At 72.9% G+C, this 453,979-nt stretch carries 400 protein-coding genes, 6 tRNA genes, 1 other RNA gene and 2 pseudogenes (2 of these 409 cut by a window edge); 211 read left to right on the forward strand and 198 right to left on the reverse strand.

The annotated features are described in order from the left end of the window. On the reverse strand, positions 1 to 555 hold the 5' end (the start) of the coding sequence (locus tag DWV08_RS04375) for an arylsulfatase (RefSeq protein ID WP_115412672.1). Its footprint begins 1,797 nt before the window's first position; the window shows 555 of its 2,352 coding nt (coding positions 1-555); it begins with the start codon at positions 553 to 555; its stop codon lies beyond the left edge, outside the window. Between the two features lie 173 nt (positions 556 to 728). Then, a pseudogene (locus DWV08_RS04380) lies at positions 729 to 1,088 on the reverse strand (transposase); the annotation flags it as partial. Between the two features lie 697 nt (positions 1,089 to 1,785). Here DWV08_RS04380 and DWV08_RS04385 point away from each other — a divergent pair. The 7 genes from DWV08_RS04385 to cls all read left to right on the forward strand — a co-directional run bounded on the left by DWV08_RS04385 (position 1,786) and on the right by cls (position 10,053). Further along, complete coding sequence (locus tag DWV08_RS04385) at positions 1,786 to 2,973, forward strand: AI-2E family transporter (protein ID WP_115412673.1); 1,188 nt, start codon at positions 1,786 to 1,788, stop codon at positions 2,971 to 2,973. Positions 2,974 to 3,284: 311 nt separating this feature from the next. Beyond that, a complete protein-coding gene (locus tag DWV08_RS04390) occupies positions 3,285 to 5,765 on the forward strand; it encodes a winged helix-turn-helix domain-containing protein (RefSeq protein WP_115412674.1) in 2,481 nt (826 codons plus the stop codon). 105 nt (positions 5,766 to 5,870) lie between these two features. Further along, positions 5,871 to 6,434 carry a DUF4203 domain-containing protein gene (locus DWV08_RS04395; protein ID WP_162801497.1) on the forward strand — a complete coding sequence of 188 codons (564 nt, stop codon included), beginning with the start codon at positions 5,871 to 5,873 and terminating at the stop codon, positions 6,432 to 6,434. A 262-nt stretch (positions 6,435 to 6,696) separates the two neighbouring features. Continuing rightward, positions 6,697 to 7,014 carry a YggT family protein gene (locus DWV08_RS04400; RefSeq protein WP_162801498.1) on the forward strand — a complete coding sequence of 106 codons (318 nt, stop codon included), beginning with the start codon at positions 6,697 to 6,699 and terminating at the stop codon, positions 7,012 to 7,014. 136 nt (positions 7,015 to 7,150) lie between these two features. After that, complete coding sequence (locus DWV08_RS04405) at positions 7,151 to 7,873, forward strand: hypothetical protein (protein WP_241237395.1); 723 nt, start codon at positions 7,151 to 7,153, stop codon at positions 7,871 to 7,873. Between the two features lie 311 nt (positions 7,874 to 8,184). Continuing rightward, positions 8,185 to 8,403 carry a hypothetical protein gene (locus DWV08_RS04410; protein ID WP_127097505.1) on the forward strand — a complete coding sequence of 73 codons (219 nt, stop codon included), beginning with the start codon at positions 8,185 to 8,187 and terminating at the stop codon, positions 8,401 to 8,403. A gap of 192 nt (positions 8,404 to 8,595) precedes the next feature. Beyond that, on the forward strand, positions 8,596 to 10,053 hold the full coding sequence (gene cls / locus DWV08_RS04415) for a cardiolipin synthase (RefSeq protein WP_115414907.1): 1,458 nt from the start codon (positions 8,596 to 8,598) through the stop codon (positions 10,051 to 10,053). Positions 10,054 to 10,074: 21 nt separating this feature from the next. Here the strand turns inward: cls and DWV08_RS04420 are convergent, their stop codons facing one another. Further along, positions 10,075 to 10,419 (reverse strand): SHOCT domain-containing protein, encoded by a 345-nt coding sequence (locus tag DWV08_RS04420; protein ID WP_115412678.1) that lies wholly within the window; start codon positions 10,417 to 10,419, stop codon positions 10,075 to 10,077. A 286-nt stretch (positions 10,420 to 10,705) separates the two neighbouring features. Here DWV08_RS04420 and DWV08_RS04425 point away from each other — a divergent pair, with 286 nt between their 5' ends. The 15 genes from DWV08_RS04425 to DWV08_RS04495 all read left to right on the forward strand — a co-directional run bounded on the left by DWV08_RS04425 (position 10,706) and on the right by DWV08_RS04495 (position 26,002). Next, positions 10,706 to 11,149: a DUF6325 family protein gene (locus tag DWV08_RS04425; RefSeq protein ID WP_115412679.1), complete on the forward strand. Its 444-nt coding sequence runs from the start codon at positions 10,706 to 10,708 to the stop codon at positions 11,147 to 11,149. A gap of 223 nt (positions 11,150 to 11,372) precedes the next feature. Next, positions 11,373 to 11,486 carry an SHOCT domain-containing protein gene (locus DWV08_RS17360; protein WP_338142906.1) on the forward strand — a complete coding sequence of 38 codons (114 nt, stop codon included), beginning with the start codon at positions 11,373 to 11,375 and terminating at the stop codon, positions 11,484 to 11,486. Positions 11,487 to 11,582: 96 nt separating this feature from the next. Further along, on the forward strand, positions 11,583 to 12,023 hold the full coding sequence (locus tag DWV08_RS04435; RefSeq protein WP_277601789.1) for an FMN-dependent NADH-azoreductase: 441 nt from the start codon (positions 11,583 to 11,585) through the stop codon (positions 12,021 to 12,023). 107 nt (positions 12,024 to 12,130) lie between these two features. Continuing rightward, positions 12,131 to 14,131, forward strand: a complete 2,001-nt coding sequence (thrS, locus tag DWV08_RS04440) for a threonine--tRNA ligase (protein ID WP_115412681.1) — start codon at positions 12,131 to 12,133, stop codon at positions 14,129 to 14,131. Next, positions 14,128 to 14,685 carry an HIT family protein gene (locus DWV08_RS04445; protein WP_115412682.1) on the forward strand — a complete coding sequence of 186 codons (558 nt, stop codon included), beginning with the start codon at positions 14,128 to 14,130 and terminating at the stop codon, positions 14,683 to 14,685. Before thrS ends, DWV08_RS04445 begins: the two co-directional genes overlap by 4 nt. A 92-nt stretch (positions 14,686 to 14,777) precedes the next feature. Next, positions 14,778 to 16,070: a PrsW family intramembrane metalloprotease gene (locus tag DWV08_RS04450; RefSeq protein WP_115412683.1), complete on the forward strand. Its 1,293-nt coding sequence runs from the start codon at positions 14,778 to 14,780 to the stop codon at positions 16,068 to 16,070. Between the two features lie 139 nt (positions 16,071 to 16,209). Further along, positions 16,210 to 16,968 (forward strand): YebC/PmpR family DNA-binding transcriptional regulator, encoded by a 759-nt coding sequence (locus DWV08_RS04455; RefSeq protein ID WP_115412684.1) that lies wholly within the window; start codon positions 16,210 to 16,212, stop codon positions 16,966 to 16,968. 88 nt (positions 16,969 to 17,056) lie between these two features. Continuing rightward, positions 17,057 to 17,641: a crossover junction endodeoxyribonuclease RuvC gene (gene ruvC / locus DWV08_RS04460; protein WP_162801623.1), complete on the forward strand. Its 585-nt coding sequence runs from the start codon at positions 17,057 to 17,059 to the stop codon at positions 17,639 to 17,641. 26 nt (positions 17,642 to 17,667) lie between these two features. Continuing rightward, the gene (ruvA, locus tag DWV08_RS04465) at positions 17,668 to 18,279 is read left to right on the forward strand and encodes a Holliday junction branch migration protein RuvA (protein ID WP_115412686.1); all 612 of its coding nucleotides are present in this window, start codon (positions 17,668 to 17,670) and stop codon (positions 18,277 to 18,279) included. Beyond that, positions 18,276 to 19,322 (forward strand): Holliday junction branch migration DNA helicase RuvB, encoded by a 1,047-nt coding sequence (ruvB, locus tag DWV08_RS04470; protein WP_115412687.1) that lies wholly within the window; start codon positions 18,276 to 18,278, stop codon positions 19,320 to 19,322. Before ruvA ends, ruvB begins: the two co-directional genes overlap by 4 nt. A gap of 134 nt (positions 19,323 to 19,456) precedes the next feature. Next, positions 19,457 to 19,867, forward strand: a complete 411-nt coding sequence (yajC, locus tag DWV08_RS04475; protein WP_115412688.1) for a preprotein translocase subunit YajC — start codon at positions 19,457 to 19,459, stop codon at positions 19,865 to 19,867. Between the two features lie 83 nt (positions 19,868 to 19,950). Beyond that, the gene (gene secD / locus DWV08_RS04480; protein WP_115412689.1) at positions 19,951 to 21,870 is read left to right on the forward strand and encodes a protein translocase subunit SecD; all 1,920 of its coding nucleotides are present in this window, start codon (positions 19,951 to 19,953) and stop codon (positions 21,868 to 21,870) included. Continuing rightward, a complete protein-coding gene (gene secF / locus DWV08_RS04485; protein ID WP_115412690.1) occupies positions 21,867 to 22,937 on the forward strand; it encodes a protein translocase subunit SecF in 1,071 nt (356 codons plus the stop codon). Before secD ends, secF begins: the two co-directional genes overlap by 4 nt. Then, positions 22,934 to 23,482 carry an adenine phosphoribosyltransferase gene (locus tag DWV08_RS04490; protein ID WP_115412691.1) on the forward strand — a complete coding sequence of 183 codons (549 nt, stop codon included), beginning with the start codon at positions 22,934 to 22,936 and terminating at the stop codon, positions 23,480 to 23,482. Before secF ends, DWV08_RS04490 begins: the two co-directional genes overlap by 4 nt. A gap of 93 nt (positions 23,483 to 23,575) precedes the next feature. Continuing rightward, positions 23,576 to 26,002 carry a RelA/SpoT family protein gene (locus tag DWV08_RS04495; protein WP_115412692.1) on the forward strand — a complete coding sequence of 809 codons (2,427 nt, stop codon included), beginning with the start codon at positions 23,576 to 23,578 and terminating at the stop codon, positions 26,000 to 26,002. Here DWV08_RS04495 and DWV08_RS04500 read toward each other — a convergent pair. Together DWV08_RS04500 and DWV08_RS04505 are read right to left on the reverse strand one after the other, a co-directional pair. Then, on the reverse strand, positions 25,942 to 26,703 hold the full coding sequence (locus DWV08_RS04500; protein ID WP_115412693.1) for a hypothetical protein: 762 nt from the start codon (positions 26,701 to 26,703) through the stop codon (positions 25,942 to 25,944). The genes DWV08_RS04495 and DWV08_RS04500 overlap by 61 nt on opposite strands. 115 nt (positions 26,704 to 26,818) lie before the next feature. After that, positions 26,819 to 28,495 carry a DUF349 domain-containing protein gene (locus tag DWV08_RS04505; protein ID WP_241237396.1) on the reverse strand — a complete coding sequence of 559 codons (1,677 nt, stop codon included), beginning with the start codon at positions 28,493 to 28,495 and terminating at the stop codon, positions 26,819 to 26,821. Positions 28,496 to 28,785: 290 nt separating this feature from the next. Between DWV08_RS04505 and hisS the strand changes: the two genes are divergently transcribed. Beyond that, positions 28,786 to 30,141, forward strand: coding sequence for a histidine--tRNA ligase (gene hisS, locus DWV08_RS04510; protein WP_115412695.1), 1,356 nt, complete (start codon positions 28,786 to 28,788; stop codon positions 30,139 to 30,141). A 79-nt stretch (positions 30,142 to 30,220) separates the two neighbouring features. Then, the gene (gene trxA, locus DWV08_RS04515; RefSeq protein WP_115412696.1) at positions 30,221 to 30,598 is read left to right on the forward strand and encodes a thioredoxin; all 378 of its coding nucleotides are present in this window, start codon (positions 30,221 to 30,223) and stop codon (positions 30,596 to 30,598) included. 113 nt (positions 30,599 to 30,711) lie between these two features. Here trxA and DWV08_RS04520 read toward each other — a convergent pair whose 3' ends face one another. Continuing rightward, positions 30,712 to 32,559, reverse strand: coding sequence for a DEAD/DEAH box helicase (locus DWV08_RS04520; protein ID WP_115412697.1), 1,848 nt, complete (start codon positions 32,557 to 32,559; stop codon positions 30,712 to 30,714). Between the two features lie 317 nt (positions 32,560 to 32,876). Between DWV08_RS04520 and aspS the strand changes: the two genes are divergently transcribed. Further along, a complete protein-coding gene (gene aspS, locus DWV08_RS04525) occupies positions 32,877 to 34,691 on the forward strand; it encodes an aspartate--tRNA ligase (protein WP_115412698.1) in 1,815 nt (604 codons plus the stop codon). Between the two features lie 86 nt (positions 34,692 to 34,777). On the opposite strand, the gene DWV08_RS04530 is transcribed toward aspS, so the two are convergent. Then, the gene (locus tag DWV08_RS04530) at positions 34,778 to 35,371 is read right to left on the reverse strand and encodes a DUF3043 domain-containing protein (protein WP_115412699.1); all 594 of its coding nucleotides are present in this window, start codon (positions 35,369 to 35,371) and stop codon (positions 34,778 to 34,780) included. A gap of 61 nt (positions 35,372 to 35,432) precedes the next feature. Between DWV08_RS04530 and DWV08_RS04535 the strand changes: the two genes are divergently transcribed. The 7 genes from DWV08_RS04535 (at position 35,433) to DWV08_RS04565 (ending at position 41,968) form a co-directional block, all read left to right on the forward strand. Next, on the forward strand, positions 35,433 to 36,842 hold the full coding sequence (locus tag DWV08_RS04535) for a dipeptidase (protein WP_115412700.1): 1,410 nt from the start codon (positions 35,433 to 35,435) through the stop codon (positions 36,840 to 36,842). Between the two features lie 55 nt (positions 36,843 to 36,897). After that, the gene (locus DWV08_RS04540) at positions 36,898 to 37,104 is read left to right on the forward strand and encodes a hypothetical protein (protein WP_241237397.1); all 207 of its coding nucleotides are present in this window, start codon (positions 36,898 to 36,900) and stop codon (positions 37,102 to 37,104) included. 103 nt (positions 37,105 to 37,207) lie between these two features. Continuing rightward, positions 37,208 to 37,567, forward strand: coding sequence for an iron-sulfur cluster insertion protein ErpA (erpA, locus tag DWV08_RS04545; RefSeq protein ID WP_115412701.1), 360 nt, complete (start codon positions 37,208 to 37,210; stop codon positions 37,565 to 37,567). Positions 37,568 to 37,939: 372 nt separating this feature from the next. Then, the gene (ctaC, locus tag DWV08_RS04550; RefSeq protein WP_115412702.1) at positions 37,940 to 38,878 is read left to right on the forward strand and encodes an aa3-type cytochrome oxidase subunit II; all 939 of its coding nucleotides are present in this window, start codon (positions 37,940 to 37,942) and stop codon (positions 38,876 to 38,878) included. Continuing rightward, on the forward strand, positions 38,875 to 40,587 hold the full coding sequence (ctaD, locus tag DWV08_RS04555) for an aa3-type cytochrome oxidase subunit I (RefSeq protein WP_115412703.1): 1,713 nt from the start codon (positions 38,875 to 38,877) through the stop codon (positions 40,585 to 40,587). The genes ctaC and ctaD overlap by 4 nt, the downstream gene beginning before the upstream one ends. A 1-nt stretch (position 40,588) precedes the next feature. Next, entirely contained in the window at positions 40,589 to 41,005 is a 417-nt protein-coding gene (gene ctaF, locus DWV08_RS04560; protein ID WP_115412704.1) for an aa3-type cytochrome oxidase subunit IV, read from the forward strand. Positions 41,006 to 41,692: 687 nt separating this feature from the next. Continuing rightward, positions 41,693 to 41,968: a hypothetical protein gene (locus DWV08_RS04565; protein WP_115412705.1), complete on the forward strand. Its 276-nt coding sequence runs from the start codon at positions 41,693 to 41,695 to the stop codon at positions 41,966 to 41,968. 287 nt (positions 41,969 to 42,255) lie between these two features. Here the strand turns inward: DWV08_RS04565 and qcrB are convergent, their stop codons facing one another. From qcrB to ctaE, 4 genes are all read right to left on the reverse strand, one after another. Beyond that, the gene (qcrB, locus tag DWV08_RS04570) at positions 42,256 to 43,935 is read right to left on the reverse strand and encodes a cytochrome bc1 complex cytochrome b subunit (RefSeq protein WP_115412706.1); all 1,680 of its coding nucleotides are present in this window, start codon (positions 43,933 to 43,935) and stop codon (positions 42,256 to 42,258) included. A gap of 4 nt (positions 43,936 to 43,939) precedes the next feature. Further along, positions 43,940 to 45,004, reverse strand: a complete 1,065-nt coding sequence (qcrA, locus tag DWV08_RS04575) for a cytochrome bc1 complex Rieske iron-sulfur subunit (RefSeq protein ID WP_115412707.1) — start codon at positions 45,002 to 45,004, stop codon at positions 43,940 to 43,942. Between the two features lie 8 nt (positions 45,005 to 45,012). After that, positions 45,013 to 45,813 (reverse strand): cytochrome bc1 complex diheme cytochrome c subunit, encoded by an 801-nt coding sequence (gene qcrC, locus DWV08_RS04580; RefSeq protein ID WP_115412708.1) that lies wholly within the window; start codon positions 45,811 to 45,813, stop codon positions 45,013 to 45,015. Positions 45,814 to 45,904: 91 nt separating this feature from the next. After that, a complete protein-coding gene (gene ctaE / locus DWV08_RS04585; protein WP_115412709.1) occupies positions 45,905 to 46,639 on the reverse strand; it encodes an aa3-type cytochrome oxidase subunit III in 735 nt (244 codons plus the stop codon). 236 nt (positions 46,640 to 46,875) lie between these two features. Between ctaE and trpD the strand changes: the two genes are divergently transcribed. Next, the gene (gene trpD, locus DWV08_RS04590; RefSeq protein WP_115412710.1) at positions 46,876 to 47,958 is read left to right on the forward strand and encodes an anthranilate phosphoribosyltransferase; all 1,083 of its coding nucleotides are present in this window, start codon (positions 46,876 to 46,878) and stop codon (positions 47,956 to 47,958) included. Between the two features lie 53 nt (positions 47,959 to 48,011). Here the strand turns inward: trpD and DWV08_RS04595 are convergent, their stop codons facing one another. From DWV08_RS04595 to DWV08_RS04605, 3 genes are all read right to left on the reverse strand, one after another. Next, positions 48,012 to 48,293, reverse strand: a complete 282-nt coding sequence (locus DWV08_RS04595) for an Lrp/AsnC family transcriptional regulator (RefSeq protein WP_115412711.1) — start codon at positions 48,291 to 48,293, stop codon at positions 48,012 to 48,014. A 48-nt stretch (positions 48,294 to 48,341) separates the two neighbouring features. Continuing rightward, entirely contained in the window at positions 48,342 to 49,997 is a 1,656-nt protein-coding gene (locus DWV08_RS04600; protein WP_115412712.1) for a DEDD exonuclease domain-containing protein, read from the reverse strand. A gap of 97 nt (positions 49,998 to 50,094) precedes the next feature. Next, complete coding sequence (locus DWV08_RS04605; RefSeq protein WP_115412713.1) at positions 50,095 to 51,903, reverse strand: AMP-dependent synthetase/ligase; 1,809 nt, start codon at positions 51,901 to 51,903, stop codon at positions 50,095 to 50,097. 182 nt (positions 51,904 to 52,085) lie between these two features. Between DWV08_RS04605 and DWV08_RS04610 the strand changes: the two genes are divergently transcribed. Then, entirely contained in the window at positions 52,086 to 53,021 is a 936-nt protein-coding gene (locus tag DWV08_RS04610; protein WP_115412714.1) for an ROK family glucokinase, read from the forward strand. A 40-nt stretch (positions 53,022 to 53,061) separates the two neighbouring features. On the opposite strand, the gene DWV08_RS04615 is transcribed toward DWV08_RS04610, so the two are convergent. Together DWV08_RS04615 and DWV08_RS04620 are read right to left on the reverse strand one after the other, a co-directional pair. Continuing rightward, the gene (locus DWV08_RS04615; RefSeq protein WP_115412715.1) at positions 53,062 to 53,592 is read right to left on the reverse strand and encodes a hypothetical protein; all 531 of its coding nucleotides are present in this window, start codon (positions 53,590 to 53,592) and stop codon (positions 53,062 to 53,064) included. Beyond that, on the reverse strand, positions 53,589 to 54,362 hold the full coding sequence (locus tag DWV08_RS04620; protein ID WP_115412716.1) for an alpha/beta hydrolase: 774 nt from the start codon (positions 54,360 to 54,362) through the stop codon (positions 53,589 to 53,591). Before DWV08_RS04620 ends, DWV08_RS04615 begins: the two co-directional genes overlap by 4 nt. A gap of 74 nt (positions 54,363 to 54,436) precedes the next feature. On the opposite strand from DWV08_RS04620, the gene DWV08_RS04625 reads away from it, so the two are divergent. Both DWV08_RS04625 and DWV08_RS04630 read left to right on the forward strand, forming a co-directional pair. After that, on the forward strand, positions 54,437 to 55,195 hold the full coding sequence (locus DWV08_RS04625) for a lysophospholipid acyltransferase family protein (protein WP_115412717.1): 759 nt from the start codon (positions 54,437 to 54,439) through the stop codon (positions 55,193 to 55,195). Between the two features lie 58 nt (positions 55,196 to 55,253). Next, entirely contained in the window at positions 55,254 to 56,648 is a 1,395-nt protein-coding gene (locus tag DWV08_RS04630; protein WP_115412718.1) for a class II 3-deoxy-7-phosphoheptulonate synthase, read from the forward strand. Between the two features lie 143 nt (positions 56,649 to 56,791). Here the strand turns inward: DWV08_RS04630 and pknB are convergent, their stop codons facing one another. Continuing rightward, the gene (gene pknB / locus DWV08_RS04635) at positions 56,792 to 58,915 is read right to left on the reverse strand and encodes a Stk1 family PASTA domain-containing Ser/Thr kinase (protein WP_115412719.1); all 2,124 of its coding nucleotides are present in this window, start codon (positions 58,913 to 58,915) and stop codon (positions 56,792 to 56,794) included. Between the two features lie 138 nt (positions 58,916 to 59,053). Between pknB and DWV08_RS04640 the strand changes: the two genes are divergently transcribed. Beyond that, positions 59,054 to 59,407, forward strand: a complete 354-nt coding sequence (locus DWV08_RS04640) for an Rv2175c family DNA-binding protein (protein ID WP_115412720.1) — start codon at positions 59,054 to 59,056, stop codon at positions 59,405 to 59,407. A gap of 75 nt (positions 59,408 to 59,482) precedes the next feature. On the opposite strand, the gene DWV08_RS04645 is transcribed toward DWV08_RS04640, so the two are convergent. Further along, on the reverse strand, positions 59,483 to 60,616 hold the full coding sequence (locus tag DWV08_RS04645; RefSeq protein WP_115412721.1) for a polyprenyl synthetase family protein: 1,134 nt from the start codon (positions 60,614 to 60,616) through the stop codon (positions 59,483 to 59,485). 149 nt (positions 60,617 to 60,765) lie between these two features. On the opposite strand from DWV08_RS04645, the gene DWV08_RS04650 reads away from it, so the two are divergent. The 5 genes from DWV08_RS04650 to DWV08_RS04670 all read left to right on the forward strand — a co-directional run bounded on the left by DWV08_RS04650 (position 60,766) and on the right by DWV08_RS04670 (position 65,836). Further along, positions 60,766 to 61,944 carry a hypothetical protein gene (locus DWV08_RS04650; RefSeq protein WP_115412722.1) on the forward strand — a complete coding sequence of 393 codons (1,179 nt, stop codon included), beginning with the start codon at positions 60,766 to 60,768 and terminating at the stop codon, positions 61,942 to 61,944. 51 nt (positions 61,945 to 61,995) lie between these two features. Then, positions 61,996 to 63,201, forward strand: a complete 1,206-nt coding sequence (gene metX / locus DWV08_RS04655; RefSeq protein WP_115412723.1) for a homoserine O-acetyltransferase MetX — start codon at positions 61,996 to 61,998, stop codon at positions 63,199 to 63,201. A gap of 63 nt (positions 63,202 to 63,264) precedes the next feature. After that, a complete protein-coding gene (locus DWV08_RS04660; protein WP_115412724.1) occupies positions 63,265 to 63,690 on the forward strand; it encodes a universal stress protein in 426 nt (141 codons plus the stop codon). Between the two features lie 145 nt (positions 63,691 to 63,835). Further along, on the forward strand, positions 63,836 to 65,182 hold the full coding sequence (locus DWV08_RS04665; protein ID WP_420897516.1) for an RNA polymerase sigma factor: 1,347 nt from the start codon (positions 63,836 to 63,838) through the stop codon (positions 65,180 to 65,182). Positions 65,183 to 65,293: 111 nt separating this feature from the next. Continuing rightward, entirely contained in the window at positions 65,294 to 65,836 is a 543-nt protein-coding gene (locus DWV08_RS04670; protein WP_241237398.1) for a GNAT family N-acetyltransferase, read from the forward strand. 93 nt (positions 65,837 to 65,929) lie between these two features. Here DWV08_RS04670 and DWV08_RS04675 read toward each other — a convergent pair whose 3' ends face one another. Continuing rightward, positions 65,930 to 66,151, reverse strand: coding sequence for a DUF7455 domain-containing protein (locus tag DWV08_RS04675; RefSeq protein ID WP_115412726.1), 222 nt, complete (start codon positions 66,149 to 66,151; stop codon positions 65,930 to 65,932). 174 nt (positions 66,152 to 66,325) lie between these two features. Here DWV08_RS04675 and DWV08_RS04680 point away from each other — a divergent pair, with 174 nt between their 5' ends. Both DWV08_RS04680 and hisF read left to right on the forward strand, forming a co-directional pair. Beyond that, positions 66,326 to 68,443, forward strand: a complete 2,118-nt coding sequence (locus DWV08_RS04680; protein ID WP_115412727.1) for a DNA gyrase/topoisomerase IV subunit B — start codon at positions 66,326 to 66,328, stop codon at positions 68,441 to 68,443. Next, the gene (gene hisF, locus DWV08_RS04685; RefSeq protein WP_115412728.1) at positions 68,440 to 69,225 is read left to right on the forward strand and encodes an imidazole glycerol phosphate synthase subunit HisF; all 786 of its coding nucleotides are present in this window, start codon (positions 68,440 to 68,442) and stop codon (positions 69,223 to 69,225) included. The genes DWV08_RS04680 and hisF overlap by 4 nt, the downstream gene beginning before the upstream one ends. 65 nt (positions 69,226 to 69,290) lie before the next feature. Here hisF and DWV08_RS04690 read toward each other — a convergent pair whose 3' ends face one another. The 3 genes from DWV08_RS04690 to DWV08_RS04700 are packed head-to-tail and all read right to left on the reverse strand — an operon-like array spanning position 69,291 to position 73,833. Continuing rightward, the gene (locus tag DWV08_RS04690; protein WP_241237399.1) at positions 69,291 to 70,235 is read right to left on the reverse strand and encodes a D-hexose-6-phosphate mutarotase; all 945 of its coding nucleotides are present in this window, start codon (positions 70,233 to 70,235) and stop codon (positions 69,291 to 69,293) included. Next, positions 70,150 to 71,373 carry a DUF998 domain-containing protein gene (locus DWV08_RS04695; RefSeq protein WP_115412729.1) on the reverse strand — a complete coding sequence of 408 codons (1,224 nt, stop codon included), beginning with the start codon at positions 71,371 to 71,373 and terminating at the stop codon, positions 70,150 to 70,152. Before DWV08_RS04695 ends, DWV08_RS04690 begins: the two co-directional genes overlap by 86 nt. 3 nt (positions 71,374 to 71,376) lie before the next feature. Then, the gene (locus DWV08_RS04700; protein WP_162801499.1) at positions 71,377 to 73,833 is read right to left on the reverse strand and encodes a DNA gyrase/topoisomerase IV subunit A; all 2,457 of its coding nucleotides are present in this window, start codon (positions 73,831 to 73,833) and stop codon (positions 71,377 to 71,379) included. A gap of 102 nt (positions 73,834 to 73,935) precedes the next feature. Here DWV08_RS04700 and DWV08_RS04705 point away from each other — a divergent pair, with 102 nt between their 5' ends. Genes DWV08_RS04705 through DWV08_RS04715 form a run of 3 tightly spaced genes read left to right on the forward strand, consistent with a single transcriptional unit; the run spans position 73,936 to position 78,425 of the window. Further along, positions 73,936 to 76,650 (forward strand): bifunctional acetate--CoA ligase family protein/GNAT family N-acetyltransferase, encoded by a 2,715-nt coding sequence (locus DWV08_RS04705; protein WP_115412731.1) that lies wholly within the window; start codon positions 73,936 to 73,938, stop codon positions 76,648 to 76,650. Between the two features lie 36 nt (positions 76,651 to 76,686). Further along, complete coding sequence (locus tag DWV08_RS04710) at positions 76,687 to 77,262, forward strand: DUF5998 family protein (RefSeq protein ID WP_115412732.1); 576 nt, start codon at positions 76,687 to 76,689, stop codon at positions 77,260 to 77,262. A 32-nt stretch (positions 77,263 to 77,294) separates the two neighbouring features. Continuing rightward, the gene (locus DWV08_RS04715; RefSeq protein ID WP_115412733.1) at positions 77,295 to 78,425 is read left to right on the forward strand and encodes an alkaline phosphatase family protein; all 1,131 of its coding nucleotides are present in this window, start codon (positions 77,295 to 77,297) and stop codon (positions 78,423 to 78,425) included. Positions 78,426 to 78,459: 34 nt separating this feature from the next. Here DWV08_RS04715 and sepH read toward each other — a convergent pair whose 3' ends face one another. Then, on the reverse strand, positions 78,460 to 79,689 hold the full coding sequence (gene sepH / locus DWV08_RS04720) for a septation protein SepH (protein ID WP_115412734.1): 1,230 nt from the start codon (positions 79,687 to 79,689) through the stop codon (positions 78,460 to 78,462). Between the two features lie 283 nt (positions 79,690 to 79,972). Between sepH and DWV08_RS04725 the strand changes: the two genes are divergently transcribed. Beyond that, positions 79,973 to 80,275 (forward strand): DUF4193 domain-containing protein, encoded by a 303-nt coding sequence (locus DWV08_RS04725; protein WP_115412735.1) that lies wholly within the window; start codon positions 79,973 to 79,975, stop codon positions 80,273 to 80,275. Between the two features lie 85 nt (positions 80,276 to 80,360). On the opposite strand, the gene DWV08_RS04730 is transcribed toward DWV08_RS04725, so the two are convergent. Continuing rightward, complete coding sequence (locus DWV08_RS04730; RefSeq protein WP_115412736.1) at positions 80,361 to 80,918, reverse strand: DUF3093 domain-containing protein; 558 nt, start codon at positions 80,916 to 80,918, stop codon at positions 80,361 to 80,363. A 97-nt stretch (positions 80,919 to 81,015) separates the two neighbouring features. On the opposite strand from DWV08_RS04730, the gene dut reads away from it, so the two are divergent. From dut to DWV08_RS04760, 6 genes are all read left to right on the forward strand, one after another. After that, entirely contained in the window at positions 81,016 to 81,555 is a 540-nt protein-coding gene (gene dut, locus DWV08_RS04735) for a dUTP diphosphatase (RefSeq protein ID WP_115412737.1), read from the forward strand. Beyond that, positions 81,552 to 82,361: a DUF3710 domain-containing protein gene (locus DWV08_RS04740; protein WP_241237400.1), complete on the forward strand. Its 810-nt coding sequence runs from the start codon at positions 81,552 to 81,554 to the stop codon at positions 82,359 to 82,361. The genes dut and DWV08_RS04740 overlap by 4 nt, the downstream gene beginning before the upstream one ends. Continuing rightward, entirely contained in the window at positions 82,358 to 83,065 is a 708-nt protein-coding gene (locus DWV08_RS04745; RefSeq protein ID WP_115412739.1) for a DUF3159 domain-containing protein, read from the forward strand. Before DWV08_RS04740 ends, DWV08_RS04745 begins: the two co-directional genes overlap by 4 nt. A 160-nt stretch (positions 83,066 to 83,225) precedes the next feature. Further along, complete coding sequence (locus tag DWV08_RS04750; protein ID WP_115412740.1) at positions 83,226 to 84,548, forward strand: class I SAM-dependent RNA methyltransferase; 1,323 nt, start codon at positions 83,226 to 83,228, stop codon at positions 84,546 to 84,548. Positions 84,549 to 84,880: 332 nt separating this feature from the next. After that, positions 84,881 to 87,685, forward strand: a complete 2,805-nt coding sequence (gene acnA / locus DWV08_RS04755) for an aconitate hydratase AcnA (RefSeq protein ID WP_115412741.1) — start codon at positions 84,881 to 84,883, stop codon at positions 87,683 to 87,685. Positions 87,686 to 87,984: 299 nt separating this feature from the next. Further along, positions 87,985 to 89,829 (forward strand): 1-deoxy-D-xylulose-5-phosphate synthase, encoded by a 1,845-nt coding sequence (locus tag DWV08_RS04760; RefSeq protein WP_241237401.1) that lies wholly within the window; start codon positions 87,985 to 87,987, stop codon positions 89,827 to 89,829. 40 nt (positions 89,830 to 89,869) lie between these two features. Here the strand turns inward: DWV08_RS04760 and map (DWV08_RS04765) are convergent, their stop codons facing one another. The 5 genes from map (DWV08_RS04765) to DWV08_RS04785 form a co-directional block, all read right to left on the reverse strand. After that, positions 89,870 to 90,691, reverse strand: coding sequence for a type I methionyl aminopeptidase (map, locus tag DWV08_RS04765; protein WP_115412742.1), 822 nt, complete (start codon positions 90,689 to 90,691; stop codon positions 89,870 to 89,872). Beyond that, on the reverse strand, positions 90,688 to 91,716 hold the full coding sequence (locus DWV08_RS04770) for a COX15/CtaA family protein (RefSeq protein WP_162801500.1): 1,029 nt from the start codon (positions 91,714 to 91,716) through the stop codon (positions 90,688 to 90,690). Before DWV08_RS04770 ends, map (DWV08_RS04765) begins: the two co-directional genes overlap by 4 nt. 110 nt (positions 91,717 to 91,826) lie before the next feature. Next, a complete protein-coding gene (locus tag DWV08_RS04775) occupies positions 91,827 to 92,621 on the reverse strand; it encodes an ABC transporter permease (protein WP_115412743.1) in 795 nt (264 codons plus the stop codon). Further along, positions 92,618 to 93,514 (reverse strand): ABC transporter ATP-binding protein, encoded by an 897-nt coding sequence (locus tag DWV08_RS04780; RefSeq protein WP_241237402.1) that lies wholly within the window; start codon positions 93,512 to 93,514, stop codon positions 92,618 to 92,620. Before DWV08_RS04780 ends, DWV08_RS04775 begins: the two co-directional genes overlap by 4 nt. 134 nt (positions 93,515 to 93,648) lie before the next feature. Then, positions 93,649 to 94,719 carry a glutathione S-transferase family protein gene (locus DWV08_RS04785; protein WP_115412745.1) on the reverse strand — a complete coding sequence of 357 codons (1,071 nt, stop codon included), beginning with the start codon at positions 94,717 to 94,719 and terminating at the stop codon, positions 93,649 to 93,651. Between the two features lie 249 nt (positions 94,720 to 94,968). On the opposite strand from DWV08_RS04785, the gene DWV08_RS04790 reads away from it, so the two are divergent. The 6 genes from DWV08_RS04790 to DWV08_RS04815 all read left to right on the forward strand — a co-directional run bounded on the left by DWV08_RS04790 (position 94,969) and on the right by DWV08_RS04815 (position 100,047). Further along, positions 94,969 to 95,706 carry a helix-turn-helix transcriptional regulator gene (locus tag DWV08_RS04790; RefSeq protein ID WP_115412746.1) on the forward strand — a complete coding sequence of 246 codons (738 nt, stop codon included), beginning with the start codon at positions 94,969 to 94,971 and terminating at the stop codon, positions 95,704 to 95,706. Continuing rightward, the gene (sufB, locus tag DWV08_RS04795) at positions 95,703 to 97,130 is read left to right on the forward strand and encodes a Fe-S cluster assembly protein SufB (RefSeq protein ID WP_115412747.1); all 1,428 of its coding nucleotides are present in this window, start codon (positions 95,703 to 95,705) and stop codon (positions 97,128 to 97,130) included. The genes DWV08_RS04790 and sufB overlap by 4 nt, the downstream gene beginning before the upstream one ends. Continuing rightward, complete coding sequence (gene sufD / locus DWV08_RS04800; protein ID WP_115412748.1) at positions 97,130 to 98,452, forward strand: Fe-S cluster assembly protein SufD; 1,323 nt, start codon at positions 97,130 to 97,132, stop codon at positions 98,450 to 98,452. The genes sufB and sufD overlap by 1 nt, the downstream gene beginning before the upstream one ends. Then, positions 98,452 to 98,790, forward strand: coding sequence for a non-heme iron oxygenase ferredoxin subunit (locus DWV08_RS04805; protein ID WP_115412749.1), 339 nt, complete (start codon positions 98,452 to 98,454; stop codon positions 98,788 to 98,790). Before sufD ends, DWV08_RS04805 begins: the two co-directional genes overlap by 1 nt. 75 nt (positions 98,791 to 98,865) lie before the next feature. Further along, entirely contained in the window at positions 98,866 to 99,621 is a 756-nt protein-coding gene (gene sufC, locus DWV08_RS04810; protein ID WP_115412750.1) for a Fe-S cluster assembly ATPase SufC, read from the forward strand. Positions 99,622 to 99,714: 93 nt separating this feature from the next. Then, positions 99,715 to 100,047: a metal-sulfur cluster assembly factor gene (locus DWV08_RS04815; protein ID WP_115412751.1), complete on the forward strand. Its 333-nt coding sequence runs from the start codon at positions 99,715 to 99,717 to the stop codon at positions 100,045 to 100,047. 70 nt (positions 100,048 to 100,117) lie between these two features. Here DWV08_RS04815 and ald read toward each other — a convergent pair whose 3' ends face one another. Beyond that, positions 100,118 to 101,233 (reverse strand): alanine dehydrogenase, encoded by a 1,116-nt coding sequence (ald, locus tag DWV08_RS04820; RefSeq protein WP_115412752.1) that lies wholly within the window; start codon positions 101,231 to 101,233, stop codon positions 100,118 to 100,120. Positions 101,234 to 101,443: 210 nt separating this feature from the next. On the opposite strand from ald, the gene DWV08_RS04825 reads away from it, so the two are divergent. The 28 genes from DWV08_RS04825 to pyk all read left to right on the forward strand — a co-directional run bounded on the left by DWV08_RS04825 (position 101,444) and on the right by pyk (position 133,368). Then, complete coding sequence (locus DWV08_RS04825) at positions 101,444 to 103,048, forward strand: ABC-F family ATP-binding cassette domain-containing protein (protein ID WP_115412753.1); 1,605 nt, start codon at positions 101,444 to 101,446, stop codon at positions 103,046 to 103,048. Positions 103,049 to 103,143: 95 nt separating this feature from the next. Beyond that, positions 103,144 to 103,761, forward strand: a complete 618-nt coding sequence (locus tag DWV08_RS04830; RefSeq protein WP_115412754.1) for a MarR family transcriptional regulator — start codon at positions 103,144 to 103,146, stop codon at positions 103,759 to 103,761. Between the two features lie 75 nt (positions 103,762 to 103,836). Beyond that, complete coding sequence (gene efp / locus DWV08_RS04835; RefSeq protein ID WP_115412755.1) at positions 103,837 to 104,394, forward strand: elongation factor P; 558 nt, start codon at positions 103,837 to 103,839, stop codon at positions 104,392 to 104,394. A 1-nt stretch (position 104,395) separates the two neighbouring features. Further along, on the forward strand, positions 104,396 to 104,941 hold the full coding sequence (nusB, locus tag DWV08_RS04840; RefSeq protein ID WP_241237403.1) for a transcription antitermination factor NusB: 546 nt from the start codon (positions 104,396 to 104,398) through the stop codon (positions 104,939 to 104,941). Between the two features lie 175 nt (positions 104,942 to 105,116). After that, positions 105,117 to 105,758: a bifunctional pyr operon transcriptional regulator/uracil phosphoribosyltransferase PyrR gene (pyrR, locus tag DWV08_RS04845; protein WP_115412756.1), complete on the forward strand. Its 642-nt coding sequence runs from the start codon at positions 105,117 to 105,119 to the stop codon at positions 105,756 to 105,758. Then, the gene (locus DWV08_RS04850) at positions 105,755 to 106,717 is read left to right on the forward strand and encodes an aspartate carbamoyltransferase catalytic subunit (RefSeq protein WP_115412757.1); all 963 of its coding nucleotides are present in this window, start codon (positions 105,755 to 105,757) and stop codon (positions 106,715 to 106,717) included. Before pyrR ends, DWV08_RS04850 begins: the two co-directional genes overlap by 4 nt. Then, positions 106,707 to 108,053 (forward strand): dihydroorotase, encoded by a 1,347-nt coding sequence (locus tag DWV08_RS04855; RefSeq protein WP_115412758.1) that lies wholly within the window; start codon positions 106,707 to 106,709, stop codon positions 108,051 to 108,053. Before DWV08_RS04850 ends, DWV08_RS04855 begins: the two co-directional genes overlap by 11 nt. Continuing rightward, complete coding sequence (locus DWV08_RS04860) at positions 108,050 to 108,544, forward strand: PH-like domain-containing protein (protein ID WP_115412759.1); 495 nt, start codon at positions 108,050 to 108,052, stop codon at positions 108,542 to 108,544. Before DWV08_RS04855 ends, DWV08_RS04860 begins: the two co-directional genes overlap by 4 nt. Next, a complete protein-coding gene (gene carA, locus DWV08_RS04865; protein ID WP_115412760.1) occupies positions 108,541 to 109,749 on the forward strand; it encodes a glutamine-hydrolyzing carbamoyl-phosphate synthase small subunit in 1,209 nt (402 codons plus the stop codon). Before DWV08_RS04860 ends, carA begins: the two co-directional genes overlap by 4 nt. Continuing rightward, positions 109,749 to 113,102, forward strand: coding sequence for a carbamoyl-phosphate synthase large subunit (gene carB, locus DWV08_RS04870; protein WP_115412761.1), 3,354 nt, complete (start codon positions 109,749 to 109,751; stop codon positions 113,100 to 113,102). Before carA ends, carB begins: the two co-directional genes overlap by 1 nt. Continuing rightward, complete coding sequence (pyrF, locus tag DWV08_RS04875) at positions 113,099 to 113,941, forward strand: orotidine-5'-phosphate decarboxylase (RefSeq protein WP_115412762.1); 843 nt, start codon at positions 113,099 to 113,101, stop codon at positions 113,939 to 113,941. Before carB ends, pyrF begins: the two co-directional genes overlap by 4 nt. Positions 113,942 to 114,142: 201 nt before the next feature. Continuing rightward, complete coding sequence (gene mihF / locus DWV08_RS16925) at positions 114,143 to 114,469, forward strand: integration host factor, actinobacterial type (protein WP_115412763.1); 327 nt, start codon at positions 114,143 to 114,145, stop codon at positions 114,467 to 114,469. Then, the gene (gene gmk / locus DWV08_RS04885) at positions 114,466 to 115,065 is read left to right on the forward strand and encodes a guanylate kinase (protein ID WP_115412764.1); all 600 of its coding nucleotides are present in this window, start codon (positions 114,466 to 114,468) and stop codon (positions 115,063 to 115,065) included. The genes mihF and gmk overlap by 4 nt, the downstream gene beginning before the upstream one ends. 83 nt (positions 115,066 to 115,148) lie before the next feature. Then, positions 115,149 to 115,511 carry a DNA-directed RNA polymerase subunit omega gene (gene rpoZ, locus DWV08_RS04890; RefSeq protein ID WP_115412765.1) on the forward strand — a complete coding sequence of 121 codons (363 nt, stop codon included), beginning with the start codon at positions 115,149 to 115,151 and terminating at the stop codon, positions 115,509 to 115,511. Between the two features lie 24 nt (positions 115,512 to 115,535). Next, positions 115,536 to 116,807 carry a bifunctional phosphopantothenoylcysteine decarboxylase/phosphopantothenate--cysteine ligase CoaBC gene (gene coaBC / locus DWV08_RS04895; RefSeq protein WP_115412766.1) on the forward strand — a complete coding sequence of 424 codons (1,272 nt, stop codon included), beginning with the start codon at positions 115,536 to 115,538 and terminating at the stop codon, positions 116,805 to 116,807. A 5-nt stretch (positions 116,808 to 116,812) separates the two neighbouring features. Further along, complete coding sequence (gene metK, locus DWV08_RS04900; protein ID WP_115412767.1) at positions 116,813 to 118,021, forward strand: methionine adenosyltransferase; 1,209 nt, start codon at positions 116,813 to 116,815, stop codon at positions 118,019 to 118,021. Beyond that, positions 118,018 to 118,461 carry a phosphoribosyl-AMP cyclohydrolase gene (hisI, locus tag DWV08_RS04905; protein ID WP_115412768.1) on the forward strand — a complete coding sequence of 148 codons (444 nt, stop codon included), beginning with the start codon at positions 118,018 to 118,020 and terminating at the stop codon, positions 118,459 to 118,461. Before metK ends, hisI begins: the two co-directional genes overlap by 4 nt. Beyond that, entirely contained in the window at positions 118,458 to 120,050 is a 1,593-nt protein-coding gene (locus tag DWV08_RS04910; RefSeq protein ID WP_162801501.1) for an anthranilate synthase component I, read from the forward strand. Before hisI ends, DWV08_RS04910 begins: the two co-directional genes overlap by 4 nt. Beyond that, a complete protein-coding gene (locus DWV08_RS04915; protein ID WP_115412769.1) occupies positions 120,047 to 120,739 on the forward strand; it encodes a Trp biosynthesis-associated membrane protein in 693 nt (230 codons plus the stop codon). Before DWV08_RS04910 ends, DWV08_RS04915 begins: the two co-directional genes overlap by 4 nt. 110 nt (positions 120,740 to 120,849) lie before the next feature. Further along, positions 120,850 to 121,164 carry an HGxxPAAW family protein gene (locus tag DWV08_RS04920; RefSeq protein WP_115412770.1) on the forward strand — a complete coding sequence of 105 codons (315 nt, stop codon included), beginning with the start codon at positions 120,850 to 120,852 and terminating at the stop codon, positions 121,162 to 121,164. After that, entirely contained in the window at positions 121,161 to 121,628 is a 468-nt protein-coding gene (locus tag DWV08_RS04925) for a DUF2752 domain-containing protein (RefSeq protein WP_115412771.1), read from the forward strand. The genes DWV08_RS04920 and DWV08_RS04925 overlap by 4 nt, the downstream gene beginning before the upstream one ends. 63 nt (positions 121,629 to 121,691) lie before the next feature. Beyond that, positions 121,692 to 122,525 (forward strand): indole-3-glycerol phosphate synthase TrpC, encoded by an 834-nt coding sequence (trpC, locus tag DWV08_RS04930; protein WP_115412772.1) that lies wholly within the window; start codon positions 121,692 to 121,694, stop codon positions 122,523 to 122,525. Continuing rightward, positions 122,522 to 123,853, forward strand: a complete 1,332-nt coding sequence (trpB, locus tag DWV08_RS04935; RefSeq protein ID WP_115412773.1) for a tryptophan synthase subunit beta — start codon at positions 122,522 to 122,524, stop codon at positions 123,851 to 123,853. Before trpC ends, trpB begins: the two co-directional genes overlap by 4 nt. Then, positions 123,850 to 124,683, forward strand: coding sequence for a tryptophan synthase subunit alpha (gene trpA / locus DWV08_RS04940; protein WP_115412774.1), 834 nt, complete (start codon positions 123,850 to 123,852; stop codon positions 124,681 to 124,683). Before trpB ends, trpA begins: the two co-directional genes overlap by 4 nt. Positions 124,684 to 124,697: 14 nt before the next feature. Continuing rightward, positions 124,698 to 125,627 (forward strand): prolipoprotein diacylglyceryl transferase, encoded by a 930-nt coding sequence (gene lgt, locus DWV08_RS04945; protein WP_115412775.1) that lies wholly within the window; start codon positions 124,698 to 124,700, stop codon positions 125,625 to 125,627. A 117-nt stretch (positions 125,628 to 125,744) separates the two neighbouring features. Beyond that, entirely contained in the window at positions 125,745 to 130,325 is a 4,581-nt protein-coding gene (gene gltB, locus DWV08_RS04950) for a glutamate synthase large subunit (RefSeq protein ID WP_115412776.1), read from the forward strand. Beyond that, positions 130,318 to 131,796: a glutamate synthase subunit beta gene (locus DWV08_RS04955; RefSeq protein ID WP_115412777.1), complete on the forward strand. Its 1,479-nt coding sequence runs from the start codon at positions 130,318 to 130,320 to the stop codon at positions 131,794 to 131,796. Before gltB ends, DWV08_RS04955 begins: the two co-directional genes overlap by 8 nt. Before the next feature lie 102 nt (positions 131,797 to 131,898). Then, a complete protein-coding gene (gene pyk, locus DWV08_RS04960; protein WP_115412778.1) occupies positions 131,899 to 133,368 on the forward strand; it encodes a pyruvate kinase in 1,470 nt (489 codons plus the stop codon). A gap of 105 nt (positions 133,369 to 133,473) precedes the next feature. Here pyk and DWV08_RS04965 read toward each other — a convergent pair. Beyond that, positions 133,474 to 133,556: transfer RNA gene (locus DWV08_RS04965), tRNA-Leu, on the reverse strand. 110 nt (positions 133,557 to 133,666) lie between these two features. On the opposite strand from DWV08_RS04965, the gene DWV08_RS04970 reads away from it, so the two are divergent. Then, entirely contained in the window at positions 133,667 to 134,314 is a 648-nt protein-coding gene (locus DWV08_RS04970; protein ID WP_115412779.1) for an ANTAR domain-containing response regulator, read from the forward strand. A gap of 53 nt (positions 134,315 to 134,367) precedes the next feature. Then, on the forward strand, positions 134,368 to 135,723 hold the full coding sequence (locus DWV08_RS04975; RefSeq protein WP_115412780.1) for an ABC transporter substrate-binding protein: 1,356 nt from the start codon (positions 134,368 to 134,370) through the stop codon (positions 135,721 to 135,723). 7 nt (positions 135,724 to 135,730) lie between these two features. Here DWV08_RS04975 and DWV08_RS04980 read toward each other — a convergent pair whose 3' ends face one another. Then, on the reverse strand, positions 135,731 to 136,210 hold the full coding sequence (locus tag DWV08_RS04980; RefSeq protein ID WP_115412781.1) for a PaaI family thioesterase: 480 nt from the start codon (positions 136,208 to 136,210) through the stop codon (positions 135,731 to 135,733). A 59-nt stretch (positions 136,211 to 136,269) separates the two neighbouring features. On the opposite strand from DWV08_RS04980, the gene polA reads away from it, so the two are divergent. The 7 genes from polA to aroD all read left to right on the forward strand — a co-directional run bounded on the left by polA (position 136,270) and on the right by aroD (position 145,449). After that, positions 136,270 to 138,984: a DNA polymerase I gene (gene polA, locus DWV08_RS04985; protein WP_115412782.1), complete on the forward strand. Its 2,715-nt coding sequence runs from the start codon at positions 136,270 to 136,272 to the stop codon at positions 138,982 to 138,984. A 246-nt stretch (positions 138,985 to 139,230) separates the two neighbouring features. Beyond that, complete coding sequence (gene rpsA / locus DWV08_RS04990; protein ID WP_115412783.1) at positions 139,231 to 140,718, forward strand: 30S ribosomal protein S1; 1,488 nt, start codon at positions 139,231 to 139,233, stop codon at positions 140,716 to 140,718. 114 nt (positions 140,719 to 140,832) lie between these two features. Next, positions 140,833 to 141,663: an HAD-IIA family hydrolase gene (locus DWV08_RS04995; RefSeq protein WP_115412784.1), complete on the forward strand. Its 831-nt coding sequence runs from the start codon at positions 140,833 to 140,835 to the stop codon at positions 141,661 to 141,663. A 52-nt stretch (positions 141,664 to 141,715) separates the two neighbouring features. Further along, positions 141,716 to 142,972, forward strand: coding sequence for a chorismate synthase (gene aroC / locus DWV08_RS05000; RefSeq protein WP_115412785.1), 1,257 nt, complete (start codon positions 141,716 to 141,718; stop codon positions 142,970 to 142,972). Then, on the forward strand, positions 142,969 to 143,511 hold the full coding sequence (locus tag DWV08_RS05005; protein WP_115412786.1) for a shikimate kinase: 543 nt from the start codon (positions 142,969 to 142,971) through the stop codon (positions 143,509 to 143,511). The genes aroC and DWV08_RS05005 overlap by 4 nt, the downstream gene beginning before the upstream one ends. Beyond that, positions 143,508 to 144,590 (forward strand): 3-dehydroquinate synthase, encoded by a 1,083-nt coding sequence (gene aroB / locus DWV08_RS05010; RefSeq protein ID WP_115412787.1) that lies wholly within the window; start codon positions 143,508 to 143,510, stop codon positions 144,588 to 144,590. Before DWV08_RS05005 ends, aroB begins: the two co-directional genes overlap by 4 nt. 7 nt (positions 144,591 to 144,597) lie before the next feature. Next, complete coding sequence (gene aroD / locus DWV08_RS05015; protein WP_241237404.1) at positions 144,598 to 145,449, forward strand: type I 3-dehydroquinate dehydratase; 852 nt, start codon at positions 144,598 to 144,600, stop codon at positions 145,447 to 145,449. A gap of 53 nt (positions 145,450 to 145,502) precedes the next feature. On the opposite strand, the gene DWV08_RS05020 is transcribed toward aroD, so the two are convergent. Next, positions 145,503 to 146,384 carry a trimeric intracellular cation channel family protein gene (locus tag DWV08_RS05020; RefSeq protein WP_162801502.1) on the reverse strand — a complete coding sequence of 294 codons (882 nt, stop codon included), beginning with the start codon at positions 146,382 to 146,384 and terminating at the stop codon, positions 145,503 to 145,505. Between the two features lie 129 nt (positions 146,385 to 146,513). On the opposite strand from DWV08_RS05020, the gene coaE reads away from it, so the two are divergent. The 3 genes from coaE to DWV08_RS05035 are packed head-to-tail and all read left to right on the forward strand — an operon-like array spanning position 146,514 to position 149,820. Beyond that, positions 146,514 to 147,188: a dephospho-CoA kinase gene (gene coaE / locus DWV08_RS05025; protein WP_115412789.1), complete on the forward strand. Its 675-nt coding sequence runs from the start codon at positions 146,514 to 146,516 to the stop codon at positions 147,186 to 147,188. A gap of 9 nt (positions 147,189 to 147,197) precedes the next feature. Further along, positions 147,198 to 149,300: an excinuclease ABC subunit UvrB gene (uvrB, locus tag DWV08_RS05030; protein ID WP_115412790.1), complete on the forward strand. Its 2,103-nt coding sequence runs from the start codon at positions 147,198 to 147,200 to the stop codon at positions 149,298 to 149,300. Between the two features lie 4 nt (positions 149,301 to 149,304). Next, positions 149,305 to 149,820, forward strand: coding sequence for an NUDIX domain-containing protein (locus DWV08_RS05035; protein ID WP_115412791.1), 516 nt, complete (start codon positions 149,305 to 149,307; stop codon positions 149,818 to 149,820). Between the two features lie 3 nt (positions 149,821 to 149,823). Here the strand turns inward: DWV08_RS05035 and DWV08_RS05040 are convergent, their stop codons facing one another. The 3 genes from DWV08_RS05040 to DWV08_RS05050 form a co-directional block, all read right to left on the reverse strand. After that, complete coding sequence (locus tag DWV08_RS05040) at positions 149,824 to 150,687, reverse strand: type II toxin-antitoxin system HipA family toxin (protein WP_338142907.1); 864 nt, start codon at positions 150,685 to 150,687, stop codon at positions 149,824 to 149,826. Positions 150,688 to 150,759: 72 nt separating this feature from the next. Beyond that, the gene (locus DWV08_RS05045; protein ID WP_115412793.1) at positions 150,760 to 150,972 is read right to left on the reverse strand and encodes a helix-turn-helix domain-containing protein; all 213 of its coding nucleotides are present in this window, start codon (positions 150,970 to 150,972) and stop codon (positions 150,760 to 150,762) included. A gap of 232 nt (positions 150,973 to 151,204) precedes the next feature. Then, entirely contained in the window at positions 151,205 to 151,684 is a 480-nt protein-coding gene (locus tag DWV08_RS05050) for a pyrimidine dimer DNA glycosylase/endonuclease V (protein WP_115412794.1), read from the reverse strand. Between the two features lie 141 nt (positions 151,685 to 151,825). Here DWV08_RS05050 and DWV08_RS05055 point away from each other — a divergent pair, with 141 nt between their 5' ends. Together DWV08_RS05055 and DWV08_RS05060 are read left to right on the forward strand one after the other, a co-directional pair. Then, positions 151,826 to 152,533: a hypothetical protein gene (locus DWV08_RS05055; RefSeq protein ID WP_115412795.1), complete on the forward strand. Its 708-nt coding sequence runs from the start codon at positions 151,826 to 151,828 to the stop codon at positions 152,531 to 152,533. A 39-nt stretch (positions 152,534 to 152,572) separates the two neighbouring features. After that, complete coding sequence (locus tag DWV08_RS05060) at positions 152,573 to 153,094, forward strand: AAA family ATPase (RefSeq protein ID WP_115412796.1); 522 nt, start codon at positions 152,573 to 152,575, stop codon at positions 153,092 to 153,094. 73 nt (positions 153,095 to 153,167) lie between these two features. Here DWV08_RS05060 and DWV08_RS05065 read toward each other — a convergent pair whose 3' ends face one another. Both DWV08_RS05065 and DWV08_RS05070 read right to left on the reverse strand, forming a co-directional pair. Beyond that, positions 153,168 to 154,922 carry a bifunctional 3'-5' exonuclease/DNA polymerase gene (locus DWV08_RS05065; protein WP_277601791.1) on the reverse strand — a complete coding sequence of 585 codons (1,755 nt, stop codon included), beginning with the start codon at positions 154,920 to 154,922 and terminating at the stop codon, positions 153,168 to 153,170. Then, complete coding sequence (locus DWV08_RS05070) at positions 154,919 to 155,596, reverse strand: MBL fold metallo-hydrolase (RefSeq protein WP_115412798.1); 678 nt, start codon at positions 155,594 to 155,596, stop codon at positions 154,919 to 154,921. The genes DWV08_RS05065 and DWV08_RS05070 overlap by 4 nt, the downstream gene beginning before the upstream one ends. 72 nt (positions 155,597 to 155,668) lie before the next feature. On the opposite strand from DWV08_RS05070, the gene uvrA reads away from it, so the two are divergent. The 9 genes from uvrA (at position 155,669) to secG (ending at position 167,140) form a co-directional block, all read left to right on the forward strand. Continuing rightward, entirely contained in the window at positions 155,669 to 158,551 is a 2,883-nt protein-coding gene (gene uvrA, locus DWV08_RS05075) for an excinuclease ABC subunit UvrA (RefSeq protein WP_115412799.1), read from the forward strand. Further along, the gene (gene uvrC, locus DWV08_RS05080; protein WP_115412800.1) at positions 158,551 to 160,503 is read left to right on the forward strand and encodes an excinuclease ABC subunit UvrC; all 1,953 of its coding nucleotides are present in this window, start codon (positions 158,551 to 158,553) and stop codon (positions 160,501 to 160,503) included. The genes uvrA and uvrC overlap by 1 nt, the downstream gene beginning before the upstream one ends. 44 nt (positions 160,504 to 160,547) lie before the next feature. Then, positions 160,548 to 161,441 (forward strand): RNase adapter RapZ, encoded by an 894-nt coding sequence (gene rapZ, locus DWV08_RS05085; RefSeq protein ID WP_115412801.1) that lies wholly within the window; start codon positions 160,548 to 160,550, stop codon positions 161,439 to 161,441. Continuing rightward, complete coding sequence (locus DWV08_RS05090) at positions 161,438 to 162,568, forward strand: gluconeogenesis factor YvcK family protein (RefSeq protein WP_115412802.1); 1,131 nt, start codon at positions 161,438 to 161,440, stop codon at positions 162,566 to 162,568. Before rapZ ends, DWV08_RS05090 begins: the two co-directional genes overlap by 4 nt. Beyond that, positions 162,552 to 163,550 carry a DNA-binding protein WhiA gene (gene whiA, locus DWV08_RS05095; RefSeq protein WP_115412803.1) on the forward strand — a complete coding sequence of 333 codons (999 nt, stop codon included), beginning with the start codon at positions 162,552 to 162,554 and terminating at the stop codon, positions 163,548 to 163,550. Before DWV08_RS05090 ends, whiA begins: the two co-directional genes overlap by 17 nt. Before the next feature lie 110 nt (positions 163,551 to 163,660). Then, positions 163,661 to 164,665 carry a type I glyceraldehyde-3-phosphate dehydrogenase gene (gap, locus tag DWV08_RS05100; protein ID WP_115412804.1) on the forward strand — a complete coding sequence of 335 codons (1,005 nt, stop codon included), beginning with the start codon at positions 163,661 to 163,663 and terminating at the stop codon, positions 164,663 to 164,665. Positions 164,666 to 164,812: 147 nt separating this feature from the next. Further along, on the forward strand, positions 164,813 to 166,015 hold the full coding sequence (locus tag DWV08_RS05105; RefSeq protein WP_115412805.1) for a phosphoglycerate kinase: 1,203 nt from the start codon (positions 164,813 to 164,815) through the stop codon (positions 166,013 to 166,015). Next, positions 166,012 to 166,785: a triose-phosphate isomerase gene (tpiA, locus tag DWV08_RS05110; RefSeq protein ID WP_115412806.1), complete on the forward strand. Its 774-nt coding sequence runs from the start codon at positions 166,012 to 166,014 to the stop codon at positions 166,783 to 166,785. The genes DWV08_RS05105 and tpiA overlap by 4 nt, the downstream gene beginning before the upstream one ends. Positions 166,786 to 166,897: 112 nt before the next feature. Next, on the forward strand, positions 166,898 to 167,140 hold the full coding sequence (gene secG / locus DWV08_RS05115) for a preprotein translocase subunit SecG (protein ID WP_162801628.1): 243 nt from the start codon (positions 166,898 to 166,900) through the stop codon (positions 167,138 to 167,140). A 124-nt stretch (positions 167,141 to 167,264) separates the two neighbouring features. On the opposite strand, the gene pgl is transcribed toward secG, so the two are convergent. The 4 genes from pgl to tkt form a co-directional block, all read right to left on the reverse strand. Continuing rightward, the gene (gene pgl / locus DWV08_RS05120; protein WP_115412808.1) at positions 167,265 to 168,980 is read right to left on the reverse strand and encodes a 6-phosphogluconolactonase; all 1,716 of its coding nucleotides are present in this window, start codon (positions 168,978 to 168,980) and stop codon (positions 167,265 to 167,267) included. After that, positions 168,977 to 170,530, reverse strand: a complete 1,554-nt coding sequence (gene zwf / locus DWV08_RS05125; protein ID WP_115412809.1) for a glucose-6-phosphate dehydrogenase — start codon at positions 170,528 to 170,530, stop codon at positions 168,977 to 168,979. The genes pgl and zwf overlap by 4 nt, the downstream gene beginning before the upstream one ends. Before the next feature lie 68 nt (positions 170,531 to 170,598). Continuing rightward, positions 170,599 to 171,714, reverse strand: a complete 1,116-nt coding sequence (tal, locus tag DWV08_RS05130; RefSeq protein WP_115412810.1) for a transaldolase — start codon at positions 171,712 to 171,714, stop codon at positions 170,599 to 170,601. Between the two features lie 163 nt (positions 171,715 to 171,877). Further along, positions 171,878 to 173,977 (reverse strand): transketolase, encoded by a 2,100-nt coding sequence (gene tkt, locus DWV08_RS05135; RefSeq protein WP_115412811.1) that lies wholly within the window; start codon positions 173,975 to 173,977, stop codon positions 171,878 to 171,880. Between the two features lie 309 nt (positions 173,978 to 174,286). On the opposite strand from tkt, the gene DWV08_RS05140 reads away from it, so the two are divergent. The 12 genes from DWV08_RS05140 to DWV08_RS05195 all read left to right on the forward strand — a co-directional run bounded on the left by DWV08_RS05140 (position 174,287) and on the right by DWV08_RS05195 (position 186,624). Further along, the gene (locus tag DWV08_RS05140) at positions 174,287 to 175,237 is read left to right on the forward strand and encodes a heme o synthase (RefSeq protein ID WP_115412812.1); all 951 of its coding nucleotides are present in this window, start codon (positions 174,287 to 174,289) and stop codon (positions 175,235 to 175,237) included. Next, the gene (locus DWV08_RS05145; protein ID WP_115412813.1) at positions 175,234 to 176,232 is read left to right on the forward strand and encodes a site-specific tyrosine recombinase XerD; all 999 of its coding nucleotides are present in this window, start codon (positions 175,234 to 175,236) and stop codon (positions 176,230 to 176,232) included. Before DWV08_RS05140 ends, DWV08_RS05145 begins: the two co-directional genes overlap by 4 nt. 173 nt (positions 176,233 to 176,405) lie before the next feature. Next, positions 176,406 to 177,278: a ParA family protein gene (locus DWV08_RS05150; RefSeq protein ID WP_115412814.1), complete on the forward strand. Its 873-nt coding sequence runs from the start codon at positions 176,406 to 176,408 to the stop codon at positions 177,276 to 177,278. After that, the gene (locus DWV08_RS05155) at positions 177,278 to 178,189 is read left to right on the forward strand and encodes a pseudouridine synthase (protein WP_115412815.1); all 912 of its coding nucleotides are present in this window, start codon (positions 177,278 to 177,280) and stop codon (positions 178,187 to 178,189) included. The genes DWV08_RS05150 and DWV08_RS05155 overlap by 1 nt, the downstream gene beginning before the upstream one ends. Beyond that, positions 178,186 to 179,295 (forward strand): prephenate dehydrogenase, encoded by a 1,110-nt coding sequence (locus tag DWV08_RS05160; protein WP_115412816.1) that lies wholly within the window; start codon positions 178,186 to 178,188, stop codon positions 179,293 to 179,295. Before DWV08_RS05155 ends, DWV08_RS05160 begins: the two co-directional genes overlap by 4 nt. Before the next feature lie 20 nt (positions 179,296 to 179,315). Continuing rightward, complete coding sequence (gene der / locus DWV08_RS05165) at positions 179,316 to 181,559, forward strand: bifunctional cytidylate kinase/GTPase Der (RefSeq protein WP_115412817.1); 2,244 nt, start codon at positions 179,316 to 179,318, stop codon at positions 181,557 to 181,559. A 64-nt stretch (positions 181,560 to 181,623) separates the two neighbouring features. Next, complete coding sequence (locus DWV08_RS05170; protein ID WP_115412818.1) at positions 181,624 to 182,349, forward strand: TM2 domain-containing protein; 726 nt, start codon at positions 181,624 to 181,626, stop codon at positions 182,347 to 182,349. A gap of 21 nt (positions 182,350 to 182,370) precedes the next feature. After that, on the forward strand, positions 182,371 to 182,670 hold the full coding sequence (locus DWV08_RS05175; RefSeq protein WP_115412819.1) for a hypothetical protein: 300 nt from the start codon (positions 182,371 to 182,373) through the stop codon (positions 182,668 to 182,670). 43 nt (positions 182,671 to 182,713) lie between these two features. Beyond that, the gene (locus DWV08_RS05180; protein ID WP_115412820.1) at positions 182,714 to 183,331 is read left to right on the forward strand and encodes a hypothetical protein; all 618 of its coding nucleotides are present in this window, start codon (positions 182,714 to 182,716) and stop codon (positions 183,329 to 183,331) included. Between the two features lie 97 nt (positions 183,332 to 183,428). Next, entirely contained in the window at positions 183,429 to 184,826 is a 1,398-nt protein-coding gene (locus tag DWV08_RS05185; RefSeq protein ID WP_115414916.1) for an extracellular solute-binding protein, read from the forward strand. Next, a complete protein-coding gene (locus tag DWV08_RS05190) occupies positions 184,823 to 185,764 on the forward strand; it encodes a carbohydrate ABC transporter permease (RefSeq protein WP_115412821.1) in 942 nt (313 codons plus the stop codon). The genes DWV08_RS05185 and DWV08_RS05190 overlap by 4 nt, the downstream gene beginning before the upstream one ends. Continuing rightward, on the forward strand, positions 185,761 to 186,624 hold the full coding sequence (locus DWV08_RS05195) for a carbohydrate ABC transporter permease (protein ID WP_115412822.1): 864 nt from the start codon (positions 185,761 to 185,763) through the stop codon (positions 186,622 to 186,624). The genes DWV08_RS05190 and DWV08_RS05195 overlap by 4 nt, the downstream gene beginning before the upstream one ends. Positions 186,625 to 186,639: 15 nt before the next feature. On the opposite strand, the gene DWV08_RS05200 is transcribed toward DWV08_RS05195, so the two are convergent. Both DWV08_RS05200 and DWV08_RS05205 read right to left on the reverse strand, forming a co-directional pair. Next, on the reverse strand, positions 186,640 to 187,524 hold the full coding sequence (locus DWV08_RS05200; RefSeq protein ID WP_115412823.1) for a formyltetrahydrofolate deformylase: 885 nt from the start codon (positions 187,522 to 187,524) through the stop codon (positions 186,640 to 186,642). Positions 187,525 to 187,580: 56 nt separating this feature from the next. Continuing rightward, positions 187,581 to 189,785, reverse strand: coding sequence for an MMPL family transporter (locus tag DWV08_RS05205; RefSeq protein ID WP_115412824.1), 2,205 nt, complete (start codon positions 189,783 to 189,785; stop codon positions 187,581 to 187,583). 100 nt (positions 189,786 to 189,885) lie between these two features. Between DWV08_RS05205 and DWV08_RS05210 the strand changes: the two genes are divergently transcribed. From DWV08_RS05210 to DWV08_RS05225, 4 genes are all read left to right on the forward strand, one after another. Beyond that, positions 189,886 to 190,479, forward strand: a complete 594-nt coding sequence (locus tag DWV08_RS05210; protein ID WP_115412825.1) for a MarR family winged helix-turn-helix transcriptional regulator — start codon at positions 189,886 to 189,888, stop codon at positions 190,477 to 190,479. A gap of 201 nt (positions 190,480 to 190,680) precedes the next feature. Continuing rightward, positions 190,681 to 191,940, forward strand: a complete 1,260-nt coding sequence (locus DWV08_RS05215; RefSeq protein WP_115412826.1) for an aspartate aminotransferase family protein — start codon at positions 190,681 to 190,683, stop codon at positions 191,938 to 191,940. After that, positions 191,940 to 193,145, forward strand: a complete 1,206-nt coding sequence (gene doeA, locus DWV08_RS05220) for an ectoine hydrolase (protein WP_115412827.1) — start codon at positions 191,940 to 191,942, stop codon at positions 193,143 to 193,145. Before DWV08_RS05215 ends, doeA begins: the two co-directional genes overlap by 1 nt. An 11-nt stretch (positions 193,146 to 193,156) precedes the next feature. Further along, complete coding sequence (locus DWV08_RS05225; protein ID WP_115412828.1) at positions 193,157 to 194,533, forward strand: NAD-dependent succinate-semialdehyde dehydrogenase; 1,377 nt, start codon at positions 193,157 to 193,159, stop codon at positions 194,531 to 194,533. 71 nt (positions 194,534 to 194,604) lie between these two features. Here DWV08_RS05225 and DWV08_RS05230 read toward each other — a convergent pair. Further along, positions 194,605 to 194,678 (reverse strand) — tRNA-Pro (locus tag DWV08_RS05230). A gap of 192 nt (positions 194,679 to 194,870) precedes the next feature. Here DWV08_RS05230 and DWV08_RS05235 point away from each other — a divergent pair. The 6 genes from DWV08_RS05235 (at position 194,871) to DWV08_RS05260 (ending at position 198,887) form a co-directional block, all read left to right on the forward strand. Beyond that, positions 194,871 to 195,827: a DUF881 domain-containing protein gene (locus DWV08_RS05235; protein WP_115412829.1), complete on the forward strand. Its 957-nt coding sequence runs from the start codon at positions 194,871 to 194,873 to the stop codon at positions 195,825 to 195,827. Beyond that, on the forward strand, positions 195,824 to 196,156 hold the full coding sequence (locus DWV08_RS05240; protein ID WP_115412830.1) for a small basic family protein: 333 nt from the start codon (positions 195,824 to 195,826) through the stop codon (positions 196,154 to 196,156). The genes DWV08_RS05235 and DWV08_RS05240 overlap by 4 nt, the downstream gene beginning before the upstream one ends. Beyond that, positions 196,153 to 196,905, forward strand: a complete 753-nt coding sequence (locus tag DWV08_RS05245; RefSeq protein WP_115412831.1) for a DUF881 domain-containing protein — start codon at positions 196,153 to 196,155, stop codon at positions 196,903 to 196,905. Before DWV08_RS05240 ends, DWV08_RS05245 begins: the two co-directional genes overlap by 4 nt. Before the next feature lie 126 nt (positions 196,906 to 197,031). Then, the gene (locus DWV08_RS05250) at positions 197,032 to 197,475 is read left to right on the forward strand and encodes an FHA domain-containing protein (RefSeq protein WP_115412832.1); all 444 of its coding nucleotides are present in this window, start codon (positions 197,032 to 197,034) and stop codon (positions 197,473 to 197,475) included. Between the two features lie 4 nt (positions 197,476 to 197,479). Next, the gene (gene ftsR, locus DWV08_RS05255) at positions 197,480 to 198,172 is read left to right on the forward strand and encodes a transcriptional regulator FtsR (RefSeq protein ID WP_115412833.1); all 693 of its coding nucleotides are present in this window, start codon (positions 197,480 to 197,482) and stop codon (positions 198,170 to 198,172) included. 130 nt (positions 198,173 to 198,302) lie between these two features. Next, positions 198,303 to 198,887, forward strand: coding sequence for a MerR family transcriptional regulator (locus DWV08_RS05260; RefSeq protein ID WP_115412834.1), 585 nt, complete (start codon positions 198,303 to 198,305; stop codon positions 198,885 to 198,887). 79 nt (positions 198,888 to 198,966) lie between these two features. On the opposite strand, the gene DWV08_RS05265 is transcribed toward DWV08_RS05260, so the two are convergent. Continuing rightward, the gene (locus DWV08_RS05265; protein ID WP_115412835.1) at positions 198,967 to 199,758 is read right to left on the reverse strand and encodes a ParA family protein; all 792 of its coding nucleotides are present in this window, start codon (positions 199,756 to 199,758) and stop codon (positions 198,967 to 198,969) included. Between the two features lie 96 nt (positions 199,759 to 199,854). Between DWV08_RS05265 and DWV08_RS05270 the strand changes: the two genes are divergently transcribed. Next, positions 199,855 to 200,874, forward strand: a complete 1,020-nt coding sequence (locus DWV08_RS05270; RefSeq protein WP_115412836.1) for a methyltransferase — start codon at positions 199,855 to 199,857, stop codon at positions 200,872 to 200,874. A 13-nt stretch (positions 200,875 to 200,887) separates the two neighbouring features. On the opposite strand, the gene DWV08_RS05275 is transcribed toward DWV08_RS05270, so the two are convergent. The 3 genes from DWV08_RS05275 to DWV08_RS05285 are packed head-to-tail and all read right to left on the reverse strand — an operon-like array spanning position 200,888 to position 203,705. Beyond that, positions 200,888 to 201,505 carry a TIGR03085 family metal-binding protein gene (locus DWV08_RS05275; protein WP_115412837.1) on the reverse strand — a complete coding sequence of 206 codons (618 nt, stop codon included), beginning with the start codon at positions 201,503 to 201,505 and terminating at the stop codon, positions 200,888 to 200,890. Between the two features lie 13 nt (positions 201,506 to 201,518). Then, on the reverse strand, positions 201,519 to 202,520 hold the full coding sequence (locus tag DWV08_RS05280) for a sugar phosphate isomerase/epimerase family protein (RefSeq protein ID WP_115412838.1): 1,002 nt from the start codon (positions 202,518 to 202,520) through the stop codon (positions 201,519 to 201,521). Positions 202,521 to 202,565: 45 nt separating this feature from the next. Further along, a complete protein-coding gene (locus DWV08_RS05285) occupies positions 202,566 to 203,705 on the reverse strand; it encodes a Gfo/Idh/MocA family protein (RefSeq protein WP_115412839.1) in 1,140 nt (379 codons plus the stop codon). Positions 203,706 to 203,825: 120 nt separating this feature from the next. Between DWV08_RS05285 and DWV08_RS05290 the strand changes: the two genes are divergently transcribed. Next, positions 203,826 to 204,623, forward strand: coding sequence for a transglutaminase-like domain-containing protein (locus DWV08_RS05290; RefSeq protein ID WP_241237407.1), 798 nt, complete (start codon positions 203,826 to 203,828; stop codon positions 204,621 to 204,623). 7 nt (positions 204,624 to 204,630) lie between these two features. Here the strand turns inward: DWV08_RS05290 and DWV08_RS05295 are convergent, their stop codons facing one another. Both DWV08_RS05295 and DWV08_RS05300 read right to left on the reverse strand, forming a co-directional pair. Then, complete coding sequence (locus tag DWV08_RS05295) at positions 204,631 to 205,566, reverse strand: PAC2 family protein (protein ID WP_115412841.1); 936 nt, start codon at positions 205,564 to 205,566, stop codon at positions 204,631 to 204,633. Positions 205,567 to 205,663: 97 nt separating this feature from the next. Continuing rightward, a complete protein-coding gene (locus DWV08_RS05300; RefSeq protein WP_115412842.1) occupies positions 205,664 to 206,467 on the reverse strand; it encodes a sulfite exporter TauE/SafE family protein in 804 nt (267 codons plus the stop codon). Positions 206,468 to 206,532: 65 nt separating this feature from the next. Between DWV08_RS05300 and DWV08_RS05305 the strand changes: the two genes are divergently transcribed. Together DWV08_RS05305 and DWV08_RS05310 are read left to right on the forward strand one after the other, a co-directional pair. Then, positions 206,533 to 207,180, forward strand: coding sequence for an HAD family hydrolase (locus DWV08_RS05305; protein ID WP_115412843.1), 648 nt, complete (start codon positions 206,533 to 206,535; stop codon positions 207,178 to 207,180). A gap of 9 nt (positions 207,181 to 207,189) precedes the next feature. Then, positions 207,190 to 207,753 carry a maltokinase N-terminal cap-like domain-containing protein gene (locus tag DWV08_RS05310; RefSeq protein ID WP_115412844.1) on the forward strand — a complete coding sequence of 188 codons (564 nt, stop codon included), beginning with the start codon at positions 207,190 to 207,192 and terminating at the stop codon, positions 207,751 to 207,753. Between the two features lie 32 nt (positions 207,754 to 207,785). On the opposite strand, the gene DWV08_RS05315 is transcribed toward DWV08_RS05310, so the two are convergent. Then, positions 207,786 to 208,721: a LysR family transcriptional regulator gene (locus DWV08_RS05315; RefSeq protein ID WP_115412845.1), complete on the reverse strand. Its 936-nt coding sequence runs from the start codon at positions 208,719 to 208,721 to the stop codon at positions 207,786 to 207,788. Between the two features lie 105 nt (positions 208,722 to 208,826). On the opposite strand from DWV08_RS05315, the gene DWV08_RS05320 reads away from it, so the two are divergent. The 4 genes from DWV08_RS05320 (at position 208,827) to DWV08_RS05335 (ending at position 214,855) form a co-directional block, all read left to right on the forward strand. Next, positions 208,827 to 210,125, forward strand: coding sequence for an aromatic ring-hydroxylating oxygenase subunit alpha (locus DWV08_RS05320; protein ID WP_115412846.1), 1,299 nt, complete (start codon positions 208,827 to 208,829; stop codon positions 210,123 to 210,125). Continuing rightward, positions 210,122 to 211,498, forward strand: coding sequence for a flavin reductase family protein (locus tag DWV08_RS05325; protein WP_206516760.1), 1,377 nt, complete (start codon positions 210,122 to 210,124; stop codon positions 211,496 to 211,498). Before DWV08_RS05320 ends, DWV08_RS05325 begins: the two co-directional genes overlap by 4 nt. 21 nt (positions 211,499 to 211,519) lie before the next feature. Further along, the gene (locus DWV08_RS05330) at positions 211,520 to 214,054 is read left to right on the forward strand and encodes a GcvT family protein (protein WP_115412847.1); all 2,535 of its coding nucleotides are present in this window, start codon (positions 211,520 to 211,522) and stop codon (positions 214,052 to 214,054) included. Positions 214,055 to 214,228: 174 nt separating this feature from the next. Further along, positions 214,229 to 214,855: a VOC family protein gene (locus tag DWV08_RS05335; protein WP_115412848.1), complete on the forward strand. Its 627-nt coding sequence runs from the start codon at positions 214,229 to 214,231 to the stop codon at positions 214,853 to 214,855. Positions 214,856 to 214,871: 16 nt separating this feature from the next. On the opposite strand, the gene DWV08_RS05340 is transcribed toward DWV08_RS05335, so the two are convergent. The 4 genes from DWV08_RS05340 to DWV08_RS05355 form a co-directional block, all read right to left on the reverse strand. Then, positions 214,872 to 216,266, reverse strand: coding sequence for a multidrug effflux MFS transporter (locus DWV08_RS05340; RefSeq protein WP_162801504.1), 1,395 nt, complete (start codon positions 216,264 to 216,266; stop codon positions 214,872 to 214,874). Between the two features lie 104 nt (positions 216,267 to 216,370). Then, on the reverse strand, positions 216,371 to 217,147 hold the full coding sequence (locus DWV08_RS05345) for a queuosine precursor transporter (protein ID WP_115412849.1): 777 nt from the start codon (positions 217,145 to 217,147) through the stop codon (positions 216,371 to 216,373). Between the two features lie 75 nt (positions 217,148 to 217,222). Beyond that, a complete protein-coding gene (locus tag DWV08_RS05350; RefSeq protein WP_115412850.1) occupies positions 217,223 to 218,029 on the reverse strand; it encodes a GH25 family lysozyme in 807 nt (268 codons plus the stop codon). Positions 218,030 to 218,188: 159 nt separating this feature from the next. Beyond that, positions 218,189 to 218,854, reverse strand: coding sequence for a TetR/AcrR family transcriptional regulator (locus DWV08_RS05355; protein ID WP_115412851.1), 666 nt, complete (start codon positions 218,852 to 218,854; stop codon positions 218,189 to 218,191). Between the two features lie 136 nt (positions 218,855 to 218,990). Here DWV08_RS05355 and DWV08_RS05360 point away from each other — a divergent pair, with 136 nt between their 5' ends. Together DWV08_RS05360 and DWV08_RS05365 are read left to right on the forward strand one after the other, a co-directional pair. Then, positions 218,991 to 221,753 carry an MMPL family transporter gene (locus tag DWV08_RS05360; RefSeq protein WP_115412852.1) on the forward strand — a complete coding sequence of 921 codons (2,763 nt, stop codon included), beginning with the start codon at positions 218,991 to 218,993 and terminating at the stop codon, positions 221,751 to 221,753. Then, a complete protein-coding gene (locus DWV08_RS05365; RefSeq protein ID WP_115412853.1) occupies positions 221,750 to 224,461 on the forward strand; it encodes a YhgE/Pip domain-containing protein in 2,712 nt (903 codons plus the stop codon). Before DWV08_RS05360 ends, DWV08_RS05365 begins: the two co-directional genes overlap by 4 nt. 7 nt (positions 224,462 to 224,468) lie before the next feature. Here the strand turns inward: DWV08_RS05365 and DWV08_RS05370 are convergent, their stop codons facing one another. The 3 genes from DWV08_RS05370 to DWV08_RS05380 form a co-directional block, all read right to left on the reverse strand. Further along, entirely contained in the window at positions 224,469 to 227,894 is a 3,426-nt protein-coding gene (locus DWV08_RS05370; protein ID WP_115412854.1) for an error-prone DNA polymerase, read from the reverse strand. A 108-nt stretch (positions 227,895 to 228,002) separates the two neighbouring features. Next, positions 228,003 to 229,745, reverse strand: coding sequence for a Y-family DNA polymerase (locus DWV08_RS05375; RefSeq protein WP_115412855.1), 1,743 nt, complete (start codon positions 229,743 to 229,745; stop codon positions 228,003 to 228,005). Next, the gene (locus DWV08_RS05380) at positions 229,745 to 230,533 is read right to left on the reverse strand and encodes a hypothetical protein (RefSeq protein WP_115412856.1); all 789 of its coding nucleotides are present in this window, start codon (positions 230,531 to 230,533) and stop codon (positions 229,745 to 229,747) included. Before DWV08_RS05380 ends, DWV08_RS05375 begins: the two co-directional genes overlap by 1 nt. A gap of 178 nt (positions 230,534 to 230,711) precedes the next feature. Here DWV08_RS05380 and DWV08_RS05385 point away from each other — a divergent pair, with 178 nt between their 5' ends. Further along, positions 230,712 to 231,224: a GNAT family N-acetyltransferase gene (locus DWV08_RS05385; RefSeq protein WP_115412857.1), complete on the forward strand. Its 513-nt coding sequence runs from the start codon at positions 230,712 to 230,714 to the stop codon at positions 231,222 to 231,224. 49 nt (positions 231,225 to 231,273) lie between these two features. Here the strand turns inward: DWV08_RS05385 and DWV08_RS05390 are convergent, their stop codons facing one another. Further along, positions 231,274 to 232,743 (reverse strand): HNH endonuclease signature motif containing protein, encoded by a 1,470-nt coding sequence (locus tag DWV08_RS05390; RefSeq protein ID WP_241237388.1) that lies wholly within the window; start codon positions 232,741 to 232,743, stop codon positions 231,274 to 231,276. 231 nt (positions 232,744 to 232,974) lie between these two features. Between DWV08_RS05390 and DWV08_RS05395 the strand changes: the two genes are divergently transcribed. Both DWV08_RS05395 and DWV08_RS05400 read left to right on the forward strand, forming a co-directional pair. After that, positions 232,975 to 234,006 carry an NAD(P)-dependent alcohol dehydrogenase gene (locus DWV08_RS05395; RefSeq protein ID WP_115412858.1) on the forward strand — a complete coding sequence of 344 codons (1,032 nt, stop codon included), beginning with the start codon at positions 232,975 to 232,977 and terminating at the stop codon, positions 234,004 to 234,006. 86 nt (positions 234,007 to 234,092) lie between these two features. Further along, on the forward strand, positions 234,093 to 234,827 hold the full coding sequence (locus DWV08_RS05400) for an SDR family NAD(P)-dependent oxidoreductase (RefSeq protein ID WP_115412859.1): 735 nt from the start codon (positions 234,093 to 234,095) through the stop codon (positions 234,825 to 234,827). A 117-nt stretch (positions 234,828 to 234,944) separates the two neighbouring features. On the opposite strand, the gene DWV08_RS05405 is transcribed toward DWV08_RS05400, so the two are convergent. Beyond that, positions 234,945 to 235,775 (reverse strand): TrmH family RNA methyltransferase, encoded by an 831-nt coding sequence (locus DWV08_RS05405; RefSeq protein ID WP_115412860.1) that lies wholly within the window; start codon positions 235,773 to 235,775, stop codon positions 234,945 to 234,947. A 4-nt stretch (positions 235,776 to 235,779) separates the two neighbouring features. Further along, positions 235,780 to 236,574, reverse strand: coding sequence for an ABC transporter ATP-binding protein (locus DWV08_RS05410; protein WP_115412861.1), 795 nt, complete (start codon positions 236,572 to 236,574; stop codon positions 235,780 to 235,782). A gap of 101 nt (positions 236,575 to 236,675) precedes the next feature. Here DWV08_RS05410 and DWV08_RS05415 point away from each other — a divergent pair, with 101 nt between their 5' ends. Next, positions 236,676 to 238,166 carry an RNB domain-containing ribonuclease gene (locus DWV08_RS05415; protein ID WP_115412862.1) on the forward strand — a complete coding sequence of 497 codons (1,491 nt, stop codon included), beginning with the start codon at positions 236,676 to 236,678 and terminating at the stop codon, positions 238,164 to 238,166. After that, positions 238,163 to 238,948, forward strand: a complete 786-nt coding sequence (locus tag DWV08_RS05420; protein WP_115412863.1) for a hypothetical protein — start codon at positions 238,163 to 238,165, stop codon at positions 238,946 to 238,948. Before DWV08_RS05415 ends, DWV08_RS05420 begins: the two co-directional genes overlap by 4 nt. A 22-nt stretch (positions 238,949 to 238,970) precedes the next feature. Here the strand turns inward: DWV08_RS05420 and glgA are convergent, their stop codons facing one another. Beyond that, positions 238,971 to 240,164, reverse strand: coding sequence for a glycogen synthase (gene glgA, locus DWV08_RS05425; RefSeq protein WP_115412864.1), 1,194 nt, complete (start codon positions 240,162 to 240,164; stop codon positions 238,971 to 238,973). A 115-nt stretch (positions 240,165 to 240,279) separates the two neighbouring features. On the opposite strand from glgA, the gene glgC reads away from it, so the two are divergent. Both glgC and serB read left to right on the forward strand, forming a co-directional pair. Then, positions 240,280 to 241,521 (forward strand): glucose-1-phosphate adenylyltransferase, encoded by a 1,242-nt coding sequence (gene glgC / locus DWV08_RS05430; protein WP_115412865.1) that lies wholly within the window; start codon positions 240,280 to 240,282, stop codon positions 241,519 to 241,521. Beyond that, on the forward strand, positions 241,518 to 242,198 hold the full coding sequence (gene serB / locus DWV08_RS05435) for a phosphoserine phosphatase SerB (RefSeq protein WP_115412866.1): 681 nt from the start codon (positions 241,518 to 241,520) through the stop codon (positions 242,196 to 242,198). Before glgC ends, serB begins: the two co-directional genes overlap by 4 nt. A 16-nt stretch (positions 242,199 to 242,214) precedes the next feature. Here the strand turns inward: serB and DWV08_RS05440 are convergent, their stop codons facing one another. Both DWV08_RS05440 and fabG read right to left on the reverse strand, forming a co-directional pair. Continuing rightward, positions 242,215 to 242,742 carry a SixA phosphatase family protein gene (locus DWV08_RS05440; protein ID WP_115412867.1) on the reverse strand — a complete coding sequence of 176 codons (528 nt, stop codon included), beginning with the start codon at positions 242,740 to 242,742 and terminating at the stop codon, positions 242,215 to 242,217. A gap of 43 nt (positions 242,743 to 242,785) precedes the next feature. After that, a complete protein-coding gene (gene fabG, locus DWV08_RS05445) occupies positions 242,786 to 243,511 on the reverse strand; it encodes a 3-oxoacyl-ACP reductase FabG (RefSeq protein WP_115412868.1) in 726 nt (241 codons plus the stop codon). Between the two features lie 169 nt (positions 243,512 to 243,680). Between fabG and DWV08_RS16930 the strand changes: the two genes are divergently transcribed. The 5 genes from DWV08_RS16930 (at position 243,681) to DWV08_RS05470 (ending at position 248,076) form a co-directional block, all read left to right on the forward strand. After that, the gene (locus DWV08_RS16930; RefSeq protein ID WP_115412869.1) at positions 243,681 to 245,363 is read left to right on the forward strand and encodes a hypothetical protein; all 1,683 of its coding nucleotides are present in this window, start codon (positions 243,681 to 243,683) and stop codon (positions 245,361 to 245,363) included. After that, complete coding sequence (locus DWV08_RS05455) at positions 245,360 to 245,875, forward strand: hypothetical protein (RefSeq protein ID WP_115412870.1); 516 nt, start codon at positions 245,360 to 245,362, stop codon at positions 245,873 to 245,875. The genes DWV08_RS16930 and DWV08_RS05455 overlap by 4 nt, the downstream gene beginning before the upstream one ends. After that, positions 245,872 to 246,813, forward strand: a complete 942-nt coding sequence (locus DWV08_RS05460) for an SURF1 family cytochrome oxidase biogenesis protein (protein WP_115412871.1) — start codon at positions 245,872 to 245,874, stop codon at positions 246,811 to 246,813. The genes DWV08_RS05455 and DWV08_RS05460 overlap by 4 nt, the downstream gene beginning before the upstream one ends. Further along, positions 246,785 to 247,597: a glycerophosphodiester phosphodiesterase family protein gene (locus tag DWV08_RS05465; RefSeq protein ID WP_115412872.1), complete on the forward strand. Its 813-nt coding sequence runs from the start codon at positions 246,785 to 246,787 to the stop codon at positions 247,595 to 247,597. The genes DWV08_RS05460 and DWV08_RS05465 overlap by 29 nt, the downstream gene beginning before the upstream one ends. A 128-nt stretch (positions 247,598 to 247,725) precedes the next feature. Continuing rightward, entirely contained in the window at positions 247,726 to 248,076 is a 351-nt protein-coding gene (locus tag DWV08_RS05470; protein ID WP_115412873.1) for an RNA polymerase-binding protein RbpA, read from the forward strand. Between the two features lie 88 nt (positions 248,077 to 248,164). Here DWV08_RS05470 and DWV08_RS05475 read toward each other — a convergent pair whose 3' ends face one another. The 9 genes from DWV08_RS05475 to DWV08_RS05515 all read right to left on the reverse strand — a co-directional run bounded on the left by DWV08_RS05475 (position 248,165) and on the right by DWV08_RS05515 (position 259,316). Beyond that, complete coding sequence (locus tag DWV08_RS05475; RefSeq protein WP_115412874.1) at positions 248,165 to 248,746, reverse strand: FxsA family protein; 582 nt, start codon at positions 248,744 to 248,746, stop codon at positions 248,165 to 248,167. A 38-nt stretch (positions 248,747 to 248,784) separates the two neighbouring features. Then, entirely contained in the window at positions 248,785 to 249,531 is a 747-nt protein-coding gene (locus DWV08_RS05480) for a polyprenol monophosphomannose synthase (RefSeq protein WP_115412875.1), read from the reverse strand. A 2-nt stretch (positions 249,532 to 249,533) separates the two neighbouring features. Beyond that, a complete protein-coding gene (gene lnt / locus DWV08_RS05485; RefSeq protein ID WP_241237387.1) occupies positions 249,534 to 251,114 on the reverse strand; it encodes an apolipoprotein N-acyltransferase in 1,581 nt (526 codons plus the stop codon). A gap of 71 nt (positions 251,115 to 251,185) precedes the next feature. Beyond that, complete coding sequence (locus tag DWV08_RS05490) at positions 251,186 to 251,977, reverse strand: hypothetical protein (protein ID WP_115412877.1); 792 nt, start codon at positions 251,975 to 251,977, stop codon at positions 251,186 to 251,188. 35 nt (positions 251,978 to 252,012) lie between these two features. After that, on the reverse strand, positions 252,013 to 254,901 hold the full coding sequence (locus tag DWV08_RS05495) for a DEAD/DEAH box helicase (protein ID WP_115412878.1): 2,889 nt from the start codon (positions 254,899 to 254,901) through the stop codon (positions 252,013 to 252,015). Then, positions 254,898 to 255,848, reverse strand: a complete 951-nt coding sequence (locus DWV08_RS05500; protein ID WP_115412879.1) for a diacylglycerol/lipid kinase family protein — start codon at positions 255,846 to 255,848, stop codon at positions 254,898 to 254,900. The genes DWV08_RS05495 and DWV08_RS05500 overlap by 4 nt, the downstream gene beginning before the upstream one ends. Beyond that, on the reverse strand, positions 255,845 to 256,735 hold the full coding sequence (gene tatC / locus DWV08_RS05505; protein WP_241237386.1) for a twin-arginine translocase subunit TatC: 891 nt from the start codon (positions 256,733 to 256,735) through the stop codon (positions 255,845 to 255,847). Before tatC ends, DWV08_RS05500 begins: the two co-directional genes overlap by 4 nt. Before the next feature lie 101 nt (positions 256,736 to 256,836). Then, positions 256,837 to 257,181 carry a Sec-independent protein translocase subunit TatA gene (tatA, locus tag DWV08_RS05510; protein WP_115412881.1) on the reverse strand — a complete coding sequence of 115 codons (345 nt, stop codon included), beginning with the start codon at positions 257,179 to 257,181 and terminating at the stop codon, positions 256,837 to 256,839. A 134-nt stretch (positions 257,182 to 257,315) separates the two neighbouring features. Then, positions 257,316 to 259,316 carry a helix-turn-helix transcriptional regulator gene (locus DWV08_RS05515; RefSeq protein ID WP_241237385.1) on the reverse strand — a complete coding sequence of 667 codons (2,001 nt, stop codon included), beginning with the start codon at positions 259,314 to 259,316 and terminating at the stop codon, positions 257,316 to 257,318. 67 nt (positions 259,317 to 259,383) lie between these two features. Between DWV08_RS05515 and DWV08_RS05520 the strand changes: the two genes are divergently transcribed. After that, positions 259,384 to 260,499 (forward strand): DUF3866 family protein, encoded by a 1,116-nt coding sequence (locus DWV08_RS05520; protein ID WP_115412883.1) that lies wholly within the window; start codon positions 259,384 to 259,386, stop codon positions 260,497 to 260,499. Positions 260,500 to 260,508: 9 nt separating this feature from the next. On the opposite strand, the gene DWV08_RS05525 is transcribed toward DWV08_RS05520, so the two are convergent. The 16 genes from DWV08_RS05525 to DWV08_RS05600 form a co-directional block, all read right to left on the reverse strand. Continuing rightward, entirely contained in the window at positions 260,509 to 260,979 is a 471-nt protein-coding gene (locus DWV08_RS05525; RefSeq protein ID WP_162801505.1) for a PH domain-containing protein, read from the reverse strand. Between the two features lies 1 nt (position 260,980). Next, the gene (hisG, locus tag DWV08_RS05530; protein ID WP_115412884.1) at positions 260,981 to 261,838 is read right to left on the reverse strand and encodes an ATP phosphoribosyltransferase; all 858 of its coding nucleotides are present in this window, start codon (positions 261,836 to 261,838) and stop codon (positions 260,981 to 260,983) included. Positions 261,839 to 261,908: 70 nt separating this feature from the next. Then, on the reverse strand, positions 261,909 to 262,172 hold the full coding sequence (locus DWV08_RS05535) for a phosphoribosyl-ATP diphosphatase (protein WP_115414921.1): 264 nt from the start codon (positions 262,170 to 262,172) through the stop codon (positions 261,909 to 261,911). Between the two features lie 61 nt (positions 262,173 to 262,233). Further along, complete coding sequence (gene pnuC, locus DWV08_RS05540) at positions 262,234 to 262,941, reverse strand: nicotinamide riboside transporter PnuC (RefSeq protein ID WP_115412885.1); 708 nt, start codon at positions 262,939 to 262,941, stop codon at positions 262,234 to 262,236. Positions 262,942 to 262,959: 18 nt separating this feature from the next. Continuing rightward, a complete protein-coding gene (gene rpe, locus DWV08_RS05545; protein ID WP_115412886.1) occupies positions 262,960 to 263,646 on the reverse strand; it encodes a ribulose-phosphate 3-epimerase in 687 nt (228 codons plus the stop codon). Next, positions 263,643 to 265,268 carry an RsmB/NOP family class I SAM-dependent RNA methyltransferase gene (locus DWV08_RS05550; protein WP_115412887.1) on the reverse strand — a complete coding sequence of 542 codons (1,626 nt, stop codon included), beginning with the start codon at positions 265,266 to 265,268 and terminating at the stop codon, positions 263,643 to 263,645. The genes rpe and DWV08_RS05550 overlap by 4 nt, the downstream gene beginning before the upstream one ends. Then, entirely contained in the window at positions 265,265 to 266,218 is a 954-nt protein-coding gene (gene fmt, locus DWV08_RS05555; RefSeq protein ID WP_115412888.1) for a methionyl-tRNA formyltransferase, read from the reverse strand. The genes DWV08_RS05550 and fmt overlap by 4 nt, the downstream gene beginning before the upstream one ends. A 71-nt stretch (positions 266,219 to 266,289) precedes the next feature. Continuing rightward, positions 266,290 to 268,542 (reverse strand): primosomal protein N' family DNA-binding protein, encoded by a 2,253-nt coding sequence (locus tag DWV08_RS05560; RefSeq protein ID WP_241237384.1) that lies wholly within the window; start codon positions 268,540 to 268,542, stop codon positions 266,290 to 266,292. Beyond that, the gene (locus DWV08_RS05565; protein WP_115412889.1) at positions 268,512 to 268,895 is read right to left on the reverse strand and encodes an FKBP-type peptidyl-prolyl cis-trans isomerase; all 384 of its coding nucleotides are present in this window, start codon (positions 268,893 to 268,895) and stop codon (positions 268,512 to 268,514) included. The genes DWV08_RS05560 and DWV08_RS05565 overlap by 31 nt, the downstream gene beginning before the upstream one ends. A gap of 39 nt (positions 268,896 to 268,934) precedes the next feature. Continuing rightward, positions 268,935 to 269,876, reverse strand: a complete 942-nt coding sequence (locus DWV08_RS05570) for an FKBP-type peptidyl-prolyl cis-trans isomerase (protein WP_115412890.1) — start codon at positions 269,874 to 269,876, stop codon at positions 268,935 to 268,937. A 103-nt stretch (positions 269,877 to 269,979) separates the two neighbouring features. Continuing rightward, positions 269,980 to 271,383, reverse strand: coding sequence for a Pup--protein ligase (pafA, locus tag DWV08_RS05575; RefSeq protein WP_115412891.1), 1,404 nt, complete (start codon positions 271,381 to 271,383; stop codon positions 269,980 to 269,982). Between the two features lie 4 nt (positions 271,384 to 271,387). Beyond that, positions 271,388 to 271,579 carry a ubiquitin-like protein Pup gene (locus DWV08_RS05580; protein ID WP_115412892.1) on the reverse strand — a complete coding sequence of 64 codons (192 nt, stop codon included), beginning with the start codon at positions 271,577 to 271,579 and terminating at the stop codon, positions 271,388 to 271,390. A gap of 10 nt (positions 271,580 to 271,589) precedes the next feature. Next, entirely contained in the window at positions 271,590 to 273,278 is a 1,689-nt protein-coding gene (gene dop, locus DWV08_RS05585) for a depupylase/deamidase Dop (protein WP_115412893.1), read from the reverse strand. Next, positions 273,275 to 274,855: a proteasome ATPase gene (gene arc, locus DWV08_RS05590; RefSeq protein ID WP_115412894.1), complete on the reverse strand. Its 1,581-nt coding sequence runs from the start codon at positions 274,853 to 274,855 to the stop codon at positions 273,275 to 273,277. The genes dop and arc overlap by 4 nt, the downstream gene beginning before the upstream one ends. A gap of 28 nt (positions 274,856 to 274,883) precedes the next feature. Further along, entirely contained in the window at positions 274,884 to 275,951 is a 1,068-nt protein-coding gene (locus tag DWV08_RS05595) for a tRNA (adenine-N1)-methyltransferase (RefSeq protein ID WP_241237383.1), read from the reverse strand. A gap of 43 nt (positions 275,952 to 275,994) precedes the next feature. After that, positions 275,995 to 277,107 carry a site-2 protease family protein gene (locus DWV08_RS05600; RefSeq protein ID WP_115412896.1) on the reverse strand — a complete coding sequence of 371 codons (1,113 nt, stop codon included), beginning with the start codon at positions 277,105 to 277,107 and terminating at the stop codon, positions 275,995 to 275,997. A gap of 78 nt (positions 277,108 to 277,185) precedes the next feature. Here DWV08_RS05600 and DWV08_RS05605 point away from each other — a divergent pair, with 78 nt between their 5' ends. Further along, positions 277,186 to 277,995, forward strand: a complete 810-nt coding sequence (locus tag DWV08_RS05605; protein WP_115412897.1) for a PAC2 family protein — start codon at positions 277,186 to 277,188, stop codon at positions 277,993 to 277,995. A 49-nt stretch (positions 277,996 to 278,044) separates the two neighbouring features. On the opposite strand, the gene mshC is transcribed toward DWV08_RS05605, so the two are convergent. The 3 genes from mshC to DWV08_RS05620 all read right to left on the reverse strand — a co-directional run bounded on the left by mshC (position 278,045) and on the right by DWV08_RS05620 (position 280,676). Then, complete coding sequence (gene mshC, locus DWV08_RS05610) at positions 278,045 to 279,286, reverse strand: cysteine--1-D-myo-inosityl 2-amino-2-deoxy-alpha-D-glucopyranoside ligase (protein WP_115412898.1); 1,242 nt, start codon at positions 279,284 to 279,286, stop codon at positions 278,045 to 278,047. Positions 279,287 to 279,320: 34 nt separating this feature from the next. Beyond that, positions 279,321 to 280,193, reverse strand: a complete 873-nt coding sequence (locus tag DWV08_RS05615) for an undecaprenyl-diphosphate phosphatase (protein WP_115412899.1) — start codon at positions 280,191 to 280,193, stop codon at positions 279,321 to 279,323. Between the two features lie 168 nt (positions 280,194 to 280,361). After that, a complete protein-coding gene (locus tag DWV08_RS05620) occupies positions 280,362 to 280,676 on the reverse strand; it encodes a DNA primase (protein ID WP_115412900.1) in 315 nt (104 codons plus the stop codon). 98 nt (positions 280,677 to 280,774) lie between these two features. On the opposite strand from DWV08_RS05620, the gene DWV08_RS05625 reads away from it, so the two are divergent. Together DWV08_RS05625 and DWV08_RS05630 are read left to right on the forward strand one after the other, a co-directional pair. Next, entirely contained in the window at positions 280,775 to 281,053 is a 279-nt protein-coding gene (locus DWV08_RS05625) for a DUF5703 family protein (RefSeq protein ID WP_115412901.1), read from the forward strand. Positions 281,054 to 281,116: 63 nt separating this feature from the next. Further along, positions 281,117 to 281,620 (forward strand): hypothetical protein, encoded by a 504-nt coding sequence (locus DWV08_RS05630; RefSeq protein WP_115412902.1) that lies wholly within the window; start codon positions 281,117 to 281,119, stop codon positions 281,618 to 281,620. A 7-nt stretch (positions 281,621 to 281,627) separates the two neighbouring features. On the opposite strand, the gene DWV08_RS05635 is transcribed toward DWV08_RS05630, so the two are convergent. From DWV08_RS05635 to DWV08_RS05695, 13 genes are all read right to left on the reverse strand, one after another. After that, the gene (locus tag DWV08_RS05635; protein ID WP_115412903.1) at positions 281,628 to 282,473 is read right to left on the reverse strand and encodes an RNA methyltransferase; all 846 of its coding nucleotides are present in this window, start codon (positions 282,471 to 282,473) and stop codon (positions 281,628 to 281,630) included. Then, complete coding sequence (locus DWV08_RS05640) at positions 282,470 to 282,937, reverse strand: tRNA (cytidine(34)-2'-O)-methyltransferase (RefSeq protein ID WP_115412904.1); 468 nt, start codon at positions 282,935 to 282,937, stop codon at positions 282,470 to 282,472. The genes DWV08_RS05635 and DWV08_RS05640 overlap by 4 nt, the downstream gene beginning before the upstream one ends. A gap of 104 nt (positions 282,938 to 283,041) precedes the next feature. After that, positions 283,042 to 283,127, reverse strand: a tRNA-Leu gene (locus tag DWV08_RS05645). Between the two features lie 93 nt (positions 283,128 to 283,220). Beyond that, positions 283,221 to 283,631 carry a hypothetical protein gene (locus DWV08_RS05650; protein ID WP_127097503.1) on the reverse strand — a complete coding sequence of 137 codons (411 nt, stop codon included), beginning with the start codon at positions 283,629 to 283,631 and terminating at the stop codon, positions 283,221 to 283,223. A 53-nt stretch (positions 283,632 to 283,684) separates the two neighbouring features. Further along, the gene (locus DWV08_RS05655; protein ID WP_115414923.1) at positions 283,685 to 284,545 is read right to left on the reverse strand and encodes a shikimate dehydrogenase; all 861 of its coding nucleotides are present in this window, start codon (positions 284,543 to 284,545) and stop codon (positions 283,685 to 283,687) included. Then, positions 284,542 to 285,711 carry an endolytic transglycosylase MltG gene (mltG, locus tag DWV08_RS05660; RefSeq protein WP_115412906.1) on the reverse strand — a complete coding sequence of 390 codons (1,170 nt, stop codon included), beginning with the start codon at positions 285,709 to 285,711 and terminating at the stop codon, positions 284,542 to 284,544. Before mltG ends, DWV08_RS05655 begins: the two co-directional genes overlap by 4 nt. Beyond that, a complete protein-coding gene (gene ruvX / locus DWV08_RS05665) occupies positions 285,708 to 286,256 on the reverse strand; it encodes a Holliday junction resolvase RuvX (RefSeq protein WP_115412907.1) in 549 nt (182 codons plus the stop codon). The genes mltG and ruvX overlap by 4 nt, the downstream gene beginning before the upstream one ends. Next, a complete protein-coding gene (gene alaS, locus DWV08_RS05670; RefSeq protein WP_115412908.1) occupies positions 286,253 to 288,961 on the reverse strand; it encodes an alanine--tRNA ligase in 2,709 nt (902 codons plus the stop codon). The genes ruvX and alaS overlap by 4 nt, the downstream gene beginning before the upstream one ends. A gap of 156 nt (positions 288,962 to 289,117) precedes the next feature. Continuing rightward, positions 289,118 to 289,744 carry a 30S ribosomal protein S4 gene (gene rpsD, locus DWV08_RS05675; protein WP_115412909.1) on the reverse strand — a complete coding sequence of 209 codons (627 nt, stop codon included), beginning with the start codon at positions 289,742 to 289,744 and terminating at the stop codon, positions 289,118 to 289,120. A gap of 153 nt (positions 289,745 to 289,897) precedes the next feature. Beyond that, the gene (locus DWV08_RS05680; protein ID WP_115412910.1) at positions 289,898 to 291,280 is read right to left on the reverse strand and encodes a replication-associated recombination protein A; all 1,383 of its coding nucleotides are present in this window, start codon (positions 291,278 to 291,280) and stop codon (positions 289,898 to 289,900) included. A 70-nt stretch (positions 291,281 to 291,350) separates the two neighbouring features. Beyond that, positions 291,351 to 292,454 carry a quinone-dependent dihydroorotate dehydrogenase gene (locus tag DWV08_RS05685; RefSeq protein WP_115412911.1) on the reverse strand — a complete coding sequence of 368 codons (1,104 nt, stop codon included), beginning with the start codon at positions 292,452 to 292,454 and terminating at the stop codon, positions 291,351 to 291,353. A gap of 32 nt (positions 292,455 to 292,486) precedes the next feature. After that, positions 292,487 to 292,918, reverse strand: coding sequence for a hypothetical protein (locus DWV08_RS05690; protein ID WP_115412912.1), 432 nt, complete (start codon positions 292,916 to 292,918; stop codon positions 292,487 to 292,489). Next, the gene (locus DWV08_RS05695; RefSeq protein WP_115412913.1) at positions 292,915 to 293,277 is read right to left on the reverse strand and encodes a hypothetical protein; all 363 of its coding nucleotides are present in this window, start codon (positions 293,275 to 293,277) and stop codon (positions 292,915 to 292,917) included. The genes DWV08_RS05690 and DWV08_RS05695 overlap by 4 nt, the downstream gene beginning before the upstream one ends. Before the next feature lie 60 nt (positions 293,278 to 293,337). Between DWV08_RS05695 and DWV08_RS05700 the strand changes: the two genes are divergently transcribed. The 3 genes from DWV08_RS05700 (at position 293,338) to sucB (ending at position 298,189) form a co-directional block, all read left to right on the forward strand. Continuing rightward, positions 293,338 to 294,822 carry a leucyl aminopeptidase gene (locus DWV08_RS05700; RefSeq protein ID WP_115412914.1) on the forward strand — a complete coding sequence of 495 codons (1,485 nt, stop codon included), beginning with the start codon at positions 293,338 to 293,340 and terminating at the stop codon, positions 294,820 to 294,822. 153 nt (positions 294,823 to 294,975) lie between these two features. Continuing rightward, entirely contained in the window at positions 294,976 to 296,379 is a 1,404-nt protein-coding gene (lpdA, locus tag DWV08_RS05705) for a dihydrolipoyl dehydrogenase (protein ID WP_115412915.1), read from the forward strand. Positions 296,380 to 296,401: 22 nt separating this feature from the next. Beyond that, on the forward strand, positions 296,402 to 298,189 hold the full coding sequence (gene sucB / locus DWV08_RS05710; RefSeq protein ID WP_115412916.1) for a 2-oxoglutarate dehydrogenase, E2 component, dihydrolipoamide succinyltransferase: 1,788 nt from the start codon (positions 296,402 to 296,404) through the stop codon (positions 298,187 to 298,189). Positions 298,190 to 298,299: 110 nt separating this feature from the next. On the opposite strand, the gene DWV08_RS16710 is transcribed toward sucB, so the two are convergent. Next, positions 298,300 to 299,757, reverse strand: a complete 1,458-nt coding sequence (locus tag DWV08_RS16710; RefSeq protein ID WP_162801506.1) for a hypothetical protein — start codon at positions 299,755 to 299,757, stop codon at positions 298,300 to 298,302. A gap of 63 nt (positions 299,758 to 299,820) precedes the next feature. Between DWV08_RS16710 and lipB the strand changes: the two genes are divergently transcribed. The 3 genes from lipB to DWV08_RS05730 all read left to right on the forward strand — a co-directional run bounded on the left by lipB (position 299,821) and on the right by DWV08_RS05730 (position 302,383). Then, positions 299,821 to 300,519 (forward strand): lipoyl(octanoyl) transferase LipB, encoded by a 699-nt coding sequence (gene lipB, locus DWV08_RS05720; RefSeq protein WP_115412917.1) that lies wholly within the window; start codon positions 299,821 to 299,823, stop codon positions 300,517 to 300,519. 62 nt (positions 300,520 to 300,581) lie between these two features. Beyond that, a complete protein-coding gene (gene lipA, locus DWV08_RS05725) occupies positions 300,582 to 301,604 on the forward strand; it encodes a lipoyl synthase (RefSeq protein WP_115412918.1) in 1,023 nt (340 codons plus the stop codon). Between the two features lie 32 nt (positions 301,605 to 301,636). Further along, the gene (locus DWV08_RS05730; protein ID WP_115412919.1) at positions 301,637 to 302,383 is read left to right on the forward strand and encodes a DUF4191 domain-containing protein; all 747 of its coding nucleotides are present in this window, start codon (positions 301,637 to 301,639) and stop codon (positions 302,381 to 302,383) included. A gap of 308 nt (positions 302,384 to 302,691) precedes the next feature. Here the strand turns inward: DWV08_RS05730 and DWV08_RS05735 are convergent, their stop codons facing one another. Beyond that, positions 302,692 to 303,126: an RDD family protein gene (locus DWV08_RS05735; protein ID WP_115412920.1), complete on the reverse strand. Its 435-nt coding sequence runs from the start codon at positions 303,124 to 303,126 to the stop codon at positions 302,692 to 302,694. Between the two features lie 178 nt (positions 303,127 to 303,304). Between DWV08_RS05735 and glnA the strand changes: the two genes are divergently transcribed. Continuing rightward, positions 303,305 to 304,735 (forward strand): type I glutamate--ammonia ligase, encoded by a 1,431-nt coding sequence (gene glnA / locus DWV08_RS05740; RefSeq protein ID WP_115412921.1) that lies wholly within the window; start codon positions 303,305 to 303,307, stop codon positions 304,733 to 304,735. An 85-nt stretch (positions 304,736 to 304,820) separates the two neighbouring features. On the opposite strand, the gene DWV08_RS05745 is transcribed toward glnA, so the two are convergent. The 5 genes from DWV08_RS05745 to DWV08_RS05765 all read right to left on the reverse strand — a co-directional run bounded on the left by DWV08_RS05745 (position 304,821) and on the right by DWV08_RS05765 (position 311,505). Then, complete coding sequence (locus DWV08_RS05745; RefSeq protein WP_115412922.1) at positions 304,821 to 305,162, reverse strand: YciI family protein; 342 nt, start codon at positions 305,160 to 305,162, stop codon at positions 304,821 to 304,823. Between the two features lie 103 nt (positions 305,163 to 305,265). Further along, positions 305,266 to 306,183: a PD-(D/E)XK nuclease family protein gene (locus DWV08_RS05750; protein ID WP_115412923.1), complete on the reverse strand. Its 918-nt coding sequence runs from the start codon at positions 306,181 to 306,183 to the stop codon at positions 305,266 to 305,268. 106 nt (positions 306,184 to 306,289) lie between these two features. After that, positions 306,290 to 309,418 carry a bifunctional [glutamine synthetase] adenylyltransferase/[glutamine synthetase]-adenylyl-L-tyrosine phosphorylase gene (locus tag DWV08_RS05755; protein ID WP_115414924.1) on the reverse strand — a complete coding sequence of 1,043 codons (3,129 nt, stop codon included), beginning with the start codon at positions 309,416 to 309,418 and terminating at the stop codon, positions 306,290 to 306,292. 11 nt (positions 309,419 to 309,429) lie between these two features. Next, positions 309,430 to 310,767 carry a glutamine synthetase family protein gene (locus DWV08_RS05760; protein WP_115412924.1) on the reverse strand — a complete coding sequence of 446 codons (1,338 nt, stop codon included), beginning with the start codon at positions 310,765 to 310,767 and terminating at the stop codon, positions 309,430 to 309,432. A gap of 90 nt (positions 310,768 to 310,857) precedes the next feature. Next, complete coding sequence (locus DWV08_RS05765; RefSeq protein WP_115412925.1) at positions 310,858 to 311,505, reverse strand: hypothetical protein; 648 nt, start codon at positions 311,503 to 311,505, stop codon at positions 310,858 to 310,860. Positions 311,506 to 311,690: 185 nt separating this feature from the next. On the opposite strand from DWV08_RS05765, the gene panB reads away from it, so the two are divergent. Further along, positions 311,691 to 312,509 (forward strand): 3-methyl-2-oxobutanoate hydroxymethyltransferase, encoded by an 819-nt coding sequence (gene panB / locus DWV08_RS05770; protein WP_115412926.1) that lies wholly within the window; start codon positions 311,691 to 311,693, stop codon positions 312,507 to 312,509. A 10-nt stretch (positions 312,510 to 312,519) separates the two neighbouring features. Here panB and DWV08_RS05775 read toward each other — a convergent pair whose 3' ends face one another. Then, complete coding sequence (locus DWV08_RS05775; protein WP_115412927.1) at positions 312,520 to 312,729, reverse strand: SPOR domain-containing protein; 210 nt, start codon at positions 312,727 to 312,729, stop codon at positions 312,520 to 312,522. Positions 312,730 to 312,766: 37 nt separating this feature from the next. Between DWV08_RS05775 and map (DWV08_RS05780) the strand changes: the two genes are divergently transcribed. Together map (DWV08_RS05780) and ppgK are read left to right on the forward strand one after the other, a co-directional pair. After that, positions 312,767 to 313,654 (forward strand): type I methionyl aminopeptidase, encoded by an 888-nt coding sequence (gene map, locus DWV08_RS05780; RefSeq protein WP_115412928.1) that lies wholly within the window; start codon positions 312,767 to 312,769, stop codon positions 313,652 to 313,654. Positions 313,655 to 313,845: 191 nt separating this feature from the next. Beyond that, a complete protein-coding gene (gene ppgK, locus DWV08_RS05785) occupies positions 313,846 to 314,646 on the forward strand; it encodes a polyphosphate--glucose phosphotransferase (RefSeq protein WP_115412929.1) in 801 nt (266 codons plus the stop codon). A 25-nt stretch (positions 314,647 to 314,671) separates the two neighbouring features. Here the strand turns inward: ppgK and rnpB are convergent. Continuing rightward, positions 314,672 to 315,032: RNase P RNA component class A (gene rnpB / locus DWV08_RS05790), an RNA gene on the reverse strand. A gap of 126 nt (positions 315,033 to 315,158) precedes the next feature. On the opposite strand from rnpB, the gene yaaA reads away from it, so the two are divergent. Continuing rightward, positions 315,159 to 315,938: a peroxide stress protein YaaA gene (gene yaaA / locus DWV08_RS05795; RefSeq protein WP_115412930.1), complete on the forward strand. Its 780-nt coding sequence runs from the start codon at positions 315,159 to 315,161 to the stop codon at positions 315,936 to 315,938. 37 nt (positions 315,939 to 315,975) lie between these two features. Here the strand turns inward: yaaA and DWV08_RS05800 are convergent, their stop codons facing one another. From DWV08_RS05800 to DWV08_RS05810, 3 genes are read right to left on the reverse strand one after another with little or no spacing between them, the layout of a single operon-like run. Then, on the reverse strand, positions 315,976 to 316,833 hold the full coding sequence (locus DWV08_RS05800) for a Nif3-like dinuclear metal center hexameric protein (RefSeq protein ID WP_115412931.1): 858 nt from the start codon (positions 316,831 to 316,833) through the stop codon (positions 315,976 to 315,978). Beyond that, positions 316,830 to 317,288: a Fe-S cluster assembly sulfur transfer protein SufU gene (gene sufU, locus DWV08_RS05805; protein WP_115412932.1), complete on the reverse strand. Its 459-nt coding sequence runs from the start codon at positions 317,286 to 317,288 to the stop codon at positions 316,830 to 316,832. Before sufU ends, DWV08_RS05800 begins: the two co-directional genes overlap by 4 nt. Beyond that, positions 317,288 to 318,562, reverse strand: coding sequence for an aminotransferase class V-fold PLP-dependent enzyme (locus tag DWV08_RS05810; protein WP_115412933.1), 1,275 nt, complete (start codon positions 318,560 to 318,562; stop codon positions 317,288 to 317,290). Before DWV08_RS05810 ends, sufU begins: the two co-directional genes overlap by 1 nt. 249 nt (positions 318,563 to 318,811) lie before the next feature. On the opposite strand from DWV08_RS05810, the gene DWV08_RS05815 reads away from it, so the two are divergent. Then, positions 318,812 to 319,030: a hypothetical protein gene (locus DWV08_RS05815; RefSeq protein WP_241237382.1), complete on the forward strand. Its 219-nt coding sequence runs from the start codon at positions 318,812 to 318,814 to the stop codon at positions 319,028 to 319,030. 66 nt (positions 319,031 to 319,096) lie between these two features. Here the strand turns inward: DWV08_RS05815 and DWV08_RS05820 are convergent. Then, positions 319,097 to 319,170 (reverse strand) — tRNA-Val (locus DWV08_RS05820). Positions 319,171 to 319,239: 69 nt separating this feature from the next. Continuing rightward, on the reverse strand, positions 319,240 to 319,659 hold the full coding sequence (locus tag DWV08_RS05825; protein WP_115412934.1) for a DUF3052 domain-containing protein: 420 nt from the start codon (positions 319,657 to 319,659) through the stop codon (positions 319,240 to 319,242). Positions 319,660 to 319,966: 307 nt separating this feature from the next. Between DWV08_RS05825 and aceE the strand changes: the two genes are divergently transcribed. The 5 genes from aceE (at position 319,967) to DWV08_RS05850 (ending at position 326,467) form a co-directional block, all read left to right on the forward strand. Beyond that, positions 319,967 to 322,714 carry a pyruvate dehydrogenase (acetyl-transferring), homodimeric type gene (gene aceE, locus DWV08_RS05830; protein ID WP_115412935.1) on the forward strand — a complete coding sequence of 916 codons (2,748 nt, stop codon included), beginning with the start codon at positions 319,967 to 319,969 and terminating at the stop codon, positions 322,712 to 322,714. Between the two features lie 117 nt (positions 322,715 to 322,831). Then, positions 322,832 to 323,773 (forward strand): ACP S-malonyltransferase, encoded by a 942-nt coding sequence (locus tag DWV08_RS05835; RefSeq protein ID WP_115412936.1) that lies wholly within the window; start codon positions 322,832 to 322,834, stop codon positions 323,771 to 323,773. Position 323,774: 1 nt separating this feature from the next. After that, positions 323,775 to 324,776, forward strand: a complete 1,002-nt coding sequence (locus tag DWV08_RS05840) for a beta-ketoacyl-ACP synthase III (protein WP_115412937.1) — start codon at positions 323,775 to 323,777, stop codon at positions 324,774 to 324,776. A gap of 126 nt (positions 324,777 to 324,902) precedes the next feature. Then, positions 324,903 to 325,151: an acyl carrier protein gene (locus DWV08_RS05845; RefSeq protein WP_115412938.1), complete on the forward strand. Its 249-nt coding sequence runs from the start codon at positions 324,903 to 324,905 to the stop codon at positions 325,149 to 325,151. A 74-nt stretch (positions 325,152 to 325,225) separates the two neighbouring features. Then, entirely contained in the window at positions 325,226 to 326,467 is a 1,242-nt protein-coding gene (locus tag DWV08_RS05850; protein WP_115412939.1) for a beta-ketoacyl-[acyl-carrier-protein] synthase family protein, read from the forward strand. A gap of 182 nt (positions 326,468 to 326,649) precedes the next feature. Here the strand turns inward: DWV08_RS05850 and DWV08_RS05855 are convergent, their stop codons facing one another. The 5 genes from DWV08_RS05855 to DWV08_RS05875 form a co-directional block, all read right to left on the reverse strand. Continuing rightward, positions 326,650 to 327,141 carry a DUF3145 domain-containing protein gene (locus tag DWV08_RS05855; protein WP_115412940.1) on the reverse strand — a complete coding sequence of 164 codons (492 nt, stop codon included), beginning with the start codon at positions 327,139 to 327,141 and terminating at the stop codon, positions 326,650 to 326,652. An 88-nt stretch (positions 327,142 to 327,229) separates the two neighbouring features. Next, the gene (locus tag DWV08_RS05860) at positions 327,230 to 327,721 is read right to left on the reverse strand and encodes a peptide deformylase (protein ID WP_115412941.1); all 492 of its coding nucleotides are present in this window, start codon (positions 327,719 to 327,721) and stop codon (positions 327,230 to 327,232) included. Then, on the reverse strand, positions 327,718 to 328,227 hold the full coding sequence (locus DWV08_RS05865; RefSeq protein WP_115412942.1) for an OsmC family protein: 510 nt from the start codon (positions 328,225 to 328,227) through the stop codon (positions 327,718 to 327,720). Before DWV08_RS05865 ends, DWV08_RS05860 begins: the two co-directional genes overlap by 4 nt. Before the next feature lie 77 nt (positions 328,228 to 328,304). Continuing rightward, positions 328,305 to 328,376, reverse strand: a tRNA-Asn gene (locus DWV08_RS05870). A 79-nt stretch (positions 328,377 to 328,455) separates the two neighbouring features. Further along, positions 328,456 to 329,556 carry a LacI family DNA-binding transcriptional regulator gene (locus tag DWV08_RS05875; RefSeq protein WP_115412943.1) on the reverse strand — a complete coding sequence of 367 codons (1,101 nt, stop codon included), beginning with the start codon at positions 329,554 to 329,556 and terminating at the stop codon, positions 328,456 to 328,458. A 249-nt stretch (positions 329,557 to 329,805) separates the two neighbouring features. On the opposite strand from DWV08_RS05875, the gene DWV08_RS05880 reads away from it, so the two are divergent. Next, positions 329,806 to 329,879: transfer RNA gene (locus DWV08_RS05880), tRNA-Ile, on the forward strand. Between the two features lie 65 nt (positions 329,880 to 329,944). Here DWV08_RS05880 and dnaG read toward each other — a convergent pair. From dnaG to dusB, 3 genes are read right to left on the reverse strand one after another with little or no spacing between them, the layout of a single operon-like run. Continuing rightward, a complete protein-coding gene (dnaG, locus tag DWV08_RS05885) occupies positions 329,945 to 331,915 on the reverse strand; it encodes a DNA primase (protein ID WP_115412944.1) in 1,971 nt (656 codons plus the stop codon). 4 nt (positions 331,916 to 331,919) lie between these two features. Further along, positions 331,920 to 333,239 carry a deoxyguanosinetriphosphate triphosphohydrolase gene (locus DWV08_RS05890; RefSeq protein WP_115412945.1) on the reverse strand — a complete coding sequence of 440 codons (1,320 nt, stop codon included), beginning with the start codon at positions 333,237 to 333,239 and terminating at the stop codon, positions 331,920 to 331,922. Between the two features lie 3 nt (positions 333,240 to 333,242). Beyond that, on the reverse strand, positions 333,243 to 334,472 hold the full coding sequence (dusB, locus tag DWV08_RS05895) for a tRNA dihydrouridine synthase DusB (RefSeq protein WP_115412946.1): 1,230 nt from the start codon (positions 334,470 to 334,472) through the stop codon (positions 333,243 to 333,245). Positions 334,473 to 334,705: 233 nt separating this feature from the next. Here dusB and DWV08_RS05900 point away from each other — a divergent pair, with 233 nt between their 5' ends. After that, the gene (locus tag DWV08_RS05900) at positions 334,706 to 335,746 is read left to right on the forward strand and encodes an LLM class flavin-dependent oxidoreductase (protein WP_115412947.1); all 1,041 of its coding nucleotides are present in this window, start codon (positions 334,706 to 334,708) and stop codon (positions 335,744 to 335,746) included. Between the two features lie 88 nt (positions 335,747 to 335,834). After that, the gene (locus tag DWV08_RS05905) at positions 335,835 to 336,329 is read left to right on the forward strand and encodes a helix-turn-helix domain-containing protein (protein WP_115412948.1); all 495 of its coding nucleotides are present in this window, start codon (positions 335,835 to 335,837) and stop codon (positions 336,327 to 336,329) included. Here DWV08_RS05905 and DWV08_RS05910 read toward each other — a convergent pair. The 4 genes from DWV08_RS05910 to DWV08_RS05925 form a co-directional block, all read right to left on the reverse strand. After that, positions 336,307 to 336,909, reverse strand: coding sequence for a ClpP family protease (locus DWV08_RS05910; RefSeq protein WP_115412949.1), 603 nt, complete (start codon positions 336,907 to 336,909; stop codon positions 336,307 to 336,309). The two genes, DWV08_RS05905 and DWV08_RS05910, sit on opposite strands and share 23 nt — an antisense overlap. Further along, positions 336,906 to 337,571: a ClpP family protease gene (locus DWV08_RS05915; protein ID WP_115412950.1), complete on the reverse strand. Its 666-nt coding sequence runs from the start codon at positions 337,569 to 337,571 to the stop codon at positions 336,906 to 336,908. Before DWV08_RS05915 ends, DWV08_RS05910 begins: the two co-directional genes overlap by 4 nt. Before the next feature lie 85 nt (positions 337,572 to 337,656). Continuing rightward, on the reverse strand, positions 337,657 to 338,700 hold the full coding sequence (locus DWV08_RS05920) for a DUF4037 domain-containing protein (protein WP_115412951.1): 1,044 nt from the start codon (positions 338,698 to 338,700) through the stop codon (positions 337,657 to 337,659). A 187-nt stretch (positions 338,701 to 338,887) separates the two neighbouring features. After that, complete coding sequence (locus DWV08_RS05925; protein WP_115412952.1) at positions 338,888 to 340,279, reverse strand: glycine--tRNA ligase; 1,392 nt, start codon at positions 340,277 to 340,279, stop codon at positions 338,888 to 338,890. A 137-nt stretch (positions 340,280 to 340,416) separates the two neighbouring features. Between DWV08_RS05925 and DWV08_RS05930 the strand changes: the two genes are divergently transcribed. From DWV08_RS05930 to DWV08_RS05950, 5 genes are read left to right on the forward strand one after another with little or no spacing between them, the layout of a single operon-like run. After that, positions 340,417 to 341,391: a metal ABC transporter substrate-binding protein gene (locus tag DWV08_RS05930; RefSeq protein WP_241237381.1), complete on the forward strand. Its 975-nt coding sequence runs from the start codon at positions 340,417 to 340,419 to the stop codon at positions 341,389 to 341,391. Further along, the gene (locus tag DWV08_RS05935) at positions 341,382 to 342,152 is read left to right on the forward strand and encodes a metal ABC transporter ATP-binding protein (protein ID WP_420897515.1); all 771 of its coding nucleotides are present in this window, start codon (positions 341,382 to 341,384) and stop codon (positions 342,150 to 342,152) included. The genes DWV08_RS05930 and DWV08_RS05935 overlap by 10 nt, the downstream gene beginning before the upstream one ends. Beyond that, a complete protein-coding gene (locus DWV08_RS05940) occupies positions 342,149 to 343,075 on the forward strand; it encodes a metal ABC transporter permease (RefSeq protein WP_115412954.1) in 927 nt (308 codons plus the stop codon). The genes DWV08_RS05935 and DWV08_RS05940 overlap by 4 nt, the downstream gene beginning before the upstream one ends. 32 nt (positions 343,076 to 343,107) lie before the next feature. Next, on the forward strand, positions 343,108 to 343,560 hold the full coding sequence (locus DWV08_RS05945; protein ID WP_115412955.1) for a Fur family transcriptional regulator: 453 nt from the start codon (positions 343,108 to 343,110) through the stop codon (positions 343,558 to 343,560). Then, on the forward strand, positions 343,557 to 344,171 hold the full coding sequence (locus DWV08_RS05950; RefSeq protein WP_115412956.1) for a DedA family protein: 615 nt from the start codon (positions 343,557 to 343,559) through the stop codon (positions 344,169 to 344,171). Before DWV08_RS05945 ends, DWV08_RS05950 begins: the two co-directional genes overlap by 4 nt. On the opposite strand, the gene DWV08_RS05955 is transcribed toward DWV08_RS05950, so the two are convergent. Both DWV08_RS05955 and recO read right to left on the reverse strand, forming a co-directional pair. Then, the gene (locus tag DWV08_RS05955) at positions 344,168 to 344,968 is read right to left on the reverse strand and encodes an isoprenyl transferase (RefSeq protein WP_115412957.1); all 801 of its coding nucleotides are present in this window, start codon (positions 344,966 to 344,968) and stop codon (positions 344,168 to 344,170) included. The two genes, DWV08_RS05950 and DWV08_RS05955, sit on opposite strands and share 4 nt — an antisense overlap. Before the next feature lie 64 nt (positions 344,969 to 345,032). Continuing rightward, a complete protein-coding gene (gene recO / locus DWV08_RS05960; RefSeq protein ID WP_115412958.1) occupies positions 345,033 to 345,767 on the reverse strand; it encodes a DNA repair protein RecO in 735 nt (244 codons plus the stop codon). 185 nt (positions 345,768 to 345,952) lie between these two features. On the opposite strand from recO, the gene DWV08_RS05965 reads away from it, so the two are divergent. Continuing rightward, positions 345,953 to 346,666: an EcsC family protein gene (locus DWV08_RS05965; protein ID WP_115412959.1), complete on the forward strand. Its 714-nt coding sequence runs from the start codon at positions 345,953 to 345,955 to the stop codon at positions 346,664 to 346,666. Between the two features lie 4 nt (positions 346,667 to 346,670). Here the strand turns inward: DWV08_RS05965 and DWV08_RS05970 are convergent, their stop codons facing one another. Beyond that, positions 346,671 to 347,648, reverse strand: a complete 978-nt coding sequence (locus tag DWV08_RS05970; RefSeq protein ID WP_241237379.1) for a LysR substrate-binding domain-containing protein — start codon at positions 347,646 to 347,648, stop codon at positions 346,671 to 346,673. Positions 347,649 to 347,687: 39 nt separating this feature from the next. Between DWV08_RS05970 and DWV08_RS05975 the strand changes: the two genes are divergently transcribed. Then, complete coding sequence (locus tag DWV08_RS05975; protein WP_162801508.1) at positions 347,688 to 348,734, forward strand: EamA family transporter; 1,047 nt, start codon at positions 347,688 to 347,690, stop codon at positions 348,732 to 348,734. 237 nt (positions 348,735 to 348,971) lie between these two features. On the opposite strand, the gene leuA is transcribed toward DWV08_RS05975, so the two are convergent. From leuA to DWV08_RS06005, 6 genes are all read right to left on the reverse strand, one after another. Continuing rightward, on the reverse strand, positions 348,972 to 350,681 hold the full coding sequence (gene leuA, locus DWV08_RS05980; protein WP_162801632.1) for a 2-isopropylmalate synthase: 1,710 nt from the start codon (positions 350,679 to 350,681) through the stop codon (positions 348,972 to 348,974). A gap of 333 nt (positions 350,682 to 351,014) precedes the next feature. Continuing rightward, complete coding sequence (gene era / locus DWV08_RS05985) at positions 351,015 to 351,986, reverse strand: GTPase Era (protein ID WP_115412963.1); 972 nt, start codon at positions 351,984 to 351,986, stop codon at positions 351,015 to 351,017. Continuing rightward, the gene (locus tag DWV08_RS05990) at positions 351,976 to 353,310 is read right to left on the reverse strand and encodes a hemolysin family protein (RefSeq protein WP_115412964.1); all 1,335 of its coding nucleotides are present in this window, start codon (positions 353,308 to 353,310) and stop codon (positions 351,976 to 351,978) included. The genes era and DWV08_RS05990 overlap by 11 nt, the downstream gene beginning before the upstream one ends. Positions 353,311 to 353,355: 45 nt before the next feature. Beyond that, positions 353,356 to 353,817 (reverse strand): rRNA maturation RNase YbeY, encoded by a 462-nt coding sequence (gene ybeY, locus DWV08_RS05995; RefSeq protein WP_115412965.1) that lies wholly within the window; start codon positions 353,815 to 353,817, stop codon positions 353,356 to 353,358. Continuing rightward, the gene (locus tag DWV08_RS06000; RefSeq protein ID WP_115412966.1) at positions 353,817 to 354,866 is read right to left on the reverse strand and encodes a PhoH family protein; all 1,050 of its coding nucleotides are present in this window, start codon (positions 354,864 to 354,866) and stop codon (positions 353,817 to 353,819) included. Before DWV08_RS06000 ends, ybeY begins: the two co-directional genes overlap by 1 nt. Beyond that, complete coding sequence (locus DWV08_RS06005; RefSeq protein WP_115412967.1) at positions 354,863 to 355,237, reverse strand: histidine triad nucleotide-binding protein; 375 nt, start codon at positions 355,235 to 355,237, stop codon at positions 354,863 to 354,865. Before DWV08_RS06005 ends, DWV08_RS06000 begins: the two co-directional genes overlap by 4 nt. A gap of 77 nt (positions 355,238 to 355,314) precedes the next feature. Between DWV08_RS06005 and DWV08_RS06010 the strand changes: the two genes are divergently transcribed. Continuing rightward, positions 355,315 to 355,857 carry an NADPH-dependent FMN reductase gene (locus DWV08_RS06010; protein WP_115412968.1) on the forward strand — a complete coding sequence of 181 codons (543 nt, stop codon included), beginning with the start codon at positions 355,315 to 355,317 and terminating at the stop codon, positions 355,855 to 355,857. Between the two features lie 45 nt (positions 355,858 to 355,902). Here the strand turns inward: DWV08_RS06010 and DWV08_RS06015 are convergent, their stop codons facing one another. The 3 genes from DWV08_RS06015 to hrcA all read right to left on the reverse strand — a co-directional run bounded on the left by DWV08_RS06015 (position 355,903) and on the right by hrcA (position 358,940). Beyond that, positions 355,903 to 356,691, reverse strand: coding sequence for a 16S rRNA (uracil(1498)-N(3))-methyltransferase (locus DWV08_RS06015; RefSeq protein WP_115412969.1), 789 nt, complete (start codon positions 356,689 to 356,691; stop codon positions 355,903 to 355,905). Between the two features lie 19 nt (positions 356,692 to 356,710). Next, positions 356,711 to 357,838, reverse strand: coding sequence for a molecular chaperone DnaJ (gene dnaJ / locus DWV08_RS06020; RefSeq protein ID WP_115412970.1), 1,128 nt, complete (start codon positions 357,836 to 357,838; stop codon positions 356,711 to 356,713). A gap of 100 nt (positions 357,839 to 357,938) precedes the next feature. Next, positions 357,939 to 358,940 carry a heat-inducible transcriptional repressor HrcA gene (hrcA, locus tag DWV08_RS06025; RefSeq protein ID WP_206516755.1) on the reverse strand — a complete coding sequence of 334 codons (1,002 nt, stop codon included), beginning with the start codon at positions 358,938 to 358,940 and terminating at the stop codon, positions 357,939 to 357,941. Positions 358,941 to 359,097: 157 nt separating this feature from the next. Here hrcA and DWV08_RS06030 point away from each other — a divergent pair, with 157 nt between their 5' ends. Both DWV08_RS06030 and DWV08_RS06035 read left to right on the forward strand, forming a co-directional pair. Next, positions 359,098 to 359,979 (forward strand): DUF3097 domain-containing protein, encoded by an 882-nt coding sequence (locus DWV08_RS06030; protein ID WP_115412972.1) that lies wholly within the window; start codon positions 359,098 to 359,100, stop codon positions 359,977 to 359,979. A 182-nt stretch (positions 359,980 to 360,161) separates the two neighbouring features. Next, positions 360,162 to 360,821 carry a DUF4870 domain-containing protein gene (locus DWV08_RS06035; protein WP_115412973.1) on the forward strand — a complete coding sequence of 220 codons (660 nt, stop codon included), beginning with the start codon at positions 360,162 to 360,164 and terminating at the stop codon, positions 360,819 to 360,821. Positions 360,822 to 361,084: 263 nt separating this feature from the next. On the opposite strand, the gene hemW is transcribed toward DWV08_RS06035, so the two are convergent. The 10 genes from hemW to DWV08_RS06085 all read right to left on the reverse strand — a co-directional run bounded on the left by hemW (position 361,085) and on the right by DWV08_RS06085 (position 373,390). Further along, positions 361,085 to 362,242, reverse strand: coding sequence for a radical SAM family heme chaperone HemW (gene hemW / locus DWV08_RS06040; protein ID WP_115412974.1), 1,158 nt, complete (start codon positions 362,240 to 362,242; stop codon positions 361,085 to 361,087). A gap of 5 nt (positions 362,243 to 362,247) precedes the next feature. Beyond that, on the reverse strand, positions 362,248 to 363,033 hold the full coding sequence (locus tag DWV08_RS06045) for an MOSC domain-containing protein (protein ID WP_162801509.1): 786 nt from the start codon (positions 363,031 to 363,033) through the stop codon (positions 362,248 to 362,250). Further along, positions 363,030 to 364,910 (reverse strand): translation elongation factor 4, encoded by a 1,881-nt coding sequence (gene lepA, locus DWV08_RS06050; protein WP_115412975.1) that lies wholly within the window; start codon positions 364,908 to 364,910, stop codon positions 363,030 to 363,032. The genes DWV08_RS06045 and lepA overlap by 4 nt, the downstream gene beginning before the upstream one ends. 239 nt (positions 364,911 to 365,149) lie before the next feature. Continuing rightward, positions 365,150 to 366,751 carry an aldehyde dehydrogenase (NADP(+)) gene (locus tag DWV08_RS06055; protein ID WP_115412976.1) on the reverse strand — a complete coding sequence of 534 codons (1,602 nt, stop codon included), beginning with the start codon at positions 366,749 to 366,751 and terminating at the stop codon, positions 365,150 to 365,152. Between the two features lie 49 nt (positions 366,752 to 366,800). Next, positions 366,801 to 367,748 (reverse strand): 5-dehydro-4-deoxyglucarate dehydratase, encoded by a 948-nt coding sequence (locus DWV08_RS06060; protein ID WP_115412977.1) that lies wholly within the window; start codon positions 367,746 to 367,748, stop codon positions 366,801 to 366,803. Between the two features lie 141 nt (positions 367,749 to 367,889). Next, the gene (locus DWV08_RS06065) at positions 367,890 to 368,774 is read right to left on the reverse strand and encodes a LysR family transcriptional regulator (protein WP_115412978.1); all 885 of its coding nucleotides are present in this window, start codon (positions 368,772 to 368,774) and stop codon (positions 367,890 to 367,892) included. 12 nt (positions 368,775 to 368,786) lie between these two features. Further along, positions 368,787 to 369,488, reverse strand: coding sequence for a FadR/GntR family transcriptional regulator (locus DWV08_RS06070; protein ID WP_115412979.1), 702 nt, complete (start codon positions 369,486 to 369,488; stop codon positions 368,787 to 368,789). 2 nt (positions 369,489 to 369,490) lie between these two features. After that, the gene (locus tag DWV08_RS06075; RefSeq protein ID WP_115412980.1) at positions 369,491 to 370,624 is read right to left on the reverse strand and encodes an L-talarate/galactarate dehydratase; all 1,134 of its coding nucleotides are present in this window, start codon (positions 370,622 to 370,624) and stop codon (positions 369,491 to 369,493) included. Positions 370,625 to 370,845: 221 nt separating this feature from the next. Further along, positions 370,846 to 371,763, reverse strand: a complete 918-nt coding sequence (locus tag DWV08_RS06080) for an alpha-E domain-containing protein (protein WP_241237378.1) — start codon at positions 371,761 to 371,763, stop codon at positions 370,846 to 370,848. Then, positions 371,750 to 373,390, reverse strand: a complete 1,641-nt coding sequence (locus DWV08_RS06085) for a circularly permuted type 2 ATP-grasp protein (protein WP_162801510.1) — start codon at positions 373,388 to 373,390, stop codon at positions 371,750 to 371,752. Before DWV08_RS06085 ends, DWV08_RS06080 begins: the two co-directional genes overlap by 14 nt. Before the next feature lie 60 nt (positions 373,391 to 373,450). On the opposite strand from DWV08_RS06085, the gene DWV08_RS06090 reads away from it, so the two are divergent. Beyond that, on the forward strand, positions 373,451 to 374,089 hold the full coding sequence (locus DWV08_RS06090) for a type II toxin-antitoxin system PemK/MazF family toxin (protein WP_115412982.1): 639 nt from the start codon (positions 373,451 to 373,453) through the stop codon (positions 374,087 to 374,089). 344 nt (positions 374,090 to 374,433) lie between these two features. Beyond that, a complete protein-coding gene (gene rpsT / locus DWV08_RS06095) occupies positions 374,434 to 374,700 on the forward strand; it encodes a 30S ribosomal protein S20 (protein ID WP_115412983.1) in 267 nt (88 codons plus the stop codon). A gap of 122 nt (positions 374,701 to 374,822) precedes the next feature. Here the strand turns inward: rpsT and holA are convergent, their stop codons facing one another. From holA to DWV08_RS06135, 8 genes are all read right to left on the reverse strand, one after another. After that, positions 374,823 to 375,809 carry a DNA polymerase III subunit delta gene (gene holA, locus DWV08_RS06100; protein ID WP_115412984.1) on the reverse strand — a complete coding sequence of 329 codons (987 nt, stop codon included), beginning with the start codon at positions 375,807 to 375,809 and terminating at the stop codon, positions 374,823 to 374,825. 34 nt (positions 375,810 to 375,843) lie between these two features. Beyond that, positions 375,844 to 378,204: a ComEC/Rec2 family competence protein gene (locus DWV08_RS06105; protein ID WP_115412985.1), complete on the reverse strand. Its 2,361-nt coding sequence runs from the start codon at positions 378,202 to 378,204 to the stop codon at positions 375,844 to 375,846. Beyond that, the gene (locus DWV08_RS06110; protein ID WP_115412986.1) at positions 378,201 to 379,019 is read right to left on the reverse strand and encodes a ComEA family DNA-binding protein; all 819 of its coding nucleotides are present in this window, start codon (positions 379,017 to 379,019) and stop codon (positions 378,201 to 378,203) included. Before DWV08_RS06110 ends, DWV08_RS06105 begins: the two co-directional genes overlap by 4 nt. A 108-nt stretch (positions 379,020 to 379,127) precedes the next feature. Then, positions 379,128 to 379,814, reverse strand: coding sequence for a vitamin K epoxide reductase family protein (locus DWV08_RS06115; RefSeq protein ID WP_115414929.1), 687 nt, complete (start codon positions 379,812 to 379,814; stop codon positions 379,128 to 379,130). 51 nt (positions 379,815 to 379,865) lie between these two features. Continuing rightward, positions 379,866 to 380,858, reverse strand: a complete 993-nt coding sequence (locus DWV08_RS06120; RefSeq protein WP_115412987.1) for an NAD-dependent epimerase/dehydratase family protein — start codon at positions 380,856 to 380,858, stop codon at positions 379,866 to 379,868. After that, entirely contained in the window at positions 380,855 to 383,455 is a 2,601-nt protein-coding gene (locus DWV08_RS06125) for an alpha/beta fold hydrolase (protein WP_420897514.1), read from the reverse strand. Before DWV08_RS06125 ends, DWV08_RS06120 begins: the two co-directional genes overlap by 4 nt. A gap of 104 nt (positions 383,456 to 383,559) precedes the next feature. Beyond that, the gene (locus DWV08_RS06130; protein WP_115412989.1) at positions 383,560 to 384,591 is read right to left on the reverse strand and encodes a 3-oxoacyl-ACP synthase III; all 1,032 of its coding nucleotides are present in this window, start codon (positions 384,589 to 384,591) and stop codon (positions 383,560 to 383,562) included. Between the two features lie 106 nt (positions 384,592 to 384,697). Continuing rightward, complete coding sequence (locus tag DWV08_RS06135) at positions 384,698 to 385,693, reverse strand: sugar phosphate isomerase/epimerase family protein (protein ID WP_115412990.1); 996 nt, start codon at positions 385,691 to 385,693, stop codon at positions 384,698 to 384,700. A 97-nt stretch (positions 385,694 to 385,790) separates the two neighbouring features. Between DWV08_RS06135 and DWV08_RS06140 the strand changes: the two genes are divergently transcribed. Next, positions 385,791 to 386,399: a thymidine kinase gene (locus tag DWV08_RS06140; RefSeq protein ID WP_115412991.1), complete on the forward strand. Its 609-nt coding sequence runs from the start codon at positions 385,791 to 385,793 to the stop codon at positions 386,397 to 386,399. Between the two features lie 61 nt (positions 386,400 to 386,460). Here DWV08_RS06140 and DWV08_RS06145 read toward each other — a convergent pair whose 3' ends face one another. Further along, entirely contained in the window at positions 386,461 to 386,877 is a 417-nt protein-coding gene (locus tag DWV08_RS06145) for a hypothetical protein (protein ID WP_115412992.1), read from the reverse strand. Positions 386,878 to 387,260: 383 nt separating this feature from the next. Here DWV08_RS06145 and DWV08_RS06150 point away from each other — a divergent pair, with 383 nt between their 5' ends. Next, complete coding sequence (locus tag DWV08_RS06150; RefSeq protein WP_420897513.1) at positions 387,261 to 390,740, forward strand: bifunctional proline dehydrogenase/L-glutamate gamma-semialdehyde dehydrogenase; 3,480 nt, start codon at positions 387,261 to 387,263, stop codon at positions 390,738 to 390,740. 47 nt (positions 390,741 to 390,787) lie between these two features. On the opposite strand, the gene DWV08_RS06155 is transcribed toward DWV08_RS06150, so the two are convergent. Together DWV08_RS06155 and DWV08_RS06160 are read right to left on the reverse strand one after the other, a co-directional pair. After that, a complete protein-coding gene (locus tag DWV08_RS06155) occupies positions 390,788 to 392,176 on the reverse strand; it encodes a UTP--glucose-1-phosphate uridylyltransferase (RefSeq protein ID WP_115414930.1) in 1,389 nt (462 codons plus the stop codon). 138 nt (positions 392,177 to 392,314) lie between these two features. Beyond that, positions 392,315 to 393,133, reverse strand: a pseudogene (locus DWV08_RS06160) (DUF817 domain-containing protein); the annotation flags it as partial. A 128-nt stretch (positions 393,134 to 393,261) separates the two neighbouring features. On the opposite strand from DWV08_RS06160, the gene metG reads away from it, so the two are divergent. The 3 genes from metG to DWV08_RS06175 all read left to right on the forward strand — a co-directional run bounded on the left by metG (position 393,262) and on the right by DWV08_RS06175 (position 397,908). Then, on the forward strand, positions 393,262 to 395,064 hold the full coding sequence (gene metG, locus DWV08_RS06165) for a methionine--tRNA ligase (RefSeq protein WP_115412994.1): 1,803 nt from the start codon (positions 393,262 to 393,264) through the stop codon (positions 395,062 to 395,064). Positions 395,065 to 395,127: 63 nt separating this feature from the next. After that, positions 395,128 to 396,348: a Fic family protein gene (locus DWV08_RS06170; protein ID WP_164740398.1), complete on the forward strand. Its 1,221-nt coding sequence runs from the start codon at positions 395,128 to 395,130 to the stop codon at positions 396,346 to 396,348. A 102-nt stretch (positions 396,349 to 396,450) separates the two neighbouring features. Continuing rightward, entirely contained in the window at positions 396,451 to 397,908 is a 1,458-nt protein-coding gene (locus DWV08_RS06175; protein ID WP_115412996.1) for a sugar porter family MFS transporter, read from the forward strand. A gap of 117 nt (positions 397,909 to 398,025) precedes the next feature. Here DWV08_RS06175 and DWV08_RS06180 read toward each other — a convergent pair whose 3' ends face one another. The 6 genes from DWV08_RS06180 to DWV08_RS06205 form a co-directional block, all read right to left on the reverse strand. Beyond that, positions 398,026 to 399,897 carry a transketolase gene (locus tag DWV08_RS06180; protein WP_115412997.1) on the reverse strand — a complete coding sequence of 624 codons (1,872 nt, stop codon included), beginning with the start codon at positions 399,895 to 399,897 and terminating at the stop codon, positions 398,026 to 398,028. A 111-nt stretch (positions 399,898 to 400,008) separates the two neighbouring features. Continuing rightward, positions 400,009 to 400,740 (reverse strand): PIG-L deacetylase family protein, encoded by a 732-nt coding sequence (locus DWV08_RS06185; protein WP_115412998.1) that lies wholly within the window; start codon positions 400,738 to 400,740, stop codon positions 400,009 to 400,011. Positions 400,741 to 400,749: 9 nt separating this feature from the next. Further along, positions 400,750 to 401,868: an FAD-dependent oxidoreductase gene (locus tag DWV08_RS06190; RefSeq protein WP_115412999.1), complete on the reverse strand. Its 1,119-nt coding sequence runs from the start codon at positions 401,866 to 401,868 to the stop codon at positions 400,750 to 400,752. Between the two features lie 49 nt (positions 401,869 to 401,917). Beyond that, entirely contained in the window at positions 401,918 to 403,219 is a 1,302-nt protein-coding gene (locus DWV08_RS06195) for an O-acetylhomoserine aminocarboxypropyltransferase/cysteine synthase family protein (RefSeq protein ID WP_115413000.1), read from the reverse strand. Between the two features lie 68 nt (positions 403,220 to 403,287). Next, positions 403,288 to 403,965 (reverse strand): DNA-3-methyladenine glycosylase I, encoded by a 678-nt coding sequence (locus DWV08_RS06200; RefSeq protein ID WP_115413001.1) that lies wholly within the window; start codon positions 403,963 to 403,965, stop codon positions 403,288 to 403,290. A gap of 10 nt (positions 403,966 to 403,975) precedes the next feature. Next, positions 403,976 to 404,833, reverse strand: a complete 858-nt coding sequence (locus tag DWV08_RS06205) for a siderophore-interacting protein (RefSeq protein ID WP_115413002.1) — start codon at positions 404,831 to 404,833, stop codon at positions 403,976 to 403,978. 74 nt (positions 404,834 to 404,907) lie between these two features. Between DWV08_RS06205 and DWV08_RS06210 the strand changes: the two genes are divergently transcribed. Further along, positions 404,908 to 406,419 (forward strand): phytoene desaturase family protein, encoded by a 1,512-nt coding sequence (locus DWV08_RS06210; protein ID WP_115413003.1) that lies wholly within the window; start codon positions 404,908 to 404,910, stop codon positions 406,417 to 406,419. 62 nt (positions 406,420 to 406,481) lie between these two features. Next, positions 406,482 to 407,972, forward strand: coding sequence for a peptide MFS transporter (locus tag DWV08_RS06215; protein WP_164740397.1), 1,491 nt, complete (start codon positions 406,482 to 406,484; stop codon positions 407,970 to 407,972). A 70-nt stretch (positions 407,973 to 408,042) separates the two neighbouring features. Here DWV08_RS06215 and DWV08_RS06220 read toward each other — a convergent pair whose 3' ends face one another. Next, on the reverse strand, positions 408,043 to 409,362 hold the full coding sequence (locus tag DWV08_RS06220) for a hypothetical protein (protein ID WP_115413004.1): 1,320 nt from the start codon (positions 409,360 to 409,362) through the stop codon (positions 408,043 to 408,045). A 222-nt stretch (positions 409,363 to 409,584) separates the two neighbouring features. On the opposite strand from DWV08_RS06220, the gene DWV08_RS06225 reads away from it, so the two are divergent. From DWV08_RS06225 to DWV08_RS06235, 3 genes are all read left to right on the forward strand, one after another. Beyond that, entirely contained in the window at positions 409,585 to 410,112 is a 528-nt protein-coding gene (locus DWV08_RS06225; protein WP_115413005.1) for an HNH endonuclease, read from the forward strand. Between the two features lie 86 nt (positions 410,113 to 410,198). Further along, entirely contained in the window at positions 410,199 to 411,740 is a 1,542-nt protein-coding gene (locus tag DWV08_RS06230) for a UDP-N-acetylglucosamine 1-carboxyvinyltransferase (RefSeq protein ID WP_162801511.1), read from the forward strand. A 67-nt stretch (positions 411,741 to 411,807) separates the two neighbouring features. After that, complete coding sequence (locus DWV08_RS06235) at positions 411,808 to 412,419, forward strand: TetR/AcrR family transcriptional regulator (protein ID WP_115413007.1); 612 nt, start codon at positions 411,808 to 411,810, stop codon at positions 412,417 to 412,419. Here DWV08_RS06235 and DWV08_RS06240 read toward each other — a convergent pair. The 10 genes from DWV08_RS06240 to DWV08_RS06285 all read right to left on the reverse strand — a co-directional run bounded on the left by DWV08_RS06240 (position 412,409) and on the right by DWV08_RS06285 (position 424,411). Beyond that, positions 412,409 to 413,239 carry an ABC transporter ATP-binding protein gene (locus DWV08_RS06240; RefSeq protein ID WP_115413008.1) on the reverse strand — a complete coding sequence of 277 codons (831 nt, stop codon included), beginning with the start codon at positions 413,237 to 413,239 and terminating at the stop codon, positions 412,409 to 412,411. The genes DWV08_RS06235 and DWV08_RS06240 overlap by 11 nt on opposite strands. Beyond that, positions 413,236 to 414,189 carry an ATP-binding cassette domain-containing protein gene (locus tag DWV08_RS06245; RefSeq protein ID WP_115413009.1) on the reverse strand — a complete coding sequence of 318 codons (954 nt, stop codon included), beginning with the start codon at positions 414,187 to 414,189 and terminating at the stop codon, positions 413,236 to 413,238. Before DWV08_RS06245 ends, DWV08_RS06240 begins: the two co-directional genes overlap by 4 nt. Further along, positions 414,186 to 415,184: an ABC transporter permease gene (locus DWV08_RS06250; protein ID WP_115413010.1), complete on the reverse strand. Its 999-nt coding sequence runs from the start codon at positions 415,182 to 415,184 to the stop codon at positions 414,186 to 414,188. The genes DWV08_RS06245 and DWV08_RS06250 overlap by 4 nt, the downstream gene beginning before the upstream one ends. 1 nt (position 415,185) lies before the next feature. Beyond that, complete coding sequence (locus DWV08_RS06255; protein WP_115413011.1) at positions 415,186 to 416,196, reverse strand: ABC transporter permease; 1,011 nt, start codon at positions 416,194 to 416,196, stop codon at positions 415,186 to 415,188. A 9-nt stretch (positions 416,197 to 416,205) separates the two neighbouring features. Then, positions 416,206 to 417,978, reverse strand: coding sequence for an ABC transporter substrate-binding protein (locus tag DWV08_RS06260; protein WP_241237376.1), 1,773 nt, complete (start codon positions 417,976 to 417,978; stop codon positions 416,206 to 416,208). 296 nt (positions 417,979 to 418,274) lie between these two features. Beyond that, the gene (locus tag DWV08_RS06265) at positions 418,275 to 420,185 is read right to left on the reverse strand and encodes an FAD/NAD(P)-binding protein (RefSeq protein ID WP_115413013.1); all 1,911 of its coding nucleotides are present in this window, start codon (positions 420,183 to 420,185) and stop codon (positions 418,275 to 418,277) included. Continuing rightward, positions 420,182 to 421,045 (reverse strand): ABC transporter ATP-binding protein, encoded by an 864-nt coding sequence (locus tag DWV08_RS06270; protein WP_115413014.1) that lies wholly within the window; start codon positions 421,043 to 421,045, stop codon positions 420,182 to 420,184. The genes DWV08_RS06265 and DWV08_RS06270 overlap by 4 nt, the downstream gene beginning before the upstream one ends. Further along, on the reverse strand, positions 421,042 to 422,145 hold the full coding sequence (locus tag DWV08_RS06275) for a FecCD family ABC transporter permease (RefSeq protein WP_115413015.1): 1,104 nt from the start codon (positions 422,143 to 422,145) through the stop codon (positions 421,042 to 421,044). The genes DWV08_RS06270 and DWV08_RS06275 overlap by 4 nt, the downstream gene beginning before the upstream one ends. Beyond that, on the reverse strand, positions 422,142 to 423,206 hold the full coding sequence (locus tag DWV08_RS06280; protein WP_115413016.1) for an ABC transporter substrate-binding protein: 1,065 nt from the start codon (positions 423,204 to 423,206) through the stop codon (positions 422,142 to 422,144). The genes DWV08_RS06275 and DWV08_RS06280 overlap by 4 nt, the downstream gene beginning before the upstream one ends. A 14-nt stretch (positions 423,207 to 423,220) precedes the next feature. Continuing rightward, the gene (locus tag DWV08_RS06285; RefSeq protein ID WP_115413017.1) at positions 423,221 to 424,411 is read right to left on the reverse strand and encodes a peroxidase-related enzyme; all 1,191 of its coding nucleotides are present in this window, start codon (positions 424,409 to 424,411) and stop codon (positions 423,221 to 423,223) included. Positions 424,412 to 424,600: 189 nt separating this feature from the next. Here DWV08_RS06285 and DWV08_RS06290 point away from each other — a divergent pair, with 189 nt between their 5' ends. Further along, positions 424,601 to 426,523 (forward strand): glycoside hydrolase family 127 protein, encoded by a 1,923-nt coding sequence (locus DWV08_RS06290; protein ID WP_115413018.1) that lies wholly within the window; start codon positions 424,601 to 424,603, stop codon positions 426,521 to 426,523. A gap of 21 nt (positions 426,524 to 426,544) precedes the next feature. Here the strand turns inward: DWV08_RS06290 and DWV08_RS06295 are convergent, their stop codons facing one another. From DWV08_RS06295 to DWV08_RS06305, 3 genes are read right to left on the reverse strand one after another with little or no spacing between them, the layout of a single operon-like run. Then, complete coding sequence (locus DWV08_RS06295; RefSeq protein ID WP_115413019.1) at positions 426,545 to 427,543, reverse strand: LacI family DNA-binding transcriptional regulator; 999 nt, start codon at positions 427,541 to 427,543, stop codon at positions 426,545 to 426,547. 27 nt (positions 427,544 to 427,570) lie between these two features. Further along, positions 427,571 to 428,728: a Gfo/Idh/MocA family protein gene (locus tag DWV08_RS06300; RefSeq protein ID WP_115413020.1), complete on the reverse strand. Its 1,158-nt coding sequence runs from the start codon at positions 428,726 to 428,728 to the stop codon at positions 427,571 to 427,573. Continuing rightward, the gene (locus tag DWV08_RS06305) at positions 428,725 to 429,519 is read right to left on the reverse strand and encodes a ThuA domain-containing protein (RefSeq protein ID WP_115413021.1); all 795 of its coding nucleotides are present in this window, start codon (positions 429,517 to 429,519) and stop codon (positions 428,725 to 428,727) included. The genes DWV08_RS06300 and DWV08_RS06305 overlap by 4 nt, the downstream gene beginning before the upstream one ends. 463 nt (positions 429,520 to 429,982) lie before the next feature. Here DWV08_RS06305 and DWV08_RS06310 point away from each other — a divergent pair, with 463 nt between their 5' ends. Beyond that, positions 429,983 to 431,524 carry a DUF1846 domain-containing protein gene (locus tag DWV08_RS06310; RefSeq protein WP_115413022.1) on the forward strand — a complete coding sequence of 514 codons (1,542 nt, stop codon included), beginning with the start codon at positions 429,983 to 429,985 and terminating at the stop codon, positions 431,522 to 431,524. A 31-nt stretch (positions 431,525 to 431,555) separates the two neighbouring features. Here DWV08_RS06310 and DWV08_RS06315 read toward each other — a convergent pair whose 3' ends face one another. The 3 genes from DWV08_RS06315 to DWV08_RS06325 form a co-directional block, all read right to left on the reverse strand. Next, positions 431,556 to 432,500, reverse strand: coding sequence for an endonuclease/exonuclease/phosphatase family protein (locus tag DWV08_RS06315; protein WP_115413023.1), 945 nt, complete (start codon positions 432,498 to 432,500; stop codon positions 431,556 to 431,558). 136 nt (positions 432,501 to 432,636) lie between these two features. Then, complete coding sequence (locus DWV08_RS06320; protein ID WP_115414932.1) at positions 432,637 to 433,665, reverse strand: Gfo/Idh/MocA family oxidoreductase; 1,029 nt, start codon at positions 433,663 to 433,665, stop codon at positions 432,637 to 432,639. 244 nt (positions 433,666 to 433,909) lie between these two features. After that, positions 433,910 to 434,743, reverse strand: a complete 834-nt coding sequence (locus DWV08_RS06325; RefSeq protein WP_241237375.1) for an Ltp family lipoprotein — start codon at positions 434,741 to 434,743, stop codon at positions 433,910 to 433,912. Positions 434,744 to 435,048: 305 nt separating this feature from the next. On the opposite strand from DWV08_RS06325, the gene DWV08_RS06330 reads away from it, so the two are divergent. From DWV08_RS06330 to DWV08_RS16885, 5 genes are all read left to right on the forward strand, one after another. Then, positions 435,049 to 436,434 carry a nuclease-related domain-containing DEAD/DEAH box helicase gene (locus tag DWV08_RS06330; protein WP_241237374.1) on the forward strand — a complete coding sequence of 462 codons (1,386 nt, stop codon included), beginning with the start codon at positions 435,049 to 435,051 and terminating at the stop codon, positions 436,432 to 436,434. 69 nt (positions 436,435 to 436,503) lie between these two features. Beyond that, positions 436,504 to 436,701 carry an ATP-binding domain-containing protein gene (locus DWV08_RS17040; RefSeq protein WP_241237373.1) on the forward strand — a complete coding sequence of 66 codons (198 nt, stop codon included), beginning with the start codon at positions 436,504 to 436,506 and terminating at the stop codon, positions 436,699 to 436,701. A 64-nt stretch (positions 436,702 to 436,765) separates the two neighbouring features. Further along, positions 436,766 to 438,190, forward strand: coding sequence for a glycoside hydrolase family 32 protein (locus DWV08_RS06335; RefSeq protein WP_115413025.1), 1,425 nt, complete (start codon positions 436,766 to 436,768; stop codon positions 438,188 to 438,190). Between the two features lie 111 nt (positions 438,191 to 438,301). Beyond that, positions 438,302 to 440,191 carry a DNA helicase RecQ gene (recQ, locus tag DWV08_RS06340; protein WP_115413026.1) on the forward strand — a complete coding sequence of 630 codons (1,890 nt, stop codon included), beginning with the start codon at positions 438,302 to 438,304 and terminating at the stop codon, positions 440,189 to 440,191. 247 nt (positions 440,192 to 440,438) lie between these two features. Then, complete coding sequence (locus DWV08_RS16885) at positions 440,439 to 440,891, forward strand: (deoxy)nucleoside triphosphate pyrophosphohydrolase (protein ID WP_241237372.1); 453 nt, start codon at positions 440,439 to 440,441, stop codon at positions 440,889 to 440,891. Positions 440,892 to 440,894: 3 nt separating this feature from the next. On the opposite strand, the gene DWV08_RS06350 is transcribed toward DWV08_RS16885, so the two are convergent. The 10 genes from DWV08_RS06350 to DWV08_RS06395 all read right to left on the reverse strand — a co-directional run bounded on the left by DWV08_RS06350 (position 440,895) and on the right by DWV08_RS06395 (position 451,696). Then, on the reverse strand, positions 440,895 to 442,088 hold the full coding sequence (locus DWV08_RS06350) for a metallophosphoesterase family protein (RefSeq protein WP_115413027.1): 1,194 nt from the start codon (positions 442,086 to 442,088) through the stop codon (positions 440,895 to 440,897). 172 nt (positions 442,089 to 442,260) lie between these two features. After that, positions 442,261 to 443,967 (reverse strand): ABC transporter ATP-binding protein, encoded by a 1,707-nt coding sequence (locus DWV08_RS06355; RefSeq protein ID WP_115413028.1) that lies wholly within the window; start codon positions 443,965 to 443,967, stop codon positions 442,261 to 442,263. Further along, positions 443,964 to 444,995 (reverse strand): ABC transporter permease, encoded by a 1,032-nt coding sequence (locus DWV08_RS06360; protein WP_115413029.1) that lies wholly within the window; start codon positions 444,993 to 444,995, stop codon positions 443,964 to 443,966. Before DWV08_RS06360 ends, DWV08_RS06355 begins: the two co-directional genes overlap by 4 nt. Position 444,996: 1 nt before the next feature. Then, positions 444,997 to 446,082, reverse strand: coding sequence for an ABC transporter permease (locus DWV08_RS06365; RefSeq protein ID WP_115413030.1), 1,086 nt, complete (start codon positions 446,080 to 446,082; stop codon positions 444,997 to 444,999). Continuing rightward, positions 446,079 to 447,722 carry an ABC transporter substrate-binding protein gene (locus tag DWV08_RS06370; RefSeq protein WP_115413031.1) on the reverse strand — a complete coding sequence of 548 codons (1,644 nt, stop codon included), beginning with the start codon at positions 447,720 to 447,722 and terminating at the stop codon, positions 446,079 to 446,081. The genes DWV08_RS06365 and DWV08_RS06370 overlap by 4 nt, the downstream gene beginning before the upstream one ends. A 172-nt stretch (positions 447,723 to 447,894) precedes the next feature. Continuing rightward, the gene (locus DWV08_RS06375; protein ID WP_115413032.1) at positions 447,895 to 448,857 is read right to left on the reverse strand and encodes a squalene cyclase; all 963 of its coding nucleotides are present in this window, start codon (positions 448,855 to 448,857) and stop codon (positions 447,895 to 447,897) included. A 41-nt stretch (positions 448,858 to 448,898) separates the two neighbouring features. After that, on the reverse strand, positions 448,899 to 449,273 hold the full coding sequence (locus DWV08_RS06380) for a DoxX family protein (protein ID WP_115413033.1): 375 nt from the start codon (positions 449,271 to 449,273) through the stop codon (positions 448,899 to 448,901). Positions 449,274 to 449,350: 77 nt separating this feature from the next. After that, positions 449,351 to 450,340, reverse strand: a complete 990-nt coding sequence (locus DWV08_RS06385; protein ID WP_115413034.1) for an NYN domain-containing protein — start codon at positions 450,338 to 450,340, stop codon at positions 449,351 to 449,353. Between the two features lie 47 nt (positions 450,341 to 450,387). Then, positions 450,388 to 450,738: a cupin domain-containing protein gene (locus tag DWV08_RS06390; RefSeq protein WP_115413035.1), complete on the reverse strand. Its 351-nt coding sequence runs from the start codon at positions 450,736 to 450,738 to the stop codon at positions 450,388 to 450,390. A gap of 52 nt (positions 450,739 to 450,790) precedes the next feature. Beyond that, positions 450,791 to 451,696, reverse strand: coding sequence for a LysR family transcriptional regulator (locus tag DWV08_RS06395; RefSeq protein WP_115413036.1), 906 nt, complete (start codon positions 451,694 to 451,696; stop codon positions 450,791 to 450,793). Between the two features lie 71 nt (positions 451,697 to 451,767). On the opposite strand from DWV08_RS06395, the gene DWV08_RS06400 reads away from it, so the two are divergent. The 3 genes in view from DWV08_RS06400 to modA are tightly spaced (at most 39 nt apart) and all read left to right on the forward strand, a layout consistent with a single transcriptional unit that may run on beyond the window. Next, positions 451,768 to 452,808 (forward strand): YeiH family protein, encoded by a 1,041-nt coding sequence (locus tag DWV08_RS06400; protein ID WP_241237371.1) that lies wholly within the window; start codon positions 451,768 to 451,770, stop codon positions 452,806 to 452,808. Between the two features lie 39 nt (positions 452,809 to 452,847). Continuing rightward, positions 452,848 to 453,267, forward strand: coding sequence for a TOBE domain-containing protein (locus DWV08_RS06405; RefSeq protein ID WP_115413038.1), 420 nt, complete (start codon positions 452,848 to 452,850; stop codon positions 453,265 to 453,267). Beyond that, positions 453,264 to 453,979 carry the 5' portion of a molybdate ABC transporter substrate-binding protein gene (gene modA / locus DWV08_RS06410; RefSeq protein ID WP_115413039.1) on the forward strand. It continues 76 nt past the right edge of the window, so the window shows 716 of its 792 coding nt (coding positions 1-716); it begins with the start codon at positions 453,264 to 453,266; its stop codon lies off the right edge, out of view. Before DWV08_RS06405 ends, modA begins: the two co-directional genes overlap by 4 nt.

The following is a 453,979-nucleotide window of genomic DNA, read 5'->3' on the forward strand; positions in this document are numbered from 1 at the left end:
GGCAATGAAGCCGTAGAAGTAGTCGAACCCCTGTCCGGTAGGCCAGTTGCTGAATGGGCCGGCGGGGCTCGTCTCGTTGTCGGGAACGTTGTGATTCTTGCCCCACCAGCCGCAGGTGTAGCCGGCCTGCTTCAGAAGCTCACTGACCGTGGCGCAGCTCTTGGGGATGATGCCGCAATAACCGGGATAGCCGGTGGCCATCTCTTGGATCACGCCGGCGCCGACTGAGTGGTGGTTGCGTCCGGTCAACATCGCCGCCCGGGTCGGAGCACACAGAGCAGTGGTGTGGAACTGGTTGTAGAAAAGCCCGCGGTTATGCATCCGTTCCGCATTGGGCATGCGCACCAGGCCGCCGTTGACGCTCGGCCAGCCGAAGCCGACGTCGTCGATCAGGACCAGCAGGATGTTCGGGGCGCCGGCGGGCGCCTTCTTCGGCGGCGGGAAGTCCGGCTCGGAGTCGGCGGCGTAGGTGTTGACTGTCGCATTCGGGTACGACCACTCCGGCTCGGGCAGGTGATAGCGGTCTTGGTTCAGCGGAAACTCTTCTGTAGTCATGTGACCGAGTGTCGTGGTCGCGCTCACCCAACTGGTCACCCAGTTTGGGTGAGGGTGGGGCCGAGCCCCGGGAAGTGGTGAATCGGCCCAGCGTCGCCCCGGGTTCGGTGACGGAAGGTCTTGACCGGCGGGGGCCCACAGGCGCGATCATCGCGAAGCGCGCGCCTGGGAGCCATGCGGCGGGTGGAGACGCCGGCGAGGTAGCAGTCGACGACCACGGTGACCAGCACGGTCTCGGCCCGCTCGCGACGCTCCAGCATCCAGTGGGGGACATAGCTGCCCGAACGGAGCGTGGGCACAGCAACCTCGATCGTGCCGACGCGCGTGTCGAGCTCGCCGTGGCGGTAGCCGTTGCACTGGGCGCTCCGGGTCCCGCCGGGCGGGCCGTACTCCGCGCCGGTGACGAGGTCGGCATCCGCGGACAGCAGCATGTTGATCGTGCTCTGCAGCAGATCACGCATCGGATCCGGTGACGCTTCGGACAGAGCGTGGCTGAGCAGGCCAGCAGGGTCGACAGTAAGAGGAGCGGTCATCGTGACGACCGCGCTCGAATGAGAAGTAGAGAGCCTTCTTGGGGAATCATATGGTGGCCGCGTCCCCGTCCGGGTCGTTCACGGTGACCACCGCGCTGCACCACTATGCGGCACTCAACTGATCCCGAGCTCCTCACCGATGCGACGGGACGTTCCCGACCTCGTCGCTGGATCCCGTCGCTCTTCCACGGCCATCCTCGTGGCCCTCGCCCGAAGCTCATCCGGGGATCCCTCGGTACTGCGATGCCCCTCGTCCTCCCGTGGTATCAGAGCCTCCACCGGACCCGGGCTGATTCCCCCCCCGCCCGCCCCAGATGAGCGCAGGGATGCCGACTGCGATCTGCGACTCTCCCTCCGATCCTCGTGCCTCCCTCAGACCGTCCTCCGCGAGCTCCCGCGCCACGGGCATGCCGCGCGGCGCAAGGCCGGTGCCTGGTCGCCCAGTTCACGCGATCCGGGGGAAGCGATGGCGAGGGGCCGGCGCTGAGATGGGCCATCTACGATCGGCTCGGGAGGGAGAGAGTGGTGCGGAACCGTATCCTGGGCATGCATCTGCGACGGACGTCGCCGAATCGGTGCGGAGCGTCAGGTCTTGCCAAGCAGCGACCGCTCGCCCCGGATTATCGAAGTGAGACTTGTGGCGTGCCCGGGCACGTAGACACGAGGGCCAACGGGTCGCGATGGACGACGGTGTGCAATGGCTGAAGTCTACGCACGGAGCGGCAGTTCTGCTGCGGATTCCCGTCCACGTGTCGCAGTGATACTGGTCGGCGCTGCGTCCGTGGTGATCGTTCTGGCCGGGATGCGTGCGATCTCGGGAATCGTTGCACCGGTGTTCCTTGCCCTGGTCATTACCGTCACGCTGCATCCCATCCGGAAGCGCCTGGAGCGCTGGCGCCTGCCCGGATGGGTGAACTCCACGCTCATGTTGCTCATCGCCTATTTGGAGTTGCTGTTTCTCGCCATCGCGCTCTTCGTGTCGGCGTCGCAGCTGGCCGCGCTGGTGCCTCAGTATTCGGAGAAGCTCCATGAGGCGAGATCAACTCTCGGAGCAGTTCTGAGCGCGGCCGGGATGGACTCGATGCACGTAGACACCATCATGGATTCTCTCGATCCGGGCCGACTGCTCAACATCATAGCGGCCATCCTGTCGAGCAGCTTCGGCATGGTCGCAAACCTGTTCTTCCTCGCCACCATTCTTCTGTTCTTCGCCTTCGACACCGATTCGACACGCCGCGGTCTTGCCTTCGCAGGGAGGCGCCATTTTCCAGGAGTTGTCGAGGCGCTCGCAAGCTTCACTCGCGGGACTCGCAACTACATGAACGTGGCGACAGGCTTCGGATTGATCGTCGCGGTGGTCGACGGCATCGTGCTCTACCTTTTGGACGTCCCTGGGGCCTTCGCATGGGCAGTGCTGGCATTCGTCACGAACTACATTCCGAACATCGGGTTCGTCATCGGTCTCGTGCCCCCGGCGTTCATCGCGCTGCTGGACGGCGGCACGGGGAAGATGCTCCTCGTCATCGTGCTCTACTGCGTCATCAACTTCGTGATCCAGTCCATGATCCAGCCGCGGATCGTCGGTGACGCCGTCGGACTGTCGGCGACGTTGACATTTCTGTCGCTGGCCTTCTGGGCCTGGTTGCTCGGACCCATCGGGGCACTGCTCGCCGTTCCGCTCAGCCTTCTGGCCAGAGCGATGTTCCTCGAGGTGGACCGCAACACGGCGTGGGCGCTGCCCCTTGCTGCGGGGAAGTCGGGGCAACCTGTCCCCGAGAGCGAAGCCGCACGCGAGCCCGAGCTCTGCGAGCACGAGGAGGACGAGCGCGCCCCCGGGGATCGAGAAGGTCCGGAGGTCGGGCCGCGGACTGGTTCGGATTCCTGAGGCGTTTGGGCCGGCCGCCCCGGACCCCCGTCACGGGGTCAGCGGCGGTATTTCTTGCGCTCATTGACTGCCAGCATCGACCACGACGATACTCGCTTGAAAGCGTCGAGGCGTGGCTCTGGAACACGCCTTGAGGGAGGGGCGGCATCGTGGGGGCCAGGGTTGCAGGAGGGGGGCTCTTCGTCGCGCCCTCGAGGTTGCGCCCGCCCCGGCTCCCGAAGGCCTTCGTGAGTCGGAGGCGTCTGACAGAGGATGTGCTCGGCCAGCATCGGATCACTCTGGTCTCTGCACCCGCAGGTTCAGGGAAGACGATGCTCGTCGCGGACTGGGCACGCCGCAGGATCTCGGACGGCGACGACGTCGCCTGGCTGACTGTGGAGGGCGTGGACGATCGTCCGTTCGAGTTCTGGTCCGCGCTTCTCCAGGCATGCGCCATCGCGTCGGATGATGCGGCAGCCGTCCGGCTTCGTGCGATGACACCCCCGCGTCGGGATTTCGATGCACGCTTCATCGTCGCGATCGCGCAGGCCATCGGAAGGACATCGCTTGGCGCCGTGGTGCTGGACGATGTCCACCGACTGCACCATCCCGCCGTCCTGGCCGGCCTCGATCTGCTCCTCACCGAGATGCCGCCCGCCACGTCGATCATTCTTCTGTCGCGCTCAGCGCCGAGGATCTCCCTGCACGCGCGCGTCGCGGGCGACTCGTACAGCGAGGTGAGCGGCGCTGATCTCGCCTTCACACTTGACGAGGCCGTGGCGCTGTTCGAGCGCGTCACTGACCGGATCGAGGTCTCCGATGTCTCCCGCCTGCTCGCGAGGACGGAGGGGTGGGCAGTCGGGCTCGGCCTGGCTGCCTTCTCGATGAGAAGCGTCGCCGATCCGGCTGTACTCATCGACATGTTCGAAGGGAGCGATCACCGGGTCGCGGACTACCTCTTCGCCGAGATCATCCAGAAGCTCTCCGCGGAGCGCTACGAATTCCTCCTCGCGACGTGTGTTCCGCGTCAGCTGACCGTGGAACTGGCAGCCCATCTCTCCGGACGCGATGATGCAGGAGAAGAACTCGATGAGTTGTGTCGACTGAACGCGCTCGTCACTCAGTCCGATGATGGCTCCTGCTACCGCTATCACAGCCTGTTGAGGAGCTATCTGATCGCGACGCTGAATCGCAGGGACATCAGCGGCCTGCGACACCAGCATGTTCGTTCCGCACTGTGGTTCGAGAATTATGGAGATCCTGCATCGGCTATTGCGCATGCTTTCTCTTCTCGTGATGGCGACCTGCTGAACGACCTGCTCAGCCATCACGGCCCGCATCTGATCCTCTGCGGGCAGTCGGGCTGGATCCTCAGTCTCGTCGGGGCGCCGCCTCGGTCCGGGAAGATGGATCCTCGAATCATCCTCGTGGCGGCACTCGCCGCACTGGAGATGTCAGAACCAGACATGGCCGATGCGTGGCTGGGCCTTCTCGCTGACAGGGATCCGTTCCCGGAGGATCTTCGGTCGGCGGCTCTGCTCTCGGCGACGATCGTGCTCAGGTCTCTCTTCGGTGGTGACGTCTCCACGGCGTCGGCGCAGACCACCGTCCTTGACGTCCCCCCTACCGGGGACAGCGACGTGGACCTGATCGTTCTCACCGCGCGTCCCCCATGCCGCATGCGCACCGGAGATTTCTCGGGTGCGGTCAGCGATCTGGAGAAGGTGCTCAGGATCGCGACCGCACGTGAGTACCAGCACAGCGCGTTGTATGCGATATCACAGCTGGCAGGGATGCACGGAGCCCTCTGCGAATGGGGCCCAGCCAGGTACTGGGCACGGCGGGCCATCGAGTTCGCCCGCAGCAATGGCTGGGGAGAGTCGGTTCGTCTCGCCCATGCTCACCTGGTCGCCGCATGGACAGCTTTCCAGACCGGTGATTCGGCGGAGCTGTTCGAGCACTCCGAGAGCGGGGCGCGCGCGCTGGTCGGCGCCCATAACGTGGAGATAGGAATCGGCCTTCGAAGCTTGCAGGCGTTGTCGCAGTTCGATCGGGGATCAGGCGCCGAACTCGCGGAGGCTGCGGCCAGCGTCCATCAGATCTGGGAGCGCACCAGCGAGGTGGACCAGGTGTCGCCGGCGCTGATCAGTCAGTCGGCTCCCCAGGAGATCCGTGTTTGCCTGCTCACGGGACACATCGACTGGGCAGAGGCGGCGGCGGACAGGACGCGGCGACGGCTGCCGGGCAGCGTCGAGGCGGTGCTCACGCACGCTCAGGTTCTCGCAGCTCGGGGACGTGCCGAGGAGGCCGTCATGCACCTCAGGGAATGTCGAGACGGCAGGGTTGCCGTGCACGCAGCGACGGCGACGGTGACGGCTGATGTGCTCGCTGCTGTTCTTGAGAACGGGCTGGGAAATCACCAGCGAAGCTTCGTGTCGCTCGAGTCGGCTCTCGAGCGGGCGGCACCTCATTCGTTCAGGCGTCCCTTTCTCGATGCCTGGGATGATGTCCGACCGCTGCTCGCCGCGCATCGGGGCCGCTTTGGTGGGGCCGAACATTTCGTCGATAGCCTCTTCAGGAATCGGAATCGCTCGGACGTTCGCGATTCGTCACCTGCGGACCGTGCTCTCACCCACCGTGAGCAGTGCCTTCTGCGCGACCTTCCTGCAATGCTGACCCTCCGCGAGATCGCCGAGGCTCGAGGGATCAGCGAGAACACCGTCAAGACACACGTCCGCTCGATCTATCGGAAGCTGGGCATCAACAATCGCGCTTCGGCCGTACGGAAGGCGCGCGAGCGCGGCTTGCTCTGACGCGCGAGTCTCACCGGTTTCAGAGGATACGTACCGCAGGAGGTCGGGGGACTCTCGGGGCGACTGTTCGGCGCGGATCGCCCAGGGGGAACTATGTCACCGCTGATGCTCATCGCTGCCGGCACCGCCATGTGCTTCGCCGGGGCCAGATCCGTGCGCCTCGCCGTGCTCGTGGCGGGATTCGGGGCGGGCTGGACCCTGGCCCTCGTGCTCGACACCACCCCCCTCGCCTCATTGCTCATCGCGTTGCTCGTCGCCATAGGGGCCCTGCTCGTGATGCTGCTCGTGTCGAGGTCGGCGTTCTTCGTAGCCGGCTTCGTCGTGGGGGGCGTCACCGCGATCAAAGCGGTGGCCCTCATCTCGGGTGCCTCCGACACGTCGTGGATCCTCGCGGTCGCTTTGGTTCCACCGATCGCCCTCGGCTGCGCGTGGCTCACTGCCAGGTGGAGGACTCCGATGCTGCGCTGGGGCACGGCGGTGGCAGGGGCTGCGCTCATCCTCACGGGAGTGGAGCACGGTGTGAACTCCCTGGAGAGTCTCTTCCTGCGGCCGTGGCCCGCTTCGGCCCTGGGAACGCTGCTGGTGCTGGCGTCCTGGGCCGTGATCGCGGTGTGCGGAGAGCGCGTCCAAGCTCGGGCGCGCCATCACGTAGCTCGTGTCGATGAATGAGAGCCACCCGCTTCGGGGGAAGTCCGTCGGACGCATGTGGCGAATGCTCACAGAACGACCGACGAGGCCCCGCGCATGAGAGGCCTGCCGCTCACGCCACGTTCTTGGGGTCTGCCGAGACGGTGTGGATCGTCACTGAAGGGAGCGAAGACTCATGACACTTGACAGGCCCGCAGGTGGCGAGACGACGCGAGAGACGAGAGCGTCTCCCGAGCATCCCCCGGCGTGGGCCGTCCTTCGGGGAGCACGGTTTCTCGTCTACGTGCTGTACGTCTACGTGCTGGTGACAGAGGTAGTCCTTGTTCTGGGTTTCATTCTGCTGCTGTTCGGGGCCAATCCAGATGCCAGCTTCGTCCAGTGGGTGTATCGCGCTTTGGAACGCTCTATGGAGCCATTCCGCGGGATCTTCTCGCCGATTGATCTCGGGAAGACGGGAAATCAGGTGGAAGCTGTTCTGGACACCTCCATCCTCTTCGCGATGATCGTGTACGGAGTCGTTGCACTGGCCCTCCGTGCGGGTATCGACTGGGCAGCTCTGCGTCTGTACAGAATGGGTGCGAGTAAGGGTGGAGCGCTGTGAGAGCCGAGGAGCCTGTGTGCGCAGGAGTGCTTCCTCTGTCAACGGGACTGCCGGGCCAGGGGAGTGGCCCCGATGGTGGGGCTTCGGGCAGTGCTGAGGTTCGCGGAGGAGAACGGGCGGGGGGCGGGAGAATGTCATGAACGGAAGATCTCAGGACGGGAAAACGCCCGAGCAGGCAGCTCGCCCGGTTGTGGAGACGGATGCTGTGCCGGGACGGCGACGGGGTCGAGTCGAAGTCGACGAGAGGTCGAAGGGAGTCCTGGAGTACATCTCCGTCGTCACGCTCGCCGTCACAGCTCTCCTGACAGCATGGAGCGGATTCGAGGCGAGCAAGTGGGGAGGAGAGATGTCGATCGCCTTCTCGAGGGCATCCTCGGCGCGCATCGAAGCCTCCCGGTACGACACGGAGGCCGAGGCGGCAAGGAACTTCGACCTGCAGGTGTTCTCTTCGTACGTCGAAGCCGTAGCGATCGGCGATGAGAACTTGGAGGGGTTCGTGCGGTCCCGCTTCACGGACCATTTCACCGAGGCGTTCGAGGTGTGGATCGCGATGGATCCGCTGGAGGATCCAGACGCTCCCGAGGCTCCGTTCGGTCTCGAAGAGTACTCCCCGCCAGGCAGAGCCGAGGCGATCGAAGCGGACGCCCGTGCGGATCAGCACTTCGAGGACGCCCTCACCTTCAACCGACGCGGGGACAACTACACACTGCTGACCGTCCTCTTCGCCACCGTTCTCTTCTTCGTGGCGATCTCTCAGAGGCAGCGTACCCAGCGGATGTCGTTCACACTGCTGGCGTGCGGTGAGATTCTCTTCGTCATCGGTGTGGTGTGCCTCGTCGCGTTCCCCAAGATCATATGAGTATCCGAAAGCGCTGTGTGTCGTCGCCGGCGGCGGGGTGCACCGATGTCGCCGCGCTCCGAGTACTGGTAGATACCCCCGAGCGAGGCGCTCACGAGGATGTCTGGACCCGGTCGACCGTGGCGTTCGGCAGCACGGAATCTCGCCCGATGCCGGACGCGAACCAGCTGGATGCGCTCCGTGCCGTGGGCGCCATGAGTGCACGGGCCCCTGGTCGGGGCGTCAGCTGTGAGTGTCTCGCGGAATCCGCTCGCATGGTCCGACGAACCGAGCGTGGCAGCCCTGCGGGCGCGTGAAGAAAAGGTGTGTTCGTGGTGAAACGGGTTCATATTCGGGTCGATGCGGACCTCTCCGACGATTTTACGAGCATCTTTCCCGAGCTTCTAAAACGCACTCAGCGTGCGACGACAACTCTGACCGGAAACATTGCGGATCAGCAGGAGCTCCAGGGTATTCTGAATCTCCTCAGCGCTATGGACGTCGACGTGATCGAGGTCGTGACGATGCCCACGGACGACGAGGACGGGTGAACTCGTTCCGCGGCGGCTCGATGGCGAGCCATCGTGCGTCCAGACGACCCCGACTCGTCGTCGAGTGCACGGCGGGGCGCCCATCGCACGGCCATCAGCCCGTGAGGACCGACCATGTGCTCACCCTTCGGAGGTGAACCGTAGCTGACTCTCTTCCCATAGCGTCCGGAGGACTCGAGGAGAGGTGTGACGATGTCCGAGTCTCTGACAGTCCTGGCGGCCCTGCTGGCAGTGGGCGTCGCGCTCGCTCATGTGGTGTTCTGCATCGCAGCTCTCGGAGTCATCCCGGGACGGTCGAAGCCATCGTCGGGCATGGCATGGCTCATCCTCATCCTGGCGGTCCCCGTCGTGGGCGCTGTGGGGTACCTGCTGCTCGGCAACACGACCGTCGGACGCCGGCGGCGCGGCATCCAACGTGACGTCGACGAGCAGCTCAGGCTCCGCCACCACTCCGGTGGCACCGAGGAGGGGTGCGGTGCGGATACGTGGAGTGGCATCTCCCGATTGAACCAGGAGCTCGGCGGGCTGCCTCTCATCGGCGGGAACGGTGCCGATATCCTCGACGACCAGCTCAAGTGCATGGCAGCGATGTGCCGAGAGATCGCCCGCGCGCAAAGGTCAGTGCACGTGGAGTTCTACATCGCTGCGTGGGACCGGGCGACCGCCGATTTCTTCGACGAGCTCGTGGCGGCGGCCGAACGCGGAGTCGCTGTGCGCCTGTTGTTCGATCATCTGGGGACACGAGGCATCCCGGGGTACCCCGAGTTCCTGCGACGCCTCGATGCATCCCCGATCCGATGGGAGAAGATGCTCCCGATCGCGCCGCTGAAGGGGCAGACCCGGCGACCGGATCTCCGTAACCATCGCAAGATTCTGGTGGTGGATGGCCAGGTCGCATTCACCGGCTCCCAGAATCTCATCGAGCCCGGGTACAACAAGCCGAAGAACCATCGCCTCGGTCGCGAATGGGTGGACCTGATGGTGCGACTGCAGGGTCCAGTGGTCCGGCAGCTCGAGACGGTCTTCGCCACGGATTGGTTCGCCGAGACGGACGAGGATCTGCGTGAAGAGTTGAGGACTGCAGAGCCCGTACCCGACGACGTCGACTGCCAAGTCGTCCCGAGCGGTCCCGGCTACGTCACGGAGAACAATCTGCGGATGTTCAACAGCCTGATCTATGCCGCCACCTCGAAGCTGTCCATCACCAGCCCATACTTCGTCCCCGACGAGTCGCTGCTCTATGCGGTGACGACAGCGGCGCGTCGCGGCGTGGAGGTGGAGCTCTTCGCGAGCGCGGAGGCGGATCAGTTCATGGTCCACCACGCCCAGCGCTCGTACTATCGCGCCCTTCTCGACGCGGGGGTGCGGATCTGGCTCTATCCCGCACCCGCAATCCTTCACGCGAAGCACGTGACAGTGGACGGCGCCGTTGCGGTCGTGGGTTCCAGCAACATGGACATGAGGTCCTTCGCCCTGGATTACGAGGTGGTGGTCGTCATGCACGATGCCGCGGTCGTGTCCCGTCTTGCAGAGGTGCAGGACAACTACCGCGAGCTCTCCAGCGAGCTGACTCTCGCCGGGTGGCGGCGTCGCAGCTGGTGGGGAGCCTACATGGACAACGTCATGCGCCTGACCGCTGCGCTCCAGTAGGAGGCGAGGGCGCTCTCGTGATCAGCGGTTCAGGGCTTTGGCTTTGATCGTCTCGAACTCTGTGTCATCGATGATGCCGGCATCGCGCATCGATACGGCCTTGGCGATCTCATCGGAGATCGAGGCGTTGCCGAGCGCGTTGTCGAGGACGGCGGACCGCTCTGCCATGCCGCTGCCGCGAAGGAAGAGGTACAGGACCGCAGTGAGGATCGGCAGGAACACCATCGCGATCATCCATAGCGCCTTCGCCCAGCCCGGCAGGGCGTGGTCGCGGAAGATATCGCTGATGATGCTGACGAGCACTACGAGGTATGCCAGGAAGACGAAGCAGATCATGACGATGACGAGGACGTCCCAGAAGTTCATGAGTGAACCCTTCCGGTGGGGTGATCGTCTGATCCCGGTGGCCACGTACTCGCTTGCACTCACCCACGGAGGGTGAGTTGCGCACGGAGCGTCCGCGTGCGTGTGGGTCAGCGGGGACGTCGAGGATTGCTGGACCGACAGTGTCCGTCTCCGGGGCGCTCGCGGGGGCCGGACGGCGCGAGCGCGTGGCCTTCCGCTGCGCCGGGTGGCCCGAAGGGGGTGAAGCCGCGACGGGGACACAGCACTAGCGTCGCGGCATCAGCGTTTCCGAGACGAGGAGGTCGTCATGACCGAGACAGCTGCAGGGGCCGAGGACGTCGAACTCGGGCCCGTCGACTTTCTGATCATCGAGTTTCCCGGCGGACAGGTGGCGGGCGAAGGGCTCTCCCACCTGCTGGACCTCGTCGATCGCGGTGTCATCCGCATTCTTGATCTGCTGTTCGTGACGAAGGGGGCGCACGGTGCCGTCGAGGTGGTCGAAGCGAGAGACCTCGATGGCGACGGAGTGCTGGATCTGACTGTCTTCGACGGGGCGTCGTCGGGTCTTCTCGACGACGAGGACATCTCGCAGGCGGCGAGCGCGCTCGCCGAAGGGAGCACAGCCGGGGTGCTCATCTACGAGAACGTCTGGGCCGCACCTCTGGCCTCCGCGCTCCGGCGCGGAGGAGCTCAGATGATCGCGAGCGGGCGGATCCCGCTCGACGACCTCATGGCTGCGGTTTCGGTCTGAGTTCGCAGAATCGGGGTCCGTCGGGCCCCCTGAAGGAAGGGACGGCAAGATGCCGGGATTGATCCGAGGAATTGCACGCACCGCAGCGATCGCCGGGACGGCGACAGCAGTGTCGAATCGCGTGTCGCGCCGACAGGCCGGCCGCTGGGCGGCCCAGGGCGCCGAACAGCAGGGCTTCGTCCCTCCGCCCCCTCCCCAGCCGGCGCCACCGATCGCAACGCCGATGGATTCCGGTGCGCGCCTCGACGAGCTGGAGCGCCTGGGGGCGCTCCAGGCCCAGGGAGTGCTCAGCCCCTCCGAGTTCGCTGCGGAGAAGGCGAGGATTCTCGGCTCGTGACGCCGAGGCCCTCGCGCGAGGACGCCGACATGCGCACAGGGTCGATCGCGCGGCGGACGGCGCCATAGATGTCGCTGTGACCGGGCAGGGTCCCGGATGCCGATCACCTGGATCGAACCCAGTATCGCCCACCCCGGTGCCCAGCAGAACAAGCTGGCACTGTTCGACCAGTACACCAAGCAGTTCCAGAGCGCGGACCTGGTGGTGATCGCGAACCCGCTGTGGAACCTCTCGGTGCCCACGCGGCTGAAGGCCTGGATCGACACCATCTGCCGTGCCGGCGTGACCTTCCGGTACACGGCCGAGGGTGAGGCGGAGGGCCTGGTCACGGACAAGACCGTGGTGCATCTGCAGGCCAGCGGCGGGCACTTCGGCCAGCAGGATCCCGCGAGCCTGTACATCGCCGGGATGTTCCAGTTCCTGGGCTGCACCACCCACACCCTCGCCGCCGAGGGCATGGACCACGAGCCCGATCGTGCCGGGGAGATCATGGAGGAGGCGCTCCGTCGGGTCCGCGAGCTCGCGCGCTCCCTCTGAGCCGCCGCCGTCGAGGGGCCGGTCCGGCGCGGGCGCGCCGGCCGGTACGATCGACGACGGATCCGGCATCGTCGGCCGGCTCACCCCGAGAACCAAGGAGCACCCCCGTGGCCCAGATCGCCATCACCCTCGACGGATCACCCCAGCAGATCGAGGAGGGGACCACGGGCACCGCCCTCTTCGAGGGCACCGTCTCGATCATCGCGCTGCGCCTCGACGGCGAGCTGCGCGACCTCGACACCGCCCCCGCCGCCGGCCAGGACGTCGAGGGCGTGGACATCTCGAGCCCCGACGGGCTCGCGATCCTGCGCCACAGCACCGCCCACGTGCTCGCCCAGGCGGTGCAGAAGATCAACCCCGAGGCGAAGCTCGGCATCGGCCCGCCCGTCACCGACGGCTTCTACTACGACTTCGACGTCGTCGAGCCCTTCACCCCCGAGTCCCTCAAGGCGCTCGAGAAGGAGATGACCCGGATCGTCAAGTCCGGGCAGCGGTTCGTGCGCCGCGAGATCACCGACGACGCCGCCCGCGCGGAGGAGGCCGCCGAGCCCTACAAGCTCGAGCTCATCGGCCTGAAGTCCACCGCCGACGACGCCGCCGAGGGCGCCAGCGTCGAAGTGGGCGAGGGCGGCCTGACCATGTACGACAACGTGGACAAGAAGGGCAGCACGGTCTGGACCGATCTGTGCCGCGGCCCCCACCTGCCCAGCACGAAGCTCATCGGCAACGGCTTCGCCCTCACCCGCTCCGCCGCCGCCTACTGGCGCGGCAGCGAGAAGAACCCGATGCTGCAGCGCGTGTACGGCACCGCCTGGCCCACCAAGGAGGAGCTGCGCGCCTACCAGGAGCGCGTGGCCGAGGCCGAGCGGCGCGACCACCGCCGCCTGGGCAGCGAGCTGGACCTGTTCTCCTTCCCGGACGAGATCGGCTCCGGGCTGCCCGTGTTCCACCCCAAGGGCGCCATGATCAAGATGGAGATGGAGGACTACTCGCGCCGCCGCCACGTGGCGGCCGGCTACTCCTTCGTCTCCACTCCGCACATCACGAAGAAGAACCTCTTCGAGACCTCCAAGCACCTCGAGTGGTACGCGGACGGCATGTACCCCGCCATGCACATGGACGAGGAGGTGGACGCGGACGGCCACGTCACCAAGCAGGGCCAGGACTACTACCTCAAGCCCATGAACTGCCCGATGCACAACCTCGTCTACAGCTCCCGGGGCCGCTCCTACCGCGAGCTGCCGCTGCGGCTGTTCGAGTTCGGCAGCGTGTACCGCTACGAGAAGTCCGGCGTGGTGCACGGGCTCACCCGTGCCCGCGGCTTCACCCAGGACGACGCCCACATCTACACCACCCGCGAGCAGATGAAGGAGGAGCTCGGCTCGCTGCTGGGCTTCGTGCTGGACCTGCTGCGCGACTACGGGCTGGACGACTTCTACCTGGAGCTCTCCACCCGCGACCCCGAGAAGTCGGTGGGCGACGACGCCACCTGGGAGGAGGCCACCGCCACCCTCGAGGAGGTCGCCACCGCCTCCGGCCTTGAGCTGGTGCCGGATCCGGGCGGCGCCGCCTTCTACGGGCCGAAGATCTCCGTCCAGGCGAAGGACGCGATCGGCCGCACCTGGCAGCTGTCCACCATCCAGCTGGACTTCTTCGAGCCCGAGCTGTTCGAGCTGGAGTACACCGCTCCCGACGGCTCCCGGCAGCGTCCGGTGATGATCCACCGCGCCCTGTTCGGCTCTATCGAGCGCTTCTTCGGCGTGCTGCTGGAGCACTACGCCGGTGCGTTCCCGGTGTGGCTGGCCCCGGTGCAGGTGGTGGGCGTCCCGGTCGCCGCCGAGTACGTGCCCTACCTCGAGGAGGTCGCCCAGAAGCTGCGCGCGCACGGCGTGCGGGTGGAGGTCGACTCCTCGGACGACCGCATGCAGAAGAAGATCCGCACGCACACCAAGGAGAAGGTGCCCTACCTCCTCATCGCCGGCGGCGAGGACCAGGAGAAGGGGGCGGTCTCCTTCCGGATGCGCGACGGCAGCCAGGACAACGGCATCGACGTGGACACCGCGGTGGAGCGGATCGTCACCGCGATCCGCGACAAGGTGCAGGTGTGACCTCCCCCGAGGAGCCCGTCGTCGAGGGCGCCCGTGACTTCGCGGGCGTCCCCGACGACACCCAGCGCCTGTGGACCCCGCACCGGATGGCGTACATCGGTGGGCAGGACAAGCCCGCGGACCCGCATGACGAGGGGCAGTGCCCCTTCTGCGCGGGGCCGCGGCGCAGCGACGAGGACGCCCTGATCGTCCACCGCGGCGAGCGGGCCTACGTGATCCTGAACCTGTACCCGTACAACGCGGGGCACCTGCTGGTGTGCCCGTACCGGCACGTCTCGGACTACACGGACCTCGACCGCGACGAGGTGCTCGAGGTGGGCGAGCTGACGCGCACCGCGATGCGCGTGATCCGCGAGGTGTCCCGCCCGGCCGGGTTCAACCTGGGCATGAACCAGGGCGAAGTGGCGGGGGCGGGGATCGCCGCCCACCTGCACCAGCACGTGGTCCCGCGCTGGCAGGGGGATGCGAACTTCCTGCCGATCGTGGGGCGCACCAAGGCCGTGCCGATCCTGCTGGCGGACACGCGCCGCCTGTACGCCGACGCCTGGCCCTGAGCTAGCATGGCCGGGCCCCGCCGGGCCGCTCCGCGAGAAGCGCGCGGCCCCCGGCACGGGCCGCATCGACCGGGGGAGAGGCAGGGGACGCCGTGACGAGCACGACCGGCACCAGCGCGCCGCCGCGGCCTGCGGCGGAGTCGCCGCGCGAGGGCGGCTACGGATACGACGTGGAACGGGTGGACCCGCACGCACCGGGACGGATCGGCCCGGGCGCCGCGGGTCCCCGTCGGCGTCGACGCCCCTGGGTGCGCTGGGTCGCGTTCGGGCTCTCCTTCCTGCTGCTGGCCGCCTCCGCGGTGCTGCTGTACCTGTTCGTGATCCTGCCGCTCGGCGCGGGGACCTCGCTGGTGGCGTTCACCGCGGCGCTGGTGCCGGTCGCGATCGTGCTCGGGGCCGTGTGGTGGCTGGACCGCTACACGCCCCAGCCGCGCGCCTCGCTGCTCTACGCCTTCGCCTGGGGAGCGATCGGCTCCGTGCTGCTCACGCTGTTCTTCGGGGGATTCTTCACCGCCTGGATCTCGCCGGAGGAGAGCAGCCCGACCCTCGACACCTTCCTCGGCGCCGTGGTGCAGGCGCCGGTGATCGAGGAGGCCATGAAGTCCGCCGGGCTGCTCGGCCTGCTGATCTGGGGGAGGCGATACATCGCCGGACCGCTGGACGGCGTGGTCTACGCGGCGCTGATCGCGGGCGGCTTCGCCTTCACCGAGAACATCCTCTACTTCGGCGACTCCTTCCACCAGGCGCAAGCCGCCGGCGAGGTCGCCGTGTTCTGGCAGACGTTCTTCCTGCGCGGGCTCCTCTCGCCCTTCGCGCACGTCTCCTTCACCGCGCTGTGCGGGCTGGGCCTCGGCATCGCGGCAGAACGCCGCTCGCTGATGCTGTACGCGGGCCTGGGGATAGGCGGGCTGTCGCTGGGGATGGTGCTCCACGCGATCTGGAACGGCTCCTCCTTCCTGCTCCCCGTCGACCCCGAGGCGCCGCTGGCCGGCTTCTTCCGCTACTACGTCAGCATCCAGGTGCCGATCTTCGTGCTGCTGGTGGGGATCGTGGTGGTGCTGCGCCTGCGGGAGAAGCGGATCCTGCGCCGTCAGCTCTCCGAGTACGGTCGCGCCGGCTGGTTCGCGCCGCACGAGGTGGAGATGCTGGTGTCGATGCGCCGTCGGCGGCGCGCCGAACGGTGGGCGTCCCGCCACGGCGCCGTCGCGCGGATGGCCATGCGCCACCTGATCACGGCGGCGGTCGCGCTGGGGATGGAACGCCACAGCGTGCTGTTCGCGGCGCCGACCGCGAGGACCCGCGCCCGCGAGCGCGAGCTGCTGGAGACGATCACGGCGCAGCGGCGACTGCTCGGTGCGCTCACGGCGCCCGTCGTGCGCGGCTGAGGCGGTGCGCACCGGTCCCGTACCGCTCCCGCGCCTCCGCCCTCCCCGGTCCTCGTCGGGGGTGCGCGGCGCCTGCCCCTAGAATGGGGCGGCAGTTCGCCGCCGGCCGCCGGCCGGCGGAAGAGTCGGGAGGAGAGAGATGTCCGGGCATTCCAAGTGGGCGACCACGAAGCACAAGAAGGCCGTGATCGACGCCAAGCGGGGCAAGCTGTTCGCCAAGCTGGTGAAGAACATCGAGGTCGCCGCGCGCATGGGTGGTCCCGACCCGGCAGGGAACCCGACTCTCTACGACGCCATCCAGAAGGCGAAGAAGACCTCCGTCCCCAATGACAACATCGACCGTGCGGTCAAGCGCGGCGGCGGCCTCGACGGCGGCGGCGTGGACTACGAGACCCTCATGTACGAGGGCTACGCGCCCGGCGGCGTCGCCGTGCTGGTGGAGTGCCTCACCGACAACAAGAACCGCGCGGTCTCCGAGGTGCGCCTCGCCTTCAACCGCGGCGGCGGCAACATGGCGGACTCCGGCTCGGTCTCCTACCTCTTCGAGCGCCGGGGCGTGGTGACCGTCCCCCGGGGCGAGCTCAGCGAGGACGACCTCCTCGAGGTGGTGCTCGACGCGGGCGCCGAGGAGATCACCGACGAGGGCGAGACCTTCGAGATCCTCTCCGCGGCCACGGACGTGGTCGCCGTGCGCACCGCGCTGCAGGAGGCGGGCATCGACTACGACAGCGCGGAGGCGCAGTTCGTGCCCACGATGCGCACCCCCGTCGACCTCGAGGGCGCGCGCAAGGCGCTGAACCTCATCGAGGCGCTCGAGGACAGCGACGACGTGCAGAACGTGTACTCCAACCTCGACATCCCCGCGGACGTCGCGGCCCAGCTGGAGAGCTCCGAGTGACCGGAGCGGGCGATGCGCGCGCCTCCTCGGCCGCGCGCACCGCCCGCCCCGCGGAGGCCCCCGCACGACGACGGCGAGGAGGACGATGATGCGCGTGCTCGGCGTGGATCCCGGGCTCACCCGCTGCGGGATCGGCGTGGTCGACGCCCTCGGCGGCCGGCGGGCCCGGCTCGTGCATGCCGGCGTGCTGCGCTCGGACTCCGACGCCCCCCTGGACCAGCGCCTGCTCACCATCGCCCGGGGCCTGCGGGAGGTGCTCGAGGAGCACGGCCCCGACAGCGTGGCGGTGGAGCGGGTGTTCAGCCAGAACAACATCTCCACCGTCATGGGGACCGCGCAGGTCTCGGGCATCACGCTGCTCGAGGCCGCCGAGCGCGGGATCCCCGTGGCGATGCACACCCCCTCCGAGGTGAAGGCCGCGGTGACCGGCAGCGGCCGGGCGGACAAGAAGCAGGTCCAGACCATGCTGGTGAAGCTGCTGGGCCTGGACGCCGCCCCGCAGCCCGCGGACGCCTCGGACGCCGTCGCGATCGCGCTCACCCAGCTGTGGCGAGGGCCGGGCCCGGTGGCGCGGGACCGCACCGGCGGCGCCCGCACCAGCGCCCAGGCCGTGTGGGCGCGTGCCGAGCGCGAGGCCCGACGCGCCCGGGAGCGCTCCACCTCCCGCCAATGATCGAACACGTGTTCTAGGGTGAGGGCGTGATCGCTTCCCTGACCGGCCGCGTGGCCCGCATCGACCTCGACTCCCTCGTGCTCGAGGTGGGCGGGATCGGCTACCTCGTCCGCACCACCCCGGAGGCGCTGAGCGCCACCCGTCACGGCGCCGAGCTGACCCTCCACACCGAGCTGGTGGTGCGCGAGGACTCCATGACCCTCTACGGCTTCCCGCACCCCGAGGAGGCGGAGACCTTCCGGATCGTGCAGTCCGTCTCCGGGATCGGGCCGCGCACGGCGCTGGCCGTGCTGGCCGTGCTGGCCCCCGAGGAGCTGCACCGCGCCGTCGCCGCGCAGGATGCGACGGCGATCACCCGCACACCCGGGATCGGCCCGAAGGTGGCCAGCCGCATGCTGCTCGAGCTCGGCGGCCGGCTTCCGGCGCCCAGCATCCCCGGCGGCGAGGAGGTCGCGCAGCCCGCGCCCGCCGCACCGGGCGGCGCGGATGCCGATGTGGTCGACGCGCTGACGGGTCTCGGCTGGCCGGAGAAGGCGGCGCAGAAGGCCGTGCAGGCGGTGCGCGAGGCGGAGGGCGAGGGCCTGGACGCCGCCGAGCTGCTGCGCCGCGCGCTGCGCGGCCTGGGAGGGAACCGATGACGGACCCCGGCGACCCGTCCGTGACCAGTCCCGAGGCCGTCCCGCCGGAGCGCACCGCCGAGGCGGCGCTGCGCCCGCGCCGGCTCGACGAGTTCGTGGGCCAGCAGGTGGTGCGCGAGCAGCTCTCGCTGGTGCTCGACGCCGCGAGCGGCCGGGGACGCTCGCCGGAGCACATGCTGCTGTCCGGTCCGCCCGGGCTGGGCAAGACCACGCTCGCGATGATCATCGCCGCCGAGCTCTCGGCCGCCCTGCGGATCACCTCGGGCCCCGCCATCCAGCACGCGGGCGACCTCGCCGCGATCCTCTCCTCCCTCGACGAGGGCGAGGTGCTGTTCATCGACGAGATCCACCGGCTCGCCCGGCCCGCCGAGGAGATGCTCTACATCGCGATGGAGGACTTCCGGGTCGACGTCGTGGTGGGCAAGGGGGTGGGGGCCACCTCCATCCCGCTGGAGCTGCCGCCGTTCACCGTGGTCGGCGCGACCACCCGTGCCGGTCTGCTGCCCGCGCCGCTGCGGGACCGCTTCGGCTTCATCGGCCACCTCGACTTCTACGGCACCGAGGAGCTGCACGAGGTGGTCCGTCGGTCCGCCGAGCGGCTGGAGGTCGAGCTCGAGGAGCATGCGGCGCGCGAGATCGCCTCGCGCTCGCGCGGCACGCCGCGCATCGCGAACCGTCTGCTGCGACGGGTGCGGGACTGGGCCCAGGTGCGCGGCAGCGGGCGGCTGGACCTCGAGGCGGCGCGGGAGGCGCTGCAGGTCTACGAGGTCGACGCGCGGGGCCTGGACCGGCTGGACCGCGCCGTGCTCTCCGCCCTCTGCGGGCGCTTCGCGGGCGGGCCCGTGGGGCTCTCCACCCTCGCGGTCGCGGTGGGGGAGGAGACGGAGACGGTGGAGACGATGGTCGAGCCCTACCTCGTGCGGGAGGGCTTCCTGCTGCGCACCCCGCGCGGCCGTGCGGCGGCGCCGGCGGCCTGGGAGCATCTGGGCCTCGAGCCGCCGGAGGGGTCGGTGGGCGCCGCACCCATGCTGGGGAGGTTCTGAGGCGGCCGCGCACCTCACGTCCCGGCTGGGAGGTGAGGCCGGACGCGGCGGGTACAGTGGGGCGGTCAGTCGTCCGCGGCGGCCTGCGCACCGTGCCTCCGCACGGTCCCGGACCGTCCGCCGAAAGGAAATCCGTGGAACTCCTCCTCCTGCTCGTGCTCGCCGTCATGTTCGTGCCGATGCTGCTGCTCTCCTCGCGCCAGAGGAAGGCGCAGAAGCAGCAGCAGGAGCTGGTGAGGCAGCTCGGCGTCGGCGACGAGGTGCGCACCCACTCCGGCTTCTTCGGCCTGATCGTCGAAGCCTACGACGACGTGGTGGTGCTCGAGTCCGAGGACGGCAGCCAGTCCAAGTGGGCCCGCCAGGCGATCGCGATGCAGGTCGAGGCCGAGGAGTCGGCGGACTCCGCGGACGCCGACGGCGCGGAGGCCCCGGAGGGCGGGGACGACGCCGACGAGGCACCTCGTGCGGACGCCTCCGGTGACCCGGTGCCCGGGGTGACCGTGGATGAGGACGCCTCCGACGAGCAGCGCCGCGACCGCTCCTGACCCGGGGAGCCGTCGCCGTGTGAGACGGCGCCCCGCGGCTCCGCCTCGGCCCACCGTCCGCCACCCTTGAGGAATCTCCCACCATGCCCGCACGTCGCATCGCCCTGACGGCACTTGCGGTGCTGATCCTGCTGCTCGGCGGCGGGATCGGCGCCGGGGTGTGGCAGGGCGGCTGGCAGCCAGCCCCGAAGCTCGCCCTCGATCTCGAGGGCGGCACCCAGATCATCCTCCAGGCCCAGTCGCGGGACGGCTCCGAGATCGACGACGCCGCGATGGAGCAGGCCCGCCAGATCATGAGCCAGCGCGTGAACGCGATGGGCGTGGCGGAGACCGAGATCACCGTGCAGGGCGGGACCAACATCGTCATCGACGTCCCCGGTCAGCTCGACCAGGAGACCTCCGAGGCGATCCGGCAGACCGCCGCGATGGCGTTCCGGCCCGTGCTGGGCGTGGTCGCGCCCGAGGGCACGGGCGAGATGCCTTCGGACGGCGGCGGCGACGGGGAGACGGAGGAGACCTCCGAGGCGCCGGCGGATCCCTCCCAGCTCCAGTTCGACTCCCTGGTGAGCGGCGACTCCGCCCTCGCCCCCACGGGGACCACGGGGGATCTCGCTCACCCGGCCTGGTCCCTGGACTGGCTCACCCCGGAGCTGCAGACGGAGCTGATGGCGGTGGACTGCGCCGACCCGGGCGCGCAGCAGGAGCGTGCCGCGGCCGCCGCGCCGGACGAGCCGGTGGTCGTCTGCGACCCCGACGGCGCCGCGAAGTACCTGCTGGGCCCCGAGGTGGTGGCGGGGTCGGCGATCTCGGGCTCCAGCGTCTCGGCGGATGTCACGCCCACCGGTCAGGCGACCGGGTACTACGTGGTGAACATGAGCTTCTCCGACGAGGGCGCCCAGGCGTTCTCGACCATGACCAGCGCCCTGTACAGCGGCGAGGGCGCCACCGGTGCGTTCGCCATCGTGCTGGACGGCCTGGTCATCTCCGCCCCGGAGGTGCAGGAGCCGTCCCCGGGCGGCGAGGCGCAGATCTCCGGGAACTTCTCCCAGGAGGACGCCTCCCAGCTCTCGGACCAGCTGCGGTTCGGCGCGCTGCCGCTCGAGTTCGAGGTCGCCTCCGAGCAGCAGATCTCCGCGACCCTCGGCGCCGACCAGCTCGAGATGGGCCTCCTGGCCGGGCTCATCGGGCTCGCCCTGGTGGTGCTGTACGCGTTCTTCCAGTACCGCCTGCTCGCCTTCGTGACCACCACCAGCCTCGCGATGATGGGGCTGCTCACCTACGGCACGCTCACCGTGCTCTCCAACATCCCGGAGATCGGCTACCGGCTCTCGCTCGCGGGCGTGGTGGGCCTGATCGTGGCGATCGCCTTCACCGCCGACTCCTTCATCGTGTACTTCGAACGGGTGCGGGACGAGGTGCGCGAGGGCCGCGGCATCGTCGCGGCGGTCGACCACGGCTGGGACCGCGCCAAGCGCACGATCCTCGCCTCCGATGCCGTGAACCTCCTGGCCGCCGTGGTGCTGTACCTCCTCTCCACCGGAGGCGTGCGCGGCTTCGCCTTCGTGCTGGGTCTCACCACCGTGCTCGACCTCCTGGTGGTGTTCCTGTTCACCCACCCGGTGCTGCAGGCCCTCGTGCGCACCCGCTTCTTCGGCAAGGGGCATCCGCTCAGCGGCCTCGACCCCGCCGCGCTCGGCCGCGACGTGCCCGCCTACGCGGGGCGGGGGCGCGTGCGCTCCGCCGCTCAGCGCGGCCGCGGGGATGTCGAGGACGTCGAGGAGACCGAACGGGAGCCGATCGCGGTGCGGCGTGCACGGATGCGCCGAGAGGCGGCCGAGCGCGAGGCGGCCCACCGGGAGGACGCCGGGGACGAGGCGGCGGAGCGCGAGGCCCCCGCCCGCGGCTCCGGCGCGCCGGGGACGGCCGGGCACCGGACGTCCCGATCCGAGGCCCACGCCACCGACGACGCCGACGACGACGGCACCGAGGAGACGAGCCGATGACCGCGACCTTCGCCCGTTTCGGCAACGACCTCCACGCCGGGCGCCGCACCGTCCCGATCGTGAGCCGGCGGCGCACCTGGTACGTGCTGAGCCTGATCGTGATCCTGCTGCTGGCCGCCGGCTCCGCCGTGCGCGGTCCGAACTTCGGCATCGAGTTCACCGGCGGCAGCGAGTTCCAGATCGCCTCGGTGGCGGACACCGAACAGGTCTCCGCCCGCGAGGTGGTCCGCGAGCACGTGCCCGGCAACGAGCCGAAGGTCACCGTGCTCGGCGGCGACACCCTGCGGGTCCAGACCGAGCAGCTGGACTCCGCCGAGACGGCCGAGCTCGCGCAGAAGCTCGCCGAGGCATACGGCGTCTCCGCGGACGCCGTCTCCACCTCGTACATCGGGCCGGTGTGGAGCACGGACATCACCCAGAAGATGCTCCGCGGCGTCGTGGTCTTCCTGGTGCTGGTCGCGGCGCTGATGACCCTGTACTTCCGCAACCTGAAGTCGTCGCTCGCGGCGATGGGCGCGCTCGTTCACGACATGCTGATCACCATCGGCGTGTACCTGGTGGTGGGCTTCGAGATCACCCCGGGCACCGTGATCGGCTTCCTCACGGTGATGGGCTACTCGCTCTACGACACCATCGTGGTCTTCGACAAGATCCGCGAGAACACCGACGGCATCGCCCGCTCCACGTCGGCCACCTTCGCCGAGGAGGTGGAGCGCGCCGCGAACCAGACCCTGGTGCGCTCGATCAACACCTCCCTCGTCGCGCTGCTGCCGGTGGGCTCGATCCTGGGCATCGGAGCGTTCCTGCTGGGAGCCGGCACGCTCAAGGACATCTCCCTGGCGCTGTTCATCGGCATCCTCGCCGGCACCTACTCCTCCGTCTTCCTGGCGCCGGGGTTCCTGGTGGATCTGCGGCGCCGCGAGGGCTGGCTCGTGGAGCAGGCCGACCGCGTGCGGCGTGCACGGCGCGGCGAGGAGCCGTGGGGCGCGGGGGAACGCGACGCCGAGGGCACGGACCCCGACGACGGCCCGCGCCGCCGGCGCACGATCCAGCGGGGGCACCGATGACCGATCCCGCCGCCGACGGGTGCCTCGACGACCTCGTGCGCACCCACATCGCACTGCACCCGGACTTCCCCAACCCCGGCGTGCTGTTCCGCGACATCACACCGCTGCTCGCGGACGCCGCGGCGCTGCGGGCCGTGATCCGCCACTGGACCACGCTGCTGCCCGAGGGGATCGAGTACGTGGTGGGGACCGAGGCGCGCGGATTCGTGCTGGGCGCCCCGCTGGCCTACGAGCTCGGGGCCGGCTTCGTCCCGGCGCGCAAGGCGGGCAAGCTGCCGGGCACCCCGGCGGGGCTCTCCTACGACCTCGAGTACGGCAGCGCCCGGATCGAGATCCCGGAGCACGCCCTGCCCGCCGGCGGGCGGACGCTGCTGGTCGACGACCTGCTGGCCACCGGGGGCACGGCCGCCGCGACCCTCGAGCTGACCCGGCGCTTCGACGTCGAGCTGCTGGGGGCGAGCTTCCTCATCGAGCTCGCCGGCCTCGGCGGCAGGGAGAAGCTGCCGGGCGTGCCTCTCACGGCGGTGTGGACGCTCGACGCCTGAGGCCCGCCGGGCCCTGCGGTGCGCCGGCGGCGGACGAGGTCCGGCACGCGGTGACCGGCGCGTAGACTGTGGCCTCCGAGCCAGGAGGTGTGCATGCCGCAGGAATCCGCATCCCCGTCCTCGAGGGCGTCCGCCGCCTCGGGGGACGAGCACACCGCGCCGCCCGGTGGCTCGAGCCCGCGCAGCCCCGCCTCGCCGCCGCGCACCCCGTCGCCGGCGCCCCGCCGGAGCCGCTCGCGCCTGGCGTTCTTCGGCTCCCGCGCCGGGGCACCGGTGGACCCGCTGCTCGCCCCGCTGCTGGAGACGATCACGGCGGTGAGCCCGAAGGAGAGCCCGGAGCTGGTGCGCCGCGCCTACGCCGTGGCGGAGCGCGCGCACCGCGGGCAGACCCGCAAGAGCGGGGACCCGTACATCACCCACCCCGTCTCGGTGGCGATGATCCTCGCGGAGCTCGGCTCGCCCGCCGAGGTGGTCGCCGCGGCGCTCCTGCACGACACGGTGGAGGACACGGACTACTCGCTGGAGAGGCTCCGCAGCGAGTTCGGCGAGGTCATCGCCGTCATGGTGGACGGCGTCACCAAGCTCGACAAGGTCACCTACGGCGAAGCCGCCCAGGCCGAGACGGTGCGCAAGATGATCGTCGCGATGAGCCGGGACGTGCGGGTGCTGCTGATCAAGCTCGCCGACAGGCTCCACAACGCGCGCACCTGGAAGTACGTGCCGGCCGCCTCCGCGGAGCGGAAGGCCAAGGAGACCCTCGAGATCTACGCGCCCCTCGCGCACCGCCTGGGCCTGAACACGATGAAGTGGGAGCTCGAGGACCGCTCCTTCCAGGTGCTGTACCCGAAGGTGTACGAGGAGATCGTCTCCCTCGTGGCCCAGCACGCCCCCGCCCGGGAGCAGTACCTCTCCACCGTCTCTTCGCAGATCAACGAGGATCTCCGCAAGGCACGGATCAAGGCCGAGGTGACCGGGCGCCCGAAGCACTACTACTCGATCTACCAGAAGATGATCGTGCGCGGCCGCGACTTCGCCGACATCTACGACCTGGTGGGCGTGCGCGTGCTCGTGGACAGCGTGCGCGATTGCTACGGCGTGCTGGGCACCCTCCATGCCCGCTGGTCGCCGGTGCAGGGGCGGTTCAAGGACTACATCGCCCTGCCCAAGTTCAATCTGTACCAGTCGCTGCACACCACCGTGATCGGCCCCACCGGCAAGCCCGTGGAGGTGCAGATCCGCACCCGGGAGATGCACCGCCGTGCCGAGTACGGCGTGGCCGCGCACTGGAAGTACAAGGCGATGGCGGGCAGCCAGGGCGGGGCGGAGCCGGCCACCGTCACGAATGACGCCGCCTGGCTCCGTCAGCTGATGGACTGGCAGAAGGAGACCACGGACTCGGGCGAGTTCCTGGACTCCCTGCGCTTCGAGATCACCGCGCAGGAGGTGTACGTCTTCACGCCGAAGGGGGACGTGCTGGCGCTGCCCCAGGGCGCCACTCCGGTGGACTTCGCGTACTCGGTGCACACCGAGGTGGGACATCGCACCATCGGCGCTCGCGTGAACGGCCGGCTGGTCTCGCTCGAGTCGACCCTGTCCACGGGGGACGTGGTGGAGGTGTTCACCTCCAAGTCGCCGGACGCCGGGCCCAGCAGGGACTGGCTGGGCTTCGTGAAGTCCCCCCGTGCGCGCAGCAAGATCCGCCACTGGTTCTCGAAGGAGCGCCGGGAGGAGGCGCTGGAGAAGGGCAAGGACGAGCTCGCCAAGGCACTGCGCCGGCAGGATCTCCCGATGCGGCGCCTGCTCACCCACGACACGCTCGCCACGGTGGCCGACGATCTGAACCTCGGCTCGGTGGACGCGCTGTACACCTCCATCGGGGAGGGACATACCGGGGCGCAGCACGTGGTCGAGAAGCTGCGCGCCTCCTTCGGCGGCTCCGACGGCGCGGAGGAGGACCTCGCGGAGATCACCCTCCCGTCGAAGGTGCGCTCCCGCCCGGGCCGGGCAGAGCGTCACACCGCGGAGACGGACCAGGGCGTGATCGTCGACGGCCACGCGGACCTCTGGGTCAAGCTCGCGAAGTGCTGCGCCCCCGTCCCGGGGGACCCGATCGTGGGCTTCATCACCCGCGGGTCCGGCATCTCCGTGCACCACGCCTCGTGCACGAACGCCCTCCAGCTGCAGGAGCAGCAGCCGGATCGGATGGTCGACGTCTCGTGGTCGGGCCGCCACAGCACCGCGTACCTCGTGCACATCAAGGTCGAGGCGCTGGACCGGCCCCGCCTGCTCACGGATCTGGCGCTGGTGATCTCGGAGCAGCAGGTGAACCTCCACTCCGCCTCGGCGCAGTCGAACTCGGACCGGCTGGCCACCACGTTCTTCTCCTTCGAGCTCGCCGATCCCTCCCATCTGCAGGCGGTCCTGGCCCAGGTGCGGCGCATCGAGGGCGTCTACGACGTCTACCGGGTCACCGCGGACGGCAAGCCGGTGGGGGCCTCGGCCCCGCTCACCGCGAGCTGAGCCGACCCCGGCGCCCGCGGGCGCAGGATCCCGCCCTGCGGGGCGCGGCCGCGCAGGAAGTCCCGCCGGGGCGCGCTGCGCTCGAGGTACTCCTCCCAGCGTCCCCGCACCGCGCGGATCCCGGGATGGCGGTCCATGCGCCGCAGCGCCCGATCCACCGCGCCGCGCTCCAGGTGGCCGCTGCGCTCCAGCCCCCTCAGGAGCGGCGCGGCCGCCGGAACGGGGCAGTAGCGCAGCAGGTCGATCGCGGTGCGCTCCGGCACCGTCATCGGGGCGCCGCCCACGGTCTCCACCTCGTCGGGGCGGAGCATGCCGTGGCGGAGCGACACCCCCGCCATCGCGCTGCGATGAGTGGCCGAGAGCAGCTCGGGGACAGTCGGCGGCACGCCGCCCAGCAGCACCCAGGCGGCCGAGGGGCCGGCGATCACGTGATGGGGCAGGAGCCGCGCCCCCATCGCGCACCCCAGGGCGAGCGCCCGGGGGATCGCACCGTGCAGCACGTCGGGCGGGACGTAGCGTCCGGGCAGGAGGCGCGCCAGGAGGCCCTCGGCGACGAGCACCCGCGTGGACGGGGTGTCCTCCCACTCCTGGAGGGCGTCGCCGATCGGCACGGCCAGCTCCGCGGCGTGGGAGGACCAGGCGGCGCACAGCCCGAGAGGTGGGGCGGGCGCCTCGGCGGCGGGAGCGGGTGAGCGTGCCATGTCTCGAGGGTGCGGGGAGGAGGGCCCGACGGCAACGCCCCCGCCTGTCCTGTGGACAGACGGGGGCGGGGGAGGGACGGTGGGGCCGCGGCGCGGGGCCCGCCGGGGCGGGGCCTCAGCCCAGGTCGCGCGCCGAGCGCTCGATGACGGCGAGCCACTCCTTGCGGGCTTCCAGGGCGGCCTCGGCCTCGGCGATCTTCGCGGGGTCCCCACCGGCGACCGCCTCGTCCAGCGCCTCCTGATAGCTCGCGATCGCGGAGTGCAGCTGCGAGGACGCTCCTTCGACCCGGGCGCGGGTGCGCGGGTCGGTGCGCCGCCACTCGTCCTGCTCCGCGTTCTTCACCGCGCGCTCCACGGCGCGCAGGCGGTCGTCGATCCGGCGCATGTCCCCGCGCGGCACCTTGCCGGCCTCCTCCCAGCGGTCCTGCACCGAGCGCAGCGCCTTCTTCGCGCGCTCCAGGTCCGTGCCGGGGTCGATCGACTCCGCCTCGCCGAGCAGGGCCTCCTTCACGGCGAGGTTCTCGCGCTGCTCGGCCTCGGTCTCGTGGAGATCGGCGTTGCGCGCCTGGAAGAAGGTGTCCTGGGCGGCCTTGAACCGCTTCCACTGGGCGTCGTCCTTCTTCCGGCTGCCGCGCGGGGCGCTGCGCCACTCGTCCATCAGCGCCTTGTACGCCCGCACGGTGGGGCCCCAGTCGGTGGAGTCCTGCATCGCCTCGGCCCGTGCGATCAGCTCCTCCTTCGCCTGCGCGGCCTCGGCGTGCTTGGCGTCGAGCTGGGAGAAGAACTGCTTGCGCATCCGATCGAACGTCGCGCGGGCCGCGGAGAGCCGCTTCCACAGGGCGTCCTCGGTGGGACGGTCGAGGGAGACGTCCTCCTGCTGCATCTGCTTCCAGGTGGGGACCATCTGGCGCATGGTCTCCCCGGCGTTCTTCCAGGAGATCTGCTCGGGATCGGTCGCGACCAGGGCCTCGATCGACTCGACGAACTCGGTGCGACGCCGCGTGGCCTCCTCGCGCCCCTTGGCGCGCTCCGCCTCGAGGGCCCGGATCTTCTCCTTGGCCTGCTCCCGCAGCTCGTTCGCCCGTGCACGCAGCGCGGGGATGTCGCCCACCACCTGCGGCTCCTTCATGTTCTTGCGCAGGTTCTCCAGCAGCCGGTTGAGCTCGTTCTGGGTGTGCTCGGGCGCGTTGAGCGTGGTCTGCGTGAGATCGAGGAAGGCCACCAGATCCAGGTAGCCGCGCGCGAACGGCTCCAGCGCCGCGGCGTGGTCGGTCTCCTGCGTCTGCCCGATGGCGCGCACCTGGGTGCCGTCCTGGACGGTGACCGTGCCGTCCTCCGCGACCGCGCCGAACGCCGTCGCCGCGGCGACCTGCTCCGGGTCGTACTCCGTGACGGGAGGAGCCACCGGCAGCAGGGCCGCGCTGGGCTTCTTCGCCGCGAGGGCGGCGGGGGAGGGAGCGCCGGGGCGGGGTCCCGGGGCCGCGGGGCGCGGGCTCCCGGGCCGCGGTCCCGGTGCGGCGGGAGCGCCCTCCGGGCCGCCGGACTCCGCCGGAGCGGACTCGGCCTGCGGGGCAGGTCCGGACTCTGCGGCGTGCTCGGCCTCGGCGGGCTCGGGCTCCGCGGCGGGAGCGCCGTCGGGCTGTGCGGCGGCGTCGGCCGCGGGGTCGCCGGCGGGTGCGCCGTCGGGCGCCTCGTCCCGCGCCGGGGCCTGGGGAGCGTCCTGGGCGGGTGCGGCCTCGGGGGCCTTCTCGGCGGGGGTCGACGCGGTGACGGGGGACTCGGACTCGCTCACGATTGAGCTCCTTCGACGGGATCCGCTGCAGGGCGGGACACTGCCGCCGATGTCGGCGGGCGGGCGGGTACGGCGCCGCTCCCGGCGTCGGGGCGGCTCATCTCACGGAACTCTACAGCCCCGGGCCCGCCGCGGCGCCCTCGTCCGTGCAGGCGGGCCCGGCGCCGCTCCGTCCCGGGCGGGAGCGACGGCCGGCCGCGCCGCGGCGCGTGCCCGCGCACGATGTCCGGGGACGGTTCGGGGGATAATGGCTCGGCCCCCAGTCCGTCATCGCAAAGGATGTGCACCGCATGGCGAAGATCGCCGCCCTGTCAGGATTCCCGGAGTGGCTCCCCGCGGAGCGTCTCGTCGAGCAGCACGTCATCGACGTGTTCCGCGAGGTCGCCGAGCTGCACGGGTTCTCGGGCATCGAGACGCGCGCCGTCGAGCCCCTCGAGCAGCTGCTGCGCAAGGGGGAGATCGACAAGGAGGTGTACGTGCTGCGCCGGCTCCATGCAGAGGAGGACGGCGACGATGCCCGCGAGGACCGCTCGCGCACCCTGGGCCTGCACTTCGACCTCACGGTGCCGCTCGCGCGCTACGTGCTCGAGCACCAGAACGACCTCGCCTTCCCGCTACGCCGGTTCCAGATCCAGAAGGTGTGGCGGGGCGAGCGCCCGCAGGACGGCCGCTTCCGCGAGTTCTACCAGGCCGATCTCGACGTGATCGGCCAGGACACCCTGCCGGGGCACATCGAGGCGGAGGTCGCCGTGGTGATGGCCGAGATCCTCGACCGCCTGCCGGTGCCGGCCTTCACGATCCACGCCAACACCCGCCGCCTCTCCGAGGGCTTCTTCCGGGCGCTGGGCCTGGAGGACCAGGCCGCGGTGCTGCGCAGCCTCGACAAGCTGCCCAAGATCGGGGAGGAGGCCGTGCGGGAGCTGCTGCTCACCGAGGCGGGCGCCACCGAGGAGCAGGCGCGGGCGTGCCTCGCCTTCGCTGCGATCCGCACCCGGGACGCCTCCTTCGCCGAGCAGGTGCGGGCCCTCGGCGGCACCGGCGAGATGGTCGAGCAGGGCATCGCCGAGCTCACCGCGGTGCTCGAACGCGTGGAGGCGGCCGTCCCGGGCGTGATCATGGCGGACCTCTCGATCGCCCGCGGCCTGGACTACTACACGGGGACCGTCTTCGAGACCTTCGTGACCGGCCACGAGTCGCTCGGCTCCATCTGCTCCGGCGGCCGCTACGACGCCCTCGCCTCGGACAACCGCCACACCTATCCCGGCGTGGGGCTCTCCATCGGCCTCTCGCGCCTGGTCTCCCGTCTGCTCTCGGCGGGCCTGGCGACCGCCTCCCGGGCGGTGCCCACCTGCGTGCTGGTCTCGGTCGGCGACGAGAGCCTCCGCGAGCTCAGCGATGCCGCCGCCCGTTCGCTGCGGCGGCGCGGGATCGCGTGCGAGGTCGCGCCCACGGCCGCGAAGTTCGGCAAGCAGATCCGGTACGCGGACCGGCGAGGCATCCCCTTCATCTGGTTCCCGGGGACGGACGGCGCCGCCGACGAGGTCAAGGACATCCGCACGGGGGAGCAGGTCGCGGCCGACGCCGGCAGCTGGGAGCCCCCGGCCGAGGACCGCGCGGTGCGTGTGCTCGGCGCGGCGCAGGAGTGACGCCCGCCCGGCGAGGATGAGCTGGCTCACAGCGCGGCGCCGCGGGAATGTTCCGCGGCGCCGCGACGTTCCAGGGGGCATGGCTACGCTCACCCTGACCACCGAGAACCACGACAAGACCGTCGAGGACGGCATCGTCCTGATCGACTTCTGGGCGGGCTGGTGCGTGCCGTGCCAGCGCTTCGCCCCCATCTTCGAGGAGGCCTCGGACACGCACGAGGACGTCACCTTCGCGAAGGTCGACACCGAGGACCAGCAGGAGCTGGCGATGCGCTACGGCGTCACCTCGATCCCCACCCTGGTCGCCTACCGCGAGGGCGTCCCGGTGTTCTCCCAGGCCGGCGCGCTCCCGCAGTCCGCTCTCGAGGACCTCATCGGCCAGGTGAAGAACCTGGACATGGACGAGGTGCGCAAGGCCTACGCCGAGGCGCAGGCCCAGGCGCAGCAGCAGGACTGACCTCCCGCCCGCCGAGACCCACCGAGAAGGGCCCCGTCACCGCGCATCGCGGTGACGGGGCCCTGTCGCGCGGCGGCCGGCACGCGCCGGCCGCCGCGACCTGAGCGGAGGGCTCAGGCGTCGCCGCGGCGGGGACCGCGGCGCGGGGCGTCGTAGCGACCGCCGCGCTCGTCACGACGGGGTCGGTCGTCGCGGCGGAAGGGTCGCTCGCCGTCCCGGCGCGGCCCCTTGCCGCCGCGCGGGCCGCGGTCCGGGCCGATGCGCAGCTCCCGACCACCCACCTGGGCGCGCGAGATCCGCTCCATCTGCTCCGCGCTCAGCGAGCCTCGGATCTGCACCAGCGAGAAGTGCGGGAAGATCTGGATCTTGCCGATGTCCTTGCCGTGCAGGCCGCCCTCGCCGGTGATCGCGCCGACGATGCCCGGCGGACGGGCGCCGTGGTTGTGGCCCACGCCCACCTTGTAGGAGGTGTACCCGTGCTCCGTGGGCGTGGCCTCGCGCGGGCCGCGGTCGCGCGAGCGCTCCTCGGTGCGCGGCGACGGGGCGGTGAACTCCTCCTCTTCGGTGGCGGAGCCCGGGCCGTCGTCGCCCACCGACATGGCGCCCAGCGCGGCCACCAGATCCAGCGGGTCGATCTCGTTCTCGGCGACGAACTCGCCGATCAGCTCGCGGTACAGCTCCAGCCGGCCCCGGGAGATGCGCTCGGGGACCTGGGTGAGCAGCGCGGCGAGGCGATGCTTGGAGACGTCGCGGGGCGAGGGGATGGTCGCCTCGGCGAGGGTCTGCTTCGTGGCGCGCTCGATGTTCTTCAGCGCGCGGCGCTCGTGGGGGCCGATGAAGGTCAGCGCTTCGCCCGAGCGGCCGGCGCGGCCGGTGCGGCCGATCCGGTGGACGTAGGACTCCGCCTCCTTCGGCACATCGAAGTTGACGACCAGGCCGATCCGCTCCACATCCAGGCCGCGGGCGGCGACGTCGGTGGCGACGAGCACCTGCAGCGAGCCGTCGCGCAGCCGCTCGACGATCTTCTCGCGCTCCTTCTGCGGCACGTCGCCGCTGATGGAGGCGGCGATCAGGCCGCGGGCCACCAGCGAGGTGCCCACCTCCTCGGCCGCGGCACGGGTGCGCACGAACACGATCGCCGCCTCGGCGGGAGACGTCGCGAGCACCCGCGCGAGGGCACCGGTGCGGTGGCGGAAGGGCACCACGGCGTAGGTCTGGCGCACGCTCTTGACGGTCGAGGACTGCGGGGTGACGCTCACCCGCACCGGATCCTTCATGTGCGTCTGGGCGACGCGCTGGATCGCCGCGGGCATCGTCGCGGAGAACAGCGCCACCTGGCGGGAGTCGGGGGAGTGGGAGAGGATCTCCTCGACGTCCTCGGCGAAGCCCATGCGGAGCATCTCGTCGGCCTCGTCGAGCACGGCCACGCGGATGGTGTCCAGGCGCAGGTTGGCCCGGCGCATGTGGTCCATCACGCGGCCTGGGGTGCCCACCACCACCTGGGCGCCGCGGGACAGCGCGCGCTCCTGGGGGCCGTAGGGGGAGCCGCCGTAGAGCGCGACCACGTCGAGCCCGCCCAGCGAGGTCGCGAAGGAGGCGATCGCGTCGGCGACCTGCATCGCCAGCTCACGGGTGGGGGCGAGCACGAGCGCCTGCACCTCCCGCACCGAGGGATCGATCGCGGCCAGCAGGGGGAGGCCGAAGGCGGCGGTCTTGCCGGTGCCGGTCTGGGCCACGCCGATCACGTCGCGGCCCTCCAGCAGCGGCGGGATCGCCTGGGCCTGGATGGCGGAGGGCGTGCTGAAGCCGAGCTCGTCGACCGCCCGGCGCAGCGGCGCCGGCAGGTCGATGTCGTCGAAGCTCGGGCTCGCCGGGGCCTCGGGTGCGGCGTCGGCGGGGGCGGTGGAGCCCTCGGCCACGGGGGCGTCGGCGGAGGCGGGGGCAGGGGAGACGTCGGTCATGGTGTCCTTCGACAGTCAGGGGATGAACAAGCCCTCACGTGTCGCTAGGGCAGGGGCGCCCACACATCTCGCACGACGAGGGCCGTGCGACAGCACGGCGTGGCTCGGGCGAACTCGGGCGGAACAGGACCCGCGATCTCGCAGGTCGGACCGTGGACGAGTCTACGGGCAGCATGGCGCGATCAACAGGCCCCCGATGGCGAGATCGCTCACCCTCCGCGGTAGGGTGGGTCCTCCACGCGCCCCCGCGTGACGGGCCCCGAGGCCCTCCCGCCCGGACGCGCCCCACCCTGTCGTCACCACCAGAAGGACACCCCGTGCTGCGCACCCACACCGCCGGTGAGCTCCGCCAGGAGCACATCGGACAGACCGTCACCCTCACCGGCTGGATCGGCCGTCGCCGTGACCACGGCGGCGTGACGTTCCTCGATCTGCGCGACGCCGGCGGCGTCACCCAGGTGGTGGTGCGCGAGGACGAGGCGATGCACCTGCGGGGCGAGTACGTGCTCAAGGTGATCGGCACCGTGGGCCGTCGCCCGGAGGGCAACGAGAACCCGCAGCTGCCCACCGGCGACATCGAGGTCACCGCGACCGAGGTCGAGGTGCTCAGCACCTCCGCACCGCTGCCCTTCCAGCTCGACGAGCACAGCGAGGTGGGCGAGGAGGCGCGCCTGCGCTACCGCTACCTGGACCTGCGGCGGCAGGGCCCCGCCGCCGCGATGCGCCTGCGCTCCGAGGTGAACCGCGCCGCCCGCGACACCCTGCTGGACCAGGGCTTCGTCGAGGTGGAGACGCCCACCCTCACCCGCTCCACCCCCGAGGGGGCCCGCGACTTCGTGGTGCCCGCGCGCCTCGCGCCCGGCTCCTGGTACGCGCTGCCCCAGTCCCCGCAGCTGTTCAAGCAGCTGCTGATGGTGGGCGGCATCGAGAAGTACTTCCAGCTGGCCCGCTGCTACCGCGACGAGGACTTCCGCGCGGACCGCCAGCCCGAGTTCACGCAGCTCGACGTGGAGATGAGCTTCGTGGACCAGGAGGACGTCATCGCGCTGGCCGAGCAGATCCTCGCCGCCGTGTGGGCGAAGGGCGGTCACGAGGTCGCCGGTCCGTTCCCGCGCATCACCTACGCCGAGTCCATGCGTCGCTACGGCTCCGACAAGCCGGACCTGCGCTTCGACCTCGAGCTCGTGGAGATGACCGAGTACTTCGAGAACACGCCCTTCCGCGTCTTCCAGGCCCCGTACGTCGGCGCGATCGTCATGGCCGGCGGCGCCTCCCAGCCCCGCCGCCAGCTCGACGCCTGGCAGGAGTGGGCCAAGCAGCGCGGCGCGAAGGGCCTGGCCTACGTGCTCGTGCAGGAGGACGGCACGCTCACCGGACCGGTCTCCAAGAACATCTCCGAGCAGGAGAAGGCGGGCCTGCTGGAGAAGACCGGCGCCGCCCCCGGTGACTGCATCTTCTTCGCCGCCGGGGAGCCCAAGAGCTCCCGCGCCCTGCTGGGTGCGGCGCGCGGCGAGATCGCCGAGAAGCTCGGGCTCATCGACGAGGACGCCTTCGCCTTCGTGTGGGTGGTGGACGCGCCGATGTTCGAGCCGGCCGCCGAGGCGCGCGCCGCCGGGGACGTCGCCGTGGGCGCCGGGGCCTGGACGGCAGTGCACCACGCCTTCACCTCGCCGAAGCCCGAGTACCTCGACACCTTCGACACCGACCCCGGCTCGGCCCTCGCCTACGCCTACGACATCGTGTGCAACGGCAACGAGATCGGCGGCGGCTCGATCCGCATCCACTCCCAGGACGTGCAGCGGCGCGTCTTCGAGGTGATGGGGATCGGGGCCGAGGAGGCGCAGGAGAAGTTCGGCTTCCTGCTGGACGCCTTCCAGTACGGCGCCCCGCCGCACGGCGGCATCGCCTTCGGCTGGGACCGCATCGTGGCCCTGCTGGCGGGGGAGGAGTCGATCCGCGAGGTGATCGCCTTCCCCAAGACCGGCAACGGCTTCGATCCGCTCACCGCGGCACCGGCGCCGATCACCGCCCAGCAGCGCAAGGAGGCCGGCGTGGACGCCGTGCCCGCAGCGCCCGCCGCGGGGCAGGGGGCGCCGGACGGCGTCCGGGCGTCGTCGGCCGAGGAGTCCTGAGCCCGGCCCGCGGCCCTGCGGCCCGCACATGACGACGGCCGACGCGGAGATCCGCGTCGGCCGTCGTCATGTGTGCTCAGCGCACCTCAGCGCGGGTCCTGGCCGTGCCTGATCTGGGGGCGCGGGAGCCGGAAGCGGCGGATCTGGATCGCCCGCATGATGCCGTAGCCCACCAGGCCGGCGCCCACCGTGTCGAAGCGCTCGGTGAGCGCCGCGCGCAGACGCCGGCGCAGCACGAAGCCGTCCACCACGCACAGCGCGATGCCGCCCCACAGCACCACCACCATGCCGGTGCTCAGCAGGGCGGTGAGCTCGGGCCGGATCAGCGGCAGCACCAGTGCCACCAGCATGAACACCAGGGCGATGGGGAAGAAGTACTCGGCGAGGTTGCGCCGGGAGTCGACCACGTCGCGCACGAAGCTGCGCTCCGGGCCGCGGTGCTGGGCCGGCATCCTCTTCTCGTCACCGGTCATGAGCGCCTGCTGGGCCTCGGCCCGCTCCCGGTTCGCGCGCTCGCGGTCGCGGCGTCGGGCCTCCTTGCGGTCATCGACCACCAGGGGCCGACGGCGCGCCGCCTCGGCCTCCTTCCGGGTGCGGGTGGGACGGCCCTTGGAGCCGGGGCGCGAAGGCTGCGCCGCGGGCTCGGGGCTCTGCGGGGGCTCGGACTTGCGGAAGATCACCGCAGCAGTCTAGGCGACGTGCGGCGCGCTGCCTGCGTCGGGCGGCGGTACCGTGAGGGCCATGAACTCTCCCGATCCCGCCACCAGCGCCGCACCCGCCGGAGACTCCGAGGAGGTGGCGGCCCTGCGTGCTCGGCTGGAGGCGCTCCTCCCCGCCGCCGTGGACGATCTCCGCGACCTCGTGCGCATCCCCTCCGTGGCCTTCCCCGGCTACGACCGCGAGCCCGTGCGTCGCAGCGCCGAGGCGGTGGCCGCACTGCTGCGCGACGCCGGCATGGCGGAGGTCGCGATCGAGTCCGTGGAGGGTGGCAGCCCCGCGGTGATCGGCCGCACCCCGGCGGCGGAAGGGCGTCCCACGGTGATGCTGTACGCGCACCACGACGTCCAGCCCACCGGTGACGTCGAGGACTGGACCAGCGCCCCGTTCGAGCCCGTGGAGCGCGAGGGTCGCCTGTACGGACGCGGCGCGGCCGACGACAAGGCCGGCGTGATGGCGCACGTCACGGCGCTGCGCCTGGTGGGCGAGGAGCTGGCCGCCGACGGGATCGGGGTGACCGTCTTCGTGGAGGGCGAGGAGGAGGCCGGCTCGCCCACCTTCCGCCCGTTCATCGAGGCCTTCCGCGACCGTCTCGAGGCCGATCTCATCATCGTCGCGGACTCCGCGAACTGGGCCGTGGGGACCCCGGCGCTCACCACGAGCCTCCGCGGCGTGGTGGACCTGGTGGTCGAGGTGCGTGCCCTGGAGCATGCCGTCCACTCGGGGCTCTTCGGCGGCCCGGTGCTCGACGCCCTCACCCAGCTCTCCCGTCTGCTCGCCACCCTGCACGACGAGAACGGAGAGGTCGCGGTCGAGGGACTCACCCGCGCGGCGGACCCGACGGTGGAGATGGAGGAGGCGGACTACCGGCGGGACGCCGGGGTGGTCGACGGCGCCGAGCTCTCCGGTGTCGGTCCGCTCACCGCCCGCCTGTGGGCGCGCCCCGCGCTCTCCGTGATCGGCATCGACGCGCCGAGCGTGCGCGATGCCTCGAACACTCTGGTGCCCGTCTCCCGCGCCAAGGTCTCCCTGCGCATCCCGCCGGGCGAGGACCCCGACGCGGCGATGGCCGCGCTGGTGGCGCACCTGGAGCGGTACGCCCCCGCCACCGCGCAGGTCACCGTGCGCGAGGGGGAGAAGGGCAAGCCCTACAGCGCTCGCCAGGATGCGCCGTCGATGGACCTGGCGCGCTCCGCCTTCGCCCGGGCCTGGGGCACGGACGCCGTGGACACCGGGCTGGGCGGCTCGATCCCCTTCATCGCGGATCTCCTTGAGGTGTTCCCCGGCGCGGAGGTGCTGGTCACCGGGGTGGAGGATCCGGAGTCCCGCGCACACGGCGTGGACGAGTCCCTGCACCTGGGCGAGTTCGCGAAGGTGTGCCTGGCGGAGGCCCTGCTGCTGCGCGGGGCCGGAGTGCTGGGCGGCCGCGGATGAGCGCCTCGAACGGTTCGACGGGATCCGGACACCCCCGTCCCCGCTGCTGGTGCCGATGCTGATGCTCGGTCTGCTGCTGGGCTTCCTCGCCGGGTACTTCCTGCTGTGGTGGGGCGCGCTGGTGGTGCTCGCCGTGATGGGCACCGCGGCGGCGATGGTGGTCGCGGGTCGCAGCCGCGACGGGGCCACCGGGGTCGTGGCCGGGGTGCTGATGGGTTACCTGGGGATCCTGCTGGTCGCCCTGTTCCGCGGCGTGCTGTGAAACCGGCGGCGGAGCGTGCCCTCCGTCCGTGCGGCGCAGCTCGCACCCCGCGGACGGCCCGCGGGGCGTATCCTGGCGGGACACGAGCTTCGAGGAGGACCTCATGACCACGCCCACCACCGAGCGCCCCACTGCGGCGCATGGCGTCACCCTCACCTCCGGCGCCGCGCAGAAGGTGACCACGCTGCTGGAGCAGGAGGGGCGCGACGATCTCCGTCTGCGCATCGCGGTGCAGCCCGGCGGCTGCTCCGGCCTCATCTACCAGCTGTACTTCGACGAGCGGCTGATGGACAACGATCTGGTCGCCGAGTTCGACGGGGTCGAGGTGATCGTCGACAAGATGAGCAGCCCGTACCTCAGCGGAGCGGTCATCGACTTCTCCGACACGATCGAGAAGCAGGGCTTCACCATCGACAACCCGAACGCGGGCAGCTCCTGCGCCTGCGGCGACTCCTTCAGCTGAGCTGACGCACGGCGGCCCGGAGCCGCCGCGCACCCGTGAGGGGCCCGACCGGATGACGATCACGTCACCCGGGCGGGCCCCTCACCTGTGACGGCCGTGACGCCGAGGTCACGGACCGGTCACGGACGGTCGGGAGCGACAGGCCGCGGCGAGTCGAGGTGCCCGCACCACCTCCGGAAAGCCGTATGATGACGTTGTGCCGTCAAAGGGCAGGCCCTGGGCCGGTCTCGGCTCCTCCCTCGAGGGAGGAGCGCGGCACTGTGGGCATGCCCCGCCCACATCAGCACCAGCTCCGGGCCATGGAGCCGGAACGAGCCCCGTCGCTCGGCCCGACACCGTGGCCGGGAGACGACGAGCGGAAGGTCATCCCCTGTGATCCCCCAGGTCCCCCAGCGCGCGCGGCGTGGACGCCGCGCCGCCGCAGCAGGCCTCGCCCTGGCCACACTGGTCCTCGCCGGCTGCTCCCAGGCGCAGCAGCGCGGGTTCTTGCCCGGCCCGGCCGACGGTCAGGAGGTCACCGACCAGACCGAGCGGATCACGAATCTGTGGGTCGGGTCCTGGGCCATCCTCGTGGTCGTGGGCCTCATCATCTGGGGCCTGACGATCTGGTGCGCGATCGCGTACCGGCGCCGCAAGCACGACAAGGGCTTCCCGGTGCAGCTGCGCTACCACGTGCCGCTCGAGCTGATGTTCACGCTCGTGCCCGTGGTGATGGTGCTGACCTTCTTCTACTTCACCCAGCGCGACGCCCGTGAGATCGAGATGCACGTGGCCGAGCCGGACTACACCGTCAACGTGGTCGGCAAGCAGTGGAGCTGGGACTTCAACTACGTCGACGACGACGTCCACGAGCCCGCCGGTGTGCAGTCCTTCGCCACCGGTGAGGACGGCGCCGCCGAGTCCCTGCCCACCCTGTACCTCCCCGTGGGGCAGACGGTCGAGTTCCGCCTCGACTCCCGTGACGTGATCCATTCGTTCTGGGTCGTGGACTTCCTCTACAAGAAGGACATGATGCCGGGGCACACCACCAGCTTCCAGGTCACGCCCACCCGTGAGGGCACCTACGAGGGCAAGTGCGCCGAGCTCTGCGGCGAGTACCACTCGGACATGCTCTTCAACGTGGAGGTCGTCTCCCAGGAGGAGTTCGACGCCCACATGCAGGAGCTGCGCGACCAGGGCTACGAGGGCCAGCTGGGCGTGGACCTGAACCGCAATGAGGAGGAGTGGAGCATGCGCGAGCGCTCGGACGACGCCGGGCCCCGCTACACCGAGGAGACCTCCTCCACCGGCACCGAGGGAGACAACGAGTGAGCACCGAGACCACCGCCGCGCCGACCGCCTCGGCGCCCGCGCGGTTCCAGGAGGCGCGGCCGACCTCGCTCGGCCAGTCGTTCTTCAACCTGCTGACCACCACCGATCACAAGCTGATCGGCAAGATGTACATGGGCATGGCGTTTGCGTTCTTCGCGTTCGGCGGCCTGCTCGCCCTGGGGATCCGCACCGAGCTCTGGGAGCCGGGACTGCAGGTCGTGGTCTCCAAGGACCAGTACAACCAGCTGTTCACGATGCACGGCACGATCATGTTGCTGATGTTCGGCACCCCGCTGTTCAACGGCTTCGCGAACTACCTGGTGCCCCTGCAGATCGGCGCCGTCGACATGGCGTTCCCGCGCCTGAACATGTTCGCCTTCTGGGTGACGCTGTTCGGCTCGCTGATCGTGGTCTCCGGCTTCCTCACCCCGCAGGGCGCGGCCTCCTTCGGATGGTTCGCCTATGCGCCGCTGTCGGACACCACGTTCTCGCCCGGCCTGGGCGGTGATCTGTGGGTGTTCGGCCTGGCCCTGCAGGGCTTCGGCACGATCCTCGGCTCGGTCAACTTCATCACCACGATCCTGTGCATGCGCATGCCGGGCATGACGATGTTCCGGATGCCGATCTTCACCTGGAACACGCTGATCACCGCGGTGCTGGTGCTGATGGCCTTCCCGCCACTGGCCTCCGCGCTGCTGGCGCTGGGCGCCGACCGACGCTTCGACGCGAACATCTTCGATCCGTCCAACGGCGGCCCGGTGCTGTGGCAGCACCTGTTCTGGTTCTTCGGTCACCCCGAGGTGTACGTGCTCGCGCTGCCGTTCTTCGGCATCGCCACCGAGATCATCCCGGTGTTCTCGCGCAAGCCGATCTTCGGCTACAAGACCCTCGTGGGCGCGACCATCTCCATCGCGGCGCTGTCCGTGACCGTGTGGGCGCACCACATGTACACCACCGGCGCCGTGATGCTGGACTTCTTCGCCTTCATGACGATGCTGATCGCCGTGCCGACGGGCGTGAAGTTCTTCAACTGGGTGGGCACCATGTGGCGCGGCTCGCTCACCTTCGAGACGCCGATGCTGTTCACCCTCGGCTTCCTCACCACCTTCATCTTCGGCGGCCTGACGGGCGTGATCCTGTCCTCGCCGGTGCTGGACTTCCACATCTCCGACACGTACTTCGTGGTCGCGCACTTCCACTACGTGATGGCCGGCACCGTGGTCTTCGAGATGTTCGCAGGCTTCTACTTCTGGTGGCCGAAGATGTTCGGCTACAAGCTCAGCGAGAGCATCGGCAAGCTGCACTTCTGGCTGCTGACCATCGGCTTCCACATGACCTTCCTCATCCAGCACTGGCTGGGCGTGGACGGCGCACCGCGCCGCTACGTCAACTACCTCGCCGAGGACGGCTTCGACTGGATGAACCAGATCTCCACCGTGGGCGCGTTCATCATGGGTGCCTCCACCCTGCCGTTCCTGCTCAACGTGGTGCTCACGCACCTCAAGGGCGTCAAGGTGGAGGTCGACGACCCGTGGGGCTACGGTGCGTCCCTCGAGTGGGCGACCAGCTGCCCGCCCCCGCGCCACAACTTCCACTCCCTGCCGCGCGTGCGGTCCGAGCGTCCGGCGTTCGATCTCCACCACCCGGAGGTCGCGCTGCAGGACCACATGCTCGCCGAAGAACCCGCCGTGAACCCGAGGACGAACTGACATGAGAGCTAGCGCAAAGATCTTCTGGATCCTAGGAGTCTTCTTCCTGGTCGTCGCGATCGCCTACGGCATCATCACGGCGCGCTACGAGCCGCTGGGCATCGAGACCGTCGGCTTCCCGGCGATGCTGGCCCTGGCGGGCCTGGCGTTCATGATCGCCATGGCCCTCTCGATCGCGGTGCGTCGTCACGACCTCGGTGCCTCCGAGCACCTCGACGCAGAGGTCTCCGACGACCACGGCGTGCAGGGCAGCTTCTCCCCGTACAGCTGGGCCCCCCTGTGGGCCGCGGTGGGCGGTTCGCTCTGCTTCCTCGGCGTCGCCGCAGGGTGGTGGATCTTCGCCTTCGGCATCATCTTCGCGATCTACGGCGTGCTCAGCTGGGTGCTGGAGTTCTCCTCCGGTCAGCACGCGCACTGACGGCCTCACCGCCGGGCGGCCCCGCCGCCGCAGTCTCCTCGAGGGCCCCGCACCGAACTCGGTGCGGGGCCCTCGTCGCTCTGCGATCGAGGTGGGGGAGGCATGGCGGTGGCGTGGAGACGGCGAGGGGGAGCGCTGTGCGGCGGTCGACGCCCCGGTGTGCGATGCGTACGTGGTCGGAGTGCTGGGGCGGGGAGTCAGGGCCCCGCGTCGAGGCTCCTTCCACAGTGCCGTGCGCGGCTGCGGCAGTGACGGCGGACGACGACGGCACATCCTCCACGGGGCACAAATGAAAAAAGACGGGATCCGTGGAACAGCAGAAAAAGTCTGTGCGACGAGGCCTGGCGGAGCAGCAGCGCCCGCAGAGGGGCAGCAGCGCCCGCAGGGGAGAAGAAGCGCCCGCAGAGGGGCAGCTCCCCCGGACGACGGAGGGCAGGGCACGCACGGTGCTACCGTGAGCGCACACGGGCATTGCACCGTCTGGATCCCCCTCCCGCGGGGGCCTGGTCCGAGCTCCGTCCCCTCCCGTCGTGGAAGGGTCCATCTCGTCGTGGCAGGAACCGCGCGGTGACGGTCACGGGGCCCTACGGGCCGTGGCGCCTGAGGGGGCTCGAGGTGCCGGGACGGACTCGACGCCTGGCGCCGGTGCAGAGGCGCACCGTGGCGCGGACACAGAGGGGGAGCGGGATGATCAGCAGGGACGAGACCGTGGAGGCGACGGCCCGGCGTCGTCTCGCCCGCCTGTTCCCGGGTGATCCGGAGTGCGCCGCCGCCGTCGCCTGGGCGAAGGAGGTCCTGGGCGAGTCGGGTCTGGATCCGTCGAAGGCCCCGCTGCGGTCGATGCGCAGCCTGCGGCGCGCAGAGCGTCGGCTCGACCTGCTCTCTGCTCGCTATCTCGTGGAGCGCGCGGCGGGCCGGCCCCGACGAGGCCCGCGCGGCCCTCGCAACCCGCTGCTGCACTGACTGCGAGGAGGGCAGTGTCCTCCGGCGCCGCGGGCCGGCAGCCTGAGGGCGCGACCCCGCGTCCATCCGTGTCGGGGAGGCCACCGCGGCAGCGGGGGAGGACCGCCCGCTGGTCGTCCTCGCGGATGCCCCGGACGCCTCACACGCCCGTCCGCGCGTGCGACCCCGGCCCGCGCGTGCGACCCCGACGCGCGAGCATAGGACCGACCGTGGCGACGACGAACGGGCCCCGAGGGAGTTCTTCTCCCTCGGGGCCCGTGCTCATGCCGCGGTGCGGTGCCGGCCTCTCAGTGGACCGCCTTCTCCGCGGGGGTGCGGTAGTCGCCGCCGGTGGCCGCGTCGATGACGTGCTTCTCGTGGCCCGCATGCTCGAGCGCGGCCCGCAGCTCGGCGGGGGTGACCGGCTCGATGCGGTCCTTGAAGAAGAAGCTGGTGGCCTTGGCGCGCAGCGAGGACACACCCTTGCCCGCCTTCAGCGGCCGGTAGTCGTCGTGCTGGACCAGCACCCAGCGGTCGTAGTCGCTCAGCGGCTCATGGATCTCCAGCATCTCGCCGCTCTGGGTGCGCACCACCCGCGAGGTCTCCTCGCCGTGCAGCGCGAGGGTGCGCTTCTGACGCTGGATCGAGAGACACAGTCGCTTGGTGATGTAGAACGACAGGATCGGCGCCACGAAGAACGCGATACGGAACGTCCATGTCAGGTCGTTGATCGACAGATCCAGGGCGATCGCGATGAGGTCGTTCGTCGCCGCGAGCGCCAGGATCAGGTACATCATGATCCAGGCCACGCCGATGCCGCTGCGCACGGGGGCGTTGTACGGCAGATCGTTCAGGTGGTGCTCCCGGTCGTCACCGGTCACCCAGGACTCGATGAAGGGGTACAGGGCGAGGAAGCCCAGCAGCCCGCCGTACACGGCGAAGGGGATCAGCATGTTCAGCGAGATCACGTAGCCGAAGATCGTGAACTCCCAGCCCGGGATGAGGCGCAGGCCGCCGTCGGTCCAGAGCATGTACCAGTCCGGCTGCGAGCCGGCGGAGACGGGGGAGGGATCGTACGGGCCGTACACCCACACCGCATTGATGGAGGTGGTGGCCGAGATCAGCGTGATGATGCCGAAGACCAGGAAGAAGAAGCCGCCGGCCTTCGCCGCGTAGACCGGGAACACCGGGAAGCCCACGACGTTCCGCTCGGTGCGGCCGGGACCGGGGTACTGGGTGTGCTTGTGCAGCACCAGCAGCACCAGGTGGATTCCGATCAGCGCCAGGATCATCGCCGGCACCAGCAGGATGTGGATCGTGAACAGGCGCGGGATGATGTCGGTGCCCGGGAACTCCCCGCCGAAGAGCAGCATCGACAGGTAGGTGCCCACGATCGGGATGGCCTTCATCAGCCCGTCGATCACGCGCAGGCCGTTGCCCGAGAGGACGTCGTCCGGGAGGGAGTAGCCGGAGAACCCGGCCACCATGCCCAGCACCATCAGCGTGAAGCCGACGAGCCAGTTCAGCTCACGCGGCTTGCGGAACGCGCCGGTGAAGAACACACGGAACATGTGCACGAAGATCGCGACCATGAACACCAGCGCGGACCAGTGGTGCATCTGGCGGAACAGCAGCCCGCCGCGGAGCTCGAAGGAGATCTCCAGCGTGGACTCGAAGGCGCGGGACATGGTCAAGCCCTGCATCGCCTCGTAGGGCCCGTTGTAGACGACCTCCTCCATCGAGGGGTCGAAGAACATCGTGAGGAAGGTGCCCGAGATCAGCAGGATGACGAAGCTGTACAGCGCCACCTCGCCGAACATGAACGACCAGTGGTCGGGGAAGATCTTGCGGGCGATGAACTTGACGAAGCCACCTCCGGAGAGGCGCTGGTCGAGCCAGTCGCCGCCCACCGCGCCGAGCTTGTACACACGCGAGGAGCTCTCGCCGTCGGAAGCCTGCTTCCGGGTGCTGGGAATCGTGGTCGTCACGTGATCACAGGTCCTTGTGGATGTTCCAGAAGCTGGGCCCGATCGGCTCGGTGAAGTCACCGGGAGCGACGAGGTAGCCCTCGTCGTCGACCTCGATCGGCAGCTGGGGCAGCGGGCGGTGCGCGGGGCCGAAGATCACCTTGGCGCCGTCGGTGACGTCGAAGGTGGACTGGTGGCACGGGCACAGCATGTGGTGGGTCTGCTGCTCGTACAGCGCCACGGGGCAGCCCACGTGGGTGCAGATCTTCGAGAACGCCAGCACGCCGTCCACGCCCATCGACATGGACTCGTCGTTCTTCGAGAGCGCGGGATCGAAGCGCACGATCACGGCGGCGGCCTTGGCGCGCTCCTCGAGGTGGTGGGGCGTCTCGTGGGTGAGACCCTCGGGCATCACGTGGAAGATGGAGTTCAGCGCCACGTCCGAGAGCTTGATCGGGGTGCCGTCGTGGTCCCGCGCGAGGCGCTGACCGGGGTTGTGGCCCCAGAAGGTGTGGTGGAGCTTGTTGCCCGGGAGCGGGCCCAGCGTGGAGAGCGGGGCGAGCACGGCGATCGGCAGGGCCGCGAGCGAGGCCACCATCGCGGTGACGATCAGCGGGCGGCGCGCGATCCCGGACTCCTCGAGGCCGTCCTGGATGATGCCGGCGGCGATCTCCCGGGTCTCGTCGGAGCTGCGGATGTCGTGGCGCTCCTCGACCATCTCCTCATCGGGCATGAGGGTCTTGGCCCAGTGCACGGCGGCGGCGCCGATGAAGAAGACGGCGATCGCGAGGCCGAGGCCCGTGACCAGGTTCGACCACCACAGGGCGCTGCTGGACTGCTCCTCGGCGAAGAGGTTGGTCCCGGTGGGGGTCACCACGAAATACGCGGCGATGAAGATGACCGTGCCGATCACGCTGAGGAGGAACATGCCGGCGACGACGCGCTCGGCGCGCTTCTCCGCGGCCTTGGAGAGATCGGCCTGACGCGGGACGTGGGGAGGCAGGCCCGGGTTCGGGAAGCCGCCGCCCTCCTTGGGGGCGATGGCGCTGACTCCGCGGGCGGGGGAGCTGCCGTCGGGATTGGTGTTCATGCTCGCATTCACTTGGCCTTCGCCCCCAGCCAGACTGCGCAGCCCAGGAGAAGGGACAGGATGATGGTCCACGCGTACAGGCCCTCGGTCACCGGGCCCAGCGAACCGAGCGAGATGCCGCCCGGGGAGCCGGTCTCCTCGAGGGTCTCGAGGTAGGTGATGACGTCGCGCTTGTCGGAGGGGGAGAGGTTGTTGTCGTTGAACACCGGCATGTTCTGCGGGCCGGTCTCCATCGCCGAGTAGACGTGGCGGGGCTCGACGCCCGTGACGGGCGGCGCGTACTTGCCGCGGGTCAGGGCGCCGCCGGCGCCGGCCGCGTTGTGGCACATGGCGCAGTTGATGCGGAAGATCTCGCCGCCCTTGGTGGCGTCGCCCTGGCTGGTGTCCAGCCATTCGTCGGCCGGGACGGCTGGGCCCGGGCCCAGCGAGGCCACGTAGGCGGCGAGCTGGCGGGTCTGCTCCTCGGTCATCTGCGGGGGCTTGCGCGCGGCCTGCGCGCCGGAGGCCTGCATCGGCATGCGGCCGGTGCCCACCTGGAAATCGACGGCGGCGGCGCCGACACCGATCAGGGACGGCCCCAGCGTGCTGCCGTCGGCATCCGTGAGGCCCTCGGCGTTGCGGCCGTGGCAGGTGGCGCAGTTGGCGAGGAACAGGGCCTCGCCGGCGTCGACGTCGTCCTGCGTGTAGGCCTCGGCCTGTGCCGTCTGCGGCGCCAGGGCCGCGTACAGCCCACCGGTCGCGACCAGCGCGAGCAGCAGGATCACGAGTAGCGCCATCGGGTGATGGCGACGTGCGGCGAGAGCCTTCACGGTTCGGACCTCGATTCGTGGAGGGGACGGGCGGGGGGAGGGAGGAGTGTGCGGGGCGTGCCGGGCATCGGGAGCGGCACCTCGACGGGGCTCAGAAGATGCTCCAGTTGAACGTCACCGGGATGACATGGCTCGGATCGCCGAGGGTCATGATCGGATCGAGCATGTACACGATGAAGAACAGCACGATCCACACCACGTCGACGAAGTGCCAGTAGTACGAGATGCAGATCGCCGAGACCTGCTCGTGCGAGGTGAACTCCTCGGCGACGTAGGCCCGCATCAGCACCATCAGGAAGGCGATGAGACCGCCGAGCACGTGGAGGCCGTGGAAGCCCGTGGAGAGATAGAAGACGGAGCTGAAGGGCGAGGCGGACATCGTCACGCCGTGGTGGACCAGCTCGGTGTACTCGTAGGCCTGGCCGGCCACGAAGACCGCGCCGAGCACGAAGGTGAGCTGGTACCACTCGATCATGCCCCAGCCGGCGATGTTGAAGATCGAGCCCTCGCGGCGCTTGCGCGGGGTGAACGGCGCGCCCCACGGGAAGCGTCCCTCGGCGAGGAACACGCCCATCTGGCACGTCACCGAGCTGAACACCAGGATCGTGGTGTTCACCAGGGCGAAGCCGTGCGTGAAGTGGGACTGGCCGTCGGCGAAGGTCTCCGGCGCCATCGAGCGCAGCGTGAAGAACATCGCGAACAGGCCGCCGAAGAACATGAGCTCGCTGGACAGCCAGACGAGGGTGCCGATCTGCGTCGGGTTCGGCCGGCCGACCGCTGGGGCGGCAGCGGGGGAGGGGCGCTCAGTCAGGGTCGCAGTAGTCACGTCACCATTATGTCGTGTCGTCAGATTCGGTGTGCCGGTACACGACGACCGGGCACATCGCGGGGCCTGCGCCCCGGGCGGTCCGGGCCAGCATATCCCTCCTGACGTCCTGTCACGAACCGGGACACGCTCCGGATCTGCCCTGGTGGTCGGCCATGTGCGCGGCCGTGACCGTTCCGTGATCCGATCCGTGACCGGGTCGACTCGGCGCGGTGCGGGGATGCGATGATCGGGGGATGAGCGAGAACTCCCCGACCTGGTCCCGTATCACCGCGCGTCTGGTGCGCGGGGACGCGCTGGAGCCCGTGGAGGCGGCATGGGCGATGGACGAGGTGATGTCCGGGGCGGCGACCCCGGTGCAGCTCGCCGGCTTCCTGGTGGCGCTGCAGGCCAAAGGTGTGACCAGCCCGGAGCTGGAGGCGCTCGCGGATTCGATGATCGCCCACGCGCGCACCGTGGAGGCGCCGCGGGACGCGGTGGACATCGTCGGGACCGGGGGCGACCTCGCGCAGACCGTCAACATCTCGACCATGGCCGCGGTGGTGATCGCCTCCACCGGCCGCCCGGTGGTCAAGCACGGCAACCGCGCCTCGACCTCGAAGTCCGGCTCGGCGGACGTGCTCGAGGCGCTCGGGGTGCGCCTGGACCTCCCCGTCGACGCCGCGGCGGGGATGGTGGAGCGGATCGGCATGACCTTCCTGTTCGCACAGGTGTTCCACCCCTCGATGAAGCACGCCGCGGAGGCACGTCGCGGCCTGGGCATCCCCACCGTCATGAACATCCTCGGACCGATCACGAACCCGGCGCGGCCCCGCGCCAGCGCCGTCGGCGTGGCGGACCCGGTGATCGCGCCCACGGTCGCCGGGGTCTTCGCCTCGCGCGGCACCAGCGCTCTGGTGTTCCGCGGGCAGGACGGACTGGACGAGCTCACCGTCACCGCGCCCTCGGACGTCTGGGAGGTGCGCGGCGGCCAGGTGCGCGAGCACGTGCTCGATCCGTCGGAGCTGCTGGGTGTCCCGCGCAGCGGCCATGACGCGCTCCGCGGGGGCACCGCCGAGGAGAACGCGCAGGTGGCCCGTGACCTCTATGCCGGCGAGCGGAGCGGGCGGATGGGAGCGGTCCGTGACGCGGTGCTGCTGAACGCCGCCGCGGGCGCCGTCGCCTTCGACGGGATCGGCCAGGAGGCGCAGGACGGCTTCGCGCAGCGCTTCGCCGCCGCGTTCGACGAGGTCGGTGCGGCGCTGGACTCCGGACGGCCCGCGGCCCTGATCGAGAACTGGTCGACCGCGTCCCGGGAGCTGAGCGACCCGGCCGGCTGACGCCCCGCGCGGAGGCGCCGGGGTGCCCCGGGGCCTCGGGGCCCCGGTGTGGGTCAGCCGTCGATGCCGAGGTCGAACGCGGCGTCGAGATCCTTCTTGGAGTAGGTCTTGAACGCGATGTTCGTGGTGGTGTCCAGCACGCCCTCCACGCGGCTGATCCCGCCGGCGATGACGCCGGCGAGGTCCTCGTGGGCGCGCACCCGCACCACCGCGATGAGATCGACGTCGCCGGTGACCGAGTAGACCTGCTCGATGCCGTCGATGTCGACGATCTCCTGGGCGACCTCCGGGATGCGGGAGGGGTCGACGACGATCGAGACGAGGGCGGTGATCATGGGCTCTCCTTCGACGGGCGCCGGGCGGCGCGGGCACGGACCACGAGCCTAAGCCCGCGACGGCGTCGCGGTGGCGGCGAAGCGCCGGGCGAGGGCGTCCTCCTCGAAGCGGGCCCGGGCCGGCACCCGCCAGGAGCCCTCGACCAGCACCGTGCGCACTCCGTCGCCCTCGAGCCATGCCAGCAGGATCTCCGCTTCCTGGTGGTAGCCCTGGCACAGGGGCGCGGCCAGCTCCGCCTCGCCGAGCCCCGTCATCGCCAGGGAGCGTGCGAAGGGGACGGGATCCTTCCCCGCGGCCACCAGCGTGGTGCCGGAGAACCTGCCGTGCCGCACCGCCAGGAGCTCCCAGCCGCGCCCGCCGATCACCGCCTCCGTGCTGGGGCGCGCCGTGATCAGCAGCGGCACCGCGGCGAGGGCGCGCAGCCGGGAGGCCCGCCGTGCGGCGGTGAGGTAGGTCGCCGCGAGGCGCCGCAGCCCCTCGGCCTCCTCGTACCGTCCTGCCTCGGTGCGGGCGCGCAGGCGGGCGGCGACGTGCGCGAGCACCTCGTCCGGGTCCTCGGTCATGGCCTTGCGCACCCGGTCCCGGTGGCCGCCGGACAGCGCGCTGCTGCGGGCGGCGTCGAACCTCGCCGCCGGTCCCATGACGGCCTCGGTGAGCAGGCCGCGCAGCGGCTCGGCGTCGTGCCGGGACGTCAGCGGGCCAATCTGTGCGGAGCCGTCGTCCTCGCCCTTGGCCAGCCGCGCCGCCCGCAGCCCCTGGGAGCCCGGCCCGAGGCGGAGCCAGTGCGCGGTCTCGGGGTGGAGGCCGTGCCGGTTCGAGGGCGGCTTCTCCCGGGCGATCAGGCGCAGCTCGCGCACGGCGGCCTCGGTGGCGGTCGCGCACTCGATCACCCGCACCGACTCGGCCCGCGGCAGCATGTCCAGCACCTTCCGTCGCCGCTCCGCGGCGGTGAAGTAGGTGCGCACCCTGCTGCGCAGGTTCCGGGAGGTGCCCACGTAGAGCACGGCGCCCTGTGCGTCGAGGAACTGGTACACGCCGGGGACCGACGGCACCGTCTCGGCGAGGTGCTTCTTGCGCAGCTGCACCGGGGAGGCGCGGCGGTGGGCGGAGGCGAGGTCCTCGAGCGTCGACGCCCCGGCGGGGCCGAGTCGCGCGATGAGCGCGTGGAGCACATCGACGGTGGCCCGGGCGTCGGAGAGCGCTCGGTGATCGGGCGTGATCGCGGCCTCGACGTGGCGGGCCAGCGTGGAGAGGCGGTGGTCGCGCACCTCGTCGCGTCCGAACACCCTCCGCGCGAGGGCGAGGGTGTCGATCACGGCCGGCCCCGGCCAGGTGAGCTCGCATGCGGCGGCCTGCGCACGGAGGAACCCGACGTCGAAGCGGGCGTTGTGCGCCACCAGGGCGGCGCCGGCGGCGAAGTCGAGGAACATCGGCAGCACCACGTCGATGGTGGGCGCGCCCGCCACCGTCGCCTCCGTGATCCCGGTGAGGGAGGCGATGTACGCGGGGATCGGCCGCTGCGGGTCCACGAAGGTGCGGAACTCGCCGAGCACCTCGCCCCCGCGCACCTTCACCGCGCCGATCTCCGTGATCGCGTCCGCGGCCGGGTCGGTGCCGGTGGTCTCGAGGTCCACCACCACCAGCGTGGCCTCCGCGAGCGGGGTGCCGAGGTCGTCGAAGCTCAGCTGGCGGCGTGCAGGCATGCTCGCAGGGTACGACGCGGCCCCGACGGGCGGGCGGTGCCGCGGGGCACGACGCCCGGCCGTCGGGGCCGAGGAGCGGACGGGGCCGCGGGTGGTCTCAGGAGGCGGGCCTGGAGCCCGAGTAGATCTTCTCGATCACCGGGGCGAGGTCCTTGACCACCACGTTGCGCTTGAGCTTGAGGGAGGGCGTGAGGTAGCCGTTCTCCTCGGTGAAGTCGGAGTCGATGATCTCGAAGGCCCGGATCGACTCCGCCCGGGAGACGGACTGGTTCGCCCGGTCCACGACGGTCTGCAGCTCGGCGCGGATCGCCTCGCTGCGCGCCGCCTCGGCCACCGTCATCTCCGGCTGGCCGTTGTTCTTCAGCCAGGTGCCGAGCATCTCCGCGTCGAGGGTGAGGATCGCGGCGATGAACGGCTTCTGGTCACCGATCACGACGCACTGGCTCACCAGCGGGTGACCGCGCAGCTGGTCCTCGAGCTGTGCGGGGGAGACGTTTTTCCCGCCGGCGGTCACCAGCACCTCCTTGCGTCGGCCGGTGATGGTGAGGTTCCCGTGCTCGTCGAGCGCGCCCAGGTCGCCGGTGCGGAACCAGCCGTCGCGCAGCGACTCGGCGGTGGCTTCCGGATTGTGGTGGTAGCCGGCGAACACCATCACGCCCTTGACGAGGATCTCGCCGCTGTCGTCGATCGCGACGGTGGAGCCCGGCAGCGGGGGCCCGACGGTGCCGGGGCGGACGTCCCAGGGCAGGTTCACGCTGATCGGTGCGGTGGTCTCGGTGAGGCCGTAGCCCTCGAGGATCGTCACGCCGATCCCGCGGAAGAAGTGCGACAGCCGCGCGCCGAGCGGGGCGCCGCCGGAGACGGCCCACTGCACCTTGCCGCCCATGGCGGCGCGCAGCTTCCCGTACACGAGCCGGTCGAAGAGGGCGTGCTTCGCCCGCAGCGTGACCGGGACCTTCCCGGCGGAGAGCGCGGTGGAGTAGGCGATCGCCGTCGCCGCCGCGGCGGCGAAGATCTTCCCCCGGCCGCCGGCGATCGCCTTCGCCTCGGCGCTGTTGTAGACCTTCTCGAAGACGCGCGGGACGGCGAGCAGGAAGGTGGGCTTGAAGGCCGCGAGATCCTCCAGCAGGTGCTTCGTGTCCGGGGTGAAGGCGGTGGTGACCGGCCAGGAGGCGGCCAGCACCGTGATGAGGCGGGCGAACACGTGCGCCAGCGGCAGGAACATCAGCAGGCGGCTGCCCGGGGGGAGCACGTCCTGGCCGAGGAGGTTGAGCGCGCTGCGGGTGGTGTCCACGAAGTTGGCGTGGGTCAGCTCGGCACCCTTGGGGCGGCCGGTGGTGCCGGAGGTGTAGATGATGGTGGCGACGTCGTCCATCCGCCGGGAGGTGCGCCGTGCCTCGAGCTCCTCGTCGCCGATCTCCGCGCCGCGCGCGGCGAGGTCCTCGAGGATGCCGTCCTCGAGCACGCCGATGTGCGCGAGGTGCGGCAGGTCGCCGCGCACGGACTCCACGTCCTCGCGGTGGCGGGCGCTCTCCACCAGGATGTACTTGGCCTCCGCGTCGGAGGCGATCCACTGGATCTGACTGGGGGAGGAGGTCTCGTAGATCGGCACGCTGACGCCGCCGGCCCACCACACCGCCCAGTCCGCCAGCGCCCACTCGTACCGGGTGCGGGAGAGGATGCCCACCACGTCGCCGGACTCGACGCCCGCAGCCATCAGGCCCTTGGCGATCTTCTTGACCTCGTCGACGAAGTCTGCGGTGGCCACGGGGGTGTAGGACCCGCCCTCCTGGGCGAGCTCGTAGATGGGGACCGAGGGGTGGGAGCGCAGCCTCCCGAGCAGGAGATCCGTCGTGTTCTCCTCGGGACGGCTCTCGTGCTGCGGCGGTGAGGTGTACTGCTTCATCGAATCTCCTTCGATCCGGGGCGGCGAGCGGGCGGAGCGTGCCGGACGTCGTCACGGACGCGCTGGTGGGGTCTGTCAGATCCTACGGCAGAGGCCGCCTACGATGGGTCCCGACAAGTTGGCGGGTGCGGTGCGCGCAGGAGCATCCCTGCGCGCGCGGACCGAGGACGGACAGGAGCGGCATGCTCTCCATCGGAGTGGACATCGGCGGGACCAAGATCGCGGCCGGGGTGGTCGACGAGGACGGGGAGGTCGTCGCCGCGACCACGCGCAGCACCCCCGCCACGGACGCCGCCCTGATCGAGGCCGCGGTCGCGGACGCGGTGGCGGAGCTGCGCGCCGAGCACACCGTGGTGGGTGTGGGCGTGGGCGCCGCCGGATTCGTGGGCGCGGACCGCCGCACCGTCAACTTCGCCGCGAACCTCGCCTGGCGTCAGCACCCGCTGGCGGACGAGCTGGAGCGCCTCACCGGTCTCCCGGTGGTGGTGGAGAACGACGCGAACGCCGCGGGCTGGGCGGAGTACCGCTTCGGCGCCGCGATCGAGGCCGCGCACATGCTGATGGTGACCGTGGGCACGGGCCTCGGCGGCGCTCTGGTGATGGACGGGCAGCTGGTGCGCGGCAGCGCCGGCTTCGCCGGGGAGATCGCGCACATGACCGCTGTCCAGGACGGGCAGTGGTGCGGGTGCGGGCGTCGCGGCTGTCTCGAGCAGTACACCGCCGGCACCGCCCTGGTGCGCACCGCGAAGCGACGGGCGGCCGCCGGGGACCCGCTGATGGGGCCGCTGCTGCAGATGGCGGGAGGCGCGAAGAAGGAGATCGACGGCCCCATGATCACGCGCCTCGCCCAGCAGGGCGATCCTGGCGCCCGCGAGATGATCGACGAGCTCGGCCGCTGGCTCGGCGTGGGGATGGCCTCCATCGCGAGCCTGCTGGACCCCGAGGTGATCGTGGTCGGCGGCGGGGTGGCGGCGGCCGGCGATCTGCTGCTCGAGCCGGCCCGGGAGGCGTACGCCAAGAATCTCACGGCGCGCACCCACCGTCCGCTGGCCCCGTTCGTGGTGGCGCAGATGGGGAACCGTGCGGGGATCGTGGGCGCCGCGGATCTCGCACGCTGAGTCCGGGGCACGGCGGCGCGTCCCTCGCGGCCGCGACCGCTCAGACCTGCGCGCCGGTGTCGCCGTCGTCCCGTCGGCCGCGGGGCGCGCGGAGCAGCAGCGCGACCAGGCCGCCGAGGGCGGAGAGCCCGCCCAGCCAGCCGAGCGGGCCGGGCAGCGCGGGCGTCACCGCGACCACCAGGAGCAGGGCGAACCCTCCCAGCAGCGCCGTCCACGCCCAGATCGCGGCGTCGGAGGGTGTGGGGAGGTCCGGGTCCGGCTGCTCGAAGTCCCCGTAGAGCACCTCGTCGTCGTCGAGCTCGCGCGGGGCGTCCGCTCCGCCGCGCGCGCCGGCGCTGCTCGGCGCGCCCGCCGAGGGATGCGCCGCGCGGGCCCGGGCGATCGACTCCGCACTCGGCGGGCCGGGCTCCTCCTCGGGGGAGTCCTCCGCCCAGGGGTCCATCGGCTCCGGCGCGGCGGGCTCGCGCGGCGCCTCGCCGGGCTGCAGGGACACGCCCTCGCCCTCGAGCATGCGGGCGAACTCGGCATCGACGTCCCGGGGGTCGGGGGAGTGGGGGCGCTCGCCGCTCATGTCGGTCTCCCACGGCGCGGCACCTGCTGGTCCAGGAAGCGGGCCGAGGTCTCGCACAGCAGCGGGGCGTCGTGATCCAAGGGCGCCAGGTGGTGGCTGCGCGGCAGTGACAGCCGCTCGACGGGACCGCGCACCCCGGCGGCGACGATGTCGCTGTCCGTGGGCGGGACGGTGTGGTCGACCCGGGAGGTCGCCAGCAGCAGCGGCACCTCGACCCCGTCCAGGCGCGCGCGGGTGCGGGAGAACAGCCGGCGCAGCTGCGCCACCGCACGCACGGGCATGCGGTCGTAGGCCTCCTCCTCCACCCCCTCGCGGGCGATGTCGGACCCGATCCCCGGAAGCGTGGGGACCACCGGGGCGAGCAGCTCCGCGAAGCGAGCCGCGACCGGCAGCGTCATCCCCGGGTTCACGGCCACCACGGCGGCGATCCGCCCGCGCAGAGCGGGATCCTCCGCGAGCGCGAGGGCGAGCGCGCCGCCCATCGACAGGCCGCCCACCGCGATGGGACCGTGCTCGTCGGCGAGCTCCTCCGCGGCCTCCCGCACCGTGCCGTACCAGTCCTGCCACGTCGTGGCCGCGAGGTCCCGCGGCGTGCGGGCGTGGCCGGGCAGCAGGGGCAGCTCCACCGCCCAGCCGCGGGCGGCATGGTCCTCCGCCCAGGGGCGCAGGGACTGCGGCGAGCCGGTGAACCCGTGGCAGAGGAGCAGTCCTCCGCGCGGGTTAGAGTGTGCCCGCGCGCGCCAGGGGCGGGACAGTTCGCTGAACGCCATGGGTCCATCGTCGCATCCCCGCCGCACCGAGACATCCCGTCCGTGCTCGCCAGAGTCCCCCCAGGAGAGCCCCCGTGCTGTACGAGATCGCCAAGCCCGTCGTTATGGGGGTGGTGCGGCTGCTGTGGAACCCCACCATCAGCGGGACCGAGCACATCCCGCCGCAGGGGCCGGTGATCCTGGCCTCCAACCATCTCGCCTACTCGGACACCGTCTTCCTGCCCGGCCAGGTGCGACGCAGCGTGAACTTCCTGGGGAAGTCGGACATCTTCACGGGCCGCACCCTGCACGCGCGGGCGGCGGGCGCGGTGATGCGCGGACTGCACGTGATGCCCGTGGACCGCAGCGGCGGCAGCGCCTCCCGCGGCGCGATCGACGCCGGACTGGCCGTGCTCGCCCGCGGCGAGGTGCTCGGGATCTATCCCGAGGGGACCCGCAGCCCGGACGGTCGGCTGTACCGCGGGCGCACCGGGGTGGCGCGCTTCGCGCTCGCCAGCGGCGCGCCGGTGATCCCGGTCGCGATGCGCGGAGCGCACGAGGCGCAGCAGGGCCGGCGGTACCTCCCGCGCCGGCACCCGCGCATCCACGCCGTGCTGGGGCCCGCGGTGGACGTGTCCGCGGTGGCGGCGCGGTGCGAGGGCGCCGACGAGGCGACGCTGTTGCGCGAGGTCACCGAGGCGGTGATGGAGGCGATCCAGGCCCTCTCCGGGCAGGAGCGGGTCGACGAGTACGCGAGCGTCGTCAAGCAGAGGCTGCGGGAGGAGAGCCGGCACGGCACCCACGGCGGCGACGACGCCGGCGCCGGGCACCGCACCCTGGGCGGGACGTCGTGACCGCCCGCGCCGTGGGACCGGTGCCCCGCGCGGGCGCGCGACTGGCTACGCTGTCCCGGTGACTCACTTCAGCCCCGACGCCCCCGCACGCGCCCACGCCTTCAGCCTGTCCTCGGCCGCCGACGGCCTGGCGGAGCTCGGCGCGTGGCGCGAGTATCCGCGGGTGCAGCAGCCGGTCTGGCCCGACGAGGCCGAGCGCGGACGCGTCTTCGACGCGCTGCGGGCGGCGCCGCCGCTGGTGTTCGCCGGCGAGGTGGACGTGCTCCGGGAGCGGGTGGCGGCCGCCGCGCGCGGGGAGGCGTTCCTGCTCGCTGGCGGCGACTGCGCCGAGACCTTCGCCGACTCCACCGCGGACCGGATCCGCAACAAGATCCGCACCATCCTGCAGATGTCCGCGGTGCTCACCTACGGCGCCTCGCTGCCGGTGGTGAAGATGGGCCGGATGGCCGGGCAGTTCGCCAAGCCGCGCTCCTCCGACGAGGAAACCCGCGACGGGCTCACCCTGCCCACCTACCGCGGCGACGCGGTCAACGAATTCGACTTCACCCCCGAGTCCCGGCTGCCGGACCCCACGCGGCTGTGGCGCACGTACACCACCAGCGCCTCCACCCTGAACCTGCTGCGGGCCTTCACCGGCGGCGGCTTCGCGGACCTGCGCGAGGTGCACTCCTGGAACCGCGGCTTCACCGCCGGCACCGGGTACGACCGCTACGAGGAGCTGGCCGGCCAGATCGACAAGGCCGTGCGCTTCATGGAGGCCATCGGCGCGGACTTCGACGCGCTGAAGGTGGTGGAGTTCTACGCCTCGCACGAGGCGCTGCTGCTGGACTACGAGGAGGCGCTGTCCCGCATCGACTCGCGCACCGGGGAGATCTACGGCTGCTCCGGCCACTTCCTGTGGATCGGTGAGCGCACCCGGCAGCTCGACGGCGCGCACGTGGACTTCATGGCGCGCCTGCGCAACCCGATCGGGGTGAAGCTCGGGCCCACCGCGACGGTGGACGACGCCCTGCGGCTCATCGACCGGCTGGACCCGGAGCGCGAGCCCGGCCGGCTCACCTTCATCACCCGCATGGGCGCCGGGAAGATCCGCGACCGCCTCCCTGCCCTGGTCGAGGGCGTGCGCGATGCCGGTGCCCAGGTGGCCTGGGTGACCGATCCGATGCACGGCAACACCATCACCTCGTCCAACGGGTACAAGACCCGTCGCTTCGAGGACATCCTCGACGAGGTGGTGGGGTTCTTCGAGGTGCACCAGGCGGCCGGCACCGTGCCCGCCGGGCTGCACATGGAGCTCACCGGCGACGACGTCACCGAGGTGCTGGGCGGCGCCGGGGAGATCGACGAGGAAGGTCTCACCCGCCGCTACGAGACGCTGGTCGATCCGCGGCTGAACCACCAGCAGTCGCTCGAGCTGGCCTTCCTGGTCGCGGAGATGCTCTCGCGCCGCTGAGCAGGACCGCGACGGCGGGGCCGCCGACCTCCCTGCGGAGGACGGCGGCCCCGCCGTCGTGCGTCCCGTCCGCCCCGAGCTCTCGAGGCGGTGCGCTCCGCGAAGGCCACCGCGCTCAGGGAGCTCCGCTCAGGACACCGCGCTCAGAACACCTTGAGTGTGATAGTCGACCCCTTGGGGAGCTCCTCGCCGGCGGTGGCGGACTGCTCGTAGACCTGACCGAACACGGGGTCCCCCTTGTCGTGCACGATCTCCACGGAGAACCCGGCGGCCTCGAGGGCGGCCTTCGCCTCCTTCTCGGGCTGGCGGAACACGTCCGGCACGGTGACCATCTCGGGGCCCAGCGAGGTGACGATCTGCACCGTGTCGCCGCGGAACAGCGTGCCGGAGGCGGGGGACTGGGAGATCACCGCACCGCGGGGCACGCTCGCCGAGTGCGCCTGGGAGATGCTCACCGTGAACCCGGCGTCCTCCAGGGCGGCGCGCGCCGCGTCCCCGCCGGTGCCGCGCTGGTCGGGGACCGTGAGTGGCTGGCGGCCCTGCGAGACGACCACGTGCACCTCGCCGCCCGCCGGCAGCGCGTCGGCGGCGGCGGACTGGGAGATGATCTCGCCCTCGGGCACGGTCTCGGAGTGCTCCGGATCGTCCTCGACCAGGACCAGGCCGAGCGCCTCGACCTCGGTGCGGGCGTCGTCCACGGTCGCGCCGGTGAGCTCGGGGACCGGGAAGGTCTGCTCACCCTTGGAGATCATCACCTCCACGGTCGCGCCCTTCTTGACGGTGGTCCCGGTGGAGGGGGAGGCGGCGATGACGTGCCCGGCGGGGACCGTGTCGTCGAACCGCTCCTCGGTGCTGACCGTGAGATCCGCGGCGGTCAGGGCCGCCTCGGCGTCGGCCAGGGGCGTGCCGGCGATCAGGGGGACGGTGCGGTCTGCCCCGGGGCCCGACTCGAGGTACCAGTCGGTCGCGGACCAGGCGCCCAGTGCCACGGCCGCGATCAGCGCCAGCGCCGCGGCGAGCGCCATGGGACGGGAGCGGCGCCGGGCCGTCGCGGGCAGGTGCCGGCCGCGGCGCGGCCGCGGCGCCCGCAGCTCCACGAAGCGACGCGCGGCCTGGTCTCCGTCGCCTCCGCGCTCGGCGGCTCCGTCGCCCTCCGCCGTGGAGTCCGCGTCGGGGTCCGTGTCCGAGGCCGGGCCGCCCCCGCTCCGCAGGGCCGGCTCCGCGGAGGGGGCCGGGGAGGAGGCGTCGGGGTCCGGGGCGTCGTCGGCCGCGGCGCTCTCGCCGAGCCGCTCGGCGGGGAAGGCGCGCGGGGAGCGGTCCAGCTCTCCGGCGACCTCGTCGAGCGAGGTCGTCAGGCGCGGAGTGTCCGCGGTCTGGGTGTCCTCGCGCTCCGCGGGACGGGAGTCCAGCACCGGGCGGGGGAGGGAGGTCAGGAGGTCCTCGACCGCGCGCAGCAGCTCGGCCGCCGTCGCCGGACGCTGGCCGACGGGCCGGGCGGCGGCCCAGGTGACCAGGGAGTCCAGCTCCCGCGGGATGCCGGAGGCCAGGGAGGACGGGGCGGGGATGTCCTCGTGGACGTGCTGGAAGGCGATGTGCACCGGCTGCTCGCCGCGGAACGGCTGGCGGCCGGTGAGCATCTCGAACAGGACGATGCCGAGTGAGTAGAGGTCGCTGCGCTCGTCGGCGTGCCCGCGGGTGACCACCTCGGGGCTGATGTAGGCGACGGTCCCCAGCAGCGCCGCGCTCGCGGAGGAGTTGTGGGACCCGGTCGCGCGGGCGAGGCCGAAATCGGCGACCTTCACGACGTCCTCGCGGTCCAGGAGGATGTTCTCGGGCTTGATGTCGCGGTGCACGATCCCCGCCTCGTGCGCGGCGACCAGCGCCTGCAGCACCTGCCGGGTGATCTCGAGGCTCTCGCGGACGGTGAGGCGCTGCTGGCGGACGATGCGGGCGCGCAGCGTCTCGCCCTCGACGAGCTCCATGGCCAGGTAGATGCGGTCCTCGTCCTCACCCTGGTCGAAGACCCCCACCACGTTGCGGTGCGCGAGCCGTGCGGCCGAGCGCGCCTCGCGCCCGAAGCGGCGGCGGAAGTCCTCGTCCATCGCCAGGTGGGGATGCATGATCTTCAGCGCGACGACGCGGTCCAGGCGCTGGTCGTGGCCGCGGTGCACGGTCGCCATTCCGCCGCGCGCGATCGGCTCCTCGACCCGATAGCGGTCGTCGAGGAGCAGGCTGATGCCGGGGGAAGTCGACGTCGCCGAGCTCACAGGCCCAATCTAGAGCGACAGGTGCCCATCGCCCGGGACCGACACGTCGAGACGGGCGTGTCGGACTGTGAGGTGCGTCGGCCGCGCGGCACCCGTGCCGGGGTGCGCGCCGGTGCGCGGGCGTGGCACCCTGGTGCCGTGAACGACCTCGATGCCCTCATCCCCGACTGGCTCACCCTCCCCGACGTCGCGCTGCGACTGGATGTGGAGGTCTCCCGCGTGCGCCGCCTCATCGAGGACGGCCAGCTGGTGGCGGTGCGCCGCGGCGAGCCGACGGTGCGGATGGTGCCCGCCGAGATGCTCGCCGACGACGAGATCACCCCGCACCTCGCCGGCACGCTCACGATCCTGCGCGACGGGGGCTTCGAGGACGAGGAGCTCCTGACCTGGCTGTTCACCGAGGATCCCACGCTGCCCGGGCGGCCGATCGACCACCTCCGCCGCGGACAGCGCGGCGAGGTGCGCCGGCGCGCGCTCGCCCTCGCCCTCTAGACCCTCACGACGTGCCCGCTCCGCCCTCCGCCGCGGCGGAGGACGGGGCAGAGGGTCGGTGCGAGGCCGGCTCGCTCAGGCCGGCAGGGACGCGACGTCGGTGGCGCGCTCGGCGAGGGCCGCGAGCCCGGCACGGCCCCGCGGCGAGAGCGTCGAGGCCTGGGCGAGCAGCACCCGGCCGCGCGCCGCGTGCTCGCGCACGTCCTGCGCCACGGAGGACACGGCACCTGTCGACACCAGCAGCGCGTGCACCCGGTCGATCTCCTCCCGGGCGGCGTCCGCCCTCCCCACCACGTCCTCCAGCAGCGCCGTGCCCTCGGCGTCGGCGTCGGCGCGGGCCCGGGCGAGCATCACGGTGCGCTTGCCCTCCACGATGTCCCCGCCGATCGGCTTGCCGGTCTCGTCCTCGTCCCCCACCACGCTGAGCAGGTCGTCCCGCAGCTGGAACGCCGTGCCCACCTCGATCGCCCAGGTGGAGAGCGTCTGCAGGGCGGCGGCGTCGGCCCCGAGCAGCGCGGCGCCCAGACGCACCGGGCGCAGCACGGTATAGGGCACCGTCTTCCACCGGATCACCGAGAGCGCCGCCTGCTCCTCGTCCGGTGCGGAGCCGAAGCCCCCCGCCTGATGGAGCACGTCCAGGAACTGCCCGGACATCACCTCGGTGCGCAGTGCCTCGAACTCCGCGCGTGCCGCCTCCAGCGCGTCCGGCGCCCCCTCGACGGTCGCCGCGACCTGCTCCGCCCAGCTCAGGGCGAGGTCGCCCAGGACGATCGCGACCGCGACCCCGAACCCCTCCGCGTCACCGCTCAGCGCGCCGTCGCGGTGGCGAGAGGCCGCACGCACGTGGAGCGCCGGGCGGCCGCGACGCACCGGCGAGTGGTCGATGACGTCGTCGTGCATCAGCGCCGCCGCCTGCACGAGCTCGATCGCGACGCCGTAGCGGGCGAGGGCGTCGACCTCCGCGTCCGTGGGCTCCCGGTCGAGAGCGGCGACCCCGCCCCAGAAGCAGAACCGCGGCCGCAGCAGCTTCCCGCCCTCGAGATAGTCGAGCAGCCAGTCCGCCAGCTCGGCCGTCTCCGGGGAGATGCGCGCCAGCTGGGTGCGCCGCTGGGTGAGCTCGCCGGCGGTGATCTCCCCGATCCGGGCCACGAGCCGGTCGTCGAGGGCGCGCAGGGAGTCGTCGGTCCACGAGGTGTCGACGGAGGTCATCGCACAGGGTCCTTTCTCGCGATCCCCATGATCCTCCCACGCCGGGCAGGGCCGAACCTGTGCGCCCCACTGCCCCTCCCCAGCCGCCCGCCGTCCCCAGCAGCGACGGCGGCGTCCCGGCGCGGCGCGCCCTGCGCCAGGGTCGGAGCATGACGACAGACACCACCTCCGCGAACGACGACCGACACCTCCGCGCCGCGGAGGACCCCGCCGAGCTGCTCGCCCTGGCCCGCCTCAACCTCGCCGAGACCCCCACCGACAGCCTCCTGCTGGCCGGGGGCGGCGCAGGCGGCTCCCCGCCGATGCTCACCCGCTCCTCGCTGGGCGAGCTGCTGGGCCCGCGGGGTCGTGAGCACCTCGCCCGCCATCTCGCGCTGATGCGGGAGCGGGGCAGCGGGCCGCTGCGCGCGCTGGTCGTGATCGGGGACGGGCACCAGCAGGTGCTCCACGCCGTGATCGAGGAGGTCCTGCGGCGGGCGGGCGAGGTGCTCCACGAGGTCTCGGCCGCGTGCGAGGTGGGCCTCGGCGCGGGCGCTGGTCCCGGGCCGGTGCGCGTCGTGCAGGGCGCCGGCGCCGGACTGCGCTGGGAGGTCCCGCCGCCCGGGACGAGCGCGGGGGAGGCGGGGATGCGCCCCCGGGCGGTGGGCGCGCTCGCGGTCTTCGAGGACACCAGCGCGGCGGCCGGCGCCGTGCTGGAGGGGCGCCCCGTGCCCCGGGAGGAGGCCTTCGCGGACCGGCTCGACGAGCTGGGGGCGGGCCTCGACCTGCCCGCCGTGGACGTCGCCTCCACGGTCGATCCCGGGGCGCTGTTCGCCACCGTGCGCGCCGCGCTGCGACCGCTGCTGGCCGCGCCGGAGACGCTCGCCCAGCATGACAGGATGACGAAGTGTGAACAGGTCGCGGCCCTGCTCTCCGCCCTCGCCGTGGACCGCCTGCACTGGGAGCTGCTGGCGCAGTGCGTCGAGCACGGCGGCGGGCGCGAGGTGGAGCGCGCCACCCTCCTCCAGGAGCTGGTGAAGGATCCGGAGCGGATCCCCCATGAGGACGTCCGTGCAGGTGGCGAGTGGTACATCGCCCTCTCGCGGCTCCGCGCGATCGCCGCCGCCGCGCAGCGTGGCGGCACCCCGGCGGCGCGCTCCACCGCCCGCTCCGCCTGGCGTGCGCTCACCGCGCTGCTGGTGCTGCTGGCGTGGTGGAACCACCGATTCGCGAGCGCCGGGGCGCTCGTCGACGAGCTGCGGGCGAGGGAACCCGAGTCCACTCTGGCACCCTTGCTCTCACGGATGACCGACACCCCGATCTTCCCCGCCTGGTGGCCCAGCACCTGAGCCGCGGCCCTGCGCCCGGGCACCGGCAGGGCGCTGAAGGAGCACGCACGGATGACGATCCTCGGAGAGCATCGACCGGTCGAGGCCGAGCAGCCGCGACCGGACGGCGCCGCCCCCCGACCGGGCGGGAGCCCCGTCGCGGAGACGGCGGGCGGTGCCTGGCATCCGGCGCGCGGCGCAGGGGATCGCCGCTTCGCCCGGATCGGTGCGCTCGCCCTCGAGAGCGGCGACGTCCTGGAGGACGTCACCATGGCGTACGAGACCTGGGGGGAGCTGGCCCCGGACGGCGACAACGCGGTGCTGGTGCTCCACGCGCTCACGGGCGACTCCCACGTGCGCGGCGCGGCCGGTCCCGCCCACCCCAGCCCCGGCTGGTGGGAGGACGTGGTGGGGCCCGGGCGCGCGATCGACACCGACCGCTACCACGTGGTCGCCCCCAACGTCCTGGGCGGCTGCCAGGGGAGCACCGGACCGAGCTCCACCGCGCCGGACGGCCGCGCCTACGGCTCCCGCTTCCCGGCCATCACCACCCGGGACCAGGTGGCCGCGGAGCGCCGCCTGCGCGAGAGCCTGGGGATCCGGCGCTGGGCGCTGGTGATCGGCGGCTCGATGGGCGGCATGCGCACCATCGAATGGGGAGTGAGCCACCCGGACGAGGTGGAGCGCCTCGCCCTGCTCGCCTCCTCCGCCCGGGCGACGGCCGATCAGATCGCCTGGAACAGCGCCCAGATCGCCTCGATCCGCCTCGACCCCGCATTCCACGGCGGCGACTACTACGGCCTCGCGGACGGCCAGGGCCCCTCCGCCGGGCTCGGCATCGCCCGGCGCATCGCGCACACCACGTACCGCACCGCCGAGGAGCTCGAGGAGCGGTTCGGCAACCGCGCCCAGGGCCAGGAGGACCCGTTCGACGGGCACGGCCGGCATCAGGTGACCAGCTACCTCGACCATCACGCGGTGAAGCTCGCCCGCCGCTTCGACGCGAACTCGTACATCGCCCTGGCGAGCTCGATGAGCACCCACGACGTGGGGCGAGGCCGGGGCGGGACCGCCGCGGCCCTGGCCCGGGTCACGGCCCGCACCCTGGTGGTCGCGATCGACTCCGACCGCCTCTTCCCGCCCGCGCTGGTGCGGGAGGTCGCCGAGCACGTGCCCGGCGCACGGTGGCACGTGGCCTCCTCGCCCATCGGGCACGACGCCTTCCTGCTCGCCCACGCCGGCCTGGAGAGGTGGATCTCGGATCTGCTGGACGACTAAGCTGGCCGGAGGCCGCCTCGGCGGCCCGCTGCAGCCCGCACCGCGCACAGAAGGAGAGGTCGCATGACCATCGTCGTGGGGTACTCACCCTCCGGACAGGGACGCGCGGCGCTGCGGGCGGCCCTGCGCTACGCGGAGCGCTCCGGCGAGGACCTCGCCATCGCCTCGCACCAGTACAACGACGCCGCCACGGGGATGACCGCGGCCACCGAGGCCGAGGTGCGGGCCGAGCTCGCCGAGGCCGGAGCCCGCTGCGGGGACGTCACCGTGCACAGCAGCCCCGAACGCGAGATCGGGGAGTTCGTGCTCGCCGTCGCCGAGGAGGTGGGGGCGAGCCTGGTGGTGATCGGGCTGCGTCGCAAGCCGCCGATCGGAAAGCTGAACCTCGGCGCCTCCGCACGGCGGGTCGTGCTCGGCGCGTCCTGCCCCGTGCTCGCCGTGAAGGACGACCCGGCGGACCTCTCCCGCCGGGCCGCGACCGCCTCCTGACCCGCGGGGAATACTCGGCGCCGGAGGGCGTTATACTCGACAGGCTTGACGGCACCGTGCGTTCGTGCGCCGTGATACCGGACCCTCCGGATCCGCGCCCTGCAGTGCAAGACCGTGAGCCGCGCCGAGAAGACCGATCGCCCGAGTGTGGCGGACCGCCCCGCACCGGGCCGCCGCCGGAAGAAGGAACTCTGTGACCTCCTCCAGTACTGCTGAGACCTCGCCCACGGCGAAGACCTCGACCCGCGCCGCGTCCACGGCGGCGGAGAGCACCGAGGCCGAGGGCGCCTCGACCGAGACCACCGCCACCACGAAGGCGGCCGCCAAGAAGGCCGCGGCCAAGAAGGCGGCACCCGCGACGACCACCTCCCGCAGGACCGTCGCCAAGAAGGCGGCGGCCGCGGCGAAGGACGTCGAGCCCGAGGCGGGCGCCGAGGACGACGGCGAGGAGAAGGAGCCGCGCCGAGCCCCGTCCGCCACCGATCAGAAGGTGGAGGCCTCCGGCGGCTTCGTCTTCAACGCCGCGGAGGACGACGCCCCCGCGCAGCAGGTCGTCACCGCCGGTGCCACCGCGGACCCGGTCAAGGACTACCTCAAGCAGATCGGCAAGGTGGCGCTGCTCAACGCCGCCCAGGAGGTCGAGCTCGCCGAGCGGATCGAGGCCGGTCTGTACGCCGAGCAGAAGCTCAAGGGCGACGCGACCTACCGCGACAAGAACGGCCGCCTCACCAAGGCCGGCCGTGAGCTGACCATGATCGCCGACGACGGCCGCGCCGCGAAGGATCACCTGCTCGAGGCGAACCTCCGCCTGGTGGTCTCCCTGGCCAAGCGCTACACCGGCCGCGGCATGCTCTTCCTGGACCTCATCCAGGAGGGCAACCTGGGCCTGATCCGCGCCGTCGAGAAGTTCGACTACGCCAAGGGCTACAAGTTCTCCACCTACGCCACCTGGTGGATCCGTCAGGCGATCACCCGCGCCATGGCCGACCAGGCACGCACCATCCGCATCCCCGTGCACATGGTCGAGGTCATCAACAAGCTCGCCCGCGTCCAGCGCCAGATGCTCCAGGACCTGGGCCGTGAGCCCACCCCGGAGGAGCTCGCCAAGGAGCTCGACATGACCCCGGAGAAGGTGGTCGAGGTGCAGAAGTACGGCCGCGAGCCGATCTCCCTGCACACCCCGCTGGGCGAGGACGGCGACAGCGAGTTCGGAGACCTCATCGAGGACTCCGAGGCCGTGGTCCCCGCGGACGCGGTGAGCTTCACCCTCCTGCAGGAGCAGCTCCACTCCGTGCTCGACACCCTCTCCGAGCGCGAGGCCGGCGTGGTCTCGATGCGCTTCGGCCTCGAGGACGGCCAGCCCAAGACCCTCGACGAGATCGGCAAGGTCTACGGCGTCACCCGTGAGCGGATCCGCCAGATCGAGTCCAAGACGATGTCGAAGCTGCGCCACCCCTCGCGCTCCCAGGTGCTGCGGGACTACCTGGACTGACCTCGCCCCTCGGCGACCTCGCTTGGGCCCGGGCTCCACGGAGCCCGGGCCCGTGCGCCGTCCACCACCCGGCCGCTCCCGCGGCCGCCAGCATCGAGAGGACCCCAGGACGTGAGCGCACCACCGGCCGGCGAGCTGCGGATGCACCGGGTGAGCATCGAGGACTGGGCCTCCCACCGTGCCCTGCGCCTGGACATGCTCGCCGCGGATCCGGACGCCTTCTGGGCCGATCCCGCCCAGGCGCGCGCACGCACCGCCGCGCAGTGGCGCGCGGAGATCGCGGGTCCGCGCGTGCATCTGCAGGCCCGGGTGGCGGGGACGGAGGAGGTGCTCGGCGGCATCGCGCTGCTCCCCGCCGGATACACCCTGGAGCATGTGATCCCCGAGGACAGAGCGCACATCGTCTCGCTCTGGGTGCGCCCGCAGGCGCGGGGCCGCGGGGTCTCCGGCCGCCTGCTCGACGCGCTGGCGCGGATCGCGCTCGAGCGCGGTCGAGGCGACCTGCGCCTCGACGTGGACGAGTCCAACACGGCGGCCCGCCACCTCTACGAGCGGCTCGGCTTCACCGCCACCGGCGCACGGGACCCGCGCGCGGGCCGCAGCACCGCCTGGGTCGAGTACGCGATCCGGGCGGAGCATCTGCTCCGTCCGTGACGGCGGGCCCCGGCGGCGACGGTGCCCGCAATCGGCTCAGGGCGCCCACCGTGACGGTGGGCGCCCTGAGAGGCGGTGGGGAGAGCGGCCGCGTCAGTCCTCGATCACGGGCTCGGGCTTGTGGTGCAGGCGCTCGGTCTCGTCGATGATCTCCGCGGCGATGGTGGAGAAGGCGTCCTGATGGGCGCGGGCGTGGTGGGCGCAGAACATCAGCTCACCACCGGCCTCGAGGAGCACCTTGACGTACGCCTGCGCGCCGCAGCGATCGCAGCGGTCGTGTGCCGTCAGTCGGGGAGCTTCGAGAGTCAGGTTCATGGGGTCATTTCTAGCATCGCCGCCCGCCTGCGGGGGAGTGTCCGCAGGCCTGGTTCGCTGGGGGCGCAACGCGGTGTGAGCGGGGCCGCGCGGCCGGCGCTCCCGCACGCTGTGAGCAGGACGGCAGCGAGCCGATGCCGGGCGCGGAGGGTCCGGACCCGTAGGATCTGAGGGGTGTCCACCACCAGCGCCGCCACCACGTCCGCCTACGATGCGCGCAACCTCCAGGTCCTCGAGGGCCTCGAGGCGGTCCGCAAGCGTCCCGGCATGTACATCGGGTCCACCGACTCCCGCGGGCTCATGCACTGCCTGTGGGAGATCCTGGACAACGCGGTGGACGAGGCGCTCGGCGGGCACGGCGACTCCATCGAGGTGATCCTCCACCCCGACCACTCCGTCGAGGTGCGCGACACAGGCCGCGGCGTCCCGGTGGACGAGGAGCCCCGCACCGGGCTGACCGGCGTCGAGGTCGTCTACACCAAGCTGCATGCGGGCGGGAAGTTCGGCGGCGGCTCCTACGCCGCCTCCGGCGGTCTGCACGGCGTGGGCGCGAGCGTGGTCAACGCCCTCTCGGGGCGGCTCGACGTCGAGGTGGACCGGGCGGGGAAGACCTATGCGATGAGCTTCCAGCGCGGCGCCCCCGGCGAGTTCGCCGACGCCGACGGTCCCGACCCCGACTCGCCGTTCACCCCGGCGGACGGCCCCGCCGAGCTGCGCGTGGTCGGCAAGGCCAAGCGCGGGGCGAGCGGCACTCGGGTGCGCTACTGGGCCGATCCCCAGATCTTCGTCAAGGGCTCCCACTTCTCCCTCGACGACCTCACCCGTCGCTCCCGGCAGACGGCCTTCCTGGTGCCCGGGCTGAAGCTGTCGGTCACCGACCTCCGCCCCGAGGCCAATCCCGACCAGCCCGCCACCCGCACCTACAAGTACGACGGCGGGATCAGCGAGTTCGTCGAGTACCTCGCCCAGGACCAGCGCATCACCGACGTGGTCCGCCTGCAGGGCACCGGCGAGTACACCGAGACCATCCCGGTGCTCGACCGCAACGGCCACATGGTCTCCACCGAGGTGGAGCGCTCCTGCGAGGTGGACATCGCCCTGCGCTGGGGCGCGGACTTCGACTCCACCGTGCGCACCTTCGTGAACATCGTCGCCACCCCCAAGGGCGGCACCCATCTGACCGGCTTCGAGCAGGCGCTGGTCAAGACCATGCGCAAGCAGGTCGAGAACCAGGCGCGGCGGGTCAAGTTCAACGCGAAGAACGAGAAGATCGAGAAGGACGACACGCTCGCGGGCCTCACCGCGGTGGTGAGCGTGCGCATCGACGAGCCGCAGTTCGAGGGGCAGACCAAGGAGGTGCTCGGCACCCCCGCGATCCGACAGATCGTCGCCAAGGTCGTCGAGGACCGGCTCACCGAGTTCCTCACCTCCACGAAGAAGGGGGAGAAGGAGCAGGCCGCGCTGGTGGTCGACAAGGTGGTCTCCGAGATGCGCGCCCGCATCGCGGCGCGCATGCACAAGGAGGTCTCGCGCCGCAAGAACGCGCTGGAGTCCTCCACCATGCCCACCAAGCTCGCGGACTGCCGCACCCACGACGTGGACCGCTCCGAGCTGTTCATCGTCGAGGGCGACAGCGCGCTGGGCACCGCGAAGAACGCCCGCTCCTCCGAGTTCCAGGCGCTGCTGCCGATCCGCGGCAAGATCCTCAACACACAGAAGGCGTCCGTCACGGACATGCTGAAGAACACCGAGTGTGCGGCGATCATCCAGGTGATCGGCGCCGGCTCCGGGCGCACCTTCGATCTCGAGGCCGCGCGCTACGGCAAGATCATCATGATGACCGACGCGGACGTGGACGGCGCCCACATCCGCACCCTGCTGCTCACCCTCTTCCACCGCTACATGCGCCCGATGGTCGAAGCCGGGCGGGTGTACGCGGCGGTGCCCCCGCTGCACCGCGTCGAGATCATCCACGGCGGGAAGAAGAAGAACGAGCTGGTGTACACCTACTCCGAGACCGAGCTGAACACCCTGTTCAAGAGCCTGGAACGCCGTGGCAAGCGCTACAAGGAGCCGATCCAGCGCTACAAGGGCCTGGGGGAGATGGACGCCGACCAGCTCGCCGACACCACGATGGATCCGGGCCACCGCACGCTGCGTCGGGTGCGCATCGAGGACGCCGAGGCCGCCAGCGCCGTGTTCGAGCTGCTGATGGGGTCCGAGGTCGCACCGCGCAAGCAGTTCATCATCGAAGGAGCCGAAGAGCTCGACCTGGAGAGGATCGACGCATGAGTGTCGCCGTCCGAGTGATCCCCTGCCTGGACGTCGACGCGGGGCGCGTCGTCAAGGGCGTGAACTTCAAGGACCTGCGCGACGCCGGGGATCCTGTGGAGCTCGCGGCACGCTACGGCGCCGAAGGGGCCGACGAGCTCACCTTCCTCGACGTCATCGCCTCCTCCGGCGGCCGCGACACCATGATCGACGTGGTGCGTGCCGCCGCCGAGCAGATCTTCATCCCGCTCACCGTGGGCGGGGGAGTGCGCTCCGCGGCCGATGTGGACCAGCTGCTGCGCGCCGGCGCCGACAAGTGCGGCATCAACACCGCGGCGATCGCCCGGCCCGAGGTGATCTCCGAGATCGCCCGCCGCTTCGGCAATCAGGTGCTGGTGCTCTCGATCGACGCCCGCCGCGTCACCGACGAGACCCCTGAGGGCACGGCCCGCTCCGGCTCCGGCTTCGAGGTGACCACGCACGGGGGGCGCCGCGGCACCGGCATCGACGCCATCGCGTGGATCCGCGAGGTCACCGAGCGCGGCGCCGGCGAGATCCTGCTGAACTCGATGGACGCCGACGGCACCGAGCAGGGCTTCGACCTCGACCTGATCCGGCTGGCGCGGGAGGCCACGTCCCTGCCGCTGATCGCCTCCGGCGGTGCGGGCACCCCCGCGCACTTCCCGCCGGCCGTGCACGCGGGCGCCGACGCCGTGCTCGCCGCGAGCGTGTTCCACTTCCAGCAGCTCAGCATCGCGGAGGCGAAGGCGGCGATGGCCGCCGACGGCATCACGGTGCGCTGAGCACTGCCGGAGCCCGCCCGCACCGACCCCACCTGCCGGTCGGAACGGGCTCCGCGACGCGCTCCTCAGCGCTCGATGCGGTAGCTGACCCCGAGGCGGTGCGAGCGGCCGGGCTCCAGCGCCACGAATCCGTCCTTGGCGACCGCGGGCTCGATGCACACGAACCGGGGCCAGTCCTCGTCGGGGATGTCCGCCATCCCGCGGGTCAGCTCGTCCCAGGGGTTCCACACGATCGTGCGGGAGGTGCCCCGCGGGGTGGAGACCACGCGGCGTCCTCCTCCCGGTGCCGAGTCGTCCTCGAGGGTCACCTCGCCGGCGCGTGCGACGATCCGGTCGGTGGAGCCGGTGAGGCGCAGCAGCTGGGCGGGCATGACGTCCTCGGCGAGGCCGCGGGTGTTGTCGAGGAACTCCGCGCCCTCGAGGCCGCCGATGCGGATCTCGCGCACGTCGCCGACGGCGAGATAGGTGTGCAGCGCGGCTTCGAGCTCGATCCGGCGCGGCCCGGCGGTGAGGGTCAGATCCACGTCCAGCTGCGCGCCGAGGCGGAAGACGACCTCGGCCCGGACCGCGACGGCGTCCTCCGGGGTCCGCAGCGTCACCTCCGTGGTCCCGCCCTCGCGCCGGGCGGAGACGAGGTCCCACCGGACGTTGCGCAGCCAGCCGTGCTTCACGGCGTGCGCGAGATCCCGTCCCGTCCCGAACCACGGACCCACCAGCGGGATCCCGCCCCGCACGGCCACGCCGGGGCCGACGTCGGAGCTCGGGCTCATCCACAGCAGGTCCTGCTCGCCGGCGGGGACGAAGCTGGTCAGGTGCGCGCCGTCGAGGAGGATGACGGCGGAGGCCGCAGGGGTGTCCACGAGCACGGCATCGACGCCGTGCGCCGTCCCGAGGGCGACGCCCTCGGGCAGGGTGACGGCGGCGTCAGGAGCCGCGGCGGCGGGATCCTGGGCGGCGGGCATCGCGGCGGCGGCCGGCTCGACCGGGCTGGGCTGGGGCTGTGAGGTCATGCCTCCATCGTCCCACGCCGTGCCGTGCCGTGCCGGGAGCGGGCGCCTCGTCCTCCGCGCGGGAGGTCCCCTCCGGTCCGGGACCGACCTCCGGCAGTCCCTCGGCGGCGGCGGAGACGGTGCGGATCAGCAGCAGCAGCCACACGTACACGATCACCGCCGCCCCCATCTCGAAGGCGGTCATGTTCAGGTATCCCACTCCCGAGAACAGCACGACCAGGGTCACGAGCAGCCCGAAGGCCCCCGCCGTGAACCAGGTCAGCGCGCCGGGGAGTCGCCTCAGGAGCACGGGGAGGACCAGCAGCGAGATCCCGAAGACGATCACGAGCAGCTGCGCGACGACGTCGTGCCAGAACACGCTTACCGTCCGCGAGACCAGCGCGACGAGCGCGACCAGGACCCCCACGAGCGTCAGCAGCACGCGCACCACGGTCACGGGGAGGGTGCCCGCACCGCTCGCCCGTGCCCAGCGCTCGAGGTCGTGGGCGATGAACTCCACCACCGTCACCAGGGCGATGCCGGTCAGCAGCAGGGTCAGGTTGAACGTCGCGCTCGAGAGCCCGCTGCCCTCGCCGAGCTCCGAGAAGTAGCGCTCCCACCAGTACGGGTCCGGGGCGCTGAGCGCGCTGGCGAGCACGCCGACGGTGAGGAAGGCCGCCAGCAGGGTCGCCAGGGAGCGGCCCGACAGCGCGGTGACCGAGGCGGAGGTGATGTACGCCGCCGCACCGCCGGCCGCCGCGACCCAGAACGTCCCCGCGACGCGGTCCAGCGCCACGCCCTGGAACGCCTGCTGGAACACCGCGAACAGCGCTCCGGTGAGGAACAGGCCGAGCAGGCCGTGGATCAGGGAGAGACCGGCCACGTCCAGGCCGCGTCGCCACCAGGGCCGGGCCCCGTACCAGGGCAGGCCGCGCATCGTGCGTCCGGCGAGCACGAGCGCCGCGGTGGTCGTCCCGCACCCCAGCACGGTCAGCGCTGCGACCTGGCCGATCGATCCGGTGCCCGACAGCGGCGCGGTGCCCCGCAGCGCGACGGCGCCCACCACGATCCCCGCGAGGGCGCCCGCGAGGCCGATCGCGACGTGCGCCGACTCGGCGCGGGTCGCCCCGGTCGCCCGGAGCCGGGTCGGCGCCGCCACCCCTCAGCCCACCGCGGCGATCGGCACCGAGACCGGGATGCCCGAGCCGTCGCGTCGGCCGGTGGGCTCCGGGAGGTCGATCGGCTGGCCCGCCTCGGAGGAGGCGCGCGCCGGATGCGGCACCACCCACGCGCCGATGAGGACGTCCTCGCCGCGCAGGAAGCGGTGGCACCGCATCCCCGCGGTGGCCCGTCCCTTGGCGGGGAACTCGGTGAGCGCGCTGACCTTGAGGGAGCCCGTCTGCAGCAGCGGCAGCGTGCTGGAGCTGCCGGCCACGGTGACCACGTCCGCCGCGGCGGTCACGTCGATCGTCCCGAAGGAGAGCACCCGTGCCCCGGCGGAGAGCTTGATCCCCGCCACGCCGCCCGCGGCGCGGCCCTGCGGCCGGATCCCGGAGGAGGGGAAGTGCAGCAGCTGGGCGTCGGAGGTGACGAACACGAGGTCGAGGTCGGCGTCGTCCTCGAGGTCCACCACGCCCACCACGGCGTCGCCGTCCTTCAGCGAGATGATCTCGAAGCCGTCGGAGCGGGGGAAGTCCAGCTGCACGCGCTTGACCACGCCCTGGCGCGTGCCCAGGGCGATCGCGCCGCCGCGGGCGATGTCCGCCTCGGCCACCCGCACCAGGCCCAGGGTGCGCTCCTCCCGCTCCAGCTCCAGGAGGTCGTCCACCCGGGTGCCGCCGGCCAGCGAGGGCGAACCCGCCGTCGGGGCGAGGGAGGGGAGGTCCACCACCGGCAGGCGCAGCACTCTGCCGCGGTCGGTCACCACCCCGATCTCGGAGCGCGTGGTGCTGCGCACCGTGGAGACGATGACGTCGTGCGCTCCGCGCTGCCCCTCCCGGGGGATCGGCTCCTCGCCCGCGACGCGGGCGATCAGGCCGGTGCCCGTCATGAGCACGGCGCACGGCTCGTCCGCCACCTCGAGGGACGCTCCCGCCACGGCCACGGGCTTCTCCGCGGCCTCCAGCAGCACCGTGCGGCGCGCGTCGCCGTGCTCGGCGGCGACCGTCGCCAGCTCCTCGGAGACCAGGGAGCGCAGCACCGACTGCGAGCCCAGGATCTCCTCGAGCTGCTCGATCTCGCGTCGCAGATCGTCCCGCTCCGCCTCCAGGTCGATCTGGGAGAACTTGGTCAGCCGGCGCAGGCGCAGCTCGAGGATGTACTCCGCCTGCACCTCCGTGAGGTCGAAGACCTGCATCAGGCGGGTGCGCGCCGTCTCGGCGTCGTCGCTGCTGCGCACGATCTGGATCACCTCGTCGATGTCCACGATCGCCAGCAGCAGCCCCTCCACCAGGTGCAGCCGCGCCCTGCGCTTGCCGAGCCGGTGCTCGGTGCGGCGGCGCACCACCGTGAGGCGGTGCTCGACGAACACCTCGAGCATCTGCTTGAGGCCCAGGGTGCGCGGCTGCCCGTCCACCAGGGCCACGTTGTTGATCCCGAAGGACTCCTCCAGCGGCGTGTGCTTGTAGAGCTGCTCCAGCACCGCCTCGGGATCGAAGCCGGACTTCACCGTGAGCACCAGGCGCATCCCGTGATGACGGTCGGTGAGGTCCTGGTAGTCGGTGATGCCCTGCACCTTCTTGGACTGCACCGCGTCGCGGAGCTTCTCCGCGAGCCTCTCGGGGCCCACCTGGTACGGCAGCTCCGTCACCACGATGCCCTTGCGTCGGGAGGTGACGTTCTCGATCCGCGTGGTGGCGCGCATCTTGAACGAGCCCCGGCCCGTGCGGTACGCGTCTCGCACACCGGCCAGGCCCACGATCCGGCCCCCGGTGGGGAGGTCCGGGCCCGGCACGAAGCGCATCAGCTCCTCGAGCTCCGCCTCCGGGTGGTCGATCAGGTGGCGCGCCGCGCCGACCGTCTCCACCAGATTGTGGGGTGCCATGTTCGTGGCCATGCCCACGGCGATGCCGGAGGCGCCGTTCACCAACAGGTTCGGGTACTGCGCGGGTAGCACCTCTGGCTGGAGGAACTGGTTGTCGTAGTTCGGGATCATGTCCACGACGTCCTCGTCCAGCGAGTCCGTCATGAGCAGCGCCGCCTTCGCCGGGCGCGCCTCGGTGTACCGGGGGGCGGCGGGGCCGTTGTCGAGCGAGCCGAAGTTGCCGTGACCGTCCACCAGCGGCATGCGCATGTTGAAGGGCTGCGCCATGCGCACCAGCGCGTCGTAGATCGCGGTGTCGCCGTGGGGGTGGAGCTTGCCCATCACCTCGCCCACCACGCGCTGGCTCTTCACGTGGCCCTTGTCCGGGCGCAGTCCCATCTCCGCCATCATGAACAGGATGCGGCGCTGCACCGGCTTAAGGCCGTCCCGCGCATCGGGGAGCGCGCGCGAGTAGATCACCGAGTAGGCGTACTCGAGGAAGGACGCCTCCATCTCACTGGTGACGTCGATGTCGACGATGGTCTCCTCGACGGGGGCGTCACCGGTGGGCGGGGTGGTGCTGCGTGAACGGGCCATGCAGGACATCATGGCGCATGACCGGCCACGATCCCGGGACCCGGGCGTGGTGAGGGGACGTGAATCCCGTCAAAGCGGCCACGGCGAGGATAGGATCCCGGCATGGCGGACAGACTCGACGCACTGCGCTCCCTGCGTCGTCGAGCCCGCGGCGACGAGGAGACCGGCCCCGGCTACCCGGCCCACTGGGAGGCGGACATCGCCCTGCGCGACGGCTCCGCCGCGCACCTGCGCCCGATCCTCCCCAGCGATGCCGAGGCGCTGCAGGACTTCCATCAGCGTCAGTCCGAGCACTCCCGGTACCTGCGGTTCTTCGCCCCCATGCCGCGCCTCTCCTCCCGTGACCTCACCCGCTTCACCCACGTGGACCATATGGACAGGGTCGCGTTCGTGGTCCTGGCGGGGCAGGAGATCATCGCGGTGGGACGGTACGACCGGGTGGAGCCGCACACCGCCGAGGTGGCGTTCAACGTCTCGGACTCCCGGCAGGGGACAGGTCTCGCCTCCGTGCTGCTCGAGCATCTCGCGGCCGCCGCCCGCGAGCGCGACATCAACCGCTTCACGGCCGAGGTGCTGCCCCAGAACACCAAGATGATCAAGGTCTTCTCCGACACCGGCTTCGACGTGGATCGCACGCTCGACGACGGCGTGGTGATGGTGTCCTTCCGGATCGACCCCACCGCCCGCTCCCTCGAGGTGATGGCCGAGCGGGAGCACCGTGCGGAGGCCCGCGCCATGGAGCGCCTGCTGCATCCCCGGTCGGTGCTGCTGATCGGGGTCTCCTCCCGCGCGGACTCCACCGGCGGCCGGTTCCTCTCCGCCCTCGAGGGCTCCGGGTACACCGGCACCGTGCACCTGGTGGCGCGCGACGCGCTCGAGCTGCGCGGCCACCGCACCTGGGCCCGCATCGGGGACGTGCCCGGCACCGTGGACCTCGCGGTGATCGCCCTGCGCCCGGAGGCGTGCCTGGAGGCGATCGACGAGTGCGCCGCCATCGGGGTGCGCAGCGTGGTGATCCCCACCGAGGGGTTCTCCGACAGCGATCGTGGCCGCCGCCTCCAGCGGGAGCTGGTGGCGCGCGCCCGGCTGCACGGGATGCGCCTGCTGGGTCCCGGCTCCCTCGGCGTGCTGCGCACCGGCACGGACCCGCTCAGCCTCTCCCTCGCGCCGCGGATGCCGCGCCCGGGACCGGTGGCGCTCGCCGGCCAGTCCAGCGCACTCTCGGCGATGCTGCTGGCGGGAACGGACTCCCGGGGCCTGGGCGTGCACGAGTTCGTGGGAGTGGGCAATCGGGCGGACGTCTCCCTCAACGACACCCTCCAGCACTGGGAGGACGACGAGCAGGTGGGCGTGATCGGCCTGGCCCTGGAGTCGATGGGGAACCCGCGGAAGTTCCATCGCATCGCCCGCCGCCTCACCCGCACCACCCCGCTGATCGTGCTGCGCCCCCCGGGCAGCGAGTCCCATCGACCGCCCGGCCACGACGTGCGCACCTCGACCCTGCCGCGGCGCGCCCTCGACCAGGTGCTGGAATCCGCGGGCGTGGTGCAGACCACGGGCGTAGACCATCTGCTGGACGTGGTCGACGCGATCGGGAGGCAGGGCCTGCCGCTGGGACGACGGGTGGGGCTGCTCTCGAACACGGGAGCGCTCGGTGCCTCCCTGCGCGGGGCGGCCGATCAGGCGGGCCTGCACGTGGTGGCTGACAACCGCAGCGTCCCGCTGGCGGCGGACCCGCGGCTGATCCAGCGAGGCTTCACCTCGATGGCGGCCCTCGGCGAGGTGGATCTGGTGGTGGCCGGGATCCTGGATCCGCTCACCGGCAGCGCCGTGGAGGTGCTGCGCCAGATGGCGGTGGTGGCACGCCACTCGGAGGTGGTGCTGCTGGTGTGCCTGGTCACCTCCGCCGAGCGGGCCGCCGAGGTGCAGGAGGCGGTGCGCACCGACCCCTCGCTGCCGCCCGTGCACGCGACCCCCTACGCCGTGGCCCGCGCGGCCTCGGGCATGATGGCGGCCGCCCTGCGCCCGGAGGCCGACGACGAGGAGCCCGCCCAACGCGAGGACGTGGACCGCGCCGCCGCCCGCGCCGTGGTGGAGCGGTGGCGCGAGGCCGGCGCGGCCCCGGGCCGAGCGCTGCCCGCGGCCGAGGCCCGCGCCCTGCTCGGCGCCTACGGCATCGCCCAGCTGGAAGCGCGCTCCTTCGCGGAGGTGGAGGAGGCCGTCGAGCACGCGGCCCGGATCGGCTACCCGGTGGCGCTGAAGAGCACCGATCCGGTGCTGCGACACCGGGCGGATCTCGGCGGCGTGCGCCTGGACATCCCCGACGAGGTGCAGCTGCGCCACGCCGTGGAGGGGATGCGGCGCGACCTGTCCTTCTCCAGCGCGCCGTTGGAGGTGCAGGCGATGGCCCCTGCCGGGGTGCCGATGGTGGTGCGCAGCGTCGAGGACCCCTCCCTGGGGCCGGTGGTGTCGCTGTCCGTCGCGGGGGACGCGACCGACCTGCTGGACGACATCGCCTATGCGATCCCGCCGTTCAGCGAGACCGGCGCCGCGCGGCTCGTGGACGCCCCGGCCTCCGCGGTGAAGCTGCGCGGGACCCGCGGACTGCCGCCCGCGGACCGCGGCGCGCTCGCCGATCTCGTGGTCCGCATCGGGCTGCTCGCCGAGGACCTCCCCGAGCTCGCCTCGCTCGAGCTCTACCCGGTGCTGGTCGCCCAGCAGGGGACCACGGTGGTCGGCGCGCGGGCGCTCCTGGCCCCGGCGCCCAACCGCACCGACAGTCCGCGCCGTGCGCTCTCCGGCCCGGCGGCGGGGTGAGACCCCGCCCTCCGTCGCGCATGGGACAATGCCCAGATGACCGCCGCACTCCCCGCTGACCTGCTCACGGACCTCGAGACCGCCGGGTACTTCCCCCAGACCGCGGCCCAGAGCCTGTTGCGCTCGCTGCGCAGCGCCCGACCGGTCGCGCACCTGGTCAGGCCGGAGACCACCTTCGACGGCCCAGAGGTGCGTCGTCACCTCACCGTCGTGGTCCTCACCCCGTCGCACCTGCTGGTCACCCATCTCGACGACGATCCGGCCGACGCCCTGAACCCGAGCCAGGTGGTCTCCACCACCGAGCGCATCCGGCTGCAGCGCATCACCGCCACAGGGCTGTCACAGGTCTACGACACCGACGGCCAGGGAAGCCCCGGCACGGAGGCGGAGATCACCCTGGGCATCAGCTGGGACGGCAGTCGCCGCGTCGACCTGGAGCGCGCGGTCTGCGAGGACCCGAACTGCCAGCTCGACCACGGGTACACGGGCACCCTGGCGCCCTCGGACCTCGCGCTGCGCGTCTCCGCGCTCGCCGACGGCGCCGGCGCGGTGGATGCCGCGCTCGCCTTCCACGACCGCCTCGTGGACGCGCTCGACGCGCTGGGCGTCTGAGCGCGTCCCGCGCACGCTCCGCCGCGCCCCCGATGAGCACCGCCACGGCCGTCTGGCCCCCGGACCTGCTGCCGCCGCCGTTCGCCGACGGCGCGCGTCCCGCCCTGCTGGACGTGCTGCCGCCGCTGCTCGAGAACCCTGCACCCGGCCGTGACGTGGTGGTGCTGCTGGACGGGGTCGGTGCGGATCTGCTCGCCGAGCACCGCGCCCTCACCCCCACGCTGCGCCGGCTCGAGGCGGAGATCGCGCGGGTGCGCACCGTCGCGCCCTCCACCACCTCGAGCGCTATGGTGTCCCTGCACACCGGCCGGCCGCCGCTCGAGCACGGGGTGCTCGGGCATCTCACCCGCGACCCGCGCAGCGGCCGCGCCCTGAACCAGCTCACCGGCGCGCCGGAGATCGACCCGAAGCAGTGGATGCCCCTGCCTACCCCGGTGGAGGTCGGCGGGCGCCGTGCGGTGCAGGTCGCGCCCGCCAAGCACGCCGGCTCCCATCTCAGCGGCGTGGCCTTCCGCGGCTGGGACTTCCTCGCCCACGGGCGCGGCGACCGGGTGGAGGCGGTGCGCACCGCCCTCCACCGCGCAGGACCGGAGGGGTTGGTGCACCTGCACGTCGACGACGTGGACCACGCCGGCCACCGCCACGGGATCGACTCCGAGCCCTGGCGCACCGCGCTCGCGGAGGTGGACGCGCTGCTCGGCACGCTGCTGCGGCGCCTGCCGCGCGGGACCCGGCTCCACGTCACCGCCGATCACGGCATGGTGGACACCGCCCCCGAGCGCACTGTCGATCTCGCCGCGCATCCGCGCCTGCTGCGCCTGGTCGAGGAGGTGGCGGGGGAGCCGCGGGCGCTCGCGCTGCACGCCGTGCCGGGCGACGGGGCCGCGGAGGAGCTCGCCGAGGGGCTCGAGGCGCTGCTGGCCGAGCGGGCTCTCGTGCTGCGCCGCGACGAGGTGCTGCGCTGCGGTCTGCTGGGGCCTGCGGGCTCCGCCGTCGAGGAGAGGGTGGCGCGGCGGCTGCCGGACGTGCTGGTGCTGGCCCGGGGCGGATGGAGCGTCGAGGACTGCTCGCGACGCCGCGCGGACGCCCACCCGATGATCGGCGTGCACGGCTCGCTCACCGCCGCGGAGGCCTGGGTGCCGCTGCTGCGAATCGCCGTCTGACGGACGGGAGCGCGCGGCGCGGGCGGGAGCCCGATCAGTCGTGCTTCGACCCGAAGACGATCTCGTCCCAGCTCGGCATCGAGGCCCGCTTGGAGCGAGGCCGGGGCTTCTTCTCCGGCGCCGGGGCCGGGGCGTCCTCCTCCGACGACGAGGACCGCTCCTCCTCGTCGAAGCCCGGCAGCGGGGTGAGGTCCACGGTGTCCTGGGCGGCGGGCGTCGGGGCGTCCTCCGGGACCTCCGCGGGATCGTCCTGGGGGGTCGCCGGTGCGGTGTCCTCCTCCGCGGGCCACGCCGTCGCCTCGCGCTCCTCCGCGTCGTCGTCCTGCGTCGCCGCCCCGGTGGAGTGCTCGAGCGCCGCCTCCTGGTCGGGGCCGGTCAGCGTGCCGTCCTGCGGTGCCTGCCCGGGCTCCGGCACGGCGTCGGCCGAGGTCTCGGTCTCCTCCGTCGCGGCGTCCTCGAGCCCGGACCAGACGGTCGCGGGGCCCTCCTGCCGCGGCACGGGGCGCAGCCCGCGGCGGGCGTTGAGCGCGTCGAGCTCGTCCTCGTCGATGGTCGAGGGGTGGGAATCGGCGGCCGGGCGGCGCGGGGTCCAGGTCCGGGCGCGCGAGGACGGCGTGGGGGAGCCGTCGAGGGAGCCGTCGGCCTCGAGGTCGTAGACGGCGGACTTGACCGCCTGGAGGCGGCCGCGCCCGCGGGACGGCTCCGGCGGGGCGTCCTCGTCGCTGATCCAGCGCGCTTCGTCGTCCACGGGGGAGACGGAGCGGTTGTCGATGTCGGCCACCCAGTGCGCCTGGCGCGTGCGCCCGCCCGCGGAGAAGGTCAGCTCGAGCGTCCAGGTGCCGTCCTGACGGCGCCAGGCGTCCCAGGCGGTGTCGCCGGTCGCCTCGCGGGCGGCCAGGCGCTCGGTGACCACGTCCAGGAGGGCGGGGCCGCCGCGCCCCACGGGGAACGTGCGGGCGCGCTGGGCGGTCCATTCGCGCTCGGCGAGCACGGGGCCCTCGTACCGGCGCACGTGCTCGAGCGGGATGTCGGAGGCCTCGGCGATGTCCTCCGCGCTGCGGCCGGAGCGGAGCATCGCCTGGATCTCGCGGGGGCGCAGCGGTGCGGCGTCCGCCGCCTGGATCATGTTCAGGGCCGGACGATCCGAGCGCACGGCCGCGCGCAGCGCCCGGTCGATGCGCAGCGTGTACCGCTCTCCGTCGGAATCCACCAGGAGCACGTGCTCGCCGTCATCGTGGATCCCGTCGAGTTCGAGCTCGCGCATGGTCGTCCTCTCCGTCGGAGCGTGATCGCTGGGGTGCAGCATGTCCAGCCCTGCGACCTTATCGTGCCCGGGCCGCGTCCTCCCTGTGCGGAGCGGGTGCGCCGCGGCGTGTTGCCGCCGCGTGCCCCTCCATGTTGTGGGCACGCGGACCCTCTGCAATAATGCCGCCGCATTCAGCGTTGACACCCGAGCCGCCCGGCGCGGCTCGCGACGGCTCACCGGCGCGGACATGCCCCAGAACCCCCGGTCGGACTCTCCGACGACAACCAGGAACGGACCGTAGATGGCCACTGATTACGATGCCCCGCGCAAGAACGACGACGACTCGAACGACGACTCCATCGAGGAGCTGCAGGGGCGCCGGAACGAGGCGGCCACCCCTGCCGTCGACGAGGACGAGGCCGAGGCCGCGGACTCCTACGAGCTGCCGGGCGCCGACCTCTCCGGCGAGGAGCTGTCGGTGCGGGTGCTGCCTCGCCAGGCGGACGAGTTCACCTGCGCGAGCTGCTTCCTCGTGAAGCACCGCAGCCAGATCGACCACGTCGAGGGCACTCTCATCATCTGCAAGGAGTGCGCCGCGGCCTGACCGCGTCCCGCCTCCCCACGCGCGGCGCCGCACCTCCGGGTGCGGCGCCGTCTCGCGTCCCGGGCCGGCCGCGGACCCGGGGCCGTCAGCGCTCGGACGGCTCCTCGGCGTCGGTGCCCGGGCCACGGGAGGCGGCCTGCTGCGCGGTGCGCAGGGCGAGGGCGAGGTCCTCAGGGTGACGGGTCGAGGCGACCCAGGCCGTGGTGGGATCGTCCTCGTCCAGCACCTCCACCCGCAGGCCCGTGCGGGTCCAGCCGCGCACGCAGTGATGGGCCAGGGGCTCGAAGTCCTGCCCGATGGTGAGCGCCCACTGCGCGGGGGCCAGGGCCACGGGCTCGCCCAGCTGCTGCACGGAGATCTGCGCCCGCCCCATCCGGAACCGTCCCCCGGAGACCTCGAGCACGGGCGAGTACAGCAGCACCAGCACCAGGGCCCCGCCGATCGCGAGCACCGAGACCACCAGCGCGACCACGGGCTGCAGCGGCACCAGGATCAGACCCAGCGCCGCGCCGATCGCGACGGCGGCGATCCACACCCCGGGGCCGGGCAGCACCCGCTCGCGGTGCAGCGGGGTCGCTGCACCACCCCGCGGCGACGGGGGCGTGGACGGGGACTCGGCGGCGGAGCGGGCGGCGGCAGGCATGCCGCCATGCTCTCACGCACCGGCTGGGCGCTCGCGGCGACGGCGGCACCGGCGGGCTGCTGGGTGCGTGGCGTCCGGGACGCCGTAGTCTGGGGCCATGCCTGTCGATTCAGCTGACCCCCGGACGGAGGGCGGCGGGCCCGTCCCGGCCTCCGACGTCCCCGTGCTGCGGCTCCGCCGCCGTGCCCAGGTGCCGATGCCGCACCGCGCCCATCCCGACGACGCCGGTCTCGACCTGGCCAGCGCCGAGGAGCTGGTGATCCCCGCCGGCGGGAGGGCGCTGGTGGACACCGGCCTCGCCGTCGCGCTGCCGCCCGGCACCGTGGGGATGGTCTGCCCCCGCTCGGGCCTCGCCGCCCGGCACGGCGTGACCGTGCTCAACGGCCCGGGCATCGTGGACGCCGGCTACCGGGGCCCGGTGAAGGTGGCGCTGCACAACACCGACCCGACCGAGCCGTTCGCGCTCGGCGTGGGGGATCGCATCGCCCAGCTCGTGGTGGTGCCGTTCCTCGCCCCGCCGCTGGTGGAGGTCGAGGACCTCGAGGAGACGGCGCGCGCGGGGTCGGGCTTCGGCTCCAGCGGCGGTTTCGGCACCGCGAGCGCCACGACGGCCGCCGACGAGACCACGGAGGGATGACGATGGGACTGTTCTCCCGCAGGAAGACGACCGAGCCCGCGCAGGTCGAGGGCCTTGACGCCCTGGACCGCGAGGAGGCCGAGGGACCCGACGACCCCACCGGCGCCGCACAGGACGACACCGAGGGCGAGGCGGCGGGGCAGGAGCCGGAGGGCCGCTCCGCGCCGGGCTCCGAGGCCGACGCCGCCGCGCGCGGGGAGCATCTCGAGGCCGGCCCGTACGACGAGTCCGAGGCCCCGGAGGAGGACCGCATCGACCTGGGCGGCCTGCAGGTGCCCACCGTCGACGGGATGGAGCTGCGGATGGAGGTGGACCAGCGCAGCGGTGCCGTCACCGGCGCGAACCTCGTGATCGGCGGCTCCTCCCTGCAGGTCCAGGCGTTCGCTGCGCCGAAGTCGCGGGGCCTGTGGGAGGACGTGCGCTCCTCGCTGCGCGACTCGGTGGTCAAGCAGGGCGGCACCGCGGAGACGCGGCCGGGCGTGTTCGGCACCGAGCTGATCACGCGCCTGCCGGTCAAGCGCGCCGACGGCCGCACGGCCTACCGGCCGGCGCGGTTCATCGGCGTGGACGGCTCACGCTGGTTCCTGCGCGGGATCCTCACCGGCAAGGCCCTGGCCGATCCCGAGCAGTCCCGCCGCTTCGAGACCCTCCTCTCGCGCCTGGTGGTGGTGCGCGGCACCGGCGCGATGGCGCCGCAGGAGCTGATCCCGCTGCACCTGCCCGGCGAGCGTCCGGGGCTCGAGCAGATCCGTTCCGCCCCGCTGGACCCGCTGGCCCGCGGCCCCGAGATCACCGAGGTCGGATGAGCACCGCCCCGCCCCCGCAGGAGGAGCCGACGACAGCGCCCGAGCCCGCCCCCGGCGACGCCCCCGGCACGGCGCGCGAGGGGCTCGGCGCGGTGTTGCAGGACGAGGAGTTCTCCGTGCGCGACGCGATCGGCGGACCGCGCGGGATCCTCGAGTCCGTGCTGCCCACGCTGCTCTTCGTGGTGCTCTTCGTCGCCATCCGCTCGGTGCTGATCGCGGGCGTCGCGGCGACCGCGGCGGTGGCGGTGTTCGTCGTCGCGCGGCTGCTGCAGCGACAGAGCGTCGGCACGGCGATGGGCGGGCTGGTCGCCGCCGCCCTCGGCGCCGTGCTCGCGATCCGCTCCGGCGAGGGCACGGACTTCTACTGGCCCGGGATCGTCACCAACGCGGTCTCGCTGCTGGTGCTGGTGCTCTCGCTCGCGCTGCGGCGCCCGCTGCTCGGCGTGGTGGTGGCCCTGCTGGACCCGCGGGTGCGGGACTGGGCGCAGGATTCGGCCTCGCGGCGGGTGTACACCCGGGCCACCCTGCTGTTCGCCGGGCTCTACGCCGCCAAGCTCGCCGTGCAGCTCCCGCTCCTGCTCACCGGGCAGGTGGCCGCCCTCGGCGCGGCCAAGATCGCGATGGGACTGCCCGCCTTCGCCGTGATCGCGTACCTGGTCTGGCTGATGCACCGGAGCCTGCTGGCCCGGCGCGGCCTGCGCTGAGCCGCCGCACCGCCGGAGGACGGGGTGCGTGCGCCAGCGCCGTCCGCTGGATGAGACAATGCCCGGGACGGCTCCCCGGGCGTCCGCGCGCCCCGGGATCCGCGCCCAGTACGAGCAGCCACGGTCCGCGTCCCCGACCCGGACGGGAAGTGAGTGTGTGATGACGCCGGAAGCCGACCGTCTCCCGACCGGCCCCGCCCTCGGTGACCGCCTCCTGACCCTCACGGCCGGGCCGCCGGCCGCCGGCGGCACCTTCGTGGCCCGGCACGAGGGCCGTGTGGTGTTCGTGCGCGGCACCGCGCCGGGGGAGACCGTGACCGCGCGGCTGCTCGAGGACCCGCAGGAGCAGGCCTCCGCCCGCTTCTGGCGGGCCGAGGCGCTGGACGTGCTCGAGGCCGGCGTGGATCGCGTGCCCACCGTCTGGGACGAGGCCGGGGTGGACGGCGTGGGCGGCGCGGAGTGGGCGCACATCGCCCTGCCCGCGCAGCGCCGCATCGCCAGCGAGGTGATGCAGGATCTGCTGCGCCGCGCCGGTGTGACCAGCTACCCCACCGAGCAGGTGCAGGTCGAGCCCGCACCCCACGATGCCGACGGTCTCGGGTGGCGCACCCGGGTGCGCTACGCGGTGGACGCCGAGGGGCACGTGGGCATGCGTGGATGGCGCTCGCACGAGGTGCGCCCGGTGGGCGAGGACCCGCTCTCCGCACGGGCCGTGCGGGAGCTGCGGCTGGGGGAGTGGACCGCCCCCGCGGGGACCGAGGCGATCGACGCCGTCGCCCCCTCGGCCGGACCGGCCTCGGTGGTGCTGATTGGGCGGGATCTGGACCCGGACGCCGTGGTGATCCCGGAGAGCTGGGGCGAGGCCGACGTGGCGGTGCGCACCGGGCGCGGCATGGTGCCGCTGCGCGGCGACGGGACCGTGCACGAGCGCGTGGGCGAGCGGCTGTTCACCGTCGCCGCGACCGGGTTCTGGCAGTCCCACCGCCGCGCCGCGGAGCTCCTCACCGAGGTGGTGGAGGCGACGCTGCGCGCCCCCCACGGCGGCAGCGCCTGGGACCTGTACGGCGGGGTGGGACTGTTCGCCGCGGTGGCCGCGGCGCAGGTGGGGTCGCAGGGGACGGTGGTCTCCGTCGAGGGCAACCGGCGGGCCTCGCAGCACGCCGAGGAGAACCTCGCGGATCTGCCGCAGGCCTCCACCGCCACCGCCGACGTCACCGACTGGGTGCGGGCGCGCCGCGGGGGCGTGGACGCGGTGGTGCTGGATCCGCCCCGCAGCGGGGCCGGCCCCGAGCTGATGGAGCTGCTCGCGAACGCGGTGCGTCAGCGGATCGTGTACGTCTCCTGCGAGCCCTCGACCCTCGCCCGGGACCTCTCGGCGATCGAGAAGAAGGGCTGGCGCGTGGTGGACCTGCGCGCCTTCGACCTCTTCCCCCACACCCACCACATCGAGTCCGTCGCCGTCCTCGAGCCCACCCCGGGCTGAGCGCGAGGCGCGCCGCGCCACGGTGCCCGCCCTGCCCGGCGCGGGCCCGTACGCGCTCGGGCCCGTGCATGCTCCGGGGCGCGGCACGGTCCGCGGGACCGCGCGCGCACGCCCGGCGGGGACACGCGGGCAGATCACCTGACGCGATGTCAGCTCCAAGGCCCGGGGCGTGCTACCATTTATCTTGACGTCAAGATAACTGCCGGATCGACCCGGCGACCTCCCGCTCCCCGCCCGCACCTCGCGGCGCGGTCGGGGACGCGTTCGTCCGCCTGCGGCGCGCGACGCGCCTACGATGGAGAGGTCAACCCCACACCGAAGGAGTGCGCCCGATGAGCACTGTCGACTCATTCTCCGCGAAACAGGATCTCACCGTCGGTGGGACCGATTACGAGATCTTCGCACTCGACGCCGTCGACGGCGCCGAGAAGCTCCCCTATAGCCTGAAGGTCCTGCTCGAGAACCTGCTGCGCACCGAGGACGGTGCGAACATCACCGCCGAGCACGTGCGCGCCCTGGCCTCCTGGGAGCCCTCCGCCGATCCGTCGGTCGAGATCCAGTTCACCCCGGCCCGTGTGATCATGCAGGACTTCACCGGCGTGCCCTGCGTGGTGGACCTCGCCACCATGCGCGAGGCGATGAAGGAGCTCGGCGGCGATCCGGAGAAGATCAACCCCCTGGCCCCCGCCGAGATGGTCATCGACCACTCCGTGATGATCGACGTGGCCGGCCGTCTCGACGCGCTCGAGAAGAACATGGAGCTCGAGTACGAGCGCAATCGCGAGCGTTACCAGTTCCTGCGCTGGGGCCAGACGGCCTTCGACGACTTCAAGGTGGTGCCCCCGGGCACCGGCATCGTCCACCAGGTCAACATCGAGTACCTGGCCCGCACCGTCATGACCCGCGAAGTCCCGAACAGCGCAGGGGACGGGTCCGTTCTCCGTGCTTATCCCGACTCCTGCGTCGGCACCGACTCGCACACCACGATGGTCAACGGCCTGGGCGTGCTCGGCTGGGGCGTGGGCGGCATCGAGGCGGAGGCCGCGATGCTGGGCCAGCCCGTCTCCATGCTCATCCCGCGCGTGGTGGGCTTCAAGCTCACCGGCGAGATCCCGCCGGCCGCCACCGCGACCGACGTCGTGCTCACGATCACCGAGATGCTCCGTGAGCACGGCGTGGTGGGCAAGTTCGTCGAGTTCTACGGCGAGGGCGTGGCCGAGGTGCCGCTGGCCAACCGCGCCACCATCGGCAACATGAGCCCGGAGTTCGGCTCCACCTGCGCGATCTTCCCGATCGACGAGGTGACCGTCGACTACATGCGCCTCACCGGCCGCTCCGAGGAGCAGCTCGCGCTGGTGGAGGCCTACGCGAAGCGCCAGGGCCTGTGGCACGATCCCTCGCAGGAGGCCGAGTACTCGGAGTACCTCGAGCTGGACCTCTCCACCGTGGTGCCCTCGATCGCCGGCCCCAAGCGCCCGCAGGATCGCATCGTGCTCTCGGAGGCGAAGGAGTCCTTCCGCGAGGTGCTGCCCGGCTACGCGACCGCCCACGACCCCTCGGCCAACGGCGGCGACATCGCCGGCACCTTCCCGGCCTCCGATCCGGCCAGCCAGGGCTCGGACAACGACTCCGGCGGCAGCGCCCCGGAGCACCAGCACGCGGCCGGCCGCGCCTCCAGCCCCGTGCAGGTCAAGGGCAAGGACTTCGAGATCGACCACGGCATCGTCTCGATCGCCTCGATCACCTCGTGCACCAACACCTCCAACCCCTCGGTGATGATGGCCGCCGGCCTGCTGGCCCAGAACGCGGTGGACCGCGGCCTGGTCGCCAAGCCGTGGGTGAAGACCTCCATGGCCCCCGGCTCCCAGGTGGTGACGAACTACTACACCAAGGCGGGCCTCTGGCCGGCGCTGGAGCAGCTCGGCTTCCACCTGGTGGGCTACGGCTGCACCACCTGCATCGGCAACTCGGGCCCGCTGGACGCGGAGATCTCCGAGGCGATCGCGGAGAAGGATCTCGCGGTCACCGCGGTGCTCTCCGGCAACCGCAACTTCGAGGGCCGCATCAACCCCGACGTGAAGATGAACTACCTGGCCTCCCCGCCGCTGGTCATCGCTTACGCGCTCGCGGGCACGATGGACTTCGACTTCGAGAACGACGCGCTCGGGCAGGACAAGGACGGAGCCGACGTCTACCTGCGCGACATCTGGCCCAATCCGACCCAGGTCGAGCAGGTCATCGCGGAGTCCATCTCGCAGGAGATGTTCACCGAGGACTACAAGGACGTCTTCACCGGCGACGAGCGCTGGCAGACCCTCGACACCCCCGAGGGCGCCACCTTCGCCTGGGACGGCGAGTCCACCTACGTGCGCAAGCCCCCGTACTTCGAGGGCATGGGCCAGGAGCCGGAGCCGGTGAAGGACATCTCCGGCGCCCGCGTGCTGGTCAAGGTGGGCGACTCCACCACCACCGACCACATCTCGCCCGCCGGTGCGATCAAGCTGGACTCCCCGGCCGGTCAGTACCTGCGCGAGAACGGCGTGGCGCGCAAGGACTTCAACTCCTACGGCTCCCGGCGCGGGAACCACGAGGTGATGATCCGCGGCACCTTCGCGAACATCCGCATCAAGAACCAGCTGCTCGACGGCGTCGAGGGCGGGTACACGAAGAACTTCCTGACCGGCGAGCAGGAGTTCATCTACGACGCGGCGCAGGCCTACGCGGCGCAGGACATCCCGCTGGTGGTGCTGGCCGGCAAGGAGTACGGCACCGGCTCCTCCCGCGACTGGGCCGCCAAGGGCACCAAGCTGCTGGGCGTGCAGGTCGTGATCGCGGAGAGCTTCGAGCGTATCCACCGCTCGAACCTCATCGGCATGGGCGTGCTGCCGCTGCAGTTCCCGGCCGGCGAGAGCGCCGCCACGCTGGGCCTGGACGGCACCGAGACCTTCTCGGTCTCCGGCGTCACCGCGCTGAACGACGGCACCATCCCGAAGACCGTCGCCGTGGTCGCCGCGAAGGAGGACGGCACCGAGGTGCGCTTCGACGCGGTGGTGCGCATCGACACCCCCGGTGAGGCGGAGTACTTCCGCAACGGCGGCATCCTGCAGTACGTGCTGCGTTCGCTCGTCGCCGCCTGAGCGGGCACGTCGGAGGGCCCTCGGGCCCCCGGCGCCGGCCGCGGACGACGCGGCCACCGCCCCGAGCGCCCCGTCGGAGGATCCTCCGACGGGGCGCTCGTCGTCGTCCGTGCCCGGTCCGCGCGGACCCGGACACAGCGCACCCCTGCGCAGTGCGTGTGCACGGCGATGCACACCCGCGGCGCGGGCCGTGAAACCCCGGTGAATATGTGCACAGATGTGACCATGTCCGGCGTCGTTCCTGGTCACGAGGACGTACGCTGAGGGGAATTCGACCCCGTCCTGAGGGAGGACCGCGCGTGTCCACCACCGAGCAGCGCCCCGCCGTGCCCCACCGCATCGTGCCGGCGACCCCTGCCGAGGTCCCCGTCCCGAAGGATCCGGAGGCGCTGCGCGCTCTGCCCGCCGAGGCGCTGCCCGGCCTCGCCCGCACGCTGCGGCGCCGGCTCGTGGAGATCTGCGCCGAGCGCGGCGGGCACCTCGGCCCCAACCTCGGCGTGGTGGAGCTGACCCTGGCCCTGCACCGCGAGTTCCGCTCGCCTCACGAGCCGATCGTCTTCGACACCGGCCACCAGGCCTACGTCCACAAGATGCTCACCGGCCGCGCGGCTCTCGAGGGCCTGCGGCGCGCCGGGGGCACCTCCGGCTACCCCGACCGGGGGGAGTCCGTCCACGACGTGGTCGAGAACTCGCATGCCTCCGGCTCGATCGCCTGGGCGCACGGCCTGGACCGCGCCCACCGGCTCGCCGGCCGGGACGGCGTGGCCGTCGCGGTGACCGGGGACGGTGCGCTCACCGGCGGCGTGGGCCTCGAGGCGCTCAACGAGCTCGCCGCCGATCGCGGCTCCCGCACGATCGTGGTGCTCAACGACAACACCCGCTCCTACGCCCCGACCGTGGGCGGCATCGCCCAGCATCTCGCCGCGCTGCGGGAGGGGGAGATCGCGCCGGGGGCGGACCTCTTCACCACGCTCGGTCTGACCTACCTCGGCCCCGTCGACGGCCACGACCACGAGGCCCTGGCCGCGGCGACCGCGGACGCGCGCGCCGCCGCCGAGGACCCGTCCCGCTCCGGCGTGGTGCTGCACGTGGTCACCCGCAAGGGCGCCGGGTTCGCCCGCGCGGAGGCCGACGCCGTCGACCACTGGCACGCCACCGGCCCTTTCCCGCTCGAGGGCCCCGAGACGGTCAAGCCGGCGGCGGACACCTGGAGCGCGCGGCTGGGTGCCGCGGCGCTCGCGGCGGCCCGCGCCGACGAGCGCGTCCTCGCGCTCAGCGCCGCGATGGTCGATCCCGTGGGCCTCACCCCGATGCAGCGCGAGATGCCCGCCCGGGTGCTCGACGTGGGCATCGCCGAGCAGCTCGCCCTCGACACCGCCGCGGGGCTCGCGAAGGGCGGACGCCTGCCGCTCGTCGCGCTGTACGCCACCTTCCTCAACCGCGCCCACGACCAGCTGCTGCTGGACCTCGCGCTGCACGGCGAGGACGTGACGATCACGCTGGACCGCGCCGGGATCACCGGTGACGACGGCCCCAGCCACCACGGCATCTGGGACCTCGCCCTCGCCGCGCAGGTGCCGGGCCTGAGCCTGTGGGCGCCGCGGGACGGCGCCCGCCTCGACGCCGCCGTGCCCGCCGCGCTCGCGACCTCCGGGCCCTCCGTGGTGCGCTTCCCGAAGGGGGCCTGCCCCGAGGAGCTCCCCACCCTCGCACAGCGCGCCGCCGGGGACGTGCTCGCCGGGGACGCCGACGCCCCGATCGACGTCCTGCTGGTGAGCATCGGCGCCCTGGCCGATCGTGCCGTCGCCGCCGCACGCTCCGTGGCCGAGGCCCGCCCCGGGCTGAACGTGGTGGTGCTCGATCCCGTGCAGGCACTGCCGCTGCCCCCCGCGCTGCTCGAGCTCGCCGCCGGGGCGCGCGCCGTGGTCACCATCGAGGACGGCCTGGCCGAGCGGGGGATCGGCGCCGCGCTCGGTACCCGCCTCGCCGCCGGGGCGACGCTGCACGCGCCCGGCCCCGTGGTGCGCAGCCTCGGCGTGCGGCTCGAGTTCCTCGCCCATGCCAAGCGCGACGCGATCCTCGCCGCGCAGGGGCTGGACGCCGAGGGCATCGCCGCCCAGGTGCGCGAGCTGCTGGGGGAGTGACCCCGCCGCCCTCGGCAGGTGCCCTCGGTCCCGGAGGAGCTCAGCCGAGCGAGCTGCGCGGGGAGGGGTCGTCCGCCCGTGCGGTGAGGACCACCGGGGCGCCGTCGGTGACCTGCAGGGTGTGCTCGGCGTGGGCGCCCCGGGAGCCGTCGGCCGAGAGCTGGGTCCAGCCGTCGCGCTCGTCGACCACCAGCTCGGAGGTGGTGGGCACCAGGAACGGCTCCACCGTGAGCAGCTGACCGGCCACCAGCTCGGCGCCGCCGCCGGGGGTGCCGTGATTGGGCACGAAGGGGGCCTCGTGCATCGTGCGCCCCACCCCGTGCCCGCCGAAGCGGTCGTTGATCGAGTAGCCGAGCGCGGTCGCCTCGTTCATCACCGCGAAGCCGATGTCGCCCACGGTCGCTCCCGCACGCACCTGGTCGATCCCGGCCCACATCACCTGCTCAGTGTCGCGGATCAGCTGCAGATCCTCCGTGCGGGGCGTGCCCACCGGGATCGTGAGGCACGAATCGGCGACCCAGCCCTCGAGCGAGACCGCGAAGTCCAGCGACAGCAGGTCGCCCTCGGCCAGCACCCTGTCGTAGGGGCGGCCGTGCAGCACCCCGTCGTTCAGGGAGGTGCAGATGACGTGGCCGAACGGGGAGGCGCCGAACACCGGGTGGTAGTCGAGGTAGCAGCTGACCGCGCCCGCCTCGCGGATCATCCGGTGCGCCTCGGCGTCCACGTCCAGCAGGTTCCAGCCCACGTCCACCACCTCGCGCAGGTGGGACAGCACCGAGGCGACGAAGGCCCCGGCGGGCCGGGCCTCAGCGAGGGTGGGGAGCTCCTGCGCGGAGCTGCGACGGCGGCGGCCCAGGATCATCGTGCCTCCGTCCCCTCGAGGGCGTCCTGGTCGGTGCCCGGCGAGACCGGCTCCTGCCAGGTCACGGTGCGGGCGCCCACCCAGGCGATCGAGGAGGCGAACAGCGCCGCGCCGATCAGGTGGAGGAACACCACCAGCTCCGGCAGGCCCAGGAAGTACTGGACGTAGCCGACCACGCCCTGGGCGAGGGTGAGTCCGGCCAGCCACCAGGCCGCCACCAGCGCCTCGCGGCGGGCGCGGGAGCGGTGCAGCACCACCAGCAGCGCCGCCAGCAGTGCGCAGAAGAGGTACACGGCCAGGGCGTGGAGGCGGGTGGCGACCACGGGGTTCATCGCGATCCGGGTCACCTCCCCGGCATCGCCCGAATGCGGGCCGGTGCCGGTGACCACGGTGCCGAGGATGAGGACCACGAACCCCACCGCCGCGAGGGCGACGAACAGCGCGATCGCGCGCTGCGGCACCGCGCGCCGCACCGGACCGTCGCCGTCGTACAGCCTCACCAGCAGCACCATCGAGAACGCGCACAGCACCGGGGAGATCAGGAAGTGGGGGCTCACCAGCCCGGGGTGCAGGTCCAGCCACACCACGAACGCGCCCAGCAGCGCCTGCACGGCGGTGCCGATCAGCGGCACCCAGGCCAGCCGCCGGAACCCGGCACCCTTGTGCCCGAGCCAGCGCCAGGACACCAGCAGCACCGCGAGCGCGAAGACCGTGAGCACCCCGGTGAGGGTGCGGTTGCCGAACTCGACGAACGGATGGATGCCGGCTTCCATCGTGAACTCCGGGGTGAACTGCCCCGGCTCGCAGTGCGGCCAGGTGGAGCAGCCCAGTCCGCTGCCCGTCAGGCGCACCGCGGCGCCGGAGAGGATGATGCCCATCTGCGCGATCAGATTGCCCCACAGCGCGATCGCGGCCAGGCGGGCGCGGCGGGCGGGGCCCCAGGAGGGGAGGCGGGGATCGGGCAGGGTGGTGATCCGCCCGTGCCGTTCGGGACGGCGCTGGGCGGGCGCGGCGGAGCGGGACATGGCCCGAGTCTAGGGTCCCGGCCCGAGAGATCGCTGGGCGGCGTGCGCCGATGCGACCGACGCCGCACCCGGCGCTCCGTCGTCCGCCGCTCGCGCTCCGCGGCGCGGGCTCAGCTGTCGGTCCAGCGGAACCAGCGCACCACCGCGGCCACGCCCGCCACCGCCCACACCATCAGCACCAGGGCGGAGCCGGGGGAGAAGGGCCCCTGGGCCAGGCACGCCCGCATCAGCTCCCCGAGCGCCCCCGAGGGCAGCAGGTCCACCAGACCGCCCAGGATCCGCGGGTAGGAGGAGGCGGGGAAGGCAACGCCGCCCACGGAGACCAGCAGCAGGAACAGCAGGTTCGAGACCGCCAGCACCGCTTCCGTGCGCAGCGTGCCGGCCACCAGCAGGCCCAGGGCGCCGAAGGCGACGGTGCCCACCAGCCACACCGGCACCGCTCCCAGCAGCCCGCCGAGCTCGGGACGCCACCCGATGATCAGTGCGATCGCACCGAGCACCAGCACCTGCAGCACGTGGGTGGCGAGTGTGGCGAGGATCTTCCCCGCCAGGTAGCCGTCCCGTCCCAGCGGGGTGGTCGCCACCCAGCGCAGCACCCCGTTGCGTCGGTCGAAGCCGGTGAGGATCGCCTGAGAGGTGAAGGAGGTGGAGATCAGCGCCGTGGCGAAGGTCGCGGCCACCGCCGTGTCGATCGAGGGCACGCCCTCCAGCCGCCCCAGCGGCAGCAGCCACAGCCCGATCAGCACCATCGCCGGCAGGGCGACGGCCACGGTGAGCTGCTCCCCGTTGGAGAGCATGATTCGGGTCTCCATCGCGGCGTGGGCGAGGACCCGGCGCAGCGGCGGCGCCGGATGCGGGGAGCGGTCGGCGGGTGCGTCGGCCCGTGCCTGCTGCGGGGCGGTCATGCGTGCTCCTCCTCGGCCTCGTCGGCCCCGGGTGCGGCGCCGTCCTCGTCCATCAGGTCCAGCAGCACGGATTCGAGGTCCGCGGCGCCGCCGGAGGTGACCTCGAGCCGTGCCCCGTGGCGGGCGGCGGTCGAGCGCAGGTCGGCCTCGAGGGCCGGCACCGACTCGGGGTCGACGCCGGTGGCGGTGGCCTGCACCACCACGGCGCCGTCGGCCGCCCGGTGGCCGCTGATCACCTCCTGCACGGTGCCGGAGGCCAGCACCCGGCCGCGGGAGATGACGCGCACCGCATCGGCGAGGCCCACCACGTCGTCCATCAGATGGGTGGTGAGCACCACGGCGGTGCCGGTGCGCGCCAGGGCGCGGATCAGCTCGCGCACCCGGCGGCGGATCGAGGGATCCATGCCGGCGGTGGGCTCGTCGAGGAACACGAGGTCGGGCCGGCCGATGATCGCCAGCGCGAGCGCGAGGCGCTGGCGCTGGCCGCCGGAGAGCCGGCGCACCAGGGTGCGGCCGAAGGCGTCGATGCCGAGGTGCTCGGCCACCTCCTCCACGTCCAGCGGGGCGGCGTGGAGGCTTGCGGCGTAGCGCAGCAGCCGCATCGCGGTGGCGCCCGAGGTGAGCCCGCCGTCCTGGATCATCACGCCCACCCGGGCGCGGTGCGCAGGGCCCGCGCGCCAGGGATCCGCGCCGAGCACGCGCAGGGTGCCGGCATCGGGGCGCAGGAGCCCGGTCGCGCAGGAGATGGCGGTGGTCTTCCCGGCGCCGTTGGGACCCAGCAGGGCGGTGACGGCGCCGCGCTCGGCCATGAGGCTCAGGCCGTCGAGGGCGCGCACGGGCCCGTAGCTGAGGGTGAGGGCGTCGGCGACGAGGGCGGGGGAGTGGTCGTCCATGGCGCGCACCATCGTAGGCCGCACCCGCCGGTGCCGGGCACGGGACGTGAGCGACCGGGCACCGCGCGCCGCGCCCCGCCTCGCGCGGCGCGCCCCGGAGGGCACGGCGCACGTCGGCGGGGCGTCGGCCGGGTTCAGCGCCCGGTGACGTGCAGCGGCGTGTGCGCGGGGTCCACCACCTCGGAGGCGAGGGGCGGCGGCGGGGCGCTGCCCTCCGGGCCCCAGGTGTCGGTCTCGAAGCGGTCGCGGTCGTGCCCTTCCAGCAGGGGACCGAGGTCCGGTCCGAGCGGCACCACCTGCGTGGGGTTGATGTCCTCGTGCACGTAGTAGTAGTGGCGCTTGATCTGAGAGAAGTCGACGGTGTCCCCGAAGCCCGGGGTGGTGAACAGGTCCTTGGTGTAGTTCCACAGGTTCGGCATGCTGGCGAGGGTCTGGCGGTTGGCCTTGAAGTGGCCGTGGTAGACCGGATCGAAGCGGATCAGGGTGGGGAACAGGCGCACATCGGCCTCGGTGAGCGAGGCGCCCATCAGGTAGCGGCTGCGGCCCAGACGCTCCTCGAGCTCGTCGAGGGCCGACCACAGCGCGCGGTACTCCGTCTCGTAGGCGTCCTGGGAGCCGGCGAAGCCCACCTTGTACACGCCGTTGTTCACGCGGTGCAGCATCCACCGGTTCAGCGCGTCGATCTCCTCGCGCTGCGCGACGGGGTAGAGATCCGGTGCGCCCTCGCGGTGGTGCGCGGTCCACTCGGCGGCGAGGTCGAGGGTGATCTGCTGGAAGTCGTTGGTGACCACGGCCCGGCTGGGCACGTCCACGATCGCCGGGACGGTGATGCCCCGCGGGTAGTCGGCGAAGCGGGCGAAGTAGGCCTGCTGCAGGCGCTCGTAGCCGAGCACGGGGTCGACGCCGCCCTCGTCGAGGTCAAAGGTCCAGGAGCGCTTGTCGTGGGTGGGTCCGGGCATCCCCACCGACAGGGCGTCCTCGAGCCCCAGCAGGCGCCGCGCGATGAGCGTGCGATTGGCCCAGGGGCAGGCGCGGGCGGCGATCAGCCGGTACCGGCCCCCCTCGACGGGCCAGCCGTCGCGGCCGTCGCGGGTGATGCGGTCATCGATGTAGGTCATGTCGCGGTCGAAGGACTCGCCCTCGGTGACGTAGGCGCCGCGGGTGGAGTGCTGGTCGTCGGCGGGGGCGGTGGCCTCGGGGGGCATGTGATCTCCTCACGTCGGGTGTCGACACGACCCACGGTAGTTGAAAGTGAACGCAAAGGGAAGGCGGGGTGGGTGCGGGTCGCCTCGACGGGCCGACGCGGGTCGCGCCGGCGGGTCGCCGCGGGCCGCGCCGACCGGTGGTCGTGCAGGTTAGGGGACCCTTCGTGCTGTGCCGCACAGCCGTGGACCGGTATTTGGCAAGCCGTCTGTTGTAAAATCGGAGGAGCCGTCGCACGGGAGGAGGATGCCGTGACCGCACCGGAGGCCACGTCAGGCACCGCGCCCACCACGCGGGACCGCCTCGTGCAGGCGATCTCCGCCCACGGGCCGATCACCGCCCGTCGGCTGGCCGAGCGCTTCGACCTCACCAGCGCCGCCGTGCGCCGCCACCTCGCGGCCCTCGAGGCCGAGGGGATCATCGCCGAGCACGAGGTGCCGGTCGCGCAGCGCGGCCGCGGGCGCCCCAGCAAGTCGTTCGTGCTCTCGCCCTCCGCCCACGAGGACCTCCCCGGCGGCTACGACGAGCTGGCCGTGATGGCGGTGGACGAGCTCGCCCGCCTCGGCGGCGAGGGAGCGGTGACCGCGCTCGCCGAGCGCCGCATCGCCGACTGGGAGAAGCGCGTGGCCGAGCGTGCCGCGGAGTGCGAGCGCGCCGGGGAGGACGTCACCGCCGCCCGCCGGCTCGAGCTCCTCTCCGAGCTGCTCACCGAGCGCGGCTACGCCACCACCGTGCGCCCCCTGCACGTGCCGCTGCCCGCCGCGGGTGCACAGCCGGGCGCCGCCCCGCGTACGCTCGTGACGGCGCAGCTGTGCCACGGGCACTGCCCCGTGCTCGACGTTGCCGCAGATCATCCAGAACTGTGCGAGGCCGAGTCCCGCGCCATCTCCCGCATCATCGGAGCCCCCGTCCAGCGCCTCGCCACTCTGGCGCAGGGCGCCCACGTCTGCACGACTCACATTCCGCTCACCGAGGGAAGGACACCATGACGAGCGCACCAGAGAAGCTCACACAGGACGAGATCATCGATTCGATCGGCAACTACGCCTTCGGATGGCACGACGAGGACTCGGCCGGTGCCAGCGCGCGCCGCGGCCTGTCCGAGGACGTCGTGCGCGACATCTCCGCCCGCAAGCACGAGCCCGAGTGGATGCTCGAGCGTCGCCTGAAGGCCCTGAAGCTCTTCGACAAGAAGCCCATGCCCACCTGGGGCCCGGATCTCTCCGGCATCGCCTTCGAGGACATCAAGTACTTCGTTCGCTCCACCGAGAAGCAGGCCACCTCCTGGGAGGACCTGCCCGAGGACATCAAGGAGACCTACGACCGCCTGGGCATCCCCGAGGCGGAGAAGCAGCGTCTCGTGGCCGGCGTGGCCGCGCAGTACGAGTCCGAGGTGGTCTACCACCAGATCCGCGAGGACCTCGAGGAGCAGGGCGTGGTGTTCCTGGACACCGACACCGCGCTCAAGGAGCACCCGGAGCTGTTCAAGGAGTACTTCGGCACTGTCATCCCCTCCGGGGACAACAAGTTCTCCGCCCTGAACACGGCCGTGTGGTCCGGCGGCTCCTTCGTCTACGTCCCCAAGGGCGTGCACGTCGAGATCCCGCTGCAGGCCTACTTCCGCATCAACACCGAGAACATGGGCCAGTTCGAGCGGACGCTGATCATCGCGGACGAGGGCTCCTACGTGCACTACGTCGAGGGCTGCACCGCCCCGATTTACAACTCCGACTCGCTGCACAGCGCGGTCGTGGAGATCGTGGTGAAGAAGGACGCCCGCGTGCGGTACACGACCATCCAGAACTGGTCGAACAACGTGTACAACCTGGTCACCAAGCGCACCACCGTCGAGCAGGGCGGCGTGATGGAGTGGGTGGACGGCAACATCGGCTCGAAGGTCACCATGAAGTACCCGGCCGTGTGGCTGATGGGCGAGCACGCCCGCGGCGAGACCCTCTCCGTCGCCTTCGCCGGCCAGGGCCAGAACCAGGACACCGGCTCGAAGATGGTGCACATGGCGCCGCACACCTCGAGCTCGATCGTCTCCAAGTCGGTCTCGCGCGGTGGCGGGCGCAGCTCCTACCGCGGCCTGGTGCAGGTCATGCCCGGCGCCGAGCACTCCGCCTCGACCGTGCTGTGCGACGCGCTACTGGTGGACCAGATCTCGCGCACCGACACCTACCCCTACGTCGACGTGCGCGTCGACGACGTCCAGATGGGCCACGAGGCCACCGTCTCCAAGGTCTCCGAGGAGCAGCTCTTCTACCTGATGAGCCGCGGCATGGAGGAGACCGAGGCGATGGCGATGATCGTGCGCGGGTTCATCGAGCCCATCGCCCGCGAGCTCCCGATGGAGTACGCCCTGGAGCTGAACCGCCTGATCGAGCTGCAGATGGAAGGAGCAGTCGGCTGATGACGACCACTGATGTGAAGGGTGCCGAGAGCGCCGGGGACCCGAGCACCAACGAGGCCGTGGGCCATGCGGCCGGCGCCGCGCCGGTCGCCGCCGGCACCGCCCTCGACGGCGTGGACACCACGGCCGCCCCGCAGCGGGAGGAGGAGAACCTGTCCCTGCCCGGGCAGGCGGTCTCCGCCGCCCACGCGGCGCTGAACCGCGGAGGGCGCAAGCGCTCCTTCGAGGTCGCCGACCACGAGGTGCCCCGCAGCCATGTCGAGGAGTGGCGCTTCACCCCGCTGCGCCGCTTCTCCGCGCTGTTCGAGGACGTCGCCACCGACGACCGCGAGGGCGACCCCGCCGTCGACTACCAGGTCACGCTGCCCGAGGGCGCTCCGGAGGCCTCCACCCTCGCCCTCGGTCAGGCTCCCCGCGGCACCGTCCTGGTGCCGGAGGACCTCCCCACCGCGATCGCCTCCGCGCGCACCGCGCAGGCGCTGCACCTGGTGGCCGCGAAGAACGCCAGCTACGACGAGCCGTTCCGCGTGGAGATCGCCGGCCGCGGCGCCGACCGTCGGGCGAACGCCCACCTGGTGCTCGAGGCGGAGGAGTCCTCCTCGGCGACCGTGGTGCTCAACCACACCGGTGCCGCGCAGTACACGCAGAACGTCGAGATCCTCGTGGGCGACAACGCGCAGCTCACCGTCATCACCCTGCACGACTGGGACGACGACGCCGTGCACATCGCCACCCACCACGCCCGCGTGGGCCGCGACGCGCGCCTCAAGCACGTCGCCGTCACCCTCGGCGGCAGCGCCGTGCGCCTCAACGCCATCGGCGAGTACGCCGCGCCCGGCGGCGAGATCGAGAAGCTCGGCCTGTACTTCTCCGACGAGGGCCAGTTCTTCGAGAACCGCCTGTTCGTGGACCACAGCGCCCCGCACTGCACCTCCAACGTCGCCTACAAGGGCGCGCTGCAGGGCAAGAGCGCCCGCTCCGTGTGGGTCGGCGACGTGCTGATCCGCAAGGAGGCCGAGGGCACCAACACCTACGAGCTCAACCGCAACCTCGTGCTCACCGAGGGGGCCCGCGCCGACTCGGTGCCGAACCTCGAGATCGAGACCGGCGAGATCGAGGGCGCCGGCCACGCCGCGGCGACCGGGCGCTTCGACGACGAGCAGCTGTTCTACCTGCGCGCTCGCGGCATCCCGGAGGCCGAGGCCCGTCGACTGGTGGTGCGCGGCTTCTTCGCCGAGATCATCCAGCAGATCGACGTGCCCGAGCTCCAGGAGCGCCTCTCCGCCTCCATCGAGGACGAGCTCGCACGGAGCATGAACTGATGAGCGACGCCTTCGTCCCCGTCGCCGCCCTGGCGGACCTCGACCCCGGCGAGGCGATCGATGTGATCGCCGGCGGGATCGAGATCGCCCTGGTGCGCGACGAGGACGGCGGCGTCCACGCCCTCGAGGACATCTGCTCGCACGACGAGATCGCGCTGAGCGACGGCGACGTCGAGGGCTGCACCATCGAGTGCTGGAAGCACGGCAGCCAGTTCGACCTCGTCACCGGTCGCCCGCTGCAGCTCCCGGCCGTGCTGCCCGTGCGGGTGTTCCCCGTGCGCATCGACGAGAGCAGCGGCGAGATCCTCGTGGATCCGACCGCCGCTCCCGCCACCTGACCCTGCGGGCGTCGGCCCCGACGCCCGCCCCGGACCCCTTTCATCCACCAGCTTCCTGGTCAAGGAGAACCACACATGTCGATCCTGGAGATCAAGAACCTCCACGCCACCGTCGAGACCCCTGAGGGCACCAAGGAGATCCTCAAGGGGGTCGACCTCACCATCAAGGGCGGCGAGACCCACGCGATCATGGGCCCCAACGGCTCGGGCAAGTCCACCCTCGCCTACGCCATCGCCGGCCACCCCAAGTACGAGATCACCGGCGGCGAGGTCCTGCTCGACGGCGAGGACGTACTCGAGATGAGCGTCGACGAGCGCGCCCGGGCGGGCCTCTTCCTCGCCATGCAGTACCCCGTCGAGGTCCCCGGCGTGACCGTCTCGAACTTCCTGCGCACCGCCAAGACCGCGGTCGACGGCGAGGCGCCCGCGCTGCGCACCTGGGTCAAGGACGTCAAGGGCGCCATGGACGACCTGAAGATGGATCCCGCCTTCGCCGAGCGCAACGTCAACGAGGGCTTCTCCGGCGGTGAGAAGAAGCGCCACGAGATCCTGCAGATGCAGCTGCTCAAGCCCTCCATCGCGGTGCTCGACGAGACCGACTCCGGCCTCGACGTGGACGCGCTGCGCGTGGTCTCCGAGGGCGTGAACCGCGCCAAGGAGACCACCGAGGTGGGCATCATGCTGATCACCCACTACACCCGGATCCTGCAGTACGTGAAGCCCGACTTCGTGCACGTGTTCGTGAACGGGAAGATCGCCGAGCAGGGCGGCCCCGAGCTGGCCGAGCGCCTCGAGGCCGAGGGCTACGACCGCTTCCTCGTCGGCGCCTGACGCCACCCGGTGCGGCCCGGGAGCCCCGGGCCGCACCGCCCCCACCCCACCTGGGGATCGTCCGCACGGTCCCCGATCCTCCGGGAGGATGACATGACCGACCAGAAGAGCTCCGACGCCGCGGTGAGCGCCGAGGACGTCACCGAGGCGATGAAGGACGTGATCGACCCCGAGCTCGGGATCAACGTCGTCGACCTGGGCCTCGTCTACGGCGTGCACGTCGAGGACGGCAACGCCGTGATCGACATGACGCTCACCTCCGCCGCGTGCCCGCTCACCGACGTGCTCGAGGAGCAGACCTTCGCGGTGCTGGACCCGATCACCGAGACCCACCGCATCAACTGGGTGTGGATGCCGCCGTGGGGCATGGAGAAGATCACCGAGGACGGCCGCGAGCAGCTGCGCGCCATCGGCTTCAACCTCTGAGCCGCTCAGCGCACCGCGAGAAGGGGCCGCCGGGAGTTCCCGGCGGCCCCTTCGTCCTGTGCAGGAGGACTCAGGCGAGCACCGCGGCGGTGTCGGCGACCTCGAGGCCGTGGGCCTCGCCGGTGCCGGCGTGGGTGAGCGCGCCCTCATGGGTGTGCAGGCCGGCCGCGAGCGCCGGATCCGCCCGCAGCGCCTCCCGCCAGCCCCCGGAGGCGAGCTTCAGGACGTAGGGGAGGGTGGCGTTGTTCAGCGCGGCCGTGGCGGTGACCGGCACCGAGCCGGGCATGTTCGCCACGCAGTAGTACACGGTGTCGTGGACGGTGAAGGTGGGGGCGTCGTGCGTGGTGGGGCGCGAGTTCTCGAAGCAGCCGCCCTGGTCGATCGCGACGTCCACTAGCACCGAGCCCGGCTTCATCCGGGCCACCATCTCGTCCGTGACGAGCTTGGGCGCGCGCTTGCCGGGGATCAGGACGGAGCCGACGACGACATCGGCCTGCTCGATCTGCTCGGCGAGGTCCAGCGTGGTGGAGTAGCGGGTGAGGATCCCGCCGTGGTGCATGGTGGCGATCTGGCCCAGGCGGGAGACGTTCAGGTCCATCACGGTGACGTTCGCGTGCAGGCCGTGCGCCATCATCGCCGCCTGCTCGCCCACCACGCCGCCGCCGATGATCAGCACGTTCGCCTCCGAGGTGCCGGGCACGCCGCCCATCAGCACCCCGGAGCCGCCCAGCGGCGCCATCAGGTGGTAGGCGCCCACCTGCGCCGCGAGCCGGCCCGCGATCGCGCTCATCGGGGCGAGCAGCGGCAGGGAGCGGTCCGGCAGCTGCACCGTCTCGTAGGCGATCGCGGTGGTGCCCGAGGCCAGCAGCGCCTCGGTGAGCGCCTGATCGGCGGCCAGGTGCAGGTAGGTGAACAGGATCTGGCCGCGGCGCAGGCGCCCGTACTCCTCCGGCAGCGGCTCCTTGACCTTGATGATCATCTCGGCCTGCGCCCAGACCTCGTCGGCCGTGGGCAGGATCCGGGCCCCGGCCTGGACGTAGTCCTCGTCGGTGACGCGCGAGCCGATCCCGGCGCCCGCCTCCACCACGACCTCGTGCCCGCGCACCACCAGCTCGTGGACGCCGGCGGCACCCAGGCCCACCCGGTTCTCGTTGTTCTTGACCTCGCGGGGCACCCCGATGCGCATGTCCAGCCTCTCTGCTGAGCTCCGTGGCCGCGGACACGACCACCGGCACCAGGATGACACCTCGGCGGGGCGTCGGAACCCCGATCCGTGCCGTGGGTGCTGTGGTGCGCGGCACCGTGACCGGGAATCTGCGGGACCTCTCGCCGGGGCGGCCCTAGACTCGATCCGGCCCTCCATCGGGCCGCCCCCGTCGGACAGGAGCCCCCACCCGTGATCACCGTGCACGACCTCGCCATCCGCGTCGGCGCCCGGCTGCTCATGAGCGGCGTGTCCTTCCAGGTCACCGACGGAGACAGGATCGGCCTGGTGGGCCGCAACGGCGCCGGCAAGACCACGCTCACCAAGGTGCTCTCGGGCACGCTGGACCCCTCCGAGGGCAGCGTCGAGGTGGCCGGCGAGCTCGGCTACCTCCCGCAGGACACCCACAGCGGCGAGGACACCGAACCGGTGCTCTCGCGGATCCTCTCCGCGCGCGGCCTCGACGGGATCCTGAAGAAGCTGCGGCGCGCGGAGGAGGAGATGGGGGACATGTCCCTCTCCGAGGCCCGCCGGGAGAAGGCGATGAACCGCTACCCGCGCATCGAGGCGGAGCTCGAGGCGGCGGGCGGCTACGCGGCGGAGGCCGAGGCCAAGCGCATGGCCGCGAACCTGGGACTGCCCAACCGCCTGCTGGAGCAGGAGCTCGGCACCCTCTCCGGCGGTCAGCGCCGCCGCGTGGAGCTGGCGCGCATCCTGTTCTCGCAGGCCTCCACGATGATCCTCGACGAGCCCACCAACCACCTCGACCACGACTCCATCGTGTGGCTGCGGGAGTACCTCATGAGCTACCGCGGCGGGCTGATCGTGATCAGCCACGACGTGGAGCTCGTCGAGCAGGTGGTCAACAAGGTGTTCTACCTCGACGCGAACCGCGCGCACATCGACATCTACAACATGGGCTGGAAGCAGTACCTGCGCCAGCGCGAGGACGACGAGAAGCGCCGCAAGCGGGAGCGCGCCAACGCGGAGAAGAAAGCCACCCAGCTCACCGCCCAGGCGGAGAAGATGCGCGCCAAGGCCACCAAGGCCGTCGCGGCCCAGAACATGCTGCGGCGCGCCGAGCGGATGCTCGACGGCGTCGAGGGGGAGCGGCAGCAGGACCGCGTGGCCTCGCTGCGCTTCCCCAAGCCCGCTCCCTGCGGGAAGACCCCGCTGATGGCGGAGGACCTCTCGAAGTCCTACGGCAGCCTCGAGATCTTCACCGGCGTGGACCTCGCCATCGACCGCGGCTCGAAGGTGGTGATCCTGGGCCTGAACGGCGCCGGCAAGACGACCCTGCTGCGGATCCTCGCGGGCGTGGACGCCTCGGACACCGGTGGCCTGCTGCCCGGGCACGGCCTGCGCGTGGGCTACTACGCCCAGGAGCACGAGACGCTGGACCTGGACCGCACCGTGCTGGAGAACATGATGACCGCGGCGTACGAGCTGCCGGAGGTCGAGGCCCGCAAGATCCTGGGCTCCTTCCTGTTCACCGGGGACGACGTGTACAAGCCGGCCCGGGTTCTCTCCGGCGGGGAGAAGACCCGCCTGGCGCTCGCGGCGCTGGTGGTCTCCAGCGCGAACGTGCTGCTGCTGGACGAGCCGACGAACAACCTCGACCCGGCCAGCCGCGAGGAGATCCTGGGAGCGCTGGCCGCCTTCGAGGGCGCCGTGGTGCTGGTCTCCCACGATCCCGGCGCGGTCGCGGCGCTCAGCCCGGAGCGGGTGCTGATGATGCCGGACGCGGTCGAGGACCTCTGGAACGCCGAGTACCAGGAGCTCATCGAGCTGGCCTGAGCCGGCGGCTCGCCGCGAGGCCGCGACCGGCCCCCCGGGCTGTATCGTGAGGAACAGCCGATTTTCTCTGTGCAGCGCGTGCGAAAGCGGGTCCGATGTTCGTCCTGTCCCTCTCCGGCCGGCCCGGCCACGGCCGCACCGCCGCGGATCCCGTGCCGGAGCTGCTGGCCGCCCTCGACCCCCTGGAGCTGCCGCTGCCGCCGGAGCGGACGGCCGGCCCGGAGATGCTCGTGCTGGCCGGTCGCGCCGAGACCGCGCTGGAGGTGCTGCTGCGCGCCGTGGAGAGCGGTGCGGTCGCCGTCGGACTGGGGATCGGCGCGGTGCCCGCGCCGCTGCCGGACTCCGTGCGGGAGCTGTCCGGTCCCGCCCTGGAGGCGTCCGCGGAGGCGGTGCGCAGCGCCCTGACCACCTCGCAGGTGCCGCTGGCGGTGCGCGCGGCCGATGCCCGCCACGCCGACACCGCCGCCGACGCCGAGGCCGTGCTGCGCCTGATCGGCTGGATGATCCGCACCCGCAACCGGGGCCAGTGGCAGGCCGTCCGCGCCCTGCGCGCCGAGCCGCAGATCACGCAGCGCGCCCTGGCCGAGCAGCTCGGCGTCACCCAGCAGACGGTCTCCCGGGCGGTGAAGACCAGCGGCTGGCGCGAGGAGAGCGCCGCCCACCCGCTCGCCGTGCGTCTGCTGAGCATGATCGACCTCACGTCCGCCCGCTGAGCCGCGCCGCCCCCTCGGGTCGGCGCGCCCCTGCGCGCTATCCTTGGCACGCCCCGACGACTACCGAGGAGACCCATGGCGACGACGAACGACCTCAAGAACGGAATGGTGCTGGTCATCGACCAGCAGCTGTGGAGCGTGGTCGAGTTCCAGCACGTCAAGCCCGGCAAGGGCCCCGCCTTCGTGCGCACCAAGCTGAAGAACGTGATGACCGGCAAGGGCGTGGACAAGACGTTCAACGCCGGCGTCAAGGTGGAGACCGCCACGGTGGACCGCCGCGACATGCAGTACTCGTACCTCGACGGGGACATGTACGTGTTCATGGACACCAGCACCTGGGAGCAGACGAGCCTCACCGCGGAGATCGTCGGCGACGCCAAGGACTTCATGGGCGAGAACCAGGACGTGGTGGTCGCCTTCCACGAGGGCAACGCGCTGTTCGTCGAGCTGCCGCAGAACGTGGTGCTCGAGATCGAGGAGACGGAGCCGGGCCTGCAGGGCGACCGCTCCAGCGGCGGCACCAAGCCGGCCCGCCTCTCCACCGGCCGCGAGATCCAGGTCCCGCTGTTCATCAACATCGGCGACTCCGTGCGCGTGGGCACCGCGAACGGCGAGTACAAGGACCGTGTCTGACGTGAGCGACGCTCCCTCCTCCGAGGGCGCCGGGGCGCCGTCCGCGCCCCGCGCCCCCGGCCTGCCGATGCCCACCCGCGAGGGGGCCGAGGTCGAGTTCGAGCGCACCGTGCCGGCCCGCGCCGACCGGCTGCACGGCCGCTCCCGGGACCGGATCCGCGCGATCGACGTGCTCTTCGAGGCCGACGCCAAGCAGGGCGACGTGCTCGCGCTGCTCGCCGAGCGCCTGCGGCGCACCGCCGCGCAGACCCCGCTCCCGCAGCGCGCGCGCGATCTGGTGGAGCTGTACGCGCCCCATGCCGTCGACATCGACGAGGACCTCGCCACCCATTCGCGGGACTGGCCGCTGCACCGCATGCCCGCGGTGGATCGGGCGATCCTGCGCCTGGGCGCCGCGGAGGTGCTCTACGGGGAGGAGGAGTCGGCGCGCGGGGCGATCATCGGCGAGTACACGAAGATCGCCGAGGTGCTCTCCACCGACGACTCCCCGCGCTTCGTCAACGGGCTGCTGCAGCGGCTCGTGGACGTCAAGGGGCTGCTCGCCTGAGCACGCCCCCTGCGCGGCGGGCCGTCGTCCGCCGCGCACGCTCCCGGACGGCACCCGTCGTCCGAGGGGCGGGCGCCCGCTCGCGGGTGCCGCCGGGTCGCTAGACTCGGGACCGCTCGCACGAGCACCCCACCCTTTAACGACACGTCCCGTGAGGCGTGGAAGGGAGAACCGCATGACCACGAACACCCCGACGGGCTCCGGCCCGACCCCCCAGGAGGGCGACGCCCTCCGTGCCGAGGAGCGATCCCGCGTGCTCGGCCCGGACGAGATCCGGCGCTCGCTCACGCGCATCGCGCACGAGATCCTCGAGAGCGGCCACGGCGCCGACGACCTCGTGCTGCTGGGCATCCCGCACCGCGGGGTGCCGCTGGCCCGCCGCCTGGCCGAGCTGATCGCCCGCGCCGAGGGCCGCGAGGACGCCGCCGACCCCACCGAGCTGTACGGCGCGCTGGACATCACGATGTACCGCGACGACCTGCGCTCGAACCCCACCCGCGCCCCGCGCCCCACCCGCATCCCGCGCGCCGGCGTGGACGGGCGGATCGTCGTGCTCGTCGACGACGTGCTCTACTCCGGGCGCACCATCCGCGCGGCGCTGGACGCGCTCGGCGCCCTGGGCCGGCCCGCCGCGGTGCGGCTCGCCGTTCTGGTGGACCGCGGCCACCGCGAGCTGCCGATCCGCGCCGACCACGTGGGCAAGAACCTGCCCACCGCCCGCAGCGAGCGGGTGCACGTGCAGCTCGTCGAGACGGACGGCGAGGACGCGGTGGAGATCGTGCGCCCCGCCGCGGCGCACGAGGAGGCGGGCGCATGAGGCACTTCATCTCCATCGCCGACCTCACCCGCGAGGAGGCGCTGAGCGTCCTCGCCACCGCCGAGCACATGGCACAGACCCAGTCCCGTGCGCTGCGCAAGCTCCCCACCCTGGTGGGCAGCACCGTGGTGAACCTCTTCTTCGAGGACTCCACCCGCACCCGGATCAGCTTCGAGGCCGCCGCCAAGCGGCTCTCCGCGGACGTCATCAACTTCTCCGCCAAGGGCTCGAGCCTGTCCAAGGGGGAGTCCCTCAAGGACACGGCCCTCACGCTCCAGGCGATGGGCGCGGACGCCGTGGTGGTGCGCTCGGCCTCCTCCGGCGCCGCGCACCTGCTCGCCCATGCCGGCTGGATCGACCAGCCCATCGTCAACGCCGGGGACGGCGCCCACGAGCACCCCACCCAGGCCATGCTCGACGCCTTCACCCTGCGCCGCCACCTGCGCCCCGGTGACCCGACCGCGGGACTGGACGGCCTGCACGTGGTGATCGTGGGCGATGTGCTCCACTCCCGCGTGGCGCGCTCGAACGTGCTGCTGCTGACGCTGCTGGGTGCCCGCGTCACCCTGGTGGCGCCCCCCGCCCTGGTGCCCGTCGGCGCCTCGGCCTGGCCCTGCACGATCCGCTATGACCTCGACGCCGCCCTCGCCGACTCCCCGGACGCGGTGATGATGCTGCGTGTGCAGCGCGAACGGATGGTGGGTGGGGGCTTCTTCCCCACCGAGGGGGAGTACTCGCGACGCTACGGGCTCACCGTGGCCCGCGCCGCCGCCCTGCCCGACCACGCGATCGTGCTGCACCCCGGCCCGATGAACCGCGGCTTCGAGATCGCCGGCGCGGTCGCGGACTCCCCGCGCAGCGTCATCGTCGAACAGGTCGCCTCCGGCGTCTTCGTGCGCATGGCCGTCCTCTACCACCTGCTCGCCACCGACGCCCGGGAGGCCCCCCGTGACCGCTGAGACCACCCCCTCCTCCCCGTCGACCGCAGCGGTCGACGCCCCCGCCGCGCTGCTGCTCCGCGGCGGTCGCCCCTACGGCGAGGACGTCGCGGACGTGCTCGTGCGCGACGGCCGCATCGAGGCCGTCGGCCCGGACCTCGACGCGCCCGAGGGCGCGGAGATCGTCGACGCCGACGGCTGCATCCTGCTGCCCGGTCTGGTGGACCTCCACACCCACCTGCGCGAGCCGGGCGGCGAGGAGGCCGAGACTGTCGAGACCGGCACCCGCGCCGCCGCCCGCGGCGGCTTCACGGCCGTGCACGCGATGGCGAACACCACCCCCGTCGGCGACACCGCCGGAGTGGTGGAGCAGGTGGCCCGTCGCGGCGACAGCGCCGGCTGGTGCGTCGTGCGGCCCGTCGGCGCGGTCACCGTGGGCCTGGCGGGGGAGCGCCTCGCCGAGCTCGACGCGATGGCGAACTCCCGCGCCCGCGTGCGCGTGTTCAGCGACGACGGCAAGTGCGTCCACGACCCGGTGCTGATGCGCCGCGCGCTGGAGTACGTGAAGTCCTTCGACGGCGTGATCGCGCAGCACGCGCAGGACCCGCGGCTCACGGAGGGCGCCCAGATGCACGAGGGCGTGGTCTCCGCGGAGCTGGGCCTGGCCGGCTGGCCCGCGGTCGCCGAGGAGTCGATCATCGCCCGTGACGTGCTGCTGGCCCAGCACGTCGGCTCGCGCCTGCACGTGTGCCACCTCTCCACCGCCGGCAGCGTGGACATCATCCGCTGGGCGAAGCAGCGCGGCATCGCGGTGACCGCCGAGGTCACACCGCACCATCTGCTGCTCACCGACGAGAACGTGCGCCAGTTCGACGCCGTGTTCAAGGTGAACCCGCCGCTGCGCACCGCGGAGGACGTCGAGGCGGTCCGCGCGGGCCTGGCCGACGGCACCATCGACATCGTCGCCACCGACCACGCCCCCCATCCGCGCGATGCCAAGGACCGCGAGTGGGACCAGGCGGCGATGGGCATGACCGGCCTGGAGACGGCGCTCTCCCTGGTGCAGCGCACCATGGTGGACGAGGGCCGGCTGAGCTGGCGCGACGTGGCCCGGGTGCTGTCCGAGAAGCCCGCCGAGATCGGGCGGGACGAGGACCAGGGGCGCCCGCTGGCCGCCGGCGAGCCCGCGAACCTGCTGGTGTGGGATCCGCGCCCGGTGCGCCTGGCGGATCCGGAGGAGCACGCCTCCCTCAGCCGCAACTCGCCGTTCGCGGGCCTGGAGCTGCCGGGCCTGAACCGGCTCACCGTGCTCGCCGGCCGGCCCACCGTCCGCGACGGACGGGTGGTGGAGCGGTGAGCGAGCAGCTCGTCCCGGTGCTGCTGCTCGCCCTGCTGTTCCTGCTGATCCTCGCCGCGATGTGGTGGGGGTGGCGCCGGCGCGGCCGCTCCCAGCAGCACCTCCCCGTCCCGGACGCCCGGGCGCTCGACGCCCTCGGCGAGGACGTCGCCCACGGACCGGTCGAGGCGATCTACGTGGACACCGTGCTCGCCGAGCAGCCCCTCGAGCGGATCGTCGCCCACGGCCTGGGCCAGCGCTCCCGCGCCCGCGTCACCCTGGGCGACGGCGGCTCCTGGCGGATCGAGCGCGAGGGCGCACCGGATCTCACCGTGCCCGCCGCCGCGCTGGCCGAGATCACCTCGGGCCCGGGCATGGCCGGCAAGTTCATCGGCGGCGACGGCCTGCTGATCCTCCGCTGGCGCCTGGGCGACCAGCTCCTCGACACCGGCCTGCGCCTGCAGCGGCGCGCCGACCACGACCTCCTGCTCTCCCGGAAGGAGCACGCATGACCTCCACCGCTTCCACCCCCTCCACCGCGCCGGGGACCCCCCGTGCGCGACGCGAGCGCGCCCTGCTGGTCCTCGAGGACGGCTCCGTGCTGCGCGGCAGCGCCTACGGCGCCCGCGGCTCCCGCCTCGGCGAGGTGGTCTTCAGCACCGGCATGACCGGCTACCAGGAGACCCTCACCGATCCCTCCTACGCCGGCCAGATCGTGGTGCAGACCGCCCCGCACATCGGCAACACCGGCGCGAACAGCGAGGACATGGAGTCCCGGCGGGTGTGGGTGCGCGGCTACGCCGTGCGCGACGCCAGCCGCCTCGCCTCCTCCTACCGCGCCGAGCAGACCCTCGACGAGCTGCTGATCGGCAGCGACGTGGTGGGCATCAGCGACATCGACACCCGCATGCTCACCCGCCTGCTGCGGGAGAACGGCTCGCTGCGCGGCGGCATCTTCTCCGGCGACGCCCTCGCCGCCTCCGAGGAGGAGCTGCTCGCCCAGGTGCGCGAGCAGCCCGAGATGGCCGGCGCCAGCTTCGTCGAGGAGGTGACGATCGCGCAGCCGGTGGTGCTCGAGCCCGAGGGCGAGGCGATCGGCACCGTCGCCGCCGTGGACCTCGGCATCAAGGGCGCCACCCCGCGGAACATGCTCGCCCGCGGCCTGCGCGTGCACCTGCTGCCCGCCACCACCGCCCTCGAGGACCTCCTCGCCGTCGAGCCGGACGCGGTGTTCTTCTCCAACGGCCCCGGCGACCCCGCCACCGCCCAGGACCAGGTGGAGCTGCTGCGCGGCGTGCTCGACGCCGAGATCCCGTTCTTCGGGATCTGCTTCGGCAACCAGCTGCTGGGCCGCGCGCTCGGCTTCGACACCTACAAGCTGAAGTTCGGCCACCGCGGCATCAACCAGCCCGTCCAGGACCGTGAGACCGGGCAGGTGGCGATCACCGCCCACAACCACGGCTTCGCGGTGGACGTGCCGCTCGAGGGCGAGCACGTCGCCCCCCACGACGGCGGCCGCTACGGCCGCGTCGTGGTCTCCCACGTCGGCCTGAACGACGACGTCGTCGAGGGGCTGCGCTGCCTCGACCGCCCGGCGTTCTCCGTCCAGTACCACCCCGAGGCCGCCGGCGGCCCCCACGACGCCGCCTCCCTCTTCGACCGTCTCGCGGAGATGGCGACCGCCCACCGCGCCGCCTCCGCCACCAAGGAGTCCTGATGCCCCGCCGCCCCGATATCTCCTCCGTCCTGGTGATCGGCTCCGGCCCGATCGTGATCGGCCAGGCCGCCGAGTTCGACTACTCCGGCACCCAGGCCTGTCGCGTGCTGCGCGAGGAGGGCCTGCGTGTCATCCTCGTCAACTCCAACCCGGCCACGATCATGACCGACCCGGACATCGCCGACGCCACCTACGTCGAGCCGATCGACCCGGACATCATCCGCTCGATCATCGCCAAGGAGCGTCCCGACGCCCTGCTGCCCACCCTGGGCGGCCAGACCGCGCTGAACGCCGCGATCGCCCTCGCCGACAACGGCACCCTCGAGGAGTTCGGGGTGGAGATGATCGGCGCCAGCCTCGAGGCGATCCACAAGGCCGAGGACCGCCAGCAGTTCAAGGAGGTCGTGGAGCGGGTGGGCGGCGAGTCCGCGCGCTCGCGCATCTGCCACACCATGGACGAGCTGCTCGCCGCCGCCGACGACCTCGGCTACCCGATGGTGGTGCGCCCCAGCTTCACCATGGGCGGCCTCGGCTCCGGCATGGCCTACGACGAGGCGGACCTGCGCCGCATCGGCGGGGACGGTCTGCACTACTCGCCCACGAGCGAGGTGCTGCTCGAGGAGTCGATCCTGGGCTGGAAGGAGTTCGAGCTCGAGCTGATGCGCGACGGCGCGGACAACTGCGTGGTGATCTGCTCGATCGAGAACGTGGACCCCGTGGGCGTGCACACCGGCGACTCCGTCACCGTCGCCCCGGCGCTGACCCTCACCGACGTGGAGCTGCAGCGGCTGCGGGACCTCGGCATCGCGATCATCCGCGAGGTGGGCGTGGACACCGGCGGCTGCAACGTCCAGTTCGCCACCCATCCCGAGACCGGCCGCGTGGTGGTCATCGAGATGAACCCGCGCGTGTCCCGCTCCTCGGCGCTGGCCTCGAAGGCCACCGGCTTCCCGATCGCGAAGATCGCCGCCCGGGTCGCGATCGGCTACACCCTCGACGAGATCCGCAACGACATCACCGGCACCACCCCGGCGAGCTTCGAGCCGGCGCTGGACTACGTGGTGGTGAAGGTGCCGCGCTTCGCCTTCGAGAAGTTCCCGGCCGCCGATCCCACCCTCACCACCACCATGAAGAGCGTGGGCGAGGCGATGGCGCTGGGCCGCAACTTCACCGAGGCGCTCGGCAAGGCGCAGCGGTCGATCGACGTCCAGGGCGCCTCCCTCTCCTACCTCGGCGAGCCCCCCACGGCCGCCGAGGCGAGCACGCTGATCGAGGCCGCGCGCGTCCCCACGGCCGGTCGCCTGGTGGACATCGCCCGGGTGCTGTGGGCCGCCGCCGAGGGCGTGCTCGACCCGGCCGAGACGATGGACCGCCTGCTCGAGGCCACCTCGATCGACCGCTGGTTCCTCGACCAGATGCTGATGGTCGCCGAGATCGCCGCGGAGGTGCGGGCGGCCGAGGTGCTGGACGCGGAGCTGCTCTCCCTCGCCAAGCGCCACGGCCTCTCCGACGAGCAGATCGGCGCCCTCGCCGGTCGCAGCGGCGACGTGATCAAGGGCGTGCGCGAGGCGCTGGGCATCAACCCCGTGTACAAGACGGTGGACACCTGCGCCGCGGAGTTCGCCTCCCGCACCCCGTACCACTACTCCAGCTACGACCAGGAGACGGAGGTCGAGCCGCGCGAGCGCCCGGCCGTGCTGATCCTCGGCTCGGGCCCCAACCGCATCGGCCAGGGCATCGAGTTCGACTACTCCTGCGTGCACGCCGCGCTCGCGCTGGGGGACCGCAGCCTCCCCGGCGGCGGCTACGAGACCGTGATGATCAACTGCAACCCGGAGACGGTCTCGACCGACTACGACATCGCCGATCGGCTCTACTTCGAGCCGCTCACCTTCGAGGACGTCGTCGAGGTGTACGAGGCGGAGAAGGCGGCCGGACCGGTCGCCGGCGTGATCGTGCAGCTGGGCGGCCAGACCCCGCTGGCGCTCGCGCGCCGGCTCGAGGACGCCGGCCTGCCGATCATCGGCACCAGCCCGGCCGCCATCGACAACGCCGAGGACCGCGGCCACTTCGGCGCGCTGCTGGCCGAGGCGAACCTGCCCGCGCCGCCCTACGGGACCGCCTGGGGCCTGGGCGACGCGATCGAGGTCGCGGCCCGCGTGGGCTACCCGGTGCTGGTGCGGCCCAGCTACGTGCTGGGCGGGCGCGGCATGGAGATCGTCTTCGACGAGGACGGGCTGATCGACTACGTCGGCCGCAACCTGCCCGACGGCGGTCGCGCCGAGGCGCCGATCCTCATCGACAGCTTCCTGGACACGGCGATCGAGATCGACGTGGACGCGCTGTACGACGGCACCGAGCTGTACCTGGGCGGCGTGATGGAGCACATCGAGGAGGCCGGCATCCACTCCGGCGACTCGGCCTGCACCCTGCCGCCGGTGACCCTCTCCGACGCCGTGCAGGAGCGCATCCGTGCCTCCACCCTGGCGATCGCCGAGGGCGTGGGCGTGCGCGGCCTGCTGAACATCCAGTTCGCGCTCTCCCACGGCGTGCTGTACGTGCTCGAGGCCAACCCGCGCGCCTCCCGCACCGTCCCCTTCGTCGCCAAGGCCACCGGCGTGCCGCTGGCCCAGGCGGCCGCGCTGCTGATGGCCGGCAGCTCCATCGCGGACCTGCGCCGCGGGGGAGTGCTGCCCGCCGTGGGCGACGGCGCCGTCCTCCCCGAGGACGCACCGATCGCGGTGAAGGAGGCCGTGATGCCGTTCAAGCGCTTCCGCACCCACGAGGGCCGCGCCGTCGACTCGGTGCTGGGCCCCGAGATGCGCTCCACCGGCGAGGTGATGGGCATGGACTCCACCTTCCCGCTCGCCTTCGCGAAGTCGCAGCTGGCGATCGGCGGGCAGGGACTGCCCACCGCGGGCACCGTCTTCGTCTCGGTCTCGGACCGCGACAAGCGCTCCCTGCCGCTGCCGGTGGCCCGTCTGGCCGCCCTGGGCTTCGAGATCCTCACCACCGCCGGCACCGGCCGCGTGCTCAGCCGCTACGGGATCCCCTGCCGCGTGCTGCGCAAGGCCTCGGAGCCGGGCGAGGGCGCGAGCGTGATCGAGCTGGTCGAGGGCGGGCAGGTGGATCTGGTGCTGAACACCCCCTCCGGCTCGAACGCCCGCGTGGACGGCTACGCCATCCGTGCGGCCGCGACCAGCATGGACGTTCCCGTGATCACCACCCTGCAGGAGTTCCAGGCGGCGGTGCAGGCGATCGAGGCCCGCCCCGTGGAGCCCTTCGAGGTGACCAGCCTCCAGGCCCACACGGCCCGGCTGGCCGCGGCGCGCGCCGCCCAGGTGGGCGCGTGAGCACCGCGGAGCATTTCGGGGCGCGCCTGCAGGAGGCGGTCGCCTCCTGCGGGCCCCTGGTGGCGGGCATCGACCCGCACTCCGCGCTGCTGGAGGCCTGGTCCCTGCCCGACACCGCGGACGGGCTGCGCGACTTCTCGCTGACGGCGCTGGACGCCGTGGCGGGGGAGGTCGCGGCGATCAAGCCGCAGTCCGCGTTCTTCGAGCGCCACGGCGCCGCCGGGGTGGCGGTGCTCGAGGAGCTGCTGCGGAAGGCCCGGGAGGCGGGCGTGCTCACCATCCTCGACGTCAAGCGCGGGGACATCGGCTCCACCATGGCCGCCTACGCCGAGGCGCACCTGCTGCCCGGCGCGCCGCTCGAGGCCGATGCGATCACCGTGAGCCCCTACCTCGGGGCCGGGTCGCTGGATCCGGCGGTGCGCCTGGCCGCCGCGCACGGGAAGGGCCTGTTCCTGCTGGCGCTCACCTCGAACCCGGACGGACCGCAGGTCCAGCACGCCCGCACCGTCCGCGACACGCCGGTGGCGGCGGAGATCGCGCGACACGCCGAGGAGGTGGGAGGCGGCACGGACGACCGCTGGTCGAGCGTGGGCCTGGTGGTCGGCGCGACGGTCGGCGCGGCCTACCGCGAGCTCGGCCTGGAGCAGGCGGCACCGTCGGCGCCGCTGCTGGCGCCCGGCTTCGGCGCCCAGGGCGCGGGACCTGCCGAGCTCCGCGAGGTGTTCGGTGACAATGCAGGTCACGTGCTGGTTTCGCTCTCGCGCGGACTGCTCGCGGCGGGACCGGACCCGGCAGCCATGCGGGCACGGGCCGCGCAGCTGCGCGCGGACTACTCCTGAGGCGCGCGCCCCGGGAGCACGCGTCGCCGGCGGTGCTCCCGGGGCCGGCCCGTCCGCGCTCGGCGAGGGCCCGATACGCACCGGACCAGCGACTGAGCACCTCAAAAGTGCCCTCCACCACGAATATGGGGTTACGCTCTTCCCACACCGAGATCCTCCCGGATCTCCACGTCACCAGCGACAGAACAAGAGGTAAGAACAGTGGCTCTCCCTCCCCTCACCCCTGAGCAGCGCGCCGAGGCCCTGAAGAAGGCCGCCGAGGCCCGCCGCGAGCGCGCCGCGATCAAGGCGCGCCTCAAGGACAGCGCCGGTCACCGCGGCGAGGAGATCAAGAAGGTCCTCGACGAGGCCGAGACCAACGAGATCGTCGGCCGCCTGCGCGTCTCCGCCCTGCTGGAGGCCCTGCCCGGCGTGGGCAAGGTCAAGGCGCAGCAGATCATGGAGGAGATCGGCATCTCGCCCTCTCGCAAGATCCGCGGCCTCGGCTCCCACCAGGCGGAGAAGCTCGTCGCGCACTTCGCCGAGTGAACGACTCCACCACCGGGGCCGGCGCCGCGACGGCGCCGGCCCCGGTCACGGTTCTGGCAGGCCCCACCGCGGTGGGGAAGGGCACCGTCTCCGCGGCGATCCGCGCCCGCTACCCGGAGATCTGGCTGTCCGTCTCCGCGACCACCCGCGCCCCGCGCCCGGGTGAGGTCGACGGCGTGCACTACCGCTTCGTGAGCGAGGAGGAGTTCGCCTCCCTCCTCGAGACCGGGCAGATGCTCGAGTGGGCCGTGGTGCACGGGCGCAACAAGTACGGCACCCCGCGCGGCCCCGTCGAGGAGAAGGTCGCCGAGGGGCGCCCGGTGCTGCTCGAGATCGATCTCGCCGGCGCCCGCCAGGTGCGCGAGACCCTCCCCGAGGCGCGGTTCGTGTTCCTCGCCCCGCCGGACTGGGACACGCTCGTGGACCGGCTCGTGGGTCGCGGCACCGAGGACGCCGAGGAGCGCGAGCGCCGGCTCGCCACCGCCCGGGTGGAGCTCGCGGCGGAGGGCGAGTTCGACGTCACCATCGTCAACGACTCCGTGGAGCGCGCCGCCGACGAGCTCGCCGCCCTGGTGGGCGTGCGCGACCTCACCTGATCGCGACCGCCGCCGCCCTCGCCCCGACGCGGGCGAGGGCGTATCCTGGTGCGTCGCACGTCATATCTCACGAAGGGACATCCGTGGCCGGAACAGTCGCCCAGCCCGAAGGCATCACGAACCCCCCGATCGACCGTCTGCTCGAGACGGTGGACTCGAAGTACGCCCTGGTGCTGTACAGCTCCCAGCGTGCCCGCCAGATCAACGCCTATTACTCGCAGCTCTCCGAGGGCCTGCTCGAGTTCGTCGGCCCGCTGGTGGACGTCGAGAACCAGGAGAAGCCGCTCTCGATCGCGCTGCGCGAGATCGACGAGGGTCTGCTCACGGTCCGCGAGATCGACGAGGAGGAGTACGCCGCGCAGAACGAGCCGGACCCCAACGCCCCGGCCCCGCTGCTGCTCGGCGACGACGCCCCCGAGGTCCCGCCCGCCGACTTCCCGCTCTGATCCCGGCTCCCGACGGCCGCTGAGATGAGCATCCCGCCGCGCACCCTCGACGGTGCCCGCGTGCTGGTGGGCGTCGCCGGGGGGATCGCCGCCTACAAGACCGCGCACCTGGTGCGCGGTCTTGTCGGTGAGGGGGCGGACGTGCGCGTCGTCCCCACCGCCTCCTCGCTCGAGTTCGTGGGCGCCGCGACCTGGGAGGCGCTGAGCCACCACCCTGTGCGCACCAGCGTGTTCGAGGACGTGGACGAGGTGGCGCACGTGCGCCTCGGCCAGGAGGCGGACCTCCTGGTGATCGCCCCCGCCACCGCGGACCTCGTGGCCCGCCTGCGCATGGGCCGGGCCGACGACCTCCTCACGGCCTCCGCGCTGGTCACCCGCGCCCCCGTGGTCATCGCCCCGGCGATGCACACCGAGATGTGGGAGCACCCCGCCACGCGCGAGAACGTCGCGCTGCTGCGCGCTCGGGGCGTGACCGTGCTGGAGCCGGCCGACGGCCGACTCACCGGCCCGGACAGCGGCCCCGGCCGCCTGCCGGAGCCGGAGGCGCTGCTGGACGCCGCCCGTGCCGCCCTCTCCGCGCCGCGGGACGAGCACGGCGCGGTGCGCCGCGATCTCGAGGGGCGGGACCTGCTGATCAGCGCCGGCGGCACCCGCGAGCAGCTCGACCCGGTGCGCTTCCTGGCCAACCACTCCTCGGGGCGCCAGGGCTGGGCGCTGGCGCACGCCGCCCTGGTGCGCGGCGCCCGCGTGCGCCTGGCCGCCGCGAACGTGGCCCTGGAGACCCCGCCCGGCGCGCAGCGTCTCGACGCGGGCAGCGCCGCCGAGCTCGCCGAGCTGGTCGCCGCCCACCGCGGCGCGGTGGACGCCCTGATCATGGCCGCGGCCGTCGCGGACTTCACCGCCGCCGAGCGCTCCCGCGACAAGATCAAGAAGGACGAGTCCGCCCCGGAGTCCGTCCCCGGCATCGCGCTGCGCCGCACCGAGGACATCCTGCGTCACAGTGTGCTGGAGCGCTCACGGACCGGCGCCGGCGTCCCCGCGATCGTCGGCTTCGCCGCGGAGACCGGGGGAGCGGACGGCGACGCCCTGTCCCTGGCCCGCGCCAAGGCGCGGCGCAAGGGCGCGGATCTGCTGGTCTTCAACGACGTCACCGCCGGCGTGTTCGGGGCCTCCGAGAACACCGTGCGGATCCTCGACCGCGACGGCGAGTACGTGGCCCACGCCACGGGCAGCAAGACCCTGGTGGCCCACGCCGTGCTCGACGCCCTCGCCCCCCTCCTGCCGGAAGTACCCTGAGCCTCATGAACTCCAGCGAGCTGCGCACCTTCACGTCCGAATCGGTCACCGAAGGGCACCCCGACAAGATCTGCGACCAGATCTCCGACGCCATCCTCGACGATCTGCTCGCGCAGGACACCGGCGCCCGCGTGGCGGTGGAGACGATGGTGACCACCGGGCTGGTCCACGTGGCGGGCGAGGTGCGCACCACCGGGTACAGCGACGTCGCCACCATCGTGCGGGACGTGATCCGGCGGATCGGCTACGACTCCTCGGAGAAGGGCTTCGACGCGGACTCCTGCGGCATCGAGGTCTCGATCGGCGCGCAGTCCCCGGACATCGCCCAAGGCGTGGACACCTCCTTCGAGGCCCGCGGCGGCCAGGGCGGGGAGGCCTTCTCCACGCTCGGCGCCGGCGACCAGGGCCTGATGTTCGGCTACGCCTGCAGCGACACCCCCGAGCTGATGCCGCTGCCGATCCACGCCGCGCACCGCCTCACCGCCAACCTCTCCACCGCCCGCACCGACGGCGTGCTGCCCTACCTGCGCCCGGACGGCAAGACCCAGGTCTCGATCGGGTACGACGAGGACGGCGTGGCCCGCAGCGTCGACGCGATCGTGGTCTCCACCCAGCACAGCGACGAGGTGGACCTGGACAGCCAGCTCGCCCCCGCGATCTCCAAGGTGGTCATCGCCCCCGTCCTGGAGGACCTCGAGGCGCTGGGGCTCGACACCACCGACGTGGTCACCCACATCAATCCCTCCGGCCGCTTCGTGCTGGGCGGGCCCAAGGGCGATGCGGGCCTCACCGGCCGCAAGATCATCGTCGACACCTATGGCGGGATGGCGCGCCACGGCGGCGGCGCCTTCTCCGGCAAGGACCCCTCGAAGGTGGACCGCTCCGGCGCGTACGCGATGCGCTGGGTCGCCAAGAACATCGTCGCGGCCGGTCTCGCGGACCGCTGCGAGGTGCAGGTCGCCTACGCGATCGGGGTGGCCGAGCCGGTGGGTCTGTACGTGGAGACCTTCGGCACCGGCCGCGTGCCCTCGCACCAGATCGCGGCCGCGGTGCGGAAGGTCTTCGACCTGCGCCCCGCCGCGCTCATCGACGCCCTGGACCTGCTGCGCCCGATCTACTCGCTGACCTCCGTGCACGGCCACTTCGGCCGCGAGCTGCCCGAGTTCACGTGGGAGCGCACGGACCGCGTCGAGGAGCTGGAGCGGGCCCTGTGAGCACGCCCGACCCCACCACGACGCGCACCCCTGCGGCCGACGCCACCGCACCGGGCGCCTCCGCCCCCGCCTCCGGGCTCGACCCCGCCCTCGCCGCCCGTCTCAAGCGCGACGGCGCCGGACTGGTCACCGCCGTGGTGCAGGACGCCGCCGACGACCGCGTGCTGATGGTGGGATGGATGGACGACGAGGCCCTGCACCGCACCCTCACCACCGGCCGCGCCACCTACTGGTCCCGGTCCCGCGGCGAGTACTGGCGCAAGGGCGACACCAGCGGGCACGTGCAGTGGGTGCGCTCCGTGGCGCTGGACTGCGACGGCGACACCCTGCTGGTGCGCGTGGACCAGGTGGGCGCCGCCTGCCACCGCGGCACCGAGACCTGCTTCGACGACGGCGCGCTCGAGGTCGTCGTCACCGACCCGAGGGAGCGCACCCCATGAGCGAGAGCACCGCCGCGCCGGAGACCCGCGCCGAGGCGTACCCCGAGCGGGTGGGCGGCCGCGAGGGCGAGGCCCTCGGCACCGTCGTCCCCGACCGCGAGACCTTCCGCGCCCTCGCCGCGCAGCAGCGCGTGGTCCCCGTGAGCATGCGCCTGCTCGCCGACGAGGACACCCCGGTCTCCCTCTACCGTCGGCTCACCGCCGACGGCGACCCCCGCGGCACCTTCCTGCTGGAGTCCGCGGGCGAGGGGGAGTCCTCGCGTTACTCGATCATCGGCGCCCGGGCACGGGCCGTGCTCACCGAGCGGGACGGCGAGGCGGTGTGGCGCGGGGACGTGCCCGCGGGCGTGCCCACCACGGGCAGCCCGGTCGAGGCCCTGCGCGCGGTCGCCGGCGCCTTCCGCGCCGCCCGCCAGCCCCACCTGCCGCCGTTCTCCGGCGGCCTGGTGGGCTTCGTGGGCTACGACGCCGTGCGGTACTGGGAGAGGCTGCCGGACCCCCCGCCGGACGAGATCGGCCTGCCGGACCTGTCGATGCTGCTCGCCCAGGACGTGGTGGTCCACGACGCCCACGACTCCACCGTGGTGCTGGTCGCCAACGCCCTGAACCTCAACGCCACCGACGAGGGCGTGGACGCCGCGTACGACGACGCCCTCGCCCGGCTGGACGCGATGCGGGAGCGCCTGCGCACCCCGCTGGCCAGCGGCCCGATCGTCTACGACACCGTCACCGAGCTGGAGCCGAAGGCGCGCACCGCGCGCCTGGAGTACGAGCGGGCGGTGCGCGAGGCGGTGCGCGACATCGTCGACGGCGAGATCTTCCAGGTGGTGCCCTCGCAGCGGTTCTCCCTGCCCACCGCGGCGGACCCGCTGGACGTGTACCGGGTGCTGCGGCGCATGAACCCCAGCCCCTACATGTACCTGCTGCGCACGGTCGATGCGGACGGCGAGCCCGTCGACGTGGTGGGCGCGAGCCCGGAGTCTCTGGTGAGCGTGCACGGCAGCACCGCGACCACCCATCCGATCGCCGGGTCGAGGCCCCGCGGCGCGGATCCTGAGGAGGACGAGCGCCTGGGCGAGGAGCTGCTGGCCGATCCGAAGGAGCGCTCGGAGCACCTCATGCTGGTGGACCTCGCCCGCAACGACCTGCAGAAGTTCTGCGCCCCGGGCACCGTGGTGGTGCGTGACTTCATGCATCTGGAGCGCTTCTCCCACATCCAGCACATCGTCTCCACCGTCACCGGCCGGCTGCGGGAGGACGTCGAGGCCTACGACGCGCTGCGCGCCACGTTCCCGGCGGGCACCCTCTCCGGGGCGCCGAAGCCCTCCGCGATGCAGATCATCGACCGGCTCGAACCGGTGCGGCGCGGCGTGTACGGCGGGACCGTGGGCTACATCGACTTCGCCGGGGACATGGACATGGCGATCGCGATCCGCACCGCCGTGCTCAAGGACGGCACCGCCCACGTGCAGGCCGGCGGGGGAGTGGTCGCCGACTCCGACGCCACCATGGAGCACCGCGAGACCCAGTCCAAGGCCGCCGCGGCCCTGCGCGCCGTCGCCTCCGCGGACACGCTGCGCCCGGCATGAGCACGCCCACCCCTCCTGAGGAGCGGCCCGCCACCCCGGCTCCGGCCCCGGAGCGTCGCCGGGGGCCGGGCCGCGGGCTGACCGTGCTCGCCGGCATCGCCGCCTCCGGCGCGCTGGCCGGGGCCTCCCGGGCCACCTGGGTGCAGGCCTCCGCCCCGGACCTCACCGGCACCGCCCAGCAGGTGGCGGTCCCCGGCGCGGACGCCGCGCCCGCGGTGCTCGCCCTCGCCCTGGTGGCCCTCGCCGCGTCGCTGGCCACTTCGCTCTCCTCGTCCTGGCTGCGCCTGCTCACCGCACCGATCCTGGTGCTGGCCGGAGCCGGTGCGGCCGTCGCCGCGCTCGGGGTGCTGCGCGCTCCCGGATCGTCGACCGGCTCCGCGGTGACCTCCGCGACCGGGGTCGCCGGAGGAGCGGTCACCGCAGAGACCACCTGGTGGCCCGCGGCGGCGGCGCTGCTGGCCGTCCTGGTGGCGGCGGTGGGCATGGTCGTCCTGCTCCGCGGCGGGCGCTGGCCGCGGCGCACCCGCTACCGCAGCGCCGCGGTGCGCACCGCGGCGGACCCCGCCGAGGACCCGTCCGCCGCGTGGGACGCGCTCACCCGCGGGGAGGACCCGAGCCTGGAGGGGACCGAGCCGCCGCACGGCCCGCAGGAGGACGGCGAGGCGGAGGGCGGGCCCGGCGCGCGGTGACCCCGCTCACGGCGCGCCGACGCGCCCGCCACGACGATGGACGGGACGCGGCCCGGCGCCCCGCGGCGTGGCACAATGGGCCTGACCGGGACTCTGACTGGAGAAGGACTATGCCGAAGACCTACACCGTGCCGCCGCCGCCCCACCACAACGAGGGCAAGACCGTGGCCGCCTGGACCATGAACCTCGGCATCGTCGCGGGCTCCGTCGGCATCGCCGTGGGGATGGTCGTCCCCTCCCTCTCCGTGCTGCTGTGGGTGGGCGCTGCCGTGGTGGTGCTCGCTCTGCTCGCCGGCGTGGCCCTCTCGAAAGCCGGCCTGGGCCAGCCCCGCGGGTACGGCCATCCGCAGGCCGTCCGCACCGCCGCCGCGAGCGCGGACAAGAACGCGCGCTCCCTGCAGGGCGCCGGAGCCGACGCCAGGTGACCGCCGCGGTGCGTCCGGAGCACGGCGAGGCCGTGCTCCGCAGCACCGCCCGCGGACCCCGGCGCGCCCTGCTCCCGCTCGGGATCGGCGTTGCCGGCCTCGCCCTCGCCGTGGGGGTGCAGCTGGTGTTCGATCCGTTCCGCACCCATATCCCGCTGTGCCTGGTCAATCATCTGACCGGGCTGGAGTGCCCCGGCTGCGGCGCGATCCGCGCCGTGCACGCGATGCTCGACGGCGACCTGCTGCTCGCCCTGCGCAACAACGCCCTGCTCACCGTCGCCGCGCCGCTCGCCGCCGCGGGGATGGCGGTGTGGACCGTGCGTCGCGCGCTCGGTCGGCGCACCGACCTGATGCCTTCGCGCGCCGTGCTGCTCGTGCTCGTGGGCATCGCGGTGCTCTTCTCGGTGCTGCGGAACCTGCCGATGTTCTGGTTCCTGGCCCCGATCTCCTACGTCGGCGGCTGAGCTGAGCCCCGCCCCGGCCCGACCGCGCGACCCCGCCCCGACGACCTGCCGCAGGAGGCCTGCGTGACCACCACCGGAACCGTGCTCGACGACATCATCGTCGGTGTGCGCGAGGACCTCGCCGCCCGCCGCGCCCTGGTGGGCGAGGCGGAGATCGCCCGGCTCGCCCGCGAGGCCGCGCCGGCCCTCGACGCCCGTGCCCACCTCGCGGGCGACGGCACCACCATGGGGCTGATCGCCGAGGTCAAGCGCGCGAGCCCCTCCAAGGGCGCGCTCGCGGACATCCCCGAGCCCGCCGAGCTCGCCGCCGCCTACGCCGCCGCCGGTGCCTCGGCGATCAGCGTGCTCACCGAGCAGCGTCGGTTCCGCGGCAGCCTCGCCGATCTCGACGCCGTCCGGGCGCGGGTGGACGTGCCGGTGCTGCGCAAGGACTTCGTGGTCGAGGAGTACCAGGTCCACGAGGCCCGTGCGCACGGCGCGGACCTGGTGCTGCTGATCGTGGCCGCCCTCGACGACGCCCAGCTGCGCGACCTCCACGCCCTCACCGCGGAGCTCGGCATGCAGGCGCTGGTGGAGACCCACACCGAGGAGGAGCTCGAGCGCGCCCTCACCCTCGGGGCGGACCTCCTCGGTGTCAACGCCCGCAACCTCAAGGACCTCTCCGTGGACCTCTCCCGCGCCGCCTCGCTGCTGTCCCGCATCCCCGCGGGGCCGCTCGCGATCGGGGAGTCCGCCGTGCTCTCCGTCGCGGACGTCGAGGCCTATGCCGCCGCCGGCGCCGATGCGGTGCTGGTGGGCGAGGCGCTGGTCACCACCGGCGATCCCACCGCCGAGGCTGCCTCCTACCGCCGCGTCCCCCGCCGCGGTCGTCCCCAGCCGGAAGGAGCTCTGGCATGAGCACCCCCGATCCCGCCCCCGTCGTCCCCGACCTCACCCGGCCCAGCACCGCGCTGCGCTCGGCCAGCGGCCCCTACTTCGGGGACTTCGGCGGCCGCTTCCTGCCGGAGGCGCTGGTGCCGGCGCTCGACGAGCTGCGCGAGGTGTACGAGAAGGCGATCGTCGACCCGGAGTTCGTCGCCGAGCTGCAGCACCTGGCGGCGCAGTACACCGGCCGCCCCTCGCTGCTGTCCGAGGCGCCGCGCTTCTCGCAGCTCGCCGGCGGCGCCCGCATCCTGCTCAAGCGCGAGGACCTCAACCACACCGGGTCCCACAAGATCAACAACGTGCTGGGCCAGGCCCTGCTCACCCGCCGGATGGGCAAGACCCGCGTGATCGCCGAGACCGGCGCCGGCCAGCACGGCGTCGCCACCGCCACCGCCGCGGCGCTGTTCGGGCTGGACTGCACCATCTACATGGGCGCCGAGGACACCGAGCGCCAGGCGCTGAACGTGGCCCGGATGCGCCTGCTGGGCGCGGACGTGGTCGCCGTCGAGCAGGGCTCGCGCACCCTCAAGGACGCCATCAACGAGGCGTTCCGCGACTGGGTGGCGAACGTCGAGACCACCCACTACCTGCTGGGCACGGTCGCCGGTCCGCACCCCTTCCCGGCGATGGTGCGCGACTTCCACCGCATCATCGGCGAGGAGGCCCGCGCCCAGACCCTCGAGCGGGTGGGACGTCTCCCCGATGCGGTCGTGGCCTGCGTGGGCGGCGGCTCGAACGCCATGGGCATCTTCCACGCCTTCCTCGACGACACCGACCCGCCGGTGCGGCTAATCGGCTGCGAGGCCGGCGGCGACGGCATCGCCTCCGGACGGCACTCGGCGACCATCACCGGCGGCACCCCGGGCGTTCTCCACGGCGCCCGCAGCTTCGTGATGCAGGACGAGGACGGCCAGACCATCGCCTCGCACTCCGTCTCCGCGGGGCTGGACTACCCGAGCGTCGGCCCCGAGCACGCCTGGCTGGCGGATATCGGGCGCGCCGAGTACCGCGCCGTGGACGACGGCCCGGCGATGGAGGCCTTCGCGCTGCTGTCGATGACCGAGGGCATCATGCCCGCGATCGAGTCCGCGCACGCCCTCGCGGGCGCGCTGGAGCTGGGACGCGAGCTGGGGGAGGACGCCGTGATCCTGGTGAGCCTCTCCGGGCGCGGGGACAAGGACGTCGACACCGCCTCGCGCTGGTTCGGACTGGTGGGGGACGACCCCGCCCGCGCCGATCTCTCCGCGCTGCGCGACGCCGCCCGGCGCACCAGCCCCGACCAGGCCGAGGAGACCCGATGACCGCCGCCGACACCGCCCGCCTGCGCGCCGGGGACGTCCTGGACCGCGCCCGCGCCGAGCACCGCGCCGCCCTGATCGGCTACCTGCCCGTGGGATTCCCCGATCTCGCACGCTCGATCGAGGCCGCCCGCGTGCTCATCGACCACGGGGCGGACATGATCGAGCTGGGGCTGCCGTACTCCGATCCGGTGATGGACGGCGCCGTGATCCAGCAGGCCGCCGCGAGCGCCCTCGCGGGCGGCACCCGCACCCGGCACGTGCTGGAGGCCGTCGAGGCGCTCTCCGGCCGCGGCGCGGCGATCCTCGTGATGAGCTACTGGAACCCGGTGCTGGCCTACGGCCCCGACGCCTTCGCGCGGGACCTCGCCGCCGCGGGCGGCGCGGGCGTGATCACGCCCGACCTGATCCCCGACGAAGGCGCCGACTGGATCGCCGCGAGCGAGGAGCACGCCGTGGACCGGGTGTTCCTGGTGGCCCCCAGCTCGCCCCGCGACCGTCTCGAGCATGTGGTCTCACACACACGCGGATTCGTCTACGCGGCCAGCACGATGGGCGTGACCGGGACCCGTGCGAGCGTCTCCGAGGCGACAGAAGGCCTGGTGGAGCGCACGCGCGCCGCCGGTGCCCGCAATGTGTGCGTGGGGCTGGGCGTCTCGAACGGTGAACAGGCCTCGCAGGTCGGCGCCTACGCTGATGGAGTGATCGTGGGCTCCGCCTTCGTGCGACCGCTCCTGGAGCACCAGGGAGACGACGCGGCGTCCCGCACCGCCCTCGCGGCGGTGGCCGACGATCTGCGCGCCGGCGTCGAGCGCGCCCGCACCGAGACCTGAGGGGAGACCCGGACATGATCCCCAGCCCGCCGCTCTCCGCCCTCTCCCTCGGCCCGCTCACGATTCATTTCTACGCCCTGTGCATCCTCGCCGGAATCGCGGTGGCGATGTGGTGGGCGACCCGGCGCTGGCAGGCGCGCGGCGGCGACGGGGACACCCTGTTCGACATCCTGTTCGTCGCGGTGCTGGCCGGCATCGTCGGCTCCCGCATCTGGCACGTCCTGACCTCCCCGGCGCCGTTCTTCGGCCCGGACGGAGACCCTCTCGCCGTGCTGTACATCTGGCAGGGCGGGCTCGCGATCTACGGCGGGGTGGCCGGCGGCGCCGTCGCGGTGTGGCTGATGGCCCGGCACAAGGGCGTCTCCTTCACCGCGCTGGCGGACACCGTGGCGCCCACGCTGCTGATCGCCCAGGTGCTGGGCCGCTTCGGGAACTGGTTCAACCAGGAGCTCTACGGGCCGCCGCTGGACGCCTGGTGGGCCTGGGACGTCACCTGCGTGACCAACGGGCAGACCATCGGCGGCTGCACCCCGGGCACCTACCACCCCACCTTCCTGTACGAGCAGCTGTGGAACCTCGCCGCCCTCGCCGTGCTCCTGCTGCTCAGCCGCCGCTACCAGTGGGCCGGCGGTCGCGTGTTCTGGGCGTACGTCGCCCTGTACTCCACCGGCCGCGCCTGGATCGATGCGATCCGCTCCGAGCCGGTGATGATGATCGGCCCCATGCGCATCCACACCCTGGTCGCGATCGTCATGGCTCTCGTCGGCATCGCCGTGTTCGTGCTGCTCACCGTCCGCAAGCGGCAGCGCGGGGGCGAGGTGGTCGCGGCCGACGGCTCCTTCGTCCTGCCCGCGCAGACCGAGGGCAACGGTCCGGACGAGGACCACGTCGAGAAGTCCGGGACCCCTCCCTCTCCCGGCTCCGATCCCGCACCCGGCCCCTAGCAGGCCGCCCGCGCGAGCATGCTCGCCGCGACGGGTGGCGCTCCTGGGGGAGGCCGGGCATCTGCCGGATCCGACGACCCCGTCACTGGCCGACCACCCGAAAGGGCTCACAGCGTCATGCTCCCCCTCACCTCCCGCTTCTCCGCGATCCCCGGCCCGCAGGGCCTCTACCACCCCGGGTCGGAGGTGGACTCCTGCGGCGTCGCGATGATCGCGACCCTCCGCGGAGAACCCTCCCACCAGATCGTCGAGCACGCCCTGACCGCGCTGCGCAACCTCGACCACCGCGGCGCCGTGGGCGCCGAGGAGAACACCGGCGACGGCACCGGCATCATGGTGCAGCTGCCCGATGCCTTCCTCCGCGAGGTCAGCGGTCTCGACCTGCCCCCGCGCGGCGCCTACGCCGCCGGCACCGCCTTCGTCCCCCGTGACCGGTCCGGGCGGGACGAGGTGCTCACCGTGCTCGCGGACATCGCCGCGGAGGAGGGCATGACCCTGCTCGGCACCCGCGACCTGCCGGTCGCGGAGGGCCTCGTGGGCCCGTCGGCCGAGGCCGTGCGTCCGGACATGGTGCAGGTGTTCCTCGCCGACGCGGCGGGGGAGCGCACCGGACTCGCGCTGGAGCGCGCGGCGTTCGCCGTGCGACGCCGCGTCGAGCACTCCACCGAGGGCTACTTCCCCTCGCTGTCCACGCGGGTGATGGTCTACAAGGGCATGCTCACCCCCTTCCAGCTCGACGAGTTCTACCCGGACCTGCGCGATCCGCGCTTCGCCTCGGAGCTGGCGATCGTGCACTCCCGCTTCTCCACCAACACCTTCCCGGCCTGGCCGCTCGCGCACCCCTTCCGCACCCTCGCCCACAACGGCGAGATCAACACCGTGATCGGCAACCGCAATCGCCTGCGCGCGGCCGAGGGCGCGATGTCCACCGACGTCTTCGGCGAGGACTTCTCGCGCCTGCTGCCGGTGAACACGCCCGGCGCCTCCGACTCCGCGGGCCTGGACGAGGCGCTCGAGCTGCTGCACCTCAGCGGCCGCTCCCTCGCCCACTCGCTGATGATGCTGATCCCGGAGCCGTGGGAGAACGACTCCTCGATGGACCCGGTGCTGCGGGACTTCTACGAGTACCACGCCGCGCTGCAGGAGCCGTGGGACGGCCCCGCCGCCGTCGTCTTCACCGACGGCACCCAGGTGGGCGCGCGCCTGGACCGCAACGGGCTGCGCCCGCTGCGCTACTGGGTCACGGACGAGGACCTGGTGGTGCTCGGCTCGGAGACGGGCCTCATCGACGTGCCCCGCAGCAGCCTGGTGCGCACCGGCCGCGTGGCCCCGGGGGAGATCTTCCTGCTGGACCTCGCCGAGGGGGAGATCGTCCCCAGCGACGAGCTCAAGCAGGCGATCGCCACCGAGCGCCCCTACGGCACCTGGCTGCGGGAGCAGAAGGTGGAGCTGGCGGACCTTCCCGCCCGCGAGCACATCACCCACAGCCGCTCCTCGGTGGTGCGCCGCCAGCAGACCTTCGGCTACACCGAGGAGGAGCTGCGGGTGCTGCTGGCCCCGATGGCCGCCAAGGGCGCGGAGCCGTTGGGCGCGATGGGCACCGACACCCCGATCGCTGTGCTCTCGGACCGCCCCCGCCTGCTGTTCGACTACTTCACCCAGATGTTCGCCCAGGTGACCAACCCGCCGTTGGACTCCCTGCGGGAGGAGATCGTCACCTCCCTGGGCGTGGCGATCGGCCGCTCCCGGAACCTCCTGGACGCCACCCCGCTGCACGCCCGCCAGCTCTCCCTGGGCTTCCCGATCCTCGACAACGACCAGCTGGCGAAGATCGTCGCGGTGGACGCGAACCCGGACACCGCGGATCTCCACACCACCCGTCTGCGCGGGCTGTACCCCGTGGCCGGCGGCACCGCCGCCCTCGAGCAGCGCCTGCAGCAGATCTGCGAGGAGGCGGTGGCCGCGATCGACGAGGGCGCCACCTTCCTGGTGCTCTCGGACCGGCACGCCAACCATGCGCTGGCGCCGATCCCGTCCCTGCTGCTCACCAGCGCCGTGCAGCACCACCTGGTGCGCACGGGCCGGCGCACCTCCGCGGCGCTGCTGGTGGAGGCCGGGGACGTGCGCGAGGTGCACCACGCCGCCCTGCTGATCGGGTACGGCGCCAGCGCCGTGAACCCGTACCTCGCGATGGAGAGCGTGGAGGAGCTCGTGCACCGCGGCGTGGTCGCGGACCTCACCCCCGAGCAGGCCGTCGCCAACCTCAACAAGGCGCTCGGCAAGGGCGTCCTGAAGATCATGTCCAAGATGGGCATCGCCACCGTGGCCTCTTACCGCGGCGCCCAGATCTTCGAGGCGGTGGGGCTCTCCCAGGAGCTGGTGGACACCTTCTTCCCCGGCACCATCAGCCGCATCGGCGGCATCACCCTCGAGGTGATCGCGGCGGAGACCGCCGCCCGTCACTCCCTCGCCTACCCCGTGGAGGGCGACCGGCCCGCGCACCGCAGCCTCCCCGTGGGCGGCGAGTACCAGTGGCGCCGCGAGGGGGAGCCGCACCTGTTCACGCCCGAGGCGGTGTTCCGCCTCCAGCACTCCACCCGCACCCGGCAGTACGAGGAGTTCCGCAAGTACACCGACGCGGTGGACGACCAGCACGAGCAGCTGATGACGCTGCGCGGCCTGCTGCGCCTGCGCACCGGCGCACTGCCGCCCGTGCCCCTGGACGAGGTGGAGCCGGTGGAGTCGATCACGCGCCGCTTCATGACCGGTGCGATGAGCTACGGCTCGATCTCCCAGGAGGCCCATGAGACCCTCGCGATCGCGATGAACCGCCTGGGCGGCATGTCCAACAGCGGCGAGGGCGGCGAGGATCCCGAGCGACTGCGGGATCCGGAGCGCCGCAGCGCGATCAAGCAGATCGCCTCCGGCCGCTTCGGCGTGACCAGCGAGTACCTCACCTTCGCCAAGGACATCCAGATCAAGATCGCCCAGGGCGCCAAGCCCGGCGAGGGCGGGCAGCTGCCGCCGGAGAAGGTGTACCCGTGGATCGCCCGCACCCGGCACTCCACGCCCGGCATCGGCCTGATCTCGCCGCCGCCCCACCATGACATCTACTCGATCGAGGATCTCGCCCAGCTGATCCACGACGCGAAGTCGGCCAACCCCGCGGCGCGGGTGCACGTCAAGCTGGTCTCCCGCTTCGGCGTGGGCACCGTCGCCTCCGGCGTGTCCAAGGCGCATGCGGACGTGGTGCTGATCTCCGGGCACGACGGCGGTACCGGCGCGAGCCCCCTGAACTCCCTCAAGCACGCGGGCACCCCCTGGGAGCTGGGCCTCGCCGAGACCCAGCAGACCCTCCTGCTCAACGGTCTGCGCGACCGGATCACGGTGCAGGTGGACGGCCAGATGAAGACGGGCCGCGACGTGGTGATCGCGGCGCTGCTGGGCGCGGAGGAGTACGGCTTCGCCTCGGCGCCGCTGGTCGTGGCCGGCTGCGTGATGATGCGGGTGTGCCACCTCGACACCTGCCCGGTGGGCGTGGCCACGCAGAACCCCGAGCTGCGCGAGCGCTTCACCGGCAAGGCCGAGCACGTGGTCGCGTTCTTCCAGTTCGTCGCCGAGCAGGTGCGCGAGCACCTGGCCTCCCTGGGCCTGCGCTCGCTCGACGAGGCGATCGGCCGCGGCGACCTGCTGGAGCTCGCCGAGGGCGAGCGGGCCGAGAGCGTGCTGGGCGCCGCCAAGCGCGAGGGCCTCGACCTCGGCGCGATCCTCGCCGCGCCCACGATCCACGAGGGGGACCACCCCCGCCGGCGCCGCGGCCAGGACCATCAGCTGGACCGCGCCCCGGACCATCCCTGGATCGAGGGCGCCGCGGCGGTGATCGACGGGGACGCGCCGTCGGTGCGCCTGCAGGACACGGTGCGCAACGTGCAGCGCAGCGCCGGCACCCTGCTGGGCCACGAGGTCACCCGCCGCACCGGCGGAGAGGGCCTCGCGGAGGACGCGATCGTGCTGGACCTCGAGGGCACCGGCGGGCAGTCCTTCGGCGCCTTCCTGCCCCGCGGGGTGAGCATGCACCTCACCGGCGATGCCAACGACTACGTGGGCAAGGGCCTCTCCGGCGGGATCATCGCCGTGGGCCACGGAGGCGGCACCGAGCCGTCCCTCACCTCCGCCCCGATCGCCGGCAACACCTGCGCCTACGGGGCCACCAGCGGGCGCCTGCTGCTCGCCGGCTCCGTGGGGGAGCGGTTCGGCGTGCGCAACTCCGGGGCGACCCTGGTGGTCGAGGGCATCGGCGACCACGGCGCCGAGTACATGACCGGGGGCGCGGTGGTGGTGCTCGGCCCCACCGGGCGCAACCTCGGCGCGGGCATGAGCGGCGGCACGCTGTTCGTGCTCGACCTCGACCCCGACAGCCTGAATCCGGCCGACGCCGCCGGCTTCTCGGTGACGCCGGTGCGCGAGGAGCACCGCGCGTTCGTGCTGGAGTCGGTGCGCGACCACGCCGCCCGCACCGGCTCGGACCGGGCGGCCGCGCTGCTGGCCGACGAGGACGAGCTGCTGGGCCGGCTCACGGAGATCTCTCCGCGCGCCTTCCTCACCATCACCGCGCTCCGGGAGGACGCGGTGGCCCGGGGCAACGACCCCGATGCGAACGATGTCTGGAACGAGATCCTGGAGGCGACCCATGGCTGATCCCCGCGGATTCCTGCGCTACCGCGACCGCGAGCTGCCCGCGCGGCGCCCCGTCCCGCTGCGCCTGATGGACTGGCGCGAGGTGTACGAGGCGCGCGAGAAGGGCACCCTCGACGTCGTCTCCCGGCAGGCGGGCCGCTGCATGAACTGCGGCATCCCGTTCTGCCACCAGGGCTGCCCGCTGGGCAACCTGATCCCGGAGTGGAACGACCTGGTGTACCGCGACGACTGGCGGGAGGCGAGCGAGCGGCTGCACGCCACCAACAACTTCCCGGAGTTCACGGGGCGCGCCTGCCCGGCGCCGTGCGAGTCCAGCTGCGTGCTGGGCATCAACCAGCCGCCGGTGACGATCAAGAACGTCGAGGTCTCCATCATCGACCGCGCCTTCGAGGAGGACTGGGTGCAGCCGGTGGAGCCCTCGCGGCACACCGGCCGCTCGGTCGCCGTGGTGGGCTCCGGTCCTGCCGGACTCGCCGCGGCGCAGCAGCTCACCCGGGCCGGGCACTCCGTGGTGGTGCTCGAGCGCGACGACCGCCTGGGCGGGCTGCTGCGCTACGGCATCCCCGAGTTCAAGCTGGAGAAGCGCCACGTGGACCGTCGCCTGCGGCAGATGCGCGCCGAGGGCACCCGGTTCCGCACCGGCGTGGACGTGGGCGGCACCGGCGAGGGCGCGCTGTCCGTGGAGGAGCTGCGCTCCCGCTTCGACGCGGTGGTGCTGGCCACCGGCGCGAGCGTGCCCCGCACGCTGGACGTCCCGGGCAGCGGTGCGCACGGCATCCATCCCGCGATGGAGTACCTCACCCAGGCCAACCGCCTGGTGGAGGGCGACTGGGTGGAGGACCCGATCAGCGCCGAGGGCAAGGACGTGGTGATCATCGGCGGCGGCGACACCGGCGCGGACTGCCTCGGCACCGCGCTGCGCCAGGGCGCCCGGTCGGTCACCACCCTGGCGATCGGCACCCAGCCGCCCGAGGAGCGGGACGAGCGGCAGCCCTGGCCCACCCACCCGGTGCTGTTCGAGGTCTCCACGGCCCACGAGGAGGGCGGCGACCGCTCCTACCTCGCCTCCACCACCGGGTTCGAGACCGACGCCGAGGGGACCGTGACGGGCCTCAAGGTGGCGCGCACTCAGTACGTGGACGGCTCCCGCGTGCCCACCCCGGGCACCGAGACGGTGCTGCCGGCGGATCTGGTGCTCATCGCGATGGGCTTCACGTCCCCGCGCCACGAGGGCCTGCTCGAGTCCCTCGGTGTGGAGATCACCTCGCGCGGCAACATCGTGCACGATGCGGACTGGAGCACCACGGAGCCGGGAGTGTTCACCGCGGGCGACTGCGCCCGAGGTCAGAGCCTGATCGTGTGGGCGATCGCCGAGGGGCGCTCCTGCGCCGCGGCGGTGGACGCGCACCTGATGGGCAGCAGCGCGCTGCCCCGCCCGGTGACGCCGGGCGAGAAGCCTGTCACAGTATGAAAGACTAGGGCCGAACACGCGATGCCGCGGGCCCTCCCGCGGCGGCTCGCGCGCTGTCCCGGGAGGGGCCGCGGCCCTCATTCGAACAACAGATGGGTTGACATGCGCAAAGCGAAGATCGTCTGCACACTTGGTCCTGCGACCAACACGTACGAGCAGATCCGCACGCTGATCGAGTCCGGGATGAACGTGGCCCGGATGAACTTCAGCCACGGCACGCACGACGATCACGCGGCGGTGTACGAGAACATCCGGCGCGCCTCCGACGATCTCGGCAAGAACGTGGCCGTGCTCGTGGACCTGCAGGGCCCCAAGATCCGTCTGGGCACCTTCGTGGACGGACCGCACGAACTCGAGGTCGGCGAGACCTTCACGATCACCACCGAGGACGTCGAGGGCACCCGCGAGCGCGTGTCGACCACCTTCAAGGGCCTGCCGGGCGACTGCCGTCCCGGCGACGTCCTGCTGATCGACGACGGCAAGGTCTCGGTGCGGGTCACCGAGGTCACCGACACCGACGTCACCACCGTGGTGGAGGTGCCCGGCCCGGTCTCGAACAACAAGGGCATCAACCTCCCCGGCGTGGCCGTGTCCGTCCCGGCGATGAGCGAGAAGGACATCGCGGACCTCCGCTTCGGCCTGCGCCTGGGCGCGGACGTGGTGGCCCTGTCCTTCGTGCGCGACGCGCACGACATGGACGACGTGCTGCGCATCATGCAGGAGGAGGGACGCCGCGTCCCGGTCATCGCCAAGATCGAGAAGCCGCAGGCCGTGCGCGCCCTGCGCTCGATCGTCGGTGCCTTCGACGGCATCATGGTGGCCCGCGGCGACCTCGGCGTGGAGCTGCCGCTGGAGCAGGTCCCGCTGGTGCAGAAGCGCGCGATCGAGCTGGCGCGCCGCAACGCGAAGCCGGTCATCGTCGCGACCCAGGTGCTGGAGTCGATGATCGAGAGCCCGCGCCCCACCCGCGCCGAGGCCTCCGACTGCGCCAACGCCATCCTCGACGGCGCCGATGCGGTGATGCTCTCCGGTGAGACCAGCGTGGGCGCCTACCCCTTCGAGGCCGTGCGCACGATGGCCCGGATCATCACCAACACCGAGGAGAACGGCGCGGACCGCATCCTCCCGCTCGGCACCATCCCGCACACCCGCGGCGGTGCGATCACCCGGGCGGCCGCGGAGATCGGCGACCAGCTCTCCGCCCAGTACCTGGTGACCTTCACCGAGTCCGGCGACACGGCGCGCCGCCTCTCGCGCCTGCGCCCCACCATCCCGCTGCTGTCGCTCACCCCGTACCCGGAGGTGGCCCGTCAGCTGTCCCTCACCTGGGGCACCGAGGCGCACCTGGTCCCGATGCAGAAGGACACCGACGCGATGGTTCACGTGGTGGACGAGTTGCTGCGGGAGCAGAAGGGCCTGCAGAAGAACGATCTCGTCATCGTCGCGGCCGGTTCGCCCCCCGGCGTGCACGGCTCCACGAACACGCTGCGCGTGCACCGCATCGGCGATCTCGACGGCACCGAGTCGGCCCGCATCGAGGCCGATCGCATCGCCGCCGGCCCGCAGGGCTGAGCAGCGCGCCACAGGATCGGCCCCGCCGGGGCTGAGAGACTCACCACCACAGCGGCGCCCGCCGGCCGAGAGGCCGACGGGCGCCGCTGTGGTGCAGGAATGCAGTGCCGGGTGCGGGACTCGAACCCGCACGCCCTCGCGGACAGCGCATTTTGAGTGCGCCGCGTCTACCGTTCCGCCAACCCGGCTCGCCCCCGGAGCCGGGGGGCTGGACTAGGATACCGCTGATGACCACCGGTCCTGACCCGTGGGTGCTGCGCATCCCCGGGGCACGGACCCCTCCGAGACACAGGGCGACATGACTGACGAGACCACTTCCCTTCCCGACGACGCCCCGCAGGATGCAGCCGCCTCCGGAGAGGCTCCGCGCCGCACCGCCGTGGTGGCGGAGGACGAGAGCCTGATCCGGATGGACATCGTGGAGACGCTCACCGAGGCGGGCTTCGAGGTGCTCGCCGCCGTCGGCGACGGGGAGAGCGCGGTCGCCAAGGTGCGCGAGCTCCGACCCGACGTGGTGGTGATGGACGTGAAGATGCCGCAGGTGGACGGCGTGACCGCCGCCGAGCGCATCGGCGAGGACAACCTCGCCCCCGTCGTGATGCTCACCGCGTTCTCGCAGGCCGAGCTGGTGGAGCGCGCCCGTGACGCCGGGGCGATGGCGTACGTCGTCAAGCCGTTCACCCCCGCGGACCTCCTGCCCGCGATCGAGATCGCGATCTCGCGCCACCAGCAGATCACGCAGCTCGAGTCCGAGATCGCGGATCTCGGGGAGCGCTTCGAGACCCGCAAGCGCGTGGATCGGGCCAAGGGCCTGCTGCAGACCAACATGGGGCTTTCCGAGCCCGAGGCCTTCCGCTGGATCCAGAAGACCTCCATGGACCGGCGCCTCACCATGCGCGAGGTGGCCGACGCCGTGGTGGACCAGCTGGGCGGCCCGAAGGACTGAGCGGGGAACGTCGGGCCCGGGGTGGGGCCCGGCGGGAGGGGGACACGGCGACGATGGCACTGGCACGACGGGACCTGGTGCGGGGGCTGGGCGCAGGGATCCTGGGGGCGGGGGCGCTCGGCGCCTGCACCCGCCGCAGGGACGGCCCGCCCACGCCGCCGCCCAGCGCGGAGCCGCTCACGGAGCCGGACACCCCGCTGGTGATCGCCCAGATCGGCGCGGACCACGGCCGCGCCGGCCAGGTGGAGGAGGCCGTCGCCGTCGCGCTCGACGAGGCCAGGATCGACGTCAACGCCCGGTGGGACGGCCTGTTCGGCCACGAGGTCGAGCTGCTGGAGCGGCACGTGGTCCACGAGCCCGGCGAGGACCTCGCCCCCGTGATCCGGGAGTTCGCCGAGGCCGGCGCGACCTGTGTGATCACCTCCGTGGACGAGGAGACCCTGATCGCCGCGATGCCCGCGCTGGTGGAGGCCGGGATGGCGGTGATCGACGTGCTCACCTCGGGGATGAGCGTGCGCTCCCAGGAGGTGCACACCGCCAACCTGCTGGTGCGGCTCTCGCCGGACGAGCGCACCCTGGCCGCGCGCTACGCCGAGGCGGCGCTGGGCAGCAGCTCGGACCGCGCGGGCGCCCCGGGCACGGTCGCGCTCCTCTCCCCGGACACGGCACAGGGCCGCAGCCTCCTGCACGAGCTCGAGCAGTACCTCAACCCCCGCAACGGCCGGGTGCTCTCCGCCCAGTTCTACGACGGGGACGGGATCGGCGACGTCGAGCAGCGGGTGCAGGCGGTGCTGGAGGAGCCCCCGGCCCTGCTGGTCGTCGAGGGCGGGCCGGAGACGGCCCCGTTCCTCTCCGCGCTCCACGAGGCGACGCTGGGCGAGAACGGCCGCCCCGAGGTGCAGTTCCCCCGCAGGCTGGGCCCGACGGCGACCGTGGACTACTCACGCATGCCGATCGCCGAGGACCTCGCGCCGGAGTGCCTGAGCGCGGCCACCGGCTACCAGCCCGGGGGAGAGGTGACGGTGGAGCACGAGAACATGATGCTCAACCGCAGCGCGGCCTTCCTCGAGACGGGGTACGCGTACTCGCAGCAGGCGTACGACGCGTTCACCATGGCGTGCCTCGCCGCCCAGCACGCGCTCTCGGTGACGGGCACCGCCCTCGCCGCGGCGCTCCCGGCGATCCTCACCGGGGCGGAGGAGTGCACCGACTTCGACCAGTGCCGGCGGGTGATGCGCACGGCCCTGGAGGTGGCGGACACCGCCACGATCTCCTATCGCGGCCGGATGGGGAAGCTGGAGCTGGGCCCGGGCGCCGACGCCCGCGTCGGGGAGCTGCGCGAGTACACCTGGTCCGAGGAGAACGCGCTGGGGCCGGGCACCGCGACGGGGTTCGAGGCGCCTGCGTGACGAGCGCTCAGCGCGGGGGCAGCAGCTGGGTCGCGACCGTCACCGTGCTCAGCAGCGCCCCGTCCTCGTCATGCACGTCCACCAGGTAGTTCGCGACCTGACGGCCCAGATGCCGCGCGCTGCAGCGAGCGGTCACCGTGCCGCCGCGGGCGGAGCGGTGGTGCAGTGCGGAGACGGAGGTGCCCACCGCCTGCGCGCCCTCGCCGTGCACCTCGCGGGCGCGGAGGATCGCGCAGAAGGACGCGATCGACTCCGCGAGCGCGATCGTCGCCCCGCCGTGCAGCAGACCCGCCGGCTGGGTGTTGCCCGCCACCGGCATCGTCGCGGTGCCCGCACCGGGGTCCAGGGTGCGCAGCTCGATGCCGCAGCGCTCCAGCAGGGTGCCGCGAAGCAGCGGTGCGAAGTGCGCGCGCAGCTCCTCCGTGACCGGGGGTGCGGTGCGGTGCGCGGGGGCGGCGGCGTCGGGGGCGAGGGAGGTGTGGTCCATGCTCCGAGACTGCCACAGGCGCGGGGCGCGACGGGCACGGACATGGGAGGATGCTCCTCATGAGTGCGAGTGACATCGACGACCAGCGCCTCCTCCTCATCGACGGGCACGCGATGGCCTTCCGGGCCTTCTTCGCGCTGCCCGCCGACGGCTTCAGCGACGGCCGGGGCCAGGCCACCAACGCGGTCTACGGCTTCGTACGCATGCTCATCAACGTGGTCGCCTCCGAGCGCCCCACTCATCTCGCGGTCGCCTTCGACCTGCCTGGCGGCACCTTCCGCGACCGCATCTACGACCAGTACAAGGGCGGCCGGGACGAGACCCCGGAGGCCTTCCACGGCCAGATCGGCCTGATCATGCAGGTGCTCGACGCGCTGGGCGTGCGGTGGCTGACCTACGAGGACTACGAGGCCGACGACATCATCGCCACCCTCGCCACCCGCGCCGAGGAGGCCGGCCACGAGGCGCTGATCGTCTCCAGCGACCGGGACGCGATCCAGCTGGTGGGGGAGAAGGTGACCCTCCTCCAGCCGGTCAAGGGCGTCACCGAGATGCGCCGCATGACCCCCGCCGCCGTGGAGGAGAAGTACGGGCTGGCCCCCGAGCGCTACCCCGACCTGGCGGCGCTGGTGGGCGAGGCGGCGGACAACCTCCCCGGCGTGCCCGGCGTGGGCCCCAAGACGGCCGCGAAGTGGATCGTGAAGTACGGGGACCTGCCCGGCGTGATCGCCCACGCCGACGAGATCACCGGCAAGGCCGGGCAGTCGCTGCGCGACCACCTCGCCGACGTGGAGCGCAATCGCCTGATGAACGCGGCCTGCACCACCCTGGACCTCCCCGCGGACGCCGAGCACTACGCGCTGGGCCACGGCGACAGGGCCCGCGTGATGGGGGTGTTCGACGATCTCGCCTTCGGCGACACCATCCGCCGCGACCTGCCCGCCGTGCTGCTCGGGGAGGAGCCGGAGGAGGGCACCGCCGCGGCCCCCGAGGAGACCGCGACCCTCGACGTCCGCGACGCCGCCTCCCTCGAGGCGCTGCTCGCCGCGGGCACGGAGCTGCTCGCGCTGGACGTGGTCGAGGACGTCCGCGGCGGCGCGATGATGGGCCTGGCCACGCCCACGACCCAGGGCGCGATCCTGCTCGGGGCCCTCGACTCCGAGGCCACCGAGGCCCTCGCCGCCGCGCTCGCGGCCGCGGAGGAGATCCGTGTGGCCGACGCCCCCTTCGTGCGCTCCTGGCTGGGGGAGAACGGCTACCCGCTCGGCGGGCGGCTGCGCGACCTGTCGCTGGAGTCCTTCGTGCTGCGGCCCGGGGCGCGCAGCTACGACGCGGAGGCGCTGGGGAGCGACCTGGGGGGTGCGAGCTTCGCGCCGCGGCCGCGCCGTCCTGCTCCGTCCACGCTGGCGAAGGAGAGCGCCGAGGTGCGGGCCGAGCACGTGGCCGCCGCGGGGGACCGGCTCGCCACCGCCGCCGCCGCTCTCCACCCCGCCGCGGAGGAGCTCACCGCACGCCTCGGCGAGGCGCCGTGGGCCCTGACGATCCTCGACGAGCTCGAGCGCCCGCTGCAGGCGGTGCTGGAGACGATGCACGAGCGCGGCATCGCGATCGACACCGCGGCGCTGGGGACCCTGCGCGAGGAGTTCGAGGGCTTCGTCGCCCAGGCCAAGCGCGAGGCCGGACAGCTCGTGGGGGAGGAGGTCAACCTCGCCTCGCCCAAGCAGCTCCAGGTGGTGCTGTTCGACACCCTCGCCCTGCCCACCACGCGGAAGATCTCCTCCGGCCACTCCACCGACGCCGAGTCGCTCACCGACCTGCAGGAGTCGCTGGACCCCGAGTCCACCGGCCACCAGTTCCTCTCCTGGCTGCTGCGCTTCCGCGAGATGAGCAAGCTGACCGGCTACCTGGTGGGACTCGACAAGGTGGTGGACACCGGCTCCCGAGTGCACACCACCTTCCAGCAGACCGCCGCCGCGACCGGGCGCCTCGCCTCCACGGAGCCGAACCTGCAGAACATCCCCGTGCGCACCGCCGAGGGGCAGCGGATCAGGGACGTGTTCGTCGCCGGAGAGGGCTTCGAGACCCTGCTCACCGCCGACTACTCGCAGATCGAGATGCGCATCATGGCCCACCTCTCGGAGGACGAGGGCCTGATCGAGGCCTTCCGCTCCGGGGAGGACCTGCACAACTTCGTCGCCTCGCGCGTGTTCGGGGTGAGCCCCGACGCCGTGGACCCGGCGATGCGCTCCAAGACGAAGGCCGTCAGCTACGGGCTGGCCTACGGCCTCTCCGCCTTCGGCCTGTCCCGCCAGCTGCGGATCTCCCGCGCCGAGGCGACGGCGCTGCGCGACGGCTACTTCGAGCGCTTCGGCGGGGTGCGCGACTACCTCCACCACAGCGTGGAGACCGCGCGCAGCACCGGATACACCGAGACGCTCCTGGGCCGCCGCCGGTACCTGCCCGATCTCACCTCGGACAACCGGCAGCGGCGCGAGAACGCGGAGCGCGTGGCGCTGAACTCCCCGATCCAGGGCAGCGCGGCGGACCTCATCAAGCTCGCGATGCTCGCGGTCGAGTCCCGCATGCGGGAGGCGGAGCTGCGCTCGCGGATGCTGCTGCAGGTGCACGACGAGCTGGTGGTGGAGGTCGCCCCGGGCGAGCTCGACCGGGTGCGGGAGATCGTGGAGGAGGGCATGGACTCCGCCTACGAGCTCTCCGTCCCGCTCGAGGTCGGGGTCGGGATCGGCCGCACCTGGCGCGAGGCGGCGCACTGACGGGTGCCGCGGGCGGCCCTCGTGCCGCGCGCGTCGGGACGGACATCACACCGGCGGGGGCGTCGCCGCGGGTCGGCGCCCTCGCACTCCGGGAGCGGGGCTGTTAGGCTTTCGAAGGTCTGTGCGCGAGTCGTCGCCGTCGTGGTCACCACGACGCCCCGCACCCGCCGCGGACAGGTCCTCCCCGGAGGGCCTGCATTCCCATCGACCCTACTCATTTCCTGTCCCGACGGAGTCCATACCTACATGACCGACACCACGACCCCCCAGATCGCCATCAACGACATCGGTGACGCCGACGAGCTCATGGCCGCCATCGATGCCACCATCAAGTACTTCAACGATGGCGACATCGTCGAGGGAACCGTGGTGAAGGTCGATCACGACGAGGTCCTCCTGGACATCGGCTACAAGACCGAGGGCGTCATCCCCTCGCGCGAGCTGTCCATCAAGCACGACGTCGACCCCGGCGAGGTCGTCGAGGTCGGCGACGAGATCGAGGCCCTGGTCCTCCAGAAGGAGGACAAGGAGGGCCGGCTGATCCTGTCCAAGAAGCGCGCCCAGTACGAGCGCGCTTGGGGCACGATCGAGCAGATCAAGGAGGACGAGGGCGTCGTCACCGGTCGCGTCATCGAGGTCGTCAAGGGCGGTCTCATCGTCGACATCGGCCTGCGCGGCTTCCTCCCCGCCTCCCTCGTCGAGATGCGTCGCGTCCGCGACCTGCAGCCGTACGTCGGCCAGGAGATCGAGGCGAAGATCATCGAGCTGGACAAGAACCGCAACAACGTGGTCCTGTCCCGCCGCGCCTACCTGGAGGAGACCCAGTCCGCGGTCCGCTCCGACTTCCTGCAGACCCTCCAGAAGGGCCAGGTCCGCGAGGGCGCCGTGTCCTCGATCGTCAACTTCGGCGCCTTCGTCGACCTGGGCGGCGTGGACGGCCTGGTGCACGTCTCCGAGCTGTCCTGGAAGCACATCGACCACCCCTCCGAGGTCGTCGAGGTGGGCCAGAAGGTCAAGGTCGAGGTCCTGGACGTCGACATGGACCGCGAGCGCGTCTCCCTGTCGCTGAAGGCGACCCAGGAGGACCCGTGGCAGCTCTTCGCCCGCACCCACGCCATCGGCGAGGTCGTGCCCGGCAAGGTCACCAAGCTGGTGCCCTTCGGCGCGTTCGTCCGCGTGGAGGACGGCATCGAGGGCCTCGTGCACATCTCCGAGCTGGCCCAGCGCCACGTGGATCTGCCGGAGCAGGTCGTCACCGTCGACCAGGACGTCTTCGTCAAGGTCATCGACATCGATCTCGAGCGTCGCCGGATCTCCCTCTCGCTGAAGCAGGCGAACGAGGGTGTGGACCCCGAGGGCGACGACACCACCTTCGACCCGGCGCTCTACGGCATGGCCGCGGAGTACGACGCCAACGGCGAGTACAAGTACCCCGAGGGCTTCGACCCGGAGACCAACGAGTGGCTCGAGGGCTACGACGCCCAGCGCGAGGAGTGGGAGGGCCAGTACGCGGCCGCCTACGAGCGCTGGACCGCCCACAAGGCCCAGGTCGCCGAGGCGCTCAAGGCCGACGAGGAGTCCGCGAACGCCCCGGCCGCCGCGGCGTCCTCCTCCTCGACCGCGGATGCCGGCGCCGCCGCGCAGACCTCCTACCAGTCGAGCTCCTCGGACGAGGGCACGCTCGCCTCGGACGAGGCCCTGGCCGCGCTGCGCGCCAAGCTCACCGGCAACTGATCGCCTGATCCGTTCCACGGACGGCCCGGTCCCCGCACTGCGCGGGGGCCGGGCCGTTCCGGTTCCGCTGGGACGCATGCGGTGTTCCGGCGCCGCAAGCGGCACACTGGTGCCATGAACGCCACGCTCGAGTCCCATCCGATCCACACCTGGCTCACCGACATGGACGGGGTGCTCGTCCACGAGCAGGCCGCCCTGCCGGGAGCCGCGGAGTTCATCTCCGCCCTGCAGCAGTACGGTCGGCCCTTCCTGGTGCTGACGAACAACTCGATCTTCACCCCCAGGGACCTGCGCGCACGGCTGTCCCGCAGCGGCATCGAGATCCCCGAGGAGTCGATCTGGACCAGCGCCCTGGCCACCGCGCGCTTCCTCGCCGAGCAGCAGCCCGGCGCGGCCGCGTACGTGATCGGGGAGGCCGGGCTCACCAGCGCGATGCACGAGGAGGGGTTCATCCTCGCGGACACGGAGGTCGAGTTCGTCGTGCTGGGGGAGACCCGCACCTACTCCTTCGAGTCGATCACCCGGGCGATCCGCCTGATCCGCAACGGTGCGAAGTTCATCGCCACCAACCCTGACGTCACCGGGCCCAGCGCCGAGGGGCCGCTGCCGGCCACCGGGTCGGTCGCCGCGATGATCACCGCCGCCACCGGCATCGAGCCGTACTACGTGGGCAAGCCGAACCCGCTCATGATGCGCACGGCCCTGAACCGGATCGGCGCCCACTCGGAGACCTCGATCATGATCGGGGACCGCATGGACACCGACGTGAAGTCCGGGCTGGAGGCGGGGATGCGCTCGGTGCTGGTGCTCACCGGGTCCACGCACCGCGACGAGATCGTGCAGTACCCCTACCGGCCCACCGCCGTGCTCGGCGGCATCGCCGACGTGGTGCCGCTGGTGGAGCAGCTCACACCGCTGGAGTCCGTGGAGCTGGACGAGGACTGATCGCCCCGGACGGGACGTCGTCGGCGGGGCGCCTCATGAGAGAATCGGTGCCATGTTGCGCTGGCTCACGGCCGGGGAATCCCACGGCCCCTCCCTCCTCTCCCTGCTCGACGGCGTCCCGGCCGGCATCGAGCTGACCAGTGACGATCTGAAGGACGCGCTCGCGCGCCGGCGCCTCGGCCATGGCCGCGGCAGCCGGCAGAAGTTCGAGCAGGACGTGCTGACGATCCACGGCGGTCTGCGCCACGGGCGCACCCTCGGCTCCCCGCTCGCGATCGAGATCGCGAACTCCGAGTGGCCGAAGTGGGAGAAGGTGATGAGCGCCGATCCGGTGGCCCGCGAGGACCTGCTGGTCGATGCCGGCACCGGGGACGAGCGCGAGATCGCCCGCAACCGCCCGCTGTCGCGGCCGCGTCCCGGCCACGCGGACCTCTCGGGCATGCTGAAGTACGGCTTCGAGGAGGCGCGTCCGGTCCTCGAGCGCGCCAGCGCCCGCGAGACCGCCGCCCGGGTGGTCGCCGGGCGCGTCGCCGCGGCCCTGCTGGAGCAGTCCGCGGGGATCCGGCTGGTCTCGCACACCCTGCAGACGGGCTCCGTGCGCGTCCCCGAGGACGCTGCGCTGCCCACCCCGGAGGACGTCCCGCTGCTGGACGCCGATCCGCTGCGCTGCTTCGATCGCGAGACCTCGGCCGCGATGGTCGCCGAGGTGGACTCCGCGAAGTCCGACGGCGACACGCTCGGCGGCGTCGTCGAGGTGCTCGTGTACGGCGCGCCGGTGGGTCTCGGCTCCCACGTGCAGTGGGACCGGCGCCTGGACGGCCGGCTGGCGCAGGCGATCATGTCCATCCAGGCGATGAAGGGCGTGGAGATCGGCGACGGCTTCGCCACCGCCGGCCGGCGCGGTTCCGTCGCGCACGACGAGATCCTCGCCGCCCAGGACGCGCCCGAGGACTCCGGGCGCACCTTCCCCCGGGTCACGAACCGGGCCGGCGGCGTCGAGGGCGGCATGACCAACGGGCAGGTGATCCGGGTGCGCGGCGCTCTCAAGCCCATCTCCACGGTGCCGCGCGCGCTGCGCACCGTGGACGTGGCCACGGGGGAGCAGACCACTGCCAACCATCAGCGCTCCGACACCTGCGCCGTCGCCCCCGCCGCCGTGATCGCCGAGGCCGTGGTCGCGCTGACCCTCGCCGACGCCCTGCTGGAGAAGACCGGCGGGGACTCGGTGGCGGAGATCCGCGCCCACCTGGAGCAGACCCGGTCCCTGCAGTCGGCGCTCACCGACCGCCGCCCGGACAGCACTTCGTGACCGGCCCGCTCGCGATCCTGATCGGCCCGATGGCGGCCGGGAAGACGAGCGTGGGCCGCGCCCTCGCGTCCCGGCTCGGGGTGCCCTTCGCGGATCTCGACGCCCTGATCGTCGAGGCCGACGGCCGCTCCATCGAGGAGATCTTCGCGGCCGAGGGCGAGCCGGGCTTCCGTGCGCTCGAGGCCGCGACCCTCGCCGAGGCGCTCACCGCGCAGGAGGGTGTGCTGTCGCTCGGCGGCGGCGCGCCGCTGCACCCCGAGTCCCGCGAGCGTCTGCGCGGCGCACCGGTGATCTGGCTCGACGTCGACGAGCAGGTCGCGGCGCGCCGTCTCGGCCAGGGCGCCGGCCGCCCGATGCTCGACGGCGGGGACCCGATGGCCCGCTGGCGCGCCCTGGCGCACGAGCGCGGGCCCCGCTACCGCGAGCTCGCGGCGCTGCGGATCGACTCCGGCCACGGAAGCCCCGCCCGGGTGGCCCGCGCGATCCTCGCCGCCCTGCAGCTCGAGCACACCACCTCCCGCGAGAAGGAGCACCCATGAGCACCACCGCGATCCCCGTGACCACCCCGACCGGAGGATACGAGGTCCATGTGGGCCGCGGCCTCCTGCCCACCCTGCCCGCGCTGGTCCCCGAGCGGGCCCGGCGCGTGGTCCTGGTGCACCAGCCCAGCCTGCGCGAGGTGGCGGAGGAGCTCCGCACCGCCCTCGCGGACAGCGGCCGGCAGGCCTTCGCCGCCGAGATCCCCGACGGGGAGGAGGCCAAGACCGCCCAGGTCGCGGGCTTCCTGTGGGGTGTGTGCGGCCAGGCGGAGATCGGCCGCGGCGATCTCGTGATCGGGCTGGGCGGCGGCGCCGCCACCGATCTGGCCGGCTTCGTCGCCGCCTCCTGGCTGCGGGGCGTGGACGTGCTGCAGGTGCCCACCACCGTGGCCGCGATGGTGGATGCCGCCGTGGGCGGGAAGACGGGCATCAACACCGCCGAGGGCAAGAACCTCGTCGGCGCCTTCCACCCGCCGATCGCGGTGGTCGCGGATCTCGACGTGCTCGGCGCCCTGGGCGCGAACGACGTCGCCGCCGGGCTCGCCGAGGCGGTGAAGGCCGGCTTCATCGAGGACACCGCGATCCTCGAGATCGTCGAGCGGGATCCCGCGGCGGTGCTCGACGTCACCTCGGAGGCGTTCCGCGAGGTGGTCGAGCGGGCCATCCGGGTCAAGGCCCGCGTGGTCTCCGCGGATCTGCGCGAGGCGGGCGAGCGGGAGATCCTCAACTACGGCCACACCCTGGGCCACGCCATCGAGCGCAACGAGCGGTACCTGTGGCGCCACGGGGCCGCCGTGAGCATCGGCATGATGTTCGCCGCCGAGCTGTCCCACCTCTCCGGGAAGCTCTCCGAGGCGGAGGTGGATCGTCACCGCCGCATCCTCACCTCCCTCGGGCTGCCCACCACCTACCGCGACCGGCAGTGGCCCAAGCTCGAGGACGCCATGAAGCGCGACAAGAAGACCCGCGCCGGGCTGCTGCGCTTCGTGGTGCTGGACCGGATCGGGAAGGTCTCCCGTGTGGAGGGACCGGACCCGGCCCTGCTGCTGTCCGCCTACGCCGCGATCACCGAGGAGTGAGCCGACCATGACCGAGGAGAGCACCGACCCCGCCCCGAGCACCGGCCCCGACGAGGCGACGGACGTGCGCCGTCGCACCGCGACCGTGCGGGGGATCGAGCTGGGCCGTGCGCGCCCGGAGATCATCGTCCCGCTGGTGGGCGAGGACGCAGACGCGCTGCAGGCCCAGGCGGAGGCCGCGACCGCCACCCGGGCGCGGATCGTGGAGTGGCGGCTGGACCGCTTCCGCCCGGACCTCGAGGACGCGCAGGAGCACCGCGAGGCGGTGCTCGACGCGCTGCCGGCGCTACGTGCGCTGCTGGGCCCGGACCGCGCGCTGCTGGTCACCTTCCGCACCACCGCGGAGGGCGGCGCCCGACCGCTCGCGGATCGCGACCTCGGGGTGCTCCTCGAGTCGCTGATCACCGGTCGGCGGGCCGGCACGCAGTCCGCCGTGGACATGGTGGACATCGAGACCGCGCGCACGGCACGGGTGGTGGAGCGCGTGATCGCCGCCGCCCACCGTCATGGCACCGTGGTGGTCGGCTCGTTCCACGACATGGAGGGCACACCGAGCGAGCAGGAGCTCGTCGAGACGCTGCGGGCCCAGCGCCGTCTGGGGGCGGACGTGCCCAAGATCGCCGTCACCCCGCACGGCCCGCGCGACGTCCTCACCCTGCTCTCGGCGAGCGTCGCCGTCGCGGAGGATCTCTCCGGCCCGCACATCGCGATCAGCATGGGTGCGCTGGGGGCGACCAGCCGGGTGGCGGCGGAGACCTTCGGCAGCGCGGCCACCTTCGCCAGCGTGGGGGAGGGCTCCGCCCCGGGGCAGCTCGGCGCCCAGGACGTGGCCGGGATGCTGGAGCTGCTGCGCCCCTGAGCCGGGCCGGGGGCGAGCGGCGAGGTGGGACGGGCGGCGCCGCGGGGCAGTGCTCAGCCGCGCTCGGTGCCGGTCTCCCGCTCGTGCTCGGCGGTGCCGGGCAGGTGCTCGGCCCCGTCGGCGAAGATCCTGTCCTCGTAGTCCGCGGCATCGAGGTCGTCGGCCGCGGCGTCGGCGGCGAACTCGTCGGTGCGGGTGTCCACCACCGGCACCGTCCCGGTCTCCAGCGCGACCCGCTCCCGCTCGTCCTTGCGGGTGCGGCGCACCAGGCGCTTGAGCTGCGCGGCGGACATCGTCACCTGCCACTCGCTGTGGGCGGGCAGGGTCCAGCGCCGCCAGGCGGCGATCCCGGCGAGCAGCGAGCCGACGGCCACGGCCACCAGCACCAGCGGGGAGGGCAGGCCGAGGGCCACCACCGCCCAGGTGAGCACCGCGGTGAGCATCGCCCCGGTGGCGTACAGCGGGCCGCCGCCGAAGATCGCGGGGATCCGCCCCACGAGCACGTCGCGGATCACCCCGCCGCCCACGGCGCTGGTGACCCCCAGCAGGATCGCCGGCAGCACCTCGAGACCGTAGCCCAGGGACTTCGCGGTGCCGGTGGCGGCCCACAGCCCCATCGCGGTGATGTCCAGGACGGTCACCAGGCGGCGCCACCAGCCGCCCTCGGCGTTGATGAGGAAGGCGAAGGCGGAGCCGGCCAGCGCGCAGGTGAGATACAGGGGATCGTCGAAGGCGGCGGGGACGGGCACGCCCAGGATCAGGTCGCGCACGATGCCGCCGCCGAGGCCGGCGGCGATCCCGATGATCGCGAAGCCCACCGCGTCGAAGTTCAGCCGCGAGGCGAGGGCGCCCGCGGCCACGCCCATCACGAACACGCCCAGCAGGTCCATCGCGCGCAGCACGTCGTTGGTGATCAGCAGCTCGAGGGGATCCACCACAGCACCGTACGGTCCCGGCCCCACCTGCGGGAACAGGCCCGTGACCGCTCTTACGGCGCGCCTCGCGCGTCGACGCCTCGGGCCCGTCGCCGGCGGGCGCCGCGGGCCCGGCCGTAGACTGGCGGGATGGCTCCCACCTCTGCCGGCCCCTCCGTCGTGCGCCTCGGTCTCACCGGCGGGATCGGTGCGGGCAAGTCCGCCGTCGCGCAGATCTGGCGGGACGCCGGGGTGCGGGTGATCGATCTCGACGCCCACTCCCGCGCCGTGCTGGACCGCCCCGGGGACGGGCTCGAGGAGGCGATCGCCCGCTTCGGCGAGCAGTACCGCAGCGACGAGGGCACCGCGGACCGCGAAGCGCTGGCCCGTCTGGTGTTCTCCGACGCCGCCGCCCGCGCGGACCTCGAGCGGATCGTCCTGACCCGGGTCGACCGCGCGGTCGGGGAGGAGGAGGCGCAGGCCCGCGCCGCGGGGGAGAGCCTGCTCGTCCACGACAGCCCGCTGCTGCTGGAGAAGGGACACGACGACGGCCGTTACGCGCAGGTGATCGCGGTGATCGCCCCCCGTGCGCAGCGCGTGGAGCGCGTGACCGCCTCCCGGGGCAGGCCCCGGGACTACACCGAGTCGGTGATGGCCGCACAGGTGAGCGACCTGGAGCGGATCCGCCGCGCCGATCGCCTGCTGATGAACGGGCAGGGCCTCGGGGCGCTGCGTGAGCGCGCGCTCGCGCTGCTGGCCGCGCTTCGCGAGGAGCTGACACCTCCCGCGTCACGGAGGACTCCTCCTGTCCTGCCCGGGTCGTAGGCTCGTGCCATGCGTCCCGTCACCGATCTGGTCCGCGCCGAGCACCCCTTCGAGGTCGTCTCCGAGTACTCGCCCTCGGGCGATCAGCCGCAGGCGATCGCCGATCTCGCCAAGAGGATCGACGACGGCGAGCAGGACGTGGTGCTCCTCGGCGCCACCGGCACCGGCAAGTCCGCGACGACCGCCTGGCTGATCGAGCAGGTGCAGCGCCCCACCCTGGTGATGGCGCACAACAAGACCCTCGCCGCGCAGCTCGCCAGCGAGTTCCGGGAGCTGCTGCCGCACAACGCGGTGGAGTACTTCGTCTCCTACTACGACTACTACCAGCCCGAGGCGTACGTCCCGCAGTCGGACACCTACATCGAGAAGGACTCCTCGATCAACGCGGAGGTGGAGCGGCTGCGCCACAGCGCCACGAACTCGCTGCTCACCCGCCGCGACGTGGTGGTGGTCTCCTCCGTCTCCTGCATCTACGGCCTGGGCACCCCGCAGGAGTACGTGGACCGGATGGTGCAGCTGAGCGTCGGCCAGGAGCTGGACCGCGACGAGCTGCTGACCCGCTTCGTGGACATGCAGTACGACCGCAACGACGTCGCCTTCGAGCGCGGCACCTTCCGCGTGCGCGGGGACACGGTCGAGATCATCCCGATGTATGAGGAGCTCGCGATCCGCATCGAGTTCTTCGGCGACGAGATCGACGCGCTGTACACCCTCCACCCGATGACCGGCGAGGTGATCCGGCAGGAGGAGCACATCCACATCTTCCCCGCCTCGCACTACGTGGCCGGTCCCGAGCGGCTCTCCCGCGCGATCGGCACGATCGAGACGGAGCTCGCCGAGCGGCTCGAGGAGCTCGAGGGGCAGAACAAGCTGCTGGAGGCGCAGCGGCTGCGCATGCGCACCACCCACGACCTGGAGATGCTGCGCCAGATGGGCTCCACCAACGGGGTGGAGAACTACTCCCGCCACCTCGACGGGCGTGAGCCCGGCACCGCCCCGAACACCCTCATGGACTACTTCCCCGAGGACTTCCTGCTGGTCATCGACGAGTCCCACGTGACCGTCCCGCAGATCGGCGCGATGTACGAGGGGGACCGTTCCCGCAAGCGCACCCTGGTGGACTTCGGCTTCCGCCTCCCCTCGGCGCTCGACAACCGGCCCCTGACCTTCTCCGAGTTCACCGAGCGCACCGGCCAGACGGTCTACCTCTCCGCCACCCCTGCCGAGTACGAGCTGAACCGCGCGAACGGGGTGGTCGAGCAGATCATCCGGCCCACGGGCCTGGTGGACCCCGAGGTGATCGTCAAGCCCGTCACGGGCCAGATCGACGACCTGCGCGAGGAGATCGAGAAGCGGGTGCAGCGCGACGAGCGCGTGCTCGTCACCACGCTCACCAAGCGCATGGCCGAGGACCTCACCGACTTCCTGCTCGAGAACGGGGTGCGGGTGCAGTACCTGCACTCGGACGTGGACACGCTGCGCCGCATCGAGCTGCTGCGCTCCCTGCGCCAGGGCGAGTTCGACGTGCTGGTGGGCATCAACCTGCTGCGCGAGGGCCTGGACCTGCCCGAGGTGTCGCTGGTGGCGATCCTGGACGCGGACAAGGAGGGCTTCCTCCGCTCCCGCACCTCGCTGATCCAGACGATCGGCCGCGCGGCCCGCAACGTCTCGGGACAGGTGCACATGTACGCCGACAGGATCACCGACTCGATGCAGGAGGCGATCGACGAGACCAACCGCCGCCGCGAGAAGCAGATCGCCTACAACACCGAGCACGGCATCGACCCGACGCCGCTGCGCAAGCGGATCGCGGACGTCACCGACATGCTCGCCCGCGAGGACATCGACACCGACACGCTCATGGCCACCGACTACCGCTCCGGGAAGGACAAGGTGGCCCGGGACCGCGCCCGCGCGAACGCGGTCGAGTCGGTGCAGGGCCGCAAGGTGGACCTGGGCGACGATCCGGTGGGCGCGCTCACCGGCATGATCGACGAGATGACGGCCCAGATGCACCAGGCCGCCGAGTCGCTGAACTTCGAGGTCGCGGCCCGGCTGCGCGACGAGGTGCAGGAGCTGAAGAAGGAGCTGCGCGCGGTGCAGCGGTCCTGAGCCGATGACGACAAGGCGCGGGCGCGCGCTGGGCGCCGTGCTGACCGCCGGGCACCGGCTGCGCCGGTTCTGGTGGCGGGTGCGCACGCCGCGCACCTACGGTGTGAAGGTGCTGCTGCGCCACCCCGAGCGGCCCGAGCTGTTCCTGGCCGTGCGCCATTCCTACGTGGACCAGGACCGGTGGGCGTTGCCCGGAGGGCGCTACCGCCCTGCCCGGGAGACTCCCGCCTCGGCGGCCAGGCGCGAGGTGCGCGAGGAGCTCGGCCTCGCGATCCGGGGCGAGCTCGCGGAGCTGAGCACCCTCGAGGCGAGGACCGAGGGCAAGCGCGACACCCTCACGCTCCTGTCGGGCAGCGCCGACGGGTTCGAGGTGCGCACCTCCCTCGAGCTGCGCGAGGTCCGCTGGCTGCGCATCGACCTCGCCGACGTGCCGGACGGGGACCGCGTCTCGCGCTGGCTCCGCCTCGCGCTGGAGCGCGACGTCGACCGGGCCGACGACGGAGCTTCCGGACCGACGTGAGTCTCACGGCTCCAGCTGCGCGCGGCGATGGCCGATCTCCCGCAGCGCGACGTGCAGCGGGGAGCCCTCAAATGGCAGCGTGCGCAGATCGGCCTTCTGGGCTGCTCGCAGCGCGAGAGCCATCGCGCTCCGGGCGGCCGGCGGCGGGAGCCCGAGCGAGTCGGCGAACGACTCCCAGTGACGGGTGCGGAGGCTCGTGGTGCGTCCGTCGACGCTCAGGGCCATGGTGAAGTCCCGATAGACCGCCGTGCAGGGGACGTCGTAGATCGGGGCCACCTGCCAGCGGCCGTCCGGAGCCCGCAGGATCGAGATGTTCTTCGCGTGCAGGTCTCCGTTCCCGGTGAGCCACGCGAAGAGGAACTGCAGATACAGATTGCGCACGGCGAGCATGGGGGCTGCCGTGCGCCGTGCGAGGGCGAGGGCCGCCTCCTCGCTGGTGACCGCGTACTTCGCGGCCGGCAGGACGTCGAGCACCTGCGCCGCGTCCTCCATGGCCAGACGATCGCTCGCGCCGTCCTCGACGAGAACCCGGTCGAACCTGGTCACGAGCAGACCGGGGACGCCCTGCCCGTCTCTCACCACTCGATGCTCGGCGACGGGGAGGCGCAGCGCCCGGGCCGCAGCGAGGTGGAGCTCCTCGTTCGCCACGAGATGCGGATGGTCCGGCGGATCTATCTTCAGCAGCGCCCGCTCGGCCGTGGTGGTGAACGGCGAGGTGAGCATGGTGGCCGACGCCTTGGCCTGCACACCGGGAAGGGCATGGCGGTCAGGGGCATCGGTGAGGGAGCGGAAATCGAGGTGAGCGGGGTCCGCGTCCGCGAGCGGTGACGGCTCCGCGGGGACGCTTCCCGCCGGAACTACCTGCACGTCCCCGGGGGCGTCGGCGCCGACGGCGAGCAGGAGCGTCAGCTCGTCGTCCGCCGAGGTCCGGAAGCTGGTTCACGGCGTGACCGTCACGTGCAGGCCGAGCACGGTGAGCACGGTGAGCACGGACCGCAGTGCGGGGCTGCCCGCGCCGGACTCGATGTCGCGCAGCGTGCGGTCGGACACCCCGGAGAGTTCGCCGAGCTGCTGCTGCGTGAGCTCGGCCTCCTTGCGGGCTCGACGGATCGCAGCGCCGATCTCTGCCGCGGGGTCGAGATGGTGAGTCATGCCGGAACGATCCTTCCGAATGCCGGGTCGATGCGAGGAAGTCTGCCACCACTGCTCCTGTTTCGGAAGAATGCTGCCGAAACGCCTGGGTGGCTGCGTGACGTGCTGTCGCACTGTGTCCGTCGTCCCGACATCAGAAGAATCCTTCCGGTTCTTTCCGGGTGTGCCGGCGCTGCGGTCTCCGCAGCGTCCCGGCATCGACGGGCGCGGCGTTCTCGAGGCAGCTGTGTGCTCAGCGCGGCAGCTCCTCGGCACGCTCCCAGCTCTCGACAGGGCCGGCCACCACCTCGAACAGCGGATGCGCCGTCGGCCCCGCCAGCGCTCTCGCACGCTCCCAGTGCTCCGGACTGCGCACTTCGAGCTTGTGGAGCAGATGCCGCCACTCGAGGTCGAGCTGACCGACGGCGACCTGGATCCTCGGCACATCGTCCTCGCGTCCGTCCCCGCCCTTGACCGCCGGGGCGGGCCGGTGGTCGATCCGGGAGCGGTCGAAGCGGTACCCGCGCGTCGACGCCTCCTCGGCGAGGACCGCGAGATACGCGCCGACCGATGCGAGGGGATCGGCCTGTGCGCGGAAGCGCTCGAGCTGGGGATGGGATCGGTACCCTCGCGTGCGCCCGGCCAGCACCGCCTGGGCCAGCAGCGACTCGCGCCAGCAGCCCGTGAGGCCCTGGCGGTCGAGGTGGCGGGGATGCAGTGACCACAGACGCATCGGGCCATCGTCCCTCATCCGAGGAGGAGCGGCGAAGGTCGCCCCCCGCGCCGACGATCGCCGTCCGTCCCGGTCGGTGTTCCCCGATAGCGTCGTGGACGCGCCCCGCGGCGCGTCTCGTCGCGAGAGAAGGAGGACCCCGTGCCCCAGTCCCAGCGCTCCCGGATCGTGTCCCTGGCCGTCGGCACCGCCGCCGCGTCCGGCCTCGGGATGATCCCGGTGCACCGCCTCCCGCGCCCGGTGCGCGCCGGCTATGTCGCGCTCCCCGCGATGCTGACCTCAGGCGTCAGCCTCCTCGCAGCGCAGGGACGGCCGGGAGCAGCGGACGGCGGCGATGCGCCGCGTCGTCCCCGCGGGCTCCGGATGCCGACCCTCCCCGAGGCGGCTCTCTCGCTCGCCCTCGGCGGCCTGATGGCCGGAGCCGGTGCGGCCGGCCTCCGACTGGATGGCGCGGTCGAAGGCTTCCTGCGCCGGCGCGGCGTGCAGGCCCCTCGCGTCTGGATCGGGCTCGCCACAGGTGCGGTGACCCTGGCCTCGACCCTCCTCGACGAGCGGGCCCCCGAGAACGCAGCCACGTCGAGGCAGGAGCAGGTCCTCACCCTCCTGACCCGGGAGGACCCGATGGGTCTCGCCCCGGGCACGGACGGCGTGCCCGAGGACGAGTACGCCCCGGAGGCGGCGGCGATCGCGGAGCTGCTCCGCCCAGGAACCGAGCCCACCGCCGCACAGCTCGACGAGCTCTGGCAGGACTGGTTCTCCCAGCCGCTCAGCCCGCTCCTGGGCGAGCGTCGCATGGAGTTCCTGCTCGAGGAGCTCTCCGCGCTGACCCCGGAGCGCACAGGCGTGTAGTGCCCGGGACGGGGCCCCGAGATCTGCCAGGATCACGCGATGACGACTCCTCGATGCGCGCCGCCGTTCGTCGTCCTGCGCGGCAACTCCGCCTCGGGGAAGTCCACGATCGCGCGCCGGGTCCAGCGCGCCCTGCCGCGCGGCGAGGTCGCGGTGATCGGGCAGGACCATGTGCGCCGCGAGCTGCTGTGGGAGCACGACAGCGGCCCGGGCGACACCGTCGGCCTGCTCGAGTCGATGGTCCGGCACTGCCTCGGGATCGGGCGGATCACAGTCCTCGAGGGCATCTTCGGCGCCGAGCGGTACCACGGCATGTTCGCGCGGCTGCTGCAGGATGCCCCCGGCCCGCCCCTCGTGTACTACCTCGACGTGAGCCTGCCGGAGACGCTGCGTCGCCATGCCGGGAAGTCGATCGCGGCGCACGTGCCCGCCGAGGTGGTCGCGGCCTGGTACCGCCCCCACGACGTGCTCGGCGTCCCCGGGGAGCTGGTCCTCGGCGAGGAGCTCGACGAGGAGGCGATGCTCGAGCGGATCCTCGCGGACCTCGCACGGCACGGGTGACGGTGGTCCTCCGCTGCACGCCGCGCCGGTCTCCTCCGCACTGCGGCAGCGGTCGCAGGGAGGCCCGCGGCGCTCACTTCTCCGCCGAACGCTCCGTGATCGACAGATCCAGCGGGAAGTCGATCGGACTGCCGGGGAAGAGCAGCCGCCCGGCGGCGTCGGCGCACTCCCGGATCGCGGCGGCCGCGGCCTCCGCCTGCGCGGCCGGGGCGTGCACGATCACCTCGTCGTGGAGGAAGAACGCCAGATGCGCCCGCCGGGAGAACACCGGCCCCGAGGCGTCGGCCCGCTCGTCCGCGGCGACCTCCGGGAATGCCGCCAGGCGCAGCCGGAGCGCCGCCATCCACGACAGCGCCCATTCGGCCGCGGTGCCCTGCACCACGAAGTTGCGGGTGAAGCGGCCCCGCTCACGGGCCGTGCGGCGGGCGCGCTCCTGCTCGGCGGGTGTCGACTCGGGGCCGAAGGCGCTGCGCTGTGCGAGCGTCCACGACTCCTCGACGGCGGGGGAGGAGCGCCCCAGCCAGGTGGACACCGTGCCGCCGCGCTCCCCGGTCGCCGCGGCGCCGTCCACCAGCGCCATCGCGTCGGGGAAGGTCTGCCGCAGCCTCGGCACCACGCGTCCGCTGTCCCCGGTGGTGCCGCCGTACAGCGCCCCCAGCACCCCGATCTTCGCCTCCTGCCGGGTGGGCACGATCCCGGCCTCGACGATCCCGGAGTACAGGTCCTTCCCGGCACCGGCGGCGATCATCTCGCCGTCGCCGGACATCGCCGCCAGCACCCGCGGCTCCAGCTGGGAGACGTCGGCGCTGACCAGGCGCCATCCGGGGTCGGCGCGCAGCGCCGGGCGCAGCTGTCGCGGGATCTGCAGCGCCCCGCCGCCGCTCGAGGCCCAGCGGCCTGTCACCACGCCGCCGGGCACGTACACGGGCCGATACCGGCCCTCGTGCACCCACTCGTCCAGCCATGCCCAGCCGTTCGCGGTGAGCAGGCGGGACATCTTCTTGTACCGCAGCAGCGGCGCGATCGCCGGATGATCCTTCCCCTGCAGCTCCCACTGCGAGGTGGAGGGGACGTCGATCCCGGCCCGGTGCAGGGCGCGCAGCAGCTTCGGCGGCGAGTCCAGGGACACGGTCGCATCGTCCAGCGCCTCGCGCACTTCGGCCGCGGCCTCGACCATCCGGGAGGGGAGGGTGCCGGGGGAGGGACGCGGTCCGAGCGCCTCGGTGAGGATCCTGTCGTGCTCGGCCACGTCCCAGGGGATGCCTGCCGCCTGCAGCTCGGCGGCGATCAGCGCGCCGGCCGATTCCGCGGCGAGCAGCAGGCGCAGCCGCGCCGGGTCCTCGGCGGCGGCGATCGCCTGCTGCTGGCGGGACAGCTCCGCGCAGGCCTCCTCGATCCCGTCGGGCACGCCGTGCGAGGCCGAGGAACCACAATCCAGCTCGAACAGCGTCGCGCCGAGGTCCTGCCCCCGGGCCGGCTCCTCCGGCTCGTGCGGCGTGTCCCAGGCCGTCGGCCCGCCGCCCCGCTCCGCGGCCGGGACGAGCTCCGAGTGGCGCAGGATGCGGTGCACCAGGCGCAGGTCGTGGCAGCGGGCGGGCGTCACCCCCGCACGCAGCAGCACGGGGGACCAGGCGGCGGCATCACTGAGCACCCAGCGGGGGGCGCTCTCCGCCTCGAGGCGCGCCGCCAGGGCCGGCAGCTCGGCCGTCCCGCAGCTCTGCTCCGCCGTGATCGTCCCGCCGGGGGCGAGCGTGCGCACCGCGATCCGAGCGCCCTCCGCCCGGCCCAGCACGCAGAGGGGCGGGCCCGGCGGAGGGGGAGCGGTCACCAGCCGCGCTCGCGCCAGGCCGGCAGCGAGGGCCGCTCCGCCCCGAGGGTGGTGTCGTCGCCGTGCCCGGGGTACACCCAGGTGTCGTCGCCGAGACGGTCGAAGATCCGCTGCTCGACGTCGTCGATCAGCTGCGCGAAGCGCTGCGGATCCTTGTCGGTGTTGCCCACGCCGCCCGGGAAGAGGGAGTCACCGGTGAACAGGTGATCGCCCTCGTCGCCGCCGCGCCACAGCACCGCGACGGAGCCGGGGGTGTGGCCGCGCAGATGGATGATCTCCACCTGCTGCTCGCCGAACTCGAGCACGTCCCCGTGCGCGAGCGGGACGTCGATCCGTTCGGCGATCTCCTTCGCGTCCTCCGCACCGGCGGCGGTACGGGCGCCCGTGGCGGTGATCATCGCGGCCAGCGCGCCCACGTGGTCGTGGTGGCTGTGGGTGGTGACCAGCAGGTCCAGGGCGTTGTGCGCGGAGCCCGCCGCGATCATCCGGCGCAGCGCGTCCGGCTCCGCCGCGGCGTCGATCAGCAGCTGCGCGCCGGTGGCGCGGCAGGTGAGCAGATAGGCGTTGTTGTCCATCGGCCCCACGGAGAGCTTGCGGATCTGCAGGTCGCGGAGGTCGCGGGTGGTGGGTTCGCCCCCGGGCTCGGCGTGTCCGGTGTAGTCATGATCAGCCATGCCCCCAGTATGTCGCCTTCGTCTCTCCCGAACAACTGTTCGAACGGCGGTGCGGGTGCCTAGTATGGCCCGGTGAGTGAATCGCTGGTCGTCCGTGGTGCGCGCGAGCACAACCTGAAGAACATCGACATCGACATCCCCCGCAACAGGCTGGTGGTGTTCTCCGGCCTGTCCGGCTCGGGCAAGAGCTCCCTGGCCTTCGACACCATCTTCGCCGAGGGGCAGCGGCGCTACGTGGAGTCGCTCTCGAGCTATGCGCGGCAGTTCCTGGGGCAGATGGACAAGCCCTCGGTGGATCTCATCGAGGGGCTCTCCCCGGCGGTCTCCATCGATCAGAAGTCCACCAACCGCAACCCGCGCTCCACGGTGGGCACGATCACCGAGATCTACGACTACCTGCGCCTGCTGTTCTCCCGCACCGGCGAGCAGCACTGCCCGGTGTGCGACGAGCCGGTGCGCTCCTCCTCCGCGGAGCAGATCGTGGACACCCTGCTGGGCCAGGAGCCCGGCACCCGCTTCCAGCTGCTGGCCCCCGTGGTGCAGGGCCGCAAGGGCGAGCACGTGGACCTGCTCAGCGCCCTGCGCTCCCAGGGCTACGCCCGCGCTCGGATCGACGGGGAGAACCGGCGCCTGGACGAGGAGATCTCCCTCGACAAGCGCTACAAGCACACCATCGAGGTGGTGGTGGACCGGCTGGCCGCGAAGCCGGACTCCCGGCGCCGCCTCACCGACTCGGTGGAGACCGCGCTGCGACTGGCCGAGGGGATCCTGCTGGTGGACTTCGTGGACCTCGACGCCGAGGACCCGGACCGCACCCGCCGCTTCTCCGAGAAGCGCGCCTGCCCCAACGACCACCCCCTCGCGATCGACGACATCGAGCCGCGCACCTTCTCCTTCAACGCCCCCTACGGGGCCTGCCCCGAGTGCACGGGCCTGGGCCAGCGGCTCGAGGTCGACCCCGAGCTGGTGATCCCCGACGAGGACCTCTCCCTCGCCGACGGCGCCATCGCGCCCTGGGCGATGGGCTCCACCGACCGTCATCTGGAGGTGATGGCCGGCCTCGCCGAGGAGCTCAGCTTCTCCCTGGACACGCCGTGGCGCGCCCTGCCGCAGCGGGCCCGCGAGGCGCTGCTGCACGGCAAGGACCATCAGGTGCACGTGAAGTACCGCAACCGCTTCGGGCGCGAGCGCACCTACTCCACCGGCTTCGAGGGCGTCATGCACTTCCTCGAGCGGCGCCACGCCGACACCGAGTCGGACTGGGCCAAGGAGCGCTACGAGCAGTTCATGCGCGAGGTGCCCTGCCCCGCCTGCCGGGGCGCGCGACTGCGCCCGGAGGTGCTCGCGGTGCGGGTGGGCGGGCGCTCCATCGCCGAGGTGTGCGAGATGTCCATCCGGGACGCGCACACCTTCCACGACTCCCTCGAGCTGGGCGAGCGGGAGGCCGCGATCGCCGACGAGGTGCTGCGCGAGATCCGCTCCCGCCTGGGCTTCCTGCTCGACGTGGGGCTGGACTACCTCACTCTGGCCCGCGCGGCCGGCACCCTCTCCGGCGGCGAGGCGCAGCGCATCCGCCTGGCCACCCAGATCGGCTCCGGCCTGGTGGGCGTGCTCTACGTGCTCGACGAGCCCTCGATCGGCCTGCACCAGCGGGACAACGCACGCCTCATCGGCACGCTCGAGCGTCTGCGCGACCTCGGCAACACCCTGATCGTGGTCGAGCACGACGAGGACACCCTCCACGCCGCCGACTGGGTGGTGGACATCGGTCCGCTGGCCGGGGAGCACGGCGGCCAGGTGGTGCACTCCGGGGAGGTGGAGGCGCTCATGCGCAACGCCGAGTCCCTCACCGGCCGCTACCTCTCCGGCGAGCTCGAGATCCCCGTCCCGCCCGTGCGACGCCCCGTGGACCGCGACCGGATGCTGAAGGTCGTCGCACCCCGCGCCAACAACCTCACCGGGCAGGACGTCAGCTTCCCGCTCGGCGTGCTCACCGCCGTCACCGGCGTCTCCGGCTCCGGGAAGTCCTCCCTGGTCAACGACATCCTGTACGCGGTGCTCGCCAAGGAGCTGAACCGCTCCCGGATCGTGCCCGGCCGCCACAAGCGCGTCACCGGCCTCGAGCACCTCGACAAGGTGGTGCACGTGGACCAGTCGCCGATCGGCCGCACCCCGCGCTCCAACCCCGCCACCTACACCGGGGTGTGGGACCGGGTGCGCACCCTGTTCGCCCAGACCAACGAGGCGAAGATCCGCGGCTACACCGCCGGGCGCTTCTCCTTCAACGTCAAGGGCGGCCGCTGCGAGGCCTGCTCCGGCGACGGCACGCTGAAGATCGAGATGAACTTCCTGCCCGACGTGTACGTGCAGTGCGAGGTGTGCAAGGGCCAGCGCTACAACCGCGAGACCCTCGAGGTGAAGTTCAAGGACAAGAACGTCGCCGAGGTGCTGGGGATGTCCATCGCGGAGGCGCTGGAGTTCTTCGACGCCGTCCCCGCGATCCGGCGCCAGATGCAGACCCTGGTGGACGTGGGCCTGGGCTACGTGAAGCTGGGGCAGTCCGCCACCACCCTCTCCGGCGGCGAGGCGCAGCGTGTGAAGCTCTCCTCCGAGCTGCACAAGCGCTCCAACGGACGCACCATCTACGTGCTCGACGAGCCCACCACGGGCCTGCACTTCGAGGACGTGCGCAAGCTGCTCGAGGTGCTCGGCGGCCTGGTGGACAAGGGCAACTCCGTGATCGTCATCGAGCACAACCTCGACGTCATCAAGACCGCGGACCACGTGATCGACCTGGGGCCCGAGGGCGGCGCGGGCGGCGGTCGCGTGGTCGCCACCGGCACCCCGGAGCAGGTCGCCGAGACGCCCGGATCCCACACCGGGCACTTCCTGGCCCCGATGCTCGCGAGCGGACGGACGCACCGGGCCGGGGCGCGGGAGGCGACGGCCTCCTGATGGCGGACCCGTCGACCTACCGTCCCGCGACCGGCACCATCCCCACCCGCCCGGGGGTGTACCGGTTCCGGGACGAGCACGGCCGGGTCATCTACGTGGGCAAGGCGAAGAACCTCCGCCAGCGCCTGGTGAACTACTTCCAGGATCTCTCCGTGCTCCACGAGCGCACGCGGCGGATGGTCACCACCGCCGCGAGCGTGGAGTGGACCGTGGTGGGCACCGAGGTGGAGGCGCTCACCCTCGAGTACACCTGGATCAAGGAGTTCGACCCGCGGTTCAACGTCAAGTTCCGCGACGACAAGTCCTACCCGTACCTGGCGCTGACGATGGGGGAGAAGGTGCCGCGGGTGCACATCACGCGCCGCCCCCGCGCGAAGGGGGACCGGATCTTCGGGCCCTATCCGCAGGTGGGCGCGATCCGCGAGACCCTCGACCTGATGCTGCGGGTGTTCCCCGTCCGCTCCTGCACCGCCGGGGTGTACCGGCGGGCGGAGCGCGCCGGCCGCCCCTGCCTGCTGGGCTTTATCGGGAAGTGCTCCGCCCCGTGCGTGGGCGACATCTCGGAGGAGGAGCACCGGCGCCTCGCCGAGCAGTTCGCGGACTTCATGGCCGGCAACACCTCCACCTACACCCGCCGCATCGAGCAGCGGATGAAGGCGGCCGCCGCGGCGATGGACTACGAGACCGCCGCGAGTCTGCGCGACGACCTGCAGGCGCTCGAGAAGGTGATGGAGAAGAACTCCGTGGTGCTCTCGGACGCGACCGACGCGGACCTGATCGCCCTCTCCCAGGACGAGCTCGAGGCCTCGGTGCAGGTGTTCCACGTGCGCGGCGGTCGGATCCGCGGGCAGCGCGGCTGGACCGCGGAGATCCTCGACGACTCGGCCGCCCCCGATCTGGTGGAGCGGGCGCTCACCACCCTCTACGCGGAGGGGGAGGCGCCGCGGGAGGTGCTGGTGCCGGTGCTGCCGGCGAACCTCGAGCAGGTGCGGGAGCTGCTGGGCCGGGGCGTGGACCTCCGCGTCCCGCAGCGCGGGGAGAAGAAGGAGCTGCTGCGCACGGTGGGCGAGAACGCCGCCGAGGCGCTGCGGCTGCACCGGCTCAAGCGCGCCGGGGACCTCACCGCTCGCACGAAGGCGCTCGAGGACCTCGGCGAGGCGCTCGAGCTCGACGAGCCGCCGCTGCGCATCGAGTGCTTCGACATCTCCCACTCCCACGGCACGAACGTGGTGGGCTCCCAGGTGGTGTTCGAGGACGGCCTGCCCCGCAAGAGCGAGTACCGGCGCTACTCGGTCACCGGCGCCGCCGCCCGCGACGACACCGCGTCGATGTACGACGTCATCGCGCGCCGCCTCAAGCACCACCTCGACCCGCCCGCCCCGGACGACGAGGACCGTCGCCGCTTCGCGTACCCGCCCTCGCTGCTGCTGGTCGACGGCGGGCCGCCGCAGGTGGCCGCCGCGCAGCGCGCCCTCGACGACCTGGGCATCACCGACATCGCCCTGGCCGGGATCGCCAAGCGGCTGGAGGAGATCTGGCTGCCCGGCGAGGAGTACCCGGTGATCCTGCCGCGCACCTCCGAGGCGCTCTTCCTGGTGCAGCGGCTGCGGGACGAGGCCCACCGCTTCGCGATCACGTACCACCGCTCCAAGCGGGGTCGCGCCATGCAGGCCAGCGCCCTCGACGGGATCCCGGGCCTGGGCCCGGCGCGTCGGCGGGCGCTGCTGGACCGCTTCGTGACCGTCTCCGCGATCCGCGCGGCGAGCGAGGAGGAGCTGGTGGCGGTGGACGGCATCGGCCCCGCGCTCGCCGCGCAGATCGCGCTCGCGCTACGATCCGAGGAGGGGAGCGCCGCGGAGTCGGGCGGGGACGCGGGAGCGGAGCCGGTCGTCGAGGACGAGGCGCTCGGGGTCGCCGTGAACACGGCGACGGGTGAGATCCTCGACCGCTGAGCCCCGCCGCACACCCCGACCGAGTCCTGGAAGGAGCGCTCCCGATGGAGGACCCCGCACCGCGCCCCGGCACCGACACCCGGGGCGATGTCGTGATCATCACCGGCCTGGCCGGTGCCGGCCGGGAGACCGCCGCCCACGCCCTGGAGGACCTGGGCTGGTACGTGGTCTACAACATCGCTCCGCAGCTGATCGGCACCCTGTACGAGCTGCGCGCCAGCGCGGTGGGCGGCGAGAACCGCTTCGCCGTGGTGGTGGATCCCCGCTCCGGCGCGTTCTTCAACGAGCTGGGCGACGTGGTCGCCGAGCTGCGGCGCGCCGATCTGCGGCTGCGCCTGCTGTTCCTCACCGCGGACGAGTCCACCCTGGTGCGGCGCTTCGACTCGGTGCGCCGCCCCCACCCGCTGCAGGGGGAGGAGGGGGTGCTCGAGGGCATCCGTCGCGAGCGGGAGATGCTCGCCCCCTACCGGCGGATGGCGGACCTGGTGATCGACACCTCGCCGCTGAACGTGCACCAGCTGACCATGAAGATGCGCACCGTCTTCGGCACCAGCGAGGAGCAGCGCCTCACCGTGACGATGCTCTCCTTCGGGTTCAAGTACGGGATCCCGCTCGAGGCCGATCACGTCAGCGACGTGCGCTTCATCCCCAACCCGTACTGGGTGCCCGAGCTGCGCCCCCGGCGCGGCACCGATCCCGAGGTCGCGGACTTCGTGCTGGGGGACGCCAACGCCGCCGAGTTCGTGGACCGCTACCTCGAGATGATCACGCCGGTGCTGCGCGGCTACAGCGCCGAGAACAAGCACTTCACCACGCTCGCGATCGGCTGCACGGGCGGCAAGCACCGCAGCGTGGCCGTGGCGGAGCGGATCGGGGACGAGCTGCGCCGGCTGGGCCACGCGGTGCGCATCCGTCACCGGGATCTGGGGCGCGAATGAGCATCGCCTCCCGTTCCCGTGGGAACCGCCTGCGCGGCGCGGACCGCTCCGTGAGCGCCCGGCGCGGCCGACGGGACGACCCGCAGCGACCGCTGCGCGTGGTCGCCCTCGGCGGTGGGCACGGCCTCGCCGCGAACCTGCGCGCTCTGCGCCTGCTCACCGATGACATCACCGCCGTGGTCACCGTCGCCGACAACGGCGGCTCCTCCGGCCGCATCCGCACCGAGATGCCGGTGCTGCCGCCCGGCGATCTGCGGATGGCGCTCGCAGCGCTCTGCGAGGACTCCGACTGGGGCTCGATCTGGGGCGACGTGATCCAGCACCGCTTCGCCACCGAAGGGCAGCTGGACGGGCACGCGCTGGGCAACCTGCTGATCGTGGCGCTGTGGCAGATCCTCGAGGATCCGATCGAGGGGCTCGACCAGATGGCGGAGCTGCTGGGCGCGCGCGGCCGCGTGCTGCCGATGGCGCTGGAGCCGCTGGACATCGAGGCGCGGGTGCGCGGCGCCGACGGCGCGGTGCGCACCGTCTCCGGGCAGTGGCAGGTCGCCACCGCCGAGGGGCGGGTGGAGGACGTGCACCTGATCCCGGAGCGGCCGCGGGTGCCGCAGGACGTGATCGACGCCCTGCAGCGCGCCGACTGGATCATCGTCGGTCCCGGCTCCTGGTACACCTCCGTGCTGCCGCACCTGATGATCCCGGAGATCGCCGAGGCGATCCGCACCAGCCCCGCCCATCGGTGCATCACCGCGAACCTCTCGGTGGGTGCGCAGGAGGCCGAGGGCATGAGCAGCCTGGACATGCTCGACGTGCTGCTGGAGCGGGCGGACGGCTGCACCTTCGAGGCGCTGCTGGCCGATCCCACCACGCTGGACGACGCGCTCGAGCTGGCCGAGGCGGCGCAGGCCCGCGGCATCCGCACCCTGCTGCGCCAGGTGAGCGTGGGCAACGGGACCTCCCAGCACGATCCGGTCCGTCTCGCCGCCGCGTACCGTGACCTGTTCGACGACGCCTACGGCGACGTCGAGGCCGAGCGGCGGGCGGAGCCCGCGCGCACGGGCGCACACCGCACCACCGGGGCCCCCGCCCCGCAGACCGAGGAGGACACGCATGGCGCTGACGGGTGAGGCCAAGGAGGAGCTCAGCCACCTCGAGGTGACCCGCCCCTCCGCGCGCAAGGCCGAGGCGGCGGCGATGCTGCGCTTCGCCGGCGGACTGCACCTGGTCGCCGGCCGCGTGGTGGTCGAGGCGGAGCTGGACTCCGCCGCGGTGGCCCGCCGCCTGCACGCCGCCATCGCCGAGATGTACGGCCATCGCGCCGAGCTGGCGGTGCTCGCCCCCTCGGGGATCCGCCGCACCACCCGCTACCTGGTGAGGGTGGAGCGCGAGGGCGGCATGCTGGCCCGCCAGACCGGGCTGCTGGACGCGCGCGGCCGCCCCGTGCGGGGCATGCCGCCGTTCGTGGTGGGCGGGGCGCGGGTCGATGCGGAGGCGGCCTGGCGCGGCGCGTTCCTCGCCCGCGGCACCCTCACCGAGCCGGGCCGGTCCTCGGCGCTGGAGCTGTCCTGCCCCGGCCCCGAGGTGGCGCTGGCCATGGTGGGCGCCGCGCGGCGCCTCGGCGTCGCGTCCAAGGCGCGGGAGGCGCGGGGCGCGGATCGGGTGGTGCTGCGCGACGGCGACGCGATCTCCCTGCTGCTCAGCCACATGGGGGCGCCGGAGACGGTGCGCACCTGGGAGGAGCGTCGCTCCACGCGGGAGGTGAAGGCCACCGCCCACCGCCTGGCGAACTTCGACGACGCGAACCTGCGCCGCTCGGCCCGGGCGGCCGTGGCCGCCGGGCAGCGGGTGCAGCGCGCGCTGGAGATCCTCGGCGACGAGGTGCCCGAGCATCTGCAGGCCGCCGGCCGGCTGCGCCTCGAGCACCGCCAGGCGAGCCTCGAGGAGCTGGGCCGGCTCGCCGATCCGCCGCTCACGAAGGACGCGGTCGCGGGGCGGATCCGCCGCCTCCTCGCCACGGCGGACAAGCGTGCCGAGGAGCTCGGGATCGCCGGGACCGACCACGGAGTGGACGAGGACCGGTTGCCCCCGTCGCCGGACCCGGGTCGTTGATAGGATCGACACGGTCGTCGGTCACGCCGGCGTCGTCCGAGCGTACGAGGGCGTGCGCGCCATGTCAGTACCGGAACGTCGCAGAGCGTCTGCGACTCTAGGAGGAACCCTTGACCATCAAGGTTGGAATCAACGGATTCGGCCGCATCGGCCGCAACTTCCTGCGCGCGGCCCTGGAGCAGGAGGCCGACATCCAGATCGTCGGCGTCAACGACCTGACCGACAACGCGGCGCTCGCGAACCTCATCAAGTACGACTCGATCGGCGGCGTGCTGCCCTACGACGTCTCGCACGACGAGGACTCCATCACCGTCGGCGACACCACCTTCAAGGCGTACGCCGAGCGCGACCCGAAGAACATCCCCTGGGGCGAAATCGGCGCGGACGTCGTCATCGAGTCCACCGGCATCTTCACCGACGCCGAGAAGGCCAAGGCCCACATCGAGGCCGGCGCCAAGAAGGTCATCATCTCCGCCCCGGCGAAGAACGAGGACGCGACCTTCGTCATCGGCGTGAACGAGGGTGACTACGACCCCTCCAGCCACCACATCATCTCCAACGCCTCCTGCACCACCAACAGCCTCGCGCCGGTGGCGAAGGTGCTCAACGACGAGTTCGGCATCGTCAAGGGCCTGATGACCACCATCCACGCCTACACCTCCGACCAGGTGCTGCAGGACGGCCCGCACAAGGACCCGCGCCGTGCCCGCGCCGCCGCGCTGAACATCGTCCCCACCACCACCGGTGCGGCCAAGGCCGTGGCGCTGGTGCTGCCGGAGCTCAAGGGCAAGCTGGACGGCTACTCCCTGCGCGTGCCGGTCCCCACCGGCTCCATCACGGACCTCACCTTCGAGGCCTCCCGCGAGGTCACCGCCGAGGAGATCAACGCCGCGGTGAAGAAGGCCGCCGAGGGTCCGCTCAAGGGCATCCTCCGCTACACCGAGGACCCGATCGTCTCCAAGGACATCGAGGGCGATCCGCACTCCTCCATCTTCGACGCGCAGCTCACCAAGGTGAACGGCAACCAGGTGAAGATCTTCTCCTGGTACGACAACGAGTGGGGCTTCTCCAACCGCCTCGTCGAGCTCTCGCTGCTCGTCGGCAAGTCCCTCTGATCCCGGCGTCGTCGCACTGACGACCAGGACAGCTCCGGAGCCCGCCGGCCGCCGCCCCGCAGGGTCGGTGACCGGCGGGCTCCGCTCGTCCCCCCTGCCGTCGTGCCGCCGTGCGGCGCGACGGCGAGACCCTGAAGGAGCACCACAGTGCTGAAGACCATCGACTCGCTCGGAGAGCTGCGCGGCACGCGCGTGCTGGTCCGGGCGGACCTCAACGTCCCGCTGGACGGGACCACGATCACCGATGACGGCCGCATCCGTGCGGCGCTGCCCACCCTCACCCGCCTGGTCGAGGCCGGTGCGCGCGTCATCGTGATCTCCCACCTCGGCCGCCCGAAGGGCGCACCGGAGGCGAAGTACTCGCTGCAGCCGGTCGTCGGCCGCCTCGGCGAGCTGCTGGGCCAGGAGGTCGCGTTCGCGACCGACACCGTCGGCTCCTCCGCGCAGGAGGTCGTCGCCGGGCTCGAGGACGGCCGCGTCGCGGTGCTCGAGAACCTCCGCTTCAACGCCGGGGAGACCTCCAAGGACGAGGCGGAGCGCTCCGCCTTCGCCGCGCAGCTCGCCGCGCTCGGCGACGCGTTCGTCTCCGACGGCTTCGGCGTGGTCCACCGCAAGCAGGCCTCCGTCTACGAGCTCGCCACCCTGCTGCCCGCCGCGGCGGGCGAGCTGGTGCTCGGCGAGGTGGAGTCCCTGCGCAAGGTGACCGACCAGCCGGAGCGCCCCTTCGTGGTGGTGCTCGGCGGCGCCAAGATCGCCGACAAGCTCGGCGTGATCGACTCCCTGCTCGGCAAGGCGGACCGCATCCTCATCGGCGGCGGCATGGCCTACACCTTCCAGAAGGCGAAGGGCCACGAGGTGGGGCAGTCCCTGCTCGACGCCTCGAAGATCGACGTGGTCCGCGAGTACATGGAGCGGGCGGAGGCCAACGGCGTGGAGCTGGTGCTGCCGATCGACACCGTCATCGCCCCCGAGTTCTCGGCAGACGCCCCCGCCACCGTGGTCGCCGCGGACGCGATGCCCGCGGACCAGGAGGGCATGGACATCGGCCCCGAGACCGCGCGGCTGTTCGGCGAGAAGATCGCCGATGCGGCGACCGTCTTCTGGAACGGCCCGATGGGCGTGTTCGAGTTCGAGACCTTCGCCAAGGGCACCACCGCGGTCGCGGAGGTCCTCTCCACGGCACCCGGCTACACCGTGGTCGGAGGCGGCGACTCCGCCGCCGCCGTCCGCACCCTGGGATTCGACGAGTCCCTCTTCTCGCACATCTCCACCGGCGGCGGCGCGAGCCTCGAGCTCATCGAGGGCAAGGACCTGCCGGGCATCTCCATCCTCGAGGAGGACCACGCATGACCACCCGCACCCCGCTGATGGCGGGCAACTGGAAGATGAACCTCGACTGGAAGCAGGGCCTCGCCCTGGTCGAGGAGCTCGGCGAGACGCTGAAGGACGTCGACACCACCCGCGTAGAGACCGTGGTGCTGCCGCCCTTCGTGGACCTGCGCACCGTGCAGGTCGCGGTGGACGCGGGCAGGCTCCCGCTCGCCTACGGCGCCCAGGACCTCTCCGCCCACGAGTCCGGCGCCTACACCGGCGAGGTCTCGGGCCCGATGCTCACGGCGCTGGGCTGCACCTACGTGGCCGTCGGCCACTCGGAGCGTCGCCAGTACCACGGCGAGGACGAGGCCGTCACCAACGCGAAGGTGAAGGCCGCCTTCGCCGCGGGCCTCACCCCGATCCTGTGCGTGGGCGAGCCGCTCGAGGAGCGCCAGGCCGGCACGCACGTGACGTACACCCTCGCGCAGCTCGAGGGCGGCATCGAGGGTCTCGACGCCGCGCAGGCCAAGAGCATCGTCATCGCCTACGAGCCCGTGTGGGCGATCGGCACCGGCGAGGTCGCGACCCCGGACGACGCGCAGGAGGTCTGCGCCGCGATCCGTGAGGCGCTGCGCGCCCTGCACGGCGACGAGGTCGCCGACGCCGTGCGCGTGCTGTACGGCGGCAGCGTGAAGTCCTCCAACGTGGTCGAGCTGATGGACAAGGCCGACGTGGACGGCGCGCTCGTCGGCGGCGCCTCCCTCAAGGCGGAGGAGTTCGCCAAGATCGCCGGGTACCAGGGCTGAGGTCCGGGCCGAGAGAGCCGCACCACGCGGGCCGGGTCCTCGTCGGGCCCGGCCCGTGGCGTATGCTGGATCGGTCCGTCCGTCTCCGTGGAAGGTGCCCGTCCTCGTGGATCTGCCCCTCCTGAAGCTCATCCTTCAGATCCTGCTGGTCGTCCTCGGCCTGCTGACCATCATGCTCGTCCTGCTGCACAAGGGGCGCGGCGGCGGTCTCTCCGACATGTTCGGCGGCGGCGTCTCCTCCTCGGCCAGCGCCTCCGGCGTGGCCGAGCGCAACCTCAACCGCCTCACCGTCACCATCGCGGTGGCCTGGGGGATGAGCGCGGTGGGCCTCGGCGTCATCGAGCGCTTCCTGTGAGCCGCACCCGCCCGTGAGCCGCTGCGGGCGCTGAGGGCTCCGCGCTCCGTGCGGCCCCGCACCTCGACGTGAGGGCCGGTCACCACCAGGTGGTGACCGGCCCTCACGTGCATGCGACGGTGACTCAGCCCTCCGTGCGGGCGGAGGCCTCGTCGAGATACCAGGTGGTGGAGGCGAGTCCGCGCACCGCCGAGGCGGGCACGCCCCAGGGGTCGATCCGCCCGTGGGCGTCCGCGACGGCGCCGGCCTTCTCCGCCCCGGCCACCAGCAGCTGGACGTGGCGGGCCGAGTTCAGCACCGGCCAGGTCAGCGAGATCCGCTGCGAGGGCGGCTTGGGCGAGTCGGTCACCCCGGTGGCGCTCGCGCTCACCCGGCGCTGACCGGGATGCTGCGGGAACAGCGAGGCGATGTGGCCGTCCGGCCCCATCCCGAGCATGAGCACGTCGAAGAACGCCTGCCCGCGGGTGCGGAAGGGCTCGTCGCCGCCCATCTGGTCGAGCTGCTGCCCGTACCAGGCGGCCGCGTCGTCCAGGGACATGCCGTCCGCGGGGGAGGGCATCACATGGATGTTGCGGGCCGGCAGGCCCGCGTCCCGCTGCAGCGGCACGAGCAGCGATTCCCGCACCGCGACCTCGTTGCGATCGGCGGAGTCGGGCTCCACGAAGCGCTCGTCGCCCCACCACAGGTGCAGGCGGGCGGCGTCGACGCCGGCGGCGCGCAGCGCCTCCGGCAGGGCCGCCGCCGTGAGCGTACCCACGGTGCCGCCGGTGAGCACCAGATGCGCCAGCGGCCGCTCCTCGAGCGCCTCGGCGAGCTGCTGCGCGGCGGCGGCCGCGGCGGCCGCGGCGACCGCCTCCGCGTCCGCGAGCACCACGTCCCGGGGCTCCGGCTTGCCGGAGGCGAAGGTGGAGGCGTCCCCGATGCTGCTGTAGGTGCTGGCCAGCACCTCGCCGTAGACCTCGTCCGGATCCAGGCGGCGCAGCTCCTCGGTGATCAGCTCGGAGAGGGTGCGACGCGGCATCGTCACGTGCTGACCGGTGTCGTCACCGGGCAGCTTCATGACGATCGAGTCGTCGTCCACGCGGGTCAGCTCGATCGTGCCGTCCTCGCGCACCAGGCGCACGCTGTGCACCCCGCGGAAGTCGATGTCGGAGTCCGCCGGCGGCAGCACGGAGGCCGGCACCCCCAGCGCGTGCTCGAGCCATCCGGCCATCAGGGCCACCGACGGGTTGCCCTCGCTGCCGCTGACCTGCACCTCGGTGGGCGTCGAGATCGGCGGCACCTCGTAGGCGCTCGCCACCAGTCCCCGCCAGCGGGTGAGCCGTGCCCAGGCGAAGTCGGAGTCCCCGCTGGCGTAGCCGCGGCGCAGCCGCTTCAGGGTGCCGAGCGGGTCGGCGCAGGCGGCGGAGTCGGTGATCCGGCGCTGCGACATCGAGCCCAGCACGTCGTGGACGGGGGAGGAGGGCGCATGCTCCGGCCACCACGTCACGATCGGCGCGTCCGGCAGCAGCAGCGCCATTACCAGCGTGTCCAGGGACCACAGCACATCGCCGCGGGCATGGAGGATCACGATCTCCCCGGCGCCGGCGTGGCGGCCCACGCGGATCTCGGCGTCGAGCCCGGAGGTCTCCGCCTCCGGGTCCGCGTCCACCACGATCACGCGCGCGGGATGCTCGTGGCTGGCGGCGACCGCCGCCTCCAGCGGCTCCTCGATCTCGCCGGTGGCGACGATGATCAGCGTGAGCACCCGGCCGATGGTGTTCTCGCCGAAGGTCTCCCGCATCGTGATCATTTGCTTGTCGATCGCCGAGGCGGTGGTGTCGGTCAGGGTGGTGATCACGGTCGCCTCCAGGTACGCCCGTCACGGGCGAGCATCTCGTGCGCGGTGTCGGGGCCCCAGGTGCCGGGGCGGTAGGGGGACGGGTCCAGGTGCTCGGCCCAGAACGCGGTGATGGGGTCGAGGATCTGCCAGGAGAGCTCGACCTCCTTCTGCCGCGGGAACAGGGGCGGATCGCCCAGGAGCATGTCCAGGATCAGGCGCTCGTAGGCCTCCGGGGACTCCTCGGTGAAGTTCATGCCGTAGGAGAAGTCCATGGTCACGTCGCGCACCTCCATCTGGGTGCCGGGCACCTTGGAGCCGAAGCGCATCGTGACGCCCTCGTCCGGCTGGACGCGGATCACGATCGCGTTCTGGCCGAGATCCGCGGTGTCGGTGGAGTTGAAGGGCAGGAACGGTGCGCGCTTGAAGACCACCGCGATCTCGGTGACACGGCGGCCCAGGCGCTTGCCCGCGCGGAGGTAGAAGGGCACGCCCGCCCAGCGCCGGGTGGCGATGTCCAGGCGCATCGCGGCGAAGGTCTCCGTGGTGGAGTCGGCGGGGATGCCGTCCTCCTCGATGTACGGGCGCACCTGCTCGCCGCCCTGCCATCCGCCCACGTACTGGCCGCGCGCGGTGTGGAGGGAGAGGTCCTCGGGCAGCTGCACCGCGGAGAGCACCTTCTCCTTCTCGGCGCGCAGATCCTTGGCGCGGAAGCTGAGCGGCTCCTCCATCGCGGTGAGCGCGAGGAGCTGCAGCAGGTGGTTCTGGATGACGTCCCGGGCGGTGCCGATGCCGTCGTAGTACCCGGCGCGGGACCCGATGCCGATGTCCTCGGCCATCGTGATCTGCACGTGGTCGACGTAGCTCGCGTTCCAGATCGGCTCGTACAGCTGGTTCGAGAAGCGCAGCGCGAGGATGTTCTGCACCGTCTCCTTGCCCAGGTAGTGGTCGATGCGGAAGACGTCCTCGGGCCGGAAGGCCTGCTCCACCACGTCGTTGAGCTCACGGGCGGAGGCGAGGTCGTGGCCGAAGGGCTTCTCGATCACCGCGCGGCGCCAGGAGCCGTCCCGCGGGGTGTTCAGGCCGGAGTTCGCCAGCTGCGTGAGCACTTGCGGGAAGGCGTCCGGCGGGATGGAGAGGTAGAAGGCGTGGTTGCCGCCGGTGCCGCGGGTGCGGTCCAGCTCGCCGACGACCTCGGTGAGCCGCTCGAAGGCGGCGGTGTCGTCGAAGGTGCCGGTGACGAAGCGGAGCCCCCCGCGCAGCTGTTCGAAGACGCTCTCGTCGAACCCGGTGCGGGAGTGCTCGGAGACGCTCGTGCGCACGTAGTCGGCGAAGTCGTCGTCCGACCAGTCGCGGCGGCCGAAGCCGACCAGTCCGAAGCTGGGCGGCAGCAGACCGCGGTGGGTGAGGTCGTAGATCGCCGGGAGGAGCTTCTTGCGGGCGAGGTCTCCGGTGACGCCGAACATCACCATCGAGCCGGGACCGGCGATCAGCGGGAGGCGCCGGTCCCGGGGGTCGCGCAGCGGATTGGGCGCGTCCGTCCCGGTGAGGAGGCGGGGGGAGTCTGTCACGTTCGTCCTTTCTCGGACAGAGGTCGGGGCGGGCGGTGCGACGCGGCGCACCGCCCGCCCCCGCGGGGTCAGGCGCGGGCCGACTCGACCGAGGCCGAGACCGTCTCGAGCAGCTCGTTCCAGGCCTTCTCGAACTTCTCCACGCCCTCGCGCTCGAGCACGGCGAAGACGTCGACGAGGTCCACGCCCGCGCCCTCGACGCGCTCGAGCACGGACTGGGCGGAGGTGGCGATCTCCGCGTTCAGGGAGGCCTTCGGCGCGGAGTGGTCGGCCGCGGCCTCGAGCGTCTTCTCCGGCATGGTGTTGACCGAGGGATCCGCGACCAGGTGGTCGACGTAGAGGGTGTCGGAGTACTCGGGGTTCTTCACGCCGGTGGAAGCCCACAGCGCCCGCTGCACGTTCGCGCCCTGGGCCTTCAGGGCCTCGAAGCGCTCCCCGGAGAAGGCCTCCAGGTAGGCGCCGAAGGCCACCTGGGCGTTGGCCACGCCGGCCTGGCCGCGCAGCGCGCTCGCGTCCTCGCCGCCGAGGGACTCGAGGCGGGAGTCGATCTCGGAGTCCACGCGCGAGACGAAGAACGAGGCGACGGAGTGGATCGTGGACAGATCCTTCCCGGCGGCCGCGGCCTTCTCGAGCCCGGCGAGGTAGGCGTCGATGACGGCCTCGTAGCGCTCCACGGAGAAGATCAGGGTGACGTTGACGCTGATCCCCGCGGCGATCACGGCGGTGATGGCGGGCAGGCCCTCGAGGGTGGCCGGGATCTTGATCATCACGTTCTCGCGGCCCACGACCTCGAAGAGGTGCTCGGCCTGGGCGATGGTCTTCTCGGTCTCGTGGGCGAGGCGGGGATCCACCTCGATGCTCACCCGGCCGTCGTAGCCGTGGCTGCCGGCATGGACGTCGGCGAGGAGATCGGCGGCGCGGCGCACGTCGTCGGTGGTGAGCATCTCGACGATCGCGTCGACGTCCGTGCCCTCGCCGGCGAGGCGGGCGATGTCCTCGTCGTACTCGGAGCGGCCGGAGATCGCCGCCTGGAAGATCGAGGGGTTCGTGGTCACGCCCACGACGTTGCAGGTGTCGATGAGCTCCTTCAGGCTGCCGGAGTCCATCCGCTCCCGGGAGAGGTCGTCGAGCCAGATCGAGACTCCGGCGTCGGAGAGGGCCTGGGTGTTGGCGTTCTGTGCCATGTCGTTCCTTCCGGGCGCGGAGCGCCCTGTGTCGAACCGGTGACTGTCGGGGGAACGCCCGTGGGCGCCCGATCCTTCCACGATGTGGTGTCGGGAACGCCGCGAGGCGGGAGGGGCGGAGGAGTGCGGGGCAGGGCCGGCCGGCCCTGCCCCGCACGGGTGCTCACGCGCCGGCGGCGGCGAGGGACTCCTTGGCGGCCTCGACCACGGCCTCGGCCGTGAAGCCGTACTCGCGGAAGAGGGTCTTGGCATCGGCGGAGGCGCCGTAGTGCTCGAGGGACACGGCACGGCCGTGCGCACCCAGGAAGCGGTGCCACGGCATCGCGATGCCAGCCTCGACCGAGACGCGGGCGGTCACGGAGGCGGGGAGCACGGACTCCCGGTACTCCTCGGACTGCTCGTCGAACCACTCCACCGAGGGCATCGAGACCAGACGGGTGGGGGTGCCCTCCGCCTCGAGCCGCTTCTGCGCCTCGGCGGCGTACTGCACCTCGGAGCCGGTGGCGATGAGGATGACCTCGGGGGCGCCGGTGGAGGCGTCCCTCATGACGTAGCCGCCCTGGGAGAGGTTCTCCGCCCCCGCGTACTCGGTGCGGTCGAAGGTGGGCATCGCCTGACGGGACAGGATCAGGCCCACGGGCCCGCTGTCGCGCTCGAGGGTCGCCTTCCAGGCCTGGGCGGTCTCGTTGGCGTCCGCCGGGCGCACGATCGAGAGGTTCGGGATCGCCCGGTAGGCGGCGAGGTGCTCGACGGGCTGATGGGTGGGGCCGTCCTCGCCCAGGCCGATCGAGTCGTGGGTCCACACGTAGGTGGCCGGGGTCTTCATCAGGGAGGCGAGGCGCACGGCGCCGCGCATGTAGTCCGCGAACTGGAAGAAGGTGCCGCCGTAGGGGCGGGTGAGCCCGTGCAGCGAGATGCCGGAGAGGATCGCGCCCATGCCGTGCTCGCGGATCCCGAAGTGCAGGGTGCGGCCGTACTGGTCGCCCGCGAACTCGGAGGAGCTCAGCTCCGCCGGCAGGAAGGACGGCTCGCCCTTCATGGTGGTGTTGTTGGAGCCGGCGAGGTCGGCGGAGCCGCCCCACAGCTCGGGCATGACCGCGGCGAGGTCGGCGAGCACCTTGCCGGAGGCGGCGCGGGTGGCGAGGCCCTTCTCGTCGGCCTCGAAGGTGGGGAACGCCTCGGCGAAGCCGTCCGGCAGCTCACGGGCGAGCAGACGGTCCAGCAGGGCGGCCCTGTCCGCGTTCGCGGAGCGCCAGGCCTGGTAGCCCTGCTCCCAGTCGGCGCGCACGGCGGCGGCGCGCTCGGCGAGGCCGCGGGTGTGGGCGAGCACGTCCTCGTCGACCTGGAAGGTCTGCTCCGGGTCGAAGCCGACGGCCTTCTTCAGGCCCGCGACGCCCTCGGGGCCCAGCTTCGCGCCGTGCACGGAGTGGGAGCCGGCCAGCTCCGGGATCGGCCAGCCGATCACGGTGCGCAGGCGGATGAAGGTGGGCTTGTCGGTGACCTTCTGGCCCTCGAGGATCGCGTCCTTCAGCGCGGCGACGTCCTCGGCGTAGCCGGTGCCGCCGTTCGTCCAGTCCACGGTGCGCACGTCCCAACCGTAGGCCTCGTAGCGCGCGGCGGTGTCCTCGGTGAAGGCGATGGAGGTGTCGCCCTCGATGGAGATCTCGTTGTCGTCCCACAGCACGATGAGGTTGCCGAGCTGCTGGGTTCCGGCCAGGGAGCTCGCCTCGGAGGAGACGCCCTCCTGCAGGTCGCCGTCGGAGGCGATCACGTAGGTGAAGTGGTCGAAGGGGCTCTCGCCCGGCGCGGCGTCCGGGTCCAGCAGGCCGCGCTCGCGGCGCTGCGCCATCGCCATGCCCACGGCGGAGGAGATGCCCTGGCCGAGCGGGCCTGTGGTGATCTCCACGCCCCGGGTGTGGAAGTTCTCGGGGTGGCCCGGGGTCTTCGAGCCCCAGGTGCGCAGCTCCTCGATGTCCTTCTTCTCGAGGCCGAAGCCGCCCAGGAACAGCTGGATGTACTGGGTCAGGCTCGAGTGCCCGGCCGAGAGCACGAACCGGTCGCGGCCCAGCCACGTCGGGTCCGTCGGGTCGTGGCGCATCAGGTCCTGGTAGAGGAGATAGGCCGCGGGAGCGAGGCTCACCGCGGTCCCGGGGTGACCGTTGCCGACCTTCTCCACCGCGTCGGCGGCGAGCACGCGGACGGTGTCGACCGCCCGCTCGTCCAGCTCGGTCCAGCCCTCGGGGGCCTTGAAGTTCTCCGTCATGTCGGGTGCTTCCTTTCACCGGGGTGCGACCGCTGCGGCCGCCGGGATCGACAGGCCCCACCACGGAGGAGGGCGCCGACGCAGAGGCGGCGCACGGCATCCTGGGCGAGGCGACGTCGCCCACCTTAGTCGTGCGGCCGGTCGCGACGGGAGTCCGTCCACCCTGTTGCCGCACCCCGGGGAGGGGGAGTCGTGCCGTGCGGTGCGGGGAGTCACCCCGTGTCGAGGTGCCGACGGCGCAGGGCGCCCCCTAGACTGGTGGGGATCTCACGACGACTGCGTCGTGCTCAGGAGGAAGGACGGTGGGCGGTGACCGCCACCCAGGGACCGACGGTACGGAACTCGGGCCGCGACGGCGAGCGGGCCCCTCGGTCCGTGGGCGCCGTGCTCCGCGGATACGTGGCGCTGACCAAGCCGCGGATCATCGAGCTGCTGCTGATCACCACGATCCCCACGATGTTCCTCGCCGCCGGGGGCTTCCCGTCCCCGTGGCTGATCCTCACCACCATGATCGGCGGGTACCTTGCCGCCGGCGGTGCGAACGCGCTGAACATGTACCTCGACCGCGACATCGACGCGAAGATGAAGCGCACCCGCAACCGGCCGCTGGTCACGGGGGAGATCTCCCCGCGCGCGGGGCTCGTGTTCGGCATCGCGCTCTCGCTCGTCTCGGCGGTCTGGCTGGGCCTGCTGGTGAACTGGATGTCCGCCGCCCTCGCCGTGGGCGCGATCCTGCTGTACGTGGTCTTCTACACGATGATCCTCAAGCGTCGCACCAGCCAGAACATCGTCTGGGGCGGCGTGGCCGGCTGCATGCCGGTGCTGATCGGCTGGTCGTCCGTGACCGGGACGGTCTCCTGGACGGCCGTGCTGCTGTTCGCGGTGATCTTCTTCTGGACGCCGCCGCACTACTGGCCGCTCGCGGAGAAGTTCTCCCGCGACTACGCCGAGGCCGGGGTGCCGATGCTGCCGGTGGTGGCCTCCCGCCGCAGCGTGTCGCGGCAGATGATCCTGCACACCGCGCTGATGATCGCGGCGAGCCTCGCGATCATCCCGCTCGGGGCGACGGGCTGGGTGTACGGCGTGGGCGCCGTCGCCTCCGGCGCCTGGTTTGGCTTCCTGGTGGTGCGCTACGCGATGCGCGTGCACCGGGGCCTGAGCGGGAAGGCGCTGGGGCCGATGGTGGTCTTCCACGGCTCGATCACCTACCTCACGGTCCTGTTCGTCGCCCTCGCGATCGATCCCTTCGTCACGCTGTGACGTCGCGCGGCGCCGCCCACCCCGTCCCGGGGCCGGCGCTGCGCGCCGGCGACGAACGGCTGCTCGAGCAGTATCTCGGCCACCTCCGCGTGGAGCGCGGGTTGAGCGCCAACACGCTCGCGGCGTACCGGCGGGACCTGCGCCGCTATCTCGCGGACCTCGCCCGGCAGGAGATCGACCCCGCCGCGGTGCGCCCCGAGCAGCTGGGGGCCTGGCTGCAGGCGCTGCGCACCGGGTCGGACGGCGGCAGCGCCCTCTCCGCGAGCTCGGCCGCGCGCTCCCTGGCGGCCGTGCGGGGACTGCACGCCTTCCTCGACGCCGAACGGGTCTCCACCACGGGCGACCCCGCCCGTCAGGTGCCCGCGCCCACGCTCCCGCGCCGGCTCCCGCATCCGCTGTCGATCGCCCAGGTGGAGGCGCTGCTCGAGGCGGCGGGCAGGCCGGGCACCGGAAGGGACTCCACCGCCCGTGCGCTGCGGGACCGGGCGCTGCTGGAGGTGCTCTACGGGCTCGGGGCGCGCATCACGGAGGCCACCGGCCTCGACGTGGACGACCTCGACGCCCGGGAGCGGGCGGCGGTGCTGCGGGGCAAGGGGGACAAGCACCGGGTGGTCCCGGTGGGCCGGTACGCGCTGGAGGCGCTGGACGCCTATCTGACCCGCGGCCGGCCCGTGCTCGCGGCCCACGGTCCCGGCACCCCGGCGGTGTTCCTCGGCGCGCGCGGCACGCGGCTCACCCGGCAGGCGGCGTGGCAGGTGGTGCAGCGTGCGGCCGAGGAGGCGGCGCTGGAGGACGTGCCGGAGCCGATCAGCCCCCACACCCTGCGGCACTCCTACGCCACGCATCTGCTGCACGGCGGGGCGGACGTGCGGGCGGTGCAGGAGCTGCTGGGGCACGCCTCGGTGACCACCACCCAGCTGTACACCCAGGTCACGGTCGACTCGCTGCGGGAGATCCATGCCGGTGCCCACCCTCGCGCCCGGCGAGGGGCTTAGACTTGTCCGGCACGACGTCGCGGCCCGGCCCGACCGGTCGCGAACGCCCTGCGCGAGACGACGACGGCATGCACCATCCGGCTCTGCCCGGGCTGGGACCGGAGACCGTCCGCCCGAGTGGGGGCGCCCGGCATGCCGCGCACAGAACCCGACGCCGACGACAGGACACCGACGTGAGCCCGACCTCCTCCCAGCAGCTGGACATCGACCTCGGCCCCACCGGCCGCCCGATGCCGGAGCTCCCGGAGCCGGCCCCGCTGGACGGTCACGGACCCGCACGGATCATCTCCATGGTCAATCAGAAGGGCGGCGTGGGGAAGACGACCAGCGTCATCAACCTGGGCGCGGCCCTGGCGGAGCTGGGCCGGAAGGTGCTGCTGGTGGACCTCGACCCGCAGGGCGCGCTGAGCGCCGGCACCGGGGTGAACCCGTACGAGCTCGACGTGACCGTCTACAACCTGCTGATGGAGCGCGGGCACGACGTGCGCACCGTCATCCAGGAGACCCACACCGAGAACCTCGACGTGCTCCCGGCGAACATCGACCTCTCCGCCGCGGAGGTCACCCTGGTCAACGAGGTGGCGCGCGAGATGGCGCTGGCGCGGGTGCTGCGCCCGGTGGCGGACGACTACGACGTGATCATCATCGACTGCCAGCCCTCGCTGGGCCTGCTCACCGTCAACGCGCTGGCCGCCAGCCACGGCGTGATCATCCCGCTGGAGGCCGAGTACTTCGCGCTGCGCGGCGTGGCGCTGCTGGTGGAGACCATCGAGAAGGTGCAGGACCGCATCAACCCGCGCCTGGAGCTGGACGGGATCCTCATCACCATGTTCGATCCCCGCACGCTGCACGCCCGCGAGGTCTGCCAGCGGGTGGTCGAGGCGTTCCCGGACCAGGTCTTCCACACCACCATCAACCGCACCGTGAAGTTCCCGGACGCCTCCGTGGCCGCGGAGCCGATCATCTCCTTCGCCACCTCCAACAAGGGCGCCGCCGCGTACCGTCAGCTCGCCCGCGAGCTGATCTCCCGCGGCGCCGCGGCCTGATGGCCGCCCGCACGCCCGGCTCCCGCGGCCGGGGCGACGGCGCACGGGGGAGCGGCGGGCGTCCTGCGCGTCGGCGCAGCGCCTTCACCCCGCCGAAGCAGGTGCGCCTGCGCGACGGGGAGGGAGGGGCGCGCCCCGGCCCGTCGACCGCCGACGGCGAGACGCCCGAGGTCCACCACGAGGGCGGCGAACGGCTGCAGAAGGTGCTCGCCCGGGCCGGCTTCGGCTCGCGCCGCGCGTGCGAGGCCCTGATCTCTTCCGGTCGCGTGCGGGTCGACGGCGAGGTGGTCCTCGAGCAGGGGGTGCGCATCGACCCCGCCGCCCAGGTGATCCACGTGGACGGGCGCCGCCTGCAGCTCGACGACACCAAGCTCACCGTGGTGCTGAACAAGCCCCGCCGGGTGGTCTCCGCGATGAGCGACCCCGAGGGTCGGCGCGACCTCACCGAGTTCACCGCCGAGTACCCCCAGCGCCTCTACCACGTGGGCCGGCTGGACTACGAGACCGAGGGCCTGCTGCTGCTGACCAATGACGGCGAGCTCGCCCACCGGCTCACCCACCCCCGCTTCGAGGTGGACAAGACCTACGTGTGCCGCTTCGACGCGCCCGGAGGCCCGCCCCGCGGCCTGGTGAAGGCCCTGCGCGAGGGCGTGGAGCTGGAGGACGGGCCCGCCCGCGCCGATCGCGCGCGGGTGCTCGCGCAGAACGGCCGGGAGGCGGTGGTGGAGGTGACCCTGCACGAAGGCCGCAACCGGATCGTGCGCCGCATGTTCTCCTCCCAGGGCTTCGAGCTCACCTCCCTCATGCGCACCCGCATCGGTCCGGTCCTGCTGGGGGACCTGCCCTCCGGGCAGACCCGTGAGCTGACCGGCCGCGAGCTCGGTACCCTGATGGCGGAGGTGGGTCTGTGAGCACGCTGGTGCCCTCGCCGGTGCGGATCATCGGCACCGGGCTGATCGGCGGCTCGCTGGGCATGGCCCTGCGCCGCGCCGGCGTGGAGGTACAGGTGGAGGACGTCTCCCCGGGCACCGCGGCGCTGGCCGTGGAGCTGGGAGCGGGCACCCTTCCGGGACCGGACGCCCCCGATCCCGCCCTGGTGCTGGTCGCCGCCCCGCCGGACGTCGCCGCCGCCCTGCTGGACCGCGCCCTGCGCACCTGGCCCGAGGCGCTGGTCGCGGACGTCGCGAGCGTGAAGAGCACCGTCCTGGACGGGCTGCGCGGCCGGGCGCGCGAGGAGGACCTTCCCCGCTACATCGGCGCGCACCCGATGGCGGGCCGGGAGATCTCCGGCGTGATCGCCGCCCGGGCGGACCTCTTCCAGGGCCGCCCCTTCGTGGTGGTCCCGCACGAGGGCACGGACCCGCGCGCCGTCAGCGCCCTGCGCGGCCTCGCCACCGAGATCGGCTCCGTGCCCACCACGATGGACGCCGCCGCGCACGACGCCGCCGTCGCCCACGTCTCCCACGTCCCGCAGGTGATGGCGAGCCTGCTGGCCGCGACCCTGCTGCACCCCACCGAGGCGGCCCTCGGCCTCGCCGGGCAGGGGCTGCGCGACACCACCCGCATCGCGGACTCCGATCCGCGGCTGTGGGTGGAGATCCTGGGCGCGAACGCCGGCGCCGTCGCGGAGGTGCTCGGCGCGGTGCGGGGGCAGATGGACGAGGTGTTGGTGGCGCTGGAGACGCTGCGAGGCGATCCGGACCCGGGCACCGGTTCGCGACGCGCCCTCGCCGAGATGGTCGCCGCCGGCAATCGGGGAGTGCGCCGCATCCCCGGCAAGCACGGCGGCGCCACCGACGCCTTCGCGACCGTGGTGGTGCTGGTCCCGGACCGGCCCGGGGAGCTCGCACGGCTCCTCACCGAGATCGGGCAGATCGGCGTGAACCTCGAGGACCTGCGGCTGGAGCACGAGCTCGGCCGCGAGGTGGGCCTCGCGCACGTCGCGATCGACGCCGCCCGTGAGGACCTGCTCACGCGGGAGCTCGCCGCGCGCGGGTGGAGGGTCGCGGACGCCTGAGCGCCCCGTATCCTTGCAGGATGCACACCAGCGCGCCGCACGAGACCACCGCTCCCGCCGAGGGCATCGCCATCGCGATCGACGGCCCGGCCGGCTCCGGCAAGTCCACCGTGTCGCGCCTGGTGGCGGAGGCGCTGGACGGCGGCTTCCTCGACACCGGCGCGATGTACCGCGCCGTCACCTGGTGGTGCCTCGAGCAGGGCATCGACCTGGAGGACCGGGAGGCCGTGGCCCGCGCCGCGGAGGAGGTCGAGCTGGTGCAGGGCACCGACCCGGCGGGGGCGACCGTCGCCGTGGCCGGCACCGACATCACGGCCGCGATCCGCACCGAGCGCATCTCCCAGCAGGTCTCGCGCGTCGCGACCAACACGCTGGTGCGCGCCGTCCTGCAGCGTCGGCAGCGGCAGCTGCTGCACGCCGCCGCCGCGGAGCGGGGCTTCTGCGTGGCCGAGGGCCGGGACATCACCACGGTGGTGGCGCCCGACGCCCAGGTGCGCGTGCTGCTCACCGCCTCCGACGAGGAGCGCATGCGCCGCCGCGCCGCGGAGCTGCAGCTCGAGGACACCGAGGAGACGCGGGCCCGCATGGCGGACCAGGTGCTGCGGCGGGACCGCGACGACTCCACCGTCTCCGAGTTCCTCACCGCGGCGGAGGGCGTGGAGGCCCTCGACACCACGGGGCTCGACATCGAGGACGTGGTGGAGCGGGTGCTGATGCTCGTGGCCGCCGCGGAGTCCGCGCAGGAGGAGGCCCGGCACGGCGCGGCCGAGCCCGCGACCCGCTCGACGGCGGGGGAGGGCGCCGCCCCGGGGGGCGAGACCGCCGACGGTCCCAGCGACGAGGAGATCGAGTCCGCGCTGCGCGCGGGCCTGGCCGACTACGCGCTTGAGGACGAGGACATGGCGCTGCTGGAGGGCGAGGACGAGGAGGGCCCTCGCCGCGCCGCGCCCCGCAACCTGCCGGTCGTGGCCGTGGTGGGACGCCCCAACGTCGGCAAGTCCACCCTCGTCAACCGCATCCTCGGCCGCCGCGAGGCCGTGGTGGAGGACCGCCCGGGCGTGACCCGCGACCGCGTCTTCTACGAGGCCGAGTGGGCCGGCAAGGACTTCTGGCTGGTGGACACCGGCGGCTGGGAGGACCGGGTGCAGGGCATCGCCTACCGGGTCGCGGAGCAGGCTGAGGTGGCCGTCTCCCTCGCGGACGTGGTGATGTTCATCGTGGACGCGAACGTGGGCGTGACCACCACCGACGAGCAGCTGCTGAAGGTGCTGCGCAAGGCGAACGTGCCGATCGTGCTGGTCGCCAACAAGGTGGACGACCAGCGCGGCGAGCTCGAGGCCGCCGCGCTGTGGAACCTGGGCCTGGGCGAGCCCCACCCGGTCTCCGCCCTGCACGGGCGTGGCTCCGGCGACATGCTCGACGCGGTGCTCGCGGTGATGCCCGCCGAGGGGCGCGGCGCGGCCGCGGACCACGGCCCGCGCCGCGTCGCCCTCGTCGGCCGGCCCAACGTAGGCAAGTCCTCGTTGCTGAACCGACTGGCCCGCGAGCAGCGGGTGGTGGTCGACGAGGTCGCCGGCACCACCCGCGACCCGGTCGACGAGAAGATCACCCTGGGCGGCAAGGAGTGGACCTTCGTGGACACCGCCGGGATCCGCCGTCGCGTGCTGCAGTCGCAGGGTGCGGACTACTACGCCTCCCTGCGCACGCGCGCCGCACTGGACCGCGCCGAGATCGCGGTGGTGCTGCTGGAGGCCTCCGAGCCGATCTCCACCCAGGACCTGAAGATCATCGACATGGTGCTGGAGTCCGGTCGCGCCCTCGTGCTGGCCTTCAACAAGTGGGACCTGCTGGACGAGGAGCGCCACCGGGCGCTCGAGATCGAGATCGAGCGGGACCTCGCCCACGTGGCCTGGGCGCCGCGCGTGAACATCTCCGCCCAGACCGGCCGCCACGCGGAGAAGCTGGTGCCCGCGATCGAGACGGCGCTGGAGTCGTGGGACCGTCGCATCCCCACCGGCCGGCTCAACGCCTTCCTGGGGCAGCTGGTGGCCGCCCACCCGCACCCGCTGCGCGGCGGCAAGCAGGCGCGGATCCTGTTCGCCACCCAGGCCCGCACCCGCCCGCCCCGGTTCGTCATCTTCGCCAGCGGCTTCCTCGAGCACGGGTACCGCCGCTTCATCGAGCGCCGCCTGCGCGAGGACTTCGCCTTCACCGGCTCGCCGATCGTGATCGGCGTGCGGATCCGGGAGAAGCGCAAGCGCTGAGCAGCGGCGTGCCGCGGCCGCCCGGAGGTGCGAGCGCGCACCGCGAGCACGTATCCTGGGAGCCATGAGCACTCCCGGCGACAACTCCTCCTGGACCCCGCAGAACGGCGACCACGACGCCTCCGCGCAGCCCCCGCAGGATCCGTGGGCGCAGCCCCCGGGCGCCGCGCAGGACCCGTACGCCCCGCAGAGCGCGGCGGGCTCCGCCTCCGACCCGTACGGCGAGCCGCCGTCGGCGGGCTTCGCCTCCGACCCCTACGGCCAGCAGGCCGGCGGCGCGCCGCAGGCGGCGGCGCAGGATCCGTTCGGGACCCAGGCCTCGGGGGCCTCGGCCTCCGACCCCTACGGTCAGCCGAGCGCGGGCGCCTCGCCCTACGACCCGTACGGCCAGCCGCCGTCGGCCGGCTCCGCCTCCGATCCCTACGGGCAGGGCCAGCACCAGTGGTCGCCGGCCCACGACTCCGGCGCCCCGCAGGCCGCCGCGCCGGGCGGCGCGCCCTACGGCCAGGCAGGCGGCGCGCCCTACGGCCAGGCAGGGGGAGCACCGGGGCCGGCACCGCAGGGCCAGCTCCAGAGCCGCCTCGTGGTGGGCCTGCTGGGGATCTTCCTGGGCGGGTTCGGCGTGCACCGATTCCTCCTCGGCTACACCACCATCGGCATCATCCAGATCGTGGTCACCGTCCTGACCTGCGGTGCCGGTGCCCTGTGGGGTCTGATCGAGGGCATCATGGTGCTCGCCAAGTCCCCCTCCTTCGAGCGGGACGCCCACGGCCGCCCCCTCGCCGACTGATTCCCGGAACGGACACGACCGATGAGTCTCCCGCCCCCGGCGCCGCTCCCGGATCGCAGCTCCCTCCAGACCCGCGCGATCCTCCTGATCGTGTTCGGGTTCCTGTGCGGAGGAACGGTGCCGGCGATCTTCGGCATCATCGCGCTCGTGCAGATGGACTCCGATCCGTACAGCGCGCAGAAGATGAACAAGATCGGCTGGATCATCTTCTGGGTGATGCTCGGCCTCGCCGTGCTCGCCATCCTCGCCTACATCGCCTTCTTCGGCGTCACGTTCCTGCTCCTGGGGACCACGGCCATGCAGGCCCCGACGGGCGGATGAGGCGCCCCGGGACCACGGGGCCCGCGCGGCGCGGGGAGCAGGGATGAGCGGCCGCCCGCCGCTGCCCGGCACACGGGTGCGGATCGCCCTCACGGACCGTCCCGGCGACGAGGCGACGGTGCGCGTGCTCGCCGCGCCGCGCCGCGACATGGCACGCGAGGGACGGCTGAGTCCGGCCCTCGCCCCGTTCGAGGACGCGCTCCTGGTGGACGTGTCGATCGGCGACCGCCTCGTCCTGCCCGGCGCGTGGGTGGAGCCGGAGGTGCTCGCACGCGGCACCGCCGTGGCACCCGTGCCCGTGCGCGCCGCGGATCTCCGCCCGCCGGCGATCATCCTCGGCACCCCCGCGCGGGCGGCGCTGTGCTGGGGAGCGACCGTCTGGCCGCTCGAGCTCGGCGGCGTGGTCGCGATCCCGGAGAGCGCACGGCCCTCCCCCCACCCGTTCTCGCGGCTGCGCCGACTGACGCTCGTCGCCGCCGGCCGGCGCGCCGAGATCGGGCTGACCATGTGGCAGGCGGCAGGTTTCGAGATCCCCTGGCACGACGTGCGCCTGCTGCCCCGCGCCGCCTCCTGGTTCGAGCTCGCGCAGGTGCCGGCGGGAATGCGGTACGCCGACGCGGAGGCGGCCCAGGGCGTGGGGCGCGCGCACCGGCGCGGCTGAGGAGGCGCTGCGACGCGCCGGGACGAGCGCACTGATCGTGAAAGCGGTCACATGCCGCTAGGGTCGTGGGTCCGTGAATCTCGACGAGGAGGTCGCCGTGCCCCCACGACCGTCCGTTCCGCGGCAGCCTGCGCGGCGCAGCATCCTGCGCTTCACCGCCGGGGTGGCCGTCGCCGTCCCGCTCAGCGCACTCGCCGGCTGCGCCGCCGGCGGCTCCCGCGATCCGCACACCATCCGCATCGCGTACCAGCAGTTCGGCTCCGGCACGATCAAGCGGGAGTGGATCACCGCCGCCGCCCAGGAGTTCTCCGAGGAGAATCCCGAGCTCACGGTGCAGCTCGTCCCGATCGTCGCCTCGGAGAACGACTACTTCACCAAGAACGAGCTGCTCATGAGCTCGCCCCGCACCAGTCCCGACCTGGTCTACGAGGACTCCTTCATCCTGCTGTCCGACATGGGCGCCGGGTACCTCCAGCCGATGACCGACCTGATCGACCGCTTCGAGCACTGGGACGACATCGCCGATGCCTCCAAGGACGCGGTCACCGGCGAGGACGGCGAGGTGTACGGAGTCCCGATCACCACGGACACCCGCGCCCTGTGGTACCAGCGCGAGGTCTTCGCCGAGGCGGGGCTGCCCGAGGACTGGCAGCCGGGCAGCTGGGAGGAGATCCTGGACGCCGCCCGCGCGATCCGGGACTCCGACAGCGAGGCGATCCCCCTGTTCCTGTTCGCCGGCACCCCGCAGGGGGAGAAGGCGTCGATGCAGGGCTTCGAGATGCTGCTGTACGGCACCGGCGACGGCACCGGGCTGTACGACCGCGAGGCGGAGAGATGGATCCTCGGCGCCCAGGGGTTCATCGACGCCCTGGGGTTCCTCCGCACACTCTTCGAGGAGGACCTCACCGCCACGCTCGGCCAGCACCTGGACCCGAACATCGCCGAGTCGATCTACACCACGATGCTGCCCGAGGCGAAGCTGGGGATCCTCCTCGACGGCTCCTGGATCTCCCAGAACTGGACCGACTCCGCCGCCCGGCCCTGGCCCGAGTGGCCCGACGTGGTGGGTCTGGCGGACATGCCCACCCAGGACGGCTCCGGCTCGGGCACGGTCACCCTCGCGGGCGGGTGGGGTCTGTCGATCCCCACGCACGCCACCGATCGCGAGACCGCCTTCCGCTTCCTCGAGAAGCTGGTCTCCACCCCGACCCTGGTGCAGTACGCGATCGCCGACAACCACATCACCGTCCGTGCCGACGTCGCCGAGGACGAGGAGTACCTCGGGTACTCGCCGGCGGTGGAGTACTTCACCGATCTGCTCGAGACCGCGTACTACCGCCCGGCGCTGCCCGCCTATCCCGAGGTGTCCTCCGCGATCCAGGAGGCGATGGAGGCGGTGATGACCGGCACCTCGCCCGAGGCCGCGGCCGCCGCCTACGACGCCACGGTCACCGAGATCGTCGGCCCCGAGCACGTGCAGGAGGCCTCCGCATGACCAGCGACGCACACACCGCCTCACCGCCGCGCCCCGCGGGCCCGACGCCCCGGAGCGGCCGGCTCGGGAACCGGCTCACCCCGGTCAGGGCGCTGCCGATGCTCCCGGCCGGGCTGCTGCTGGTGGGCTTCATGCTCGGCCCGATCCTCTACTCGCTCTACCTCGCCTTCACCGATAAGGCGATCCGCGGCGAGGGCGCCTCCAGCACCAGCTTCGTGGGGCTGTCGAACTTCACCGACGCCTTCACCGACGGCGACTTCTGGAACTCTTTGGTGCTGACCCTGGTGTTCACGGTGGTCTCCGCCGTGATCGGCCAGAACGTGATGGGGATGCTGCTCGCCCTCCTGATGGAGCGTGCCCACCGGATCCTCACCTTCGCCGTGACCTCGCTGGTGATCGCCGCCTGGATCCTGCCCGAAGTGGTGGCCGGATACCTGCTGTACACCTTCTTCGCCGGGGAGGGCAGCCTCAACACGATCCTCGCCGCGATCGGACTGCCCACCCAGAACATGCTGTTCACCGCGCCGATCCTGGCGGTCTCGTTCGCGAACATCTGGCGCGGCACCGCGTTCTCCATGCTCGTGTACTCGGCGGCGCTCAGCGCCGTGCCCGGCGACGTGTACGAATCGGCCTCGCTGGACGGCGCCGGCCCCGTGCGCCGCTTCCGCTCGATCACGGTCCCGCTGCTGCGGCCCGCGATCGCGACCAACCTGATGCTCACTACGCTGCAGACCCTGTCGGTGTTCGGGCTCATCTTCATCATGACCGGCGGCGGCCCCGCCCGGCAGAGCCAGACGCTGCCCCTGTACATGTACGAGCAGGCCTTCTCCTACGGCCAGCTCGGCTACGGCACGGCCGTGGCGCTGCTGCTGCTCCTGATCGGGGCCGCGGCCTCGCTGGTGTACCTGCGCCTGCTGCCCGAGGAGGAGAAGCGATGACCACGACCACTCGACCCGCGCCCACCTCGACGACGGGTTCCCGCGCCCGCGGCACCACGGTCGCCTCGTCCCTCGTGATGCTCGTGATCGGGCTCGCGTTCCTGGTGCCCCTGCTGTGGGTGGTGCTGGCCTCCTTCGACACCGAGGCCTCGCTGTCCGTGGCGTGGCCGCAGACCTGGAGCCTCGGCAACTTCGCCGCGATCTGGAACGCGGAGACCACCTTCCGGCCGCTGGCCAACTCGCTCATCCTGTGCGGCGGCGCGACCCTCGTCACCATGGTCACGGCGGTGCTGTGTGCCTATCCGATGTCGCGCTTCCGGTTCCGGGCCAAGCGACCGCTGCTGCTGACGATCATCTTCTCCACGGGGCTGCCGATCACGGCGATCATGATCCCGGTCTACTCGCTGTTCGTGCAGGTGAACCTCATCGACTCGATGGTCGGTGCGATCCTGTTCCTCGGCGCGAGCTCCCTGCCCTACGCGATCTTCCTCACCAAGGGGTTCATGGACGGCGTGCCGGTGGACATCGAGGAGTCCGCCTGGACCGAGGGCGCGGGCGTGCTGCGGGCGCTGTGGTCCGTGGTGCTGCCGCTGATGCGCTCCGGGATGGCGGTCGCGACGATCTTCACCTTCGTCATGATGTGGGGCAACTTCTTCGTGCCCTTCATGCTGCTGCTGAGCCCGGAGAACCTGCCCGCGGCGGTCACGCTGTACACCTTCTCCTCGCAGTACGGGCAGGTCGCCTACGGCCAGCTGGCGGCGTTCTCGATCTTCTACTCGCTGCCGGTGGTGGCCCTGTACCTCTTCCTCGGGCGCAGCCTGGGCCAGGGCTTCGCCGCGGCCGGCGGGGTGAAGGGCTGAGGCCGCGCAGCGCCCTCAGCGGAAGACGACCGTCCTGGCACCGTCCAGCAGCACCCGGGACTGGGCGAACCAGGCCACGGCCTGGCGCAGAGTGCGCGCCTCGACGTCCTGGCCGATCGCCATCAGCTCCTGCGGCGAGCGGGTGTGATCCACGCGCAGCACCTCCTGCTCGATGATCGGCCCCTCGTCGAGGTCGCTGGTGACGAAGTGCGCGGTGGCGCCGATCTGCTTCACGCCGCGGGCATGGGCCTGGCGGTAGGGGTTCGCCCCCTTGAAGCCGGGCAGGAAGGAGTGGTGGATGTTGATGCAGCGGCCTGCCAGCTCCTCGCACAGCTCGGGGGAGAGGATCTGCATGTAGCGGGCCAGCACCACCAGCTCGATGTCGTGCTCGGCGACGGCCTGGCGCACCCGGTCCTCGAAGGCGGCCTTGCCGCCCGGGCCCGTGGTAGGGAGGTGCTCGAAGGGCACGCCGTGGAAGCCGGCGAGGCGTTCGAGGGTGGGATGGTTGGCGAGGATCAGCGGCACCTGCACCGGGAGGTGTCCGGACTCGACCTGGAACAGCAGGTCGTTCACGCAGTGCGTGGCCGTGGAGCCCAGCAGGAGGGTGCGCACGGGCCGGCCCACCTCGTCGATGCGGTGCTCGAGGCCGAAGCGCTCCACCGCCGGAGCCAGGGCCGCCTCCAGCTCCGTCGCGGAGGCGGGGGTGCGCACCTGGAGCCGCAGGTAGAAGCGCTGCGTGGTGCCGCTCTCGAACTGTCGGGACTCGGTGATGTTCCCGCCCACCTCGACGATGGCGCCGGTCACCGCATGGACGATGCCGGGGGCGTCGGCGCACACCACCGTGAGCACGTACTCGTGGGTCTCGGCGGGGCTCGGGGAGGTCGGGGTCGCGCTGCTCATGCGGCCAGTCTAGGAACAGCGCCCGCACGGGGCGGGAGCGTCCACGCAGCGCCCGCTCACGGCGCGCCCCGGCGCCAGAGGGCCGAGGGCCACCAGATCACCTTGCCGAGGTCGAGGGCGAGCGCCGGCACCAGGAGGCTGCGCACCACGAAGGTGTCCAGGAGCACGCCGAATGCGACGATGAACGCGATCTGCGCGAGGAAGAGGATCGGGATCACCCCGAGCGCCGCGAACGTCGCGGCCAGGACCAGACCGGCCGAGGTGATGACGCCGCCGGTGACGGCGAGGCCGCGCACCACGCCCTCCCGGGTGCCGTGCCGCAGCGACTCCTCGCGCACCCGGGTCATGAGGAAGATGTTGTAGTCGATGCCGAGCGCCACCAGGAACACGAAACCGAACAGCGGCACCGCCGGGTCCGCGCCGGGGAAGCCGAAGAGGTGGTTGAACACCAGGGCGGAGACCCCCATCGCCGTGCCGAAGGACAGCACGGTGGTGGCGATCAGCAGCACCGGCGCCAGCACGGAGCGCAGCAGCAGCATGAGGATCACGAGGATCACCACCAGCACCACCGGGATGATCAGCGCGCGATCGTGGGCGGAGGCGTCATTGGTGTCGACGGAGGTGGCGGTGACCCCGCCCACCAGGGCGTCCGCTCCCTGCGCGGCGAGGTCCGCGCGCAGGGTGCGCACCGTGCCCTCCGCCGCGGCGGAGTCGGGGGCGTCGGCGAGGGTGGCCTGCAGCAGCACCTCGCCCTCGACCACGGTGGGCTCGGCCGCGGGCGTCCCGGGCGGGCCCTGCGCACCGATGCCGTCCTCGGTGACCGGGGCGGTGCCGCCGGGGGAGTCCGCGGCGGTGACCGCGACGGACTCGATGCCGTCGGCCGCGAGCAGGACGTCGGCCGTATCCTGCAGCGCGGACTCCTCCACGAGCACCTGCACCGGCGAGCCGGCACCGCCGGGGAAGTGCTCGCCGAGCGCCTCCTGGCCGTCGCGTGCGGTGGACTCCGTCAGCACGAGGTCCGACTGCGGGACGCCGTCGGCCTGCAGCTGGGTGACGCCCAGGCATCCGGCGGCCAGCACCACGGCGGTGAGGACCCAGAGCGGGCGGGGGCGCCGGCGCACGGCGAGCGCGATCCGGCCCCAGAGACCGTGGGCGGCGGGGGAGGAGCCGGTGTCCGGGGCGTCGGGTGCGTACCGCGGTCGTCGCGGCCAGAAGGCCGCGCGGCCGGTGGCGTAGAGCACGGCGGGCAGGAAGGTGAGGGCGGCCGCCATCGCGAAGAGGATCCCGAGGGCGGCCACCGGGCCCAGCGTGCTGTTGGACTTCAGATCCGACAGCAGCAGGCACAGCAGGCCGGCGATCACGGTGCCGCCGGAGGCGAGCACCGGCTCGAGGGTGCCGCGCAGCGCCTGCACCGTCGCCGGCCAGCGGTGCCTGGTGTGCTGCAGCTCGTCGCGGTAGCGGGCCACGTACAGCAGCGAGTAGTCCGTGGCCGCGCCGATGACGAGGATGAACAGGATGCCCTGGGTCTGCCCGGACAGCAGCAGCACGTCCGCGGCGGCCAGGTGCCAGATGGTCAGCAGCGCGGCGCACAGCGCGAACATGCTGGTGCACAGCACCACCAGGGGCAGCAGCAGGGAACGGTAGACGACCACCAGGATCACGAACACGGCCGCCAGCGCGACACCGAGCAGCAGCCCGTCGATGCCGGAGAAGCCGGCCGCGAGATCGGCCGTGAAGCCGGCCGGACCGGTGACGTACGAGGTCAGGTCGCTGGGGAGCTCGGCGGCGAGCTCGTCCTCGATCGCGGTGATCACGGCACCGATGTCCGCCTCGGCGTCGATCGGCACGAACACCTGCACGGCCAGGCCGTCCTCGGAGGGGATCGGCGGGGACACCTCGCCGTCCACCTCGTCGATCCCGGCGAGCGAGGCCGCGACCTGCTGGAGGGCGGCGGAGGTCTGCTCGTCGATCTCCTCGGGGGAGGTGATCACCACGATCGCCGGGATCGCCTCGGAGCCCGTGAACTCGGGGGCGCGGAGGGCGACCTGCGTGGCATCCGCCGTCTCGGGCAGGTAGGCGGTGCGCTCGTTGGAGGAGACCTCGTCGACCCGCCCGAAGTACGGGCCCCCGATCCCGGCGGCGACCAGCCAGCCCAGGATCAGCAGCGCGGGCAGGAGGATGCGCAGCGCTCTCGGCGCGCGGTGCCGTGGGGCCCGGTGGGTGGGCCCGGTGGTGCCCGTGGGGTGCTCCGAGGAAGCCATGATCGTCCCTTTCCAGGTGCCGTGGACACGGACAGTCTTGCACACATCAGTAGTTAGAGAAGATATCTACTGAGGGCACACTCTGGCGTATCCTCGAGCCATGAGCACCCAGCCCCCGCCACGACGCGCACGCGACGGCGCCGATCCCGTCCCGCCGCTGTTCGCGATGGCCTCCAGCGATCCCGACCAGCAGCTGGTGGCGCGCGGCGAGCTGGGGGAGGAGGAGGTCGCGCAGATCGATGCGGTGATGGCGGCGCTCGCCCGACTGCGTGCGGCCGAGAGGGAGCTCTCCGAGGCCGCCCTGCGCTACATGGAGCTGGGGGAGACGGACATGCGCGCCCTGCACTTCCTCATCGTCTGCGAGAACACCGACACCCTCGCCACGCCGGGGGCGATCGCGCAGAGCCTGGGCATCTCCACCGCCTCGACCACGAAGCTGCTGGACCGACTCGCGGCCTCGGGCCATGTGCGGAGGGAGCCCCACCCCTCGGACCGTCGCGCCCTGGTGGTCACGATCGAGCCGGGGACCCGGGCCACGGCGGTGCGCACCATGGGGGCCCAGCAGGCACGCCGTGTGCACGCCGCCCGGCGCCTGGACGCCGCGGAGCGGGAGGTGGTGGTCCGCTTCCTCACGGACATGGCCGAGGAGATCTCGGTCGACGGCCTCGACTGGGGGTCGGCGCCGTCCCGCTGAGCACCGGAGCTACCGAGTGGTCGGCCCGGTGACCTGCGCCGCATCCGGGGGCGTCGGTGCCGGATGAGCCCGGCTTGACGGGGAGAGCGCCGCTGGGTGAGGGTCTCCACACCGGCACCCACTTGACAGACGGGACGGACGTCGTGACGCGGCCGGGCGTGAGGAGCGACCCCGCCCCGCACCGCGACGGGAGGTCTCGCGATGGACACCAGCATCTTCGAGCAGCACGAATCCGAGATCCGCGGGTACTGCCGCGCGTATCCGACGGTCTTCGCCTCCGCCTCCAACGCCCGCCAGGTCTCCGAGGACGGCACCAGCTACATCGACTTCTTCGGCGGGGCCGGGGTGCTCAACTTCGGGCACAACAACCCCCGCATGAAGGAGGCGATGATCGCCTTCCTCGAGGCCGACGGGGTGGCGCACAGCTTGGACACCTACACCACCACCAAGCGGGACTTCATCGCCCGCTTCCACGAGGTGGTGCTCGCGCCCCGCGGCATGGACCACCGCATGCAGTTCATGGGCCCCACCGGGTCCAACGCGGTCGAGGCGGCGCTGAAGCTCGCACGCCTGGCCACCGGCAGGCGGGAGATCGTCGCCTTCAGCCACGGCTTCCACGGCATGACGCTGGGCTCGCTCGCCGCCACCGCGAACGAGGCGTTCCGGCAGTGGGCCGGGGTGCCGCTCACCGACGTGGTGCGCCTGCCCTTCGAGACCGCGCCCGGCGGCCGCACCGCGGTGGCGGACTTCGCGGCCGCGCTGCGGGACCCCTCCAGCGGGATCACCCCGCCGGCGGCGTTCCTGGTCGAGGCGGTGCAGGCCGAGGGCGGCGTGAACGTGGCCAGCCGGGAGTGGCTCCACGAGGTGCAGGACCTCGCGAAGGAGGTCGGCGCGCTGTTCATCGTCGACGACATCCAGGCCGGGGTGGGCCGCACCGGAGGCTACTTCTCCTTCGACGGAATGGACCTGGACCCGGACATCATCACGCTCGCCAAGGGGTTGGGAGGGTTCGGCACCCCCATCGCGATGAACCTCAACAAGCCCGAGGTCGACGCCCACTGGTCGCCCGGCGCCCACACCGGCACCTTCCGCGGGCAGGGACTCTCCTTCGTGGCGGGCACGGTGGCGCTGGACTACTTCACCGACGAGTCCTTCCTCGCCGGCGTGCTCGCCAAGGGCGAGACCATGCGGGACCGGCTCGAGGAGATCGCCGCCGCGCATCCGGAGCAGCAGTGGGAGGTGCGCGGTCGCGGCATGATGCAGGCGCTGGACACCGGGGACGGCGCCTTCGCCAAGCGGGTGCAGCAGGAGTGCTTCGACCGGGGCCTGCTGATCGGCCCCTGCGGCAGCGGGGGGCGGGTGATCAAGCTGATCCCGCCGCTGACCATCCCGGAGGACGACCTCGCCGAGGGGCTGGACCTGCTCGCGCAGGCGATCGACGCGGCGGGGAAGGAGTCCTGATGCGCCATCGCTCCGACATGACCTTCCCGGCCGCCGAGTACGAGCGCCGGCTCTCCGAGCTGCGTCGACGGATGGTCGAGCGCGGGCTCGACGCCGTGATCATCACCGATCCGGAGAACCTGATGTACCTCACGGATCATCAGACCACCGGCTACTCCTTCTTCCAGGCGCTGATCGTGCCGCTGGAGGCGGAGCCGCTGATGATCACGCGAGCGCTCGAGGAGTCCAACGTGATCGCCCGCACCTGGCTGGAGAACTCCCGCGGCTACCCGGACACGGGCGACGCGATCCTGGAGCTGGTGAGCACGCTGCGCGATCTGCGCCTGGGGGACGCGCGGGTGGGCTACGAGCGCAACAGCTACTACTTCCCCGCCTATCAGCAGGACCGCTTCCACGACGCCTTCGGCGAGGGACTGGTGGACTGCTTCGGCATCGTGGAGGAGGGGCGGATCCGCAAGTCGCAGGCGGAGATCGAGGTGATGCAGCTGGCCGCCTACGCCGGGGAGGCGGGCATGGCGGCGGGCCTGCAGACGGCGATGTCCGGCGCGACCGAGAATGAGGTCGCCGCCGCGATCACCGCGGCGATGTTCCGCGCCGGCGGCGAGTTCCCGGCGGTGCTGCCCTACGTCGCCTCCGGGCCGCGCTCGATGATCGGGCACTCCACCTGGGAGGGCCGGATGATCCGTCCCGGCGAGCACGTGTTCCTCGAGGTGGGCGGGTGCTACCGGCGCTACCACACGGCGATGATGCGCACCGTGGTCAACGGGGCGCTCTCGGAGTCGATGTACGCCGCGCAGGAGCTCATGAAGGAGACCCTCGCGGAGCTGCGCGCCCTGATGAAGCCGGGCGTGACGGTCTCCGAGGTGGACCGCCTGGCCCGCACCATGATCGAGAGCAACGACGTGGGCGCGAAGCTGGTGACCCGTGCGGGCTACTCGATCGGGATCGCGTTCCCGCCCTCCTGGGACGAGGGGTACATCCTCTCCCTGCTCGAGGGGGACGAGCGCCCGCTCGAGGAGGGGATGACCTTCCACCTGATCCCGTGGATGTGGGGGGTGGAGGGAACCCGCACCGTGGGCATCTCCGACACCGTGCGCATCACGGAGGACGGCTGCGCCTCCTTCTTCACCCTGCCGGAGGACTTCACCGTCCACGAGAGCGCCGCCCGGGTGCTCCCGCCCGCCCACTACGCCCCGCGCCCCTGAGAGGAGCCGACATGACCACTCTGACCGCTGTCGACCCCACCACCGGCACCGTCGTGCGGGAGGTGCCCGCCGCGACCCCCGTGCAGATCGAGGAGGTCCTCGAACGGGCCCGCACCGCGTATCTGGCCTGGAAGGAGACCTCCTTCGAGGAGCGTGCGGAGGTGCTGCGCGCCGTCGCCACGCACCTGCGCGAGAACGTGGAGGAGCTCGCGCCGGTGATGACCGAGGAGATGGGCAAGCCGATCACCGAGGCGCGCGGCGAGGTGCTCAAGGCGGCCTGGGCGGCCGAGCACTACGCCGACCATGCCGCGGAGTACCTCGCCGCACAGCACATCGCCTCCGATGCTTCCGCCTCCTACGTCCAGCACCTGCCGCTCGGCACAGTGCTGGGGATCCTGCCCTGGAACGCGCCGTTCTGGATCGCCTCGCGATTCTTCTCCCCGGCGCTGATGGCCGGGAACAGCTGCGTGATGAAGCACGATCCGCACGTGCCCGGCTGCGCGAGCGCGATCGAGGGCGCGTTCCGCGCCGCCGGTGCGCCCGACGGGCTGTTCCAGGCGCTGCACGCCGCCACCGAGGACGTCGAGACGGTGATCCGCGACCCGCGGATCCAGGCCGTCTCCTTCACCGGCTCGGACCGGGCCGGGGCGACGGTGGCCGCGATCGCGGCGAGCGAGATCAAGCCGGCCGTGCTCGAGCTCGGCGGCTCGGACCCGTGCCTGGTGCTGGCCGACGCCGATCTGGAGGAGGCGGCGCGGGTCACCGCCCTGTCGCGGATCATCAACGCGGGCCAGTCCTGCATCGCGGCGAAGCGCGTGATCGTGGAGCGCGCGGTGCACGACCGGTTCGTCGAGCTGCTCGCCGGGCACCTGCGGGCGCTCACCGTGGGCGATCCGCGCGAGGAGACCACCCAGGTGGGGCCGATCGCGCGGAAGGAGCTGCGCGAGAACCTCCACCGTCAGGTCACCGCCTCCGTGGAGGCGGGCGCCACCCTCGTGATGGGCGGCGAGATGCCGGAGGGGCCGGGCTGGTTCTACCCGGTCACCCTGCTCACGCAGGTGCGCGCGGGCATGAGCGCGTGCACGGAGGAGACCTTCGGCCCGGTGGCGGTGGTGATGGCGGCCGACGACGCCGAGCAGGCGATCGCGATCGCGAACGACACGCCGTACGGGCTGGGATCCAGCATCTGGACCACCGCCGAACGAGGCGAGCAGCTGGCCCGCCGGATCGAGGCCGGCCAGGTGTCGGTCAACGGCATCGTGAAGACGGATCCGCGCCTGCCCTCCGGCGGCATCAAGCGCTCCGGCTACGGGCGCGAGCTGGGCCCGCACGGCATCCGCGAGTTCGTCAACGCCCAGCAGGTGTGGGTGGGCCCGGCGCAGGGCTGACCCCCGATCCCGCCCGGCCCGGGAACGACGACGCCCCGGTGAGAGATGGTCTCTCACCGGGGCGTCCGCGGTCGGGCTGACAGGATTTGAACCTGCGACCCCCTGACCCCCAGTCAGGTGCGCTACCAAGCTGCGCCACAGCCCGCGATCTCGACCCTCCGTCGCCGGACGGCCGAGGAACACAGTACCCCGTCCACGCCCCGCAGGGCGAATCGGCGGGTGCGTGACCTGCGGCACCTCCGCGGCGACCGGCGTCGGCGCCGCCGACGCACGGGTGGAGGGCATCGGTCCCGCATGCCTGCCCGCCGTGCGCCGCCCACGCTCCTAGACTGCGGGCATGCGCGATGCCGAGCACGAGACCCCGCACGGCGAGACCCCGTACTCGCCCACCTCGCTGCTGCGCGCCCTCACCGCGAACCCCTACGGCGTCTCGACCCTGCGGCCGCAGGAGCATCCCGCCGCGGAGGCCGCCCCGCCGGACAACCGCTACACCCGGGTGCTCACCCTGGTGATCGCCCTGCTGCTCGGCTTCACCGTGGCGGTGTCGGTGCTCGACCTGCGGGCCGACGCCGCCTCCGAGGACGGCCCCCGCGCCGTGCTCGAGCAGGAGGTGCGCGACACCCGCGCCGAGGCGGAGGCCCTCGAGGGCCGACGCGCGGAGCTCGAGGGCGAGATCGCCGAGGCGCAGGGCTCCGTGCTCGAGCGCAGCGAGGCGGGCGCCGCCGACCGGCTCAGCGCCTACGAGAGCGCCGGCGGGTCCGTGGCGCTCTCCGGGCCGGGCACGGTGCTGGTGCTGGACGACTCCGCGCCGCTGCCGGCGAGCCCGGGCGTCGCCTCCGGCACCGTCAATCGCGTCACCGACGGGGACGTGCAGGTGGCCGTCAACGGGCTGTGGGCGGCGGGCGCGGAGGGGATCTCCGTCAACGGCCAGCGGGTGGTCTCGTCGACGGCGATCCGCACGGCGGGCTCCGCGGTGCTGGTGGACTTCCGCCCGCTCTCCCCGCCGTACCGGATCACGGCGCTCGGCGACCCCGAGCAGCTGCAGGACGCGGTGGAGGAGGGCGAGACCGGCGAGTACCTGGACGAGGTCTCGACCCGCTTCGGGATCCGGGTCTCCTGGGAGCCGGGGGAGGAGCTCACCGTGCCGGCACGCGCCGCCGGCACGCTGCGGGAGGCCACTGCGCTGGACGGCGGCTCCGGGACCCCGGCGCCGGAGACGATGCCCACGGGCGGTGCCGGGACCGCCCCCGACGAGGGCGCCGCCGCGAGCGGCGCCGAGGAGGACTCACCATGATCGCCATCATCGGCCTGGTGGCCGGGATCGTGCTGGGCGTGCTGGTGCAGCCCGACGTCCCGGTCGCCCTCCAGCCGTACCTGCCCATCGCGGTGGTCGCGGCGCTGGACACTCTCGCGGGCGGCCTGCGCGCGAGCCTGGACGGCGCCTTCGACGGGCACGTGTTCATCACCTCGTTCCTGTTCAACGTGCTGATCGCGGCGTTCCTGGTGTTCCTCGGGGACCAGCTCGGCGTGGGCTCGCAGCTCTCCACCGCGGTGATCGTGGTGCTGGGGATCCGGATCTTCTCCAACGCCGCCGCGATCCGGCGCCTGCTGTTCCGGTCATGAGCGACGGGACCCGCACCCCGGGCACGGTGGCGCAGCGCCGGCTGGTGTGGCGGCGGCTGGGGGATGCGCTGCGCCCCCAGGCCACCTTCGCGCAGCTGATCGTGGGCCTGCTGTGCCTGCTGCTGGGGCTGTCCATCGCCGCGCAGGTGCGCCAGGGCGACGACTCCCTGGAGGGCTCCAGCCAGCAGGAGCTGGTGCGCCTGCTGGACGAGTCCGCCCGGCACTCCTCGGATCTGGAGCTCGAGAACGCGGAGCTCGAGCGCACGCTGGAGACGCTCCGCTCCGGCGAGGAGGACGACGTCGCCGCCCGCAACGCCGCCGAGGAGCGGCTGGAGGACCTGGAGATCATCGCCGGCACCGTCCCGGCCCAGGGGCGCGGCGTGGTCGTCTCGATCGCGGACCCGGACGGCGCGGTGCGCGCCTCCACGTTGCTGGGCGTGGTGCAGGAGCTGCGCAACGCCGGCGCCGAGGTGATCCAGATCGGGGAGGTGCGGGTGGTGGCCTCCACTGCGATCACCACCACGCCGGACGGCCGCCTCGAGGTGGACGGGACGGTGCTGGAGGCGCCGTACGTGCTGCGCGCGATCGGCGACCCGTCCGTGATGGAGCCCGCGCTGCGGATCCCCGGCGGCGCGGCGGACTCCGTGGCCGGCGACGGCGGCACCCTCGTCGCGAACGCCGACGACGACATCCGCATCGAGGCCACCGTGTCGCTGAGCACGCCCGAGCACTCGCAGGTGGTCAAGTGAAGGTCAATTCTTGGACGGACCCGGCGCAGATGTGCCCGGGACCGGGCGGGGGCGTGCAAAGATGGTGAGGCTGTATCCTCTGCCCGCATCGCAGGGGGTCCGCCGCTGGCCAGGAAGGGGTGCGAGGTGTCAGGGAACACCGAGTGGAACGACGAGAATCTCGACCACACGTCGAAGCTGAGCGCGATCTCGCCCAGCGACCCCGTGGAGGACGGCGATCCGGGGCTCTCCGCCCAGGATCGTCGGGCGATCGAGAACCTGCCGCCGCGCAGCGCTCTGCTGATCGTGCGCAAGGGGCCGAACATGGGAGCCCGCTTCCTGCTGGACTCCGAGACCACGGTGGCGGGCAGGCACCCCCACAGCGAGATCTTCCTCGACGACGTGACGGTCTCCCGCAAGCACGCCGCGTTCGTGCGCGACGGCGACGGCTTCCTGGTGCGGGACCTGGGCTCGCTCAACGGCACCTACGTGGGCAAGGACCGGGTGGACGAGGTCCGGCTCCACGCCGGGCAGGACGTGCAGATCGGCAAGTACCGGCTCACCTATCACCCGTTCACCGGGACGGCCTGACCCGATGCCGGCCTCCGCCTCGCGCAGGCCGAGCCCGTCCGCTGCCGCACGCCTCAGCATCGGACAGGTGCTCGAGATCCTGCGCGACGAGTTCCCCGAGCTCGCGCACTCGAAGCTGCACTATCTGGAGTCCGAGGGGCTGATCGCGCCGGAGCGCACCCCGGCCGGGTACCGCAAGTACAGCCGGGAGGACGTGGACCGGCTGCGTTTCGTGCTGCGCGCCCAGCGGGACAGGTTCTGGCCGCTGAAGGTGATCAAGGAGCACCTGCTCGAGCACGGCATCGACTCCGAGGTCACCTCGATCGCCTCCCGTCCCGGCCCCACCTCCGCGCTCCAGGCGGTGCGGCTGGACCGGCGCGGGCTGCTGCGCGAGGCCGCGGTGGAGGAGGACTTCCTCGCCGAGCTCGAGCAGTTCGGGATGCTGGCCGAGGGGGTGCTGTTCTACGGCGCCGCCGAGCTCGAGATCGTCACCGCCGCCCGCGACCTCGCGGAGGAGGGCCTGCACCCTCGCCATCTGGTGATGCTCCGCACCGCGGCCGAGCGGCAGGCGCACATGATCCGCTCCGTGGCCCGGCCGCGCTCGCGCACCGGGGATGCGGCCGCGCGCGGCGAGGCGGAGAACTTCGCCCGTGACCTGGGGGAGTCCATGATCACGCTGCACAGCGCGATGCTCCGCACCAACCTCCGCGACGGCTGAGACGCCGCGGTCCGTCACCTGTCCGTGACCTTCGGGCGGCGCGTTGCTGTCGGTCGGGGGTGGTGTCGCGCTACCCTGGGCGGAGTGCTCTCACCCTTCCCCCTCGGAGAGCCGGAACCCGGAGGTAGCCGTGAACGCCACTCGAGGCGATGATCGCACTGAGCAGTCGACCGTCCCCGCCGAGCCCGCCCAGGGCGTGCTCTTCGACGACCTGGTGGACACGCCGGGCGAGCTCGGGTACCGCGGCCCGGCCGCCTGCAAGGCCGCCGGCATCACCTACCGCCAGCTCGACTACTGGGCCCGCACGGGCCTCGTCGAGCCCGGTGTGCGCGCCGCCCACGGCTCCGGCAGCCAGCGCCTCTACGGCTTCCGCGACATCCTGGTGCTGAAGGTCGTCAAGCGCCTCCTCGACACCGGTGTCTCCCTGCAGCAGATCCGCGTCGCCGTGGGCGCGCTGCGCGAGCGCGGCATCGACGACCTCGCCGGCATCACCCTCATGAGCGACGGCGCGTCCGTCTACGAGTGCACCTCGGCGGAGGACGTCTTCGACCTGGTCCAGGGCGGCCAGGGCGTGTTCGGCATCGCCGTGGGCCGGGTGTGGCGCGAGGTCGAGAACGACCTCGCGGTGCTGCCCGGTGTGAATCCGGCCGACGACGCCGCCCTCGCCCTCCAGGACGAGCTCGCCGCCCGGCGCCGCTCCCGCCAGGCCGGCTGAGAGCGCACCGCCTGCGACCACGAGAACGCGGCCGGCCCCGGGGAGGGGGCCGGCCGCGTTCTCGTGTGCGGCGCGACGGTCAGGAGTGCTGGCGGGAGTCCATCACCGTGCCGAGCAGGGCGTCGAAGTCCTCGGTGAGACGCTTGCCGGAGGCGCCCTCGTAGGTGTGCAGCGGCACCGCGCCGCCCTGCGCCTGCTGCAGCCCCACCCGCTCCTCGATCACCGGCTCGAGGACGGCGTCGCCGAACAGCTCGCGCAGCTCGGCCAGGCGGTACTGGTGCTCGACGGAGCGCGGCCGGTAGCGGTTCACCACCAGGCCCAGGGGCTGGAGGCGCGGGGCCACGCCTCCCTCGTGCATCTCGGTGGCGAGCTTCAGCGCCCGATCGGCCGCGGTGACCGCGAAGAACCCGGGCTCGGCCACGACCAGCGAGCGGTCCGAGGCGGACAGCGCCATCTGGGTGAGCCCGTTGAGGGAGGGCGGGCAGTCGATGAGGACCAGGTCGTACTGGTGGGTGCGCTTGTCCAGGGCGTGATGGAGACGGCGCACCTCCTTGGGCCCGGGGGCGGGGGAGTCCATCACCGCGGACCGGCTCGAGCCGGGGATGATGTCCAGGTGCGAGGCGGCACCGGCGGACCACGGCGTCTCGATGATCGCGCGGTCGATGGTCTCGGTGCGCGGCGAGGTGAGCACCTCGGCGATGTCGAGCGAGCTGGCGGGCTCGCCCAGCAGGCCCAGGGTGGAGTCACCCTGCGGGTCCAGATCGATCACCAGTGCGTTCACCCCCTGGTGGAGGGCCGCCGAGGCCAGCCCGAGGGTCACGGACGTCTTGCCGACGCCGCCCTTCAGAGAACACACACTCACGATGAACACGCTCGTCAGTGTACCGACCCACCGCGGTGCGGCAGTGGTGCGACGGGCAGGTACCCTGCGGGAATCGTCCAGGAGCGGACGGGAGCGGGGGAGCAGATGACAGGGATCACGCACGAACTGGTGCTCGAGGTGCTCGAGGGGTGCGCGGAGCACGCCCTCGCGGAGGCGAAGGAGCTCGGGCCCGCCCGCCCGGTCACCCCCACCGAGATCTCCCTGCACACCGAGGATCTCGACGCCGTGCGGTCGCTGCGCCGCGCGGTGGCCGCGTCGACCGCGCTCACCGTGCCCGCGCGGCGCCCGCGGGAGCTGCTCGAGACCTCGGTGCAGCAGCGGCTCGGCACGCTGCTGGAGGAGATCCGGCGCCAGCGGCCCCGTCAGCGGTTCCACGGGCTGCGGCTCGAGGCCGCGGGCGCGCACACGCCGGAGATGCGCCGGCTCGCCGAGGCGCTCGGCGCTCTCTCCGGGCTCCCGGTGGACGAGGACGGCGACCTGGTGGTGCGCGTGCGCCGAGGACGCACCCCCGAGACCTGGCAGGTGCTGCTGCGCACCACGCCGCGCCCCCTCGCGACCCGGGCCTGGCGCACCGTCAACTACCCCGGTGCCGTCAACGCCACCATCGCCGCCTCGGTGCTGGATCGCCTGCAGGTCGGTGCCGAGGACTCGATGCTGGACATGACCTGCGGGTCGGGCACCTTCCTCGTCGAGCAGCTCCATGTGGTCGCGCCGCGGCGCGCGGTGGGCGTGGATCGCGATCCGGCCGCGATCGACGCCGCCCGCGCGCACCAGCGCGGCGCCCGGCGTCGCGGCCGCATCGAGTGGCTCACCGGGGATGTGCTCACCGTGCCGCTCGAGGGCGGATTCACCCGGCTGGTCACGAATCCGCCCTGGGGCACCCTCCATGGCGACCACGAGAGCAACGAGGAGCTGCTCGCCCTCCTGCTGCGCCGCGCCGCGGAGCTCGCCGCGCCCGGGGCCCGGCTCGGCGTGCTCACCCACGAGATCACCCGGATGCACCGGGTGCTGGACTCCTCGCCGGCGGGATGGCGCACCCTTGACGAGCACCGCTTCTTCCAGAAGGGGCACCACCCGCGGCTGTTCCTGCTCGCACGGGACTGAGGAGGCCGCCGCGTCACATGCCGCGTCGGCCCTCCGCCACCGCGCGCAGCGCGGCGTCGTCCCCGTGCACCCGCACGCGCGCCACCCGCTCCCGCCCGCTCACCCACAGCAGCAGCTCCATCACCTCGCCGTGCACGCGCACGGATCCGTGCGCCCCGCGCGAGCGCACCCGGTGGCCGCCGAGCGGGGAGACCAGCAGCACGTCGGCCCGCACCCTCATCACCAGCGGCGCCAGCAGGCCCACCGCCCGCCAGGCGTCCGCGGCGACGTCCGGGGAGAGGCGACGGGGCTCCCAGCCGGGCTGGGCGCGGCGCAGGTCCTCGTGGTGGATCAGCATCTCGCCCTGGCCGCTGAGCGCATCGAGCCGGCCGACGGGGGAGAGCGCGCCCGGACCCTGCCGGAAGCGCGCCACCCGGTCCGGCCAGGACAGCGCCCGCAGGCGGTCCAGTGAGCGCTCCGCGCGGCGGCCCACCGGGCCGGGCAGCCGTGGCGCGAGGCGCAGATGCGGTGCGCCCTCGCGCACCAGCAGGTGTTCGAGCAGCGCGGCGGCGTTCCATCCCGGCAGGATCGTGGGCGCCTCCTCGCCGAGCGCAAGCAGGGTGTCCGCGAAGTCCTCCCGTTCCGGGTGCATGCGCCTGCTCCTCTCAGCCCTGGCTGCTGAACGCGGCGTCGAAGGACACCTCGGAGACGGGGTAGTCCAGGCTGCGCAGCAACTCGAGGGCCTCCTTCGCCCCGTGGAGCCGGTCCATGCCGGCATCCTCCCACTCGATGGAGAGCGGCCCCTCGTAGCCGACGGAGCGCAGCGCCCGGAACGCGGCGTCCCACGGCACGTCCCCGCGGCCGAAGGAGACGAAGTCCCAGCCGCGCCGCGGATCCCCCCAGGGCAGGTGGGAGCCGAGGCGGGTGTTGCGCCCGGTGGTGCGCACGCGGATGTCCTTGCAGTCCACGTGGTAGATGCGGTCGGCGAAGTCGGTGATGAAGGAGACCGGGTCGATCTCCTGCCACATGAAGTGGGAGGGGTCCCAGTTCAGGCCGAACGCCTCCCGGTGGCCGATCGCCTCGAGGGTGCGCTGCGTGGTCCAGTAGTCGTAGGCGATCTCCGAGGGGTGGACCTCGTGGGCGAAGCGCACCCCGCACTCGTCGAACACGTCGAGGATCGGGTGCCAGCGATCGGCGAAGTCCCGGTAGCCGGCGTCGATCACGTCTTGGCCGACGGGCGGGAACATCGCCACGTACTTCCAGATCTGCGAGCCGGTGAAGCCGATGACGGTCCTCACGCCCAGCTTCTGCGCGAGGCGGGCGGTGTTCTTCATGTCCTCGGCGGCGCGACGGCGCACCCCCTCCGGGTCCCCGTCGCCCCAGACCTCGGTGCCGACGATCGCCTGGTGGCGGAAGTCGATCGGGTCGTCGCAGACGGCCTGGCCCGTGAGGTGGTTGGAGATCGCCCAGCAGCCCAGGCCGTGCTTCTCGAGGACGCCCAGGCGCTCGGCGACGTAGTCGGCGTCGTCCCAGCGGCTCGCGTCCAGGTGCTCGCCGGAGACGGCGATCTCGAGGCCGTCGTACCCCCAGCCGGCCGCGAGCTCCGCGACCTCGTCGAGGGTGAGATCGGCCCACTGGCCGGTGAACAGGGTGTGCGGATGGGACATGCGGCGGTGCTCCTTCGCGGCGTCGGGAGGGGTCGTGGCAGGGGGTCAGAGGGCGATGGTCGCGCCGTCGGCGGCGTCGGAGGCGATGACCGCCTCGAGCACCCGCTGCAGGGCGAGACCGTCGGCGAAGTCGGGGGAGAAGGGCTCGCCGCCGGTGATCGCGCGCAGCAGGTCGCGGGCCTGATGGGTGAAGGAGTGCTCCCAGCCCAGCACATGCCCCTGCGGCCACCAGGCGCCGCCGTAGGGGTGCTCCGGCTCGGTGACCAGCACTCGCGTGAAGCCCTGCTCCTCGGCAGGTGCCGTGGCGTCCAGGAACCACAGCTCGTTGAGGTTCTCGAGGTCGAAGCGGAGCGCGCCGCGGGTGCCGTACACCTCCAGGCTCATCCGGTTCTTCGCCCCAGTGGCCATGCGGCTCGCCTCGATCGAGGCGATCGTGCCGTCCTCGAGCTCGAGGGTCGCCCAGGCGGCGTCGTCGACGGTCACCGGTTCGGGGCCGTCGGGGCCGGGACGCTCGGGGACCATGGTCGCCAGCCGGCCCCGCACGGAGGCGACCCGAGCCCCGGTGAGGAAGCACACCTGGTCGATGGCGTGGGAGCCGATGTCGCCGAGGGCGCCGGAGCCCGCGGTCTCCTTCCGCAGCCGCCAGCTCATCGGGGCCTCGGGGTCCACCAGCCAGTCCTGCAGATACGCCGCGCGGATCTGGCGCAGGCGCCCCAGGCGGCCCTCGGCGATGAACCGGCGGGCCAGGCGTAGCGCGGCGACCCGACGGTAGGTGTGGCCGAGCGCGGCGACCTGCCCGCGCCGGGCGGCCGCCTGGGCGGCGGCGACCATGCGCTCCGCCTCCTCGCTGCTGTTGGCCAGCGGCTTCTCGCACAGCACGTGCTTGCCGGCCTCGAGGGCGGCGATCGCGATCTCGGCGTGGAGCGCGCCGGGGGTGCAGATGTCCACGATGTCCACGTCCTCGCGAGCGATCGCGGCCCGCCAGTCGGTGGTGTGCTCCTCCCAGTCCAGCCGCCGCGCCGCCTCGGCGAGCGCGTGCTCGTCCCGGCCCACGATGACGCGACGGGCGATCTCGGGGACGTCGAAGGCGGCGCCCACGGTGCGCCAGGCCTGCGAGTGGGCGCGGCCCATGAAGGCGTAGCCGATCAGGGCCACGCCGAGCGGACGGTGGGACGGGTGGGGCACGGGACGCTCCTGGGGGCTGATCGGGGGCTGCTCTCGGCCCACCACCCTATGTCGCGCGTCACAGCGCGTCCACGTGGTGCGGCGTTCGCGCGGCGAGGGCCGATGCGGGAGACTGACGCCGTGGAACGACACGTGCACGCATGGATCCGCGCGGAGGTCGCCGAGGGCACCGACGTCGCGCTGCTGATCGCCGCCTCCGACGCCCCGCTGGGCGAGGAGACGCTCTCGGTGCGGGCCGGGGGCGCGGAGCACCCGGTCACCGAGACCCGGGACCGCTTCGGCAGTCGCATGCACCTCGTGCAGGGCCTGCCGCTGGGCACGGTGGAGATCGTGTACGAGGCGCGGGGCGCGGGCCGGGCGCCCGTGCCGACTCTCCGCGAGGCGGACGCGGCGCTGCACCTGCACCCCTCCCGCTACTGCGAGGTGGACGAGTTCGAGGCCATCGCCGCGGAGGTGCTCGACGGTCGCGAGGGCCTCGAGGCGCTGGACGCGGTGGTCCGGTGGGTGCACGAGCACCTCGAGTACGTGCCCGGCTCGAGCACGGTCACGGACTCCGCCCGTTCCACCCACCTGTCTCGGCAGGGCGTGTGCCGCGACTACGCCCACCTCACCGCGACCCTGCTGCGCGCCGGCGGGATCCCCGCGCGGTGCGCGTCGGCGTATGCGCCGGGGCTCAGCCCGATGGACTTCCACCTGGTGGTGGAGGCACTGGTCGCGGGGGAGTGGCAGGTGGTGGATGCGACGCATCTGGCGCCGCGGGCGTCGATGATGCGGATCGCGACCGGTCAGGACGCGGCGGACACCGCCTTCATGACCACCCTGGCCGGGGACGTGACCCTCACCGGCATCCAGATCACGGCCGTGGTCGATCCCGCGCTGCCGCGCGAGGATCCGCGCGAGCGCCTCGCGCTGCGCTGAACGGGTCTCAGCCGGCCGACGGGGCGGGGTCGTCCCCGTCCTCGCCCGGCTCCTGGGGCGTGCCGTCGGCGCCGAACCCGGCGAGGTACTCCTCGACCTCGGCGGCGATCGCGTCCGCCGTGGGCACCTCGGCGCCGGCGCCGGAGGTGATCATCCGGTCGAACCGCTGCTCGAGCCCGGCCACCATCTCCTGCAGCTGCGGCTGCGCCTCGAGCTGGGCGGCGATCGCCTCCCGCACCGGCTCCGCCTGCGCCTCCAGGGAGTCCACCGGCACCTCGGGGCCGTGCTCCTCGGTGATCGCGCCCAGCAGCGCGATCGCGGCGTCCGGGTAGGACATCTCGTGCAGGTACTGCGGCACGTGGACCGTGAGCCCGACGACGTCGTGGCCGCCGTCCGCCAGGCGCATGGTGAGCAGGGCCGTGAACGGGGCGCGGAGGCGGAACGTGCCGGGCATCGTGCGGCGCACGCTGATGGAGTCCGGATCGCCCGCGAAGCGGGTCACCGGCAGCTCCCGGGTGTGGGGGACCGGGGCGGGGAAGCCCTGCAGCAGCAGGGTGCGCTCGATCCCCAGCTGCTCCACCACGATCCGCAGCGCGCTGGCCACCCGCTCCCACTGGAAGGAGGGCTCGGGGCCGGTGAGCAGGAAGAAGGTCTCCCCGTCCAGGGCGGTGACCTCGTGCAGCAGGATCTCCGGCTTCTCGTAGTCCGTGAAGTGGTCCAGCTGCAGGGAGACCTCGGGGCGGCGGCCCGCGTAGTCGTAGACCTGGTCCATGTCCAGCCGGCCCACCACGCGGCTGGAGAGGGTGTTGAGCAGGTGGTCGTCGATCAGCTGCTGGGCGTCGCCCGCATCGCTGAACGCCCCCAGGGTGACGAGCAGGGTCCGGCCGCGCAGGGCGCGCGAGTCGACGTGCCGTTCGTAGCTGAACAGTGTCGTCGGATCCATCATGACCTCCTGGGCGACGGGCCGCCGCGCGGGCGGCAGGGGTGACGACGGGTCCAACGAGTCCGCGCGCGGGCGTATTCCCCGGCGCCGGGGGCCGCTATGTGAACAGCGCCACCGTGTCGACGGCGAGGCGCAGCGCCAGCGCCCCGGTGACCACCAGGAACACGGTGCGCACGAAGCGGGAGCCCAGGCGCAGCGCCAGCCGCGCGCCCAGGAAGCCGCCGCTGAGGTTCGCCAGCGCCAGCACGGCGCCCAGCAGCCACCACACCTCGCCCTGCAGCCCGAACACGGCCAGCGCGCTGATGTTCGTGGTGAGGTTGGCGAGCTTCGCGTGCACGCTCGCCTCGAGGAAGCCGTAGCCGAGCACGGCGACCATCAGGATGATGAAGAAGCTGCCGGTGCCGGGGCCCAGGATGCCGTCGTACACCCCCACCCCTGCGCCGATGCCGCCCGCGCGCAGCACGTGGGCGCGGCCGCTGTGCCGCGGCGCGTGCTCGAGCCCCATCGCGGGCCGCAGCAGCGTGTACCCGCCCACGGCCAGCAGGGCCACCAGCACGATCGGGGTGAGCCACGGCTTCGGGATCGCGCTGGCCATCGCCGCCCCGGCCGCACTGCCCGCCAGGGCGCACACCACCAGCGGCACCGCGGTGGCCGTCACGGGCAGGATGCGCCGCACGTAGGTCCACGAGGACACCGCGGTCCCGGCCGCGGAGGCGAGCTTGTTGGTGCCCAGCACCGCCCCGCTGGAGGAGTCCGGCGGCATCGCGGTGAGCAGCGCCGGCAGCTGGATCAGCCCGCCGCCGCCCACCACCGCGTCCACCCAGCCGGCGAGGAACGCGGCGCCCACCAGGAGCACCAGGGTGAGGGCGGAGAGCTGCAGCAGCTGGTCGAGCAGGGGCACCGCCCCAGTGAACACCGCCGGCGGCGCGGGTGACGATTCCCCGTGCCCGCTGGCACACTGGCCCGATGCGCGCAGTCATCTGGGATCTCGGCGGCACCCTGGTGGACACCTACCCGGACGTGGACCGGGCGCTGGCCGGAGCGCTGAGCCCGGCACCGGGGGAGGAGCTCCTGCACGAGGTGGCCCTGCTCACCCGTCGCTCCAGCGGGGAGGCGATCCGCACCCTCGCCGCACGCCACCACGTGAGCGAGGAGCTCCTGCAGGATGCGTACGAGCGCACCAAGGAGGTCTGGGAGGAGCATCCGCCACCGGTCATGGACGGGGCGCGCGAGCTGCTCGAGGCCGTGCGCGAGGCGGGCGGACTGAACCTGGTGGCCACTCATCGCCACCGCGAGAGCGCGAGCGCCCTGCTGGAACGACTGGCCCTGGAGGTGGACGACCTGGTGTGCGCCCCCGACGGCTTCGCCCGCAAACCCTCGCCCCAGATGCTGCGCACCCTGCTGGCGCGGCACGACCTCGCGCCCCGCGACTGCCTCGCCGTGGGCGACAGGACGGCCGACGTGGAGGCCGCCGCGGCCGCCGGGGTGCCGGCGCAGCTGCTGGAGACCCCGGGCGTTCCGCTCGATGCCGCGGGCGCGGACCGGCTGCGCAGCCTGCGTGCACTGATCGCCCTGTTCCCGGCCCCTGGAGCACAGGGCGGGGCCGGGCACTAGATTGGAGGCATGGCGATCATCCACCAGGCCAAGCTCACGCCCAGCAAGCCCGAGGTGCTCCGGCAGCTCCTCGCCTCCCGCCCCTGGGGCGAGGAGGGGGAGCTCGCGGTGCTCGGCGCCTACCGCTTCGACGACCCGGCTGGCGAGGTGGGGGTCGAGTGCCACCTGGTGCGCGTGGGGGAGCAGGTCTACCACCTGCCGCTGACCTATCGCGACGCACCGCTCGAGGGGGCCGCGCCGATCACGACCATGGACCATTCGGTGCTCGGCCCCCGGTACGTCCACGACGGGCTGGAGGACGAGGTGGCGCTGGCGTGCTTCGCCCGCGCCCTCGCGGGCGAGCAAGAGCAGGCCGTGCTCGAGGTCCACGACGCCGACGGCACCGTGACGACCAGGCCGCAGACGGTCGCGCTGCGTCGGGAGACGGATGCGGGAGAGGAGCTGCCGAGCCTGGACTCCCTGTGGGACGGCGAGCGGACGTTCACCATCGCGCGCACCGTGGACGGCCTCGATGACGCGGTCCGGCTCGTCGCCGTCTGGGACGGCGGCGAGGGCGTGGTCGCCGCCTGCTGAGAGCGCCGGGCCGCCCGGATGCCCAGGCCGCGTCAGTCGTCCTCCCCGGCGAGGTGGGTGTCGAGGACGTCCTGGGCGATCTCGCGCAGGATCCGGATCGAGTCACGGGGGAGCTGGGCCTCGGTGCTGCCGGTGCGCAGCGCCGCGATGATGCGCCGGCTCGGACGCCCCGGGCCCGTCAGGCGCACCCGACGGACCCCGGGGGTGTCCGCGAGGCTCACGAGGCGGGGGAGCAGTCCGACTCCCGCCCCCGCCCCGACGATGGCGATGGCCGTCCCCCACTCCGTGGCCTCGTGGGCGATGCGCGGCGTGAGGCCTGCCGCCGTGAACGCCGCCGTGAACAGCGCGCGGTAGGCGGAGCCCGGCCGGTCGGTCACCCACGGTTCCGCGACGAGCTCGTCCAGCGACACCCGCTCCCGTGCGGCGAGGCGGTGGTCCGCCGGCACCATGACGTCCAGCGGATCGTCGAGCAGGGTGATCTTCTCGAACCGGGGATCGGCCTCGAGGAGCACCTCGCCCTGCATCGAGACGACCACGGCCACATCGATGCGCTCGGCCACCAGCAGGTCGAAGCAGCGCGCCGGACTCGCCTCCATCACCTGGACCTCGACCGAGGGGTGGAGGTCGCGCAGGCGGGGCAGGAGAGGGGCGATCAGGTGCGAGGCCGCGGTCGAGAAGCCGCCGATGCCGAACTGGCCCGGGACCTGGCCGCCGGCGTTCGCGCTCGCGGCCCGGATCTGCTCCCATTGCGCGAACAGGGCGTCGCAGCGGCGCACCAGCTCCTTCCCCGTGGCGGTGAGGCGCAGCCCTCGGCCGTCACGCGCCAGCAGCGTCAGGCCCAGCGCCTGCTGCAGCTCTCTCAGCTGTGCCGACACCGTCGAGGGGGAGTAGCCCATGAGCTCCGCGGTGGCCGCGACGGTCCCGCACCGGGCGAAGGTGCGCAGGGTGGTGAGGCGAGGATCGATCATGCGGAGATTCTGCACTCCACCCGCCGATAATTCACGCTTATCGTGCATGGTCCGCGGCGCTAGCATTCTGCCAACCCACCGTCATCCCCACCGATGAGGGAGAGCATGGCAGCGATCGACGCGATCTTCGCAGCACCCGTCACCACCCCCGACATCGCGCCCGAGAAGCTCGCCGAGCTTCAGGCGCTCGTCGAGTCCCGTCGGCCGGGCTTCTCGCTGAGGGCCCCGTTCTACACCGACAGGCAGCTGTTCGACCTGGACATGCGCGCCATCTTCGGGCAGCACTGGCTGTTCGCGGGGAGCATCGCCGAGCTGCCCGAGCCCGGCGACTACATCACCGTCGACTTCGGCCCCTACGCGCTCATCCTGCTGCACCACGACGACGGCTCCGTCAGGGCGCTGCACAACGTGTGCCGTCACCGCGGAGCCCGGATCCTCACGGAGGATTCCGGCACGACGGGGAACCTCGTGTGCGGGTACCACTCGTGGACGTACGCCCCGAGCGGAGAGCTGATCCACGCCTCGGCGCCCGGCGAGATCGACTTCGACGCCGGCTGCTTCGCGCTCAAGCGCGCGCACTGCCGGGTGGTGGGCGGCCTGATCTTCGTGTGCATCGCGGCGCAGCCGCCGGAGGACTTCGACCAGGTCGCCGAGATCTTCCGCCCCTACGTCGAGCCGCACGAGCTCGGCGCCACGAAGGTCGCGTACCAGCAGGACATCGTGGAGCAGGGCAACTGGAAGCTCGTGATGGAGAACAACCGCGAGTGCTACCACTGCGACGGTCACCCCGAGCTGGCGTGCTCGCTGTTCCCCACCTGGGGCCTGACCGACGAGACGGTGCCGCACCACCTCACCGACGTCTGGACCCGCAACCTCTCGGCGAGCGCCGCCCTCGAGCAGCGGTGCCGCCGATACGGCCTGTCGTTCGAGGTGGTCGAGGAGCTCGACACCCGCGTGGTCGGCATCCGCATCTCGCGCGAGCCGCTCGACGGCGAGGGGGAGTCGTTCTCGCCCGACGGTCGGCGGCTGTCGAAGAAGCTGCTGGGCGATCTGCCCGACTTCCGTCTGGGCCGCTGCTCCATGCACCTGCAGCCCAACAGCTGGTTCCACCTCCTGGGCGATCACGTGATCACCTTCGCGGCGTTCCCGATCGACGAGGGACGCACGCTGGTGCGCACCACCTGGCTGGTCGCCGACGACGCCGTCGAGGGCGTCGACTACGACCTCGAGGCCTTGACGCACACCTGGAAGCAGACCAACCTGCAGGACAAGGCGTTCGTGGAGCTGTGCCAGCGGGGTGCCGCCAGCCCTGCCTACGAGCCCGGGCCGTACATGAAGAGCGAGTACCAGGTCGAAGCCTTCGTGAACTGGTACATCACCCGCCTGCGCGAGAGGCTGCAGTGAGCTTCGAGGTCGACGTGGACAGGGGAACGGTGCCGCGCGCCCTGCGCACGCGAGGCCTCGAGATGCCGTGGAACCGCGTCCTGGCGGCGGTGACGGGGCCCGCGCACGCTGCGACGGCGCTCGGCCCCTGGTACCCGCAGGAGTTCCAGGCCGAGTGCGTCGAGACCATCCCCGAGTGCCAGGACAGCACGACCTTCGTGTTCCGTCGGACGGACGGCGCGCCCCTCGCCTTCCGCGCGGGCCAGTACCTCAACATCGACGTCCCCGTGCACGGGGAGGACGCCGAGCCGGTCAGCCGCAGCTACTCGCTCTCCAGCGCGCCGACCTCGCCGTGGACCTTCGCCGTGACGGTGCGGCGCGACGGGGCCGGGCTGGTGTCGTCGTGGGCGCACGCGAACATCCGCCCGGGCATGGTCCTGGACATGCTGGGCCCGGTGGGCGCCTTCCACCTGCCCGACTACGACCGCCGGGCGCGCTACCTGTTCCTCGCCGCCGGATCGGGCATCACCCCGATCATGTCGATGATCCGCACGATCCACTCCCTGCCGGGACAGGCGGACGTCTGCCTGCTCTATCACGGCGCGTCCCCGGACCGGTTCGCCTTCGTCGACGAGCTCGACTTCCTCGAGAAGGCCGACTTCCGGGTGCGCGTGGTGTACTCGCTCGGCGACAGGGAGCGGCCCTCGGGGTGGGGCGGCCGGGTGGGGCGCATCTCGGCCGAGATGATCGACGCCGTCGCGCCCGACGCCAACGGGCGCCAGGTGTACGCCTGCGGCCCGCAGGGCTACCTCGAGCGCGTGCTCGACTGCCTTCCGGCGGTGGGCGTGGACGACACCTCGGTGTTCGTCGAGAACTTCACCGGCGACACCGCCACGCGGCGCGAGTACGCCGCCGAGCTCGCGGCCGCCACGGAGTTCGCCGAGGATCTGCAGGACGCGGTCGAGGAGAGCACGGATCTCCAGGTCCCGGCCCTGGACGTCTACGAGCTCGCGGCGGAGGACCCGGCGCTGGCGCACGTGGAGCCCACCGTGGCGGTCGACGCCGAGGCGAGGGCGCCCGTTCCCCGCACCCCGGACGCACCGGAGGGGGAGCGCCGGGTGGTCGGCGCCGGCGCGCTCACCCTGTCCTTCCTCCGCAGCGGGCTCGATGTGCGCATCGACCCGGAGCAGAACATCCTCCAGGCGGCGCGCGCCTCCGGCGTGCGCATCGGCGCCAACTGCCAGGAGGGCATGTGCGGCTCGTGCAAGGTCGTGAAGCTCGAGGGCGACGTCGACATGCACCACCAGGGCGGCATCCGCGCACGCGAGATCGCCGCCGGGAAGTTCCTGCCCTGCTGCTCCACCGCCGTGACCGATCTCGTCATCGACGCCTGACCCCTCGAGAGAGAGCCCACCATGAGCACCGCACCCCGCATCGTCATCATCGGCGCCGGCATCGTCGGCGCGAACCTCGCTGACGAGCTCGCCCAGCGCGGGTTCACGAACACGCTCGTGCTCGAGCAGGGCCCGCTGGAGACGCCGGGCGGGTCCACCTCGCACGCTCCCGGCCTCGTCTTCTCGTCGAACGCCTCGAAGTCGATGGCCACCTTCGCGCAGCAGACCATCGAGAAGTACACGCACCTGACCGGACCGGACGGCACGGGATCGTATCTGGCCGTCGGCGGGCTCGAGCTCGCGACCACCCCCGAGCGGCTGCAGGATCTGCATCGTCGTGCGGGCTGGAACCGCTCCTGGGGGGTCGAGGCGCACGTGGTCGACACCGACGAGTGCCGCCGGCTGTTCCCGATGGTCGATCCCGAGCCCGTGCTCGGCGGCCTCTGGACCCCCGGGGACGGCCTCGCACTCGCGCTGAAGGGAACGCGCCTCGTCATCGACCGCGCGCGGAGGGCCGGGGTCGAGTTCCGCGACCGGACCGCGGTGACGGGCATCGACACCTCCGGCGGTCGCGTGCGCGCCGTGCTCGTGGGGGAGGAGCGCATCCCGGCCGACATCGTCGTCTCCTGCGCCGGGTTCTGGGGGCCGCGGATCGGCGAGATGGCAGGGGTCGAGGTCCCGCTGCTGCCGCTGGGCCATCAGTTCGCGATCACCACGCCCGTGCCGAGCCTGCGGGGGAAGAACGAGCTGCCGAAGGGGGCGTCCGCCCCGATCCTGCGCCACCAGGATCGCGACCTCTACTACCGCGAGTGGGGGGACCGGATCGGGATCGGCTCGTACGCGCACCGTCCCATGCCCATCGCCCTCGACGACCTGCCCGGGTACCGCGCCGAGGAGATCACCCACGAGGCGATGCCGTCGAGCCTGCCCTTCACGCCGGAGGACTTCGCGACCGAGTGGGAGGAGTCGCAGCAGCTGCTGCCCGAGCTGCGGCAGACCTCGGTCGACCGTGCCTTCAACGGCGTGTTCTCCTTCACGCCCGACGGCGGCTCGCTGGTGGGGGAGTCCGCCGGGGTGGACGGGTTCTTCGTGGCCGAGGCGGTCTGGGTGACGCACTCGGTGGGTGTCTCGCGCGCCCTCGCCGAGGTGATCACGACGGGCTCCTCGCAGACCGACCTCTCGGGCCTCGACCTCAACCGCTTCGAGAGGATCCAGACCACCCGCGCCTACGTGGACGAGACGAGCCAGCAGAACTTCGTCGAGATCTACGACGTCCTGCATCCCCGCCAGCCGCGGGTCTCACCGCGCGACCTGCGGCTCAGCCCGTTCCACCGGCGCCAGGTGGAGCTGGGCGCCTTCTTCCTGGAAGCGCACGCGTGGGAGCGGCCGCACTGGTACGAGGCCAACGCCCATCTGCTCGAGGAGCTGCCCGCCGAGTGGGCGGCCCCGCCGCGCGACGACTGGTCGGCGCAGTTCCACTCGCCCCTCGCGGCGTGCGAGGCATGGAAGACGCGCACCGCCGTCGCGATGTACGACATGACGGCGCTCTCGCGCTTCTCGGTGACCGGCCCCGGGGCCGCCGACCTGCTCGACCGCCTGACGACCTCGTCGATGCGGCGCCGGCCCGGTGCCGTCAGCTACACGCTGCTGCTGGATCGGGCAGGCGGCATCACCAGCGACATCACCGTCGCGATCCTCGGCGAGAACGACTACCGGGTCGGCGCCAACGGCGGCATCGACCTCGCGTACCTCACCCGCGAGGCCAGGCACCAGTCCCAGGCGGACCCCGCGAGGTGGGTCGAGGTGCGCGACATCACGCCCGGGACCTGCTGCATCGGGCTGTGGGGCCCGCTCGCGGGGGAGGTGGTGGCGCGCCTGACGGTCGAGGACCTCGGCGCCGAGGCGCTCGGGTACTTCCGCACCAGGAGCGTCACGCTCGCGGGGATCCCGGTGACGGCCATGCGGCTGTCGTACGTCGGCGAGTTCGGCTGGGAGCTGTACGCCTCGGCGGACCTGGGGGAGCGGCTGTGGGACGCGCTCTTCGCGGCGGGGCAGGAGTCGGGCATCGTCGCGGCCGGTCGCGAGGCGTTCGAGTCCCTGCGCCTGGAGAAGGGGTTCCGCTCCTTCGGCACGGACATGACCAGCGAGCACGAGCCCGTGCAGGCGGGCATCGGCTTCGCGGTGAAGGCCTCGAAGACGGCGGATTTCGTGGGCAAGGACGCGCTGGCCGCGCGGGGGGCCACCACGACGACGCGGCTGACGTGCCTCACCTTCGACGAGCCGACGTCGATCGCGCTCGGCCACGAGCCGGTGTTCCTGCCCGGCTCCGAGACCGCCGCCGGCTACGTCACCAGCGCCGCGTACGGCTACACGCTCGGCCGCGGGATCGCGTACGCCTGGCTGCCCGACCACCTGGAGGTCGGCGACGGCGTCGAGGTCGAGTACCTCGGCACGCGCCTCGCGGCGAGCGTGGCCCAGGAGCCGCTCTACGATCCCGCGATGGACAGGCTCCGTCCCGAGAAGGCGGTGCAGGCGCCCGCGGGCCCGTCGGCGTGAGTGCACCGGAGGAGCGATGAGCGGGGAGGCGTCGGACGGCGCGGAACGTCGGCGCCTCCCGCTCGACTTTACATAACGTACATTATCGGCGGTGCCCGAGAGGGGTGCCCAGAGCACTGCCGATCCGCTGCACACCCTGTCCGTCCGTCGTCGCGCGGCGTAGCCTGCGGTGGCATGGACATCCTCAGGGGCGACGAGATCGCCGCGGCTCATCTCAGCGACTGGCGCAAGCTCGCCCAGGGACTGCACGCGCGCTTCCTGCTCGACGACTTCGCCGCCGGCGCCCAGTTCCTCGCGGCCGTCGCCGACGCCGGCGCGTCCCTGGCGCATCATCCACGGGTCTCGCTCGTCGCCGATGCCGTGGACCTGACGCTGATCTCCCAGGACGCGGTGTACCGCGAGGCCGACGGCACGGAGCACGTCGTCGCCTGGGTGACGCAGATCGAGCTCGGCCTGGACGCGGCGGACTCCGCCAGGATCGCGCCCGTGTGGGCGCAGCTGCTCACCGGCAGCGCCGAGGCGCAGGGTCACGGCTCGCCGAGCGACGAGATCCGCGACGTGCGCGGACGGGTGCCGAATCTCTGGTTCGGCGACCGTGCGGAGGGCGACGCACCGGGGACGCGCCTCCACCTGGAGATCTACCTCGCCCCGGAGGTGGTGCGCGCGAGGATCGACGCCGCGGTCGCCGCGGGCGCCGAGATCGTGGACGACTCCGACTCCCCCGGCCTCACCGTGCTCGCCGATCAGGAGGGAAATCGCGCCGTGATCTGCGCGGACGTCTCCGCCGCGACGGGGCTCTGAGGCGCTCGGCGCCCCGTCACGCCACCCGCCCGGCGTGCGGGTTCGGGGTGCCGCTCTCCCGGCCCGCCATGATGAAGAACGCGCCGGAGATCAGCACGCCGCACACCATCGCGATCGCCATCGGCAGCGAGGACTGGGTGCCGGCCACGCCCACCAGCGGGGCGGCGAGCGAGGCGGAGAAGGAGAAGCCCAGGCCCAGCATCGCCGAGCCCGTCCCCGCGATCTCCCGCGCCTGATCCGAGGCCAGCGCCCCGCCGTTGCCGAAGATCATCCCCTGCGGCGCCACCGTGAAGAAGAACGCCGGCAGCACGATCCAGGCCGGGGTGTCCAGGAAGAGGCTGCCGATCAACAGCGCGAAACTCGCCAGCGACACCACGATCAGGCCCACCCGGATCAGGTCGCGCGGGTGGATGGTGCGGGTGAGCCGCGCCGAGAGCAGCGACATCACCATCATCCCCATCGAGTTGATCGCGAAGCTCACCGAGTACTGGGTGGAGGTGAAGCCCAGCATCTCCTGCACCACGAAGGACGAAGCGGAGACGTAGGCCATGAGGGCGAACGCGGAGAACGCGTTGACCAGCATGTACGCCACGAACAGACGACGGCACAGCAGGGTGCGCACGTTCCGCAGGAAGGTGCGGAACCCGCCGGAGTGACGCCGTGAGACCGGCAGCGACTCGGGGATCATCAGCAGCACCCCCACCAGCGAGATCGCGGACATCACGGCGATCACCACGAACACCTCCCGCCACTGCCCCACCAGCAGGATGATGCCGCCCATCAGCGGCGCGACGATCGGGGCCACCCCGCCCACGCCCTGCATGATGTTCATGACCCGGAACAGCTCCGGGCCGTCGGTCATGTCGATCAGCACGGCGCGGCCCAGCACCATCCCGAACCCGCCGCCGATCCCCTGCAGCACGCGCATCACCATCAGCAGCTCGACCGACGGCGCCAGCGCGCAGCCGATCGAGGCCAGCAGGCACAGCACGATCCCGATCAGCAGCGGGCCGCGCCGGCCCAGACGGTCCGAGAGCGGGCCCGCGACGACCTGCCCGCTCGCGGTGCCCAGGAAGAACGCGGTGATCGTCAGCTGCATGCGGGAGGCGGTGGTCCCCAGCTCCGCGGCGACGTCCGGGAAGGCCGGGATGTACATGTCGGTGGCCAGCGGCCCGATGGCGCTGAGCGTGGTGAGCACCACGATCACCATGGCGGTGACCTTGCCGCGGGTGCGGCTGAGCTCCTCCTGGCTGGGCAGCTGCGCGAACTCGGCGTCGGCGGGGTCCTCGAGCACCGGCACGGCGCCGGTGATGGTGGGGATCGAGCCGGTGATCGCGGGGACCGAGCCCGTCGAGGAGGTGGGCTCCTCGCGCAGGTGGGCGGGCGGGATGTCGTCGGCGACGGGGGCCACGGGGTTCCTCTCAGGCGTGAAGACGTCGAGCCGGGCGGATCACAGGGATCCCGCCCGGCTCGATCCCGCCATCCTATGCAGGGCGGCCGGAGAGGGTGAAGCCGTCAGGCGGCGGCGTCCGCCTGCTGGGATGCGGCGAGGCGCTCGCGGTAGCTGGGGTCGGTGCGCTTCATCCAGCGGATCACCGCGGAGGTCGCCGGGATCATCGCGTACTGGACGATCACCTTGTAGAGCACGCCGAGGATCGTGTACTCGGCCCACTGCTCGAGGGTGGTGATGCCGATCGCGACCGAGGCGATGGAGCAGAAGATGATGGTGTCCACCAGCTCGCCGAGGCCGCTGGAGGTGAACAGGCGCGCGATGAGGCCGCGCTCCCCCGTGCGCTGCTTCATGCGCGAGACCACGAAGGAGTTCAGGCTCTGGCCGGCGAGGAAGCCGGCCAGCCCCGCGAGCACCACGATCCAGACGGGGCCGAGCGCGAGCTCGAGGGCCGCCTGCTTGGCCAGGCCATACTCGTCCGGGAACGGGGGCAGGGCGATGATCACCTGGTAGCTGAGCGAGGCGAGGATGCTCACGGCGAAGGAGGTGAGGATCGCGCGGCGGGCGCTGCGGGGGCCGTACAGCTCGGTGATCATGTCGCCGAGCACGTAGGCGAGAGGGAAGAGGAAGAAGCCGCCGTCGGTGATGATCTCGAAGCCGGTGCCGGGGATCTCGCCGAAGCTGACGCCCTTGGCGGCGCCGATCCCGGAGAGCACCACCACGGTGACCATGGCGGCGAGGAGAATGTCGAAGTGGGAGCTGCCCCGGTCGGCGTAGACGGCGCCGGCCGGGCGTCCAGAGTGGGGGGCGGGGGGTGCGGGGGCGCGGTTCTCAGTGGTCACCGGGGAAGGGTACACAGGGCCGGGCCGGGGCGTCCTCGCCCCGGCCCGGCGCGCTGTCCTGAGATCCCGCGGCGTTCAGATCCCGGCGGCGTCGTAGTCCGCGTCGGTCACGAAGCTCTGGAACCGGCTCTCGCTGCCGTACCAGAGGTTGGAGTCCCCGGCGAAGGGGCCGGAGTCGGAGTACTGCCACAGCTCCCAGCCCCACCAGCGGCCGGGCAGCGTGGTGGGGCGGTCGGCGCGGTAGGAGGCGAGGAACAGCGGCGAGTTCACCGGGGTCCAGTCCCCCACCACGTCGTTCCACCAGTGCAGGTTGGTGTAGAGCACGGGGCGGCGCCCCACCTGCGCGAGGTAGCGGTTGGAGAAGCCCATGATCCACTCGCGCATCTCCTGGCGGCTGTAGCCGTAGTCGCGCGGGAGGCCGTGGTAGCCCTCGAGGTCCACCATGCCGGGCAGGGTGGTGCCGTCGGCGGTCCAGCCGCCGCCGTTGTTGAGGAAGAAGTCCACCTGCTCCTCGGGCCCCCCGGAGTCGGGGCGGGCGAAGTGGTAGCCGCCGCGCACGAGGCCCGCGGCGCCGGCGCCGCGGTACTGGTGGTCGAAGGAGGGGGCGCGGTAGGAGCGACCCTCGGTGGCCTTGACGTAGGCGAAGCGGGAGCCCAGCGCCGCCTGCGCGGCCCAGTCCACCTCTCCCTGCCAGCCGGAGACGTCCTGGCCGTAGATGCCGTGGGCGTTCGCGGCGGGTGCGGCCAGGGCGGCGGTGCCGGCGCCGGTGCCGAGGGCGGCGGCGCCCAGCACACCCCCGCGCAGCAGGGAGCGTCGGGTGGAGCCGGTGGGCTCGGGGGCGGGTGAGGGAGGGGCGAGGTGGCGCGGTCGGTAGGCGGACATGGCGTCTCCTGGGGAAGAGGGGAAGCAGGTGGGACGGTCGTCACACCGGCACCACGGTAGGGGTGCTCCCGCGGGGGCGCGCGCTCCCCCGCGCGATCGGGCGTGTCGCGACGAATCGGACGGAGCGGGCGAATGCGGCTCCGCGCCGACGGCGACGGCTCAGGCGGGGCGCGGCTCGATGAACGCCCGCAGGGTGCCCAGGATCGTGGTCGCCGCCAGCTCGGTGACGTCACGCTGCTCCATCTGCTCGCGCAGCATGAGGTCGATGAAGATGCCCATGAGCAGCTGGGCGAGATCCTCCGCGGGCAGCTTCGCACGCTCCCCCGACGCCTCCAGGCGCGCGCTGAGCAGGGCGCCGATCTCGTCGCGCATGCGCTCCCGCTGCACGGCGAGCTCGGCTCGCAGCTCCTCGTCCCGCAGGGAGCGGGTGATCGCCTCGGAGTACAGCAGGTACCACTGGCGGCCGAAGGGGCGGATCCCCTCGAACACGGCCAGCATCACGCCGGCGTCGTCCGTCTCTGGGATTGCGCAGTCGCCGTCCACCTGCGCCGCGGCCAGGGCGTCGGCGACGGCGCTGTGCGCTATCGCGATGAGCTCGGTGGTCACCTCGTCGAACAGCGCGATGAACACCTCCTCGCGGCGGGAGAAGCTCGAGTAGAACGCGCCGCGGGTGAAGCCGGCCGCCCGCACCAGGTCGTCGACGGTGGCCCCGTCGATGCCCTTCTCCACGAACACCTCGAGCGAGGCGCGCACCAGCTTGGTGCGGGTGTTCTCGCGGCGGCGCGTGCCCGCGGACTCGGGCAGCGGCTCGAACAGATCGGTCATGGCTCCTCGTGGACTGGTTTGTGCGTGTCGGGCGTCGGCCGATAGTATCTCACCGATACAGATGCGTATCGAATGCGTGGGCGTCTCGAGCGGGTCGTCCGACGTGCCCCCTGCTCGAGCCCGCCCTGGAGGTCGCGTGTCCTCGTCCCTGTACCGACTCGGCCGTCGGATGGCCGTGCTGCGCTGGCGGATCGTCGGCGCCTGGCTGGCCCTGCTGGTGATCGTCGGCGCCCTCGCCGTGGGGCTCGGCGGCACCTTCTCCACCGACATCGAGATCCCCGGCACCGAGGGGCAGCGGGGCATCGACACCCTCGCCCAGCGGTTCCCCGAGATGGGCGGCACCTCCGGCCAGGTGGTGTTCGTGACCGAGGACGGCTCCACCGTCGGCGAGCACCAGGACGAGATCGAGGCGCTGATGAGCGAGATCGGCGAGGTCTCCCACGTCTCCGCCGCCCCCTCCCCCTTCGACGACCTCTCCCCCGGCACCCGCACCGAGGACGACACCGCCGTCATCGCCCAGTTCCAGATGGACTTCCCCACCGGCGTGTACCCCGCCGACGAGATCGAGGAGATCTCCGACCTGGTCGCCGGGGCCGACACCGCCACGCTCGAGGCGCACCTGGGCGGCCAGGTGCTGCAGAGCTCGGACATCCCCTTCGGCGCCGGCGAAGTGGTGGGCGTGGTGGTGGCGCTGCTCATCCTCGCGATCGTGTTCCGCTCGCTGGTGCCCGCCGTGATCCCGATCATCACCGCGATCGTGGGCGTGGGCGTGTCCATGCTCGCGCTGGTGGCGCTCTCGGCCGGGGTGGACATCCCCTCGGTGACCACGGCGCTGGGGGCGATGCTCGGCCTCGCCGTGGGCATCGACTACGCCCTGTTCATCCTCTCCCGCCACCGCGACCAGCTCGCCGCCGGGGAGGACGTCCACGAGTCGATCGGCCGGGCGCTGGCCACCTCCGGCAGCGCCGTGATCTTCGCGGGCATGACCGTGATCGTCGCCCTGGTGGGTCTGTTCATCACCGGCATCCCCTTCCTCACCGTGATGGGCGTGGCCGCCGCGGCCACCGTGGCCCTGGCCGTGGTGGTGGCGCTGACGATGCTGCCGGCGATCATGGGGATCCTCGGCGAGCGGCTCCGGCCCCGCCGAGCCCGTCGGGCGATGGCCGCCGGCGACGGCGCCCTGCCGGAGCCCGCCGAGCCTGCCGCGCCCCGCCGCAGCCTGGGGCGCGCCTGGGTGCGCCTGGTCACGCGGGTGCCCGCCCTGACGATCCTGGTGGTGATCGTGGGCGTGGGGGCGCTGGCCGTGCCGATCCGGGATCTCGAGCTGGCGCTGCCGGACCTCGGCACCGAACCGGTGGGCACCGACGCCCGTGACACCTACGACCTGGTCGCCGAGGAGTTCGGCCCCGGCTACAACGGCCCGCTGCTGGTCACCGCGGACATCATCAACACCACCGACCCGCTGGGCGTGGTGGACGAGCTCGAGAGCGACATCGCCGCGCTCGAGAACGTGCGCGAGATCCAGCTGGCCACCCCGAACCGCGGCGCGGACATGGCCGTGGTGGTGGTGATCCCCGAGGAGGGACCCACCGCGCAGTCCACCAAGGACCTCGTGCTCGCCCTGCGCGACGGCGCCGCCGGCTGGGAGCAGGAGCTGTCCATCTCGGACATCACCGTCACCGGCTCCACCGCCGTGGGCATCGACGTCACCGACAAGCTCTCCGCGGCGCTGCTGCCCTTCGCGGTGTTCGTGGTGGGGCTGTCGCTGCTGCTGCTGGCGCTGGTGTTCCGCTCGATCTGGGTGCCGCTGAAGGCGTCGGTCGGCTACCTGTTCTCGGTGCTCGCCGCCTTCGGCGTGACCGCGATGGTGTTCGAGTACGGCTGGTTCAACGGCCCGCTGTTCGTGGACGTCAACGGCCCGGTGGTCTCCTTCATGCCGATCATGGTGATGGGGGTGCTGTTCGGCCTCGCGATGGACTACGAGGTGTTCCTCGTCTCCCGCATGCGGGAGGAGTTCGTGCACACCGGCGATGCCCGCGGCGCGATCGAGCGCGGCTTCACCGCGAACGCGCCCGTGGTCACCGCCGCGGCGCTGATCATGGTGGCGGTGTTCGCCGGCTTCGTCACCTCCGGCTGGTTCATGCTGCAGCCGATCGCCGTCGCGCTCGCCGTGGGCGTGCTGGTGGACGCCTTCGTGGTGCGGATGACCTTCGTGCCCGCGGTGCTGGCGCTGCTGGGCCGTCACGCCTGGTGGCTGCCCGGGTGGCTCGCCCGCGCCCTGCCCACCGTGGACGTGGAGGGCGAGGGCCTGGCCGCCGTGCTCGAGCACCGCCGCTGGAGCGAGGAGCACGGCGCTCACGCGCTGCGGCTCGACGGCGTGGTCGCCCCGCTGCTCGGCGCGCCGGGCACGCTGGGCCCGCTCACCGGCGCGATCACGCCCGGCACCCTGCTGGTGGTGCGCACGCCCGACGACGCCGCCCGCGCCACCTTCCTCGCCCTCGCCGGCGGGCGCCTCGCTCCCGCCGAGGGCGTCCTGGCCGTCCACGACCGGCTCGCGCCGGACGACCTCGGCGCGATCCAGGCCCGCACCCACTGGATCGGCGCCGGCGCCCCCGTCGCCGCGCGGCTCTCCGAGATCGACGGCCACGGCCTGGGCCGGGCCGTGATCGTCGTGGAGCAGCTCGCCGATCTCGCCCACGCCGCGCTCGAGGACGAGGACCTCGTCGAACGCCTCGACGCCCTGCTCGCCGAGGGCGGAACCGTGATCGTCGGGTCCCGCGCCGCCGGCCCCGTCGACGCCGAGCGCCACCTCCACGCCACCCTGAGGGACCCGCGCCGGCTGCAGGCCCTGTCCCTCCAGCGCTCCACCGCCGCGACCCTCGAAGGAGCCCCCGCATGAGCCGCCTGGCCCATCCCCGCACGCTGATCGTCGTCCTGGTGCTGCCGCTGCTGGTGGTGGGACTGGGCATGTGGGCGCTGAGCGGTCGCGTGGACCGCCTGGACAGCGTCCCGGCGGCCGTGGTGAACCTCGACGAGGGCGCCGAGGTGACCGCCGCGGACGGCTCCACCCAGACCGTCCCCTTCGGCCGGCTGCTCGCCGGCGCGCTCACCCAGCCCGGCACGGTAGAGGGCCAGGACGCCCCCGCGACCACCGGCTTCGACTGGAGGCTCACCAGCCAGGAGGACGCCGAGCAGGGACTCACGGACGGCACCTACGCCGCCGTGGTGGTGATCCCCGCGGACTTCTCCGAGGACCTCGCCACGCTCGGCACCCCGGAAGCGACCTCGGCGATCCTCGAGGTCACCACCGACGACGCCAGCGGCCAGATCAACGCCCTGGTGGCCACCGCCGTCGCCGAGGCGTCCAGCTCCACCATGGGCGGCGACCTCGCCGCGCAGTACCTCGACGGCCTCTACCTCGGCTTCAACGACCTCCACAGCGGCTTCTCCGATGCCGCCGACGGCGCCCGCGAGCTCGCCGACGGCACCTCCGCGCTCGACGACGGCGCGCAGGAGCTCGCCGGCGGCACGCGGGAGCTCGCCGACGGCAGCGCCGAGGCGGCCGACGGTGCGCGCGAGTTCTCCGGCGGGGTGTGGTCCCTCGCCGACGGCACCTGGCAGGCGGCCGACGGCACCCGGGAGCTCGCCGACGGGCTCGACGACCTCGCCGACGGCACCGATGAGCTCGCCGGCGGCGTCTCCGGGCTCCAGCAGGGCATGCGCGGCACCGCGGACCAGCCCGGCCTGGTGGACGGCGCGCAGCAGCTCGCCGACGGCGTCGAGGGCGACGGCACCGCCGCGAACCCCGGACTTGCCGCGGGCGCCGACCAGCTCGCCGATGGCCTGGAGCAGGTCGCCGACGGCGTGGAGCGCACCGGCGGCGCGGTCTCCGGGGACGGCACCGCCGAGAACCCGGGCCTGCTGCCCACGGCGCGCAGCGTCGCCCAGGGCACCGAGGAGCTGGGCCAGGGTGCGCAGGAGGCCGCGGACGGCCTGAACGGCACCGCGCAGCAGCCCGGCCTCGTCCAGGCCGCGGACGGCGTGGTCGGCTACGCGGAGGGCGTGGACCAGACCGCCGCCGGGCTCGACGCGATCGTGGACGGGGACGGCACGGCGGAGAACCCCGGCATGAGCGCCCTCTCCGGCTCGCTCGAGGAGTCCGCCTGCGCGCTCGCCGAGCGGTACCCGGAGGATCCGCAGGCGCAGGCCGCCTGCCAGCAGGCCACCGGCATGTCCGGCTACGTCGGTGGGGTGGACGAGGCCGCCGGCGGCCTGCACACCGTCGTCGACGGGGACGGCACCGACGAGAACCCGGGCCTGATGGCCACCGCGCAGGGCGTGGGCGACGGCGCCCGGACCGCCGCGGACGGCGTCCAGCAGCTCGCCGACGGCGTCAACGGCACCGAGGACTCCCCCGGCCTGGTCCAGGGCACCCAGGGCGTGGTCACCTACGCCGAGGGCCTCGACACCGCCTTCGACGGCGACGGCAGCGCCGAGAACCCGGGCCTCGTCGCGGCCACCGGGCAGCTCGCCGAGGGCGCCCGCTCCAGCGCCGACGGCGCCGCCCAGCTGACCGACGGCGTGACCGGGCTGCGCGACGGCCTGGTCCAGTACGCCGACGGCGTGGACCAGCTCGCCGACGGCGCGGACCAGCTCGCCGAGGGGACCCGGGCCGCGGCCGACGGCGCCGACGAGCTCGCCGACGGCACCGGGGCCCTGGCCTCCGGCGCGGACGAGCTCGGCACCGGCGCGGACCGGCTCGCCGACGGCTCCCGCCAGCTCGCCGACGGCACCTCGGAGCTGGCCGACGGCACCGAGGAGCTCGCCGACGGCACCGGCGAGCTCGCGGACGGCGGCGACGAGCTGGCCGACGGGCTGCGCGAGGGCGCCGACGAGATCCCCACCTACTCGGAGTCCGAGCGCACCCGCATGGGCGAGATGGCCGCCTCCCCCGTCGGCACCGAGGTGCAGCGGCAGAACGAGGCGGACGGCGCGGACACCGCGACCTTCCCCTTCGTCACCGCGCTGGCGCTGTGGCTGGGCGCCTTCGCCTCCTTCCTGCTGCTGCCGGCGCTGCGCCGTGCGCTGCTGGACCGGGCGCTGCCGATGTGGCGGGTGGTGCTGCGCTCCCTCGCCCCGGCGCTGCTGATCGCGGTGGTGCAGGCGGTGGCGGCGCTGGCCCTGCTCACCGGCATCGGCATCGCGCCCGTCTCCCCGCTCGCGGTGGGACTGGTGGCGCTCGCCGGGGCGGTCATGTTCGCCGCCCTGCACCAGGCGCTGCTGACGGTGCTGGGCGCGCGGATCGGCCGGATCGCCTCGATCGTGCTGATGGTGCTGCAGGTGGTGACCCTGGTGGGGATCGTGCCGGTGGAGACGGCGCCGGCCCTGCTGCAGGACGTGGGCGCGCTGATGCCGCTGTCGATCGTCACCCAGGGGCTGGTGCACGCCGCACTCGGCGGCACCCTGGTGAGCACCTCCAGCACCCTGCTGTCGATCCTCGCCTGGGCGGCGATCTCGCTGCTGCTCACCCTGGTCGCCTCGCGCGGGGCGCGGCGGGCGGACCGCTCCGAGCACGTGGGGGCGAGGGCCCTGCCGGCCACGGCCTGAGCCGCGCTCAGCGGAAGTCCCGGGACCGGCCCGCCGCGGCGAGGTCCAGGGGCGCGACGTCGTCGGCGACGAGGTTCACCGCGCCGGTGCGGTTCTCCACGATGCCGCGCAGCACCACCGCCCGGGCGGTGCGCAGCAGAGCGCGGTGCCGCACCCAGAACCCCTGGGAGCAGACCACGTTGAGGATCCCGGTCTCGTCCTCGAGGCTGAGGAAGGTGACGTTCCCGGCGGTCGCGGGGCGCTGGCGGTGCGTGATCACGCCGCCCACGCGGAGCCGGGAGCCGTCCTCCGCCGCACGGGTGCCCTCGATCGAGAGCACCCCGTCGGCCGTGAGCCGCGCGCGCACCAGCGCCATCGGGTGCTCGTCCAGGGTGATCCCGGTGGCCCAGGCGTCCGCGGTGGCGAGCTCGGCGTCGCTCATCCCCGGCAGCATCGGCGCCTGCGCACCCACCGCGAGATGCGGCAGGGTGTGCGGGGACTCCTGGGCGGCGGCGCCCGCGGCCCACAGCGCCTGCCGCCGCGAGCTCGCCAGGGCGTCCAGCGCCCCGGCGGTGGCGAGCGCCTCCAGCTGCCGGGCGGTCAGCGTCACCCGCCGCGCGAGGTCCGGGATCGAGGCGAAGGGCCCGCCGCGCTCCCGCTCGGCCACGATCGCCTCCGCGAGCTCGGTGCCGATGCCGCGCACCTGGTCCAGGCCCAGCCGGATCGCGGGGCCGTGCGCGGCCCGCTCCCCCTGCACCTGCTCCCCCGGCTCCTCGATCCGGTACCCGCGGTGCTCGGCGTCGGTCTCCAGGTCGGTGCGGGCGCGGGAGGCCAGCACGTCCGGGCCGCGGGTGAGCACGCCGTGGCGGCGCGCATCGGCCACCAGCGACTGCGGCGAGTAGAAGCCCATCGGCTGGGCGCGCAGCAGCGCGGCGGTGAACGCGGCCGGGTAGTGGCACTTCAGGTACGAGCTCGCGTAGACGAGGTACGCGAAGGAGTAGGCGTGCGACTCGGGGAAGCCGTAGTTGGCGAAGGCGAGCAGCTTGCGGTGGATCGCCTCCGCGTCCTCCCCGGTGATGCCGTGACGGGCCATCCCCGTGAACAGCGCATCGGAGAGATCCAGCATCTTCTGGGTGGAGCGCTTGGCGCCCATCGCCCGCCGCAGCTGGTCCGCCTGGGCGGGGGTGAAGTCCGCGACGTCGACCACCATCTGCATCAGCTGCTCCTGGAACAGCGGGATCCCGAGCGTGCGGCCCAGGGACGTCTCCAGCGCCGGGTGGAGGAAGGTGACCGGCTCCTCGCCCGTGCGGCGGCGGATGTACGGGTGCACGCTGCCGCCCTGGATGGGGCCGGGACGGATCAGCGCCACCTCCACCACCAGGTCGTAGAAGCAGCGCGGCCGCAGCCGCGGCAGGGTGGAGATCTGCGCCCGGGACTCCACCTGGAACACGCCGATGCTGTCCCCGGCGCACAGCATGTCGTACACCGCCTCGTCCTCCTGCGGCAGGGTGCGCAGCTCGAAGTGCTGGCCGTGGTGCTCGGCGACGAGGCTCAGCGCATGGTCCAGCGCCGTGAGCATCCCCAGCCCCAGCAGGTCGAACTTCACCAGACCCGCGTCGGCGCAGTCGTCCTTGTCCCACTGCAGCACGGAGCGGTCCGCCATCGCCGCCCACTGCACCGGGCACACCTCGATCACCGGGCGATCGCACAGCACCATCCCGCCGGAGTGGATGCCCAGGTGGCGTGGTGCGTCGCGCAGCTGCTGGGCGAGCTCGACCACGTCGGCGGGGACGTCCGCCTCGGCCAGGGAGGAGAAGGAGCGCTCGATCCGTCGGGAGAAGGCGTCCTGCGCGCCGGGGTCGTAGCCGAGCGCGCGGGCGGCGTCGCGCACCGCGAGCTTCGCCCGGTAGGTGATGACGTTGGCGACCTGCGCGGCGTACTCCCGCCCGTACCGCTGGTAGACGTGCTGGATCACCTCCTCGCGGCGGTCGGAGGCGATGTCGATGTCGATGTCCGGCGGGCCGTCCCGCTCCGGGGCGAGGAAGCGCTCGAACAGCAGGTGGTGGCCCACCGGCTCGACCGCCGTGATCCCCAGCGCGTAGCAGACGGCGCTGTTCGCCGCGGAGCCGCGCCCCTGCGCGAGGATCCCCTCCCCGGCGCAGAAGTCGATGATCTCGTGGACGATGAGGAAGTAGCCGGGGAAGTGCAGATCGGTGATGACCCGCAGCTCGTGGTCGATCTGCGCCCACGCCCCGGGCACCTGCTCGGGTCTCTCCGGGGCGGGGCGCGGCCCGTACCGCTCGCGCCCCTCGATCTCCACCAGCTCCCGCAGCCAGCTGGCCTCGTCGTGCCCGGCGGGGACGGGGAAGGGCGGCAGGTCCGGGGCGAGCAGGCGCAGGTCCAGGGCGCAGTCCCGTCCCAGCCGCGCCGCCTGCGCGATCGCGCCCGGGTAGCGGGGCAGCAGCTGCGCCATCTCCTCCCCGCTGCGCAGGTGCGCGGGCCGGGAGGACAGGTACGGGTCGGCGTCGGCCAGCGCCACCCCGGCGCGCAGGGCGGCGTGGGCGTCCGCGAGGCGCTTGTCCGCCGGGCGGGCGTAGTGCGCGTTCGTGCTCGCCACCAGCGGCAGCGAGATCTCGTCCAGGCCGTGCGCCTCGCGCACCAGGCGCGCGCCCTGGGCGAGCGCGTCGTGGAGCTCGTCCGCCTCTCCCCCGCCGCCGGCGATCAGCTCCACGGCCACGTTCCCGGGCCCGAACAGCTCCACCAGGCGCGCGATCTGCCGCGCCGCGGCCTGCGCCGCCGCCTCCAGGTCCCCGCCGGCCAGATGCGCGCTCGCGGCGCGGGTCACGGCGCCCTTGCGGCAGCCGGTGAGGATCAGCCAGTGCCCCTCCCGTGCGATGCGCGACAGCTCGGCGAGGCGGTAGCGGGGCGCGGCCTTCTGCCCGCTGTCCAGGTGGGCGCGGGCGATCGCGGCGGAGAGGCGGCGGTACCCGGTCTCATCCCTGACGAGCACCAACAGGTGCTCCCCGTCCGGGTCGGGCACGCCGGTGCGGGGCGCGGAGAGGACGGGCGTGGTCCCGGCCTCCTCGGCCCCGGGCTCGAGGCCGAGGGTCAGCTCCGCCCCGACCACCAGGTCGATCCCGGCCTCGGCCGCGGCCCTCGCCGCCCGCACCACCCCGGGCAGCCCGTCGTGGTCCACCAGCGCGAGCGCGCCGAGCCCGAGGCGGGCCGCCTGCGCGGCCATGTCCTCGGGGCTCGAGGCGCCGTCGAGGAAGCTGAAGTGCGAGTGGGCGTGCAGCTCCGCGTAGTCGACGTGCCGGGCGGGCCGGTAGCCGTCCTCGGCCGCCTTCCCGGTGTGCTCGACGGTGATCGGCGGGGAGACCAGCTCGGCGGGGCGGTCCGAGAGGATCGCCTCGAGGTCCTTCCACGCGGGCGGGCCCAGGAACCATCCGGCCATCAGGTGCCCCTTCCCGACTGCGCTCCTGCCGCTCGTGCCTCGCAGCACGTCGCGCTAGCGGTGCTGCCCGACTGCGCTCCTGCCGCTCGTGCCTCGCAGCACGTCGCGCTAGTCATAGACCCCCTCCAGCGTCCACTCGCCCGCCCGGGACAGGGCGAGCACGGCGACCTCCTCGGAGCTCGCCGCCTGCACCACGAGCTGCAGGCGCGCGGCCCGTCGGCCGTCCCGCGCCCACCAGCGCTCGTCGAGCACGACGGGGGCGGCATGGGCGAGCACCGGGTGGCCGGAGCCGGCGCGCAGCCCGGCACGCTGCAGCGCCGGCGCCCCCGGGGCGGGGACGAGCAGGCGGGTCGGCGCGCCGCTTAGCAGGCCGCGGGCGGTGACCACGACGGGTCGGCCCGCGGCGTCCTCGAGCCGTACCGCCGGCGGCTCGCGGAACACGGTGGCGGGCACCGGGCGCGGCAGGGAGCCGGGCCACGGGCCCTCGCGCCGTGCGGGCCTCTCGCTGCGCCAGGGCACGAGGATCGCCTCCTCGGCGAGCAGCCGCCCGCCGGTGAGCACGGGGACCTGCACCGCCTCCTCTCCCGCCAGGCCCTGGGCGCGGGCGAGCGCCCGGGAGGCCCGCTGGGCCGCCTCCCCCGCGCTGCCCCACAGGGCCGGGGCGTTCTCGCCCGCCGGCGCCAGCTGCAGCGGATGCAGACCGATCCGGGTGATCGCCCCGGTGCCGGGACCCCCGAGCCGCGCCCGGGTGATCCAGCCGTCGCACTGCCAGCGGATGCGGTCCACCACGTCGGCGACGCTCAGCGCCCCGTCGTGCCGCCAGGTGCGCTCCCTCTCCTCCCCGCCCTCGGTGCGGGCCACGATCCGCAGCCTGGTGCACACCAGGCCCCGCTCCACCAGCTGGGCGTGCAGCTGCTCGGCCAGCGGCCGGGCGATGAAGGCGGCCTGGTCGGTGCGCACCAGCGGGGTCTCCAGCGTGGTCTCGGCCAGCAGCGGCTGGGTGGGATGGTGCATCGCGGGCGGGGCCGGCTCCTCGCCGCGGGCCAGCAGGTGCAGGGTCGCCACGTCCGGCCCGAAGCGGTCCGCGACCGCGGCCGACGGCAGTGCGGCGAGGTCCCCGAGGGTGGTGATCCCCAGCCGCTGCAGCAGGTCGACGGTCTCGGCGAGCTCCAGCCGACGCTCCGGCCGGGCGGCGGAGGGCTGGCCGCGGTGCCCCCAGCCGGGGCCGACGGGCGCCTGCGCGAGCGCGCCGATCGGGTGCGGGGCGAGGTACTCGCCGCTGCGGCCCTCGCGCACGATCCGCCCGGGCGGGGAGGCGAGCAGGGCGGCGAAGGGGCCGTCGGCGATGCCCACCGTGCAGTCCCAGCCGGTGAGCTCCGCGACCGCGTCCAGGATCCGCTCCGCGAGCGGCCCCTCCCCGCCCTGGTGGCGGGCCGGGCCGCGGGCGGCCATCAGCAGCACCCCGGGGCGCAGCACGTCCACCCCGGCGGCGATCGTGTCCACCGCGGCGGCGACCAGCTCGAACAGCGCGGACTCGTGCTCACGATCGGCCTCCAGCACGAGCGCCTCGGGGCAGGCGGCACGGGCGGCGCGGCGCGTCATCCCGGCCGCGGCCCCCGCCTCCCGGGCCGCGGCGGTGACATGGGTGACGCGGTGCCGGTCCAGCAGCAGCACGGGCGCGTCGGCGGGAGCGGGCGGGGCGGCGGGCTCCGGCGAGGGCGTCTCCTCGCCACGCCGCTGGTGGTGGTCCAGCGCCGCCACCAGCGGCCAGTCCGGCACGGTCACGGCGACGGTGCGGGTGGCGCGGGCGGTGGCGGGAGCCGGAGCGGCGGCCGTGACGGGAGCGGCCATCAGCCGGCCCTCCGCGCACTCGGCAGCAGCTGCATCGCCGGGCGGGCCGCGGCACCGGCGGGGGCCGCGGCGAGCAGACCGTCCACCTGCGGCAGCAGCACCTCGACGGTGCGGTGCCCGGCGATCCCCCTCCCCTCGGCGCGGATCTCGAGGCGGCGCCGGCGCAGCCGCCCCGAGCCCTGGCCGAGCCCGGTCCAGCCCCGCCCGACGGCGCGCAGCGTGAGATCGGCGCGGCCGGGCGGGGCGGCGGCGAGGACCAGGGTGTCGGCGGTGCGGGCCCGGCCCAGCAGGCTGCGCCACAGCGCGGGGGCGAGATCGAGGTCGGGGCCGAGCACGAGTACACCCACCCCGTCGGCCAGGGCGGAGAGCACCTGGGGGCGCTGCTCCCCCTCGGCCGGGGCGAGGGCGAGCCGGCAGGGGTCCAGGCCCGCGTCCATCGCGGAGCGCAGGCCCAGGTCCGGCATCCCGGCGATCGCGCACCAGGAGTCCTCCCCCGCCGCGGCGACCGCGAGGGCCAGCAGCAGGGAGGTGCTCGCGGCGCCCTCGAGCGCCACGGAGCTGCCGGCGCGGAGGCTGCCGCGCGGGAACAGTGCCTGGAGCGGCCTCGGCACCGGCAGGCGGGTGCCGAGCCCGTCGTCGGCGGAGGACTGCTCGAGGCCCTCCCCGCGCAGGGCGGTGCGGTCGATCCGTCCGCCCCAGCGGGCGGCGGAGCGTTCGGCGGCGCCCAGGGCGGCGCGGGCCCGGGACAGGCGCTGCTCGCGGTCCTCGATCTGCAGGGCTGTGCCCATCGCGCTCCCTCCTCCCGGACTGGCCCATTCCTCGCACACGTGTTCGAACAGGGGTTCGAACTGTACGCCTCGGCAGGACGGCTCTCAAGGTGTCCAGGTCGTGATCTCGAACGTACGTACGAAGCGTGTGGGAGGGGTGTGACAGACGGGGAGCAGGCGGATGGGGCAGGATCGGGGGATGGACAGCGCACCTCCTGGGAGCGGACGCCCGTTCCGGATCCGGCCCGCCGTGCCGGGCGATGCGGACGGCTGCGCGCGGGTGCATCACACGTCCTGGGTGGAGACGTACTCCGCGCTGCTGCCGGCCTCGCACTGGGAGACGGACACCCTCGCGCGGCGCGAGCAGCGCTGGCGGCGCTCCCTGGAGAACGGCGCCGAGGTGACGGTCGCCGAGGCGGGCGGCGAGATCATCGGATTCGCCATGGCCGGCGCCGCGCGCCGGATCGGCGAGAGTGCTCCGGTGCGCGAGCGGGAGCTGTTCTCCCTCTACCTGCTGGCCGCGCACCATGGCGGCGGCGCCGGTCAGGCCCTGCTCGAGGCGGTCCTGCCCGCACCCGCCCCGGCCCAGCTGTGGGTCGCCGAGCAGAATCCGCGGGCCAGGCGGTTCTACGGGCGCAACGGCTTCCTCCCCGACGGGGCGCGCTTCCGCGACGAGACGCTCGGCCTGGCCGAGGTGCGGCTGGTCCGCTGAGGCGGGCGGGGCGGGGCGCGGAGCGCAGGCAGGGTCCTCCGCCGTGCCGTCAGAAGGGTGGTGGCGGTGCGGGCGGCGGGTTCCTCCGTCGTTCGAGCGCCCGCCGTCGGGCGTCGCGGCGTGCCCCGTAGCGCTCCCAGGAGTCCAGGAGCTCCCTCGTCGTGGAGGGGCTCGCGAGATCCTCGTTGTCGCGCACGAGCACCTGCACCCGGTCGTCGGTGGACCAGGCGGTCCGTCCCGGCAGCCCGGGGGTGCACGGCAGGCGGGTGGGGTCCAGCAGCCCGGCCGTCTTCGCCCGGTGGTGCTGCCAGCACAGCAGGTGCAGGTTCTCGATCTCGGTGAGGCCTCCGCGCTCCGGGTCCTCGTGGCAGTACTCCTCGATGTGATCGGCCTCGGAGGCCCAGGAGGTGGGGCGAGTGCAGCCGGGCACGGCGCAGGTGGCGTTGCGCAGGCGCAGGTGCTCGAGCATGGCGCGGGTCGGCGTGTAGCGCGTGGCCGGCAGCGGCAGGAAGGCGCCGGTGCAGGGATCGGTGAGCACCCGGTGCCAGGTCTCGCTGCGGCCGGCCAGCTCGCGGGCCATCGCGGCGGGCAGCGGGATGGTGCCCTCGAGCATGCCGGGCTCCTCGGCCCCGCCCAGCAGGGTCAGCACGGGCACGGTGACGTTGAACCGGAAGCGGGGCCGGGGCACCTGCACTCCGTCGGTGTCGAGGGCGGCGCCGCCCAGCAGGTCGTACTGGAGCAGGGCGAGGGAGGAGATCCTCCCCGTCTCGGCGACCGTGCCTCGGGGGTCCAGGGGGATCGGCTCCCCCGTCTCGACGGCACGGCGCTGGGCGGCCTGGACGGCGCGGGCGGCGGCGTCGAGCCGGCGGGAGAGGTCGAGGATCTCCGGCACCGGACCGATCACCCGCAGGCAGCCGATCCCGTCCTCCCGGGTGGGCAGCATCTCCACGCGCCGCCGTCCCTCCGGGGTGAGGTGTGCGGGCACCTCCTGCTGGGCGTCCAGGCGGGTGAGGAGGCGGCGCAGGCGCAGCTGGAACTGCTCGGTGGTGAGGGTGGTGGGCCAGTGCGCGGCCGCGGCGTCCACGTGCTCCATCTGGCTCGCGGCCAGGTGCCGGGTGCGGCGCAGGATCCTCTCGAACCAGGCCGCGGGGAACTCGCCGCTCTCGAGGCGTTCGAGGGTGCGCGGGAGCTCGGCGACGGCCCGGTGCGCGTCGTGCACGATGCGGGCGGCGACGGTGCGGGTGCAGCGCAGGGCGAGGGCCGCCGCGAGCAGCTCGGCCTCGGCCTCGTCCTCGTCGACGCTTTCCTCGTGCACGGCGCGGTGGGAGGGGGCGAGGGCGCGGAAGCGTACGGCCAGTCGGCGGCTCTCCTCGAACGACGCCTCATGCACCGCGCGCAGACGCGCTGGCAGCATCGGGTGGTCGGGGGTCGCGGCGGAGCGGGCGGAGGCCTCGGGGCGAGCGGTCTCGGCGTCCCCCGGCTCCTCGCGCTCCGGCGTGCCCTCCTCGAACTCGCCCATCGACTCCACCTCCCCGCGCGTCTCGTGCCGTCCAGCTCCTCCGACACTAGGAAGCGCCGCCGCGACGCGACAGCAGCTCCCGGCCGTGGTGGACACAGCACCGCTGGGGAGGACCGGTCGGCGCAGCGGGCCGCGCGGGACAGCGCTCTCACGCACCGTGGGACGTCCCGCCTCACCGTGCCCCTGCTCTGCGATCATGAGACCGACCGCACACCGAGGAAGAGGGTTGAGATGCGCGCGCTGATGCTGCACGAGAAGGGCCGGATGTCGATCGAGGAGGTCGAGGCGCCCGGCGCTCCCGGCCCCGGCGAGGTGCGGATCGCGATGCACACCGTGGGCATCTGCGCCTCGGACGTGCACTACTGGACCGACGGGAAGATCGGCCCGTTCGTGGTCGAGGCGCCGATGATCCTCGGCCATGAGGGCGCCGGCACGGTCCTCGAGGTGGGCGAGGGCGTCACCGGCCTCGCGGCCGGGGACCGCGTCGTCATGGAGCCGGGCGTGCCCGATCCCACCTCCCGCGCCGTCAAGGAGGGCCACTACAACGTGGACCCGGGCGTCGAGTTCTGGGCCACCCCGCCCGTGCACGGCTGCCTCGCCGAGGAGGTGCTCCACCCTGCCGCCTACACGTACAAGCTGCCGGAGTCGATGAGCTTCGCCGAGGGTGCCCTCATCGAGCCCTTCGCGGTGGGGATGTTCGCCGCGACCAAGGCGGAGATCTCCCCCGGCGACGTCGCCGCCGTGATCGGTGCGGGCACCATCGGGATCATGACCGCGCTCGCCGCGCTCGCCGGCGGTGCGAGCCGCGTGTTCATCTCCGACGTGCTGCCGGAGAAGCTCGCGCTGCTGGACGGGATCGACGGGATCACCACGGTGGACGCGACCGCGCAGGACCTCGGCGAGGCGGTGCGCGAGGCGACCGGCGGCTGGGGCCCGCAGGTGGTGTTCGAGGCGACCGGCGCCGCGCCCGTGTACCGGAGCCTGTGGGCGCTGCCCGCACCGGGCGGGCGGATCGTGCTGGTGGGCATGCCGGTGGACCCGGTGCCGTTCGACATCGCCACCGCCCAGAGCCGCGGCATCTCGCTGGAGACCGTGTTCCGCTACGCGAACGTGCACCAGAAGGCGATCGACCTCGCCGCGAGCGACGCCGTGGACCTCTCCCCCTTCGTCTCCGAGACCTTCGCCTTCGACGACTCGGTCCAGGCGTTCGAGCGCTTCCTCGAGGGGCGGCCGACGGACGTGAAGATCCAGATCACGCTGTGAGAACGGGTCGGCGGTCCGGAGGCCCTCCCGGTCCTCGCTGAGCGCCCCGGACGGCGCCGGGCACGCCGCCGCCCTACGATGGCGTCATGCGGAACCGCCTGGCGCTCATCACCGGAGGAACCCGAGGGATAGGGAGAGCCACGTCGCTCCGACTCGCCCAGGACGGGTGGGACCTCGTCCTCGGGTACGCGCGTGACGAGCACGCCGCCACCGCGACGAAGTCCGCGGCGGAGGCACTGGGCGTGGAGTGCTCGACGGTCCGCGCCGACCTGACGACCGACGCGGGGATCGATGAGCTGTTCGACGCCGCATCGTCCCAGATGGGTCGGCTCGACGCCGTGGTGAACAACGTGGGCGCGACCCTCCAGATCTCCGGACTCGCCGAGACGCCCCCGCAGACCATCCGCCGCGTCATCGACCTCAACCTGACGTCGGCCATCCTGGTGGCGCGGCGGGCGGTGCAGCAGCTGGGCTCCGGCGGCGTGCTCGTCAACGTCTCCTCCGGAGCGGCCACCACCGGCGCGCCGGGCGAGTACGTGCATTACGCGGCGGCCAAAGCGGGCGTCGACGCCCTCACGAAAGGTCTCGCGATCGAGGTCGCGCCTCGCGGGATCAGAGTCGTCGGGGTGGCGCCCGGGACCGTCGACACGCAGGTGCATGCCGACGCAGGAGACCCAGGACGGCCCGAGAGGGTCGCGCGCACGCATCCGATGGGCCGAGTCGGCCGGCCCGAGGAGATCGCCTCGGTCATCGCCTTCGCGCTCTCGGCCGACGCCGGCTACGTCACGGGGACGACCATCCGCGCTGCCGGCGGGGTCTGAGCCCGCAGCAGGCACGATCCCCCGTGCGGAGCGTGGTCGTCGGCGACGGTGGCCCGGGGTGTGCAGCGCAGGTCGGAGGTCCGTCCGCGACGTGGAGGATCGAGAGCGGCCGGACGGTCAGACGGCGCCGAGCATCGCCCGCCGCTGCCACAGCACCACGGCGCTCGCCGCGGCGACGTTGAGGGAGTCCACTCCCCCGGCCATGGGGATCACCACGTGCTCGTCGGCCGCGCGCAGGGTCGCCGGCGTCAGACCGTGCCCCTCGGCTCCGAGCACGAGCGCGACCTTCCGCTGCGGGCCCAGGTCCACCTCGTCCAGCGCCGCCGCGCCGTCGGTCAGCGCCAGGGCGAGCACGTCGAGGCCGGCCTCGTGCAGCAGGTCGATGCCCTCGCCGGGCCAGGCCGGCAGGCGCGTCCACGGCACCTGGAAGACGGTGCCCATGGAGACGCGGATCGAGCGGCGGTACAGCGGATCCGCGCAGCGCGGCGTCACCAGCACCGCGTCCACGCCGAGCGCCGCGGCGGAGCGGAACATGGCGCCCACGTTGGTGTGGTCCACGATGTCCTCGAGCACGGCGACGGTGCGCGCCCCCGCCAGCAGCTCCGCGACGCCGGGCAGCTCGGGGCGCTGCATCGCCGCGAGCGCGCCGCGATGCAGGTGGAAGCCGGTGAGCTGCTCGAGCAGCGGCTCGGCGCCCACGAACACGGGCACCTCGGGGTAACGCTCGTACAGGGGCGCGAACCGCTCCAGCCACTTCTCGCTCATGAGGAAGGAGCGCGGCGCCATCCCGGCGTCCATCGCGCGGGAGATCACCTCGTAGCTCTCGGCCATGAACAGGCCGCGCTCCACCTCCACGCGGGAGCGGAGCTTCACGTCCGTCATGCGCAGGTAGTCGTCCAGCGCCGGATCGGCGAGATCGGTGATCCGCCGCAGCTGCGCGCCCGCCACGCGCTCAGTCCAGGGAGAGCGAGCGGGCGGTGAAGCGCTCCCCGCGCTGCTCGACCACCAGCGGCAGCCCGAAGGTGCGGGTGAGGTTCTGGGAGGTGAGGGTCTCCTCGATTGGTCCGGCGGCCACCCGGCCGCCCTCGCGCAGCAGCGCCACGTGCGTGTACCCCGGCGGGATCTCCTCCACGTGATGGGTGACCAGCACGGTCACGGGCGTCGCGGGATCCTTCGCGAGCCGGCCCAGGGTGCGCACCAGCGACTCGCGGCCGCCCAGGTCCAGCCCGGCGGCGGGCTCGTCCAGCAGCAGCAGCTCCGGATCGGTCATCAGGGCGCGGGCGGCGAGCACCCGCTTGCGCTCCCCGGTGGAGAGGGTGCCGAACAGGCGGTCGGCGCGGTCGCCCACGCCGAAGGCGGCCAGCAGGGTGCGGGCGCGCTCCAGGTCCACCTCGTCGTACTCCTCGCGCCAGCGGCCCACCACGCCGTACCCGGCGGTGACCACCACGTTCTCGGCGGTCTCGTCGGCCGGGATGGTGTCGGCGAGCTCCTGGCTGGCCAGGCCGATCAGCGGCCGCAGTTCGAAGATGTCCACCTTCCCCAGCTGCTCCCCGAGGATGTCCACGGTGCCGGCGGTGGGGTGCATCCGGGCCGAGAGCAGACGGATCAGGGTGGACTTCCCGGCGCCGTTGGGGCCGAGCACCGCCCAGCGCTCCCCCTCCCCCACCTCGAGGGAGACCGCGTCGAGGATCGCGGTGCCGCTGCGGCGGACGGTGACATCGTTCAGGGCTGCTGCTGCGACGGACATGGCCCCGAGCCTATCGGGTCCGGGCCCCCGATCCGGGCCGCCCCGCTGTGGCCGCGCCCATAGACTGACCGGGCCCGAACCGCCGCCGCCAGGAGGTCCCCGTGCCGCACCGCCCGCTGTCCCTGCACGCCCCGCGCGGCTCGATCGCGGCCGAGGAGCTGCGTGCCGGGATCGACGCCCTGCTGGCGGACCACGAGGGCGGCGTGCCGCTGGAGTTCCCCGCGCAGGTGCTCGCCGCCGCGGAGGCCGCCGCCGAGCGGTCGCACAGCGCACCGGGGCGCGCCGACCGCACCGACGTGCCGTTCGTGACGCTGGACCCGGACAGCTCCACCGATCTGGACCAGGCGATGCATCTGGCGCGCACCGAGGCGGGGTTCCGGGTGCTGTACGCCATCGCGGACGTCCCCTCCTTCGTGGCGCTGGACGGCCCGATCGATCACGAGGCGCGGCGGCGCGGCGAGACCCTCTACCTCCCCGACCGGCGGATCCCGCTGCACCCCGAGGTGCTCTCCGAGGGCGCCGCCTCCCTGCTGCCGCAGCAGATCACGCCCGCGTTCGTGTGGGTCCTGGACCTCGACGAGTCCGGCGAGGTGGTGGGCATCGACCTGGAGCGGGCGCTGGTGCGCTCGGTCGCGAAGCTCGCCTACGACCAGGTGCAGGAGGAGCTCGACCGCGGCGAGGGGCACCCGATGATGCTCCTGCTGCAGGAGATCGGGGCGCTGCGCACGGCGCTGGAGTCCCGGCGCGGCGGGGCCAGCCTCAACGTGCCCGAGCAGGAGGTGGTCGCCGAGGACGGCGCCGTGCACCTCACCTGGCGCCGCCCCCATCCGATCGAGGACGCCAACGCCCAGCTCTCCCTCATGACGGGGATGGCCGCCGCGCAGCTGATGCTCGAGCACGGCGCGGGGATCCTGCGCACCATGCCGCCGGCCGAGCCCGCCGCCGTGGACCGCTTCCGCCGTCAGAGCGAGGCGCTGGGCGCGCCCTGGCCCGCCGACCAGCGCTACGGCGACTTCCTGCGCTCCCTGGACTGGCGCGACCCGGTGCACCTGGCGCTGCTGAACCAGGCCACGAGCCTGTTCCGCGGCGCCTCCTACGCCGCGTTCACCCGCGCCGAGGAGCTGCCGGAGGACGTCGAGCAGTCCGCGATCGCCGCCCCCTATGCCCACACCACCGCGCCGCTGCGCCGGCTGGTGGACCGCTTCGTGCTGCTGGTCTGCCACGCCCACGCGCGGGGCGAGCGGCCCGCCCCGGAGCTGCTGGCCGCGCTCGGCGAGATCCCCGAGGCGATGCAGTCCACCGGGGTGCGGGCCGGGAACCTCGAGCGCGCCGCGCTGGAGCTGGTGGAGACCGCGGCGCTGGCCGCCTGGGTGGGCGAGACGATGGAGGCCACCGTGATCGAGCGGCGTGAGGCGAGCGGGGACGGGAACGGCGACGGCGCCCCCACCCGGGTCGAGATCCAGCTCTCCGAGCCGCCGGTCACCGCCTGGGTGCCGATGGACGCCGCGCCCGGCGAGAGGGTGCGGGTGCGGCTGGACTCCGTGGAGCCGCGGGCGCGGTTCGTCCCGGCCGACGGCGCCGAGCCCGCATGAGCGGGGCGAGTGCGGGCCGCGACCTCGTGGCCCTCCCCCGTGCGGCGGTGCTGATGCTGTACACCGCCGCCTACCTGCGCGGCGACATGGGGCCGGACGACGCCGCCAGGATGAGCCAGGGCGTGGGCCGCACCGGACCCAGCGGCGCGGGCGAGGACCTGTTCACCTGGATGACCTCGCTGCGCCGGCTGCCGCTGGCGCAGCTGCGCCTGGTGCTTCCCGTGCCGGGACGGCTCGCCGGGCTGGTCGGTCCGCCGGCCGCGATCGGCCCCGCCCTCGAGGCGGAGCAGGCGATCGTGGTCACCGCCGCCGGGATCGCCGACCACACCCTGATCCCGGTGCTCGCCCCGGCCGAGGTGGACGGCCGCGCCGCCACCGCCGTCGGCTGGCAGAAAGTGCCCGCCCCGGTGGGGGCGCAGGTACCGCCCACCGCCACCTCCGGCAGCGCCCGGGAGGAGCTGCTGCACGCGCTGCGGCGCACCGCGCGGGGCAGCGTGGACCTCGACCTGGTCCCGGACGAACCGGTCGAGCCCGCACGGATCCCGGCCGCCTGGGTCGCCACGGCGTTGCCCCGACACCTCGAGCCGTCGGCCGCGCACCTGCTGGTGCTCGCCTCCCGCACGCTGCTGCTCACCCGCTCCGAGATCGAGGAGGGGCACGGCCACACCGTGCACCTGGCCGAGGCACTCACCCGTCGCGGCCTGCTCGACGAGCTGCACGACGCCGCCCGCTCCGCCCTGGTGGAGACGCTGGAGCGGATCGTCGCGGCCGAGACCGGGTGAGCCCGGCCCCGGCCGGCACCGCTCAGGAGCTCTGCGCGAGCACTGTGCGGTAGAGATCCAGGGTGCGCTCGGCGATCGAGGTCCAGGAGAAATGCTCGGCGGCGCGCCGCCGGGAGGCCTCCCCCATCTGCGCCGCGCGCTGCAGATCGGAGACCATCCGGATCAGCGCGTCGCGCAGATCCGCCACGAAGGCGTCGGGATCCACCGGGGTGCCGGTGCCGTCGGAGAGCTGCTCGAGCGGGACCAGGTAGCCGGTCTCGCCGTCGACCACCACCTCGGGGATGCCGCCGGTGGCGGAGGCGACCACCGGGATCCCGCAGGCCATCGCCTCGAGGTTCACGATCCCGAGCGGCTCGTAGATGCTGGGGCACACGAACGTGGTGGCGTGGGTGAGGATCTGGGTGAGCTGGTGGCGGGGCAGCATCTCGGTGATCAGGTGGACGTTCCCGCGCTCGGCGGCGAGCTCCGTCACCAGGGAGTCGACCTCCTGGGCGATCTCCGGGGTGTCCGGCGCACCGGCGCACAGCACCACCTGGTACTCGGCCGGCAGCTCGCGCACGGCGCGCAGGAAGTACGGCAGCCCCTTCTGGCGGGTGATGCGGCCGACGAACACGATCGTGGGCGCCTCCGGGTCGATGCCGCGCTCGGTCAGCACGGAGGTCTCGGGATTCGGGGCCCAGGCGTCGATGTCGATGCCGTTGTGCACCACGTGGACCTTCGCGGGATCCACGCCCGGGTAGGCCCGCAGGATGTCCTCCCGCATCCCGGCGGAGACCGCGATCACCCCGGCCGCGCCCTCGTAGGCGGTGCGCTCGGCGAAGGAGCTCACCCGGTAGCCGCCGCCCAGCTGCTCCGCCTTCCACGGCCGCAGCGGCTCCAGCGAATGGGCGGAGAGCACGTGCGGGATGCCGTGCAGCAGCGAGGCCATGTGACCGGCGAAGTTCGCATACCAGGTGTGGGAGTGCACCAGGTCCGCCCCGGCGCAGTCCGCGGCGATCAGCAGATCGGTGCCCAGCGTGGACAGGGCGGCGTTGGCGCCCTCGAGCTCGGCCGGGGTGGTGTACGAGAACGTGCCCTCCTCGTCCCGTTCCGCGCCGAAGGCCCGCACCCTCACGTCGAGGTGCGGGCGCAGCACCTTCGTGAGCTCGGCGACGTGGACGCCGGCCCCTCCGTAGACCTCGGGCGGGTACTCCTTGGTGAGCAGATCGACACGCATGGCCAGCTCCTCCTCCTCGTGCGGCAGCGACGGGGTTCAGCGTCTCAGGTCGGGAATCGGTCCACAGGGGACCGACGGTGCGTGACGAGTGCCACGTCTGGACTATCCTCGCACCATGTCGTCCACAAAGGTCCTCGCCATCGTCCTCGCCGGCGGCGAGGGGAAGCGGCTGATGCCGCTGACCCTCGATCGGGCAAAGCCCGCAGTGCCGTTCGGCGGCATCTACCGCCTCATCGACTTCGCCCTGTCGAACATCGTCAACTCCGGCTACCTCAAGATCGTGGTGCTCACCCAGTACAAGTCCCACTCGCTGGACAAGCACGTCGCCCAGACGTGGCGGATGAGCTCCCTGCTGGGCAACTACGTGGCCCCGGTCCCGGCGCAGCAGCGCATGGGCAAGCACTGGTTCCGCGGCAGCGCGGACGCGATCGCGCAGTCGCTGAACCTCATCCACGACGAGAAGCCCGATCACGTGGTGGTCGTCGGCGCCGACAACATTTACCGCATGGACTTCTCCCAGATGCTCGAGGCCCACATCGCCTCCGGGAAGTCCTGCTCCGTCGCCGCGATCCGCCAGCCGATCGAGCTCTCCGACCAGTTCGGCGTGATCGAGACCGATCCCTCCGACCCCACCACCATCAAGGCCTTCGTGGAGAAGCCCACCGAGACCGAGGGGCTCGCGGACGATCCCGGCTCGATCCTCGCCTCCATGGGCAACTACATCTTCGACGCCGACGCGCTGGTGGAGGCCGTCACCCGGGACGCCGAGGACGACTCCTCCAAGCACGACATGGGCGGGGACATCGTGCCCGGCTTCGTGGCGCAGGGCGACGCCGCCGTCTACGACTTCCTCCACAACGAGGTGCCCGGCTCCACCGAGCGCGACCGGGACTACTGGCGGGACGTGGGCACCCTGGACGCCTTCTACGAGGCGCACATGGACCTGATCTCCATCCACCCCGTGTTCAACCTGTACAACGAGGAGTGGCCCACCTTCACCGGGCACCGCAACGCCCCGCCGGCGAAGTTCGTGCACGCGGGCCCGGGGCGCGTGGGCTCCGCGGTGGACTCGGTGATCTCCCCCGGCGTGGTGGTCTCGGGCGCGCAGGTCTCCAGCTCCGTGCTGTCCCCGGGCGTGCGCGTGAACTCGTGGTCCTCGGTCTCGGACTCGGTGCTGATGGACGACGTGATCGTGGGCCGGCACTGCCAGATCCACCGCGCGATCATCGACAAGGGCGTGGTGGTGCCGCCGCGCACCCAGATCGGTCTGGACGTGGAGAAGGACCGCGCCCGCGGCTGGGTGGTCACCGAGTCCGGCATCACGGTGCTCGGCAAGGGAACGGTCATCACCCCGTGACCGCGACCCATCCCGCCGAGACGGTGCCCGCCGTGGCCACCGGGCTGCTGGTCTCCGACGTCGACTCGACCTTCCTCACCCAGGAGGTGATCGAGCTGGTGGCCGATCACGCCGGGGTGCGGGACCGGGTCGAGGAGATCACCACCGCCGCGATGCGGGGCGAGCTGGACTTCGCCCAGTCCCTGCGGGCCCGGGTGGCGCTGCTGGAGGGGCTGGACGAGGCCGTGCTGGCCGAGGTGCGGGCGATCCTCGAGCCCACCCCGGGCGCGCTCGAGCTGATCCGGCGCGCGAAGGCCGCCGGATGGGTGACGGCGCTGGTCTCCGGCGGGTTCCACGAGGTGATCGACGAGCTCGCCGCGGCGGCGGGGATCGACCACGTGCGCGCCAACCGGTTCGAGATCGTGGACGGCCGGTTCACCGGGCGGGTGCGCGGCCCGATCATCGACGGCCACGCGAAGCGGAGCACGCTCGAGGAGCTCGCGCGGCGCCACGGCGTGCCCGCGGCGCGAATCGTGGCGATGGGCGACGGGGCGAACGATCGGGAGATGCTCGCCGCGGCGGGCACCGGGATCGCCTTCCGGGCGAAGCCGGCGCTGCGCGAGATCGCGGACGTGCGGATCGACGGCGAGTCGCTGCTGGAGGCGTGGCCCCACATGGAGGCGGCCGCCGCCCGCTGAGGGGCGGCGCCCGCCCTCAGGGGCGCACGATGGTGTGGAGGGTGAGGGCGCCCTCCTCGAGGCCCTCCCAGGAGCCGAGGGGCCCGGACAGGACCGCCATCGCCCCGGTGGGCATCCCGATGCGGGCCTGCGCGACGGAGCCGGCCTCGGAGTCCTCCGAGGCCAGCAGCGAGGCGAGGGTGGAAATGGTGGGCTCATGGCCCACCACCATCACCACCGGGTGGCGCGGCTCCACCTCGTGGACCAGGGACAGCAGCTCCGCCGCCCCGCCGGAGTAGATCTCCTCGTGGTGGGAGACCTCGCCGTCGAAGTCGGGCATCCGGGACGCCACCGACTCCCAGGTGCGGGAGGTGCGCAGGGCGTCGGAGACGAGCACCCGCGACACCTCGACGTTCTGCGCGTCCAGGTACTCCCCCACCAGCTCGGCCTGGGTCACGCCGCGCGGGGCGAGATCCCGCTCGTGGTCCGAGCGGCCGGAGCCGCTCTCCGCCTTGCCATGGCGCATCAGGAGCAGGAGGCGACTGTCGGGGTCGGAGGATGACATGGGGGTGCGTTCACGCCTTCGGGGTCGTCGGGGGAGGTCCGGATCAGTGTCCCATGCCGAGACCGCCGTCGACGGGGATCACGGCGCCGGAGATGTACGCCGCATCGTCGCCGGCGAGGAACGCGACCGTCTTCGCCACCTCGGACGGCGCGGCGAAGCGTCCCGCCGGGATCGCCTTGCGGTAGCTGGCCTGGAGATCCTCCGGGAGCGACTGGGTCATCTCCGTGTCGATGTAGCCCGGGGCCACCACGTTCGCGGTGATGCCGCGGGAGCCCAGCTCGCGGGTGAGCGCGCGGGCCATGCCCACCAGGCCGGACTTCGAGGCGGCGTAGTTGACCTGGCCCGGGGAGCCGTAGAGGCCCACCACGGAGCTGATCAGCACGATCCGGCCCTTCTTCGCGCGGATCATCGACTTGATCACGCGCTTGACGGTGCGGAAGGCGCCGGTGAGGTTGGTGTCCAGCACCGTCTCGAAGGAGTCGTCGCCCATCCGCAGCAGCAGCTGGTCGTCGGTGATGCCGGCGTTGGCGACCAGCACCTGGATCGGGCCGTGCGCCTCCTCGGCGGCGCGGATCGCCGCGTCGAGGCTCTCGCCGTCGGTGACGTCCGCGGCGACGGTGAGCGCGCCCTCGGGGCCGCCCTCTCCGGAGCGGCTGGTGACGGCCACCTTGTCCCCGCGGCGCAGGAACTCCTCGGCGATCGAGCGGCCGATGCCCCGGTTGCCTCCGGTGATGAGGACACTGCGCGGCTCGGTGATGGCGTCGGTCATGCGGACTCCTGGAGTGTGGTCTGCGGGCCGGGCGCGGCCCGGGAGGGTCGGTGTGCGGGGGTGCGTCGAGAGGCCTCGACGCCGCCCCGTGCTCTACGATACGGGGCGAGAGAGCGTCGGGATCCGAGGGGGACCCGACCCATCCCACAGCCCTGGAAGGTGCCTCCCGATGGCCTATCGCTTCAATCCGCCGCCGAACTGGCCGATCGAGGACGCCGGGTGGACCCCGCCCCCGGGCTGGCAGCCGGATCCCTCCTGGGGCCCGGCGCCCGAGGGCTGGAACTTCTGGATCGCGGAGGAGACCGGGCCGGGAGCGGCCGACGGGACCGCCGCGCAGGAGCCGGCCGACGATGCGACCCGCGTGGTCGCCACCGGCGAGAACGCGGAGCCCGTCCAGGAGCTGGCCGACGATGCGACCCGCGTGGTCGCCACCGGCGAGAACGCCGAGCCCGTCCAGGAGCCGGGTCACGCCGCCGAGGCCCCCGACGGGCAGTACGGGGCGATGAACCCCTACGGTGCCGCGCCGTCCGCGGCACCGACCGAGGCCCCTCGCGGTCGCCATGCCGCGCCCGTCGCCGCTGCCGCCTCGGAGGAGACGGCGGCGTCGGCCCAATCTGCACAGGGCGCCGAGCAGGGCGATGCGACCCGGGCAGCGGCCGCCGGGGAGCCCGAGAACGCCGCCGACACCGCCGAGTACGAGGGCCCGGACATCGAGGCGGACCTCGCGCAGCAGACGCCGTACGAGAGCGCCGCACCGCAGCCGTCCGCCGAGGACGCACCGCGTACCGAGGACGGGGCAGGCCAGGCGGGGAGCGCTTCCGAGGCCGCCCTCGGCGGAGCCGCCGCGGCCGGCGGCATCGCTGCCGGGACCGCCGCGGCACAGTCCACCGGCCCGGCCGATGCCGCGGCCGCCGGTCAGGGCCAGGGCCAGGTGCCGCCGGCGCAGGGTCACCCGCAGAGCGCCTCACCTGCCGGCTACGGGCAGTCCACTCCCCCGCCGGCCTACGGGCAGGGCTCGCCGCAGCAGCCCGCGCCGGCCTACGGGCAGGGCTCTGCCTCGGACTACCCCGCGCAGGGCTATGGCCAGGGGTATCCCGCGCAGGGCTACGGCCAGGGATCCCCCGGCCACGACACCGGCGCTGGGTGGACTGCCTCCACCGGGGCGGGCGAGCCCCCGAAGAAGGGCTTCCTGGCACGGTTTTGGTGGGTGGGCTGCCTGCTCATCCTGCTGCTGGCACTCGCCGTGATCGTCGGCGGAGGGATCTTCCTCGTCACCCGCGCGGGCGACGAGTCCCGCGGCGACGGCACCTCCACGAGCGCCTCCCGGACCACCGAGGAGGAGGCCGCCACCGAGGAGGGCACCTCCGAGGAGGCCCCCACCAAGGAGGAGACCACGGAGGACGAGGAGACGCCGCTTCCCACCGACCTCGCCACCATCGACCCCGCCGCGGAGGACGAGGCGATCGACGTCGCCGGCACCGACGGCACCGGCACGATGGCCGTGGAGATGACGTACCTTCCCGCGAGCGAGCTCGAGAGCAGCTGGGGCGGCACCGTCGAGGAGCCGGAGAACGGCGACGAGTACCTCGTGGTGATCGCGAAGATGACGGTCACCGAGGGAGAGCTCTACTTCAGCCCGGGCACCTTCAACGTGGTCACCCCCTACGGCGGCGAGGTCTCCGCCTCCGCGGAGACGTACGGCCTCAAGGGATCCGGCACCGACGGCCCGAGCGACTTCACCGCCGGCGACGAGTACACGCTCATGATGCTCTTCGACGTGCGTCGCGCCGGTGACCTGACGCTCGAGTTCACCACCTTCAGCGACGACTACTCCTGGGACGTCCCGTCGTGACCACGGTCCAGCGCTTCAACCCGCCGCCGAACTGGCCGGAGCCGCCCCACGACGGGTGGCTCCCGCCGGCGGACTTCCGGCCGCCCCCCGCGTGGGGTCCCGTGCCGGCCGGGTGGAGGCTCTGGACCGCTCCCGCACAGGACGCCGGGCAGGGCGCCCCGCTGCAGGATTCCGAGGACGTCCCGGCCAGCGGGGCCCGTCCCCGGCCCCGGGTGGAGTCCTACCCGGTGGCCGTGCTCCACCCCGGCATGTGGGCCGAGAACCATCTCGAGGAGGAGGACTACGGCTTCCCGCCGGCCGTGCCCCGCCGGGAGCGGCCGCGGCTCCGCCTGGGGGTGACCATCGCCGTCACCGCGCTCGGCGTCCTGCTCTCCGCGGCCACCGCCGTGGGCTTCGTGCTGCTGGTCGACGCCGCGGTCGAGGACCTTCCCGGGCTGCTCGGCGCCTCCTCCGCGCACCTGCCGGGGCCGATCACGAGCTGGGTCGGCGCAACGGCGCCGGTTCACGGATGAGGGAGCGCTCCGCCCGGCTCCAGGTGCTGTTCAGCCGTGACACCCTCCTCGGCCTCGTCGCCGTGCTGGTCCTCGCCGCCGTCTGCGTGGCGCTCGGGATGTGGCAGTACGGCCGCTATGAGGCGAAGCGCGACGCCGCCGCCGTGATCCGCACCAACTACGACGCCTCCCCGGTGCCGCTCCAGGACGTGCTCCCGCAGGCGGACGCACCGCTGACCGCGGCCGACGACTGGACCCCCGTCGAGATGACCGGCGCCTACTGCACCGACCCCGCGTGCACGCTGTACGTGCGCAACCGCCCCCTCTCCGGCGCGGTGGGGTTCTGGCAGCTGGTCCCCTTCCGCACCGAGGACGGCGAGGTGCTGCTGGTGGTGCGCGGCTGGGTGCCCACCCAGGGCAGCGACTCCGCCCCGGCGGACCCTCCCGCGATCCCCGAGGGCGAGATCACCGTGACCGCCCGGCTGCGCCCCGCCGAGGTGGTGCTGGACCGGGAGCCGCCGGCGGGACAGACCCACTCGGTCAACCCCGAGCAGTCCGCCGCCCTGATGGGCGTGGAGTCCGGCGAGCTCATCACCCAGGCCTACGGCGAGCTCGTCGCGGAGCAGCCGGAGGCCGAGCGGCCCACCGCGCTTCCGGCGCCCGACACCTCGCTGGGCCCCCACCTCTCCTACGCCTTCCAATGGTGGATCTTCGCGCTGTTCTTCCCCGCGGCGCTGATCCACCGCACCCGGCGCGCGCTGCAGGACCTCGCCGCCGAGGAGCACGACGGCGCCGACGCCGAGGAGCAGACCGCCACGGGGACCCCCGCGGGCGACGGCACCCCGCGATCCCGCACACCGCGCGGCACCGCGCACCGACCCCGCCGCACGGTGCACACCCGACGGCGGGGCCAGGACGAGGAGGAGGAAGATGCACTCATCGACCAGCAGGAGCGCTGACCGGCGCCGCAGGGATGCCGGGCGCTTCCCGCCCGGGCCGCGTCCGCGCCGGATCGCCCATCGCGGGCTGGCGCTCGACGGGGCGGAGAACACGCTGCGCGCCTTCGAGGACGCGCTGCGCGCCGGGGCGGACATGCTCGAGACGGACACCCGGGCCACCCGTGACGGTCTCGCCCTCGCCGTCCACGACGAGGACCTGCTCCGCGTCGCCGACGATCCGCGCCGGGTGGCGGAGCTGAGCGCGGCCGAGGCCGGCGCGGTGCGGCTGGCCGGGGACGAACCGCTGGCGATGCTCGAGGACGTGCTGGGCAGCTTCCCCGACGTGCCCGTGAACATCGATGTGAAGGACGCCTCCGCGATCGGTCCCGCGGTCGCCGCGATCAGCCGCACCCGCGCGGCGGAGCGCGTGTGCATCGCCGGCTTCGACGGCGCCGTGGTGCGCCGCACGATCGCCACGCTCCACGCCGCCACCAACATCACCGCCGTGCGCAGCCCGTCCCGCGGGGTGATCGGCGGCTTCCTCGCCGCCCGTGCCGTGGAGGCGCCGGATGCGGTGATCGCCCGCCTCCTCGCCCCCTACGGCGCGCTGCAGGTGCCGCTGTCCCATCAGGGAGTGCCCATCGTCACCGCGGCGAACGTCGCCGCCGCTCACCGCGCCGGCTGCGAGGTGCACGCCTGGACCGTCGACGACCCGGAGACCATGCAGGATCTGCTGGTCAAAGGCGTGGATGGTATCATCACCAATCGCGTCGACCTGCTCTCCGCGCTGCTCGAGAGCACCTGAGCCGCCGGATCCGTCGACACCGGGAACAGATCCGGCCCGGCCGGCGTTGAGAGCGTCGGGCGCACCACCCACAGACCTCACCGGACGGCGCACCGTCCGCCCCCACCCCGGCAGGAAGCGAGAACCGCATGAACAGCCGCAGCCTGCGAGGCACCCGACTGGGCTCCCTCTCCATGGAGACCGACGAGGGCGTCCTCGCCGCACCGCGCCAGGAGGCCGTCTACGACTGCCCCAACGGCCACGCGATCATCCTCCCCTTCTCGGTGGAGGCCGATGTGCCCGCCGTCTGGGAGTGCCGCTGCGGCGCCACCGCGGTGCTGCGCGATCACGAGAAGCCCGAGGAGAAGCCCGGCAAGCCCGTGCGCACCCACTGGGACATGCTGCTCGAGCGCCGCAGCGAGAAGGACCTCCAGGTGCTCCTCGACCAGCGCCTGGAGCTGCTGCGCGCCGGCAAGCTGCACCAGCGCCGCAACCTCTGACCGCGCGCGCTCCACACACAGCGCCCCCGCCCCGCCGTGACGGCAGGGACGGGGGCGCTCGTGGTGTCAGGGGCGTCGGAGGGACCGCTCAGGGCTGGATCAGGGTGGGCGGTGCACCGTCGTCGGTGCCCTCGTCGCGCGGGCGCGCCTCCCGGGGGCGGTTCTCGAGGATGATCTCCCCGTCGATCACGCCGGCGCCGGAGCGGCGGTAGAGCACGGAGCGCCCGGCACCGCCGCCGCTCAGCCCCATCGCCCGCACGGAGCGGCGCTGCACCGGGGTGAGCAGCAGCACGAACCCCACCAGGTCGGTGACCACGCCCGGGAAGAAGAAGAACAGCGCCGCGAGCAGGGTGAAGGCCGGGCGGGAGAGGTGCTGCTGCACGTCCCCGCGCCCCGTGGCGGCACGCAGCAGGGAGCGCAGCCGGGTGAAGGACTGCTGCCCGGCGGCGACCAGCAGCGCGATGCCGATCACCCAGCCCACGGCGATGATCAGCACGGCCCACCAGAGGCTGGTGTTCACGCCGATCACCACCAGCAGCGTGATCTCCACCAGTCCCAGGGCGACGATGCCCAGCGGCACCGCGGAGCCCCATCGGGAGGCGCCGGGAGAGTCCCCGGCGGGAGTGCGGCGCGCGGACGCGCCCTGACTGCTTCCGGACTGTGCGGACACGGCGGAGCCCCCTTCCCGAGGCGTCGAACCCGGCCAGACTAGCGCAGGGCCTTGCGAAGCCCCTGGACGGGACGTGACAGTCCCCAGGACGTCACCTTCACCAGCGCCTCCCGAACGATCGCGGAGGACATCTTGCTCGCCCCCTCGGCGCGCTCGTCGAAGTCGATCGGCACCTCCGCGATCACGGCGCCCAGCGCGCGGGCGCGCCGGGTCATGTCCACCTGGAAGCAGTAGCCCTGGGAGGCGACGTCCTGCGCGATCACCCGCGCGAGCAGCTCCGCGCGGAACAGGCGATAACCGGCGGTGGCATCGGCGACCCCGAGACCGAGCAGCGCCCGCACGTACAGGTTCGCGCCGCGGGAGAGCAGCAGGCGCCGCAGCGGCCAGTCGTGCACCCGCCCGCCCGGCACCCAGCGGGACCCGATCGCGAGATCGGCGCCCCCGGCCATCGCCTCCAGCAGGCGCGGCAGCTGCTCGGGACGATGCGAGGCGTCCGCATCCATCTCCCCCAGCTGTGCGTATCCCCGCTCCAGTCCCCAGGCGAAGCCGGCGAGGTAGGCCGGGCCCAGGCCCTCCTTCCCCGCCCGGTGCAGCACGTGCACCGCCGGGTCCTGCGCGGCGACGCCCTCGGCCCACTCCCCCGTGCCGTCCGGGGAGGAGTCGTCGACGACGAGCACGTCCACCTCGGGCACCGCGGCGCGGAGCCTGGCGAGCGTGCCCGGCAGCGCCTCGCGCTCGTCATAGGTGGGGATCACGATCAGCGTGGAGGGCGGCGCCGGATCCATGCTCACCGCCCCCGCCTCCCGCGACGCGACCGGGCCACCGCCCGCCGACCGGAGCCCAGCGCCCCGAGCAGACCCAGCAGGCCCAGCGCGCTCAGGCCCACCGCGATCCACGGACCTGCCGCCATCGCCGGCGTGATGCCGGTGCGCAGCGGCACGTCCGTCACCATCGCGCCCTGGTCCCAGTGGCCCACGACGTCGAGGCGACGTCCTTCGGGGGTGAACACCGCCGAGTGGCCCACGGTGGAGATGTGGACCACGCTGCGGCCGGAGGTCACCGCCATCACCTTCGCCTGCGCGAGCTGCTGGATCGCCTCGTGCGAGTCGCCGAACAGGGCGTTGTTGGACTGCACCACGATCATCTCCGCGCCGTCGTCGACCACGTCCTGCACCAGGGCGTCGTAGGCGATCTCGAAGCAGATCAGGATCCCCACACGGCCCTCGCCCTGGTCGAGGGCGGCAAGGTCCATCACCCCCACCTCCTCGCCCGGGATCATGTCCAGCGAGACGAGATCCACCTTGTCGGTGACGGTGCGGAAGAGGTCCCGCATCGGGATGTACTCGCCGAAGGGCACCGGATGGCGCTTGGAGTAGGCGTAGGGGGTGGTCTCCTCCGGGGTGAACAGCACCGACTGGTTCAGCCGCTCGGTCTCTCCCACCCGCACCTGCGTGCCCACCAGCACCGGCGCGTCGGCGTCCTGGGCGGCCCGGGTCAGCGGCCGGGCGAGTGCCGGGTCCTGGCGCGGATCCCAGCCCGTGGAGTCCTCGGGCCAGACGATGAGGTCCAGCGCGGTCTCGTCCTCCGCAGCGGCGTCGATCACGTCCCGCGTCACCGCGAGGTGGTTGTCGAAGACGTCGTCCGGCATCGTGAAGGAGACGGGATCGATCTCGCCCATCGATCCCTGGATCGCGGCGACCCGCAGCGAGGGCCTGTCGGCCGGCGCGCGATTCATCGGATGGGGCACCACCACGGTGGCGAGCACGGCCGCGACCGCGACCGCGATCGGCCACACCCCCGCCAGGCCGGTGAGGCCGCGACGCCGACGGCCCAGCAGGGCCAGCACCCCGCCCAGCAGCAGCTGGCCGAGCATCGCCGCCACGAAGCTCAGCCCCGCCAGGCCGATCCAGGGGCCCAGGTTCAGCAGCGGCGACTGCGCGAGGGCGAAGGCGCTCGAGGCCCAGGGCAGGCCGCCCCACGGCGCCGTGCCGCGCAGCGTCTCCACCCCCACCCACAGCGCGGAGACCACGACGGCGCTGCCGATGCCCAGCCCCCGCCGCACCATGACCGCCCGGGCCAGCAGACCGAACAGCACCGAGTACAGCGCCTCGAACACGCCCAGCGCGATCCACGGCATCGTCCCGGCGTAGGTGCTCGCCCAGTGCGTGAGCGGCACGCACAGCGCCAGCCCCCACAGCAGGGAGACGAGCACCGCGACCGCCGTCGAGCGCACCAGCAGCCCCGCGCCCAGCAGCGCGATCCCCACCGGCAGCAGCATCCACAGGTCGTACGGCGGGAAGGCCAGCAGCACGCACACCCCGCCGAGCACGCCGCACAGCAGCGCGACCGGCCACGGGGTGGGGGTCACCTCGTCGAGGTCGCGGCCCCGCGACCGCGCGGTGGGACCGCTCCGCCTCGCCGCCGCAGCGGTCGGGGCCGTCACGGGGCGGCCTGCCCGAGCCCGTCGTGGAGGATCCGCCCCTCCACCACCGTGCGCAGCGCGCGCGGGGTGCCCTGGTCGATGTCCGGCAGGAGCGGGGTGCGGGAGCGGGGATCGGTGGACCAGCTGTCCACCCTCTCGGCGGCCGAGCGCACCGTGAGGTCCCACGGCTCCCACACCACGAAGGTGGCCGGCAGGCCGGTGCGCAGGGAGCCGGGGTGCCGGTTCCCCGCCACGCGCTGGCCGCCGCGGGTGGCGGCCAGGAAGGCCGCGCGGTCGCTGATGCGCTGCGCCGCGGGAGCGGTGCGGGCGGCGCCGCGCACCCAGTCCCACGGATCGCGGGCCGCGGCCTCCGCGGCGGAGCCGAAGGCCAGCGGTGTGCCGTCGGCCAGCAGGTCCAGGTAGTCGGCGCTCTCGGTCACCGGCGCGACCACCCGCACCCCGTCCCGGGTGCCGGTGGGGCCGGGCAGGCGCAGCACGATCCCGCGGGCGGCCGCGGCGGCCAGCCCGGCCGGGTCGGGGGCGGTGCCGTCGGCCGTGGCGGCCGCGTCCACGAATCCGGGGGTGACCAGGCAGCCGGTGGCGTCCACGGCGGGCACGTCGCCGTGCAGCACATGGGCGGAGTCCTCCGGCCCGGTCCAGGCGATCAGCCCGTCCACCACGAGCATCGCCGAGGCCTCCGGGTCCTCCGCGCTGTAGAGCACGATGCCCGTGTACAGCGTGGGCGGGGCAGGCTCCGGCGAGGCGGGGCCGTGCTCGGTGCCGGGGGCGGGGGTCTCGTCTGTGCTCACGTCTCTCAGCCTCTCGCGCTCTCCTGGAAGGCGGCTCAACGGTCGATCTCCTGGGCGACCAGTCCGCGGCGCACGGCGCGGATCGCGCGGCGGGCCGTGGCCCCCAGCTCCTCGTCGGCGGTGAGCTGGTCGAGGAGGTCGATCACCTGGCGGCAGTGGCGCACGAAGTCGCCGGGCGGCAGATCGTTCCCTTCGAGCGCCGCGGCCAGGTGGGCGCCCCGCGCCCAGCGGTGCACGATCGCGGCGATGGCGGGATCCGGCGGGGTGGTGGGGGTGATGCGGTGGCGGGTCTCCGCGGCCTGCAGAGCGGCCGCGACCCGCCCGGAGGCCTCCAGGGCGGCGTCGACGGCGGGGTCCGGGATCAGCTCGGGGGCGCGATCGTCGCGGCGCGACTCGTGGACGGCGGCGGAGACCACCGCGGCGAGGCCGGCGGGATCGAGGCCCGCCCATGCGCCCTGCTCGAGGCACTGGGCGATCAGCAGGTCGCGGTCGCTGAACAGCCTCCGCAGCCGCAGCCCGCTCGCCGTGGGGCGCAGCTCCCCGCCGTCGCCGCCCTCGGCGGGGACCCGCTCGAGATAGCCGAGCTCGCACAGCAGCGCGGTGAGGTGATCGAACTGCCGCGCCAGGGAGCTGGTGCGGCCGCTGATCCTGCGCTGCACCCCCTCGAGCTCGCCGCGGGTCTTCCGCCAGCGCCCCACCCAGCGCAGGTGCGAGGCGAGGTCGGGGCAGTCCGCGCAGGGGTGGGCGGCGAGCTGCTCCCGCAGGGTGCGCAGCTGCTCGTCGGTGGCGGCGGTGGACGGGGTGCGCCCGGCGCGGCGTCGCACCTCGCGCCGGGCGTCGTCGTCCGCCCCGGCGAGCCGCTGCCGCAGCGCGGCCGCGGTGTCCTTGCGCACCTTCCCGCTGCCCAGCGCCTCCTGGCGCGGCAGCCGCAGGGTGTCGATCACCGCCGGCGGCGAGGGCACGTCCCCGGGGCGCAGACTGCGTCGACGTCCCTCGGTGTCCAGCAGGTCCACCTGCGGGCCGCCGAGCACGGCGCGGTCCACGTCCAGCACCACCGCGTAGCCGCGGCGCTTCCCGCCGGGCAGGGCGATCACCTCCCCGCGCCGCAGGTCCCCCAGCACGCCGCGGGTGCGATCGCGCTCCGCGGAGGCGCGCGCCCTCGCCAGGGTCTTCTCCCGCTCCGAGATCGCCTCCTGGAGCTCCGCGTAGCCCAGCAGGTCGCCGTGCTCGCAGGTGATCGCCTCCCGGTAGGAGGCCGCGGTCTCCTCGAGCTCGCGCGCGCGGCGCGCCAGCCCCACCACCGAACGGTCCGCCTGGAACTGGGCGAAGCTGGTCTCGAGGGTCTCCCGGGCGCGGTCGAGGTCGAACCGGTCCAGCAGGTTCACCGCCATGTTCGGGGTGGGCCGGAACGCGGAGCGCAGCGGGTAGGTGCGCTTCGAGGCCAGGGACGCCACCGAGGCGGCGTCGAAGCGGGGACCGGCCACCACCACCGCATGGCCCTCGGTGTCGATGCCGCGCCGTCCGGCCCGCCCGGTGAGCTGGGTGAACTCCCCCGGCGTGAGGTCTGCGTGCTCGACCCCGTTGAACTTCACCAGCTTCTCCAGCACCACGGAGCGAGCGGGCATGTTGATGCCCAGCGCGAGCGTCTCGGTGGCGAAGACGACCTTGATCAGCCCGCGGGCGAACAGCCTCTCCACCACGGACTTCAGCAGGGGCAGCATGCCGGCGTGGTGGGCCGCCACGCCGTCGAGGGCCGCGCGGCGGAAGGTGTCCAGCGAGAGGACCTCCTCGTCCTCCGCCCCGATCTCGGCGAGCTCCTCGTCGAGCACGGCGCGGATCTCGCGCCGCTCGGCGTCGTCGGTGAGGCGCAGGCGCGCCCGCGCGCACTGCTGCACCGCCCCGTCGCAGCCGGCGCGGGAGAAGACGAAGACGATCGCCGGCAGCAGCGCGGCGTCGTCCAGCAGCTCCACCACCTCGGGTCGGCGCGGCGTGCGCAGGGGCCCGCCCCTGTCGCCGCCCGGCGCTCCGCCGCCGCGGCGGTGCGGCGGCCGGTGCTGCCCGGCTCCGCGGGGTCGATGACGGCCCCGGGTGCCCTTCCGCCCCCGGTGACCGCGTCCGCGCGGCCCGCCGGAGCGCTCGTCCACGGGCAGGGAGAACGCGGTGACCCGCTCGATCTCGGGGTTCACGTGCCGAGCGCCGCGGGCGCCGGGCCCGTGGGAGACCACCGCCTCGCCCTGCGCGTCCACGAAGAGGTCCAGCAGCTCCTCCCCCACGACCACGTGCTGCCACAGGGGCACCGGGCGGGTCTCCGAGACGATCACCTCGGTGCTGCCCCGCACCTCCTGCAGCCAGGCCCCGAACTCCTCCGCGTTGGAGACGGTGGCGGAGAGGGAGACCAGCTGGACGCTGCGGTGCAGGTGGAGGATCACCTCCTCCCACACCGGGCCGCGCAGCCTGTCGGCGAGATAGTGCACCTCGTCCATCACCACGAAGCCCAGCCCGGCGAGGAGGTCCGAGTCCGCGTACAGCATGTTGCGCAGCACCTCGGTGGTCATCACCACCACGTCGGCGTCCGGCCGGATCGAGGTGTCTCCGGTGAGCAGCCCCACCCGCTCCGCGCCCAGCCAGTCCACCAGCTCGCCGAACTTCTGGTTCGACAGCGCCTTGATCGGCGCGGTGTAGAAGACCTTGTGCCCCCGGGCCAGCGCGAGGTGGACCGCGAACTCGCCGACCACCGTCTTCCCGGCTCCGGTGGGCGCGGCCACCAGCACCGAGCTGCCCGTCTCCAGCGCGCGGCCGGCGGCGAGCTGGAAGTCGTCCAGCGCGAAGTCGTAGCGGGCGGTGAACGCGGTGAGCTCCGCGGAGTCGCGCTCCTGGCGCTCCTGGTCCCGCCAGCGGGCGTAGCGTTCGGCAGGCGAGGTCACTGTGCTCCTTCGACGGAGGGACGGGGCAGCTCGGCGAGCAGGCGCACGGTGCCCGGCAGCACCCGCGCCCGCAGCGGCAGGGTGGTGCGGGCCTCGCCATCCGCGTAGGCGCGCAGGGAGCGACCGTGCCGCAGCCCGATCACCAGCTCGCGGACCGGACGGATCTCCATCGCCTCGAGGGACGTGTGGGTGCCGCTGAACACGCGCGGGAAGAAGCGCAGCAGCTGCAGACGGTTCAGCCCGGAGACGGTGGCGAGCTCGAGGCGGCCGTCGTCCACCCGGGCCTCCGGCACGAAGCGCATGCCGCCCCCGAACACGCCCGAGCTGCACAGGGACACCACCTGGGCGTCCCGGGCGATGCGCTCCCCGCCGTCGATCTCCATCCAGAACGGCAGCGCGGTGAAGGAGGCCAGCTCCCGCAGCAGGGCGGAGGTGTAGCGACTCGTCAGGCCCAGACGAGCGCTGTTGGCGCGGGCGTTGACCAGCGCGTCGAAGCCGAGATTGACATTGCCCAGGGCGAGGGAGCGGTGCGGGGCGGCGTGCTCGCCCACGGAGGTGAGCTCGATCGCGTCGATCGTCACCACCGGCCGGGACAGTGCGTGCAGGAGGGCACGGGTGGAGCTCTCGGGATCGTCGACGGCCAGCCCCAGCGCCCGGGCGAAGTCGTTGCCGCTGCCGGCCGGGACGATCCCCAGACGCACCGGGGTGCCCGCCACGATCTCCGCCCCGAGGGCGACGGTGCCGTCCCCGCCCACCACCACCAGCGCCGTGAGCTCGTCACGGATCTCCTCGGCGCGGGCCCTGGCCACCCCGCGCGAGGGGCCGGAGAGGTCGACCACCGAGATGCCGGCGAGGCGCAGCAGGTGCCCCACCTGTCGTCCGGTGCGGCGGGCGGTCCCCTGGGCCGCCGACGGGTTCACGAGCAGGCCCACCCGGAGCCTGCTCACCGCCGGTCCTCGTCCTCGTCCTCGTCGAGGCGGGAGGGGCTCTCGATGCTGCTCGCCTCGTCGTCGTCGAGGCCGCCGTCCTCGCCCTCCGGCGGGTGGCGACGATCGTGGAGCAGCGCGATGACGATCGCGCCGAAGAACAGCGAGGACATCGCGGTGGACATCGCGATCAGCGTGATCGGCTCCGGGGTGGGGACCATCACCGCGGTGAACAGGAAGCTGATGAAGATGATCCAGCGCCAGGCCTTGAGCATGGTTCGGCCGCGGACCAGGCCCATGAAGTTCAGCAGCACCATCACCACCGGGATCACGAAGGCGATGCCGAAGGCGAGCATGGTCTTGATCAGCAGGGTGAGGTACTCGTCGTACCGGATGTACTGGACCACCTGGTCCACCTGCGGGGTGAAGCTCAGCAGCACCGGGATCAGCTGGTTCACGGCCCAGTAGCCGGCGGCGCAGCCGATGAAGAACAGCGGGATCGCGGAGCCGAAGAACCCGACCGCGTAGCGGCGCTCGTTGCGGTGCAGGCCGGGCATCACGAACAGCCAGGTCTGCAGCATGATGACCGGCGAGGCGAGCAGCAGGCCCACGTAGGCGGACATCTGCAGCTGCACGTTCAGGCCGGTGCCGACGCCCTGGAAGTTCAGATCCGCCTTCATGCCCTGCGCCTCGGCGAGCCGGAACGGCCGCTTCAGGGCCTCGAAGACCCAGTCGAAGGCGAACCAGCCCACCACCGAGAGCACCACCACGGCGATCGCGCAGATCAGCAGGCGATTGCGCAGCTCGGTGAGGTGCTCGCCGAGGGACATGCGGCCCTCGGGGTCCCTGCGCGGCTTCTTCGCCGGCTTCGCCCCGGCCCGGCGTCCGTCCTGCGTATCACTCGCCACGGGTGTGTGTCCTCCCAGCGCTCCGGGTCCGGGCGGTCACACGCCCGGACCCGCGGTCCACGACGGCCGCACCGCCCGGCGGCGGTGCGGCGTCCGAATGCTCAGTCGCGACGGTAGGAGTCGTCGTCGTCGCGGTGCCGGATCGACTCGCGATCGGCCTCGCGGTCATCGCGGGGATCGTACTCGCGGTCCTCGGAGTCGCGGCGCTCCTGGGGGCGGCGGGGCTCCTCGTCACGGGAGCGGGACGAGCGCGCCGGGCGGTCCTCGTCCTCCTCGTCGCCGGCCTCGTCGCGGTCCTCGCCGCGCAGCTCCTCGACCTCGCTCTTGAAGATGCGCATGGACTTGCCCATGTTGCGGGCGAGGCCCGGGAGCTTGTTGGCACCGAAGAGCAGGATCGCGGCCAGCACGATGACGATGATCGGCCACGGAGAGCGGAAGAAGTTCATGGGGGTCCTTTCGAAAGCGCCGTGACACAGCGCGGGCGCACCTGATCATCCCACAGCGGACAGGGCGTCCGTTCGGGCCGTCCCGATCCGCGGCACGACCCACCGCGCGGCGGGCCGTCCCAGGGTAGCCCCTGCTACTGGGTGTGACGTGCAACCCCCGCGCGCGCCGCGGTCACGATCGTGTCTCTCAGCGAGGCCGGGGAGAGCACCTCGGCCGCGCCGGCGGATTCCAGCACCGCGTCCACCAGCGGCGCCAGCACGGGCGAGTCCAGTCGCGCGAGGCTCGCGGCGGAGTCTCCCGCGGGATCCCGCACCTCGGCGGCCGCGAACGACTCGGCGATCCAGTGCCCCGCCGGGCCCAGCCGCAGCCACACCTCCCCCTCCGCGCGCCCGGCGAGGGCGGGCGAGGTCCCGGGGGCGGGCCGGCTCATCGGCGTCCCCGCGGGAAGCAGCTCCACGATCCGGTCCAGACGGAAGCGGCGCTCCCCCTCGGCGAGCTCGCAGCGGGCCAGGAGGTAGGAGCGGGCGCCGTCGCTCTCGATGCGCAGCGGGCGGAGGGTGCGCACGCTGGTGCCCTCCCGATCGGCGGAGGAGTAGCGGATCGTCAGGGACGCCTCCGGGGTCCCCTCCTCCGCGCGCAGCGCCGCGTGGACGGCCTCGAGCACGCTCTCGGCGCGGTCCGCGGTGCGGGCCGCGCGCTCGTCGGCCGTGAGCGCCTGCGAGACCTCCGCGGCGCTGGGTACCGCGGCGGGCGCCTCCGCGGCCTCGCCGGAGACGGCCGCGAGGAGCTTGGCGCGGGCGGACTCCACCACCTCGGCGGCCTGGCCGCCGCCCGGCTCGAGGGCCGCCAGCCCGGCCAGCAGGGCGGTGCTCTCCACCGCGCTGAGGCTGAGCGCGCGGCGCAGCGGTTCGGCGTTGCGCACGCGCACCGTGCCGTGCTCCCACTCGGCCTCGATGAGGTCCTCCCAGCCGGCCCCCATGTCGCCGCAGACGAACAGCACCTGCAGATCGAGGACCAGCTGCTTCTCGGTGATGCCCAGGGCCGCCGCGAGCTCGTCGAGCGCGACCTCGCCCCGGGTCATCACGTAGGAGGCCGCGGAGATCAGCCGGGACAGATGGTCGCCGCTCTGGGAGCTCGCACGGATCCGCGGCGCCGTGCGCGGCACCGCGGTCTCGAGCACGGCGAGATCGGCCGGGGCCTCGTGCGTCCCGGCGATCGCGCCGAGCACCTCGGCCATCTCCGCGCGCCAGGCGGCGGGCTCGACGAGCTCCACCCAGCGCGCCTCGGCGAGCAGCAGGCGCCGTGCGGCCGGGCGCGGCAGCACGGGCAGGCGGAAGGTCTCCTGGTCCAGCGCGACACCGGCCCGGTCGCGCAGCGCGAGTGCCTTGTACGGCGCGGCGCGCACCAGCGCCTCCGCCCGGTCGTCGCTGTCGAGCATGCGGGAGAGGACGTCCTCGAGGTCCGGGCTCTCCGGCCGGGGTGCGGTCGCGGCCGGGCCCTCCACCGGGAAGGACTCGATGCGGGAGGCGCGGAACACGCGCGCGGCGGAGCGGTCCAGGTCCCAGCCGTGCACGTACCAGTGGCCGTCGTGGACGCCCACCACCCACGGCTCGACCCGGCGCTCGGCCGGGGCGCCCTGCGCCGCCCGGTAGTCGAAGCGCACCGAGCGGCCGGCCACCACCGCCTCCAGCAGCGGGGTGAGCACCGGCAGCGACTCGACGGCACCGCGCGGGGTGCGTCGCAGCAGGTCCGGATCGGCGTCGTGGCCCAGGCTGAGCAGCTTCGCGCGGACCCGCCGCGCCGCGCCGCCGGCGGCCGTGGCGTCCCAGGCACGGCTGGCGGCGAGCAGCACCGTGTACTCCTCAGTGGTGAGGTCCAGCACGGCACCGGAGCGGGCGGTGTCGATCCGGTAGCGCACCGTGTTCTCGTCGAGCACGTCGCGCTCGGAGACCAGCGGCAGGCCGAGCGCGAGGATCGCCGCCTTGTCGCGCTCGAACATCCGCTCCGCGGCCTGGTCCGAGACCGCGGCGGCGTAGTCGGGGATCACCGCGAACAGCTTCGCGCGGTCGATCCGACGGCGCGAGCCGATGGTCATGATGACGTTGAGCAGTCTCTCCACACTCTTCGATGCCACCTGTCCAGACTACCGGCCGCCGCCCGCGCGGTGGGCCGGAGCCGCACCCTGGCCCTACTCTGGTGCCATGCTGCGATGGGAACGGGGAACCGTGACGGGCGCTCTGGACTCCTGGCCGGGCGTGGACCGGCTCGAGGTGGAGCTCGAGGAGGGCGGCGGGACCGTCCCCGCCCTCGCCTACCGGGAGCTCACCGGGCGCCCGCGCGCGGGCGAGCCGGTGCTGCTGAACACCAACGCGCTGCGGCGCGAGCTGGGCACGGGGGGCGACGCGATGGTGGTGGCGCGTCCGGAGCGTCTGCCCGAGTCGTCCGAGGTGACCGGGCACATGGTCAAGGCGCGATACACCCCGATGCAGACCATGGTGGATGCGCTGGACGATCCCGCGTCCCCGCACTACGAGACCATGCGCGGCGCCAAGCGGCTGGACGGGATGCCGGTGGTGGTCGCGGACCTCCACTCCTCGCTGCCCGCGCTGATCGCCGGGATCCGCGCCGAGCGGCGCTCCGCCCGCATCGCCTATGTCCACACGGACGCGGCGGCGCTGCCGGCCGCGTACTCGCGCAGCGCAGCCCGTCTGCGGGAGGCGGATCTGCTCGCCGCGGTGATCAGCGCCGGGCAGTCCTTCGGCGGGGACCTCGAGGCCGTGACGGTGCACTCCGCGCTGCTGGGCGCCCGGCACGTGGTCGGCGCCGACGTCGCCCTCGTGATCCAGGGTCCGGGGAACCTCGGCACCGGCACCGGGTGGGGCTTCTCCGGCGTCCAGACGGCCGAGGCGCTGCACGCCGCCGCCGCGCTCGGCGGCGAGGGCGTGGCCGCCCTGCGGGTCTCCGGGGCGGACGAGCGCGAGCGCCACCGGGGCCTGTCCCATCACTCCACCACCGCCTACGGCCGGGCGCTGCTCGCCCCCGCCCGCCTCCCGGTGCTGCCCCGCACGGACTCCCGGTACAACACTTTCCATGAGTCTGTGCGGAAACAGGTGAAATCGTCGATCATGAAGCCGGCGAAGAAGCGTGGGGTGCTGCACCAGCTCACGGAGATCGACGGGAAGGGCCTGCGGGACGCGCTCGAGGAGATGCCGGTGCGGATGACCACGATGGGGCGCACCCTCGCCGAGGACCCCGCGGCGTTCCTCTACGCCGCCCTGGCCGGGCGCTGCGCGGCCGCGCTCTCGCGGCGCGGCTGAGCGGCGGTCTCAGTCCCCGGGCGCCTCGCCGCGCTCGCGCACCAGCTCCTGGAGCTGGTGGGCGGCCGCGATCGCGCGCCGGCCGTCATAGCGCTGGATGGCCTGCAGGGGCAGGGTGGAGCCGTCGGCGAGGTCCAGGTGCGCCCACGGGTCCCCCATGGGGAAGCTGATCCCGAGCACCTCCGGCCACTCCAGGGTGCGCACCCGCATGAGGTTGCGCACCTCGAGCTCGCGCGGCCGGGCCGTCACCCGCACCGAGGCCTCGAGGTGGCAGAACAGCGCCACCAGCACGCCCACGGCGAGCAGTCCCAGCCGGCCGCCCCACTGGAAGCTGGTGATCAGCACGGCGCCGCCGATCATCCCCGCCATCACGACCACGGCGGTGGTGTACGCCGCCCAGCGCACGGCCCGCGGGCGCAGCACGATCGTGGCCCGCTCCTCCCCCGGCGGGAGGTCTGCTCCGGGGGTGTGCACGGTCATCTCAGATGCGGCAGGCCTGGATCGCGGTGACCAGGATCGCGCGGGCCCCGGCGTCGTAGAGGTCGTCCATCATGCGGTGGGCGGCGCGACGATCCACCATCGCGCGCACCGCGGACCACTCCCCGCCGTGCAGCGGCGAGACCGTCGGCGACTGCAGGCCCGGGGTAATCTCCACCGCCCGCTCCAGCAGCGCGGAGGGGATGTCGTAGTCAAGCATCACGTACTCGCGCGCGACCAGCACGCCGCGGATGCGCCGCTCGAGCACCTCGAGGGCGTGGGCGGCGTCGCCGTCGAGAGTCATCCCCGGGCGGGAGAAGAGCACCGCCTGGCTGGTCATGATCGGCTCGCCGAAGGGCTCCAGCCCGGCCTGGCGCAGGGTGGTGCCGGTCTCGACCACGTCGGCGATGACGTCCGCGACGCCCAGGCGGATCGAGGACTCCACCGCACCGTCGAGGTGCACCACCTCGGCGGCGACGCCGCTGCGGGCGAGGTGGTCCTCGACGAGGTTCTCGTAGCTGGTGGCGATGCGGGCGCCCTGCAGCTCGGAGATGTCGCTGCGGGTGCCGGCCGGGGCGGCGAAGCGGAAAGTGGAGCGGGCGAAGCCCAGCGGCAGGATCTCGCGCGCCGGGGTGCGGGAGTCCAGCAGCATGTCCTGCCCGGTGATGCCCACGTCCACCGTGCCGGAGCCCACGTACACCGCGATGTCGCGCGGGCGCAGATGGAACAGCTCCACCCCGTTCTCCTCATCGACGACGACGAGCTCCTTCGCCATGCCCCGGCGGCGGTAGCCCGCCTCCTGGAGCAGAGCGGCGGCGGGGTCGGACAGGGCGCCCTTGTTGGGCACGGCGATGCGGAGCACGGATCCTCCTGGGCCGCGGCGGCGGCCATGAGACGGGACGGGCGGAGAGGAGCGGGGTGAGCGGAGCGGCTCAGAGATGTCGGTAGACGTCCTCGAGGGAGATGTCCGTGGCGAGCATCATCACCTGCAGGTGGTATAGCAGCTGGCTGATCTCCATCGCGGCCTCGTCCTTCGACTCGTGCTCGCAGGCCATCCACACCTCGGCGGCCTCTTCGACGATCTTCTTGCCGATCTGATGGACGCCGGCGTCGAGCTCCGCGACGGTGCCCGACCCCTCGGGGCGGGTGCGGGCCTTCTCGGTGAGCTCGGCGTACAGCGCTTCGAAATCCTTCACCCCCACAGGGTACGCGTCCGCGGGAGGGCGCCGCGCACCGCGCCGCGGGGCGGACCGGCCCTCACTCCTCGCGCACGGTGGGATCCAGGTGCGCGGTCTCCACCATCACCCGGGCCGCGTCCGCGTCGTGGCGCCGGCGCACCCGCCACCACACGAAGAACCCGATGAGGGTGAACGCCCCGTAGAAGAGGTACATGAAGGCGCTGGCGTAGTAGCCGGCGCTCAGCAGCAGCGGCACGCCCACCACGTCCACCGCCACCCAGATCAGCCAGAACTCCACCCATCCCTTGGCCATGCCGAAGGTGGCCAGCAGGCTGCCCATGAAGATCCAGGCGTCGGCCCACACCGGCTCGTAGGAGCCCAGGGCGCGGAACAGCGGGGTGAGCGCCGCGGTGCCGCCCACCAGCGCCACCAGCAGCAGCGCCCGGGTGCCCCAGGAGGCCCAGCGCGGCTCCACCGCGGTCCCGCCCTCCTGCCGGGCCTGCCGCCAGCGCACCCAGCCGTACAGCGCGGTGACGATGAACATCACCTGGCGGCCGGCCTGGCCCAGCAGGTCCACCGAGTCGGGACTGCCGAACACGGAGCCCAGGAACACCGTGAGCAGCAGCAGGTTCCCGGCGATGCCCACCGGCCAGGCCCACACCTTCCGGCGCATCCCGCCGAGCGCGCTGAGCAGCCCGAAGACGTTGCCGAGCACTTCGCGCAGCAGGAGGAACTGGCCGCCGGCGAAGTCGATGCGGGCCGAGAACAGCCACTGCAGGAGATCCATGTCGCTCCGTCGCCGGGGTCAGTGGGCGCCGTGGCCCGCGGCGAGCTCGCGCAGGGCGGTGATCTCCTCGGCCGCGTCCTGGGCGCGGTAGATCGCCGAGCCCGCAACGAACACGTTCGCGCCGGCCTCCGCGCAGCGTTCGATGGTCTCGCGGCTCACGCCGCCGTCCACCTGGATCGACACCTCGAGATTGGACTCGGCGATCGCGGCGCGGGCGCGGCGGATCTTGGGCAGCATCGTCTCCAGGAAGCTCTGTCCGCCGAAGCCGGGCTCCACCGTCATCAGCAGCAGCATGTCGAACTCGCCGATGATGTCCAGCAGCGGCTCCACCGGGGTGGCGGGGCGCAGCGCCACCCCGGCCTGGGCGTTCTTGCGCCGCAGGTCGCGGGCGAGCTTCACGGGGGCGCGGGCGGCCTCGAGGTGGAAGGTGACCGAGGCGGCGCCGGCCTCGGCGAAGGCGGGGGCCTCGCGATCGGCCTGCTCGATCATCAGGTGCGCGTCCACGGGAAGCGGGCTGCGCTCCACGATCTGCTCGACCATCGAGGGGCCGAAGGTCAGGTTCGGCACGAAGTGGTTGTCCATGACGTCCACGTGGACGCTGTCCGCGGTGGCGATCCGGTCCAGCTCGGTGCCGATGCTCATGAAGTCGGCGTTGAGGATGCTGGGGTGGATGTAGTGGCCGTCGGTGGAGTACGGGGTGTTCATGCCGGGGAGGATCCTTCCTCGGTGGGGGCGGGCTGCCTGCGCAGCAGGTGGATGTACATCGCGTCGGTGCCGTGGACGTGGGGCCACAGCTGCACGGCCGGGCCCTCGCCGAGGTCGAGGTCCGCCTGCGCCTCGGGGAGCACGCCGGCCCGCACGGCGTCGCGGGCGTCGAGGTGCTCGACGTCGTCGCGACCCTTGAGCACGTCGGCGACGATCAGGCGGGTCTCGGCCAGGTGCGGGGAGCAGGTGACGTAGGCGACCACTCCCCCGGGCGCGGCGGCGTCGAGGGCGGAGGTCAGCAGGGCGCGCTGGGTGGTGCCCAGGTGTCCGACGTCCCCGGGGGTGCGCCGCCAGCGCGCCTCCGGGCGGCGGCGCAGGGCGCCGAGGCCGGAGCAGGGCACGTCCGCGAGCACGCGGGAGAAGCGGCCGGGCTGCTCGGCGCCCACGGCGGTGCCGTCCGCGGTGCGGGTGGTGATCTCGCAGCCCGCCTCCTGCAGGGTGGCGACGGCGCGGTCCACCAGCTCCCGGCGGTGCTCCTGCAGCTCCACGGCGAGCAGGTCCGCGTCGTGGCCGACGGTGAGACCGCCCAGCAGCGCGGTCTTCCCGCCGGGCCCCGCGCACAGGTCCAGCCAGTGGGCGTCGTCGGAGAGCACCAGGTCGTCGGCGCCGAGGGCGAGGGCGAGGGCGGCGAGCTGGCTGCCCTCGTCCTGCACCGCGACACGGCCCTGGGAGACCAGCTCCATCCCGCCCGGATCCCCCGAGGGCCAGGAGGCGGCGAAGACGGAGAGCCGCCCGCGGCTCGCGCCGTGGTCGATGAGCTCGTCGAGATCGGTGAGGCCGGGACGCATGACGAGCGAGACCGCGGGCGCCCGGTTCTGGGCCTCCAGCAGCGCATCGATCTCCGCGCGGTCGCGGCCGTGGCCCGCGAGGGCGTCGCTGAGGGCGCGCACCACCCAGCGCGGATGGGAGTGGACCACGGAGAGGTGGCCGGTGGGATCCGTGGTGCGGTCGGGCGCGACCGCCTCGATCCACTGCGGGAGGTCCTTCTCCCCCACCCGGCGCAGCACCGCGTTGGCGAAGCTCGCGGCGCCGGCGCCCACCTCGGCGCGGGCCAGGGCCACGGTCTCGGAGGTGGCCGCATGCGGGGCGACGGTCATGTCCAGCAGCTGGTAGGCGCCCAGCCGCAGCACGTCCAGCAGGGCCGGCTCCACCTTCTCCAGGGAGCGGTCGATGCAGGCGGCGAGGATCGCGTCGAGGCGGCCCTGGGCGCGCAGCGAGCCGTAGAACAGCTCCGTGGTGAAGGCGGCGTCGCGCCCGGAGACGCGGTGCTCGCGCAGCAGGCGGGGCAGCACCAGGTTCGCGTAGGAGTCCTCCTCCCGCACCAGGCGCAGCCCCTCGAAGGCGACCAGCCGGGAGAGGGTGGAGCGGCGGGAGCGCTCGGAGGGGCGGGCGCTGGAGTAGCTGCGTCGGGGGCCGCCCTGCCCGCGCGAGCCCGAGCGGGTGCGGCCGCGATCGTCCCGCTGCCCGCGGTCCGCACCGTCCCCGCGGCCGCCGCGGTGCCGGTCCCGGCCGTGATCGTCCCGGCCGCGGTCCTGCCGCCTGTCGCGTCCATCCTGGTTCATGCGGTCTCTCCGTCCTGGGATGCGGTGTGGAAGGCGGCGTCGGGGGCGAGGCCCGCGCCGCGGGCCCAGTCCGCCGCGCGCATGGCCCGCTTCCCCGCCGGGGCGAGGGTGGCGAGGGCGAGCACCTCGGTGCCGGTGCCCACGAGCAGCTGGCGCCGGCCCGCCTCGAGGCGACCGGGCGGGAGCGGGGCGTGCTCCGGCGCCGCCTCGACGCCGAGGATCTTGGTGCGGGCGCCGTCCAGCAGCGTCCACGCGCCGGGCTGCGGGCTCATGCCGCGGATGTGGGCGCTGACCTGCTCCGCCGGGAGGGTCCAGTCGATCTGCGCCTCGGCGGGGGTGAGCTTCGCGGCGTGGGTGGCCAGGGAGTGGTCCTGCGGGACGGGCACGGCGGTGCCGTCCTCGAGGGCGTCGAGCGCGCGCAGCAGCACCGGTGCGCCCTCCTGCGCCATCCGCTCCAGCAGCTCGCCGGAGGTCTCGAACTCGCCGATCGCGGTGGGGGCGGTGGCGAGCAGATCACCGGTGTCCAGGCCCTTCTCGAGCCGGAACACGCTCAGGCCCGTCTCCCGCTGCCCGGCGAGCACGGCCCGCTGCGCCGGGGCGGCACCGCGCCACCGGGGCAGCAGGGAGAAGTGGAGGTTCACCCAGCCGTGCCGGGGGATCTCGAGCGCCCCGGGCGGCACCATGGCGCCGTAGGCGACCACCGGGGCGGCCTCGGGCGCGAGCTCGCGCAGCTGTTGCTGGACGGCCTCGTCCCGCAGGCTGTGCGGGGTCAGCACCGGCACCCCGGCCTCGAGCGCGAGGGCCTTGACGGGGCTGGGGCGGAGCTTCCGCCCGCGCCCCGAGGGGGCGTCGGCGCGGGTGAGCACCCCCACCACCTCGTGGTGCGAGTCGAGCAGGGTGCGCAGGGAGGGCAGGGCGACCTCGGGGGTGCCGGCGAAGAGCAGTCGCATGATGGGCCCGAGTCTACGGCCCCGGCGCCGGCCGGACGCGGTCCGTGCAGGCCGGTGGAGTGCGGCACCTCTCAGAACACGTCGGGCGGGTCCAGGCGCACCCGCAGGGAGCCGCGCGCCTTGCGGGCGCTGCGGGCGGCGACCCCGGCGCGCAGCGCCGCGGCCAGGTCCCGGGAGCGGGCCGGGTCGATCCGCACCACGGCGCGGGCGCGGTCGCCGGCGTCGGGCCCCTCGAGGTCCACGGGGCCGAACACGGCGGTGCCGTCCGGCAACTCCACGGTGTCGAGGAATCCGCGGCACGCGTCCCGGTCGCCCACGATCTCCGCCACCCGGGTGTACGGCGGCAGGTCCAGCTCCCGGCGATCGGCCAGCACCCGGTCGAGGAAGGCCCCGGAGCGGTGGGCCACGAGGTCCCGGATCGCGGGGAGCGTCGCGGTGCCCACCACCAGCACCTCCCCGCCCTCGTCCCCGGTGCGCACCAGGGCGATGGCGTTGCGCCAGCGCCGGATCGCCTCGACGTCCGCGTCGAAGGCGGCCCGGCCCAGCGCCGCATCGGCGTCCAGCAGCAGGCAGGCGGCGTAGCGGTCCGGCGGCGCGGGCTCCGCCCCGGGGGTGGAGACCACGATGGCGCCCTCGGGCACGTCCTCGTCGGCGAGGGCGCCGTGGGCGCCGCCGGCCACCTTCAGGGGGGCGTCGGGCAGCGCGCGGTGCAGCTCCTCGGCGGTGCGCGCGGAGCCGATCACCATGGCGCGCACGTGGGTGCGATCGCACTCGGGGCAACGGTAGCCGTCCTCGCGGCGGCCGCACACGGTGCAGTGCAGGGGCCCGCCGCGCCCCGCCTGGGACAGCGGCGCGGCGCACTGCGGACAGCGGGCGCGGGTGCCGCAGAAGGTGCACGCGATCGCCGGCGCATAGCCAGTGCGCGGCACCTGCACCAGCACCGGACCGCGCTCCAGCCCGCGGCGCAGCACCCGCATCGCCTCCTGCGGCAGGCGGGAGCGTCCCGAGGGGCCCTCGCGGTCGCGCAGGTACTGGTCCATCGCCACGATCCGCGGGCGCACGGCGTGCACGGGGGCGGGCAGCGGGTCGAGACGGGCCAGGTACCCGGCCTCCACCAGCGAGTGCAGGGCGATGGACGGGGAGGCGCCCAGGAACAGCAGGGCGCAGCGCTCCTCCGCGGAGCGGCACTGCAGCACGGTGCGGGTGTGCGGGTAGGGGGCGCGGGGCTCGACCAGGAGATCGTCCGCCTCGTCCCAGCAGATCACCAGCGCGAGATCCCGCACCGGGGCGAAGGCGGCCGAGCGGTTGCCGAGCACCACCCGGGTGGTGCCGCGCAGGATGCGGCGGAAGGTGCGGTAGCGCTTCTCGGGCCCCTCGGTGCCGGCCAGCACCTCGTGGGCGACGCCGCGGGCGGTGAGCAGGCGCGACATCCGCGCCACGTCCCGCTGGTCGGGGGCGATGACGAGAGCGCCGCGGGAGGGGTCGAGGTCCTCGATCGCGTCGGCGGCGAGGACTGTCCAGGACTCCGCCGGGTCGAGCGTGAGCGTGGCTCGCGGCACCGGCCCGTCGGGCCTGCCGGCGCGGGCCAGGAGGGCGGCGAGGCCCGGGTAGCGGTCGCCGGGGCGGGGCGGGGCGGCGGCCGACGGGTCCGCTGCGGCGCCCGCGTCCTCGCCGGGGTCGCCGCCCGTCTCCGCCTCGGCGGCGGGCTCCGGGGCGGTGGGCTCCTCGGCGGCGGCGCGCTCCTTCTCCTCCGCCGCACGGTCCGCCTTCTCGGCGCGGGCGTGGCGGGGCGGCAGGGCGAGGCGCAGCACGTCGCCGACGGTGCCGGCGCAGCGCGCGGCCACGTCCTCGCAGGCCCGCATCAGGGCGGGCGGGACCACCACGTCGTCGGAGACCAGGCGGCTCAGCGCGGCCAGCGGACGATCCGTGGTGGGGGTGTCGCGGCGCTCGAGCACGATGCCCTCGGTGTCCCGGCCGGAGAACCGCACCCGCACCCGCATGCCGGGACCGGCCGCCGCGGTGGCGGGGGTGACGGCGTACTCGAAGGGGCGGTCCAGGTGGGGCAGCACGCCCACCAGGCGCACGCTCGCCACCGGCCGCTCCTCGACCACCTCGAAGCCGGCGGTGGTGCGCAGGCCGGAGGCCCGGGCCGCGTCCGGGCGGTCCGGGTCGCGCGGCGTCGCGGCCGGCGGGGAGGGATCGGGGACGGCAGCGGCGGGGGCCGCGAAGAGGGGGGCCTGGCCGTCGGCCGGCTCCTCCGCGCGCTCCCCCGCCGCTGACCGGGCGGTGTCGCTCAGCGCTTGTGCACCGCCACCAGGTCGCACACGAAGATCAGCGACTCGCCGGGGGCGATCACCGGCGGGGCGCCGCGGTCGCCGTAGGCGAGGGAGGCGGGGATCTCGAGGCGGCGGCGGCCGCCCACCTTCATCCCCTGCACGCCCTGGTCCCAGCCGGAGATGACCTGGCCCACGCCGAGCTGGAAGCGCAGCGGCTCGCCGCGGTCCCAGGAGGCGTCGAACTGCTCTCCGGTGGAGTGGGAGACGCCCACGTAGTGCACGTCGACCACGTCACCGCGGCCGGCTTCCTCGCCGTCGCCCAGGATCTCGTCGGTGCTGAGCAGCTCGGTGGGGGCGGGGCCCTCGGGGTGGTCGATCTCCGGCTTGCTGCGATCGGTCATCGCGGTCTCCTCCTGTGGTGGATGGAAGGGGGTCGGGGGTCAGTCTGCCCTGTGCGCGGCGTCGAGGACGTCCACGACGAAGATCAGGGTCTCACCGCCCAACTCATGGGCCTCGGGATCCTCGCCGTAGGCCTCGGCGGGCGGGATCACCAGCATCACCTGCGAGCCGACGGGCAGATCCAGCAGGTTCTCGTCCCAGCCGGGGATGACCTGGCCCTCGCCCTGCACGAAGGAGAACGGCGCGCCGCGCTCCCACGAGGAGTCGAACTGGGAGCCGTCGGACCACTTCCATCCGGTGTAGTGCATGGTGAGGTAGTCCCCGGTGCGGGTCGAATCGCCGGAGCCCGTGATCAGCTGCTCGCGCACCGTCTCCGTCGGTGCCTCGCCCTCCGGGGCGCCGTCCAGCGCCGGCGCGCCGTCCTCGGCGAGGGTCACGGCCGGGTAGTCGCCGGAGGGGTCCCCCGCCTCGCCCTCCGCCCGCAGCGGGGAGACGATGCGGTCCACGTCCGCGACCTGGAGCAGGGCGTAGGACTGCCCGGTGGAGGACTGCTGCCAGCCGGCCATCACGAAGCGGGAGCCCACCGCCATCGTGGTGAACACGTCGAAGGCGGCCTGGCCCACGGTGTCCACGCTCACCTGCACGCCGCTGGCGGGCGCGCCCTGCCACCAGGACTGCAGCGTCTCGCCGGTGGAGGCGTCCACGTACAGGTGGCGCCACACCACCACGTCGCCGTCGGCGATGGTGTCCCCGTCGCCGGGGACCACGATCTCGGCGGCCGCGGCGGAGATGTCCAGCGGCGCCTCGAACTCGACCGTCGGCTCCGCGCCGAGGTCCTCGCTCACGGTGACGCCCGCGAGCGCGTCGCCCCCGCCGCCGTCGGAGGCACCGGAGGCGGAGCCGGAGTCGTCGGTGCAGGCGGCGAGGCCGATGGCGGCGGTCGCGGCGAGCGCGGTGGTGAGCAGGGTGCGGCGGCGGATCACGTCAGGGCCTTTCGGAGCGGTCTGCCCGGCATGGGCGGGACCAGGGTACGGGCGGGAGCTGGGCGTTGGCCCGGGGACGGCGCGACGGGCGCCGCGATGCCGGTCACGCGAACGGGGGCGGGTCCTGCGCGGCGCCCGTGCCGGTGGTGCGAATCTCCTCCAGCAGGGCGTCCACCGCGGGCAGCTCGGTGGTGAAGGGGTCGAGCACCTGGACCGGCATCGCGCCGGGCCGGGTGAGGCGCAGCGTGGTCCAGTCGGCCACGTGGTCCACGCCGTGCTGCTGGGCGGCGCTGACGAAGCGGCCGCGCAGGTGGGCGCGGGTGGTGGCGGGGGCGATGGTGCGCGCCGCCTCGACCCGCTCCTCGGGCAGCACCTGCGGGGCGAGGCCGCGACGCTGCAGGGCGTGGAAGACGCCCTGAGCGGGATCGATGTCGTGGTACGCGAGCTCGAGGCGCTCGATCGCGGGATCGTCCAGTCCCACGCCGCGACGCTCGGCGACCTGCGTGAACAGTCGCTCCTTGATCGCCCAGTCCAGATGCGTCGAGGCCCAGGAGCGGTCGCCGGTGCGCACCGCGTCCAGGGCGCGCTGCCAGGTCTCCAGCACGTCGCGCTCCTCGTCGTCGACGAGGTCCGTCACGTGGTCGAGCCACCGCTGCTGGATCTCGAGCGCGGTGGTGGTGCCACCGCCCGCCAGCGGCAGCGCCGCGGTGCCGGTGAGATCGCGGGCCACGGCGCGGATCGCGGCGATGTCGTCGTGCAGCCCGGCCTCGGGCAGGGCGCGCCCGGACTCGATCGCGCGCAGCACCAGGTCGGTGGTCGCGAAGCGGAGACGGGTGGAGACCTCGCTCATCGTCGAGTCGCCCACGATCACGTGCAGGCGGCGGAAGCGGGTCGGGTCGCCGTGCGGCTCGTCGCGGGTGTTGATGATGGGGCGGGTGCGGGTGGTGGCGGAGGAGACCGCCTCCCACATGTGGTCGCTGCGGCGGGAGAACACGAACTGCGCCTCGCCCTCCGTGCCCGGCGCGGGGCGCACCACTCCCCCGGCCCCGGTGACGATCTGGCGGGTCACCAGGAACGGCAGCAGGTAGCGGGGAAGCCGGGTGAACTCCCCCCGCCGGTCCACCAGATAGTTCTCGTGGGAGCCGAACGCGTTGCCGGCGGAGTCGACGTTGTTCTTCAGCAGGTGGATCCTCGCGTCCTGCCCGTCCTCGGCGAGGCGCCGGTTGGCCTGCTGGGCGAGGTCGTCGAAGATCCGGTCGCCGGCGCGGTCCTGCGCCACCAGCTCCCACCAGTCGTCGCACTCCGCGGTCGCGTACTCGGGGTGTGAGCCGACGTCCAGGTACAGCCGTGCCGCGTTGCGCAGGAACACGTTCGAGGAGCGGCCCATCGCCACCACGGGCCGGAACAGCTCCCGGGCGGCGGCCTCCGGCTCGAGCGCCCGCGAGCCGTCGGCCCGCACGCACACCAGCCCGTACTCCGTCTCCAGTCCTCCCACACGGCGCTTCATCGGGTCACTGGCCGCCCTTCTGCACGAAGGAGCGCACGAAGGTCTCCGCGTTGGCCTCGAGCACGGAGTCGATCTCGTCGAGCAGGTCGTCGGCGCCCTGCGCGGAGGCGAAGGTCTGCCCGCCGGTGACGGCCTCGTCGCCGGCGCCGGGCTCGTCGCCGCCGGCGCCGGGGGCGTTCAGGGACTGCTGGGACATGGTGTGCTCCTCATCTGTCGGTGACGGCTCGGCGCAGCGCGTCGAGGATCGTCTCGGGGTGGTCGGCGGGGTCGATGCCGTGGGCGTCGCACCAGGCGGCGGAGCCGATCCGTGGATCGGCCAGGCGCAGCCGGTGCCCGCCCTCGGGCCCGGTCAGCGTGATCGCGTCCCATCCGGCCGACGGGACGTGCGCGCGATGCGCGGCGATGAGCCCGCCGCGCAGGTGGGCGCGGGTGGAGCGGGGCGCGGTGAGCACCGCCTCGTCCACCTCCTCCTGCGCGACCAGGGCAGGGACCGCGCCGGCGGCACGCAGCTTCGCGAACAGGCCGCGGCCCGGGCGCAGGTCCGAGTACTGCAGGTCCACCATCGCCAGGCGCGGATCCGCCCAGTCCAGGCCGTGCCGGGTGCGGTAGCGCTCCAGCAGCGCCAGCTTCGCCACCCACTCCACGCGGTCCGCGGCGCGCATCGGGTCCTCCTCGAGCAGGTCGAGGATCTCCTGCCACCGGCGCAGCACCTCGGCGGTCTCCTCGTCGTCGGCGTCGGCCGCCGCGGCGAGGGCCTCGAGGTGGGCGCGCTGGATCTGCAGCGCGGTGAGGCGGCGCCCGTCGGCGAGCTCCACCGTGGTGCGCAGGGTCGGGTCGTGGCTGAGCGCACGCACCGCGGCGACCGGGTCCACCAGGCGCAGATCCGGCAGCAGCGCCTGCCCGGTGCGCTGCTCCGCCTCCAGCGCGGCGAGCACCAGGGAGGTGGTGCCCAGCTTGAGGAAGGTGGACTCCTCCAGCAGGTTCGCGTCCCCGGCGATCACGTGCAGGCGACGGAAGCGGGCCGGATCCGCATGCGGTTCGTCGCGGGTGTTCACCAGGGGCCGGTTCAGGGTGGTCTCCAGCCCCACCTCCGCCTCCATGAAGTCCGCGCGGGAGGAGAGCTGGAAGCCCGGCTCCTGCCCCCGGGTGCCGCGGCCCACACGACCCGCGCCCACGATCACTGGACGGGTGGCGAGGAAGGGCAGCAGCGCCGCGACCACGCGCTCGAAGGGCACCGCACGGTCCACGAGGTAGTTCTCGTGGGTGCCGTAGGAGGCGCCCTTGCCGTCGGTGTTGTTCTTGTACAGGGCCGCCTCGGGGATGCCGTCGGCGGCCTCCAGCAGCGCCATCGCGCGCCGGGCGATCTCCTCCCCGGCGCGGTCCGCGACCACGGCCTCACGGGCCCGGAGCACCTCGGGTGCCGAGTACTCGGGATGGGCATGATCCACGTACCAGCGGGCGCCGTTGCGCAGCACCGCGTTGCCGATCGAGCGCTGGGTGGCCCAGGCCAGCACCTCGGCGTCGTCCCCGGGCGGCGCGATCTCGGGACCGGCCAGCGGCTGATCGAGCTCCACGCTGGGCACGTGCGCGTCCCGCACCTCGTCGGTCAGCTGGGTGGGATGGGCCGCGGCGCGCTGCAGCTCGAAGCCGCGCGCGTCCCGCAGCGGGGTCTCGTCCCCGTAGTCCCAGCGCACCCGCCGGCCCCGCTCCCCCTCGGCCGGATCCAGCAGCGCATACGCACCCACCACCAGGTGGCTCAGCAGGATCGAGCTGCCCGCCCCGGAGCGGGCCCGCTCCTCGAGATCGGCGTGGACCACCCCGAACTCGGTCTCGATGCCCATCACCCGCTCGGTGGTCAGCGGCGTGGGGCCCGTCCCCGCGGCGGCCTCGCTCATGCCGTCCCCTCCTCGTGGTCGCCGGCGACCGCACGGCTGCGCCCCTGGAGCGGCACCACCGCCTCGACGCGTCGGCGCCCGCCGCCGCGATGGCCCGTGATCCGCGCCCAGTCCTCGGGATGCGCGGCGGAGGGCATGTCCTCGTTCTCCAGGAACTCGGTGGTGATCGCCTCGCGCAGGTGCTGCGAGCCGACGCCCACCGCGCCGGTGGCGAGCTGGTCCTTGACCGCGAGCTTCTTGGCGCGGTCCACCACGTTGCGCAGCGTGGCCCCGGAGACCACGTCGCGGAAGTGGAGGGTGTCCGAGCCGCCGTCGGAGTAGTCCAGGCGCACGAAGGCGGAGTCCGGGCCGTCGTCGTACAGCTCGCGGGCGGCGAGGTCCAGCAGCGCCTCGCGGTCCTCGCGCACCGGCACGGACCCATCGAGGTACAGGCCCAGGATCTCCCGGCCGGCGCGCTGATTGGGGCGGCGCACCCGGATCTTCACGTCCAGCCGTCCCGGGCGCAGGATGGCCGGGTCGATCATGTCCTCCCGGTTCGAGGCGCCGATGACGATCACGTTGTCCAGCCCCTCCACGCCGTCGATCTCGGCCAGCAGCTGCGGCACGATCGTGGTCTCGACGTCGCTGGAGAGCCCGGTGCCGCGGGTGCGGAACAGCGCCTCCATCTCGTCGAAGAAGATCACCACCGGGTGATCCGCGGCGGCCTTCTCGCGGGCGCGCTCGAACACCAGGCGGATGGACCGCTCCGACTCGCCCACGTACTTGTTCAGCAGCTCGGGCCCCTTGACGTTGAGGAACGCGGAGTTCTCCAGCGCCTCGGCCACGCTGACGCCTCGCACCTCGGCGCTGCGCAGCACCAGCTCGTGCGCCACGGCCTTGGCGATCATCGTCTTGCCGCAGCCGGGCGGGCCGTACAGCAGCACGCCCTGCGGCGGGCGCAGGCCGTAGGTGCGGTACAGGTCCTGCTGCAGGAACGGCAGCTCCACCGCGTCGCGGATCGCCTCGATCTGCTCCCCGAGGCCGCCGATCTGGTCGAAGGAGACCTCCGGCACCTGCTCGAGCACGAGGTCGCTGATCTCCGCCCGGTCGATCCGCTCCATCACCAGCTGGGCCCGCAGGTCCACCAGCACGTGGTCCCCGGGATGGAGCTGCTCCTCGGCGAGGTCGCCGGCGCGGCGCAGCACCCGCGTGTCGTCGGGCGCGACCGCGACCAGCACCCGGGAGTCCGCGAGCGCCTCGACCACCGGCACCACGTTGCCGGAGTCACCGGGCGCCACCGCCTCCACGGCGGCGAGGGCCTCGTTCAGGCGCAGCTCCGCCCCGGGGGTCAGGGCGTCGAGGTCGAGGGAGGCGGAGGTCGCCACGCGCAGCCGCCGGCCGTGGTGGAGCACGTCGATGGTGGTGCCCTCGCAGCGGCGCAGGAAGGTCGCGTACGAGTTCGGCGGATCCCCCACCCGCTCGAGATCGTTCTTCAGCTCCACGATCTGCGCGCGGGCGGCGCGCAGCCCGGCGGTGAGGCGGTCGTTGCGCGCGGCGAGCTGCTCGAGCTCCGCGCTCATCTCGGCGTAGGTTTTCATCGTGCCTCGGCCTCCTTCCCGGTGCCTCTCAGCGGTCCCTGCCCTGGCGGATGTCGCGCAGGGCGCGCTTGAGCTTGCGCGGGGCGACCCCGCGCTCCCCGAGCTCCTGCGGTCCCCACTCGCTCTCGGAGCCGCCGAAGCCGTCGTTGTCGGGGTGGTCCAGCTCCTCCGCGTCCCGCGAGCCGGGCGCGGGCCGGGTGGCGCGGGTGAGCGCCTGCTGCCCGTGGGCGGTGCGGCGCGCGGTGAGCAGGAAGCCGGTGTGCGCGTTCATGCGGTGCTTGGGCCGCACCGCGAGGCCCTCCAGGTGCCAGGGGCGCACGAAGGACTCCCAGGCGTCCGGCTCGGTGAACTCGCCGTGGGCCCGCAGCGCCTCCGCGGTGCGGGAGAGCTGGGTGACCGTGGCGACGTAGGCGAGGAACACCCCGCCGGAGACCAGCACCTCCGCGGCGGCGTCCACGCACTCCCAGGGGGCGAGCATGTCCAGCACCACCCGGTCCACCGCGGGCTCGCCCGGGGACAGGGTGGGGGCCAGCTCCTGGAAGTCGCCCACGGAGAGCTGCCAGGAGGGGTGCGGGCCGCCGAAGAACGTCTCCACGTTCTCGCGCGCCACCTCGGCGAAGTCCTCGCGGCGTTCGATCGAGTGCACGCTCCCCTCGGCGCCGACGGCGCGCAGCAGCGCGGTGGTGAGACCGCCGGAGCCCACCCCGGCCTCCAGCACGCGGGCGCCGGGGAAGATGTCGCCCCACATGAGGATCTGCGCGGAGTCCTTGGGGTAGATGATCGCGGCGCCGCGCGGCATCGAGAGCATGTAGTCCGCGTACAGCGGCCGCAGCGCCTGGTAGCGGGTGCCGTGGTTGTCCTCGACCACCACGCCGTCCTCGGCGCCGATCAGCTGGTCGTGCCCGAGCACGCCGCGGTGGCTGTGGAACTGCCCGCCGGGCTTGAGCGTGATCGTGTGCAGGCGATTCTTGGAGTCCGCGAGCTGCACCTTGTCCCCCAGGGCGAAGGGTCCGGTGCGGTCCAGGCCGCGGCGGGGCGCGCGGGGGGCCGGGCCGGGAGCCCCGTCGTGGGCGGCGGGCGGCGGCTGCTCAGTCATGTCCGCCAGCATATGGCCTGCGCCGACGCCCGGACCACGGTGTTCACCGTCCGCGCAGGAGAGTGTTGACCTGCGCGCTCATGATCACACCCCGGGCGGTGCCGTCGGGCCCGAGCACCAGGTAGGCCGGGGCCGGATCGGCGAGCATCGCCTCCACCAGGTCGTCGCCGCGCAGGGTGGCAGGCAGCGCCACCAGGTCGCCCAGGGCACGGGCGACGGCGCCCACCGCGGTGCCCGCGCGGCCGCCCGCCGGGACGGCGGCCGCGGCCTTGGGGTCGATGAGCAGGGCCCGTCCCAGCACCCGACCGTGCGCGGCGGCGGGATCGAGCACCAGCACGTCCTCGAGGGAGGAGCCCTCGAGCGCGGCCAGCGGCGCCGACGGCGGCACGATGCGCCGAGGCACGGCGAGCGAGGCGGCGTCCAGGGTGCGGATCCGGGCGGTGAGCGCCGCGCCCTCGAGCGCGCGGCTCGCGCCCTGCCACAGCATCCCGCCGATCAGCAGCGCCCACACCAGGGTGAGGAGGGAGAACGTGCCGGCCCCGCCGTCGCGCACGATGCGCCACAGCGGGAGCGCCACGACGGCCACCGCGATCCCGCGACCGAGCCAGGCCGTGACCCGGGTGCCGCGCTCCGGGCTGCGCAGCACCACCCCCAGCAGCGCCTCGAGCGCGCGCCCGCCGTCCATGGGCAGCCCGGGCAGGAGGTTGAACACGGCGAGCACCAGGTTCAGCCAGGAGCTCACCGAGAGGAACACCGCGGCGGCGCTGCCGGACTCCGTGAGCTGCACCCCGGCCAGGCTCAGCCCGGCCAGCACGAGGTTCGCGGCCGGGCCGGACAGGGACACCAGGATCGAGCCGAGCGCGGACATCTCGCGGGTGCGGTACTGGGTGTGCCCGCCCCAGAGGGTGAGGGCGATGTGATCCACCGTGGCCCCGAAGGACCGTGCGACCAGGGCGTGGGCGACCTCGTGCACCAGCACGGAGACGATCATGAACAGGCCGATGCCCACCGAGAGCAGCGCCACCGTGAGGGGCCCGGCCCCGCCGCGGGCCAGGGACGGGTACATCAGCACCGCGAACAGCAGCACCGTCACGAGGGTGCCGGGGCTGACGCGCAGCGGCGGCAGCGCGCCGAGGCGCAGCACAGGGCTCGTCATCTGCCATCTCCTCCGCCCACGGGGCGGGCGCCCGGGCACGGCGAGGATAGCCGCAGATCCTGAGCCTATGATGGAGCGATGAGTCGAATCGCCATCACGGCTTTCAGCGGATGGAACGATGCCGGCGAGGCGGCGACCGGGGTGGTGGAGCACCTGCACGAGGTGTGGCCCACCCGCCCGGTCGGCGCGATCGACGCCGAGGAGTACATCGACTTCCAGGTCAACCGCCCCGAGATCCGCACCACCGAGGAGGGGGCGCGGGTCATCGAGTGGCCGGACATCACCCTGCACCTGGTCACGCCGCCGCACGGCCCGGAGATCATCACCGTGCTGGGGCCGGAGCCCTCGGTGCACTGGAAGCGGTTCTGCGACGAGGTGCTCGAGCAGCTGCAGGAGCTGGACGTCACCGCGGTGCTCTCGCTCGGCGCCCTGCTCGCGGACTCCCCGCACTCGCGGCCGCTGCCGGTGAGCGCGCAGGTCGAGTCCGTCCCCGCGCAGCAGGTGCCGGGTGACGAGCAGTACACCGGGCCCATCGGGGTGCCGACGGTGCTCGCGCGCCGCACCGCGAGCGCGGGACTGCGCACGCTCAGCATCTGGGTGCAGGTGCCCCACTACGTGTCCCAGAACTCCTCGCCGAAGGCGGTGCTGGGGCTGCTGCGCGCCGTGCAGGACGAGGTGGAGGCACCGGTCCCGCTGGAGGAGCTGGTGGAGGATGCCGAGGCCTGGGAGCGCGGCGTGGACGAGCTGGCCCGCACCGACGAGGACGTCGCCGAGTACGTGCGCCGCCTGGAGCAGGCGCAGGACGCCGCCGGGCTGCCCGAGGCCAGCGGCGACGCGATCGCGAAGGAGTTCGAGCAGTTCCTCAGGCGCCGCCGCGACACGGAGTGACGCGGCCCTCCCCGCCCGGTGCCGCCGTGCGGTCACCGGGCGGGCGGTCTCACCGCGACAGCGCGATCCCGAACAGCGCGTCCAACGCGGCCGGGACGTCGCCCGGGCCCTCGGCGGGTGCGTCCGCACCGGTGCCGTCGGCCCAGGCGTCCAGCACCGTCAGGGCGCTCGGGGTGTCGAGATCGTCCCGCAGCGCCGCTCGCAGCCGCGCCACGGTCTCCGGGGCGCTCCCGCCCCGCGCGGCGGCGGCGCGGTACCGGTCCAGCCGCTCCCCCGCCACGTCGAGCTCGGCATCCGTCCACTCCCAGTCGCTGCGGTAGTGGTGCGCCATCAGCACCAGGCGGATCGCCATCGGGTCCACGCCGTCGCGCACCAGGCGGTGCACGAAGACCAGGTTCCCGAGCGACTTGCTCATCTTCTCGCCCTGGTAGCCGACCATGCCGCTGTGCGCGTAGGAGGCGGCGAAGGGGCGGCCGAGGCCGACCGCGTGGGCGGCGCCCAGATCATGGTGGGGGAAGACGAGGTCGCTGCCCCCGGCCTGCACGTCGAAGGGCAGGCCGATGCTCTGCTCGGCGATGCACACGCACTCCACGTGCCAGCCCGGGCGACCGCGACCCAGCACCCCGCCGTCCCAGGCGGGCTCGCCGGCCCGCTCGGCGCGCCACAGCAGCGGGTCGAAGCGGCCGCGCTTGCCCGCACGGTCCGGGTCGCCGCCGCGCTCGGCGAAGACCTCGAGCATCTGCTGCTCGGTCCACCCGGAGACGTCCCCGAGGGCGCCGTCGAGGGAGAGGTCCAGGTACCAGTCCGGGCCCGCGGCGTCCTCGGCATCGACCGGGTAGGCGCGGCCGCGCTCGTGGAGCGCGAGCACGAGGGCGATGATGTCGTCCATCGCCTCGCTCACGGAGCGGTAGGTCTCCGGGGCCACGATGCGCAGGGCCTCCATGTCGGAGGCGAACAGCGCCGTCTGCGAGGCGGCCAGCTCGCGCCAGTCCACGCCGTCGCGCCGTGCCCGCTCGAGGAGCGGGTCGTCCACGTCGGTGACGTTCTGCGCCATCTCGACGGCGAGACCCGCATCGCGCAGCGCACGGCGCATCAGGTCCGCGGCGTGGTACGTCGCCGCATGGCCGAGGTGGGTGGAGTCGTACGGGGTGATGCCGCACACGTACAGGCGGGCGGTGCCGGGCGTGAGGGGCGCGACGGGGGCGATCCGGCCGGTGCGGGAGTCGTGCAGCCGCAGCGGCAGCGACGAGGCAGGCAGGGGATCGAGAGCAGGGGAGGTCCAGGAATGCACCCGACGATCATACGATCCGCTGGTTGCGGGCGGGTCAGGCCCCTCCCAGCGGGTCCACCAGGCCGAACCACAGCAGGCCCAGCAGGGCGAGGCCGGCCACAATGCGGTAGACCACGAACATCAGGTACGACCGGTTCTCGATGATCCGCATGAACCACACGATCACGGCGTAGCCCACGCCGAAGGCCACCACGGTGGCCACCAGGATCGCCATCAGGGACGGCTCCCCCGCCGCCGCGGCCGCGGCGCGCCCCTCCCCCGTGAGCAGCGCCGGCACCTCCTTCACGGCCTTGTACAGGCCGGAGGCGAACACGGCCGGGACCGCGAGCAGGAAGGCGTAGCGGGCGGCGGCCTGCCGGCTGTACCCCATCAGCAGGCCGGCGGTGATGGTGCCGCCGGAGCGGGAGACGCCCGGGATCAGGGCCAGCGCCTGGGCGAGCCCGAAGAGGATGCCGTCGCGCACGGTGAGCTCGTGGAGCTCCTTGCGATGGGGCGCGATCCTGTCCGCGAGGCCCAGCAGCAGGCCGAACAGGATCAGCATCGTCGCCGTGATGTAGAGGTTGCGCAGGCTGTGGTCGATCTGCTCCTCGAACAGCAGGCCCAGCACGCCGATCGGGATCGAGCCGAGGATCACCAGCCAGCCCATGCGGACGTCCGGATCGGAGTGCGGGAGCTTCCCGGCCAGCGCCCGGAACCAGCGGCCGATGATGCGGGTGATGTCGTCCCAGAAGTACAGCAGCACCGCCGTCTCGGTGCCCAGCTGGATGATCGCGGTGAACGCCGCGCCCGGATCCTGCCCGGGATTCATGAGCTCCCCGACCACGCGCACGTGCGCGCTGGAGGAGATGGGGAGGAACTCGGTCAGCCCCTGGACGAGACCCAGGACGACCGCCTCGATGAACGACATGGACTCTCCTCGACGGGTGCGGCACCTCGGGGCCGCCGCCGTGCGGGGCCACCGGACCCGCACAGAGTACGCGGCGCCGGGCCCGGGGCCCGGCGCCGCGCAGCGGAGCAGTGGTGAAGAGTACGTGGAGGTCCCGGGCGCGTGGAGGGCCCGGGACGGCGCCGGGGCTCAGTCCCGGTCGTCCTCCTCGTAGTCGTCGTCCTCGTCCTCGTAGTCGTCGTCCTCGTCGTCGTCGAAGTCGTCGAGATCGTCGAAGTCGTCGTCCTCGTCCTCGTCGTCGTCCGCGTCGAAGACGATCAGCGGGGTGGCGACGTCGTAGGCGTCGAAGAGGGCGTCGTCGTAGGCGTCGAAGGCGGTCGAGAGCTGCTCGGTGGCGGCGTCGAGAGCCGGGTCGTCGTCGCCGCGCGAGGCCGCGGCGGCTTCGTAGTGGCGTTCGAGGGCGGCGATCAGCGCAGCGAGAGCGGAGCGAGGATCCGTGTTCATGAGTGGACCGTACCGCGAACAGCGGCACAATGGACAGAGCGCGGCGCGACTCGGATCGGGGCACGCCGTGGCAGGTCACCGAGCTCAGGAGGACACCCGTGATCCGACCCCGCACCGCACTCGTCGCCGGCGTGCAGCACGTCACCGATCCGCGGTCGTTCCGGGACCTCCCGGTGGAGCGGGGACGGCGCGCGGAGGACTACGAGTACCAGATCCTCACGGTGCCGCGGGGCGCCACGGTGGCGCAGGTCCGCGCCGAGCTGGCCGAGCAGGCCGAGTACGGGCGCTGGGAGCACGCCCGCACCCGGCTGTACCTCGGCGGCGGCAAGAAGGTGTGGATGCGCCGGCGGATCATCCGGGTGCAGTCCACGCTCTGAGGGGCCGTCCACAGCCGGGCGCCGCGCCGCTCGCGCCGCCCGCGGATCTGGTGCAATGGGGGCGTGCCCGAGATCCCCGTCGCCCTGCTCGCGGTGCTGCTGCTGGGCTACCTGCCGCCGGCGATGGTGCTGGCCTGGGTGGACGGGCGCGAGCACCGGCTGCCGAACCGCTGGGTGGGCATCCTCACGGCGGTGGTGGTGCTGGCCCTGGGGCTGCTCGCCCTCGCCCGCCCGGCGCTGCGGGAGGACCTGCGCACCGCCGCGGTGCTCGCCCTGGTGCTGGGTGCCGGCGCGATCCTGCTCGCGCTGCTCTCCCCGGCCCTGCTCGGAATGGGCGATGCGAAGACCCTCCCGGTGGTGGTGCTGATGGCGACCGCGCTCGGCGGCGAGGTGCTGATCGCCGCCCTGCTGGGAATCGCCCTGCTGGGCGGGGTGCTGGGTGCGGTCGTGATGGCGGTGACGCGGCGTCCCGGGGTGCGCTTCGCCGTGGGGCCCGTGCTGCTGGCCGGCCCGTTCCTCGGGCTGCTGGGCGCGCCGCTGGTCGCGGGCGCGCTGGGGACCGGCTGACCCTGCGTCAGGACCGCGCGGCACCCCGCTGGCGCCGTGCCTCGTAGAGTGCGATCGACCCGGCCACCGCCGCGTTGAGGGAGGAGGCGGTGCCGGTCATGGGGATCTCGGCGATCACGTCGCAGGCCTCGCGCCAGGCGGCGCTCATCCCGGCGGTCTCGTTGCCGACCACCACCAGCGTGGGCCCGGTGAGGTCCACCTGCGCGAGCTCGTGCCCGCCGGCCTCGTCCAGGCCCAGCACCGTCCACGCCTCGCCCTGCGCGCGCTGGCGCCCCACCCACTCCGCCACGTCGCGGGGCGAGGGCACGCGCAGCACGGGCAGCGCGAAGAGGGAGCCGGTGCTGGCGCGGATCGCGGCGGGATCCCAGGCATCCGCGCTGTGCCCGGTGAGCAGCAGGGCGTCGGCGCCCAGGGCGTCGGCGGTGCGGGCCAGCGAGCCGACGTTGCCCGGCGAGCCGGGACGGTCGAACGCCACCACGAGCCGTGGCGAGACCTCGTCGAGGCGGGACAGCGAGTCCGAGGGCACGGCGGCCAGGGCCAGCAGCTCCGGCGGCCCGTCCTCGCGCTCCCCCAGCTCGGCCATCAGCTCCGGCGCGAGCATGACCACCGGACAGGGCGCCGTGCGCAGCAGATCCTGCGCCCACCGGGACGGCTGGTCCCGGCCGTCGCTCAGCAGGGCGCGGAGCTCGATGCCGTGCGCGACCGCCTGCGTGAGGGGGCGCACGCCCTGGATCAGCATCTCCCCGCTGCGGGTGCGCTTGGAGCGGTTGGTCAGCAGCGCCTGCCACTGCTGGAAGAGGGCGTTGCGCCGCTCCAGCCGGGACGGCAGCGGGCGCGGCCCGCGGCCGCTCATGCGCCCGCCCCGTCGTACCCGAGCTGGCGCCACGCCTCGTACACCGCGATCGCGACGGCGTTGGAGAGGTTCAGCGACCGACGGGCCGGGCGCATCGGGATCCTCACCCGCTCGGTGATCCGCGGATGGGCGAGGACCTCCTCGGGCAGGCCGGTGGGCTCCGTGCCGAACAGCAGCACGTCCTCCCGGGCGTAGTCGACCTCCCCGAAGCCCACCTCGGTGTGCGCGGTGAAGGCCAGCACCCGCGCCCGGGGCACGGCGGCGAGGGCCTCGTCGAGGTCGCGATGGATGCTCACGTCGGCGAGGTCGTGGTAGTCCAGGCCGGCGCGGCGCAGCTTCGCGTCCTCGAGGTCGAAGCCGAGGGGCTCGATGAGGTGGAGGTGGGCGCCGGTGACGGCCGCGAGCCGGATCGCGTTGCCGGTGTTCCCGGCGATCGCCGGCTCGTGCAGGAAGACGTGGACCATGCCTCGGATTCTCCCACGGGCCGGCGGCGCGGCCCGGCCCTGCGCCGTACGGCCGGGGATGACGAAGAACCCCGATCCAGTGCTGGATCGGGGTTCCCCTGCGGTGTCCGAGGGGGGACTTGAACCCCCACGCCCTTAAGCGGGCACTAGCACCTCAAGCTAGCGCGTCTACCAATTCCGCCACCCGGACAGGTGATCGCCTCTGCGACGAGTAGAACAGTAGCACGTCCTGGACGGCGCACCGGCAGCGAATGCGCCCCTGCCAGCGGAAACGTGAACACAATCACGCGGTGGCGTCGATCCGGCCCGCCATCATCCCGTGCAGCACGTCCAGCACCTCGTGCACGCCGACGGCGAGGCCCTCGGCGCCCGGCTCCCCCAGTCGCTCGGCGAGGTCCTGCAGTGCGGCGGCGGCGAGCACGATCATGGTGGGATCGGGGTCGTCCGCGCCCGCCTCGCCCCACCCCTCCATCTCGGCGAGCAGTGCCGTGAGCTCCGCCGTGGCGGGACGGTGGTGCGGGCTCAGCAGCTCCACACGGGCACGGGTGGCGAGGGCGGTGCAGCGTCGCAGCATCGCGGTCGCGCTCTCCGGCTGCGGCCGCACAGGGCGGGGCGCGACGAGTGTGGGCCGACTCTCCCGTACCAGGTCCATGGTGGGTTCCTCGTGCTCGATGGTGGGGCCCCGAGGGCCCATGAGACACCGATCACTTTACTCACGCTTTACCCTTGCGGACAAGGGCGTGCGCCTCACTCGGCCGGGGACCCGGCGGCGCGTCCCAGGGAGAGCCGCGCCGCGGTGAGCATCTCCTCGACCGGCGCGGCCGGCACCGAGAGCATCGACCGCAGCTGCATGTCGGCCTGGTGCACCAGCATCTCCAGGCCGTCGGCCACCTCTCCCCCGGCCTCCTGGACCACGGCCGCCACCGGCGCGGGCCAGGGGTCGTAGAGCACGTCCAGCAGCACGCCCGGGACGGGATGGCTGGACAGGGCGCGCCAGCGGCGTGCCACGTCGCCCGCTCCGGGCGCCGCCAGGGCGGTGATCACGGCCTCGGCCGCGAGCACGTCGTGCTCCTGCCCCCAGGGCACGCGCCGACTCTGCAGCCCGCGCGCCTCGGCGAGTCGCTCCAGCGGCGCCAGCTTCTCGGGGCTGCGGGCCGAGAGCAGCACCGTGCGCGCACCGAGCTCGGCGGCCGCGGCGACCGCGCTGAGCGCCGTGGCGCCCGAGCCGAGCACGCCCACCGTGGAGGGCTCCCGCGCGCCGTGGTCGCGCAGCGCCGCGACGATGCCGTGCACGTCGTGGTTCTCGGCGCGCCAGCGACCGTCCTCCCGGCGCACCAGGGTGTTCGCGATCCCGAGCGCGCGACTGGTCTCGTCGGCCTCGGCGGCGAGGGCGAAGGCCTCGGGCTTCCCGGGCATCGTCACGCTCACGCCCTGCAGCGCGGCGCCGGGTCCCTCGGCGAGGAACCCCGCGAGCTCGCCGGCGCGCACCTCGTGCCGGGTGTAGGCGGCGTCGGCCGCACCGAGCGCCGCATAGGCCGTGCGGTGGAGCAGCGGGGAGAGCGAATGGGCGATGGGCGAACCCACCACGGCGAAGCGACGTGCGCTCATCCCTGCGACCGCTCCCATTCCTGCCACTCCTCGACGTTCTTCTCGTGCTCGGCGAAGGTCTCGGCGAACTTGGTCTCGCCGGTGTCGGTGTTGACGCTCACGAAGTACAGCCAGTCCCCCTCCGGCGGATCCACAGCGGCGTCGAGCGCCGGCTCGCCCGGCGCGGCGATCGGCCCCGGCGGCAGTCCCTCGTAGCGGTAGGTGTTGTACGGGCTGTCGGTGTTGCGCTCCTCGTCCGAGGTGGCGACGCTGCCGGACTTCCCGCTGGCGTAGTGCACGGTGGAATCGAACTGGAGCTTCATGGGGTCGCCGTCGGCCGCGCCGGCGCCCTCGAGGCGGTTGCGGATGGTGCGCACCACCTTCCCGTAGTCCTCGGGCAGGCGCACCTCCATCTCCGCCAGCGAGGCGATGGTGAGGGTCTCGTGCCACTGGTCCCGGGGGATGTCCCGGGCCACGAGCTGCTCCTCCATCGGCTCCCACATCATCGCGATGACGTCCTCGGCGGTGGCGTCCTCGTAGATGTCGTAGCGGCCGGGCCACAGGTAGCCCTCGAGCGACTCCGCCTCGTTCTCGGGGATGCCGTAGGAGGTGTAGTCCTCCGCGGCGTCCTCGAACTCCTCCACCTCGATGCCGGTCTCCTCCGAGAGCTGCGCCCAGATCTCGGTGAGCCGCTTGCCCTCGGGGATGATCACCCGGTGCCCGGTGAGGTTCGAGGAGTCCAGCAGGGCGTTCAGCGCGTCCGCGGAGGTCATCTCGAGGCGCAGGCTGTAGATCCCCGGCTCGATCGACGAGGCGTCCGGCGTGCTGCTGAAGATGTTCACGAACGGGCCGGTGCTCTTGATGACGCCCTGGTCCACGAGCGTGGCGGCGATGTCGGTGCCGGTGTCCCCCTGGGCCACCTCCACCACGGCCTCGCCGTGGCCGGGGCCCTCGAAGTCCGCGGCCTCGCTCTCCACGCTGATGTTGTCGGTGATCCAGCGGTACCCCTGCACCCCGCCCACGCCGAGGCCGCCCAGCACCAGCAGCACCAGCAGCACCGGCAGCACGCGGCGGGTGAATCCTCCGCGGCGGGGGGCGCGACGGCGCCCCCGCTTCCCGCGGCGGTGCGGGCCCGGCTCGTCCTGCAGGTCGGCGAGCTCGTCGAAGGAGACGTCCTCGTCGCTCATCGCGGCTCCTCCTTCGTCGGGTCCTCGGGCTGCGGCGGTGCGTCGGGGCGCTCCACGCGCTCGCCCGCCCTGGCGCCGGTGGCCCGCTCGGCATCGAGCGCCTGCTGCAGGATCATCACCGCGGCGACCTGGTCCACCACGGCCCGGTGCTTGCGGCCCTTCCGGCCGGAGCGGTGCAGCGCCTGGTGCGCGGTCACCGTGGAGAGACGTTCGTCGATCATCCGCACCTCGACGACCTCGTCGGCGTCCGCCAGCGCCGTCGCCAGCTCGCCCGCGAAGGCTCTCGCCTTCTGCGCGGCGGCCCCTTCGGAGCCGTCCAGCGAGCGCGGCAGCCCGACCATGATGACACGGGCCTCGAGCTCGCGCGCCTCGGCGACGACGCGGGCGAGGGCCGTGCCGCGCTCGAGCGTCTCGACCGGGGTGGCGATCATCCCGTCCAGATCGCTGCGGGCGAGCCCCACGCGGACATCGCCCACGTCCACCCCGAGGCGGGCGCCCCGGGGCAGGCCGGGCGTCTCCGGGGCGCCGTCGTCGACGGGGCTCATGCGGTGGGCGTCCCCGCCAGGGCCTCCCGCACCGCGCCCAGCGCCGCCGGGATCTCGGCGGGGGTGCCGCCGCCGCCCTGGGCGAGGTCGGGCTTGCCGCCGCCGCGACCGCCCATCGCGGCCGCGGCGCCCTTAAGGATCGCCCCGGCCGCATGACCGCGCTCGCGGGCCGCGGCATTGGTCGCGATCACCAGCGCGGCGCGGCCGTCCTCGTGGCCGGCCACGGCCACCACCACGGGCGCGTCCTCGCCGAGGCGGGTGCGCAGGTCGAGGGCGAGGGTGCGCAGGTCGCCGGCGGCGATGCCCTCGCCGGCGTCGTGGGCCAGCAGGCGCACGCCCGCCACGTCGGCAGCGGTCTCCACCAGCGCGCCGGCCTGGGCCTGGAGCTGCTGGCCGCGCAGCGCGGCCACTTGCTTCTCCATGTCCTTCAGTCGCTGGGTGAGCGAGCGCACCCGCTCCGGGAGCTCCTCCGGGCCGCCCACCTTCAGCATCTCGGAGAGCTGGGAGACCAGCGCGTGGGAGGTGGCCTGGTGGCGGTACGCCGAGAGCCCGACGAGCGCGTCGACGCGGCGCACCCCGCTGCCGATCGAGGCCTCGCCCATCAGCTGCACGGTGCCGAGCGCGCCGGTGGTCGCCACGTGGGTGCCGCCGCACAGCTCGCGGGACCAGTCCCCGCCGATGGAGACCACGCGCACGATGTCGCCGTACTTCTCCCCGAACAGGGCCTGCGCGCCGAGGGCCCGCGCCTCGTCGATCGGCATCTGCTGATCGGTGACGGTCAGCTCCTCCTGGAGGAGGGTGTTCACCCGGCCCTCGACCTGCTCGAGCACCGTCTTCGGCACCGCCTGGCCGTAGCGGAAGTCGAAGCGCATGCGGCCCGGCGAGTTCTCGGAGCCGGCCTGGGTGGCGCTGTCCCCCAGCTCCTCGCGGAGGGACTCGTGGACCATGTGGGTGGCGGTGTGGGCGCGGGCGATCGCGCCGCGACGGTCGCGGTCGATGGAGGCGATCGCGGAGACGCCCTGGGCGAGCTCTCCCTCGACCAGGCGGCCGCGGTGCACGATCAGCCCCCTCACCGGCTTCTGCACGTCGTCGACCTCGACGAGTCCGCCGCCGGTCAGCGCGATGCTGCCCTGGTCGGCGAGCTGGCCGCCGGACTCCGCGTAGAACGGGGTGGAGGCGAGCACCACCTCCACCTGCGCGGGCGCCTGGACGGCGTTGACCAGCGCACCGTCCACGAGTACCGACTCGACGGTGGTGGCGACGGTGTCCTCCGTGTAGCCCAGGAAGGGCACCTCGCCGCCGCGCTCGGTGAGCAGGCGGTTGTACACGGCAGTGTCGGTGTGACCGGTCTTCTTCGCGGCCGCGTCCGCACGGGCGCGCTCGCGCTGCTCCTGCATCGCCGCGCGGAACGCGTCGGCGTCCACCTGCAGGCCCACCTCGGCCGCCATCTCCATCGTGAGGTCGATCGGGAAGCCGTAGGTGTCGTGGAGCTTGAACGCCTCGTCGCCGGGGAGCACCCGGCCGCCGCCCTCGGTGGCGGAGCGCGCGACCTGGTCGAAGAGCGCGGTGCCGGTCTCGAGGGTGCGGCGGAACGCGTCCTCCTCGGCGCAGACCACCTCGGTGATGCGCTCCGCGTGCGCCTCCAGCTCCGGGTAGGACTCCGCCATCAGGCGCAGGGAGATCGGCAGCAGGTGCGGCATCGAGGGATCGGTGTGCCCCAGCAGGCGCATCGAGCGCACCGCGCGGCGGATCAGGCGGCGCAGCACGTAGCCGCGACCCTCGTTGCCCGGGCGCACGCCGTCGCCCACCAGCATCAGGGCGCTGCGCACGTGGTCGCCCACGATCCGCAGGCGCACGTCGTCCTCCTCGTCGGCGCCGTACCGGCGCCCGGAGAGCTCCTGCGCCTTCTCGATCACCGGGAAGATCTGGTCGATCTCGTACATGTTCTGCTTGCCCTGCAGCAGGTAGGCCAGGCGCTCCACGCCCAGGCCCGTGTCGATCGCCTTCTGGTCCAGCTCGCCGAGGAGCTGGTAGTCCTTGCCCTTGCCGGGGCCGCGCAGGAACTGGTCGAACACCAGGTTCCAGATCTCGAGGTAGCGGTCCTCGGCGCGCTCGTCGCCGGGCCACTGCGGGAGGGTCCCGGTGGGCGCGTCGGGGCCGTACTCGGGGCCGCGGTCGTAGTACCACTCGCCGGTGGAGCCGGCCGGGCCGGGCTGGCCCGTGTCCCAGCAACTCTCCTCCCAGGGCAGGCGCACGATGCGGGAGGGGTCCAGGCCGATCACCTCGGTGAGGTGGTCGTAGGACTCCTGGTCCTCCTCCCACAGGGTGATCCACAGCCGCTCGGGATCGAGCCCGTAGCCGCCCTCGTCCACCGAGGAGGTGAGCAGCTCCCAGGAGAAGTCGATCGCGCCGGCCTTGAAGTAGTCGCCGAAGGAGAAGTTCCCCGCCATCTGGAAGAAGGTGCCGTGGCGGGTGGTGCGGCCCACGTTCTCGATGTCGTTGGTGCGGATGCACTTCTGCACGCTCACCGCACGGTCGTAGGGCGCCTTCTCGCTGCCCACGATGTACGGGATGAAGGGGACCATGCCCGCGATCGTGAACAGGATCGACGGATCGTTCGAGACCAGGGAGGCACTGGGCACGACCTCGTGCGCCTTCTTCTCGAAGTGGGCGAGGAAGCGCCGATGGATCTCGGAGGTGCGCATGGGAGCGTGATGTCCTTCCTGGGGCTGCGCGGACCGGGCGCAGCGGGGGTGCGTGGGGCGGACGGTCGATGGCCGACGGGAAGTGCTGACACGAAGGCCCCGGTCAGGGTACCGGAGTACACCCGCCGGGGCCTGTCGCGCCGCGGAGAGGAGAGGTCAGCGCGCGTAGTACTCGACGACCATCTGGACGTCGACCGTGACGGGGACCTCGGCGCGCTTGGGGCGCGCGACGAGCTGGGCCTTCAGCTCGGGCAGCTCGACGGAGAGGTACGAGGGGACCGACGCGAGGACGTCGGAGTTCCCGCCCTCGGCGGCGACCTGGAACGGCTCCATTGCCTGGGACTTGGGCTTGATCTGGATGGTCTGGCCCGGCTTCACGCGGAAGGACGGACGGTCCACCAGCTTGCCGTCGACCAGCACGTGGCGGTGCACGACGGCCTGACGGGCCTGGAGGGTGGTGCGGGCGAACCCGGCGCGCAGCACGAGCGCGTCCAGACGCATCTCCAGCAGCTCGACCATGCTCTCGCCGGTCAGGCCCGGCTCCTTCTTGGCGTCCAGGTAGGCGCGGTGGAGCTGCTTCTCGCGCAGGCCGTACTGGGCGCGCAGACGCTGCTTCTCCTTGAGGCGCACGGCGTAGTCGGACTCGGTGCGCCGACGGGCGCGACCGTGCTCGCCCGGGGGGTACGGGCGCTTCTCGAAGTACTTGACCGACTTCGGGGTGAGCGGGAGCCCGAGGGCTCGGGACAGACGCGCCTGGCGGCGCGCACGGGTGACGTTGGTCACGAGGTATACCTCTTGTTCGCGTGTGGTGAATCCAGTCTTGCAGCCGCGGATTCAGCGACCGAGCATACCGCAGGCCCTCCCCCGGGTCCACGACCGACGGCGCTGGTCACACCCGACCTCCTGTGGGGTCGCTCACGCGCTCGACGGCCGTGCTCAGCGGCCCGTGCCGCCGTCGCCGGAGCGCAGGATGCGGCGCAGCGCCTCCACCCGCCGGGAGGCGGTCTCCTCGTGGCCGTGGGTGGTGGGTCGGTAGTAGTCCACGCCCACCAGGTCGTCCGGCGGGTACTGCTGGGCGACCACCCCGTGCGGGGCGTCGTGCGCGTAGAGGTAGTCGGTGCCGTGGCCCAGCGCCGACGCCCCGGCGTAGTGGGCGTCGCGCAAGTGCGCGGGCACGCCCTGCCCCTTCCCGGCGCGCACGTCCGCGAGGGCCGCGTCCAGGGCGCGGTAGGAGGCGTTGGACTTCGGCGCGGTGGCGATGTGCACCACCGCCTGGGCCAGCGGGATCCGCCCCTCGGGCATGCCCAGCATCTGCACGGCCTGCATCGCGGCGACCGCTACCTGCAGCGCGGCGGGGTCCGCCATGCCCACCTCCTCGCCCGCGGCGATCACCACGCGCCGGGCGATGAAGCGCGGGTCCTCCCCCGCCTCGATCATACGGGCCAGGTAGTGCAGCGCCGCATCCACGTCGCTGCCCCGCATCGACTTGATGAATGCGCTGGTGACGTCGTAGTGCTGATCGCCGGCCCGGTCGTAGCGCACCGCCGCGCGGTTCACGGCCTGCGAGAGCACGGCGGCGTCCACCTCGCTCGTGCCCCGCATCAGCGCGGCGGCGGCGGCCGCCTCGAGGGAGGTGAGGATCTTGCGGGCGTCCCCGCCGCCCAGGCGCAGCAGCGCCTCGCGGGCGTCCTCGGTGAGGGTGACGGCGCCGTCGAGTCCGCGCTCCTCCACGAGGGCGCGGTCCACCAGGCGGTCGAGGTCCGCGCGCTCGAGCGACTCGAGGGTGAGCACGATGGAGCGGGACAGCAGCGGGGAGATCACCGAGAAGTAGGGGTTCTCCGTGGTGGCGGCCACGAGGGTCACCCAGCGGTTCTCGACGCTGGGCAGCAGGGCGTCCTGCTGGGACTTCGAGAAGCGGTGCACCTCGTCCACGAACAGCACGGTCTCGCGCCCCACGGTGCGCAGTCGGGAGCGGGCCTGGTCCACCACCTCGCGGATGTCCTTGACCCCGGCGAGCACCGCGGAGATCTCCACGAACTCGCGGTCCCCGGACTGCGCGACCACGTAGGCGAGGGTGGTCTTGCCGGTGCCGGGCGGTCCCCACAGGATCACCGAGGCCGGGGCGGTGCGGGAGTCGTCCCCGGAGACCAGCCGGCGCAGCGGGCTGCCGGCCTCGAGCGCCGAGTGCTGGCCCACCACCTCGTCGAGCGAGCGGGGCCGCATCCGCACCGCGAGCGGAGCGCGGTGGTCCCGGTTGCGGTCCGACAGCGTGCGCGGGGCGGGCGCGTCGCCGCTGAGGGAGAAGAGGTCCTCGTCCATCCCTCCAGGCTAGCCCGGCGGCGGGCGGGCCGACGCCCGCCGCCGGGCGGCGCGGGGCGCGGGGCGCCGCTCAGTCCCGGGCGAGCTCGCGCGCGATCCGCCCGGGCCAGGAGGGCCCCTCGTAGATCATCGCGGTGTAGCCCTGCACGAGGTCCGCGCCGTCGGCGAGGCGGCGGCGCACGTCCTGGGCGGTGGTGATCCCGCCGCAGCTGATGATCACCGAGTCCGCCGGCAGCGAGGCGCGCAGCAGGCGCAGGACCTCGCGGGAGCGCTCGGCCAGCACCGGACCGGAGAGCCCGCCGGCGCCGATGCGGTCGATCACGGTGCGCTCTGTCGCGAGCTCCTCCGGGCGGGAGATGGTGGTGTTGGCGGCGATCACGCCCGCCAGGCCCACCTCGGCCACCAAGGAGGCGACGGCGAGCACGTCCTGGTCGTGGAGATCCGGGGCGATCTTGACCAGCACGGGGATCTCACGACGCAGCCGCCGACGAGCACTGGCCGCCTCCTCGACCACGGCCTCGAGGATCGGCCGGAGCATCTCCACGCTCTGCAGGTCCCGCAGCCCCGGGGTGTTGGGGCTGGAGACGTTGATGGCGAGGTAGTCGGCGTAGGGCGCGAGCAGCCGCGCCGAGAAGCGGTAGTCCTCGGCGGCGTCCTCGAGCGCGGTCACCTTGGACTTGCCGATGTTCACGCCGATCACGGCCCGCTGGCCGCGTTCGGTGCGGCGGGCGCGGGCCAGGCGCTTGGCGAGCGCGGCGGCGCCGTGATTGTTGAAGCCCATCCGGTTGATCAGGGCCCGATCGGCGACCAGGCGGAAGGACCGGGGGCGCGGATTGCCGGGCTGGGCCGTGGCGGTCACCGTCCCCACCTCGACGTGGCCGAAGCCGAGGTCCAGCAGCGCGAGCGGCACCTCGCCGTCCTTGTCGAAGCCGGCGGCGAGACCCAGGGGACTGCGGTGCGTGCGGCCCAGCACCTCGCGGGCGCCGTGCTCGTCCCGCCTCGGGGCGGCGGTGCGGAAGAGGGCGCGCAGCACCGCGGGCCCTCCCGGGAGGGCGTGCGCGGCGGCGAGGGCACGCACGGTGAGGCGGTGCGCCTGCTCCGGATCCAGCCGGCTGAGCGCGTGCCGGAACAGCACGGGATAGAGGCCGTGGCGCGGGTCGTCGATGGTGGTCACGGTGCTACGGTACGCGGTCGCAGCGGCCCGGTTCAGGCCGGAGGTCCGGCGCGTCGCATCGTCAGCAGCGCGATCACGGGCAGCAGCAGGGGCACGAAGCCGTACCCGCTCCCGAAACCGCTCCACACCGTCGCGTCCGGGAACAGCGCCGGATCCACGAGCGTGAGCGTCCCCACCACCAGCACGCCCACCAGCTCGACGGTGCACAGCGCCCGTGCGGTGTGCGAGCGGCGACCGCCGCGCACCAGCGCCACGGTGACGGCGATGTAGGTGAGCGCCGCGAGCAGGGAGAGCGCGTAGGCGACCGGGGCGAAGGAGAAGTCGCGCAGCATCTGCACCAGGCTGCGCGCGGTGGCCGAGAGCGCGAACACCGCGTAGGCCGCGATCAGCACCACCTCGACGCCGCGACTGCGGCGCCCGGTGGGCGTCGGCCGGGCATCGGTGGTGGGGCGCGGGGCGCTCATGCGAAGCCTCCCGGCCAGATCTGGTGCAGCCGCATCAGGAGCACGATCGTGACCAGGGCGGTGAGGCCCACCACCAGGCTCCCCCAGCGGCTCCGCTCGAACAGGCCCGCCCAGCCGCCGCCCACGGCGAGCATCAGCGCGGTGAGCAGATAGCCGTAGAGGGTGATCCGGTCCGGGGGTGTGGCGCCGGCGAGGTCCCGCAGCCCCAGTGCGACCCCCAGCACGACCCAGGACAGCGCCAGGAGCGCGGCGCCGCCCAGCAGCACGAGGTCGGCGTTCAGCTCCCGGAGCGCGTAGTAGCCGCCGAGCGCGGCCGTGAGCCCGGCCAGCACCGCCACCACGATGCTCAGCGCCGTCATGAGTGCTCCGTCCTCCTCGCAGGGCGAACACCGTGTCCGGCCCGCCCCTACGATAGGGCCATGCCCACCATTTCCATGACTGAAGCATCCCTGCGCGACGTCGAGGTCGACGTCCTCCTGCTCCCCCTCGTGAAGGGGGCCGACGGCGCCCCCTCCACCGTCCCGGGCTCCCCGGAGATCTCCGAGGCCATCGCCGGTCTCGACGCCTCCGCCGGCCGCGGCGACGTGTATCGCATCCCCTCCCTCTCCCTCGCCGCCGCGCGCTCGCTGCTGCTGGTGGGCGTGGGTGACGAGGATCTCTCCGCGGTGAGCGCGGAGGATCTGCGCCTCGCCTTCGGCGCCGCCACCCGCTCGCTCACCGGCGTGGAGCACGCCGCGGTGGCGCTGCCCACGGGCACCCCTGCGCAGCGCGCCGCCGCCCTCGAGGGCGCGGCACTGGGCGCCTACGCGTTCGTGGCGCACAAGACCGGCTCCGGCGCCTCCGCGCCCAAGCCCGCACTGTCCGCGCTCAGCCTGGTGGCCGACGCCGACGCCGACGCCGACGCCGACGCCGCCCGCGCCGCGGTGGAGCGCGCTGACCTGCTCGCCGGGATCGTCACCACCGTGCGCGATCTCGTGAACACTCCCCCGAACCTGCTCTACCCCGAGTCCTTCGCGCAGCGGGCCCGCGAGGCCGTGGACGGCCTGCCGGTCACCGTGACCGTCCTCGACGAGGAGGAGCTCGCGGCGGGCGGCTACGGCGGCATCGTCGGCGTGGGCCAGGGCTCCACCCGCCCGCCGCGCCTGGTGCGCCTCGAGTACTCCCCCGCCTCCGCCACTCGGTCCGTCGCGCTCGTGGGCAAGGGCATCACGTTCGACACCGGCGGCATCTCGCTCAAGCCCGCCCCCGGCATGGACGACATGACCTCGGACATGACCGGTGCCGCCACCGTGCTCGGAGCGACCGTGGGCGCCGCGCGCCTGGGGCTGGACGTGAAGGTCACCACCTTCCTCGCGCTCGCGGAGAACATGCCCGGCGGCGGCGCACAGCGCCCCGGCGACGTGGTCACGATGCGCAACGGCACCACCGTCGAGGTGCTCAACACGGACGCCGAGGGGCGGATGGTGATGGCGGACGCACTGGTGGACGCCGTGGCCGGCGAGCCCGACCTGGTGATGGACGTCGCCACGCTCACCGGTGCCGCCGTGGTGGCGCTGGGCAAGCGCACCGCCGCCGTGATGGGCACCGAGAGCGCCCGCGAGCGGGTGCTGGCCGCCTCCGGCACCTCGGGCGAGCCGTTCTGGCCGCTGCCGTTCCCCGCGGAGCTGCGCGCGGACCTCACCGGCCGGGTCGCGGACCTGCGCAACATCGGCGACCGTCCCGGCGGAGCGCTCTCCGCCGGGGTGTTCCTCTCCGAGTTCGTGGGCGAGACGGAGTGGGCCCACCTGGACATCGCCGGTCCCGGCTTCGCCTCCGCCCCGCTGGGCTACATGGGCAAGGGAGCCACCGGCATGAGCGTGCGCACCGTGCTGCAGGTGCTGGAGGACGTCGCCGCGGAGGCCTGAGCGTGATGCTCGCCGCGTTCCGCCCCGACTGATCAGCGCGGTCGGGCCGCCCGGCGCCGCCTGGTGCCCTAGCATGGGACACGCAGGCGGCGCCGTCGGCCATCCAGGTCCGGGCGGGCCGCGGAGTACACGTTTACACCGAGGAGCACACAGGTGGCGGAGACAACCACTGACCAGTTCGACGTCGTGATCCTGGGCGGTGGCAGCGGCGGCTATGCGGCCGCGCTGCGCGGGGCCCAGCTCGGCCAGAAGATCGCGCTCGTGGAGAAGGACAAGCTCGGTGGCACCTGCCTGCACCGCGGCTGCGTCCCCACCAAGGCGCTGCTGCACGTGGGCGAGCTCGCCGACGCGCCGTCCGAGGCGAGCGCCGCCGGCGTGGACCTCACCCTGAACGGCATCGACGCCACGAAGGTGCTGGGCTTCAAGGACAAGATCATCGGCCGCCTGTACAAGGGCCTGCAGGGTCTGGTGAAGTCCCGCAAGGTCGAGTACGTGGAGGGCTTCGGGAAGCTCACCGGCGCGAACACCGTCACGGTCGAGACCGAGTCCGGCACCCGCACGCTCACCGGCAAGAACGTCATCCTCGCCTCGGGCTCCTTCTCGAAGACCCTGCCGGGCATCGACCTGGGCGGCCGCTTCCTGGACTCCGAGGCCGCCCTGCAGCTCGCCGAGGTCCCGAAGAACCCGATCATCCTGGGCGGCGGTGTGATCGGCGTCGAGTTCGCCTCGATCTGGAAGTCGCTGGGCGCGGAGTCGGTGACCATCGTCGAGGGCCTGCCCCATCTGGTGGCGAACGAGGACGAGGCGCTGTCCAAGGCGCTCGAGCGCGCGTACAAGAAGCGCGGGATCGCCGTCTCGCTGGGCGTGTTCACCGAGAAGGCCGAGCAGACCGAGGACGGCGTGAAGGTCACCCTGGCCGACGGCACGGTCTTCGAGGGCGACTACCTGCTGGTCGCCGTGGGCCGTGGCCCGAACACCTCCGGCATGGGCTACGAGGAGCAGGGCATCGAGATGGATCGCGGCTTCGTGCTCGCGCACGAGGAGACCCTCGAGACCAACGTGCCCGGCGTGTACGCCGTGGGCGACATCGTCCCCGGCCTGCAGCTCGCCCACCGCGGCTTCGCCCAGGGCATCTTCGTGGCCGAGCGGATCGCCGGGCTGAACCCCGCGCCGATCGTCGAGTCCGGCATCGAGCGCATCACCTACTGCGAGCCGGAGCTCGGTTCGGTGGGCCTCACCGAGAAGCAGGCCAAGGAGCAGCTGGGCGAGGACGCCGTGGAGGCCTACGAGTACAACCTCGGCGGCAACGGCAAGTCCCAGATCCTCGGCACCACCGGCTTCATCAAGCTGGTGCGCGAGAAGGACGGCCCGATCATCGGCGTCCACATGATCGGCACGCGCACCTCGGAGCTGATGGGCGAGGCCCTGCTCATCGTCAACTGGGAGGCCTACCCCGAGGACGTCGCCTCCCTCATCCACGGCCACCCCTCGCAGCACGAGGCCATGGGCGAGGCCGCCCTCGCTCTCGCCGGCAAGCCGCTGCACGCCCACGCCTGAGCCTTCCCAGGAGGAGAACCCCATGTCTGAAACCGTGAAGATGCCAGCTCTCGGTGAATCGGTCACCGAGGGCACCGTGACCCGCTGGCTCAAGGGCGTCGGCGACACCGTCGAGGTGGACGAGCCGCTGCTCGAGGTGTCGACCGACAAGGTCGACACCGAGATCCCCTCCCCCGTGGCCGGGACGATCGAGAAGATCCTGGTCGAGGAGGACGAGGACGCCGAGGTGGGCGCCGATCTCGTCGTCATCGGCGACGGCTCCGGTGCCGAGGGCTCCGGCGCTGACGACTCCGGTGCCGAGGAGCCGGCCGAGGCCGACGAGCCCGCCGAGGAGACGGAGGATCTCGCGTCCGACGAGACCACCGCCCCCTCCACCGAGGAGCCCGCGCAGTCCCAGCAGTCCTCCGGGAGCGAGGCCTCCTCCTCCGGCGAGGCGGCCTCCGGCGAGGACGTCACGATGCCGGCGCTCGGCGAGTCCGTCACCGAGGGCACCGTGACCCGCTGGCTCAAGGGCGTCGGCGACACCGTCGAGGTGGACGAGCCGCTGCTCGAGGTCTCGACCGACAAGGTCGACACCGAGATCCCCTCCCCCGTGGCCGGGACCCTGCTCGAGATCCGCGTCCAGGAGGACGAGGACGCCGAGGTCGGCTCCGTGCTCGCCGTGATCGGCTCGGGCGAGGCCGCGGCCGCGCCCGCCGAGGAGCCGGCCGCTCCCGCGCCGAAGGCCGAGGAGAAGCCCGCCGCGCAGGAGGCGCCGAAGCAGGAGGCACCGAAGCAGGAGGCACCGGCGGAAAAGCTCGCGGCCGCTGCCCCCGCGAAGGCCGAGTCCGCTCCGGCGGCCGCGCCTGCGCCGAAGGCCGCCGATGCGGTCTCCGGGGCGGAGTCCTCCGGCTACGTGACCCCGCTGGTGCGCAAGATGGCCGCGGACGCCGGGGTGGATCTCTCCTCCGTGTCCGGGTCCGGCCTGGGCGGCCGTATCCGCAAGCAGGACGTGCAGAAGGCGATCGAGGCGCAGAAGTCCGCGGCCTCGGCGCCGGCCGCCGCTCCTGCCGCGGCCTCCGCTCCGGCCGCGCCCGCGGTCGAGGTCTCCTCGAAGCGCGGCACCGAGGAGAAGATGCCGCGCATCCGCAAGGTGATCGGCCAGCGCATGATGGAGTCGCTCCATGAGATGGCGCAGCTGACCACCGCGGTGGAGGTCGACGTGACCCGCATCGCGAAGCTGCGTGCCCGCACGAAGGACGAGTTCGCCGCCCGTGAAGGCGCCAAGCTCACGTTCCTGCCGTTCCTGATGATGGCCGCGATCGAGGGTCTGAAGACCTACCCGCAGCTGAACTCCACCATCGACGGCGACAAGATCGTCTACCACGGCTCCGAGAACATCGGCATGGCCGCGGACACCGAGCGCGGCCTGGTCGTGCCGGTGATCAAGAACGCCGGGGACCTGAACCTGGCGGGTCTGGCCCGCCAGATCGGCGATCTCGGGTCCCGCGCCAAGGGCAACAAGCTCGTGCCGGACGATCTGCAGGGCGCCACCTTCACGATCACGAACACCGGTTCGGGCGGCGCCCTCTGGGACACTCCGATCGTGCCCGCGCCCCAGGTGGGCATCCTGGGCACCGGCACCATCACGAAGCGTCCCGCCGTGGTGCAGAACGCCGAGGGCGACGACAGCATCGCGATCCGCTCGATGATGTACCTGTTCCTCTCCTACGACCACCGGATGGTCGACGGGGGCGACGCCGCCCGCTTCCTCACCTTCATGAAGAAGCGGCTCGAGGAAGGTGCCTTCGAGGGCGAGCTGGGTCTGTGACCTGCTGACCCGCTGACCCGGCGCGCACCGGATCCACCGATCCCCGCCTCCTCCCCGCACCGGGAGGGGGCGGGGATCGTCGTTCTCCTCGCGGTGCCCGACGGGGCGGCTCAGCCCGTCCCCGCCTCCTCGCCCACCTCGCGCACCTGCCAGGTGCTCCCCGACCAGACCAGGTGCAGCACCACGGCCTCCGGCGCGGAGGCGGGGATCGTGGTCACCGTGCCGTCGGCGCTCTCAGTCTCGTGCTCGGCGACGGAGCTCACCACACGCAGCGACGCCGTGCCCTCCTCGGCGGACTGCGAGAGCAGCTCCGCCTCGTGCACCACGGGACCACCGCCCCGCACCGTCACGCCCGCGTACGCCGCGCGGACGCGGTTCGACTCCTCCCGCGCAGTGCTGCCGGCCACGGAGGCCGCCACCGGCGAGGTGCCGGTGAGATAGGCGTGCCGGGTACCGGCGAGCTCGGCCGCCAGCTCCCAGGGCTCGGTGATCTCGGGCGCCGCGGCGTGTTCCTCGGCCGCGGGCGACGGCGCCGCCCGCTCGTCCTCGCCGACCGGCATCGCCCAGTGCGCCCCGAGCAGCACGAGCGCTCCGCCCAGCAGCACCGCCGTCCCGCTCAGAAGCGCGATCCGGCGCAGCCGGGGCCGTCGCAGCACCTCCGCCGTGGCCTGCAGCGCACATGCCGCGCCGCGACGCCCGCGTGCGGCGGCCGCGGTCGCCGCGCCGCCGACGGGTCCGCCGCGCGCCCGGTAGGGATCCCGCCGCGGTGCCGCCTCCTCCTCCGCCTCCTGGGCGATCCGAACGTCGTCGATGCGTCGACGGAGTCGTCGCGGCTGCGGAAGCGGTGGCGGATCGGCCACCGAGGGCTCGGCGGGCACCGGCGCGGCGAGCGGCACATCGAGGGCCGACGGCTCGGCGGGCGTCGTCGCCGCGGTGGGCGAGGAGCGCCGCAGCGTCCGGTCCTGGTCGGCGAGCACCGAGTCCGCCCAGAGCCGGTCCTCCCGGCGCGCCGCGAGCGTCTCGTCCTGGCGCAGGCCCTCCAGGTCCAGCACCACCACGGAGCCGTCGGCGCGCCTGCCCAGTCCTCCTCCTCGGCCGGCACCCAGCACCCAGCCGCGCTCGTGGAGGGCGTCGAGCAGCACGTCGAGCTGCTCCCGGGCGCGGGCCGTGGCCTCCCGCTCGCCCGTCGGCGGGGTGAGCGGCTCCGCGGACCGTCGGCCGGTGCACCGGGCCATCAGGGCTGTCGTCTCGCGGAGGTAGCCCTGCTCCTCCACCTCGAGCACGGCGGGCGCCGCCTCGACGCCGTCCACCTCGAGGGCGGCGAGCAGCTGCGCCTCCTGCCGCAGTCGCGTCCGCTCGGCGATGTCGAGACCGCGCAGCCGCAGCGCCCGGGGCCGCGCCTCGGGACCCAGCAGCTGTTCCTCCCGCGCGCCGCGCACCCGGGCCTCCCCCGCCTCCTGGCCGGCGGGCGACGGCGGCCGGGCGTGCTCCGCCCGCCGGGCCGGGTACAGGGCGCCGCAGGTGAACCTCTCCTCCTCGAACTCCTCCATGTCGGCAGTGAACCGCATCCCACCCAGGCGACCCCGCGGCTATCCACAACGCGCAGGTCGTCGCCGGAGTAGCCTGAGCAGATGCTCGATGTGATCCGCCTCGGTTTCAGCGAGCCGGTGCCCGGAGGGGACCGGCACGAGGAGTTCGGCCTGCCCCCGGGGCCGGTGGACTACCGCGCGGCCTGGGCCCTGCAGCGCGAGCTCCACGCCGAGGTGGTCGCCGGGCAGCGTCCCGACACCCTGCTGCTGCTGGAGCATCTGCCGGTGTACACCGCGGGCAAGCTCACCGAGGAGCACGAGCGGCCGCGGGACGGCGCCGAGGTGGTGGACATCGACCGCGGCGGCAAGATCACCTGGCACGGGCCGCAGCAGCTGGTGGGCTACCCGCTGGTCAAGCTGCCCGTCCCGATCGACGTGGTGGGCTTCGTCCGTGCGCTCGAGCACACCCTGATCGACGTCTGCGCCCAGGTGGGGGTGCCGACGACGCCCGTGGAGGGACGCAGCGGCGTGTGGGTGGCGCCGGAGGGCGAGGAGGCGCGGAAGGTGTGCGCCATCGGGATGCGCGTCTCCAAGCGCGCCACCATGCACGGCTTCGCCCTGAACTGCGCGAACGAGCTCTCCTGGGCCCAGAACGTGATCCCCTGCGGGATCGACGACGCCGGGGTGACGAGCCTGAGCCGGGAGGCCGGCCGCCGGATCGCGGTGGCGGACGTGGTCGACATCGCGGCGGAGGCGATGACCGCTCTCGTGGCGCACCGCACCTCGCCCCGGCCCGTCTGAGCCGTCCCCGCCCGCGCCGGGTCGATAGACTCGGCAGAACGTCGATATGAGGAGGCATCAGGGTGACACTCGCCCCCGAAGGCCGTCGCATGCTGCGCGTCGAGGCGCGGAACGCCGAAGTCCCGATCGAGCGCAAGCCGGAGTGGATCAAGACCCGCGCCGTGATGGGGCCGGAGTACACCGCGATGAAGAAGCGCGTGCACGGGCAGGGCCTGCACACCGTCTGCGAGGAAGCGGGCTGCCCGAACATCTTCGAATGCTGGGAGGATCGCGAGGCGACCTTCCTCATCGGCGGTGACACCTGCACCCGCCGCTGCGACTTCTGCAACATCGCCACCGGCAAGCCGCTGCCGGTCGATCCCATGGAACCGTTCAAGGTCGCGACCTCCGTGAAGGAGATGGGCCTGCGCTACTCCACCATCACGGGCGTGGCCCGCGATGATCTGGCCGACGGCGCGGCGGGCCTGTTCGCCCGCACCTGCGAGCAGATCCACGCGATGAACCCCGGCACCGGGGTGGAGCTGCTGATCGATGACATCAAGGGCCGCGGCGAGCATCTCCAGCAGGTGTTCGAGTCGAAGCCCGAGGTGTTCGCGCACAACCTGGAGACCGTGCCGCGGATCTTCAAGCAGATCCGCCCCGCCTTCCGCTACGAGCGCTCCCTGGACGTGATCTCGATGGGCAAGGACGCCGGGATGATCACGAAGTCCAACCTCATCCTCGGGATGGGAGAGACGGACGACGAGATCCTCGAGTCGATGCAGCGTCTGCACGACGCCGGCTGCGACATCCTCACCATCACCCAGTACATGCGGCCCTCGAAGCTGCACCACCCCATCGACCGCTGGGTCAAGCCCCAGCAGTTCGTGGACCTGTCCCGGGCCGCGGAGGAGATGGGCTTCCTCGCAGTGATGGCCGGGCCGATGGTCCGCTCCTCCTACCGCGCCGGGAAGCTCTGGGCGCAGGCGATGAGGAAGCTCGGCCGGGAGATCCCCGAGAACCTCCTGCATCTCGATTCGAACCAGCCCGCCCGTCAGGAAGCGGCGAGCGTCGTCGCCCGCACCCAGCAGGCCGCAGCCAGCTGACGCCCGCCCGGCCCCGAGAGGACCCACCGCCCATGGCTCGCACGTCCGAGACCGCGCCCGAGAAGCGCTCCAAGAAGAAGAACGCCGACGGCACGAAGAAGCCCGGCCGCCTCAAGCAGATGGTCGAGGTGTACAAGTACACCCAGGAGGTGGACCGCACCACCCTGCCCTGGATGCTCGGCGCCGTCGCCGCCTCCGTGGCGGTGGGCGTGCTGCTCACGCTGCTGATCTTCTCCAGCCCCTGGTACGGCATCTTCATGGGCCTCGCCGTGGGCCTGCTGATCGCGATGATGATCCTCGCCCGCAAGGCCGAGCGCGCCGCCTTCGGGCGCATCAAGGGCCAGCCCGGCGCAGCCCTCGCCGCCATGCAGTCCATCCGTCGCGGATGGAACGTGGACGACGAGCCGGTGCAGATCGACCCCCGCAGCCAGAAGATGCTGTTCCGCGCCACCGGCCGGGCCGGGATCGCCGTGGTCGCCGAGGACTCCTCCTCCGTCTCGATGAAGCTGCTGGAGAAGGAGCGCCGCAGCATCCGCCGCGTGCTCCAGCACGACAACGTGCCGGTGCATCAGATCGTGGTGGGCGACGGCGACGGCGAGGTGCCGCTGCACAAGCTGCCCACCTACATGCAGCGGATGAAGAAGCAGCTCACCAAGGACGAGGCCGCCCAGGTGAGCAAGCGGCTGAACGCGCTGCGGCGCTCCCTGCGCCAGTCGATCCCCAAGGGCGTGGACCCGATGCGGGCCCGCCCGAACCGCAAGGCGATGCGGGGTCGCTGAGCCCGCGACCCACGGACGTCGATCCGGCCCCCTCCCGCACGGCGCGGGAGGGGGCCGCGTCGCGTCCGGGAAGGCCCTGCAACGGCGCACAGGCGCCGCTCCCGCGCAGGCCGCCAGACCTCCGGAGCGCGCCGTGACCTTCCCGTGACCTTCGTGATCTTTTCGTGACATTCTGCGTCGCCCCAGGTCAGGGCCAGATCAGGAGGGTCTTCCGGGAGGGCGGCGGCACCCGTGCACCGGCGCGCGGGAGCCTCTTCGCGGCCGCTCGCGGCGGCGTCGCGCCGGAGCGGGAGGCGGCGCCGGAGGGCTCAGGCGGTGACCGTGGCGGTACCGGCGACCACGTCGTGCAGCGGCTGGCGGTCGCGGTTCCACACCACCGCCGGCAGCAGCAGGAGCATGAGCGCGGTGCGCACCAGAGCCCGCAGCACCATCGGCGAACGGCCCCGCACGGGCAGCACCCGAACGCGCACCGCGAACTGGCCCGGCGTGGCCCCGAAAAGGCTCAGGAACAGCACGTTCATCACCACGAAGAGGGCGAGGTTCGCCAGCGCGTCGCCGGAGAACAGCAGTGCGGAGACCAGCAGGCACAGGCCCCAGTCGGCGAGCAGGGAGAGGGGTCGGCGCCAGAACGGCGCCACGGCGCCGCGGCCCGTCGCGGGCAGGCCGAGGGCCGAGCCCTTCACGTAGCCCTCCTCCGCGGGAGAGCCGTCCATCCACGAGCCGAGGTCCTTGCGATCGATCACTCTCCGACCTTAGTGGGCGCGCCGGGGATCCGGCGCGACGCCCCGGGGTGCCGCGCACCACAGGGCCTAAGCTGTGAGCACCCGAGTTCGTGCCCCGTGCGGGTCGCACCGAACTCGTCCGGTGACGCCCCCCGGGGCCACACAGCACTACGCGCCGCACGGCGCGGATGGAGGAGACGTGTTCAACAGTCCCAGCGAGATCGTCAAGTACATCGAGGAGGAGGGCGTCGAGTTCGTCGACATCCGCTTCTGCGATCTTCCCGGCGTGATGCAGCACTTCAACATCCCGGCGAGCACCTTCGACGAGGAGGCCATCGCGACCGGGCAGCTGTTCGACGGCTCCTCGATCCGCGGGTTCCAGGCCATCCACGAGTCGGACATGAAGCTGGTGCCCGATCTGGAGACGGCGTACCTGGACCCGTTCCGTGAGCGCAAGACGCTGATCATCAACTTCTCGATCGTCGACCCGTTCACGGACGAGCCGTACTCGCGCGATCCGCGCACCGTCGCCTCCAAGGCGGAGGAGTACCTGAAGTCCACCGGCATCGCGGACACCGCGTTCTTCGCGGCCGAGGCCGAGTTCTACATCTTCGACGACGTGCGCTTCAAGACGTCGGTCAACTCCGGCTTCTACTCCATCGACTCCGACGAGGCGGTGTGGAACACGGACCGCGACGAGTCCGAGTTCGGCGGCAACCAGGGCTACAAGACCCGCCTCAAGGGCGGCTACTTCCCCGTCCCGCCGAACGACCAGATGGCCGATCTGCGCGACGAGATCGTCACCGTGCTGGAGCAGACCGGTCTGCAGGTGGAGCGTGCGCACCACGAGGTGGGCACCGCCGGCCAGCAGGAGGTCAACTACCGCTTCAACACGCTGCTGCAGGCGGCGGACGACGTCATGAAGTTCAAGTACGTCGTGAAGAACACCGTGTGGGACGCCGGCAAGACCGCGACCTTCATGCCCAAGCCGCTGTTCGGCGACAACGGCTCCGGCATGCACACCCACCAGTCGCTGTGGAAGGACGGCGAGCCGCTGTTCTTCGACGAGCGCGGCTACGGCGGCCTCTCGGACATCGCCCGCTGGTACATCGGCGGCATCATCGAGCACTCCCCCGCGCTCACCGCGTTCACCAACCCCACGGTGAACTCCTTCAAGCGCCTGGTGCCGGGCTTCGAGGCGCCCGTCAACATGGTGTATTCGGCCCGCAACCGCTCCGCCGCGATCCGCATCCCGGTCACCGGCTCCTCGCCGAAGGCCAAGCGCATCGAGTTCCGCGCGCCGGACCCCTCGGCGAACCCGTACCTCTCCTTCGCGGCCCAGCTGATGGCCGGCATCGACGGCATCCGCAACCGGATCGAGCCGCCGGAGCCGATCGACAAGGACCTCTACGAGCTGCCGCCGGAGGAGCACGCGCAGATCCGCCAGCTGCCCGAGTCGCTCGGCGCCGCGCTGGACGCCCTCGAGGCCGATCACGACTTCCTCACCGAGGGCGACGTGTTCCCGGAGGACCTCATCTCCACCTGGATCGAGCTCAAGCGCACCACGGAGATCGATCCGTTCCGCTTCCGCCCGCACCCCCACGAGTTCGAGCTCTACTACGACATCTGAGCCGCACAGCTCGAGTCGACGACGGCCCGTCCCCGCCCTGCCAAGGGTGGGGGCGGGCCGTCCGCCGTGCGGGATGGACCGGAGCTCAGCTCTCGGGGTCGTCCATGAACACCCGCACCTCCTGTGCGCAGCGGCAGGCCACGGCGGTCCTCCGCGCCCATTCGAGGGCCTCCTCGCGGGTCTCGAGCTCGAGCACCGAGTAGCCGCCCTCGATGTGGCGCGTCTGCTCGTAGGTGGTCTCGAGCACGCTGCCGGAGCCGGTGACCATCACCGGCGGCACGGACTCGTCGATCCCGCCGCCGAAGACCCACACGCCGGCCGCCTTCGCCTCCCGCACCACGGCGTGGGCGTCGCGGGCCGCGTCGGCGAGCTCCTCACCGGTGAGGTTCATCGCGCTGCTGGGGAAGGAGATCAGGTACTTCGCCATGGTGGGTCCTCTCGTCGGGGCACAGCGGTGTGCCCCGGAAGTCTCCTCCACGTCGAGGCGCCGCGCCACCCGGACGCCGCAGGCTGGCGCTCACCGAGCGGGCTCAGCTCAGCGCGTCGATCCCGCCCTTGCTGCGCAGCAGCGACAGCAGCAGGTCCTTGGGGCCGGAGGCGGGATCGAGGGCGCACTCGTCGGGTTCGAAGGACCACGCCGCGCGCAGCGCCCGGAACACCTCGAACTCGGCGTCGCCGGTGCGCAGCGGCACCGCCTGGTAGCCGCCCGCCTCGGGCAGATGGATGATGAACGCGCCGGTGAGCTCGGGCATCTCCCGGGTGGCTCCGTCGCCGTCCAGCAGCAGCTCGGCCCGGCACACCGCCACCCCCTGCAGGGCGTAGTCGCCGCGCACCTTCTTCGAGGTCTTGATGTCCGCGCTGAGGACGGTGTTGCCGATCCGCACGATCGCATCGGTGGTGCCGGCGTAGCCCACGGTGTGGTTCACGACCGTCTGCTCCACCTCGAGGAACTCGGGCTGGTAGTCCTCGAGGAACCGGCCGTAGCCCTCCAGGCGCACCTCCGCGCGGGCGATGAGCGCGCGGGGATCCTTCTCCCCGGCGAAGGCGCCCTGCTCGCTGCGCATCTGCTCGGCGACGGCACCGATGTGCGCGGCATCGGGCCGCGTGCCGCTGGTGCCCCACTCCTCGCACACGGCGTGCACCAGGGTGCCGAAGTCCGCGGCGGCGCGGGTGTGCTCGGGCGCGGCGGCGGCGATCCGCTTCTGGGTGCCCCAGCGGTCGCGGGAGACGCGGGAGATCTCCGCGGCGGCCCGCTCCGGGTTGCGGTCCAGCCAGGCGTACATCTCCAGCGCCCGCTTCGAGGCCATGGTGGCGTACCAGCCCTGCAGGAAGTCCTTCGCGCGCATCCCGGCCACGGTGGTGATCGAGGGGTACATCAGGGGACCGTCGGGCTCGAGACGGTACATGCGGCCGCGGGGCGTGTCGGCGCTCAGGCTGGGCGTGGTCATGGATCCTCGGGGACGACGGGCGGGACAGGGACGGCGACCACGGTACGCCGAGACGCCGCGGTGCGGCGACGGGCGCCGGCAGGACGCGCCGGGTGCGGCATGGGGATCACATCTCGGCGGGCCCGAAGATGATCTCCTCGGCGATGCTCCGCGCCCGGCGCGTCAGGCGCAGGTAGCGCTCCTCCAGCTCGGAGGCGGAGCCGTCGTCCCCGTCGATCAGCAGGGCGAGGGCGCGCAGGTCGTGGCGGTCGGTGGGGAGCACGTCCCCCTCCCTGCCCTTCCACAGGAACAGGCTGCGTCGCACCAGCCACGCCAGCGACCAGGCCTCGGCCAGCTCGCGCACGTCCCGCACGGGCAGCAGCTCGACCTCCCCCGCCGCCTCCAGCAGATCCAGGGTGTGCTCGGTGCGCAGCGCCTCGACCTCGTGGCCGTGCTCCAGGGCGAGCAGCTGCATGCACCACTCCACGTCTGTCATGCCGCCGCGGCCCAGCTTCACGTGCCGGGACGGATCCGCGTTGCGCGGCAGCCGCTCGGACTCCACCCGTGCCTTCATGCGGGTGATCTCGCGCCGCGCGGAGGCGTCGATCCCCCCGGCCGGGTAGCGGTGACGGTCCATCTCCTCGCGCAGACGGGCGGCGACCGCCTCCGAGGCCACCACCGGCCGTGCCCGCAGCAGGGCCTGCTTCTCCCAGGTCTCCGCATCCCGGCGGTAGTAGTCGCTCCAGGAGTCCAGGCTGCGGGCCAGCGGTCCCACCCGTCCCTCGGGGCGCAGGTCCGCGCTCACGCGCATGTCCGCGCGGGCGGTGGGGGCGTTGAGGATGTGCTGGGTGCGGGTGGCGACCGCGATCGCGATCTCCACCGTCTGTGCCCCCGCGCCGCGATCGAGCACCACGAACTGCACGTCGGCGTCGGAGGAGTAGCCCATCTCGCGGGCGCCGAAGCTGCCCAGCGCGAGGATCGCCATCTCGATGCCGAGCGCCCGGGCGGGATCGGAGCGGCGCTCGCGCAGGCGCAGCGCGGTCTCCACGTCCACCTCCGGGGCGCTGTCGAGGGTCTCGCCGTCCTCCCCGATCGCCTTCCGCTCCCGCGCCACCACGTGCAGCGCCACCAGCATGCCCGCCTCCAGCACCGCCTCGGCGAGGTCCGTCAGCGCCCTCGCCACCTCCTCGGCAGTGGCCACCCCGGTGAGGTGGGCGAGCGCGATGCGCAGCAGCTCCCGGTTGCGGGTGCGGCGCAGCACGTCCTGCGCCACCTCGATCGTGTCCACGCGGGAGATGACGGCGAGGAACTCGCGGCCCAGCACGTCCCGGGCCAGCGGCCGCAGCTGCTCGTCGCGGGCCAGCCAGCGCACCGCCTCGGGGATCTGCTCGAGCTGCTCGCCCACGTAGCGCCCGGCGGCGAGCACCCGGGTGAGGCGCTTGGCGGCGAGCCCCGAGTCGCGCAGCAGGCCCAGGTACCAGTGGGCGGAGCCGATGGTGTCCGAGAGGCGGCGGAAGCCCAGCAGCCCCAGATCCGGATCCACGCCGTCCGCGAACCACTCCAGCATCGCCGGCAGCAGATGGCGCTGGATCTTGGCGCGGCGGGAGATGCCCTCGGTGAGCGCGGTGATGTGCCCGAGGGCCCGCTCCGGGTCGCGGTACCCGATCGCCTCCAGCCGGGCGGCGGCGCTCTCGCGGCTCAGGCGGATCTCGCCGTCGCTGAGCTGAGAGGCGGTGAGCAGCAGCGGCCGGTAGAAGATCTCCTCGTGCAGCTGCCGCACCCGCCGGCGGGTGCGCTGGTAGCGCTGGTGGAACCCGTCGGTCCCCTCCCCCAGGCTGCGCGCCAGGCGGCGCAGGTCCGAGGCGGCGGTGGGCAGCACCTGGGTGCGGCGCAGGCGGTGCAGCTGCAGGCGATGCTCCACGCAGCGCAGGAAGCGGTAGGCCTCGTCCATCTCCGCCACATGGGTGCGGGAGATGTACCCGCCCTCGCCCAGGCGTGCGAGCGCCTCGAGGGTGGAGCGTCCCTGCAGCGCCTCGTCGGTGCGGCCGTGCACCATCTGCAGCAGCTGCACGGTGAACTCGACGTCGCGCAGCCCGCCGGGGCCGAGCTTGAGGTTCCGCTCCACCTCCGCGCGCGGGATGTGCGCGACCACGCGCCGGCGCATCGCCCGGGCGTCCTCCACGAAGCCCTCCCGGGTGGAGGCCTTCCACACCCACGGCTCCACCATCTCCTCGTACTCGGCGCCGAGCTCCCGGTCCCCGGCCGCGGCACGTGCCTTCAGCAGCGCCTGGAACTCCCAGGACTTCGCCCATTCGGTGTAGTAGCGGCGGTAGGAGGCCAGGGTGCGCACCAGCGGGCCGTCCTTGCCCTCGGGGCGGAGGTTCGCATCGACCTGCCACAGCGACCCCTCGCCGGTGCGCTCCGAGCAGGCGCGGGCCAGCTCGCGCGCGAGCGCGGCCCCCACCCGCAGCACGTGCTCCTCGTGCTCCGCCGCGAGCTCGCCGTCCTCGTCGCACAGGTGCGCGGCCGGGGCCACCACGTGCATCACGTCCACGTCGGAGATGTAGTTGAGCTCGCGCGCGCCCGTCTTGCCCAGGGCGATCACCGCCCAGCGCACCGCCTCGTGGCCCTCCACGGTGGCGCGGGCGATGGCAGAGGCCGCCTCCAGCGCCGCATCGGCGAGGTCGCTGATCGCGGCGGAGACCTGCGGCTGGAGGGCGGTGGGGTCCTCGGCGCCCACGTCCGCGGCGGCGATCTGGGCGAGCCTCCCGTGATAGGCGACGCGCAGGGCGTCGCGCACCTCGCGGCCGCCGTCGGCCGCGACCGGGACCTCCGCCGCCGGGTCCGCGCCCACGGCCTCGAGAAGGCGGCTCCGCACCGCCTGCGCCTCGAGCGCGAGATCGTCGTCCCCCTCCCGCAGCAGCTCCAGCAGCTCCGGGTGGCGCGCGAGCACGTCCCCCAGCGCGACCGAACTGCCCAGCAGGGTGATCAGGCGCTGTCCGCCCGAGCCCTCCTGCCCGATGCTGCCAAGGAACTCGGCGCACAGCCGTCCCTGACCGGCCTCCTGGGCCGACTCCGCCAGGCGCAGCAGCCCCAGCACCGCGTCGTCGCCGTCCGCGGTGCGGCCCAGCGCGGCCACGGCACGGTCGCCGAGCCCCGCGAGGACGGGCTCGGCGAGGAAGCGCCGCGCCCGGTCGGTGCTGCTGAAGCCCAGGCGGGCGAGGGCCCCGGTGGTGGTGGCGGGTTCGCGGGTCACGGCGCGCGCCCTCACACCCGGCTGAAGGTGGAGTGGAGCTCGTAGGCGGTGACCTGTTCGCGGTAGCGCTCCCACTCCTGGCGCTTGTCGCGCAGGAAGAACTCGAACACCTGCTCGCCGAGGGTGGCGGCCATCAGCTCCGAGTCCTGGAATCCCTCGAGCGCGCGGAACATGTCCGTGGGCAGCGGCTCGATGCCCATCGCGCGGCGCTCCCGCTCGGTGAGGTCCCAGACGGCGTCCTCCGCCCCTTCGGGCAGCTCGTACTCGCCCTCGATGCCGGCCATCCCGGCGGCCAGCAGCACGGAGAAGGCCAGGTACGGGTTCGCGCTGGAGTCCAAGCCGCGGAACTCCACCCGCGAGCTGGTGCCCTTGGTGGGCTTGTGGAAGGGGACGCGCACCAGGGCGGAGCGGTTGTTGTGGCCCCAGCAGATGTAGCTCGGTGCCTCCTGCGCGCCCCAGAGCCGCTTGTAGGAGTTCACCCACTGGTTCGTGACCGCGCTGTACTCGGGCGCGTGGCGCAGCAGGCCGGCGATGAACTGCCGCCCCACCTTGGACAGGCCGAACTCCGCGCCCGGCTCGTGGAAGGCGTTCTTCCCGCCCTGGAAGAGGGAGAGGTGGGTGTGCATGCCGGAGCCGGGCTGGTCGATCATGGGCTTGGGCATGAAGGTGGCCACCTGCCCCATCGACAGCGCCACCTCCTTCACCACCGTGCGCAGGGTGAGGATGTTGTCGGCGGTGGTGAGCGCGTCCGCGTAGCGCAGGTCGATCTCGTTCTGGCCGGGCCCGTTCTCGTGGTGGGAGAACTCCACCTGGATGTTCATCGCCTCCAGGTGCTGGATCGCGGTGCGGCGGAAGTCCTGGCCCTGCCCGCGGTGCACGTGGTCGAAGTAGCCGGCGCCGTCGATCGGGCGCAGCGGCTCGCCCACCGTGTACGGCTCCTCGAAGAGGTAGAACTCGATCTCGGGATGGGTGTAGAACTCCAGCCCCTTCTCCTCCGCACGGGCCAGCGCATCGCGCAGCACGCGGCGCGGATCGGAGGCGGCCGGTTCGCCGTCCGGGGTGAGCACGTCGCACATCATGCGGCCGGTCGCGTTGGTCTCGCCGCGCCAGGCCAGCAGCTCGAAGGTGGCCGGGTCGGGGCGCAGGATCATGTCCGATTCGTAGCTGCGGGTGAGGCCCTCGATCGTGGAGCCGTCGATCCCGATGCCCTCGCTGAAGGCGGTCTCGAGGTCGGAGGGGGAGATCGCGATCGACTTCAGGGTGCCGGCGATGTCGCAGAACCACAGCCGGATGAAGCGCACGTCGCGATCGGAGACCGTGCGGATGACGTCGTCGTGGAGATGTCCCATGCACCCAGTCTGCCCCAGGGAGGGGCCGGACGCGGAGCGCCCCGGCCTCCCTCAGAGGAGGCCGGGGCGCTCACGACGCGGCAGGGCCGCTCAGAGGTACTGGCTGCCGTCGATGTACCACTGGCCGTCCTCGCCCTGGACGAAGACGACGCCGCCGTCCTCGCCCAGCAGCTCGATGCCCGCGGTGCCGTCGCCGTTGTCCACGCCCTCGATCATCGAGCGGTCGATCGCATCCATCATCGAGGGATCGATCGGCTGCTCCCCGGCCTCGCTCTCGAAGCCCTCGATGCATCCGGCGAGCTCCGGCCCGGAAAGCGGCTCCCCGGTGGTGGGATGGGAGACCAGGCCGCAGGCGGCCTCGCCGTCGGCGTTCGCGGCGGCCTCGAGGAACTCGTAGAACCGGTCGCCCACCGCCGTGAGGTCGTCCTCGCTGAGCGCCTCGCCGGAGGCGGCGTCGTCGGAGTCGCCGTCGGAGGCGTCCTCGTCCATGCCCTCGTCGTCCGAGGAGCCCTCGTCCTCGGAAGCGGCGCCGTCGCCGGTCCCGGCGTCCTGCTCGGCCATGTCGTCGTCGGCGTCCTCCTCGGCGTCGGAGGGGGACTCCTCTTCGGTGGTGGTCCCGCCGTCGCCGTCCTCGTTCCCGCCCAGGAGGCCGCCGCACGCCGCCGTCCCGGTGACGATGGCCAGCGCGCCCAAGGTCGCCGCCGAAGCTCGAACAGTCCTGCGCATGATCGCGGTCATGATGGGTCCCCTCACTCGTCCAGTCCGGCACCCGGTGGCGCCGTGTGCTCCACCCTGGCACAGCAGGGCCCAGCAGCGGGATGGGGAGAACTCCCCACTCGCCGCCGACCGCCGGGGACCCGGCCCGCGGGCCCGGGACTAGGCTTGCCCTGCAGTCCGTCCCCTCTCCCGTCCAGGAGCATCCCGTGAGCACTCAGTCCAGCAACGGCCCGGCGAAGATCCGCCTGCGGCACCTGCAGCAGGCGAAGGCCGACGGGCGCCCGTTCTCGATGCTCACCGCCTACGACCAGTTCGCCGCCCGCGCCTTCGAGGCCGCCGGGGTGGAGACCCTGCTGGTGGGCGACTCGGTGGGGACCACCGTGCTGGGCCACTCCTCCACCACCGCCACCACGCACCAGGACATGCTCACGTTCACCGGGGCGGTGGCGCGCAGCGTCACGCGCCCGCTGGTGGTCGCGGATCTCGCCTTCGGCACCTACGAGGCCGGTCCCGCCGACGCGCTGCGCCACGGCGTCGAACTCGTGCGCGCCGGCGCGGAGGCGGTCAAACTCGAGGGCGGTGCGGAGGTCGCGCCCCAGGTGCGCGCCCTGGTGCAGGCCGGGATCCCGGTGTTGGGCCATCTGGGGTTCACGCCGCAGTCGGTGAACTCGCTCTCCGGGCACCGGGTGCAGGGCCGGGACGAGGAGGGCGCGCGGCGCCTGCACGCCGATGCGCTCGCGCTGCAGGAGGCGGGGGTGAGCGCGATCGTGCTGGAGCTGGTGCCGGCCGCGCTCGCCGCCGAGGTCACCGCGGCGGTGGCCGTGCCCACCATCGGGATCGGCGCCGGGCCGCAGTGCGACGGTCAGGTGCTGGTGTGGCAGGACATGGCGGGCCTGTCCGGCTTCCAGGGGAAGTTCGTCAAGGCGTTCGCGGATCTGCGCGGGGAGCTGCAGCGCGCGGCCGCGCAGTACCGGGCCGAGGTGGGCGAGCGCGCCTACCCCGGGCCCGAGCACTCCTTCGAGTGACGCCGCGCACTCAGGCGGTCGGCGCGGACCCGTCGCCGTAGTCGTCCCAGTCCTGGTTCTCCTCGTCCCACGCCTTGTTGCGCTCGGCGGCGGTGGACAGGGCCCGCGCCGCCTCCTCGCGCGTCGCGTACGGGCCCATCCGCTCGGAGGCCGGGGACTGCGGCCCCTCCTCGACCTGGCCGGTGCTGAGGTTGTAGTAGAACTGCGTGCCGTCGGTCACGTCGGTCTCCTTTGCGGTCGGTGAGAGACTGGTGCTCATGACTGTAGAGCAGGAATGGATCCGTCCAGAAGGGCGCGAGGAGCTGGTGCCGGGCGTCATCGGCCCGCGGCGCAGCGTGCCGGCAGCGATCGAGCGCCCCGAGTACGTGGGCAAGGACGAGGCGGTCTCCGACACCGGCCCGTTCATCCAGAACGCCGACGTGATCGCTCGGGTCCGCGAGGCGTCGAGGATCGCGGCGCTGGCCCTGCAGGCCGCCGGGGAGGCGGCACGGCCGGGCGTGACCACCGATCACATCGACGAGGTGGTCCACGGGGTGCTGCTCGAGAACGGCGCCTACCCCTCCACGCTGGGCTACCTGGGCTTCGAGAAGTCCTGCTGCACCAGCCTCAACGAGGTGATCTGCCACGGCATCCCGGATTCCACCGTGATGCAGGCCGGGGACATCCTCAACGTGGACGTCACCGCGTACGTCCACGGCGTGCACGGCGACTGCAACGCCACCTTCACGGTGGGCGAGGTGCATCCGCGCGCGCAGGACCTCGTCGACACCGCCCACGCCGCCATGATGCGCGGCGTGAAGGTGGCCCGGCCCGGCCGCGAGGTGAACGTCATCGGGCGCGTGATCGAGAAGTTCGCCGCCCGCCACGGGATGGAGTCGGTGCACGACTACACCGGCCACGGCGTGGCGGAGGGCTTCCACAACGGCCTGGTGATCCCCCACTACGATTCGGCGCCGATGTTCGACGACGTGATCGAGGAGAACATGACCTTCACGATCGAGCCGATGCTCACCCTCGGCTCCCAGGCCTGGGAGCAGTGGGACGACGGCTGGACCGTGGTCACCCGCGACCGCTCCTTCTCCGCCCAGTTCGAGCACACCATGCTCATCACGGCCGACGGCCCGGAGCTGCTCACCGTGGTGTGAGCCCGGCCTGTGCCCTGCCGCCGACCCGTCGGCCCGCCGGGTGCGGCCGGGCCGCCCGCGGCTTCCGCCCCGTGGTCGGCCCGGAGCGGCCCGGACGGGATGGGTATCCTGTGCGTCCGTGAGCACCGTCGCCGGCGGTGCATCGACCTGCAGGGCGTTCTCTCGCCCGCCCACCGCGCACAGGAGACGGCATGAGCAAGAAGGCCTTCGGGATCGACATCGGCGGAAGCGGCATCAAGGGCGCACCGGTGGATCTCGCCACCGGTGAGCTCGCCGCGGACAGGCTCCGCATCCCCACTCCGCAGCCCTCGGTGCCGGAGGCGGTGGCGGACACCGTCGCCGAGCTCATCGACTCCTTCGACGTGGCGCCGGACATGCCCGTGGGCGTCACCTTCCCCGCGGTGATCTCCGCCGGGGTGGCGAAGACCGCGGCGAACGTGGACAAGTCCTGGATCGGCACCGATGTGGACGCGCTCCTCACCGAGCGCACCGGCCACGACGTGTTCGTGGTCAACGACGCCGACGCCGCCGGCATCGCCGAGATGACCTACGGCGCCGGGCGCAAGAGCTCGGGCGTGGTGCTCGTGATCACGCTGGGCACCGGCGTGGGCAGCGCGATGTTCGTGGACGGCACGCTGGTGCCGAACGCCGAGCTCGGTCACCTGCTGCTGCACGGGGATGACGCCGAGAAGTACATGGCCAGCTCGGTCCGCGAGCGGGAGGAGCTGGACTGGGACGTGTGGGCCGGGCGCCTGCAGGAGTACTTCTCCCACGTCGAGTTCCTGTTCAGCCCCACGCGGATCATCGTCGGCGGCGGCGTCTCCAAGAAGTACAAGAAGTTCCTGCCGCCGCTGGACCTCGAGACCGAGATCGTGCCGGCGGGGCTGCGCAACGAGGCCGGGATCGTGGGCGCCGCGGTGCTCGCGCACCGCGAGGAGAAGGCGCTGAAGAAGGCCGCGAAGAAGGCGGAGAAGAAGGCCGAGAAGAAGTAGCGCGCGGCCGGGCGGCGCCGCGGGGTGGACCAGCCGGCCTGTAAGCCGGGTTCTGTGAGCGGCAGCCATCCTTCTCGGATCGTCGTTGCCGACGACCTCCAGCGGTCTACCCGGGAACTCGGGCCGGCGCCCTCGAACATTCCCTGTCTGACCTTGCTCCCGGTGGGGTTTGCCGTGCCGACCTCGTCACCGAGGCCGCGGTGGTCTCTTACACCACCCTTTCACCCTTACCGCCGTGCCCGTGGGCGCGGCGGCGGTCTGCTCTCTGTGGCACTGTCCCGCGGATCGCTCCGGGTGGGCGTTACCCACCACCGTGCCGGGTGGAGCCCGGACTTTCCTCGGCCCCGGGGCGCGAGCCCCGAGGACGCGGCTGCCCGGCCGACTGGTCCGTCCCCAGTCTACGTCGCGCCGGCCCGTCGGCCGCGCCCGCCCGGCCCGGCCCGTGGCCCACGTGCCCAAGGTCTCGCCGTGGCGCACCGGGGTGTGCCGGGCAGGGGCCCGAGAATGGACGGATGCTGATCCTGCTGCCGCCCTCGGAGACGAAGACCCGCCCCTCGGAGGTGGGGACCGCGAGACTCGATCTCGACGGGATGTCGCTGCCGGCGCTGCACGAGAGCCGGGAGACCATGCTGCGCGCGGCGCGCCGCACCGCCGCCGGGGCCGACGCCGCCGCCCGGCTGGGCGTGCCCGCCTCCGCGCCGGAACTGGTAGGCCGCATGCTGCACCTGGACGAGGAGCCCGCAGGCGCCCCGCTCGCCGTCTACTCGGGCGTGCTGTACGACCAGCTCGATCCGGCCGCCTCCCTCCCCGAGGACCGCCGCGTGCTGGTGCAGAGCGCCCTGTTCGGGCTGGTGGACGCCGCGCAGGACGCGATCCCCGCCTACCGGCTCTCCGCCGGGTCGTCCCTGTCGCGGCTGGGCAAGGCGGGAACCTGGTGGCGGCCGCGGCTGCGGCCGATCGCCCAGGAGCTCCTCGCCGAGCAGGCCCGCAGCGCCTCGCCGCTGGTGATCGACTGCCGCTCCGGCGGGTACCGGTCGATGATGGCGATGCGCGGCGACGAGACGGTGCGGGTGCTGGAGGTGGCCCCGGTGCAGGAGCGCGACGGGGTGCGCAGCGTGATCTCCCATGACGCGAAGCGCTATCGGGGCCTGGTCACCCGGGTGCTGCTCGAGGCCGCGCAGGCCCCTGCCACCGCGCAGGAGGCGCGTGAGCTGCTCGCCGAGGGGCTGGGCGCCGGCCTAGCCGTCGAGCTCGACGGCGACCGTCTGGTGGTCGTGGACCGCGTGCGCTGAGCGGCCCGGGCGACGGAGCGGGCCGAGCGTGCGGGGCTCAGCCCGCCCTGCCGCTCCAGGGATCGGTGGTGTGCGCGGTGCGCCGCACCTCCAGCCCGGGCAGGGCCTCGGCCAGCAGCTCCTCCGCCAGCGGCAGCCACAGCGCCTCGCTCGCCGCGTGGGGGACGTCGATCAGCGCCGGCACCTCGGCCGGGTCCGCGGCGGTCTCGAGGTGCTCCAGCGCCGGGTGGTGGCGCAGGTCCGAGGTGAGGTACACGTCCGCCCCGGAGCCGGCGGCGGCGTCGAGGAAGGAGTCCCCCGCCCCCGGGCACACCGCCACCGTGCGCACCGGGCGCTGCGCGTCCCCGGTGTGGAGGATGCCGCGGGCGGTGGCGGGCACCAGCGCGGCGACGGTCTCGGTGAGCTCCCCCACCGTGGTGGGTGCGGGCAGCTCTCCCACCACGCCCAGGCCGAAGCGCACCGAGCCGTGGCCGGCCTCCGCCTGCTCCTCCCCGGGCAGCAGCGGGCGCGGGGACTGCAGCGCGAGCGCGCGCAGCCAGGCGCCGACGGTGCCGCGGGTGGAGCGGTCCACGTTGGTGTGCCCGCACCACAGCGCCGTGCCGGCCCGCAGCAGGGAGGTGACCACCGCGCCCTTGCCGTCGTCGGCCGGCAGGAAGCTCGCCCCGCGCAGCAGCAGCGGGTGGTGGGTGATCAGCAGCTGCGCGCCGTGCTGCACCGCCTCGCGGGCCACCGCGACGGTCGGATCCACCGCGAGCAGCACACGCTCCACGGGCGCGTCCCGCTCCCCCAGCACCAGCCCGGCACGGTCCCAGCTCTCGGCCCAGTGCAGGGGGTAGGCGGACTCGAGCACCTCGAGGACGTCCTGCACGGTGCGGGCGCCGGTCGCGGCGCTCATGCCCCGAGCGCCCGGGTCTCGACCAGGGCGGCCTGGTAGGCCTTCCACGGCATCAGCACGCACTTCACGCGGGCGGGGAACTTCGCCGCGCCCAGCAGGGCGATGCCGTCCCCGATCAGCTCCTCGTCCCCGTCGAGGCGGCCGCGGGAGCGCATCACCTCCTCGAAGTGCTCGCGCACCGGCTCCATCTCGACGACCGTCCGGCCGATCAGGAGGTCCGCCATGATCGAGGCGGAGGCACGGCTCATCGCGCAGCCCACGGCGTCGTAGGAGACGTCCTCGATGCGCTCGGCGGCGCCGTCGGCCAGGTGGAGGCGCAGCGTGATCTCGTCCCCGCAGGTGGGGTTCACGTGATGGACCTCGGCGCCGAACGGCTCGCGCAGGCCGGCGTGGAGGGGGCGCTTGTCGTGCTCGACGACCAGCCCGGTGTACAGGGCGGAGAGGTGGCTGCTCATCACAGGGATCCGAAGAAGTCGACGGTGCGGGCCACGCCGTCGACGAACGCGTCGATCTCGGCGGCGGTGGTGTGGACGGAGAAGCTGGCGCGGGTGGTGCCGTGCACGCCGTAGCGGCGGTGGAGGGGCCAGGCGCAGTGGTGGCCCACCCGCACCTCGATGCCCAGGGAGTCGAGCACTTGGCCCACGTCGTGCGGATGGCGGCCGGCGAGGTCGAAGGAGACCGCACCGGTGCGCTCGGCGGAATCCGCCGGGCCCAGGACGCGCACCCCGTCGATGCCCGCCAGGCCCTGCAGGGCGCGACGGGTGAGGGCCTGCTCGTGGGCGGCGACATTCTCCATCCCGAGCGCGTCGAGGTAGTCGCAGGCGGCGGCGAGCCCCACGGCCTGCGAGATCGGCGGGGTGCCGGCCTCGAAGCGGGCGGGAGGCTCCGCGTAGGTGGTGCGGTCCATGTGCACGGTCTCGATCATCGAGCCGCCGGTGAGGAAGGGCGGCATCTGCGCGAGCAGCTCGTAGCGGCCCCACAGCACCCCGATGCCGGTGGGGCCGAGCATCTTGTGCCCGGACAGCGCCACCAGGTCCACCCCCAGCGCGGCGAGGTCGACGGGCATGTGCGGGACGGACTGCGCGGCGTCCAGCACGGTGAGGGCGCCGACGGCGCGAGCCGCTTCCACCAGGCGACCGACGGGGTTGACGGTGCCCAGCACGTTGGACTGGTGGGTGAACGCGAGCACCTTCGTGCGCGCGGTGAGCAGGGAGTCGAGATCGGTGAGGTCGAGGGTGAAGTCCTCGGCCACCGGAATCCAGCGCAGCGTGGCACCGGTGCGACGGGCGAGCTCCTGCCAGGGCACGAGGTTCGCGTGGTGCTCCATCTCCGTCACCAGGATCTCGTCACTCTCGCCCACCCGCAGGTGCGCGGGGGTGGAGGAGTCCCCGCCGCCCAGCGAATGGGCGACGAGGTTCAGGGCCTCGGTCGCGTTCTTGGTGAACACCACCTCGTCCGGGGAGGGGGCGCCGAGGAACGCGGCCACCCGCTCGCGGGCTCCCTCGTAGGCGTCGGTCGCCGCGGAGGCCATGCGATGCGCGCCCCGCTTCACCGCGGCGTGATCGCGCCGCAGGTAGGCGATCTCCGCGTCGAGCACCTGCTGCGGCCGCTGCGAGGTGGCGCCGCCGTCGAGGTAGATCATCGGGGTGTCGTCATCGAGCATGCGGGACAGGATCGGGAAGTCCGCCCGGACCGCCTCGACATCGAACCCTGGTGTGGGTGCACTCACCTGCGCGGCTCCTCCTTCGCTCGGGCCGGGCCCCGGAACACGCAGGACGCGTGCGCAGGGGCCTCGGCGGCCCCGCCAGTATAGGAAGCATCCAGGTGGCGGGGTGGGGTCGTGAGATCCTGGAGACCCCACGGGCGGGCTCGTCGGGACCCACCGTGCCGCCGCACCCGCCCTCGACCCGCGGCGCGCCACCGCGCCGCCCGCCCCAGACCCCGGAGGCCCGCCATCGACACGCTGATCCTGCTCGCCATGTTCACGGCGATCCTCGTGGCCCTGGTGGTAATCCTCTCGCGCCTGCTGCTGCGACGCCGCGAGGCCCGGGAGCAGTGGGAGGCCGCCGGCCGCCCCGAGCCCACCCCGCGCACGCCCGAGGAGCGCGAGCGCGACCGCCGCACCGCCCTCACGTGGGGCTGCCTGGTGGTCGCCGTGCCGGCGGTGCTCATGCTGGCGTACGCCGTGACGCGGTGAGGGGCCCAGCACGCCGAAGGCCCCTGATCCTGCACTGTCCGTGCAGGTCAGGGGCCTTCGTGTGAGTGGGTCGTGAGGGGCTCGAACCCCCGACCTTCTGGGTGTAAACCAGACGCTCTGACCAGCTGAGCTAACGACCCGTCGGGAGCAGGCTCCCCCGTCCCCGAGGAGGGGACGTCCGCGCCCCGCCTGGACGGGGCGTGCGGCGATCAGGTGGTCCGGCTCGCCAGGCGGGTGCCGGTCCAGTCCTTGGCCAGGCTCACCGAGCTCATCACCCGCAGGCCGGCGATCCCGGCGCTCTCCTGGATCTCACCGGGCACCACGTGCCCGTCGCGACCCGCCTTCGGGGTCATCACCCACACGGGGGCGCCGGCGTCGATGTTGCGCAGGGTGTCCACCATCGCGTCGGTGAGGTCGCCGTCGCCGTCGCGCCACCACAGCACCACGGCGTCCACGATCTCCTGGGTGTCCTCGTCCTCGAGCTCCGCCCCGATGAGGTCCTCGATCGCGTCGCGCAGATCGAGATCGACGTCGTCGTCGTAGCCGATCTCCTGCACGATCTGTCCCTCGGTGAGGTTCAGCACCTCGGACAGGGAGCTGGACGAAGGGGCGTCGGCCGACGGTGACAAGAAAGGACTCCTCACAAGCGAGATCAAGCGGTCGTGCGCCGGGAGGACGCCCGTGGGCCCCTCCATCCTGTGGCGCGCCCCGCAGTCTATGTCACCCGCCACCCGCGCGCACCACGGGACGGTGGTCCCGCCCACGGCCGACGGGCCGCGGGATGTCCTGCGCATCACAGATGCGGAGGGAGTGTGAAGGTCCCGCACGGGCACGGCGACGGTAGGCTTGCCTGCACCGAGGCCGAAGGAGCCGGGCCCACCGGCGAACCTCAGCTCCCACGGCCGGTCCATCGCCTCCCGTAGAGAGAAGGACAGTGTGACTTCGCACGAGACCCCTCGTCCCATCGGCATCAACCTGCCGAGCCACGCGCAGGACCCGGATCCCGAGGAGACCCGGGAATGGCTGGAGTCGTTCGACGGGCTCGTCGAGCACCGGGGCGCCGATCGGGCCGCCGAGATCGTCCAGAGCCTGATCCAGCACGCGCGGGACGAGGACCTGCACCTGCCGGACTCGCTCACCACGGACTACGTGAACACGATCTCCGAGCAGCAGCAGCCGCAGTACCCCGGCGACGCCGACCTCGAGAAGGAGCTGCGCAACATCAACCGCTGGAACGCGGCGATGGTGGTCCATCGCGCCCAGCGGCCCGGCGTCTCCGTGGGCGGGCACCTCTCCAGCTACGCCTCGATCGCCACCATGTACGAGGTGGGCTTCAACCACTTCTTCCGCGGCCGGAACCATCCCGGCGGCGGTGACCACGTGTTCTTCCAGGGGCACGCCTCCCCCGGCATCTACGCGCGCGCCTTCATGATGGGCCGCCTCGCGCAGGAGGACCTCGACGGCTTCCGCCAGGAGGTCTCCAGCGAGCACGGCATGCCCTCCTACCCGCACCCGCGGGCGATGAAGGACTTCTGGGAGTTCCCCACCGTCTCCATGGGCATCGGCCCGGTCGCCGCGATCGAGCAGGCCTCCTTCGACCGCTACCTCCAGAACCGCGGCCTGAAGGACACCTCCGAGCAGCACACCTGGGCGTTCCTCGGCGACGGCGAGATGGACGAGGTGGAGTCGCGCGGCGCACTGCACATCGCCGCCAAGGAGCACCTGGACAACCTCACCTTCGTCGTGAACTGCAACCTGCAGCGCCTCGACGGCCCGGTGCGCGGCAACGGCAAGATCATCCAGGAGCTGGAGAGCCAGTTCCGCGGTGCCGGCTGGAACGTCATCAAGGTGATCTGGGGCTCCGGCTGGGACCCGCTGCTGGCCGAGTCCACCGACGGCGCGCTCATCGACCTGATGAACGCCACCCCGGACGGCGACTACCAGACCTACCGCGCCGAGGACGGCGCCTTCATCCGCGACAACTTCTTCGGCCGCGATCCGCGCACCAAGGCGCTGGTCGAGAACATGTCCGACGAGGACATCTGGTGGAAGCTCAACCGCGGCGGCCACGACGCGAAGAAGATCTACGCCGCGTTCCAGCAGGCCGCCACGGCGAAGAACGGCAAGCCCACCGTGATCCTCGCCCACACCGTCAAGGGCTACCGCCTGGGCAAGAACTTCGCGGGGCGCAACGCGACCCACCAGATGAAGAAGTTCACCCTCGAGGATCTCAAGGCGCTGCGCGACACCCTGCGCATCCCGATCAGCGACCAGCAGCTCGAGTCCGGCAGCGTCTACGACGCGCCGTTCTACCTGCCCGAGGACGACTCCCCGGTGATGACGTACCTGCGCGAGCACCGTGCCGCCCTGGGCGGTCCGGTGCCCTCCCGGCGCACCGAGCACAAGGCGCTCGAGCTGCCGGGGGACAAGGCCTACGAGGTGGTGCGCCGCGGCTCCGGCAAGCAGGAGATCGCCTCCACCATGGCGCTGGTGCGGCTGCTCAAGGACCTGATGCGCGACAAGGAGACCGGCAAGCGCTGGGTCCCGATCGTGCCCGACGAGGCGCGCACCTTCGGCATGGACTCGTTGTTCCCCACGGCGAAGATCTACAACCCCGACGGTCAGAACTACCTCTCGGTGGACCGCGACCTGCTGCTGGCCTACAAGGAGTCCACCTCCGGCCAGATCAAGCACATGGGCATCAACGAGATCTCCTCCACCGCGGCGTTCACCGCGGCGGGCACCTCGTACGCCACCCATGACCTGCCGATGATCCCGTTCTACATCTTCTACTCGATGTTCGGGTTCCAGCGCACCGGCGACTTCTTCTGGGCCGCCGGGGACCAGATGGCCAAGGGCTTCGTGATCGGCGCCACCGCGGGCAAGACCACGCTCGCCGGCGAGGGCCTCCAGCACATGGACGGCCACTCCCCGATCCTCGCCGCCACGAACCCGGGCGCGGTCATCTACGACCCCTGCTTCGGCTACGAGCTGGGCCACATCGTGCGCGACGGCCTGCAGCGGATGTACGGCGAGGACGACCGCCTGCAGGAGGTCTTCTACTACATCACCGTCTACAACGAGCCGATGGTGCAGCCGGCCGAGCCGGAGGACCTCGACGTCGACGGACTGCTCAAGGGCATGTACCTGCTCGAGGAGAAGGCCGAGGGCGAGGGACCGGAGGCTCAGCTGCTGGCCTCCGGCGTGGGCGTCCCGTGGGCGCAGCACGCCCGCGAGCTGCTCGCGGAGGACTGGGGTGTGCGCGCCTCGGTCTGGTCGGTGACCTCGTGGACCGAGCTGCGCAAGGAGGCCCAGGAGGCGGAGAAGCACAACCTCCTGCACCCGGAGGAGCCCCGCACCCCGTGGCTCTCCCAGCGCCTCGAGGGCGTCGAGGGGCCGTTCGTGGCCACCTCCGACTACGACTTCATGGTCCCGGACATGATCCGCGAGTGGATCCCCGGCGCCTACGGCGTGCTCGGCGCCGACGGCTGGGGCTTCTCCGACACCCGCCCGGCGGCCCGCCGCCACCTGAAGATCGACGCGCACTCCATGGTCGTCAAGACCCTGCAGCTGCTCGCCAAGGAGGGCAAGGTCGATCCCTCCGTGGTGCGCCAGGCACTGGACAAGTACGAGCTGACGAACGTCAACGCCGGCCAGTCCGGCTCGTTCGGCGGCGAGTCCTGAGCATCCCGCCGGGCCGTCCGTCCTCCGCGACGGACGGCCCGGCGGCCGCCCCACACCCCGTCGGCCCGTCTCGACCCCGAGCGGGCCTTTCCTGTTCCCACTCCCCTGGAGGTTCCCGTGCTCGCGATCGTCTGTCCCGGACAAGGGGCGCAGAAGCCCGGATTCCTGAGCCCCTGGCTCGAGCTCCCCGGCGTCGAGGACGCGCTCTCGGCGCTCTCCGAGGCGGGCGGCGTCGACCTGCTGCGCCACGGCACCGAGTCCGATGCGGACACGATCCGCGACACCGCGGTGGCGCAGCCGCTGCTGGTCGCCGCCGGCATCCTCGCCGCCGCCGGCCTCTACCAGGAGCAGGCCCTCCCCGCGCCGGACATGGTCGCCGGCCACAGCGTGGGAGAGCTCACCGCCGCCGCGCTCGGCGGCGTGCTCAGCAACGGCGACGCGATGCGCCTGGTCGCCGCCCGCTCGCAGGCGATGGCGACCGCCGCCGCGGCCGAGCCCACCTCCATGGCCGCGGTGGTGGGCGGCACCCGCGAGGACGTGCTGGCCGCCATCGAGCGCCACGGACTGCACCCCGCGAACCTCAACTCCGCCGCGCAGGTGGTCGCCGCCGGCGCGAGCGAGAGGATCGCCGCCCTGGCCGAGGACGGCCCCGCCAAGGCCCGCGTGATCCCGCTGCAGGTGGCCGGCGCGTTCCACACCCCCTACATGGCCTCGGCCCGCTCGGCGCTCGCAGAGTTCGCGCCCACCCTCACCCCCACAGATCCCGCCGTCCCGCTGCTGTCCAACGCCGGCGGCGAGGTGGTCACCTCCGGAGGCCGCTACCTCGAGCTGATCGTCGAGCAGGTGGCCTCCCCGGTGGACTGGGAGTCGTGCATGGCCGGGATGCGCGAGCGCGGCGTCACGGCGATGCTCGAGGTGGCGCCCGCCGGCACCCTCACCGGGCTCGCCAAGCGCGAGCTGAAGGGCATCTCCCTGGCGAACCTCAACACCCCCGACGACCTCGAGCAGGCGCGCGCCCTGGTGCGCGAGCACGCCGGCCGCACGGACCAGGAGAACTGACATGGCACCGACGCTCACCGCCCGCCCCACGGTCCCGGGGGCGCAGGTGCTCGCCTACGGCGCGGCGCGCGGCGACCTCGTGGTCCCCAACGACGACCTCGTCGGTCCCATCGACTCCTCCGACGAGTGGATCCGGCAGCGCACCGGGATCGTCACCCGACGGCGCGCCAGCGCCGCCGTCGGCGTCGAGGACCTCTCCCTCACCGCCGCGCAGGAGGCGCTCGAGCGCTCCGGCATCGCGCTGGACACGCTCGACGCGATCATCGTCTCCACCATCTCCTTCCCCTACGCGACCCCGTCGCTCGCCACCCGGCTCGCCGGGAAGCTGGGCCGGCCGGACGTCATCGCCTACGACATCTCCGCCGCCTGCGCCGGCTTCGCCTACGGGATCGGCCAGGCCGATGCGCTGATCCGCTCCGGCGCGGCCCGGCACGTGCTCGTGATCGGGGCGGAGAAGCTCTCCGACTTCGTCTCCCCCACCGACCGCTCCATCTCCTTCCTGCTGGGCGACGGGGCGGGCGCCGCCGTGGTGGGCCCCAGCGACACGCCGAGGATCGGCCCCACCGTGTGGGGCAGCGACGGCGACAACTGGCACACCATCCGGATGACCGGCTCGATGATCGACTTCCGCGACGGCACCGCCGAGTGGCCCACCCTCGAGCAGGACGGCCGCACCGTGTTCCGCTGGGCCGTGTGGCACACCGCCGCGAAGATCCGCGAGATGCTCGAGGCCTCCGGCCTGGGCGTGGAGGACATCGACGTGTTCGTGCCGCACCAGGCCAACATGCGGATCATCGACGAGCTGGTGAAGCAGCTGGGCCTGGGCGAGGACGTGGTGGTGGGCCGGGACATCGCCGAGACCGGCAACACCTCCGCCGCCTCGATCCCGCTGGCCACCCACCGCCTGCTCGAGGAGGGCGCCGCCCGCAGCGGCGACGTACTGGTGCAGTTCGGCTTCGGCGCCGGCCTCGCCTACGCCGGCCAGGTGCTGATCCTGCCCTGAGCCCCTCCTGACGGGGATGTCGCCCGCGTCACGCCGCGACGTGACATCCTCCCTGCTGCCCGGTAACAACCATTCGCCCGGGTAGTCTGTGACCGCCACTCAATCCGCACACCCGAAGGAGCACCCATGGCACACACCGAGAACGAGATCCTCGCCGGACTCGCCGAGATCGTGAACGAGGAGACCGGTGTCGCCACCGAGGACGTCAAGCTGGAGAAGTCCTTCACCGACGACCTCGACATCGACTCCATCTCCATGATGACCATCGTGGTCAACGCCGAGGAGAAGTTCGACGTGCGCATCCCCGACGAAGAGGTCAAGAACCTCGCCACGGTCGGCGACGCCGTCAAGTACATCGAGGGCGCTCAGAACTGAGCCCCGCCTGACGCCCGGGACGCACCCGTCCCGGGCGTCGCCGTTCCGTCTGCCGCCCCGACCCGGAGGTCCGCATGTCCTCTTCCCGTTCCCGTGTCGCCGTGACCGGCCTCGGCACCGTCAACCCGCTCGGCGGTGACGTGACCTCCACCTGGGAGGCAGCCCTGGCCGGGACCTCCACCGCGCGCACCTTCGACAACGACTGGAAGGAGTCCTACGGCCTGTCCGTGGACTTCGGCTGCCAACTGGTGCCCGGGGCGCTGGACTCCCTGTCCCGCCCGGAGTCGAAGAAGCTGGACCCCTCGGGTCAGTACGCGATGGTCGCGGCCCGCGAGGCCTGGGCGGACGCCGGCACCCCCGACGTGGAGCCGACGCGCCTGGGCGTGGTGGTGGGCACCGGCATCGGCGGCATCTGGACCACGCTGGACCAGTGGGACGTGGTGCGCGAGCGCGGCGCCCGCCGGGTCAACCCGTTCACCGTCCCGATGCTGATGGCGAACTCGTCCGCCGCGAACATCTCGATGGAGCTCGGGGCGAAGGCGGGGGCGCACACCCCCGTCTCCGCCTGCGCCTCCGGCGCGGAGGCCGTGTCCCTGGGCATGAGCATGATCCGCGACGGCCGCGCCGACGTGGTCGTCGTGGGCGGCACCGAGGCCTCCATCCACCCGATGACCATCGCCGCCTTCGCGAACATCCGCGCGCTCTCGCCGCGGGTGGACGATCCTGAGCACGCCTCGCGTCCCTACGACGTGGACCGCGACGGCTTCGTGCTCGGCGAGGGCGCGGCCATCCTGATCCTGGAGAGCGAGGAGCACGCCGCCGCCCGCGGTGCTCGTGTGTACGCCTACGCCTCCGGCCGCGGCATGGCCTCCGACGCGCACCACATCTCCGCCCCCTCCGCGGAGGGCCAGGCGCAGGCGGTGCGCGAGGCGGTCACCGATGCCGGCGTCGCCGCGGCGGACGTCGTGCACGTCAACGCCCACGGCACCTCCACCCCGCTGGGCGACATCGGCGAGCTGCGTGCCGTCTCCGCCGCCCTGGACGGGCAGACCGATCAGATCGTGGTCACCTCCACCAAGTCGATGACGGGCCATCTGCTGGGCGGCGCGGGGGCGCTCGAGTCCCTCTTCTCGGTGCTCGCCTCGCACCACCGGGTCTCCCCGCCCACGATCAACATCGAGACGCTCGACCCCGAGACCCCGATGCGGATCGCGCAGAACGCCCCGGCCGAGCTGCCGGGAGGGGACATCGCCGTGCTGAACAACGCCTTCGGCTTCGGCGGCCACGACATCGCGGTGGTGTTCACCAGCGCCTGAGCACGGGCACGGGGCGCCTCCTCACCGCACTCGAGGACGACGTTCGGACCAGTATCCTTCGCGGATACTGGTCCGAATGCCGTCATGGGTGGGGGCGGCGGGCCGGCCGCGGGCGCGGTGCCGGAGCGCGCACGTCGTGCGGACCCGCGAGGCGGCGCAGGGCACCGGGCGCTGCGGTCGCCTCAGCTCACCCGGTGCAGCCAGCGCATCGGGACGCCCTCGCCGGCGTGGCGGTAGATCTCGAGGTCCTCGTCCCACGGCTCCCCGAGGGCGATCGAGAGCTCGCGGCGCAGCGCCACCGGGTCGTTCCCGGCGCGCTCCATGCAGCCGCGCACGTGGTCCTCGGTGAGCACGGTGTTTCCGGCGTGATCCGTGGCGGCGTGGTGGATGCCGAGCTCCGGCGTGCAGCTCCAGCGGGCGCCGTCGACGGCCGCGGTGGCCTCCTGGGTCACCTCGAAGCGCACCTCATGCATGCCGCGCAGGGCGCTGACCAGCCGGGCGCCGGTGTCCTCGCGGCCGCGCCAGCCCATCTCGGCACGCTGGAGGCCCCGGCCCACCGGCTGCTCCTCCCACCGGATCCGCGCAGGCGTGCCGAGAACTCCGCTGGCGGCCCAGTCGATGTGCGGCGTGAGGGCCCGCGGAGCGGAGTGAACATACAGAACGCCCTGGGTCATCTCGTCCCTTTCGGTCTCCGATGCGTCTTCCCCAACGAATCGGTACCGCGAGAGGGCGTGCTGACAGTGCGTTCCTGCTGTGAGGAGCTTAGAGGGTCTCCCTGATCTGGCGCAACGCCCGCTTCTTCACGGAGCGCTCAAGGCCGTCGATGTACAGGGCGCCGTCGAGGTGCCCCACCTCGTGCTGGATGAGCCGTGCCACGATCCCCTCGCCGGCCAGCTCGATCTCCTCGCCCTCCACGTTCATGCCCACGCAGCGGGCGTACGCGGAGCGGGTGCGCGGGAAGAACAGCCCCGGCACGGAGAGGCAGCCCTCGTCGTCGTGCTGCAGCTCCTCGGAGAGCTCCACGATGACGGGGTTGAGGATGCAGCCCAGGCCGCCCTCCTTGCCCAGGTTCCAGGAGAAGGCCCGCAGGCTCACGCCGATCTGGTTCGCGGCCACGCCAGCGCGGCCGTCGTCGTCCACCGTGTCGAGGAGGTCCTGCACGAGGGTGCGGGTGCCGTCGGTGATGGTGCGCACGGGGTCGCAGGGGGTGCGCAGCACGGGATCGCCGACGATCCGGATGGGGCGGACGGTCATGCGGAGGTCTCCTCGCCGTGCTGCTCTGTCGCCGCGGCGTCCGCCGCGGAGTTCTCGTCGGCGCCGAGCACGCGATGCGTCACCTCGACGCCGGGCACCACGCTGCGCTCCACGGTGCAGCCCGCGGCGACGGCCCGCCCGAACACCTTCGTGACTGTCTGGATCTCGGCCTCGGTGAGCCCCTCGAGCGGGAGCTGCACCTCCTCGGCGATCGAGAGGTAGCGGTTCTGCTCCTCATCGGAGAGGCCGTGCGCCCACAGACGCATGTCGAAGTCCTCGCCGAGACGCCGCGAGAGGTTCACGTCGCTGCTCATCCCGGCGCAGCCGATCAGTGCGAGCTTCAGCAGCTCCCCCGGAGAGATCTCGCCCTCGCCCTTGCCGATCGGGATCTCCACGCCGCGCTGGTTGCGGCCCACGAGGGTGCGATGGCCGGTGCGGTCCGCCCAGACGCTGCCGGGACCTGCGTTCTCCGGGAGCGGGAAGCGATCATCGGGGAGGGAGGTCAACGCCCTGCTCCTTCGTGGGTGACGGCCGTGGACATGACACAGCCCCGGAGTTCTCCGGGGCTGTGCTCTGCGATGGGCTCCCGCAGTTGGATTCGAACCAACAACCCTTCGATTAACAGTCGAATGCTCTGCCGTTGAGCTATGCGGGATCGACCTGGACGACTGTAGCAGGGTCCGGGGCCGGCGCGCATCCCGGAACCTGCCTCCGACCGGGGACTATGACGAAGGTTACGCCGGCGTGCCGCCGCGTCCCGACCACGGCTCCGGGGCCTGCGCCGTGGAGTCGCGCACGATCAGGGACGGCTCGATCACCCGCGCCTCCTGGGAGGTCCCGCGCGGGGCGTCCGCTGCGGCGACCACCTCGAGGAGGCGGTTCGCGGCCACCCTCCCGTACTCGATCGCCGAGCGGCCGATCGCCGTGATCGGCGGGCGGTGGGTGAGGGTGAGGGCGGAGTCCTCGTAGCTCGCCACGGCGACGTCCTGCGGGATCCGGCGGCCCGACTCCTCGAGCACGTGACAGCCGGCCAGCGCCATCTCGTCGCTGTCGAAGATGAGCGCGGTGGGCGCGTCCTCGCGCGCCAGCAGCGCGGCGGTGGCCACCTCCGCGCCGTGGGCGCCGAAGCCGGCGTTCTGCACCACCGGCGCCACGCCCAGCTCCTCGCAGCGGGAGGTGAACGCGCGGTCGCGCAGCAGGATGTGCAGGAAGTCCTCGTTGCCGGCCACGCGTGCGATGCGGCGATGGCCGCGCTCGGCGAGATGATCGACGAGCAGCCGGGTGGCGTGCGCGTCGTCCACGTACACCGACGGCAGGGAGCCGTGATGACCCGGCCCGCCGACCACCAGGGCGGGCAGAGCGAGGTCCTCCAGGGCGGGGATGCGCGGATCGTCCTGGCGCAGGTCCACCACGATCACGCCGTCCACGCGGCGCTGGGCGAGCCAGCGGCGGTAGGTGGCGATCTCGGCCTCGGTGGAGTCGACGATCTTCATCTGCAGGGAGTAGTCGTGCCGGCTGAGCACCTCCTGCAGTCCCGCCACGAACGCGCCGAAGAACGCCTCGGTGCCCAGCACCTCGGCGGGCCGGGCCAGCACCATGCCCACGGTGAGCACTGGCGCCCCGGCCAGCGCGCGGGCCGCCGGGGATGGCTCCCACTGCAGCTCCCGGGCGATGTCCATGATGCGGGCCCTGGTCGCGTCCGAGACGCCGGGGCGGCCGTTGACCGCGAGAGAGACCGCCGCCGAGGTGACCCCGGCGCGCTCGGCGATGTCCGCGATGGTGACGCGGCGCCCTCGGCCGCTCCCCCGCGGGCGTGACTGCGTGCTGGCGGCCATCGTCCACCCCTCCGGGGCCCCGCCCGGAGCGCCCCCAATCGACTGAACCGCTACAGTATCCGGTTGCCGGTGGTCACGCGAGTGGTGTGCGAGGTGCGGGAAGCGCTCTGATGCCCCCACGACCGGCGCACGGGGACACACCCCGGGACGGCGCGCGGAGCACCCACGACGAGCCGTCTCGTCCTCCCGCATCACGGCAGGTCACGGGGTCTGTTCGTGATAGATTCTCACGGCCCGCCCCGCGGGCACGGCCCAGTAGCTCAGCCGGTCAGAGCAGCGGACTCATAATCCGTCGGTCGCGGGTTCAAGCCCCGCCTGGGCTACCGTCGCCGTGGCGCATCGCCGTATCGCGCCGCATGCCACCACCGTCCCGTCGGCCGCCGGCCTGTCAGTCCACGCTCGAGCGCAGCGCACGCCGCCGTCCCTGCACCTGGGCCAGCCGCGCCATGATCTCCTGGTAGCGCTCGGCGTCGGCGGGATCGGTGCGCTGGAGGCGCTGCTTGAGCACCGAGTACTCCCGGGTGATCGAGAGCTCCGTGAGCCGGTCCAGCAGGGAGTGCGCGAGCGTCCGCAGCCGTTCCTCGTCGCGGGCAGGAAGGTCCAGGTTCGCGATCTCCACGATGAGCGGGCGCACGGTCTCCCCCGCGATCTCGAGGACCTGCTCGAGGTAGCGGGCCGGGTGGAGGCTCCCCTCCACCGCGTCCAGCAGGGTGCCGGCGGCGAGCATCACGTCCCACACACCCTGCAGGGCGGGCACGTGGAACGCGTCGTCCGGCAGGGAGCCCACCTTCTCCGCGTCCAGCAGCTGCGGGGACTGCAGCATCACCGCGAGGGACTGCGTCTCCACCTGGCCCACCGGGTCGCGGGGGCTGACCACGTCGGCGAGGCGCGGCGCGGCGATCAGCGGCGGCTCCTCCGCCGTGCCGCCCTGCCCTGCCGCGTCGGCGCCCGGGCGTGCGGGCTCCGGCCGCGGCCCGGGCCGGCCCTCGCTGCGGGCGGCGTCGTGCACCGCGCGCAGCACCGTGGACTCGTCCATCCCCAGCCAGCCGGAGAGTCGTCGCGCGTACTCGGGGCGCATCGCCCGGTCGCGGATCCGTGCGACCACGGGCGCGGCCATGCGCAGGGCCGTGACCTGGCCTTCGACGGTGTCGAGGTCCACCTGGGAGATGGCGGTGCGGATCGCGAACTCGAACAGCGGCCGGCGCGTCTCGATGAGGTCCCGCACGGCCTGGTCCCCCTGGCTGATGCGCAGCTCGCAGGGGTCCATCCCGTGGGGCTCCACGGCCACGTAGGTCTGGGCGACGAAGCGCTGGTCCTCCTCGAAGGCGCGCAGGGCGGCCTTCTGCCCGGCGGCGTCGCCGTCGAAGGTGAACACCACCTCGCCGGCGAGGCCGCGGCCGTCGGTGTTCAGGCGCAGCCCTGCGGAGGGGTTCGAGTCCCCCATCACGCGGCGCACGATCTTCACGTGCTCGGCCCCGAAGGCGGTGCCGCAGGAGGCGACGGCGGTGGTGACCCCGGCCAGGTGGGCGGCCATCACGTCGGTGTAGCCCTCGACCACCACCACCCGGTGCTCGGAGGAGATGGCCTTGCGGGCGATGTCCAGGCCGTACAGCACGCTGGACTTGTGGTAGATCGCGGTCTCGGGGGTGTTGAGGTACTTGGGGCCCTGATCGGACTCCAGCAGCTTGCGGGCGCCGAAGCCGATGGTGTTGCCGGTGATGTCGCGGATCGGCCACACCAGCCGGCCGCGGAAGCGGTCGTAGACCCCGCGCCTCCCCTCGGAGACGAGGCCGCTGGCGGTGAGCTCCTCCTCGGTGAAGCCGCGCCCGCGCAGCACGGAGGTGAGGGAGTCCCAGCCCTCGGGGGCGAAGCCCACGCCGAAGTGGGCGGCCGCCTCCTTGTCGAAGCCGCGCTCGGTGAGGAAGCGTCGCCCCACCTCCGCGGCGGGGGTGTCGAGCTGCTCGCGGTAGTACTCCTCCGCGATCGCGTGGGCGTCCAGCAGGCGCCGCCGGGTGCCGAAGTCCGGACGGTCGCCGCGGCCCTCCCCCGCGTCCTCGTACTGCAGCTGGATGCCGTAGCGGCCGGCCAGCAGCTCCACCGCCTCGACGAAGCTGAGGTGGTTGATCTTCTGGACGAAGGAGATCACGTCCCCGCCCTCGCCGCAGCCGAAGCAGTGCCAGTGGCCCAGCTGGGGGCGGATGTTGAACGACGGGGTCTTCTCGTCGTGGAACGGGCACAGCCCCTTCATCGATCCGATGCCGGCGGTGCGCAGGGTGACGTGCTCGGAGACCACCTCGTCCAGGCGCGCGCGCTCGCGCACCAGGTCCACGTCGGCCCGACGGATCAGCCCTCTCGCCACGCGCTCAGAGCTCCGAGCCGAGGCCGGGCAGGGGCGTGTCCGCGGCGGTGACGTGCGTGAGGGCGCGATCGAACAGCACCTCGTGCAGGCGCCGCGCGGTGACGTCGGTGTAGGAGGCGATCTGGTCGATCACCACGCGGCGGCGGCCGTCGTCGTCCCTCGCGCCGTGCCAGAGCTCTGCGAACTGGGGACTGAGGTACTGGGTGCCGGTGTGCCACAGCCGCGAGTAGAGGTCGCGCAGGATCTCCTCCTGCGCCTCATACACCGGCTGCTGGGAGGCGGAGCTCATCACGTACGCGGCGGCGAGACCCTTGAGCACCGCGATCTCGAGGTGCGTCTGCTCGGGCACCACCACGTCCCCGCCGTACCGGGAGATCGGCCCGTCCCCGTGCGCGGCGCGGGTGGCGGCGATCGCGGAGCGGGTGAAACGGCCGATCAGCTGGCTGGCCATGTCCTTCAGCGCGGCGGCGGAGCGCATGGTGCCGGTGAAGGAGAGCAGCCAGCTGGGCTCGGCCTCGAGCCGGGCGAGGGCGGCGTCGAGCTCCTCGAGGGACTCGCCGGGCATGTACCAGTCCTGCACCACGTACAGCGCGGCGGCGCGCTCCATCGGGTCCTGGAGCTTCCTGAGGTCCAGGGTGAGGCCGGTGATCGCGTCCTCGATGTCGTGGACGGAGTAGGCGATGTCGTCGGCGAGGTCCATCACCTGCGCCTCGAAGCACTTCCGTCCCGGCACGGCGCCCTCGCGCGCCCACGTGTACACCGCGAGGTCGTCGGCGTAGGCCCCGAACTTGGGCGAGGCGGGATCGGGGCCGGCGCCTCGGGTCCAGGGGTACTTGATCGCCGCGTCCACGCAGGCGCGGGTGAGGTTCAGGCCGTAGGGGCGCTGCTCCCCCACCACCTTCGGCTCCAGCCGGGTGAGCAGGCGCAGGGTCTGGGCGTTGCCCTCGAAGCCGCCGAAGTCCGCCGCGAGATCGTCCAGCACCTTCTCGCCGTTGTGGCCGAACGGCGGATGGCCGAGATCGTGGGAGAGGCAGGCGGCGTCGACCACGTCCGGGTCGCAGCCGAGCTCCGCACCGATGTCGCGGCCCACCTGCGCCACCTCGAGCGAGTGGGTGAGCCGGGTGCGCACGAAGTCGTTCGCGCCCGCGCCGAGCACCTGGGTCTTCGCCCCCAGGCGGCGCAGGGCGGAGGAGTGCAGCACGCGGGCGCGGTCGCGCTGGAACGGGGTGCGGGCCTGGGACTTCGGCGGCTCCGGCACCCAGCGTTCGAGGTCGTGGTCGCTGTACCCCACAGGCGGCGCGGCGGGCTGGAGGGACGAGGTCATCGCTCAGCCCCCCGAGATGTCGAGCTCGGCCTCGTGCAGCCGTTCACGGTGCTCGTCGGTGAGGGCGCGGGAGTCCATCCAGCCCGTGGGGACGGTGGCGTTGCGCGGGTGGCCGCTGCGCCCGCGAGGACCCTCGACCCCGGCGCCCGGGTAGGGCGCCTCGAGGTCGAGCTCGGCGAGCTTCGCGTCGAGATCGGCGAGGGACTCCATGGTGGCGAGGCGGCGACGCATCTCCCCTCCCACGGGGTAGCCCTTGAAGTACCAGGCCACGTGCTTGCGGAGGTCCTTCACGCCGCGGTCCTCGCTCTCGTAGAACTCGGTGAGCAGCTCGGCGTGGCGGCGCAGGATCCGGGCCACGTCCCCGAGTCCCGGGCGCACGCGCTCGGCGCTGCCGGAGAAGGCGGCGGCGAGATCCGCGAACAGCCAGGGCCGGCCCTGGCAGCCGCGGCCGACGACCACGCCGTCGGCCCCGGTCTCGTCCATCATCCGCACCGCGTCCTCGGCGCTCCAGATGTCGCCGTTGCCGAGCACGGGGATGTCGGTGACGGTCTGCTTGAGATCGGCGATGGAGGTCCAGTCGGCGGTGCCGGAGTACTGCTCCTTCACGGTGCGGCCGTGCAGGGAGATGGCCGCGGCGCCCACCTCCTGCGCGATGAGGCCCGCGTCGCGGTAGGTGAGGTGGTCGTCGTCGACGCCCTTGCGGGTCTTGAGCGTGACGGGCACGTCCCCGGCGGCCTCCACCGCCGCCCGGAGGATGCGCGTGAACAGCTCGTCCTTCCAGGGCAGCACGCCGCCGCCCCCGCGACGGGTCACCTTGGGGACGGGGCAGCCGAAGTTGAGGTCGAGGTGGTCGGCGCCGTCGCGCTCCAGGATCATCTCCACCGAACGGCGCACCACCGCGGGATCCACGCCGTACAGCTGCACCGAGCGGGGACGCTCGCGCTCCGCCATCCGCAGCAGGCGCCACGACTCTCGGTGGTCCTCGAGCAGGGCGCGCGTGGTGACCATCTCGGTGGGGAACAGCCCGCCGTCGTCCGCGCTGTGCAGCGCGCCGAACTCGCGGCACAGCACCCGGAAGGCCATGTTGGTCACGCCCGCCATCGGGGCGAGCATCACCGGGGTGTCCACGGTGAGGTTCCCGATGGTGAGGGGTCGCCGAGGCACCTCCGTGCCGTGACCGGGGGCGGAGGTCGGGGCGGGGGCACCGGGCGGGGCGTCGTTCAGAAGGGTCATCGTCCTCGGATTGTCCCATCACCGGCGCCGCCATGGGAGGAGGCGGGGTGGTGATGTGCGTCGGCCGGGGTGGGGAGGAGCGGTGCGGTGCCATGGGGCGGAGCACCGCGGCGCCGCGGCACCGGCGGGTGCGGGCGCTTGGTCCCTGCGTCGCGCGCCGTGCGCGCGGGAGAATGGGGCATCGGCGCACAGTCCGCCCCGCGCCGACCGGCATCGCCTGAAGGAGGCGTGAGATGACCGCACCAGCACCCGCCACCCGGACGGCGCCCCGGATCGGCGTCGTCGCCCAGGTGGAGTACGCGGGCCTCGACGACGGCCGCGCGCTGTTCCTCACCGCGGAGGAGCTCGGCTACGACGTCGGCTACGTCCGCGTGCGGCACCTGCAGAACTCCCTCGCCTCCCCGCTGCTGTTCCTGGCCGCGCTGGGCCGGGACACCTCGCGGATCCAGCTGGGCACCGCCGTGATCCCGCTGCGCTTCGAGAACGCGGGCCGGCTCGCGGAGGACCTCGCCACGGCGGATCTCCTCACCGGCGGCAGGCTTCGGCCCGGACTCGGCTCCGGCTATTCCGCGCACGACGCGATCTACGCCCGCGCCTTCGGCGCACTGCCCGGGGACCGCGCCGAGCACGTGGACCGGGTGCTGCACGATCTGCTCTCCTTCCTGGACGGCGAGATCGTCGCGGGCGCGGATCGCCACATCGAGGAGGTCGACCCCGGCAGCCCGCTGCGGATCCAGCCGCAGGCCCCCGGGCTGCGGGAGCGTCTCGCCTACGGCGCCGCCAGCCCGGTGCGGGCGGCGATGGCCGGCCACGCCGGCCTGGGCCTGCAGCTGGCGACCATGGCGCCCGACGACGGCTCGGGCCGCTCCTTCGAGCAGCTGCAGCTGGAGGCGCTGGAGGCGTACCGGGAGGCGTCCCGGGCCGCGGGCCACGGAGAAGGGCACGTGATGGTCTCCCGCCAGATGCTGCCCGTACGCACCGAGGAGGAGCTCGAGCGGTACGTCACCCTCATCCCGCGCGAGCGCACCGCCGAGCCAGGGCTCGGCGACGAGCACCGCGCACCGGAGATCGCCGGGCACGATGCGGTCTACTCCCGGGTGGTGATCGACGACCCGGGCACCGTGGCCCAGGCGCTGCTGGCCGACGCCGTGGTGCAGGCGGCCGACGAGATCGCCCTGGTACTCCCGTTCGGCGCCCCGGCCGCGGACCAGCGGGAGATGCTGGGCACCTTCGCGGACCTGGTCGTCCCGCACCTGCTCACCGGGATCGTGTGACCGCGTGCCGCCGGTGCGACGGACTGCCTCGGTTCCGCCCAGAGCGGAGGCGCGGGCGGTCCCCGGCGGGGCGGCGTAGGTTCGGGCCATGGAGAGCCACGACACCCGGGACCGGACATCCCGCCCGCTCGGTGCGCCGTCGCGGAGCGCGGGCCCGAGCGTCGCACCGCTGCTGCGGGAGCTGCTCGGCGACCGTCTGCGCCGCGAGCGCCGACGGCAGGGCCGCACCCTCGCCGAGGTGGCGCGCCGGGCCGGGATGAGCATGCAGCACCTCTCGGACGTGGAGCGGGGACGCAAGGATCCCTCCTCCGAGCTGCTGGCCGCGGTGCTCGGCGCCCTCGGGGTCGCCCTGCCCGATCTGCTGGGGCAGGTCGCCGCACAGGGGTCGGCCGCGCACAGACCCGCGGCCGACGGCGCTCTCCACTCGGGCCGAGGCCGGGTGCTGGACCTCACGGCGCCGCGCCGCAGCGCCCCGCCCCCGGGGACCGACCGTCGCGGGCCGGGGCAGGGCGGCGCGAGCGCCCCCGCACCCGCCCGCTCCCCCGGCCCGCACGGCACGGTCAGGCTGCTCGCGGCCGCCTGAGCAGCACCTCGTCGGCGATCCCGTAGTCGACGGCCGCCTGCGCGTCCAGCACCCGTTCGCGCTCCAGGTCTCCCCGCACGGCGTGCCGGTCCTGCCCGGTGTGCTCGGCGAGCAGGCCCTCCACGGTGCCGCGCAGCCGCTCCACCTCCTCGGTGGCGAGGATCAGATCCGGCACCGCACCGCGTCCCTGCGCCTGGAGCGGATGCAGCACCACCCTCGTGTGCGGCAGCACCCAGCGCATCCCCGGCGTGCCCGCGGCGAGCAGCAGCACGGGCGCGGCGACGACCTGCCCGATGCAGGTGACCGCCACCCGGCTGCGGACGAAGGCGAGGGTGTCGTAGAGGGCCAGCACCTCCTGCACGTCCCCGCCCGGGGAGTTGAGGTAGAGATGGATCGGCGCGTCGGCGGCGTCGTTCTCCAGGTGCAGGATCTGGGCGATCGCCGTGTTCGCGACGCCGTCGTCGATCGGCGTGCCCACGTAGACGATCCGGTCGCTGAGCAGCCGGGAGAAGACGTCCGCGCTGCGCTCCGCGCCGGTGCGGGTGCGCTCGATGACCGAGGGGATGGTGTAGCCGCTCATCGCGTGCCCCCGACCCCCGCGGGCCGGCCGCGCTCGCCGTACAGGCCCAGCGGGAGCACATCCCGCAGATCGGCCAGCACATGATCGGCGAAGCCGTACGCCACCGCGGCCGGGGCGTCCCAGATCCGGTCCCGCTCGGATTCCCGCGCGATGGTCTCCACGCTCTGCCCGGTGCGCTCGGCGGTGAGGCGGATGAGCAGGTCACGGTTCCTGCGCAGGTCCGCCGCCTGCAGCTCGATGTCCGCGGCGCTGCCGCCGAACCCGGCCGAGCCCTGGTGCATCAGCACCTGGCCGTGCGGGAGCACGTACCGCTTCCCGGGCGTGCCCTGGGTGAGCAGGTACTGCCCGGCGCTGTAGGCCATGCCGAGCCCGACCGTGCGCACATCGCAGGGTACGAGGTCCATGAGGTCCCCGATCGCGAGCATCGCGGGGACCAGCCCGCCCGGGGAGTTGATCAGGAGCGTGATGTCGGCGGCAGGGTCCTCGGAGGCGAGCAGGAGCAGCTGGGCGGCCAGGCCCGCGCCGTTGTCCTGAGCCAGTTCGCGGTCCAGCAGCAGCACCCTCTGGTGCAGCAGCCGCGCGGCGGTGAGGGAGGCCAGGGTGGGCGCGGAGGGTGCGTCCTGAGCGTCGAGTCGAGGGGGTGCGGCGAGGTGCGGTGTCATGGCCTCAGCATGCGTCGGCCCCGGCCGCGGGGCGCGGTTCTCCGTCCAGCGCTGATCAGCGCGGAGCGGAGCGGGCCGGGAGGCCTCAGCCGCCGACGAGCCGGCGCCGCAGCACCGGATCGACCAGCACGCTCACGTGGTCGCTGATCTGCTCGGCCGTGCCGATCCCGGGCGTCAGCGCCCGGACCTCGGGATCGGTGATCCCCTCGGCGAGCAGCTCCGGGAGGCCGCGCAGCCCCAGATGCGGTCGGTCGAAGAAGGGCTCCACGGCGGGCTCGAGGGTGGGCAGGCCCACCCGTCCCTGGGCTGCGGCGGCTCGTGCGATCGCCGTGCCGAGGGCGCGCTGGCGGGTGCGCCAGTCCCGGGCCCGCAGCACCGCGAGGGCGGCCTCGCGCAGCCCCTGCCCGCCCGGCAGTGCGGCGGCGGAGCGTGCGAGCCACTTCCCGTAGGGTGCCCATCGTCGGTGCAGGAGATGCGCCAGGTGCAGGAGCGTGCGCACGTGGCGCGCCGCGATCACCGCGGAGCCGTCCTCGTCGCCGCGCAGTCCGGCGCGCCCCACGTCCGGGAGCTCCTGGCCGATCCGGGTCCAGTCGGCGCCGAGCGCGTAGCGCCTCACGTCCTCCGGGTACTGCGCGAGCCGCGCCCGGATCGCGGTGAGTGCGCCGGTGCCGTCGTGGAACACGGGACCGGCGGTGACCTCGAGCGCCGCCTGCCCGGTCAGCTGCAGCCAGTCCGCGAGGTCCAGCGGCGCGTCGGCGGCGAGGCGCCCCGGCGCGATCCCGACCCGCGAGGCGGCGAAGTCCGCCGCGCGGGCGACCTCGACGCGCTGGCGGACCACCGGCTCCCAGGTGGTCGCGAAGCGCGTGGGCAGTCCGCGCCAGCTCGCCGGGAGCTCCCGCTCGAGCAGCGCGTCGACCTCGTCGGCCGCGCCCTCCTCCTCGACGAGCAGGGTGAGCCGCAGTCCCCAGTCGTGGTCGCGGGACTGGGCGTCGTCGAACCCGAGCACGTCGGAGCCCGAGCCCAGCCGCGCCGCCGCGTGCGGGAGGCCGGGCAGCCGACGCTCCAGCAGGGGCGCCACCACCTCGCTGTGATAGTCGGCGGACAGCTCGAGGCCGGAGGCGCTGGTCATGGGAGCACTGTGCCATCCCACCAGGCGCCCCGTGGCGCGAACGGGCCGATGGCGGCACGAGGTGGCGATATCGCCGCCTCGTGCCGCCCCGCGCCCGGCGACGACGCCGGACAGACCGTCGCCGGACGGACGACGACGGGGCCGACGGAGCGCCGCCCCGTCGGCCCCGTCGGCCGTGGTGTGTCGCTCAGGCGCCGAGCAGGCGCGCCGCCAGGTAGGACTCGACCTGGTCCAGCGCCACGCGCTCCTGCTGCATGGTGTCGCGCTCGCGGATCGTGACGGCCTGGTCGTCGATGGTGTCGAAGTCCACGGTGACGCAGAACGGGGTGCCGATCTCGTCCTGGCGGCGGTAGCGGCGGCCGATCGCCTGGGTGACGTCCACCTCGACGTTCCAGTGCCTGCGCAGCCGGTCCGCGAGCTCGTTCGCGCGGGGCACGAGGTCCTCGCTCTTGGACAGCGGCAGCACGGCCACCTTGATCGGGGCGAGGCGCGGATCGAGCTTCAGCACGGTGCGCGTGTCCACCCCGCCCTTGGCGTTGGGGGCCTCGTCCTCGGTGTAGGCGTCCACCAGGAAGGCCATCATCGAGCGGGTCAGGCCGAAGCTGGGCTCGATGACGTACGGCGTATAGCGCTCGTTGTTCGCCTGGTCGAAGTACTGCATCTTCGTGCCCGAGCCCTCGGTGTGGCTGGAGAGGTCGAAGTCGGTGCGGTTGGCGATGCCCATCAGCTCGCCCCACTCGCTGCCCTGGAAGCCGAAGCGGTACTCCAGATCGATGGTGCCGGCGGAGTAGTGGGCGCGCTCGTCCTCCGGGACGTCGAAGCGGCGCAGGTTCTCCTCCTTGAGGCCCAGATCGAGGAACCAGTTCCAGCAGGCCTCGACCCACTCGGTGAAGTGCTGGTCCGCCTCCGCGGGCGGGGTGAAGTACTCGATCTCCATCTGCTCGAACTCGCGGGTGCGGAAGATGAAGTTGCCGGGGGTGATCTCGTTGCGGAAGGCCTTGCCCACCTGGCCGATGCCGAACGGGGGCTTCTGGCGGGTGGCCGTGACCACGTTGAGGAAGTTCACGAAGATGCCCTGCGCGGTCTCGGGGCGCAGGAAGTGCAGGCCGGATTCGCTGTCCACCGGGCCGAGGTACGTCTTGACCAGGCCGGAGAACTGCTGGGGATCGGTGAACTCACCGCGGGTGCCGCAATTGGGGCAGGCCACCTCCGCCAGGCCGCCCTCGGGAGCGCGGCCCTTCTTCGCCTCGAACGCCTCGACGAGGTGGTCCTCGCGGAAGCGGTTGTGGCAGCTGCGGCACTCCACCAGCGGATCGGTGAAGGTGGCGACGTGGCCGGAGGCCTCCCACACGCGCTTGGGGAGGATGATCGAGGAGTCCAGGCCCACCATGTCGCCGCGGGACTGCACGAAGGTGCGCCACCACTGGCGCTTGATGTTCTCCTTGAGCTCCACGCCCAGGGGGCCGTAGTCCCAGGCGGAGCGGGAGCCTCCGTAGATCTCACCGGCCTGGAACACGAAGCCGCGCTTCTTGGCGAGAGCGATGACGTTGTCCAGTGTGCTGGCGGGGGCCTTGGCCACGGGGAGACTCCTGGTGACGAGGTGGTCGGAACCCGCCCAGTCTAGCCATCGCCGCGTGTGTGAGGGCGCCCACCCCCGGACCCTCGATCGCCGCCCCGAGCTTGCCCACTCGGAGCCCTGTGGTGAGAATGATTGTCATGACGTTGATGCTCCGTCCCACCCGACGCTCCTTGCTCACCGCCGCCGGCCTCGGCACCGGCGCCGCGCTGCTCGCCGCCTGCGGCGGGTCCGGCGGGTCGAGCGGCGCCGGCCGGGGCGGGCTGGCCGTCGTGACCTCGGCCTATCCGCTGGGCTACCTGGTCTCCAGGGTGGGCGGGGAGCACGTGACCCTCACCGACCTCTCCTCCCCCGGCGTCGACGCCCACGGCCTCGAGCTCTCGGTGAAGCAGGTGATGGCGGTCCAGGAGGCGGACCTCGTGCTCCAGGTGCCCGGCTTCCAGGCCTCGTTGGACGACGCGATCTCCTCCCACGGGGACGAGAACGTGCTGGACGTCTCCTCGGTGGTGTCGCTGCTGCCCACCGACGCCGCCGACGAGCACGACCACGACGAGCACGCCGCCGAGGAGGGCGAGGACGCGCACGAGGGCCACGACCACGGCGCGTTCGACCCCCACTTCTGGCACGACCCCTCCCTGATGGCGGATCTCGCCGACGCGCTCGCCGAGCGCCTGGCCGAGCTCGCCCCCGAGCAGGCGGAGACGTTCACCGCGGCCGCCGAGGACCTGCGCACCGAGCTCGAGGAGCTCGATGCCGAGCTCGCGGACTCCTTCGGCGCGGTGGACGGCGAGAAGGCGTTCATCACCAGCCACGCCGCCTACGTGTACCTCGCCGAACGCTACGACCTGCACCAGATCGGCATCGCCGGCATCGACCCGGAGTCCGAGCCCTCCCCGCAGCGCCTGCTCGCGCTGGAGGACGTGGTCGAGGAGGAGGGCGTCACCACGATCTTCTTCGAGACCTCCGCCTCCCCGAAGGTGGCCCAGACCCTCGCCTCCAACCTCGGCATCGAGACCGAGGAGCTCGACAACCTCGCCACGCAGCTGCACGAGGATGCCGACTATCCTCAGGTCATGCGCGAGAACTGCGAGAAGCTGCTGGCGAGCTGGACGTGACCGCCCGGCCCGCACCCGTCGTCGAGATCACCGGCGCCTCCGTCTCCCGCGGCGGGCAGCGGGTGCTGCACGACGTGGACCTCCGTATCGCGCCCGGCGAGCTGGTGGCGCTGCTGGGCGCCAACGGCTCGGGGAAGTCCACCCTGCTGCGCGCCGCGGTGGGGGTGCTCCCCCTGGAGGCGGGCACGGCGAGGCTGTTCGGCCGCCCGGTGCGGCAGGGTCTCGCGCACACCGGGCTCGGCTACGTCCCCCAGGACTCGACCGAGGCCGGTTCCATCCCCGCCACCGCCCGGGAGACGGTGGCCAGCGGCCTGCTCTCGGCGCGCTCCTGGCGACCCCGCGCCCGTGACGTTCGGGTGACGCAGGCGCTCGAGGCGGTGGGGATGGCGGATCTCGCCGGCCGGCCCATCACCCGCATGTCCGGCGGGCAGCGGCGGCGGGTGATGATCGCCCGCGCCCTGGTGCGCTCCCCCGAGCTGCTGGTGCTCGACGAGCCGTTCTCCGGCGTGGACCTGCCCACCCAGGAGCTGATCGCGGGCCTGTTCCGCGAGCTCTCCGCCGCCGGCACCACCATCCTGGTGGTCCTGCACGAGACCGGCCCGCTCGCCGAGGACATCCGGCGCGCCGTCGTGCTCGACCACGGCCGCATCGTCCACGACGGCGCCGAGGGCGAGCGTCCCCGCCTCGACCCCGGCCACGACCACCCCGAGGACTCCGCCCCGCGGGACGCCTGCCTCGGTCAGGAGATCCATCCCCTATGAGCACGCCGCTGGACATCCTCACCTCCGATCTGCTGCGCTACCCGCTGCTGATCGCGGTGCTGATCGGGCTCACCGCCCCCGTCGTCGGCACCTACCTGGTGCAGAAGCGCCTCTCGCTGCTCGGCGACGGGCTGGGGCACGTGGCACTCACGGGCGTGGCCGCGGGCTGGCTGGTCGGTGCCTGGCTCTCCGTGACGCCGATGGACCTGCTGGCGATCCCCGGGGCGCTGGCCGCCTCCGTGATCGGGGCGCTGCTCATCGAGTACGTGCGCGAGGTGAGCCACACCAGCCGTGACGTGGCCCTGGCGATCCTGTTCTACGGCGGCATCGCGGGCGGCGTGGTGATCATCCAGCTCGCCGGCGGCACCTCCCAGAACCTCATGGCCTACCTGTTCGGCTCGCTCTCCACCGTCACCGGACCCGATGCCGCGATCTCCACCGTGCTGGCCGTGGTGGTGCTGCTGATCGGCGTGGGGCTCTCGGGCCTGCTCGCCGCCGTCACGGCGGACGAGGAGTTCGCGCGCGCCTCGGGGCTCCCGGTGCGGACGGTGAACGTGCTGATCGCCGTGATGGCGGCGCTGACGGTCACGCTGTCGATGCGGATCGTGGGCGCGCTGATGGTCTCCGCGCTGATGATCGTGCCGGTCGCCGCGGCCCAGCACCTGGTGGTCGGGTTCGCCCGCACCATGCGCACGGCGATGGCGATCGCGGTGGTGTGCGCGCTGGGCGGACTGCTGCTCACCGTGTACGTGGACCTGCCGCCCGGCGGCGTGATCGTGCTGATGACGATCGGCGTCTACGTCCTGGGCCTGCTGGTGCGCGCGCTGCGCCCAGCCCGGCCCGTCCCCGCCGTGGGCGGGCCGGGGCCCGGCCGCACCCCCGCCCCGGCCGCGGGCACACGTGCGACGCCCCACGACGGATAGAAGTCCCGCTCCCCCTGGGGGAGAATGAGCTCATGCAACGGAACACCCGCCAGCGCGCCGCGATCCTCGAGACGCTCTCCCGGCAGGACGACTTCCGCAGCGCCCAGCAGATCCACGAGCAGATGCGGGCCGACGGCGAGACCGTGGGCCTGGCCACCGTGTACCGCAACCTCCAGGCGCTGTCGCGCTCCGGCCGTCTGGACGTGCTCGTGGCCGGCGACGGCGAATCGCTGTACCGGCAGTGCGAGGACACCGGACACCATCACCACCTGGTGTGCCGGCAGTGCGGCCGCACCGTCGAGTTCCTCGCCCCCCGCCTGGAGGCGTCGATGACCGCGATCGCGCACGAGCACGGCTTCACCGACGTGGACCACACCCTCGAGGTGTTCGGGCTGTGCGAGAACCATGACGCCTCCGGCACCGCGGACGACGAGGACGGGCCCGCACCGCACGAGGACGGAGCGGGCGGGGCCGAGACCCGATGATGCAGTGGGTCCAGGAGCTGCCGCTGGTGCCGGCGGTGGCGTTCCTGTACGTGGTGATCTGGTGCCGCGCGGGCGCGACGTACCTGGTGGGTCGCGGGGCGCGCCGCGCCGCGAACCGCGGCCGCGTCGCCGCGTTCCTCACCTCCCCCGGGGTGTCCCGTGCCACCGCCCTGATCCACCGCTGGGGCGCTCCGGTGGTGGCGCTGAGCTTCCTCACCGTCGGCTTCCAGACCGCGGCGAACGCGGCGGCCGGCCTCACCGGGATGCCGGCGCGCCGCTACCTGCCGGCGCTCGCCGTGGGCGGCCTGGCCTGGGCCGTCATCTACGCCACGGTGGGTCTGGTGGCCGTCGGCGCCTGGTTCGAGCTGTTCCTGATCTCGCCGTGGGGCGCGGTGGCGGTGCTCGCCCTGGTGGTGGTGCTGGTCGCGGTGATCCTGCGGCATCGACGCCGCACCGGCGGGATCGGCGCCGCCGCCCGGGCCCTGGAGCTCGAGGCGCAGGCGGAGGACCCCGCGGCCTCCCCCGCCGCGCTGCCCGAGCCCTCCGCCTCGAGCGGGGACCGCGCGGCGGCCCCGCGCCCTGGCTCGCCGACCCCGGGCGCGCAGGACTAGGCGCCCTCCCCGGGGGCGTCGATCGCGCCGCCGTAGCGGCGATCCCGGCGGGCGTACTCCGTGATCGCCCGCCACAGCACCCGACGGTCCACGTCCGGCCACAGCTCCTCGACGAACACCAGCTCCGCGTACGCGGCCTGCCAGAGCAGGAAGTTCGAGGTGCGCTGCTCGCCGCTGGTGCGCAGGAAGAGGTCCACATCGGGCATGTCGGGGTCGTTCAGATGGCGGGCGAAGCTCTTCAGCGTGATGCCCCGACCGCTGAGCCGCCCGGCCCGGGCCTGCTCGGCGATCTCCCGCGCGGCGTCGACGATCTCCGCACGGCCGCCGTGGTTCACGCACATGTACAGGGTCATGCGGGTGTTGTCGCGGGTGAGCTCCTCCGCCTCGCGCAGCTCCTTGATGACGCTGCCCCACAGCCGCTGCTCCCGGCCGATCCACACGATCCGCACTCCCCAGGAGTGCAGGGTGTCCCGCTGTCGTCGCAGCACCGAGCGGGAGAACCCCATCAGGAAGCGCACCTCCTCCGGGGAGCGCTTCCAGTTCTCGGTGGAGAAGGCGTAGGCGGAGAGGTGGGTGACGCCGATCTGCAGAGCCCCGGCCACCACGTCCAGCAGCGCCGCCTCCCCCGCCTCGTGCCCTGCGGTGCGGGGCAGGCCCTGGCGGTTCGCCCAGCGGCCGTTGCCGTCCATCACCACGGCGACGTGCCCGGGAATGGTGGGGGCGGGCAGCTGCGGCGGCCGGGCACCGCTGGGGTGCGCGAACGGCTCCTGGTACCCGTGGCGAGCGGCACCGGTCATGGGGACCTCCTGGGTGAGGGACGGGATGGGGCGGGGTCGGGGCGGAGCGGGCGGCGAGAGCCCGTCACCGCTCCACGTAGTGCAGCGAGCGCACGGAGCGCTCCAGGTGCCAGGTGACGGTGTCGGTGATCAGGCGCCCGGCCTCCTGCGCCACGGTGTCGTCCGCCTCCAGCGCATTCTCCCAGTCCCCGGCGAGCAGGAAGATCATGTGCTCGAGCGCGGCCTGGCGCACGGCGATCGCGCCGGGCCGACGGCACGGCGTGCACACGAGCCCGCCCGCCCGGATGTCGAGGGCGTGGTGGGGGCCCTCGGCACCGCAGGAGGCGCACACCCGCAGCTCGGGCGCCCAGCCGGAGATCGCGAGCGTGCGCAGCAGGAACGAGTCCAGCACCAGCGGGGGCGGTATCCGGCCCTCGGCCATCGCGCGAAGAGCACCCACCAGCATGAGGAACCCGCGCTGATTGGGGTCCACGAACTCGTCGGTGAGGCGGTCGGTGGTCTCCAGCATCGCGCTGGCCGCGGTGAAGCGGCCGTAGTCGGCGCTGATCCCCACGGCGAAGGCCTCGATCGTCACCACCTGGGTGACGGTGTGGAGGTTCCTGCCGGCGTGCAGCTGCACGTCCACCAGGGTGAAGGGCTCCAGGCGGGCCCCGAAGCGGCTGCCGGTGCGGCGCACGCCCTTGGCGACAGCGCGCACCTTGCCGTGACGGCGGGTGAGCAGCGTGATGATGCGATCGGCCTCCCCCAGCGGGTGGGTGCGCAGGACGATCGCGTCGTCGCGGTAGAGCTTCTGCTGCATGATGCGTCGAGACTACGCCGCGACCGGGGCCGGACCGTGCAGGCGAACACCCTCCCGGTGGGGGCGTCGCTCACTCCTCGCACACCCCACCGGGCGGTCGGCGATCACGCGCGGCGGCACCGCAGCAGGCATGATGGCGCTGTCCGGCGGGGTCCGCCCCGCACCGAGAACCGGGAGGGGACACCATGGGGATCTTCCGCATGCTGCGCCGCGACGACACGGCGAGGACCACCGCGCGGCGCGCGATGGCGGAGGCCCGCAGCGGCGAGGCGACCGAGGGCGGGGCCGTGCAGCGCCTCATCGCCGCGATCCGCGACATCGGCCTGGACGGACGGCTCACCTATGCCTCGGCGGCGGAGGTCGCCCGGAAGGCCCAGCGCGGACGCGCCCGCACGCGGCCCGAGAAGGCGGTGCGGCGCCTCATCCGCTCCCACCGCCGCGGGGTGACCGCCGGCGGCTTCCTCACCGGGCTCGGCGGGGTGGTCACGCTGCCCGTGCTGCTGCCCACGAACGTGATGGAGTTCTACGTCCAGGCCACGCGCATGGTGGGCGCGATCGCCGTGGTGCGCGGCTACGACCTCGACGATCAGGAGATCCGCGTGCGGGTGCTCGCGGCGCTGCTCGCCGAGGAGTCCGAGCAGGTGCTGGGCGGCATCGGGCTCGGCCCGGTGGCGGGCGCGACCGGGCGCGGGGTGACCGGCCGCTTCACGGGCCCGCCCACCTCGGCCGTGGTCTCCGCGGTGGGCGGCCGGATGCTGAAGCGGTTCGGGCTGCGTTCGGCGCGGCTGTTCGGCAAGGCGATCCCGGGCCTCGGCGGCGTGCTCGGAGCGCTCTCGGACCGCAAGCAGCTCGCGAGGATCGCGCAGACCGCGCGGCAGAGCTTCCCACCGCTCGTCTGAGGGCTCAGGCGGGCAGGCGCGGGAGACCCTCGAGAGCGCTGAGCTCCTGGGCGGCGGCGCGCAGCGCGGCACGGAAGGCGAGCAGCGAGGGATGTCGTGCGGCGCCCGCCCGCGCCGCGGTGTACAGGGAGCGATGCGGGTCCCCCGGCGGGCGCCTCACCCGGGTGCCGCCGAGATGTTCCGCGGCGATGATCCCCGGCACGAAGGCCACCGCGTGGCCGGTGCGCACCAGGTGCACCTGCAGCAGCGGATCCGGGGTGGTGAAGCGCACCCGCGGCTCGATCCCCGCCTGGCGCAGGTAGGTGCGGGCCCAGAGGCCGGTGCGACTGCCCGCCGGGTCCAGAGCCCAGGGCGCCTCGGCGAGCTCTGCGAGGCGACCCGGGGCCGACCACGGGCCGACGTCCGGCAGCACCAGCAGCAGCGGATCGCGCAGCACCTCCTCGCGATCGGTGCCTCGGCGCACCACCTGCTGCCCGCCGGGGTAGTCCTCGCCGAGGATCACGTCGTAGCGGTGGGCGAGCAGCCCCTCGTAGGCGGGCTCCACCTCCTGCTGGGCCATCTCCAGCTGCAGATCCGGGGACCGCTGGGCGAGCACGGCCACCGTCGCGGGCGCCAGCGCGATCATCGGGGTCTGGAAGGACGCCACGCGCAGCAGCCCGCCCGCCTCACCGCTGGCCGCGGCGAGCTCCGCCTGGGCGGTCTCGAGCAGGCTGAGCACCTCCCCGGCGCGCCGGGCCAGCTGCACGCCGGCATCCGTGAGCACCACCCGCCGCCCCACCTGGCGCAGCAGCGAGACCTTCGTCTCCCGTTCCAGCTGGGAGAGCTGCTGCGAGACCGCCGAAGGCGACATCGAGTGCGCGCTCGCCACCGCTGACATCGTCTCCAACCTGCGCAGTTCGTGCAGCAGGAACAGTCGGTGCAGGTTCAGCATCCGCACCCCACCTTTCATGAAGCTCTGCTTCACGATACAGGTCAGGAACATTCGCTGGACCTGTCGGGAACGGGGTTGCACAGTGGAGCCGTGACCGCTTCCTCGACCTCCGCCCCGGCCCCCACCACCGCCTCCGCCGCGCCCGGCGGGAGCGGTGTGTCCGCGACCCCGGTGCTGTTCATCCTCGCCTCCTGCTTCTCCCTGCAGTTCGGCGCCGCGCTGGCCACCCAGCTGTTCCCCGCCATCGGCTCCTGGGGCACCACCGCGCTGCGCCTGGGGATCGCGGCGGTGGTGCTGCTGGTGCTGGTGCGGCCCCGTCTCCATCGCCTCGACCGCCGGCAGTGGCTCGCGGTGGCCGTGTTCGGGGTCGCGATCGGCGCGATGAACGGCAGCTTCTACGCCGCGATCGACAGGATCCCGCTGGGCACCGCGGTGGCGATCGAGTTCCTCGGCCCGCTCACCGTCGCCGCGGTGCTCTCCACCCGGCGCTCCGATCTCCTGTGGGTGCTGCTGGCCCTGGCCGGGGTGGGGCTGTTCGGGGTGGAGTCCCTCACCGGCGCCGCCGCACTGGATCCGCTCGGCGTGCTGTTCGCCCTCGTGGCGGCGGTGTTCTGGGGGCTGTACGTGCTCGCGAGCGCCCGGGTGGGCCAGCTGGTCCCCGGGCAGGACGGGCTCGCCGTCGCGATGGCGATCGGTGCGCTCACGGTGCTGCCGCTCGGCGCACCGGGTGCGCTCGCCGGGCTGATGGATGCTCGTCTGCTCGCCCTCGCCGCCGGCACCGCGCTGCTGGCCTCGGTGCTGCCGTACACGCTGGAGCTCTCGGCGCTGCGCCGGCTGCCGCGGCACGTCTTCGGGATCATGCTCAGCCTGGAGCCGGTGGTCGCGCTGCTGGCGGGCGTGGTGCTCATCGGGCAGAGCGCCACACCGTTGCGGATCGCGGCCGCGGTGCTGGTGGTGGTGGCGAGCGCCGGCGTCACCCTCACCGCCCGCTCCCGCCCGGAGCACGAGCCGCAGCCGGTGGACGAGCTGCCCGGCTGGGACCTGCCCACACCCACCCATGCGACGCTCACCGGGGAGATGCCGGTGCTCACCGAGGACGATCTGCGCGAGGACGATCTGCGCGACGATCCGCACTAGCGACCACCGGTTCATCGACGATAAGTACCGGCGATCACCGGTTCATCGACGATAAGTACCAGAAAAGTGGAACGGATCGTCGATGAACGTAGCGGTGGTTCCGGTGGGTGCCGGTGCGTCCCCGCTCGGAGGAGCACATCGTGCGCCTGCCCCGCCCGAACAGGCGGTGGGCGTGCCGTGGCCCCGGCCCTGGACCATGCAGGACCGGGGCCACGGCGGTCTCGGACCGGGGCCCGGTCAGCCCCGGGCGCGCTCGGCGCGGTTCAGCGCCGAGGTGATCGCCTCGAGGGAGGCGCGGGTGATCGAGCCGTCGATGCCCACGCCCCAGTAGATCCGGTCCCCGATCTCGCACTCGATGTAGGAGGCGGCCAGGGAGTCGTCGCCCTCGGTGAGCGCGTGCTCGGCGTAGTCGAGGATCCGCACGTCGATCTTCCGCTCCGCCAGGGCCTTCACGAAGCCGTCCAGCGGACCGTTGCCGATCCCGGTGATGCGGTGCTCCTCGCCGTCGACCACCAAGGTGACCGTGATCCGGTCCGCGCCGTCGCCGGTGGACTCCTGGTGCACGTCGCGGAAGCTGTAGCGGCCCCAGCGACGGGCGTCGTCCGTGGCGGGCAGGTACTCGTCGGTGAAGGCGTCCCACAGCATGGCGGCGCTCACCTCGCCGCCGTCCGTGTCGGTGCGGGTCTGCACGATGCCGGAGAACTCGATCTGCAGGCGGCGCGGCAGGTCCAGGCCGTGCTCCGTGCGCAGCAGGTAGGCCATGCCGCCCTTTCCGGACTGCGAGTTCACCCGGATCACGGCCTCGTAGGAGCGGCCCAGGTCCTTGGGGTCCACGGGCAGGTAGGGCACGCGCCAGACCATGTCGTCCACACCCTTGCCGGCCGCCTGCGCGTCCGTCTCCATCCGCTCCAGGCCCTTCTTGATGGCGTCCTGGTGGGAGCCGGAGAAGGCGGTGAACACGAGGTCGCCGCCGTAGGGGCTGCGCTCGGGGACGGGCATCTGGTTGCAGTGCTCGACGGTGCGCCGCACCTCGGTGAGGTCCGCGAAGTCGATCTGCGGGTCGATGCCCTGGCTGAACAGGTTCAGGCCCAGTGTCACCAGGTCCACGTTGCCGGTGCGCTCGCCGTTGCCGAACAGACAGCCCTCGATGCGGTCGGCGCCGGCGAGGTAGCCGAGCTCCGCCGCGGCCACGCCGGTGCCGCGGTCGTTGTGCGGGTGCAGGGACAGCACCAGGGAGTCCCGGCGGTCCAGGTGGCGGTGCATCCACTCGATGGAGTCCGCGTACACGTTGGGCGTAGCCATCTCCACCGTGGCCGGCAGGTTGATGATCATCTTGTCCTGCGGGGTGGGCCGGAACACGTCGATCACGGCGTTGCACACCCGCAGCGCGTACTCGAGCTCGGTGCCGGTGTAGGACTCCGGGGAGTACTGGTAGGTGACGGCCGTCTCCGGGATCGTCTCCTCGAACTTCTTGCACAGCAGCGCACCCTGCACGGCGATGTCCAGCACGGTGTCCTCGTCGGCGCGGAACACCACGTCGCGCTGCACGATCGAGGTGGAGTTGTACAGGTGCACCACGGCGCGCTTCGCGCCGGCGATCGCCTGGTAGGTGCGCTCGATGAGGTGCTCCCGGGACTGGGTGAGCACCTGGATGGTGACGTCCTCGGGGATGCGGTCCTCCTCGATGAGGGCCCGCACGAAGTCGAAGTCCGTCTTCGAGGCGGAGGGGAAGCCCACCTCGATCTCCTTGTAGCCCATCCGCACCAGCAGCTCGAACATCCGCAGCTTGCGCTCGGAGTTCATCGGGTCGATGAGGGCCTGGTTGCCGTCGCGCAGGTCCACGGCGCACCAGCGGGGTGCGCGGGTGATGCGGCGGGAGGGCCAGGTGCGGTCCGGCAGCTCCACCCGGATCTGCTCCTCGAAGGGCAGGTACTTGTGGATCGGCATGCCGGAGGGCTGCTGGGGGGCGTCACCCGTGGGGCCGAGCACGGGGCTGGCCGGGTCGGCCTCCGCGGCGACGGGAGCGGTGATCGTGGAGTCAGTCATCTGAAGGGTCCTTCTCGCTGGGGGTGCCGGTCGCCGGGCAGCAGATCAGCCGCGACAGGTTCCCGGCGGTTCAGGACCCGTCGCGGCGGCGAAGCAGGAGCAGCGATCCACGCACGCCCTCACCGTAGCACCGCCCCGTGGGCGGGACGGGCCTTCTCACGATGCGGGCGCAGCGTCCGCGGCACCGGTGCGGCGCGTCCCGGCATGCTCGCCGCCGCCGGGCCCGCGCCGTGCTCAGAAGCCGAGGCGCCCGAGCTGCTTGGGATCGCGCTGCCAGTCCTTGGCGACCTTGATCCGCAGGTCGAGGTGGACCTTGCGGCCCAGCAGGGCGTTGATCTCGGTGCGGGCGCGGCTGCCCACCTCCTTCAGCCGCGCGCCGCCGCGGCCGATGATGATGCCCTTCTGGCTGTCCCGCTCCACGAACAGCGTGGCCCGCACCACCAGGCGTCCGGCGCCGGGGGCGACCTCGGCGAAGGGGTCGCCGTCCGGGTCCGTCTCCACCACCTCCTCGACCACCACCGCGATGGAGTGCGGCAGCTCGTCGCGCACGCCCTCCAGCGCCGCCTCGCGGATCAGCTCAGAGATCCTGTCGTCGCGGGACTCCTCGGTGAGCTGGTCGTCGGGGTACAGCTGCGGGCCCTCGGGCAGGCGGGAGGCGATCACGTCGGTGAGCACGTCCACCTGCTCGCCCTTCCTCGCCGAGATCGGGACGATCTCGTCGAAGTCCATCAGCTGGTCCACGGCCATGAGGTGCTCGGCCAGCGCCTCCCGACCCACCAGGTCGATCTTGGTGACCACGGCGACCACCGCGGGGCCGCGCCGCCCGCCGCGCATCTCGACCAGGTCCTCGGCGATGAAGCGGTCCCCCGGGCCGAGCTTCTGATCGGCGGGCAGGCAGAAGCCCACCACGTCCACCTCGCCGAGGGTCTCGCGCACGAGGTCGTTGAGGCGCTCGCCCAGCAGCGTGCGGGGACGGTGCACGCCGGGGGTGTCCACCAGCACGATCTGCGCGTCCTCGCGGGTGACGATGCCGCGGATGGCACGTCGGGTGGTCTGCGGCTTGGTGGAGGTGATGGCGACCTTCTCCCCCACCAGGGCATTGGTGAGCGTCGACTTGCCCACGTTGGGGCGACCCACCAGGGCCACGAAGCCCGAGCGGTGCGGGGTCTCTGCGGCCTTCCGGCCCTGATCCTGCTCAGCGGTCATGTGCGTCCTCCTGGTCGCTGCGGGTGGTCTCGTCGTCCGGGGCGTCCCGGCGCACCAGCACGGTGGACAGGCGCTTGCGCCGGCCGGCGCTCTTCTCGGCCTCCAGGTCGAGCCCGTGCACGCTCGCCCGGGTGCCGGGGATCGGCACGCGCCCGGTGACCTTCGCGAGCAGGCCGCCCACGCTGTCGATGTCGTCGTCGTCGATCTCGAGGTCGAAGAGGTCCCCCACCTCGGAGAGTCCCGCCCGGGCGGGCACCCGGTAGCAGCCGTCGCCGAGGTCCTCGATCTCCGGCTCGCGCCGGTCGTGCTCGTCGGCGATCTCCCCCACGATCTCCTCGAGGATGTCCTCGATGGTGACGATCCCGGCCACTCCGCCGTACTCGTCCACCAGCACGGTGATGTGCACGTGGCTGGTCTGCATCTGCGCCAGCACGGAATCGGCCGCGACGAACTCGGGGGCGAAGCGGGCCGGGCGCATGATCTCGCGCACCGGGCGCTGGGGCCGGGCGTCCCACGGCGAGTGGATCGCGCGCATCACGTCCTTCACGTAGAGCATCCCGCACAGGTCGTCCACGCTGTCGCCGATCACGGGGATGCGCGAGTAGCCGGAGCGGACGAACAGCCGCATCGCCTTCTCCGCGCTCGAGTCCGCGCCGATGGTGACCATGTCCGGCCGGGGCACCATCAGCTCGCGCACCATCGTGCCGCGCAGGTCGAAGACGCCCTGGATCATGTCCCGCTCGCCGTCGCGCACGTGCTCGTCCTCGAGCGCGCGGTCCACGTTCTGGCGGGCCTTCTCGGCGCCGTCCTGCGGGGACTCCTGCGCCTCGGAGCGGGCCGAGAGGCTCGCCCCGACGCTGGTGAGCGCCCCGGCCGGCACCCACAGCAGGACGCGCACCGCGGCGACCAGCACCCGGTTGGAGATCAGCACCGCCTCCGGCCGGCGGCGTCCGATGGTGCGCGGCGAGATGGCGAGCACGATCAGCACCAGCACCCCGGCGACCACCACCGTCGCGACCCCGGGGATCAGCAGGCCGGTGTGTCCCAGGTGGTCGCGCACCGCGACCGTCACGCCGGCCACCGCCGCCACCATCACCGTCTCGGCGAGCATTCGCCCCAGGGACACCGAGGAGAGGGTGCGGGCGGCGTCGGCCTGGTGGGTGAGCACTCGGCGACGCACCGCCTCGGAGCGACCGGCCAGCGCCTTCTCGAGGGCGCTGCGGGACACGGAGAGCTGTGCGGCGTCCACCGCGGTGAGCACCGCGGCGATCACCCCGGAGGCGACGATCAGCGGGATCAGGGCGAGCAGTGCGAGGGTCAGCACGGCGCCGTCCTGCGCCGACGGGGGGAGGAGGTGCTCACGGTGCGCTCAGCGGGCCGGCCTGGAGGCGAGGAAGGTGAGCAGCAGCCGGCGCTGGAGGTCGAACATCTCCGTGCGCTCGTCCTCCTCCATGTGGTCGTAGCCCAGCAGATGGAGGATCGAGTGCACGGTGAGCAGCAGCATCTCCTCCGCCGCGCTGTGCCCCGCCTCCGCGGCCTGCGCCGCGGCGACCGACGGGCACAGCACCACGTCGCCCAGCAGGCCCTCCGGGGCCGGCTGCTGGGGCGTGCCGGGGGTGAGCTCGTCCATCGGGAAGCTCATCACGTCGGTGGGACCGGGTAGGTCCAGCCACTGCACGTGGAGCTTCTCCATCGCCTCCTCGTCCACGAAGAGGATCGACATCTCGGTGGCGGGATGCAGATGCATCGCCTCGAACACGAAGCGGGAGAGCTCCACGAACTCGTGCTCGTCCACCACGGTGGTGGTCTCGTTGCGGATCTCGATCGTCATCAGCGGTTCCCTGTGGTCGGTCGGCGGCGGGAGTCCCGGCTGCCGCCGGGGCGGATCTCCCAGCGGCCGTAGGCCTCGACGATGTCGCTGACCAGCCGGTGGCGGACCACGTCGCGGGAGGAGAGGCGGCAGAAGGAGATGTCGTCGATGCCGGCGAGCACCTTCTCGACCACCTGGAGGCCGCTGGGCTGCGCCCCGGGGAGGTCCACCTGGGTGACGTCCCCGGTGACCACCATGGTGGAGTTGAAGCCCAGCCGGGTGAGGAACATCTTCATCTGCTCGGGAGTGGTGTTCTGCGCCTCGTCGAGGATGATGAAGGCGTCGTTGAGGGTGCGGCCGCGCATGTAGGCCAGCGGCGCCACCTCGATGGTGCCCGCACCCATCAGGCGCGGGATCGACTCCGGGTCGAGCATGTCGTGCAGGGCGTCGTACAGCGGGCGCAGGTACGGGTCGATCTTCTCGTTGAGCGAGCCGGGCAGGAAGCCCAGCCGCTCCCCCGCCTCGACGGCCGGACGGGTGAGGATGATGCGGTTGATCTGCTTGCTCAGCAGCTGCTGCACCGCCATCGCGACGGCGAGGTACGTCTTGCCGGTGCCGGCCGGGCCGATCCCGAAGGTGACGGTGGAGGACTCGATCGCCTCGACGTACACCTTCTGCCCCATCGTCTTGGGGCGGATGGTGCGGCCGCGGGAGGAGAGGATGGTGCGCGAGAGCACCTGCTCCAGCTGCCGGCCGCTCGCGCGGTCGTCCCCGTACAGGCTCGCCGCCCGCTGCACGGCCTCCGCCGTGACGGCCTGGCCGGTGCTCGCCAGCTCGATCAACGAGCGCATGATGTGCTCGCCGCGCCGCAGAGCGTCGTCGGTGCCGCGGAGGGTGACCTGGTGGCCGCGCACGTGGACGTCGGTGTCCGGCACCGCGTCCTCCAGGGCGGCCAGCGCCTGATCGTTCTCGCCGAGCACCTGGAAGGGGCTGAGGTGGTCGGGGATGGCCAGCTTCCGCTCCCCCACCTCGGGGGCACGGCCGGGGGCCGGGTCGAAGGCGTCGTTCACAGTTCTCCTTCTGCGAGCGTCCCGCCCGCGAGGACGTGCGCGTGCACGTGGAAGACGGTCTGGCCGGCGCCGGCGCCGGTGTTGAACACAAGCCGGAAGTCGCCGTCGGCGAGCTCGCCCGCGAGGTGAGCGGCGACGGTCGTGACGTGGGAGAGCAGGGCCGGCTCCGCGGCGAGCTGCGTGACGTCGCGGCGGTGCTCGCGCGGCACCACCAGCACGTGCACGGGAGCCTTCGGGTGGAGATCCCTGAAGGCGATGACCTGCTCGTCCTCGTGGACCCTCTCGGAGGGGATCTCCCCGTCGACGATCCGGCAGAACAGGCAGTCCGGATCGTGACGCAGTGTGTCGTGCTCGTTGACGCTCGTACCCATGGTCGCGAGTCTACGGGAGCGACGCACACCACCCCGACGTGGGGACCGCCCCTCGAGTATGAGAATGTTGAATCACTATGACGACTCTCGGCATCATCCTCTCCAGTGCCCGCCCGCACCGCGTCGGCGCCCAGGTCGCCGAGTGGGTCCGCGACTCCGTCCCCGCCGGGACCGAGGTGGACCTCATCGACCTGGCCGCGCTCGCGCTGCCCGCCTTCGACGAGCCGGACAGCCCCAAGGCGGGCCGGCCCCGCACCACCGCCCACGCCCGCGCCTGGGCCGAGCGGATCGACGCCCTCGACGCCGTGGTGATCCTCACCCCCCAGTACAACGGCTCCTACCCCGGGGCGCTGAAGAACGCGATCGACTACCTGTACAGCGAGTGGGCGGACCTGCCCACGGTGCTCGTCGGGTACGGCTGGGGCGCGGCGAGCGAGGTGCTGCCCGTGCTCGAGATCCTGATGGCACGGGTGGGCGCGGACCTCGTCGCCTCGATCGGCCTCGGCTTCCGCGAGGACCTCTCCGTGGACGGCGAGATGTTCGTGGCGGAGGAGAAGACGGCGCTGCTGCGCGAGCGGCTCGCGGCGATCGCCGCCCACGCGCCCGTCTCGGTCGGCTGAGCCCGGCCGCCGTCGGCGCCGCTCAGCGGCCGACGGCGGCGGGCCTCAGCCCCAGCGGCCCACGAGCGCGCTGAGCACGGCGAGGGCGGCCGGGCCCGCGCTCGAGGTGCGCAGCACCTCCGGTCCCAGCAGCACCGTCCGGGCGCCGGCGTCCCGCAGCGCCTCCAGCTCGTCGGCGGCGATCCCTCCCTCGGGGCCGACCACCACCAGGATCTCCTCGACGCCGTCGGCGCTCGCGCCGCGCAGCGCGCCGGCGAGTTCCATCACGCCCACCGACTCCTGCTCGTGGAGCACCAGCACCAGCGCCCCCTGCGCCGTGCGCTCGCGCACGTGCGCGGCCAGCTGCGCCGTGTCGACCGGGGCGTCCACGGCCGGGATCCCCGGCCGACGGCACTGCTTGACGGCCGCCCGCACCGTCGCCTCCCACTTCGCGCGGCCTTTGCGGAGCTTCTCCCCGCGCCACACCGAGACGGAGCGCCGCGCGCTCCAGGGCACGATCCTGTCCACCCCGAGCTCGGTCGCGGATTCCACCGCCTGCTCGTCCCGGCCGCCGGTGGCGAGGGCCTGCACCAGGCCGAGGCGCGGCAGGCGCTGCACGGCCGGGGAGGGGTCGCCCAGCAGGCGCAGCTCCAGCGCCTCCTTCCGCGCGGCCGTCACCTCGGCGCGCACCTGGCGTCCCGGGGCGTCGGTGAGCAGCACCTGCTCCCCCGCGCCGATCCGGGCCACCTTCGCCGCATGGCGCCCCTCGTCGCCCCCGAGCGTCAGGGCATCGCCCTCACGGGCCGTGGCCAGGGCGTCGTCGAGGATCAGGAAGCCGGGCGGGGTGGTGGGCACGGGGCGCTCTCCCGTCAGCTCAGAGGTCGCGCAGGCGGTCGCGCAGCTTGCGGAAGGGGCCGCCGTGGCTCGTGCTGCGCCGGGTGGTCTCGTCGCCGCGCAGGGCGGCGAACTGCTCCAGCAGCTCGCGCTCCTCGTCGCTCAGCGAGGTGGGCACGTCCACGTCGAGCACCACGCGGATGTCGCCGCGGCGCTCGCGGCGCAGCGGCGTCACGCCCAGACCCTTGAGAGTGATCTCCTCCCCCGGCTGGGCGCCGGGGCGCACGTCGAGCTCCTGGGTGCCGTCGAAGGTCTCCAGCGGGATCGTCGCGCCCAGCGCGGCCGTGGTCATCGGCACGGCGACGGTGGTGACCAGGTCGTCCCCGTCGCGGTCGAAGACGTCGTGGTCGGTGACGGAGAGCTCCACGAAGAGGTCGCCGGAGGGGCCGCCGGCCTCGCCGGTCTCGCCCTCGCCGCGCAGCTGGATGCGGGTGCCGTTCTCCACGCCGGAGGGGATGCGCACGGTGACGGTGCGCTCGGCGGCGCGGCGGCCGTGGCCGGAGCAACCCGTGCACGGCTGCTCGATGACGTCGCCGTGGCCGTCGCAGGTGGGGCAGGGGGCCATCGTCACCATCTGGCCCAGCAGGGACTGCGCGACCCGCTGCACGTGCCCGGAGCCGCTGCAGGCGGTGCAGCGAGTGGGGCTGGTGCCCGGCTCGCAGCAGGAGCCCTCGCAGCGCTCGCACAGCTCCGCGGTGCGGAAGGTGACCTGCTCCTCGGTGCCGAACACCACGTCGCGCAGTTCGATCCGCACCCTGCGGAGCACGTCCCCGCCGCGGCGCTGGCGCGGCACGGGGCCCTGGCTGCGACCGCGCATGCCGGAGGCGCCGGCGAACATGTCGAAGATGTCGTTGAAGTCGAAGCCGGCCCCGCCGCCCCCGGGGAAGCCGCCCATGCCCGGGCCGCCGCCCATGTCGTACTGGCGGCGCTTGTCCGTGTTGGCGAGCGTCTCGTAGGCCTGCGAGACGCGCTTGAACTTCTCCGCCGCCTCCGGATCCGGGTTGACGTCCGGATGGAGGGTGCGGGCGAGCTTCCGGTAGGCCTTCTTGATCTCGTCCGTCGAGGCCTCTCGGGAGACGCCGAGCAGGTCGTAGTAGTCCTCGTTCACTTCGGTGGGTTCCTTCGCAGGGAGTCGGGGGCTCGGGCGGGCACGGAGGCCCGCGGGCGCGGTACGGCCGGCGGCGCGATGGGGTGCGCCGGCGACGTGCCTATTCGAGATAGCGGGAGACGTAGCGGGCGATGGCCTGGACGGTGGAGATGCCGGTGGCGTAGTCCATCCGGCGCGGGCCGAGGATCGCCAGGTGCGATCCCGCGCCGTAGCCGGCGCCCACCACCGCCGTCTGCTGCAGCGCGCGGTCCTGCAGCTCGGAGCCGATCCGCACCTCGACCGCTCCCGGGGAGACGTGCATCTCGGTGAACAGCCGCAGCAGCACCAGCTGCTCCTCCAGCACGTCCAGCAGCGGTTCCACGTCGCGGGCGAAGTCCTGGGCGGAGCGGGCGATGTTGGCGGTGCCGGCCATCATGATGCGGTCCTCGGCGCGGGTCGCGGCCAGGGCGACCAGCGTCTCGCACACCTCGGCGGCCGCCGGACGCTCCAGCGCCGGCAGCGCGTCGAGGTACTCGGCCAGAGGCCCGGCGAGGTCGGTGACCTCGCGCCCGGCGACGACCCGGTTGAGCTGGTCGCGCAGGCCCACGTAATGCTCCGCGGGCAGGCCCGCGGTGATCGGCACAGTGCGCTGGTCCACACGGCCCGATTCCAGGATCAGCACCACCAGCAGCAGGGACTCGGCCACCTTCACCAGCTCCACGTGCCGGATCCGTGCCTGGCGACGCGCCGGGTACTGCACCATCGCCACCTGCTGGGTGGTCTGGGCGAGCAGACGCACGGTGCGGCTGAGCAGCTCCTCCACGTCGCCGGCGTCCTCGAGCAGGGCGCGGATCGCGCGGCGCTCCGGCGCCGAGAGCGGCTTCACCGTCGCGACGTGGTCGACGAAGGTGCGGTAGCCCTTGTCGGTGGGGACGCGGCCGGCGGAGGTGTGGGGCTGATGGATCAGCCCCTCCTCCTCCAGCAGGGACATGTCGTTGCGCACCGTCGCCGCGGAGACGCCGAGCTCGTGACGCTCGAGCAGCGACTTGGAGCCGACCGGCTCCCGGGTGGCGACGTAGTCCTCGACGATCGCGCCGAGGATGTGGAGCTTGCGGGCGTCCATCTCGCTCACCTCCTGCGCTGCGTGCTGGTCTCTGCGACGGCCCGCCGGCCGGGGACCGCTGCGGACACATTGGCACTCTCTCATGCCAGGTGCCAATCGTACGCGTCCCCGGCGCGCATCGCAGGGAGGTGTGCGCCACGGGTGTACGCTCTCGCGCGTGCCCGCTGACTTCCCCGACCGGTACGGCCGCGACGTGCTCTCCACCGGCCCCCCTGCCCATCACCGCCGGCGCCCCGTGGCCCGGGAGGTCCCCGCGCGCCGGGACCTCGTGGTCGAGGAGGCCTCCACGGGGTTCACCGGGGCGATCACGCGGGTCGAGAAGATCGCCGGCGAGCTGGTGGTGGAGCTGGAGGACGCGCGCCGGGTGCGCCGCACCTTCCCGCTGGGCCCCGGCTTCATGATCGACGGGCAGCCGGTGGTGCTGCACCGACCCGCCGCGACCGACGCCGCGACCGCGCCGGTGCGCAGGCGCTCCGCCTCCGGCTCCGTGTACGTGGACGGCGCGACCGCGCGCACCGCGCGCGCCTCCCGGATCTGGGTGGAGGGCACGCACGACGCCGAGCTGGTGCAGAAGGTGTGGGGGCACGATCTGCGCATCGAGGGGATCGTGGTGGAGCAGCTCGAGGGCGCCGACAACCTCGCCGAGCGGGTGCGCGAGTTCGCTCCCTCCCCGGGGCGTCGCCTTGGGATCCTGGTGGACCACCTGGTGACAGGCTCGAAGGAGTCCCGCATCGCCGCCGAGGTGATGGCGCTGCCGGGCGCACGGGGGAACGTCACCGTGCTCGGCCACCCGTACGTGGACGTGTGGCAGGCGATCAAGCCCGCCCGGGTGGGGCTGGAGCGCTGGCCCCATGTGCCCAAGGGGACGGACATCAAGCGGGGCACCCTCGCGGCGCTGGGCTGGCCCCACGCCGACACGGCGGACGTGGGGCTGGGCTGGAAGCGGATCCTGGCCACGGTGCGCTCCTACGCGGACGTCGAGCCCACCCTCTCGGGGCGCATCGAGGAGCTCATCGACTTCGTCACCGTCGACTCCTGAACGGTCTCGTCGTCGGGGTGTCGAACCGTCGGAGCGCAGACGTCGGGGCGCCGCGCGTCGATGCCCCTGGGGGTTATCCCCCAGGGATCGGTGCAGTCCACCCCGGTGACCAGCGGCTCGTCGACGGATAGGCTGGGAGCCGTCCTGATCCCCGCCCCACCGGCGCGTCCGAGGAGCCACCCATGAGCCAGAGCGAGCACCCCCACGATCCCTTCGGCGGTCGCCCCGCCGCCGAGCCGGCACCGGGCTCGTCCCCGATACCTCCCCCCTCCGCCGCAGGCCCCCAGCCGCAGGGCGGCCAGCAGCCGTTCGCCGGCCAGCAGCAGTACGCCAACCAGCAGCAGCACGCCGGCCAGCAGCCGTACGGCGGGGCGCAGCAGCCCGGCGCCGACGGCCCGCACCCGTCCTCCGCCCCCCTTCCGCCGGGATTCAAGGGCCTCTACGAGGGCCCCTTGTCCGGGCAGGGCGTCAGCGCCTCGGACTCGCGCATGTGGGCGATGTTCGCGCAGCTCTCCGCGGTGATCGGGTACGTGGTGGGGGCCGGCTTCCTCGGCTGGCTGGGCCCGCTGATCATCTTCTTGATGTATAAGGACCGCGACCGCTACGTGCGCTACAACGCCGCCGAGTCGCTCAACGCCGCGATCGCCACCGTGATCGCCGAGATCGCCCTGTTGATCGTCATCTCGATCCTCGCGGTGGTCACCTTCGGGATCGGCTCCCTGCTCTACCCGCTGGTGTGGGTGCCCGCCGTGCTGCACGTGATCTTCGCGATCATCGGCGCCGTGAAGGCGAACCAGGGCGTGTGGTGGAACTACCCGCTGAACATCCGCCTGGTGAAGTGACTCGCCCCTGACGCGGGCCGTCGGGTACGACCACGGCGAGGAGCCCCCGGGATCCACGGGATCCCGGGGGCTCCTCCGCGTCGTGGGAGAGGCGCTGTCACATCCAGAGCACGCCGTCCTGCTCGAACTCGGCGAGGCGATGGCGGTCGGGAGGCTGCGGAGGGTGCCATGACGGCAGTGTGCGCCGCGCGGGGCGCACGCGCCACACCGCGCCGGGAACCGTGCGAGGTCTGGCCAGCCGATGTCGGTGCCGGTCGCGGCGCTCAGGGCACGAGGTCGCGGATCACCGCATCGGCCAGCAGCCGGCCGGGAAGGGTGAGCACCGCCCGGCCCGCCGCCAGGGCCTCGGGCTCGAGATGGCCGCGGTCACGGTGCACGTCGAGCATCGCGCGGTGCTCCGCGGGCACGGCCTCGACGGGCAGCCCGTCGGCGATCCGCAGCTCGAGCATGATCCGCTCGACCAGGCGGTCCTCGACGGCGACCTGCTCGCTGTCCGCGACCGGCAGCGCGCCCTCGGCGAGCATCCGTGCGTAGCGGCTGGGGTGCTTGACGTTCCAGGCGCGCAGTCCGTCGCGGTGGCGGTGGGCGCCGGGGCCGATCCCCCACCAGTCCCCGCCGCGCCAGTAGGCCAGGTTGTGGCGGGAGCGGTGCGCCGGGGTGCGGGCCCAGTTCGAGACCTCGTACCAGGACAGGCCCGCGGCGGCGGCGAGGCCGTCGACGAGCTCGTACTTGTCGGCCATGTCGTCCGGGTCCGGCGCCTCCAGCTCGCCGCGACGCAGCTGGCGTGCCATGGCGGTGTTGCCCTCGATGATCAGGGAGTAGGCGGAGAGGTGGTCGACCTCGCAGGCCAGGGCCGCGCGCACGGAGGTCTCGACGTTGGCGAGGGTCTCCCCCGGGGTGCCGTAGATGAGGTCGAGGCTCACCTGGAGCCCGGCCTCCTTCGCCCACTGCACCACCTGCGGCACCCGCTCGGGATCGTGGGTGCGGTCGAGGGTGGCGAGCACGGACGGGACGGCGGACTGCATGCCGATCGAGACGCGGGTGATCCCGCCGTCGGCCAGGCGGGAGAGGGAGGCGCGGGTGACCGAGTCGGGATTCGCCTCGGTGGTGACCTCGGCGTCCGCGGCCAGCGGGATCAGCGAACGCAGGTGGTCGAGCATCGCGACCAGGTCGTCGGCCGGCAGCAGCGTGGGGGTGCCGCCGCCGAAGAAGACGGTGGAGACCTCCTCGTACTCGTACCCGGCCGCGCGATCCGCGGCGAGCGTCAGGTCCATCTCCGCCCGGGCGTTGTCCGCGTACTCGGCCTGGGAGCCGCCGCCGCCCAGCTCGGCGTGCGTGTAGGTGTTGAAGTCGCAGTACCCGCAGCGCACGGCGCAGAAGGGCACGTGGATGTAGGCGGAGAGGAGGGGGCCGGCGCTCATCGCGCTCACAGCCCCAGGCCGAGGCCCAGACCCCGGCCCGTGGAGCGCAGCCGGTCCGGGAAGTCGCTGCGCTCCCCTGCCCGTGCGAGCACCGTCTGCGCGGAGCCGACGAGCGTGTCGTACAGGATCGTTCCGCTCGCCTCCGCCCAGTCGAGCAGGGAGCGAGCCCGGTGCGGGTCGAGCCCGCGGAACGCCTCGGCGACGGTGACGCCGTGGTCCGGCCGCGTCAGCACCTCGATCCGGTCCCCGGCGCGCACCTCGCCCTCGACGTGCACGCGGAAGTAGGCGCCGGCCCGTCCCTGGGCGGTGAAGGCGCGGCCCCAGCGACGGTCCCCCATCCAGGCGGCGAAGGTGCCGCAGGGGTTGCGGGGGCAGGTCGCTTCGATTTCGGCACCGCCGATGCGCCAGCGCTCCCCGATCACGGCATGGTCGGTGTCCTGGCCGACGGTGACCAGGTTCTCGCCGAAGAACCCGTCCGGCAGCGCGCTGCCGAGCGCGGTCGCGTAGGCCTCCCGGACCTCGCGGGAGTAGGCGTAGACGGCCTTGAAGATCCCGCCGTGGTGCTCGCGGTCCCCTTGCACGTCGCCGAGCACCCCGTGGGTGAGGAGCGTGACGGGACCGTCGGCCGGTCGCTTGTCGATCCCGCTCATGAGGGAGCGCTCGCGCACCTCGAAGAGCGCGCCCACGGTGCACACCGCACCGAGCCGGCCACCGCCCGGCGCGAGGGTGACCTCGAGCGGGTCCAGGGAGCGGGAGGCTCCCGGGGAGAGCGGGCCGGGAGCGAGGCTCACTTCTTCTTCCCGTCCTTGGGCATGTCGGCGGCGTCGGAGGAGAGCGCGGCGATGAAGGCCTCCTGCGGCACCTCCACGGAGCCGATGTTCTTCATGCGCTTCTTGCCCTCCTTCTGCTTCTCGAGCAGCTTGCGCTTGCGGGAGATGTCGCCGCCGTAGCACTTGGACAGCACGTCCTTGCGCATCGCGCGGATGTTCTCGCGGGCGATGATGCGCGAACCGATCGCGGCCTGGATCGGCACCTCGAACTGCTGGCGCGGGATGAGCTTCTTCAGCTTCCCGGCCATCTCCACGCCGTAGGAGTACGCCTTCTCGCGGTGCACGATGGCGCTGAACGCATCCACCGGCTCGCCCTGCAGCAGCATGTCCACCTTCACCAGATCGGCGACCTGGCTGCCGGAGACGTCGTAGTCCAGCGAGGCGTACCCGCGGGTGCGGGACTTCAGCTGGTCGAAGAAGTCGAAGACGATCTCCGCCAGGGGCAGCGTGTAGCGCAGCTCCACGCGGTCCTCGCTGAGGTAGTCCATGCCGCCGAGCTGGCCGCGCTTAGACTGGCACAGCTCCATCACCGCGCCGATGAACTCGCTGGGCACGAGGATGGTGGCCTTGGTGACCGGCTCGGAGATCTCGTGGACCTTGCCGGTGGGGAAGTCGGAGGGGTTGAGCACCTCCACCTCGCTGCCGTCCTCCATCCGCACCTGGTAGACCACGCTCGGGGCGGTGGAGATGAGATCCAGGTCGAACTCGCGCTCGAGGCGCTCGCGCACGATCTCCAGGTGCAGCAGGCCCAGGAAGCCCACCCGGAAGCCGAAGCCAAGGGCGGTGGAGGTCTCCGGCTCGTAGTTCAGCGCGGCGTCGTTGAGCTTGAGCTTGTCCAGGGCGTCGCGCAGCACCGGGTAGTCGGAGCCGTCGATGGGGAACAGGCCCGAGTACACCATCGGCTTGGGGTCGTCGTAGCCGGCCAGCGGCTCGGTGGCGCCGCGCACCGAGGTGGTGATGGTGTCGCCCACCTTGGACTGGCGCACGTCCTTCACGCCCGTGATGAGGTAGCCGACCTCGCCGGGGCCGATGCCCGAGGTGGGGTGCGGCTCCGGGGAGCTCACGCCGATCTCGAGCAGCTCGTGATGGGCCCCGGTGGACATCATGTCGATGCGGTCGCGGGACTTCAGGAAGCCGTCCACCACGCGCACGTAGGTGACCACGCCGCGGTAGGTGTCGTACACGGAGTCGAAGATCATCGCCCGGCACGGGGCCTCGGTCTCGCCCTCCGGCGCCGGGAGCGTGCCGACGATGTGGTCCAGCAGCTCGGGTACGCCCACGCCCGTCTTCCCGGAGACGCGCAGCACGTCGTCGGGGTCCACGCCCACCAGCTGACCGATCTCCGCCGCGTACTTCTCGGGCTCGGCGCCGGGCAGGTCGATCTTGTTGAGCACCGGGATGATGGTGAGGTCGTGCTCCATGGCGAGGTAGAGGTTCGCCAGCGTCTGCGCCTCGATGCCCTGCGCGGCGTCGACCAGCAGGATCGCCCCTTCGCAGGCGGCGAGGGAGCGGGAGACCTCGTAGGTGAAGTCGACGTGCCCGGGGGTGTCGATCATGTTCAGCGCGTAGTTGACGCCGTCCACCTGCCAGGGCATGCGCACGGCCTGGCTCTTCACGGTGATGCCGCGCTCGCGCTCGATGTCCATCCGGTCGAGGTACTGGGCGCGCATGGCGCGCTCCTCGACGATCCCGGTGATCTGCAGCATGCGGTCGGCCAGGGTGGACTTGCCGTGGTCGATGTGGGCGATGATGCAGAAGTTGCGGAGCCGCTCCTGGGGCGTCGACGCGGGAGCGATGTCCCGGGCCTCATCGGCAGCGATCCTCGGGGTCACCGGCATTCGTCCTCTCGTCGGTCGGTTTCCGGGCGCACGCGCGCGCCGGGGCATCGCCCCATCGTCTCATGGGGGGTGCGGCCCCGCCGCCCCGGCACCGCGGCCGACGGGCCGAGGTCACAACTCGGCGCGCGCCCGGCGGTCCGCGCCCGACGGGCCCCGGGCCCGTCACCGCGCCTCGGCACCGCACCCCGGCCCTGCGGCGCGGTCCTGCGGCGCGGCCCGCAGCGCCCCGCGGAGGGGAGTCAGCGAGTGCCGGGCCCCTCGTGCCGGCCGTCGATCCGCCGCGGCAGCGACCAGGGGTTCTCCTCCTGCACCGGTGCGGGCAGCAGCGCCTCGGGCAGGCCCTGGTAGGCGACCGGTCGCAGGAACCGCGCGATCGCGTGGGTCCCCACCGAGGTGCTGCGGCCGTCGGACGTGGCGGGGAACGGGCCGCCGTGCACCATCGCGTGCCCCACCTCGACCCCGGTGGGCCACCCGCCCACGACGATCCGGCCGGCGCGGCGCTCGAGCACGGGGAGCAGCGCCGCGGCCTCGGCATGATCGCTCTCGGCGAGGTGGAGCGTGGCCGTGAGCTGGCCCTCGAGCCCCTCCATGACGGCGGCGAGCTCCGCTGCGGAGTCGTGGCGGACCACCAGGCAGACGGCGCCGAAGATCTCGCTCTGGAGCACCTCGTCCTCCTGCAGCCGCTCGGCGGCGGCGGCGAGCAGCACCGGGGCGGGGGCGTTCGCGGTCTCGCCCTCCTGGCCGCGGGCGAGCACCGTCACGCCGTCGCGCGAGGCCAGGCGCGCGAGTCCCCGCTCCCGCGCCTCGGCGATGCCGCGGGTGAGCATGGTCTGGCCGCGGCTGCCGGCGATCGCGGCGGACAGCGCCTCCACGAAGCGGTCGCCGTCCGGGCCCGCGGGCACGCACAGCAGGCCGGGGGCGGTGCACAGCTGACCGGCCGAGCCGGTCACGGAGGCGAGGCAGCCCGCCACCAGCTCCGTGTGGTCCCCGCGCAGCGCGCCCTCGAGCAGCAGGACCGGGTTGATCGAGCTCATCTCCGCGAACACCGGGATCGGCACCGGGCGGGCGGCGGCGACGGCCATCAGCGCCAGGCCGCCGCGGCGGGACCCGGTGAAGCCGACGGCCCGGATCGCCGGATCCGCCACCAGCGCCTGGCCGATGGCGGGGCTCTCCCCGTACACCAGGGAGAACACCCCGGGATGCATCCCGGTCTCCTGGACGGCCTCGGTGATCGCCCGTCCCACGATCTCCGAGGTGCCGGGGTGGGCGTCGTGCGCCTTGACGACCACGGGGCATCCGGCGGCCAGGGCGGAGGCGGTGTCGCCGCCCGCCACCGAGAAGGCGAGCGGGAAGTTCGAGGCGCCGAAGACGGCGACCGGCCCCACGGGGACGGTGCGGCGGCGGATGTCCGCCCGGGGCAGCGGGGTGCGTTCGGGCAGCGCGGGGTCGATGTGCACGTCGTGGTGCTCGCCCGCGCGCACCACCTGGGCGAAGAGCCGCAGCTGAGCGCTGGTGCGGGCCCGCTCCCCCACCAGGCGCGCCTCGGGCAGCCCGGTCTCCGCCCGGGCGCGGTCCACGAGCGCCTCGCCCACCTGCTCGAGGTGCCGCGCGATGCACTCCAGCAGGGCGGCGCGCCGCTCCGGCTCCACCGCGCGGAAGGAGTCGAACGCCTCCTCGGCGGCGGCGGTCGCGCGCCGCAGCTGCGAGGGCTCCAGCAGGGACCAGGCGGGCTCGAGGGCCTCCCCGGTGGCGGGGTCCTCGGCGCGCAGGCTGCCGGCGCGCCCTTCCACGGACTGCCCGGCGAGGATCGAGCACCCGGCGGGCGCGGTGGAGGGGGTCATCGGAGCTCCTTCGGTGAGGGGTCGTCGGGGCGGTCGGGGTGCGCGGCGGTCAGGCGGCGGAGGCTGCGGCGGCCCCGGGGTGGATCCCCGCGGCGTCGATGAGGATGCGCAGGTCCTCGACGTCCTGGGCGGTGAGGTCCTGCAGCGGGGGTCGGACCGGGCCGAGGTCGCGGCCGACGGCCCGCAGCCCGCCCTTGACGATCGAGACGCCGTACCCCTTCGCACGGTCGCGGATCTCGAGGTAGGGCAGCACGAAGCGCGCCAGCTTCTCGGTGACGGCGGCGTGGTCCCCGCGCCGCACGTCGGCGTAGAACGCCAGCGCGAACTCCGGGACCACGTTGTACAGGGCCGAGGAGTAGGTGCTCATCCCGAGCTGGAGCAGCGGCAGCGCGTACGCCTCCGCCGTGGGCAGCCCGCCCAGGTAGAGCAGGCGCTCGCCGAGCAGGGTGCGGATCCTGGTGAGCTGGGCGAGGTCTCCCACGCCGTCCTTGAACCCGATCAGGTTCTCGTGGCGGGCGGCGAGGTCGGCGAGCGTGCCGGCCTCGTAGACGGCGGTGGCGCGGTGGTAGACGATCACCCCGAGGCTCGTCGCCTCGCACACGGCGGAGACGTGTGCGGCCAGCCCCTCCTGATCGCACTCGGTGAGGTAGGGCGGCAGCAGGAGGAGCCCCTCGGCGCCGGCCGCCTCCGCGTCGCGCGCGCCACGCACCGCCTGGAGGGTGGACCCGCCCGCGGCGCCGAGCACGGGCACCCGGTCCCCCGCCTCCTCGACGGCGATCCGGATCACCCGGGCAGATTCCTCCGGCAGGAGGCTGAATCCCTCCCCGGTGCCGCCCGCCGCGAACAGGCCGCCGATCGGATGGCTCGCCTGCCAGTCGAGGTGGCGGCGGTAGGCAGTCTCGTCCAGGGCGAGCTCCGCATCGAAGGCGGTGGCGGGGAAGGACAGAAGTCCGCCCGCGAGCTCGGCGGCGAGTTCCTGAGGGGTGCGGAGGGCCACGGGTGTCGTCCTTCGTCTCGGGCGCCAGGGGCGCAGGGGGTGGTGCGTCGACGGTAGGCGCGGGCGGCGATGCCCGTCCACGACCGATGTGGCATCTGTCGATGCCCCGAGGGCATCGCCCGGCGGCGACCGCGCTCGCCCTCACGGGGCGAGGCCGCGGAGCACCTCCAGCACGCGCTGCAGGGCCGGGTCCCGGGAGCCGCGCATCCAGGCGGCATGCAGCTCGACGGCCTCCGGCCCGGACTCCTCCACCGGCCGCAGGACCACGCCCGCGATGCCGAGCACCCGGGCGGACTCCGGCACCAGCGCGATCCCCCGCCCGGCGGCGACCAGGGAGAGCATGGTGACGATCTGGCTCACCGTGTGCGCGGCGTCCTCGGGCCGCACCGGGAGCCGACGGACCACGAGCTCGTGGAAGTAGCGCGCCTGCACGGGATCGGGCAGCACCAGCGGCTCCCCGACCAGCCGCGCCGCCGGCAGCGCCGCCCGCTCGCGGGCGAGAGGATGCCCTGCGGGGAGGGCGACCACCAGCTCCTCGCGGTGCAGCAGGAAGGACTCGTGCTGCGCGGGGTCCACCGGGGGCCGGAGGAGGCCGAGGTCGAGGTCGCCTCGGCGCAGGGCACGCAACTGCTCTCCGGTGACCCGCTCCTCCAGCAGCACCTCGACCGCGGGCAGGGCCGCGCCGATCTCGTCCAGCAGCCGGCCCAGCAGCGAGAAGCCGGTGGTGGCGGTGAAGCCCACCCGCACCTGTCCGGCCCTGCCCGCGGCGATCCGTCGGGCGGCGCCGGGGGCGCGCTCCGCGACGGCCAGCAGGCGGCGCGCCTCGCCCAGGAAGGCACGACCCGCCGGGGTGAGCGCGACCCCGCGGCTGTCCCGTTCCAGGAGAGTGACGCCGACGGCCCTCTCGAGCCGCTGGATCTGACGGCTCAGCGGCGGCTGCGTCATCGCCAGCCGCGCGGCGGCACGGCCGAAGTGCAGCTCCTCGGCCACCGCCACGAACTGGCGCACCTGTTCGAGCGTGTACATGCGCCGCGCCCCTCAGCCCGTCCGGTCCCGGGGCTCGGCGTTCTGCGCGAGCCGCCGCCGGGTGCCGTCCAGGTGCATGCGCATCGCCGCGGCGGCGGCGCGCGGCTCCCCCGCCTCGAGCGCCTCGAGCACGGCGGCGTGCTCCTGCACCACGGCGTCCCCGGCCCCACTCCCTGCGTGCGCCGTGAGCCGGTCGCGCGGCATGGCGATCATCGTGGGACCGAGCGCGTCGAGCAGCTCGAGGAGATAGGGATTCCCGCTCGCTACGGCGATCCCGCGGTGCACGGCGAAGTCGTGCTCGAGCGCGGCGGCCGGCTCGGCGAGGGACGCCTCGAGTGCCTTCTGGGCATGGCGCAGGGCGGCGAGGTCCGCCTCGCTGCGCCGGGACGCGGCCAGACCGGCCGCCTCGCACTCCACCCCCGTGCGCAGCTCCAGCAGGGCGCGGCGCTCCGCGAGGGTGCGCACCGGCCGGGCCGGCCACGTCGAGCCGGGAGGGGACGGAGGGGTCAGGGCGTAGCTGCCGGCGCCGCGCCGTGTGCGCACCAGTCCGTCGGCGCGCAGGGCGGTGAGCGCCTCGCGCACCACCGTGCGGCTCACCCCGTGCTCGGCGATCAGGGTGTTCTCGCTGGGGAGCTTCTCCCCCGCGGCGATCGTGCCCTCGACGATCCGCCGACGCAGCACGTCCACGAGCGCCTCGGTGCGGTGCGCGGCCATCGTCAGCGGCTCCCGACGGTGACGGATTCGGTGGTCCAGGCGCGGGCCTGCTCGGTGAGGGTGATGCCGAGCCCGGGCCGCGACGGCACCAGCATCCGCCCGTCGCGGGTCTCGAGGGACTCCTCGAACAGCGGGTCGAGCCAGTCGAAGTGCTCCACCCAGGTCTCCCGCGGGTAGGCGGCGGCCAGATGCAGGTGGATCTCCATGGCGAAGTGGGGCGCGAGGTCGAGTCCGGCGTGGTCGGCGAGGCCGGCGAGGCGGAGGAACGGGGTGATGCCGCCCACCCGCGGGGCGTCCGGCTGCAGCACGTCGCAGGCGCGGGCGTCGATCAGCCGCACGTGCTCGCCCACGGAGGCGAGCATCTCGCCGGTCGCGATCGGGGTGTCGAGGGCGCGGGAGAGCGCGGCGTGCCCCTCGGCGTCCTCGGCGTCCAGCGGCTCCTCGATCCACACCAGGTCGAACTCCTCGAGCCGACGCCCCATGCGCAGCGCGGTGCGCCGGTCCCACTGCTGATTGGCGTCCACCATCATCGGCACGTCCGGGCCCAGATGGGTGCGGACCGCGGCGACGCGGCGCAGGTCCTCGGCGCTTTCCGGCAGGCCCACCTTGATCTTGATGCCGCCGATCCCCGCGGCCAGGGAGCTGTCCGCCCGCTCGCACACCTCCTCGAGGGAGGCGTGCAGGAAGCCGCCGGAGGTGTCGTACGTGCGCACGCTGTCGCGATGGGCGCCGAGCAGCTTCGCGAGCGGCAGCTCGGCGCGGCGGGCCTTGAGGTCCCACAGCGCGATGTCGATCGCGGCGAGGGCCTGGGTGGCGACGCCGGAGCGGCCCACGGACGCGCCCGCCCACAGCAGGCGGGTGTACAGCTTGGCGATGTCGCTGGGGTCCTCGCCGATCGCCGCGGCCGCCACCTCCTTGGCATGGGCGTACTGGGCCGGGCCGCCGGCGCGCTTGGAGTAGCTGAACCCGATCCCCTCGTGCCCCTGGGCCGTGGTGACCTCGGCGATCAGGAACACCACCTCCGTCATCGGGCGCTGGCGACCGGTGAAGACCTTCGCATCGGAGATCGGGGTGGCCAGCGGGAGGGTGAGCGTGGACAGGCACAGGCTGCGGATGGCATCGGGGGTGTACGGCATGACGGCCCTTCATCGGACGGACGTGGCCCACTGATCATACAAGTGCACCACTTATTCGGCTAGCGCTTTCCGTCACCATCCGGTCACCGGGCGGTGCTCGATGTGCACCGGCACCCCGCCCGCCGGTCCGTGCCCAGCACGACGGGGCGCCGCAGCCGGTGGCTGCGACGCCCCGTGGGCGGGTGCTCGGCGCCGCGGCGAGGTGCGCGCGGCCCCTCACGTCAGTGCGCCGGGTGGAAGTAGGTGCTCCCCAGGGCGCGGGTGACCGCGCCGGTGACCCGCTGGAGCTGCTCCATCTCCTCGTCGAAGTCCGCGATGATGTCCTCCAGCGCTCGGAAGCGCAGGCTGGCCAGGGCGCGGCCCACGATCCGGCGGGCCGGCTCCTCCGCGCCGAGGCGGTCGAAGCTGTTGCCGTGCAGCTTGGCGAGGGTCTCCAGCGCCTCGTCGAGCTCGCCGAGGCAGTGCACCGCGGAGCGCGGGAAGATCGAGTCCAGCAGCAGGAACTCGATCGCGCGCGCGGACCGGACGCGCCCCCGGTACGAGCGGATGTAGGGCTCGTGGGCGCTGCAGGAGCGCAGCAACATCACGGTGGCCGCGGCGGAGGAGTCCTCCAGGTCGTGGTCCTGGAGGTTGCGGGCCAGCATGTCCACGCGCTCCAGCAGCTGCCCGATCCGCAGGAACAGCCAGGCCTCGTCACGGGTCATCGAGGAGTCCACCAGGCCGTTCACCACGGCGCAGCGATCCTTGGCGAACTGGAACGCGCCGTGCATGCGCGAGGGGCGCACCCCGCGCGGCAGTCCGAGCGTGGTGGTGTTCAGCGACTCCCACACCTCGGTGGAGAGGACCTCGCGCACACCGCGCGCGTTCTCCCGGGCCGTGAGCAGCGCGCCGGCCACCGACGAGGGGTTGGTGCGATCGGTGACCAGGGTGTCCAGCACCCGCTGCACGGAGAGGTCCGCGTCGGCCACCTGCTCGATGCCGAAGATCCGGTACACGTCGTGGCAGGCCGCGGCCGGGTCCTCGGGGGCGTCCTCCGTGACCGACTGCAGGGAGACGTCGAGGATGCGGGCGGTCTGATCGGCCCGCTCCACGTAGCGGCCGATCCAGAACATCGCGTCGGCGATCCTACTGAGCATCATGGGGCGACTCCTCGGCGTCGATGATCGGGATGGCGGAGGTGACGGGATCGGGCTCGGAGCGCTGCTCCTCGGCCTGCTCGTCCCGCAGGTCCTCGAACTCGTCGTAGCTGTCGTCGGTGGGATCCTCGATCGCCTCGTCCTCCCGCTCGGCGGAGGGCGCGGCCGCCGCCGCGGGATCCGCGGCCTGGTCGGAGGCGAGCACCCAGGTGTCCTTCGAGCCGCCGCCGCGGGAGGAGTTCACGATCATCTCCCCCCTGGGCAGCGCCACCCGGGTGAGGCCGCCGGGCAGCACCCACACGTCGTCGCCGCTGTTCAGCGCGAAGGGACGCAGGTCCACGTGACGGGGCTCCGGGCCGTCCTCCACCAGGGTGGGGATGGTGGACAGCTGCACCACGGGCTGGGCGATCCATCCGCGGGGATCCTCCTCGAGGCGTCGGCGCAGCGCGTCCAGCTCCGGCGCGGTGGCGGCCGGGCCGATCACGATGCCCTTGCCGCCGGAGCCGTCCACGGGCTTGACCACCAGCTCGTCCAGGCGGTCCAGCACCTCGGCCCGGGAGTCCGCGTCCTCCAGCCGCCAGGTGTCCACGTTGGGCAGCTGCGGCTCCTCGCCCAGGTAGTAGCGGATCAGATCCGGCACGTAGGTGTAGGTGAGCTTGTCGTCGCCGATGCCGTTGCCGATCGCGTTGGCGACCACCACGTTGCCCGCGAGGATCGAACGGACCAGCCCGGGCACGCCCAGCACCGAGTCGGGGCGGAACACCTCGGGGTCGATGAAGTCGTCGTCGGTGCGCTTGTAGATCACGTCCACGCGCCGCAGCCCCGCGGTGGTGCGCATGTAGATGCGCTCGTTGCGCTCGACGAGGTCCGAGGCCTCCACGAGGTCCACGCCCATGGTGCGGGCCAGCAGGGAGTGCTCGAAGTAGGCGCTGTTGTAGCGACCGGGGGTGAGCACCACCACCGTCGCCTCCTCTCCCGCGGTGTCCGGGGCGGCGGCCTGCAGCGCCGCCAGCAGCCGGCCCGGGTAGTCGCCCACGCGGCGCACCGGGCGGTCCGCGAACAGCTCGGGGAACCCCTGCGCCATCGCCCGACGGTTCGAGAGCACGTAGCTCACCCCGCTGGGGGTGCGCACGTTGTCCTCGAGCACGCGGAACTCGCCGTCGCCGTCGCGCACCAGGTCGATCCCCGAGATGTGGATCCGCACCCCGCCGGGGGGCGAGTAGCCGCGCATCGCCTCCACCACGTAGGTCGAGGAGGTCACGAGCTCGGCAGGGACCACCCCGTCGGCGATCGCGGCCTGGTCGTTGTAGAGATCGTCCAGGAAGCGCTCCAGGGCGCGCACCCGCTGCGCGACGCCGGCGGAGACGCGCCGCCACTCCTCCGCGGCGATCACTCGGGGGATCGCGTCGATCGGGAAGGGCCGCTCCTCGCCCGCGTAGTCGAAGGTGACGCCCTGGTCGAGATAGCTGCGGGCCAGCGAGTCCGAGCGGGAGCGGAACTCCTCCAGCCCGAGGCCGTCCAGCGCGTCGTGCAGTGCGCGATAGGTGGGACGCACCGAGCCGTCGGGGGCGAACATCTCGTCGCCGCCCGAGCCGGTGCGGGCACTGTGGAACAGCGAGGTGGCAGACATGCATGCCATTCTGGCACCCCCCGTCCCGCCGTGGCGCAGAACGCGCAGGAAGCGATGCCCATGTCCCTGGTCGACCGATTCACCTCCGCCCTCCGCAGCGCGGCCCGCTCCCCCGCGGTGCGCCGCAGCGCGCGCGGCCTGGGACGCGCGGCGCTGCGCTCCCTGCGCGAGCAGCGCCGCGCCCCCTCCGACGGCCGGGCCGTCGCGCATCCCGGCCGCTCCGGGAACGCCGACGCCCCGGCCGAGGACTCCCCCGCCCTCGCCGACCGCCGGCGCGGCGGCGCCCTCGCCCTGGAGTACACCCCGCACGCGGACGGCCGCCCCGATCCCGGCGAGGTGGTGTGGGCCTGGGTGCCCTACGAGGAGGACATCACCCAGGGCAAGGACCGCCCGGTGCTGGTGATCGCCGAGGAGGCCGCCGCCTCCGGCGGGTCCGACGGCACCGGCGAGGTGCTGATCGCCCTGATGCTCACGTCCCGGGACCGTGCGGCGAGCGGCGGGACCACCACCGACGAGCACGGCGCGACGTGGGTGGACATCGGCGCCGGCGACTGGGACAGCCGGGGCCGTCCCTCCGAGGTGCGCGCGGACCGGCTGCTGCGCCTCGTGCCCGCTGCGGTGCGGCGGGAGGGCGGGCGCCTGGACCGGACGCGCTACGACCGGGTCGCGACCGCGGTGCGGGACGTGCACGGCTGGTGAGTGGCGCAGGCTCCCGTCGACACCCCGACGGCCGGTGCGCCCGTCCCGTGCGGTGCCGCACCGGAGACGCCGCAGGAGGCGCCGCAGGAGACACGCCGCACACAGGACGCGGTCCGGCGCTCCTGCTCTGGTAAGGTTTCGGACCGTATGTGTGACATACCGTTCGGTGTGCGCATGACGGAGTCCCGCCGTGTCAGGGGCGCCGTTTCGTGCGACCCGGGCGAGTACCCGTGGCAGCGACCCGGTGTCGACGTCTCCAGGCGAATCCCCACCGCCGTCCCCGTCGGCCCCGTTCCTCGGCCGCCTCGGATGATCCACCGCAGCAGCACAAGAGAAGAGTCTTCGTGGCAAACATCAAGTCCCAGATCAAGCGGAACGCGACGAACGAGAAGGCGCGCCTGCGCAACCGTGCCGTCAAGTCCGAGCTCAAGACCTACACCCGCAAGGTGAAGGCCGCCGTCTCCACCGGCGATGCCGAGGTGGCGGGCGAGGCGCTGAAGGCCGCCTCCCGCAAGCTCGACAAGGCCGTCTCCAAGGGCGTCATCCACAAGAACCAGGCCGCGAACCGCAAGTCCGGTCTCGCGAAGCTGGTCGCGGGCGTCGCCAAGTGACGTCTCCCAGCCTCTGAGCTGACGCCCCGTTCGGCGGGGTGGCCGAGGAGCCCGGTGCGCAGCGATGCGCACCGGGCTCCTCGTTGTCCGGGCGGTGCCCCGGCGTGTGCCGGCGCGCCGGCTCAGCGGGCGCGGCGGGCGCGGCAGATCCCCATCACCATCCGCTGCACGGACCACTGCGGGTCCCGTCCCGCCCCCTTGACCTCGTGATCCGCACGCGCCACGGCCTCCAGGGCCCGCGCCAGGGAGCGGTCGTTCCAGCTGTGCGCCTCACGGCCCAGGTTGCGCAGCATCCAGTCCGGCATTCCGAGGCTGCGCGGGGTGGCGCCCGGGGCGGAGACCTTCGCGAGCGAGCGCATCTTCGAGGCGACCGCGGCGACGATCGGGACCGGGTCCGCACCGGCCAGCTGGGCCTGCTGCAGCAGCTGGAGCGCCTCCTGCTCGCGCCCGGCGATCGCGGCATCCGCGACGGCGAAGGCGGTGGACTCCACGCGTCCTGCGGTGAGGGCGTGGACGTCGGCGACGGAGACCTGCGCGGCCTGCTCGCCGGGATCCGGCGTGGTGTCCTCGATCAGCTGACGGCTGATCGCGGCGAGCTCGGCGAGATCGGTGCCGAAAGCGTCCACGAGCGCGACCAGCGCCTCGGGCTGGATCCGGCGCTGGGCGCGGGCGAACTCGGCGGCGACGAAGGTCTGCTTGTCGCCGGCGCGCTTCACGGGGCTCGCGTCCACCCGGGGCACCCCGGCCTTCTTCAGCGCGTCCAGCAGCTTTTTGCCGCGATTGCCGCCGCGGTGGACGAGCACCAGCGTGACATCCGGCTCTGGCGCCTTCAGGTAGTCGAGCAGCTCGCCCACCAGAGCGTCCGGTGCGGCCTGCAGCTCGGGGACCAGCACCAGGCGCGGTTCGCCGAACAGCGACGGGCTGGTGACCTGGGTGAGGGCGCCGGGGCCGAGGGCGTCCCCGGAGAGGTCGTGGATCTCCACGGACGGATCCGCCTCGCGCGCCAGGGCGCGCAGGCGCTGGACGGCACGGTCGGCGATCAGGGACTCGGTGCCGTGGATCAGCACGATCGGGGCCGGAGCGACGCTGTGCCACTCGACATCGCTCACGGAGAGCTCCTCACTGGTCGGGGACCGGTCGATCCTATCGGGCCGGACCCACGCGGCGGGGCGCGGTGCCGTCCGCCGGCAGCACCACGGTGCCGTGCACGTCGCTGCGCAGCACCTGCGCGCCGGTGGAGCGCACCAGGTCCAGCGTCTCCTGGGTGGGATGGCCGAAGTCGTTCTCCCTGCCCACCGGGATCAGGGCCAGCGCGGGATCGAGCTGTGCGTACAGCGGGACGTGCTGGAACCGTGAGCCGTGATGGGCCACCTTGACGATGTCCGCAGGCCCCGGGGAGCTCGCGGCCAGTGCCTCCTGTCCGGCCGGTTCGAGGTCCCCGAGGGCGAGCAGTCGGGTGCCGTCCTCCCACACCGCCTCCACCACCACGGAGCAGTCGTTGGCGGCGTCGCCCTCGCCCCCGCCCCGTTCGGCGGCGCCGGCGCGCCGGGCCTCCTCGGCGGAGACCGGCCACAGCACGTGCAGGGCGAGGCCGGGGCTGCGCCAGGTCTCCCCGGTGGTCGCGACGGCGACCGGCGCGCCGGGCACCACCTGCTGGGCGGCCTCGGGCAGCGGGCAGGTCCACTGCAGTGCCGGGGCGCGACCCGCGGACAGCGCCGCGCGCCCGCCGGTGTGGTCGGCGTGGGGGTGGGTGAGCACCAGCAGGTCGATGCTCGCCACCTGCAGGCGATCCAGGCAGGCCCGCAGCGCCTCCGGGTCCGGCCCGGTGTCCACCAGCACGGTGGGCCCCTCCCTGCCGGCGCCGTCGGGGCGCAGCAGCACCGCGTCCCCCTGCCCCACGGCGCACATCGCGACGGTCCACTCCCCCGCGGAACGGACCGGCAGCAGCCGTGCCCCGCCGGCCGAGAGCGCGGCGACCAGGACCCCCGCCACGGCCCATCGCACCAGCGGACGATGCCGCCCGGCGACGGCGAGGGTCACCCCCGCCAGGACGCCGAGGGCGAGTACCACCCCGGCGGGACCCTCCGGCACGGCGATCCTGGCACCGGGCAGGGCGTCGGCCGTGCGGGCGATCAGCAGCACCAGGTGCGCTCCCCCGGCCGCGGCGGTCCACAGCAGCGCGCCCGCCGGAGGCCATGCCGCGCCGATCAGCAGCGCCACCATCCCGAGCACTGTGGTCGGGCCCACCAGCGGCGCCACCGCCATGTTCACGGGGACGGACCAGAGCGAGACCTCGGGCGCGAGCAGGATCAGCACCGGGGTGCACGCCAGCTGGGCCACCAGCGGCACTGCGAGCACCAGCGCGGCCGTGCGGCCGACCCGCTGACCGCTCAGCTCCACGAGCGCCGTGGCCAGGGGCGGTGCGGCGACGAGGATCGCGGCGGTGGCGAGGGCGGAGAGCAGGAAGCCGATCGAGGCGGCCGTGACCGGGTCCAGCACGGACCACAGGGCCACGGTGAGGGCGAGCGCCGCGACCGGCGAGGCCTTCACCCCGGCGAAGCGGGCGGCCAGCAGCGGAGCCGCCATGGTCGCGGCGCGCTGCACGCTGGGCTCGTCCCCGACCAGCCCCACGTAGCCGGCCGTGACGATCCCTGCGGCGAGGATCCGAGGGCGTCGACGCACCCCCATCAGCAGCAGGGGCCCGAGCACCGCCGCGAGCACGAGCGCGATGTTCGCGCCGGAGACGGCCACCAGGTGGCTGATCCCGGCGCGGCGCATGATCTCCTCCGAGCGTTCGGAGAGGCCGCGGGTGTCCCCCGTGGTCATGCCGCGCACCAGGGCGGCCTCGTCGGCAGGCAGGTGCGCGGTGGTGTCCCGGGCGCCCTCCCGCAGCCCATGCCGCAGCGCCTGCGCCCGACCGGCGGCCCCGTCCCCCGCCACCACGTGCACCTCGCTCGCGCGCACGATCACCAGCGAGCCGCTGGTCGCCACGCGGCCACGCACCCGCGCGCGGTCGCCGTCCCGCACCCGGGAGAGGTCGCGGGCCGTGCCGTCCTCGGCGCGCACCAGCACGGGAAGGGAGGCCGGCAGCCGCACCTCGTCCCGGCCCGTCCGCGCCGGGCCGCTCACCGTGCGCGCCCGCATCTGCAGGCCGTGGCGGGACCACTCCGGCCCGCTCTCCGGCGCTGCGGGGTCCGCCGCGGCGACGACGGTGAGCTCGACGACCAGGCCGTCGGCGGCGGCCCGCTCGAGGGCCTGGTCGGTCTCGCCGTGGCGCTGCAGCGCGGGGAACAGGAGCACCGCGGCGAGCACCACGATGCCCAGGTGGGCGAACAGCCCGCGCGAGGTGCTCCCGGGACCGGCGAGCATCACCGCGGTGAGTCCCAGGGCCACGAGCACGGCGCCGCCCGCGATCGCCGCCGCGGTGCCGGCGCTCACCCCCAGCACCGCCAGCGCCCACACACAGGTGGCGCCGGGCAGCAGGCGCAGGTCCGCCCGGGTCACACCGTGGCCCTGTCGCGCAGCTCCTCGAGGGTGGCCGGCCCGATCCCGGAGACGTCCAGCAGGTCCTCCACCGCGGCGAAGTGTCCGTTCCGCTCCCGGTGCTCGAGGATGCGCTGCGCGATCGCCGGGCCCACCCCCGGCAGCTCCTCCAGCTCCGCGGCGCTCGCGGTGTTCAGGTCGATCGGTCCGCCCTCGCCGCCGGCGGCTCCGTCGTCCCCCGCGGCCGGAGCCCCGGGGCCTGCGCTCGGCGGCGCCTCCTCCCCCGGCCTGGGCACGTGGATCTGCTCCCCGTCCGCGACGGGCCGCGCGAGGTTGATCGCGCCGAGGTCCGCCTCCTCGACGGCTCCGCCGGCCTGCTGCAGGGCGTCGTCCACCCGTGATCCCGGCGGCAGATGCACGATCCCCGGGGTCGCGACGGCACCGGAGACGTGCACCACCAGCTCCTGCTGCGACGGGCCGGTCGCGGCGCCGCCCGAGGAGTCGCCGCTCCCGCCCGCGGCGGATGACGGCCCCGCCTCCGCCTCCTGCGCCGGGGAGGAGGGGGCGTCATCGCTCTGCGTCTCCGCGACGGGGACGGACGAGGGAGGATCCACCGGCACCGCGGAGCCCGTCCCCGACAGATGCACCACCCCGAACCCGATGAGCACCAGCACCGCGATGCCCACCAGGGCGGAGGGTGACGGCGCCGGCAGCGGGAGCCGACGGGACGGCGCCTCCTCGCCGTGATCGCGGCGCTCGATGAGCGCCTGGCCGGCGCGGCGGTGGCGTCCCGCCCTGCCGCGACGGCTGCGCTCCCACCCCTGATGTGCTCCCATGCCCGCGAAACTAGACGCGCACGAACACCCCGAGCGAGGCACCCTCGCACGATGGGGACGGGCGGCCCCTGGGGAGGAGAGGTGGTGCGGTGCCTCGCAGCACGTCGCTCAGCCGAGGCCGAGCATCACCAGCCACTGCGCCCGGAACGCCAGGGCGATCACCACGATCACCAGCAGGTACCACAGCAGGGTGAGCACCACCCAGCGGCGCAGCACCGCGGCGAGCGGGGCGGGGACGGGCAGGTCGCCGCTCTCGATCGTGCGGGCCAGCGTCGCGAAGAACATCGGCGCGGTGACCGACCAGATCACCATGCACCACGGGCACAGCGCCCGGATCACGAAGAGGGTGGAGATCGCCAGGAAGTGGACGTACCCGAACGCGAACGTCATCCCGCCCAGGCGGGCCCAGCGGAACCAGGCCGGCAGCGCGGTGCGCGAGAGCATCAGCGCGCCGATCGCCCCCATCAGCGCGAACCCGGCCAGGCCGATCGCCATGTTCGGGATGCCCAGCGCCGAGGACTGCCAGGTCATCATCACGTTGCCGCAGGAGATGAACGGGTTCACGTCGCAGGAGAGGCTCGCGCCCGGATTCGCGAGCAGGAACTCCTTGCCCACCTGCAGCTCGAGCGAGGCGATCCAACCGATCAGGCCGCCCAGCAGCAGCACCAGCCCGGTGAGCCGCTGCCCGGCGCGGGCACGGCTGCTGCGCTCCGCGGCGAGCTCCGCATCGATCTCGGCGAGCATCGCCTCGTGCTCGGCGGCGCCCCGCTCCTCGGGGGTGGGGGTTTCGGTCATGGCGGTCACCGTGGCTTCCGTGCAGGGGTCGGGTCGGGACGGAGCGGACGCTCAGCCCACCGGGTGCTCGCGGAACCAGGCCGCGAGGCGGGCATTGCCCTCGTCCATGCTCACCGCGGGCTCCCAGCGCAGCCGCTCCCGGGTGCGGCGCTGGTCGAACCAGTGCGCGGTGGACATCTGCTCGGCGAGGAACTCCGTCATCGGCGGCTCGTCGTGCCCCGGTCGCGCCTCCCACACCCGCTCGATGAGGCGCCCCGCCACGCGGGCCGCCGCTCCGGGCACGCGCAGGCGCGGCCGCGGCACGCCGGCCGCATCGCACCAGCCCGCGAACACGTCGCGCACCGTGCGGGGCTCGCCGTTGGAGACCACGAAGCTCTCCCCGTGCACATCCGCGATGCGGTCGTGCGCGGCCACGATCGCGTCGGCCGCATTGCTCACGTAGGTGGTGTCGATCAAGGCCATGCCCTGGTCCAGCAGCGGCAGCCGGCCGCGCCGTGCCCGATCCACGATCCTGCCCACCAGCTGGGTGTCCCCCGGCCCCCACACCACGTGCGGGCGCACCGAGGTGACCTGCAGGCCGTCGCGGCCGTCGGCCTCCATCGCCAGCAGCTCCGCCGCGGCCTTGGTGCGGGCGTAGGGCCCGCGCGCGGCCGACGGGTCCGCGGCCGTGGCGTCCGCGCCCACGATCGCGCGGCCCAGGTGCGCGACCGACGGCGAGGAGACGTTCACCAGCGCGCCCCCGCCCTGGGCGCGCAGCGCCTCCAGCACGTGCCGCGTGCCCTCGATGTTGATCGCCCGGTACTCGTGCTCCGGGCCCGAGATCGAGACCTTCGCGGCGAGGTGGATCACCGCATCGGCGCCGTGCACCGCCCGGCGCACGTCCCCGGCGTCGACGAGCGAGCCGGTGACGTCCTCGACCCCGTCGATCCCCGCGGGGCGGCGCTGGAAGGCGCGCACCGTCGCACCGCGGTCCCGCAGCGCGGTCGCGACCGCGCCGCCGAGCATCCCCGAGGCGCCGGTGACCAGGATCGTCGGCGCGGTCACAGGGCCTCCGCCCGCTCCCCGCGCAGCGTCTGCTCCGACCAGCGCGACAGCGCCGCCCGGTCGATCTTCGAGTTGTGGCGGATGTCGGTGGGAAGCGCGCTGGTGGTGAACACCGCCACCACCTCCGCGCCCGCGCGCTCGCGGACGCTGCGGCGCACCGCCTCCTGCAGGGACGCCTCCGCGGGACGGGGCCGTCCCGGCTTCCCCGGGCGGTAGCCCTCGTCGGTCTCGAGAATCACCACCACCTGCTGGGTGCCGCGGGGGCCGACGGCGGCGGCACCGGCGCGGCGCACCGTGGGCACCGCCTCCGCGGCGTCCTCCACCACCACCGGCGTGAACGGGCCCTGGGCGGTGGAGAGCACGTGGCCGGCACGCCCCTCGATCCACAGCCGCCCCTCGGCGTCCAGATGGCCCACGTCCCCGGTGGCGTGCCAGCCCTCGAAGCGCATCGAGGTGTGGGTGGTGCGCCACAGCATCAGGTAGCGGTCGCGCACGTGCGGGGCGCGGATCAGCACCTCGCCGATCGCGCCGGGCTCCTCGGTGATCTCGCCGGTGGTGCGGCCCAGCTCGTCCATCACCGCGATCGCGATCTCCACCCGCGGGACCGGCCGGCCCACGCACACCCCGGCGCCATCGCCGGCCGCCTCGATGCCCTCGAGGTCGGTGGCGGCGACGGCCAGGCACTCGGTCATGCCGTACGGGGTCAGGGCGCGCGCCTCGGGCATGAGGGTGCGCAGCTCGCGCAGCAGCTGCGCGGGGATCGGGGCGCCGGCGGAGAAGAAGCTCGCCGCCCCGGCCATCGCGGCGCGGCCCTCGTCGTCCAGCTGGTGCGCGGTCTCGATGATGCTGCGCAGCGCGGCGGGGGCCGTGAACACGGCCGGCCGTCCCAGCGCGGCGATCGCCTCGGCCAGCGCGGGGGCGGTGAGATCGCCGGGCCGCATGATGTCCATGTCCGGCACCACCGTGGGCGCGCCGAGCGCGGGGCCCAGCAGCGCGAAAGTCGCGAAGCCAGCCACCAGGCCGCGCTCCGGGGCGAGATCGAGGGTGTCCCCCACCGCTGTGAACATCGCGCCCAGCTGGGCGTGGGTGAGCACGGCGCCCTTGGCGGGGCCGGTGGAGCCGGAGGTGAACAGGATCGCCGCGTCCGCGTCGGGCGCGGGCTGCGGCGCGTCCAGCGGCGCCCCGAGCTCGCGCATCATCGCGCCGGAGCGGGCCAGCTCGGCGATGGAGGTCTCCACGCCGAGGGCGACCCGATCCACCGTGGGCAGCTGCTCGACCGAGAGCCTCCGGCCGGGCCAGCCCAGGGCGCGGGCCCCTGCCAGGGCGCGGCGGATGCCGATGAACCAGTCCGGATGGGAGCCGATCACGGCGCGGGTGAGCCCGGCCGTCCCCAGGCCGGCGTCCGCCACCACGGCGACGGCGCCGATCCGGAAGCAGGCGTAGAGCACGCCGGTGAGATCCGCGCCCGGGGTGATCAGCAGGCTCACCCGGTCGCCGGGCCGCACCCCGTGGGCGAGCAGACCGGCGGCGATGTCGTCCACCCGGCGGTCCAGCAGGGACCAGGAGATCTCGCGGCGCTCCCCGTCGTCCGTGCCCAGCTCCACCACGGCCGGTCGGTGCGCGTGCAGCGGATCGTGGGCGAGCTCGGTGATGCGTGCGCCGACGGGACGCGTCGGGGCGGGCTCCGCCCAGGAGGAGACGGGCCGCCAGGCGGGAGCGGCGGTGCGCGGCTCCTCGGCGGTGCCGAAGGTGGTGTGCAGCCAGTCGGCGACCAGGCCCGCGACGTCGGCGTCCTCCCACACCAGGTGGGAGGCCTTCTCGAAGCGGTGCACGTCTGCGTGGGGGACCCGCTGGATGAGGTCCCGCAGGAACCTGTCCGAGAAGGTGATGTCCTTGGGCCCCCAGGCGAACAGGGTGGGGACCTGCAGTCCGGCCAGCCCCTCGGCGACCCGCTCCAGGGTGGGGCGGGAGGGGTGATCCGCGGCGGCCGGGATGTCGGCGACGAACTGGTCGATGCCCAGGCGGCGGGAGCGTCGGCGGTAGGGCGCGAGGTACGCGTCCTGCACCTCCTGCGGCAGCGCGGGCTTCGACAGCGAGAGGGTGGTGCGCAGGAAGGCGTCGGTGAGCGAGGTGGACGCGGTGCGGAACCCGGGGGCGGTGGCGAGCTGCAGCGCCTTGGGGAGGGCCTCCTCCAGCTTCTGGTGCACGCCGGTGTTGGTGAGGATCATCCCGGCCACGTCGTGGCGGTTGTCCAGCGCCCAGCCGGCGGAGATCAGACCGCCCCAGTCGTGGCCCACGGTCACCACGGGGCCGCGCAGCGACAGCGCGTCCGTGAGCAGGGACAGGTCCGTGATGCGGTCCTGGTAGCGGCGGGTCACGCCGGTGCGCTCCGAGTACCCCATCTCCAGCTGGTCCACCGCGATCAGCCGCCAGGGGATGTCCTCCCGCACCAGGGAGCGGAAGAGGAAGGAGTAGGTGGGGTTGCCGTGCACGGCCAGCAGCGTGCCGCGCGGGGTGATGCCGCGCTCGGCGAGCAGCGGGCCGGAGTCCAGCAGGTGCCAGCGGCGCACCTCGCCGGTGTGGTCGCGCACCTCCATCGTGCGGTGCAGGCGCGGGTCCACGCCCGGCTGCGGCGGGATCTCCTGGGCTGCCGGGTCGCTCGCCCGGCGGCGGCCGATGCCGCGAATGCTGCGGGGGCTGTTCACCACTCGACCTCCATCATCGCCGTGTTCAGTCCGGAGCCCACACCCATCAGCAGCACCCGCTGCCCGCGACGGATGTCGTCCTGGACGTGCGCGAGCGCCATCGGCACCGCTTCCGCGGCGACGTTGCCCCAGTCCGCCAGCGTGACCGGGATCCGCTCCATCCCCACCCCGGTGATGGTGGAGAAGTTGCGGATGTACACGGAGGAGACCTGGTGCGGGATCACGTAGTCGAGGCTCTTGAAGTCGTACCCGGCCTCGTTGGCGCCCTTCCAGGTGTCCAGGATCAGCTGGATCCCGTTCTCCAGCAGCCCCGCGGAATCCGTGCGCATGTCCTGCATGTTCGCCACGCACAGCTCATGGTGCTCGGTGCCGGCGCGGGACTGGGTGTGCTTGAGCCGGTGGCCCTCGGGGTGGACGTCCGCCGGGCCCAGCACGGCCGCCGCGGCACCGGAGCCGAGGGTGAGCGAGGCGAACTGGTTGTTGAAGTCCGCGCGGGTGGAGCTCTTCGCGTTCAGCCGCTCCACGGTGCCGCGCTGCACCTCCTCGACGTCCTCCGCGCCCACGATCAGGGCGTACTTGATCTGGCCGGAGTCGATCATCCCCGCCGCCATCGTCATCGCGTTGACGAAGCCCAGGCAGGCGTTGGTGATGTCGAAGTTCATGCAGCTCGAGGGCATGCCCAGCGAGTGGTGGATGCCGGTGGAGACGGCGGGCTCGAGGTGCTGGCGGGACACCGAGGCGTTGATCAGCAGGCCCACCTGGTCGCGCATGATCCCGGCCTTGGCCATGGCGCGCTCGGCGGCGAGCACCACGCCCTGCTTCCAGCCGTTCTCGCGGTCGCGCCACCAGCGCCGCTCGTAGACGCCGGCCACGCGCTGCAGCACACCCTTGGGCAGGCGCAGCCGCTTGCGGGCCGGGGAGAGCATGTCGTCGATCTCGTCCGAGGTGACCGTCACCTGCGGGACGGTCATCTCCACCGCCAGCAGAGACGTGTTCGTGTGGACGATCCCTGTGTTCCCGTTCCCCATCAGCGTGCGCTACCTCGTCGTTCCGTGTGGCCGTCGTGGTGCCGGGTCGCCGCAGCGCCCCCGGCACATCCGTGCGCCATTGTCACACCTGCCCCTGGGGACTCCCTCACGGGGTGGTGGATCCCACGTCCGTCCCGTCCTCGCCGTCGGGCCCGCCGTCCTCGCCGTCGAGGTGATGGCCCAGATGGTGCCGGGCGAAGGCGAGGCTCTGGCGCAGCGTGCGCTCCCGGATCTCGGCGTTGCTGCTGGTGGTGACCTCCAGCAGCACGGACCCCTCCCAGCCGCGGTTCGCCAGGCGGCGCAGCACCTCGGCGCAGGGCTGGTTGCCCTCGCCGGGCGGCAGGTGCTCGTCCTTGGTGGTGCGGCCCGAGCCGTCGGTGAGGTGCAGGTGGCTGAGTCGGTCGCCGAGGCGCTCGATCATCTCCAGCGCATCGTCTCCCGCGGTCGCCGCGTGGGAGAGATCCACGGTGACGTGGCGGTAGTCCTCGTCGGTGGGGTCGTGGTCCGGGTAGTAGTTCAGCAGCTCCCGCACCCCCAGCCGCCACGGGTACATGTTCTCCACGGCGATCGCGATGCCGTGCTCCTCCTCCAGGCGGGCCACGCCCTCCACGAAGCCGCGGGCGTACTTCCCCTGCCAGCGGAACGGCGGGTGGGCCACGATCGTGGCCACGTCGAGCTCACGGGCGATCTCGAGCGTCCGCTCGATCTTCACCCAGGCGTCCTTCCCCCACAGGCCCTGCAGGAAGAACAGCGTGGGCGCATGGAGGGAGAGGATCGGCAGCTCGTAGCGCTCGGAGTACTCCCGCAGGATCTCCGGGTCCTGGCTGTCGCGCGGGTAAGAGACCATCACCTCCATCCCGTCGTACCCGATCTCGTGGGCGAGCCGGAACGCCTCCTCCACCCCCGCCGGGAACACCGAGGAGGTGGACAGTCCCACCGGAATCCGGCGCTGCGGATCCTGGTCGCTGCGCGGGTCCCCGGCGGTGAGTCGACGGGAGAGCTTCTCCCGCGCGGTGCGGTGCGCGCTGCTGGGCCGCGTGTACGGCTTGCGGGTGCCGGGACGCGGCGCCTCCGCCGAACGATGGTCACGACGTGGGCTCACGGCTTCTCCTCGGGGTGGACGGGCGTGGTCAGTATGCAACAGGGCGGCGCCTACACTCGCAGGCGTCCCGACCGCGCCCACCCTCGGAGCCCCACGCATGGCCAAGCTGCACTTCAAGTACGGAGCGATGAACTCCGGGAAGTCCGACACGCTGATCAAGACCGCCTACAACTACGACGAGCGCGGCCTGGACACCCTCACCGTCAAGCCGGCGCTGGACACCAAGGGCGAGGACTGGGTGGTGGCCCGCGGCGGGGCCCGACGGCGGGTGGACGTGCTCGCCGCGGAGGGCGACGACCTGCGCGCACGGGTGAACTCGACGGCCGACGAGCGCGACCTGCGTCCCCTGCACTGCGTGCTGGTGGACGAAGCCCAGTTCCTGGAGCCCGCGCAGATCGACGACCTGTTCCGGATCGCGAAGCTCGATGGCGTCTCGGTGATCTGCTACGGGCTGCGCACGGACTTCCGCACCGCGATGTTCCCGGGGGCGCGGCGCCTGGTGGAGCTCGCGGACAACATCGAGAAGCTGCCCACGATGTGCCGCTGCGGCTCCCAGGCGGAGTTCAACTGCCGCGCCGTGGACGGTCGCTTCGTGTTCGAGGGCGCCCAGGTCGCGATCGACGGCGCGCAGACCACCTACATGTCGCTGTGCGGCCCGTGCTTCATGCAGGAGGAGGCGCGGGCCGGCGTCCACGTGCTGGGCTGAGCGGACCGCACGGTCGGGAGCGTCGGTCCCCGGCCGTGCGGCGGGACCGCGGAGGCCCGCCTCAGGTGCTGAGGGGGCGGTCCTCGCCGAGCTCGGCGTCGCCGCCGGCATCGGCCGTGCCCGCGGAGTCCTCGGCCATCGCGGCCGCGTCCTCGTCGAGCCCGTCGGCTCCGGTCCCGTCCGCCTCGGTGCCGTCGGCGGAGCTCCCGGAGAGACGCTCGCGGGCGGCGCCCGCGGCCCCGGCGACCGCGCCCTGCGCCGTCGCCGCCACCTCCGGCCCCTTCTCCCGCACCGTCTCGGCGGTCTCCTGCGCGACCCGCGCGGTGGTCTCCCGCGCCTGCGCGGCACGGCGCTGCACCTCGGGGTCCTCGGCGACCCGGTGGGCAGTGCGCTCGAGGGATTCATACGGTCCGCGGCCCGCACGGGAGCCGATCACGAAGCCGATCGCGAGTCCGGCCAGGAAGATGACCTTCTTCATCACTGCCTCCAACGTCGTCGGTGTGCCTGCATCGTGCCACAGCCCGGTGAACGGGCGCGGGCGCGCCGACCGACCGGTCCCTCCGCCGGCCCCGCGCATCCGTCCCGCCGGTGCCCCGGGGGCGGGCCGCCGACGCCCTCTCGGCGACGGGATCAGGAGCGCGAGGAGGACGCGTTCCGGGTGAGCTCCGGGGCCTGAGTCGGGTTCGTCCCACTTCGGTCCCGCTTCGGTCACAGAACCTCCACGAACCGGGCCCTCCGGCGGCCTCGACCGCCCCGCGGAGGACATACGATCGAAGCGCGCGGCATGCCCCGTCGGCGCAGCAGCCCCACAGCCCCACAGCCCCACCGCACCGTCGCGGTGCCCGTCCTCGAGGAGGATCCCTGTTGTCGTCCGTGCCCGCCCCGCACTCCCCGCACCAGCCCGACCCCGGCGCCATCCCCTCCGCCGAGGAGGTCGCCGCGCAGGTCCGCTCCTGGGTCGACGCCGCCGCCGCGCACCCCGTGCCGGGACCGGCGAAGATGCTCTCCGACCTGCTGCAGGATCCGAAGGGACTGGACTTCACGCTCGCCTTCGTGGACCGGGTGATCCGCCCCGAGGACCCCCGCGCCGCCGCCGTCGAGCTGCGCCGCCTCGCCCAGGACCCGCCGGCGTTCCTCCCCGCCCCGCTGCGACGCGTGATCGGCCTCGGCGGCGCCGCCTCGGGCCTCGCCCCGTCGGTGGTCGTCCCCACCGCGCAGGCCGCCATGCGGCGGATGGTGGGGCACCTGATCCTCGACGCCCGGCCCCGGCCGCTGACCGCCGCCGTCCAGCGCCTCACGGCCGACGGCACGAAGCTGAACATCAACCTCCTCGGCGAGGCCGTGCTCGGTGCGCAGGAGGCGGCCCGTCGCCTCGAGGGCGTGCGCGAGCTCGTGGCCCGGGAGGACGTGGACTACGCCTCGATCAAGGTGTCCTCGATCGTGGACCACCTGCCGCTGTGGGCGGCCGACGAGACCGTCGAGCACATCGTCGAGACCCTGCTGCCGCTGTACCTCGAGGCCGCCCGCGGCGACCACCCCACGTTCCTGAACATGGACATGGAGGAGTACCGCGATCTCGAGCTGACGCTGCGCGTGTTCGAGACCCTGCTGGACCGCCCCGAACTGATGTCCCTGCAGGCCGGGATCGTGCTGCAGGCCTATCTGCCCGACGCCCCCACCGCCATGGCCCGGGTGCGCCGCTTCGCGGAGCGCCGCGTGGCCGCCGGCGGAGCGCCGATCAAGGTGCGCCTGGTCAAGGGCGCGAACCTCGCGATGGAGCAGGTGGACGCCTCCGTGCACGGGTGGACCCAGGCGCCGCTGCTGTCCAAGGAGGCCACCGACGCCCAGTACAAGCGGATGCTCATCGAGGCCCTCCACCCCGACCGGCTCGAGGCGGTGCAGCTCGGCGTGGCCGGGCACAACCTCTTCGACGTCGCCTTCGCGCACCTGCTGATGCGGGAGCGGTCGATCCCCGCCGGCCCCGGCCACGGCGTGGAGTTCGAGATGCTCGCCGGGATGGCGCCCGGGCAGCAGGCCGTGGTCCGCGAGGCGACCGGGACGATGCGGCTGTACGTGCCGATCGTGCACCCGCGCCACTTCGACGTGGCCGTCTCCTACCTGGTGCGCCGTCTCGAGGAGAACGCCTCCTCGGAGAACTTCCTCTCCGCCGCCTTCGAGCTCGACACCTCGGAGCAGCTCTTCGCCCGCGAGCAGGACCGCTTCGCGCGAGCGCTCGAGCAGGCGCTGCGGGAGACCTCCCTGCCCACCCACCGCGACCAGGACCGCGGCGCGGAGGTGCGGGGCGCGGCCGGTCCGCTGCCGCTGGGCTCCCCGGCCGTGCCCGCCGTGCCCGGCGCGTTCCGCAACACGCCCGACACCGACCTCTCCACCGCCGCGAACCAGGCGTGGGCCGCCCGGATCACGCACCGCATCCGCGGCTCCGAGCTGGGGCAGGCGGAGGTGCGCGCCGCCCGCCTGGAGACGGTCGAGGCCGTGGACTCCGTGCTCGCCACCGCCGTGGCGGCCCAGCCCGCCTGGGAGGCGCTCGGCGTCGAGAAGCGCGCGATGATCCTGCGCCGCGTGGCCGGGACCCTCGCCGCGCACCGCGGCGAGCTGCTCGAGGTGATGGCCTCGGAGACCGGCAAGACCCTCGAGCAGGGCGATCCGGAGGTGAGCGAGGCGATCGACTTCGCCCTCTACTACGCGGAGCAGGCCGAGCAGCTCGCCCGCCGCACGGACCTGGTGGGCCGGGCCCGCCCGCTCACCCTGGTCACCCCGCCGTGGAACTTCCCCGTGGCCATCCCCACCGGCGGCGCCCTGGCCGCACTGGTCACCGGCAGCGCCGTGGTGATGAAGCCCGCGCCCCAGTCCCGTCGCTGCGGCGCCCTGATCGGGCGCCTGCTGCACGAGGCCGGCGTGCCCGAGGGCGTGTTCACGCTGGTGGACGTCCCCGAGAACGAGGTGGGGCGGGCGCTGATCGCGGATGAGCGGATCTCGCAGCTCATCCTCACCGGCGCCTCGGACACCGCCGCGATGTTCGCCTCCTGGCGCCCCGAGCTGCGGATCCTCGCCGAGACCAGCGGCAAGAACTCGATCATCGTCACGCCCCAGGCCGATCTGGACCTCGCCGCCCGGGACGTGGCCGCGAGCGCCTTCGGCCATGCCGGGCAGAAGTGCTCGGCGGCGTCCCTGGTGATCACCGTCGGTTCGGTGACGCACTCCCGCCGCTTCTCCGCCCAGCTCGCCGACGCGGTGCTGAGCCTGCACGTGGGCGCCCCCACCGATCCGACGGTGCAGATGGGGCCCGTGATCGAGCCGCCCGGCGAGAAGCTCCGCTCCGGTCTAACGGAGCTCTCCGACGGCGAGACCTGGCTCTCGAGGCCCCGGCAGCTGGACGAGGAGGGACGCACCTTCTCCCCCGGCGTGCGCACCGGGGTGCAGGAGGGCTCGCCCTTCCACCTGACCGAGTACTTCGGCCCGGTGCTCGGCGTGATCCACGCCGAGACCCTCGAGGACGCGGTGCGGATCCAGAACGGCACCGCCTACGGCCTCACCGCCGGCCTGCATTCGCTGGAGCCCGCGGAGATCGCCTGGTGGACCGAGCACGTCGAGGCCGGGAACCTGTACGTGAACCGCGGCATCACCGGCGCGATCGTGGAGCGGCAGCCCTTCGGCGGGTGGAAGCGCTCCGCGATCGGGCAGACCGCGAAGGCCGGCGGGCCGAACTACCTCGTGCACCTCACCGACTGGGCCGACGCCGGCGACGTCCCCGATGCGCTCGTCGATCCCGAGCAGTGGCTGGCGGAGGCGCGCCACAGCGACCGCGAGCACTGGGCCACCACCTTCGCCCCGCGCGACGTGCAGGACCTGCACGGAGAGATCAACGTGCTGCGGCACCTGCCGCTTCCGGTGATGGTGCGCGCCGCCGCGGGCACCTCGGGGCAGGAGCTGGCCCGCGTGCTGCACGCGGCCGCCACTGTGGGCGCGCCGGTGGAGGTCTCCGTGGCGGAGGAGTCGCTGGGCGACGTCGCGCTGGAGAACGGCGTGGACGCCGCGTCCGTGAGGGTCGAGGGGGTCGACGTCTTCGCGGCGCGGGTGCCGAGCCTCGCGCCGTCCCGGATCCGCCTGATCGGGGAGGCCGACGACGCGCTGCGGCGCGCCCTCGCCGACCGCATCGACGTGGCCCTGTTCACCGGGGTGGTCGTGGCCAGCGGACGGGTGGAGCTGCTCCCGTTCCTCCACGAGCAGGCGATCAGCGCCACGGATCACCGCTACGGCAATCCGCTCCCGCACCGCCTGGACCTCACCGGCGGGAAGGGGTGGGCCCGGGGCCGGGACTGAGCGGCGCCGGGGCGGGGGAATCCCACCCCGCCCCGGCCCGCTCCGGCTCAGCTCGTGGTCGCGGTCCCTACGCGGGCGCCCTCGGGCACCTCGCCGCCCTCCTCGCCGAGCACGGCGTCGCCGATCACGGAGACGTCCGCGCCGAAGGTCCAGTCGCCCTGGACATCGAGGCTGGAGGCCTCCTTCAGCGAGGGGACGCCGTAGGGGAAGCGCGGCTCGAAGTCCTGGATGAGCTTGTAGGAGTCGGACTGCAGCGACACCGTGGGCACGGCCCCCACCTGCTGCACCAGGGCTGCGCGCTCGTCGAGGGTGTACGCGTCCGAGCGCACCAGGAGCAGGTCCGAGGTCGCCTTCACCGGCAGGAAGCGGTCGCGGCCCACCACGATCGCGGTCGCGCCGTCGAACACCTCGATCGCGGCGCCCATCGCGGACTCGATCTGGTACACGGGCGTGGAGGACTTGTCCGAGGGGTCGACCGTCTTCTCGTTGCGGATCAGGGGCAGACCCATGATCCCCTTGCGCTCCTCGAGCACGGCCGCCATCTGCTCGAGATCGAACCACAGGTTGTTGGTGTGGAAGAACGGGTGGCGGTGCTCGTCGGTGAAGTACTCCATCTCCTCCGCGGGCGTCTGCGCGGTGTCGCGCAGGATCAGGCGTCCGTCGGACTTGCGCACCGCGAGGTGGCCGCCCTTGCGGTCCGCGGGGGTGCGGCGGCACAGCTCGGCGGCGTAGGGCGCACCGGTGGAGGCGAACCAGGCGGCCAGCACCGGGCTGGGCACGGTGCCGAGGTTGTCGGAGTTGGAGACCGAGGCGTACTTGAACCCCGCGTCCAGCAGCTGCTGGAGCAGTCCGGAGGTCTGCAGGGCGGTGTAGATGTCGCCGTGGCCGGGCGGGCACCACTCCAGCGCCGGGTCCTCGTCCCAGGTGACCGGGGTGAGGTCGTCGGTGCGGAGCTTGGGCTCCTTGTTCTGCAGGAAGTCCAGCGGCAGGTCGCCCACGGGCAGCTCGGGATACTTCGCGAGGACCTCGAGGGTGTCTTCGCGGGTGCGGAACGAGTTCATGAACAGCAGCGGCAGGCGCGATCCGGTGCCGCGGCGGGCGGCGAGGACCTGCTCGACGATGATGTCCAGGAAGCTCTTGCCGTCGCGGACGGGCAGCAGCGACTTGGCCTGGTCCAGACCCATGGAGGTGCCGAGCCCGCCGTTGAGGTTGATGATCGCGAGCTGGTCGAACACCTGCTTCGCGTGCGCCGGGTCGATCGAGACGTCCTCGAGCCGGGGCGGCTCGAGGTAGGGCTCGATGGTGTCCTCGGGGATCGTCCCGGTCACCCCGTCCTCGAGCTGACCGTAGTAGTGGGAGAAGACGTCGATCGCGGTCTGCGCGACCCCGGCGTCGACCATCTTCTGCTGCGCGGCGGCGAGTCCTTCGTTGCTCATGGTCACAGGGTATCCACTTCTCCCCGTCCCACCGCACCGTTCGCCACGTCCCCGCGACGCTCCGACGGCGGGCGGGGATGTCACGGGATGTGTCTCCCGCGGTCGGTGCACGAGGGTGACCAGCACGACGGAGACGAGCATCAGCAGCAGCCAGGAGACGAACTTCGCGGGGGGCACCAGGTGCCAGCCGGACTGCTGGTGCGGGTAGATCCAGGCGCCGGCCGCGGTGCCCACGTTCTCCGCGATCCACAGCAGCAGCGCCACCCCGAGGAAGGCCACCACGACGGGCAGGCGCCTCCACGGGGCACGGCGATGGCTGCGGAAGGACATCACGCAGCGCCCGTACAGCAGCAGCATCGCCCCGAGCAGCACCCACCGGGCATCGGGCAGGTAGTGGTGGGTGAAGAAGTTCGCGTAGATCGCGGCGGCGAGCACCGCCGTCGCCCACCGCGGCGGGTAGCGGGTGAAGCGCAGGTCGAACAGGCGCATCACGCGCACCATGTAGGAGCCGACGGCCGCGTACATGAATCCCGTGTACAGCGGCACCTCTGCGATCCGCAGGAGGCCGTCGGCCTCGTACGCCCAGGAGCCGACCGCGGTCTTGAACACCTCCATCACGGTGCCGACGACGTGGAAGACCGCGATCACGCCCATCTCCCGCAGGCTCTCGAGACGCAGGGCGAGCATCGCGACCTGCACCGCGACCGCCGCGAGGACGAGCGCGTCGGCGCGCGCGAGCGGCGCATCGTCCGGGTACAGCAGCCGTGCACCGACCAGCAGTGCGAGCATCACCGCTCCGAACACGCACGCCCAGGCCTGCTTGAGGCCGAAGGCGACCAGCTCCACGAGCCGGTGCCGCCACGCCCCGTCGGCGCTCGCGTGGGCGGCCGTGCGTCGCTGCGCCCACTCGTCGATCCGCTCCTCGAGCGGGGTGAAGGGAACGCGGCCGGTCATCATCCGCCCAGTCTCGCCGTGCGATGCGGAGGTTCTCGCGAGGAGTCGGGAAGGAACCGGGCAGAGAGCGGGGAGCTGTCGAGGAGGCGCGCGGGCCTCGCCCCGTCCCGCCTCCCCTAGAATCGGATCCCATGAGCACAGTCCTGTCCGCGGTCGCCTGGCCGTACGCCAACGGTCCCCGCCACATCGGTCACGTCGCCGGCTTCGGCGTCCCCTCCGACGTCTTTTCCCGCTACATGCGGATGGCCGGCCACGACGTGCTCATGGTCTCCGGCACCGACGAGCACGGCACGCCGATCCTGGTCGAGGCCGACAAGGAGGGCATCACCGCTCGCGAGCTCGCCGACCGCAACAACCGCCTCATCGTCGAGGACCTGGTGGCGCTCGGGCTCTCCTACGACCTGTTCACCCGCACCACCACGCGCAACCACTACCAGGTGGTGCAGGACATGTTCGTGTCCGTGCGGGACAACGGCTACATGCTCGAGAAGACCACCTCGGGGGCGATCTCGCCGTCCACCGGGCGCACCCTCCCGGACCGCTACATCGAGGGCACCTGCCCGATCTGCGGCACCCCCGGGGCGCGCGGCGACCAGTGCGACGCCTGCGGCAACCAGCTCGACCCCACGGACCTCGTCGGTCCCGTCTCCCGCATCAACGGCGAGACCCCGGAGTTCATCGAGACCTCGCACTGGTTTCTGGACCTGCCGGCGCTGGCCGGCGAGCTGGGCCGCTGGCTCGACGAGCGGGAGGCGACCGGTCTGTGGCGCCCGAACGTGATCCGGTTCAGCCAGAACATCCTCGAGGACATCAAGCCGCGTGCGATGACGCGTGACATCGACTGGGGCATCCCGGTGCCGGGCTGGGAGGACCAGCCCAACAAGCGCCTGTACGTGTGGTTCGACGCCGTGATCGGCTACCTCTCCGCCTCGATCGAGTGGGCGCGCCGCTCCGGCGACCCGGAGGCGTGGCGCCGCTGGTGGAACGATCCCGAGACCCTCGCCTACTACTTCATGGGCAAGGACAACATCGTCTTCCACTCGCAGATCTGGCCGGCGGAGATGATCGCGCAGAACGGCCAGGGCGACAGGGGCGGCGCGCCGGGCCGCTTCGGCGAGCTGAAGCTCCCCACCGAGGTCGTCTCCAGCGAGTTCCTCACGATGGAGGGCAAGAAGTTCTCCTCCTCGAAGGGTGTGGTGATCTACGTCCGCGACGTGCTCGAGCGCTACCAGCCCGACGCGCTGCGCTACTACATCTCCGCCGCCGGCCCGGAGAACCAGGATGCGGACTTCACCTGGGTGGACTTCGTTTCCCGCACCAACAACGAGCTCGTGGCGGGCTGGGGCAACCTGGTCAACCGCACCGCGGCGATGATCGCCAAGAACGTGGGTGAGATCCCCGCCGCCGGCGCGCTGGAGGAGATCGACACCGCCCTGCTGGACCAGATCCGCACCGGGTTCACCACCGTGGGCGGTCTCATCGAGGCGCACCGGCAGCGCGCCGCGATCGCGGAGATCATGCGCCTGGTGGGCGAGGCGAACGCGTACGTGTCCCGCACCGAGCCGTTCAAGCTGAAGGCGGAGGAGCAGCGCCCGCGCCTGCTCACGGTGCTGCACGTGCTCGCCCAGGCGGTCACGGACCTCAACACGATGCTCGCCCCGTTCCTGCCGCAGTCGGCCAACGCCGTGGAGCGCGCCCTGGGCGGCGAGCGGGAGATCGCGCCGATGCCGCGGATCGAGGAGGTCGAGGATCTCGACGGCGGGCCGTCGTACCCGGTCATCACCGGTGACTACACCGCCGTGCCCGCCTGGGAGCACCGCCCGGTGGTGGTGGGACAGACGGTCGTCAAGCCCACGCCGATCTTCGTGAAGCTGGACCCGAAGATCGCCGACCAGGAGCTCGAGCGCCTGGAGGCGGAGTCCGGCGACGCCTGAGAACTGTGCCCCGCAGCGTCCGTTGATAACACTTCCTGAGGAAAGTGTTACTACACTGAGGGAATGCGCACAGTTCCGTCTCCCCTCCCGGTGGCGCCGGTAGAGCACCGTGCCGGCACGTGGACGGTGCCCGAGGACGGCCTCGCCTCGCGTGCGGCCCGGGCGCGGGGCTCGGGCCCGTACGAGGCGACGCTCCCCGCAGTGCTGGCCGGTCGGGCTCCGTACGCGCCGACGCTGCCGAGCGACCTCGCGGCCGATGTCGCCGACGCCGAGAACGCGCTGACCGCCTTCGACGCCCACGCGATCGCCCGCCTCGGCGCCGACGACCCGGCCCTCGGGCCGATGAGCTCGATCCTGCTGCGCACGGAGTCCGCCTCGTCCTCGCAGATCGAGGATCTCACCGTCGGGGCGCGACAACTGGCCCTCGCGGAGATCGACGAGTCACGCAGCGCGAACGCGCGCACCGTGGTCGCGAACGTGCGGACGATGGAGGCCGCGCTCCGCCTCGCCGATCGTCTCGACCTCGAGGCGGTCCTCGCCCTCCACGCGGAGCTGCTCGTCGGCAGCGCCGGCGCCGGCAGTCTGCGCCGCCAGCTGGTGTGGGCGGGCCGCAGCGGCCTGAGCCCTCTCGGCGCCGTGCACGTCGCCCCGGAGGCGGAGGACGTCCCCGCCGCGATGCGCGACCTGCTGGCGTTCCTGGAGCGGGACGACCTGCCGATCCTCCTCCACGCCGCGATCGCCCACGCCCAGTTCGAGACCATCCACCCCTTCACCGACGGCAACGGCCGCACCGGGCGCGCCCTCGCGCACGCGATGCTGCGCGGGAAGGGGCTGCTCACCACTACGGCGCCCGTCTCGGCCGGGCTGCTCACCGAGCTGTCGGCGTACACGGACGCGCTGACGGCGTACCGCGCCGGGGATGCGCGGCCGATCGTGGAGGAGTTCGCTCGTGCCGCGCGCTACGCCGCGGCCACCGGGACGCGCCTGGTGGACGCCCTCTCCGCCCAGCTCGCGGAGGATCGCGAGCGTCTGCGCGGGGTGCGCCGTCACGCCCTGGCATGGAGGGTGCTCCCGCTCCTGATCGGCCAGCCGATCGTCACCGCACGGCACCTCCAGCAGGTCCTCGACGTCCCGGCGATGACGGCGCAGCGGGCCCTGGCGCAGCTGACCGATGCCGGCGTGCTGCAGGAGGCCACCGGCCGCACGCGGAACCGCGTGTGGCAGCACGCGGGCGTGCTCGCCCTGCTCGACGACTACGCCGCCGAGGTGCGTCGCGCCGGCTGAGCGGACCGCACGGTCGCCGGCCGGGGCGCCGACGCCCCGGCCCGGCCGGGAAGGGGATACGGTGGGCGCCCACGACGTCCTCGACAAGGAGGCGGTTCCGTCATGTCCACATCCTCTGCTTCTGCCGGTGCAGGGCCTGCACCCACCCAGCGCCTGAACGCCAAGGTCGTGGGGATCTCGATCGCCGCGGCGGTGGGCGGGTTCCTATTCGGCTTCGACACCTCGGTGATCAACGGCGCGGTCAACGCGCTCTCGGACGAGTTCTCCCTGGGGGCCGGTCTCACCGGCTTCGCGGTCTCCTCCGCCCTGCTGGGCTGCGCCGTGGGCGCCTGGTTCGCCGGCTCCCTCGCCAACCGCTTCGGGCGCATCCCGGTGATGGTGATCGCGGCGGCGCTGTTCTTCGTCTCCGCGATCGGCTCCGGGCTGGCGTTCGGGGTGTGGGACCTCATCGTGTGGCGCGTGGTGGGCGGTCTGGGCGTGGGCGCCGCGAGCGTCATCGCCCCGGCCTACATCGCCGAGGTGGCCCCGGCGAAGTTCCGCGGGCGCCTGGGCTCCCTGCAGCAGCTCGCGATCGTGCTGGGCATCTTCGTGGCCCTGCTCTCGAACGCCCTGATCGCGACCACGGCCGGCGGATCCGCGGAGACCTTCTGGTTCGGGGTCTCGGCGTGGCGCTGGATGTTCATGATCGAGGCGGTGCCGGCGGCGGTCTACGGCGGGATGGCGCTGTTCCTGCCGGAGTCGCCCCGCTACCTGATCCGTCGCGGCGAGGTGGACCGCGCCTCGAAGGTGCTCTACGACTACACCGGCGAGCCGGATGTGAACCTGAAGATCGAGCAGATCCGCACAACGCTCGAGCGCGAGGACACCGAGAGCCTGCGCGACCTGGTCGGGGAGCGCTTCGGCCTGAAGCCCATCGTGTGGCTGGGCATCCTGCTCTCGCTGTTCCAGCAGCTGGTGGGCATCAACGTCATCTTCTACTACTCCACCACGCTGTGGCAGTCCGTCGGCTTCGACGAGTCCCAGGCGCTGCTCACCAGCACGTTCACCTCGGTGATGAACATCGTCGCGACCATCATCGCGATCCTGCTGGTGGATCGCGTGGGACGGCGCGTGATGCTGCTGGTGGGGTCGGCCGGCATGGCGGTGTCGCTGGCGCTGATGGCGCTCGCCTTCTCCTTCGGCCAGGCCGGGGCCGACGGGTCGGTGTCCCTGCCCGATCCGTGGTCCACCGTCGCGCTGATCGCCGCCAACGCCTTCGTGATGTTCTTCGGCACCACGTGGGGCCCGCTGGTGTGGGTGCTGCTGGGCGAGATCTTCCCCAACCGGATCCGCGCCTCCGCCCTGGCGGTGGCGGCGGCCGCGCAGTGGGCGGCGAACTGGGCGGTCTCCGCCTCCTTCCCCACGCTCTCGGACATCGGGCTGACCTTCGCCTACGGCCTCTACGCCGGCTTCGCGGCGCTGAGCCTGGTGTTCGTGTACCTGTGGGTGCCGGAGACGAAGGATCGCGAGCTCGAGGACATGGACTCCCTGCGCCTCTCGCGCTCCTCGCGCCGCGGCTGACGGGGCACGGTCCCCGGTCCCGCACGGCGCCGGGACGCACGACGGAGGGGGCACCCGCCTGTGGGTGGGTGCCCCCTCCGCCGTGTGTCGGGCCGGTGGCCCCGGTGGTCGCGGCAGTCAGCCCTCGAGGGCCCGGCGCGCCGCCTCGGCGATGTGGGCGGCGTCGATCCCCGCCCAGGACAGCAGCTCCCGGGAGGTGCCGGAGCCCGGCACCCCGTCCACGGCCAGGTGCTGCAGGTACAGATCGGTGATCGGCTCCTTCGCCAGGGCGGCGAGCACCGCGGCGCCGAGCCCGCCCTCGGCGTGGTGGTCCTCCGCCACCACCACGCGCCCGCCGGTCGCGGCGGCGGCCTCGCGGAGTGTCTCGGCGTCGATCGGCTTGATCGAGTAGGCGTCGATCACGCGGGCGTGGATGCCGTCCTCGGCCAGGGCGTCCGCCGCGGCGAGCGCCTCGTGCAGCGTGACCCCCGCCCCGATGAGGGTGACGGCGTCCTGGTCGCTGCGGCGCAGGGTCTTGGACCCGCCCACGGGGAAGGTCTCGTCGGCCCCGTAGAGCACCGGATACCCGCCGCGGGTGGTGCGCAGGTAGCTCACGCCGTCCACGTCCGCCATCTCCACCACCAGCTTCGCGGCCGCGGTCGCGTCGCTGGGGTACAGCACGGTGGAGCCCTGCGTGGCGGTGAGCATCGCGAGGTCCTCCAGGCCCATCTGGGAGGGGCCGTCCGCGCCGATCTCCACCCCGGCGTGGGAGCCGACCAGGCGCAGGTCCACCCGGGAGATCGGCGCCATGCGCAGGAAGTCCGCGGCCCGGGTGAGGAAGGCCGCGAAGGTGGAGGCGTAGGCGAGGTAGCCGCGCGTGGCCAGACCGGTCGCCGCGGCGACCATCTGCTGCTCGGCGATGAACATCTCGAAGAACCGCTCCGGGTGCGCCTCGACGAAGTCCGCCACGCCGCTGGAGTTCGAGACCTCGCCGTCCAGGGCTACCACGCGGGGATCAGCGTCGGCGAGCGCCGTCAGCGCCGGGCCGTACGCCTTGCGGGTCGCGATCTCCTCCCCCACCGTGAAGGCGGGCAGCTCGACGGCGCCGCGCGGGGCGTGCTCCACGGGCTCCGCCGCGGGCGGCATCGGGCCGCGCACCTGCAGCGAGCGCTCGCCGCCGAGCGCCGCGATCGCGCTCGTCGCGGTCTGCTCGGGCAGCGGCTTGCCATGCCAGCCGTCCTGGTCCTCGACCTCGGGGACGCCCTTCCCCTTGACGGTGCGGGCGAGGATCACCAGCGGGCGGTCCAGCGGGCCGTCGGCGCGGGCCAGCGCCTCGTCGATCTGCGCGATGTCGTGGCCGTCGATGATCACGGCCTCGGCGCCGAAGGCCTCGACGCGGGCGGCGTAGGTGTCCATGTCATGTCCCAGCGCGGTCTCGCCGCGCTGGCCCAGCCGGTTCACGTCCACCAGGGTGATCAGGCCGGTGAGGCCGTAGTGGGAGGCGGTGGCCAGCGCCTCCCACATCGACCCCTCGGCGAGCTCGCTGTCCCCGGTAAGCACCCACACGCGGTAGGGCGCGTGCTCGAGGCGGGCTCCTGCCAGGGCGATGCCCACCGCATTGGGCAGTCCCTGTCCCAGCGAGCCGGTGGCCACGTCCACCCAGGGCAACACCGGGGTGGGGTGCCCCTCGAGCCGCTGGTCGACGCGGCGGTAGCCCTGCATGAGCTCCGCGTCGTCGATCACGCCGGCGGCCTTGTACGCCGAGTACAGCAGCGGGGAGGCGTGCCCCTTGGAGAGCACCAGGTGGTCGTTGCCGGGGGCGTCCGGGTGGTCCCAGTCGTAGCGCAGATGGCGCGACATGAGCGTGGCGAGGAGGTCGGCGGCGGAGAGGCTCGAGGTGGGGTGGCCGGAGCCGGCGCTGGTCGAGGAGCGGATCGAGTCCACGCGCAGCTGGGCGGCGAGCTCGTCCACCTGTGCGAGGTCGAGGCGGTCGTGGGTGGTGGCGGTCATGGTGGAGACTCCCTCCGTGGACGGGTCCTGCCTGACGTTCCACCGTAGGGGCGGGCGCTGAGCACCGGCAATCGTCCACGACCGACCGGTCGGGGCGGTGCGGGGGCAGTCTCAGAGCGAGTGCACCCGCAGCGCCACGGCGTGCGCGGTGCCGGCGGCCGCGCCGCCGCCGCGCAGGATCTCCGGGATGAACTCCTCGGGCAGCGGGTGTCCCTCGACGTGGGCGAGGTAGGCCGCGTGGGCGCGCAGGGAGTCGACGGCGGCCTGCACGTGCGCGGGGGCGACGGGCTTGGCGTGGGTGGGTGCCGGATGCCCGGCGATCGCGAGGGCGGGGGCGCGCCAGGCGTCGAGTCCCTCGCGCTCGCGCAGCTCGCGGAACACCCAGGGGTTGGCGGCGTCGCGGGTGCCGTCCGCGACGGCCAGGCCCGCGATGCGGTGATCGGCTTGGTTCAGCCCGCCGTACGCCTCCACCTCGAAGTTCGCGGTGAGCACCAGCTGGGGCCTCACCTGCCGCACCGCACGGGCGATGTCGCGCCGCAGGGCGAGGCTGCCCTCGAGCATCCCGTCGGGATGCTCGAGGTATCGCAGGTCCTGCACTCCCACCCGGGAGCAGGCCTCGCGCTGCTCGCGCTCCCGCAGCGGGCCCACCTCCTCGGGCGGTGCGGCCATCCCGGCCTCGCCGCGGGTGAGCAGCAGGTAGGTCACGGCGATGCCCGCCTCCGTCCAGGCGGCGACGGCGGCGGAGGTGGCGTACTCCATGTCGTCGGGGTGCGCCACCACGCAGAGCACGCGCTCGATCCCCTCCTCGGGCAGCGGCGGCAGCGGGGCGGGGGTGCTCGTCATGGCTCCAGACTAGGCGGCGGCGCTGCGGGGGAACAGGTCCGCGAGCACACGGTGCACGGCCGCCCTGCCGGCCCGGTTCGCACCGATGGTGGAGGCGCTGGGGCCGTAGCCGAGCAGGTGGATCCGCGGGTCCGCGGCGACGGCGGTGCCGTCCATCGTGATCCCGCCGTGGCGGGTGTGCAGTCCCAGGCGTCGCAGGTGGCGCAGCTCGGGGCGGAATCCGGTGGCCCACACCAGCGCGTCCAGGGCGGTGTGGGCGCCGTCCGCCTCGCGCACGCCGGACGGGGTGAGAGCCGTGAACATCGGGCGGCGCTCGAGCAGCCCGTGACGCTCGGCCTCGCGCAGCGCGGGGGTCCGCACCAGGCCGGTGGCGGAGACCACGCTGCGCACGGGCAGTCCCTGCTCCACCCTCTCCCGCACCCCGGCCACGGCCGCTCTCCCGGCCTCGGTGTCGAACTCGGCATCGCGGAACTCGGGCTCGCGGCGCGTGTACCAGAACGTCTCGGCCACCGCACCGAGCGCGAGCAGGTGGTCCAGGGCGCTGATCCCGCCGCCCACGATCCCCACCCGCTGCCCGGCGAAGTCCTCGGCACGAGGGTACTGCGCGGTGTGCAGCTGACGGCCGCGGAACTGCGCCGCACCGGGCACGGCGGGCACGAACGGCCGGGTCCAGGTGCCGGTGGCGTTCAGCACGGCGCGGGTGCGCACCGGCGTGCGCGGGGAGCCGTCGGCGCCGACGGAGCGGACCAGCAGCGGCGCCGGTGCGGGCGTGGACGTTCCCGAGCGCTCGGCCGACGGATCGTCCTCGACCAGGGTGACGCGCACGGGACGCTCGATCTCGAGGCCCGTGCGCCGCTCGAACGCGGCGAAGTACGCGGGGACGGCGCGGTGCGCGGGCTCGTGGTCCGCGGCGACGGGGGCGGGCATGCCGGGCAGTTCGCGGATCCCATTGACCGTGGCCATGGTGAGACCGTCCCAGCGGTGCCGCCATGCCCCGCCCGGCCCGTCCTCCGCGTCGAGCACCACCGTGGACTCCACGCCGCGGCGGCGCAGGTGGTGGGCGGCGGAGAGCCCGGCCTGTCCTGCCCCGATCACCACCACGTCGGCGGTGCGCACGTCCGTGTCCATGCCCCTCGCAACGCGGCCGCGCCGCGGATGTTCCCCGGAGCGACCGGTCTCACGCCGCGCGGGCCGGCTCCTGCCGGGACGCCGCGACGGCCAGGGCCTGCGCCAGATCGGCCCAGAGGTCCTCGAGGTCCTCGAGCCCCACGCTGAGGCGCACGGTCCCGGGCCCCACGCCGCAGTGCGCACGCTGCGTCTCGGTGAGGTGGCTGTGGGTGGTGGTCGCGGGATGGCACACCAGGGAGCGGGCGTCCCCGATGTTCACGGCGAGGGACCACAGCTGCAGCGCGTCGCAGAACGCCTCCGCGGCGGCCTCTCCCCCGGCGAGGTCCAGGGAGAACACTCCGGCGGTGCCGTGCGGGAAGTCCCGCGCGGCGAGGTGGGCGTCGGGGCGGCCGGGCACGGCGGGATGCTCCACCCGCCGCACCTCCGGCCTGTCGGCGAGCCGCAGCGCGAGGGTGCGCGCGTCGGCGCTGATGCGCCGCATGCGCAGGTCCAGCGTCTCGATGCCCACCAGGATCTGCTGGGCGCTGGCGGCGGGCAGGGCGGTGCCGAAGTCGGTGACGTATTGGGCGCGCGCGTGGGCGAGCATTCCGGAGCCGCCGCGGTCGTACTCGTGCGCGAAGGTGACGCCGAAGCGCCGGCTGGGCGTGGTGAGCCGAGGCCAGCGCGCGGGACATCGGCGCGGGTCGAAGCGGCCGGTGTCCACGATCAGCCCGGCCATCGCGGTGCCGTGCCCGCACAGGTACTTGGTGGCGGAGTGGACGACCACGTCGGCGCCGTGGTCGCCGGGTCGGTACAGGGCGGGAGTGGCGAGCGTGGAGTCGACCACCACGGGCACCCCGCGGGCATGGGCGCGGGCGCTGAGCGCCGGCAGGTCCACCAGCTGTGCGCCGGGGTTCGCGATCGACTCCACGAGCGCGGCGCGGGTGCTCCCGGTGAACGCCGCCTCCCAGGCGTCGAGATCCCACGGGTCCACGAAGGTGCAGGTCACGCCGAAGTCCGCGAGGGTGTCGTCGAGGAGCTCGATCGTGCCGCCGTAGAGCCGGGAGGAGGCGACCACGTGCCCGCCCGGTGCGGCGAGCGCACACAGGGCGATGGTGGTGGCGGCCTGACCGGAGGCGACGGCGATCGCCGCGATGCCGCCCTCGAGGGCGGTGATGCGCTGCTCGAGCACGGCGGTGGTGGGGTTCCCGGAGCGGGAGTACGCGAAGCCCTCCGCGCGGCGTGCGAACAGCGCCCGCATCGCGGCGTGAGAGGGCTGGGCATAGGCGCTCGCGGTGTGGAGCGGGGGCGTGAGGGCGCGATGCCGCTCCTCGGCGGCGTCCCAGCCTGCATGGATCCCTGCCGTGCTCATCGTGTCCCCTCTCCGTGCGTCCTGCGGACCCGCTCATCGTCGGGCCGCGGCACGGGCCGGGGCGAGCACTATGACGGAGTGTGGCCCTGTGCGCCGCCCGGAGCGGGGGTGCCGTCCTCGTTCCACACCCCTGAGGTGCCGCGCCGGTGGGAGTCCAGCAGATGGGTGTCCACGATGCCGATCGCCTCCATCAGCGCGAACATCGTGGTGGGGCCCACGAAGCGGAAGCCGCGCCGCTTGAGCTCCTTCGCCAGCGCGACCGACTCGGCGCTCTGCGTGGGCACCTCCGCGGCGGTGCGCGGCCCGGGGGTGCGCTCCGGCCGGTACGACCAGACGAGGTCCGCGAGCGTGGTGCCGGGGCCGCGCTCGTCGCGCAGGGCGAGCGCGGCCCGGGCGTTGCCGAGGGTGGCCTCGATCTTGCCGCGGTGGCGGATGATCGAGGTGTCCTCGAGCAGCCGCTCCACCTCTCCGGCCCCGAACCGGGCCACGGTCTCGACGTCGAAGCCGGCGAAGGCGCGGCGGAAGCCCTCGCGGCGGCGCAGGATCGTGGCCCAGCTGAGCCCTGACTGGAACCCCTCCAGGGCGAGACGTTCGAACACGCCGCGCTCGTCCCGCACGGGCATGCCCCATTCGGTGTCGTAGTAGCGGCGCAGGTCGTCGTGGACCGAGGCCCACACCGGCCGGACCAGCCCGTCGTCGCCGCGGACGAGCCCGTCGGCCGGAGGGGTGCTCTGCTGCGTGCTCATCGCCGGAGCGTCAGTCGTCGATCGCGCCGATGGGCTCGCGCTTCTCTGCCTGGAACTGGTCCTCGATGCGTCCCAGCGCCCAGTAGGCGGAGATCGAGATCTGCGTGCGCGGGATCCCGGCCTCCTTCACCAGCACGGCCCGCAGCCGCTTGGTGACGCCTCGCTCCACGTGGCAGAACACCTGCAGCCCCTCGTGGTCGGAGAGGTCCAGGCCCTGCACGGCGGCCACCAGGTCCTCGCGGGTGCCCAGCACCCAGCGCAGCTCCACGCCCTCGGGGTGGGCGAGCGCGAGACGATCCTCCTCGTGCTCGAGGTGGATCAGCGCCATGCCGCGGGCCGCCGGATCCATCGCCTCGAGCGCGGCGGCGATCGCGGGGAGCGCGGCGTGGTCGCCGATGAGCAGGTGGCGGCGCGAGGTCGCCTCGGGGCTGTAGCCGCCGCCGGCGCCCATCATCGCGATCCGGTCCCCGGGCTGGGCCTCGTCGGCCCAGCGGGCGGCGATGCCGCTGTCCTCGCCGTCGCCGTGCAGCACCACGTCGACGTCGATCTGCTGCTGCGCATCGTCCCAGTGCCGCACGGTGTAGGTGCGGCGGGCGGGCAGCAGGTCGGGCTGCTCGGCGCGCAGCGTGTCCATGTCATAGGGCGGGCGGAGGCCCGAGGCGGGATCGGCGAGGAGGAACTTCACGTACGCATCCGTGTGGTGGTTGCGGTGGAGCACCTCGTACCCCGGGCCGCCCAGCGTGAGCCGCAGCAGGCGGGGCGAGAGACGGGTCTTGGAGATGACCTCCAGCACCGCCTGGGGCTTGGCGGGGCGCGCAGGGCGCGCGGCGGCATCGGCGGGGCGGGCGGTGTCCGTGGAGGTCTGCATGCCCTCACATTACGCGACATCGGCGTTGTGTAAATCCCGCCAGTGCTGCGGTGAGACTGCTCTAGGCTGGAGCCATGAGCGCGCACCCGACCCCCGAGGTGGACATCGTGGTGGTCGGATCCGGCCCGAACGGACTGGCCGCCGCCGTGACGCTCGCCCGCGCCGGGCTCTCGGTGGAGGTGCTCGAGTCCCAGCCCACGATCGGCGGCGGCGCCCGCACCCTCGATCTGGGGCTCGCCTCCGGGATCGTGCACGACCTGTGCTCGGCGGTGCATCCGCTCGCGCTGGCCAGCCCCTTCTTCGCCGCCTTCGACGTCCGTGCGCGCGGCGTGCGCACGGTCGCCCCCGAGGCCTCCTACGCCCAGCCGCTGGACGAGGAGCCCGCCGCGATCGCCTGGCACGACGTCGCGCGCACCGCCGACGGGCTCGGGGCCGACGGCCGCGCCTGGCTGGCGCTGCTGGGCACCCTCTCGCGCCATCAGGATCTCGTGGTCGAGCTGGCGCTCGGCGACAAGCGCTCCCTGCCCGCGGCGCTGCGGACACCGCGCACCCTCGCCGCCGCCCCGCTGTTCGGCGCCCTGGTGGCGATGCAGGGCACTCCCGCCTGGAACCTCCCCTTCCGCACCGAGCGCGCCCGGGCCCTGCTCGGCGGCGTCGCCGCGCACGCGATCGGGACGATGCCCTCCCCCGCCCTCGCGGCGACCTCCGGCCTGCTGGGGACGATCGCGCACGGCATCGGCTGGCCGGTGCCCGTCGGCGGGTCCCAGTCCCTCGTCGACGCACTGGTGACGGACCTCGAGGCCCACGGCGGCCGCCTCCGCACCGACCACCACGTGCACAGCTGGCGCGACGTCCCCGCGGCGCGCGCCGTGCTGCTGGACACCCCCGCGTGCGCCGCCGCGGACATCCTCGGCTCCCGTCTGCCGGCACGCCTGGAGCGGGCGCTGCGCCGCTTCCCGCACGGGAACGCGGCGGCGAAGGTGGACTTCGTGCTCTCCGGGCCGGTGCCGTGGCGGGACGCGGAGGTGGGCCGGGCCGGCACCCAGCACCTCGGCGGGACCCGCGCCCAGATGGCGCAGGCGGAGGCCGAGGTGGCGGCGGGCCGCTTCCCGCAGCGCCCGATGACCCTGGTCAGCGACCCCTCCGTGGCCGATCCCTCGCGTCGCGCCGGCGGCCAGCGCCCGCTGTGGGCCTACGCGCACGTCCCCGCCGGGGACCCCACGGACCCCACCGAGCGCGTTACGGCGCAGATCGAACGCTTCGCGCCGGGCTTCCGGGACGTCGTGGTGGCCTCCCGCGGCATTCCCGCCGCCCGGATGGTGGAGCACAATCCCGCCCTGATCGGCGGGGACATCGCGATGGGGCGGGTGAGCATGGCGGGCATGATCGCTCGCCCCACCGCGCACTGGGATCCGTACCGGCTCGGGGAGACGTCCTGGTACCTGTGCTCGCAGGCCACGCCCCCGGGCCCGGGGGTGCACGGAATGTCCGGCTGGCACGCGGCCCGCCGGGTGCTCGCACGCGAGTTCGGGATCGAGGAGATGCCGGATCTCTCCCCCGCGGTGCGCTCCGCCGGGGACGACTGACGCGTCACACCCGGCGCGCCCATGTTGAGATCCGGGCGACCCATGCCACAGCATGGCTCCCCGTGAATTCTCAAGCAGCCTCGGACGCCGTCGCCCACGAGAGCGACGAGGCCGTCCACAACCCCTCCGGACGCACCTTCCTCGGCCAGCCCGGACCGCTCGCGAACCTGTTCAGCGTGGAACTCTGGGAGCGCTTCAGCTTCTACGGGATGCAGGGCATCCTCGCGATCTACATGTACTTCGCCGCCACCGACGGCGGCCTCGGGATCGACGAGGGCGCCGCCCTCGGGATCGTCGGCGCCTACGGCGGCTCGGTCTACCTGTTCTCCATCCTGGGCGCCCTGGTCTCGGACCGTCTGCTCGGCCCCGAGCGCACGCTGTTCGGCAGCGCCGCGATGATCATGCTGGGCCACCTGGCCCTGGCCTTCGTGCCCGGCGTGCCCGGCCTCCTGGCCGGCCTGCTGCTGGTGGGCGTCGGCTCCGGCGGGCTGAAGTCCACCGCGGCGACGCTGGTGGGCTCCCTGTACTCCCGCGACGACCCGCGCCGCGACGCCGGGTTCTCGATCTACTACATGGGCATCAACATCGGCGGCCTGCTGGGCCCGCTGATCACCGGCCTCGCCCAGCAGATGTGGGGCTTCCACCTGGGCTTCGGCCTCGCCGCGGTGGGCATGGCCATCGGCCTGATCCAGTACGTGGCCACGCGTCGCGGCCTGCCGGCGAGCGTGCACAGGGTCCCCGACCCGCTGCCGCGGTCGCAGTACCCGCTGTGGGCCGGGATCGGGGTGGGCGTCCTGGCGCTCGTGCTGGTGCTGGTGCTCACCGGCGTGCTGAACGCGGGCAACCTCGCCGCCGTGGTGGCCGGTCTGTCCGTGGCGGGCGCTGTGGTGATCTTCGCGCTGCTGCTCACCTCGAAGAAGCTCGACGCCGACGAGCGCTCCCGCGTGGTGGCGTTCATCCCGCTGTTCATCGGCACCTCGGCGTTCTTCGCCCTGTTCCAGCAGCAGTTCACCGTCATCACCCTGTACTCGGACACCCGCCTGGACCGCGAGATCCTGGGCTGGGAGATGCCGATCTCCTGGGTGCAGTCGCTGAACCCGTTCTTCATCATCGTGCTCGCCCCCGTGATGGCGGCGCTGTGGACCCGGCTCGGCACCCGCCAGCCCACCACCCCCGCGAAGTTCGGGGTGGGCATCATCCTGATGGGCTCCGCCTTCCTGCTGTTCCTCCCGATGGCCTCCGTGGTGGCCGTCCCGGTGCTGTGGATCGCGATGATCATGGTGGTGGCGACGCTGGGTGAGCTGTGGCTGTCCCCCGTGGGCCTGTCGCTGGCCACGAAGCTCGCCCCCGCCGCCTACCCGGTGCTGATGATGGCGCTGTACAACCTCTCCGTCGCGCTCGGCACCGCGCTGTCCGGCTCCCTGGCGAGCTTCTACTCCGCGGAGACCGAGGTCGCGTACTTCGGCGCGCTCGGCGCCGTGACCATCGCGATCGGTGTCATGATGCTGCTGGTCGCACGGCCCGTCGGCCGGGCCATGCGCGGAGTGCGCTGACCGGTCACGCCACCCCCTTCGCCGCCCGTCCCCGTCCCGGCCCTGTCGCCGGCGGGGCCGGGCGGCGTCCTCATCCCCGGGCGCGCAGCAGCGTCTGCACGGCCCGGCGCAGCGTGGGCGAGCCGCGGAAGCGCCGGTCCTGCAGCGTGAGCGCCCCCGTCGCCACCAGCGCGTCGAGATCCGCGATCACCTCGGCCCAGCGCCGCAGCGCCGCGACCTCCTCGCGCGCCGTCGCGGGTACCCGCTCCTGCGGATCCCACGGGTCCCGACGCACCAGCCCCTCCTCGCGGCACGCGGCCAGCAGGGCCGCGGCCGTGTCCGGCATCCCCCGGAAGCCGCCGTCCTCGACCGCACGCGCGGCCCGCCCCAGCAGCAGCGTGGAGAGCACCGCTTGGGCGAACCCGGCGGGAGTCTCCCCCTCCCCCGGCGACCCGTCGCCGGCGGGGACCGGCCCCGGCGCCGGACGCACCCGGCCCGCGGAGACCTCCAGCCAGCCCCCGTCGCGCAGCGCCACCCAGGGGCCGACGATCTCCGGGTGGTCCCACATGCTGCGCACGCGCGCCGGGATCCCGAACCTCGCCAGCAGGCGGGCGCTGTCGGCGCGCCCCAGCGCACCGGTGGCCGTGACGGGCCTCCCCTCGCCCACCACCTCTCGCAGCAGCCGGGCCCGCTGCACGAAGGCGTCCGCCTCCGGGTCATCGCCCGCCGGCGCGTCCCCGGATCGGGCCAGCAGGCGTGCGGTCTCGCGGTGATCCGGCAGGAACCAGGGACTGAGGGCCTCCTGCCGCCGCGTCGCCGCGATCGCGCGCAGCGCCGCGGAGCGGTCGTAGGGCCGCCGGGGGTGCGGCAGCATCCCGGTCTCGCCGAGGGCGAGCCGCTCGTCGTCGGGGAGCTCCTCGTACCAGTGCAGGTAGGCGGCGAGCTCGGTCTCGTCCTCGAGGTCCACCCCGAGCGCCAGGCCGTGGCCGAGGACGTTGGTGGAGAACGAGCGCCGCGAGGGGTCGTCGGCCGCCTCGAGGGTCGCGAACTCGAGGGCCCGCAGCATCCCGGGCGCCTCGGAGGCCGGGAGCGAGGCCGGATGCCACCGTCCCGTCTCGTGCAGGTGGGTCACGAAGCGGACCAGCGCCGGGATCACATCTATCACCTGCTCGCGCCGCTGCACCACCGTGCGCGGCAGCACCTCGGTGAGCAGCGCGGCGGCGAGCTCCGGCGTCCACAGCCCCGGCTCGGGGCTGGAGAGCTCCTCGGCCTTCAGCCGCAGCAGGATCTCCAGGGTGCGGACCTCCTCGGCTACGGCGGCGTCCTCCGCGTGGGCGAGGCGTCCGTCGGCGTACTCGGTGAGCACGAGCTCGCGCTCGTGCCGCTGCTGCTCCCTGTCCGCGTCCGTCACGTCCCCAGGATGCCTCAGGCGGTGCCGGGACGGGCGCGCGCTGCGACGGCGCCGGTGCGGAGACAGTGCGTCGCCTGGGGTCCATGTGCCCGCAACCCGGCCGCCGCCGAGAATTCGCTGGTGGTGCGCGCACGGATCCGCGAGACTGGAGCTGCTCGGCCCCCGAGCCCTTCCCGCCCCGGGCCGCGCGACGGCCCCGTCGAGACGGGAGGAGGTGCAGAGATGGCCCTGGTGAAGGTGTACAACCGCGGCTACGACCCGGAGACCCGCATCGGCGAGCTGCTGCACACCACCACCGTGCGCCACGCCTTCGGGATGATCCGCCGCGAGGTGGCGGACCCGGTGGAGCTCACGCTGATCGAAGACAGGATCGTGCCCACCGCGCTCGAACTGACCCGCGAGCTCAGCGGGGCCTGGGTGGAGGGCGCCGGTCGGCGGTCCGTGGGCTTCTCCTACCGAGCGGTCCACGAGCGCGATCACTGGAGCTGCGCCTACTGCGGCCGCAGTGTCTCCCGCACCCCGGCCTGCGAGGCCCTGCTCGCCACCGTTGACCACATCCTGCCCGTCTCCCGCGGCGGGCCCTCCACCTGGACGAACCTGGTCTGCGCGTGCAAGGAGTGCAACAACCGCAAGGCGGACCGCACCCCCGAGGAGGCCGGGATGCTGCTGCGCGTGGAGCCCTATGACCCGGCTCTCGCCTACCGGGTGGGCGGTTTCGTGGAGCGGCTCCCCGTGCTGGTCACCGCGTGAGCGCGAGGCGGCGCCCGGGCGCAACGTGAGGATCGCCGCACCGCGCCCGAACTGCACATATCTCATCTGTGAGTTACGGTCACGGCATGACTGTGCATGAGGACTACCTGGCCCGCATCGGGACGCTCATCCGCGACGCCCGCCAGCACTCAGGGCTCACCCAGGCTCAGCTCGCCACCCAGCTGGGCACCAGCCAGAGCGCGGTGAACCGCATCGAGAAGGGTCAGCAGAACCTCACCCTGGAGACCCTCTCCCGGATCGGCTCCACCCTCGACTCCGAGCTGGTGGGCGTGGGCAAGGGCACCACCGGTCCCAGCCACCTGCGGGTGCAGGGCGAGACCACGCTCTCCGGCGCGATCGACGTGAAGTCCTCGAAGAACGCGGGCGTGGCGCTGCTGTGCGCCTCGCTGCTGAACACCGGCACCACCGTGCTGCGCAAGGTGGCCCGCATCGAGGAGGTGAACCGCCTGCTCGAGGTGCTCACCTCCATCGGCGTGAAGGCCACCTGGCTCAACGCCGAGAACGACCTCGAGCTGCAGGTGCCCGCCACGCTGGACCTCGCCTCGATCGACGCGGCCGCCGCCCGTCGCACCCGGTCGATCATCATGTTCCTGGGCCCGCTGCTGCATCGCGCCGGCCGCTTCCAGCTCCCCTATGCCGGGGGGTGCGACCTGGGCACGCGCACCGTCGAGCCGCACATGTCCGCCCTGCGCCACTTCGGCCTCGAGGTGGTGGCCACCGATCATCACTACCAGGCGACCACCACGCCGGTGGACGGCCCGCGCCGGCCCATCGTGCTCACCGAGCGCGGCGACACCGTCACCGAGAACGCCCTGCTCGCCGCCGCGCTCAGCGAGGGCGAGACCGTGATCCGCAATGCGAGCCCGAACTACATGGTGCAGGACCTGTGCTTCTTCCTGGAGGAGCTCGGCGTGCAGATCGAGGGGATCGGCACCACCACCCTGCGCGTGCGCGGGCGCGCCCACCTCTCCACCGACGTGGAGTACGCCCCCAGCGAGGACCCGATCGAGGCGATGAGCCTGATCTCCGCCGCGATCGTGACCCGGTCCTCCATCACCGTGCGCCGGGTGCCGATCGAGTTCATGGAGATCGAGCTGGCGCTGCTGGAGGAGATGGGCCTGCGCTACGACCGCTCCGAGGAGTACATGGCGGAGAACGGTCGCACCCGCCTGGTGGACATCACCACCCACCCCTCGCAGCTGCGGGCGCCGATCGACAAGATCCACCCGATGCCCTTCCCCGGCCTGAACATCGACAACCTCCCGTTCTTCGCCGTGATCGCGGCGACCGCGGAGGGGCAGACGATGCTGCACGACTGGGTGTACGAGAACCGCGCGATCTATCTCACCGAGCTCACGAAGCTGGGGGCGAACGTGAAGCTGATGGATCCGCACCGCGTGCTCATCGAGGGGCCCACCCGGTGGAGCGGGGCGGAGCTGGTGTGCCCGCCGGCGCTGCGCCCGGCGGTGGTGATCCTGCTGGCGATGCTCGCGGCCAAGGGCACCTCCGTGCTGCGCAACGTGTACGTGATCAACCGCGGCTACGAGGACCTCGCCGAGCGGCTGAACCGGCTCGGCGCCCGGATCGAGACCTTCCGGGACATCTGAGGCGACCGCCCCGGCCCGGCCCGGCGATTCCCCCGCCCGCGCGGACGAGGCTCGCTACGATCGGGTCATGACCAGCCAGGAGAATCCATCCGGCGCGGTGATCGGCCGTGCGGGCTCGTACGGCAAGGGCGTGGCCCGACGGCAGGAGATCCTCGATCGCGCGATCGAGACCTTCCGCGAGCGCGGAGCCGCCGGGACGTCCCTGCGCTCGATCGCCCAGTCGATCGGCATCTCCCATGCCGCGCTGCTGCACTACTTCGACTCCCGCGAGCAGCTGCTCGTGGCCGTGTACGCGCGGGCGGAGTCGCAGAGGGACACCGGCGGCGACTCCGCGGAGTCCGCGCTGGACGTGCTGGTGCAGGCCGCGATGATCAATGTGGGCGTGCCCGGGATGGTGGAGCTGTACACCACCTTGGTGGCGACCTCCCTCGCGGTGGAGGGGTCGCCCACCAACGAGTTCTTCACCGACCGCTTCGCCCGCATCCGCCAGGAGCTCACCGAGCGGCTCGCCGACGAGCAGGCCGCCGGGCGCGTGCGCGATGACGTGGAGCCCGCCGACATGGCGGCCCTGATCATTGCGGCGTCCGACGGCCTGCAGATCCAGTGGCTGCTCGAGCCGAGCGTGGAGCTGGAGCGCACCCTGGAGACCTTCTCCGTGCTGCTGTCCCCTACCGCTTGAGGCTCCCGCGGAGATCGGGGACGTCGGCGAGGAGGCGCTGGGTGTACTCGGCCTGCGGGGAGAAGATGACCTCCTCCGTGGTGCCGCGCTCGACCACCTTGCCGCGCTCCATGACCGCCACCCGGTCGGCCAGGTAGCAGGCCTGGCCGATGTCGTGGGTGATGAACAGGACGGTGAGGCCCAGATCGGCGCGCAGGTCGTCGAGCACGTTGAGCACGTTCACGCGCAGTGTCGCGTCCAGCATGCTGGTCGCCTCGTCGGCGAGCAGCACTTTCGGCTTCATCATCAGCGCCCGGGCCACCATCACCCGCTGGCGCTGACCGCCGGAGAGCTGGTGCGGGAACTTACCCAGCGTGTCCTTGGGCTTCATGTTCACGTAGCCCAGGCAGGTCTCGATGAGGGAGTCCGCCTCGTCCTTGGGCACCTGGGCCAGCGCCAGGCTGCGCCGCAGCAGGGAGCCGACGGTGAAGAACTGGTTGAAGGAGGCGAAGGGATCCTGGAACACGGCCTGCACCTCCGACCAGTACTCCCGCAGCCCCTTCCCGGACAGGGAGGTGACGTCCTGGCCGCGGAAGGTGATGGTCCCGGAGGTGACCGGCATCAGTCGCAGCAGCATCCGGGCCAGGGTGGACTTGCCCGAGCCGGACTCCCCCACCACGGCGAGCACGCTCGCCTCGGGGAAGTCCAGGCTCACATCGTCCACGGCCACGACGGTGCTGCCCGCGACGGAGAACTCCTTCGTCACGTTCCGGCAGGAGAGCAGGATCTCCCCGTCGCTGCGGCTGCGGGTGATCATCTCGGGGGTCGGCGACTGCGTCATCGGGTCCCCACCTCCTTCTCGTCGGGACGTGCTGCCTGCTCCGGCGCGCTCTCCGGCGCGGGGTGTGCGCCACCGCCTCGTCGGGTCCTGCCCCGCTCCCGCGTCTCCCGGCTGGGGTCCAGCACGGAGGAGAGCAGGGTGCGGGTGTAGTCGTGCTGGGCATCCTCGACGAGCTGCCTCGTGGGGCCCGATTCCACGATCTGTCCGGAGTTCATGATCGCCAGGCGGTCGGAGATCTGGGAGAGCACCGGGAGGTCGTGGGTCACGAACACCACGCCGGACATGATCCGCTGCTCCACCATCTCCAGCAGCATCTCCACCAGCATGCGCTGGCTGGAGACGTCCAGCGCCGACGTCGGTTCGTCGGCGATCAGCAGGCGGGGGTTCTGCAGCGTGGAGATCACGGTGATCATGCGCTGCTTCATCCCGCCGGAGAGCTGGTGGGCGTAGGAGTCGAGCACCCGCACCGGCATGTCCAGCATCGTCAGCCGCTCCCGCGCGAGGTCGAGGGCCTCGTCGGTGGAGACGCGCGGATCGTGCGCCCGCATCACGTCACGCACCAGGCTGCGGATCCGCAGGGTGGGGCTGATCGAGTTCATCGCCCCCTGGGGCAGCATCGCGACCGTGCGACCCCGATAGGGCCGGTGCCGCTTGACATCGGCCATCGACAACGTGGAGAGGTCGATCTGCTCGCCGTCGATCTCGAGCGTGCCGGAGAGCACGTACAGCGGCGGGGTGGCGATCATCGCCAGGGCGTTGCCGAGCGTGGTCTTCCCGCAGCCGGACTCCCCGGCCAGACCCAGGATCTCGCCCTCGCGCAGCTCGACGGAGACGTCGTCCACCGCGGTGAAGTCCTTCTCCCCGCCGCCGTACACGCAGCGGATGCCGGAGGCCCGGGCCAGCAACCCGGTCTCGTCGGGTGCGATCGGTGTGCCGTGCAGCGCACTCATGCGGGATCACCTGCTCGTGTGGGAAGGGAGGAGTCGGAGGGCGCGGCCTGCTGTGCGGCGAGCGCACGCGCCTCCTCGGCGCGACGCGCGGCGGCCTGCTTCATCTGCTTCCGCTTGCCGCGCCGCAGTCGGGGGTTGAACACCTCGTCGAGGCTGGCCTGCAGCAGCAGGAAGCCGAAGGAGACGAGCGTGAGCACCAGGGTGGGCGGGAGGAACGCCCACCAGGCCCCCGAGGCCACCGCCTGGAAGGCGAGCGACCAGTGCAGCTGGGTGCCCAGGGAGTTCGCCCCCGAGGGGCCCAGGCCCAGCATCGACAGCGCCGCCTCGGCGAGGATGGCACCGGCGACCTGCAGCACGAAGGCCATCACCGCGTAGGACAGGATGTACGGCAGGACGTCCTTGACCAGGATCCCGCCCAGACGCGCCCCGGAGAGCCGAGCCACATCGATGTGCTCGCGGGTGGCGACCGACGAGGCCTGCGCGCGCACGGCGCGGGCGGTCCACGGCCAGGAGGTGATGCCGATGACCACCGCGAGCGACCAGATGGTGCTCTCCGGCAGGGACACTGAGATGAGGATCAGCACCACGATCGCGGGGATCGCGAGCACCACGTTGGTGACGCCCATCAGGAGCTCCTCGAACCACCCGCCCACGTAGCCGGCGACCAGTCCGATCGTGACACCGATGGTGGTGGCGACGATCCCGGCCACCAGCCCGATGATCAACGAGGTGCGGGTGCCCGCCATGAGCACGGCGAGCACGTCGTGCCCGAAGTTGTCCGTGCCCAGCAGCAGGCCGCCTCCCGGGGCGTCGTAGAGCGAGCCGACCTTCTCCGCGGGACCGGTGGGGTACACGAAGCCGGCCAGGCCCAGCAGGATCACGAAGACCACCAGGACCAGGGCCGTCCAGAACCGACCGGAGAAGTTGAACGAGCGCAGAGGGTTGGCCCGAGGGGCCATGGTCTCCTCGGCCATGGAGGTGTTGACGGTGCTCATCTCACTTCTCCCCGGACTTGGCCGCGCGGATGCGCGGATCGACGATGCCGTACACGATCTCCACGGCGAAGTTCGCCAGCAGCACGGCCACGGTGATGATCAGCGTGATCGCCTGGATGACGGGGTAGTCGTTGGAGGCGATCGCGTTGAACAGCAGCAGGCCCACACCGGGGTAGCTGAACACCAGCTCTGTGATGAGCGCGCCGCCCACGAGGGTGCCGATCGCGAGCGCGAGGCCCGTGATCTGCGGCAGCATCGCGTTGCGGAAGATGTACTGCGTGATCGTGTTGTCCTTGATGCCCATCGCGCGGGCGTAGTTGACGTAGTCGCCGCCCAGCTCGTAGATGGCCATCGAACGCATGCCCACGGCCTGGCCGCCGATGAACACGATCACCAGCGACAGGAACGGCAGCCAGTAGTAGCTGATCGCGTCCCAGAGGAAGGCGGCGGAGAACTCCGGGGTGAGCCCCAGGGAGTACGCGCCGCCCACGGGAAAGAACCCGGTGACCACGGCCAGCACGTACAGCAGGATGATCGAGAGGCAGTAGTACGGCATCGCGGAGAGGAACAGCGCGGAGGTGAACACCGAGCGGTCCCAGTTCCCGCCGCGGAAGGCGGCGATGGCGCCCACCACGTTGCCGAGGATCCAGCCGATGAGGATCGCGGGCAGCTGCACCGCGATCGACCAGGGCAGGGCCTGCCCCACCAGGTCGTTGACCGAGGCCGGGTAGTAGGCGAAGGAGGTCCCGAGATCCCCGGTGAAGACCTTGCCCACGTAGGTGAGGAACTGCTGCCACAGCGACTGGTCGAGGCCGAACTCGCGGACGTAGCTCTCGTAGATCTGCTGCTGCTGCTCGCTCGTGACGCTGCCGCCGCGAGAGAGGTTGGAGACGATGACGTCGACGGGGTTGCCGGGGACGAGCCGGGGCAGCAGGAAGTTGAGACTCACTGCTGCCACCAGCGCGACCACGTACCACACCGTCTTCTGGGCGATGTAGCGGCCGAGTTTCACGGGAGAACCTCAGCCGCCGATCTTCTTCAGCTCGAAGATCCACTGGTTGCCGGCCCCGCGGAACATCGGGGCGGCGTAGTCGTTGTCCTCCGCGGGCCAGTTGGACCAGTTGCCGGCGTTGAACTCGAAGAACTCGTCCGGACGGTACATCAGCGGGAAGGCCGGCACCTCGGCGCGGTACAGATTGTCCAGCGCGGTGAGCGCCTCGAGCTTGGAGGCGTCGTCGGCGGCGGAGGAGGCGGCCGTGAGCAGGTCGTTGACCTCGTCGTTCTCCCAGCGGCCGTAGTTGCGATAGGCGGTCTGGCCGGCGGGGGCCATGTCCACGTTGCTCATCACGTCGCTGAAGCGCTGCCACGGGGTGGCGGGACCGGTGCCGGCCACGTACCAGCAGGCCATGTCGAAGTCGCCGTTCTGGATGGCGGACTGGGTCTGTGCCTGCTGGGGGAAGTTCGTCGCCGCGTCCACACCGATGGACTGGAGGTTCTTCGCGACGATCTCGAGCGCCGCGTTCCAGTCGGTCCAGCCCTGCGGGGTGATGAGCTTCCAGGGACCGAGCTTCTGGCCGTCCTTGGCGTAGAAGCCGTCCGAGCCCTTCTCGTAGCCGGCGTCCTGCAGCAGTTGCTCGGCCTTCGCGGCGTCGAAGGTCCAACCGTCGGCGGCGGCCTTGTCGCGGTCGAGCCACTGGTCCTCGGCGCCGTCGGGGATGATCAGCGAGGCGAGCACCTGGGAGGAGTAGCCGCTCATCGCGGTCTCCGCGATCGAAGCGTAGTCCACCGCGTGCGCGAGGGCCTTGCGCACGGCCGGGTCGTCGAGGCCGGGCTTGGTGGTGTTGATCAGCAGCATGGGCATCGAGCCGGGCGTGTAGTACGGCTCCTCCCGGAGGTAGGTGCCCACCGGCTTGCCGGACTCCCACATCTTCCAGATCTGGGGGACGAACTGCTGCATCACGTCGAGCTCGCCGTTCTGGAACTTGAGGTTGCCGTCCTCGTTTGACTTGAAGATCGGATGGATGATCTTCGTCATCGCGGGCAGGCCCCCGTAGAAGTCCTGTCCCCAGTAGTCCTCGTGACGGGCCAGGATGATCTGAGTCTGATCAGCGAGCTCGAGGGTGAACGGGCCGGTGCCCAGCGGCTCCATGGTCTCCCACGCCGCGATCGAGTCGCCGGACTCCTCGACGGCCTGCTCGAACTGGCTCTTGGCGACGATAAACTGGGTGGCCAGCGAGTTCAGCACCGCGCCCACGTTCTTGCGCTCCTGGTTGATCGCGATGTTGAGGGTGTTGCCCTCGGCGGTGAGCTCATCCACGTCGTTCCAGAAGGAGGCGACGCCCAGACCGGGGTCGATCTTTCCCAGCTCGAAGGTGTAGATGACGTCCTCGGGGGTGAACTCGCTGCCGTCGTGCCAGGTGATGCCGTCCTGCAGCGTGAGGGTGATCGACTCGGTGCCGTTGACCTCGTAGGAGGCCGCCAGGCCCGGCAGCAGCTCGCCGGAGACGATGTGGAAGCGCAGCAGGGTCTCGTAGATGTACTGGGCGACGTTCGCGGAGGCCGGCCAGGCCGGCGCCGCGGCGAAGGTGTTGAAGGTGGTGGGCGGGCTCCACTGGAAGCCGGCGATGAACAGCTGGTCGGCCGCCTCGCCGCTGCGGCCCGTGCCGGCCTCGCCGTTGTTGCCCACGCCGACGAGCTCCTCGCCGGAGGCTCCGCCCCCGCCGTCACCGCCGCCGGTCGCGCCGCCGCAGGCGGCCAGCGTGGCCGCGCCGCCGAGCGCTCCGGTGACCGCCATGAAATGCCGACGGGAGGGTCCCGTCCCCTGCTGTGCTGATTCCGCGTTGTACATCGACAACCTGCCTCTCAGTCATCGCCCCGCCGTTGGGGCGCCGGGTCTCCGTCGACCCGTAGAGAGGATTGAACCCGCTCCGGACCAGAAACCTCCACTGGTAGGCGTCACAGTCGGATAACGATCGAGACCTGCGTCACAGGCGGCCTCTGACCTGCGGGAACAGAGGTCGGACCAGTGCCTGCCCCGGTGCGGTCCGCGACGCTGCGCCCGCCCACCGGGCCGGGAGGGCGGGCCGTGGCTCAGGCGGGGACGCGCACCCGCTGCAGGATCTGCCGCGCGGCGACGTCCGCGCCCGCGAGCAGCGGCGAGGGGACGCCCGGGCTGGCGCCGATCGCGGAGCCCGGCTGGGTGGACGCCGCGGGGATGCCGAGCACCACCACCGCGCGGTCCACCGACCCGTCGGCCGCCACCAGGTTGTGACCGCCCGTCGCGTGCTCGGAGACCTCCGCGCCGGTGGCCTCCATGCTGTGCGTCGGGATGCCGTCGACGGTGTGCACCCGCGCGCGCCCGGTGCCGAGCAGGGCGCGCAGCAGCGGATCCTCCGTCTCCGGCACCTTCCCCTTGGACATCCGGGTCTCCAGCAGCACGGCGGAGTCGGCCGCCGCGCCCGTGATCGCTGAGACCGCCCGGAAGCGCCCGCGGCGCTCGTCGGCCTCGATCGTCGTCTCGGGGCCGAGCAGCATGATCACCCCCGCCTCGAGGAGCGCGAGCACCAGGCGCACCCTGTCCGCGGGCGGTCCGGAGGCGAGGGCCAGGGAGTCGCCGTCGAACCAGCCCAGCACGTCGCGGGCGAGGGACGTCCCGGTGAAGGCGCCGCGCGCGGTGAGGCGGCCCACGTGCCGGCGCAGCGCGCCCATCGCGGCGTTCACGGCCGCCCGGGGGTGGTGGGACGGGTCCGACATCGAGCCGAGCTCCTGGCGCACCAGGCGGTGCACCAGTCGCTCCCACTCGACGGGAGCCACCGACCGGCCGTGGGTGGGGCGGTGCAGCTCCTCGAGGGTCCAGCGCCACTCGTCCTCGACCACGGAGGCCTCCAGCACGGCGTCGACCTCGGCGGCGGTGCGGGCGGCGTCGAGCCCGGCGCGCCAGTCCCCGACCACCGCGCCGGGGTGCAGCGCCGCGAGCGCGTCGAGATGCGCGCGGGCGAACTCGCAGGCGAGCACCGGCCACACCTCGGTCGCGAAGTCCACGCCGCCGCGCGCGGCGAGGCCCTCGAACCACTCCGGGGTCGCCCAGCGCGGGGCGAACGGGCGCACGCTGCGGCCGCCGTCGGGCTTGGCGCGGTACGGGATCCCGCGGCGGGAGCCGACCACCAGGCGCGGCTCGCGGCCGCTGGGCAGGTAGCGCAGGCGTCCGTGCGGATCGCCGGCGACGGGCTCGACGTGCCCGCCCCACTGGGCGGCGAGCTGCCCGACGACGTCGAAGAAGTTCGCGCCGAGGCCCCGCACCAGCACGTCCTGTCCGGCCGGGAGGTCCCCGAGGGCGCGCTCGGCGGGCATGCCGGGCTCCACGTAGCGCAGGCCGTGCCGGTCCGCGAAGCGCACCAGTGCCTCGATGTCGGGCGTGCGGCGCCCCTGCACCATGCCCTGGGCGAGCACCACGGTGGGAGCGGCGAGGCGGCGGCCCTCCTCGAGCACCACCACCGCACCGTCGCCGTCGCCGTCGCCGTCACCATCGCGGTCGAGGTCCACGGCGCGGCCCACGACCTCGGTGAGCTCCACGGCGCCGCCGGCCACGGCCGCCTCGAGCTGGTCGCGGAAGTACACGCCCTGCAGGCGACGGGTGGGGAAGGCGGGGCCGGTCAGCGCCGCGGCCTCGGCGACCACCCACTCCCCCGCCGGATGAGTTCCGCGTTCCCGCACGGCGCGGGCCCACTGCACGAGATCGGGCCCCGGCGCGGCGGGGCCGCTCATGCGCGTGGACCCGTCGGGATGGACGGTGGTGGCATCGGCCTGGGTGTTGTTGAGGTACTGGGCGGGCTGGTCCAGGCGCCAGGTCGCACCGGGCCCGATGGCGACGGCGTCGACGACCGCGAGACGCACCGGCGCGCTCCCGGCGGCCGCGGCGCGGGCCGCGATGCGCAGCACGGTCGCGACCCCGCGGGGCCCGCCGCCGACAATCACGGCGTCGAACTGCTCCGGGGCGCTCACCGGCTCGCCACGGGCTCGCGCCGCGGGTCCCCTGCGGTGGCCGCGCCGGCCGGGTCGAGCTCGCCGAGGCGCTCCCCGGTGCGGGTGAAGCCGGCCTCGTCGACCCGGGGCCGCACCTCCACCGCGCCGTCGCCGGCGACCACCTCGACGTCCACCTCGTAGACGCTCCGCAGCGTAGGGGCCTGCAGCGCCTCGGCGGGGGGTCCGTCGGCGACCATCCGGCCCCCGTGGAGCACGACGATCTGGTCGCAGTAGCGGGCGGCGTGGTTGAGGTCGTGGATCGCGATGAGGGCGCTGATGCCCTCCTCGCGGGTGATCTGGCGGACCAGCTGCAGGGTCTCGATCTGGTAGCGGAGGTCGAGGGCGCTGGTGGGCTCGTCCAGGAGCAGCACGCGCGTGTCCTGCGCCAGGGCGCGGGCGATGAGCGCGCGCTGCTGCTGGCCGCCGGAGAGCTCGGACAGGGAGCGCTCGGCGATGTCGCCGAGCCCCATCCGCACGATCGAGTCCTCGACCTTCGCGCGGTCCTCGGCGCGCGGGGCGAGGCCGAAGTGCGGGGTGCGTCCCAGCATCACGGCCTCGCGCACGGTGAGGTCGAAGGGGGCGTCACCGGCCTGGGGCACGTAGCCGACGACGGTCGCGAGCTCGCGCCGGCCCAGGGAGCCGGTCTCGCGTCCCTCGACGGTGACGGTGCCCTTCCGGGCGCGATGCACGCCGGCTATCGCCTTGACGAGGGTGGACTTCCCCGAGCCGTTCGGGCCCAGCAGGGCGCAGAACGCGCCGGGCGCCACCTCGAAGGAGACGTCCTCGAGGATCGTGCGGGTGCCGTAGGAGAAGGAGAGGTGCTGGACGGAGAGGCTCACTTGAGGGTGTTCCTTCGCGTGAGGATGAGGTAGATGAACACGGGGCCGCCGATGAAGGCGACCACGATGCCGACGGGCACCACCGCCGGGGCGATGACGGTGCGGCCCACGGCGTCGGCGATCAGCAGCAGCAGGCCGCCGGAGAGCGCCGCGAAGGGCAGCAGGTGGCGGTGGTCAGCGCCGATGGCGAGACGTGCAATGTGCGGGCCGACCAGGCCCACGAAGCCGATGATCCCGCAGAAGGAGACCACCACGGCCGCGAGTGTGACGGCGAGGGCGATGAGCCCCACCCGCACCGGGCCCACGTTGACGCCGAAGCTGCGGGCGGCGTCGTCCCCCGCGAAGGCGATCGCGTTGAGGTCCTTGGAGAACATCAGCGTGAGCGGGATCGCGACCAGGGCCACGGTCCCCACCACGAGAACATCGGACCACACCGCGTCGTTCACGGAGCCGAAGGTCCAGCGGATGATCGCCTGCAGGGTGTTCTCGTTGGCGGTGAACTGCAGCGCCGAGGTGAGGGCCTCGAAGATCTGGGTCATCGCGATGCCCAGCAGCAGCAGGGTGGCCACGGCCATGCGGCGTGCGGTGGCGATGCCGAGCACCACCGCGGAGACGGTGAGCGCCATGATCATCGCACCGGCGATGGTGGCCCAGGCGGGCAGGTGCTGGGTGCCGGCCAGGGTGATCACCAAGGCGGCGCCGAACGCGGCGGCCGGGGACACCCCCAGGGTGAAGGGGCTGACCAGCGGGTTGCGGAGCAGGCCCTGCATGAGCACGCCGGAGACGGACAGCGCCGCCCCCGCCGCGAAGGCGAGCAGCACGCGCGGTAGCCGCAGCTGGGTGATCACCGAGTAGGTGGAGGCGAAATCGGCGCTCAGGGTGCCGCCGAACACGGCGAGCCGCAGCGCACGGACCACGTCGCCGAGGCCCACGCCGGCGGTGCCGATGGTCACCGAGGCGAGCAGCGCGAGCACCGACGCCACCACACCGGCGGCGAGGACGAGCAGCTTGCGCCGCTCGCGGCGGCGGGCCACGCCGGCGCCGCCGGGCGCGCCGCCGCCCGCGGGGGCGTCGGCGGGGGTCTCGAGGGTGGCGGTCATGCCTCGGGTCCCTGCACGTAGTCGCTCGGGGAGGAGAGCTCCGTCGCCTGGAACTCGGTGACCCAGCGGGTGAGGTACTCGTCGGGGTCGACGTCCGCCATCTGCTCGGGGTGGAGCCAGGAGGCGAGGTACAGCGCACCGAGGGACTTGCCCAGCGCGGAGGTGGCCCAGCCGTTGGCGATCGCGACGTGGCCCTCGGCGAGGGCGGTCATGCCGTCCCAGCCCGGACGGGAGGCGATGTCCTCGCGCAGCTCCTCGAAACGGTCCACGGGCGCGGCGGAGGGCTCGAACTCGTGGATCACGAATTCCGGGTCGCGCAGCACCACCTCGGCGGGGTCCACGGTCAGCTCCTCCTGGGCGTCGCCGCCGGAGGCGTCGTCGAAGACGTTCGCGCCGCCGGCGGCGAGGATCATCGCGTGGAAGCCGGAGCCGGGCAGCGTGGTGAGGTACGGCTCGACGGTCTCGAAGTACACGCTCACGGGCTCGACGTCCGCGAGGCGGTCGGTGAGCGCGGTGGAGATCTCCTCGCGGAAGTCGAGCACCGTCTGCGCCCCGTCCTCGAGCCCGAACACCTGCCCCAGCAGGGTGAGGGTCTCGTCGACCACGTCGGTGTCCCAGGCGGTGGCCACCACCAGGGGGATCCCGAAGGCCTCGAGCTGCTCGGCCGCCTCCTGCCACACGGCGTTTCGGGGCATGATCACCACGTCCGGCGCGAGCTCGGCGATCGCCTCGTAGTTCAGCTGGTCCAGGCCTTCGGCGATGATCTGGTCCTCGCCGAGGTCGAGGTAGGGCAGGCGGTCCAGGGAGGCGCGGTCCACGCCCACCACGCGATCGGCGGCGCCGATGGCGCGCAGGAACTCGTTGGTGTAGCTGTTGAGCACCACGGCGGTGGCGGCGGGGCCGGGGAGCACCACCTCGCGCTCCTGGTCGTCGACGATGGTGAGCTGCTCGGAGGCGTTCTCCTCGCCCTCCACGGTGACCTCGCCGCAGGCGGCGAGGCCCAGGGCGGGCAGGGCGGCGAGGGAGCCGAGGAGGGTGCGGCGGCGCAGTGCGGTGGTCATGGTGTCCTCTGGGGTCAGGCGGCGTCGGGGCGCGCCGCGTCGGGAAGGGAGGGGTCGCCGAGGGAGAGCATGAGGCGGTTCGCCCAGGCGAAGAAGGAGGCGGCGGCGAACAGGTCGAGGATCTGCGGGTCGGTGAGTCCCTGGGCGCGCAGGGGCGCGAGCGCCGGGGCGGACGGGCGCGGCCGGGAGATCTCCGCGGCGGCGGTGACCAGGGCGGCCCAGCGGGCGTCCTGGCCGGCGGCGAGCGGGGCGAGGTCGGCGGCGATCCAGTCGGCGTCGCGGTCGAGGGCGGCGGCGAGCAGGGCGTCGACGTCCTCGGCGCGCTTCGCGAGGGCGGCGGCCTTGCGGGCGTGGACGGAGGCGCAGTAGATGCAGTCGTTGACCTTGCTGGCCGCGGCGGCGGCGAGCTCCCGCTCGGCCTTGGGGAGGCCGTCCCGGGGCAGGAAGATCGCATTGTCCAGCGCGCTGCGGGCGGCGGTGAGCGCCGGGGTGAGCGAGAGCATCCGGAAGTAGACGCTGTTGGTGGTGGCCTTGGCGGCGAAGGACTCCCGCTGCTCGGCCGTGAGCTCCTCCTCGGTGGGGACGGGGATCCACGGCTCCCACTGCAGCTGCTCCCGGGTGAACGCGGCGGGGCGGGGGCGGCCGGAGGGAGTGGTGCCGCCGTGCTGTGCGGTGCGGCCGCGGGTGCGCGGAGCACGGTCGGGGGCGTCGGCGGCGGGCAGGGCGGCACCGTGGAGGGCGGCGAGCGCGGCGAGCAGGCGCTGGAGGTGGCTCTCGAAGGCGACCAGCTGGCTGACCAGCACGACGACCCGCGGCGTGTGGCCGGCGGCGGCGAGGCGCTCCTGGTCCTCGGCAGCGGCCAGGGCCGGGGAGAGGGAGAGCAGGTCCACGTGGTCCCGCAGCACGGCGAGGGCGGGGTCGGCGGGGTGCGCTCCCGGGGCGAGCAGGTTCTCGTCGGCGCCCTGGGTGCGGTGCCACTGCGCCAGCGCTCCGCTGCCCTGCCAGCGGGCGGTCACCGCGGCGAGCGCGTGCAGGACGTCCGCGGCCAGCGGCTGCGGGGCGCGGTAGAGCGCGTCGTAGGCGGCGCGGGTCTGGCGCAGCACCTCGGGGCGGAGGGCGTCGAGCAGCGTCGCGTCCTCGGCGGGGGCGTGCAGGAGCGCCTCGAGCAGACGGTGGGCATCGACGGGGGTGGCCGAACTGTTCATTGGTACATCTTAGGCCCGCCCAAAGCAAGAGAGGAGGGGTGGCGGCTGTGGGTCTGCTCACCGGCGCGCCCTCGAGGCGAGTGAACATCCCGCCGCGCCGGTTCGAGAGAGCGCTTCCCGAGTTCTACAACGTTGTGTACGGTGAGTAGGTCGAGGACCCCACCACCTCCCACCCCCGAGGAGCACCCCGTGTCCCACCCTGCCCACGTCGAGTCCCCGGCGGCCCCGGCGCTTCCCCGCGCCCCACGCCGCACCGGCCTGCGCCCCCTGGACCTGCGGGCGGTGCGCCTCTCCCCCGACGGGACCCTGGGCGCCTGGCAGGAGCTCAACGCGGAGGCCACCCTCCCCCACTGCATCGCGCAGCTGGAGAGCTCCGGCGTGATCGACAACTTCCGCCGCCTGCTCGGCGAGTCCGGAGCGCCGTACCGCGGCTTCGTCTTCGCGGACTCGGACCTGTACAAGGTGATCGAGGCGGTGGCGTGGGAGATCGGTCGCAGCGGCACCACCGCGCACCACGCGTGGCTGGACGAGATGATCGCACTGATCACCCGGGCCCAGGAGCCCAGCGGGTACCTCCACACCTGGATCCAGGGCGTGCACCCGGAGAAGAAGTTCGCGGAGCTGCACTGGACCCACGAGCTGTACGTGCTGGGGCACTGGCTGCAGGCCGGGATCGCGCTGGCCCGCACCGACGGGCGCACGGATCTGCTGGAGCGCGCGCTGGACTTCGTGGATCTCGTGGAGCGCCGGTTCGGCCCGGGCCGGGAGGACGGCATCCCCGGGCATCCCGAGATCGAGACCGCCCTGGTGGAGCTGCACCGCCTCACGGGCGAGCCCCGCCACCTCGCCCTGGCTCAGCACCTGGTGGATCAGCGGGGCCGCGACATCCTGCCCGGCGGCGGGTTCGGCACCCACTACTTCCAGGACCACCTGCCGGTGCGCGAGGCCGCGGACCCGACCGGTCACGCGGTGCGGCAGCTCTACCTCAACGCCGGGGTGACCGATCTGTTCCTCGAGACCGGCGAGGAGGCGCTGGGCGCGATCATGCGCGAGCAGTGGGAGCGCGTGCACACCCGGAAGATGTACCTCACCGGCGCCTTCGGCTCCCGCCATCGGGACGAGTCCTTCGGCAACGATCACGAGCTGCCCTCGGACCGGGCCTACGCGGAGACCTGCGCGACCATCGCCGATCTCCACTGGACGTGGCGGATGATGCTGGCGGGCGAGGACCCGCGCTGCGCGGACGTCATCGAGCGGGAGCTGCACAACGCGCTCCCCGCCGCCGTGGACCGCACCGGCACCCGGTTCTTCTACTCCAATCCGCTCCAGCGGCGCCCGGACCGCTTCGACGAGGAGAACGCCCCGGCCTCCCGCCAGGAGTGGTACTCCTGCGCCTGCTGCCCGCCGAACATCGCCCGCACCGTCGCTCAGCTCGGCGCCTACGTCGCCGCGGTGCGAGAGGACGAGGACGGCCCGAGCCTGGAGATCCTCCAGCACACGGCGATGGCCGTGACGCTGCCCGCCGAGATCGGCGAGGGCGTGCTCGAGGTGGAGACCGACTACCCGGCCACCGGCACCATCACCCTCCGCCTGGCGGAGGGGGCGCTGCACCCCGCGGCGCGCCTGGGGCTGCGCCTGCCCGGCTGGCTGCGCGACGGCTCCCTCACCACGGCCGACGGCGCCGCACGAGCCATCACCGCCGCGGAGCGCGCCGCGGGCCGCCTGGTCCTGGGCTCCTCGGACGTCGACGGCGCCGTACTGCGCCTGGACATGCCCCCGCGCTGGACCCGCTCCCACCCCCGCGTGGACGCGACCCGGGACTGCCTCGCCCTCGAGCGCGGCCCGCTGGTGCACTGCCTGGAGCAGGTGGACATGCCCGACGGGGTCGAGGTGGACGACCTCGCGGTCCCGGACAGCACGGCGCCCGTGGTGCGGGAGGACGGCACCGTGCAGCTGCAGCTGCGGCACCGGCGCGACGAGGGCGACCTGTACCGCAGCGGCCCCGACGAGCGCGGTCCCGCCTCCACGGTCACCGTCACCGCGCTCCCGTTCGCGCGGTGGGGGAACCGGGGGCCGGGCGCGATGAGGATCTGGCTGCCCCGGGCGCGGTGAGCACGCCCGGCCCGCTCGAGCTCAGCCCTCGATCCAGCGCGGCTCCACCAGCGTGATGCGGGGCGAGGCCCCGTCGGTGCGCAGCAGCCGCACCAGCTCGCGCACGGCCAGCTCGCTGATCTCGACCCGCCGCGGGTCCAGCTGCGGCACGGCCGCCAGCAGGGGGCTCACGTCCACCAGGTCCGCGCCGCTGAGGGTGATGAGCAGCCGCGTGTCGTCCACGAGCGCTCGGGTGGCCGCCATCGCGAACAGCACCTGCCGCACCCCGGACAGGCCGAACATCGCGGTGCGCTGATTCGGCAGCGTCATCCGCAGTGCGCGTGCCGGCACCTCGGCGAGCGCGCCGCCGTCCATCACCACCTCGAGCTCCGCCTCCTGGGCGACGTCCTCGACGCCGCGCAGGAAGCGCGAGACGTCGTTGCGGGCGCGCTTGCGCCCCGGATCGCCGAACAGCAGCAGCCGGTCGCACTCCTCCTCGATCGCGCGCTCGACCACCATGCGGCCCAGCATCTCGAAGTCGAGATCGACGACCGAGCCCTGCGGGAACTCCTCGGGCTTGCCGAGGGTCACGAAGGGCAGCCCGGACTCGAGCACCGGCGGCACGCGTTCGTCGATCCTGTCCAGCTCCATGAGGATCAGCGCCTCGCACACCCCGGTGCGCACCACCCGCCGGATCCCCTCCGCGCCCTCCTGGGCGGTGACCAGCAGGATGTCGTAGCCGTGGCGGCGCGCCTCCCGCGCGATCGAGCCCACGAAGGTCATCAGTGCGCCGTCGTCGCCGTCCGCCTCCGGCACCATCAGCCCGATCACGCCGCTGCGCCGGGACCTCAGCGTGCGGGCGCCGGAGTTCGGGTGGTACCCGAGCTTGGCGATCGCGTCCTCGACGCGCTCCCGGGTGGCCTCGGAGATGGGGCGGGAGCCGGTGAGCACGTAGCTGACGGTGGACTGCGAGACGCCCGCCAGGCGGGCGACGTCCTGGCTCGTGGGCGCCGTCGCGCGCCGCTCCCTGCTGCTCGCCATGCGCCCGCCCCTTCCCTCGAGGTTCTCCTACCCTGCGAGGAGTCCGGAGACCCCAGTCTTCCACCTCTCGAGGGCCCGGCTGCGCCCGTCGGCGGAATCCAGGATCCGCGCCGCGTGGAGCGCCTCGTCGAGGAGCTCGGCGAGCTGCACGCGCGCACCGCTGGCGGCCGAGCGCACCGCGGCCTCGACGATCGCCTGGGTCCACACGTTGTCGTGCACCTCGGAGTCCGGCCGGTCCCCGCCCCGCAGCGCGGCGCAGAAGTCGGTGAGGGAGGCGTCCAGCTCCCACCGGTCCGAGTCTCCGGGCACGCGCCCGGCGACAGCTCCGCCCGCGGCGGGATGCGCTGTCGGCGGGGTCTCGCCGTCCCAGTGGACGCTTCCTTCCGCACAGCTGAGCGACCAGTCGCCGTTCCAGCTGGTCTCCGCCCCGGGCGAGCACCAGGAGCCGGAGTAGGTGTGCACCGCGCCGGTGTCGTAGGTGATCACCGCGCTCGCCGCCGCATCGCCCGCGTACCAGCTCCAGGACGGGTTGTGCGAGGTGGCGTTCACGGCCACGGGGGTGCCCTCCACGAGCACCCGGCCGGCGTCGACGGCGTGGATCGCCATGTCGACGAGCAGCGGCTGCTCCATCGCGTCGCGGAATCCTCCGAACCTGGGCGCCTTGTAGAAGCGGGTGTCCACGATCCCGGCGCCGCCGAGCTCGTCGGCGAGGCGGCGGGCCTCGCGCAGGTGGGGGTTGTTCCGGCGGGACTGGGAGACCATGAACAGCCGCCCTGTCGCCTCGGCATGCCCGGCCAGGGACACCGCCTCGGCGAGGGTGGCCGCGCACGGCTTCTCCCCGAGCACCGGAAGTCCCGCGTGCAGGGCATCGGCGGTGACCGCGTGGTGGGCGGCGGGGACGGTGACGTCGATGACGGCCTCGGCGCCTGCGCGGCGTGCGACCTCGAGGGAGTCGGTGCCGGTCACGATGGCGTCGCGCAGCTTCTCGGGCACCACCTCGGCGACGGCGGCCTCAGCGGCCCCGTCGAGCACGTCCGCGACGCCCACGAGGCGCGCGGCGGCGTTGCCGAGCACCGTGGCGATCCAGGCCCGACCCATCCCGCCGGCGCCGATGACCACGACGGGGACGGGCGGAGGCGGAGTCGCAGGGTCGGCGTGCACCGCGGCGGCGCTGTACGCGCTCATGCGCCCTTCCCCGCCGCGGCCGCGTCGCCGAGCCCCTGCCCGCCGGAGCCCGTGAGGAACCACTCGGTCTGGTACCGGTCCAGGAACGGCACCTCGCGATCGGCGACCGCGGGACGCGCCCACCGGACCCCGTTGGCGATGACCCTGCGCACGTCCCGATGGTGGTAGACGGGGTAGTCCTGGTCGCCGGGGCTGAAGTAGAAGATCTTGCCCTTGCCGCGCCGGAAGGTGCAGCCCGAGCGGAACACCTCTCCCCCGCTGAAGGAGGAGACGAACACCAGCTCGTCGGGCACCGGGATGTCGAAGTGCTCCCCGTACATCTCCTGCTCGTCGATGATCAGCGGGTGTGGCACGCCCTCGGCGATCGGATGGGACGGGTTCACGGTCCACACCAGCTCGCGGTCGGCCTCGTTGCGCCAGCGCAGGGTGCAGGTGGTGCCCATCAGCCGGGTGAAGGGCTTGGACCAGTGCCCGGAGTGCAGCACCACCAGGCCCATGCCGGCCAGGACGTGCCGCTGCACCCGCTCGGCGACCTCCTCGGAGACCTCCCCGTGCGCCATGTGCCCCCACCAGGTGAGGACGTCGGTCGCGGCGAGCACCTCCTCGCTGAGACCGTGCTCCGGGTCGTCGAGCAGCGCGATGCGGGTGGTGACGGCATCGCCGAGATTCTCGAGGATCCCGTCGCGGATGGTGGAGTGCATCCCCTCGGGGTACAGCTCCCGCACGCGGGGGTCGCGCTGCTCGTGGCGGTTCTCGCCCCAGACGGTGACGCGAAGAGGGGTGGTGGGCATGGAGGCAGTCCTTCCGGGACGAGGGGAGGTGGTCATGTGACCGCACCGCCGGCGAGGGCGCCGAGCGTGCGCCGCGTCAGGAGCGGTCCGGTGGTGGTCAGTGGTGTCGACATCATCGCCTCGCTCTCACGTCGCCGGTCTCGATTCGTATCGATCCTAGACAGGAATCAACCCGGAGGTGACGGGTGCGCTGCCACCGCGCCGAGCGGACGCCGACTCTGGCGCCCCGGTCGCGCGGTGCCGTCACTATGCCGTGTTCCCACAGGGTGCGCAAGGGTCATGGGGTGGACGAGCGACCACGGCGCCTCCCTCATCGGCCCTGCGAAGGCTCCGGCCTGCAAGGTCATCTCCGCGAGCGGATGCATCGATTCGAATCATCCGCGCACCGGCGCACCCGCCCGTCTGCCGCCGCGTCGCCCGCTCCCGCACAGGTACGGCGCACCGCCGGTGCTAGCGTGCCGGGGTGATCGACTCGGCCCCCCACCCTCCTGCCCCCTCGCCCCGTCCTGCCGCGGGCTCTCGGATCGGCTTCGACCGCGAGCGCTACATCGCCGAGCAGTCGCGGCACATCAAGCGCCGCCGGGAGCAGATCGGCGGGAAGCTGTACCTGGAGATGGGCGGGAAGCTGTTCGACGACCACCATGCCTCCCGGGTGCTGCCCGGCTTCACGCCGGACAACAAGATCGCGATGCTGCACCGCCTGAAGGACGAGCTCGAGATCCTGGTGTGCCTGAACGCGAAGGACCTCGAACGGCAGAAGGTGCGCGCCGATCTGGGGATCACCTACGAGGATGACGTGTTGCGCCTGGTGGACGTGTTCCGCGAGCACGGCTTCCTGGTGCAGAACGTGGCGGTCACCCAGCTGGAGAAGTCCAATCACGTGGCGCGGGCATTCATCGAGCGCCTGCAGCGACTGGGCCTCACCGTGGCCCGGCACAGCGTGATCCCCGGCTACCCGCAGGACACCGCCCGGATCGTCTCCGCCGAGGGCTTCGGGGCGAACGAGTACACCCGCACCAGCCGCGACCTGATCGTGGTGACGGCACCCGGGCCCGGATCCGGCAAGCTCGCCACCTGTCTCTCGCAGATCTACCACGACCACGAGCGCGGCATCGCCGCCGGCTACGCGAAGTTCGAGACCTTCCCGATCTGGAACCTGCCGCTCGAGCACCCGGTGAACCTCGCGTACGAGTCCGCCACGGCGGATCTGGACGACCTGAACCTCATCGACCCCTTCCACCTCGCCGCGTACGGCGAGCAGGTGACCAGCTACAACCGCGACGTGGAGGTGTTCCCTCTGCTGCGCACCCTGCTGGAGCGGCTCACCGGCGCCTCGCCCTACGCCTCCCCCACCGACATGGGCGTGAACCTCGCGGGCGAGTGCATCGTGGACGACGCCGTGTGCCGGGAGGCGGCGCGCCAGGAGATCATCCGCCGCTACTACAAGGCCCTGGTGCACGAGCGGATCAACGACGAGGACGACGTCGTCTCCCAGCGCATCGGGATGGTGATGTCCAAGGCGGGCTGCACCCCGAGCGACAGGGCGGTGGTGGATCCGGCCCTCGCGGTAGAGGCCCGCACCGGGGAGCCCGGCGCCGCGATCCAGCTGGCCGACGGCACTCTGGTCACCGGGAAGACTTCGGCACTGCTGGGCTGCTCGGCGGCGATGCTGCTGAACGCGCTCAAGCGCCTGGCCGGCCTCGAGGACGCCGTGCAGCTGCTCTCGCCCGCCTCGATCGAGCCGATCCAGACCCTGAAGACCCAGCACCTGGGGTCGCGCAATCCGCGTCTGCACACCGACGAGGTGCTGATCGCGCTGTCGGTCTCCGCCGCGAACGACGGCAACGCCCGGCGCGCCCTCGAGCAGCTGCGCAGCCTCGCCGGCTGCGACGTGCACACCACCACGATCCTCGGGACCGTGGACGAGGACATCTTCCGCAGCCTCGGGATCTCCGTCACCTCGGAGCCGCGGTTCCTGCGGCCCGCGCTCTACCACAAGCGCTGAGCGCGGGCCGGACGGGGCCCGCCCGCGGCGCTCAGGGCAGGGCGATCAGCGCCTGCACCGGGGCGTGGTCGGAGGGGTAGGCGCCGGAGGCGTCGCGCCACACGTTGAGCGCGGCCTGCTCGGTGACCAGGTCCTCGGTGGTGAGCACCCAGTCGATGCGGTCGCCGCCCTCCACGGGGTCGTCGTAGCCGGGGAAGGTGCCCCAGGCGGGCGTGAGCTGCTGCGCGGCGGCATCCCAGGTGTCCACCAGCGGTCCGTCGGAGACCAGGGCGGTGTAGGCGCCGGAGTCGTGGGCGGCGGAGTTGAAGTCGCCGGTGACGATGGTGGGCAGCGCGTCGAGCTCCCCGCCGCGGAGGAGGTCGAGGATCGCGTCGGCGCTGCGGATCCTCGCGTTCTCGCTCTGGTGGTCGAAGTGCGTGTTGAGCATCGCGATCTCGGCACCGGTGGCGACGTCGCGCAGGTGGGCCCACACCACGATCCGGGTGACGGTGTTGCCCCAGGTGGCCGAACCGATCACCTCCGGGGTGTCGGAGAGCCAGAACTGGTCCCAGGCGAGCACCTCGAGACGCGTGCTGTCGTAGAAGATCGCCGAGTACTCGCCGCGGCTGCCGCCGTCCCGGCCGTAGCCGACGCTGCGATGTCGCGGCAGCGCCTCCTCGATCGCGGAGAGCTGCCCGGACAGGGCCTCCTGGACGCCCAGGAGGGTGGGCTTCTCGCGCTGGAGCAGCTCGACGAGCAGGGGCCGACGATCGGGCCAGTGGTCCGGGTCGCCCGCGACGGTGCCGCCTCCGGCGGAGCGGTCGTAGCGGATGTTGGCGCTCATCACGTGCAGCGCGTCGCGCTGGGCACGGCCGATCAGGGCGCTGCCCGGGCCGGACTCGGTGGGGGCGGCCACGGCCGGGGTCGAGAGGGCGCCGAGGGCGGCGGCGGCGCCGAGGCCGGTGAGGACGGTGCGGCGGGCGGGAGGGAGGGCCATCGAAGAACTCCTGCGTTCGGGGTGCGGTCGGGCCCGACGCTAGCCCCGACGCCGCACTCCCCCGGGCGCTTCGCCGGGTTCGACCGCGGGCTTCACCGAGCGGTCGCCCGCCCGTCACGCCGGCCGTCGTTGCCGTTCACGCCAGCGGGATGAACGCCCCGCCGTTCTCGTCGCTGCGGCGGGCGGCGTCGAGGACCTCCAGCACGGCGATGCCCTCGCTCGCGGGGGACGGCGCCGCACCGCGCCCCGCGCAGGCGGCGGCGAACTGCTCGTAGAAGGCGGTGTAGGAGCCCTGGGCCGAGGGGACCGGCTCGTGGCCCTCAGCGGTGTGGAGGGTCCCCCACCGCTCCGGCGCCTCGTAGCCCCAGTTCTCCGGGTCCTGCACAGGGCGCTTCCCGGCGGCGATCGCCTCGGCCTGCACGTCGGTGCTCGTCGCGGTGTAGGAGCCGGCGCTCCCGTAGGCGCGCAGCGTGCGCTCGTGGAGGTGGTTGAGCTTGGTGGAGGAGGTGCAGGAGGTGACGCCGTCGGCGTGCTGGAGGGTGAGCGCGAAGGCGGCGTCGGTGCGTCCCTCCGCGAGCTCCACGTGGTCGAGCCGGGCGGAGACCGCACGCACCGGCCCGAGCAGCCACATCATCTGATCCACCAGGTGGGTGCCGAGGTCGCGCAGCAGCCCGCCGTGCTCGCCCGCCTCGAGCAGCTCCGGCTGATCGAGATCGAAGCGCGAGTGCACCCGCCACAGCTCGCCGAGGGCACCGCTGTCGAGAACTCCCCGGAGGGTGCGCAGATCCGCATCGAAGCGGCGGTTGTGGAAGACGCTCAGCTGCACTCCGGCGGCTCGTGCGGCCTCGGCCATCTCGCGGGCCACGGCGGCGGAGGGGGCGAAGGGCTTGTCGGCCACCACGTGCACGCCCGCGGCGATCGCCTCCATCACGAGATCGCGACGCGTCGCGGGCGGCGTCGTGATCGTCACGGCGTCGACGCCCGCCTCGAGCATCGTGGTGAGGCTCGGGAAGATCGGCACCTGCGGGAAGTCCTCCCGCACGGCTGCGGTGGTGGTCTCCGAGCGGGCCACCACCCCGGCGATCTCGATGTCCGTGGCCGCCTCGAGGAACGGGGCGTGGAACTGCCGCCCTCCGACGCCGTACCCCACCAGACCGACTCGCATGCGCACCCTCACCCTCTTTTGTCATGACATGTAGCTGCGCGTCACGCTACGCGCCTGTCGCCACGCGGGCAAGGCTCTCGCTCCAAGCAGTCGAACTGGAGTCTCGATACGCTGTCCGGCCATCGTTGTCGACGGCCTTGTCCGGACACAGTCCCTTCCGCGATAGCTCATCGGCCGCGGACCCCGCAGAAAGTACGGGGCGCGCGCCGTGCGGCGCGCGCCCCGTGGCGGATGAGCAGAGTGCTCAGTCGAGGTTCTCGACCGCGTAGTCCGCCTGCTCCTGAGTGAACTGGTCACCGTAGGAGGAGCTGAGCTGGTCCCGGATCGCCTCCGGGGACATGTCCATCTCGTCGCGGTACACCCGTGCGGATTCCAGCGCGTTCTCGTTCCAGTCCGCCTCGATGGTGTCGATCGCGTACTGCGCCTGCTCGGCGGTGAACTGCTCGCCGTACTCGGAGGTGAGCTGGTCGTAGATGCCCTGCTTCGACATGTGCATCGTGTCCGAGTAGGTCTCGGCGGACTTCAGCGCGTTCTCGTTCCAATCCGCCTCGATCGTGTCCACCGCGTACTGCGCCGCCTCCTCGGAGAACTGGTCGCCGTACTCGGAGGTGAGCTGATCGAAGATGCCCTGCTTCGACATGTTCATCAGCTCGGAGTAGGTCTCCGCGCTGTTCAGCGCAGAGGTGTACTCGGAGGGGACATCCTCCTCCACCGGCGCGGAGTCCTCCTCCGCGGCGGTCTCCTCCTCGGCGGCGGCCGCGTCGTCGTCCTCCATCGCAGCGGCCTCGGCGGCCTCCTCGACGTCCTCCTCGGGCTCCGGCGCGGCCTCGGCCTCCGGCGACGCCTCGAGGGTGGCGGTCGCACTCTCGTCGTCATCGGCGGTGCCGGCCATGAGCACGGAGCACCCGCCGATCAGGAGGACCAGCAGCGCGAGGCAGCCGCAGCCCGCGGCGATCAGCCCCTTCCTGCGGCGTGTGGGGGCGGTGGCCGCCGGGGCGCCGTCGGGGGTGCCGAACTGCGGTGCGGCGGTGGGGTGCGGAGCGCCCTGCTCCGGGGACTGGGGGTCGGTGCTGTTCACAGCGGCGATCCTCTCGGGTATCACGCGAAGCCCTCGGGCGCCCGATTGCGCCGAGGGGTACTGCGGGGGAAGGGGAGCGCGAGGAGGGGGATGTCCCGCGTGGGATGCGTCGTGAGGACGACGGCGGCCCGTGCGCTGCCTTCGCGAGAATCCTCCGGCAGCGGTGTGACAGACGAACGCGCCTGGCATTCGAGGGCCCCGACCGCACAGGACCGCAGCACGGTCCACGGAACCCGTCCCCTCCCCGTCGGCGCGCCGATACGCTGGCCGCACCCGCGAGGGCCGGTCCCCGAGTGAGGAGCAGCATGCCGCGCACGCTTCCCGAGCATCCCGAGTTCGCCTCCGCCGCCGAGCGGACCGTGTGGGAGCACCTGGTCGCACAGCTTCCCGAGGGCGCGGTGCTGCTGGCCGGGCAGCGCGTCACCGCGGACGGCGCCGAGGTCGAGGCGGATCTGACGGTGCTGTGGCCGGGCTTCGGGATCGCGGTGCTCGAGGTCAAGGGCGGGCGGGTCTCGCTGCGGGACGGGCAGTGGCACCAGTCGGACTCGACGGGCAGTCACCGGCTGAAGCGGTCCCCGATCGACCAGGCGCAGTCCGCGAAGCATCATCTGGTCGCCTATCTCAATGCGACTTCGTCGCGTCCGATCGGGCGCGCGGTGCATCTGGCGGTGCTGCCCTACACCGAGCTGCCCGCGGGCTGGGACCCGCCGGAGGCGCCGCGCTCGCTGGTGCTGGACGGGACGGACCTGCCGCAGCTGGCGGGGCGGATCGTGCACGCGCTGAACCGGCAGAGCAGGCTCGGGTACGCGCCGCTGGACGCCCAGCAGTGCGCGCACGCGGTGACGATGCTGCGGCGCACCCACCGCGCGATCGAGAACCATCAGCTGCTGGCCCGCGAGATCGCCGACGAGGGCAATGCGCTCACCCGCGAGCAGGAGCGCGCGATCGCGATGCTGCGCTTCCAGCACCGGGCGCAGATCATCGGCGGCGCCGGCTCCGGCAAGACCCACCTGGCGATGATCAAGGCGCGCACCCTCGCTCGGGAGGGGTTCCGCACCGCGCTGCTGTGCTACTCGCGCGGCCTGGCCCGGCACTTCCAGCTGCTGGCGACCACGTGGCCTCCCGAGGAGCGCCCTGCCTACGTGGGGCTGTTCCACGACCTCCCGGTGACCTGGGGTGCGGAGACGGAGCAGCAGTTCGACGGCGACGCCGTCACCTACTACGAGGAGCATCTGCCGCGCCGCCTCGCCGATCTCGCCACGGCGCAGGAGGAGCTGGAGCTGTTCGACGCGATCGTGGTGGACGAGGCCCAGGACTTCGCCGATCTGTGGTGGGACGGCCTGCTGCCCTGCCTGCGGGACCCGGAGCACGGCGTGCTGTTCGTGTTCACCGACGAGCACCAGAGCGTGTTCGACCGGGAGGGTCGCGCCCCGATCACCCTGAACCCGTTCCCGCTGGACGACAACCTCCGCAACACCCGGGCGATCGCGCGCACCTTCGCCCCGCTGACGCCGCTGGCCCAGACGGCGCGGATGGCCGAGGGCGACCCCGTGCGGTACGTCGAGTCCACCGCGCAGGACGCCGTCGCGACGGCCGACGACATGGTGGAGCAGCTCATGGACGAGGGCTGGGAGCCCGGCCAGATCGCCCTGCTCACCACCCGCAGCCGCCACCCGGTGCAGAAGGAGTAGATCGAGCTGTACGGCTACGATGGCTACTGGGACGCGTTCTTCGCCGGCACCGAGGTGTTCTACGGGCACGTGCTGACCGTCAAAGGCCTCGAACGGCCCGTGGTGGTGCTCGCCGTCAACGGCTTCGCCGTCGCGGAGCGGGCGCCCCAGCTGCTGTACGTGGGGCTCTCCCGCGCCCGTTCGCTGCTGGTGGTGGTCGGGGACGGCGGCGAGATCTGGGATGCCGGCGGCCCCGAGGCGTGGGAGCGGATCAGCGGGGGCCCCTGAGAGGTCCCGGCCACCGGCACCGCACCGCGCCCGTTCCCGACGATCTCCCGAGGAGAGCACGACGATGGCCGCTCGACGACACGACCCCGACAGCGCGGGTCCCGCCCCGGATCCGCATCGTCCCCGCGTGCACTTCACCCCGGAGTCGACCTGGATGAACGATCCCAACGGGCTCGTCCTGCACGAGGGACGCTGGCATCTGTTCTTCCAGAACAATCCGCTGGGCAGCACGCCCGGCAATCTCTCCTGGGGCCATGCCGTCTCCGACGACCTCGCCTCGTGGACGCACCTGCCCGTCGCGCTGCGCTTCAGCGAGGAGGAGTGGATCTTCTCCGGCAGCGTCGTGCATGACGCCGAGAACCGCTCGGGACTGGGCATCCCGGGGGACGGCGGTCCGCTGCTGGCCTTCTACACCAGCGCCTACACCCCCGCCCATCCCACCCTGCCCAGCATCCAGGCGCAGTCGGTCGCGGCCTCGACCGACGGCGGCACCACGTGGACGCGCTTCTCGGGGAACCCGGTGCTCGACCGCGGCTCCCGCGACTTCCGCGACCCGAAGGTGCTCTGGCATGCCGAGTCCGCGCGCTGGGTGATGGTCACCGTGGAGGCGGAGGAGTACGAGCTCCACCTTTACACCTCGGAGGATCTGCTCACCTGGGAGCACGCCTCGGTGTTCACGCACCCGGAGATCGACGGCGGGATCTGGGAGTGCCCGGACCTGGTGCACGTGCGGACGGGGACCGAGGCCGAGGGGGCCGGTGCCTCGGCCTGGGTGCTGGTGCTGAGCACGAACCCGGGCGGGCCCGCGGGCGGCTCGGGCACCTACACCCTGCTGGGCGACTTCGACGGTCGCACCTTCACCACCCACAGCTCCCCGCAGCCGCTGGATCTCGGGCAGGACTGCTACGCCGCGGTGTCCTTCTCGGGCGTCCAGGGCGACCCGGTGCTGCTGGGCTGGATGAACAACTGGGCCTATGCCGCGCAGACCCCCACCGCGCCGTGGCGATCCGCGATGACTCTGCCCCGCACGCTGCAGCTGGAGGCGGACGGGGCGGGCGACCCGGTCCTGGTCCAGCGCCTGGTGGTGCCGGACGGCACCCGCACCGTGACCCTCGAGGAGGTCGCGGGCGGTCCGCCGCTGGACCTCGCGCAGCCGCTGCGGCTCCACGGCGTGCTTCCGGCCCGCTCGCCGTGGCGGCTCACGCTGCGTTTCGGGGACCCGGAGGGAGACCTCGACCTGGTGCTGTCCGGGGACCCGACCAGCGGGGTGGTGCTCGACCGCGGCGCGGCGCACGAGGCGCCGTTCGCGGTCGAGCACCCGCGGTCGCTCCCCTACGTCCCGGCCGGCGGGGACGACGAGGTGATCGTCGACCTGGTGGTGGATCGCTCCTGCGTGGAGGTGGAGCTCGACCGCGGGCGGGGCACGATCTCCCAGCAGGTATTCCACGGCACCTGGCAGATGAGCGTCCTCCTCCAGCTCGACGACTGAGCTCCCGCGACCGGTCGCCCCGTCGACGCGCACCGCGCACGCCACGACGACTCTCCACACTCCGCCCGCAGCGGTCGCGGCCGGTCCTCGGCCCCACCTACAGTGGCCACCATGAGCACTCCCCCCGCCGCCGCCCCGCACACCGCCGCTGCCGCGGGCGGGGGTGGGACGGAGGGGGCCGCGCTGGAGATCCTCTCGCGCGTGTTCGGCTACGACGCCTTCCGCGGCGACCAGGCGGCGATCATCGCGCAGGTCGCCGGCGGCGGGGACGCGGTGGTGCTGATGCCCACCGGCGGCGGCAAGTCGCTGTGCTACCAGATCCCGTCCCTGCTGCGGGCGGGCACGGGGATCGTGATCTCCCCGCTGATCGCCCTGATGGCGGACCAGGTGGCGGCGCTGGAGGGCGTGGGCATCCGCGCCGCGTACCTCAACTCCACCCTCGAGCCCCACGAGGCGCAGGCGGTGGAGCAGCAGCTGCTGGCCGGCGAGCTGGACCTGCTGTACATGGCGCCGGAGCGACTGGTGCTCCCGCGCACCCAGGAGCTGCTGCGCCGCGCGGAGCTGGCCCTGTTCGCGATCGACGAGGCGCACTGCGTCTCCCAGTGGGGCCACGACTTCCGGCCCGACTACCTGGGGCTCTCCGTCCTCGCGGAGGCGTTCCCCGGGGTGCCGCGGATCGCCCTGACCGCCACCGCCACCGAGGCCACGCACCGCGAGCTCACCGAACGCCTGCAGATGCAGCAGGCGGCGCACTTCGTGGCCAGCTTCGACCGCCCCAACATCCAGTACCGGATCGAGCCGAAGTCCGCGCCCCGCGAGCAGCTGCTGCGGCTGATCACCGCCGAGCACGAGGGCGAGTCCGGGATCGTGTACTGCCTCTCCCGCCGCAGCGTGGAGCAGACCGCCGAGGCGCTGGTGGCCCGCGGCATTCCCGCCCTCCCCTACCATGCGGGCCTCGACGCCGCCGTGCGCCAGGACCACCAGGAGCGGTTCCTGCGCGCGGATGGGCTGATCATCGTGGCGACCATCGCCTTCGGGATGGGGATCGACAAGCCGGACGTGCGCTTCGTCGCCCACCTGGACCTGCCCAAGTCGATCGAGGGCTACTACCAGGAGACCGGCCGCGCCGGCCGCGACGGACTGCCCGCCACCGCGTGGATGGCCTACGGCCTGGGGGACGTGGTGAGCCAGCGGAAGTTCATCGACACCGGCGAGAGCTCCGAGCAGTTCAAGCGCAACGCCCGCGCGCACCTCGACGCGATGCTCGCCCTGTGCGAGACGGTCACCTGCCGGCGCGTGCAGCTGCTGCGCTACTTCGGCCAGGACGCCGAGCCGTGCGGGAACTGCGACGTGTGCCTGTCCCCGCCGAGCACCTGGGACGCGACGGTCGCCGCGCAGAAGCTCCTCTCGGCGCTGATCCGCCTGGACCGGGAGCGGGGGCAGAAGTTCGGGGCCGGCCAGGTGATCGAGGTGCTCCGCGGCCGTGAGAACGAGCGCTCGCTCCAGTCCCGCCACCACGAGCTGAGCGTCTGGGGCATCGGGGAGGAGCTGGGCGAGAAGGAGTGGCGCACCGTGATCCGGCAGCTCATGGCCCGCGGCCTCGTCGAGGCCGAGGGCGACTACGGCGTGCTGGTCCCCGGCGCCCAGGCGGGGCCCGTGCTGCGCGGCGAGACCACGGTGGAGCTGGCGGTGGACCGCACCCCGCAGCGCGCCGCCCGCTCCGGCGGCCGACGGGCCGCGGGCTCCGCCCGCGCCGCGGAATCCCTCGCCCCGGCCCAGCGGGAGCGCTTCGAGGCGCTGCGCGCCTGGCGCACCGCGGTGGCGAAGGAGAAGCAGGTCCCGCCCTACATGGTCTTCTCCGACGCCACGCTGGTGGGAATCGTCGAGGCCGCCCCCACGTCGACCCAGGCCCTCGGCGCGGTGAGCGGGGTGGGCGCCAAGAAGCTCGCCGAGTACGGCGAGGCCGTGCTGGAGGCGCTCGCGGACGGCGCGGGGAGCTGACCGCGCCCGGGGCGGAGACACCCTCGCCCGTCGCACCCCTGCGGGAGACTGCTCCCATGACCCACCACGACGCCGATGACGCGCCGGCGCGCGGCACCTGTCCGTGCTGCGGCGGCGAGGAGGTGCTGCACCACGTGCTCGGCATGCCGCTGCCGGAGGCGATGGAGAGCGCACCCCCGTGGGTGGTGTGGGACGGCTGCGTGGGACTGGGCCCCGACCGCGAGTGCACCGCCTGCGGGTTCACCTGGTGGCGGGGCGACGTCGGCCATCCGGGTGCCGACGCGCACGGGCAGCTCCTGCGCGTGGTGGGCGGGGTGCTGGTCGACGGCGGGGGCGTGCTCGCGGCCCGTCGGGCCCGGGCCGGAGCGCGGCAGGGCTGTGGGAGTTCCCCGGCGGGAAGATCGAGCCGGGCGAGTCACCGCAGCAGGCGCTGCGGCGCGAGCTGCGCGAGGAGCTCGGGATCGAGGTCGAGGTGGGCTGGCGGATCGGCCGCGGCGAGGAGTGGACCGGCGAGCGCGAGACCCACCTGGACTGCTACTGGGTGCGCGCGCTCGGCCCCTCCCCCACACGCAGCACCGATCATGACCTGCTGGAGTGGGTGGCCCGCGGCGAGCTCGGGGCGCGCCGTTGGGCCAGCCCCGACGTGCCGATCGTGGAACGGATCGTCGCCGGGGCCGTGCCGCGGTTCGGGCGGTCCTGACCCTCAGCGCACCCCGTCGGGGAGGTCGGCGGGCTCGCCGGGCTGTCCGCCGGCGCTGAGATCGATGCCGTAGTCGGCCGCGAAGCGCAGCTCCGTGCCCGCGTAGACGCCCTCGACGCTCTCGTCGAGGTGGAACACCCGCGCGCCGCGCAGGCGGTGATCCTCCGCGCCACCCAGGCCGTAGGTGCCGAAGCCGGTGCCCGGCGCGTAGCCGAGCTGGATGCCGTAGTAGTCGCCCACGTAGGTGTTGATGTGGTCGTGGCCCACGAACAGGCCCTTCACGTCGCCGCGGTGCAGCATCGCGGCGAACATGCCGGAGTTGAACGGGCCGGGGCACTCGTCCTCGTGGCGCTCGCCCACGATCGAGTGCTTCTCGACGGCGCGGGCATGATCGGCCTCGCTGCGGCCGTCCACGCTCGCGAACCACATGAAGCGGTGCTCCCACAGGGCGATGTGCTGGAAGGCGAGGGCGGGCACCAGGGCCTTGTTGCGCTTCTCCAGGGCGGCGGAGGCCCCGAGGTACCACTGCACCTGGTCGGGACGCAGCCAGTCCCATCCCGGATAGCCCTCGAAGTCCTGGCCGGCGATCTGCTCGGGGGCGTAGCGGCCGGAGTCGAGCAGCCACAGCGCAAAGGCGTCCCGGTTCCCGGAGGCGGAGCCGATGGTGAGCACCTGGTTGCCGGTGCCGGTGATGTGCCGTGCCCCGGTGGAGTTGACGTTGTGGCGGTACTGGCTCACGAACTCGAGGTAGGCGGCCTCGTCCAGGCCGGTGCGGCCGCTGGAGTCCTCGTCGTGGTTGCCGAAGGTGAGGGCCCAGGCGATGCCGCGATCCTCCATCGGGCGCACCACGTTGTTCAGGGCCTGCTTGGCCTCCAGCGCAGTGCGGGGCGAGCCGTCGATGACGTCGCCGTTGAGCACCACGAAGTCCGGGGCGACGTCGTCGAGCACCGCCTCCTGCAGGGCGATGGTGCGCCGGTCGGTGGCCGGGCCGTCCTGGGTGTCGTTGAACTGCACCACGGTGAAGGTGCCGTCCTCGCGGAATCGCAGGGCGTCCCGCACGATCCCGTCCTTCGGGCCGGGGCCGGGCAGACCGGCCGGCGCGGCGGAGGCGGCGGTCCCGGCGGCGGCGAGGCCTGTCGCGGCGGCCGCGGCGGAGGCACGGAGCAGGTGGCGGCGGGAGGGGGCGGAGGGGGTCATGGGAGCTCCGTTCGAGGGGTCGGGGTGGCCTCCACCTCATCGCGCCGCCGTGACGAGCCGGGAAACCCACGACGGGCCCGGCGCTGAACGTCGGGTGAACGCCCTCGCGGAACCGGGCACGAGGACGGGCGGTCGCAGGGTGTGCGAGGAGTCGCCCGCCCCCGGGCGCTTCTCACCCCTCGCGGCCCCGCCCCCACTCCCGGATGTACTCCTCGCGCCGTGCGGCCTGCTCGGCCGGGTCCGGCACCGGCAGCGACGCGATCAGCCGTCGCGTGTACTCGTGGGCGGGCCGCTGCAGCACGTCCGGGCCGTGACCGTCCTCCACCAGGTCGCCGCGGAACAGCACCCCGATCCGGTGGGCGAGGGAGTCCACCACCGCCAGGTCGTGGCTGATGAACAGCGCGGCGAAGCCCAGCCGCTGCTGCAGCTCCCGGAACAGCTCCAGCACGGTGGCCTGCACGGAGACGTCCAGGGCGCTGGTGGGCTCATCGGCGATCAGCAGCTCGGGCTCGAGCACCAGCGCCCGGGCGAGGGAGATCCGCTGGCGCTGCCCGCCGGAGAGCTCGTGGGGGTATCGCCGCGCGTAGGCGCCGGGCAGCTCCACCGCCTCGAGCAGCTCCCGCACCGTCTGCCCTCGTTGCGCGGCGGTCATCGACGCCTCGTGCACGATCAGCGGCTCGGCGATGCACTGCTCGATGGTGAGGTGCGGGTTGAAGGAGGTCGCCGGGTCCTGGAAGACGAAGCCGATTCGTCGGCGCAGGGGCTTGAACTCCTTCTCCTTCATGCCGTGCATCTGATGGCCCAGCACGGTGAGGCTCCCGCCGGTGGTGCGCTCGAGCCCCGCGATCGCCCGCCCGATGGTGGTCTTGCCGGAGCCGGACTCCCCCACCAGCCCGTACACCTCGCCGGCGCGGATCCGGAAGTCGACCCCCTTCACGGCCCGGAACGGCGGCTTGCCCCAGCGCCCGGGATACTCGATGACCAGGTCCTCTGCGACCACCAGGGGCTCGGCCTCCTCGATCTCCTGCTGACGCTGCGGGGTCAGCGCCGTCCAGGCGGAGTCGCGTCCCAGGTGCGGCACCGCGGCGAGGAGCGTGCGGGTGTACTCCTCGCGGGGCTCGGCGAACAGCTCCTGCACCCCGGCCCGTTCGATGATCCGCCCGCGGTGCATCACCGCCACCGAGTCCGCGAGATCGGCGACCACCCCCATGTTGTGGGTGATGACGATGATCGAGGTCCCGAAGCGGTCGCGCACGTCCCGCAGCAGGTCGAGGATCTCGGCCTGGACGGTGACGTCCAGCGCGGTGGTGGGCTCGTCGGCGACGATCAGCTCCGCGCCCAGCGCGAGCGCCATCGCGATCATGATCCGCTGCTTCTGCCCACCGGAGAACTCGTGGGGGTAGCGGTCGATCACGGCGGCGGCGTCGGGTATCCCCACCGACTCCAGCGCGGTGACGGCCTCGTCCCGGATCTGCCGGCGGGTGATCTTCGGGCGGTGCGCCCGCAGCCCCTCCCCCAGCTGCCACCAGATGGGGAAGACGGGGTTCAGGGCGCTGGAGGGCTCCTGGAAGATCATCGCGACATCCTCGCCGCGCAGGGCACGCAGGCGGGCGCCGGAGAGCCCCACCAGGTCGGTGCCGGAGACGATCACGGCACCGGCGGCCTCCGCCGTCTCCGGCAGCAGGCCCAGCACGGAGCGGGCGGTGACGGACTTGCCGGAGCCGGACTCCCCCACGATCGCGAGGATCTCCCCCGGGGCGACCTCGAGGCTCACCCCGTCCACGGCGTGCACGTCGCCGCCGTCGGTGGCGAAGTGGACGTCGAGGTCGCGGATCTGCAGGCGCGGCCCGTCGGGCGCGGTGGTGGACGCGGCGCTCATGCCGTCACCTTCCTGTCCTGCCGGCGCCGTGAGCGGCGGGTGCGCAGGCGCGGGTCGTTGAGGTCGTTGAGGGACTCGCCCACCAGGGTCACGCCGAGCACGGCGAGCGCGATCGCGAGGCCCGGGAACATCCCGGTCCACCAGATCCCGCTGGTCGCATCGGACATCGCCCGATTGAGGTCGTACCCCCATTCGGAGGCGCTGGTGGGCTCGATGCCGAAGCCCAGGAAGCCCAGCGCCGCCAGGGTGAGGATCGACTCCGAGGCGTTGAGGGTGAAGATCAGCGGCAGGGTGCGGGTGGCGTTGCGCAGCAGGTGCGTGCCCATGATGCGGCGGTGCCCGGTGCCCACCACCTTCGCGGCCTCCACGAACGGCTCGGCCTTCAGCCGCACCACCTCGGCGCGGATCACGCGGAAGTACTGCGGGATGAACACCACCGTGATGGAGAGCGCGGCGGCGATGATGCCGCCCCACGCGCCGGACTGTCCGCCGGAGATGGTGATCGACATGACGATCGCCAGCAGCAGCGAGGGGAAGGCGTAGACGGCGTCGGCGATCATCACCAGCACCCGGTCCAGCCAGCCCCCGAGGTAGCCGGAGAGCAGCCCCAGGGCCACCCCGAGGAACAGCGAGGCGGCCACGGCGCAGGCCATCACGGCGACCGCGGTGCGGGTCCCCCAGATCACCCGGGAGAGCACGTCGAAGCCGGTGACGGTGGTGCCCAACGGATGCGCGGCCGAGGGCGGCTGCTGGGTGCCGAAGGCAGTGCCGTCCGCCGAGGTCTGGGCGAATCCGTAGGGCGCGATCAGCGGGGCGAGCAGGGCGCCCAGCAGCAGCATCGCCACCAGCACCAGCCCGGTGATCAGCATGCCGCGCTGCAGGCCGACGCTGCTGCGCAGATGGCTGACGATCGGCAGGCGGAGGTACCAGGGACGCCGGTGCGCGGCGGCGACCTGGCCGCCGGCGTCCTCCAGTCCGGCGGCCGTCGGGTCCCCGCCGCCGACGGGTTCAGGGGTCGAGAGCGTCATGTCAGTACCTCACCCTCGGGTCGATCAGCGCCGCGATCACGTCCACGACGAAGTTGGAGACCGCGACGATCACGGCGAGCATCATGACGATGCCCTGCACGGCCACGTAGTCACGGGCCTTCATGTACTCCGCGAGCATGTATCCCAGCCCGTTCCATTCGAAGGTGGTCTCGGTGAGCACCGCGCCGCCCAGCATCAGCGCGATCTGCATCCCCATCACCGTGATGATCGGGATCAGCGCGGGGCGCAGTCCGTGCCGCGTGGTCAGCCGGGTCTCGGCCACGCCGCGGGAGCGGGCGGATTCGATGTACTGCTGCTCCAGGGTGCCGATCATGTTGGTGCGCACCAGGCGCAGGAAGATCCCGCCGGTGAGGATGCCCAGCGCGACCGCCGGCAGCACGGCGTGGCGCAGCACGTCCTGCAGCAACGCGAGGTCCCCCAGGCGCAGCGCGTCCAGGAGGTAGAACGGGCTGGGGTTCAGGATGGTGGACATCGTGATCTGCCCGCCGGTGGAGAGCCGCCCGGCCACCGGGAACCAGTCCAGGCCCACGGAGAACACCAGCTTCAGCAGCAGTCCCACGAAGAACACCGGGGTGGCGTAGCCCAGGATCGCCACGATCCGCAGCACCGCATCCGGCCAGCGGTCGCGGGTGCGGGCGGCGATCATGCCCAGCGGCACGCCCAGCAGCAGCGCCACCACGAGCGCGTACATCACCAGCTCGAAGGTCGCGGCGCCGTACGTGGTGAGCACCTCGGCCACCGGCGTGTTGTCGGTGTACGTGGTGCCGAAGTCGCCGCGCAGCACGCCCAGCAGGTAGTCGCCGTACTGCACGATCAGCGGTCTGTCGTACCCGGCCTCCGCCCGGCGCTCGGCGAGCTGGGACGGGGTGAGCCGGCCGCCCAGCGCCGCGGTGATCGGGTCGCCGGTGATCCTCATCAGGAAGAACACCATCGTCATGAGGATGAGGACGGTGGGGATGATGAGCAGGAACCGGACCAGGATGTACCGGCCCAGGCCGCCGCCCGCCCCACGCCGGCGCGCGGGGCGGGGAGCAGCGGGGGCCGTGGTCTCCGCGGCGGTGCTCACTTCGACAGCGGCGAGACGCGGAACTTGAAGGACGAATCGAGGGTGACGCCCTGCACCTCGGCGGTGGAGACCGCGATCTGCGCGCCCTGCAGCAGCGGCAGGGTGGAGATGTCCTCCGCGACGAGGTCCTGGATCTGCACGAACAGCGCCTCCCGCTCGGCCTCGTCCTCGGTGCCGCGCTGCTGCGCGATGAGCTCGTCCACCTCAGGGTTCGAGTAGTGGTTGCCCAGGAAGTTCTCGGTGGCGAAGAACGGGGCGAGGTAGTTGTCCGCGTCCGAGTAGTCCGGGAACCAGCCCAGCTGATAGGCGGGGTACACGTCGGCCACGCGGTCCTCGGAGTACTGCACCCACTCGGTGGACTGCAGGTCCACCTCGAACAGGCCGTCGGCCTCCAGCTGGCTCTTCACCGCGGCGTACTCGTCGCCGGAGGAGTTGCCGTAGTGGTCCGGGTTGTACTGCAGGCTCAGGGACACCGGGATCTCCACGCCGGCGTCCTCGAGCCGCGTGCGCGCGCGGTCCGGGTCCGGGCCGCCGGAGCCGTCGCCGTACATGTCCTGGAACTGCGTGCCGGAGCCGGGCAGTCCCTCGGGGATGTACGAGTACAGCGGCGTGTAGGTGCCGTTGTACACGGAGGTGGAGATCGCCTCGCGGTCCAGCAGGTCCGCGACCGCCTGGCGCACCGCACGGGCCTTGTCGGGATCGGCGTCCTCCGTCTCCTCGCCATAGGGGTTGGTGTGGAAGTTGAACACGATGTAGCGGATCTCGCCGCCGGGGCCGTCGTGCACGGTGACCGCGTCGTCGCTCTGCAGGTCGGCGATGTCGGTGGCGGAGAGCGAGCGCCACACGCAGTCGATGTTCCCCTGCTGGATGTCGAGCTTCATGTTGTTCTGATCGGCGTAGTAGGACATCACCACGCTCGCGGTGGCCGGGGTGCCGTACAGGCCCGCGTAGTCCTCGAACGCCTCGAAGGTCACGAGCTCGTTGATGGCCCAGCTGGTGATCCGGTACGGGCCGGAGAACGCCTCGGCGTCCACGATGTCGTTGTCCGGCAGCACCTCGTCGGCCGGGAACACGTCCGCGTCCACGATCGGGCCCGCGGGGCTGGTGAGCACGTAGGGGAAGGTCTGGTCGCCGGCCTGCTTGAGGTGGAACTCGACGGTGAGATCGTCGACGATCTCCACGCTGTCGAGGTTCCCCAGCAGGCTGGACGGACCGTTGGGGTCGTTGATCGCGATCGTCCGATCGAAGGAGTGCTTCACGTCCTCGCTGGTCAGCGTGTTGCCGTTGGCGAAGGTGAGGCCTTCCTTGAGGGTCACCGTGTACACCGTGTCGCCGGTGAACTCGGCGGTCTCGGCGAGGTCCGGCTCGGGGCGGCCGTCCTCGGAGCCGATGGCGACGCTGAGCAGGTAGCCGTAGCACTGGGTCCACACCGTGGAGGAGCCGTTGTCGTAGGCGGCGGCGGGGTCGAGCGAGGTGACCTTGTCGGTGGTGCCCACGGTGATGGTGCCGCCCTCGCCGCCGCTGCCGCCGCCGTCACCGCCGTCCTCGCTGGTCTGCGCGCAGGCGCTGAGCAGCACGGGCACGCCGGCCATCGACAGCAGCAGGGTGCGGCGGGTGGGGGTCAGAGCGGCATCGAACATGGCGTCCTCCAGGGGTGTGGGAGGCGCCGTGCGGGGGCACGGCGTCGTGAACATCGGCACCGCACATGTGACGCACGGCACCAACGGGGGTGCCCCGCAACCTAACAGCGCGCGCCGCCGGGAGCGAACCGACGGCCGACACGCCCGTTCACGTGACGGAACCGTGACCCGGTCAGCCCGCGTGCCACCAGCGCAGCACGCGCAGGGCCTGCATGGTCAGCCAGGGCGACGGCTCGCCCACGCGCACGTCCACCTCGAACCACACCGCGCCGGGCAGGACGTGCTGCTGCAGCCAGGTGCCGTCGGCCTGCTGGGCGTCCTCCACCATCGCGATCGCGTCCTCCATGCGGGGATCGCGCCGGCCCGCGTGCCGGAAGTGGTCCAGCGCCCGCAGGGCGGTGTAGATGTGGCGGGGCGGGTACAGGAAGTGGTCCACCCACGGCCCCACCAGCTCCCCCGTGCTCAGCCGCCGGGTGAGCCGGCGCTGCAGGAGGTACTCCTCGCCGGCCCGCTGCGCGGCGCGCAGGGCGTCGGTGCCGCCGGTGGCCCGCTCGTGCTCGTGCAGGGCGCGCAGGGCGTTGAGGGTGGAGTGGAAGCTCGCCCGGGTGGAGCCCTCCACCGCCTCGCAGTTCCAGCCGCCCTCGGCCATGGTGTGCTCGGCGAACCAGGTGGCGAGAGGCTCGACGTCCGCGCCCAGCCAGAGCCCGTTGGCGAGCGTCATCGCGTTGATGCACACGTCCACCTCGCCGCCCCAGTACGGCAGGGAGGGGTCGTACTCCCAGTGCGCGGTGCGGGCGAGCATCGCGGCGGTGTCGCGCTCGCGCAGCGGCGCGGGATCCATCCCCCATTCCCGCAGGGTGGTGAGCGACCAGGTGGTCGCTGTCCAGGGTTGGCCGGGCAGGGTCGCGCTCTCGGGGTCCTCGAGGTACCCGGCGGGGAAGAACGCGCCGCCGGCCCACAGTCCTGTCGCCGGGTCCTGCTTCTCCAGCAGCGCGGCGCCGAAGCCCTCGTGGGGGATGCGGGCGCGGGTGGCCTCCCACTGCACGGCGGGGGCGTCGAGCAGGTCCCGCTCCACCTGCCAGCGCAGCGCCGGGTCGGTGTCGAGGAGCCAGGGGATCACGTCGGTGGGTGCCATGCCCCGATCCTCCTCGCCGCGGCCCGCGGGGACAAGGCGATCTACAGCGGGTACACCCCGAAGCGCAGCCAGGCCACGGCCACGGAGAGGACGGCCAGCACGATCGAGGGCACCATCGCGGCGGTGCCGTCGCCGCGGCGCTGGTGCACGAGCGCCGCGAACACCATCGTGATGGCGAGCCCGGCCGCGGCCATGGGCACCAGGATCGTGGCCACCGAGAGCAGCCCCGGCAGGATCAGCCCCAGCGCCCCCAGCAGCTCCAGCGCGCCGATCCCGCGGATCACTCCCTGGGGGAAGTCCTCGACATAGGGGGTGCGCACGATCTGCTGGTCACGGGCGACGAGCAGCTTCATCAGTCCAGTCGCGGCGAAGATCGCGGCGAGCACGAAAGCGAGTATCCACAGCACCAGGTCCATCGGGGCGCCTCCTTCGACGGGGCGTCCCAGTATCCCCCGGTCATGCCGCCGCTGTCACGGGAACGGGGGCCGCGCCCTCATTCGCGGGCGCGCACCAGGCGCTCGTGCCCGCTCTCCTCGAGCTCCGCGATCTGCGCGTTCGCCTTGAGGAAGTCGTTGAAGGAGCGGTAGCCGATCGCCTTCTCGCTGAAGGAGGAGTCCATGCGGCGCATGTGGGACTTCACCGCGGAGGCGTGCAGCCACTCGCTGTCGCCCCGTCCGCCCAGCTGCAGTGCCCGCTGCAGCAGCTGCGCCGCGGCCTCGCGCGGGTCCTCGCCGAGGTCGTCCTCGTCCGTCTCCTCGGCCGCCTCCGCGGCCTCCTGGGCGGCCCGCTCCGCGGCCTGGGCCTTCGACTCGGTCTCGCCGCCGCGGCGCGAGCGGCCGCCGCCCTGCTCGGACGGGCCGGTGGTCGGGGCGGCGGTGCCGGAGCGGCGCGCCCGGCTGCGCTGGGGGCGGGAGGGCTGCTCCACGCCGGGGAGGTTCTCGTAGCTCTCGAACTCGTCGCAGGCGGCGGCGAGGGACTTCGCGGTGGAGCCCGCCACCCCCATCGCGATCACGTACCGGCCCAGGCGGCGGCAGCGCTGGGCGAGGGGCACGTAGTCGGAGTCCCCGGCGACGATCACCACGTGGGTGAGGTCCGGCATGAGGTACAGGTCCTCGACCGTGTCGACCGCCAGGCGGATGTCCGCGCCGTTCTTCGCGTAGGCGGCGGCCGGGAACAGCTGCACCAGGTCCACGGCGCGGGCCACCAGCTGGCTGCGGTACTCGGCGTTGACCGGGGAGGACCAGTCGGCATAGGCACGGGTGAGCATCAGCGCGCCGAAGGAGGCGGCGTAGTCGATGATCGCGCCCACGTCCACGGTGGCCTTGGCCAGGCGCTCGGCGATCTCGGGCTCGGTCGGGTCCTCGGCGATGCGCTGCCGGTCGCGGCTGTAGGCCTGACGGCCGTGCACCCGGTCGTACCAGGACATGACGATGTTGTCGAAGTCGAGGTAGACGGCGACGCGGGGATCCTGTGACTCTGCCATGCCCCCAGTCTGCCTGCTCCGCGGAGATGGTGCCGACGACGGCGCGCTCAGGACGCGCCGGGCGCGCCGCCGATCCGCAGCGCCTGCCGGACCCGGTGCACGGTGAGGTACTCGAGCCCGTCCGGGCCGGCGCGGAACCCGCGCACGCTGCGGCGCGGCAGCAGCGCCACGTCGCCGGGTCGCAGCTCCTCCTCCCCGTCCTCGCCGAGCAGGGCGCCGCCGCCGCGCACCACGTGGATCAGGGTGTCCACCTCCGCGCCGCGGTGGGCCGGGATGCTCTCCCCGGCCGGGAGCCGGATCACGTTCGCGTCGAGCTCCCGCCCGGGCTCGGCGATGGACCACACGGCGCCGCGGCGGGGCTCGGGGGCGAGCGCGTCGGTGCTGGTGAGAACGGGCACAGGATCCCTCCTCGGGGAGTCGGTGTTGTCGAGGACCGTACCCCGAGGCGCCTCACTGCTCGTGCACGACCTCCGAGGCGACGGCCACCAGCTCCGCGGCCGGTCCGCTGAGGCGCCGCGGCCCGGTCCACACGGCGGTGAGCAGACGGCGCAGCCGCATCCCTTCCACCGGGACCCGGCACAGCTGGCCGCTCTCGAGGAAGGAGCGCACCGCGAGCATGCTCAGCACCGCCGGCCCGGCCCCGGCGGCGACCGCGATGCGCACCGCGGCGTTGCTGCCCAGCTCCTGCACCGGCGGGGTCGCGGCAGCCTCCGGCAGCAGCTCCTCGAAGGCGTCCCGGGTGCCGGAGCCGCTCTCCCGCACGACCAGCGGGGTGCGGGCGAGCTCCTGCACGGGCAGCTCCTCGGCCCGCGCGGCCCAGGGATGGTCCGGGGCGACGACCACCACCAGCTCGTCCTCCCGCAGTCGCAGCGCGTGGACGCCGCGGGGCACGTGCGGGGTCTCGACGAAGCCGAGCCGGAGCCTTCCGTCGTGGATGCCGGCGAGCACCTGGGTGGAGTTGAGCACCTCGAGCGCGGCCCGCACCCGGCCGTCGCGGCGGCGCAGCGCGGCGAGCCAGGCCGGCATCAGGTGCTCGGCGATGGTCATGCTCGCGCCCACCCGCAGCTCGCGGGCGTCCTCGTCGCGGGTGTGCCGCAGCCAGTCGGAGAACTCCTCCGCCGCCTGGAGCAGCTCCCGGGCGTGCGCCGCGTAGAGCAGGCCGGCCGCGGTGGGGCGGGACCCGCGCGGCCCCCGCTCCAGCAGGGCGGTCCCCGCCTGCGCCTCGAGCTGGGCGATGGTGCGGCTGGCGTTGGGCTGGTGGATGCCGGCGCGGCGCGCCCCGGCGCCCAGCCCGCCCTCGTCCACCACGGCGAGGAACAGGGCGAGGGCCTGGAGGTTCGGCAGCGCCTCAGTCATATCAGAATCATATGCCCTGGTCGCGAAGTGCGCCCTACCGCGCCGGGGCGGGGGCTGGGAACGTACTGCGCATGTCCCGTTCCGTCCCTGCCCCCGCGCCGTCGGCCGCCCCTGCCGCGGCCGCTCCTCCCGCGCTCCCCCGCCTGTGGCCCGGCCTCGCCGTCGCTCTCGCCGTGGCGGCGGGCTCGATGCTGCTGGCACCGCGCGTGCCCGGGGTGAGCGCCCTGCTGCTCGCGATCGTGGCGGGCATCGCGCTGGCGAACCTCTCGGGAGTCCCGGCGGCGCTCGCCCCGGGGCTGTCCGTGGCGGGCAAGCGCCTCCTGCGGGCGGGCATCGTGCTGCTGGGGCTGCAGGTGGTGCTCGGCGATCTGCTCTCGCTGGGCCTGCCGATGCTGGCCGTGGTGGCGGCGGTGGTCACCGGCGGCGTGCTGGGCACGGTGGCGCTGGGTCGCGTGCTCGGCGTGGACCGGCAGCTGGCGCTCCTGGTGGCCTGCGGCTTCTCCATCTGCGGCGCGGCTGCGGTGGCGGCGGCCGCTGGGGTGACCGACCCGGAGGAGCGGCACGAGGAGCACACCGTCACCGCGATCGCCCTGGTGGTGCTGTGCGGCACGGTGATGATCGCGGCGGTGCCCGCGCTCGCGGCGGCGCTCGGCCTCGCCCCGGAGACCGCCGGCCTCTGGGCGGGGGCGTCGATCCACGAGGTCGCACAGGTGGTGGCCGCCGGCGGCGTGCTGGGCGGCACCGCGCTCACGCTCGCGGTGATCGTGAAGCTGGCGCGCGTGCTGATGCTCGCCCCGGTGATGGCGGTGCTGAGCCTCCAGCAGCGCCGCCGCGGCGCCGCGGAGGGCGCTCGGCCCCCGCTGGTGCCGCTGTTCGTGCTGGGATTCCTCGCGATGGTGGCGGCGCGCTCGCTGCTGCCCCTGCCCTCGCCCGCGCTGGATCTCGGCGCCGCCCTGCAAACTCTCCTGCTGGCGGCGGCGATGTTCGCGCTGGGCACCGGCGTGCGCCTGCGCAGCCTGCTGCGCGTGGGGGTGCGCCCCCTGGTTCTCGCCGCGCTGTCCACCCTGCTGGTCGCGACGCTGGCCCTGGGCGGGGTGCTCCTGACCCGATAGTCCCCGGAGGGCCGCAGATGCGCCGGTATAGTGCCGCCCATGACGCAATTGCGAGTACGAGAGGCGGCGCTGTTCCTCGGTGTCAGCGAGGACACGGTACGGCGACGAGTAGAGAAGGGCGCCCTGGAGGCGGGCACGGATGCGGCCGGGAGGATGGTGCTCGACGGCGCCGAGGTGGCGCGCCTGGCCCGCGACCTGGCCGTCGCCCCGGACGTCCCGGGCACTGCCTCCTCGGCCCGGAACCGCTTCGTGGGCCTGGTCACCGACGTGGTGATGGATACGGTGATGGCGCAGGTGGAGCTGCAGTGCGGCCCCTTCCGCGTGGTCTCGCTGATGAGCAGCGAGGCGGCCCGCGAGCTGGAGCTGGCGCCGGGCGCGGTGGCGACCGCCTCGGTGAAGGCCACGCAGGTGGTCATCGAGGCGGCACCGGTCGCACGCACGGACGGGGACAGACCATGACCGGGCCCGGGCGTCTCGCCCGCGCCCTCGCCGGGGCCGCCGCGACCCTCCTGCTCGCCGCGGCCTGCGGCTCCGCCTCCTCCGACACCTCCGGCTCCTCGGACGACGGGGAGAGCCTCACCCTGCACGTCCACGCCGCCGCCTCCCTCGCCGAGCCGTTCGACGAGATCGGCGCGATGTTCGAGCAGCAGCACCCGGGCGTGGAGGTGGCGGTCAACTACGCCGGCTCCTCCACGCTGGTCGAGCAGATCCTGCAGGGCGCCCCGGCGGACGTCTTCGCCTCCGCGAACACCGCGAACATGGACAAGCTGGTCGACGCCGGCCGCACGGCGTCCGCGCCCGTGGACATGGCCACCAACACCCTGGAGATCGCGGTGCCGGCCGGCAATCCCGCGGGCGTCGCCTCCCTCGAGGACCTCGCCGATCCGGAGGTGGCGCTGGTGGTGTGCGCCCCGGAGGTGCCCTGCGGCGCCGCGACGCGCACCGTGCAGGAGGCGGCGGGGCTCGAGCTCGCGCCCGTGAGCGAGGAGCAGTCCGTGACCGACGTGCTCAACAAGGTCACCAGCGGCCAGGCCGACGCCGGGCTCGTGTACACCACCGATGTACGACGGGGCGGGGACGCCGTGGAGGGGATCTCCTTCCCCGAGGCGCAGCACGCGGTGAACCTGTACCCGATCAGCACCGTCGAGGGCGCCGCGCAGCCCGAGCTCGG

Source organism: Brachybacterium saurashtrense (genome assembly GCF_003355475.1).
Classification (GTDB): Bacteria; Actinomycetota; Actinomycetes; order Actinomycetales; family Dermabacteraceae; genus Brachybacterium; species Brachybacterium saurashtrense.

What these genes read in the sequence shown, in the direction of transcription:
- tatA (WP_115412881.1), bottom strand. Translation starts at nt 257,181, where the DNA reads ATGAACTTCTTCCGCTCTCCGTGGCCGATCATCGTCATCGTGCTGGCC.
- DWV08_RS05970 (WP_241237379.1), bottom strand. Translation starts at nt 347,648, where the DNA reads ATGTTCCTGACCTGTATCGTGAAGCAGAGCTTCATGAAAGGTGGGGTG.
- tkt (WP_115412811.1), bottom strand. Translation starts at nt 173,977, where the DNA reads ATGACGGAGAACTTCAAGGCCCCCGAGGGCTGGACCGAGCTGGACGAG.
- DWV08_RS05050 (WP_115412794.1), bottom strand. Translation starts at nt 151,684, where the DNA reads ATGCGTCTGTGGTCACTGCATCCCCGCCACCTCGACCGCCAGGGCCTC.
- DWV08_RS05695 (WP_115412913.1), bottom strand. Translation starts at nt 293,277, where the DNA reads ATGACGGCGCTGAGCATCGTGGTGGCGGTGCTGGCCGGGCTCACGGCC.
- DWV08_RS04605 (WP_115412713.1), bottom strand. Translation starts at nt 51,903, where the DNA reads ATGAAGCAGTACACCTCACCGCCGCAGCACGAGAGCCGTCCCGAGGAG.
- ruvX (WP_115412907.1), bottom strand. Translation starts at nt 286,256, where the DNA reads ATGAGCCCCGTCGACGACGGCGCCCCGGAGACGCCCGGCCTGCCCCGG.
- DWV08_RS04500 (WP_115412693.1), bottom strand. Translation starts at nt 26,703, where the DNA reads ATGGCACGCTCACCCGCTCCCGCCGCCGAGGCGCCCGCCCCACCTCTC.
- DWV08_RS06250 (WP_115413010.1), bottom strand. Translation starts at nt 415,184, where the DNA reads ATGAGCACCGTCAACACCTCCATGGCCGAGGAGACCATGGCCCCTCGG.
- DWV08_RS05640 (WP_115412904.1), bottom strand. Translation starts at nt 282,937, where the DNA reads ATGGTCCACGTCTTCCTGCACGAGCCGGCGATCGCCGGGAACACCGGC.
- DWV08_RS06320 (WP_115414932.1), bottom strand. Translation starts at nt 433,665, where the DNA reads ATGCGAGTCGGTCTGGTGGGGTACGGCGTCGGAGGGCGGCAGTTCCAC.
- DWV08_RS05200 (WP_115412823.1), bottom strand. Translation starts at nt 187,524, where the DNA reads ATGAGCAGCGCGACCCCGACCTCCCCGAGCCCCGCCGAGACCCACGAG.
- DWV08_RS05605 (WP_115412897.1), top strand. Translation starts at nt 277,186, where the DNA reads ATGAGTCGAATCGCCATCACGGCTTTCAGCGGATGGAACGATGCCGGC.
- erpA (WP_115412701.1), top strand. Translation starts at nt 37,208, where the DNA reads ATGACCACGCCCACCACCGAGCGCCCCACTGCGGCGCATGGCGTCACC.
- DWV08_RS06380 (WP_115413033.1), bottom strand. Translation starts at nt 449,273, where the DNA reads ATGGACCTGGTGCTGTGGATACTCGCTTTCGTGCTCGCCGCGATCTTC.
- DWV08_RS04615 (WP_115412715.1), bottom strand. Translation starts at nt 53,592, where the DNA reads ATGAGCGGCGAGCGCCCCCACTCCCCCGACCCCCGGGACGTCGATGCC.
- DWV08_RS05595 (WP_241237383.1), bottom strand. Translation starts at nt 275,951, where the DNA reads ATGACTGAGCAGCCGCCGCCCGCCGCCCACGACGGGGCTCCCGGCCCG.
- DWV08_RS05270 (WP_115412836.1), top strand. Translation starts at nt 199,855, where the DNA reads ATGACAGGGATCACGCACGAACTGGTGCTCGAGGTGCTCGAGGGGTGC.
- DWV08_RS05750 (WP_115412923.1), bottom strand. Translation starts at nt 306,183, where the DNA reads ATGACCACGCCCAGCCTGAGCGCCGACACGCCCCGCGGCCGCATGTAC.
- DWV08_RS04390 (WP_115412674.1), top strand. Translation starts at nt 3,285, where the DNA reads ATGCTCGTCGCGGACTGGGCACGCCGCAGGATCTCGGACGGCGACGAC.
- DWV08_RS06305 (WP_115413021.1), bottom strand. Translation starts at nt 429,519, where the DNA reads ATGCCCACCACCCCTCTTCGCGTCACCGTCTGGGGCGAGAACCGCCAC.
- DWV08_RS04780 (WP_241237402.1), bottom strand. Translation starts at nt 93,514, where the DNA reads ATGGACGACCACTCCCCCGCCCTCGTCGCCGACGCCCTCACCCTCAGC.
- DWV08_RS06125 (WP_420897514.1), bottom strand. Translation starts at nt 383,455, where the DNA reads ATGGAGGTGCGCGACCACACCGGCGAGGTGCGCCGCTGGCACCTGCTG.
- DWV08_RS04775 (WP_115412743.1), bottom strand. Translation starts at nt 92,621, where the DNA reads ATGACCGCCCCGCAGCAGGCACGGGCCGACGCACCCGCCGACCGCTCC.
- coaBC (WP_115412766.1), top strand. Translation starts at nt 115,536, where the DNA reads ATGAGCATCCCGCCGCGCACCCTCGACGGTGCCCGCGTGCTGGTGGGC.
- DWV08_RS05700 (WP_115412914.1), top strand. Translation starts at nt 293,338, where the DNA reads ATGCCCACCATTTCCATGACTGAAGCATCCCTGCGCGACGTCGAGGTC.
- ald (WP_115412752.1), bottom strand. Translation starts at nt 101,233, where the DNA reads ATGCGCATCGGGGTGCCCCGCGAGGTCAAGAACAACGAGAACCGGGTG.
- map (WP_115412742.1), bottom strand. Translation starts at nt 90,691, where the DNA reads ATGATCCTGGGCCGCCGCCGTCGCAGCTCCGCGCAGGAGCTCCCCACC.
- DWV08_RS06170 (WP_164740398.1), top strand. Translation starts at nt 395,128, where the DNA reads ATGCGCACAGTTCCGTCTCCCCTCCCGGTGGCGCCGGTAGAGCACCGT.
- acnA (WP_115412741.1), top strand. Translation starts at nt 84,881, where the DNA reads ATGAGCACTGTCGACTCATTCTCCGCGAAACAGGATCTCACCGTCGGT.
- DWV08_RS05680 (WP_115412910.1), bottom strand. Translation starts at nt 291,280, where the DNA reads ATGGACGAGGACCTCTTCTCCCTCAGCGGCGACGCGCCCGCCCCGCGC.
- DWV08_RS05915 (WP_115412950.1), bottom strand. Translation starts at nt 337,571, where the DNA reads ATGACACCGCACCTCGCCGCACCCCCTCGACTCGACGCTCAGGACGCA.
- DWV08_RS04435 (WP_277601789.1), top strand. Translation starts at nt 11,583, where the DNA reads ATGCCGATCACCTGGATCGAACCCAGTATCGCCCACCCCGGTGCCCAG.
- sufU (WP_115412932.1), bottom strand. Translation starts at nt 317,288, where the DNA reads ATGAGCAGCCACCTCTCCGCCCTGTACACCGGGCTGGTCGTCGAGCAC.
- DWV08_RS05420 (WP_115412863.1), top strand. Translation starts at nt 238,163, where the DNA reads ATGAGCGGGGCGAGTGCGGGCCGCGACCTCGTGGCCCTCCCCCGTGCG.
- tal (WP_115412810.1), bottom strand. Translation starts at nt 171,714, where the DNA reads ATGGCACAGAACGCCAACACCCAGGCCCTCTCCGACGCCGGAGTCTCG.
- polA (WP_115412782.1), top strand. Translation starts at nt 136,270, where the DNA reads ATGAGTGCGAGTGACATCGACGACCAGCGCCTCCTCCTCATCGACGGG.
- DWV08_RS05395 (WP_115412858.1), top strand. Translation starts at nt 232,975, where the DNA reads ATGCGCGCGCTGATGCTGCACGAGAAGGGCCGGATGTCGATCGAGGAG.
- DWV08_RS04785 (WP_115412745.1), bottom strand. Translation starts at nt 94,719, where the DNA reads ATGCCCCCCGAGGCCACCGCCCCCGCCGACGACCAGCACTCCACCCGC.
- DWV08_RS05245 (WP_115412831.1), top strand. Translation starts at nt 196,153, where the DNA reads ATGAGCGACGGGACCCGCACCCCGGGCACGGTGGCGCAGCGCCGGCTG.
- DWV08_RS04915 (WP_115412769.1), top strand. Translation starts at nt 120,047, where the DNA reads ATGAGCACGCCCACCCCTCCTGAGGAGCGGCCCGCCACCCCGGCTCCG.
- DWV08_RS05190 (WP_115412821.1), top strand. Translation starts at nt 184,823, where the DNA reads ATGACCAGCGACGCACACACCGCCTCACCGCCGCGCCCCGCGGGCCCG.
- DWV08_RS06070 (WP_115412979.1), bottom strand. Translation starts at nt 369,488, where the DNA reads ATGGCCGCGCACCGCACCGAGGCGCTCGTGGACGTGCTGCGTCGGCGG.
- DWV08_RS05650 (WP_127097503.1), bottom strand. Translation starts at nt 283,631, where the DNA reads ATGGGCCCTCGGGGCCCCACCATCGAGCACGAGGAACCCACCATGGAC.
- DWV08_RS05210 (WP_115412825.1), top strand. Translation starts at nt 189,886, where the DNA reads ATGAGCACCCAGCCCCCGCCACGACGCGCACGCGACGGCGCCGATCCC.
- gltB (WP_115412776.1), top strand. Translation starts at nt 125,745, where the DNA reads ATGCTCCCCCTCACCTCCCGCTTCTCCGCGATCCCCGGCCCGCAGGGC.
- rapZ (WP_115412801.1), top strand. Translation starts at nt 160,548, where the DNA reads ATGGAGGACCCCGCACCGCGCCCCGGCACCGACACCCGGGGCGATGTC.
- DWV08_RS05045 (WP_115412793.1), bottom strand. Translation starts at nt 150,972, where the DNA reads ATGACTCACCATCTCGACCCCGCGGCAGAGATCGGCGCTGCGATCCGT.
- DWV08_RS06090 (WP_115412982.1), top strand. Translation starts at nt 373,451, where the DNA reads ATGTCCCTGGTCGACCGATTCACCTCCGCCCTCCGCAGCGCGGCCCGC.
- trpB (WP_115412773.1), top strand. Translation starts at nt 122,522, where the DNA reads ATGAGCACCCCCGATCCCGCCCCCGTCGTCCCCGACCTCACCCGGCCC.
- DWV08_RS06185 (WP_115412998.1), bottom strand. Translation starts at nt 400,740, where the DNA reads ATGACGAGCACCCCCGCCCCGCTGCCGCCGCTGCCCGAGGAGGGGATC.
- DWV08_RS05845 (WP_115412938.1), top strand. Translation starts at nt 324,903, where the DNA reads ATGGCACACACCGAGAACGAGATCCTCGCCGGACTCGCCGAGATCGTG.
- DWV08_RS05730 (WP_115412919.1), top strand. Translation starts at nt 301,637, where the DNA reads ATGGCTCGCACGTCCGAGACCGCGCCCGAGAAGCGCTCCAAGAAGAAG.
- DWV08_RS05440 (WP_115412867.1), bottom strand. Translation starts at nt 242,742, where the DNA reads ATGTCATCCTCCGACCCCGACAGTCGCCTCCTGCTCCTGATGCGCCAT.
- DWV08_RS04490 (WP_115412691.1), top strand. Translation starts at nt 22,934, where the DNA reads ATGACCGATCCCGCCGCCGACGGGTGCCTCGACGACCTCGTGCGCACC.
- dut (WP_115412737.1), top strand. Translation starts at nt 81,016, where the DNA reads ATGCCTGTCGATTCAGCTGACCCCCGGACGGAGGGCGGCGGGCCCGTC.
- DWV08_RS04395 (WP_162801497.1), top strand. Translation starts at nt 5,871, where the DNA reads ATGCTCATCGCTGCCGGCACCGCCATGTGCTTCGCCGGGGCCAGATCC.
- DWV08_RS04815 (WP_115412751.1), top strand. Translation starts at nt 99,715, where the DNA reads ATGACCGACCAGAAGAGCTCCGACGCCGCGGTGAGCGCCGAGGACGTC.
- dop (WP_115412893.1), bottom strand. Translation starts at nt 273,278, where the DNA reads ATGAGCGAGGCCGCCGCGGGGACGGGCCCCACGCCGCTGACCACCGAG.
- DWV08_RS05900 (WP_115412947.1), top strand. Translation starts at nt 334,706, where the DNA reads ATGACCGCACCAGCACCCGCCACCCGGACGGCGCCCCGGATCGGCGTC.
- cls (WP_115414907.1), top strand. Translation starts at nt 8,596, where the DNA reads ATGTCCGAGTCTCTGACAGTCCTGGCGGCCCTGCTGGCAGTGGGCGTC.
- aroB (WP_115412787.1), top strand. Translation starts at nt 143,508, where the DNA reads ATGAGCACCACCGCGATCCCCGTGACCACCCCGACCGGAGGATACGAG.
- DWV08_RS04805 (WP_115412749.1), top strand. Translation starts at nt 98,452, where the DNA reads ATGAGCGACGCCTTCGTCCCCGTCGCCGCCCTGGCGGACCTCGACCCC.
- coaE (WP_115412789.1), top strand. Translation starts at nt 146,514, where the DNA reads ATGGCTCCCACCTCTGCCGGCCCCTCCGTCGTGCGCCTCGGTCTCACC.
- hisS (WP_115412695.1), top strand. Translation starts at nt 28,786, where the DNA reads ATGGCGAAGATCGCCGCCCTGTCAGGATTCCCGGAGTGGCTCCCCGCG.
- trpA (WP_115412774.1), top strand. Translation starts at nt 123,850, where the DNA reads ATGACCGCCGCCGACACCGCCCGCCTGCGCGCCGGGGACGTCCTGGAC.
- DWV08_RS04690 (WP_241237399.1), bottom strand. Translation starts at nt 70,235, where the DNA reads ATGACCTCACAGCCCCAGCCCAGCCCGGTCGAGCCGGCCGCCGCCGCG.
- glgC (WP_115412865.1), top strand. Translation starts at nt 240,280, where the DNA reads ATGTCGTCCACAAAGGTCCTCGCCATCGTCCTCGCCGGCGGCGAGGGG.
- DWV08_RS05635 (WP_115412903.1), bottom strand. Translation starts at nt 282,473, where the DNA reads ATGAGCGGCCGCGGGCCGCGCCCGCTGCCGTCCCGGCTGGAGCGGCGC.
- DWV08_RS06400 (WP_241237371.1), top strand. Translation starts at nt 451,768, where the DNA reads ATGTCCCGTTCCGTCCCTGCCCCCGCGCCGTCGGCCGCCCCTGCCGCG.
- yaaA (WP_115412930.1), top strand. Translation starts at nt 315,159, where the DNA reads ATGCTGATCCTGCTGCCGCCCTCGGAGACGAAGACCCGCCCCTCGGAG.
- DWV08_RS06355 (WP_115413028.1), bottom strand. Translation starts at nt 443,967, where the DNA reads ATGAGCGCCGCGTCCACCACCGCGCCCGACGGGCCGCGCCTGCAGATC.
- DWV08_RS05580 (WP_115412892.1), bottom strand. Translation starts at nt 271,579, where the DNA reads ATGTCCCAGCAGTCCCTGAACGCCCCCGGCGCCGGCGGCGACGAGCCC.
- rpe (WP_115412886.1), bottom strand. Translation starts at nt 263,646, where the DNA reads ATGAACACCCCGTACTCCACCGACGGCCACTACATCCACCCCAGCATC.
- DWV08_RS05375 (WP_115412855.1), bottom strand. Translation starts at nt 229,745, where the DNA reads ATGGCCGCTCCCGTCACGGCCGCCGCTCCGGCTCCCGCCACCGCCCGC.
- trxA (WP_115412696.1), top strand. Translation starts at nt 30,221, where the DNA reads ATGGCTACGCTCACCCTGACCACCGAGAACCACGACAAGACCGTCGAG.
- DWV08_RS06335 (WP_115413025.1), top strand. Translation starts at nt 436,766, where the DNA reads ATGGCCGCTCGACGACACGACCCCGACAGCGCGGGTCCCGCCCCGGAT.
- ybeY (WP_115412965.1), bottom strand. Translation starts at nt 353,817, where the DNA reads ATGACGATCGAGATCCGCAACGAGACCACCACCGTGGTGGACGAGCAC.
- DWV08_RS04830 (WP_115412754.1), top strand. Translation starts at nt 103,144, where the DNA reads ATGTTCGTCCTGTCCCTCTCCGGCCGGCCCGGCCACGGCCGCACCGCC.
- ctaF (WP_115412704.1), top strand. Translation starts at nt 40,589, where the DNA reads ATGAGAGCTAGCGCAAAGATCTTCTGGATCCTAGGAGTCTTCTTCCTG.
- DWV08_RS05945 (WP_115412955.1), top strand. Translation starts at nt 343,108, where the DNA reads ATGCAACGGAACACCCGCCAGCGCGCCGCGATCCTCGAGACGCTCTCC.
- DWV08_RS06145 (WP_115412992.1), bottom strand. Translation starts at nt 386,877, where the DNA reads ATGAAGAAGGTCATCTTCCTGGCCGGACTCGCGATCGGCTTCGTGATC.
- sufD (WP_115412748.1), top strand. Translation starts at nt 97,130, where the DNA reads ATGACGACCACTGATGTGAAGGGTGCCGAGAGCGCCGGGGACCCGAGC.
- rpsA (WP_115412783.1), top strand. Translation starts at nt 139,231, where the DNA reads ATGACCGACACCACGACCCCCCAGATCGCCATCAACGACATCGGTGAC.
- DWV08_RS05170 (WP_115412818.1), top strand. Translation starts at nt 181,624, where the DNA reads ATGAGCACTCCCGGCGACAACTCCTCCTGGACCCCGCAGAACGGCGAC.
- DWV08_RS05295 (WP_115412841.1), bottom strand. Translation starts at nt 205,566, where the DNA reads ATGGATCCGACGACACTGTTCAGCTACGAACGGCACGTCGACTCGCGC.
- DWV08_RS04645 (WP_115412721.1), bottom strand. Translation starts at nt 60,616, where the DNA reads ATGACCTCCGTCGACACCTCGTGGACCGACGACTCCCTGCGCGCCCTC.
- DWV08_RS05410 (WP_115412861.1), bottom strand. Translation starts at nt 236,574, where the DNA reads ATGTCCGTCGCAGCAGCAGCCCTGAACGATGTCACCGTCCGCCGCAGC.
- DWV08_RS04455 (WP_115412684.1), top strand. Translation starts at nt 16,210, where the DNA reads ATGTCCGGGCATTCCAAGTGGGCGACCACGAAGCACAAGAAGGCCGTG.
- DWV08_RS05370 (WP_115412854.1), bottom strand. Translation starts at nt 227,894, where the DNA reads ATGGCCGGATGGTTCCTGGGCCCGCCCGCGTGGAAGGACCTCGAGGCG.
- DWV08_RS05305 (WP_115412843.1), top strand. Translation starts at nt 206,533, where the DNA reads ATGCGCGCAGTCATCTGGGATCTCGGCGGCACCCTGGTGGACACCTAC.
- qcrA (WP_115412707.1), bottom strand. Translation starts at nt 45,004, where the DNA reads ATGAACACCAATCCCGACGGCAGCTCCCCCGCCCGCGGAGTCAGCGCC.
- DWV08_RS05760 (WP_115412924.1), bottom strand. Translation starts at nt 310,767, where the DNA reads ATGGGACATCTCCACGACGACGTCATCCGCACGGTCTCCGATCGCGAC.
- der (WP_115412817.1), top strand. Translation starts at nt 179,316, where the DNA reads ATGCACACCAGCGCGCCGCACGAGACCACCGCTCCCGCCGAGGGCATC.
- DWV08_RS05615 (WP_115412899.1), bottom strand. Translation starts at nt 280,193, where the DNA reads ATGTCGTTCATCGAGGCGGTCGTCCTGGGTCTCGTCCAGGGGCTGACC.
- DWV08_RS06205 (WP_115413002.1), bottom strand. Translation starts at nt 404,833, where the DNA reads ATGCAGACCTCCACGGACACCGCCCGCCCCGCCGATGCCGCCGCGCGC.
- DWV08_RS05765 (WP_115412925.1), bottom strand. Translation starts at nt 311,505, where the DNA reads ATGACCGCGATCATGCGCAGGACTGTTCGAGCTTCGGCGGCGACCTTG.
- DWV08_RS06210 (WP_115413003.1), top strand. Translation starts at nt 404,908, where the DNA reads ATGAGCGCGCACCCGACCCCCGAGGTGGACATCGTGGTGGTCGGATCC.
- DWV08_RS05225 (WP_115412828.1), top strand. Translation starts at nt 193,157, where the DNA reads ATGACCACTCTGACCGCTGTCGACCCCACCACCGGCACCGTCGTGCGG.
- efp (WP_115412755.1), top strand. Translation starts at nt 103,837, where the DNA reads ATGGCGACGACGAACGACCTCAAGAACGGAATGGTGCTGGTCATCGAC.
- DWV08_RS06285 (WP_115413017.1), bottom strand. Translation starts at nt 424,411, where the DNA reads ATGAACAGTTCGGCCACCCCCGTCGATGCCCACCGTCTGCTCGAGGCG.
- DWV08_RS06075 (WP_115412980.1), bottom strand. Translation starts at nt 370,624, where the DNA reads ATGCCGTACACCCCCGATGCCATCCGCAGCCTGTGCCTGTCCACGCTC.
- DWV08_RS05460 (WP_115412871.1), top strand. Translation starts at nt 245,872, where the DNA reads ATGAGGGAGCGCTCCGCCCGGCTCCAGGTGCTGTTCAGCCGTGACACC.
- DWV08_RS06370 (WP_115413031.1), bottom strand. Translation starts at nt 447,722, where the DNA reads ATGTTCGATGCCGCTCTGACCCCCACCCGCCGCACCCTGCTGCTGTCG.
- DWV08_RS05060 (WP_115412796.1), top strand. Translation starts at nt 152,573, where the DNA reads ATGACGACTCCTCGATGCGCGCCGCCGTTCGTCGTCCTGCGCGGCAAC.
- DWV08_RS06080 (WP_241237378.1), bottom strand. Translation starts at nt 371,763, where the DNA reads ATGATGCTCAGTAGGATCGCCGACGCGATGTTCTGGATCGGCCGCTAC.
- DWV08_RS05090 (WP_115412802.1), top strand. Translation starts at nt 161,438, where the DNA reads ATGAGCATCGCCTCCCGTTCCCGTGGGAACCGCCTGCGCGGCGCGGAC.
- DWV08_RS04565 (WP_115412705.1), top strand. Translation starts at nt 41,693, where the DNA reads ATGATCAGCAGGGACGAGACCGTGGAGGCGACGGCCCGGCGTCGTCTC.
- DWV08_RS06230 (WP_162801511.1), top strand. Translation starts at nt 410,199, where the DNA reads ATGACTGTGCATGAGGACTACCTGGCCCGCATCGGGACGCTCATCCGC.
- dusB (WP_115412946.1), bottom strand. Translation starts at nt 334,472, where the DNA reads ATGACCCTTCTGAACGACGCCCCGCCCGGTGCCCCCGCCCCGACCTCC.
- DWV08_RS05520 (WP_115412883.1), top strand. Translation starts at nt 259,384, where the DNA reads ATGCTGCGATGGGAACGGGGAACCGTGACGGGCGCTCTGGACTCCTGG.
- sucB (WP_115412916.1), top strand. Translation starts at nt 296,402, where the DNA reads ATGTCTGAAACCGTGAAGATGCCAGCTCTCGGTGAATCGGTCACCGAG.
- DWV08_RS05195 (WP_115412822.1), top strand. Translation starts at nt 185,761, where the DNA reads ATGACCACGACCACTCGACCCGCGCCCACCTCGACGACGGGTTCCCGC.
- DWV08_RS06110 (WP_115412986.1), bottom strand. Translation starts at nt 379,019, where the DNA reads ATGGGAGCACATCAGGGGTGGGAGCGCAGCCGTCGCGGCAGGGCGGGA.
- DWV08_RS06200 (WP_115413001.1), bottom strand. Translation starts at nt 403,965, where the DNA reads ATGAGCACGCAGCAGAGCACCCCTCCGGCCGACGGGCTCGTCCGCGGC.
- aroD (WP_241237404.1), top strand. Translation starts at nt 144,598, where the DNA reads ATGACCGAGGAGAGCACCGACCCCGCCCCGAGCACCGGCCCCGACGAG.
- DWV08_RS04700 (WP_162801499.1), bottom strand. Translation starts at nt 73,833, where the DNA reads ATGGCCCGTTCACGCAGCACCACCCCGCCCACCGGTGACGCCCCCGTC.
- DWV08_RS06180 (WP_115412997.1), bottom strand. Translation starts at nt 399,897, where the DNA reads ATGACCGCCACCACCCACGACCGCCTCGACCTCGCACAGGTGGACGAG.
- DWV08_RS04970 (WP_115412779.1), top strand. Translation starts at nt 133,667, where the DNA reads ATGACTGACGAGACCACTTCCCTTCCCGACGACGCCCCGCAGGATGCA.
- DWV08_RS05910 (WP_115412949.1), bottom strand. Translation starts at nt 336,909, where the DNA reads ATGAGCGGCTACACCATCCCCTCGGTCATCGAGCGCACCCGCACCGGC.
- glgA (WP_115412864.1), bottom strand. Translation starts at nt 240,164, where the DNA reads ATGCGTGTCGATCTGCTCACCAAGGAGTACCCGCCCGAGGTCTACGGA.
- DWV08_RS04710 (WP_115412732.1), top strand. Translation starts at nt 76,687, where the DNA reads ATGACCGCCGCACTCCCCGCTGACCTGCTCACGGACCTCGAGACCGCC.
- DWV08_RS04955 (WP_115412777.1), top strand. Translation starts at nt 130,318, where the DNA reads ATGGCTGATCCCCGCGGATTCCTGCGCTACCGCGACCGCGAGCTGCCC.
- lgt (WP_115412775.1), top strand. Translation starts at nt 124,698, where the DNA reads ATGATCCCCAGCCCGCCGCTCTCCGCCCTCTCCCTCGGCCCGCTCACG.
- DWV08_RS05275 (WP_115412837.1), bottom strand. Translation starts at nt 201,505, where the DNA reads ATGCACCCGGAACGGGAGGACTTCGCGGACACCCTGCTTGCGCTCGGC.
- DWV08_RS06360 (WP_115413029.1), bottom strand. Translation starts at nt 444,995, where the DNA reads ATGACGCTCTCGACCCCTGAACCCGTCGGCGGCGGGGACCCGACGGCC.
- map (WP_115412928.1), top strand. Translation starts at nt 312,767, where the DNA reads ATGACTGTAGAGCAGGAATGGATCCGTCCAGAAGGGCGCGAGGAGCTG.
- DWV08_RS05950 (WP_115412956.1), top strand. Translation starts at nt 343,557, where the DNA reads ATGATGCAGTGGGTCCAGGAGCTGCCGCTGGTGCCGGCGGTGGCGTTC.
- arc (WP_115412894.1), bottom strand. Translation starts at nt 274,855, where the DNA reads ATGAAAACCTACGCCGAGATGAGCGCGGAGCTCGAGCAGCTCGCCGCG.
- ruvC (WP_162801623.1), top strand. Translation starts at nt 17,057, where the DNA reads ATGCGCGTGCTCGGCGTGGATCCCGGGCTCACCCGCTGCGGGATCGGC.
- DWV08_RS06275 (WP_115413015.1), bottom strand. Translation starts at nt 422,145, where the DNA reads ATGACCGCCACCCTCGAGACCCCCGCCGACGCCCCCGCGGGCGGCGGC.
- DWV08_RS06315 (WP_115413023.1), bottom strand. Translation starts at nt 432,500, where the DNA reads ATGGCCCTCCCTCCCGCCCGCCGCACCGTCCTCACCGGCCTCGGCGCC.
- DWV08_RS06395 (WP_115413036.1), bottom strand. Translation starts at nt 451,696, where the DNA reads ATGACTGAGGCGCTGCCGAACCTCCAGGCCCTCGCCCTGTTCCTCGCC.
- carB (WP_115412761.1), top strand. Translation starts at nt 109,749, where the DNA reads ATGCCCCGCCGCCCCGATATCTCCTCCGTCCTGGTGATCGGCTCCGGC.
- DWV08_RS05965 (WP_115412959.1), top strand. Translation starts at nt 345,953, where the DNA reads ATGGGGATCTTCCGCATGCTGCGCCGCGACGACACGGCGAGGACCACC.
- metG (WP_115412994.1), top strand. Translation starts at nt 393,262, where the DNA reads ATGAGCACAGTCCTGTCCGCGGTCGCCTGGCCGTACGCCAACGGTCCC.
- DWV08_RS06010 (WP_115412968.1), top strand. Translation starts at nt 355,315, where the DNA reads ATGACGACTCTCGGCATCATCCTCTCCAGTGCCCGCCCGCACCGCGTC.
- DWV08_RS05315 (WP_115412845.1), bottom strand. Translation starts at nt 208,721, where the DNA reads ATGATCGATCCTCGCCTCACCACCCTGCGCACCTTCGCCCGGTGCGGG.
- DWV08_RS04675 (WP_115412726.1), bottom strand. Translation starts at nt 66,151, where the DNA reads ATGAACCTGACTCTCGAAGCTCCCCGACTGACGGCACACGACCGCTGC.
- DWV08_RS05240 (WP_115412830.1), top strand. Translation starts at nt 195,824, where the DNA reads ATGATCGCCATCATCGGCCTGGTGGCCGGGATCGTGCTGGGCGTGCTG.
- sufB (WP_115412747.1), top strand. Translation starts at nt 95,703, where the DNA reads ATGACGAGCGCACCAGAGAAGCTCACACAGGACGAGATCATCGATTCG.
- DWV08_RS06295 (WP_115413019.1), bottom strand. Translation starts at nt 427,543, where the DNA reads ATGGCGAGCAGCAGGGAGCGGCGCGCGACGGCGCCCACGAGCCAGGAC.
- DWV08_RS04660 (WP_115412724.1), top strand. Translation starts at nt 63,265, where the DNA reads ATGACCATCGTCGTGGGGTACTCACCCTCCGGACAGGGACGCGCGGCG.
- hemW (WP_115412974.1), bottom strand. Translation starts at nt 362,242, where the DNA reads ATGAGCGCCGGCCCCCTCCTCTCCGCCTACATCCACGTGCCCTTCTGC.
- sepH (WP_115412734.1), bottom strand. Translation starts at nt 79,689, where the DNA reads ATGCGCGAGCTCGAACTCGACGGGATCCACGATGACGGCGAGCACGTG.
- DWV08_RS06005 (WP_115412967.1), bottom strand. Translation starts at nt 355,237, where the DNA reads ATGGGTACGAGCGTCAACGAGCACGACACACTGCGTCACGATCCGGAC.
- DWV08_RS04540 (WP_241237397.1), top strand. Translation starts at nt 36,898, where the DNA reads ATGCTGATGCTCGGTCTGCTGCTGGGCTTCCTCGCCGGGTACTTCCTG.
- DWV08_RS06240 (WP_115413008.1), bottom strand. Translation starts at nt 413,239, where the DNA reads ATGACGCAGTCGCCGACCCCCGAGATGATCACCCGCAGCCGCAGCGAC.
- DWV08_RS04725 (WP_115412735.1), top strand. Translation starts at nt 79,973, where the DNA reads ATGGCCACTGATTACGATGCCCCGCGCAAGAACGACGACGACTCGAAC.
- fabG (WP_115412868.1), bottom strand. Translation starts at nt 243,511, where the DNA reads ATGACCGACGCCATCACCGAGCCGCGCAGTGTCCTCATCACCGGAGGC.
- whiA (WP_115412803.1), top strand. Translation starts at nt 162,552, where the DNA reads ATGGCGCTGACGGGTGAGGCCAAGGAGGAGCTCAGCCACCTCGAGGTG.
- DWV08_RS06130 (WP_115412989.1), bottom strand. Translation starts at nt 384,591, where the DNA reads ATGGGGAACGGGAACACAGGGATCGTCCACACGAACACGTCTCTGCTG.
- DWV08_RS04405 (WP_241237395.1), top strand. Translation starts at nt 7,151, where the DNA reads ATGAACGGAAGATCTCAGGACGGGAAAACGCCCGAGCAGGCAGCTCGC.
- DWV08_RS06195 (WP_115413000.1), bottom strand. Translation starts at nt 403,219, where the DNA reads ATGAGCACGGCAGGGATCCATGCAGGCTGGGACGCCGCCGAGGAGCGG.
- DWV08_RS05385 (WP_115412857.1), top strand. Translation starts at nt 230,712, where the DNA reads ATGGACAGCGCACCTCCTGGGAGCGGACGCCCGTTCCGGATCCGGCCC.
- DWV08_RS05940 (WP_115412954.1), top strand. Translation starts at nt 342,149, where the DNA reads ATGAGCACGCCGCTGGACATCCTCACCTCCGATCTGCTGCGCTACCCG.
- DWV08_RS04620 (WP_115412716.1), bottom strand. Translation starts at nt 54,362, where the DNA reads ATGGCGTTCAGCGAACTGTCCCGCCCCTGGCGCGCGCGGGCACACTCT.
- DWV08_RS05815 (WP_241237382.1), top strand. Translation starts at nt 318,812, where the DNA reads ATGTTCACGGCGATCCTCGTGGCCCTGGTGGTAATCCTCTCGCGCCTG.
- DWV08_RS05070 (WP_115412798.1), bottom strand. Translation starts at nt 155,596, where the DNA reads ATGGCTGATCATGACTACACCGGACACGCCGAGCCCGGGGGCGAACCC.
- DWV08_RS05550 (WP_115412887.1), bottom strand. Translation starts at nt 265,268, where the DNA reads ATGAACCAGGATGGACGCGACAGGCGGCAGGACCGCGGCCGGGACGAT.
- DWV08_RS05390 (WP_241237388.1), bottom strand. Translation starts at nt 232,743, where the DNA reads ATGGGCGAGTTCGAGGAGGGCACGCCGGAGCGCGAGGAGCCGGGGGAC.
- sufC (WP_115412750.1), top strand. Translation starts at nt 98,866, where the DNA reads ATGTCGATCCTGGAGATCAAGAACCTCCACGCCACCGTCGAGACCCCT.
- DWV08_RS04420 (WP_115412678.1), bottom strand. Translation starts at nt 10,419, where the DNA reads ATGAACTTCTGGGACGTCCTCGTCATCGTCATGATCTGCTTCGTCTTC.
- DWV08_RS06300 (WP_115413020.1), bottom strand. Translation starts at nt 428,728, where the DNA reads ATGAGCGCGTACAGCGCCGCCGCGGTGCACGCCGACCCTGCGACTCCG.
- pyrR (WP_115412756.1), top strand. Translation starts at nt 105,117, where the DNA reads ATGACCACGAACACCCCGACGGGCTCCGGCCCGACCCCCCAGGAGGGC.
- DWV08_RS05525 (WP_162801505.1), bottom strand. Translation starts at nt 260,979, where the DNA reads ATGACCGTGCACACCCCCGGAGCAGACCTCCCGCCGGGGGAGGAGCGG.
- DWV08_RS04520 (WP_115412697.1), bottom strand. Translation starts at nt 32,559, where the DNA reads ATGACCGACGTCTCCCCTGCCCCCGCCTCCGCCGACGCCCCCGTGGCC.
- alaS (WP_115412908.1), bottom strand. Translation starts at nt 288,961, where the DNA reads ATGCGCACCTCCGAGATCCATCGGCGCTTCCTCGCCCACTTCGAGAAG.
- uvrC (WP_115412800.1), top strand. Translation starts at nt 158,551, where the DNA reads ATGGCGGACCCGTCGACCTACCGTCCCGCGACCGGCACCATCCCCACC.
- DWV08_RS05920 (WP_115412951.1), bottom strand. Translation starts at nt 338,700, where the DNA reads ATGACCAGCGCCTCCGGCCTCGAGCTGTCCGCCGACTATCACAGCGAG.
- uvrB (WP_115412790.1), top strand. Translation starts at nt 147,198, where the DNA reads ATGCGTCCCGTCACCGATCTGGTCCGCGCCGAGCACCCCTTCGAGGTC.
- DWV08_RS05400 (WP_115412859.1), top strand. Translation starts at nt 234,093, where the DNA reads ATGCGGAACCGCCTGGCGCTCATCACCGGAGGAACCCGAGGGATAGGG.
- hisF (WP_115412728.1), top strand. Translation starts at nt 68,440, where the DNA reads ATGAGTGTCGCCGTCCGAGTGATCCCCTGCCTGGACGTCGACGCGGGG.
- DWV08_RS06350 (WP_115413027.1), bottom strand. Translation starts at nt 442,088, where the DNA reads ATGACCCCCTCCGCCCCCTCCCGCCGCCACCTGCTCCGTGCCTCCGCC.
- DWV08_RS05175 (WP_115412819.1), top strand. Translation starts at nt 182,371, where the DNA reads ATGAGTCTCCCGCCCCCGGCGCCGCTCCCGGATCGCAGCTCCCTCCAG.
- DWV08_RS06190 (WP_115412999.1), bottom strand. Translation starts at nt 401,868, where the DNA reads ATGGACACGGACGTGCGCACCGCCGACGTGGTGGTGATCGGGGCAGGA.
- DWV08_RS06225 (WP_115413005.1), top strand. Translation starts at nt 409,585, where the DNA reads ATGGCCCTGGTGAAGGTGTACAACCGCGGCTACGACCCGGAGACCCGC.
- carA (WP_115412760.1), top strand. Translation starts at nt 108,541, where the DNA reads ATGACCTCCACCGCTTCCACCCCCTCCACCGCGCCGGGGACCCCCCGT.
- pafA (WP_115412891.1), bottom strand. Translation starts at nt 271,383, where the DNA reads ATGAAGCGCCGTGTGGGAGGACTGGAGACGGAGTACGGGCTGGTGTGC.
- trpD (WP_115412710.1), top strand. Translation starts at nt 46,876, where the DNA reads ATGAGCGAGAACTCCCCGACCTGGTCCCGTATCACCGCGCGTCTGGTG.
- pyk (WP_115412778.1), top strand. Translation starts at nt 131,899, where the DNA reads ATGCGCAAAGCGAAGATCGTCTGCACACTTGGTCCTGCGACCAACACG.
- DWV08_RS04715 (WP_115412733.1), top strand. Translation starts at nt 77,295, where the DNA reads ATGAGCACCGCCACGGCCGTCTGGCCCCCGGACCTGCTGCCGCCGCCG.
- DWV08_RS06175 (WP_115412996.1), top strand. Translation starts at nt 396,451, where the DNA reads ATGTCCACATCCTCTGCTTCTGCCGGTGCAGGGCCTGCACCCACCCAG.
- DWV08_RS05860 (WP_115412941.1), bottom strand. Translation starts at nt 327,721, where the DNA reads ATGACCGTCCGCCCCATCCGGATCGTCGGCGATCCCGTGCTGCGCACC.
- DWV08_RS05205 (WP_115412824.1), bottom strand. Translation starts at nt 189,785, where the DNA reads ATGGCTTCCTCGGAGCACCCCACGGGCACCACCGGGCCCACCCACCGG.
- DWV08_RS04995 (WP_115412784.1), top strand. Translation starts at nt 140,833, where the DNA reads ATGAACGCCACGCTCGAGTCCCATCCGATCCACACCTGGCTCACCGAC.
- DWV08_RS06235 (WP_115413007.1), top strand. Translation starts at nt 411,808, where the DNA reads ATGACCAGCCAGGAGAATCCATCCGGCGCGGTGATCGGCCGTGCGGGC.
- DWV08_RS04610 (WP_115412714.1), top strand. Translation starts at nt 52,086, where the DNA reads ATGCTCTCCATCGGAGTGGACATCGGCGGGACCAAGATCGCGGCCGGG.
- secF (WP_115412690.1), top strand. Translation starts at nt 21,867, where the DNA reads ATGACCGCGACCTTCGCCCGTTTCGGCAACGACCTCCACGCCGGGCGC.
- DWV08_RS06405 (WP_115413038.1), top strand. Translation starts at nt 452,848, where the DNA reads ATGACGCAATTGCGAGTACGAGAGGCGGCGCTGTTCCTCGGTGTCAGC.
- DWV08_RS04535 (WP_115412700.1), top strand. Translation starts at nt 35,433, where the DNA reads ATGAACTCTCCCGATCCCGCCACCAGCGCCGCACCCGCCGGAGACTCC.
- DWV08_RS05745 (WP_115412922.1), bottom strand. Translation starts at nt 305,162, where the DNA reads ATGGCGAAGTACCTGATCTCCTTCCCCAGCAGCGCGATGAACCTCACC.
- DWV08_RS05280 (WP_115412838.1), bottom strand. Translation starts at nt 202,520, where the DNA reads ATGTCCCATCCGCACACCCTGTTCACCGGCCAGTGGGCCGATCTCACC.
- DWV08_RS06115 (WP_115414929.1), bottom strand. Translation starts at nt 379,814, where the DNA reads ATGACCGAAACCCCCACCCCCGAGGAGCGGGGCGCCGCCGAGCACGAG.
- fmt (WP_115412888.1), bottom strand. Translation starts at nt 266,218, where the DNA reads ATGCGACTGCTCTTCGCCGGCACCCCCGAGGTCGCCCTGCCCTCCCTG.
- DWV08_RS05350 (WP_115412850.1), bottom strand. Translation starts at nt 218,029, where the DNA reads ATGTCCGCCTACCGACCGCGCCACCTCGCCCCTCCCTCACCCGCCCCC.
- DWV08_RS06055 (WP_115412976.1), bottom strand. Translation starts at nt 366,751, where the DNA reads ATGACCCCCTCCACCGCGCCCGCCGGGTGCTCGATCCTCGCCGGGCAG.
- leuA (WP_162801632.1), bottom strand. Translation starts at nt 350,681, where the DNA reads ATGCCGATCCACAAGTACCTGCCCTTCGAGGAGCAGATCCGGGTGGAG.
- DWV08_RS04385 (WP_115412673.1), top strand. Translation starts at nt 1,786, where the DNA reads ATGGCTGAAGTCTACGCACGGAGCGGCAGTTCTGCTGCGGATTCCCGT.
- DWV08_RS05365 (WP_115412853.1), top strand. Translation starts at nt 221,750, where the DNA reads ATGAGCCGCCTGGCCCATCCCCGCACGCTGATCGTCGTCCTGGTGCTG.
- DWV08_RS04740 (WP_241237400.1), top strand. Translation starts at nt 81,552, where the DNA reads ATGACGATGGGACTGTTCTCCCGCAGGAAGACGACCGAGCCCGCGCAG.
- lepA (WP_115412975.1), bottom strand. Translation starts at nt 364,910, where the DNA reads ATGCCGGTGACCCCGAGGATCGCTGCCGATGAGGCCCGGGACATCGCT.
- DWV08_RS06385 (WP_115413034.1), bottom strand. Translation starts at nt 450,340, where the DNA reads ATGGCAGAGTCACAGGATCCCCGCGTCGCCGTCTACCTCGACTTCGAC.
- DWV08_RS04975 (WP_115412780.1), top strand. Translation starts at nt 134,368, where the DNA reads ATGGCACTGGCACGACGGGACCTGGTGCGGGGGCTGGGCGCAGGGATC.
- DWV08_RS06245 (WP_115413009.1), bottom strand. Translation starts at nt 414,189, where the DNA reads ATGAGTGCGCTGCACGGCACACCGATCGCACCCGACGAGACCGGGTTG.
- DWV08_RS05330 (WP_115412847.1), top strand. Translation starts at nt 211,520, where the DNA reads ATGAGCACCGCACCCCGCATCGTCATCATCGGCGCCGGCATCGTCGGC.
- DWV08_RS05355 (WP_115412851.1), bottom strand. Translation starts at nt 218,854, where the DNA reads ATGACCGATCTGTTCGAGCCGCTGCCCGAGTCCGCGGGCACGCGCCGC.
- DWV08_RS05380 (WP_115412856.1), bottom strand. Translation starts at nt 230,533, where the DNA reads ATGGGCACAGCCCTGCAGATCGAGGACCGCGAGCAGCGCCTGTCCCGG.
- ruvB (WP_115412687.1), top strand. Translation starts at nt 18,276, where the DNA reads ATGACGGACCCCGGCGACCCGTCCGTGACCAGTCCCGAGGCCGTCCCG.
- pnuC (WP_115412885.1), bottom strand. Translation starts at nt 262,941, where the DNA reads ATGGATCTCCTGCAGTGGCTGTTCTCGGCCCGCATCGACTTCGCCGGC.
- DWV08_RS04600 (WP_115412712.1), bottom strand. Translation starts at nt 49,997, where the DNA reads ATGCCTGCACGCCGCCAGCTGAGCTTCGACGACCTCGGCACCCCGCTC.
- DWV08_RS05320 (WP_115412846.1), top strand. Translation starts at nt 208,827, where the DNA reads ATGGCAGCGATCGACGCGATCTTCGCAGCACCCGTCACCACCCCCGAC.
- DWV08_RS06035 (WP_115412973.1), top strand. Translation starts at nt 360,162, where the DNA reads ATGAGCCAGAGCGAGCACCCCCACGATCCCTTCGGCGGTCGCCCCGCC.
- mltG (WP_115412906.1), bottom strand. Translation starts at nt 285,711, where the DNA reads ATGAGCGACGAGGACGTCTCCTTCGACGAGCTCGCCGACCTGCAGGAC.
- DWV08_RS06280 (WP_115413016.1), bottom strand. Translation starts at nt 423,206, where the DNA reads ATGACCACCGCACTGCGCCGCCGCACCCTCCTCGGCTCCCTCGCCGCC.
- DWV08_RS04425 (WP_115412679.1), top strand. Translation starts at nt 10,706, where the DNA reads ATGACCGAGACAGCTGCAGGGGCCGAGGACGTCGAACTCGGGCCCGTC.
- DWV08_RS04920 (WP_115412770.1), top strand. Translation starts at nt 120,850, where the DNA reads ATGCCGAAGACCTACACCGTGCCGCCGCCGCCCCACCACAACGAGGGC.
- recQ (WP_115413026.1), top strand. Translation starts at nt 438,302, where the DNA reads ATGAGCACTCCCCCCGCCGCCGCCCCGCACACCGCCGCTGCCGCGGGC.
- DWV08_RS05480 (WP_115412875.1), bottom strand. Translation starts at nt 249,531, where the DNA reads ATGGATCCGGCGCCGCCCTCCACGCTGATCGTGATCCCCACCTATGAC.
- tpiA (WP_115412806.1), top strand. Translation starts at nt 166,012, where the DNA reads ATGACCACCCGCACCCCGCTGATGGCGGGCAACTGGAAGATGAACCTC.
- DWV08_RS17360 (WP_338142906.1), top strand. Translation starts at nt 11,373, where the DNA reads ATGGATTCCGGTGCGCGCCTCGACGAGCTGGAGCGCCTGGGGGCGCTC.
- DWV08_RS05655 (WP_115414923.1), bottom strand. Translation starts at nt 284,545, where the DNA reads ATGAGCGCACGTCGCTTCGCCGTGGTGGGTTCGCCCATCGCCCATTCG.
- DWV08_RS05215 (WP_115412826.1), top strand. Translation starts at nt 190,681, where the DNA reads ATGGACACCAGCATCTTCGAGCAGCACGAATCCGAGATCCGCGGGTAC.
- DWV08_RS05890 (WP_115412945.1), bottom strand. Translation starts at nt 333,239, where the DNA reads ATGACCTCGTCCCTCCAGCCCGCCGCGCCGCCTGTGGGGTACAGCGAC.
- DWV08_RS05855 (WP_115412940.1), bottom strand. Translation starts at nt 327,141, where the DNA reads ATGACCCAGGGCGTTCTGTATGTTCACTCCGCTCCGCGGGCCCTCACG.
- DWV08_RS05690 (WP_115412912.1), bottom strand. Translation starts at nt 292,918, where the DNA reads ATGAGCGCCCCGCGCCCCACCACCGATGCCCGGCCGACGCCCACCGGG.
- DWV08_RS04730 (WP_115412736.1), bottom strand. Translation starts at nt 80,918, where the DNA reads ATGCCTGCCGCCGCCCGCTCCGCCGCCGAGTCCCCGTCCACGCCCCCG.
- metX (WP_115412723.1), top strand. Translation starts at nt 61,996, where the DNA reads ATGACGATCCTCGGAGAGCATCGACCGGTCGAGGCCGAGCAGCCGCGA.
- DWV08_RS05310 (WP_115412844.1), top strand. Translation starts at nt 207,190, where the DNA reads ATGGCGATCATCCACCAGGCCAAGCTCACGCCCAGCAAGCCCGAGGTG.
- DWV08_RS04980 (WP_115412781.1), bottom strand. Translation starts at nt 136,210, where the DNA reads ATGGACCACACCTCCCTCGCCCCCGACGCCGCCGCCCCCGCGCACCGC.
- ftsR (WP_115412833.1), top strand. Translation starts at nt 197,480, where the DNA reads ATGCCGGCCTCCGCCTCGCGCAGGCCGAGCCCGTCCGCTGCCGCACGC.
- DWV08_RS06140 (WP_115412991.1), top strand. Translation starts at nt 385,791, where the DNA reads ATGGCCAAGCTGCACTTCAAGTACGGAGCGATGAACTCCGGGAAGTCC.
- DWV08_RS04750 (WP_115412740.1), top strand. Translation starts at nt 83,226, where the DNA reads ATGACGCCGGAAGCCGACCGTCTCCCGACCGGCCCCGCCCTCGGTGAC.
- DWV08_RS05470 (WP_115412873.1), top strand. Translation starts at nt 247,726, where the DNA reads ATGAACAGCCGCAGCCTGCGAGGCACCCGACTGGGCTCCCTCTCCATG.
- DWV08_RS05800 (WP_115412931.1), bottom strand. Translation starts at nt 316,833, where the DNA reads ATGAGCGCCGCGACCGGCGCCCGCACCGTGCAGGACGTCCTCGAGGTG.
- DWV08_RS04705 (WP_115412731.1), top strand. Translation starts at nt 73,936, where the DNA reads ATGGCGGACAGACTCGACGCACTGCGCTCCCTGCGTCGTCGAGCCCGC.
- DWV08_RS06085 (WP_162801510.1), bottom strand. Translation starts at nt 373,390, where the DNA reads ATGTCTGCCACCTCGCTGTTCCACAGTGCCCGCACCGGCTCGGGCGGC.
- DWV08_RS05600 (WP_115412896.1), bottom strand. Translation starts at nt 277,107, where the DNA reads ATGACGAGCCCTGTGCTGCGCCTCGGCGCGCTGCCGCCGCTGCGCGTC.
- DWV08_RS06260 (WP_241237376.1), bottom strand. Translation starts at nt 417,978, where the DNA reads ATGGCGGTCACCGGAGCGCTCGGCGGCGCGGCCACGCTGGCCGCCTGC.
- secD (WP_115412689.1), top strand. Translation starts at nt 19,951, where the DNA reads ATGCCCGCACGTCGCATCGCCCTGACGGCACTTGCGGTGCTGATCCTG.
- DWV08_RS04650 (WP_115412722.1), top strand. Translation starts at nt 60,766, where the DNA reads ATGACGACAGACACCACCTCCGCGAACGACGACCGACACCTCCGCGCC.
- DWV08_RS05155 (WP_115412815.1), top strand. Translation starts at nt 177,278, where the DNA reads ATGGCCGCCCGCACGCCCGGCTCCCGCGGCCGGGGCGACGGCGCACGG.
- DWV08_RS04850 (WP_115412757.1), top strand. Translation starts at nt 105,755, where the DNA reads ATGAGGCACTTCATCTCCATCGCCGACCTCACCCGCGAGGAGGCGCTG.
- DWV08_RS05955 (WP_115412957.1), bottom strand. Translation starts at nt 344,968, where the DNA reads ATGACCGGTGCCGCTCGCCACGGGTACCAGGAGCCGTTCGCGCACCCC.
- doeA (WP_115412827.1), top strand. Translation starts at nt 191,940, where the DNA reads ATGCGCCATCGCTCCGACATGACCTTCCCGGCCGCCGAGTACGAGCGC.
- DWV08_RS05565 (WP_115412889.1), bottom strand. Translation starts at nt 268,895, where the DNA reads ATGACCGATCGCAGCAAGCCGGAGATCGACCACCCCGAGGGCCCCGCC.
- DWV08_RS04770 (WP_162801500.1), bottom strand. Translation starts at nt 91,716, where the DNA reads ATGTCCCGCTCCGCCGCGCCCGCCCAGCGCCGTCCCGAACGGCACGGG.
- DWV08_RS06330 (WP_241237374.1), top strand. Translation starts at nt 435,049, where the DNA reads ATGCCGCGCACGCTTCCCGAGCATCCCGAGTTCGCCTCCGCCGCCGAG.
- metK (WP_115412767.1), top strand. Translation starts at nt 116,813, where the DNA reads ATGAACTCCAGCGAGCTGCGCACCTTCACGTCCGAATCGGTCACCGAA.
- DWV08_RS05840 (WP_115412937.1), top strand. Translation starts at nt 323,775, where the DNA reads ATGGCACCGACGCTCACCGCCCGCCCCACGGTCCCGGGGGCGCAGGTG.
- DWV08_RS05035 (WP_115412791.1), top strand. Translation starts at nt 149,305, where the DNA reads ATGACGACAAGGCGCGGGCGCGCGCTGGGCGCCGTGCTGACCGCCGGG.
- ppgK (WP_115412929.1), top strand. Translation starts at nt 313,846, where the DNA reads ATGAGCAAGAAGGCCTTCGGGATCGACATCGGCGGAAGCGGCATCAAG.
- DWV08_RS05850 (WP_115412939.1), top strand. Translation starts at nt 325,226, where the DNA reads ATGTCCTCTTCCCGTTCCCGTGTCGCCGTGACCGGCCTCGGCACCGTC.
- lipB (WP_115412917.1), top strand. Translation starts at nt 299,821, where the DNA reads ATGCTCGATGTGATCCGCCTCGGTTTCAGCGAGCCGGTGCCCGGAGGG.
- DWV08_RS05620 (WP_115412900.1), bottom strand. Translation starts at nt 280,676, where the DNA reads ATGAACACGGATCCTCGCTCCGCTCTCGCTGCGCTGATCGCCGCCCTC.
- DWV08_RS16710 (WP_162801506.1), bottom strand. Translation starts at nt 299,757, where the DNA reads ATGCGGTTCACTGCCGACATGGAGGAGTTCGAGGAGGAGAGGTTCACC.
- DWV08_RS05465 (WP_115412872.1), top strand. Translation starts at nt 246,785, where the DNA reads ATGCACTCATCGACCAGCAGGAGCGCTGACCGGCGCCGCAGGGATGCC.
- aroC (WP_115412785.1), top strand. Translation starts at nt 141,716, where the DNA reads ATGTTGCGCTGGCTCACGGCCGGGGAATCCCACGGCCCCTCCCTCCTC.
- DWV08_RS06155 (WP_115414930.1), bottom strand. Translation starts at nt 392,176, where the DNA reads ATGAGCAACGAAGGACTCGCCGCCGCGCAGCAGAAGATGGTCGACGCC.
- DWV08_RS05335 (WP_115412848.1), top strand. Translation starts at nt 214,229, where the DNA reads ATGGACATCCTCAGGGGCGACGAGATCGCCGCGGCTCATCTCAGCGAC.
- hrcA (WP_206516755.1), bottom strand. Translation starts at nt 358,940, where the DNA reads ATGGACGCCCGCAAGCTCCACATCCTCGGCGCGATCGTCGAGGACTAC.
- DWV08_RS04910 (WP_162801501.1), top strand. Translation starts at nt 118,458, where the DNA reads ATGAGCGAGAGCACCGCCGCGCCGGAGACCCGCGCCGAGGCGTACCCC.
- DWV08_RS16930 (WP_115412869.1), top strand. Translation starts at nt 243,681, where the DNA reads ATGGCCTATCGCTTCAATCCGCCGCCGAACTGGCCGATCGAGGACGCC.
- era (WP_115412963.1), bottom strand. Translation starts at nt 351,986, where the DNA reads ATGACCGCTGAGCAGGATCAGGGCCGGAAGGCCGCAGAGACCCCGCAC.
- DWV08_RS05180 (WP_115412820.1), top strand. Translation starts at nt 182,714, where the DNA reads ATGAGCGGCCGCCCGCCGCTGCCCGGCACACGGGTGCGGATCGCCCTC.
- DWV08_RS05905 (WP_115412948.1), top strand. Translation starts at nt 335,835, where the DNA reads ATGGAGAGCCACGACACCCGGGACCGGACATCCCGCCCGCTCGGTGCG.
- DWV08_RS04595 (WP_115412711.1), bottom strand. Translation starts at nt 48,293, where the DNA reads ATGATCACCGCCCTCGTCTCGATCGTCGTCGACCCCTCCCGCATCCCG.
- DWV08_RS05235 (WP_115412829.1), top strand. Translation starts at nt 194,871, where the DNA reads ATGCGCGATGCCGAGCACGAGACCCCGCACGGCGAGACCCCGTACTCG.
- DWV08_RS06375 (WP_115413032.1), bottom strand. Translation starts at nt 448,857, where the DNA reads ATGGCACCCACCGACGTGATCCCCTGGCTCCTCGACACCGACCCGGCG.
- DWV08_RS05930 (WP_241237381.1), top strand. Translation starts at nt 340,417, where the DNA reads ATGACGTTGATGCTCCGTCCCACCCGACGCTCCTTGCTCACCGCCGCC.
- recO (WP_115412958.1), bottom strand. Translation starts at nt 345,767, where the DNA reads ATGCAGCAGAAGCTCTACCGCGACGACGCGATCGTCCTGCGCACCCAC.
- DWV08_RS05875 (WP_115412943.1), bottom strand. Translation starts at nt 329,556, where the DNA reads ATGGCCGCCAGCACGCAGTCACGCCCGCGGGGGAGCGGCCGAGGGCGC.
- DWV08_RS04495 (WP_115412692.1), top strand. Translation starts at nt 23,576, where the DNA reads ATGCCGCAGGAATCCGCATCCCCGTCCTCGAGGGCGTCCGCCGCCTCG.
- DWV08_RS04745 (WP_115412739.1), top strand. Translation starts at nt 82,358, where the DNA reads ATGAGCACCGCCCCGCCCCCGCAGGAGGAGCCGACGACAGCGCCCGAG.
- DWV08_RS06065 (WP_115412978.1), bottom strand. Translation starts at nt 368,774, where the DNA reads ATGTACACGCTCGAACAGGTGCGCCAGTTCGTGGCGGTGGCCGAGGAG.